This window comes from Acinetobacter sp. NCu2D-2 (assembly GCF_001647675.1).
Taxonomy (GTDB): domain Bacteria; phylum Pseudomonadota; class Gammaproteobacteria; order Pseudomonadales; family Moraxellaceae; genus Acinetobacter.
Map to the genome: position 1 here is coordinate 115,343 of NZ_CP015594.1, position 461,373 is coordinate 576,715.

General features: G+C 41.0%; 409 protein-coding genes, 19 tRNA genes, 3 rRNA genes, 3 pseudogenes and 1 riboswitch (2 of these 435 only partly in view). Of the genes and pseudogenes, 266 read left to right on the forward strand and 168 right to left on the reverse strand.

Annotated elements, in window-relative coordinates; all coding sequences use genetic code 11:
• Window positions 1–576, forward strand: partial view of a hypothetical protein gene (locus tag A3K93_RS00535; protein WP_067727954.1) — the 3' portion only. Its footprint begins 36 nt before the window's first position; only the last 576 of its 612 coding nucleotides appear in the window; its start codon lies beyond the left edge, outside the window; it ends in the stop codon at window positions 574–576.
• Between the two features lie 274 nt (window positions 577–850).
• Here A3K93_RS00535 and hisF read toward each other — a convergent pair whose 3' ends face one another.
• Window positions 851–1,609 (reverse strand): imidazole glycerol phosphate synthase subunit HisF, encoded by a 759-nt coding sequence (gene hisF / locus A3K93_RS00540; protein WP_067727956.1) that lies wholly within the window; start codon window positions 1,607–1,609, stop codon window positions 851–853.
• A gap of 113 nt (window positions 1,610–1,722) precedes the next feature.
• Between hisF and A3K93_RS00545 the strand changes: the two genes are divergently transcribed.
• From A3K93_RS00545 to A3K93_RS00555, 3 genes are read left to right on the forward strand one after another with little or no spacing between them, the layout of a single operon-like run.
• Entirely contained in the window at window positions 1,723–2,670 is a 948-nt protein-coding gene (locus A3K93_RS00545; RefSeq protein ID WP_067727957.1) for a homoserine kinase, read from the forward strand.
• Between the two features lie 34 nt (window positions 2,671–2,704).
• Complete coding sequence (locus A3K93_RS00550; protein WP_067727958.1) at window positions 2,705–3,328, forward strand: DUF1294 domain-containing protein; 624 nt, start codon at window positions 2,705–2,707, stop codon at window positions 3,326–3,328.
• 21 nt (window positions 3,329–3,349) lie between these two features.
• The gene (locus tag A3K93_RS00555; RefSeq protein WP_067727959.1) at window positions 3,350–3,748 is read left to right on the forward strand and encodes a DUF4870 family protein; all 399 of its coding nucleotides are present in this window, start codon (window positions 3,350–3,352) and stop codon (window positions 3,746–3,748) included.
• Between the two features lie 327 nt (window positions 3,749–4,075).
• Here A3K93_RS00555 and A3K93_RS00560 read toward each other — a convergent pair whose 3' ends face one another.
• Window positions 4,076–4,435, reverse strand: a complete 360-nt coding sequence (locus A3K93_RS00560) for a helix-turn-helix domain-containing protein (RefSeq protein WP_067727960.1) — start codon at window positions 4,433–4,435, stop codon at window positions 4,076–4,078.
• A gap of 98 nt (window positions 4,436–4,533) precedes the next feature.
• On the opposite strand from A3K93_RS00560, the gene A3K93_RS00565 reads away from it, so the two are divergent.
• A complete protein-coding gene (locus A3K93_RS00565; protein ID WP_067727961.1) occupies window positions 4,534–5,865 on the forward strand; it encodes an APC family permease in 1,332 nt (443 codons plus the stop codon).
• A 54-nt stretch (window positions 5,866–5,919) separates the two neighbouring features.
• On the forward strand, window positions 5,920–7,326 hold the full coding sequence (locus A3K93_RS00570) for an NAD(P)/FAD-dependent oxidoreductase (protein ID WP_404798979.1): 1,407 nt from the start codon (window positions 5,920–5,922) through the stop codon (window positions 7,324–7,326).
• A 68-nt stretch (window positions 7,327–7,394) separates the two neighbouring features.
• On the opposite strand, the gene A3K93_RS00575 is transcribed toward A3K93_RS00570, so the two are convergent.
• The 7 genes from A3K93_RS00575 to hisB all read right to left on the reverse strand — a co-directional run bounded on the left by A3K93_RS00575 (window position 7,395) and on the right by hisB (window position 13,142).
• Window positions 7,395–8,318: a DMT family transporter gene (locus A3K93_RS00575; RefSeq protein ID WP_067727962.1), complete on the reverse strand. Its 924-nt coding sequence runs from the start codon at window positions 8,316–8,318 to the stop codon at window positions 7,395–7,397.
• 80 nt (window positions 8,319–8,398) lie between these two features.
• On the reverse strand, window positions 8,399–9,121 hold the full coding sequence (hisA, locus tag A3K93_RS00580; protein WP_067727963.1) for a 1-(5-phosphoribosyl)-5-[(5-phosphoribosylamino)methylideneamino]imidazole-4-carboxamide isomerase: 723 nt from the start codon (window positions 9,119–9,121) through the stop codon (window positions 8,399–8,401).
• Between the two features lie 196 nt (window positions 9,122–9,317).
• Window positions 9,318–10,085, reverse strand: coding sequence for a hypothetical protein (locus tag A3K93_RS00585; protein WP_067727964.1), 768 nt, complete (start codon window positions 10,083–10,085; stop codon window positions 9,318–9,320).
• Between the two features lie 423 nt (window positions 10,086–10,508).
• Window positions 10,509–11,174 carry a 3'-5' exonuclease gene (locus A3K93_RS00590; RefSeq protein WP_067727965.1) on the reverse strand — a complete coding sequence of 222 codons (666 nt, stop codon included), beginning with the start codon at window positions 11,172–11,174 and terminating at the stop codon, window positions 10,509–10,511.
• Between the two features lie 100 nt (window positions 11,175–11,274).
• Window positions 11,275–11,790: a DUF805 domain-containing protein gene (locus A3K93_RS00595; protein ID WP_067727966.1), complete on the reverse strand. Its 516-nt coding sequence runs from the start codon at window positions 11,788–11,790 to the stop codon at window positions 11,275–11,277.
• Between the two features lie 141 nt (window positions 11,791–11,931).
• Window positions 11,932–12,549 carry an imidazole glycerol phosphate synthase subunit HisH gene (gene hisH / locus A3K93_RS00600; RefSeq protein ID WP_067727967.1) on the reverse strand — a complete coding sequence of 206 codons (618 nt, stop codon included), beginning with the start codon at window positions 12,547–12,549 and terminating at the stop codon, window positions 11,932–11,934.
• Complete coding sequence (gene hisB, locus A3K93_RS00605) at window positions 12,549–13,142, reverse strand: imidazoleglycerol-phosphate dehydratase HisB (protein ID WP_067727969.1); 594 nt, start codon at window positions 13,140–13,142, stop codon at window positions 12,549–12,551. Before hisB ends, hisH begins: the two co-directional genes overlap by 1 nt.
• A gap of 96 nt (window positions 13,143–13,238) precedes the next feature.
• Here hisB and A3K93_RS00610 point away from each other — a divergent pair, with 96 nt between their 5' ends.
• The 7 genes from A3K93_RS00610 to tehB all read left to right on the forward strand — a co-directional run bounded on the left by A3K93_RS00610 (window position 13,239) and on the right by tehB (window position 17,579).
• A complete protein-coding gene (locus A3K93_RS00610; protein WP_067727972.1) occupies window positions 13,239–13,616 on the forward strand; it encodes a GNAT family N-acetyltransferase in 378 nt (125 codons plus the stop codon).
• Window positions 13,617–13,808: 192 nt separating this feature from the next.
• Window positions 13,809–13,884 (forward strand) — tRNA-Phe (locus A3K93_RS00615).
• A gap of 173 nt (window positions 13,885–14,057) precedes the next feature.
• Window positions 14,058–14,133 (forward strand) — tRNA-Phe (locus A3K93_RS00620).
• 275 nt (window positions 14,134–14,408) lie between these two features.
• Window positions 14,409–14,921 carry a hypothetical protein gene (locus tag A3K93_RS00625; protein ID WP_067727978.1) on the forward strand — a complete coding sequence of 171 codons (513 nt, stop codon included), beginning with the start codon at window positions 14,409–14,411 and terminating at the stop codon, window positions 14,919–14,921.
• A 238-nt stretch (window positions 14,922–15,159) separates the two neighbouring features.
• Window positions 15,160–15,663, forward strand: coding sequence for a hypothetical protein (locus A3K93_RS00630; RefSeq protein ID WP_067727980.1), 504 nt, complete (start codon window positions 15,160–15,162; stop codon window positions 15,661–15,663).
• 173 nt (window positions 15,664–15,836) lie between these two features.
• Window positions 15,837–16,586, forward strand: coding sequence for a hypothetical protein (locus A3K93_RS00635; protein WP_067727982.1), 750 nt, complete (start codon window positions 15,837–15,839; stop codon window positions 16,584–16,586).
• A 120-nt stretch (window positions 16,587–16,706) separates the two neighbouring features.
• Window positions 16,707–17,579: an SAM-dependent methyltransferase TehB gene (tehB, locus tag A3K93_RS00640; protein WP_067731631.1), complete on the forward strand. Its 873-nt coding sequence runs from the start codon at window positions 16,707–16,709 to the stop codon at window positions 17,577–17,579.
• Window positions 17,580–17,652: 73 nt separating this feature from the next.
• On the opposite strand, the gene A3K93_RS00645 is transcribed toward tehB, so the two are convergent.
• Window positions 17,653–18,135 (reverse strand): hypothetical protein, encoded by a 483-nt coding sequence (locus A3K93_RS00645; RefSeq protein WP_067727984.1) that lies wholly within the window; start codon window positions 18,133–18,135, stop codon window positions 17,653–17,655.
• A 632-nt stretch (window positions 18,136–18,767) separates the two neighbouring features.
• Here A3K93_RS00645 and A3K93_RS00650 point away from each other — a divergent pair.
• Entirely contained in the window at window positions 18,768–19,421 is a 654-nt protein-coding gene (locus tag A3K93_RS00650; RefSeq protein WP_067727986.1) for a DUF3800 domain-containing protein, read from the forward strand.
• Between the two features lie 59 nt (window positions 19,422–19,480).
• On the opposite strand, the gene fadA is transcribed toward A3K93_RS00650, so the two are convergent.
• Both fadA and fadB read right to left on the reverse strand, forming a co-directional pair.
• Window positions 19,481–20,653, reverse strand: coding sequence for an acetyl-CoA C-acyltransferase FadA (fadA, locus tag A3K93_RS00655; protein ID WP_067727987.1), 1,173 nt, complete (start codon window positions 20,651–20,653; stop codon window positions 19,481–19,483).
• Window positions 20,654–20,665: 12 nt separating this feature from the next.
• Entirely contained in the window at window positions 20,666–22,819 is a 2,154-nt protein-coding gene (fadB, locus tag A3K93_RS00660) for a fatty acid oxidation complex subunit alpha FadB (protein ID WP_067727997.1), read from the reverse strand.
• A 521-nt stretch (window positions 22,820–23,340) separates the two neighbouring features.
• Between fadB and A3K93_RS00665 the strand changes: the two genes are divergently transcribed.
• Together A3K93_RS00665 and A3K93_RS00670 are read left to right on the forward strand one after the other, a co-directional pair.
• Window positions 23,341–24,399 carry a GGDEF domain-containing protein gene (locus tag A3K93_RS00665; protein WP_067727998.1) on the forward strand — a complete coding sequence of 353 codons (1,059 nt, stop codon included), beginning with the start codon at window positions 23,341–23,343 and terminating at the stop codon, window positions 24,397–24,399.
• A 103-nt stretch (window positions 24,400–24,502) separates the two neighbouring features.
• Window positions 24,503–24,928 carry a PH domain-containing protein gene (locus A3K93_RS00670; protein ID WP_067727999.1) on the forward strand — a complete coding sequence of 142 codons (426 nt, stop codon included), beginning with the start codon at window positions 24,503–24,505 and terminating at the stop codon, window positions 24,926–24,928.
• Window positions 24,929–24,948: 20 nt separating this feature from the next.
• Here A3K93_RS00670 and A3K93_RS00675 read toward each other — a convergent pair whose 3' ends face one another.
• Entirely contained in the window at window positions 24,949–26,001 is a 1,053-nt protein-coding gene (locus A3K93_RS00675; RefSeq protein ID WP_067728000.1) for an AAA family ATPase, read from the reverse strand.
• A gap of 227 nt (window positions 26,002–26,228) precedes the next feature.
• On the opposite strand from A3K93_RS00675, the gene uvrC reads away from it, so the two are divergent.
• The 3 genes from uvrC (at window position 26,229) to pgsA (ending at window position 29,634) form a co-directional block, all read left to right on the forward strand.
• Window positions 26,229–28,031, forward strand: a complete 1,803-nt coding sequence (uvrC, locus tag A3K93_RS00680) for an excinuclease ABC subunit UvrC (RefSeq protein ID WP_067728001.1) — start codon at window positions 26,229–26,231, stop codon at window positions 28,029–28,031.
• A gap of 113 nt (window positions 28,032–28,144) precedes the next feature.
• Window positions 28,145–28,939 carry a thioesterase family protein gene (locus A3K93_RS00685; RefSeq protein WP_067728002.1) on the forward strand — a complete coding sequence of 265 codons (795 nt, stop codon included), beginning with the start codon at window positions 28,145–28,147 and terminating at the stop codon, window positions 28,937–28,939.
• A 107-nt stretch (window positions 28,940–29,046) separates the two neighbouring features.
• Window positions 29,047–29,634 (forward strand): CDP-diacylglycerol--glycerol-3-phosphate 3-phosphatidyltransferase, encoded by a 588-nt coding sequence (gene pgsA, locus A3K93_RS00690; RefSeq protein ID WP_067728004.1) that lies wholly within the window; start codon window positions 29,047–29,049, stop codon window positions 29,632–29,634.
• Window positions 29,635–30,317: 683 nt separating this feature from the next.
• Here the strand turns inward: pgsA and A3K93_RS00695 are convergent.
• Both A3K93_RS00695 and argH read right to left on the reverse strand, forming a co-directional pair.
• Window positions 30,318–30,593, reverse strand: a complete 276-nt coding sequence (locus A3K93_RS00695; protein ID WP_067728006.1) for an oxidative damage protection protein — start codon at window positions 30,591–30,593, stop codon at window positions 30,318–30,320.
• A gap of 26 nt (window positions 30,594–30,619) precedes the next feature.
• Window positions 30,620–32,050 carry an argininosuccinate lyase gene (argH, locus tag A3K93_RS00700; RefSeq protein WP_067728008.1) on the reverse strand — a complete coding sequence of 477 codons (1,431 nt, stop codon included), beginning with the start codon at window positions 32,048–32,050 and terminating at the stop codon, window positions 30,620–30,622.
• Here argH and A3K93_RS00705 point away from each other — a divergent pair.
• The 30 genes from A3K93_RS00705 to A3K93_RS00850 all read left to right on the forward strand — a co-directional run bounded on the left by A3K93_RS00705 (window position 32,041) and on the right by A3K93_RS00850 (window position 61,033).
• The gene (locus tag A3K93_RS00705; RefSeq protein WP_067728010.1) at window positions 32,041–33,195 is read left to right on the forward strand and encodes a sensor histidine kinase; all 1,155 of its coding nucleotides are present in this window, start codon (window positions 32,041–32,043) and stop codon (window positions 33,193–33,195) included. The genes argH and A3K93_RS00705 overlap by 10 nt on opposite strands.
• A gap of 58 nt (window positions 33,196–33,253) precedes the next feature.
• Window positions 33,254–33,994, forward strand: a complete 741-nt coding sequence (locus A3K93_RS00710; protein ID WP_067728012.1) for a LytR/AlgR family response regulator transcription factor — start codon at window positions 33,254–33,256, stop codon at window positions 33,992–33,994.
• A gap of 101 nt (window positions 33,995–34,095) precedes the next feature.
• Window positions 34,096–35,016, forward strand: coding sequence for a hydroxymethylbilane synthase (gene hemC, locus A3K93_RS00715; protein WP_067728014.1), 921 nt, complete (start codon window positions 34,096–34,098; stop codon window positions 35,014–35,016).
• Between the two features lie 10 nt (window positions 35,017–35,026).
• A complete protein-coding gene (locus A3K93_RS00720; protein ID WP_067728016.1) occupies window positions 35,027–35,803 on the forward strand; it encodes a uroporphyrinogen-III synthase in 777 nt (258 codons plus the stop codon).
• On the forward strand, window positions 35,800–36,630 hold the full coding sequence (locus A3K93_RS00725; RefSeq protein ID WP_067728018.1) for a hypothetical protein: 831 nt from the start codon (window positions 35,800–35,802) through the stop codon (window positions 36,628–36,630). Before A3K93_RS00720 ends, A3K93_RS00725 begins: the two co-directional genes overlap by 4 nt.
• 1 nt (window position 36,631) lies before the next feature.
• Window positions 36,632–37,825 (forward strand): hypothetical protein, encoded by a 1,194-nt coding sequence (locus tag A3K93_RS00730; RefSeq protein WP_067728020.1) that lies wholly within the window; start codon window positions 36,632–36,634, stop codon window positions 37,823–37,825.
• 9 nt (window positions 37,826–37,834) lie between these two features.
• Window positions 37,835–38,263, forward strand: a complete 429-nt coding sequence (locus tag A3K93_RS00735; RefSeq protein WP_067728021.1) for an acyl-CoA thioesterase — start codon at window positions 37,835–37,837, stop codon at window positions 38,261–38,263.
• A gap of 141 nt (window positions 38,264–38,404) precedes the next feature.
• Complete coding sequence (locus tag A3K93_RS00740; protein ID WP_067731632.1) at window positions 38,405–38,731, forward strand: H-NS histone family protein; 327 nt, start codon at window positions 38,405–38,407, stop codon at window positions 38,729–38,731.
• Between the two features lie 183 nt (window positions 38,732–38,914).
• The gene (gspN, locus tag A3K93_RS00745; RefSeq protein WP_067728022.1) at window positions 38,915–39,658 is read left to right on the forward strand and encodes a type II secretion system protein N; all 744 of its coding nucleotides are present in this window, start codon (window positions 38,915–38,917) and stop codon (window positions 39,656–39,658) included.
• Entirely contained in the window at window positions 39,658–40,515 is an 858-nt protein-coding gene (locus tag A3K93_RS00750; RefSeq protein ID WP_067728023.1) for a type II secretion system protein N, read from the forward strand. The genes gspN and A3K93_RS00750 overlap by 1 nt, the downstream gene beginning before the upstream one ends.
• Before the next feature lie 38 nt (window positions 40,516–40,553).
• Window positions 40,554–42,788, forward strand: coding sequence for a type II secretion system secretin GspD (gene gspD, locus A3K93_RS00755; RefSeq protein WP_067728025.1), 2,235 nt, complete (start codon window positions 40,554–40,556; stop codon window positions 42,786–42,788).
• A gap of 63 nt (window positions 42,789–42,851) precedes the next feature.
• A complete protein-coding gene (locus tag A3K93_RS00760) occupies window positions 42,852–43,505 on the forward strand; it encodes an FHA domain-containing protein (RefSeq protein WP_067728027.1) in 654 nt (217 codons plus the stop codon).
• 77 nt (window positions 43,506–43,582) lie between these two features.
• Entirely contained in the window at window positions 43,583–44,251 is a 669-nt protein-coding gene (locus A3K93_RS00765; RefSeq protein WP_067728029.1) for a phosphoglycolate phosphatase, read from the forward strand.
• Between the two features lie 110 nt (window positions 44,252–44,361).
• Window positions 44,362–45,855: an anthranilate synthase component I gene (trpE, locus tag A3K93_RS00770; protein ID WP_067728031.1), complete on the forward strand. Its 1,494-nt coding sequence runs from the start codon at window positions 44,362–44,364 to the stop codon at window positions 45,853–45,855.
• 98 nt (window positions 45,856–45,953) lie between these two features.
• Window positions 45,954–46,029, forward strand: a tRNA-Thr gene (locus A3K93_RS00775).
• A 56-nt stretch (window positions 46,030–46,085) separates the two neighbouring features.
• Window positions 46,086–46,169 (forward strand) — tRNA-Tyr (locus A3K93_RS00780).
• A 38-nt stretch (window positions 46,170–46,207) separates the two neighbouring features.
• Window positions 46,208–46,283 (forward strand) — tRNA-Gly (locus tag A3K93_RS00785).
• Window positions 46,284–46,301: 18 nt separating this feature from the next.
• Window positions 46,302–46,376: transfer RNA gene (locus A3K93_RS00790), tRNA-Thr, on the forward strand.
• 150 nt (window positions 46,377–46,526) lie between these two features.
• Window positions 46,527–47,717 carry an elongation factor Tu gene (tuf, locus tag A3K93_RS00795; RefSeq protein ID WP_067728033.1) on the forward strand — a complete coding sequence of 397 codons (1,191 nt, stop codon included), beginning with the start codon at window positions 46,527–46,529 and terminating at the stop codon, window positions 47,715–47,717.
• 48 nt (window positions 47,718–47,765) lie between these two features.
• A tRNA-Trp gene (locus A3K93_RS00800) sits at window positions 47,766–47,841 on the forward strand.
• A gap of 75 nt (window positions 47,842–47,916) precedes the next feature.
• Window positions 47,917–48,357 (forward strand): preprotein translocase subunit SecE, encoded by a 441-nt coding sequence (secE, locus tag A3K93_RS00805; RefSeq protein ID WP_067728035.1) that lies wholly within the window; start codon window positions 47,917–47,919, stop codon window positions 48,355–48,357.
• Between the two features lie 7 nt (window positions 48,358–48,364).
• Window positions 48,365–48,898: a transcription termination/antitermination protein NusG gene (nusG, locus tag A3K93_RS00810; RefSeq protein WP_067728037.1), complete on the forward strand. Its 534-nt coding sequence runs from the start codon at window positions 48,365–48,367 to the stop codon at window positions 48,896–48,898.
• Window positions 48,899–49,014: 116 nt separating this feature from the next.
• On the forward strand, window positions 49,015–49,443 hold the full coding sequence (gene rplK, locus A3K93_RS00815; RefSeq protein WP_067728039.1) for a 50S ribosomal protein L11: 429 nt from the start codon (window positions 49,015–49,017) through the stop codon (window positions 49,441–49,443).
• 3 nt (window positions 49,444–49,446) lie between these two features.
• A complete protein-coding gene (gene rplA, locus A3K93_RS00820; protein WP_067728041.1) occupies window positions 49,447–50,142 on the forward strand; it encodes a 50S ribosomal protein L1 in 696 nt (231 codons plus the stop codon).
• 299 nt (window positions 50,143–50,441) lie between these two features.
• Entirely contained in the window at window positions 50,442–50,948 is a 507-nt protein-coding gene (gene rplJ / locus A3K93_RS00825) for a 50S ribosomal protein L10 (RefSeq protein ID WP_067728043.1), read from the forward strand.
• A gap of 51 nt (window positions 50,949–50,999) precedes the next feature.
• A complete protein-coding gene (gene rplL, locus A3K93_RS00830; RefSeq protein WP_004781672.1) occupies window positions 51,000–51,368 on the forward strand; it encodes a 50S ribosomal protein L7/L12 in 369 nt (122 codons plus the stop codon).
• Window positions 51,369–51,675: 307 nt separating this feature from the next.
• On the forward strand, window positions 51,676–55,764 hold the full coding sequence (gene rpoB, locus A3K93_RS00835) for a DNA-directed RNA polymerase subunit beta (protein WP_067728045.1): 4,089 nt from the start codon (window positions 51,676–51,678) through the stop codon (window positions 55,762–55,764).
• 140 nt (window positions 55,765–55,904) lie between these two features.
• The gene (gene rpoC / locus A3K93_RS00840; RefSeq protein ID WP_067728047.1) at window positions 55,905–60,104 is read left to right on the forward strand and encodes a DNA-directed RNA polymerase subunit beta'; all 4,200 of its coding nucleotides are present in this window, start codon (window positions 55,905–55,907) and stop codon (window positions 60,102–60,104) included.
• 156 nt (window positions 60,105–60,260) lie between these two features.
• The gene (locus tag A3K93_RS00845; protein WP_067728049.1) at window positions 60,261–60,470 is read left to right on the forward strand and encodes a hypothetical protein; all 210 of its coding nucleotides are present in this window, start codon (window positions 60,261–60,263) and stop codon (window positions 60,468–60,470) included.
• Window positions 60,471–60,670: 200 nt separating this feature from the next.
• Entirely contained in the window at window positions 60,671–61,033 is a 363-nt protein-coding gene (locus A3K93_RS00850; RefSeq protein ID WP_067728051.1) for a glycine zipper domain-containing protein, read from the forward strand.
• Window positions 61,034–61,095: 62 nt separating this feature from the next.
• Here A3K93_RS00850 and A3K93_RS00855 read toward each other — a convergent pair whose 3' ends face one another.
• The gene (locus tag A3K93_RS00855; protein WP_201787405.1) at window positions 61,096–61,608 is read right to left on the reverse strand and encodes a DUF4442 domain-containing protein; all 513 of its coding nucleotides are present in this window, start codon (window positions 61,606–61,608) and stop codon (window positions 61,096–61,098) included.
• Between the two features lie 116 nt (window positions 61,609–61,724).
• On the opposite strand from A3K93_RS00855, the gene A3K93_RS00860 reads away from it, so the two are divergent.
• From A3K93_RS00860 to A3K93_RS00885, 6 genes are all read left to right on the forward strand, one after another.
• Window positions 61,725–62,600 (forward strand): alpha/beta fold hydrolase, encoded by an 876-nt coding sequence (locus A3K93_RS00860; protein ID WP_067728055.1) that lies wholly within the window; start codon window positions 61,725–61,727, stop codon window positions 62,598–62,600.
• Window positions 62,601–62,707: 107 nt separating this feature from the next.
• The gene (locus tag A3K93_RS00865) at window positions 62,708–64,075 is read left to right on the forward strand and encodes a Na+/H+ antiporter family protein (RefSeq protein ID WP_067731633.1); all 1,368 of its coding nucleotides are present in this window, start codon (window positions 62,708–62,710) and stop codon (window positions 64,073–64,075) included.
• 248 nt (window positions 64,076–64,323) lie between these two features.
• Window positions 64,324–64,929: an OmpW/AlkL family protein gene (locus tag A3K93_RS00870; RefSeq protein ID WP_067728057.1), complete on the forward strand. Its 606-nt coding sequence runs from the start codon at window positions 64,324–64,326 to the stop codon at window positions 64,927–64,929.
• Between the two features lie 169 nt (window positions 64,930–65,098).
• Complete coding sequence (locus A3K93_RS00875; protein WP_067728059.1) at window positions 65,099–65,443, forward strand: lysozyme inhibitor LprI family protein; 345 nt, start codon at window positions 65,099–65,101, stop codon at window positions 65,441–65,443.
• Window positions 65,444–65,557: 114 nt separating this feature from the next.
• The gene (htpG, locus tag A3K93_RS00880) at window positions 65,558–67,477 is read left to right on the forward strand and encodes a molecular chaperone HtpG (RefSeq protein ID WP_067728061.1); all 1,920 of its coding nucleotides are present in this window, start codon (window positions 65,558–65,560) and stop codon (window positions 67,475–67,477) included.
• Window positions 67,478–67,647: 170 nt separating this feature from the next.
• A complete protein-coding gene (locus A3K93_RS00885; protein WP_067728063.1) occupies window positions 67,648–67,902 on the forward strand; it encodes a hypothetical protein in 255 nt (84 codons plus the stop codon).
• A 43-nt stretch (window positions 67,903–67,945) separates the two neighbouring features.
• Here the strand turns inward: A3K93_RS00885 and A3K93_RS00890 are convergent, their stop codons facing one another.
• From A3K93_RS00890 to A3K93_RS00905, 6 genes are all read right to left on the reverse strand, one after another.
• Entirely contained in the window at window positions 67,946–69,028 is a 1,083-nt protein-coding gene (locus A3K93_RS00890; protein WP_067731634.1) for a hypothetical protein, read from the reverse strand.
• Between the two features lie 115 nt (window positions 69,029–69,143).
• Complete coding sequence (locus A3K93_RS14595) at window positions 69,144–69,872, reverse strand: hypothetical protein (RefSeq protein WP_081408490.1); 729 nt, start codon at window positions 69,870–69,872, stop codon at window positions 69,144–69,146.
• Between the two features lie 265 nt (window positions 69,873–70,137).
• The gene (locus A3K93_RS14600; RefSeq protein ID WP_081408491.1) at window positions 70,138–70,482 is read right to left on the reverse strand and encodes a hypothetical protein; all 345 of its coding nucleotides are present in this window, start codon (window positions 70,480–70,482) and stop codon (window positions 70,138–70,140) included.
• Window positions 70,483–70,496: 14 nt separating this feature from the next.
• Window positions 70,497–70,676: a hypothetical protein gene (locus A3K93_RS00900; protein ID WP_067728065.1), complete on the reverse strand. Its 180-nt coding sequence runs from the start codon at window positions 70,674–70,676 to the stop codon at window positions 70,497–70,499.
• Between the two features lie 159 nt (window positions 70,677–70,835).
• Window positions 70,836–71,003 (reverse strand): hypothetical protein, encoded by a 168-nt coding sequence (locus A3K93_RS14935; protein ID WP_171255042.1) that lies wholly within the window; start codon window positions 71,001–71,003, stop codon window positions 70,836–70,838.
• A gap of 272 nt (window positions 71,004–71,275) precedes the next feature.
• Window positions 71,276–71,959, reverse strand: a complete 684-nt coding sequence (locus A3K93_RS00905; protein ID WP_067728067.1) for a DsbA family oxidoreductase — start codon at window positions 71,957–71,959, stop codon at window positions 71,276–71,278.
• A 345-nt stretch (window positions 71,960–72,304) separates the two neighbouring features.
• Between A3K93_RS00905 and A3K93_RS00910 the strand changes: the two genes are divergently transcribed.
• Window positions 72,305–72,697 carry a hypothetical protein gene (locus tag A3K93_RS00910; protein WP_067728069.1) on the forward strand — a complete coding sequence of 131 codons (393 nt, stop codon included), beginning with the start codon at window positions 72,305–72,307 and terminating at the stop codon, window positions 72,695–72,697.
• Between the two features lie 84 nt (window positions 72,698–72,781).
• Here the strand turns inward: A3K93_RS00910 and A3K93_RS00915 are convergent, their stop codons facing one another.
• From A3K93_RS00915 to ompR, 3 genes are all read right to left on the reverse strand, one after another.
• Entirely contained in the window at window positions 72,782–74,287 is a 1,506-nt protein-coding gene (locus A3K93_RS00915; RefSeq protein ID WP_067728071.1) for an acetyl-CoA hydrolase/transferase family protein, read from the reverse strand.
• Between the two features lie 205 nt (window positions 74,288–74,492).
• Window positions 74,493–75,953: an ATP-binding protein gene (locus A3K93_RS00920; RefSeq protein ID WP_067731635.1), complete on the reverse strand. Its 1,461-nt coding sequence runs from the start codon at window positions 75,951–75,953 to the stop codon at window positions 74,493–74,495.
• Window positions 75,954–76,195: 242 nt separating this feature from the next.
• On the reverse strand, window positions 76,196–76,960 hold the full coding sequence (ompR, locus tag A3K93_RS00925) for an osmolarity response regulator transcription factor OmpR (RefSeq protein WP_067728073.1): 765 nt from the start codon (window positions 76,958–76,960) through the stop codon (window positions 76,196–76,198).
• 336 nt (window positions 76,961–77,296) lie between these two features.
• On the opposite strand from ompR, the gene A3K93_RS00930 reads away from it, so the two are divergent.
• Window positions 77,297–79,660, forward strand: a complete 2,364-nt coding sequence (locus tag A3K93_RS00930; RefSeq protein ID WP_067728075.1) for a Tex family protein — start codon at window positions 77,297–77,299, stop codon at window positions 79,658–79,660.
• A gap of 73 nt (window positions 79,661–79,733) precedes the next feature.
• Window positions 79,734–81,702 (forward strand): annotated as a pseudogene (locus A3K93_RS00935) (DUF2075 domain-containing protein).
• Window positions 81,703–81,733: 31 nt separating this feature from the next.
• Here A3K93_RS00935 and A3K93_RS00940 read toward each other — a convergent pair.
• Window positions 81,734–83,038 (reverse strand): IS4 family transposase, encoded by a 1,305-nt coding sequence (locus A3K93_RS00940; RefSeq protein WP_067728078.1) that lies wholly within the window; start codon window positions 83,036–83,038, stop codon window positions 81,734–81,736.
• 201 nt (window positions 83,039–83,239) lie between these two features.
• On the opposite strand from A3K93_RS00940, the gene A3K93_RS00945 reads away from it, so the two are divergent.
• Entirely contained in the window at window positions 83,240–84,202 is a 963-nt protein-coding gene (locus A3K93_RS00945) for an IS30 family transposase (RefSeq protein WP_067728081.1), read from the forward strand.
• 222 nt (window positions 84,203–84,424) lie between these two features.
• A pseudogene (locus A3K93_RS00950) lies at window positions 84,425–86,610 on the forward strand (SulP family inorganic anion transporter).
• A gap of 64 nt (window positions 86,611–86,674) precedes the next feature.
• Here A3K93_RS00950 and A3K93_RS00955 read toward each other — a convergent pair.
• The 8 genes from A3K93_RS00955 to A3K93_RS00990 all read right to left on the reverse strand — a co-directional run bounded on the left by A3K93_RS00955 (window position 86,675) and on the right by A3K93_RS00990 (window position 95,258).
• Window positions 86,675–86,986 (reverse strand): hypothetical protein, encoded by a 312-nt coding sequence (locus A3K93_RS00955; RefSeq protein WP_067728083.1) that lies wholly within the window; start codon window positions 86,984–86,986, stop codon window positions 86,675–86,677.
• A gap of 61 nt (window positions 86,987–87,047) precedes the next feature.
• A complete protein-coding gene (locus tag A3K93_RS00960; RefSeq protein ID WP_067728085.1) occupies window positions 87,048–88,127 on the reverse strand; it encodes a patatin-like phospholipase family protein in 1,080 nt (359 codons plus the stop codon).
• A 121-nt stretch (window positions 88,128–88,248) separates the two neighbouring features.
• Window positions 88,249–89,334, reverse strand: coding sequence for a hypothetical protein (locus tag A3K93_RS00965; RefSeq protein WP_101494807.1), 1,086 nt, complete (start codon window positions 89,332–89,334; stop codon window positions 88,249–88,251).
• A 61-nt stretch (window positions 89,335–89,395) separates the two neighbouring features.
• Complete coding sequence (locus tag A3K93_RS00970; RefSeq protein ID WP_067728090.1) at window positions 89,396–90,871, reverse strand: hypothetical protein; 1,476 nt, start codon at window positions 90,869–90,871, stop codon at window positions 89,396–89,398.
• Between the two features lie 218 nt (window positions 90,872–91,089).
• Window positions 91,090–92,709 carry an ABC1 kinase family protein gene (locus A3K93_RS00975; RefSeq protein WP_067728092.1) on the reverse strand — a complete coding sequence of 540 codons (1,620 nt, stop codon included), beginning with the start codon at window positions 92,707–92,709 and terminating at the stop codon, window positions 91,090–91,092.
• Window positions 92,710–92,727: 18 nt separating this feature from the next.
• Window positions 92,728–93,399 (reverse strand): ubiquinone biosynthesis accessory factor UbiJ, encoded by a 672-nt coding sequence (locus A3K93_RS00980; protein ID WP_067728094.1) that lies wholly within the window; start codon window positions 93,397–93,399, stop codon window positions 92,728–92,730.
• 9 nt (window positions 93,400–93,408) lie between these two features.
• Window positions 93,409–94,353 carry a bifunctional demethylmenaquinone methyltransferase/2-methoxy-6-polyprenyl-1,4-benzoquinol methylase UbiE gene (ubiE, locus tag A3K93_RS00985; protein WP_067731636.1) on the reverse strand — a complete coding sequence of 315 codons (945 nt, stop codon included), beginning with the start codon at window positions 94,351–94,353 and terminating at the stop codon, window positions 93,409–93,411.
• Window positions 94,354–94,553: 200 nt separating this feature from the next.
• Complete coding sequence (locus A3K93_RS00990; protein ID WP_067728096.1) at window positions 94,554–95,258, reverse strand: FFLEELY motif protein; 705 nt, start codon at window positions 95,256–95,258, stop codon at window positions 94,554–94,556.
• Window positions 95,259–95,462: 204 nt separating this feature from the next.
• On the opposite strand from A3K93_RS00990, the gene pap reads away from it, so the two are divergent.
• Window positions 95,463–96,878, forward strand: coding sequence for a polyphosphate:AMP phosphotransferase (gene pap, locus A3K93_RS00995; RefSeq protein WP_067728098.1), 1,416 nt, complete (start codon window positions 95,463–95,465; stop codon window positions 96,876–96,878).
• A 26-nt stretch (window positions 96,879–96,904) separates the two neighbouring features.
• On the opposite strand, the gene A3K93_RS01000 is transcribed toward pap, so the two are convergent.
• A complete protein-coding gene (locus A3K93_RS01000; protein ID WP_067728100.1) occupies window positions 96,905–97,408 on the reverse strand; it encodes a hypothetical protein in 504 nt (167 codons plus the stop codon).
• Between the two features lie 187 nt (window positions 97,409–97,595).
• Between A3K93_RS01000 and A3K93_RS01005 the strand changes: the two genes are divergently transcribed.
• The 6 genes from A3K93_RS01005 to A3K93_RS01030 all read left to right on the forward strand — a co-directional run bounded on the left by A3K93_RS01005 (window position 97,596) and on the right by A3K93_RS01030 (window position 113,062).
• On the forward strand, window positions 97,596–101,306 hold the full coding sequence (locus A3K93_RS01005; RefSeq protein WP_067728102.1) for an exodeoxyribonuclease V subunit gamma: 3,711 nt from the start codon (window positions 97,596–97,598) through the stop codon (window positions 101,304–101,306).
• Complete coding sequence (locus A3K93_RS01010; RefSeq protein ID WP_067728104.1) at window positions 101,307–105,431, forward strand: UvrD-helicase domain-containing protein; 4,125 nt, start codon at window positions 101,307–101,309, stop codon at window positions 105,429–105,431.
• A gap of 71 nt (window positions 105,432–105,502) precedes the next feature.
• Window positions 105,503–107,269 (forward strand): exodeoxyribonuclease V subunit alpha, encoded by a 1,767-nt coding sequence (recD, locus tag A3K93_RS01015; RefSeq protein ID WP_067728106.1) that lies wholly within the window; start codon window positions 105,503–105,505, stop codon window positions 107,267–107,269.
• Window positions 107,270–108,098: 829 nt separating this feature from the next.
• Window positions 108,099–108,368: a 30S ribosomal protein S15 gene (gene rpsO / locus A3K93_RS01020; protein WP_004637724.1), complete on the forward strand. Its 270-nt coding sequence runs from the start codon at window positions 108,099–108,101 to the stop codon at window positions 108,366–108,368.
• A 252-nt stretch (window positions 108,369–108,620) separates the two neighbouring features.
• Entirely contained in the window at window positions 108,621–110,708 is a 2,088-nt protein-coding gene (gene pnp / locus A3K93_RS01025; RefSeq protein ID WP_171255077.1) for a polyribonucleotide nucleotidyltransferase, read from the forward strand.
• 281 nt (window positions 110,709–110,989) lie between these two features.
• The gene (locus A3K93_RS01030) at window positions 110,990–113,062 is read left to right on the forward strand and encodes a TonB-dependent receptor plug domain-containing protein (protein ID WP_067728110.1); all 2,073 of its coding nucleotides are present in this window, start codon (window positions 110,990–110,992) and stop codon (window positions 113,060–113,062) included.
• 59 nt (window positions 113,063–113,121) lie between these two features.
• On the opposite strand, the gene A3K93_RS01035 is transcribed toward A3K93_RS01030, so the two are convergent.
• From A3K93_RS01035 to A3K93_RS01055, 5 genes are all read right to left on the reverse strand, one after another.
• Window positions 113,122–113,385 carry a YdcH family protein gene (locus tag A3K93_RS01035; RefSeq protein ID WP_067728112.1) on the reverse strand — a complete coding sequence of 88 codons (264 nt, stop codon included), beginning with the start codon at window positions 113,383–113,385 and terminating at the stop codon, window positions 113,122–113,124.
• Between the two features lie 83 nt (window positions 113,386–113,468).
• Window positions 113,469–113,801 carry a chaperone modulator CbpM gene (locus A3K93_RS01040; protein ID WP_067728114.1) on the reverse strand — a complete coding sequence of 111 codons (333 nt, stop codon included), beginning with the start codon at window positions 113,799–113,801 and terminating at the stop codon, window positions 113,469–113,471.
• Window positions 113,802–114,306: 505 nt separating this feature from the next.
• Window positions 114,307–115,182, reverse strand: coding sequence for an Hsp33 family molecular chaperone HslO (gene hslO, locus A3K93_RS01045; protein WP_067728116.1), 876 nt, complete (start codon window positions 115,180–115,182; stop codon window positions 114,307–114,309).
• Window positions 115,183–115,232: 50 nt separating this feature from the next.
• On the reverse strand, window positions 115,233–117,062 hold the full coding sequence (locus A3K93_RS01050; RefSeq protein ID WP_067728118.1) for a cation:proton antiporter domain-containing protein: 1,830 nt from the start codon (window positions 117,060–117,062) through the stop codon (window positions 115,233–115,235).
• A 53-nt stretch (window positions 117,063–117,115) separates the two neighbouring features.
• Complete coding sequence (locus A3K93_RS01055) at window positions 117,116–119,338, reverse strand: primosomal protein N' (RefSeq protein WP_067728120.1); 2,223 nt, start codon at window positions 119,336–119,338, stop codon at window positions 117,116–117,118.
• Between the two features lie 150 nt (window positions 119,339–119,488).
• Here A3K93_RS01055 and gspF point away from each other — a divergent pair, with 150 nt between their 5' ends.
• From gspF to A3K93_RS01070, 3 genes are all read left to right on the forward strand, one after another.
• On the forward strand, window positions 119,489–120,694 hold the full coding sequence (gene gspF, locus A3K93_RS01060) for a type II secretion system inner membrane protein GspF (RefSeq protein WP_067728122.1): 1,206 nt from the start codon (window positions 119,489–119,491) through the stop codon (window positions 120,692–120,694).
• 85 nt (window positions 120,695–120,779) lie between these two features.
• The gene (gene gspG, locus A3K93_RS01065) at window positions 120,780–121,214 is read left to right on the forward strand and encodes a type II secretion system major pseudopilin GspG (RefSeq protein ID WP_067728124.1); all 435 of its coding nucleotides are present in this window, start codon (window positions 120,780–120,782) and stop codon (window positions 121,212–121,214) included.
• Window positions 121,215–121,497: 283 nt separating this feature from the next.
• Window positions 121,498–121,833: a hypothetical protein gene (locus A3K93_RS01070; RefSeq protein ID WP_067728126.1), complete on the forward strand. Its 336-nt coding sequence runs from the start codon at window positions 121,498–121,500 to the stop codon at window positions 121,831–121,833.
• Window positions 121,834–122,075: 242 nt separating this feature from the next.
• On the opposite strand, the gene lnt is transcribed toward A3K93_RS01070, so the two are convergent.
• Window positions 122,076–123,635: an apolipoprotein N-acyltransferase gene (gene lnt, locus A3K93_RS01075; RefSeq protein WP_067728128.1), complete on the reverse strand. Its 1,560-nt coding sequence runs from the start codon at window positions 123,633–123,635 to the stop codon at window positions 122,076–122,078.
• On the reverse strand, window positions 123,632–124,471 hold the full coding sequence (locus A3K93_RS01080) for an HlyC/CorC family transporter (protein WP_067728130.1): 840 nt from the start codon (window positions 124,469–124,471) through the stop codon (window positions 123,632–123,634). The genes lnt and A3K93_RS01080 overlap by 4 nt, the downstream gene beginning before the upstream one ends.
• Window positions 124,472–124,705: 234 nt before the next feature.
• On the opposite strand from A3K93_RS01080, the gene tusA reads away from it, so the two are divergent.
• Window positions 124,706–124,963, forward strand: coding sequence for a sulfurtransferase TusA (gene tusA / locus A3K93_RS01085; protein WP_067728132.1), 258 nt, complete (start codon window positions 124,706–124,708; stop codon window positions 124,961–124,963).
• A gap of 92 nt (window positions 124,964–125,055) precedes the next feature.
• Here the strand turns inward: tusA and A3K93_RS01090 are convergent, their stop codons facing one another.
• Entirely contained in the window at window positions 125,056–126,768 is a 1,713-nt protein-coding gene (locus tag A3K93_RS01090; RefSeq protein WP_067728134.1) for an electron transfer flavoprotein-ubiquinone oxidoreductase, read from the reverse strand.
• 186 nt (window positions 126,769–126,954) lie between these two features.
• Here A3K93_RS01090 and A3K93_RS01095 point away from each other — a divergent pair, with 186 nt between their 5' ends.
• From A3K93_RS01095 to A3K93_RS01115, 5 genes are all read left to right on the forward strand, one after another.
• Window positions 126,955–127,566 carry a DUF1285 domain-containing protein gene (locus tag A3K93_RS01095; protein WP_067728136.1) on the forward strand — a complete coding sequence of 204 codons (612 nt, stop codon included), beginning with the start codon at window positions 126,955–126,957 and terminating at the stop codon, window positions 127,564–127,566.
• Window positions 127,567–127,613: 47 nt separating this feature from the next.
• Window positions 127,614–128,498, forward strand: a complete 885-nt coding sequence (murI, locus tag A3K93_RS01100) for a glutamate racemase (protein ID WP_067728138.1) — start codon at window positions 127,614–127,616, stop codon at window positions 128,496–128,498.
• A 115-nt stretch (window positions 128,499–128,613) separates the two neighbouring features.
• Complete coding sequence (locus A3K93_RS01105; RefSeq protein WP_067728139.1) at window positions 128,614–129,642, forward strand: DUF4062 domain-containing protein; 1,029 nt, start codon at window positions 128,614–128,616, stop codon at window positions 129,640–129,642.
• Between the two features lie 65 nt (window positions 129,643–129,707).
• Entirely contained in the window at window positions 129,708–130,727 is a 1,020-nt protein-coding gene (hemH, locus tag A3K93_RS01110) for a ferrochelatase (protein WP_067728141.1), read from the forward strand.
• Between the two features lie 14 nt (window positions 130,728–130,741).
• The gene (locus A3K93_RS01115) at window positions 130,742–131,386 is read left to right on the forward strand and encodes an MBL fold metallo-hydrolase (RefSeq protein WP_067728143.1); all 645 of its coding nucleotides are present in this window, start codon (window positions 130,742–130,744) and stop codon (window positions 131,384–131,386) included.
• 72 nt (window positions 131,387–131,458) lie between these two features.
• Here A3K93_RS01115 and A3K93_RS01120 read toward each other — a convergent pair whose 3' ends face one another.
• Window positions 131,459–131,644, reverse strand: coding sequence for a DNA gyrase inhibitor YacG (locus A3K93_RS01120; RefSeq protein ID WP_067728144.1), 186 nt, complete (start codon window positions 131,642–131,644; stop codon window positions 131,459–131,461).
• Window positions 131,645–131,729: 85 nt separating this feature from the next.
• Between A3K93_RS01120 and A3K93_RS01125 the strand changes: the two genes are divergently transcribed.
• Window positions 131,730–132,374 carry a DUF938 domain-containing protein gene (locus tag A3K93_RS01125; RefSeq protein ID WP_171255079.1) on the forward strand — a complete coding sequence of 215 codons (645 nt, stop codon included), beginning with the start codon at window positions 131,730–131,732 and terminating at the stop codon, window positions 132,372–132,374.
• 3 nt (window positions 132,375–132,377) lie between these two features.
• Window positions 132,378–133,577 (forward strand): TIGR03862 family flavoprotein, encoded by a 1,200-nt coding sequence (locus tag A3K93_RS01130; RefSeq protein ID WP_067728148.1) that lies wholly within the window; start codon window positions 132,378–132,380, stop codon window positions 133,575–133,577.
• Between the two features lie 57 nt (window positions 133,578–133,634).
• Here the strand turns inward: A3K93_RS01130 and A3K93_RS01135 are convergent, their stop codons facing one another.
• Window positions 133,635–134,180, reverse strand: coding sequence for a hypothetical protein (locus tag A3K93_RS01135; protein ID WP_067728150.1), 546 nt, complete (start codon window positions 134,178–134,180; stop codon window positions 133,635–133,637).
• A 24-nt stretch (window positions 134,181–134,204) separates the two neighbouring features.
• Entirely contained in the window at window positions 134,205–134,981 is a 777-nt protein-coding gene (locus tag A3K93_RS01140) for a class I SAM-dependent methyltransferase (protein WP_067728152.1), read from the reverse strand.
• Window positions 134,982–135,089: 108 nt separating this feature from the next.
• On the opposite strand from A3K93_RS01140, the gene A3K93_RS01145 reads away from it, so the two are divergent.
• From A3K93_RS01145 to A3K93_RS01155, 3 genes are all read left to right on the forward strand, one after another.
• Window positions 135,090–136,361 (forward strand): hypothetical protein, encoded by a 1,272-nt coding sequence (locus A3K93_RS01145; RefSeq protein WP_067728154.1) that lies wholly within the window; start codon window positions 135,090–135,092, stop codon window positions 136,359–136,361.
• A 122-nt stretch (window positions 136,362–136,483) separates the two neighbouring features.
• Window positions 136,484–136,675 (forward strand): hypothetical protein, encoded by a 192-nt coding sequence (locus tag A3K93_RS01150; RefSeq protein WP_067728156.1) that lies wholly within the window; start codon window positions 136,484–136,486, stop codon window positions 136,673–136,675.
• Between the two features lie 98 nt (window positions 136,676–136,773).
• On the forward strand, window positions 136,774–137,727 hold the full coding sequence (locus A3K93_RS01155; protein WP_067728158.1) for a 2-hydroxyacid dehydrogenase: 954 nt from the start codon (window positions 136,774–136,776) through the stop codon (window positions 137,725–137,727).
• A gap of 58 nt (window positions 137,728–137,785) precedes the next feature.
• Here A3K93_RS01155 and A3K93_RS01160 read toward each other — a convergent pair whose 3' ends face one another.
• Both A3K93_RS01160 and A3K93_RS01165 read right to left on the reverse strand, forming a co-directional pair.
• Entirely contained in the window at window positions 137,786–138,280 is a 495-nt protein-coding gene (locus tag A3K93_RS01160; protein ID WP_067728160.1) for a hypothetical protein, read from the reverse strand.
• Window positions 138,281–138,474: 194 nt separating this feature from the next.
• A complete protein-coding gene (locus tag A3K93_RS01165; RefSeq protein WP_067728162.1) occupies window positions 138,475–138,864 on the reverse strand; it encodes a hypothetical protein in 390 nt (129 codons plus the stop codon).
• Window positions 138,865–139,062: 198 nt separating this feature from the next.
• Between A3K93_RS01165 and A3K93_RS01170 the strand changes: the two genes are divergently transcribed.
• Window positions 139,063–139,446, forward strand: a complete 384-nt coding sequence (locus A3K93_RS01170) for a hypothetical protein (protein WP_067728164.1) — start codon at window positions 139,063–139,065, stop codon at window positions 139,444–139,446.
• A gap of 78 nt (window positions 139,447–139,524) precedes the next feature.
• On the opposite strand, the gene A3K93_RS01175 is transcribed toward A3K93_RS01170, so the two are convergent.
• From A3K93_RS01175 to glyQ, 3 genes are all read right to left on the reverse strand, one after another.
• The gene (locus tag A3K93_RS01175) at window positions 139,525–139,920 is read right to left on the reverse strand and encodes a hypothetical protein (protein WP_067728166.1); all 396 of its coding nucleotides are present in this window, start codon (window positions 139,918–139,920) and stop codon (window positions 139,525–139,527) included.
• A gap of 145 nt (window positions 139,921–140,065) precedes the next feature.
• Window positions 140,066–142,135, reverse strand: a complete 2,070-nt coding sequence (glyS, locus tag A3K93_RS01180) for a glycine--tRNA ligase subunit beta (protein WP_067728168.1) — start codon at window positions 142,133–142,135, stop codon at window positions 140,066–140,068.
• The gene (glyQ, locus tag A3K93_RS01185) at window positions 142,135–143,112 is read right to left on the reverse strand and encodes a glycine--tRNA ligase subunit alpha (RefSeq protein WP_067731637.1); all 978 of its coding nucleotides are present in this window, start codon (window positions 143,110–143,112) and stop codon (window positions 142,135–142,137) included. Before glyQ ends, glyS begins: the two co-directional genes overlap by 1 nt.
• A gap of 508 nt (window positions 143,113–143,620) precedes the next feature.
• On the opposite strand from glyQ, the gene A3K93_RS01190 reads away from it, so the two are divergent.
• Complete coding sequence (locus A3K93_RS01190; RefSeq protein WP_067728170.1) at window positions 143,621–144,730, forward strand: HPP family protein; 1,110 nt, start codon at window positions 143,621–143,623, stop codon at window positions 144,728–144,730.
• 71 nt (window positions 144,731–144,801) lie between these two features.
• Here the strand turns inward: A3K93_RS01190 and A3K93_RS01195 are convergent, their stop codons facing one another.
• The 3 genes from A3K93_RS01195 to A3K93_RS01205 form a co-directional block, all read right to left on the reverse strand.
• Window positions 144,802–146,214: an SLC13 family permease gene (locus A3K93_RS01195; RefSeq protein ID WP_067728172.1), complete on the reverse strand. Its 1,413-nt coding sequence runs from the start codon at window positions 146,212–146,214 to the stop codon at window positions 144,802–144,804.
• A 77-nt stretch (window positions 146,215–146,291) separates the two neighbouring features.
• Window positions 146,292–147,077, reverse strand: coding sequence for a sulfite exporter TauE/SafE family protein (locus A3K93_RS01200; RefSeq protein ID WP_067728174.1), 786 nt, complete (start codon window positions 147,075–147,077; stop codon window positions 146,292–146,294).
• Window positions 147,078–147,237: 160 nt separating this feature from the next.
• Window positions 147,238–147,507 carry a PspC domain-containing protein gene (locus A3K93_RS01205; protein WP_067728176.1) on the reverse strand — a complete coding sequence of 90 codons (270 nt, stop codon included), beginning with the start codon at window positions 147,505–147,507 and terminating at the stop codon, window positions 147,238–147,240.
• Between the two features lie 234 nt (window positions 147,508–147,741).
• Between A3K93_RS01205 and A3K93_RS01210 the strand changes: the two genes are divergently transcribed.
• Window positions 147,742–148,395 (forward strand): hypothetical protein, encoded by a 654-nt coding sequence (locus A3K93_RS01210; RefSeq protein ID WP_067728178.1) that lies wholly within the window; start codon window positions 147,742–147,744, stop codon window positions 148,393–148,395.
• 50 nt (window positions 148,396–148,445) lie between these two features.
• On the opposite strand, the gene A3K93_RS01215 is transcribed toward A3K93_RS01210, so the two are convergent.
• The 6 genes from A3K93_RS01215 to A3K93_RS01240 all read right to left on the reverse strand — a co-directional run bounded on the left by A3K93_RS01215 (window position 148,446) and on the right by A3K93_RS01240 (window position 154,576).
• Window positions 148,446–148,521, reverse strand: a tRNA-Lys gene (locus tag A3K93_RS01215).
• A 257-nt stretch (window positions 148,522–148,778) separates the two neighbouring features.
• Window positions 148,779–148,854: transfer RNA gene (locus A3K93_RS01220), tRNA-Lys, on the reverse strand.
• 61 nt (window positions 148,855–148,915) lie between these two features.
• Window positions 148,916–148,991, reverse strand: a tRNA-Lys gene (locus A3K93_RS01225).
• 20 nt (window positions 148,992–149,011) lie between these two features.
• Window positions 149,012–149,087, reverse strand: a tRNA-Lys gene (locus A3K93_RS01230).
• A gap of 131 nt (window positions 149,088–149,218) precedes the next feature.
• Window positions 149,219–151,060 carry a long-chain-acyl-CoA synthetase gene (locus tag A3K93_RS01235; RefSeq protein ID WP_067728180.1) on the reverse strand — a complete coding sequence of 614 codons (1,842 nt, stop codon included), beginning with the start codon at window positions 151,058–151,060 and terminating at the stop codon, window positions 149,219–149,221.
• A gap of 171 nt (window positions 151,061–151,231) precedes the next feature.
• Window positions 151,232–154,576, reverse strand: coding sequence for an Rne/Rng family ribonuclease (locus tag A3K93_RS01240; protein ID WP_067728182.1), 3,345 nt, complete (start codon window positions 154,574–154,576; stop codon window positions 151,232–151,234).
• A gap of 770 nt (window positions 154,577–155,346) precedes the next feature.
• On the opposite strand from A3K93_RS01240, the gene A3K93_RS01245 reads away from it, so the two are divergent.
• The 8 genes from A3K93_RS01245 to A3K93_RS01280 all read left to right on the forward strand — a co-directional run bounded on the left by A3K93_RS01245 (window position 155,347) and on the right by A3K93_RS01280 (window position 164,926).
• Window positions 155,347–156,315, forward strand: coding sequence for an RluA family pseudouridine synthase (locus A3K93_RS01245; RefSeq protein WP_067728184.1), 969 nt, complete (start codon window positions 155,347–155,349; stop codon window positions 156,313–156,315).
• Between the two features lie 492 nt (window positions 156,316–156,807).
• Window positions 156,808–157,476 carry an HAD-IA family hydrolase gene (locus A3K93_RS01250; protein ID WP_067728186.1) on the forward strand — a complete coding sequence of 223 codons (669 nt, stop codon included), beginning with the start codon at window positions 156,808–156,810 and terminating at the stop codon, window positions 157,474–157,476.
• Window positions 157,477–157,888: 412 nt separating this feature from the next.
• Window positions 157,889–158,686 carry a 2-keto-4-pentenoate hydratase gene (locus A3K93_RS01255; RefSeq protein WP_067728188.1) on the forward strand — a complete coding sequence of 266 codons (798 nt, stop codon included), beginning with the start codon at window positions 157,889–157,891 and terminating at the stop codon, window positions 158,684–158,686.
• A gap of 36 nt (window positions 158,687–158,722) precedes the next feature.
• Complete coding sequence (locus A3K93_RS01260; protein ID WP_067728190.1) at window positions 158,723–159,619, forward strand: acetaldehyde dehydrogenase (acetylating); 897 nt, start codon at window positions 158,723–158,725, stop codon at window positions 159,617–159,619.
• 11 nt (window positions 159,620–159,630) lie between these two features.
• Window positions 159,631–160,650 (forward strand): 4-hydroxy-2-oxovalerate aldolase, encoded by a 1,020-nt coding sequence (dmpG, locus tag A3K93_RS01265; protein ID WP_067728192.1) that lies wholly within the window; start codon window positions 159,631–159,633, stop codon window positions 160,648–160,650.
• 111 nt (window positions 160,651–160,761) lie between these two features.
• Window positions 160,762–162,066, forward strand: a complete 1,305-nt coding sequence (locus A3K93_RS01270) for an IS4 family transposase (protein WP_067728195.1) — start codon at window positions 160,762–160,764, stop codon at window positions 162,064–162,066.
• Between the two features lie 467 nt (window positions 162,067–162,533).
• Window positions 162,534–163,787 (forward strand): OprD family outer membrane porin, encoded by a 1,254-nt coding sequence (locus A3K93_RS01275; RefSeq protein WP_067728197.1) that lies wholly within the window; start codon window positions 162,534–162,536, stop codon window positions 163,785–163,787.
• A gap of 278 nt (window positions 163,788–164,065) precedes the next feature.
• Window positions 164,066–164,926 carry an alpha/beta fold hydrolase gene (locus tag A3K93_RS01280; protein WP_067728199.1) on the forward strand — a complete coding sequence of 287 codons (861 nt, stop codon included), beginning with the start codon at window positions 164,066–164,068 and terminating at the stop codon, window positions 164,924–164,926.
• Between the two features lie 400 nt (window positions 164,927–165,326).
• Here the strand turns inward: A3K93_RS01280 and hcaR are convergent, their stop codons facing one another.
• On the reverse strand, window positions 165,327–166,226 hold the full coding sequence (gene hcaR, locus A3K93_RS01285; protein ID WP_067728201.1) for a DNA-binding transcriptional regulator HcaR: 900 nt from the start codon (window positions 166,224–166,226) through the stop codon (window positions 165,327–165,329).
• Window positions 166,227–166,507: 281 nt separating this feature from the next.
• Between hcaR and hcaE the strand changes: the two genes are divergently transcribed.
• The 8 genes from hcaE (at window position 166,508) to A3K93_RS01325 (ending at window position 173,924) form a co-directional block, all read left to right on the forward strand.
• The gene (gene hcaE, locus A3K93_RS01290; protein ID WP_067728203.1) at window positions 166,508–167,875 is read left to right on the forward strand and encodes a 3-phenylpropionate/cinnamic acid dioxygenase subunit alpha; all 1,368 of its coding nucleotides are present in this window, start codon (window positions 166,508–166,510) and stop codon (window positions 167,873–167,875) included.
• Window positions 167,872–168,390, forward strand: a complete 519-nt coding sequence (gene hcaF / locus A3K93_RS01295; RefSeq protein WP_067728205.1) for a 3-phenylpropionate/cinnamic acid dioxygenase subunit beta — start codon at window positions 167,872–167,874, stop codon at window positions 168,388–168,390. The genes hcaE and hcaF overlap by 4 nt, the downstream gene beginning before the upstream one ends.
• Entirely contained in the window at window positions 168,390–168,716 is a 327-nt protein-coding gene (gene hcaC / locus A3K93_RS01300) for a 3-phenylpropionate/cinnamic acid dioxygenase ferredoxin subunit (RefSeq protein WP_067728207.1), read from the forward strand. Before hcaF ends, hcaC begins: the two co-directional genes overlap by 1 nt.
• Window positions 168,717–168,718: 2 nt before the next feature.
• Window positions 168,719–169,534: a 3-phenylpropionate-dihydrodiol/cinnamic acid-dihydrodiol dehydrogenase gene (gene hcaB / locus A3K93_RS01305; protein ID WP_067728209.1), complete on the forward strand. Its 816-nt coding sequence runs from the start codon at window positions 168,719–168,721 to the stop codon at window positions 169,532–169,534.
• Between the two features lie 69 nt (window positions 169,535–169,603).
• On the forward strand, window positions 169,604–170,569 hold the full coding sequence (locus A3K93_RS01310; RefSeq protein WP_067728211.1) for a 3-carboxyethylcatechol 2,3-dioxygenase: 966 nt from the start codon (window positions 169,604–169,606) through the stop codon (window positions 170,567–170,569).
• Window positions 170,570–170,573: 4 nt separating this feature from the next.
• Window positions 170,574–171,803, forward strand: coding sequence for a 3-phenylpropionate/cinnamic acid dioxygenase ferredoxin--NAD(+) reductase subunit (gene hcaD / locus A3K93_RS01315; RefSeq protein WP_067728213.1), 1,230 nt, complete (start codon window positions 170,574–170,576; stop codon window positions 171,801–171,803).
• Between the two features lie 88 nt (window positions 171,804–171,891).
• Complete coding sequence (locus A3K93_RS01320; protein ID WP_067728214.1) at window positions 171,892–172,806, forward strand: DMT family transporter; 915 nt, start codon at window positions 171,892–171,894, stop codon at window positions 172,804–172,806.
• Between the two features lie 176 nt (window positions 172,807–172,982).
• The gene (locus A3K93_RS01325; protein WP_067728217.1) at window positions 172,983–173,924 is read left to right on the forward strand and encodes a cation diffusion facilitator family transporter; all 942 of its coding nucleotides are present in this window, start codon (window positions 172,983–172,985) and stop codon (window positions 173,922–173,924) included.
• Between the two features lie 66 nt (window positions 173,925–173,990).
• Here A3K93_RS01325 and A3K93_RS01330 read toward each other — a convergent pair whose 3' ends face one another.
• On the reverse strand, window positions 173,991–175,511 hold the full coding sequence (locus tag A3K93_RS01330; protein ID WP_067728218.1) for a catalase: 1,521 nt from the start codon (window positions 175,509–175,511) through the stop codon (window positions 173,991–173,993).
• Window positions 175,512–176,008: 497 nt separating this feature from the next.
• Between A3K93_RS01330 and A3K93_RS01335 the strand changes: the two genes are divergently transcribed.
• Complete coding sequence (locus A3K93_RS01335) at window positions 176,009–176,218, forward strand: DUF7230 family protein (RefSeq protein WP_067728220.1); 210 nt, start codon at window positions 176,009–176,011, stop codon at window positions 176,216–176,218.
• Window positions 176,219–176,286: 68 nt separating this feature from the next.
• Here the strand turns inward: A3K93_RS01335 and ptsP are convergent, their stop codons facing one another.
• The gene (ptsP, locus tag A3K93_RS01340; RefSeq protein ID WP_067728223.1) at window positions 176,287–178,584 is read right to left on the reverse strand and encodes a phosphoenolpyruvate--protein phosphotransferase; all 2,298 of its coding nucleotides are present in this window, start codon (window positions 178,582–178,584) and stop codon (window positions 176,287–176,289) included.
• An 86-nt stretch (window positions 178,585–178,670) separates the two neighbouring features.
• Window positions 178,671–179,153, reverse strand: coding sequence for an RNA pyrophosphohydrolase (locus tag A3K93_RS01345; RefSeq protein ID WP_067728225.1), 483 nt, complete (start codon window positions 179,151–179,153; stop codon window positions 178,671–178,673).
• Between the two features lie 181 nt (window positions 179,154–179,334).
• Between A3K93_RS01345 and A3K93_RS01350 the strand changes: the two genes are divergently transcribed.
• Both A3K93_RS01350 and A3K93_RS01355 read left to right on the forward strand, forming a co-directional pair.
• Window positions 179,335–179,985: an HAD family hydrolase gene (locus A3K93_RS01350; RefSeq protein ID WP_067728227.1), complete on the forward strand. Its 651-nt coding sequence runs from the start codon at window positions 179,335–179,337 to the stop codon at window positions 179,983–179,985.
• A 156-nt stretch (window positions 179,986–180,141) separates the two neighbouring features.
• Window positions 180,142–180,393, forward strand: a complete 252-nt coding sequence (locus A3K93_RS01355; RefSeq protein ID WP_005232362.1) for a DUF2789 domain-containing protein — start codon at window positions 180,142–180,144, stop codon at window positions 180,391–180,393.
• Between the two features lie 45 nt (window positions 180,394–180,438).
• Here A3K93_RS01355 and ovoA read toward each other — a convergent pair.
• The 3 genes and pseudogenes from ovoA to A3K93_RS01370 all read right to left on the reverse strand — a co-directional run bounded on the left by ovoA (window position 180,439) and on the right by A3K93_RS01370 (window position 184,116).
• Window positions 180,439–182,614: pseudogene (gene ovoA, locus A3K93_RS01360) on the reverse strand (5-histidylcysteine sulfoxide synthase).
• A gap of 154 nt (window positions 182,615–182,768) precedes the next feature.
• Window positions 182,769–183,632, reverse strand: a complete 864-nt coding sequence (locus tag A3K93_RS01365; RefSeq protein WP_067728229.1) for a LysR family transcriptional regulator — start codon at window positions 183,630–183,632, stop codon at window positions 182,769–182,771.
• Window positions 183,633–183,879: 247 nt separating this feature from the next.
• Entirely contained in the window at window positions 183,880–184,116 is a 237-nt protein-coding gene (locus A3K93_RS01370) for a DUF2061 domain-containing protein (RefSeq protein ID WP_067728231.1), read from the reverse strand.
• 265 nt (window positions 184,117–184,381) lie between these two features.
• On the opposite strand from A3K93_RS01370, the gene leuC reads away from it, so the two are divergent.
• The 4 genes from leuC (at window position 184,382) to leuB (ending at window position 188,247) form a co-directional block, all read left to right on the forward strand.
• On the forward strand, window positions 184,382–185,815 hold the full coding sequence (gene leuC / locus A3K93_RS01375; protein ID WP_067728234.1) for a 3-isopropylmalate dehydratase large subunit: 1,434 nt from the start codon (window positions 184,382–184,384) through the stop codon (window positions 185,813–185,815).
• Between the two features lie 14 nt (window positions 185,816–185,829).
• On the forward strand, window positions 185,830–186,480 hold the full coding sequence (leuD, locus tag A3K93_RS01380; protein ID WP_067728236.1) for a 3-isopropylmalate dehydratase small subunit: 651 nt from the start codon (window positions 185,830–185,832) through the stop codon (window positions 186,478–186,480).
• A gap of 84 nt (window positions 186,481–186,564) precedes the next feature.
• On the forward strand, window positions 186,565–187,128 hold the full coding sequence (locus tag A3K93_RS01385; RefSeq protein ID WP_067728238.1) for a hypothetical protein: 564 nt from the start codon (window positions 186,565–186,567) through the stop codon (window positions 187,126–187,128).
• Window positions 187,129–187,167: 39 nt separating this feature from the next.
• Window positions 187,168–188,247, forward strand: a complete 1,080-nt coding sequence (leuB, locus tag A3K93_RS01390; RefSeq protein ID WP_067728241.1) for a 3-isopropylmalate dehydrogenase — start codon at window positions 187,168–187,170, stop codon at window positions 188,245–188,247.
• A gap of 52 nt (window positions 188,248–188,299) precedes the next feature.
• Here the strand turns inward: leuB and A3K93_RS01395 are convergent, their stop codons facing one another.
• Entirely contained in the window at window positions 188,300–188,713 is a 414-nt protein-coding gene (locus A3K93_RS01395) for a hypothetical protein (RefSeq protein ID WP_067728243.1), read from the reverse strand.
• A gap of 174 nt (window positions 188,714–188,887) precedes the next feature.
• A complete protein-coding gene (infA, locus tag A3K93_RS01400) occupies window positions 188,888–189,109 on the reverse strand; it encodes a translation initiation factor IF-1 (protein WP_001284370.1) in 222 nt (73 codons plus the stop codon).
• Between the two features lie 231 nt (window positions 189,110–189,340).
• On the opposite strand from infA, the gene A3K93_RS01405 reads away from it, so the two are divergent.
• Complete coding sequence (locus A3K93_RS01405) at window positions 189,341–190,348, forward strand: AraC family transcriptional regulator (protein ID WP_067728245.1); 1,008 nt, start codon at window positions 189,341–189,343, stop codon at window positions 190,346–190,348.
• Between the two features lie 120 nt (window positions 190,349–190,468).
• Here the strand turns inward: A3K93_RS01405 and truA are convergent, their stop codons facing one another.
• The 5 genes from truA to asd all read right to left on the reverse strand — a co-directional run bounded on the left by truA (window position 190,469) and on the right by asd (window position 196,550).
• Window positions 190,469–191,266, reverse strand: coding sequence for a tRNA pseudouridine(38-40) synthase TruA (gene truA / locus A3K93_RS01410; protein WP_067728247.1), 798 nt, complete (start codon window positions 191,264–191,266; stop codon window positions 190,469–190,471).
• Between the two features lie 18 nt (window positions 191,267–191,284).
• Complete coding sequence (locus A3K93_RS01415) at window positions 191,285–192,247, reverse strand: asparaginase domain-containing protein (protein WP_067728249.1); 963 nt, start codon at window positions 192,245–192,247, stop codon at window positions 191,285–191,287.
• 45 nt (window positions 192,248–192,292) lie between these two features.
• Entirely contained in the window at window positions 192,293–193,531 is a 1,239-nt protein-coding gene (locus tag A3K93_RS01420; RefSeq protein ID WP_067728251.1) for a hypothetical protein, read from the reverse strand.
• Window positions 193,532–193,592: 61 nt separating this feature from the next.
• The gene (locus A3K93_RS01425) at window positions 193,593–195,287 is read right to left on the reverse strand and encodes a FimV/HubP-related protein (protein ID WP_067728253.1); all 1,695 of its coding nucleotides are present in this window, start codon (window positions 195,285–195,287) and stop codon (window positions 193,593–193,595) included.
• A gap of 144 nt (window positions 195,288–195,431) precedes the next feature.
• A complete protein-coding gene (gene asd, locus A3K93_RS01430) occupies window positions 195,432–196,550 on the reverse strand; it encodes an aspartate-semialdehyde dehydrogenase (protein ID WP_067728255.1) in 1,119 nt (372 codons plus the stop codon).
• A gap of 185 nt (window positions 196,551–196,735) precedes the next feature.
• On the opposite strand from asd, the gene A3K93_RS01435 reads away from it, so the two are divergent.
• On the forward strand, window positions 196,736–197,863 hold the full coding sequence (locus A3K93_RS01435) for an endonuclease/exonuclease/phosphatase family protein (RefSeq protein ID WP_067728257.1): 1,128 nt from the start codon (window positions 196,736–196,738) through the stop codon (window positions 197,861–197,863).
• Between the two features lie 306 nt (window positions 197,864–198,169).
• On the opposite strand, the gene A3K93_RS01440 is transcribed toward A3K93_RS01435, so the two are convergent.
• The gene (locus tag A3K93_RS01440; RefSeq protein WP_067728259.1) at window positions 198,170–199,105 is read right to left on the reverse strand and encodes an LpxL/LpxP family acyltransferase; all 936 of its coding nucleotides are present in this window, start codon (window positions 199,103–199,105) and stop codon (window positions 198,170–198,172) included.
• Between the two features lie 107 nt (window positions 199,106–199,212).
• Complete coding sequence (locus A3K93_RS01445; protein ID WP_067728261.1) at window positions 199,213–201,123, reverse strand: ATP-binding cassette domain-containing protein; 1,911 nt, start codon at window positions 201,121–201,123, stop codon at window positions 199,213–199,215.
• A 33-nt stretch (window positions 201,124–201,156) separates the two neighbouring features.
• Here A3K93_RS01445 and A3K93_RS01450 point away from each other — a divergent pair, with 33 nt between their 5' ends.
• From A3K93_RS01450 to A3K93_RS01495, 10 genes are all read left to right on the forward strand, one after another.
• Entirely contained in the window at window positions 201,157–201,402 is a 246-nt protein-coding gene (locus A3K93_RS01450) for a SlyX family protein (protein WP_067728263.1), read from the forward strand.
• 153 nt (window positions 201,403–201,555) lie between these two features.
• Window positions 201,556–202,560: a hypothetical protein gene (locus A3K93_RS01455; RefSeq protein WP_067728265.1), complete on the forward strand. Its 1,005-nt coding sequence runs from the start codon at window positions 201,556–201,558 to the stop codon at window positions 202,558–202,560.
• Window positions 202,561–202,579: 19 nt separating this feature from the next.
• Window positions 202,580–203,533 carry a PIN domain-containing protein gene (locus A3K93_RS01460; protein WP_067728267.1) on the forward strand — a complete coding sequence of 318 codons (954 nt, stop codon included), beginning with the start codon at window positions 202,580–202,582 and terminating at the stop codon, window positions 203,531–203,533.
• Between the two features lie 70 nt (window positions 203,534–203,603).
• On the forward strand, window positions 203,604–204,053 hold the full coding sequence (locus tag A3K93_RS01465) for an ammonium transporter (RefSeq protein ID WP_067728269.1): 450 nt from the start codon (window positions 203,604–203,606) through the stop codon (window positions 204,051–204,053).
• A gap of 30 nt (window positions 204,054–204,083) precedes the next feature.
• Window positions 204,084–206,726 (forward strand): type I DNA topoisomerase, encoded by a 2,643-nt coding sequence (topA, locus tag A3K93_RS01470; RefSeq protein WP_067728271.1) that lies wholly within the window; start codon window positions 204,084–204,086, stop codon window positions 206,724–206,726.
• A gap of 91 nt (window positions 206,727–206,817) precedes the next feature.
• Window positions 206,818–207,570, forward strand: a complete 753-nt coding sequence (locus A3K93_RS01475; protein ID WP_067728273.1) for a hypothetical protein — start codon at window positions 206,818–206,820, stop codon at window positions 207,568–207,570.
• Window positions 207,571–207,724: 154 nt separating this feature from the next.
• Window positions 207,725–209,713, forward strand: coding sequence for an ATP-dependent helicase (locus A3K93_RS01480; RefSeq protein ID WP_067728275.1), 1,989 nt, complete (start codon window positions 207,725–207,727; stop codon window positions 209,711–209,713).
• A gap of 83 nt (window positions 209,714–209,796) precedes the next feature.
• Complete coding sequence (locus tag A3K93_RS01485) at window positions 209,797–210,051, forward strand: RNA recognition motif domain-containing protein (RefSeq protein ID WP_067728277.1); 255 nt, start codon at window positions 209,797–209,799, stop codon at window positions 210,049–210,051.
• Between the two features lie 183 nt (window positions 210,052–210,234).
• Window positions 210,235–210,738, forward strand: a complete 504-nt coding sequence (locus tag A3K93_RS01490) for a DUF6586 family protein (protein ID WP_067728279.1) — start codon at window positions 210,235–210,237, stop codon at window positions 210,736–210,738.
• 120 nt (window positions 210,739–210,858) lie between these two features.
• Window positions 210,859–211,137, forward strand: coding sequence for a hypothetical protein (locus A3K93_RS01495; RefSeq protein WP_067728281.1), 279 nt, complete (start codon window positions 210,859–210,861; stop codon window positions 211,135–211,137).
• A 55-nt stretch (window positions 211,138–211,192) separates the two neighbouring features.
• Here A3K93_RS01495 and A3K93_RS01500 read toward each other — a convergent pair whose 3' ends face one another.
• The 4 genes from A3K93_RS01500 to A3K93_RS01515 all read right to left on the reverse strand — a co-directional run bounded on the left by A3K93_RS01500 (window position 211,193) and on the right by A3K93_RS01515 (window position 215,072).
• Complete coding sequence (locus tag A3K93_RS01500; RefSeq protein ID WP_067728283.1) at window positions 211,193–212,911, reverse strand: cation:proton antiporter; 1,719 nt, start codon at window positions 212,909–212,911, stop codon at window positions 211,193–211,195.
• A 138-nt stretch (window positions 212,912–213,049) separates the two neighbouring features.
• A complete protein-coding gene (rpmG, locus tag A3K93_RS01505) occupies window positions 213,050–213,205 on the reverse strand; it encodes a 50S ribosomal protein L33 (RefSeq protein ID WP_001205031.1) in 156 nt (51 codons plus the stop codon).
• A gap of 16 nt (window positions 213,206–213,221) precedes the next feature.
• Window positions 213,222–213,458 (reverse strand): 50S ribosomal protein L28, encoded by a 237-nt coding sequence (rpmB, locus tag A3K93_RS01510; protein ID WP_000048256.1) that lies wholly within the window; start codon window positions 213,456–213,458, stop codon window positions 213,222–213,224.
• A gap of 165 nt (window positions 213,459–213,623) precedes the next feature.
• The gene (locus A3K93_RS01515; RefSeq protein ID WP_067728285.1) at window positions 213,624–215,072 is read right to left on the reverse strand and encodes a coniferyl aldehyde dehydrogenase; all 1,449 of its coding nucleotides are present in this window, start codon (window positions 215,070–215,072) and stop codon (window positions 213,624–213,626) included.
• A gap of 114 nt (window positions 215,073–215,186) precedes the next feature.
• On the opposite strand from A3K93_RS01515, the gene A3K93_RS01520 reads away from it, so the two are divergent.
• From A3K93_RS01520 to A3K93_RS01540, 5 genes are all read left to right on the forward strand, one after another.
• A complete protein-coding gene (locus A3K93_RS01520) occupies window positions 215,187–215,906 on the forward strand; it encodes a TetR/AcrR family transcriptional regulator (protein ID WP_067728287.1) in 720 nt (239 codons plus the stop codon).
• 60 nt (window positions 215,907–215,966) lie between these two features.
• Window positions 215,967–216,833, forward strand: a complete 867-nt coding sequence (gene purU, locus A3K93_RS01525) for a formyltetrahydrofolate deformylase (protein WP_067728289.1) — start codon at window positions 215,967–215,969, stop codon at window positions 216,831–216,833.
• A 200-nt stretch (window positions 216,834–217,033) separates the two neighbouring features.
• On the forward strand, window positions 217,034–217,822 hold the full coding sequence (locus tag A3K93_RS01530; protein WP_067728291.1) for a TonB family protein: 789 nt from the start codon (window positions 217,034–217,036) through the stop codon (window positions 217,820–217,822).
• 29 nt (window positions 217,823–217,851) lie between these two features.
• Window positions 217,852–218,472: a MotA/TolQ/ExbB proton channel family protein gene (locus tag A3K93_RS01535; protein WP_067728292.1), complete on the forward strand. Its 621-nt coding sequence runs from the start codon at window positions 217,852–217,854 to the stop codon at window positions 218,470–218,472.
• A complete protein-coding gene (locus A3K93_RS01540) occupies window positions 218,472–218,876 on the forward strand; it encodes an ExbD/TolR family protein (RefSeq protein WP_067728294.1) in 405 nt (134 codons plus the stop codon). The genes A3K93_RS01535 and A3K93_RS01540 overlap by 1 nt, the downstream gene beginning before the upstream one ends.
• Before the next feature lie 47 nt (window positions 218,877–218,923).
• Here A3K93_RS01540 and msrA read toward each other — a convergent pair whose 3' ends face one another.
• The 6 genes from msrA to A3K93_RS01570 all read right to left on the reverse strand — a co-directional run bounded on the left by msrA (window position 218,924) and on the right by A3K93_RS01570 (window position 223,326).
• Window positions 218,924–219,442: a peptide-methionine (S)-S-oxide reductase MsrA gene (gene msrA, locus A3K93_RS01545; RefSeq protein WP_067728296.1), complete on the reverse strand. Its 519-nt coding sequence runs from the start codon at window positions 219,440–219,442 to the stop codon at window positions 218,924–218,926.
• A gap of 98 nt (window positions 219,443–219,540) precedes the next feature.
• Window positions 219,541–220,011, reverse strand: a complete 471-nt coding sequence (locus A3K93_RS01550; protein WP_067728298.1) for an META domain-containing protein — start codon at window positions 220,009–220,011, stop codon at window positions 219,541–219,543.
• A 98-nt stretch (window positions 220,012–220,109) separates the two neighbouring features.
• Window positions 220,110–221,144 carry an Lnb N-terminal periplasmic domain-containing protein gene (locus A3K93_RS01555; protein ID WP_067728300.1) on the reverse strand — a complete coding sequence of 345 codons (1,035 nt, stop codon included), beginning with the start codon at window positions 221,142–221,144 and terminating at the stop codon, window positions 220,110–220,112.
• A gap of 28 nt (window positions 221,145–221,172) precedes the next feature.
• Entirely contained in the window at window positions 221,173–221,685 is a 513-nt protein-coding gene (locus tag A3K93_RS01560; protein WP_067728302.1) for a dihydrofolate reductase, read from the reverse strand.
• Window positions 221,686–221,784: 99 nt separating this feature from the next.
• Window positions 221,785–222,627, reverse strand: coding sequence for a thymidylate synthase (thyA, locus tag A3K93_RS01565; RefSeq protein WP_067728304.1), 843 nt, complete (start codon window positions 222,625–222,627; stop codon window positions 221,785–221,787).
• A 207-nt stretch (window positions 222,628–222,834) separates the two neighbouring features.
• Window positions 222,835–223,326, reverse strand: a complete 492-nt coding sequence (locus A3K93_RS01570) for a lipocalin family protein (protein ID WP_067728306.1) — start codon at window positions 223,324–223,326, stop codon at window positions 222,835–222,837.
• A 399-nt stretch (window positions 223,327–223,725) separates the two neighbouring features.
• On the opposite strand from A3K93_RS01570, the gene A3K93_RS01575 reads away from it, so the two are divergent.
• On the forward strand, window positions 223,726–224,244 hold the full coding sequence (locus tag A3K93_RS01575; RefSeq protein WP_067728308.1) for a hypothetical protein: 519 nt from the start codon (window positions 223,726–223,728) through the stop codon (window positions 224,242–224,244).
• A 20-nt stretch (window positions 224,245–224,264) separates the two neighbouring features.
• Here the strand turns inward: A3K93_RS01575 and A3K93_RS14610 are convergent, their stop codons facing one another.
• The 3 genes from A3K93_RS14610 to lgt all read right to left on the reverse strand — a co-directional run bounded on the left by A3K93_RS14610 (window position 224,265) and on the right by lgt (window position 225,921).
• Window positions 224,265–224,630 carry a hypothetical protein gene (locus A3K93_RS14610; RefSeq protein WP_081408493.1) on the reverse strand — a complete coding sequence of 122 codons (366 nt, stop codon included), beginning with the start codon at window positions 224,628–224,630 and terminating at the stop codon, window positions 224,265–224,267.
• Window positions 224,623–225,009 carry a hypothetical protein gene (locus A3K93_RS01580; RefSeq protein WP_067731638.1) on the reverse strand — a complete coding sequence of 129 codons (387 nt, stop codon included), beginning with the start codon at window positions 225,007–225,009 and terminating at the stop codon, window positions 224,623–224,625. Before A3K93_RS01580 ends, A3K93_RS14610 begins: the two co-directional genes overlap by 8 nt.
• Window positions 225,010–225,111: 102 nt before the next feature.
• Window positions 225,112–225,921 carry a prolipoprotein diacylglyceryl transferase gene (lgt, locus tag A3K93_RS01585; protein ID WP_067728310.1) on the reverse strand — a complete coding sequence of 270 codons (810 nt, stop codon included), beginning with the start codon at window positions 225,919–225,921 and terminating at the stop codon, window positions 225,112–225,114.
• A 105-nt stretch (window positions 225,922–226,026) separates the two neighbouring features.
• Here lgt and A3K93_RS01590 point away from each other — a divergent pair, with 105 nt between their 5' ends.
• Window positions 226,027–226,809, forward strand: coding sequence for an NRDE family protein (locus A3K93_RS01590; RefSeq protein ID WP_067728313.1), 783 nt, complete (start codon window positions 226,027–226,029; stop codon window positions 226,807–226,809).
• 88 nt (window positions 226,810–226,897) lie between these two features.
• Window positions 226,898–227,779, forward strand: a complete 882-nt coding sequence (locus tag A3K93_RS01595) for a permease (protein WP_067728315.1) — start codon at window positions 226,898–226,900, stop codon at window positions 227,777–227,779.
• Window positions 227,780–227,924: 145 nt separating this feature from the next.
• Here the strand turns inward: A3K93_RS01595 and rdgB are convergent, their stop codons facing one another.
• From rdgB to A3K93_RS01630, 7 genes are all read right to left on the reverse strand, one after another.
• Window positions 227,925–228,551, reverse strand: coding sequence for an RdgB/HAM1 family non-canonical purine NTP pyrophosphatase (rdgB, locus tag A3K93_RS01600; RefSeq protein ID WP_067731639.1), 627 nt, complete (start codon window positions 228,549–228,551; stop codon window positions 227,925–227,927).
• A 105-nt stretch (window positions 228,552–228,656) separates the two neighbouring features.
• Window positions 228,657–229,247, reverse strand: a complete 591-nt coding sequence (locus A3K93_RS01605) for a tetratricopeptide repeat protein (RefSeq protein ID WP_067728317.1) — start codon at window positions 229,245–229,247, stop codon at window positions 228,657–228,659.
• On the reverse strand, window positions 229,244–229,837 hold the full coding sequence (gene metW / locus A3K93_RS01610) for a methionine biosynthesis protein MetW (protein ID WP_067728319.1): 594 nt from the start codon (window positions 229,835–229,837) through the stop codon (window positions 229,244–229,246). Before metW ends, A3K93_RS01605 begins: the two co-directional genes overlap by 4 nt.
• The gene (metX, locus tag A3K93_RS01615) at window positions 229,837–230,997 is read right to left on the reverse strand and encodes a homoserine O-succinyltransferase MetX (protein WP_067728321.1); all 1,161 of its coding nucleotides are present in this window, start codon (window positions 230,995–230,997) and stop codon (window positions 229,837–229,839) included. The genes metW and metX overlap by 1 nt, the downstream gene beginning before the upstream one ends.
• Window positions 230,998–231,109: 112 nt before the next feature.
• The gene (gene leuA / locus A3K93_RS01620) at window positions 231,110–232,807 is read right to left on the reverse strand and encodes a 2-isopropylmalate synthase (protein WP_067728323.1); all 1,698 of its coding nucleotides are present in this window, start codon (window positions 232,805–232,807) and stop codon (window positions 231,110–231,112) included.
• A gap of 430 nt (window positions 232,808–233,237) precedes the next feature.
• Window positions 233,238–233,921 (reverse strand): Fe2+-dependent dioxygenase, encoded by a 684-nt coding sequence (locus tag A3K93_RS01625; RefSeq protein ID WP_067728325.1) that lies wholly within the window; start codon window positions 233,919–233,921, stop codon window positions 233,238–233,240.
• A 121-nt stretch (window positions 233,922–234,042) separates the two neighbouring features.
• Window positions 234,043–236,391 carry a TonB-dependent receptor gene (locus tag A3K93_RS01630; RefSeq protein WP_067728327.1) on the reverse strand — a complete coding sequence of 783 codons (2,349 nt, stop codon included), beginning with the start codon at window positions 236,389–236,391 and terminating at the stop codon, window positions 234,043–234,045.
• Between the two features lie 609 nt (window positions 236,392–237,000).
• Between A3K93_RS01630 and tig the strand changes: the two genes are divergently transcribed.
• From tig to A3K93_RS01650, 4 genes are all read left to right on the forward strand, one after another.
• A complete protein-coding gene (gene tig, locus A3K93_RS01635; protein WP_067728329.1) occupies window positions 237,001–238,332 on the forward strand; it encodes a trigger factor in 1,332 nt (443 codons plus the stop codon).
• A gap of 192 nt (window positions 238,333–238,524) precedes the next feature.
• Window positions 238,525–239,130, forward strand: a complete 606-nt coding sequence (clpP, locus tag A3K93_RS01640; RefSeq protein WP_067728331.1) for an ATP-dependent Clp endopeptidase proteolytic subunit ClpP — start codon at window positions 238,525–238,527, stop codon at window positions 239,128–239,130.
• A gap of 28 nt (window positions 239,131–239,158) precedes the next feature.
• Window positions 239,159–240,469 carry an ATP-dependent protease ATP-binding subunit ClpX gene (gene clpX, locus A3K93_RS01645; protein WP_067728333.1) on the forward strand — a complete coding sequence of 437 codons (1,311 nt, stop codon included), beginning with the start codon at window positions 239,159–239,161 and terminating at the stop codon, window positions 240,467–240,469.
• A 166-nt stretch (window positions 240,470–240,635) separates the two neighbouring features.
• Window positions 240,636–241,352: a DUF2846 domain-containing protein gene (locus A3K93_RS01650; protein WP_067728335.1), complete on the forward strand. Its 717-nt coding sequence runs from the start codon at window positions 240,636–240,638 to the stop codon at window positions 241,350–241,352.
• 71 nt (window positions 241,353–241,423) lie between these two features.
• Here the strand turns inward: A3K93_RS01650 and A3K93_RS01655 are convergent, their stop codons facing one another.
• The 4 genes from A3K93_RS01655 to A3K93_RS01670 all read right to left on the reverse strand — a co-directional run bounded on the left by A3K93_RS01655 (window position 241,424) and on the right by A3K93_RS01670 (window position 248,911).
• The gene (locus A3K93_RS01655; RefSeq protein WP_067728337.1) at window positions 241,424–242,950 is read right to left on the reverse strand and encodes a fumarate hydratase; all 1,527 of its coding nucleotides are present in this window, start codon (window positions 242,948–242,950) and stop codon (window positions 241,424–241,426) included.
• Window positions 242,951–243,776: 826 nt separating this feature from the next.
• Complete coding sequence (gene pta, locus A3K93_RS01660; RefSeq protein WP_067728339.1) at window positions 243,777–245,918, reverse strand: phosphate acetyltransferase; 2,142 nt, start codon at window positions 245,916–245,918, stop codon at window positions 243,777–243,779.
• Between the two features lie 50 nt (window positions 245,919–245,968).
• Complete coding sequence (locus A3K93_RS01665; protein WP_067728341.1) at window positions 245,969–247,186, reverse strand: acetate/propionate family kinase; 1,218 nt, start codon at window positions 247,184–247,186, stop codon at window positions 245,969–245,971.
• Between the two features lie 459 nt (window positions 247,187–247,645).
• Entirely contained in the window at window positions 247,646–248,911 is a 1,266-nt protein-coding gene (locus A3K93_RS01670) for a glutamate-5-semialdehyde dehydrogenase (protein WP_067728343.1), read from the reverse strand.
• Between the two features lie 328 nt (window positions 248,912–249,239).
• On the opposite strand from A3K93_RS01670, the gene A3K93_RS01675 reads away from it, so the two are divergent.
• Complete coding sequence (locus A3K93_RS01675) at window positions 249,240–250,577, forward strand: alpha/beta fold hydrolase (RefSeq protein WP_067728345.1); 1,338 nt, start codon at window positions 249,240–249,242, stop codon at window positions 250,575–250,577.
• Window positions 250,578–250,597: 20 nt separating this feature from the next.
• On the opposite strand, the gene A3K93_RS01680 is transcribed toward A3K93_RS01675, so the two are convergent.
• Both A3K93_RS01680 and nagZ read right to left on the reverse strand, forming a co-directional pair.
• Window positions 250,598–251,452, reverse strand: coding sequence for a class I SAM-dependent methyltransferase (locus A3K93_RS01680; protein ID WP_067728347.1), 855 nt, complete (start codon window positions 251,450–251,452; stop codon window positions 250,598–250,600).
• A gap of 104 nt (window positions 251,453–251,556) precedes the next feature.
• Window positions 251,557–252,579 carry a beta-N-acetylhexosaminidase gene (gene nagZ, locus A3K93_RS01685; protein WP_067728349.1) on the reverse strand — a complete coding sequence of 341 codons (1,023 nt, stop codon included), beginning with the start codon at window positions 252,577–252,579 and terminating at the stop codon, window positions 251,557–251,559.
• 199 nt (window positions 252,580–252,778) lie between these two features.
• On the opposite strand from nagZ, the gene A3K93_RS01690 reads away from it, so the two are divergent.
• From A3K93_RS01690 to A3K93_RS01720, 7 genes are all read left to right on the forward strand, one after another.
• Window positions 252,779–254,968: a carboxy terminal-processing peptidase gene (locus A3K93_RS01690; RefSeq protein WP_067728351.1), complete on the forward strand. Its 2,190-nt coding sequence runs from the start codon at window positions 252,779–252,781 to the stop codon at window positions 254,966–254,968.
• A gap of 437 nt (window positions 254,969–255,405) precedes the next feature.
• The gene (locus A3K93_RS01695) at window positions 255,406–257,463 is read left to right on the forward strand and encodes a bifunctional diguanylate cyclase/phosphodiesterase (protein ID WP_067728354.1); all 2,058 of its coding nucleotides are present in this window, start codon (window positions 255,406–255,408) and stop codon (window positions 257,461–257,463) included.
• Window positions 257,464–257,673: 210 nt separating this feature from the next.
• A complete protein-coding gene (locus A3K93_RS01700) occupies window positions 257,674–259,266 on the forward strand; it encodes a peptide chain release factor 3 (RefSeq protein WP_067728356.1) in 1,593 nt (530 codons plus the stop codon).
• An 86-nt stretch (window positions 259,267–259,352) separates the two neighbouring features.
• Window positions 259,353–260,198, forward strand: coding sequence for a hypothetical protein (locus A3K93_RS01705; protein ID WP_067731640.1), 846 nt, complete (start codon window positions 259,353–259,355; stop codon window positions 260,196–260,198).
• Window positions 260,199–260,249: 51 nt separating this feature from the next.
• Window positions 260,250–261,197, forward strand: a complete 948-nt coding sequence (locus A3K93_RS01710) for an RsiV family protein (RefSeq protein ID WP_067728358.1) — start codon at window positions 260,250–260,252, stop codon at window positions 261,195–261,197.
• Window positions 261,197–262,027 (forward strand): TatD family hydrolase, encoded by an 831-nt coding sequence (locus A3K93_RS01715; RefSeq protein WP_067728360.1) that lies wholly within the window; start codon window positions 261,197–261,199, stop codon window positions 262,025–262,027. Before A3K93_RS01710 ends, A3K93_RS01715 begins: the two co-directional genes overlap by 1 nt.
• A gap of 118 nt (window positions 262,028–262,145) precedes the next feature.
• Window positions 262,146–262,952, forward strand: coding sequence for an enoyl-ACP reductase FabI (locus A3K93_RS01720; protein WP_067728362.1), 807 nt, complete (start codon window positions 262,146–262,148; stop codon window positions 262,950–262,952).
• 144 nt (window positions 262,953–263,096) lie between these two features.
• Here the strand turns inward: A3K93_RS01720 and secB are convergent, their stop codons facing one another.
• From secB to rsgA, 4 genes are all read right to left on the reverse strand, one after another.
• A complete protein-coding gene (secB, locus tag A3K93_RS01725) occupies window positions 263,097–263,555 on the reverse strand; it encodes a protein-export chaperone SecB (protein WP_067728364.1) in 459 nt (152 codons plus the stop codon).
• 35 nt (window positions 263,556–263,590) lie between these two features.
• Complete coding sequence (gene grxC, locus A3K93_RS01730) at window positions 263,591–263,845, reverse strand: glutaredoxin 3 (RefSeq protein WP_067728366.1); 255 nt, start codon at window positions 263,843–263,845, stop codon at window positions 263,591–263,593.
• A 20-nt stretch (window positions 263,846–263,865) separates the two neighbouring features.
• Entirely contained in the window at window positions 263,866–264,273 is a 408-nt protein-coding gene (locus A3K93_RS01735; protein ID WP_067728368.1) for a rhodanese-like domain-containing protein, read from the reverse strand.
• Window positions 264,274–264,366: 93 nt separating this feature from the next.
• Window positions 264,367–265,425, reverse strand: a complete 1,059-nt coding sequence (gene rsgA, locus A3K93_RS01740) for a ribosome small subunit-dependent GTPase A (RefSeq protein ID WP_067728370.1) — start codon at window positions 265,423–265,425, stop codon at window positions 264,367–264,369.
• 123 nt (window positions 265,426–265,548) lie between these two features.
• On the opposite strand from rsgA, the gene orn reads away from it, so the two are divergent.
• From orn to A3K93_RS01755, 3 genes are all read left to right on the forward strand, one after another.
• A complete protein-coding gene (gene orn / locus A3K93_RS01745; protein WP_067728373.1) occupies window positions 265,549–266,106 on the forward strand; it encodes an oligoribonuclease in 558 nt (185 codons plus the stop codon).
• Between the two features lie 158 nt (window positions 266,107–266,264).
• A complete protein-coding gene (locus A3K93_RS01750; RefSeq protein ID WP_067731641.1) occupies window positions 266,265–267,035 on the forward strand; it encodes a tRNA threonylcarbamoyladenosine dehydratase in 771 nt (256 codons plus the stop codon).
• Window positions 267,036–267,133: 98 nt separating this feature from the next.
• Window positions 267,134–268,957 carry a tetratricopeptide repeat protein gene (locus A3K93_RS01755; RefSeq protein WP_067728375.1) on the forward strand — a complete coding sequence of 608 codons (1,824 nt, stop codon included), beginning with the start codon at window positions 267,134–267,136 and terminating at the stop codon, window positions 268,955–268,957.
• A gap of 57 nt (window positions 268,958–269,014) precedes the next feature.
• Here A3K93_RS01755 and A3K93_RS01760 read toward each other — a convergent pair whose 3' ends face one another.
• The 7 genes from A3K93_RS01760 to A3K93_RS01790 form a co-directional block, all read right to left on the reverse strand.
• Window positions 269,015–270,430, reverse strand: a complete 1,416-nt coding sequence (locus tag A3K93_RS01760; RefSeq protein ID WP_067728376.1) for an efflux transporter outer membrane subunit — start codon at window positions 270,428–270,430, stop codon at window positions 269,015–269,017.
• A 10-nt stretch (window positions 270,431–270,440) separates the two neighbouring features.
• Window positions 270,441–272,417 (reverse strand): MacB family efflux pump subunit, encoded by a 1,977-nt coding sequence (locus A3K93_RS01765; RefSeq protein WP_067728378.1) that lies wholly within the window; start codon window positions 272,415–272,417, stop codon window positions 270,441–270,443.
• A 2-nt stretch (window positions 272,418–272,419) separates the two neighbouring features.
• Entirely contained in the window at window positions 272,420–273,748 is a 1,329-nt protein-coding gene (locus A3K93_RS01770; RefSeq protein WP_067728380.1) for a MacA family efflux pump subunit, read from the reverse strand.
• A gap of 115 nt (window positions 273,749–273,863) precedes the next feature.
• Complete coding sequence (holA, locus tag A3K93_RS01775; protein WP_067728382.1) at window positions 273,864–274,850, reverse strand: DNA polymerase III subunit delta; 987 nt, start codon at window positions 274,848–274,850, stop codon at window positions 273,864–273,866.
• A gap of 12 nt (window positions 274,851–274,862) precedes the next feature.
• Window positions 274,863–275,384, reverse strand: coding sequence for an LPS-assembly lipoprotein LptE (locus A3K93_RS01780; RefSeq protein WP_067728384.1), 522 nt, complete (start codon window positions 275,382–275,384; stop codon window positions 274,863–274,865).
• Between the two features lie 270 nt (window positions 275,385–275,654).
• Entirely contained in the window at window positions 275,655–278,276 is a 2,622-nt protein-coding gene (gene leuS, locus A3K93_RS01785) for a leucine--tRNA ligase (protein ID WP_067728386.1), read from the reverse strand.
• Between the two features lie 130 nt (window positions 278,277–278,406).
• A complete protein-coding gene (locus A3K93_RS01790; protein ID WP_442855651.1) occupies window positions 278,407–278,676 on the reverse strand; it encodes a DUF4124 domain-containing protein in 270 nt (89 codons plus the stop codon).
• A gap of 749 nt (window positions 278,677–279,425) precedes the next feature.
• Between A3K93_RS01790 and A3K93_RS01795 the strand changes: the two genes are divergently transcribed.
• From A3K93_RS01795 to der, 16 genes are all read left to right on the forward strand, one after another.
• Window positions 279,426–281,153, forward strand: coding sequence for an acetolactate synthase 3 large subunit (locus A3K93_RS01795; RefSeq protein WP_067728390.1), 1,728 nt, complete (start codon window positions 279,426–279,428; stop codon window positions 281,151–281,153).
• Window positions 281,150–281,641, forward strand: coding sequence for an acetolactate synthase small subunit (gene ilvN / locus A3K93_RS01800; RefSeq protein WP_067728392.1), 492 nt, complete (start codon window positions 281,150–281,152; stop codon window positions 281,639–281,641). The genes A3K93_RS01795 and ilvN overlap by 4 nt, the downstream gene beginning before the upstream one ends.
• Window positions 281,642–281,745: 104 nt before the next feature.
• Window positions 281,746–282,762 carry a ketol-acid reductoisomerase gene (gene ilvC / locus A3K93_RS01805; RefSeq protein WP_067728394.1) on the forward strand — a complete coding sequence of 339 codons (1,017 nt, stop codon included), beginning with the start codon at window positions 281,746–281,748 and terminating at the stop codon, window positions 282,760–282,762.
• A 247-nt stretch (window positions 282,763–283,009) separates the two neighbouring features.
• The gene (locus A3K93_RS01810; RefSeq protein WP_067728396.1) at window positions 283,010–283,606 is read left to right on the forward strand and encodes a DUF2971 domain-containing protein; all 597 of its coding nucleotides are present in this window, start codon (window positions 283,010–283,012) and stop codon (window positions 283,604–283,606) included.
• A gap of 386 nt (window positions 283,607–283,992) precedes the next feature.
• Window positions 283,993–284,775, forward strand: a complete 783-nt coding sequence (locus A3K93_RS01815) for an XAC2610-related protein (RefSeq protein ID WP_101494809.1) — start codon at window positions 283,993–283,995, stop codon at window positions 284,773–284,775.
• Window positions 284,776–284,928: 153 nt separating this feature from the next.
• Window positions 284,929–286,842, forward strand: a complete 1,914-nt coding sequence (locus A3K93_RS01820) for a sensor histidine kinase (RefSeq protein WP_157883249.1) — start codon at window positions 284,929–284,931, stop codon at window positions 286,840–286,842.
• Window positions 286,843–286,936: 94 nt separating this feature from the next.
• Complete coding sequence (gene iscX, locus A3K93_RS01825) at window positions 286,937–287,137, forward strand: Fe-S cluster assembly protein IscX (RefSeq protein WP_067728400.1); 201 nt, start codon at window positions 286,937–286,939, stop codon at window positions 287,135–287,137.
• Window positions 287,138–287,247: 110 nt separating this feature from the next.
• Window positions 287,248–287,679 (forward strand): nucleoside-diphosphate kinase, encoded by a 432-nt coding sequence (ndk, locus tag A3K93_RS01830; RefSeq protein ID WP_005182388.1) that lies wholly within the window; start codon window positions 287,248–287,250, stop codon window positions 287,677–287,679.
• Window positions 287,680–287,801: 122 nt separating this feature from the next.
• Complete coding sequence (rlmN, locus tag A3K93_RS01835) at window positions 287,802–289,025, forward strand: 23S rRNA (adenine(2503)-C(2))-methyltransferase RlmN (RefSeq protein ID WP_067728402.1); 1,224 nt, start codon at window positions 287,802–287,804, stop codon at window positions 289,023–289,025.
• A gap of 26 nt (window positions 289,026–289,051) precedes the next feature.
• Window positions 289,052–289,840 carry a type IV pilus biogenesis/stability protein PilW gene (pilW, locus tag A3K93_RS01840; protein WP_081408495.1) on the forward strand — a complete coding sequence of 263 codons (789 nt, stop codon included), beginning with the start codon at window positions 289,052–289,054 and terminating at the stop codon, window positions 289,838–289,840.
• Window positions 289,831–290,616, forward strand: coding sequence for a helix-turn-helix domain-containing protein (locus A3K93_RS01845; RefSeq protein WP_067728406.1), 786 nt, complete (start codon window positions 289,831–289,833; stop codon window positions 290,614–290,616). The genes pilW and A3K93_RS01845 overlap by 10 nt, the downstream gene beginning before the upstream one ends.
• Window positions 290,617–290,639: 23 nt before the next feature.
• Complete coding sequence (gene ispG / locus A3K93_RS01850; protein WP_067728408.1) at window positions 290,640–291,761, forward strand: flavodoxin-dependent (E)-4-hydroxy-3-methylbut-2-enyl-diphosphate synthase; 1,122 nt, start codon at window positions 290,640–290,642, stop codon at window positions 291,759–291,761.
• 3 nt (window positions 291,762–291,764) lie between these two features.
• Window positions 291,765–293,060: a histidine--tRNA ligase gene (gene hisS / locus A3K93_RS01855; protein ID WP_067728410.1), complete on the forward strand. Its 1,296-nt coding sequence runs from the start codon at window positions 291,765–291,767 to the stop codon at window positions 293,058–293,060.
• A gap of 31 nt (window positions 293,061–293,091) precedes the next feature.
• The gene (locus A3K93_RS01860; protein ID WP_067728412.1) at window positions 293,092–293,790 is read left to right on the forward strand and encodes a YfgM family protein; all 699 of its coding nucleotides are present in this window, start codon (window positions 293,092–293,094) and stop codon (window positions 293,788–293,790) included.
• Window positions 293,787–294,935 carry an outer membrane protein assembly factor BamB gene (gene bamB, locus A3K93_RS01865; protein WP_067728414.1) on the forward strand — a complete coding sequence of 383 codons (1,149 nt, stop codon included), beginning with the start codon at window positions 293,787–293,789 and terminating at the stop codon, window positions 294,933–294,935. The genes A3K93_RS01860 and bamB overlap by 4 nt, the downstream gene beginning before the upstream one ends.
• Window positions 294,936–295,104: 169 nt before the next feature.
• Complete coding sequence (gene der, locus A3K93_RS01870; protein ID WP_067728416.1) at window positions 295,105–296,517, forward strand: ribosome biogenesis GTPase Der; 1,413 nt, start codon at window positions 295,105–295,107, stop codon at window positions 296,515–296,517.
• A 47-nt stretch (window positions 296,518–296,564) separates the two neighbouring features.
• Here der and A3K93_RS01875 read toward each other — a convergent pair whose 3' ends face one another.
• Complete coding sequence (locus A3K93_RS01875) at window positions 296,565–297,131, reverse strand: hypothetical protein (protein ID WP_067728418.1); 567 nt, start codon at window positions 297,129–297,131, stop codon at window positions 296,565–296,567.
• Window positions 297,132–297,368: 237 nt separating this feature from the next.
• Here A3K93_RS01875 and A3K93_RS01880 point away from each other — a divergent pair, with 237 nt between their 5' ends.
• Window positions 297,369–298,013 (forward strand): 4'-phosphopantetheinyl transferase family protein, encoded by a 645-nt coding sequence (locus A3K93_RS01880; protein ID WP_067728420.1) that lies wholly within the window; start codon window positions 297,369–297,371, stop codon window positions 298,011–298,013.
• Window positions 298,014–298,015: 2 nt separating this feature from the next.
• Here the strand turns inward: A3K93_RS01880 and A3K93_RS01885 are convergent, their stop codons facing one another.
• Window positions 298,016–298,786: an SDR family oxidoreductase gene (locus A3K93_RS01885; protein ID WP_067728422.1), complete on the reverse strand. Its 771-nt coding sequence runs from the start codon at window positions 298,784–298,786 to the stop codon at window positions 298,016–298,018.
• Between the two features lie 115 nt (window positions 298,787–298,901).
• Here A3K93_RS01885 and mazG point away from each other — a divergent pair, with 115 nt between their 5' ends.
• The 18 genes from mazG (at window position 298,902) to A3K93_RS01975 (ending at window position 317,306) form a co-directional block, all read left to right on the forward strand.
• A complete protein-coding gene (gene mazG / locus A3K93_RS01890) occupies window positions 298,902–299,711 on the forward strand; it encodes a nucleoside triphosphate pyrophosphohydrolase (RefSeq protein WP_067728423.1) in 810 nt (269 codons plus the stop codon).
• Between the two features lie 22 nt (window positions 299,712–299,733).
• Window positions 299,734–300,084, forward strand: coding sequence for a ComEA family DNA-binding protein (locus A3K93_RS01895; protein WP_227509902.1), 351 nt, complete (start codon window positions 299,734–299,736; stop codon window positions 300,082–300,084).
• Window positions 300,085–300,219: 135 nt separating this feature from the next.
• A complete protein-coding gene (gene pcnB, locus A3K93_RS01900; RefSeq protein ID WP_067728427.1) occupies window positions 300,220–301,692 on the forward strand; it encodes a polynucleotide adenylyltransferase PcnB in 1,473 nt (490 codons plus the stop codon).
• The gene (gene folK, locus A3K93_RS01905) at window positions 301,689–302,174 is read left to right on the forward strand and encodes a 2-amino-4-hydroxy-6-hydroxymethyldihydropteridine diphosphokinase (protein ID WP_067728429.1); all 486 of its coding nucleotides are present in this window, start codon (window positions 301,689–301,691) and stop codon (window positions 302,172–302,174) included. Before pcnB ends, folK begins: the two co-directional genes overlap by 4 nt.
• Window positions 302,175–302,229: 55 nt before the next feature.
• Entirely contained in the window at window positions 302,230–303,039 is an 810-nt protein-coding gene (panB, locus tag A3K93_RS01910; RefSeq protein ID WP_067728431.1) for a 3-methyl-2-oxobutanoate hydroxymethyltransferase, read from the forward strand.
• A gap of 1 nt (window position 303,040) precedes the next feature.
• Window positions 303,041–303,886 (forward strand): pantoate--beta-alanine ligase, encoded by an 846-nt coding sequence (gene panC / locus A3K93_RS01915; protein WP_067728433.1) that lies wholly within the window; start codon window positions 303,041–303,043, stop codon window positions 303,884–303,886.
• 21 nt (window positions 303,887–303,907) lie between these two features.
• Complete coding sequence (gene rapZ, locus A3K93_RS01920; RefSeq protein WP_067728435.1) at window positions 303,908–304,759, forward strand: RNase adapter RapZ; 852 nt, start codon at window positions 303,908–303,910, stop codon at window positions 304,757–304,759.
• Window positions 304,756–305,025: an HPr family phosphocarrier protein gene (locus tag A3K93_RS01925; protein ID WP_067728437.1), complete on the forward strand. Its 270-nt coding sequence runs from the start codon at window positions 304,756–304,758 to the stop codon at window positions 305,023–305,025. The genes rapZ and A3K93_RS01925 overlap by 4 nt, the downstream gene beginning before the upstream one ends.
• Before the next feature lie 2 nt (window positions 305,026–305,027).
• A complete protein-coding gene (yjgA, locus tag A3K93_RS01930; RefSeq protein WP_067728439.1) occupies window positions 305,028–305,561 on the forward strand; it encodes a ribosome biogenesis factor YjgA in 534 nt (177 codons plus the stop codon).
• A 562-nt stretch (window positions 305,562–306,123) separates the two neighbouring features.
• Window positions 306,124–307,389: a sensor histidine kinase gene (locus tag A3K93_RS01935; RefSeq protein ID WP_067728441.1), complete on the forward strand. Its 1,266-nt coding sequence runs from the start codon at window positions 306,124–306,126 to the stop codon at window positions 307,387–307,389.
• An 83-nt stretch (window positions 307,390–307,472) separates the two neighbouring features.
• Window positions 307,473–310,226, forward strand: coding sequence for a bifunctional [glutamate--ammonia ligase]-adenylyl-L-tyrosine phosphorylase/[glutamate--ammonia-ligase] adenylyltransferase (gene glnE, locus A3K93_RS01940; protein WP_067728443.1), 2,754 nt, complete (start codon window positions 307,473–307,475; stop codon window positions 310,224–310,226).
• Between the two features lie 24 nt (window positions 310,227–310,250).
• Window positions 310,251–311,177 carry a branched-chain amino acid transaminase gene (locus A3K93_RS01945; RefSeq protein ID WP_067728445.1) on the forward strand — a complete coding sequence of 309 codons (927 nt, stop codon included), beginning with the start codon at window positions 310,251–310,253 and terminating at the stop codon, window positions 311,175–311,177.
• A gap of 120 nt (window positions 311,178–311,297) precedes the next feature.
• Window positions 311,298–312,020: a glycosyltransferase gene (locus A3K93_RS01950; protein WP_067728447.1), complete on the forward strand. Its 723-nt coding sequence runs from the start codon at window positions 311,298–311,300 to the stop codon at window positions 312,018–312,020.
• A gap of 24 nt (window positions 312,021–312,044) precedes the next feature.
• Window positions 312,045–312,788, forward strand: a complete 744-nt coding sequence (locus A3K93_RS01955; protein WP_067728449.1) for a hypothetical protein — start codon at window positions 312,045–312,047, stop codon at window positions 312,786–312,788.
• Between the two features lie 2 nt (window positions 312,789–312,790).
• Entirely contained in the window at window positions 312,791–313,597 is an 807-nt protein-coding gene (locus A3K93_RS01960) for a glycosyltransferase family 25 protein (protein ID WP_067728451.1), read from the forward strand.
• A 14-nt stretch (window positions 313,598–313,611) separates the two neighbouring features.
• Window positions 313,612–314,670: a glycosyltransferase gene (locus tag A3K93_RS01965; RefSeq protein WP_067728453.1), complete on the forward strand. Its 1,059-nt coding sequence runs from the start codon at window positions 313,612–313,614 to the stop codon at window positions 314,668–314,670.
• Between the two features lie 22 nt (window positions 314,671–314,692).
• Window positions 314,693–315,661 (forward strand): polysaccharide pyruvyl transferase family protein, encoded by a 969-nt coding sequence (locus tag A3K93_RS01970; protein ID WP_067728455.1) that lies wholly within the window; start codon window positions 314,693–314,695, stop codon window positions 315,659–315,661.
• A 109-nt stretch (window positions 315,662–315,770) separates the two neighbouring features.
• On the forward strand, window positions 315,771–317,306 hold the full coding sequence (locus A3K93_RS01975) for a phosphoethanolamine transferase (protein ID WP_157883250.1): 1,536 nt from the start codon (window positions 315,771–315,773) through the stop codon (window positions 317,304–317,306).
• 94 nt (window positions 317,307–317,400) lie between these two features.
• On the opposite strand, the gene A3K93_RS01980 is transcribed toward A3K93_RS01975, so the two are convergent.
• From A3K93_RS01980 to A3K93_RS02000, 5 genes are all read right to left on the reverse strand, one after another.
• Window positions 317,401–317,772, reverse strand: a complete 372-nt coding sequence (locus tag A3K93_RS01980; protein WP_067728459.1) for a diacylglycerol kinase — start codon at window positions 317,770–317,772, stop codon at window positions 317,401–317,403.
• A gap of 98 nt (window positions 317,773–317,870) precedes the next feature.
• Window positions 317,871–318,734, reverse strand: coding sequence for a lysophospholipid acyltransferase family protein (locus A3K93_RS01985; RefSeq protein ID WP_067728461.1), 864 nt, complete (start codon window positions 318,732–318,734; stop codon window positions 317,871–317,873).
• Window positions 318,735–318,747: 13 nt separating this feature from the next.
• Complete coding sequence (locus A3K93_RS01990; protein ID WP_067728463.1) at window positions 318,748–318,966, reverse strand: hypothetical protein; 219 nt, start codon at window positions 318,964–318,966, stop codon at window positions 318,748–318,750.
• A 115-nt stretch (window positions 318,967–319,081) separates the two neighbouring features.
• Window positions 319,082–320,866, reverse strand: a complete 1,785-nt coding sequence (gene aspS, locus A3K93_RS01995; protein WP_067728465.1) for an aspartate--tRNA ligase — start codon at window positions 320,864–320,866, stop codon at window positions 319,082–319,084.
• Window positions 320,867–321,015: 149 nt separating this feature from the next.
• Window positions 321,016–321,780 (reverse strand): DUF4184 family protein, encoded by a 765-nt coding sequence (locus A3K93_RS02000; RefSeq protein WP_067728467.1) that lies wholly within the window; start codon window positions 321,778–321,780, stop codon window positions 321,016–321,018.
• Between the two features lie 138 nt (window positions 321,781–321,918).
• On the opposite strand from A3K93_RS02000, the gene znuD reads away from it, so the two are divergent.
• Both znuD and A3K93_RS02010 read left to right on the forward strand, forming a co-directional pair.
• Window positions 321,919–323,997, forward strand: a complete 2,079-nt coding sequence (gene znuD / locus A3K93_RS02005; protein ID WP_067728469.1) for a zinc piracy TonB-dependent receptor ZnuD — start codon at window positions 321,919–321,921, stop codon at window positions 323,995–323,997.
• Between the two features lie 109 nt (window positions 323,998–324,106).
• Window positions 324,107–325,570 (forward strand): phospholipase D-like domain-containing protein, encoded by a 1,464-nt coding sequence (locus A3K93_RS02010; protein ID WP_067728471.1) that lies wholly within the window; start codon window positions 324,107–324,109, stop codon window positions 325,568–325,570.
• A gap of 82 nt (window positions 325,571–325,652) precedes the next feature.
• On the opposite strand, the gene A3K93_RS02015 is transcribed toward A3K93_RS02010, so the two are convergent.
• The gene (locus tag A3K93_RS02015) at window positions 325,653–326,105 is read right to left on the reverse strand and encodes a hypothetical protein (protein ID WP_067728473.1); all 453 of its coding nucleotides are present in this window, start codon (window positions 326,103–326,105) and stop codon (window positions 325,653–325,655) included.
• A gap of 178 nt (window positions 326,106–326,283) precedes the next feature.
• On the opposite strand from A3K93_RS02015, the gene A3K93_RS02020 reads away from it, so the two are divergent.
• A complete protein-coding gene (locus A3K93_RS02020; protein ID WP_067728475.1) occupies window positions 326,284–326,718 on the forward strand; it encodes an RcnB family protein in 435 nt (144 codons plus the stop codon).
• Window positions 326,719–326,778: 60 nt separating this feature from the next.
• Here A3K93_RS02020 and A3K93_RS02025 read toward each other — a convergent pair whose 3' ends face one another.
• Window positions 326,779–327,276 carry a phosphate-starvation-inducible protein PsiE gene (locus A3K93_RS02025; protein ID WP_067728477.1) on the reverse strand — a complete coding sequence of 166 codons (498 nt, stop codon included), beginning with the start codon at window positions 327,274–327,276 and terminating at the stop codon, window positions 326,779–326,781.
• Between the two features lie 173 nt (window positions 327,277–327,449).
• Here A3K93_RS02025 and A3K93_RS02030 point away from each other — a divergent pair, with 173 nt between their 5' ends.
• Entirely contained in the window at window positions 327,450–327,656 is a 207-nt protein-coding gene (locus tag A3K93_RS02030; protein ID WP_067728479.1) for a hypothetical protein, read from the forward strand.
• A gap of 51 nt (window positions 327,657–327,707) precedes the next feature.
• Here A3K93_RS02030 and A3K93_RS02035 read toward each other — a convergent pair whose 3' ends face one another.
• The 3 genes from A3K93_RS02035 to A3K93_RS02045 form a co-directional block, all read right to left on the reverse strand.
• Window positions 327,708–329,489 carry an acyl-CoA dehydrogenase C-terminal domain-containing protein gene (locus tag A3K93_RS02035; protein WP_067728481.1) on the reverse strand — a complete coding sequence of 594 codons (1,782 nt, stop codon included), beginning with the start codon at window positions 329,487–329,489 and terminating at the stop codon, window positions 327,708–327,710.
• A gap of 184 nt (window positions 329,490–329,673) precedes the next feature.
• On the reverse strand, window positions 329,674–331,476 hold the full coding sequence (locus A3K93_RS02040; RefSeq protein WP_067728483.1) for an acyl-CoA dehydrogenase C-terminal domain-containing protein: 1,803 nt from the start codon (window positions 331,474–331,476) through the stop codon (window positions 329,674–329,676).
• 300 nt (window positions 331,477–331,776) lie between these two features.
• A complete protein-coding gene (locus tag A3K93_RS02045; protein ID WP_067731643.1) occupies window positions 331,777–332,385 on the reverse strand; it encodes a hypothetical protein in 609 nt (202 codons plus the stop codon).
• A gap of 128 nt (window positions 332,386–332,513) precedes the next feature.
• Between A3K93_RS02045 and baeS the strand changes: the two genes are divergently transcribed.
• The 4 genes from baeS (at window position 332,514) to A3K93_RS02065 (ending at window position 336,962) form a co-directional block, all read left to right on the forward strand.
• A complete protein-coding gene (baeS, locus tag A3K93_RS02050) occupies window positions 332,514–334,166 on the forward strand; it encodes a sensor histidine kinase efflux regulator BaeS (protein ID WP_067728485.1) in 1,653 nt (550 codons plus the stop codon).
• 11 nt (window positions 334,167–334,177) lie between these two features.
• Complete coding sequence (locus A3K93_RS02055; RefSeq protein ID WP_067728488.1) at window positions 334,178–334,864, forward strand: response regulator; 687 nt, start codon at window positions 334,178–334,180, stop codon at window positions 334,862–334,864.
• Between the two features lie 84 nt (window positions 334,865–334,948).
• Complete coding sequence (locus A3K93_RS02060) at window positions 334,949–335,458, forward strand: GNAT family N-acetyltransferase (RefSeq protein ID WP_067728490.1); 510 nt, start codon at window positions 334,949–334,951, stop codon at window positions 335,456–335,458.
• Between the two features lie 151 nt (window positions 335,459–335,609).
• A complete protein-coding gene (locus A3K93_RS02065; RefSeq protein ID WP_067728492.1) occupies window positions 335,610–336,962 on the forward strand; it encodes an amino acid permease in 1,353 nt (450 codons plus the stop codon).
• A 24-nt stretch (window positions 336,963–336,986) separates the two neighbouring features.
• On the opposite strand, the gene A3K93_RS02070 is transcribed toward A3K93_RS02065, so the two are convergent.
• The 3 genes from A3K93_RS02070 to A3K93_RS02080 form a co-directional block, all read right to left on the reverse strand.
• Complete coding sequence (locus tag A3K93_RS02070) at window positions 336,987–337,376, reverse strand: MmcQ/YjbR family DNA-binding protein (RefSeq protein WP_067728494.1); 390 nt, start codon at window positions 337,374–337,376, stop codon at window positions 336,987–336,989.
• 77 nt (window positions 337,377–337,453) lie between these two features.
• Window positions 337,454–338,899, reverse strand: a complete 1,446-nt coding sequence (locus tag A3K93_RS02075) for a protein adenylyltransferase SelO (protein ID WP_067728496.1) — start codon at window positions 338,897–338,899, stop codon at window positions 337,454–337,456.
• A gap of 128 nt (window positions 338,900–339,027) precedes the next feature.
• Complete coding sequence (locus tag A3K93_RS02080) at window positions 339,028–340,188, reverse strand: acyl-CoA desaturase (protein WP_067728498.1); 1,161 nt, start codon at window positions 340,186–340,188, stop codon at window positions 339,028–339,030.
• Window positions 340,189–340,416: 228 nt separating this feature from the next.
• Between A3K93_RS02080 and A3K93_RS02085 the strand changes: the two genes are divergently transcribed.
• Window positions 340,417–340,896, forward strand: coding sequence for an META domain-containing protein (locus A3K93_RS02085; protein ID WP_067728500.1), 480 nt, complete (start codon window positions 340,417–340,419; stop codon window positions 340,894–340,896).
• A gap of 27 nt (window positions 340,897–340,923) precedes the next feature.
• Here the strand turns inward: A3K93_RS02085 and A3K93_RS02090 are convergent, their stop codons facing one another.
• The 3 genes from A3K93_RS02090 to A3K93_RS02100 all read right to left on the reverse strand — a co-directional run bounded on the left by A3K93_RS02090 (window position 340,924) and on the right by A3K93_RS02100 (window position 344,317).
• Window positions 340,924–341,637, reverse strand: a complete 714-nt coding sequence (locus tag A3K93_RS02090; protein WP_067728501.1) for a glycerophosphodiester phosphodiesterase — start codon at window positions 341,635–341,637, stop codon at window positions 340,924–340,926.
• Between the two features lie 146 nt (window positions 341,638–341,783).
• On the reverse strand, window positions 341,784–342,368 hold the full coding sequence (locus A3K93_RS02095; RefSeq protein ID WP_067728503.1) for a cob(I)yrinic acid a,c-diamide adenosyltransferase: 585 nt from the start codon (window positions 342,366–342,368) through the stop codon (window positions 341,784–341,786).
• A gap of 89 nt (window positions 342,369–342,457) precedes the next feature.
• Window positions 342,458–344,317, reverse strand: a complete 1,860-nt coding sequence (locus A3K93_RS02100; RefSeq protein ID WP_067728505.1) for a TonB-dependent receptor plug domain-containing protein — start codon at window positions 344,315–344,317, stop codon at window positions 342,458–342,460.
• Window positions 344,318–344,354: 37 nt separating this feature from the next.
• Window positions 344,355–344,560, reverse strand: a riboswitch (cobalamin riboswitch).
• 144 nt (window positions 344,561–344,704) lie between these two features.
• Here A3K93_RS02100 and A3K93_RS02105 point away from each other — a divergent pair.
• From A3K93_RS02105 to A3K93_RS02120, 4 genes are all read left to right on the forward strand, one after another.
• Window positions 344,705–345,346: a phosphoribosylanthranilate isomerase gene (locus tag A3K93_RS02105; RefSeq protein ID WP_067728507.1), complete on the forward strand. Its 642-nt coding sequence runs from the start codon at window positions 344,705–344,707 to the stop codon at window positions 345,344–345,346.
• Window positions 345,330–346,559, forward strand: a complete 1,230-nt coding sequence (gene trpB, locus A3K93_RS02110; protein ID WP_067728509.1) for a tryptophan synthase subunit beta — start codon at window positions 345,330–345,332, stop codon at window positions 346,557–346,559. The genes A3K93_RS02105 and trpB overlap by 17 nt, the downstream gene beginning before the upstream one ends.
• Window positions 346,560–347,144: 585 nt before the next feature.
• Window positions 347,145–347,657 carry a DUF1543 domain-containing protein gene (locus tag A3K93_RS02115; protein WP_067728511.1) on the forward strand — a complete coding sequence of 171 codons (513 nt, stop codon included), beginning with the start codon at window positions 347,145–347,147 and terminating at the stop codon, window positions 347,655–347,657.
• A 123-nt stretch (window positions 347,658–347,780) separates the two neighbouring features.
• Window positions 347,781–348,773: a DUF2804 domain-containing protein gene (locus tag A3K93_RS02120; RefSeq protein ID WP_067728513.1), complete on the forward strand. Its 993-nt coding sequence runs from the start codon at window positions 347,781–347,783 to the stop codon at window positions 348,771–348,773.
• A gap of 38 nt (window positions 348,774–348,811) precedes the next feature.
• Here the strand turns inward: A3K93_RS02120 and A3K93_RS02125 are convergent, their stop codons facing one another.
• Window positions 348,812–349,693, reverse strand: a complete 882-nt coding sequence (locus tag A3K93_RS02125) for a metal-dependent hydrolase (protein ID WP_067728516.1) — start codon at window positions 349,691–349,693, stop codon at window positions 348,812–348,814.
• Between the two features lie 157 nt (window positions 349,694–349,850).
• Between A3K93_RS02125 and A3K93_RS02130 the strand changes: the two genes are divergently transcribed.
• Window positions 349,851–350,882, forward strand: coding sequence for an AraC family transcriptional regulator (locus A3K93_RS02130; protein WP_067728517.1), 1,032 nt, complete (start codon window positions 349,851–349,853; stop codon window positions 350,880–350,882).
• A gap of 39 nt (window positions 350,883–350,921) precedes the next feature.
• On the opposite strand, the gene A3K93_RS02135 is transcribed toward A3K93_RS02130, so the two are convergent.
• Entirely contained in the window at window positions 350,922–352,250 is a 1,329-nt protein-coding gene (locus A3K93_RS02135; RefSeq protein WP_067728519.1) for a Na+/H+ antiporter NhaC family protein, read from the reverse strand.
• A 366-nt stretch (window positions 352,251–352,616) separates the two neighbouring features.
• On the opposite strand from A3K93_RS02135, the gene trpA reads away from it, so the two are divergent.
• The 4 genes from trpA to A3K93_RS02155 are packed head-to-tail and all read left to right on the forward strand — an operon-like array spanning window position 352,617 to window position 356,543.
• Window positions 352,617–353,420 carry a tryptophan synthase subunit alpha gene (trpA, locus tag A3K93_RS02140; RefSeq protein WP_067728521.1) on the forward strand — a complete coding sequence of 268 codons (804 nt, stop codon included), beginning with the start codon at window positions 352,617–352,619 and terminating at the stop codon, window positions 353,418–353,420.
• Window positions 353,417–354,313: an acetyl-CoA carboxylase, carboxyltransferase subunit beta gene (accD, locus tag A3K93_RS02145; RefSeq protein ID WP_067728523.1), complete on the forward strand. Its 897-nt coding sequence runs from the start codon at window positions 353,417–353,419 to the stop codon at window positions 354,311–354,313. Before trpA ends, accD begins: the two co-directional genes overlap by 4 nt.
• Window positions 354,310–355,593: a bifunctional tetrahydrofolate synthase/dihydrofolate synthase gene (gene folC, locus A3K93_RS02150; RefSeq protein ID WP_067728525.1), complete on the forward strand. Its 1,284-nt coding sequence runs from the start codon at window positions 354,310–354,312 to the stop codon at window positions 355,591–355,593. Before accD ends, folC begins: the two co-directional genes overlap by 4 nt.
• Entirely contained in the window at window positions 355,590–356,543 is a 954-nt protein-coding gene (locus A3K93_RS02155; protein ID WP_067728527.1) for an SPOR domain-containing protein, read from the forward strand. Before folC ends, A3K93_RS02155 begins: the two co-directional genes overlap by 4 nt.
• Window positions 356,544–356,968: 425 nt before the next feature.
• On the opposite strand, the gene A3K93_RS02160 is transcribed toward A3K93_RS02155, so the two are convergent.
• Entirely contained in the window at window positions 356,969–357,610 is a 642-nt protein-coding gene (locus tag A3K93_RS02160) for a peroxiredoxin (protein WP_067728529.1), read from the reverse strand.
• Between the two features lie 332 nt (window positions 357,611–357,942).
• Here A3K93_RS02160 and secA point away from each other — a divergent pair, with 332 nt between their 5' ends.
• The 10 genes from secA to A3K93_RS02210 all read left to right on the forward strand — a co-directional run bounded on the left by secA (window position 357,943) and on the right by A3K93_RS02210 (window position 364,516).
• On the forward strand, window positions 357,943–360,660 hold the full coding sequence (gene secA, locus A3K93_RS02165) for a preprotein translocase subunit SecA (protein ID WP_067728530.1): 2,718 nt from the start codon (window positions 357,943–357,945) through the stop codon (window positions 360,658–360,660).
• Window positions 360,661–360,793: 133 nt separating this feature from the next.
• Window positions 360,794–361,150: a hypothetical protein gene (locus A3K93_RS02170; protein WP_067731644.1), complete on the forward strand. Its 357-nt coding sequence runs from the start codon at window positions 360,794–360,796 to the stop codon at window positions 361,148–361,150.
• 153 nt (window positions 361,151–361,303) lie between these two features.
• Window positions 361,304–362,524, forward strand: a complete 1,221-nt coding sequence (gene argJ, locus A3K93_RS02175; RefSeq protein WP_067728532.1) for a bifunctional glutamate N-acetyltransferase/amino-acid acetyltransferase ArgJ — start codon at window positions 361,304–361,306, stop codon at window positions 362,522–362,524.
• Window positions 362,525–362,660: 136 nt separating this feature from the next.
• On the forward strand, window positions 362,661–363,728 hold the full coding sequence (nadA, locus tag A3K93_RS02180; RefSeq protein ID WP_067728534.1) for a quinolinate synthase NadA: 1,068 nt from the start codon (window positions 362,661–362,663) through the stop codon (window positions 363,726–363,728).
• Window positions 363,729–363,882: 154 nt separating this feature from the next.
• A tRNA-Pro gene (locus A3K93_RS02185) sits at window positions 363,883–363,959 on the forward strand.
• Between the two features lie 35 nt (window positions 363,960–363,994).
• A tRNA-Arg gene (locus A3K93_RS02190) sits at window positions 363,995–364,071 on the forward strand.
• A 38-nt stretch (window positions 364,072–364,109) separates the two neighbouring features.
• Window positions 364,110–364,185 (forward strand) — tRNA-His (locus A3K93_RS02195).
• 3 nt (window positions 364,186–364,188) lie between these two features.
• Window positions 364,189–364,265, forward strand: a tRNA-Pro gene (locus A3K93_RS02200).
• A gap of 79 nt (window positions 364,266–364,344) precedes the next feature.
• Window positions 364,345–364,420, forward strand: a tRNA-His gene (locus A3K93_RS02205).
• Between the two features lie 19 nt (window positions 364,421–364,439).
• Window positions 364,440–364,516: transfer RNA gene (locus A3K93_RS02210), tRNA-Pro, on the forward strand.
• Between the two features lie 76 nt (window positions 364,517–364,592).
• Here the strand turns inward: A3K93_RS02210 and A3K93_RS02215 are convergent.
• Window positions 364,593–365,561, reverse strand: coding sequence for a GGDEF domain-containing protein (locus tag A3K93_RS02215; RefSeq protein ID WP_157883251.1), 969 nt, complete (start codon window positions 365,559–365,561; stop codon window positions 364,593–364,595).
• A 920-nt stretch (window positions 365,562–366,481) separates the two neighbouring features.
• On the opposite strand from A3K93_RS02215, the gene A3K93_RS02220 reads away from it, so the two are divergent.
• From A3K93_RS02220 to hisC, 12 genes are all read left to right on the forward strand, one after another.
• Window positions 366,482–368,019 (forward strand): 16S ribosomal RNA (locus A3K93_RS02220).
• Between the two features lie 61 nt (window positions 368,020–368,080).
• Window positions 368,081–368,157 (forward strand) — tRNA-Ile (locus tag A3K93_RS02225).
• Window positions 368,158–368,200: 43 nt separating this feature from the next.
• Window positions 368,201–368,276, forward strand: a tRNA-Ala gene (locus A3K93_RS02230).
• Between the two features lie 413 nt (window positions 368,277–368,689).
• Window positions 368,690–371,583: ribosomal RNA gene (locus A3K93_RS02235) — 23S ribosomal RNA — on the forward strand.
• 231 nt (window positions 371,584–371,814) lie between these two features.
• Window positions 371,815–371,929: ribosomal RNA gene (gene rrf, locus A3K93_RS02240) — 5S ribosomal RNA — on the forward strand.
• The 16S, 23S and 5S rRNA genes sit together here with 2 tRNA genes alongside, the layout of an rRNA operon.
• A gap of 187 nt (window positions 371,930–372,116) precedes the next feature.
• Entirely contained in the window at window positions 372,117–373,568 is a 1,452-nt protein-coding gene (locus A3K93_RS02245; RefSeq protein ID WP_067728538.1) for an RNA polymerase factor sigma-54, read from the forward strand.
• Window positions 373,569–373,744: 176 nt separating this feature from the next.
• A complete protein-coding gene (gene hpf / locus A3K93_RS02250) occupies window positions 373,745–374,077 on the forward strand; it encodes a ribosome hibernation-promoting factor, HPF/YfiA family (RefSeq protein ID WP_067728540.1) in 333 nt (110 codons plus the stop codon).
• 134 nt (window positions 374,078–374,211) lie between these two features.
• Window positions 374,212–374,463 (forward strand): BolA family iron metabolism protein IbaG, encoded by a 252-nt coding sequence (gene ibaG / locus A3K93_RS02255; RefSeq protein ID WP_067728542.1) that lies wholly within the window; start codon window positions 374,212–374,214, stop codon window positions 374,461–374,463.
• A gap of 7 nt (window positions 374,464–374,470) precedes the next feature.
• The gene (murA, locus tag A3K93_RS02260) at window positions 374,471–375,727 is read left to right on the forward strand and encodes a UDP-N-acetylglucosamine 1-carboxyvinyltransferase (RefSeq protein ID WP_067728544.1); all 1,257 of its coding nucleotides are present in this window, start codon (window positions 374,471–374,473) and stop codon (window positions 375,725–375,727) included.
• The gene (hisG, locus tag A3K93_RS02265; RefSeq protein WP_067728546.1) at window positions 375,727–376,428 is read left to right on the forward strand and encodes an ATP phosphoribosyltransferase; all 702 of its coding nucleotides are present in this window, start codon (window positions 375,727–375,729) and stop codon (window positions 376,426–376,428) included. Before murA ends, hisG begins: the two co-directional genes overlap by 1 nt.
• 265 nt (window positions 376,429–376,693) lie before the next feature.
• Window positions 376,694–377,995: a histidinol dehydrogenase gene (hisD, locus tag A3K93_RS02270; RefSeq protein ID WP_067728548.1), complete on the forward strand. Its 1,302-nt coding sequence runs from the start codon at window positions 376,694–376,696 to the stop codon at window positions 377,993–377,995.
• Between the two features lie 100 nt (window positions 377,996–378,095).
• A complete protein-coding gene (gene hisC, locus A3K93_RS02275) occupies window positions 378,096–379,184 on the forward strand; it encodes a histidinol-phosphate transaminase (protein ID WP_067728550.1) in 1,089 nt (362 codons plus the stop codon).
• A 154-nt stretch (window positions 379,185–379,338) separates the two neighbouring features.
• On the opposite strand, the gene A3K93_RS02280 is transcribed toward hisC, so the two are convergent.
• On the reverse strand, window positions 379,339–380,658 hold the full coding sequence (locus A3K93_RS02280; RefSeq protein WP_067728552.1) for an anthranilate synthase component I family protein: 1,320 nt from the start codon (window positions 380,656–380,658) through the stop codon (window positions 379,339–379,341).
• 260 nt (window positions 380,659–380,918) lie between these two features.
• Between A3K93_RS02280 and filA the strand changes: the two genes are divergently transcribed.
• From filA to filF, 6 genes are all read left to right on the forward strand, one after another.
• Window positions 380,919–382,100 (forward strand): putative pilus system protein FilA, encoded by a 1,182-nt coding sequence (gene filA, locus A3K93_RS02285; RefSeq protein ID WP_067728554.1) that lies wholly within the window; start codon window positions 380,919–380,921, stop codon window positions 382,098–382,100.
• 187 nt (window positions 382,101–382,287) lie between these two features.
• The gene (filB, locus tag A3K93_RS02290; RefSeq protein ID WP_067728556.1) at window positions 382,288–383,127 is read left to right on the forward strand and encodes a putative pilus system C39 family peptidase FilB; all 840 of its coding nucleotides are present in this window, start codon (window positions 382,288–382,290) and stop codon (window positions 383,125–383,127) included.
• Between the two features lie 45 nt (window positions 383,128–383,172).
• Window positions 383,173–384,312, forward strand: a complete 1,140-nt coding sequence (filC, locus tag A3K93_RS02295; RefSeq protein ID WP_067728558.1) for a putative pilus system protein FilC — start codon at window positions 383,173–383,175, stop codon at window positions 384,310–384,312.
• Between the two features lie 12 nt (window positions 384,313–384,324).
• Entirely contained in the window at window positions 384,325–385,989 is a 1,665-nt protein-coding gene (gene filD / locus A3K93_RS02300) for a putative pilus system OmpP1/FadL family transporter FilD (RefSeq protein WP_067728560.1), read from the forward strand.
• A gap of 35 nt (window positions 385,990–386,024) precedes the next feature.
• Window positions 386,025–387,038: a putative pilus assembly protein FilE gene (gene filE / locus A3K93_RS02305; RefSeq protein ID WP_227509874.1), complete on the forward strand. Its 1,014-nt coding sequence runs from the start codon at window positions 386,025–386,027 to the stop codon at window positions 387,036–387,038.
• 24 nt (window positions 387,039–387,062) lie between these two features.
• On the forward strand, window positions 387,063–389,105 hold the full coding sequence (gene filF, locus A3K93_RS02310; protein ID WP_067728562.1) for a putative pilus system protein FilF: 2,043 nt from the start codon (window positions 387,063–387,065) through the stop codon (window positions 389,103–389,105).
• 53 nt (window positions 389,106–389,158) lie between these two features.
• Here filF and A3K93_RS02315 read toward each other — a convergent pair whose 3' ends face one another.
• Window positions 389,159–389,707 (reverse strand): NUDIX hydrolase, encoded by a 549-nt coding sequence (locus tag A3K93_RS02315; RefSeq protein WP_101494810.1) that lies wholly within the window; start codon window positions 389,705–389,707, stop codon window positions 389,159–389,161.
• A 119-nt stretch (window positions 389,708–389,826) separates the two neighbouring features.
• Between A3K93_RS02315 and A3K93_RS02320 the strand changes: the two genes are divergently transcribed.
• The 9 genes from A3K93_RS02320 to A3K93_RS02360 all read left to right on the forward strand — a co-directional run bounded on the left by A3K93_RS02320 (window position 389,827) and on the right by A3K93_RS02360 (window position 398,095).
• Window positions 389,827–390,447, forward strand: coding sequence for an NUDIX hydrolase (locus tag A3K93_RS02320; RefSeq protein ID WP_067728566.1), 621 nt, complete (start codon window positions 389,827–389,829; stop codon window positions 390,445–390,447).
• A 17-nt stretch (window positions 390,448–390,464) separates the two neighbouring features.
• Window positions 390,465–390,992, forward strand: coding sequence for a gamma carbonic anhydrase family protein (locus tag A3K93_RS02325; RefSeq protein WP_171255080.1), 528 nt, complete (start codon window positions 390,465–390,467; stop codon window positions 390,990–390,992).
• Window positions 390,993–391,111: 119 nt separating this feature from the next.
• Window positions 391,112–391,777: a tRNA (adenosine(37)-N6)-threonylcarbamoyltransferase complex dimerization subunit type 1 TsaB gene (tsaB, locus tag A3K93_RS02330; protein WP_067728570.1), complete on the forward strand. Its 666-nt coding sequence runs from the start codon at window positions 391,112–391,114 to the stop codon at window positions 391,775–391,777.
• Window positions 391,778–391,793: 16 nt separating this feature from the next.
• Entirely contained in the window at window positions 391,794–392,618 is an 825-nt protein-coding gene (locus tag A3K93_RS02335) for an undecaprenyl-diphosphate phosphatase (RefSeq protein ID WP_067728572.1), read from the forward strand.
• Window positions 392,612–393,430 carry a class I SAM-dependent methyltransferase gene (locus A3K93_RS02340; protein WP_067728574.1) on the forward strand — a complete coding sequence of 273 codons (819 nt, stop codon included), beginning with the start codon at window positions 392,612–392,614 and terminating at the stop codon, window positions 393,428–393,430. The genes A3K93_RS02335 and A3K93_RS02340 overlap by 7 nt, the downstream gene beginning before the upstream one ends.
• Before the next feature lie 124 nt (window positions 393,431–393,554).
• A complete protein-coding gene (locus A3K93_RS02345) occupies window positions 393,555–394,940 on the forward strand; it encodes a C13 family peptidase (protein WP_067728576.1) in 1,386 nt (461 codons plus the stop codon).
• A gap of 29 nt (window positions 394,941–394,969) precedes the next feature.
• Window positions 394,970–395,806, forward strand: a complete 837-nt coding sequence (gene fghA / locus A3K93_RS02350) for an S-formylglutathione hydrolase (RefSeq protein WP_067728578.1) — start codon at window positions 394,970–394,972, stop codon at window positions 395,804–395,806.
• 111 nt (window positions 395,807–395,917) lie between these two features.
• Window positions 395,918–397,030 carry a YjgN family protein gene (locus tag A3K93_RS02355; protein ID WP_067728580.1) on the forward strand — a complete coding sequence of 371 codons (1,113 nt, stop codon included), beginning with the start codon at window positions 395,918–395,920 and terminating at the stop codon, window positions 397,028–397,030.
• A 12-nt stretch (window positions 397,031–397,042) separates the two neighbouring features.
• The gene (locus tag A3K93_RS02360; RefSeq protein ID WP_067728582.1) at window positions 397,043–398,095 is read left to right on the forward strand and encodes a M48 family metallopeptidase; all 1,053 of its coding nucleotides are present in this window, start codon (window positions 397,043–397,045) and stop codon (window positions 398,093–398,095) included.
• A 13-nt stretch (window positions 398,096–398,108) separates the two neighbouring features.
• Here the strand turns inward: A3K93_RS02360 and A3K93_RS02365 are convergent, their stop codons facing one another.
• A complete protein-coding gene (locus A3K93_RS02365) occupies window positions 398,109–398,384 on the reverse strand; it encodes a DUF2218 domain-containing protein (protein ID WP_067731646.1) in 276 nt (91 codons plus the stop codon).
• Window positions 398,385–398,588: 204 nt separating this feature from the next.
• Here A3K93_RS02365 and rpe point away from each other — a divergent pair, with 204 nt between their 5' ends.
• From rpe to A3K93_RS02385, 4 genes are all read left to right on the forward strand, one after another.
• Window positions 398,589–399,275, forward strand: a complete 687-nt coding sequence (rpe, locus tag A3K93_RS02370) for a ribulose-phosphate 3-epimerase (RefSeq protein ID WP_067728584.1) — start codon at window positions 398,589–398,591, stop codon at window positions 399,273–399,275.
• Window positions 399,276–399,930: 655 nt separating this feature from the next.
• Window positions 399,931–400,248, forward strand: coding sequence for a quaternary ammonium compound efflux SMR transporter SugE (gene sugE, locus A3K93_RS02375; protein WP_067728586.1), 318 nt, complete (start codon window positions 399,931–399,933; stop codon window positions 400,246–400,248).
• 59 nt (window positions 400,249–400,307) lie between these two features.
• Window positions 400,308–400,790 (forward strand): methylated-DNA--[protein]-cysteine S-methyltransferase, encoded by a 483-nt coding sequence (locus tag A3K93_RS02380; RefSeq protein WP_067728588.1) that lies wholly within the window; start codon window positions 400,308–400,310, stop codon window positions 400,788–400,790.
• 73 nt (window positions 400,791–400,863) lie between these two features.
• The gene (locus A3K93_RS02385; protein WP_442855652.1) at window positions 400,864–401,469 is read left to right on the forward strand and encodes a nuclease-related domain-containing protein; all 606 of its coding nucleotides are present in this window, start codon (window positions 400,864–400,866) and stop codon (window positions 401,467–401,469) included.
• A gap of 28 nt (window positions 401,470–401,497) precedes the next feature.
• Here the strand turns inward: A3K93_RS02385 and A3K93_RS02390 are convergent, their stop codons facing one another.
• From A3K93_RS02390 to A3K93_RS02415, 7 genes are all read right to left on the reverse strand, one after another.
• A complete protein-coding gene (locus tag A3K93_RS02390) occupies window positions 401,498–402,433 on the reverse strand; it encodes a tRNA dihydrouridine synthase (protein WP_067728592.1) in 936 nt (311 codons plus the stop codon).
• A gap of 165 nt (window positions 402,434–402,598) precedes the next feature.
• Complete coding sequence (locus tag A3K93_RS02395) at window positions 402,599–405,334, reverse strand: hypothetical protein (RefSeq protein WP_067728594.1); 2,736 nt, start codon at window positions 405,332–405,334, stop codon at window positions 402,599–402,601.
• A 30-nt stretch (window positions 405,335–405,364) separates the two neighbouring features.
• Window positions 405,365–405,997 (reverse strand): PilW family protein, encoded by a 633-nt coding sequence (locus A3K93_RS02400; RefSeq protein WP_067728596.1) that lies wholly within the window; start codon window positions 405,995–405,997, stop codon window positions 405,365–405,367.
• A gap of 2 nt (window positions 405,998–405,999) precedes the next feature.
• Window positions 406,000–406,419 (reverse strand): PulJ/GspJ family protein, encoded by a 420-nt coding sequence (locus A3K93_RS02405; RefSeq protein ID WP_067728598.1) that lies wholly within the window; start codon window positions 406,417–406,419, stop codon window positions 406,000–406,002.
• Complete coding sequence (locus A3K93_RS14615; protein WP_236761081.1) at window positions 406,391–406,834, reverse strand: hypothetical protein; 444 nt, start codon at window positions 406,832–406,834, stop codon at window positions 406,391–406,393. The genes A3K93_RS02405 and A3K93_RS14615 overlap by 29 nt, the downstream gene beginning before the upstream one ends.
• Window positions 406,835–406,906: 72 nt before the next feature.
• Complete coding sequence (locus A3K93_RS02410; protein ID WP_067728600.1) at window positions 406,907–407,305, reverse strand: type IV pilin protein; 399 nt, start codon at window positions 407,303–407,305, stop codon at window positions 406,907–406,909.
• Between the two features lie 367 nt (window positions 407,306–407,672).
• Window positions 407,673–408,479 carry a cytochrome C assembly family protein gene (locus tag A3K93_RS02415; RefSeq protein WP_067728602.1) on the reverse strand — a complete coding sequence of 269 codons (807 nt, stop codon included), beginning with the start codon at window positions 408,477–408,479 and terminating at the stop codon, window positions 407,673–407,675.
• 138 nt (window positions 408,480–408,617) lie between these two features.
• Between A3K93_RS02415 and ffh the strand changes: the two genes are divergently transcribed.
• From ffh to A3K93_RS02430, 3 genes are all read left to right on the forward strand, one after another.
• Window positions 408,618–410,024, forward strand: coding sequence for a signal recognition particle protein (gene ffh / locus A3K93_RS02420; RefSeq protein ID WP_067728604.1), 1,407 nt, complete (start codon window positions 408,618–408,620; stop codon window positions 410,022–410,024).
• A 133-nt stretch (window positions 410,025–410,157) separates the two neighbouring features.
• Window positions 410,158–410,721 (forward strand): RBBP9/YdeN family alpha/beta hydrolase, encoded by a 564-nt coding sequence (locus tag A3K93_RS02425; RefSeq protein ID WP_067728606.1) that lies wholly within the window; start codon window positions 410,158–410,160, stop codon window positions 410,719–410,721.
• A 138-nt stretch (window positions 410,722–410,859) separates the two neighbouring features.
• A complete protein-coding gene (locus A3K93_RS02430; protein WP_067728608.1) occupies window positions 410,860–411,465 on the forward strand; it encodes an RBBP9/YdeN family alpha/beta hydrolase in 606 nt (201 codons plus the stop codon).
• Here A3K93_RS02430 and A3K93_RS02435 read toward each other — a convergent pair.
• Window positions 411,419–412,159: a type III pantothenate kinase gene (locus A3K93_RS02435; protein WP_067728609.1), complete on the reverse strand. Its 741-nt coding sequence runs from the start codon at window positions 412,157–412,159 to the stop codon at window positions 411,419–411,421. The genes A3K93_RS02430 and A3K93_RS02435 overlap by 47 nt on opposite strands.
• A 14-nt stretch (window positions 412,160–412,173) precedes the next feature.
• The gene (locus tag A3K93_RS02440; protein WP_067728610.1) at window positions 412,174–412,929 is read right to left on the reverse strand and encodes a biotin--[acetyl-CoA-carboxylase] ligase; all 756 of its coding nucleotides are present in this window, start codon (window positions 412,927–412,929) and stop codon (window positions 412,174–412,176) included.
• A 27-nt stretch (window positions 412,930–412,956) separates the two neighbouring features.
• Here A3K93_RS02440 and A3K93_RS02445 point away from each other — a divergent pair, with 27 nt between their 5' ends.
• The 7 genes from A3K93_RS02445 (at window position 412,957) to ftn (ending at window position 423,330) form a co-directional block, all read left to right on the forward strand.
• Entirely contained in the window at window positions 412,957–413,766 is an 810-nt protein-coding gene (locus A3K93_RS02445; RefSeq protein WP_067731647.1) for a sulfite exporter TauE/SafE family protein, read from the forward strand.
• Between the two features lie 217 nt (window positions 413,767–413,983).
• Complete coding sequence (locus tag A3K93_RS02450) at window positions 413,984–414,679, forward strand: GntR family transcriptional regulator (protein WP_067728612.1); 696 nt, start codon at window positions 413,984–413,986, stop codon at window positions 414,677–414,679.
• A gap of 12 nt (window positions 414,680–414,691) precedes the next feature.
• On the forward strand, window positions 414,692–418,144 hold the full coding sequence (gene smc, locus A3K93_RS02455; protein WP_067728614.1) for a chromosome segregation protein SMC: 3,453 nt from the start codon (window positions 414,692–414,694) through the stop codon (window positions 418,142–418,144).
• Between the two features lies 1 nt (window position 418,145).
• Window positions 418,146–419,132 (forward strand): cell division protein ZipA C-terminal FtsZ-binding domain-containing protein, encoded by a 987-nt coding sequence (locus tag A3K93_RS02460; protein WP_067728616.1) that lies wholly within the window; start codon window positions 418,146–418,148, stop codon window positions 419,130–419,132.
• Window positions 419,133–419,228: 96 nt separating this feature from the next.
• Window positions 419,229–421,268: an NAD-dependent DNA ligase LigA gene (gene ligA / locus A3K93_RS02465; RefSeq protein ID WP_067728618.1), complete on the forward strand. Its 2,040-nt coding sequence runs from the start codon at window positions 419,229–419,231 to the stop codon at window positions 421,266–421,268.
• A 230-nt stretch (window positions 421,269–421,498) separates the two neighbouring features.
• Window positions 421,499–422,473 (forward strand): 23S rRNA (adenine(1618)-N(6))-methyltransferase RlmF, encoded by a 975-nt coding sequence (gene rlmF / locus A3K93_RS02470; protein WP_067728620.1) that lies wholly within the window; start codon window positions 421,499–421,501, stop codon window positions 422,471–422,473.
• A 392-nt stretch (window positions 422,474–422,865) separates the two neighbouring features.
• Entirely contained in the window at window positions 422,866–423,330 is a 465-nt protein-coding gene (gene ftn / locus A3K93_RS02475) for a heteropolymeric bacterioferritin subunit Ftn (protein WP_067728622.1), read from the forward strand.
• A 126-nt stretch (window positions 423,331–423,456) separates the two neighbouring features.
• Here ftn and tnpC read toward each other — a convergent pair whose 3' ends face one another.
• From tnpC to A3K93_RS02520, 9 genes are all read right to left on the reverse strand, one after another.
• Window positions 423,457–425,040: an IS66 family transposase gene (gene tnpC, locus A3K93_RS02480; protein ID WP_067728624.1), complete on the reverse strand. Its 1,584-nt coding sequence runs from the start codon at window positions 425,038–425,040 to the stop codon at window positions 423,457–423,459.
• Window positions 425,041–425,114: 74 nt separating this feature from the next.
• Window positions 425,115–425,450 carry an IS66 family insertion sequence element accessory protein TnpB gene (gene tnpB / locus A3K93_RS02485; RefSeq protein ID WP_067728626.1) on the reverse strand — a complete coding sequence of 112 codons (336 nt, stop codon included), beginning with the start codon at window positions 425,448–425,450 and terminating at the stop codon, window positions 425,115–425,117.
• Complete coding sequence (gene tnpA, locus A3K93_RS02490) at window positions 425,447–425,830, reverse strand: IS66-like element accessory protein TnpA (RefSeq protein ID WP_005404026.1); 384 nt, start codon at window positions 425,828–425,830, stop codon at window positions 425,447–425,449. The genes tnpB and tnpA overlap by 4 nt, the downstream gene beginning before the upstream one ends.
• Before the next feature lie 45 nt (window positions 425,831–425,875).
• Window positions 425,876–426,412: a hypothetical protein gene (locus tag A3K93_RS02495; protein ID WP_157883252.1), complete on the reverse strand. Its 537-nt coding sequence runs from the start codon at window positions 426,410–426,412 to the stop codon at window positions 425,876–425,878.
• 86 nt (window positions 426,413–426,498) lie between these two features.
• Window positions 426,499–427,590, reverse strand: a complete 1,092-nt coding sequence (gene rluB / locus A3K93_RS02500; protein WP_081408499.1) for a 23S rRNA pseudouridine(2605) synthase RluB — start codon at window positions 427,588–427,590, stop codon at window positions 426,499–426,501.
• A 41-nt stretch (window positions 427,591–427,631) separates the two neighbouring features.
• The gene (gene scpB, locus A3K93_RS02505; RefSeq protein WP_067728630.1) at window positions 427,632–428,222 is read right to left on the reverse strand and encodes an SMC-Scp complex subunit ScpB; all 591 of its coding nucleotides are present in this window, start codon (window positions 428,220–428,222) and stop codon (window positions 427,632–427,634) included.
• The gene (locus tag A3K93_RS02510; protein ID WP_067728632.1) at window positions 428,219–429,010 is read right to left on the reverse strand and encodes a segregation and condensation protein A; all 792 of its coding nucleotides are present in this window, start codon (window positions 429,008–429,010) and stop codon (window positions 428,219–428,221) included. The genes scpB and A3K93_RS02510 overlap by 4 nt, the downstream gene beginning before the upstream one ends.
• Before the next feature lie 267 nt (window positions 429,011–429,277).
• Window positions 429,278–429,895, reverse strand: a complete 618-nt coding sequence (locus A3K93_RS02515; protein ID WP_067728634.1) for an L-threonylcarbamoyladenylate synthase — start codon at window positions 429,893–429,895, stop codon at window positions 429,278–429,280.
• A gap of 84 nt (window positions 429,896–429,979) precedes the next feature.
• Window positions 429,980–430,642: an elongation factor P hydroxylase gene (locus A3K93_RS02520; protein WP_067728636.1), complete on the reverse strand. Its 663-nt coding sequence runs from the start codon at window positions 430,640–430,642 to the stop codon at window positions 429,980–429,982.
• 97 nt (window positions 430,643–430,739) lie between these two features.
• Between A3K93_RS02520 and A3K93_RS02525 the strand changes: the two genes are divergently transcribed.
• The 6 genes from A3K93_RS02525 (at window position 430,740) to lysM (ending at window position 434,500) form a co-directional block, all read left to right on the forward strand.
• Window positions 430,740–431,297, forward strand: coding sequence for a YceD family protein (locus tag A3K93_RS02525; protein ID WP_067728638.1), 558 nt, complete (start codon window positions 430,740–430,742; stop codon window positions 431,295–431,297).
• Window positions 431,298–431,374: 77 nt separating this feature from the next.
• On the forward strand, window positions 431,375–431,557 hold the full coding sequence (rpmF, locus tag A3K93_RS02530; RefSeq protein WP_004279227.1) for a 50S ribosomal protein L32: 183 nt from the start codon (window positions 431,375–431,377) through the stop codon (window positions 431,555–431,557).
• A gap of 234 nt (window positions 431,558–431,791) precedes the next feature.
• On the forward strand, window positions 431,792–432,778 hold the full coding sequence (gene fabD / locus A3K93_RS02535; protein ID WP_067728640.1) for an ACP S-malonyltransferase: 987 nt from the start codon (window positions 431,792–431,794) through the stop codon (window positions 432,776–432,778).
• Window positions 432,775–433,509, forward strand: a complete 735-nt coding sequence (gene fabG, locus A3K93_RS02540; protein ID WP_067728642.1) for a 3-oxoacyl-ACP reductase FabG — start codon at window positions 432,775–432,777, stop codon at window positions 433,507–433,509. The genes fabD and fabG overlap by 4 nt, the downstream gene beginning before the upstream one ends.
• 86 nt (window positions 433,510–433,595) lie before the next feature.
• Entirely contained in the window at window positions 433,596–433,832 is a 237-nt protein-coding gene (gene acpP / locus A3K93_RS02545) for an acyl carrier protein (protein WP_064096988.1), read from the forward strand.
• Window positions 433,833–434,026: 194 nt separating this feature from the next.
• The gene (gene lysM / locus A3K93_RS02550; protein ID WP_067728644.1) at window positions 434,027–434,500 is read left to right on the forward strand and encodes a peptidoglycan-binding protein LysM; all 474 of its coding nucleotides are present in this window, start codon (window positions 434,027–434,029) and stop codon (window positions 434,498–434,500) included.
• A gap of 65 nt (window positions 434,501–434,565) precedes the next feature.
• Here lysM and A3K93_RS02555 read toward each other — a convergent pair whose 3' ends face one another.
• Entirely contained in the window at window positions 434,566–435,033 is a 468-nt protein-coding gene (locus A3K93_RS02555; protein WP_067728646.1) for an Lrp/AsnC ligand binding domain-containing protein, read from the reverse strand.
• A 140-nt stretch (window positions 435,034–435,173) separates the two neighbouring features.
• Here A3K93_RS02555 and A3K93_RS02560 point away from each other — a divergent pair, with 140 nt between their 5' ends.
• The 4 genes from A3K93_RS02560 (at window position 435,174) to A3K93_RS02575 (ending at window position 439,572) form a co-directional block, all read left to right on the forward strand.
• Window positions 435,174–436,427: a D-amino acid dehydrogenase gene (locus A3K93_RS02560; protein ID WP_067728647.1), complete on the forward strand. Its 1,254-nt coding sequence runs from the start codon at window positions 435,174–435,176 to the stop codon at window positions 436,425–436,427.
• A 45-nt stretch (window positions 436,428–436,472) separates the two neighbouring features.
• Window positions 436,473–437,585 (forward strand): alanine racemase, encoded by a 1,113-nt coding sequence (gene alr / locus A3K93_RS02565; protein ID WP_067728649.1) that lies wholly within the window; start codon window positions 436,473–436,475, stop codon window positions 437,583–437,585.
• 29 nt (window positions 437,586–437,614) lie between these two features.
• Window positions 437,615–437,977 carry a RidA family protein gene (locus A3K93_RS02570; RefSeq protein ID WP_067728651.1) on the forward strand — a complete coding sequence of 121 codons (363 nt, stop codon included), beginning with the start codon at window positions 437,615–437,617 and terminating at the stop codon, window positions 437,975–437,977.
• A 167-nt stretch (window positions 437,978–438,144) separates the two neighbouring features.
• The gene (locus A3K93_RS02575; protein ID WP_067728653.1) at window positions 438,145–439,572 is read left to right on the forward strand and encodes an amino acid permease; all 1,428 of its coding nucleotides are present in this window, start codon (window positions 438,145–438,147) and stop codon (window positions 439,570–439,572) included.
• Window positions 439,573–439,623: 51 nt separating this feature from the next.
• On the opposite strand, the gene hemJ is transcribed toward A3K93_RS02575, so the two are convergent.
• Window positions 439,624–440,076 carry a protoporphyrinogen oxidase HemJ gene (hemJ, locus tag A3K93_RS02580; protein ID WP_067728654.1) on the reverse strand — a complete coding sequence of 151 codons (453 nt, stop codon included), beginning with the start codon at window positions 440,074–440,076 and terminating at the stop codon, window positions 439,624–439,626.
• 23 nt (window positions 440,077–440,099) lie between these two features.
• Window positions 440,100–441,329: a beta-ketoacyl synthase N-terminal-like domain-containing protein gene (locus tag A3K93_RS02585; RefSeq protein ID WP_067728655.1), complete on the reverse strand. Its 1,230-nt coding sequence runs from the start codon at window positions 441,327–441,329 to the stop codon at window positions 440,100–440,102.
• A gap of 275 nt (window positions 441,330–441,604) precedes the next feature.
• Between A3K93_RS02585 and A3K93_RS02590 the strand changes: the two genes are divergently transcribed.
• The 7 genes from A3K93_RS02590 to rimI all read left to right on the forward strand — a co-directional run bounded on the left by A3K93_RS02590 (window position 441,605) and on the right by rimI (window position 449,483).
• Window positions 441,605–443,050, forward strand: coding sequence for an EcsC family protein (locus tag A3K93_RS02590; RefSeq protein WP_067728656.1), 1,446 nt, complete (start codon window positions 441,605–441,607; stop codon window positions 443,048–443,050).
• 200 nt (window positions 443,051–443,250) lie between these two features.
• Complete coding sequence (rpsL, locus tag A3K93_RS02595; protein ID WP_002050319.1) at window positions 443,251–443,625, forward strand: 30S ribosomal protein S12; 375 nt, start codon at window positions 443,251–443,253, stop codon at window positions 443,623–443,625.
• Window positions 443,626–443,806: 181 nt separating this feature from the next.
• A complete protein-coding gene (rpsG, locus tag A3K93_RS02600) occupies window positions 443,807–444,277 on the forward strand; it encodes a 30S ribosomal protein S7 (RefSeq protein ID WP_067728659.1) in 471 nt (156 codons plus the stop codon).
• Window positions 444,278–444,407: 130 nt separating this feature from the next.
• Window positions 444,408–446,543: an elongation factor G gene (gene fusA, locus A3K93_RS02605; protein WP_067728661.1), complete on the forward strand. Its 2,136-nt coding sequence runs from the start codon at window positions 444,408–444,410 to the stop codon at window positions 446,541–446,543.
• 97 nt (window positions 446,544–446,640) lie between these two features.
• Window positions 446,641–447,831 carry an elongation factor Tu gene (gene tuf / locus A3K93_RS02610; protein WP_067728033.1) on the forward strand — a complete coding sequence of 397 codons (1,191 nt, stop codon included), beginning with the start codon at window positions 446,641–446,643 and terminating at the stop codon, window positions 447,829–447,831.
• Between the two features lie 208 nt (window positions 447,832–448,039).
• A complete protein-coding gene (locus A3K93_RS02615) occupies window positions 448,040–448,921 on the forward strand; it encodes a metal-dependent hydrolase (protein ID WP_067728663.1) in 882 nt (293 codons plus the stop codon).
• A gap of 103 nt (window positions 448,922–449,024) precedes the next feature.
• Entirely contained in the window at window positions 449,025–449,483 is a 459-nt protein-coding gene (gene rimI, locus A3K93_RS02620; protein ID WP_067728665.1) for a ribosomal protein S18-alanine N-acetyltransferase, read from the forward strand.
• Between the two features lie 13 nt (window positions 449,484–449,496).
• Here rimI and A3K93_RS02625 read toward each other — a convergent pair whose 3' ends face one another.
• From A3K93_RS02625 to trxB, 3 genes are all read right to left on the reverse strand, one after another.
• Complete coding sequence (locus A3K93_RS02625) at window positions 449,497–450,312, reverse strand: arginyltransferase (protein ID WP_067728667.1); 816 nt, start codon at window positions 450,310–450,312, stop codon at window positions 449,497–449,499.
• 21 nt (window positions 450,313–450,333) lie between these two features.
• Window positions 450,334–451,065: a leucyl/phenylalanyl-tRNA--protein transferase gene (gene aat / locus A3K93_RS02630; protein WP_067728669.1), complete on the reverse strand. Its 732-nt coding sequence runs from the start codon at window positions 451,063–451,065 to the stop codon at window positions 450,334–450,336.
• A gap of 93 nt (window positions 451,066–451,158) precedes the next feature.
• Window positions 451,159–452,112 (reverse strand): thioredoxin-disulfide reductase, encoded by a 954-nt coding sequence (gene trxB / locus A3K93_RS02635; RefSeq protein ID WP_067728671.1) that lies wholly within the window; start codon window positions 452,110–452,112, stop codon window positions 451,159–451,161.
• A gap of 249 nt (window positions 452,113–452,361) precedes the next feature.
• Here trxB and A3K93_RS02640 point away from each other — a divergent pair, with 249 nt between their 5' ends.
• Window positions 452,362–455,460, forward strand: a complete 3,099-nt coding sequence (locus tag A3K93_RS02640) for a DNA translocase FtsK (RefSeq protein WP_067728674.1) — start codon at window positions 452,362–452,364, stop codon at window positions 455,458–455,460.
• Window positions 455,461–455,510: 50 nt separating this feature from the next.
• Here A3K93_RS02640 and A3K93_RS02645 read toward each other — a convergent pair whose 3' ends face one another.
• From A3K93_RS02645 to A3K93_RS02670, 6 genes are all read right to left on the reverse strand, one after another.
• The gene (locus A3K93_RS02645; RefSeq protein ID WP_067728676.1) at window positions 455,511–455,798 is read right to left on the reverse strand and encodes a PA4642 family protein; all 288 of its coding nucleotides are present in this window, start codon (window positions 455,796–455,798) and stop codon (window positions 455,511–455,513) included.
• 253 nt (window positions 455,799–456,051) lie between these two features.
• Window positions 456,052–456,324, reverse strand: a complete 273-nt coding sequence (minE, locus tag A3K93_RS02650) for a cell division topological specificity factor MinE (protein ID WP_067728678.1) — start codon at window positions 456,322–456,324, stop codon at window positions 456,052–456,054.
• 3 nt (window positions 456,325–456,327) lie between these two features.
• Complete coding sequence (gene minD / locus A3K93_RS02655) at window positions 456,328–457,140, reverse strand: septum site-determining protein MinD (RefSeq protein ID WP_067728680.1); 813 nt, start codon at window positions 457,138–457,140, stop codon at window positions 456,328–456,330.
• 66 nt (window positions 457,141–457,206) lie between these two features.
• Entirely contained in the window at window positions 457,207–457,920 is a 714-nt protein-coding gene (minC, locus tag A3K93_RS02660; protein WP_067728682.1) for a septum site-determining protein MinC, read from the reverse strand.
• 162 nt (window positions 457,921–458,082) lie between these two features.
• Window positions 458,083–459,150: a hypothetical protein gene (locus A3K93_RS02665; protein ID WP_067728684.1), complete on the reverse strand. Its 1,068-nt coding sequence runs from the start codon at window positions 459,148–459,150 to the stop codon at window positions 458,083–458,085.
• Between the two features lie 12 nt (window positions 459,151–459,162).
• Window positions 459,163–460,089 (reverse strand): acyltransferase, encoded by a 927-nt coding sequence (locus tag A3K93_RS02670; RefSeq protein ID WP_067728685.1) that lies wholly within the window; start codon window positions 460,087–460,089, stop codon window positions 459,163–459,165.
• 258 nt (window positions 460,090–460,347) lie between these two features.
• On the opposite strand from A3K93_RS02670, the gene A3K93_RS02675 reads away from it, so the two are divergent.
• Together A3K93_RS02675 and A3K93_RS02680 are read left to right on the forward strand one after the other, a co-directional pair.
• A complete protein-coding gene (locus A3K93_RS02675; RefSeq protein WP_067728687.1) occupies window positions 460,348–461,001 on the forward strand; it encodes an OmpA family protein in 654 nt (217 codons plus the stop codon).
• A gap of 141 nt (window positions 461,002–461,142) precedes the next feature.
• On the forward strand, window positions 461,143–461,373 hold the beginning of the coding sequence (locus tag A3K93_RS02680) for a UvrD-helicase domain-containing protein (protein WP_067728689.1). 1,809 nt of this gene lie beyond the right edge of the window; the window shows 231 of its 2,040 coding nt (coding positions 1–231); it begins with the start codon at window positions 461,143–461,145; its stop codon lies beyond the right edge, outside the window.

Consider the following 461,373-nt stretch of genomic DNA (forward strand, 5'->3'; position numbering starts at 1 on the left):
AATGGTTTTGAATGGGTCGCACACAAATATGTTTTGCATGGTGTGCATCGTCAGGGTAAAACACGCTTTAGCCCTGTGCCCAAAAGTATGCGTTCGCATTGGGAGCACCATCGCGAAGTTCGCAAAACCTCTTTTTTTGATCATGGTTATGTGGAGGGTTTATCCAACTGGCGAACCATGAATGAAGTGCAGTCACTTGCTGTGGTGGTCGGTGTTTTCGGTTTGGCTTTTTATCCTTTTTCAAAAGGCATGGCTTTATCAACCGTTTATAGTGCATGTAACTATTATTATATCCATCGACATGCACACTTAGAGCCTGAGTGGGCGATGAAAAAAATCCCATGGCATTATGATCATCATATGAATAGTAATCAGGATGCGAACTGGTGTGTGACCAAACCTTGGTTTGATTATGTGATGGGAACGCGTGTGATTTCTTCTCCTGAATTACAGGAAAACAATCCTTTGGGCATCGCATTACCAAAAAGAATCTCAAATTTACTGAATCAGGTTGTTAAGCGTTATCGACCAGTGAAGTGGACAGTTAAACAAGACAGGTTTTCAATAAGTTCCTAAACAATAAGCTAAATTTTTTAAAAATGTCGTCATTTGTCAATAAATTGTTCAGCTATTGTCAATCCTAGCTAACAAATATGCCCTATATTTGCTTTGTCCAAGAATCTTTAGTCAGTTCTTGGTACTGGAGTGAGAGCTTCACCTATTCTGAATACCAAGTGCTGTAGTCTTTCTTGGTTTTGATAAGGAGTCGAAAGGCTCCTTTTTTTTATGCTTAATTTTGTGCACAAAAAAAAGAGTGCCGAAGCACTCTTTCCTAAAAAATGGTCTTCAATTAAAGACGCATTTCAATCCCTTGCTCAGCAAGATATTTTTTCGCTTCGGGAATCGTATGCTGACCAAAGTGGAAAATTGACGCCGCCAATACTGCGTCTGCACCACCTTGAATAATGCCGTCCGCCAAGTGTTGTAAGTTCCCCACACCACCAGACGCAATCGTTGGAATGGTGACACGGTCGTTGATTGCACGCATTAAAGCGAGGTCATAACCTGCTTTAGTACCATCTGCATCCATCGAAGTGACAAGTAATTCACCTGCACCGAAGTCTGCCATTTTCACCGCCCATTCAATTGCATCAATGCCTGTTTCTTTACGACCGCCGTGGGTAAAGATTTCCCATTTATTCTCGCCAGTTTTTTTGGCATCAATCGCAACCACGATACACTGCGCACCGAAACGTTGAGAGGCTTCTTGTACGAATTCAGGGTTATAAATCGCAGCTGAGTTAATCGAAACTTTGTCTGCACCTGCGTTTAACAGTAGGCGAATATCTTCAACTTTACGGACACCACCACCGACTGTTAATGGTACGAAGACTGATTCAGCCATACGTTCTACAGTACGATAGGTCGTGTCGCGTCCATGATGTGTAGCGGTAATATCAAGGAAAGTAATTTCATCGGCACCTTGTTCGTTATAACGACGTGCAACCTCAACCGGGTCACCTGCATCACGAATATCAAGGAATTGAACACCCTTCACCACACGACCATTGTCAACGTCGAGGCAAGGAATAATACGTTTAGCTAGCATAAATTTTTCCAATTATTACAGCCGATTATGAAACTCACCCACGCAAGCGCTACACCTTGGCAGATGGAAACGGTATTCTAGCAAACTTATGTAAGTTTTTTCGCAGGTTTTCTATGTCGGTTTATACCACTTTGTCTTTAAAGGAAGTTCAGGATTTTGCAGCGCCGTATGGTTTAAAGGCGATTGATCTGATTCCCATTCAAGGCGGTATTCAAAATACCAACTACTTTTTAGTCTGCGAAGATGCGCAATATGTATTAACTGTATTTGAAGATATGGACGAACAAGCGGCAGGGGAACTCGTGCCTGTGCTTGAGTGTTTGGGTGCGGCTGGTGTAGCTGTACCTGTGCCGTTATCCCATTCAGGTAAAGCCATTCACAGTATTAAAAATAAACCTGCGCAAATCGCACCACGTATGATGGGAGAACATCCCATGCCATCGACCCTAGCGCAAGCTGAAGCGATTGCGGTAGCGCAAGCGAAAATGCATGTAGCATTACAGGACTTTAAACTCGAACGTAATTTCGTACGCGATCATGCCTATTGGTATGGTGTGGCACAGGCAATTAAGCCAAGCCTGAATGATGCCGATAAAGCACTGCTCAGTAAATTGCTTGGCTTATATGAAGCCATGACTGCGGTATATCCGAATCGTCCACGTGGGTTTATCCATTCTGATTTATTCCGTGACAATACCTTATTTGATGGCGATCAACTGAATGGCATTCTCGATTTTTACGAGATGAACTATGATGAATTGCTGTTTGATATTGCGATTACCTTAAATGACTTTTGTACCGAATATCCTGATGTCACTTTAAACGAGCAAAAAGCGGTGGCTTTCCTCAATGCCTATGAAACGGTACGTCCTTTAACTGCGGATGAAAAAGCGTGTTTAGAGTTGTATTTGGCCATGGCAGCAGGGCGTTTTTGGATGATGCGTTTACAAGTAGCGCAACGCAATGCTGAGTTGGGTCGTACCGGCGATGATATTTTGCAAAAAAATCCAATCGAGATGCGTAATATGTTGATTGAGCGTTTAAAATTCGTCACCGCTTAATTCAATTCATTTTAAAAATATAAGGATAGGGAACATGCGCGATCAGGGACGTTTAGTGGAATGGTTTGATGACAAAGGCTATGGCTTTATTCAACCGAATGACCCTGCCAAAGATTGCGTATTTCTACATATCAAAAGCTTTGCCAAGCCCGGCCCGCGTCCAATCGTGGGCTGTGCTTTGGACTACACCGTCATATTAGATGAACGTGGTCGCTATAGTGCACAGCAAGTGATGTACTTGAAAGCATCACAGACCAAAACTGCGCAGAAAAAGAAACCGAGCTATGCGCAGCAAAAAGCCAAGCTGCAGCCGATGCAAATTGCCTGTGTAGTGTATATTTTATTTTTAGCTGCCGTCACTTTGGGCGGTTTGTTGAGTGGAATTGTTCTGTTATTTATCAGTATTATCAATGCTATGACCTATTGGTTTTATGCGCAAGATAAAGAAGCAGCGCAGTTGGGAAATCGCCGGGTACCTGAAAATACCTTGCACCTGTTGTCTTTTTTAGGTGGATGGCCGGCAGCATGGTTGGCACAGCAAAAACTGCGACATAAAACACAAAAACAACCATTTCGTCAGATTTATTTTTGTACTATAGCTTTTCATATCATTCTAATTATATGGCTAATTTCACCTTTGAATCCTTTTACGTTCTGAGGTGAATGATAAGGAGCGTACATGAATTATTCGATTGATAAAGACTCAAATCGCACCTTAACTTTGATTCTTTATGTGTTGTATATCATTGCGATTTTTACCGGTGGCTTACTTGCGGTGATCGCTTTAATCATTAATTATGTCAAACGTAGTGATGTCAAAGGGTCTATTTTTGAAAGTCACTTTACTTGGCAAATTCGCACCTTTTGGTGGTATCTCATTTGGAACGTGATTGCCTTTATTCCTTTCATATTTTTATTCTTTACCGGTGAAAATCCCGATCTCTTTGCTGGTGTTGCTTTGGGCGCAACAGTCTTCTGCGTTGGCGTGATTTTCTTTGCATGGGTTTGGATTGTCTATCGTGCCATTCGCGGTATCATGCGTTTGAATGATAATTTACCGATGTATCAAGCGTCATAACCAACTTAGTGACAATGAAAGAGCAGCTTTAACTGCTCTTTTTTTATTTCTTTTGATTCTGACACTAAGAAGTGCACCAATATCTTGCATACACGGAACATTTGAGTACACGTTTTAATAATAGAAATAATTCTTTCATCTATAAACTTTACTTTTTTTAAAAATTAAAATTACATTTTTAATATTAATAGTTTACTTTTTTATTTTTATTAATTTACGTATTTAATATATAAAATTTACTTTTTTAATAAAATAACTTTACATTAATGTACAGTTATTTATTTAAATAATAGGAATGGAATATTAAATTTTTATGTCCGATTTTATTTAGCTATAAAAACGTCCACGACGACGGCGTAAACCTAAGATATGAATAGCGCGGACTAAAACTGCATAAGAAACTGTATAGCCAAAACGTTGTTCGAAAAGTGGAACTAAATCACTTATATTTTTAAATTTTGTATTTTTTACAAAGACTTGAAACTCATTCCAATCTTTGATGTGACTTGGTGCACCACGGTTTTTTGCCGGTTTTGGAACTAAGTCACCTGTTTCTTCTTCAAGTCGAATCCATGCATCCAAAGTTACTCTAGAGATGCCAAATTCTTTACACACTGCCACTTTGTAATCAGTCTTTTTATACATTTGAAGTGCTGCTTTTTTAGTTTCTAAACTGTACTTAGCCATTTATGACTCCAAAATTTTAATTTCACTTTTTTTTATTATATGGCATGGAGGTTGCAAAAGAACAAATAACGAAAATAAATAAATTTTAGGTGACATGCATGGGAAAAGTGCAAAGTTCGTTTAAAAAAATGTCCTTATGGCAAGTGGTCATTATTGGGGTGGCATACATGACCCCAATGGTCGTTTTTGATACATTTGGCATCGTGTCAGGTATCACAGATGGGCGAGTACCATTGGCATATTTATTGGCTTTGTTTGCCATGTTATTAACAGCATTTAGCTATGCGCGCTTTGCCCGCCAAACAGAGAGATCAGGTTCGGCCTATAGCTATACGGCGGAATCGTGTGGGACCAATGCCGGCTTCTTTGTTGGCTGGTGTGCGCTGATGGATTATATTTTATTACCTTTGGTAAATGCCTTATTGGCAGGAATCTATCTTGAAGCGATTATGCCAAGTGTGCCGTATTGGGCTTGGGTCTGTGTCTTTACTGCGCTAGTCACACTGATTAACTGTTTCCGTATTAACATTTTAGCCAATTTAAGCATTATTTTTGTGGCAGCACCGCTGCTTCTGATGTTGGTATTTATCTATCTTGTGGTGAAGGGCATTGGGTCCGAACAAGGCTATGAACATGTACTAACACTTACACCATTATTTAATGGCGATAGCAGTGTTTTACCTTTAGTCGCAGGTGCAGCCATTCTCTGTTTCTCATTCTTAGGCTTCGATGCGGTGACGACCATGTCGCATGAAACCAAAGAACCTAAGAAAAACATTCCGCGTGCCGTGTTACTGACAACTTTAACGGGCGGTGTGATTTTCTTCTCAGCATCTTGGTTTATCCAATTGTATTTCCCAAGCAATGTCCGTTTTAACAACCCTGATGAAGCGCTGCCTGAAATTGTGTTGTACGTGGGTGGGGCACTGTTCCAAGCGGTATTCTTGGTGGCGCAAATTATGAATACCTTCGCCTCAGGTTTGGCAACGCATGCCAGCGCATCACGCTTAATTCACATCATGGGTCGTGATGGTATTTTCCATAAAGGTACTTTTGGGCAAGTGCATGCCAAGCTCGGTACACCGATGTATGCCGTACTTGCGATTGGTTTAATCTCATTAATGGCAATCGTACTCGACCTTGCGACAGTGGTCAGCATGGTGAGTTTTGGTGCCTTGATTGCCTTTACTGCGGTGAATTTTTCAGTCTTTATGAAATTTTATGTGAAAGATGGTCAACGTCACGGTCTTAAAAATATCTTCTTAAATGCGGTTTTACCGTGGTTGTCTGTCTTGGTGATGATGGGACTATGGCTCAACCTTGAAAGTGTGGCACTGATCTGCGGCTGTGTTTGGTTAGCCCTTGGTGTGCTGCTGTTTACGTATAAACGTCTGCGTAAGCAAAATATCGTGATTAGTAGTGCCTATTAAAAAATTGAAATGTTAAATATGTCGAAAATGAAAGAAATGAAGCGAGTAAATCAAATGAATAAGCCAAAATTTGTTGAAGATGTTGAATTCAGAGCCAGTATCAATGCACAAAGTGGAAAAGAGTGGAATTGGCTCAATCCAAAGCATGGGCAGTTTGAACATCCTGCCAACTATTATGAAAGTTCACTTGAAATTGGCCATGAATTTCCTGCATTAAATGCCGATATCGAATGCGATGTAGCTGTGATTGGTGGTGGCTTACTCGGTGCATCAACCGCATTACATTTATCTGAGCAGGGTGTTGATACCGTCTTGGTTGAGAAAAACCGTATTGGTGGGGCAGCTTCAGGTCGTAATGGTGGACAACTTACACCAGGGCTTGCACGTTGGGAAGCGGCGGAAATGATTGAGCATTTTAGTTATGAAGATGCTAAAAAACTGTGGCACTTTACCTCAACCGAAGCCATGGCGTTAATTGATAACATTGCCGATCGTTATGATTTAGAACTACAACGTAAGCGTGGGCATATTACTGCTGCTGTGCATGAAGGGCATTTGGTGGGCTTAACCCAAGGTGCAGATGCACGTAAGTATTTAGGTGAAGATCATACCCAAATTGTCGGTGAGCATGAGCTCAAACAATATATTGCGTCTGAAAATTATTGCGGTGGTTTAATCGATTCTCTTGGTGGTCATATCCATCCATTGGCACTGAATCGTGGCTTAATCTATGGCTTTTGCCAACATGGTGGGCAAGTCTTTGAACAAACTGAAGTCACGTCGATTGAAGAACGTGAAGACGGTATTTATGTGACCACACCATCAGGTGTGATTAAAGCACGTAAAAGTGTGGTGATGGGTGTACATCATGCCTCATTTAAGTTGTTGCAAAAGAACAATCAAACTACGATTCCGTTCTATACCTATGTGTGTACCACAGCGCCATTAGAAGTGGATTTGAAAGAACTTCTACCAACAGACGCACCTGTATACGATACCCAATTCCAAATTGATTATTACCGTGGGGTATCGAAAAACCGTTTATTGTTTGGCGGTGAGGGCACAGGTTCATGTTGGAGTCCTGAGAAAACCCATCAATATTTATTGGGTCGGATCAAGCATGTGTTCCCACAACTAAAAAGTGTTGAGCTAGATTTTGTTTGGAGCGGAACTACTGATCTGACTATGAATGGAGCAGCCGACAGCCGTAAATTTGGCAATAAATTCCCGATCTACGCGGTACAAGGGTGGAGTGGACATGGCGTGGCACAAACCGTGCGGATTGGTAAAGCCATAGCGGATGATTTTTGTGGCAAAGCCGATGACTTTAATATGCTGACCAGCATTCAACATCAAAATATTTTGTTTGGTCGCGCATTGGCACCCGTCGTGATTCCGATGGCAAAAACTGCTTATGGCTTAGGTGCTTTGGTGAACCCAGGCAAGATGGTGTCGTTCTAACCTTAAAGAAGTCCCCCCTTTGTCAAAGGGGGATTTAGGGGGATTCATAGAGGTAGCGTAGAGAGATTTTATTGAGCTAACTTATCTTCAGTTTTATGTTTCAAAAACTTCGGTTTCCATTCACTTAAAATCACACCGATTACCACCATGAATCCACCAAGCAAGGCAAGCGCGGGTAAACGCTCACCCGCGAGCCGACCAAAGAGACTTGCCCAAATGGGTTCACCGGCGTAAATAATCGCAGCTTGGGATGGATCGACCATTTCCTGTGCCCAATTCATCACAAGTTGAATACATGCGCTGGCAACCCCTAAACCGACAAGAATCCTCACTAAATGGGGATGAAATTCAGGTAAATGCTGTTCACCTAAGAGCGGTGCCATCATGAAACAAAAGATTGAGGCAAAGATCAGCTGTAAAACAGTCACACGTTGCGTATTCACTTTAGGCGCAAAGTAACTAATAAAAATAATTTCCAGTGCAATGGCAACAGATCCACAAATAGTGAGTAGCTGCCCAAAATTCAGTTGGATTGCACCAAAACCATTACCTGTTAAAAAGACCAATCCCATAAAAGCACAAGCCGCGCCGATCCACGTCATTACATGCGGTGTTTTACGAAATAACAGCCACAACAAGATCGGCACGAGCGGTACATAGAGTGCGGTTAAAAAAGCCGATTCACTGCTGCTAATGGTCTGAATGCCAACAGTCTGTGTACCATAGCCTAATGCCATGACAGCACCAATGGCTGCACCTGCAAGAACTTCTTTGAAATTCATTCCTTTGAGGTGTTTGTATGAAATCAGTGTGACTGCAATAGCCGCCATCGCAAATCGTAAAGCCACAAATAAAATGGGACTACTGAAACTGAGTCCATATTTCACAATCAGAAAAGTTGTGCCCCAAATGAGGGTGATCAAAATTAAAGACAGCTGCGGTAATTTTTGCTTAAACCACGAGGGGGAGGAACTCGCTAATTGAGCAGACATGGGAGAGATGACCTAATGAAAAAAATCAAAAACAAAAAGAGGTCCGAAGACCTCTTTTATTGCAAAATCAGTGAATTAGATTAAGCGTCTAATACAGCTTGAGCTTCACGAAGGTTTAAGGTGCCTTCATAAATGGCACGGCCAGTAATCGCACCTAAAATACCTGGTTGACCTTTCAAGCCGTGAACATCATCGATATTGGTCACACCACCAGATGCAATCACAGGTAAACCTGAATAGCTTGCAAGATTCACAGTTTGTTCAATGTTTACACCTTGCATCATGCCATCACGTGCAATGTCAGTATAGACAATGCTTGATACGCCAGCATCCGCGAAACGTTTTGCAAGTTCAGTCGCTTTAACGTCAGTGACATTTGCCCAGCCATCGGTTGCGACCATGCCATTCATAGCATCAATGCCGACAATGATATGACCGGCAAATTGTTTACATGCTTCTTCAACAAACTCAGGCTCTTTAACGGCTTTTGTCCCGATAATCACATAAGACACACCTGCATCTAAGTAATGCTGAATCGTTTCAAGTGAGCGAATACCACCACCGATTTGAATTGGAAGATTCGGCTGCGCTTTAGCAATCGCTTCAACCACAGGCTTATGAATTGGCGTACCTGCGAAAGCACCATTCAGATCAACCAAATGCAAGCGACGCGCACCTTCGTTAACCCAATGCTGTGCAGTTGCCACTGGATCATCAGAAAATACAGTATCGTCTTCCATACGACCTTGTTTTAAACGGACACATTTGCCATCTTTCAGGTCAATTGCAGGGATGATCAGCATGCTTTCGCTCCTGGCCTAATCTTCGAATGAATTTTGAATGGCAGTCATCTTAACAAATAAAGCGCAATTGTCTAAATCTAAAAACTAAATCTTATATATGAAAAAAACCTGTCATTCGACAGATTGGAGTGAGTTTAGGGGCTTCACATTATTTTTATCCAGCTTGTTATTGTTCTAAGAGGTCAAAATACACGTTTTAGCCAAACTGAAGAGGAAGATTTAAATCCAATTCAATATTTTTTAGCTGTGTACCTAAATCATAAAGTCCATCATTGACACTAACGACAGTATTGCCAACGGTTGCAACGACATCACCCGCGATTGGAAGTGTGGTCAGTGTGTTGGTCACAGGCGCTAGATCATCGAGTAAAGCATCGAGCGTACCAGATACATCTTGGACAACACCGCCAACACTGCCCACAGGATCATTCAGTAAACCTGTCACTAATTCTAAAGGCTGAATACTCGCGACATAATCACCTGTTTCAGCAACGAAACCTGAGAGATTAGAACTGGTTTGTCCAACTGCGCTGATAAGATCGCCAACAACAGGAAGTGTGGTTAAGGGTGCCATGATTGGTGCGGTCAAATCGAGAGCACTGTCTAAAATATCGGAAACGCCTCCTAAGGTTTGTCCAATTAACGCAGTCGAGCCATTCAGAGCTGTATCTACACCGCCTAATAGATCACCTGCAATGAGTTGGTCTGAAATTGCATGTACGCCTTCACTGAGTCCAGAGATCAGCCCTGTACTTATATTTAACACGGTACCTACCACATCACCAATCACTGGTAAATCACTCAGAGCATCCGTCAATGGTGCGGTCAGTGCTGATACAGTTTCGACGACCTCATCAATTACAGTGATGACGGCTTTGGTGAGTAATCCTACTGCTTTAGTAATGCCTTGAAACGCCAGTGTAAAGACGCTACTAATTTTCCCACTACCCAATAATGTTGCCATGATGTGTACCCTCGCTAATATTTTGATTGACCACTCATCGGTGGAAATTTGTTGTACGTATCATGTTTTAGCAAACTTTTGAGAAATTAAAAGGACTTAAAATACACGTGTACAATAAATTGAATTTTGGATATGAAGAAATTTGAATGGAATCAGTTATCTAGAGGTGAAATTTGGTTTTGTGAAAAAATGTAATTAAAAAACAATAATTTATGATGTTTATTTTGGTGCTTTTGTTCACCTTTGGCATTTTCATTGTGCAGTTTTCACTTCAATTCATCATCAAAGGGTCAGTTTTGCTTAAAAGTCAAAAAAATTGATTTAATGTTAAACAAAATCGTCCTGTGAAATGCCATACGATAGGGCAAAATCGAATTTACATAAGTTTACAGCGGCAAAAGAGGATTCGCTCAAGTGATGTACTTAATGGCGATCTGTCCAAGAATGCAAGCGGCTGTGTAGGCGAGAATCTTGGCTATTATTTGAAAGAATACCTAAGCGCACCAATTCTTGAAAAATCACTACACAGGCATAGGCATCTGCCGCGGCATATTCAATTTGTGCCTGAGTTAAACGGGAGTTTGACCAATTGGACGTGCTGATTTTTTTTGACTTAGGAAAGTTTTGTTTAAACAGCAGTGCGATGGCATTTTTCACACCAAGCGGCGTTTTGATACCGAAACTCGAAAAGCATTTTGACAGTTCAACCACACTATTTAAAACAATGCCTTTTTTACGAAATAGATGCGCATCATTTTTCAGTCCAAACCCAATTTTAAGTTGAGCAGGATTGGCAAATATTGGTGTCAGGAAAGCCCATATTTCAGCATTCATTTGAAATAAATACGCTTTATTTTGCGTTGCTAACTGAATGAGATGAGGGCCGGTCTGGATTTCACCCTTACGAAATGTCGGCTTGGACTCAGAGTCAAAACCAAAGTATTGAGCTTGGCAAAGTTCATCCTCAATAGCTTTACACCCTGCCAAATTATGAATCACCACAATATGTTCAAAACCTAAATTTTGAAAAAGTGGATATTGAGCGATTTCTTCTTTACTGGGTAAAACTTGAGGCGTTGTTAAATCCATAAGGACAAGCTCGGAATTATTGCCAAATCAGCTTAAAGGCAGATGCTTATTTCAGCAAGCTCTCCTGATCAACAACGTATTCATTTTATGGATGAATATTTTATTCATTTTCAGCCTTATGGATGTTTGACGGTTTTAGCATAACTTGGTGATTATCATATAAGGCAACAGCAAAAACACTCAGCAGATAGATACTCAAAAGCACATAAATAAGTGCGAGGAATTTCTCCCACATTTGAACAGGTCGAGGTAGACCATAGCCATTCGCGTCTAAATCACCTTTGGTACAAGTGAGATAAAGCATAAACAGCAGATTTAAAATAGGGATGACGATCAATACACTCGACCAGCCTGAATGGTTCAGATCATGCAGACGTCGAATCGTAAAAATCACGGAGTAATACAGCAACACTAATCCATAAATCAGGACGATGGGGTAGACAAGCCAAAGCATCCATTGCTGATAATTATGGGGATGCAGAAAGGGTGAGGTAGCGATTAAGGCAAGTGCAAGTGGAATCAGCCATAGCATGAGTATCATTTGCCATGCCAGCCAGCTACAACGGCTAAAGCGTCCGTGCGGAGAACGAACGGAATGTGGATTGTTTTGAATCATTCATTATTCTTTTTATTTTGAATGGATTGATGATAGACGGTTTTGAGAGCAATCGAAATACGTTTGATCTAAAAAACTAATTCAATATTGGAGCATAAAAAAAGCCCGCATATGGCGAGCTTTTTAATTGGGAACAGGAAATTAGATTTTCCATTCCACAAAGTTTTTGAGCAGTTGTAAGCCCGCAGTGTGACTTTTCTCAGGGTGGAACTGCGTTGCAAACAAGTTTTCTTTATGAATTGCAGTGCAGAACTCTAAACCGTAGTCACAGGTTGCAGCAACGATACCTGCATCTTTTGGCTCAACATAGAAACTATGAACGAAGTAGAAACGCGCATCTTGTTCGATGTTGTTCCACATCGGGTGGCTTGGGTCAGCTTGATGAACTTGGTTCCAGCCCATGTGTGGCACTTTTAAGCCGTCTACATCAGGGAAGCGTTTAACTTCACCTTCAAAAATACCCAGTGCATCCGCACCGCCATTTTCTTCAGAGCGTTGCATAAGCGCTTGCATGCCGACACAAATCGCAAGCACAGGCTTATTAAAGACTGCATTACGTACCACGTCATCAATGCCAGCTTCCTGCATGCCTTGCATACAGTCACGCATTGCACCCACGCCCGGGAACACAATTTTATCTGCTTGCGCAATCAACTTTGGATCATTGGTCACATCGACAGTTGCACCCACATGTTCAAGTGCTTTTGCTGCTGAGTGAAGATTTCCCATGCCATAGTCAAGAAGGGCAATACGGGTCATTACAATGTTCCTTTCGTTGAAGCGACTGTGTTGGCAGCACGTGGATCAATTTCACATGCCATACGAAGCGCGCGCGCAAATGCTTTAAATACGCTTTCGATTTGGTGATGGCTATTTTTGCCTTTCAAGTTATCAATGTGAAGCGTCATCAGTGAATGGTTCACAAAGCCTTGGAAAAATTCAGAGAATAAATCCACATCAAAACGACCAATCATAGAACGAGTAAATGGAATATCCATAAACAAGCCCGGACGACCAGAAAGATCCACCACAACGCGGCTTAAAGACTCATCTAAAGGTGCATAGAAATGACCATAGCGTTTTAAGCCTTTTTTATCGCCAAGCGCTTGCGCAAATGCCTGTCCGAGTGTGATCCCGCAGTCTTCTACGGTATGATGATCGTCAATTTCCAAATCGCCATCACAATGAATATCAATATCAAACAGACCATGTCGCTTGATTTGATCAATCATATGATCTAAAAATGGAACACCAGTGTTTAAAGTGCCTTGACCAGAACCATCGAGGTTCAAACGAACTCGAATTTTGGTTTCGTTGGTATTTCTTACCACTTCACTGATACGATCTGTCATAGACACGTTCCTCAAATACGTCAAAATGATTGATGTAGAAAATATTTTCGCCGTGACGACGTCACCGCATATTAGATTGCTCAGGAGGGTTTATCAATGCCTATTACCGTACATGCCTATACTTCGCTTGAAAATGAAGAAGTACGCAGCCAGCTTGAGCGACTGTATGACACCAGTCCTGAATTTAGTGATGGGACAGATGCCATTGAACAACTAGAGCAAAACTTAGCACAGTATACCTCACTTTATACCGCTGAATTTAATACTAAAGTCATTGGTGCAATCTGGAGCAGTGGTCAGGGCGAAAGCCGCCTACTGCAAAATATTGTGGTGCATCCTGCCAATCGTGGGCGCGGGGTTGCCGACCGACTGGTAAGTGAAGTCTGCCGTATGGAAGAAGAAAAAGGGGTGAAGCATTTTGAACCGGGCTGTGGCGCAATTCACCGCTGCTTAGCGCATTTAGAAAAAATTTAAAAAATCAAAATTTTAGAGCAGCCTTTGGGCTGCTTTTTTTATTTTGGATAAGTCTAAAATTTAAAAAATGCCTTAAAACGCTAGAAAAATGAACGATTGTAATAAAATATGAGTGAAATTTATGCGGTTGAAATAAATAACACTTTTCACGCTTGACGGCACAGCAGCAAACCGCTTTAATACGCCTCATCCGGCGTGATAGCTCAGTTGGTAGAGCAACGGATTGAAAATCCGTGTGTCCCCAGTTCGACCCTGGGTCTCGCCACCATATTCAAAACTTATTTAAAGTTTCAATCCCTGATCCCATCAGGGATTTTTTTTATCTGTGCTTTTTATGTGTGGATAAAATATTTAAATACAGCTTAAAAAGTATGCAGTTAAATATTTTTTTTACAATTAGCATTGACTAATGTTCCGAGATACGGCTTAATACACGGCATCGGCGTGATAGCTCAGTTGGTAGAGCAACGGATTGAAAATCCGTGTGTCCCCAGTTCGACCCTGGGTCTCGCCACCATATTCAAAAAAACCTCAAACACTGTTTGAGGTTTTTTTTCGCCTGTCATTTTGTCATTCAGCTGAAAACAGTGGTTTTGGCTCACTATCTAGCTTTCAGACATGAGTCCATGCTTTGCTGACTTTCAGGACAATTCACATGAGTTGCCATTCATCTGAGCACGCATGAGTTATCCCATTAATCAAGGTAATCTAGTAGATAAGAATATTGGAAATTGACTGGATCATCATCAGTTACAGCATTTGGGTCATCAATAATAGGGGAAAGGCAAGCCAATGAATATCATGAAAATGTCTATATTCGGACTCATGCTCGGTGTTTACAGCATGGGAACACAAGCCGAGGACGAGCAAGCGGTCGTGACTCTGCCCACTCTGACCGTGATGGCCGAACCTGAAATGAGTAATGAAACCGGCTATGTACCTTTTGTACAGGAAGAAAAGAATCTGCGAGCTTTACAGCATCAGGTGATTCGTGGAACCCGGGATGCAGAGAATTTCATGGTCAATCCTGATGTGGTGGCAAACCTCGAGATCCAGCCCATAGATCTAGATTCACTGTCACCGGCACTACAGCAGTATGTGCTGACCATTGCCCAGGGACTGCAATCCAGTGATCCAACCCAAGGGTTATATACCATTCTGGAGAATTTTGGCATTGATCGGAGTAATAGCTTGCAGCCAGATCGCAATATGAAAATCCAGATCAATCTGGACAAGGTGAATATCGACTTGCTTGAAAATCACCTGAATTTACCGCCTGTTATGCAATTACCGAGGCAGCCCTGAAATACTGTTCAATGCTACCTATCCATCCCCGCCAGTCGGGGATTTTTTATTACTTGAATTTACGGTAAAAGGAGCATGAATTTCTAATCGCCCTCTTAAAACCAGCATCGAAAGATACGCCAGTAATCATGCTGAAATGACCGTGTATCAATACTCACAGTAATGCTGATCATATTTACACAAGTTTAAGGAACAATAAGGTCTCTCCCACTGAAATGACGATGCGGAGGTATTCCTTATGCGTCCCCTTGCCACAACTTTCCTCATGTTAATGAGCCTGTTTTCTGTACTGCATCTGGTCAATGCACATGCCGCACCAGACCCAGTTACGTTACCGACACTGACCGTGATGGCAGATCGTGAATTGCGTGAAGAAACAGAATTCATGCTGCCGCTGCAAGAACAATCCAGCCAGAAAAAGGCGTTAAAGATGCGAATGATGAAGATTGAACGTGAATTGCAGGACTACTCGGTCAATGCTGATTTTGCGGGTGATCTCGACATTCTACCCAGCACCAATCCGGCACGACTGGATAGCCTGCCACCGGGGCTGCAACAGTATGTGCAGGCGATTGCGGATGGCTTGCGCTCAGCGGATCCACGTGAAGGTGTTTATCTGATGCTGGTGCCTTTTGGCATTGACCGTAATGTAAGTAGCGTTCAGGCCGCTCGGGAACAGTTTAACCTGAATAACATCGACCGCAGTCTGGTCAATGAATGGTGTGCAGTCAATGCTTGTTAAGCCGCTACCAGCAGGCGACCCAGTCAGTTTGAAATGCAACCGTAAAAATGATGATTTAAATCATCTGGCTACTGCTTAGGGTTTTTGTATAGCAAGATTGCTTTTGGTTCAAAAAATCAGCATATTGGTTGAAAGCTAATCTAATTTAAACCCATTGCAGAGGGAATATTTGCATGCCACGTGTCTTTATTATTCTGGCTGGTGCGACCGTGGCGGTCTTTGCCTGGTTGTTCTATCAATATACGGTACAGCAACAGCATAAAGCCGAGCTGATCGAATATGAAAGCGTCCTGAATGAAAAAACGGCTGAGATTTTTGAGCAGGCGCAAGACTGGAGCATTCCAATCCAGCTAGAAATCGAAGAGGACCGTCTGGATGGCGATTATGCGGTCATGGCCGAATATGTACTTGGACAGATGCGAGACCGCGCAGAGGAACGCAACCAGTATTTACGTGATCTGAAAGCAGCGAATTGGGAGCGTTTCCTGGACATTGATCGTTTGGAAAAGGATCAGGCGCAAGGCTATAAAGAAACTGAGGCCATGCTCAAGCAGGTACATCAGATTGTGCAGAATTATGAGCAGACCATTCAGCACCGAGAAGAGACCCAGATTAAGCAGGTCAAGCAATTGGATATCAAGCAGCGTTATCGTCAGCAATTGGCCCATAACCTGAAAGCGACCCAGCAGGAAAGTGATGCTTATGCCATCTTCGAAATTGAAAAGCAGAGTCTGGCCAAGGCTGATCAGCTATTTGCCTTGCTAAAGAAGTATAAATGGGAAAAACGAAACCGCATGTTTATGTTCCATGATGAGAAAGCGGTTCAGCCCTTTATCGCGCTATATAAAGATATTGAAAACTTGAATAAACAAATGCAGCAAATTAAGACAAAAAATCAAAAAATTGTCGAAGAAGCCTTGTAACAGCAAAGTGCTATTTGTCTGTAAGCCATCTTGAGCATGGCAGCAAAAGCATAGACATGTTATAGATAAACAGAGATTTAACAGCTAAATAAAATGGCACAACAACAGGAGCAATGCTGCATGACCCAGGATCTCGTCTGCTACAAAGAAATGCCGATCTGGACACAGGAGCGTATTCCGCAGGGTTTCCAGCGTCCGCATAATACCAAGACCGGCACCTGGGCCAAGCTGACAGTGTTAAAGGGTGAGCTGACCTTTGCCTTTGTCAATGAAAATGGCGAAATTCTGTCGACACATGTATTTAGTTCTGAGCAGCAACCACCGATGATCGAGCCACAGTGCTGGCATCAGATTGTTTCCAGCAGTCCAGATGTGGAATGCCAGCTGCGATTTTACTGCAGCAAGCAGGACTACTTTGCTAAAAAATATGGCCTGACCCCAACCCATTCTGAAATGGTGATGGCAAAGCCGTATCTGACTGGCGGACGTGCGCTGGATGTGGGCTGCGGGCAGGGCCGCAATGCGCTGTATCTTAACCAGATGGGTTATGAGGTAGATGCCTGGGATGTCAATCCGAATAGTCTGGATAAACTCAAGCAGATCATTGCGGTAGAAGGCATTCAAAATATTCAGGCGGCACAGCGGGACTTGAATGCTGATCCAAGCATTTCTGGCAGCTATGACTTTATCTGCTGTACCGTGGTGATGATGTTCCTTGAAGCCCAGACCGTTCCAGCCCTGATTGCCCAGATGCAGCAGGCGACCAAGCTCAATGGCTATAACCTGATTGTCTGTGTCATGGATACCGATGATATTCCGGCTCAATCAGACTTTCCTTTTGCTTTTAAACAGGGTCAGTTAAGCGAGCTGTATCAAGGCTGGAAGTTGATCAAATACAATGAAGATGTTGGTGAATTGCATCGGGTGGATGCACAGGGGAACAGAATCAAACAGCATTTTGCTACGATGCTGGCGCAAAAAGTTTCCGCTTAATTTTTGAATATTTAAAAATATCAGCAATAAAAAAGGATGTCTTCTGACATCCTTTTTTGTTTAAAGCGTTAACTTATGCTTTTTTAAACCAAGAGAAGAAACCTTTTTTCTCAGCTTTTTCTGTTGCTTTTACAGCAGCTTCAGCAGGTGCAGCTTTTGCCGCTTCTACTTTTTCAGCAGCTTCAGTTTTTACAGCTTCTACTTTTTCAGCAGCAGCGTCTTTTACTTCAGCAGTTTGTGCTGTTGCTTCAGTTTTTACAGCCTCAACTTTAGCTTCAGCAGCTTGTTTTGCTTCAGCAGGTGCAGCTTTCACAGCTTCTACTTTTGCCATTGCTGCTTGTTTTTCAGCTTCTGCTTTAGCAGCAGTTGTTTTTGCTTCAGCTTTTACAGCTTCAACTTTTGCTTGAGCAGGTGCAGCTGCTTGTTGAGCTGTTTGAGCCGCAACAGTTTTTACTTGAGCTTTAAGGGCAGCAGCAGGAGATACGATTTCAGCAGCCATAGCAGATGCAGAAGTGGCAACGATTGCAGTTGCAAGGATAGTTTTAAGCATGTTCATTGTACGCCCTGTTGGAGAAAGGAGAATGTATCGGGCGATATGATACGCTTATGAGATTTAAGTTGATGATGAATAAGGTTTTAATGGTTGAATATTCAACTAATTTTACAAAGGGATAACATTGAGATCATGCCAAACCTATGTTTGGTGTAGGTATTCTTATATTCATTAAACAACGCTATCTTTATTTAGAACCCCTGACGTGAATTTAAATAGCAAAGTCAAAATGTCAGAAAATTAGGTAATAGCTGATTTTAATTTTATACATTGAGTTGTTCTCAGCGACAGGGGAGAGCAAAGTTTATTGTTTTAATATAATGAATTTATGCGCTGAGTTTCGTTGCTGCTTTGCTGTGGATGTATGCTATTAGATTTTTACAGCTATTATTAAAGATTACTTTTAATTCAATTTGTTGTTATTGATAGGTCATTATTTATCAAGTGTTAGCATTGTGATATTGTGTGTAAAACACACATTTGATTTGTTATTGACCTATTGTTTTTTTGACAGTATTCCTTATAATATCGATGTGCGAGTAAATCCTAGTCTAACTGCGACGCTCTTATGAGTATCGTTAGCGTCATTAATTGGCGTCAGTCCTAGGGGTCGCACTTTTTTTTGCCTTAAATTTATGAATATAAATATATATTTAGATGAAAGTGGTGATTTGGGGTGGACATTAGATAAGCCTTATAGACATGGTGGATCTAGTAAATACTTAACGATAGCGGCATTAGTTGTTCCTAGTGAACTCACTCATATTCCCAAAAGATTCATAAAAAAACTTTATAAAAGAAATAAGTGGAATCCTAAGATAGAGAAAAAATGGTCGGCAATGACTAATGAGGAACGTAAAGATTTTGCATATAGAGCAAAAAAACTTGTTTTAGATCATGCTGAGATTAGATTTATTTCGATTACTGTCAAAAAAAAGAATGTTTTACCGCATATTCGTTCTGATGCAAATAAATTATATAACTATATGATTAAAATGGCTTATTTAAATGAAATGAGTCGTGCTGAAATTGTTCATTTTATTCCAGATCCTAGATCAATAAAAGTGGAAAGTGGTAATAGCCTACATGACTATTTACAAACTGAATTGTGGTTTCAAAAACAGGTTAAAACACGGCTAATTACCAATCCGATTCCAAGTGATCAGTGTTCGAATTTACAATTTGCAGATATGTTATCGGGAATTGTTCAGGGTAACTTTGAAGATAATAGCTGTGATATTTTTAATATCATTTCTGATGTTTTTAGTTATAAAACGCTATTCTTCTGATAATTATAAAAAAGAAACCCCGCAATAAGCGGGGTTTCCTTTATCGAGGTATTTAAGAATTAAACACGTTCGATGATTGTCGCGATCCCTTGACCAAGACCGATACACATCGTTGCAAGACCGATTTGCGTATCTTGTTGCTCCATTACGTTTAGAAGCGTAGTCGTGATACGCGCACCAGAACAACCCAATGGGTGACCAAGCGCAATCGCACCACCGTTCAAGTTCACGATGTCTTGTTTTTCATAAAGACCTAAACCTTTAAGCACTGACAAGCCTTGTGCAGCAAATGCTTCGTTAAGTTCGATGGTTTGCATGTCTTCAATTTTAAGACCAGCACGTTTCAATGCTTTTTGCGTTGCAGGAACAGGACCAAAGCCCATGATCGCAGCATCACAACCTGCAACTGCCATAGAGCGAATTACAGCACGTGGCTTAAGACCAAGCGATTGCGCACGTTCAGCAGACATCAATAACATTGCAGAAGCACCATCAGACAACGCTGAAGACGTTGCAGCAGTTACAGAACCACCTTTCGGATCGAATACTGGACGTAATGCTTTGAATGCTTCAAGGTTTGCATCAGGACGAATTACTTCGTCGATGTCGCAAAGCTGTTTAAAACCGTTAGCATCATGACCTTCAATACCGATAATTTCGTTCTTGAAACGACCTTCCTGAGTTGCAGCCCAAGCACGGCGGTGAGATTCCACACCAAACGCATCCTGTTCTTCACGCGTAATGCCGTTCATACGACCCAACATTTCAGCGGTTAAGCCCATCATATTAGACGCTTTTGCATAGTGCTTAGATGCTTCTGGGTTCAGGTCGATGCCGTGCATCATGCCTACGTGACCCATATGCTCAACACCACCGATAATGAACACGTCGCCTTGACCTGTCATGATTTGTGCAGCAGCCGTGTGGATTGCTTGCATAGAAGAACCACACAGACGGTTTACCGTTTGACCTGCAACAGTCTTAGGTAAATCAGCCAATAACGCGATGTTACGACCAATGTTCATACCTTGCTCTAGGGTCTGGTTCACACAGCCCCAGATCACGTCTTCAACTTCGTTGACATCAAACTGGTTACGAGCAACAAGTGCACGTACAAGTTCAGCAGAAAGGCTGTCAGCACGTACATTGCGGAACATACCATTTTTGGTTTTACCCATTGCTGAACGTACGCCATCAACGATGACAACGTCACGTGGATTTAAAGTAGCCATTCACGTTGCTCCTTAACCGTAGAATTTTTTGTTGTTAGCAGCCATGTCACGCAACATTTGTGGCGCTTCATAAGCCTTACCTAAGTGTGCGTATTTGTCGCAAAGCGCAACGTACTCAGCTACACCTGTTTGGTCAATGTAACGGCATGGACCGCCACGGAATGGAGGGAAACCTACACCCATGATCATCGCCATATCTGCTTCAGATGGTGTCGCCACGATGTTGTCTTCTAGGCAACGAACAGTTTCGTTACAGAACGCAAGCATCATACGGTCAATGATCTCTTGAGGATCAAATTCACGTTTTTCAGATGTTGCAACAGAAGCCACAAGCTCGTACGCAGTTGGATCAACCACTTTGGCTTTCTTGCCTTTCTTGTCCAATTCGTATTTGTAGAAACCAACGTCATTCTTTTGACCAAGACGTTTGTTTTCGTACATGACTTGGATTGAACCTTTGAAGTCAGGCTTCATACGGTCAGGGAAACCTTCTGCCATCACTTCTGCACCGTGAACGCCAGTATCAATACCGACAACGTCCATCAAGTAAGCAGGGCCCATTGGCCAGCCGAATTTTTCCATTACTTTATCGATTTGCTGGAAGTCAGCACCATCTTTCAGTAATAGGTCAAATGCACCGAAGTAAGGGAACAAGACACGGTTCACAAGGAAGCCCGGGCAGTCGTTGACAACGATTGGTGTTTTACCCATTTTTTGAGCAAGCACGACAGTCGTTGCAATTGCTTCAGCAGACGTTTTCTCACCACGAATCACTTCTACCAATGGCATCATGTGAACAGGGTTAAAGAAGTGCATACCCACGAAGTTTTCAGGACGCTCTAGGTTTTCAGCCAAACGTGTGATTGAAATCGTAGATGTATTAGAAGCAATGATGGTGTTTTCACGCACTTTTGCTTCTGTTTCTTTCAGTACGATACCCTTAACTTTAGGGTTTTCAGTCACCGCTTCGATCACGATGTCCACTTCTTTAAACTCATCATAGCTTAGAGTTGGACGGATACGTGCAAGGGTTTCACCCATTTGCGCAGGCTTCATTTTCTTGCGTTCAACTTGTTTCGTCAGAAGTGTATTCGCTTCTTTCATACCTAAAGCAAGTTGTGGGTTACCAATGTCTTTCATGATAATTGGTGTGCCTTTGCTTGCCGCTTGGTAAGCAATACCACCACCCATGATCCCTGCGCCGAGAACAGCCGCTTGGTTGACAGGGTGTGCACCTTTCTCATATTTCTTCGAAGTTTTCTTCACGATTTGGTCGTTGATGAATAAACCAATCAACGCACCTGCTTGTGGAGTTACCGCAGCTTTTGCAAAGCCTTGCGCTTCAACTTTTAATGCGTCGTTACGTGGAAGGCTTGCACCTGCTTGTAAAGAATCCAGCATCAATTTTGGTGCAGGGTATTGAGCAGGGTTTGCTTTCGCAAGTACCGCACCTTTCGCTGTATTGAACGCCATCATTTGCTCAAGCATGTTGAGTTTTACAGGCTCTAATTTTTCTTGGCGTTTTGCTTTCCAGTCTAAACGACCAGAGATTGCTTGTTTCACAAGGTCAATCGCAGCATCTTGAAGTTTGTCTGCAGCAACCACCGCATCAACAGCACCGTCTTTCAGTGCAGCAGCAGGCTTTTTCGGGTTCGCCATTGCCATCCATTCAACAGCATTGTCGATACCAATCACACGGCTTAAACGAACTGTACCACCGAAGCCCGGGAAGATACCGAGTTTGATTTCAGGTAGGCCAACTGCAGCCGCTTCTGACATCACACGGTAGTCACAAACGAGGCACATTTCAAAACCGCCACCCAATGCTTGACCATTGATTGCAGCAACTTTAGGAATCTCTAAATCTTCAAATGAGTTGAAGATGTCATGAACAGGCAGTGCCCAGTCCACAATCGCTTGTTCGCCTTGTGCGAAGTTCGCGCCAAATTCGGTAATATCCGCACCTACGATAAACGTAGATTTGCCAGAGGTTACGATTAAACCTTTGATCTCAGTGTTATTTTTTACTGCTTCAATCGCAGCTTTAAAATCTTCAATCGTTGCACGGTTAAATTTGTTGACCGACTCACCTTGTAAGTCAAAGCGGAATTCTGCAATTCCGTCCGAAAGCATTTGGACGGTAATGGCATTGCCAGCGTGGATCATGCCTGATCTCCTTTATTTTGGAGGACTTCTAAGTTGATGTTGTGAAGCGTTATGCGCGATTCCTGCGCATATTTATGCTTCGCCAATCTTACGATAACTATAGCGAAAAAGAACATAACAAGTTGTATCAAGCCGTGACGCAAGGGTCATCTATTTTTGACAAGACCACGATGCCTGCTATGTCTTAAGCCGTAGCTTAGTTTTTGCGAAATGATCGAAAGATTTTGTTTCGATTCATTATTTTTGCAGAAGCATGGCGTTATATATTGGGTGTAAACATTACATTTCAAGCAGAATAGATTTTTAATGGCTGTCAAAAAAGTCAATTGAGTCTCATTTTTCAATCTTCTTTGATGCCCATGCATGCTTCTGATCAAAACAGTTTGAGCTTTTGTATAGGTTTGGTTGCTAAACAGGACACTGATCGTTTTTTGCTGTGAACAATGTTGTGCAAGTTTTAATATATTTTCTTTGCATCATTCGACGCTGGCTGTTTCAGTTCAAAACAAAAAAGTGCGCGTATGAAACCAACCGATCAAACCTTAATGCAGCAAATGCAGATTTCACTGCTCGATATTGAGCGGCGTAAGCAATTGTTGGGCTTGGATGAAACTGAGCTGCTGGCATTGTCACGTGTGCGTAGCATTGTGGAACCTGAGCTGGAACACATGATTGCGAAGTTTTATGACTTTCAGACATCGGTTCCCGAAATTAATACTTTAATTGGTGATGCAGATACTTTGGCACGGCTGAAAGTGGCGCAGCATCAATATATTCTCGATTTGTTTAGTGGTTGTTATGACAGCATTTATGTTAACACTCGGCTGAGAATTGGTGTGGTGTATAAACGTATTGGGGTAGAGCCGCAGTTTTACTTGGCGGCGATGCATCATCTCAAAACGCATTTATTCGATTTCATTAAAACCACCATTACTGAGCGACATTTATTACGTCAAACTCTAAATAGTTTAGAGAAACTGTTTATGTTTGATATGACCTTGATATTTGAGACTTATGTGTGGAGTCTCATGAATAAAGTGAACAGTTCTAAGGATAAATTACAAGAATATGCGATGGCATTAGGGGTGCATGCGCAGGAGATGGAAAAACTCTCGAGTATTGATCCGCTGACAGGTTTACTCAATGTGCGCAACTTGATGGTGATTTTAAATGAAGTGCTTTACCGTTCGCAGCAACAACGCCAGCCACTCACCGTTGTATTTATAGATATTAATGACTTTAAAAAGCTCAATGATGAGTTTGGACATTTATATGGAGATGAAGTCATTCAGGCTGTTGCACAGGCATTGAAGAAATATGCGCGTGAGGAAGATTATTGTTTCCGCTATGGTGGCGATGAATTTTTGGTGATTTTACCGAATTGTACTGAGCAAAGTGCACAGGAAAGTTTTATCCCTCGGGTCATGAGTCAAATTGAACATTTAAAAAATCCTGTCACTTTAAGTGTCGGTGTACATCAAACCGATGAAAAAACAGGATATCTGGATGGAGCACGTTTAATTGCGACCGCAGACAATAAAATGTATCAGATCAAAAAAAGCCAGAAAATAGGTCATTAAACCGCTTCAACGAAGCCGCATAAAATGAATTCCATAATATTTTTAAGGGTATCTTATACTCTTAACGCTTTCACGCTAGAATGCAATAAACGTGGAGGCATCTATGCAGCGATTTGGTTCAAAAAAAGAATGGTGGGTGGTGGCATTTGTCATTTGTTTATCGGGCTTACTGATACAACTTTTGCTGACCATGTATGCACGAGGAACCTTGCTGCACTATCCAATTCATTCGGCAGTTTATTTACTTACTATTGTTCTGATCTGGTGGCCGTTATTAAATACCACCTATCGCATTGACTCGCATCATTTGTATATTCGTAGCCTATTTTTTAATTGGAAGATTCCTTTAGAAAATATTCAATCGGTGAGCAAAACTAATTACTTTGTCACTGCGCCTGCCTTGTCCTTAGATCGGTTGAAAATAGAATATCTTGAACAGGATCAAACCCGATCTGTGATCATTTCACCGAAGAAACAGCAGATGTTCATACAGCACTTACAGCAGGCGATACCGCATTTAACCAAATAGAGCGATTGCCGCTTTAGCAACTAGGAAGGCTCGTTTATTTTCCATGTGGCATCCACATAGTCCAAATGTAGCTGCTGCTGTTCAGGATGCTGTAAAAAATAAATTGCGAGTATCGGTTCAAGTTCGGTACGGATTTTGCGAGCCAAATGGCGTGCGCCGTAACGAATGTCATGGTCTTGATAGAAATAGGCTTTGGCGCGGTCAGTTAGCTGAATCTGACGTTTTTGATGTTGTAAGCGTTGATTGAGTTTGCTCAGCTCAATGTCGACCAAACGAGGCAGCGCATCGTTTTGTACCGCTTGATAATGTAAGGTGCGATCAATGCGGTTTAAGAATTCAGGATCAAATTTACGCTGCATCACCTTAGAAATGATTTTTTCTGTAGGCATGCGTTTTAAACAGATTTGCTGCACTTTTTCAGGTAAATAATTCAATTTGTCGAGATATTGCTGAGCCGCCTGTGCACCGACATTACTGGTCATAAAGATCATGCAATTGCGAAAATCGATGGTTTTGGTCCCTGCGGTTAAGGTTAAGCGACCTGTATCCAAGACATTCATCAGTCCACGAATGACTTCATTCGAGGCTTTTTCTAACTCATCAAAGAGCATAATGCCGGGGCGGGTATGTGAGCCAGCAATCGCAGTTTCATCGAACAGGCTATGACCTTCTTTAGAACCCACATATCCAGGAGGCGCACCGGTCAGTGCGGCCGCATAATGTTCCTGTGCCAAAGTATTCATATCTATGCGGCAAAAAGCATCTGGACGCCCATAAATGGCTTCAGCAATTAAGCGTACAGTTTCGGTTTTACCTACACCGGTTGGGCCGAGCATGAGTGTCACCGACAACGGACGTTCAGGACTAGAGAAATCGGCTTTGACCACATGCAGCATTTTTTCTATTTCATTTAATGCAGCATCCTGTCCAATAATGCGTTCGCGCAACAACGCCATCACTTCACGCGGTTCAAAGTGAAAACGCGGTTGAATCATCAAACGATCACGTTCTGAAAGGGTATTATTTGATTGTATAGCGGCTTTAGGAGCGATCACGTGATTGGGCGCGGTCATGGGTCAAACCTCAGGATTGAACTAAATCAGCATAGCAAAGTTAAAACTTGAAAATTATAGCTTTTAGCAATCAAGTCATTGTTAGAAAACATCAATCAATATATGAATCATTCAATCAGATGCAGCATTGCGTAAATAGTTCAGAGGAATTTTGTGTCATTGCTTGAAAATGCCACAGAAACCATCACATTATCTGCATATCATCAGAGCAGCTGCATAGGTTTACGGTGAACGAAAACGCACGTCCGCATATTGAAAAAATCTTGGCCAATATGACCACCTTACCCGGGGTGTATCGTATGTATGGCAAGGATGGTGAACTGCTGTATGTGGGCAAAGCTAAAAATCTTAAAAACCGTGTGTCGAGCTATTTTGCCAAAACTGTAGAGCACCCGAAAACGCAGGCTTTGGTGGCACGAATCTATGATATTCAGACCTTGGTGGTACGTTCTGAAACTGAAGCGCTGTTACTTGAGCAGAACCTGATTAAGCTACATCGTCCGCCGTATAACATCATGCTGCGCGATGACAAGTCCTATGTTTATATCTTTGTCTCATCAGATAAACCTTATCCACGGATTGCTTCAGGACGTGGTAAAGGCAAGCATCAGGTGGGTAAGTTTTTTGGACCTTATCCAAGTGCTTATAACGCACGTGATACCTTGGTCGTGCTACAAAAATTATTTAATGTGCGCCAATGTGAAAACAGTTATTTTGCCCAGCGTAAACGCCCATGTTTGCAGTATCAGATTAAACGCTGTTCAGCCCCTTGTGTCGGATTAATTTCACCTGAGGATTATCAAGAAGATGTGCAAAACTCGATTCGTTTCTTACAAGGGGATACCAAAGAATTAAATCAAGAGCTGATTGCTAAAATGGAAGAAGCCGCAGAAAAACTCGAGTTCGAGAAAGCGGTGTTCTACCGCGATCGGATGGGTTTGCTGCGCGATGTGCAGGCACAACAAGCGATTTACAAAGTCAAAGGTGAAGCCGATATTCTTGCGATTGCCTATCAAGCCGGTGTGACCTGTGTGCAAATCATGCATGTACGTAACGGTAAAATGCTCGGTGGTAAGAGTTATTTTCCTGATATGCAGGGTGATGATCTTGGGCAAATGTTGCATGATTTTATTGCCAACTTTTATTTCCAAGTGGCAGATGAAATTCCCGCTGAACTGATCGTCAATGTTGAAGTGGCTGATCAAAAAGATTTACAACAGGCATTGTCACAGCATTTTGAAAAGAAAATTCAGATCAAATCCAATGTGCGTGAAACCCGTGCCGAATGGTTAGAGTTGGCACAGATGAATGTGCAGCATGGGATTAAATCCAAACTGGCAAATCACTTTGAATTGAATGAACGGTTCCATCAGCTTGAACAAGTGGTTGGACGACCAATCGATCGTATCGAATGCTTTGATATCTCTCATACCATGGGGGAAGAAACCGTGGCATCGTGTGTGGTCTTTGACAGTGGTGGTATTCGCAAGCGTGATTACCGTCAGTTTTCTATCAATGATATTACCGCAGGTGATGATTATGCCGCGATGCGTCAAGCGTTAACACGTCGCTATAAAAAAGCCATGTTGCCAGATTTACTCTTGATTGATGGGGGTAAAGGGCAACTGCATATGGCGATGGAAGTCATGCAAGAGTTAGGTCTCGAAGATGCCTTTATGGTCGGTGTTTCCAAAGGTGAAGGACGTAAGCCGGGACTTGAAACGCTGCATTTTACGGATGGCACTAAAATTCAATTACCTGAAGATCATAAAGCCTTACATTTGATTCAACAGGTGCGTGATGAAGCGCATCGCTTTGCGATTACCAAGCACCGTGCGAAGCGTGATAAGAAACGTAGTACTTCTATTTTGGAGGTCATTCCCGGATTAGGGCCGAAACGCCGTCGTGATTTATTGACGCATTTTGGTGGCATTCAAGGCGTACTGAAAGCGTCTGAACATGATTTAAAAGTCGTACCTGGCTTAGGTGATGTAATGGCACGAACCATCTATAAAGTCCTGCATGAGTAATGCTTGAAAGTAAAAACTGGCAAAAGTGCTCACTGACGCATGAGTCATTGATCATTTAAATCAGCTGATTTTTATTTGATCATAGTTGGAGTTTTGAAAAGCCAAGGATTGCTATGTCACTGATTCCGATTTACGCACAAATTGAACAGCAGGATGTTGTCGATATTCCTGAGGGATGGTCACAAGGTCGAACCATTTATGGCGGACTGGTGGCCGGTATGCTGATGCATAAAGCGGTCAGTACTATTCAGGATGACAGTAAACAGTTGCTCAGCTGTAGTGTCACCTTTGTGGGACCTGTACAACGTGCACCTGCCAAGCTGACCGCAGAGATATTACGTCAGGGTAAATCTGTCACCACGATTGAAGTACGGTTATGGCAAGATGATGCTGTACAAACTATTCTTATCGCTAGTTTTGGCACACATCGTGATTCCAGTATTGTGGTAAAGCGTGAAAAACAAGCGCCGCAGTATCCTGACCTGTCAGAACTACATTTGGTTCAGCATAATCCGTTGGCACCTGAGTGTTTTAAGCAGATGCAGATGGCATGGGCTGAAGGGCAATATCCATGTACCGTAAGTGCTGAGCCAGATTTCGGTGGCTACTTTAGATTTGCGCCTGAACTGCATGAAAACCGCGAAATGACGGTTTCTGATTTGATGGTCGCGTTTGATATGTGGCCACCTGGTGTTTTACCGATGTATCGTCAAATGGCACCAGCAAGTTCACTGACATGGCATGTCACTTATGTACATCCATTGCAAACAAATGTTCAAGATTGGCTTAAATATAAAGTATTTACAGATTATGCGGCAGAAGGGTATTCAACAGAACATGCTTATCTTTGGGATGATCAAAATCGTTTAATCGCGATAGCGCGACAAACAGTGACGGTGTTTGCCTAGTGACACTGCAAGGCAATTCGTATAAAGTGAAGCCTATTCATGATGGATCTTAGCTCACTTCAGGTGTGCATTTTCATCGTTCATGAGGGGAACAATTGGCGGTGTCTATGACTACAGGTCGTATCCTGAATATTCCTAACATCTTAACCTTAGCGCGTATCGTTTTAATTCCAGTGTTTTTATTGGTGGCTTATTTTCCGCCAGCAGTGGGAATTAATGATGCAGCACCGAATGTGACTCGCCACTTAATACTGACCGGTATTTTTGTGATTGCTGCGGTGACAGATTGGTTCGATGGTTATCTTGCACGTACACTCAATCAAACCTCAGCATTTGGGCGTTTTCTTGATCCTGTGGCTGATAAACTCATGGTTGCAGCGGCATTAATTGTTTTAGTGCAATGGCAACCGACCATTTCGATGGCATTTGCAGCGATTGTGATTATCTCACGTGAAATTACTGTATCTGCACTTCGTGAATGGATGGCAGAGTTAGGGGCACGTACCAGCGTTGCAGTATCCACTGTAGGTAAATATAAAACAGCTTTTCAGATGATCGCAATTTCAGTCTTTTTGCTGAATTGGCCGCCACTTGAAATGTTGGCCTATGCCTTGTTGTACACGGCTGTAGTATTAACTTTGTGGTCAATGATGATTTATTTAAAAGCGGCTTGGCCGTATCTGAAACAGCCTTAAGTTCGAATTCTTTAAAAAGCTCCTTTTAAAAGGGGCTTTTTTTATAGCTCAAAAAAATTAAGGCAAAAAAATACCCAGTCCTTTGGGGGAAGAACTGGGGGAAATCGGGATATTTATCGCTATTATACAAAGATGTTGCCATCTTCTTGATAGTCATTATAAGGGCATGAATTTTTTAGTCATGTGGCTTCTTGTAGACTAATGTTGTGGTTTATAACGAGCTATGTAGGGTAAATTTACATTTAATTATTTTGATACAAATTAGAAGTTTAAAATAAGAAAGGGTGATACAGGTATGAAAAGAATGCTGGTTATAAAAGATTAGGGTAATAAAAAAGGAGCCTTTACAGACTCCTTTTTGATATTTAAAACTTCTTGCTTCGCATGTCTTGATTATCTAAAACATAGCTTTAGCTCTTGCAGCGTGGCGGAGCAGTGTTTGTTCCAATACAAAGAGCCTCGAAAGAGATTCTTTCAGATTAAAGCCTACGCACACCTTTGGTGTTCGTCTTGCGTAATTATTAGAGGAGCCCATAAAAAAAGAACCTCCAAAGATAGAGATTCTTTTTAGGCTAAAGCCTACGCGCAGCATAGCTGCTTGTCTCGCAGAAAATAAGGCAGTGCTTCAAATTTCACTCGAAGCCTAGCTTCTCGTCTTGCGCAAGGGCAGAGCAGTGCTCTGCTTATCCTTGCTCAGGCTTTAGACCTTCGGCTTTTTCCAATGATTCATCATTGCTAAAGAACTTTTCGCGTTGTTCTTCAAGGAATTTTTTAGCATCAGGTTCAAACACATTTAAACGTTTTTCATTGATTAACGTTGTTTGGTGCTTTAACCATTCGCCCCAAGCTTGTTTAGACACAGTGTCAAACAATTCTTGGCCCTTTGCACCAGGGAAGGGTGCAAAGTCTAAGCCTTCCATTTCTTGTTGATACTTACGGCAAAAAACTTGTCGAGACATATCAAAACTCCAATTTGAACTGAATATTAAGCGTAAAGCTTTTCAAGACGTGCATAGGCACGTTGAATTGCTGCTTCAACTTGTGCAGGCGCAGTACCACCGATGTGGTTACGTGCATTCACTGAAGCTTCAAGTGTTAATGCTTTTTCAAATACGTCGGCTTGAATCAAGTCAGAGAACTGTTGAAGCTGTTCAAGTGTTAACTCAGACAAGTCTTTGCTTTCTTGAACACCAAGTGCCACCGCTTTACCGACAATTTCGTGTGCATCACGGAATGCTACGCCGTTTTTAACAAGATAGTCTGCAAGGTCAGTCGCAGTCGAGAAACCACGAAGCGCAGCTTCACGCATAATTTCAATGTTTGGTACAAGCGCAGGAATCATGTCTGCAAATGCCATCAATGAACCACGCACGGTATCGATTGCATCGAATAATGGTTCTTTGTCTTCTTGGTTATCTTTGTTGTAAGCCAATGGTTGACCTTTCATGAGTGTAAGTAGACTCATTAAGTCGCCATAGACACGACCAGTTTTACCACGGATTAACTCAGGTACATCTGGGTTTTTCTTTTGTGGCATGATTGAAGAACCGGTGCAGAAACGGTCTGGAATGTTCACAAATTTGAATTGTGCTGATGTCCAAAGAATCATTTCTTCTGACATACGAGACAAATGCATCATAATTAAAGATGCAGCAGCATTAAATTCAATACCGAAGTCACGGTCAGATACTGCATCGAGTGAGTTTTCAGCAACGGCTTCAAAACCTAACAGTTCAGCAGTATAGGCACGGTCGATTGGATACGTTGTACCTGCAAGTGCAGCAGAACCAAGTGGCATGCGGTTAACACGTTTACGGCAGTCAATTAAACGCTCTGAGTCACGTACCAACATTTCAAACCAAGCCATCAAATGGTGACCAAATGTCACTGGCTGTGCAGTTTGAAGGTGAGTAAAGCCCGGCATAATCGTATTGGTATTTTTTGCAGCTAAGCCCAAAATACCTTTTTGAAGTTTTTCCAATAATTTTAAGATGGCATCAATTTCATCACGTACATATAAACGGATGTCTGTTGCCACTTGGTCGTTACGGCTACGACCAGTGTGTAGTTTCTTACCTGTGATGCCAATACGTTGAGTCAAACGTGACTCAATATTCATGTGCACATCTTCTAAATCAATGCGCCATTCGAAATTGCCCGCTTCAATATCGGCTTTAATTGCGCTTAAGCCTTCGATAATGTCATCGCGTTCTTGTTCAGTGAGCACACCAACTTTTGCAAGCATGGTTGCGTGTGCAATCGAACCAGCAATATCTTGTTTATAAAAACGTTGGTCAAATTGTACAGATGCTGTAAATTCAGCAACAAAAGCATCAGTCGCTTCAGAAAAACGACCGCCCCACATACCCGATGTTTGGGCTTGTGATGGATTAGAGGAATTAGAAGATGTGGTCATGTCGGCTCAATAAGATCAAAAGCAGTAGAACGAAAAAGAGTATAGCAAATTCAGCGGCTATTGCCGAAGTCTCATCTGATCAATCTTTTACAAATCTTATGGGGCAGAAAAACTATTCATATTTCTTTAGTCAAATTGGCAATTGGCGCTACTTATTAGAACTGGTCATTGCAGGTAATATCTTGGCCATGGTGCTGAGTCTTGCTGAAGCGCAGACTTGGCAGAATCTCGATGCAACTCACCTCATTCAGTATATGCTGTATATCAATTGGGTATTGCTGTCCTTTGCCTCTTTGGTCGAAGCTTCAAATAATCTATTAAAAAAAATTAAAGTGCATTGGGCAATGTTTGCAGGATTTATACTGCTACAAAGTATCGTATTGGTGACGACGGTAAGTCTGAATGTATTGATGCATTTTGGGGTGAATTTTAATCTTCAAACATTAACCACAGAGGTGGTCTTTCACCGAGTGGGCATGCACTTAAGTTTTGGCATGTTATTGGGGACGTTTTGTTTTCGCTATTTATATCTACGTGAGCAATGGTCAAGACAACAGCTGAGTGAGTTGAATGCTCGGATTCAAGCCATGCAAGCGCGTATTCAGCCGCACTTTCTGTTTAATAGTCTAAATAGTGTGATTAGTCTGATTAGCATCGATCCGGATAAAGCTGAGCAGATGCTACTCAATTTATCGAGATTGTTTCGGGCCAGTTTTCAGGAATTAAAGCTGGTTAGCTTAAAAGAAGAGATCGAATTGTGTCAGCGTTATTTAGACATTGAACAGATGCGTTTGGGGGATCGGCTCCATGTGGAATGGAAACTTGAAAATAAAGATCAATACTCAGAAGTCAAAATCCCATTATTGACTTTACAACCTTTATTGGAAAATAGTATTTTCCATGGAGTTGAAAAAATTTTAACAAAGAGTACGATAAGCATATTGATTGAAATATTGCAAAATCAAACGAATATCATCATAACAAATCCATATACAGTGGATCATAAAACGTTTAAAAAGGGGCATGGTATTGCAGTTGAAAATGTAAAGCAGCGTTTAAAGGCTTATTATGGCCCAACGATGGTATTTCAAACATTTGCCGGCGAAGGGATGTTTACGACGGTGGTGCAATACCGATATAAATAAAAATAATTGCGAAAAGCGTAAATAAGAAGTCATGATAATGACTGGAAAAGGAGGATAAATGGACATCCTAATTTGTGATGATGAGCCTCTTGCGATTGAGCGTTTATCACGTTTAGTGACTCAGTTGGGGCATCATGTGGTTGCAACTGCGACACATGGTCAGCAAGCCATTGATCTTGCTCATCAATACGAACCCGATGTCATCTTACTCGATATTCAAATGCCAGAAATGGATGGATTGACCTGCGCGCAGCATTTACGTCAGCTTGAGCCAATGCCAGCCATTATTTTTTGTACAGCATATGATCAACATGCTTTGGATGCATTTAAGTCCAATGCTGAGGGTTATCTGTTGAAGCCCGTGATGCAACAGGAATTGCAACAGGTATTAGAGCATATTACTAAACTTACTCAAGCTCAGATGAGCCAGTTAAAACAAAAAGAAAATATGGAAGAACTTAATATCAGCCGCCATCAGATTGCGGCAAAAACTTATCGTGGGGTGGAACTCGTTCCGGTTGAAAATATTTACTATTTTTTAGCGGATCAAAAGTATGTCACCGTACGTCATAAAAATGGCAGTGTTTTAATTGATGAAACACTCAAAGATTTAGAACAAGAATTCGGTTCAAAGTTTATTCGGATTCACCGTAATGCTTTGGTGTCGGTGAGTTATCTGGATGGACTTGAAGTTGTCAGCTCGGGTCAGTATCAGGTTCGCTGCCGTGAACTTGAAGAACGCTTAGCCGTGAGTCGTCGCCATTTGCCTATCTTGCGTGAACGCATTCATAAACTTTAATTAAATAAAGCAGATGGTGTGAACTTGCATAAATTCACTTGCATTTTAAAGTGAGGTGGTTAAGTTTACACTATCGTTCTTATTTAGCTTTGTTAGAATTTATGAAGACACTGAAAATTGCGACTCGACAAAGTCCGCTGGCACTCTGGCAGGCAGAACATATCCGTGCACGTTTAGAACAATTACATGCCGATCTCAAAGTCGAGTTGGTCACCTTCGTAACGCAAGGCGATAAAATCCTCGATACACCGCTTGCCAAAATTGGCGGTAAAGGACTTTTTGTTAAAGAACTTGAAGCAGCGCTCTTAGATGGTCGCGCTGATCTTGCCGTGCATTCGATGAAAGATGTGCCGATGGCTTTGCCTGAAGGGTTAAGCCTCGCAGTGATCTGTGAACGTGAAGATCCACTTGATGCATTTGTGTCAAATACCTATGCACACTTTGATGACCTCCCTCAGGGCGCAAAAGTCGGTACATCGAGCCTACGTCGGAAAAGTCAAATTTTAAAACAGCGTCCTGACTTAGAGATTATTGATCTACGCGGTAATGTGGGAACACGTTTATCCAAATTAGACGCAGGTCAATATGATGCGATTATTTTGGCAAGTGCAGGTTTAAAACGTTTAGGATTGGCTGAACGTATTCGTCATAGCATTGCGCCTGAAGTAAGTCTGCCTGCAGTAGGTCAAGGAGCACTCGGTTTGGAGTGCCGTGCTAATGATCAGGCTGTTCTAGATCTGATTCTTCCATTACTTCACCCAGAAACAAATGCATGTGTTCGTGCAGAACGTGCCTTTAATGCTTATTTGGAAGGTGGTTGCCAAGTTCCAATTGCGGGTTATGCGACTCTACAGGATGGGAAAATTGCCATCGAAGGGCGTGTGGGAAGTGTCGATGGGACAACTTTACTGAAAGCACAACTTAAAGCAGAGATTGATGATGCTGAAGAACTCGGTGTAGCGCTTGCACAGGAATTACTTGCTCAAGGTGCAGGTGATCTTTTAAAAGCGCTTTATCAATAACAAAGCCCTTATGTTATTCATCAATACGAGACCATCAGAACGTGCTGCTTCGCTGACCCAAGCATTGCAGGCGGCACAGATTGATGTGCTTGAAGTGCCCTTGCTTGAACTGGTTAAGCAGCCATTTTCGAACGAATTGCATGGGCTGTATCAACAGATTCAAGATGCTCAAGTCATTGTTGTGGTCAGCCCAACTGCAGTAAATATTGGCATGGAATATCTCAGCCAAGCCAATCTTTCACTATCCGATTTGAAGCATATTCAGTGGATTGCCGTGGGACAAGCGACAGCAACTTGTTTGAAAAAATATGGAATCGAGAGTCATGTGCCGGAAGTGGAAACTTCCGAGGGTATGTTGAATTTACCGATTTTAACAGCATTAAATGCTGGGGCTTGCATTGCGTTTTGGCGCGGCGAGGGTGGTCGACTGTTTATGATGGATCATCTTAAGCAGCTCAATATGCGGGTTTTAAACTTGGTTTTATATCACCGCCAATGTCCTATGCAAGCAAGCACAGTGATAGATCATCATTTCGAATCTTTAAATGAGTTATCTAGCTTTAGCGTACTCATTACCAGTGAAGCAAGTTGGCTGAATTGGCTGTCAATGATGAAAAAATATCCTCAATTGATTGAAAAAGCGTATTATTTGGTTTTGGGTTCACGGCTAAGTGCGATTGTTGCAGCAGCGATGCAACCATATAAAGCTTTAGGATGGACTGAAATTCACGACTTACAGCCAGAAACTATCTTGCAGCAGTTAGCAAATGTACAAGGGATGTCATGAAAAAAATCGTATGGATCATTATTGGTATTGCATTAGTTTGGGTGGCAAAACTCAGTTTTGATGTATATGGTTTAAATCAGCAGCAAGTTGCATTAACGCAAACGTTGGCGCAAGTTCAGGCGCAGAATGATAATTTGAACGATCAAGTTGCATCACTCAAGCGTCGAGTGATGGGTGGGGAGACCCTGAATTCATCAGATGCGAATGCGTCAACATCGGGCAGAAATTTGATAGATGACGCCGCTTTGGTTCGTCAGCAATTAGATTTAATTGAGTTTGCCTTACAGCAACAACAATATGCGACTGCGATTGATAAGTTAAATCAGATGGAACGTAGCTTAGTGGATTATGAATTCTCAGCTGCGATGCGTGAAAGTTTGCAGGTAGTGATTGCCAAAGATCGGATCATGCTGAAACAGTATGCTGCAACCCAAATTGATCAAAATAATAAATTGAAAGAATTGCTCCGAAAAGTGGATCAACAGATCAGCCAAGAACTCGCCAAGCCTTATCAATCGAATACACAAGAACAAAGCTCATTTTGGAAACGCTTAATTCATATTGAGCCTGCGAATAAATCGAGCGAAGTATTGATGCAACGTGCTGTTGTATTGAAAGAAGCACAGCTACGATTGGTCATGGCGCAAAATACCTTACAACAAGGTCAGCAGATTCCATTTGCCAAAGCTGTAGATAGCGTGATTGAAGTATTAAGACCCTTACCCGATGCACAAAGCAAGCGATGGATTGAACAGCTAAACACTATTAAATCGAGCCCTGTATTGCCGTTACCTAACTTAAGTACACGCACGTTGATTGGAGGTTAGCATGAAGCAAATTCTCCTTGCTTATTTATTTGTGGGTTTGATTTCAGTTGCCTTACTCAGTTTACTCAGTTATGGCTATGGTTTTGGATATGTGTATTTATATTGGCGTGAATATCAGCTTCAAACCAATCTTTGGGTTTTGCTTGTTCTGATTTTCTTACTCAGTTTTACCATGCAGATGTTGTGGTATAGCGCAAAGCGTTATTTAAGCCGCGAACAGCGCAAAAGTGAAACTGTGATCAGCTTTAATAATTTACACCCTTATGAGCAATTGGCAGTTGTATGGCTGCTAAATGCAGCGCAAGATCAACGTGATTTTATTCAACAGTCATTTAAAGAATCGGGTTTATTAAAAGATGTGATTCATGCCCGATTAAAAGTAGGTCATCAAGATTTTAATCAAGCCTTAGATTTATTAAACAGTTCCAATCCAATGGCGTTTGAGCTAGCGGAAATACAACGTATTGAAATTTATTTAGCTCAACAAGAGGGCGAAAAAGCCTTAACGCATTTAGAATTTATAAATCAACATGAGCTTTCACCTTGGTTATATCAAGTCAAAACAGCCTATGAACAACGTGTAACCACTTTATGGGGTGTATTTGCTGAGCAATATCCATGGTTATATTTACGTTCTACCAAATATGGACATTTAGATCATCAGGTTAAAATTAATTGGCTTCAACAAATATTGATTAATTTTGATCAGGCATCTTCTGAAGACTTAGAATATTTAAAACAACGTTATTTGGATTTGGGTGATCAAGTCTTTGAACGCGATTACTCCGTTAAAATTTTATGGCTCAAATTATTATTTAGAATGCCAGAAATGAGTGTTGAGCATGAGCAATTAGCGGTACATTTATTAGAACAACAATTTAATGCTGATGTTTTTTATCTATGGTTCCAGCAACAATTATTAAAGCAAATGCCTGAATACGAAAAAGTCGAGCAGCAAATTACTAAATGGGAAAATAAATATCCTGCGCTGCCTATCTTAACTTTTGCAAAATGGCACATTTACCAAGCAACAGGGCGTATACAAGAGGCAGAGCAATTACTTGCTTTATACCCTGATGATGTACGCATGAGCTATTTAAGGGTTAAATCAGCATTGCAAGGTAATGATGCCTTAGTACAAGAGTTAAATCGTGTGTTTGAATCAAATATTAATTTTCTGAACATAAAAATATAGGAACCAGTGATGAAGGAACTATCACAATACCCCGTAGTATATGAGCAACAAGTGGCTTGGGGAGATATGGATGCTTTTGGTCATGTCAACAATGTCATGTATTACCGTTATATTGAAAGTGCACGACTAGCGTATTTGGATCATCTGAAAATTTTAGATTTGCCATTATTTACGGTAGTTTTAACCAATCAATGTCATTATTTAAAGCCTGTGGTTTATCCAGATCAATTGAGTATTGGAGTTCAAATTGAAGAACTTCGTAATAGTGCTTTTCGAATGCATTATTTACTGTTTAGTAAAATTCAAAATGAGATTGTGGCTCAGGCTGAAGCTGTATTGGTGTGTGTAGATAAAAACACCATGCAAAAAATTAAAATCCCAGATGCGATTGTTAAAACCATTAAAAATCTTGAATCATCGGTGGGGAATAATCTCTAGGAATTAAAAACTATAATATTTTTGTAATGCTTTATATTTAATATTGTTGTGACTGCTCAGTTTTTTATTGAATGTTTTATTTAATATAAATATCATGGGCAGGTTATTTATAAAACAAATAATGTTATTTTTTTGGAGAGAATTATGCCAGATATTACAAATTTATCTGTTGAAGAATTAAAGCGTCTACAAGCTGAAGCTGAAGCACTTATTGCGTCTAAAAAAGACCAAGAAATTGAAGAAGCCTATACGCAAGTATTAAGTATTGCAGAGAAAGTTGGTTTATCAATTGAACAACTTTTAGAATATGGTGCTACGAAGCGTAAAAAGAGTTCTCGTAAAGCGGTTGAACCTCGTTACCGCAGCAAAACCAATAAATCTGACACTTGGACAGGTCGTGGTAAACAACCACGCTGGTTAGTGGCAGAGCTTGAGAAAGGCGCGAAGTTAGAAGACTTTTTGATTTAATTCAAAATTTTTAATCAGCTTGACCAAGATAGGATTGTCTTGGTCTGACTTGATCAACCAAGCAATTTTGCTTGGTTTTTTTATGTTTACGAATTGGCGAAGAGTAAAAAGTATGCATAATGTCAGTGTATAACGAAAATATGATAAGCAGGGATTGATCATTGATATGTCGGTCGTGGTGGCATGAATAACAAACCTAATACTTTCAAATGGTTGATACTCGCCATAGGTGCTTTTTTTATTTTTGTCGTCTTGCAAGTTCCGGCAGCATGGTTGATTGCAAAGTTTTATAAAAATAATCAGGTGGTGCACAATGTAAATGGCAATATTTGGCAGGGAAGTGCAGATTGGAAAAAGGGTAATCTAAACGGTAGTTTAAATTGGCAGTTAAGACCTTTGGATTTCTTATTGCTGCGCACGGGTGCCAATATTGATGTGCATAGTGGAAATACCAAAATATCAGGTATCGTGAGTTATGGTTTGGGGAAAACCTTACATCTCAAAGATCTACAGGGTCAACTTGCGCCTGAAACGCTTAAAAGCATAGCCGACTGGCAGTGGCCGACCAATCCAATTCAATTTTCAAATGTCAGCTTAAAGTATAAAAAACAACAAGGCTTTAATGATGCAGTGGGTGATATGCAGTGGTCAGGTGGGGAATTGCTTTATACCTTTGCTCAGCGTCAGGAACGTATGAATGTCCCAGTCTTGGCGGCACAAATGGCAGATGAAAATGGACAGCTGTTGATTGATGTTCGTGATAATCGTGAACAAAAGATGATGAATATTAAGTTGGATGCCGATTTGATGTTGGATGTGCAACTGACTCAGCGTTTATTACTCAATGTTCCCTCTTACGAAGGTAATGCGGGCTTAGATACTTTTGTGATTAGTACTCGACAACCACTCATGGGGGCGATGAACTAATGGCATTGAATTTAGATCGCTTGAAAGAGTTTGATGTTCGCCAATTGAATCAACTTGGGCCCTTGTGTTTACTTATTCTGATTTTGTATTTGATGTGGAAGTTGGCGGCATTATTTTGGCTACTGGTTGCACCAACACAACCTATGCAAGTTGAGCGTGTTGAATTAGGTTCTAAACAAGCGCAAATTCCTAATATCAGTTCCTTTTCTTTATTCCAAGAGCAAGCAAGCCCTTCTGCGGTATCAAATCTAACCGATATGATCTTGCAAGGTGTGATGATTGCTACACCCAGTCAATATTCATCAGCCGTGATTAAATATAAAGATTCATCTGATCGCTTTAGAGTGGGTGAGGCGTTGGGAGATACGGGGTATGAGTTGGCAGAAGTTTATTGGGATCGTGTGGTGTTAAGACAACGTTCTGGCGCAACCCAAACCTTAAATTTTAAAGGTTTGGAACATGGATTGAATCAGCCTTATAGCCAGAATAACTCGAACCGATCAGCGTTCAATGCACCTGAAACGACAGAATCTTCGCCACAAGAACAAACAAATTCTCCGCAAAATGAGATCAGCCGTGCTATTCAGCAGATGAATGAAAACCGTGATCAATATATGCAGAATATGGGCGTGTCAGCCTCTTCAGAAGGTTATGAAGTCTCTGCGCGTACACCAGCTATTTTAAGAAATCGCTTAGGGCTAAGACCTGGTGACCGAATTTTATCGCTCAATGGTCGCACCATGGGCAATGGGCAATCTGAAACGCAGCTATTAGAACAAGCGCGTCGAGAAGGCCAAGTGAAATTAGAAATTAAACGTGGTGATCAAGTGATGACCATACAACAGGATTTAAAGTGATGTCTCGTCACATATAAGGTTGGGAAACACCAAAGTTTATGGCTTTATTTAATAACAATCGATCAGCTTGGGCCTTTTGTGTAGCAGCACCGCTTGTGGCGATGGTCAGTACTGCAAGCTATGCACAGACGTGGAAAATTAACCTACGTGATGCAGATCTTGCTGCTTTCATTAATGAAGTGGCAGACATTACGGGTAAAAACTTTGCGGTAGACCCGCGAGTACGTGGCAATGTGACCGTTATTTCAAATAAACCATTAAATAAAAATGAAGTTTATGACCTGTTTTTGGGGGTTTTAAATGTCAATGGTGTGGTCGCCATTCCATCGGGTAATATGGTGAAATTGGTTCCTGATAGCAATGTTAAAAGCTCAGGCATTCCATTTGATGCGAGACAGCGCGCAACGGGCGATCAAATCGTAACGCGTGTCATCTGGCTGCAAAATACCAACCCGAATGACTTGATTCCTGCACTTCGACCATTGATGCCACAGTTTGCACATTTGGCTGCAGTCCCGGGGACCAATGCGCTGATTGTGTCTGATCGCGCCAGTAATATTTACCAACTTGAAACCATCATTCGTAACCTAGATGGTACAGGTCAAAATGATATTGAAGCCGTGACATTACAGTCCAGTCAGGCGGAAGAAATTATTGGTTTGCTCGATAGTATGAGCGCAACGGGTGCTTCGAAAGATGTACGTGGTTCACGAGTTCGCCTTATTGCAGATAATCGAACCAATCGGATTTTGATTAAAGGTGATCCAGCGACGCGTAAACGCATTCGTCAGATGATCGAAACTTTAGATATTCCTGCTGCTGATCGTTTAGGCGGGCTAAAAGTATTCCGTCTTAAATATGCCAGTGCCAAAAATCTTGCTGAAATTTTACAGGGTTTGGTTTCAGGACAAGCAGTATCTACAAGTGGTACGAGCACTAACAGCACGAATAATAGCGTCAACACGTTGACCAATGTTGGTTCAAATACCAGTACGGAGAGTAATGGGATTAGCAGCGGTATTCAACTCAATACAGGGTCTAGCAATACCGAGAATACTATCAGTAGCTTTAATGCCAATGGCGTGAGTATTATTGCAGATACCGCACAAAACTCGATTGTGGTAAAAGCTGATCCGCAGCTCATGCGTGAAATTGAATCTGCAATCTCTCAACTTGATGTGCGTCGTCAGCAAGTGTTGATTGAAGCGGCGATCATTGAAATTGAAGGCAATGATAGCGACCAGTTAGGTGTGCAATGGGCACTTGGTGACATCAGCAGTGGCATTGGTCTAATTAATTTCGACAATATCGGTGCAAGCTTAAAAAGTTTAGCTTCAGGTTATGTGCTTGGCGGTGCTGCAGGTGCAGCTGCGCAGGTGGGAACTGGTGCTTCATTGGTGGTGGGTGACTATCGCGAAGGTGCGAATGGATCACGTAAGCTCTATGGTGCAATGATTCAAGCCTTGAAAGAAACGACAAAATCCAATTTATTGTCGACACCTTCTATTGTGACCATGGACAATGAAGAAGCTTATATCGTGGTCGGGGAAAATGTCCCATTTGTGACAGGCTCGCTATCCACAAGTTCGACAGGTGTTGCTAATCCGTATACCACGATTGAACGTAAAGACGTCGGTGTGACACTTAAAGTTGTGCCGCATATCGGTGAAAATGGCACGGTACGCTTAGAAGTAGAGCAAGAAGTGTCTGCAGTTGCACGTGATAAAGGGCAAGCCTCAGACTTAGTCACCAGTAAGCGTGCCATCAAAACTTCGATTCTCGCAGAGCATGGTCAAACGGTAGTACTCGGTGGGCTGATTTCAGACAACACGACCTTTGGTCGTCAAGCTATTCCGGGTCTTGGTGCCATTCCGGGTCTAGGTCGTTTATTCCGTTCTGAAGGAAAAGCCAATCAGAAACGCAATCTCTTGATCTTTATTCACCCAACGATTGTCGGAGATAAAAACGATGTGCGTCAGCTATCGCAGCAGCGCTATAGTCAGCTCTATAGCTTGCAATTGGCACTCGATAGCGATGGCAGTTTCGCGAAATTACCGGAAAATGTAGAAGATATTTATCAACAGCGTATTCCTGTGTCGAATGTGCCGCGTACATCGCCGTATCAAACAGTCCCAAGTGCACCTGCTGCAACAACCTTAGCAACGCCTGTAGCGATTGAGCCTGTAGTACAGACCTATCCAATAGAGCCAGCACAACAAGTGGAAAGAACCAAAAATACGGTGACGACCACAACACTGAAACCAAAAAACTAAGGCATTCGGCATTGATTTAAGCCATGCTATGATGATGAAAAAGATGAAAGAGTAAGAGATTTCATGACTTGGAAAATTCAGGCCATTAGTGGCGAGATTACTGGACAAGAAATTAGTATAGATCGCGATATGTTGGTGGGGCGTCATCAGGCTGCAGATATTGTTTTACAGGCTGCTGAGATTTCACGTAAACACGCTGCTTTCTTATTAAAAGATCAGGCACTTTGGGTACAAGATTTAGGTTCATCAAATGGAACATTCCTGAATGATGTGCGCCTAGAGACAGAAGCAGAAGTTAAAGAAGGTGATATTGTTCAATTCGCCAGTCTTAAGTTTAGTGTCCTTGCACCTGCTCAAGATATTCAGGTTGAGCCTGAACTCGAAGCAACTGCTGAAAAAGTGATTGAAGAAGTTGCAGAAAAAAATCCAGCACGTGAAATGAATGATCAGGGCATGCCTGAGCTGAAAGAACGTGATGCATCTGTGCAGTTAAATCGTGATGGTATGCCGACGAATGTAGGTGTACCAAAACCGGCACCAATTCCAGAAGGTGTTGATTTGAGTGCGGTTAAGCCTGAGCCGACACCAATCCCTGTTGAGCAGCCGATTTCACGCGTTGAAGAAGCTAAAGAGCAACAAAAAAATGCATCTGTGGGTTTGATCTCAATCATTGTGTTAATCATTTTCGCGATTGTTGCATGGGTATTGTTTAAATAAGCAGCCTATTGTTTACAATGAGGGCATGCTAATACGCATGCCTTTTTTATGGCTGCGAAAAAGAGAAGAGGGTTTTGATGTCTGTTGCACAACTTGATACGCGTAAAGTTATCTTATTTGACTTAGATGGCACTTTAGTAGATTCGGCATTCGACTTATATCGTTCAATGAACATGAGTCTCAATGCATTGCAGTTGCCTTTGGTGACTGAGCAGCAAGTACGTAATTGGGTGGGTAAAGGTACATCCCTGTTTTGTGAGAGTGTATTAAAACATCTCACAGGAAAAGTTGAAGCTGCACAGCATCAGCATTTATTGGCGACGTTTTTAAAAATCTACAATGCCGATCCATGTGTAGATACTCGACCATTTCATGGTGTGATTGAATTTTTACAATGGGCAAAATCAGAAAATAAGATTTTGGTCTGTGTAACCAATAAGCCTGAACAACCTGCTCGTATGATTCTAAAAACACTTGCCATGGATCATTATTTTGATGACACCATTGGGGGAGATCGTTTTACTGAGCGTAAACCAGATCCACGTCAGCTTTTACATTGTGTGGATCACTATCAGGTGACTAAAGAACAAGTGTTGATGATCGGTGATTCAGTCAATGATGTTGAAGCCGCACGACGGGCGGGTATAGATTGTATTGTGGTTAGCTATGGTTATAATCATGGTGAAAATATTGCAGATTGCCATCCACAGCAAATCGTGGATGATTTAACAGCGCTGCTGAATTAAGTTAGGGTACTTAGGGAATTAAAATGAATAGTTGTAAGGTTTTTCGATGGCGTCGCTCAGTTCAATTCAATTTACATACTGAGTAACCCTAATTTATAGAGAAAAACCGCATGACAACTCAAGCACAATTCCAAAACCTTGTAGCACAAGGCTATAACCTTATTCCTGTGTATCGCCAACGTCTAGCCGATACAGAAACCCCTTTGTCGGTCTTTGCTCGCCTGAAACAGCACAAACAAGCGTATTTGTTTGAATCGGTCGAGGGCGGTGAAAACTGGGCGCGTTATTCGATGATTGGTTTAGGCGAATCAACTGTCTTTTCCTGCAATAATGGTCAACTCACTGTACAGCACGCGGATGGTCAATTAGAAAAACAACACTGTGCTGATCCGTTTCAATATATTCGAGACTTTCAGGCACAGTTTAAAGTCCCTACACAAACTGATGTGCCTGGGCTTCCAAGCTTCACTGGCGGCTTAGTCGGCTACTTTGGTTATGATTCAGTTCGTTATATCGAGCCTAAGCTCAAGAACGTCCCTGAAGCGGATCCAGTCGGTTTACCTGATATCTGGATGATGCTGTCTAAAACAGTAATTGTGTTTGATAACTTGAAAGATACGCTGTTCTTGATTGTTCATGCTGATGCTACCGATGCAAACTCGTATGAAAAAGCACTTGAACAATTAGATGAAATTGAAAATATCTTAGCAACGCCTGTCAGTCTGAAAGCAGAAAAACATACACCACCGCATTTTGAATCTTTAACAGGGCACGATAATTTTGTGAACTCTGTTGAGAAAGTGAAAGAATATATTCGTGCAGGGGATGTGATGCAGGTTGTGCCGGGTCATCGCATGGTGTCGGATTTCGATGGTGAGCCATTACAGGTCTATCGTGCGCTACGCCATTTGAATCCATCGCCGTATTTATTCTTAGTGCAAGGGCAAACCTTAGAAAACAATACACCATTCCATATTGTTGGCTCTTCACCAGAAATTTTATCCCGTTTAGAGAATGGCGTTGCAACTGTGCGTCCACTCGCAGGCACGCGCCCACGTGGTAAAACCAAAGAAGAAGATTTGGCTTTAGAAAAAGACTTGCTCTCTGATGAAAAAGAGATTGCAGAACATTTGATGTTGATCGATTTGGGTCGAAATGATGTGGGGCGTATTTCAAAAATCGGTAAAGTGCAAGTAACTGATCAAATGGTGATCGAACGTTATTCGCATGTCATGCATATTGTGTCGAATGTGCAAGGTGAAGTACGTGATGATGTCGATGCATTGGATGTTTTTAAAGCAACTTTCCCTGCAGGTACGCTTTCGGGTGCGCCAAAAATCCGTGCCATGGAAATTATTGACGAAGTTGAGCCAGTAAAACGCGGTATTTTTGGTGGAGCTGTTGGTTATTTAGGCTGGCATGGCGAAATGGATATGTCGATTGCCATTCGAACCTGTGTTATTCGTGAAAATAAGGTCTATGTTCAGGCTGGGGCAGGGGTTGTTGCAGACTCAAATGCAGAGTCAGAATGGAATGAAACCCAAATAAAAGCTCGCGCAGTGATCAAATCGGTTGAATTATCATCAAACGGATTGATTTTGTAGGTTTTTAGCGGTTTTTTTAAAAAAAACACTTGCACGGATTCTAAGTTTTGCTAAACTGCACACCGTTCCGATACGAAACGTACGAAACACTAAGAAACGCCGGCATAGCTCAGTTGGTAGAGCAACTGACTTGTAATCAGTAGGTCCACAGTTCGAATCCGTGTGCCGGCACCATCTTAGAGAGTGGAGTAAGTCAAGTAAAGAACGACACTGATGTAAGTGTAAAAGATGGTGAGGTTCCCGAGCGGTCAAAGGGGGCGGACTGTAACTCCGCTACGAAAGTTTCGAAGGTTCGAATCCTTCCCTCACCACCAATTTTAAGACTTCAAATAGTGGATTGTACCAACATCGTGCGGGAGTAGCTCAGTTGGTAGAGCGGTAGCCTTCCAAGCTACATGTCGCGAGTTCGACCCTCGTCTCCCGCTCCATATATTGAAGCTTATTATGCTCTTATAGCTCAGTGGTAGAGCACTCCCTTGGTAAGGGAGAGGTCTCGAGTTCAAATCTCGATAAGAGCTCCAGATTACAGTTTAGCAACGTTGTTGCACAAAAGATTCCAAAAGCAGGCTATTTAGTCTGCTTTTTAAGTATTTGGTGTTTGGTTTTTTAAACGACATGTCGGAGCTGGGTTTTACTCAGGATTGTGTTCGACGTAAACGAGGAAGATGAACATGGCTAAAGCTAAGTTTGAACGTAATAAGCCACACGTTAACGTGGGCACAATTGGTCACGTCGACCATGGTAAAACAACTTTAACAGCTGCGATTGCAACTGTATGTGCAAAAACTTTTGGTGGTGAAGCGAAAGACTACGCTGCAATTGACTCTGCACCAGAAGAAAAAGCACGTGGTATTACAATTAATACTTCACACGTTGAGTATGACTCTACAATCCGTCACTATGCACACGTAGACTGCCCAGGACACGCCGATTATGTTAAAAACATGATTACTGGTGCTGCCCAAATGGACGGCGCGATCCTTGTATGTGCTGCGACTGATGGTCCAATGCCACAAACTCGTGAACACATCCTTCTTTCTCGTCAGGTAGGTGTACCTTACATCGTTGTATTCTTAAACAAATGCGACCTTGTAGACGACGAAGAACTTCTTGAATTAGTAGAAATGGAAGTTCGTGAACTTCTTTCTACTTATGACTTCCCAGGTGATGACACTCCAATCATCCGTGGTTCTGCTCTAGCAGCTCTTAACGGTGACCAAGGTCAATACGGCGAACCAGCTGTAGTAGCACTTGTTGAAGCGCTTGACTCTTACATCCCAGAACCAGAACGTGCAATCGACCAAGCATTCTTGATGCCAATCGAAGACGTATTCTCAATTTCTGGTCGTGGTACAGTTGTAACAGGTCGTGTTGAAACTGGTATCATCAAAGTTGGTGAAGAAGTTGAAATCGTTGGTATTAAAGATACAGTTAAAACAACTGTAACTGGCGTTGAAATGTTCCGTAAACTTCTTGACGAAGGTCGTGCGGGTGAGAACTGTGGTATCTTGCTTCGTGGTACTAAACGTGAAGACGTTCAACGTGGTCAAGTACTTGCTAAACCAGGTGCAATCAAACCGCATACTAAATTTGACGCAGAAGTATACGTACTTTCTAAAGAAGAAGGTGGTCGTCATACTCCATTCCTTAACGGTTACCGTCCACAGTTCTACTTCCGTACAACTGACGTAACTGGCGCTATCTCTCTTAAAGAAGGCGTTGAAATGGTTATGCCTGGTGACAACGTAGAAATGTCAGTAGAATTAATCCACCCAATCGCAATGGACCCAGGTCTACGTTTTGCGATCCGTGAAGGTGGTCGTACAGTTGGTGCTGGTGTAGTTGCTAAAGTAACTGCATAATACTAAATGTACTTTTCAGATTGGGGCTTCGGCTCCAATCTGTTTTGTAGGTCAGTAGTTCAATTGGTAGAGCGTCGGTCTCCAAAACCGAATGTTGGGGGTTCGAGTCCCTCCTGACCTGCCAAGTTTTTATAAAAGACGCTTGATGTTGGTAAAACTGGTCATATAATAAGTCGCGTAACCTACGACGAGTACAAAAATGTCGAATGATAAATCACGTGACGCAAATGGCGGCGCGGCAATTCCTCAAAGAAATAATCCTGCTGTAGATGTCAACTCTGGTTCTCCATTAGATATTGTTCTATGGGTTATCGCCTTGATTTTACTCGTTGGAGCAATGATGGTGAATCAATATTTACCAGCATACTGGGCACCAGCGAATGATATTTGGGTTCGTGTTGGGGTAATTTTGGCTTGTATCGTTGTGGCTTTAGGTTTATTATACGCCACCCATCAAGGCAAAGGCTTTGTTCGCTTACTGAAAGATTCGCGAATTGAGTTACGTCGAGTGACCTGGCCAACCAAACAAGAGACTGTGTCCACATCTTGGCAAGTTCTAGTGGTTGTAATCATCGCTGCAATTGTTTTGTGGTGTTTTGATTATATTTTAGGCTGGTTAATGAAGTTTATTATCGGGTAAGAGAGCTATGAAACGTTGGTACATTATTCATGCCTATTCAGGCTATGAAAAACAAGTGATGCGTTCGCTTAATGATCGAATCCAGCGTAGCGCTGTTGCCGATAGCTTTGGTGAAGTCCTTGTCCCTACAGAAGAAGTAGTGGAAATGAAGGATGGTAAGAAACGTAAGTCAGAGCGTAAGTTCTTCCCAGGCTATGTATTAGTCGAAATGGAAATGAACGACGAAACTTGGCACATTGTTAAAGAATGTCCAAAAGTGCTTGGCTTTATTGGTGGTACGGCTGAAAAACCTGCGCCAATTACTCAGCGTGAAGCTGATGCGATTCTTGCACGTGTACGCAACACTGGTGAAGCACCTCGTCCTAAGACAATGTTTGAACCAGGTGAAGAATTACTCGTAATTGACGGTCCATTCACCGACTTTAAAGGCGTGGTGGAAGAAGTTCTTTACGATAAGTCACGTTTAACGTTGACGATTAATGTGTTTAACCGACCAACACAAGTTGAATTGGAATTTCGCCAAGTCGAAAAATCAGTTTAATACGTATTGGTTGAATACGCCCAATTTGTACTCAAATTGGGCATTGTTGTTGTAACGGTATCGTTACTTGAATCATTGGGGAGCCTAACGGCGTTTGCACCCAGAGGTAATTTGAAATGGCTAAGAAGATTGACGGCTATATCAAGCTGCAAGTTCCAGCTGGTAAAGCGAATCCAGCGCCACCTATTGGTCCTGCATTGGGTCAACGTGGTGTTAACATCATGGCATTCTGTAAAGAATTCAATGCTGCTACACAAAAAGTTGAAGCTGGTCTTCCAATTCCTGTAGTGATTACTGTGTACAACGATAAGTCGTTCACATTCATCATGAAAACTCCACCTGCTGCTGTTCTTCTTAAGAAAGCTGCTGGTATTGCTAAGGGTTCAGCTGTACCTAACAAAACTAAAGTTGGTAAGTTGACTCGTGCTCAATTAGAAGAGATCGCGACTACTAAAGAACCAGATTTAACTGGTGCTGACTTAGACGCGCGTGTACGTACCATCGCTGGTTCTGCACGTTCTATGGGCTTGGAAGTGGAGCTTTAAGACATGGCTAAATTAACTAAACGTCAAAAAGCGATTGCTGCTGCTGTAGAAGCTCAAAAAGTTTACACTTTGGAAGAAGCTGTAGCGGTTCTTAACGGCCTTCCTGCAGTTAAATTCAAAGAATCTTTGGATATCGCTGTAAACCTAGGTGTTGACCCTCGTAAATCTGACCAAGTTGTTCGTGGCGCGACTACTCTTCCTGCAGGTACTGGTAAAACTGTACGTGTAGCTGTATTCGCTCAAGGCGCTGCTGCTGAAGCTGCGAAAGAAGCTGGTGCAGACGTTGTTGGTTTCGACGACCTTGCTGAAAGCATCCAAGGTGGTAACCTTGACTTTGACGTAGTGATTGCTGCTCCAGATGCAATGCGCGTTGTAGGTAAACTTGGTACTGTTCTTGGTCCACGTGGCTTAATGCCAAACCCTAAAGTGGGTACTGTAACTCCTGACGTAGCAACTGCAGTTAAAAATGCAAAAGCTGGTCAAGCACGTTACCGTGTAGATAAAGCAGGTATCATCCACGCTGCGATCGGTCAAGTAGGTTTCACTGCTGAAGCTGTTCGTTCAAACGTTGAAGCTCTTGTAGCTGACCTTAAGAAAGCAAAACCTGCTACTTCTAAAGGTGTTTACATTCAAAAAATCACACTAAGCTCTACTATGGGTCCTGGTTTGATCGTTGATGTAGCAAACGTTTCTAAATAAGTTTCGACTTATACAGAATTTTAAAGCCCTGAGTAAGTTTTAAAGCACTGCTTTAAAATTTACGCAAGAAACGCTCCGTCGTATTTTGCAAACTTAGGCAAACTTTGAATTGATAAATAAATATTTATCAGCGTCAAAGACCTCGGGCGAGGGGAGTTTTATGCTTCTCTCTTAATCCTCCAGCCTGAGCAGACGCGGTGGTGTGATTTGTTCCTCCTCCGCGTGTTGATTCAGTGATGAATCGACGAATTGGGAGTGCATTCAATTGAATGCATAAATCACCTTTAGGAGGTTTTACAATGGCTCTTCTTATCGAAGGCAAAAAACAGATCGTAGCTGAAGTAACTGAAGTTGCTTCTACTGCGTATGCTGCTGTTGTTGCTGACTACCAAGGTCTAACAGTTGAGCAATTAACTGCTCTACGTGTTGAAGCTCGTAAACTAGGTGTTGCTACTCGCGTTGTACGTAACACTTTGGCTAAACGTGCTCTTCAAGATACTCAATTCAATATCTTGAATGAAAGCCTTGTTGGTCCAACAATCTTAGGTTTCTCAACTTCTGAAGACGACATGGGCGCTGCAGCTCGTTTGTTCGAAGAATTTGCTAAAACTAATAAAGCATTTGAACTTAAAGCTGCTGCATTTGACGGTAAGGTTTATCAAGGTGCTGAAGTTAGCGTTATCGCGAACCTTCCAAACCAAGAAAAAGCGCTTACTATGCTTGCAAACGTTCTTCAAGCTCCTATTTCGAAATTGGGTCGCCTTATTACTGCGCTCAAAGAGAAAAACGAGTCAGAAGCTGCTTAATAAGCTCGAACCTATACACACATCATTCAATACCCATTTGGAGTTAATCTCATGGCTTTAACTAACGAAGAAATCCTAAACGCAGTTGCTGAAAAAACTGTTCTTGAACTTGTTGAACTTATTTCTGCTTTCGAAGAAAAATTCAACGTTTCTGCTGCTGCTGTAGCTGTAGCTGCTGCTCCTGGCGCTGCTGCTGCTGCTGAAGAACAATCTGAATTCAACGTTGAGTTGACTTCATTCGGCGCGAACAAAGTTGCTGTAATTAAAGCAGTTCGTGAAGCTACTGGTCTTGGCTTGAAAGAAGCTAAAGACATGGTTGAAGGCGCACCTACAGTTCTTAAAGAAGGCGTTTCTAAAGAAGAAGGCGAAGAGCTTAAGAAAAAACTTGAAGAAGCTGGTGCTACAGTTACACTTAAGTAATTTCTTAAGGGAGCCGATTTTTTTATAATCGGCTCCAAAAATTGGCTGATGGCTCTTGGGTCATCAGCCTTTTTGCGTTACAATTATCGGCTCGATTTTTGTTTGCATGAGATATTATTCATACAAATTAAAATAAAGAAAAATATCAAACGCTTACCAATATTTTTCAGTAAAAAATATTGTTAAGCGTTTTAATACCACTAAAAATTGCAGCATTTGTAAAGAGTGGTGGCCATATCCGGCCAGCGTAATTCCTTCTGAGCCCGTTCTGCAGGCGGGTTCGGTTTACACTTTCCGAGGACTCCAGATGGCATACTCATATACCGAAAAGAAACGGATCCGTAAGAATTTTGGTAAATTGCCTAGCGTTATGGATGCTCCGTACTTGCTCGCGATTCAAGTCGACTCGTACAGAACATTCTTACAAGATGGCAAATCACCAAAAAACCGCGAAGATATCGGTCTCCAAGCCGCATTTCGTTCAGTTTTTCCTATAGAAAGTTATTCTGGCAATGCTGCTTTAGAATTTGTTGAGTATAGTCTTGGTAAGCCTGAGTTTGATGTACGAGAATGTATTCTTCGTGGCTCAACTTATGCGGCGCCAATGCGTGTAAAAATTCGTTTGATCCTTAAAGATCGTGAAACGAAATCGATCAAAGACGTACGTGAACAAGAAGTCTATATGGGCGAAATGCCATTAATGACAGACAACGGTACCTTTGTTATCAATGGTACTGAGCGTGTAATTGTGTCTCAATTACACCGTTCACCAGGCGTATTCTTCGATCACGATAAAGGTAAAACTCACTCAAGTGGTAAAGTCCTTTATTCTGCACGTATTATTCCTTACCGTGGTTCATGGTTAGATTTCGAATTCGATGCAAAAGACCTTGTCTATGTACGTATTGACCGTCGTCGTAAATTATTAGCGACTGTTGTTCTTCGTGCGCTTGGTTTAAGCAACGAAAACATCTTAGACATGTTCTACGAAAAAGTACCTGTATATCTTGATATGGGTAGCTACCAAATTGACCTTGTACCAGAACGTCTGCGTGGCGAAATGGCTCAATTTGATATTGCTGACAAAGAAGGCAAAATCATTGTTGAGCAAGGTAAACGTATTAATGCGCGTCACGTACGTCAAATGGAAGCAGCAGGTCTTGAAAAACTTTCTGTTCCTGATGAGTACTTGTACGAACGTATTGTTGCTGAAAACATTTCATTAAATGACGGTGAAGTGATTGCTGCAAATACGGTATTAAGCCATGAAATCATGGTGAAAATTGCTGAAGGCGGCGTGAAGCAATTCAATATTCTATTCACTAACGACATCGATCGTGGTTCATTTGTTGCTGACACACTTCGTGCAGATACAACAACAAACCGCGAAGAAGCACTTGTAGAAATCTACAAAGTGATGCGTCCAGGTGAGCCACCAACAAAAGAAGCTGCTGAAAACTTATTCAACAACTTGTTCTTCTCTTCTGAACGTTATGACTTATCTCCAGTAGGTCGTATGAAGTTCAACCGTCGTTTGGGTCGTCCTTACGAAGTGGGTACAGATCAGAAGTCACGTGAAGTTGAAGGTATTCTTTCGAACGACGATATCATCGATGTATTAAAAACATTGGTTGAAATTCGTAACGGTAAAGGTGAAGTCGACGATATCGACCACTTGGGTAACCGTCGTGTTCGTTCTGTTGGTGAAATGACAGAAAACCAATTCCGTGTTGGTCTAGTTCGTGTAGAACGCGCTGTGAAAGAACGTCTATCTCAAGCTGAAACTGATAACTTGTCTCCGCAAGATTTAATCAATGCGAAACCAGTTGCTGCTGCAATCAAAGAATTCTTTGGTTCAAGCCAGTTGTCTCAGTTCATGGACCAAAACAACCCATTGTCTGAAATTACACACAAACGTCGTGTATCAGCGCTTGGGCCTGGTGGTTTGACACGTGAACGTGCGGGCTTCGAAGTACGTGACGTACATCAAACTCACTACGGTCGTGTTTGTCCAATTGAAACGCCTGAAGGTCCAAACATTGGTTTGATCAACTCGCTTTCTGTTTATGCGAAATGTAACAACTTCGGTTTCTTAGAAACTCCATACCGCCGCGTTGTTGATGGTCGTGTAACTGACGATGTTGAATACCTTTCTGCAATTGAAGAAGTAGGTACTGTGATTGCACAGGCCGATTCTGCAATGGACAAAGAAGGTAACTTAACAGAAGAATTTGTTTCTGTACGTCACCAAGGTGAATTCGTACGTATGCCGCCTGAAAAAGTAACGCATATGGACGTATCTGCTCAACAGGTTGTATCTGTTGCTGCATCACTTATTCCATTCCTTGAACACGATGATGCGAACCGTGCATTGATGGGTTCAAACATGCAACGTCAGGCAGTACCTACGTTGATCGCTGACAAGCCGCTTGTTGGTACAGGTATGGAAGCTAACGTAGCGCACGACTCAGGTGTATGTGTTCTTGCGAAACGTGGTGGTCGTATCGAATTTGTTGACGCTTCTCGTGTTGTTATTCGTGTGAACGAAGACGAAATGGTTGCGGGTGAAGCAGGTGTAGATATCTACAACCTGATCAAATATACACGTTCTAACCAAAACACTTGTATTAACCAAAAAGTTCTTGTGAAACTTGGTGATCAAGTGGGTCGTGGTGACGTTCTTGCTGACGGTCCCTCAACTGATGGCGGTGAGCTTGCGCTTGGTCAAAACATGCGCGTAGCGTTCATGACTTGGAACGGTTACAACTACGAAGACTCGATCTTACTTTCTGAACGCGTTCTTCAAGAAGACCGTTTAACATCAATTCACATTCAAGAATTGTCATGTGTTGCACGTGATACTAAATTGGGTGCGGAAGAAATTACTGCCGACATTCCAAACGTGGGTGAAGCAGCACTTTCTAAACTTGATGAATCAGGTATCGTTTACATCGGTGCTGAAGTTACCGCAGGTGACATCCTTGTTGGTAAGGTAACACCTAAAGGTGAAACGCAGTTGACTCCGGAAGAAAAATTGCTTCGTGCAATCTTCGGTGAAAAAGCAGCTGACGTTAAAGATTCATCTTTACGTGTATCTTCAGGCGTTAAAGGTACGGTTATCGACGTTCAAGTGTTTACACGTGATGGTCTTGAAAAAGACGAACGTGCTCAAGCAATTGAAAAAGCGCAGCTTGATGCTTACCGTAAAGACTTAAAAGAAGAATTCAAAATCTTCGAAGAAGCAGCACGTGAACGTATTGTTCGCTTGTTGAAAGGTCAGGAATCTAACGGCGGTGGTACAACTAAACGCGGTGACAAACTGACTGAAGAATTGTTATCTGGTTTAGAACTTGTTGACTTACTTGATATTCAACCAAGTGATGAAGCAATCGCTGAACGTTTAACTCAAATTCAAGTGTTCTTGAAAGAGAAGAGCCTTGAAATTGATGAGAAATTTGCAGAGAAAAAACGCAAACTTTCTACAGGCGATGAGCTTACAACTGGCGTATTGAAAGTTGTTAAAGTTTACTTGGCTGTTAAACGTCGCATCCAACCGGGTGATAAGATGGCGGGTCGTCACGGTAACAAAGGTGTTGTATCAAACATCCTACCTGTAGAAGACATGCCGCACGACGCGAACGGTGTTCCTGTAGACGTGGTACTTAACCCTCTAGGTGTACCGTCACGTATGAACGTGGGTCAGATTCTTGAAACTCACTTGGGTATGGCAGCGAAAGGTCTTGGTGACAAGATTGATCAAATGCTCAAAGAGCAACGTACCATTCTTGAGCTTCGTGAATTCTTAGACAAGATTTACAACAAAGTTGGTGGCAAACAAGAAGATCTTGATAGCTTAACTGATGATGAAATCTTGGCATTGTCTGGTAACTTGCGTAAAGGTGTTCCTTTAGCAACTCCAGTATTTGATGGTGCAGAAGAATCACAAATTAAAGAATTGTTAGAACTTGGCGGCATTTCACGTACTGGTCAAACAGTATTGTATGATGGCCGTACTGGTGAACGTTTCGACCGTCCAGTAACTGTAGGTTACATGTACATGCTGAAACTGAACCACTTGGTTGACGACAAGATGCATGCGCGTTCTACTGGTTCTTACTCTCTAGTAACGCAACAGCCGCTGGGTGGTAAAGCACAATTCGGTGGTCAGCGTTTCGGTGAGATGGAAGTCTGGGCACTGGAAGCATACGGTGCAGCATATACGCTTCAAGAAATGCTTACTGTGAAGTCGGATGACGTTGAAGGTCGTACCCGTATCTATAAGAACATTGTAGATGGTAACCATTATATGGACCCAGGTATGCCTGAATCGTTCAACGTATTGACCAAAGAGATCCGTTCTTTAGGTATCAACATTGAACTGAAAAATGGTGACTAATTAGTTCCATTTAATCTCCCTTGCGAAGCAGTGCTTCTCACCTCTTTAATAAAGAGGGGCAAGGGGGATTTCTCAGTTAAAAAACAATATTTGTGACCCAGTTGTTGAGTGAAAATCTCCACAACACACGGAGAAAAAAATTGAAAGACTTGCTCGATATCATGCGCAAAAAGACGGATTCCGACGGTCATGCTCCTGTAGAGTTTGATCGCATCCGTATTGGTCTTGCGTCACCAGAAATGATTAAGTCGTGGTCTCATGGTGAAGTTAAAAAGCCAGAAACCATTAACTACCGTACGTTCAAACCAGAACGTGACGGTTTATTCTGTGCCAAAATCTTTGGTCCAGTAAAAGATTACGAATGCTTGTGTGGTAAATACAAGCGCATGAAATACAAAGGCGTCATTTGTGAAAAATGTGGCGTTGAAGTAACAACTGCGAAAGTTCGTCGTGAGCGTATGGGTCACATCGAATTGGCTTCTCCAGTTGCACATATCTGGTTCTTGAAATCACTTCCTAGCCGTATCGGTCTTTTATTAGACATGACGCTACGTGATATCGAGCGCGTATTGTATTTCGAATCTTATGTTGTCACTGACCCAGGTATGACTCCATTTGAGAAATACCAACTTCTTAACGATGAAGAATACTTCAATGCGTTAGAAGAACACGGTGATGAATTCACTGCGAAAATGGGTGCAGAAGCGGTTCAAGACTTGCTTAAAGATATCGATCTTGAAGCTGAAATTGCGCGTCTTCGTGAAGAAATTCCAAATACAACTTCAGAAACTAAGCTTAAAAAAGCCTCTAAGCGTCTGAAATTGATGGAAGCATTCAACGATTCGAACAACAAGCCAGAATGGATGGTGATGAACGTACTTCCTGTACTTCCACCAGATCTTCGTCCGCTTGTACCACTTGAAGGTGGTCGTTTCGCGACTTCTGATTTGAACGATCTTTACCGTCGTGTGATCAACCGTAACAACCGTTTGAAACGTCTTCTTGACCTTGCTGCTCCAGACATTATCGTACGTAACGAAAAACGTATGCTTCAAGAGTCTGTAGATGCATTGCTTGATAACGGTCGTCGTGGTCGTGCAATTACAGGTTCGAACAAACGTCCTCTTAAATCTTTGGCCGATATGATCAAAGGTAAACAAGGTCGTTTCCGTCAAAACTTATTGGGTAAACGTGTTGACTACTCTGGTCGTTCGGTAATTACCGTAGGTCCTAGCCTTCGTTTACACCAATGTGGTCTTCCGAAGAAAATGGCACTTGAATTATTCAAACCATTTATCTTTGCGAAACTACAAGCATCTGGTCAAGCAACAACCATTAAAGCTGCGAAGAAAATGGTTGAGCGCGAAACTCCAGAAGTTTGGGACGTTCTAGCCTCTGTTATTCGTCAACATCCAGTGATGTTGAACCGTGCGCCAACACTTCACCGTCTAGGTCTTCAAGCATTCGAACCTATTCTGATTGAAGGTAAAGCGATCCGTCTTCACCCACTTGTATGTGCTGCGTTCAACGCTGACTTCGATGGTGACCAAATGGCGGTACACGTTCCATTAACACTTGAAGCTCAATTAGAAGCTCGTGCGTTAATGATGTCGACTAACAACATCTTGTCTCCAGCGAACGGTGAGCCAATCATCGTACCGTCTCAGGACGTTGTCTTGGGCTTGTATTACATCACTCGTGATGCAATCAATGCCAAAGGTGAAGGCATGGTGTTTGCGGATACTGACGAAGTAAACCGTGCGCTTGCAACTGGTCAGGTTGATCTACACGCTCGTGTTAAAGCACGTGTACACCAAACTGTCATTGATGAAAACGGTAACCGTGAACAACAAACTATTATTGTTGACACGACTCCGGGTCGTTGTTTGCTTTGGGAAGTTGTACCAGAAGGTATGGATTTCCAACAAATCAACGTTGAGATGACTAAAAAGAACATCTCTAAAATCATCAACTCTTGCTACCGTAAATTAGGTCTAAAAGATACTGTTATCTTCGCTGACCAATTGATGTACTTAGGTTTCCGTCAAGCGACTCGTTCAGGCGTTTCGGTTGGTATGGAAGACATGCTTATTCCACCGCAAAAACAAGCGATTATTGGTAAAGCAGAAGCTGAAGTACGTGAGATTGAACAACAGTTCGAACAAGGTTTCGTAACTGCCGGCGAACGTTATAACAAAGTGGTCGATATTTGGGCGCGTACAAACGACCAAGTAGCGAAAGCGATGATGGACAACTTGTCTTACACCACTGTGAAAAACAAACAGGGTGAAGACGAGAAACAAAAATCATTCAACTCAATCTACATGATGTCTGACTCTGGTGCCCGTGGTTCGGCAGCTCAGATTCGTCAGCTTGCAGGTATGCGTGGTTTGATGGCGAAACCAGATGGTTCGATCATTGAAACACCAATTAAAGCGAACTTCCGTGAAGGTTTGACCGTACTTCAGTACTTCATTTCAACTCACGGTGCGCGTAAAGGTTTGGCCGATACAGCACTTAAAACTGCGAACTCTGGTTACTTGACTCGTCGTCTTGTCGACGTAGCACAAGACTTAGTCATTACTGAGCCAGATTGTGGTACTTACGATGGCTTAATCATGACACCATTCATTCAAGGTGGTGATGTGATCGAGAACTTGGGTACTCGAGTATTGGGTCGTGTTCTTGCTGAAGATGTGAAAAAACCAGGTACAGAAGAAGTTATCTTGCCACGTAACACATTGATCGACGAAAAACTTGCTGTCTTCCTAGAAGACAACGGTGTCGATGAAGTGAAAGTACGTTCAGTTGTTAACTGTGCTTCTTCATTCGGTGTATGTGCGAAATGTTACGGTCGTGACCTTGCACGTGGTCACCAAGTGAACCCAGGTGAATCTGTAGGTGTAATGGCTGCTCAATCAATTGGTGAGCCAGGTACTCAGTTAACCATGCGTACGTTCCACGTTGGTGGTGCTGCGAGTCGAACTTCTGCTGCTAACAGCGTTCAAGTTCGTAACAAAGGTACAGTACGTTTCCACAATGTGAAAACAGTACAACATGCGAAAGGTCATTTAGTATCAACTTCACGTTCTGGTGAAATCGGTATTGCTGATGAAATCGGTCGTGAACGCGAACGATACAAAATCCCTTACGGTGCTTCAATCATCATCAAAGATGGTGAAACTGTTGAGGCAGGCGGTGTTGTAGCAACTTGGGATCCGCATACACATCCACTTGTTACAGAAGTTGCAGGTAAAGTACGTTTCAGCCAAATCGCTGATGGCGTAACTGTTACAACTAAAACTGATGATGCAACAGGTATGTCGACTATCGAAATCTTACCAGTGACTTCACGTCCTGCGTCAGGTAAAGATATGCGTCCTGCTGTTGTTCTTGACACAGTTGATGGCGGCGAACAGTTCTACTTCTTGCCACAAAACACAATTCTTTCTGTCCGTAATGGCGAAACAATTGGTGTCGGTGACGTAATCGGTCGTGTACCACAAGAATCTTCACGTACTCGTGATATTACCGGTGGTCTTCCACGTGTAGCTGACTTGTTCGAAGCACGTAAGCCGAAAGAACACGCGATCCTTGCAGAAGTGTCTGGTATCGTAAGCTTCGGTAAAGAGACTAAAGGTAAGAACCGTCTTGTCATCACTCCAGATGATGGTTCTGAAATTTACGAAGAGCTTATTCCGAAATGGCGTACCATTAACGTGTTCGAAGGCGAACATGTGAACCGTGGTGAAACCATTTCTGATGGTCCACAAAACCCACATGACATTTTACGTCTGAAAGGTGAAGTGGCGTTGACTAACTACATCGTGAACGAAGTTCAGGACGTTTACCGTCTACAAGGTGTAAAAATCAACGATAAACACATCGAAGTGATCGTACGTCAAATGCTTCGTAAAGTTGACATCATTGACGGTGGTGATTCTAGCTTCATCAAAGGCGAGCAAGTGGATTACATCCGCGTTGTTCAAGAGAACCAAGCATTGCTTGCTCAGAACAAGTTCCCTGCGAAGTTTGAACGTCTGTTGATGGGTATTACTAAAGCATCGCTTTCTACTGACTCGTTCATCTCTGCTGCATCGTTCCAGGAAACAACTCGTGTGTTAACTGAAGCGGCTGTAACAGGTAAAGAAGATGATTTACGCGGTCTGAAAGAAAACGTAGTTGTAGGTCGTCTGATCCCAGCGGGTACAGGTTTGGCTTACCACTTAGAGCGTCGTCGTCAAGAAGCAGAAGCTGCAGAATTTGAATTGCACAATGACTTCTCTGATGTTGACCAAGCTTTAAGTCAAGCGTTCAGCGATGAGTTTAACGGTCTGTAATTAGCCCTTAAACTAGTCTAAAAAGAGCCACCTTCGGGTGGCTTTTTTATATCTAAAATCTTTAAATTTGGTGTTTTCTCAACAGTATTTGATATAGACCTACGAAATATGCAAGTATTTGTGGTGAAAAACCTTCAACCCATTAGGAACCATAAGATGAAAATTTTGGCGATTTCAGCAGCATTACTTCTCGCACTTGGTCTAAGCGCTTGTTCTAAAGATAAAACTGAAAATACAGAGTCAACCAATGCCAGTGAACCAGAAGTAACAGTAGATCAAGAAAGTATGGATGAAGAACCACAACCCTTAGATGCAGCACCGCTTGAAACAGATGATTTTGCAGCATCAGAAACTGTGGCTCAATAAACATAAATAGATGACAGGAGGGCATGAGCTTTATGCTCTCCGCACTTATTCTCATTTCATTCTAAATAACATCTAACATCGTAGTTTTCCTTCATTTACAAAATTCGGTCGAAATCTTGCAAGAAGAAACAACTTGTCATCATTCGCTTCTTAAAATGTGTTTAACCTAAATGAAAACCAATTGGAAGGATGAATGAGTCATGAAAAAGATGATGAGTGTTATGGCAGTTGCAACATTATCAACAATGATGTTGGCAGGCTGTGAGAGCATGTCTCCAAGTCAACAACGTATTGGTGCTGCAGCGCTCGGTGGTGCTGTAGGTGGTGGTGTAGGTAATAGTGTCGGTGGTGGTGTAGGTTCGGCTGTCGGTGGTGGTGCAGGTGCTGCGGTGGGTAGTAAAGCACAAGGCGGTTCTAACCGTAATGCAACCTATAGTGGTGTCGGCGGTGCAGTGGGTTCAGCCGTAGGTAAAAGTATTTTCGGTGGTAATGCTGGTGCTGCTATTGGTGGCGCGATCGGCGGTGGTGCAGGCGCAGCTATTGAGCAAAATAATCGTCGCTAAGCGTTCTAAAAAAAGCACCTTATTTAAGGTGCTTTTTTATGTGTGTCATTCAGGGAGAATATCTAGCTACGATCTTGCTGGAATTTTTTAAAAAGTCCTGTGGCTTTGGCATGTTTACGGCGGATATAAACTGTTTTTTGCACTTCAGCAATACGGACACCAGATTCATCGACAATGTTTAAAGAATAGTTACGATAGACAGGTGCATGGTTCGCTGCAAGTTCAATAATAGTTTGGACTTCTTCCGCATCGATACGAATATCGGCATAGACCGTACCGCGTCCTGGTGCTAAAAATTGAATGCTCGCTGCACGATCCCATACGATGTACTTAGGGCCCAAATGATGCATCAGAAGCAGCATATAAAAAGGGTCGACCATCGAATACAAGCTTCCACCAAAGTGCACACCAACGACATTACGATTTTTACGCGTCAGTGGCATTTTGACTCGGATATGATAATTGGCTAAATCCATTTCATCGACTTCGATGCCAGCACCACGATAAGGAGCATAGTGATTCAGCATAAATTTCGAGATCAAAGGTAAACTCTGAATTTTACGTAATAGGCTCATACTGACATTCTTTTTTCTTGGATTGCTATGCATACTAGAATAACCCAATAAGCTTGGCATTGATAAATCATGCCGTTTTGCAAAATATAAGGTCAATAACAACAAAGGAACTCAGAATGGATACACAAACACTATGGGTAAGTACCAGTGATCAGCAACGTCTATGTGTAAAAACATTTGGTGAGCGCTCAAAGCCTGCTTTGGTATTGGTGCATGGCTATCCTGATCATCAGGAAGTGTGGGAACCTATGATTGAGCATCTTGTGCAGCATTATTTTGTTCTAACTTATGATGTACGTGGAGCAGGGGATTCTTCTATTCCAAAACGAATCCGTCACTACGCATTGCCTCGACTGAGTCAAGATTTAGCTGAAGTGACCGAACAAGTTTTGGGGGATAAAGCGTTTCACTTGGCTGCACATGATTGGGGTTCTATTCAATCGTGGGAGTCTGTGACTGAGTCTAAATTTAGAGGCCGAATTTTATCGTTTGTTACCATATCAGGGCCATGTTTAGATCATGCTGCCTTTTGGATGCGCAAACAATATAATCAAAATAAACCGAAGTTTTTTAAGCAGCTAACCAAATCTTGGTATATCGCTGTGTTCCAATTGCCTTTTTTAGCGCCAAATGTGTGGCGTTTATTTAATGCAGAGCGTTGGGCCAATATTTTAGACAAATTAGAAGGTCAATCTGATTTGCCGCTGAATCAAAATATTGCACAAGACGGACAATATGGGGTGGGGCTTTATCGAGCAAACTTTATCCCAAGGTTACTAAAACCACGTCAGCGTTATGCAGTTTGTCCAGTCCACGCGATTGTGCTGACGCAAGATAATTTTGTTAGTCCAGAATTGATTGATGAAGTACCACAATGGGCAGAACAATTCAGTCGGGTTGAAGTCGATGCGAATCATTGGGCTGTTTTAAGTCAGCCTGAACATATTGCGAATCTAGTTCATAAATTTATTCAAAAGCACAATGGCGCATAGTGCGGGTAAAGCCATTTACAAATCAAATAGCGATGCAACTGATGAGAGGAACTCCATAGAAATCAAACTCTGATAAAATGGGTTCTTTTTCAGACTCCCTTCTTCTTATGTTTGCTATTCTTGCCGCCATTGCAGTCATGTTCGGACTGTCGCTGGCTCGTGTTCCTGTGGTATTCGCATTGATTATTGGTGCAGTCGTTGGTGGTTTACTCGCTGGTTTGGGTATTCACGGTACTATCGAGGCATTTAACAGTGGTTTGGGAAATGGTGCTCAAATCGCTTTGGCTTATGGTGTACTCGGTGCCTTTGCCCTTGCATTGGCGCGCTCAGGATTACCTGATTTACTTGCGTACAAGCTCATTACCAACTTGCAAGGGACAAGTAATTTAAAAGCGCAAAACCGTGTTAAATACGTCATTTTTGCGACCATTGCCTTAGCTGCAGTATGTTCGCAGAACGTCATTCCAGTACATATCGCATTTATCCCAGTTTTGATTCCACCTTTATTAAGCGTTTTTAATCATTTGAAACTTGACCGCCGTTTGGTGGCATGTGTGCTGACATTTGGTTTGGTGGGAACTTATATGCTGGTACCTTTTGGTTTTGGTGCGATCTTCTTAAATGATATTTTGGGTCAAAATATTAATACCTTTGGTAAGCCATACGGTTTTAGTATCACCTATGACATGATTCCTAAGGCTATGGCATTACCTGTTTTTGGTATGTTTGTAGGTCTTATGGTGGCAATGTTTATTAGCTATCGTAAACCGCGTGAATATGCTGACGTTCAAGTCAATGCAGCAGCACACAGTATCTCAGGTGAAATTAAAAGCGATGCAAATGGTAAACCAGAAGTTGCGCGTTTTACGCTGATCATGGCGGCAGTTGCAGTCGTTGCAACACTCTCTGTGCAAGTGATTTCAGACTCGATGATTCTTGCTGGCTTGGTGGGTGTTGGGATTCTAAGTTTCGCTGGCATTTTCAAATGGAAAGAAGCGGATGATGTCATCATTAGCGGTATGCGGATGATGGCTTTAGTCGGTTTCATTATGATTTCAGCACAGGGCTTTGCCTCAGTGATAGAAGCGACTAATCAAGTACCAGAATTAGTAAAAGCATCCGTAGAATGGATTGGTAACAGTCAGGCTTTGGCTGCATTTTGGATGTTGTTGATTGGTCTACTAATTACTTTAGGTATTGGTTCATCTTTCTCTACTGTGCCGATCTTAGCGATTATTTATGTGCCACTTTGCTTGCAGTTTGGCTTTAGCCCAGCAGCTACCATTGCATTAATTGGTACTGCTGCGGCACTCGGTGATGCAGGTTCTCCAGCTTCTGATTCAACCTTAGGGCCGACATCAGGCTTAAATATGGATGGTCAACATGATCACATGAAAGACAGTGTGGTTCCGACTTTTATTCACTATAACATTCCATTAATGATCTTTGGTTGGATCGCAGCAATGGTACTTTAAATGTAAATTGAGTCACATTTAAAATGCTTATTGATTATTAATTCTGAGTAAAATCGTTGGAAATATAATAGTAAAAATTAATCAATTTGGTGGATTTAATAAAACCCACCAAATTGATCAAGTTAAAATAAATAAATATAAAAAATAATAACTTATAAAATAATTTAAAATAGATAAAAATAATAATATTGCATATTTTTAATACTCATGTTTATTATTAATTTATACATTCCAGAGGTTAATTAAAAATGTTAAAACAATTAGCGCTTATTAGTTTAATGGGGCTTTCAGCATCTGCAATGGCAGGGCAATGGCAAGTTAAAGTGGGGGGCTCAATTGTATCTCCAACTGGTGATTATGAGCTTGCACCTGATACAGTTGTAAAAGCAGCTGATGAATTAGCATTTACCCCTTCGGTTGAATATTTCTTTAATGACAATATTTCAGCTGAAGTGTTATTAGCAGCTCCTATTAATCATGATGTTGAAGTGAACGGTGTTGATTCAGTTCGCATTAAACATTTACCTCCAACAGTTACTGCCAAGTATCACTTTAAAAATGCATCTCGCTTTACCCCTTATATTGGTGTAGGCGGTACAGCATTTGTTGCATGGGATGAGCGTGGTAAAGCGAGTCTTGCAAACACTGATGTTAAAGTAAAAGAGGCGTATGGCTTCGCAGGTCAGTTAGGATTTAACTTCCAACCTGCTGACGCAAAAAATTGGGGTGTTTACTTTGACGCACGTTATGCACAAATTAGCCCTGAAGTAACTCTGACAGGTGACGTAAATACACAGTTTGATTTAGATATTGATCCTATGGTGTATACCATCGGTTATAGCTACAAATTCTAATAAGAGTTAAATGATATAAAAAGCCTCAGCAATGCATGAGGCTTTTTTAATTTTTTGCAAAAGAACAACGATTTATAACTTAATGCAATTGAGTCCGTGCGACGAATTATCTACATTCATAATCTAGAATTAACACGCATGTTTAAAATAATCATAAGGAAGATCAAACGTGAAATTGTGGTTTGGATGGGTATTGGTCTTCTCTGTTCTTTATATAGAACCTGTATATGCTGCAAGTTTTGATTGTGATAAACAGCAAACCTTGACTGAAAAAACGATTTGTCAGCACATTAATCTCAATGATGCCGATGTCAAAATGGCAACGACCTATAATATTTTGCGCCGTCTTGTACCGATGGGAACCCGCTCGGTAATTCAAGATGAACAAATTAAATGGTTGCAACTGCGCGATCGTTGTCGTGATTCTTTAGAATGCTTGGAACAAGTCTATAGTATGCGCTTACAAAAATTGGGTTTGCATTTGGATCGTATTTATCGAAATGGACCTTATTAAAGTTATTCAAAAAATAGACAAAAATTTAACGTTTACTATTGAAAATTAGCCATCTCACTCCATTCATATAGGCAATAGCAATAATCTGCTTCATTGCAATGAAAGGAGTGATTAATGAGCGATTTAAGCGTACAAAAACATAGTTTCCAAGCTGAGGTAGCCCAATTATTGCACCTCGTCACGCATTCTCTTTATTCAAACCCTGAAATCTTCTTGCGTGAATTGATCTCGAATGCTTCAGATGCATGTGACAAATTGCGTTTTGAAGGGATTAATCATCCTGAATATTATGAAAATGATCCAGATCTACACGTTCGTATCCGTCTAGATAAAGATAATAAAACGCTAACCATTTCTGATAACGGTATTGGTTTAAGCCAGCAAGAAGCGATTGATAACCTAGGTACGATTGCAAAATCGGGTACTAAAGATTTTATGTCTAAACTGACAGGTGATCAAAAATCTGATGCTCAATTGATTGGCCAGTTCGGTGTAGGTTTCTATTCAGGCTTTATTGTTGCAGAAAAAATTACCGTAGAATCACGTCGAGCAGGTTTAGCGGAAGATCAAGCTGTCCGTTGGGTGAGTGCAGGAACGGGTGACTTTGAAGTTGAGCAGATCAACAAAGCTAGCCGTGGTACAGATATTATTTTGCACTTACGTGAAGATGCACTTGAGTATTTAGAAAGCTATAAAGTTAAGCAAATCGTCAATAAATACTCTGATCACATTAGCTTGCCAATCGAAATGCAAAAAGAGGTTTGGCAAGAAGAGGAAGCTGCAGAAGGCGAAACGTCTAAAGGTGGTCAATTTGTTAAAACTGATGAGTGGGAAGCAATTAACTCAGCAAGTGCATTATGGACACGCAATAAGTCTGAAATCACAGATGAGCAATATACTGAGTTTTATAAAAATTTAACCCATGATTTTGCTGCACCATTGGCTTGGGCGCACAACCGAGTTGAAGGTAGCACCGAATATACACAGTTACTTTATATTCCAAGCAAAGCGCCTCACGACTTATTCACCCGTGAATCGAAAGCAGGCATCAAACTGTATGTAAAACGTGTCTTCATTATGGATGATGCGGATAATTTAATTCCAAATTATCTACGTTTCGTTCAAGGTGTCGTAGATAGTGCTGATTTACCGTTGAACGTCAGCCGTGAACTGTTACAAGAAAGTCGCGATGTTAAAACGATTCGAGAAGGGAACACTCGCCGTATTTTGACTGTACTGGATGGTTTGGCAAAATCTGAAGACGAAAAAGATCAGGAAAACTTCAAGACCTTCTACCGTGAATTTGGTGCCGTATTAAAAGAAGGTTTGGGTGAAGACTTTGGCAACCGCGAACGCATTTTAAAACTTCTACGTTATGCAAGCTCGAATAATGATGAAGTGTCTACTTCATTGGCAGACTACAAAGCGCGTATGAAAGAAGGCCAAAAAGCCATCTACTATGTGACTGCTGAAAGTTTAAATGCTGCAAAAAATTCGCCTCAGTTAGAACTGTTCAAGAAAAAAGGCATCGAAGTCTTACTCATGACAGAGCGCGTGGATGAATGGGCGATGAACTTTGTACACGAGTTTGATGGTACACCATTACAAAACGTGTCCAAGGGTGCGGTTGATTTAGGTGATCTTCAAGATGAAGAAGAGAAGAAAGCCCTTGAAGCTGCGGCTGAACAGTTTAAGCCTGTGGTTGATAAGCTCTCTGATGCGTTAAAAGACAAAACTAAACAAGTTCGTGTGACTACACGCTTGGTCGATTCACCAGCATGTTTAGTCACAGGTGAAGGTGAGCTATCACCACAACTGATTCGTATGTTGAAAGATGCGGGTCAGCCTGTACCCGATGTGAAACCGATTTTGGAAATTAATCCTGAGCATCCATTGGTGAAAAAATTGGATGGTGCAGAGCAATTCGATGATTTGGCCAATGTGATATTTGACCAAGCATTGATTGCAGAAGGTGGGTTACCTGAAGATCCTGCTGCATATATCAAACGAATCAATAGTTTGTTATTGAAATAAGACCAAAAAAAGCCCTCAAAAAATGAGGGCTTTTTATTTACTGGGAATCTAAAAATCCAAAAAAACGATTATGAGGTTAAAAAATACACGCAACTTTTAATCTGCTTAAAAAATAAAAAATAATAAATTAATCTATAATTGCGATTATAGAATTTTGGAAATCTCCCGATATGAAACGTTTATTTTGTCTTGCGACAAGCTTGGTACTTTTGAATGTAAATGCTTCAGCTAGTCATCCGAATCAGCATATTGTACGTACAGACCGCATTGCTTTTTCTCAGATGAATTCTCAGCCTCAGCAGACGAAACCTGTTGAACAGGTTAAGAGAACAGACCGTGTCGTATTAAGAAAAGTGATGCAAGACCAGCCATCTTTGCAGTCAAAGCGTATTGCACGCACAGATCGAGTGACAGTAATCAAATAATGTATTTGAATCAAAAAGCTCCAAACGTGGAGCTTTTTTATGTTTAGAAAAACGCTTCTAGACGTAAAGTTGCACCCAAATAGTGATCACGATCTTCACGTTTATCATTTAAATAATTGACATCGGTTTGAACAAAAAACCATTCTCGTAAAACAGGTTGTCGCCATGAGATATAAGGTCCCCAACGATTGAGCCGAGCTTTAGTGTCATTGATATAACCGCCCGTATATAGACCATAACTAAAGCGATGATCATGAAAAAATTGATGTTGTCGGAATGAATAATTATTCCATGTCAGGTCATCATCCTGTTGATCGGCATAAATGATGTTAAATTGGTTAGACAATAAGGGATTGTCAGGACGTGCATGTGTGAAATCTAAATTGGTTCTTAAGTAATTTTTACTTTGTAGACCATAGCGATAGATTTGCTCAGCTTGAAAAGAAAAGTCATTTTCTAATTGCCAATAACGACTCAGCTTTAAACGTGTAAAGAGATCATCACCGGAACGAAGCCCTAGATCGAGATCCGTTTCAAATGGCAGTCGTTTAGAAAACGTTGACCAACGTAAAGCAATCGAATTATTTTCCTCTTTGACTTGTTTACGATCGAGCTTCGCATTTGACTGTTGTGCTGGAAGTTCATCGCTAATCGCTACGTTATTTTCTAGTTCGTTGTCTAAACTATCATCACCGAACACTAAACTGAGTCGATTTTCTAAGGTGGGAAGTTTAATTTTACCTTTGATTCGGGGATTAAACTTAAAGTCATCATATTGATTCCATTTGGTATCTACAATGACACGTAGGCTCGCAGAGGCAGGTTGACCAGGCTCAGGTGTACCAAACCAATGATTCATTTTTTCCGCACTACGATCGGCCCAATCGCTAATTTTCTTTTGTTGAATATCAAACCAAGAGTGATCCTGTGTGACTTCAGTTGGGGGGACAATAACGGTGTCGGATTCTGCCGGTAAAATATCCGGAGCCTTATCAATCAGTCTTGGAATTTGATCGACCAAATCAGGATATACGGGGTGAATAATAGGACTATCCTCAGGTGGATAATCCAAAACTGCATCAGCATAAGTGGACTGTCCTTGTATAAGGAGTCCTAAACATGTCATTGCCAAATAATATTTATTGGTCACTGGCTGTAATACTCAGTTTATTATCAAGATTTTCCTGAGTATTTATTGAGTTTGTATGTCGAATCAAGACTTGGCTACAAAACTCTAGCAATTAATTTTTGATATAAGATTGTAAGGCTTGATACAAATCATGAGCAGAAACCGGTTTAGGCATGCTGCTGATGCGCGATTGGATGTGCTGCCAAGTCAGATGTTGATCTTTTTTCAGGATAATGCACGGATATAACAATTCCTGTGTATTCAGTTTGAGTCGATTATCACCATGGATAAGACGTAATTTATGGCGTTCTTCGAGGAGAAGTAGTGGAGTCTGAGTCGTCGCTTTAGCTTCTTCAAACAGCATATATTTGCGTGAACTAAATTGAGTCGTTGCAAGATAAGCCAAATAGGTATCAGATTGCCAAATTAAATCATTCTGTTGATAGCAATCTAAGAGATGTTCAATCGTGTCTAAGTGCTTATAGATATCCTGCCAAGCAACAGATCTAATCGAATTGATTTGCTGTTTTTGTGTGGAGACCAGTTGCTCCAAGAGCGTTTGTACCTGATCAATTGTATCCACGCCAATCAGCATTAAATAGTGCGTAAATTCTGCTTGTTCATTCAAAATTTCAGCAAGATAGATGGGCTGTGCAAGCTGATCAATATCATCTTGATAGTTTAAGAAAATTTGTAAATGTGAAGAGGTTTCAAGATTTTTAAGTTTAATCGGATAGAGGTTGAAATCAGAAGAAGAGAGCACTTCCTCTGCTAAAATTTCGATCTTAGAATCGCCGATTTTAAAATCTTTCGAAGGTCGTGGTCGTGCAACAGTCTGCACCTCTTCTACAGTTTCAATTGGATGCTCTTGATCAGAAGATAAGGAGCTAATTTCATCTTGCTCCTGAATCTCTATCTGATCATTGTTATCATGGGGGCATTAATATCTAGATCAGCATCTTCTAATGACAGTAACACTGCCGATGCATGTAGTTCACGATCAGCGGTTAGACATTGAGATAAACTTTGCTGGCGAACTAACCAGTTATAACTCTGTTCAATGTTCGTCCATTCACTGATTAAAGCGGTTTTATGGGGAGCGGGGATCAGCCAAATCTGCCAACCTTTTTTTCGTCATAGAGAAAAGCCCAGCCAGAGTCAGGATAAAGATAGAGGGCTTTTTCTAAATCCAATTCGTCCTTAAAGAAGCCACGAAAACTGAGTTGAAACTCACTTTGCCCAGCAAATTCATAAGCTGCCATTTCGGGTTGAGTACGAATTTTAAAAGCGAAATGTTGCTTCTTAAATATAGGATCATTGCACTGTTCAAAAATTTCTTGAATACGAGTTTTAGAGCGCGCGACTTCATATAGACTTTGCGTACGATGATCTAGACTTTGACCCAAATCCTGTAATTCTTTAATTAAATATGCTTTCTGTAATGCATTCATGCATTTGTAGACTCTTATAAATATTTAAGGGCTTTATCTAAGGCTTTTGCTAAAACAATATTTACTGCAAGATCAATTAACTTATATTCGGCAGAGTTGGGGTCAGGATATTGTTCAGCCATTTGAATAAGAAACTCCACTGAAATCGCCTGTGGCGCAATTTTTCCCTGAATTAATGCTTGTAGTTCATTCATTGTAGATCATGAATTCAATTGGTCATTGTGATTGATTATAGATAAAGAATTTTAAAAATGTGATTATTTTTTCTACTTTTTGAAAGAGGAAATCTCTTAAATAAAAACAAAAAAATAGGCTGATGAAAATCAGCCTATTTGGGAGAGAAAACGGAAACATTAAGCCGCTTTTTGATTCTCTTCTGCAACAGGTTCAGAAGTCGCAGTATCTACAGCTGGTACAGATGCTTTAGGTGCTGGAAAATCAGGAATATATACAATTTGCGCAGTCGCAGTCATTGAAAAAGCCATCACTGTTGCAGCCAAAGCAAATTTAATTGCGTTCATCACATTCACCTTTAAAACAATATTGTTCACTTATGAACAAAGGGGAGAACTATCTAAATAACGTGAAAATAATAGCAAATATAGATAATTAAAAAATGATCAAATCGGCAATGTATGAAAAACAATCAAAATAATAATGATTAAAAATAACAACTTAGAGCTAAAGCTCTAATTTAGCTTTGCTTTTATTATTTTAGGAATGTTCATATTTAAATATTACAGATATAAAAAATCCCCAGTAAACTGAGGATTTTTTTTTGATTAGGGAGAAATTATTTTTCTTCGATATTACAACTGTCATCAGTACATTGCTCAGCAGCTTGAGTAACAGGCTGAGATGCTTTTTCTAAGACTTGTAAGAAAACTTCTTTGGGTTGAGCACCAGCAAGCGCGATACGTTGATCAAATACAAAGAATGGTACACCAGTGACTTTGAGTTGATCGCGTGCGACTTCTTCATCGTATTTAACAAATTCAGCAAAAGCATCAGAATCGAGTAAATCATCAACTTCAACAGGATTTAAACCGATACGTGCAGCTACATCTTCAAGTGTTTCACGTTCACCAATAGCTAAACCTTGGGTCATGTAGCTAAAGAAGAGGGCTTCTTTAGCTTCGTTACCTAAGCCTTTGCTTTGTGCCAAATGAATCAAACGGTGCGCATTAAAAGTATTGCCTGAGTTTGCACCTTCCCAGTTGAATTCAATACCTTCGCTTTTTGCCATTTCAGCAATATTGCGTTGCATCTCTTCAACTTCTGCGATGCTACGACCATATTTTTGTGCAAGACGTTCAGTATTTGATACTTCTTGGCGTACAGGTGCCTCAGGGTCTAATTGATAACTGTGCCAAAAAACTTCTAATTCAACACCGGCGTCTTTTGCTGCGGCTTCTAAACGTTTTTTACCAATATAGCAAAATGGACAAACCACATCAGACCAAATATCTACGCGCATAAGTATCTCTAAACTCTTAACATTGAAACTTCAATGAGGGCAGAGAAACATAATTTAAAGCGTCATATGTTGAGAATTTTTAAATTATTTGTATCTCTTAGACTCTCTTTAATTGCAAATACATATTTTGATACATAAGTTTCTTAAATGATTTAAATAATAAAATATTTAAATACAGTTGCTTAGAATCTGAGATAAAACTCATATGTGAGTAATTTCCTATCATCAAATTATTCTGTTCTCCTGTTCAAATTTTTATCTGTATGAGTGGTTTTTTGATGGGCATTGAGCGGTGCTAAGCTGATTTTACAGTGAACTTTATCCACTTATATCAACGGGGGGTGTATGAAAATAAAGTACTTTGCGCTGGTTGCCGCATGTCTGCTATCAGCTAAAACCTTGGCTCAAGAAACTGCTATTTCGATGCATCATTTAGATGATGATAGGCTTAGTCAAATTATGGGGCAAAAGATAAATTTAGATCTCGATATACTGATACCAGATCGTTTTAAAGTTCATCGGTATTTACTACAGGAGACGATCCAATCATTAATCGAACCCAATAAAAAGCGGCCATTAAAAAATGAATTTAATCAAATTTTTAGAATAATGGAGAATGGGCAAGTGAAAATTCAAATTGATCGAGATGTGGTATCGATCAGAACCATAGAATTTAGATTGAGTTTTGATGGCTTAAATGACTTAGGTAATAACTTGGTCGATCAAATTCACTTCTAACTTTGAAATCAAATAACTTTTAAATCTATTTGAAGTACGAGTATAAAAAAACGCCCCAATTGGAGCGTTTTTTTATTGGTCTAATTAAGCAGATTTTGCTGCAAGCATATGACCTTTTTCTTCAAAGTTAGCATGCCAAGACAATGCTTCGTTTAGAAGGTGAGGGGTTTGACCGCCTTTAGCACAGGCACGATCAAAGTAGTCATTCAATGCATCTTTATACATTGGGTGTACACAGTTATCGATAATGGCACGTGCACGTTCACGTGGTGCAAGACCGCGAAGATCGGCAAGACCTTGTTCTGTTACAAGAACGTCAACATCGTGACCTGTATGGTCAACATGAGATGCCATTGGTACAACTGATGAAATGTCGCCGCCTTTCGCGATTGACTTGGTTACGAAGATCGCAATGTGCGCATTACGTGCGAAGTCACCAGAACCACCAATACCGTTCATCATTTTCGAACCACAAACGTGAGTGGAGTTCACGTTACCGTAGATATCGAATTCAAGGGCAGTGTTAATGCCGATGATGCCTAAACGACGTACAAGTTCAGGATGGTTCGAGATTTCTTGCGGACGAAGTACAAGTTTGTCTTTGTACTGGTCTAAGTTATTGAAAACTTTTTCGCCGTATTTTGCAGAAAGCGTAATTGATGAACCAGACGCGAATTTCATTTTGCCGGCATCGATCAATTCAAAAGTACAGTCTTGAAGTACTTCTGAATACATGATCAAGTCTTCAAAATTAGATTCTTTAAGACCTGTTAATACAGCGTTGGCAATTGAACCAATACCTGCTTGTAATGGACCTAAGTTCTTAGGTAAACGCTCAGCAGCCACTTCTTTCTCGAAGAATTCGATCAGGTGGTTGGCAATACCTTGAGTTTCATCATCCGGTGCAGTTACGGTTGACGGAGAATCATGATATTCATTGTTGAATACGATACCCACAATTTTCGCAGGATCGATATTGATCGCATGTGTACCGATACGCTCATCAACGTGAGTCAATGGAATTGCTTGACGTGTTGGGCGATACGTTGGAATATAAATGTCATGTAAGCCTTCAAATTCAGGGCTTAAATTCGTATTAATTTCAACAATTACTTTTTCAGCGAAAATAGCGAAGCTTGCTGAGTTACCTACAGAAGTCGTTGGTACGATACCGCCATCTTCAGTAATTGCTACAGCTTCGATAATCGCTACGTCTGGGCGTTTCAATTGTTTATTACGCATTTGTTCAACAGTTTCAGACAAATGCTGGTCAATAAACATCACTTCGCCTTTGTTGATGGCTTTACGAAGTGTGCTATCCACTTGGAAAGGAAGACGACGAGCCAATACACCCGCTTCAGTCAATTGTTTGTCTAAATCGTTACCTAAAGACGCACCCGTGATAAGTGTAATTTTTAATGGGTTTTCTTTTGCTTGTTGAACGAGAGCAAGAGGTACTGCTTTTGCTTCACCAGCACGTGTAAAACCACTCATACCTACCGTCATACCATCTTTAATGAAAGCGGCGGCATCAGCTGCACTAATTACTTTGTCATGTAGGGAGGCCAAACGAATACGATCTAACGACATTTTAACTCTCTTAAATTCCTAAATACTGATACGGATTGTACCGATCAAATAAGGCATTTTGCATAGGTGTTAGGCTAAGGTCTAATTTTTTCTCTGAATGTAGGTATAATTATTAATGATAGTTTTTAAGTGGCTGAAAACTTGATTAATTATGTAAATAGTTTAATAAAACTACAAAGTTGATCGTTTTATTTTTGAGCACTTGCTAGAAGTGCTCGGTAATACTTTGGCGGATTTTCTCTAGGGTTGTTGGTGGAGATGTCGTTTCCTCTTCAATAAGCTCAAGCGGGAGGGAGATAATTGCTTCTAAGCCTCCTTGTGGACGGTTATGGATAGAGAGGTGACCTTGATGAATGTCAACAATACGTTTCACAATGGCCAATCCTAAGCCACTTCCTTGCACTGTACGGGCAGAATCACCGCGCACGAACGGTTGCATTAAGCCCTCAATTTGATCTTCTGGAATACCCTCGCCATGATCAGCAATACTGATTTTTAACTGATCCTCAAGGACATAAGCAGAGATTTCGATAGGTTCAGCACCATAGCGTTTTGCGTTATTGATTAAATTACCAATCAGACGCTTTAGAGACATACTTCTGGCTGGAATTTTAGGGATAGCTTCAGGGCTAAAACGAATATCTAGCGGACTAAACTGTTTAACTAATTCCTTGAGTAAAACATTAACGTCAGTGTCTTGCGGTTCTTCATCCGAGCCGTCACGCATAAATGAAATAAACTGATTTAAAATGGCATCCATATCTTCAACGTCATAAATCAGTCCTTCTTTTAAGAAGTCTTCATCGGGCATCATTTCTGCACTGAGGCGAATGCGGGTCAGAGGTGTTCGTAAATCATGTGAAATCCCCGCCAACATGACACGACGTTCACGTTCAGTTTGTTCAAGCGTATAAATCATATGATTAAAGGCATGGTTCACCTGTCGAATTTCAAGCGGACCATGATTGGTATCTAAATAAGGGGCAGAGCCAGATTTACTGTAGCTGTTGGCTGCTTCCTGTAAGCGGCGCAGTGGTCGGTTGAGCTGACGAACCAAGGTTAAAATAATAATCCCTGCAATAATCGGTGTGCCGAGTAACCATGCCAAAATCAGTTCTGAGCTGTAATTGGCATAGGTCTTTAAAGGTTCACGCACCCAATGCCCATTCATTTCAGGTGTTTGAATCCAAATTTGCGGGCTAGGCTTGAATTGGAAATATACCGTTGCTTGATCAATTAACAGTTCTTTGGCGAGTTTTTCTTCAATTTGATTGGTAAAAAATTCCGCAATGACTTTTTCACGGACATTGGGATATTGTTTGGGATCCGTGACGTATTCAATACCAATACGATTTTTCAAGAACTGATCAATATCGACTTCTTGTTCATTGTGATACATGCGCAGATGTGGATTATTAATAATCTCTAGTTCTACAGCCAAGTAACGCGCATGTTGTTGAATTTCAGGTAAATACAGAGTTCGCCAAAATATCCATAAAGACATAAATAGGCTAAACACCACCACAAAGATCACAAGCACCGCAGTTCGCATCGCAGCGGAACGGGGTTTGATTTTATCTAGGAAACGTTCCGTGGGAGTACGTTTCTTTTCAGAAAAAGTGACAAAATCTGTAAATTCTTGTGGATCAATGGGGTCGAGTTTCACACCAGCTTCCTGTAGGCGCATTTAAAATAAGCAGCGTTTTTCTTCGCGGAGTCTTACTGCATGTACCTTCAATTGAAGGAGCTCGCTCTGTTACTTTTTTAAAAAAAGTAACACAAAAACTTTGCCATTCGCTGAACTCGTATAGGTTTATACGAGCCTATAAAATGTAGTCTGACTCAAACAGCAGCGAATGGCATTCAGGGACAATAAATGTGGAGTTATTGCTGCCTTAAAGGGTATTTTTATTCCGCACCATCTGGAACAAAGACATAACCTACACCCCAAACGGTTTGAATATAACGTGCACGGGCAGGGTTTTCTTCTACTAAACGACGTAAACGAGAAACCTGAACATCAATTGAACGTTCCATTGCGCCCCATTCACGACCGCGTGCCAAATTCATCAATTTATCCCGCGTTAAAGGTTCACGTGGATGTTGGACCAAGGCTTTAAGTACTGCAAATTCACCTGTGGTTAAAGTCACGACTTGACCTTCACGGGTTAAGGTACGTGTAGATAAATCTAAAGACCAAGGACCAAAGGAAACCACTTCCATTTGTTGGCTAGGTGCACCCGGAACTTCACGGACTTGACGACGCAGTACGGCACGAATACGTGCGAGTAATTCATTTGGGTTAAATGGTTTTGGCAAGTAGTCATCTGCACCTGCCTCTAAGCCCGCAATACGGTCAGAGTCACTACCACGTGCAGTCAACATAATAATCGGGGTATCAATATTCGATTGACGTAAACGACGGCAAATACTGAGACCATCTTCTACAGGGAGCATAAAATCGAGCACGATCAGAGAAAAAAGTTCCCGCTGTAAAAGTCGATCCATTTGCGTTGCATCATGTGCAGTTTTTACAACAAAGCCTTTATCTTCCAAAAAGCGTTGTAAAAGTGTACGTAGACGAACGTCGTCATCGACAACCAAGATGCGTTCGACCCGATCGGTTTCGGTATGTACTGCATCAGTTTTTTCAGCTGGTACAACTAAACTCATGAGGTGCTCCTTTATTCTTTATTGTCGTCGTATACAAACTTAAACTATGACTTGAGTATACGATTCATTTATATCGATTGACTATGCTCTAAAGCAACAAATATTGCAGTTAAAATCAAGACATAGATACCAAATATATACATGTAAGCGTGCATGGTTTGGCATTTTGTTATGCTTGAATCAGATCATCAAGCATGCCATTGGTCATGAATTTGCTACGGTAGAGATAAAAGCACTGCTAAAGTGTAGCTAAATTAATAAAAACAATTGTGGATTTTATGGACTTGGTCTTTATAATCTTGGCTTTCAGTACTTATCCTTGTGGGATCAAACACGATGACTGACTTAGTTCAGCAGTTGGCAAAAGAAATTGCCGTACGTCCAAATCAAGTTGAAGCTGCCATCAAATTGATTGATGAAGGTGCCAGTGTTCCTTTTATTGCACGTTACCGTAAAGAAGTAACGCAGGGCTTAGACGATACGCAACTTCGCCAGCTCGATACACGTTTAACGTATTTACGTGATCTGTATGAACGCCGTGAAAAAGTGATTGAATCACTGAAAGAACAAAACAAATTAACAGATGATTTGTTAGCACGCGTGAATGCAGCCGAAACTAAAAATGCATTAGAAGAAATTTACGCACCGTACCGTCCAAAACGTACCAGTAAATCATTTAAAGCACGTGAAGCGGGTTTAGGTCCAATTGCAGAGAAAATCTTTGCTGAAGCGGTTGAACCTCTAGAGGCACTTGCTGGTTTTAGTCATGAAGATTATCCAGACCAAGAGAGTCAGCTTGATGCTGTTCAGCACATCCTGATTGATGAATGGGCTCAAAATGTTGCATTAACTGCAGAACTTAAAGCAATGTTTGCTAAAACTGCTGTACTTAAAAGTTTAGTGGCAAGTGAAGAGAAAAAAGAAGTCGGTAAAAAATTCCGTGATTACTTCGATTTTTCAGAAAGCTTAAACAAAGTACCTTCACATCGTTTACTTGCGATGCTTCGTGGTCGTCAAGAAAATGTATTGGGTCTAAAAGTTGAAGGTGAAGATGATGCATCTTTGGCACGTATTGAAACTGAATACAATTTAGATCAAGCACAGCCACAAGCTCGCCAAGATTTCTTAAAGCAAACTGCGAAATTGTTCTGGCTCGGTAAAGTTCGTCCAAGCATCGAACATTCGTTATTGACTGAAAAACGCTTGGCTGCTGAATCTGAAGCAATGCAAGTCTTTGCTGAAAACTTACGTCATTTATTGCTTTCTGCACCTGCTGGTGCGCGTACGACTTTGGGTGTTGACCCTGGTATCCGTACAGGCGTGAAATTGGCTGTTGTAAATGCATCTGGTGATGTTTTAGCGCATAGCACGATTTATCCATTTGCACCGAAAGATGATAAAGCCGGTTCTTTAACTGAGCTTGCGCGTTTATGCCGTGAATTCAACGTCGATTTAATCGCGATTGGTAACGGTACCGCAAGCCGCGAAACTGAAAGCTTAGTGGCTGAAATGATGGCTGCGAATAGCGATCTTAAATTGACCCGTGTTTCTGTATCAGAAGCAGGTGCATCGGTTTATTCAGCATCGGAACTTGCATCTCAAGAATTACCTGATTTAGACGTTTCCATTCGTGGTGCAGTGTCGATTGCTCGTCGTTTACAAGACCCACTTGCTGAACTTGTGAAGATTGATCCGAAATCGATTGGTGTAGGTCAATATCAACATGATGTGAACCAAGCTGGCTTAGCGCAAACGCTTGAAGCTGTGGTTGAAGACTGTGTGAACTCAGTCGGTGTGGATGTCAACACAGCATCAGCCGCGATTTTGGGTTATATCGCGGGTTTAAACAAATCAATCGCGCAACAAATTGTTGAATTCCGTAAAGAGCATGGTCGTTTCGACAACCGTCAATCTTTGAAAAAAGTGCCACGTTTAGGCGAACGTACTTTTGAACAAGCCGCGGGCTTCTTACGTATTCAAGATGGTTCTGAACCATTGGATGCTTCTGCGGTACACCCTGAGTCATACGCGCTTGTGTCTAAGATCGTTGCAGCGAAAGCAACCACAGTCAAAGACATCATTGGCAATACCGAAATCATTCGCCAAGTGAATGCTGAAGAATTCGTTGATGATCAATTTGGTTTACCGACCATCCAAGACGTGTTAAGCGAACTTGAAAAACCGGGCCGTGACCCACGTCCTGAGTTCCGTACTGCGAAGTTCCGTGATGATATTACTGAAGTTTCACAACTCACTGAAGGTTTGACATTGGAAGGCGTGGTCACCAATGTGACGAACTTTGGCGCATTCGTGGACGTTGGTGTACATCAAGATGGTTTAGTGCATATTTCTGAACTTGCCAATAGCTTTGTCTCTGATCCACATAAAGTGGTGAAACCGGGTCAAATTGTACAAGTGCGTGTATTGAACGTTGATGTTGAGCGTAATCGTGTGAATTTGTCGATGCGTCCTGAAGGTGCTGAAGCACCGACTAAAGCGCCACGTCAACCACGCCGTGAGCAAAACAACGAGCAACGTGGTGAGCGTAAGCCACAAGGCAAACGTCCACAACATGTACGTGGTGAACGTCCGCAAGGCGAGCGCCCACAAGGCAAACAGCCACAGCAAAAACCACAAGAGCAAAAAATTGGTGGTTTAGGTGCGCTGTTATTGCAAGCCGGAATTAAAGGTTCGAAGTAATTTTTAACCATAAAAAAACCTCCCGCTTGGGAGGTTTTTTATACTGATATTTAAAATTTGACAGAATTTAAACATGTTAAGAAGTTACTATCAAAATAATATTTCTGATTTTTTAATCAGTTCAGATGATTCAATTTTAGGGTCTTTAGTAAAAAAATCACGAATTTAGCCTTGAAGATTTACAAAAAAATGCCTGGTTAGCACAAATTCATATTCTGAAAAAAAATCTATCCAATTTAGCAGCAGGCCATATTTACTTTGAATATAGTATTCCTCGTATGGGAAAGCGTGCAGATAATATTTTAATTATTCGCAATCTGATTTCTGTGATTGAATTTAAGGTTGGAGAAACTACTTACTCTGCACCTGCTAAAAATCAGGTTTTAGATTACTGTTTGGATTTACAGAATTTCCATTCTGAAAGTCATAATAAAAAAATTATACCTATTCTCGTAGCGACTGATGCAAGTGAACAAAACATAGTTTGGCAGGATATAGATAGCTTACGTGCTCCTATTTGTTGTCACAAACATAACTTAAAACAGGTAATTGAAGCCTCTCTATTGAATTATGAATCTAGTGAGAAAATTTATATTCAACAGTGGGATCAAGCTATCTATAAACCAACACCTACAATTATTGAGGCGGCAAAAGCACTTTATCAAGGACATCAAGTCGAAGAAATTTCCAGAAGTGATGCAGGGGCGATTAATTTAAAAATCACCTCTGCACGGATTGAACAGATCATTGAGGCTACAAAGCAACATCAAGAAAAAGCAATTTGTTTTTTAACAGGCGTACCCGGTGCAGGAAAGACCCTAGCTGGGTTAAATATAGCAAACCAAAGACTGAAAAAAGATGCATCGGAACATTCTGTATTCCTGTCTGGAAATGGGCCATTAGTGGATGTGTTACAAGAAGCATTAATTCGACAAACAATTGAGACTTCGAAGCATTTGGGGAAATCTAAAACTAGATCATCTGTTGAAAGAGAAGCGAAAGCATTTATTCAAAATATCCATCACTTTAGGGATGAATATTTAAAATCTCCAGAACAACCGATCGAAAAAGTAGTTGTGTTTGATGAAGCACAAAGAGCATGGCGTAAAGAACAAGTATCGAATTTTATGAAGCAGAAAAAAGGGATTCAGAACTTTGATAAATCTGAACCCCAATTTCTGATTGAAGTCATGGATCGCCATACAGATTGGTGTGTGATTATTTGTTTGATTGGTGGTGGTCAGGAGATTAATACCGGAGAAGCTGGTGTTATCGAGTGGTTAGATGCATTACAACGACATTTCCCTGAATGGCAGATTTATTATTCAGAAAAAATTTTAGACGATCATGTTTACTTACAAGATCACCTTCAAAAGCATAGTTTAGTTGAAAAAGGACATAAAGAATCAGCTTTACATTTATCGGTATCAGTTAGATCTTTCAGAAGTGAAAAAATCGCTGAACTCGTACAAGCAATTTTGGATGGTGATATATACAAAGCGCAAGGTGTCTATAGTCAAGTCGCTGCAAATTATCCAATTGTTTTAACAAGAGATTTAAAGAAAGCTAAGGCTTGGCTAAAACAACAAGCCAAAGGTACAGAGCGTTATGGCATCATTGCAAGTTCTGGTGCAAGACGTTTAAAAGCTGATGGAATTGATGTTAAAAATAAAATAACGCCATCAGATTGGTTTTTAAATCCAATAGATGATGTCCGTTCTTCCTATTATTTAGAAGATGTTGCAACAGAATTTGATGTGCAAGGGTTAGAACTCGATTATTGCTGTATTGCTTGGGATATTAACTTTTATTTTAAAGCTAATTGGTGTTATCAGGCATTTAAAGGAACAAAATGGCAAAATATTAATCATGCAGAAAAGAGAAAATACTTACTTAACACCTATCGGGTGCTCATGACACGGGCACGTCAAGGTTTGGTGATTTACCTTCCGGAGGTAGATGATAATGATTGGACTCGACCAAGTGAATTATATGATTCAACTTATCAATTTTTAAAAACATGTGGTTTTAGAGAAATTTAAAAAACCCTCCCATTTGGGTAATGCCAGTCAGTTAAGAAATTGACTGGCATTTTCTTGGATATTTTTGTGCTTTAATTTTCACTACTCGCGGACATTGCCTTTGCCTTTTTTCAGGTAATACAAATATTTTAGATTGTTCAAATAATTGTGCTAAATGTTTGGGTAGATTTCCTGCTGATTCTAAAGGTGTGTGCCTTAAGATATTGATAATACTCATAGATGCAATATGGAAACTGATCCTTAAAGGACTCACCTTTGCATGTTCAGCGATAAACCTCATCTGTCTTCTTAAGATATTATAAGCAATAAATACCCCCCACAATTCTTGATAGACCAAATCAGGTTGTTTGCTTCTTAAAATTCTTGCATCCTGTAAATCACTTTTAATTTCCCGATAACACATTTCTATTTCCCAACGCTGGATATAAAGCATTGCAAGGTCTTTGAATGGATAAACTTCAGAATCTGTTAATGATGTAATGTAACGTCTTATTTTTCCTGCATATTCAACTTCAATTAAACGTGCTTCCCAATAGTCACCCAATGACGGATTTATCTTTTTTGCTCTTGCTGAAACAGGCATTTTGATCTGAAAGTCATGGGCCGCATTATGATGAATCACTTCATAACGCAGGTTGTCCTTTGCTCGCATCAACCAATGACTCTCTTCTGCCTGAGATTGCCAACTCACTAAAAAATCAGCAGAGAAGTAAGCACGATCAAATAGGGTAATACTGCGAACTGGTGCTTTTAATTGACTGGCTAAGGTTAATTCACCTTGATCCATACTGCCAATTTGGGCATCAATCATTTCATGTGTATTGGTATTCACCAGGCAAGTCGCTCTGACTTGTGGGTAAGGGGTAGCTGCTGTTTTGCCTTTGGATGAACCAAAGTGCTTAAAGTTTTCTTCTGTATGAGGCATAGACCAAACCACACCATCTACAGCACAAACGCATAGACCGTGAAAGTTGCTATATTGTTGTTGTGAGTCTTTAAACCATGCCTGACTTAATGTCGAAAATAAAGCACTCATGGGCTCTAAGCCTAAGCGCTGTCTTGCTTGTACGGATGCACTCGGTACACAGTATTCTGCCGTACCGAAAACAAGTTGCAATTGTTGAACCACATACCAAATCGGTTGATTTCGAAATAGAGCAAGTCCGATTACCAGCCAAACAACATGTTCAGCAGGCAGTTTTCTTTTTCGAATTGATGCTTTACCTGTTTGGTTTAAGCAATCTTCAATCCAGTTTAAATCAATCAATTCACTGAATTGTGAAAGTGAAGGTAGGGTTTGTTTTAATGTTAAATCTAAATTCTGAGATAAATTCATAAAAAAAGAGCGTATTTACATACGCTCTTTTTACAGTATTTTAACTTTTTTTGCTTAACTGACTGGCATTACTCCCATTTGGGAGGTTTTTTTATAGCGCAGATTCAAATCCCAAGTGCAACACATTTGTAGTTAGTTGAAAAAGTTAGGTGTATTCATAGAATCATTAGACTTTTTCAACTCGCAATTGGAAAGCACACAATGAAGAAATACACCCAACTTTCTCAAGATGAAAGATACGAAATTTATGCTACTTTGAAAAGTAAAAGTTCAATCGCTACCCTTGCTCGGGAGTTAGGACGTTCACGATCAACCATCTACCGTGAAATAAAAAGAAATACTGGGCAACGTGGATATAGAGCTCAACAGGCAGCTAAATTTGCAAGTCAAAGACGGTACCGTCCTTCATCATCAATGACAGCATTTGCCTTCGCTTATATTGATTATTTGATTGGTTTGGACTGGTCACCAGAACAAATTTCAGGTGCTTTAACACAACGCGGTTGGCTGGATGTACCTTCACATGAGTGGATTTACCAGTACATTTATCAAGATAAATCACAAGGAGGTAAACTCCATCTACACTTAAGGCATCAGAAGAAATATCGAAAACGCGGTTACAAAAACACGGATCGTAGGGGGCAAATCATTGATAAAACAAGTATTCACTGCAGAGACCAGGTCATTGATCAACGACAACGTTTAGGAGATTTCGAAGGTGACACGGTGATTGGTAAACATCATAAAGGTGCTTTATTGACACTCGTTGATCGAAAGAGCCTGTATGTACATATTGTTCATTTAGGGCCAACGAGAGCATCCTCTCAAACGATTACTTGTGCATTAGATCGTTTACAAATGAGCCATGCTTATAGTGTGACATTTGATAATGGCAAAGAATTTTCCGAACACAAAAGAATTACTAATGCTGGGATAGAGACGTATTTTGCTGATCCTTACAAGTCTATTCAGCGAGCTAGAAATGAAAATACGAATGGTTTAATCCGTCAATATCTGCCAAAATCATCATCGTTTGATGATGTGTCAAACGAACAAATAGAGCAGATAGAATTTGCACTCAACCATCGTCCTAGAAAAACACTAGGTTGGTATACACCGAGTGAAGTTATGGCTGGTTTTTATACTGTTGCACTTGCCGTTTGAATCCGCCTAGTTAAAAGTAAAATATGAGCTTTTCGCAGCCTAGCAAAACTACAGTAAAAATTTTAAAAAGACTGTAAAAATAGTGTAAAAGTCACACAAAACAACAAGCAAAGCCCCCTTTAAACGGTTTGGATTGTCCGACAATATTTCTCGGCTGCACTACTTTTGAATAATTCAGCAGCATAAGAACAATTTTTTCTTTAATGAGACAACGGTTTAATTATGGATGTGGCTTCTCGAAAACAACGTTTTCATTTTAAGGATTTACTCTCAGGCACAGTGGTTTTTTAGTAGCGTTGCCACTGTGTTTAGGCATTGCTTTGGCTTCAGGTGCGCCAATTATTGCCGGCATTATCTCGGGTATTGTTGGTGGTATTGTCGTGGGGCTTTTGAGTGGCTCACATATTAGTGTGGCAGGCCCAGCCGCAGGTTTAACTGCGGTCATCTTGGTACAACTTGATACTCTCGGCGGCAATTATGCTGCCTTTTTATTGTGTGTGATTTTGGCAGGGTTACTGCAAATTGCTTTTGGTCTATTTCGCTTGGGCTTCTTTGCCAACTTTATTCCCAATAACGTGATTTTAGGTCTACTTGCCGCCATTGGCTTGATTTTGATTCTCGGGCAAATCCAATATTTATTTGGACTCAGCAACTTTAGTTGGCAAGGCATATTCACAGGGCAGTGGGCGCAGATTGGCTGGGATACTGGCTCAATCATTATTGGTATATTCAGTCTATTGTTTATGCTGATTTGGGATCAAACGCGTTTAAAAACGGGCTTAATTCCCTCGGCACTGATAGTTGTTGTCGCTGCGGTTGTACTCAATCTATTGCTCAGTCTATTTCAACCCAATTGGGCAGTGTCCGCACAGCATCTGATTCAACTGCCTGATATTTGGCAATCGCCCAGTGCTTTTTTTACCTTTCCTGATTGGCAGCAATTAAACAATCCATTGATCTATATGGGTGCTGTGACATTGGCTGTGGTGGCATCACTCGAAACCTTACTTAATCTTGAAGCAGCTGACAAACTTGATCCTAGCAAACGTTCTTCACCGCCGAATCGTGAACTTTGGGCACAAGGTGTGGGAAATGTGGTTTCAGGTGTGATTGGCGGTATGCCCTTGACCTCTGTGATTGTGCGTAGTTCAGTCAATGCCAGCGCAGGGGCAAAAAGTAAAAATTCAGCTATTTTTCATGGGGTACTGTTATTGCTTGCAGTGCTATTCTTTGTACCGCTGATGAATATGATTCCATTGGCAGTCTTGGCTGCCATTCTGATTTTAACGGGTTTTAAGCTCACCCATCCCAAGCTCTACGCTGAACTGTATCGTAAAGGTTGGAAACAGTTTCTACCGTTTATGGTCACCATTGTGGCAATTCTAGCGACAGATTTACTGATCGGGATTTTGATTGGTTTGGCGGTGAGCGCAGGCTTTATTTTATATGGCAATTTTAATAAGGGTCTCAAAATTTACCGTGAGCATCATTTACATGGCGTGATTACACGGTTGGAATTGCCGTCGCAAGTCAGCTTTTTAAATCGTTCAGCACTGATTTCGGCCTTAGAGCATATACATCAAGGTGAGCGTGTGGTGATTGATGCCACCCATGTCGATGATATGGATGCCGATATTTTTCAACTGATTCAAGAATATCAGCAGGAAACTGCCAAACAACGCGGCATTGATTTACAACTGATTGGTTTTAAAAACCATTATGCCGATGCCAAAGAGGCGGTGCTAGATATTGATATCAGTACGGTTGCATTACAACAACGTTTAACACCTCAGGCAGTGCTGGATGTATTAAAAGCCGGCAATGCCCGATTTGTTCAAAATGAACGTTTACAACGCGATATTTATCGTCAAATTCGAGTCACTGCAGAAGAGGGGCAGCATCCCATTGCTGCCGTACTCGGCTGTATGGATTCACGTGCACCGACCGAAATGATTTTTGATGTCGGGATTGGTGATTTATTTAGTCTACGTATTGCGGGTAACGTTGCAGGGCAAAAGGTGCTGGGTTCCTTAGAGTTTGCTTGCCAAGCCAAAGGTGCCAAAGTCATCGTGGTGCTTGGGCATACCGACTGCGGTGCGGTGACCAGTGCCTGTCAATTGCATTTGGCGGGGCAGTCGCCGCAAAGCCTTACCAGCATGCCACATATTCGTTATGTGCTCGGTCCTTTAAATGAATCGGTACATAAGGTGGCAGAAATGATGCAACCGCAGCACATGACGGCTGCATTTATTCAGCAAGTCACGCAAATGAATGTGCACAACAATATTCGTTATATTTTGCAAGAAAGTGAAGTATTACTGAACATGGTTGAGCAAGGCGAGATTTTAATTGTCGGTGCTATTTATGACGTGAAAACTGGTCAAGTGCAGTTCTTAGGTGAAAACTAAATTGCATCAAAAAGATCAGCGTGTGACGCGCTGATCTTCTTTCATATGTTGAGCCAATAGGACTTTAAAGCTGCGGCACAATCCAACCACACAGAATGAGCATAATCCCCAAATGACCGAGTTTACGCGTCACATTGACCAGTTTAGACGGTGGTTGCTCAAGCTGTTTAGCATAGTCTTCTACAGACATGCCTTTTTGTGCTTTGCTGGTATAAAGAAAAACAGCTAAGTCGATACAAATCAGAATGGTACCAATATCGGACACCAATTCCATCAGTTCAAATTCTTGGGTATAGAGCGCTAGACCAACGCTATAAATTAAATAAATCCCAAAGGCTAAACAGGCATATTGAAGTAACAGCAAAAACTTCTGCATAAATCTTAACAGCTCAAAATAAATGAAATATATGACATATAAGTCGGGGCAGCTGAGGAGATTACAAGCATTGCATCACCTCTGCAAAGTTTTGCTTTTCAACCAATTCTAAAAATTCATCACCCAAACACTGACTTTCAGCAATGCACTGCTTCCAAAGCTGAATCCGTTGTTGATCATCCAAACCTTTTAAGCTGAAGTCTTTACGGTCGGGTAAACGTCCTAAAGGTAAACTGTTTAAATAGGCTTGCGAAGGCGAGATCAGCAAAGTTCGGGCTTGGTTATTTGGATTGGCTGTACGTTTAAACAGTTTATCAAACCAACCTGGGGTAATGCTGTCGGTGAAATGTGGATACAGCACAATGCCTTTAGATTCAAAAGGTAAGTCAATATGATAGTCAATCAGACCGCCATCGCGGTAGCTGCCTTCCGGGGCATTGGGAATATCTTTAACTGCTGCCATCACCCCTGGAATGGAGGCTGAAGCCATCAGCCATGCCATGACATTTTCTTCAGTCAAGCTTTGATAATGGGTTTGAAATGCATCATCGTGAATCTTGAAGGGCGTACCAATATTGGGTTGGCTGATCACACGCTGCATAAAATGACGGCTATGTTTACGCCCCAATGCAGTGGTGCCCACAATACCTGCCAAAGCGGTCATTAGGGGCAGCGCATGGTCGCTTTGAAACAGGTTTTGCGCTTTAATTGAGAGCACAGTCAAATGATAGTCAGGATGATGAATCAGTTTGCTTTCATGTCCTTTGACTAAGTTGCTGAGCATTTGATAGCAGACCGTACTGACATCCTGCTTGGTCATTTTTTTATGAAAACTTAAGTGGGTATAGAGCTCACCCAGTAATTCAGTTCCCTGTTTGGCACCATGTGCTGCAATACTGGCAAACCGCCAACTCCCAATCGATGAACCAATTAAAGTTCGACGTTGTTGAGCTTGTGGCAGAAAGTCACCAAAAATGGCTTGATCGAGTCCTTGAATGCCGATGCCTTTGGGACCACCTGCAGCACCGGGAATAATATCGACCTGAGCGGGTTGTAAGCCGTCTTTTAAAATAAGCTCGCGTGCTAAGTGACCGGCGCGAATATTGAGTGAATTGGCTTTTCTTTTTAGGATTTGGGTCATAAGCAGGTGATTCTAAAATATGAAATCGTATCAATTGTGCTCAGGTTACCCGATTTAGTAAAAAGATAAAAATTAATCCAACAATAAATTATGCCCAAATAAGATTGGGCATAATTTTAGTTTAGAATGCTTTATATTGAATTCCAATTGATGCTAAACCATAACGCTTATCTAGACGGGATGCTGTCACACCGTTATAGAGGAAAGGAACATAACCGATCAGGTTCTTTTGAAACAATTGACCTTGTAAATAGCCTGTAATTTTAGGGGTAAAGTCGTAGCTAAACTTTGCTCCAAAAGTATGGTTGTCTTTAATAGGGGAATTACCAAAGGTGCTAATACGGTCATCAATCCCATCACGCCATAAACGTTGATATTGATAGGCAAGTTGGCTTTCGAATTGTTTATATCGCCAGTTCCACGAACCTCCAAGACTTGCATAATATGCATCGTAGTTGAGATCTTGATCGATATTGATTGGAAGTGAATTTGAAAGATTTGAAAAATCAAGCGTTTTAATAATAAGTCCATCGATGACACAACGACCCAGTATTTCACCTATTAACTGATTATTATCTTTAAGCTTAACCTTTGCATTACAGCCATTAAATTGACCAATAGCATCTAATTGTTCAACTTTGACTTTACTATAACCGACTGAACCAAAAAAATTAATCCGATTCATAAAATCGATTTTGTGGGATACGACAGCATCAAATTGAATTTGTAAATCTTCAGGATTAACCACTGTCACATTTTCAATTCTTTTTCCATTGATTAGTGTTGGCGTCGACTTTTGAATTTCATTGGCATAATTACCCCAAGCGCCGAGACGGAAGGCAATTTGGGTTTCATTCGTTTGCATGCGCTCAGGTGCAAACTGTAGTGTAAGAGATACTGTATCTAATTTATTGGTATCTATAGAATAATCGATTTCCCGATGCCAATATTGAGTGTCAATCAACCATTCTGGATTGATATGATATTGCCCAATTAAATGTACACCTAGATAATCACCCGAATCACCCTTAATGCCTTCACTTTCTCTTATATCGAAAATATCGACTGTATTATTGACCAAATCCAGACTGGCACTTAAATTCAACTTTTCTGAATGAGGAGATACCTCTAAGAATAAATCATTAGGTGCAGAATAAAGGTTAGAACTTAAGACTAAGGTACTAAAAAAAAATAAAGATTTTTTCAATTTAATTATTACCGAACTAGATATAAAAAAAGCCAGTGATATTCACTGGCTTTTGTAAATGTTATTGAATTTCAAAATAACCTGTGGCTGTTGTACCCGCAAATAGGGAAGTCGAACCGTTACTTAGAGTGAATGTACCTACGTCTAGACCTAATCCTGCAGCAACAGGGTAATTTTCAGGTCGAACATAAGCACGCGTCTGGATAGAAACAGCTTGATTACTATTTAATATATGGTTGATATAGATCTCATAAGGCTGATTAAGTACGTTTGGATAAGCATTAATAATATCAATAAAGGAAACTGTATTAGACACAGCAGGAATTGTTTTGCTTGTATCTAGTTCAAATGAGCCAGATGGGAAGCCTGCTAGCGTTGAGCGAATTTCAATTTTTGCACCTGTAGGAAGAACAAGTTGAGTAATATCGCCACCAGTAAAGGTAATATTTGCATTACTAATATAAACTTCAACAGTTTCCCAATTACCTGTAGTAAATTTAGCTTGTGTTGTAAATCCAAGAGCTACTGAATCTGTTGTAGATAATGATTTACTCAAGCCAAAACTTACGCCCGCAAGACTTTCTAAATTATTACGATTTTTAGCTAAAGTGATTGGAGCTGTAGTAGAAGAGTTTTTCAAAGCATTGATTGATTCGCCAAAGAAAGACAAAGTGTTATATAGGGCATCATTCACCTTAGGTGCTTGAATATTTTCTAATGCATCAATAATGGTTGAGTTTGTTGGATTTTCAAGTGCTGCAACTAAAGTCTCACCAGAAGTTATTGAACCCTCAGCAAGAATAGTATTTAAGCTTGTAGCAATTGTATTTACATTTGTTGCTGCAGTAGATGGTAGGCTTGCTTGAGTGAAAATATTAGTAATTGCTGTGGTATTAAAAGTTTCACCGCTAATGATTGGTGTTGTATTTGGTGCTAATGCGGCATTTCTAATTGCATTTGCAGCTGCAGTTGGACTTAGGTCTGAGTCTTGTAATTCATTTAAAATTTGTTGTACCAAGAAGATCGCAGCTGTTTGACTAGCGCTAGCTGCTGTATTAGAGCTTAATGGATCGAATGTAGTGACATCAGTATTTGCATCAAATCCTAAGAAAGTTAAGACTTTGTTGAAATCGGAATCTGATAAATTTAGATCTTCTTGAAGGGTGGTTAATGGGCTAGCAACAACTGAGGGTGATGCTTTATCAGAGTAGTTAGCAGATTTAACTTTTAACTCACCAGTGAAGATTTTACCAGTTACAGTGTCTACACCACCCGTGATTTTAATTCCTGTTTCTTGACATGCTTGGGTAGTTTGGAATGTGAATTTGCCATTTTCATCAGTCTTTAAATTTGGGTATAAATTTTGGCAAGTAACATTTGTAAATTTAACATCAGCACCAGCAAGATAAAAGTCAACTGCTGTTCCATTAATTGTTTTTGACTTAAAGCCTGACCCACCTGAAGATGAACCACCACATGCGACTAATAATGAAGTTGCTAAAGCTAAACTCGTAAGTTTGAAAATATTATTAAACATAAAATGCCCCTAAAATGAAACTGTTGTGTATTATCATCATGTACGTTTCATTTTATACCAAAAAATGAGCATAAAAATAAGTATAAAATATGTTTCATCTGTCTTTTAGATGCAACAAAGTGTAAGAATTATAACTTTAAATATATATGTCAGAAATAGTGAACCAAAATGATTCACTATAATGAGGTAAAATGAATGAATTTTACTTTAAAATGTGATTATTTCAACACTCTTAATATAGAAAGTAAACTAACGCAAATAATGAGAATCGTAGACACATACCACGGTGCAACCACAGCAATCGCCAAAAGAATCGCCATAATACTGCCGAACATCCAATTCCGTTTCTGCTGATGCTCCATTTGCAGACGCATGCTTTGCAGCTCGTTCAATTGTTTAGCATGCCACGCAGACTGGTTTTTCAAGCCATTTAAGCTATCAATCAGTAAAGTCGGTAAATCCTGCGCACCTAAAAGCAAATCAGGGATTTTTTGTCCGAGTTCTTTTAAGTTTTTCTGCGGATTCATTTGGGCTTTAATCCAATCGGTAAGGATTGGTTTTGCCAAACTCCAAATATCCAGTTCAGGATATAAGTCCGTCCCTAAACCCTCTACATGCACCAATGTTTTCAGCAACAACATGAGTTGCGGTGGAATTTCTAAATGGAAACGACGTGCAATATCCATAACCTGAATTAAGATGCCAGCAAAATCCAATTCATGCATCGGTTTCGATACCATTGGACCGACCGTGCGACGCATTTCACGTGCTAAGGCATCTTGGTCTGTTCCCGGTGGAATCCAACCCGCTTGATGCACAATCTGAATCAGCTGCATAAAGTCGCTGTTCATGACCGCAAGTAGCATACGCGCAACAGTCATTTGGTCATGCTTAGACAGTTCACCCATAATTGCGCAGTCGAGCGCAATAAAACGTGGATTGCTTGGATTAATGGTTTCGACAAAGACATTGCCGGGATGCATATCCGCATGGAAAAAATTATCGCGGAAGACTTGTGTAAAGAAGATGGTTAAACCTTTCTTTGCCAAATCCGCACGGTCCATGCCTAAACGGTCAAAAGTCTCCACATCTGAAATGGGTACACCAGTGATACGTTCAGCGACCAAGACATCTTTGCTGTCCATGTACATTTCAGGCACATACATCATGCTTGAGCCAGTGAAATTATGACGCATTAAACGGGTGTTTTCAGCTTCCAGAGTGAGATCAAGTTCATTCAGAATAATCTGACGATAGTCTTGAATAATCTCGGATAAATGTAGTGCTCGTGCTGCTTCTATACGCTTCTCAAGTGCATGACCTAACCACGCTAGAATTTCAAAGTCTTGAAGAATTTGCTCACGAATATTGGGACGAGTGACTTTAACAACGACTTCACGACCATCGTGCAGTGCTGCTGTATGCACTTGTGCAATAGATGCAGCAGCTAATGGCTGTGCATCAAAACGTGCAAAGAGCGTATTTACATCCGCCTTTAATGATTCCTGAATGCGCATTTTTGCGACATCATTATCAAAAGGTTTCACTCGGTCTTGCAGTAAGACCAATTGTTGTAAGACCTCAGGTGGAATCAAATCACGACGTGTTGAGAGTAGCTGCCCCAATTTAATTGCCAGCGGTCCCATTTCTTCTAAAGCTTCTTTCAGCTTGAGAGGATTCTTGCGCTCTTTGCTTGACCATGCAGCAGGGTGTAAGCGAATCAGAGCAAGTGCATGACGTGCCTTTTCAGGTAATTCTTCCGCAGGAAACAACGTGTCGAGTCTATAGTGCGCGGCAATGCGCCAAAGTTCGAGTAAACGTGAAACGTGCGGAATCATAGAGTGGCTTACCTAGTTTTAAATTAAGTCTTGTTGAGAGTCGATCTGTGCTTGAAGCTGACGAATTTTAGCTTCAACACGGTCTAAATTTTGGTTCAAGATACGTGTATCTTGATTTAAATCATCCATTTGCCAACGTGGGGCAAATAGACCACTGTCTTCTTTTAAGGCATCTTCAGCAAAGAATAAATGACTTTGCAGCGTTTGCTTGAGTTGTTGCGGTGCAAGTTGGATTTTGGCGATTTCATGTGCCAAGGCAGGTCCAATCCAAGGACTCAAATGCGCTGCTAAATCAGGTTCAGCTTGTTGCATGATTTTTTGGATATCTTGCAGCAGCTTATAGTCACCTTGTAGTGGAATATTTCCCACATCTTCAACAAGCAATAGCTTAATCAGCTCAACAACATTTTCCACACAAAGTGTTGCCGTTGCTTCTGAGGTAAATTCATCTTGTGCATCGAAAGGACGCTGCTCGAAGATGGATGCTGATTCGCTATGACCTGTGACGGTTGGACTTAAACGGACTTTGCCATCATCAAAAAAGACATCAACAGAGAGCTGCGGCGATGTAATCACGACGCGAAGCATTTTCCCTGCTAATGCATTAAGTTGGATGCGGGTAATTGCATCCAAGTCGATGATGTGATGAATAACGCGTTCAATTGCACCGAGTGCTAAGATTGACCACATGGCTGAACCTTAGAGTTTAAAACCACGGTGAACGGCAACAATACCACCAGTCAAGTTGTGGTAATCACAGTTTTGGAAGCCAGCATTTTCCATCATACCTTTTAAAGTACGTTGGTCTGGGTGCATACGAATCGATTCAGCCAAGTATTTATAGCTCTCTGAGTCATTGGCAATGATTTTACCCATGATTGGCAGTGCCGTGAATGAATACAAATCGTAAAGTTTTGAGAATGGCTCAAATACAGGTTTAGAGAATTCGAGTACCAATAAACGACCACCTGGCTTCAATACACGATACATCGCAGCAAGCGCAGCATCTTTATCGGTCACGTTACGCAGACCAAATGAAATCGTTAATAGATCGAAGCTATTGTCTTCAAATGGTTCTAAAGTTTCAGCATTTGCCAAAACAAAATCAACGTTGGTACAACCTGCATCGATTAATCGGTCACGACCAACATTCAACATCGATTCGTTAATGTCAGATAAAACCACATGACCTGTTGGACCCACTTCACGACTAAAAACTTTGGCAAGGTCACCTGTACCACCGGCAATATCGAGTACGCGTTGACCACGACGAACACCTGACATGTTAATCGCAAAACGTTTCCATAAACGGTGAATACCAAATGACATCAAGTCATTCATGATGTCGTATTTCGCTGCAACAGAGTGGAAGACTTCAGCCACTTTTTGCGCTTTTTCCTCACTGCTTACGGTTTGGTAGCCGAAGTGAGTCGTTGGACCGACATTACCTGTGTTTGCACCACGTGGCAGATTGTATTTTGGTACGCTGCCAGTCACTGGGGTATCTGTCAGACGTTGCTCAAGAGATTGCTGCTGACCTTGCGGTGCACCTTGTGGAAGTGGTGCTGTTAAGAATGGGCTCACTTTGTCTGTATTTTGTGCCGACTCAGTTGTAGGGGTAGGCGTTTGATTTTCATTCGACATTGGAGTCACTCCTAACATATCAATGGGTTTAATCTGAATTGTCAGCATAATGACAGATTCTTAGATCTTATTCAGCATTCATGATGCAATTGTTATCAATAATATACAGAAAATGTAGCACAGATCATTGCATCAGGCGCTGATTATTCACTTCTTTTCCAAAATAATGATGTCGGCATTTTGCATAAATCAACGAAATTTTATTGAAACGGTTTTGGATCACCTGAATGAACTTTTTCAATAATTTCGCGTTCAGTCTGAGTGAAATCACGTACAAATTTTTCCGCAGATTTTAATGGCTTCATGGCAAGGAAACCTTCTTGCATAAACTCATACATGGTGTTGAAGTTATATTTATTGGCAGTGCCTTTACACATTTTAAATGCCGTATAGACCACGAAAGAACGCATATATTTATCAAGACTTGCGCCCAATTGATCCAGTAAAGCCAGTTGGTTCAGGCGAGATTGCCCTTGATCCAATTTCAAATATGTATCACGCATCATATCATCTGTAAGTGCTTCATACGGATGGAAGTCTTGCAGCAATTGTATTGCCACTTCTTCATCGAGTTGAACCGCCAAAATGGCAAGTTCCACACCCAAAGTCCCCGTTTTAATCGCATTTTCAGGAATGAGTTTTTCTGCTTTATGTGCATATTTCATCAAGCGTGCAATTTGTTCTGCAAGCGCATCAAAATCAGGTCCGCCATAGAGACGATTAAGAAAATATTCGGACATGAGAATATTTTGCTTTTCAGCAAATTGTTTTGCGTGGGTATGTTGCATACGGGCTTTTTGCCACGCTTGAACATCTTGCAAGCGACGTAAGAGATCGGGCTGCTTGTGATAATGCAATTGATAATAACGTTCTAACAATTCATCTAAAATCGCAAGTTTGGACATGAGTCTTTCAATTCTTATCATGGATGTCTGAATATTAGAGGGTGTTGCGTCATCTCGCTATGACAAAATCAAATTCAGTTCCAATTTGACGGTCAATGTTTCGAAAAATCGACAATGCTTTCGTTGCGAATTGGTTGCAGAGACTAGAAGGCTGAGAAAAACCTTGGCTATACTGAAATGAATAACAAAGATAAAGAGTAGATCATGTCGCAGCAAAAGAATGATTTTCAGCTCATGGATGAACAACAACTTTCAGTTGAATTGATTTCCGCACAATACGAAATTAAAAACACCCGTGGACAAAATAATGCCAAAAGTCTAGTCATTCTGGTCAATGGAATTGAATTGGCAGGCAAAGGTGAAGCAGTTAAGCAGCTACGCGAATGGGTCGATCCACGTTATTTAAAAGTCAAAGCAGATCCACCGATTGTATTAGATCGTCAGCATCCATTTTGGCAGCCTTATGCACGTTTTATTCCCGCTGAAGGGCAAATACTGGTGTTATTTGGCAGTTGGTACAGTGATTTGCTTAGTACCGCTATGCATGCGTCGAACCCAATTGATGACAGTTTATATGATGAATATATCGAACGTATGCGTGCCTATGAGCAGGATTTAAAAAATAATCATGTGGATGTGATTAAAATTTGGTTTGATTTGCCGTGGAAAGCCCTGCAAAAGCGTCTTGATGAAATTGAACCGAGTGACATGCATTGGCACAAATTACATGGTTTAGATTGGCGCAGTAAAAAACAATACGAAACGATTCAACAGTTAAGACAGCGCTTTACAGATGATTGGCTCATTGTAGATGGTGAAGATGAAAATGAACGCAATCAAAAGTTTGCTCAACATATTTTAAATGCTTTAAAAGACTGCCCAAAACATAGCACGAAAGCAGTAGGACGTTGGAAGCAAGCCAAAATCCCTAAAACTTTGCTTGAGCCATCAAATGAGACGCTAGATAAGGATGAATATAAAGCACGGCTTAAAAAGCTCACGCAAAAAGTTGCACATGCTTTACGTACTGACCCGCGATGTGTCGTGATCGTATTTGAAGGCATGGATGCGGCAGGCAAGGGTGGAGCCATTAAAAGGATTGTGAAAAAACTCGATCCACGTGAATATGAAATTCACACCATTGCCGCGCCTGAACAATATGAGTTAAGACGACCGTATTTATGGCGTTTTTGGAGCAAGCTAAATACCGAAGATATCTGTATTTTTGACCGTACTTGGTATGGACGTGTATTGGTTGAACGAATTGAAGGCTTTGCCACGCCAGTTGAATGGCGACGAGCGTATGACGAGATTAATCGCTTTGAGCGAGACTTAACCGAAAATCAAACGGTGGTGATTAAGTTTTGGCTGGCAATATCGAAAGATGAACAAGAAGCACGCTTTAAAGCACGTGAAAACACAGCGCATAAACGCTTTAAAATCACAGAAGATGATTGGCGCAATCGTGAACGTTGGGATGATTATTTAAAAGCTGCTGCCGATATGTTTGAGCGAACCAATACCGAAAATGCGCCGTGGCATGTCATTGCGACTGATGATAAATATTCAGCACGTATAGCAGTTTTAGAGGCGATTTTAAAACAGCTGAAAGCGAATTAATTCGCTTTCAGCTTCCATGGAAAGATTTAAACAGTCTGAGCAACTTGTTTTTGCTGAATGCTTTTGGCTGTGCGGTAGCATTCTTCGACGTGTGCTTCAGCAACTTTTTTCATCACGAAGTAGCCAAGACCCGCTGCAATCGCTTGACCACCGAGTGGAATAAACTTGGTAACTTGTTTGGTAATGACTTTTGCAGCCACATTATTCAGTGATTTTTTCACTGCGGTACGTGCTACCACGAGACCCGAAAACTCGATCCCACGTTTACGAAGTTCATTCCAATGGACTTGTTTAGTTTTTGGATCGAATACACTGATCTGTTCAGGAGCCAGTCCAAAGCGAGCATTCACTTCAGGAATCAGTTGTGACAGAATCCCGACATCAATGACTACATCTAGAAACGGCACAGGGATGACCGCAGCCCCTGCAGAGAAATAGGCGCGCTTCTTAATCAGTTCCAGACATTCTTCACGAATACGTTCTAGATCTAGGCTAGGATCAATATGATCAGGAATTTTGTCTAATTTCATAAATATTTACCTGGAATTTTTACGCTTTATTTTCGCTATTGAGCTATTCAACCATTATTAAGCTGCTTTTTTCAAAGCATTTTTTGAGTTGAGATACCTTTTTAAGGTGGCATAGACAGAAGGGGAAGTATAGTAAATAATCTTTATTGTTTTGTTGTACCAATGCAGTTTCATTTGGGGAGAAAAGATGGCGATTCATGTTATTCAAAGTCAGCGTATTGATGTGCTTTTGGATAGCATGCTGCGTGTGGTTAACCAACAAAGTGATGATCCTTTCGCGGTATTGCAGACACGTCATTTTGTGGTGCCATCTCCTGCGATGGAAGTATGGCTGACACAAAAAATTGCAGAGAAAAAAGGCATCAGTGCTAATACCCAGTTTCACCATCGGATTCGCGCATTTCAGTGGTCATCTTATCAATGGGTACTCAATACCCAAAAAGAACTCGAACAAGTCCGTGAAGCCAATATTCCACGAATTATTATTAAATGGCGTGCATTTCAGGCGTTACGTAAAACCATTTTGCCTGATGAAAATCCATTAAAATCCGGGCATGCCTTATATTCGATTGTGCAGCGTATTTATGATAGTGCCGACCGTTTAGAAAATGGGCCTGAAAAGCAACTTAAAAAACAAAGCATGTTGTATTGGGTGTGTGAGCAGGTTTCACGTTTATTTACCCATTATATGGATTATCGTGGCTACTGTGCGCGTAACTGTCCGCCACAGCAATGCCAATGCGCCAGTAATTGGTTGGAGGCATGGGGTAAAGACATTGCTTTGGATGTCGAGCAGATGATCTATACACCCAAAGATGAAAATGGACAGGAGATTCCAGTCTCTGACTTTATTAAGCTTCAGGCACGGGAGCTAGAAACGTGGCAACGTTGGCTGTGGCAACACATTTTCCAAGATGATTACAATAAAATTTTAGAGATTGAGCAGCTCTATTGGGATCGCATTGAAAACCCTGAAACACGCGCACATGCTTTAAAGCAGTTGCCTTCGGAAGTGGTGGTGTTTACTTTGATTGAACTGCCGCCAAATCAACTGGATTTTTTGCGCCGTCTGGGTCAGCACATTGATATTTATATTTTCCACTTTAACCCATCGCAAGAATATTGGGCGGACAGTGTCGATCCTGATTGGAAAGCCCGTTACGACTTAGGTGTGCAAGAGCGCTTCATTAGAAAATATGAAAAGTCACAAGGCAAGTTGCCGACTGATGCCGAGATTCAGGCATTTTTCCAAGCCTTTCAATTGAACTTTAATGCTGAAGATCGTGAATCACGTCATCCCTTGCTGACGCGTTTTGGTAAACAGGCACGCGATCACTTTTCTTTATTGTCCAAACTCTCTTCAGGTGAAGAAGGTCTGTGGGCAGATGCTTTTGTCGATGAATATCCTGATCATCTGCTTGCAAAAATTCAGTCTGATATTTTGTATTTGGTCGAACCTGAGCAACATGCCTATCTCTTAAAACCCGATGATGATTCGGTACAAATCCATGTTTGTCATTCATCCCTAAGACAACTCGAAGTTTTACGTGAACAAATCACCCATTGGTTGGCACAAGGTACAGAAGAGCATCCGCGTTACCCGCATGATGTTTTGGTGTTAAGTCCAAATTTGAAAGACATTGAACCTGCTATTCGCAGTGTATTTGCACCGCCACCACGTGAACGTGAAACAGGGCAACATCGCTTACATAAGGATATGGTGTATTTGCCGATTCAAATTGCAGGGGTATCACGCTTAGATGTGAGCCACGCGTGGCGTGCCGTATTGGGACGAATTCAATGGGTGTGTGGGCGTTTTAGCATTGAGGATTTTGCCGACTGGCTGTATTTAAGTGCCACACAGCAGCGTTATGGACTGGACTTTGTACAGGTCGAGCGCATCGTACAGCTCTTAGCAAATGCAGGCTTCAAACGCGGTCTCGATCAGGCACATTTACAGCAAAGTCTCATTGATGATGATCAGGATTACCGTTTTAGCTTTAAATATGCTTTAGACCGTTTAGCATTGGGCGTAGCCGTTCCTTCACATCAAATGTTTGGCGAAACGCTGAGTTATGCCAAAGTACAAAGCAGTGATTTTGCTTTAATTAATACGTTGATTCAGATTTATCAGGATTTCGATGCTCGTCGGACGTGGTTCAACGCACATGAGCAGGGACAACGTACCCCTGTAAAAGTTTGGCTGGAACACCTTAATCGCGATTTAAATGAATTCCGTACTGCTGGCGTAGAATCGCTTAAAACTGTTGCGGAATTAATTGATAAGCAGCTGCGTATGCTGACCTTGGCAGATTACCATGACCAAGATGATCCCTATGCTAATCAAGAATTGGTGGCACTCAGTTTACCGTTGCCTTATATCTTGGAAGAGCTGCAAAACAGTCTTGACGCTCAATTGGATCAGGCTGAACCTACGGGGCAGATCACCTTTAGTCAAATTGGTCAGATTCGTCCGATTCCCTATAAATTGGTGGTGATGCTGAACTTGGATACCGGTAAATTCCCAAGTCGTAATCCACATGTGCCATTCGATTTAATGAGTATGCTGAAACCGCAGCTTGGGGATCGTTCTCGTCTTGATGATGATCAAGGCGCATTTCTAGATGCTTTACTCTTGGCGCAGGACAATGTCTGGCTATTCTACAATGGCTTTGATGTGGATGATGGTGAAGCACGCGATCCGTCGACCTCATTACAGGAACTGATTCAGCACATTTCTTATATTTGTGCCTCAAGCGAGCCTGATGCTGACATTGATCCGATGATAGACATTAATGGCTTGAAAGTCGCTGAACATATCCAGCAGCTTTATCACGTACATCCGATGCAACCTTTTGATCCATTAGGATTTACTGAAATTCGGACACCACGATTTCAAGATCAATGGTTTACTGTGGCACAGCAGCTCCGTACGGCTCAATCTGAACGTCAAAGCTGGATCAATATGGCCTATCAATTCGTATCTAGCGATGACAACTTATGTGTATTAAAAGCCGATGAGTGGATTCGCGATATGACGTTCCCAGCGCGCTTATTTTTAAAGAGCGTGGGTGTGTCGAGTGTACGCTATCAGGATATGCCTGCTGCACAAGAACCTTTAATCTTAAATAAATTGGAACAATATCAAGTTCGTGATTTTTTATTACAGCAAGATCAAAAGGTTGAAGCGAAGTTAATCTCGGATTTACTTCCTGTGGGTAAAACTTTGCAAGCGACTTGGATCAGCAGCCAGCAAGAACAAGAGCTGTTACATGAGCGCTTATTAAAGTTGGAAAAAAATCTAACGTCTACAACGCAAAGATCTTGGCATTATGAAACCGATTTGATTCTAAATATCACCGTGCCTGAAGACCTTCACGCAGATTATTGGCTCAGTATGCAGTCCGCTTCAGCATCGGAACGCCGCCGTGCACAGGTTTGGCTGGAATACTTATTGTGGCTGGCTTATATCAATGACGATACACGAAGCACTCAACTTGAACGCATTGTGATCTTTAGTAATAAGACTTTGAGCTATAAAGGCGTTACTTCAACACAGGCACGTCAATATTTAGCGTATTGGCTCAATGCATGGCGTTATGGTCAGCAACATCCATTGGTGTTACCTGCAGAATTACTGTTGAAAAAAGACTGGCAATGGGTCGAAAGCGAACAAGGACAGATGCAAATTGCCGAACTTGATAAACTCCTTGAGGAATGGAATAAAAGCTTTGAAAGTTCCAAGCCTTTAACAACCGATGAGTCAAATCAGCGTCATCAAGATTGGCAATTTATTTTACAGGATCAAGATGCAGATCAGGCACTTACCAAAAGTTGTGCGGAGTTTGCTTATCATCTCTATGCGCCAATTCAACAATATTTGGAATGGGTGAAATAAATGAATATGTCAGCACCCATGCAAAAACAGATTTCGACCAATCCGATTCATGACATGCACTTTAAGGGATTGCATTGGATTGAAGCATCCGCAGGAACAGGTAAAACCTATACTTTATCGAGTTTAATGGTTCGGATATTTCTTGATAAATATTATCCAAATCAGGTCATTGCAACCACCTTTACCCGTAAAGCAACTGCAGAATTGAAAAGCCGTGTGCGCTTACGTGTCGAGGAAACCTTAGCTTATATTCAAAAATATCAGTTGTTGAATTCTGTGGAAATACAGGCACAGATTGAAGCTGAGTCTGATCCTTTGTTTAAGAAGGTATTAATAGATTATGGTTCGCGCATGGACTATGCACGGCGTCGTATGCGTCTCGTCTTAAATCAGCTGGATGAGCTTTTTGTCGGAACACTGGATAGTTTTAGCCAAAAATTATTACGCGAGTTTGCCTTTGAAAGCGGCAAAATTGAACGGGCTGAACTGACTGAAGATCAGGATCTTTACCTCGAACAATTGATCCATGATGTATTACGAGAATGGATTCAGCAGCAGCCACAATTTGTGGTGAATCAGCTGTATTTACAAAATATGCTGAAACCTGCTGATCACTACATCAGCCTTGTGCGTGATGCATTAAATTTCAGTGCTGCACATTTTCAGCAGGTCAAACACGTTGATTGGGATTTAGAGCGATTCGGTCATTGTGTTGAAACGTTGATAGGCGTCAGACCTGAGCATTTAGAGGAAATTCAAACTTTCTGTCGTGAGACACCGAAATATTTCCATAAGAGCTTTTTAACCAAGCTCATTGATATTTCTGCGCAATATCAAGACTGGTGTCACCAGCTTAAAGTTCAGGGCGAGTTAAGTTTTTTTGAACCTGAATGCAGCAAGATTTTACTCAATCTGTGTTATCTCAGACGTAAAAAAACTGACTTTGAACCAACGACACAAGTCTTTAATAAAAGTTGCCCTGAAGAAGAACAGCAGCGTTTCCTTGCCAATGATCTGATTCGTGCGATTGACGCTTTATGTCTTGAAAAAGTTGAGCTTAAGTCCAAGTTTCAGCAGTTTGCTAAACACTTGGATTATCACCTGATTCGTAGTGTGCAAAATCGTTTGCCACAAACACTACAAAAACAAGGTGAAACCACATTCTCACAGCAAATTCGCACGCTTGCTGAAGCGCTGCAGGGTGAGCAAGGCCGTCGTTTTGCGCAGTTTGTACAGACCCGTTATCCCTTAATTTTGGTCGATGAATTTCAAGACACCAACCAAGATCAGGATGATCTACTCGCAAAAATTTGGCGCGATTCGGCGCGTGTGAATCTGGGTTGTATGATCATGGTCGGTGACCCCAAGCAGGCCATTTACGGCTTTCGCGGTGGGGATATGCTCACCTATAACAAAGCCCACGCGGATGTACTCTTAAAGCAGGGGACAGAATACACCCTGACGCAAAACCATCGTTCAGTAAGACCTTTGGTTGAAGTGGTGGATGCTTTATTTCAGCGTCAAATGGATTTTGGTGAAAATGTCCGTTATAGCTTGATTCAAGCAGGCAGCAGACCTCATCCAGATTTGATTGAAGGAGCAAATTCCAATCCTGCACCACTACGCTGGATCCAAGTCTCTGCGGAGGGCAATGAAATTGATCAAGTGGTTTGGAAAATTCGTGCTCTGTTAAATCAAGCACAGCAGGGGCAGCTTAAATTTCGGGATCAATCTGGTCAAATTACTTCGCTCTGTGAAGATGATATTGCGGTTTTAGGCTTTGGACATTATCCATTAGAGCAAGTGAAACAGCGCTTACAACGCATGAAAATCGCGTGTTTTAAGGAGTCGAAGCTCAGTGTCTTTGCGAGTAGTACCGCGCAGGATGTGGCGGCTGTACTCACTGCCATTATGGATCCATTTAACGAAGCTAAAGTAAAGCGTGCCTTGATTACCCGCCTATTGGGCTTTGATTTAAAAGCCTTATTGGAATTACAGCATCAAAATGAAGGTTTAAGCCGCTTTATCAGTGATTTCGACGCCATTCGTGAAATGTGGTTTGACAAAGGCTTCTTAACCGCTTGGAACTATGCACTGAATCTGTTTGGTGTATGGAGCAAAATTGTTGCAAGCCAAAGCATCGATAATGAACGTTTTGTAGTAAATCTACGTCATTTAACCGAAATTTTGAGCCATCAAAGTGAATATTATCAAGGGGCACAAAAACTCTATCATTGGTATTTACGTCAGTTACAGTCACCGTCAGGCAAAGACAGCGAAAAAGAACGTAAACTCTCGGGTGATCGTGGGGTGCAACTTTTAACGATTCATGCCTCAAAAGGGCTTGAGTTTAAAGTGGTCTTTTTGTTGGGTGCGGATGCTGCATTTGATGTCAATAAAGGTAATTTAAACTTTTCACTCAGTGATACACTGTCTGAAAGTGTGCTTGATCAGGCGCGTGTTATTGCGGTCAATCATAAAGATTTGGACGAGCAGGCTGTTCTGCAAAATGCTGAACGAAATGCTGCAGAAAATCATCGTCTTTGGTATGTGGCACTAACGCGTGCGAGTCACCGTGTTTACGCCATGCTCAATGAAAAAAACATCGATTCAACCTCAGGGCTAGCATTTTGGCGTGGGCAAGGCGGCAATGTTTTTGAGCATCCATTATCCATAATGGAAGATTTACTTGAACAAGAACCAAAAGCGATTCACCTGCAACAGACAGAGATAAGTGCAGAGCTTCAAGCATTACCTTTGCCTCATACACAATTTTATCCAAGGACGAAAACCAGTTTCACGGCATTGTCTAAACATCTTGCGCATACAAGCACACAGCAAGATGATTTAGTGGCTTTGAATGATCATCCTGATAGTGCTGCAGATGAGATTGATATCATGCCGGTGCAGGAACAAGAGATTGCAGCACCGTTAGATTGGATTAAACAGTATTTTCCAAAAGGCACTGTGGCTGGAACATTTTTGCACAGTATCTTTGAGCATTTAGATTTTCAAGATCGCGCTTACTGGAACTTGGAAATTCGACGCCGTTTTAAAAACACTGCACCACAGATTTGGTATGAACTGATCGAGAAATTTCAGCAAACCTTCGCAGTTAGGCAGGCTTATGAACACGCCTTTAAGCAGTTATACATTACGGTAACAACCAACTTGGCAACGCTGTTTAAACGCTTTGCGCTTAATACCACATTGAATAGCGAGGCTTTGATTGCCCTCATTCAAAAAGTTTTATTGAGTGTGAATTACAAATTATTGAGCGGTATTCGTCAGCATAAACATGATGAGCAATATCGGGCGGAATGGCGAAGCTTCTTTATCCAACCTGAAGCCTTTGAGCAAACGCGTTTTTTAGCATTTATACGACAGTTCGAATTTTATTTTGAAGAATTAGATGATGACAGTTTTATTCAACAGTTTGAAAAGGAACTGGAAAAAATTGCGCAAGGTTCTTCACAGCCTATAGATGTAGATCGTCTCGTACTGGATGCGGCTGACATTTTGCTTGAAGAAATGGTCGAAGATGTCATTTTAAATCTGATGCAGGATTGGATTGCTGAGATTTTGGCGACACCACTTCAGCCGAATTTTGCCTTAAAACAGTTGGTCAAAGGGAGCTATTTGTCCGAGTTTCCATTTTTCCTATCACTGCAAGATGAATCACTGCAGATCAAGCAGATTCATACATTGTTTGCTGAACACGGCATTCTGATGACCGAATTTAATGAAGCGAAATCAGCGCGGTTTCTCACAGGTTCCATTGATTTGGTTTACTTTGATGGGCAGAAATATCACATTGCCGATTATAAAAGTAACTTCTTGGGATTTGATCAGCAAGATTATAGTATCGAGCGTGTGCAAGAGAATATGACGCATTCGAGCTATTGGTTGCAGGCTGCACTTTACTTGGTGGCAATGCATCGTTACTTGAAAGCCAATATGCAGCACTATGACATCCATCAGCATCTTGGTGGGGCAAGTTATTTGTACTTACGTGGTATGAATGGGCAAGAAAATCAGGGCCATTTTTATTGGCAACCTGAGGTCAGTTTTATTGAAAAATTAGATGAAATTTTGGGCTATATGTTGCCGTATAAAACAGCATAATTGCCAATAATTAGCTTTTTAATATAGATGAAACAATAAATTATCCTGTGGATAAGTTTGAGGATAACTGTGTGGAAAATGAGCAATTTCAAGCAACTCAGCCGGGGGTAGAAATCGATCCATGGATCGAGTATCTCTGTCAGCCGCCTTTTAGTCAGGCTCGCTTTGAAATATCTGCCAAAAAATTGATGCAGCAGGTTTTAGATGCCATGCAGCAGGGAAACAGTTGTCTTCCAGCAGAGCAAAATAGTCTTTCTCTGTTGCATGATCTTGTTGGTGATGCTCAGAAAGCCCATTCACTTGCCCCCTTTATCTATGATCATGGGCAGTTGTATTTGTACCGGTATTGGGCGCTAGAGAAGTCGGTTGCAGAGCATGTTGTCCGTATTCAAGCGAATTCAATTGTACCTGTTGATTTGTCAGAACATCAGCAGCAACTCTTGAGTGATCCTTATCAGCAACAAGCCTTAAACATGGTGGTTGAACAAGGCTTGAGTATGATTACAGGCGGACCAGGGACAGGGAAGACCTTTACCTTGGCACATATTATTGCTGTATTGAATCAAGCCTTACCCAATATACGCATTGCCATGGCTGCACCGACAGGGAAGGCTGCACAGCGTATGAAAGAAGCATTGCAAAATGCATTACATAGTGAGGCATTGGCTGACTTTGACGTTCAAGCCTTGAAGCAATTACAACCTGTGACTTTGCACCGCCTATTAGGCTTAGGTAATCAGGCACAGCCTAAGTTTCATGCCAAGCAACCTTTGCCATATGATGTGATCGTGGTCGATGAAGCGTCTATGCTGGATTTACAGTTGTCGCAGATGTTATTTGCTGCCGTACCCAATCATGCACGCTTGATTTTATTGGGTGATGCCGATCAGTTGGCATCCGTCGATGTCGGTAGTGTTTTGGCGGACTTACAACAAGTGAGCGAGCTGAAAAAAAATCATGTGCATTTGATGAAAACGCGCCGTTTTGCAGATGGAGCACAAATTGGTGTGATGGCGCGATTTATTCAACAAGACGACATGGCTCAAGATGTACTAGCGCAATTTGAGCAAAATGTGGTTCAAGCAACAGAATTACAGCCAATTTCATTGCACGATATTGATGTTGACTACGCACAGTTAGAATATCTCACTGATGAAAAACTGAGTGCTTCAGTGCTTGAACAGTATTATACGAAGCTTATGTATGGCTATGCTGACTATGTTCAAGCATTAAAACAAGGGCAGGATCAGCAGAGTTTTAATGCTTATGTTGCCCATACCATTGAAATCTTTGATCAATACCGAATATTAACTGCGATTCGACATGGTGCGTTTGGTTTACACCAGTTAAATATGCAAATAGAACAGCGCTTATTAAACCAATTGGGACGTGTTAAACAAGGTGAATGGTATGAAGGTCGTCCGGTGATGATGACTTATAATGATTACCAGTTAGGCTTGTCAAATGGCGATATCGGGATCTGTTTTTTACGTGAACATGATGGGCGAAGTCAGTTTGAAGTCTATTTTTCAAGTTTGGAAAAATGGGTCTTGGCAACACGTTTGCCGAAAAACATTGAAACCGCTTTTGCACTGACGATTCATAAATCCCAAGGCTCTGAATTTGCTCATACAGCGGTCGTATTAGATCACTTGGCGAAAAATCTACTCAGTAAGGAGTTGATCTATACCGCAATTACCCGTGCGAAAAAGGTAGTCAGTTTGTTAGTGAATCGTGATGCATTTACACAGGCATTAACAATCAAAACAACGCGACACAGTGGCTTGAGTCAAAAAATAGTGGAACAGTATCGCAATTTTAATGAATATGTGAACTAGTTTTGTGTAGGCAAATGCTTACAAGGATTCGAGAAATTTGCGCATAGAGCTTTTTGTAACTTTTTGAGAAGATGGGCTACATAAAGAACCTAACAAGGAAAGTTAGGCATAATCGCATAATTATACTAATAACGTCGAAAGACAGCGAACTTACAATGACGTAAGTGAAAGAGGAAACTTACAGCCGCTAAGCCTTGTAGTTTTGGGAGAGACTACAAGGCTTTTTATTTTGTTTCGTGATTAGTGTTGTATTAATTTGCTGGAAGAATTCATGATGCTTATTTATTTAGAATTGTTTCGATGTAAGCAAAAAATGATAAGTGTAATATTGTACGAGAATTGAGTTAATTAATGTACGAAATGGCTTACATCGAGAGAGGATATAATCCTCTATGCGTACATTTCTAATCTGTCAAAATCCTTATTACAAGGACGTTAAACATTACCAACATGGAATGTGTAACTAGAAGAGAACGCGATAGGCGTCATAATAAAAATAATAAATAAGAAAAATATAATCATAAGAGAAAAAACTACAGCGCATAAAAAAGCCCGAGTCTGACTCGGGCTTTTCTTTATCTATTTTGAGCCACCGACATCAGAATGTAATCGACCTACATAAAACATGGATTGAATCCAATATTTCTGCTGCGTATCACATGGCTGAAATAACCGACCAAATGTCATTCAGCCTGTAGATGAGTTTTTGCAATTGTCATGATATTCACGTAAAATATTCGACTTGCTGTAGTGATGCACGGCAGTCAAAGTCTTGAATTCTCATTACTTTGATTTTTATCAAGATATATAAGCATCTCGGAGAAATCGAATGGCTTTAACAAACGCAGATCGCGCAGAGATCATCGCTAAATTCGCTCGCGCTGAAAACGACACTGGTTCACCAGAAGTTCAAGTAGCTCTTTTGACTGCTCAAATCAATGACTTACAAGGTCACTTCAAAGAGCACAAACACGACCACCATAGCCGTCGCGGTCTTATCCGTATGGTTAACCAACGTCGTAAGCTTCTTGACTACCTAAATGGTAAAGACCACGGTCGTTATGTTGCTTTGATCGGTGCTTTAGGTTTACGTCGTTAATTCGATTTAAACTTTTATTTTCGGGTTTATTGCATGTTTTGTGCTTTACAGCTGAAAACTAAAGTAGGTTTAGTATTTGACTAAACCAGTGGAAGGGGCGAATGTTTCGCTCCTTCTTTGTGTTTAAAAATAGTGTTTATATCTAGTGAGGTCGGCTTCTAAGCTTTGTCATTTACTTAAACGTTTAAGTTGTGAATGCCAAACCTTAGGGGTCTCCACTAGAATAAAATCGGGAAACAAAAATACATGTCTATGTTTAATATTATTCGTAAAGAATTCCAATATGGCCAACACAATGTTGTGCTAGAAACAGGTCGCGTTGCTCGTCAAGCGAATACTGTTGTGATCACAATGGGCGGCGTACAAGTACTTGTTGCTGTTGTTGCAGCACCAACTGCTAAAGCAGGTCAAGACTTCTTCCCATTGACTGTAAACTACCAAGAAAAACAATATGCAGCAGGTCGTATCCCAGGTGGTTACGGTAAACGTGAAGGCCGTGCATCTGAAGCTGAAACTTTGATTTCACGTCTGATTGACCGTCCAATTCGTCCGTTGTTCCCAGAAGGTTACTACAACGAAATCCAAGTGACAGCGACTGTGATCTCTTCTGATAAAACTATGGAAGCTGATATCGCTGCAATGCTGGGTACATCTGCTGCACTTGCAATTGCGGGTACACCATTCCGTGGTCCAATCGGTGGTGCACGTGTTGGTTTAATCAACGGTGAATACATCCTGAACCCGAACCACGAACAATTGAAAGAGTCTGATCTTGACCTTGTTGTTGCGGGTACTGAATCTGCAGTATTGATGGTTGAATCTGAAGCGAAAGAACTTTCAGAAGACCAAATGCTTGGTGCAGTATTGTTCGGTCACGACGAAATGCAAATCGCGATTCAAGCGATTAAAGAATTCGCTGAAGCGGCTGGTGCTACTCCTTCTACTTGGGAAGCTCCTGCGAAAAACGAAGAGCTTCGTGCGAAACTTAAAGAAGCATTCGAAGCGAAAATTTCTGAAGCATATACCATTGCAGTAAAACATGATCGTTATGCAGCACTTGATGCACTTCAAGAAGAAGCATTGGCTCAATTCGTTCCTGAAGGTGACGAAACTGGTCTTGCTGACGACGTAAACGAATTATTCGAAGATCTTAAATACCGTACCGTACGTGACAATATCTTGTCTGGTAAACCACGTATCGATGGTCGTGATACCAAAACTGTTCGTGCACTTGACGTACAAGTGGGCGTGTTAGATCGTGCACACGGTTCTGCATTGTTCACACGTGGTGAAACTCAAGCACTTGTAACAACAACTTTGGGTAACACACGTGACGCGCTGATGGTTGATACCTTAGCGGGTACAAAAACTGATAACTTCATGCTTCACTACAATTTCCCTGCATACTCTGTAGGTGAAACTGGTCGTGAATCTGGTCCTAAACGTCGTGAAATCGGTCACGGTCGTCTAGCGCGTCGTGGTGTTCAAGCTGTTCTTCCTGCAGCAGATCGCTTCCCGTACGTGATTCGTATCGTATCTGACATTACTGAATCTAACGGTTCATCTTCTATGGCATCTGTATGTGGTGCTTCACTATCACTGATGGATGCAGGTGTGCCAATTAAAGCACCAGTTGCGGGTATCGCGATGGGTCTTGTGAAAGAAGGCGAACGTTTCGCAGTGCTTTCTGACATCTTAGGTGACGAAGACCATCTTGGTGATATGGACTTTAAAGTAGCAGGTTCTGCAAACGGTATTACTGCGCTTCAAATGGATATCAAAATCGAAGGTATCACTGAAGAAATCATGGAAGTTGCATTGAACCAAGCATATGCAGGTCGTATGCACATCTTGAATGCAATGAACCAAGTGATTTCACGCGCTCGTCCTGAAATTTCAATGCATGCGCCTACATTCCAAGTGATCAACATCAACCCTGATAAGATCCGTGACGTGATTGGTAAAGGCGGTGCAACAATCCGTCAAATCACTGAAGAAACGAAAGCTGCGATTGATATCGAAGACAATGGTACAGTTCGCGTGTTTGGTGAAACTAAAGCGGCTGCGATGGCTGCTGTAGCGAAAATCCAAGCGCTTACTGCTGAAATCGAACCAGGTACAATCTACACTGGTAAAGTGATTCGTATCGTTGAATTCGGTGCGTTCGTAAACATCCTTCCTGGTACTGATGGTTTACTTCACATTTCTCAAATCTCTAACGAACGTATTGCCAATGTTGCAGACGTATTGAAAGAAGGTCAAGAAGTGAAAGTACAAGTTGCGGATGTTGATAACCGTGGCCGTATTAAATTGACTATGAAAGACATCGAACAAGCATAATTTGCTGGATTCGATTCTTTAAAAAAAAAGCCCGCATCATGCGGGCTTTTTTTATGGAAAATGATAAGAAAATTAGGCTTGATTTAAATGATTTACACGTTGAATAGTTTGATTTGGATGTTAGAAAATTTGTTTATACTATCCTTCTACTAGGTATCAAAACTAATTGATTTTTATTGGATTAAATTTTTTAAAATCATTTTGAAAATGGTGTTTTCCACAAACTTTCTCCATGATTGTGGTTTATGCTTACGCCAAAATACTTACTCGGATGTTGGTTCATGAAAAGTCGACTGCCAGAATTCAAATTCAACGCACTTATGCTTTCTCTATTGGCGATTTCAGCTACGGTGTCTGCAAGTGATCCTGTGACTACGGCAGCGTCTTCAAATTCAGAACCTTCTCCAACCACTGTACAGACTTTACCGACCATTACCTATGTCGCTGAAGAGGCAACTGCTAAAGACCCTGACATTAGTGCTATTCCAAAAGCAGTGATTAGCCGTGAAGAAATGGAGCAGTATGGCGATCAATCTGTGAAGGATGCATTACGCCGTGCCGCAGGCATCCAAATGGGTGGACTTGGTTCTGGCCCACGTGGTGGAAATGGCGCAATGCGATTCCGTGGTGGTGGTGCACCGGTATTTTTAATCAATGGTGAACCGGTACAAGGTGGACCGCGCGGTGGTATGTCGGTGGTGGATTCTATTACACCGGACATGATTGAACGCATTGAAATTGTGAAGCAACCGAGTGTGGCACAAGCATCAGTGGCATCTTCTGCTGTTATTAATATTATTTTAAAAGAACCTTTAGATGATACACTCATCAGCGGGACAGTGCGTGCAGGTTATGGCTTTGCCGAGTCTGCTCAAAAAGAAGAAGAACGTAAAAATCTAAGCCTACAAATGGATGGTCGTCGTGACGCATTGATCTACAGTTTATCTGTCAATCAAATGTGGAATGACAGCACCAACGTCATTAAAAGCCAAAAAAATGGTGAAGATGCAAAACAAAATAAACGTATTACCGAACGCAAATCACTGATGATTTCTCCACGTATGGAATACGAACTGGATGATCAGCAAAAGTTAATTGCTGAAGTGTTCTATCGTAACAACCAAAGCGATGGTCAAAGTGGTCGCCAAATCCAAGATGATAAAAATGACAGTATTCGTTTGAATACTCGTTATGAACGCAAAGATCAGGGCAATAGCGATAAAATTCGACTTTCAGCAGAACATCAAAATGAAACTGAAAAAACGCGCTTAGTAACAGGTACGAATATCATTGATCAAACCATCAATGAATATGGTCTGGCTTATGATGGCGTACGTAAATTTGATGATAAAAAACAGATTAAATTCGGTGTTGATTCGCGTGCCAGCGAATTAGAAAGCAATATAGAATCAACCTTAGATGAACAACGCTATGCGATGTATGTCGAGGGAAGTATGCGCGTCACTGACCGCAATACTTTGACCTTAGGTGTACGCCAAGAATGGTTAAAACGTTCGGGCTTAGTGGAATATTCAGATCAGCATTTCAGTCCTGTACTGGCACATCGTTTCGATTTTGATGAGCATTGGTCGCTACAAACTAATTTGTCTCAGGCGTTTCGTAGTCCGCGCGCAGACAGTCTGATGCCGACAATTTCTGTCTCTAATGATGAAGATGCTGGCAGTTTAAGTAATCCAGACCGTGGTGGTAATCCAAATTTAAAACCTGAAAAAATATCAGCGATTGAATCAACTCTAGGCTATAACACACCTGCGGGTGGAGTAAACCTAACTGCGTATCACCGTAAAATTGATGATTATATTGAGCGGGTTATTCGCCAAGAAGGTGACCGCTATATTGAAACACCGAGCAACCAAGACAATGCCACAACTTATGGGGTGGAACTGGCAGGGCGTTATGCGTTAAAACAAACTGAAAATGGTCATTCCTTTATGCTGAATGCACAAGTATCTACCGTGCGGGCTAAAGTTGAAGAGGCCAATGGTCAGGAACGCTTAGTCAGTGATGTTGCACCATATAGTGCAAGTGCAGGTGTGTCTTATAATTATCAACCTTGGCGTTTATCAACCAGTTTAAATGCAAACTATACACCTGCGTATAGCCGTGTATTGGATCAGGAACCCTATCGTCGCAGTAATAATCAACGCATTAATGTTGATATCAGCGCAACCAAACGTTTCGATAACGATTGGGCAGCCAGCTTCAATGCCCGTAATATTTTCAGCACAGACTATAAAACGCGCTTAACGGATTTAACCAGTGGCGAGTTACATGAGGCACGAAGCTACGAAAGTATTCCAAGCTTTATGTTGAGCTTAGAAAAAAAATTCTAAGTCTGTTATCTATAGTGAGAGCAGCATTGACTTAATTTCAACGAAAAGTGAATGCTGCTTTACTGATTTAGACTTTGCTGATGATTTCTCAAAATAGAATACAACTCATCTTTGAGTTTGAGCTTGCGCCGTTTGAGCCCTTCAATGTCGTGATTTAAGACATTGATTGGATTGAGTTCAAGCTGTGTGATTTCTTTGTCTAATTCACTATGCTCCTCGAAAAGTTTAGCAAAATGTGCATTATCTTCTCGTAAGGGCTGAATCAAATCCCGATATTCAGGGAACATATGTTTAATCTTTTTATTGCAATCTTTGGTCTTCATAAATACTGCGAATCTCAATAAAGGAAAACATGAAATAACCCTGTGACCTTAATATCAATATAAGGTCTGCCATAGGTCGTAAATTATTTTTTAAAGTTAGGGTGGCGTACTTCGCGGCGTAATTCCTGAACTTCATCAATCAAATCCAACATCATCGCAACCGCACTAAAGGACGCATCAAAATCGCGTTGTAAACGATAAGCCCGTTGTGCACGCGTGACATCTTCAACAATAAATTTGGAATACGGATCGGTAGAGCGTTCAGGCAAAATACCGTGTTCGATGAGCTGTAAGACCCATTCTGGACTTTGTCCACACGCCTGAGCAAAATGTCTTAAATCTAAAGGATGTTCATCCATAATTATGGAGGATGAAAAGCCGTGAGATCCCTGATCGGTGTACTGAATAGTGGTCATGGCAGACTCCTTTAACACATGGTTTTGCCCTATTGAGATGAGCTCATGATGCAGAACAACAAATGATGCTGTGCTGCGATTTAACTTACCCCAAGTGTCCATATATACATCGAGACGTTGCTCTATCAAAACTGACTTTCATCGCACCTAGATTCATCTTTATTTTTAATTTCTAGGACTTAAGTGAATTCTATTTCTTGTGGAAATATCAATAAGCACTTAAATGATATAAAAGTCGGCTCGGTTTAATTTGGTGAAAAAATAACCGTGCATAAAATCATTATTGTAATTTTCCCCGCGTTATAACAGTAATTATTTGTACCTTATTGTTTCAACTTATGACAAGCTAAGGGTGCTTAAATGACTTATATTTAAGTCTTTCAATTATTAGAAATTCTAGTGCTTAAAATAAAATTGCTTCAATGCAGAAAAGATGTTTAGTTAGTTTGTATTAAAATTTTGGCAATAAAAAACACTCCGAAGAGTGTTTTTAAATCATTTAAACTTAGCTTAAATGTTTACCAAACAAGCCCAAGGCTTCTTCTGCAGTGAACGTATATTTGGCATTACAGAATTGGCAGTCCATTTCGATTGGGTTTTGTACTTCGAGTGTTTCACGAACAGAATCAATACCAATTTGTTCTAATGCCACAGCGCAACGTTCTTTCGAACAAGTACAACCAAATTTTAAAGTTTCTGCTTCAGGTAAACGCACTTCTTCTTCGTTATATAAACGGTAGAGAATTTCGTTGGCATCTAATTCTGTTAATTCATCCACTTTCAAAGTTTCGGTTAACATTGTCAGACGTGGCCACAAGTCTTCATCGACACGGCGTTGTTCTTCTTCGCTATTACGTGGCAACAACTGAATCAGTAAACCACCCGCACGTTTTTCATCACTGCCTAAAACAATGCGCGTTGGAATCTGTGCAGACAAGTCATAATACTGCATTAAGCAGCCTGCAAGTGTTTCTTTATCTAAAGGCACAATGCCTTGATAGCGTTCACCAAATTCAGGTTCGATATTGATAAATAAAACAGGGCTAGTCAGTGATTTTAGCACTGTGCTGCTATCGACAGCGCTTTCAAAGCGAGGGTCTGCTTCATAGTCAGCCAAGGCACGAACTTCACCTAAGTGATTGCATTCAGCCATTGCCCATTTAAAACTACCAGACGCTTGAATTTGTAGGCTGATACGACCTTTGATTTTAAGCGTGCTGGCAAGTAAAGCGGTCGCACATAACATTTCACCCAAGATGATTTTTACTGCTGGCGCATAATCACGTTGTGCAATGATGGTTTGTAAAGTTTCTTCAAGATGTACCACTTCACCACGGACAGGGCTATCTTCAATAAAAAATCGTTGGCGTAAATCAGACATAAAATTCTCCATAACCCTGCTTTAATGGTGGCACTATTGTAAAACACAAGTTATGACAGATCATCTCTTATTACATCAAGTTCAATCCCGTTATTGTCCTGTTGTGGCTCGGTACGCTTGGCGTGAAATTGCTTCTGATCTTGAGTCAACAAATACTCAAGCTCCGAGAGTACGCCAGCTGAGGTAGGAGCAATAGCCTGTTCAGATTTAAGCAAATCAATATCGTGATCGGTAAACCTTGCCAAAGTATGTTGAAGCTCATCATTTTCAATACCTAAGCTATGCAACACATGTTGTGCCATAGACAGGGCAGATTGATAGGTTTCACGCCAAATATGTTCAATACCTAAATCTTGTAAAAGCTGTGCATGGTGACGGTCTCGTGCACGAACCCAAAGCTGCAGATCGGGATAATTCCAAGTCAGGTGTCTGACCACCAACATAGAATCTTCAATATCATCAATAGCAATGATTACTTTTTCAGTATGACTCAGATTGACCTGATGCAAGGCTTCAGGCTCGGTTGCATCTGCCTGATAAAATGGAATATTAAATTGTGCTAGGAGATGCGTGGCAGCAAGATTATTATCCATCACACTAAATGGCTGCTGCTGTTGATGCAAAATACGTCCAATGATTTGTCCAAAACGCCCAAAACCAATCAGTAATATAGGGGTTTGAACTTGAGGTGAACTGTCTGTATCAAAGGTCGCAAGCAAATGATTTTGTCGATCAAGTCGCGGTAAAATATGTCGATCGAGCAGCCAATAGAGTACAGGCGTAATCAGCATGGAGATGCTCAAAATCAGTAATAATGGCGAGATCCATGCTTTCTCAATCGAACCTTCCATCAATGCAATCATCAGCACGATAAAACTGAGTTCACCGGCTTGCGCCATACTTGCTGCAAACAAACTGCTGTTGCGCCAAGTATGTTGATAAAAGCGAGCAAGAATCATCGCGATGATGAACTTCACTGATACCAGTATAGCAACGCCAGCTGCTATAAATACAGCATCAGTGAGTAGATTATCTATGGAAATATGAAGGCCCAAAGCAATAAAACTCAGACCAATAAAAAGGCCTAAGAACGGCTGAATACTTGATTCAATCGCAGGTCGAAAGTCTGAATCTGCAAGTAAAATACCGGCAAATATCGCAGCAAGTAAATAATGAATACCGAGTAAATTCATTAAGCTATATAAGCCGAGACTGACAAAAAGTGCGACGAGAAGATGTAATTCATGGCTGCCACTTTTCGCAATCCAAATATATAAAGGCTGAAAAATATAACGATTGGCAAGAAAAAGACCGGTAAATACCATCAATATCACTGCAGAATAAGCCACACCATGTTCGGTCGATGGAATACCTGCCAATAATGGAATGACAGCAATACAAGGAATGCTCAGTAGAATTTGAATCGTGAGAACCGCATAGCTGAGCTGTCCGTGCGTGGTTGTCAGTTGATCGTGTTGTTTTAAATGTTGCAGTACCAATGCAGTTGAAGAAAAGCTTCCGGCCAAGCCAATTGCAAGGCTGGTACTGAGGACAGGGCTGATGAATAGATAACTGAGACCCGCAAAGATGGATGTGCTTACGCAGCTGAGTATTAGTGCAGTCATCCACAGGTTTTGCTTAATCTGAGTTAATCGCGTTGTACGTAACTGTAGACCTAACCAAAATAACAGCAGAAAAAGACTAATTTGCGTGAACTGAAGTTGTATGGCGTTATCAGTAAATAGATTGAGTGCACTACTGCCTGCAAATAGACCCGTCAGTATATAGCCCAAAACCGTTGGAATATTCAGCCTTTTGCATAAGGGGACGACGACCAATGCAAGCGCCAATATCAAAGTCATTTGGAGTAATACGGACATATATCTACCTGAAATCCTTCTTTTATGTTTTGTCTTTATTTAGACATGCAGTTTTAGCTTAATTCTTGAGGGTCAATATCTAAGGTCACTTTCATGCCAGATGGTTTATTACTTAATAGGTTTTGCCACCATGCTCTTAAGTAATAATGTAGACGTGCACGATCTGCGGAAAGCAAAACCATATGCGATTGGTAACGACCCGCTTTACGCTCCATAGGGGCAGGAATTGGTCCCCATATATCGAGATTCAAATCACTGTATTGACGAAGATAAGCAGCATGTTTCTGTAAGAAATCTGTATTTAAACTTTGATCCTTAGATTCACAGCGAATCAGCGCCGCATAACGATAAGGCGGCATCATGGCAATTTGTCGTTCTTGTAAGGTCTGCTTGGCAAATGCGCGATAGTTGTCCTTCACCAAGGTATTTAATAGAGCATGATCGGGACGCAAGGTTTGTAGATAGACATCGCCTTTATGTTCCCCGCGACCAGCTCGACCTGCCACTTGTACGATTAATTGTGCCGTACGCTCTGTGGCACGAAAATCCACACTAAGCAGTCCTGAGTCAATATCTAAAATAGCGACCAAGGTGACATAAGGGAAGTGATGACCTTTTGCCAGCATTTGAGTTCCAAGTAAAATTGCAGGCTCACTTTTTTGAATCTTATCGTAAATTTTTTGCCAGCTGCCGACACGACTGGTGGAGTCACGATCGACCCGAATGACGTCAAAATCAGGAAAGAGTTCATTCAGGTGCTCTTCGACCTTCCCTGTTCCCATACCAAGCGGTTTAAGTTCAGTATGCTGACAACTTGGGCATTGTTCAGGTAGTCGATGTACCGTGCCACAATGGTGACAATGCAAATGCTGGTAAGGTTGACGATGAACTGTGAAATTGGCATCACAATATGGGCATTGTGCTTGCCATCCACAACTATCACAAATGAGTACAGGCGCGTAACCACGACGATTCAGGAAGATCAATACCTGTTCTTTACGTTCCAGCCGTTTTTTCATTTCCTCAATTAAGTGCAGGCTGATGCCATGCTGCTTTTGTGCGACTTTCAAATCTAAAATGTGGATTTTCGGCATGAGTGCCGTACCAGCACGTTGGTTTAATTCTAAAACCTGCATTTTGCCATGATCGACAAGCGCATAGCTGTCGATGCTCGGTGTCGCTGAACCCAAAACCACAGGGCATTGTTGCAGATGAGCACGATACAGGGCAACGTCTCTCGCATGATAGCGAAAGCCTTCTTGTTGTTTGAAGGAAAGATCATGCTCTTCATCGAGAATGATCAAACCGAGATTCGGCATCGGCGTATAAATCGCGGAACGTGTGCCTAGTACAATGGAAGCTTTTCCTGTTTCAGCCGCTTGCCAAGCTTGTAAGCGTTTGCTGTCGTTCAGTCCTGAATGCAATAGGGCAATATTGCATTGGAAACGTGATTGGAAGCGGCTAATGGTTTGTGGGGTCAGTCCAATCTCAGGCACCAAGACCAGTACCTGTTTTCCTTGCTTAAGCACTTGCTGCATGATTTGCAGATAAACTTCAGTTTTGCCACTACCAGTCAAACCATCTAGTAAAAAAGCTTGATACTTATTTTTGTATTTTAAAACATGGTCAATCGCATGCTGTTGCTCGGGATTGGCTTTAAGTGGCATTTGTGCCATTTGCACAGGCTGCGGGCTAAAATCTTGTGGTTCAAGCACACACTCACAAATGCCTTTTTTCTCAAGTGCTTTTAATGTGGCAGTTTCAATCCCTGCCATATTCAGAATATTTTCTGCTGTCCCAACGGGATGCAGTTTTAATACTTTATAGGCTTCTTGCTGTCGTTCTGAACGGCGAACTTTAGATTCTGCATCTAAGTCCAGTAATTTCCATGTACGTGCCAAAAGGTTATAAGGCTTACCTTGACGGAGTAATGCAGGCAAAGCACTTTGTACAACTTCTCCAATAGGGAACTGGTAATACTGTGCTGACCATTTTAATAATTGTAAGACTTGTGCATCTATGATTGCACGATCATCAAGCAGTTCAGTAATCGGTTTAAGTTTAAAACGAGGGTCGACGGGCGCATCTAGAGCTAACTTTTCCATCACAATGCCAACTAAATTCTGACGACCAAAGGAAACCGCGACACGTGCGCCGACTTGTGCTTGTTCATATTGTTCTGCACTAACCAGATAATCGAAGCAATCAAAAAGATGCACGGGCACTGCAACGCGTACACGATAAAGAGCAGTGGTGTGATCGGTTGAATTTGGCATAAATTACAGTGTCTGTCCTGATGAATTGTCGTCGTGATAAAGATCGAGTTATGCTAGAGTGATTGAAACATTTATATGTCAGAATATGAATGATTTCAGTGGTCATGCGCAACAGCGTTCAGCAAAATTTTGGAAAATTAGAGCATTACAATGCCGGCATATCAGTTTACAGCGCTTGATGCGTCAGGGAAGCAGCAAAAAGGCGTTTTGGAGGGGGACTCTGCCCGTCAAATACGACAACAATTAAGGGATAAGTCACTTATCCCTGTGGCTGTTGATCCTGTAGAAAAAAAAGATCCACATGCACAGTCTCGCTGGTTCGAAAAGAGCATCACCGCTTATGACCTCGCTTTAATGACTCGTCAGCTGTCTGTACTGGTTGCAGCTGCAATTCCACTTGAAGAAGCCATTCGTGCTGTGGGGAAACAAAGCGAAAAAGTCCATGTACAAAACCTGTTGATGTCTGTGCGTTCCAAAGTGTTAGAAGGTCATTCATTAGCGAGTGCCTTGCAACAATCGGGACGTTTTCCTGATTTATATATTGCCACGATTGCCGCTGGTGAACGTTCAGGCCACCTAGATTTAATCTTGGATCAATTGGCAGATTACACTGAAAACCGCTTTGCCATGCAAAAGAAAATTCAAGGTGCAATGGTTTATCCGATCATTTTGATGCTGATGTCTTTTGCGATTGTGATGGGGCTAATGACCTATGTGGTTCCTGATATTGTCAAAACCTTTGACCAAAGCAAAGATGCCTTACCTTGGATTACTGTCACTTTAATGAAAGCCAGTGATTTTATTCGTATGGCTTGGCCATTTTTGTTGATAGGAAGCGCTGTTGGAATTTTTCTGTTGTTACGTTTCTTAAGAACTACAGCAGGGCATTATTCATTTGATCGTCTGACCTTGAAATTACCGCTGTTTGGTAAGCTCTCACGTGGCATTAATGCTGCACGTTTTGCCAGTACCTTATCAATTTTAACTCAATCAGGTGTGCCTTTGGTGGATGCTTTAAAGATTGGTGCTGCAGTAAGTAATAACTGGGTCATTCGCGATGCAGTCAATTTGGCGGCTGAAAAAGTAACAGAAGGTGGCAATCTTGCGACTCAACTTGAGCGCAGTGGTTATTTCCCGCCGATGATGGTGCAAATGATCAAGAGTGGCGAAGCCTCGGGTGAGCTTGATCGCATGTTACAGCGTTCATCTGACATGCAAGATCGTGAAGTCACTACGCTCATATCGACTTTACTCGCGCTCCTTGAACCTTTAATGCTGGTGCTGATGGCAAGTATCGTGTTAGTGATTGTGATTGCGGTCATGCTGCCAATTGTGAACATGAATAATATGATTTAAAAACGATTGCATAATGGCTTGGAAATGTCGTAAAACGTTGAGAACAACGATACTTCAAAATATAAATATGAATGAGAGATGTGCAATGCAACAAAATCGTTATAAAAGACAATCAGGGTTTACCTTAATTGAAGTGATGGTCGTGATTGTCATTTTAGGTGTTTTGGCAGCTTTAATTGTACCTAACGTCATGGGACGCGGGGAAAAAGCCAAAGTTGATACCACGGTCATTAAACTCCAAAGTATTGCGGGCTCATTGGATCAATACAAACTCGACAATGGTAAATATCCAAGCATGCAAGAAGGTGGTTTGGATGCACTGGTGAACAAGCCTGCTTCTGCAAAAAACTGGCTACCGGGTGGTTATGTCAAAGGTGGCTATCCTAAAGACAGTTGGGATAATGATCTACAATATGTCGTTCCGGGTACTGAAGGTCGTCCATTTGATTTGTATTCATTTGGCGCTGATGGTCAAGCCGGTGGTGAAGGCACAGATGCAGATATTTACTTTAAGCCTTAATTGAGAATCATTATTTTTAAAATATAATGGAATATATCAATTCACCTAAAAGGATAATTCAATCCAAGGTGAATTGATAATACATATCATTTGTAAAATATAATATAAACATTTGATAATAAATAATTTAATATAATAATCACTGTTTGATATTTATAATAAGAATTATTCCCATATTTATCTATTACAATTATCGTAAATTCTGAACAAATAAAGCCTTTTTATTTAAAATTAAATGTTCATAATATCTCGTATGGCAACTTTTAAGCCGAAGGAGAGCACTATGAAAGCACTGATTTTATCGGATGAAATTAATCAATTTCATTGGTCTATGCTGAAATCTGTTCTTTTGATGCTCAGCATTTTGCCTTTAAGTCAGGGAATCCAACATTTGTGGCAGACCACTGAAGGCAGTAGCCAAATTATGGTGGGATTTTTTGCGATAAGTCTGATGAGCAGCTTATTTGTACTTTGCTTTTATTCAGCTTTAAAGGCGACCGTACTTGAATTAAAAACAACAGAAGCAAGTTCACTAGAAGCGTATGTGGTACGTATTTACCGCTATATTCCGATGTTGTCCTTAGCCGGTATGTTGTCTTATCTGGCAACGCAATTTTAAAAGAAAGAACCGAGGTTATGACCTCGGTTTTTTGTGGTTTTATATATCAAAAGATAAAAAGCATTGTTGAGCAATAAGGGTAATGATAAATATTATTCTTACTAAAATATCTAACTTAATAAATAAAATTAATTGAATAATAATGAAAGTCTTTTCTTCTATTGGGAGCGGGTTAAGGTGAGGTGAAATAAAATAAATCCACCTCTCCCTAACCCTCTCCTTGAAGGAGAGGGAACTAAAAACTATCTTCTCGATTTAAAAGCTACATTCACTTTGCGTGGACGGAAACGCCAACCCAAAAGAAGTAAAATGCCAGAGAAAATAAGCATAGGCCAATCACTTAAACGCATATATAAAGTTTGACCTTGCATTGCAGGAAGTTCACCGCGTAATACCGTTTCTTGATCCATTGGTGCACGTTTTACGATATGACCCTGATGATCAATAAAGGCAGTGACACCGGTATTGGTGGCACGGATAAACCAACGACCATTTTCTTTAGCGCGCATTTGTACCATCTGCAAATGCTGTAAAGGTCCCGCTGTACCTGTAAACCACGCATCGTTGGACACGGTTACCAAGAAATCACTTTGGCTTGCATTACGACGCGTCAGATTTGGGTAGGCAACTTCATAGCAAATTGCAGAACCTAAGGCATGGTTCTTCACATTTAATGGTTTTTGATCACTTGCACCACGTGAAAAACCACTCATAGACGGATCATTTTGCAATGCAGGTAACACCCAGCTAAGTAAACCTGATAAAGGAATATATTCGCCAAAAGGAACTAAACGCTGTTTTTTATATAAACCAGAAGACTCATCACCACTTGCCATGATGCTGTTATAGAACATGGCTTTGCCTTCAGTCTGAGATTCGGCTTTATCCCAATAAGGAATACCCGTTACCCAAGCAGAACTTGATTTCTCAGCTTGTGTACGCATCGCAGTTAGAAAGGGTTGAATGTCAGTTTGGAACATCGGAATCGAAGATTCTGGCCAAACAATCAGATCACGTCCCCATTCAGTCTTGGTCAAATTGGCATAGATGAATAGCGTTTTCATCTGATATTCGGTTAACCATTTTAGGTCTTGCGGAATATTCCCTTGGACCAATGACACACGAAGTGGTTTCTCAGCTTTTTGCTCGACAAAGTTGAGTTGTGAAGCACCCCAAGCACCTAAGACTAAAAGTACAGAAGGCACCAGCCAGAAAACACGTTTTCTGAGAACTTCAACCAATGCACAGGCTAAGGTGACGACAACAAATGACACCCCAAATACACCGAACAAAGGCGCATAGGCATCAAGGAAACGTTCGGTAAATGCGTAACCGACAAACAGCCATGGGAATCCCGTAAATACCCAGGTTTTTGCCCATTCAAACAATACCCAAAGCGGAGCAAAGGTTAAAGGTGTTTCAGGGAAAAAGCGACGGTAGATAAACGTTTGCAGCGCAGTAAATAATCCCATGACCACAGCCATGATCAGGATCATCAGTACACTTAAAACGGCATTGGTATCGCCATAAACATGGATGGACGTGTAAAGCCAAAAAGCGCCCACAAACCAAAGCCCAATGCCATATGCCAAACCAATCGCAAAGGCTTGTTTCGCCGTGCGCTGGATTAGACTCACGTACAGCAGTGCAGGGGATAAAATTGCCAACCACCAATAGTGGTACGGTGCAAGACTTAGACTAAATACACCGCCTGCAAATAGTGAAATCAGTAAAGGATAAATTAATGCTAACTGCTTTTGCCCTTGTCCAGACATCAGCAGTTTGTCGAAGTAACTTCTCATTGACGCACAGCTCGAATGAGATGAATAGAGCGAGCATCTGCTTCAAGAATAGTAAATTGCCAGTTCTCAAGTTCAATCACTTGACCTTCTAGATCGCTCACCAAACCAATTTCCTGCATGAGTAAACCACCCATGGTTTCTACTTCATCATCAGGGAAGTCGGTGTTGAGTACATCATTGAAGTGTTCAATGGGCGTAAGAGCTTGCACGATCCAAGTATTGGCAGTTGATGCATCTTCATCAGGCACAATAAATGGCGCTTCTTCATCAACTTTGTCATGTTCATCTTCAATCTCACCGACGATTTCTTCAAGAATATCTTCAAGTGTGACTAGACCAGAGGTTGAACCATATTCATCAATCACGATTGCAATATGCGTCTGAGTATTTTTCAGCATACGCAAGACTTGATCTGAACGGGCACTTTCTGGAACAAACAGCGGCTGACGCATCAGAACACGAATATCCACTTTAGTGGTCGGTTCAGTTAAAAATGGCAAGAGGTCTTTAGCAAGTAGAATACCCACCACATTATCTGGCTGATCTGATGAAAACACAGGGAAGCGAGAATGCGCAGATTCTACTAAAACATGAAGAATATCGAGAAGCTGATCATCTTCTTGAAGGCTAATCATTGACGTGCGAGGCGTCATGACTTCACGAATTTTAGTCGCAGGAAGGTCTAACACGCCTTCTAACATTGCTACAGTATCGGGTTCTAAAAAACGACGTGAATCTTGTACTAATTTTAGCAGTTCGTCGCGGGTCTCGGGTGCAGTTCCTAGCCATTTGCGTAAACCGCGCATACCCCACGACGGGCCTGATTCCTCGTGCATGATGTTTCCTAAACACTCTTGATCGTAAAAAATATAAATTTAATCATACCGTAGAAAACACAGTTGTCTACCCATAAAGATGGCGCTTTCGATGACTTCCTGATTCAGATCATGAGAAAGCGATTGTTGGATTTTTAAACTGCATATATGACAGCTATGGTCTGATTTGTACATGATCACCAAAAAAATTGGGATATGCTAAAATAATGCCGATCTTGTTTTTTGAGTTAGGGCATGTCTGAACAACAGATTACTCCAAGCATTCAGTTAAATACTCGTGGATTACGCTGTCCCGAACCCGTCATGATGTTGCATCAAGCGATTCGTAAGTCAAAGTCAGGTGATGTGGTGGAAGTTTTTGCCACGGATAATTCGACGTCTTGGGATATTCCGAAGTTCTGTATGCATTTAGGGCATGAGCTGCTGTTGCAAGAAGAACGCCTTGATGAAAATGGCAATAAAGAATTTCACTACTTGGTGCAAAAAGGTTAATTACTTTTACTGAGATAAAAAAATCCCTGCACTTGGCAGGGATTTTTTTGCTTGATAGTCGAGTTAATTGTGCTCGACTACGTTATTAAGCATTACATGTTTGGATAGTTCGGACCACCCGCACCCTCAGGTGTTACCCAAGTGATGTTTTGTGATGGGTCTTTAATATCACAAGTCTTACAGTGTACGCAGTTTGCCGCGTTAATTTGGAAGCGTTTAGAACCGTCACTTTCTTCCATAATTTCATAAACACCAGCAGGGCAATAACGTTGAGCAGGTTCATCCCATTTTGGTAAGTTCACGTTCACTGGAATAGAAGGATCAGTCAGCTTCAAGTGAGCAGGCTGATTTTCTTCGTGTACTGTATTTGATACGAATACAGAAGATAAACGGTCAAAGGTCAGCTTGCCATCAGGTTTTGGATAGTTCGGTTTAAAGTTAGCTGAATCTACAGTTTTTAATGCGCTGAAGTCAGGCACTAAGTCATGTAAAGTAAATGGAACTTTAAATACGTTCTGGTCGATGAAGTTAAATGCACCGCCCGCGAATGTACCGAATTTATGCATCGCAGGACCGAAGTTACGTGCGTTATATAATTCTTCTTTCAACCAGCTGTTGTTAAATTTCTCAGTGTAAGCGGTCAATTCTTTCGCGAAGAAGTCTTCACCTTCAGTCACACGAGCAACGGCTAGATCACCACCTTTTTCTACGCCAGCAGCAATCGCTTCAAATACCGCTTCACCACACAGCATGCCTGATTTCATTGCAGTGTGAGAGCCTTTGATTTTTGCAAAGTTCAAGAAGCCTGCATCATCACCAATTAAAGAACCACCTGGGAAGGTGAATTTAGGTAATGAGTTAAAGCCGCCTTTCACCACAGCACGCGCACCGTAAGAAATACGTTTACCACCTTCCAAGTATTGCTTGATTAGTGGATGGGTTTTCCAGCGCTGCATTTCCATGAATGGATACATGTGTGGATTGGTGTATGAAAGGTCAACGATCATACCCAAAGTTACTTGGTTATTTTCAGCATGGTATAACCACCAACCACCTGATGAACCCGTTTCTGTTAGAGGCCAGCCCGCGCCATGCATTACAAGACCTGGTTTATGTTTTGCAGGATCGATTTCCCACAATTCTTTAATACCAATACCATAGTGCTGCGGATCTACATCTTTATCCAAGTTGAATTTTTGGATTAAACGTTTACCTAAGTGACCACGACAGCCTTCAGCAAAGAGAGTGTATTTCGCATGAAGTTCATAACCTGGGGTAAAGTTATGTGTTGGTTCGCCATCTTTACCGATGCCCATGTCACCAGTCTGGATACCTTTTACTGAACCATCTTCATGGTAAAGAATTTCTGATGCAGCAAAGCCCGGGAAGATTGATACTTCTAGTTCTTCCGCTTTTTGACCTAACCAACGCACCACATTACCAAGAGAAATCACATAGTTGCCATCGTTGTGCATGGTTTTTGGTACCATCCAATGCGGCATTTCTTGTGATTTTTCATCAGACAATAAGAAATAAGTTTTGTCTTCTGTCACTGGAACATTTAAAGGCGCGCCTTCTTCTTTCCAGTTCGGGAAAAGTTCATTGATAGCACGTGGCTCAAGAACAGCCCCAGAGAGAATATGTGCACCGACTTCGGAGCCTTTTTCTACGACACAGACGGACAAATCATTTAGGTTGTTTTCAATTGCAAGTTGACGAATTTTAATCGCTGCAGATAGACCCGCAGGGCCAGCACCTACGATGACTACGTCAAACTCCATCGATTCACGTTCGATGTGCTCCATGTCGGACTCCTCATATTACTTTTCGGTGGCAACCATAATCGGATGATTGGGTGCTGCCATGAGTATGCTTAATTCTTAGACACAATTATGCTAGTGTCTTTAATCTTGTGGGCTAGTATAGTTTTAAACCCAGTTTTAGCCAATTGGCTGAAACATATTATTTTTCCGTCATTAAGGTCTTCTACTATGGATAACGCAGTGAACAGTAAAAATCCGACGAAAAAAGTAGCTAATCGTGATGATAAAAATTTAACGGATATTGCACAATACTTAAAAGATGGACAGCAGAGTCACAAAAGGTCAATCCCACCTTTAGAGCAGTGGCATCCAAAGCATTGTGGTGCAATGGATTTGAAGGTTTTAGCGAACGGAGAATGGTGGCACGAAGGTCAATTGATTAAGCGTCAAGCCATGATTGACCTATTTTCAACAGTCCTTTGGAAAGAAGACGGTAAATTTTATCTCAAAACACCAGTTGAGCAGATCGAAATTGAAGTCGAAGATGAACCTCTACTTGTCAATCAGGTCGATCAAGTCGATATTGAGGGCAAGGCTTATATTCAACTGACCACAACAACACAAGATCTGATTATTGTCGATGCAGAACATCCTATATTTATGAAGTCATTTAAAGGTGAACTAAGACCTTATGTACATGTTCGCTTTGGCATTAATGCGTTGATTCAACGTGCTGCATTCTTACATTTGGTTGAGATGGGTGAGTTGACTGAAAATGTTGAAGGCGAGACCGTTTTAAGTCTGAAAAGTGGTGATTTAGACTTGCATTTAGGCACCTGAGGTTTAAGCTTTGCGGATACGATTTTGAATTTACTCCAAGCACAATTATGAGCGCTATTCATCCTCTCTATGAAATGATCAATCCAATGCCAAAGGCCGCTGCTGATGCGCCTATTGGTATTTTTGATTCGGGGGTAGGGGGCTTATCTGTGGCAATGGAAATTGCTCGATATTTGCCAAATGAACGCTTCATCTATTATGCAGATACTGCGCATGTGCCCTATGGACCGCGTGAAGATCAGGACATCCGACATCTGACTGCCCATGCAATTGAATGGCTCTATCGTCAGGGTTGTAAAGTGGCTGTGGTGGCGTGTAATACGGCTTCAGCATTTAGTCTGGATTATCTTCGTGAGCACTATGGAGCAGACTTTCCGATCATCGGTTTAGTACCTGCCTTAAAACCTGCTGTTTTAAATACCAAAACCAAAACAGTGGCCGTCTTGGCAACGCCTGCAACTTTCCGTGGCAAACTGATTAAAGATGTCATGGTACGCTTTGCAGAACCTGCTCAAGTCAAAGTGCTGTCGATTACTTGTCTCGACTTAGTACCATTTGTGGAAGCTGGTGAGCAGATGAGTGATGCTTGTATTTCAAAATTAACAGAAATTTTACAACCTGCTGTCGATGCGGGTGCAGATTATTTAGTGCTTGGATGTACGCATTACCCCTTCCTAAAAGCGGCAATTCAGTATATTTTTGGTCATAAGCTGACATTAATTGACTCAGGTTTGCCTGTTGCTCGACAAACTGCCCGTATTTTGATCAAAAATGAGTTATTATTTGAGCATGAGCGCAAAGAGGGTTTAAGAATCCAAATTTATGTCAGTGGGCAAAATGCGGATCAGATTCAACCTGTTTTAGCGCGAATGATTCCTGATGACTTAACCTGGTCAGTTGCGAACATTCAAAGTGACGCTGTGCTTGATTAAAAGCAGATATTTATAATTTTTTATATTTTTAATATTTATTTGGGGAAGCATCCAATGTGATGCAGCATGGCATAACCCATGCATCATATCGATGTGAAGTAAAAGAGGATAACCGATGCTCGATAAACGTTATCAAGTGTTTATATCGACTTCTGGCAATGAAATGCAGCCGGAAAGAATTATTTTGTCGCAGACGCTGGTCGGTATGGGTTTCTTCTCATGGGGCTTGGAACAACGTACACCATTAAGTACCGCATTTGCCCGTCGTCAAATTGATGACTGTGATTATGTAGTGTTGCTCTTAGGTAGCCAATATGGTGAGCAGTCGGTGTCTGGTGTCGGTTATATGCACCTCGAATATATTTATGCGGTCACCAAGCAAAAGCCAATTATTGTGTTTATGCATGATGATCCTGATTCACGTGATCCTTCTTTGCAAGATGCAACACCACAATTGCGTGATAAATTTAAAGAATTTAGACAGTTACTACAAAAAGAAGTCGATCAGGTCTTTAGCTACCGTAGTTTGCGTGATTTAGAAATGGCAGTGCGTTTGAACATGCCACAAATGCTAGAGCGTTATCCTGTTACAGGTTGGGTACGTCCGCAAAATTCGCAGTCCTTACATGATGAAATTGATCGCTTAAAAGCACGTAATGCACAGCTTGAAACTGAATTGGGAAACCGTAAGGTCGATCCATTTTTAAGTGTACCAAAAGTGTCGATGCATGAGCTATTTGCTTTTGAATATCGTATGCATGCCTATCAGGACGGTAATTTTAAAGAGCTTAAGATTCAGAAAAAACTCACTTGGGCACAGTTGCTTTCAATTTTAGGTTCGACGTTTACCAATCCTACGCCTGAAGAGTTCTTCTCGAAGCGTATGAATGAATATTTAAATGAAACAGGCTTGGAAGATGCCCGTGTTGAAATGCCACGTGCGCATGCAGTTGCCCGTTCACAAATGAATATTCGTGCCTTGCACAGTCTAAAAATTCAGATGCGTCAAAATGAGTGGATTGTGCCAAATGGTCGTGATGATCGTCAGCGTTTGTTATGGCAGATCACGCCAAAGGCAAGTAAATTACTCGACAGCAATCTGTTGGATGCAGATCGGATTCATCAATTTAAATCAGCATATTAATCCATATTACACCCTGCTTTAAAACTGCTAAAGTAGGGCAGTTGATATCACAACGGATATACTGAATGTCTTCAGCAGTTCTCCCTAAAGTTACAATTATTTTGGCAAATTTAGGTACACCAGATGAACCGAGTGTGCCTGCTGTACGCCGTTTTCTCGATCAGTTTCTATCTGATCAGCGTGTGATAGAACTGCCAAAACCACTTTGGCAAATCATTTTACGTCTGTTCGTTTTACCGTTTCGCCCAAAACGCGTTGCGCATGCCTATGCGCAGGTATGGGGGACAGACTCTCCGATGCGTGAAATCTTGTTGAAACAGGTTGAACAGGTGCAGGCGCATGTCAGCAGCCAATATCCGCATCTTGATATTGAAGTTGTACCTGCCATGACGTATGGCAATCCGAATATCGCGCAAGCCTTGGATAACATTACCGAACAACAGCAAGATCATGTGATTTTATTGCCGCTATTCCCGCAGTATTCGGCAACTTCGACTGCGCCACTCTATGATGCCGTATCCAAATGGGTGCTGAAACAACGCAATTTACCAGGGCTTTCGATCATTCGTGATTATTATCAGCATCCGCTTTATATCCAAGCATTGGCGCAAAGTGTAAAAGATTATTGGCTTGAACATGGCCAAGCTGAAAAGCTCTTGATGTCATTTCACGGTATTCCTCAGCCTTATGCAGATAAAGGTGATCCCTATGCGGATCGTTGCCGTATGACGGCACGACTAGTTGCCAAAGAACTAGGTTTACAGCCTGAACAATGGGCGATTAGTTTCCAATCACGCTTTGGTAAGCAAGAATGGGTGAAACCTTATACCGATACTCTCATTCGTGAGTGGGCGGAACAAGGGGTGAAATCAATTCAGGTAATGAGTCCTGCATTCTCTGCGGACTGTTTGGAAACGCTTGAAGAATTGGCAATTCAAAATGCTGAGACCTTTAAATCGCTGGGTGGCGAGCAATACAGTTATATTCCTGCACTGAATAACCGTGACGATCATTTGCAATTGATCAATTATCTGCTTCAAGCTAATCTTGATGCAATTTCCAAGACTTATATTCACTCTGCCTAAGGTGTTGATCATTCATGCTACAAGTCAAAATTGTTCCTGTGACTGCTTTCCAGCAAAATTGTTCCATCGTATGGGATGCCGACAGTAAAGAAGCCATTTTGATTGATGCAGGTGGTGAACCTGAAAAACTCAAAGCTGAGGTTGAAGCGCTGGGTTTAACCATCAAAGCGCTTTGGCTCACTCATGGGCATTTAGATCATGCAGGTGCAGTAGGTGCACTCAAACGTGAGTGGAATGTTCCTGTAATTGGTCCACACAAAGAAGATGCTTTTTGGCTGGATATGATTCAGGAAGTGTCAGCACGTTATGGCTTCCCAATTCCTGAAAAAGTTGAAGTGACTGAGTGGCTTGAAGGTGGTGAAGTCTTAAAGTTGGGTGATGAAGAATTTGAAGTCCGTTTTGCACCGGGTCATACACCTGGACACGTAATGTTCTATAACAAAAATTATGGACTGCTATGGACAGGCGATGTGCTATTTAAAGGCTCAATTGGTCGTACTGATTTTCCGCGTGGTAATCATCAACAATTGCTGGATTCGATTCAACGCGAATGCTTTAGCTTACCTGACGAAACCCAGTTTATTTCAGGACATGGCCCAATGAGTACGATTGGATTTGAAAAGCAGCATAATCCATTTGTGGCAGGAAAAGCCGGCTGAGTCACTGAGCTCAAAATCAAAAAGGAATCCGTCGGGATTCCTTTTTTATTGTCTCAGAAAAGTCTTGAATACTTAGAACTGATCTTCTTCGCTACCACCATCGGCTTGTGGCGCGTCTTGAGTTGGGAGTTTATATTCTTCGTTTGCCCAAGCCCCGAGGTCTATCATCTTGCAACGTTCAGAGCAAAACGGACGATAGGCATTGTCTTCCCAAGTGGTCAGATCACCACAACGTGGACAGTTTAAGGTGGTCGGCATTGACAACACTCCTACAAAAATCAAGGATTCGATTAGGCAAATACAATCGCACTTGTTAGACTTATGCGGTTTTTATTAGTTTGATCTGATTATGCCGATTCGTCAATTTCAAGCGCAGCGTATGCATGCCCCTCGTGATTTTCAAAGCATCAGTCCTGAACCAGTTTGTGTCGAAATTGGCGCGGGTAAGGGTAAACATGCCTTGTTATTTACTCAGAATCATCCAGAGCGAAAATTAATTGCGGTTGAACGTACCCGTGAAAAATTTGATGCCATGCGTAAACAGCACGGTCTTGAAGGTCAGCCAAATTTACAGACGGTGCATGCCGATGCACTGCCTTGGGTGGTACACGCTTTGTACCCTCAGCAAGTCGAACAGTTCTTTATCTTATATCCAAATCCGGAACCGCATAATCCAGCGCAGCGTTGGGCAAATATGCCATTTTTCGAGTTTCTAATTTCACGTCTTCAAACAGGCGGCACAATTACCTTAGCCAGCAATATTCACGCTTATATTGATGAAGCGGAAGAGCAAGTTAAATCTCTATGGAACTTGCCGTATGTCAAAGAAGTCATTGCACAGGATTCAGCACGTACCCATTTTGAAATTAAGTATCTGGAACGCGGTGAATTGTGTCAGCAACTCATTATTACTAAACCTGAAGGTTATAAGACACGTTTTGATGATTTTCAGCCTTTACAAGGGCAGAATGCGGTATCTGCGGAATAAGCCATGACCAAGCGTATTGCCATTGTAGGTGCAGGGCCAGCAGGTTTAATGGCCGCAGAAGTATTGAGCCAGTACGGTTATGAATTACATGTTTATGAGCAAAAGCCATCTGCGGCACGTAAATTCCTCATGGCAGGCAAAACGGGGCTGAATATTTCCCATGCCGAACCGATCGAGCAATTTATACAGCGTTATGATCAGGTCGATTGGCTTGCGCCTTGGATTAAGAAGTGGGATGCCAACTGGATTCAACAGTGGATGCAGGATCTAGGCATCGAGCCGTATATTGGTTCATCAGGTCGTGTATTTCCGACTGAGATGAAAGCAGCCCCTTTGCTGCGCGCATGGTTAAAACGTTTAGTTGAACATGGGGGTCAATTTCACTATCGCCATCAAATTACGCATTTGGCCAAGCAACAACTCACATTAAATGACCTTAAACAGGATCGTACATTTACAGAAAAATTTGATGCGATAGTCTTGGCTTGTGGTGCTGTGTCATGGTCAAGACTCGGTAGTGATGGGAAATGGCAAGCATGGCTCGATCAAAATGAAATTGAACCTTTTCAAGCCAGCAATGCAGGTGTGGAATATCCATGGTCGACCTTTATGCAGCCTGTGTTTGGGCAACCTTTAAAGCGGGTTGAAGCATGGGTGGAAGGCGCTGATAAAACCATGGGTGATATTGTGATTAGTCATTATGGTTTGGAAAGTGGTCTGATCTATAAGCAAGGTCGCGGTTTACGTGCGCAAGTCAAAGCGGGTCAACAGATGCAGTTGTATTTGGATTTATTCCCGGATCAAACGATTGAACAACTAACCAAGAAGTTACAGCCAAGTAAAAAGCAATCTTTAGCCAATATTTGGCGTAAAGCTGGACTGGATGGGGCAAAAGCTGCATTGGTACGTGAATTGGTTGCGAAGCCGATTTGGCAAAATGCTGCAGAACTGGCACAGAAGGTAAAACAGTTAAAGATTTCTCTCACCGGTTTTCGTCCAATTGAAGAAGCAATTAGCTGTGCAGGTGGAGTGAAGCAGTCTTCGCTGACAGATCAACTGCAATTGAAGTCGAATCCTCATGTGTTTATGTGTGGGGAAATGCTCGATTGGGATGCACCAACAGGCGGGTATTTGCTGACGGCATGTTTAGCAACAGGACGGGCAGCAGGTTATGGTGTACATCAGTATTTAAGTCGTACTTAAGAAAAAAGCACGTTTGAACGTGCTTTTTATATTTGGCTTTATTCTCTATGGCCTGGATTATTTGTGTTGTGTACGCCAATATTCCAACTGTTCCTGAGCCTGTAAATACTGCCCTAAGCCTTGCATCGCATGCTTGGCTTGTTGTGTTTTATTTTGTTCAGATTGTGCTTGGTTAAATAATTTTTGCTGTTGTTCCCAGTAGTGATACATCAAATCTTGAATATAGCGCCCTTGCTCAGTCTTTAAATCAAGTGCTTTTAACATTTCAAGTGCTGAATTAGTGGTGTCGAGCTGACGTTGATGAATAAAGGCTTCATCTAACTGCCCTTGGTTTTGGAGTTGCATCAGTTCATTTTCAAGCCCATCACTCATCTGTTGAAAACGATCTTCATAGTCTGTCAGTACGCCAATATCATGAGCATCATGTTCGGTAGCTTCAAATTTACGAATACCTTCCGTTTTTAATTCTTTGAGCATTTCAGCAGAAGTAGTATCTATTTCAGAGACTTTTGGCTCAGCAGGTGGTGTCTTTTGCTCACAGGCCATGAGTGCTCCAACCATCAGGACTAAGACACCGCGTTTTATTGTTTCGGCTAAATTCATAAACAGATCCAAATTTTATAAAAGTTATTTCATGTGCTTAAAGATATATAGATGTGTTCGATAGGGGAACTCAATATGATCTGTAGGCTGCTTGCCTAAATATTTAACTACAATCTGCTCAAACTGATGTTTGAGTTGTTGCTGCTGTTCCTTTGGCATCGCAGCAATAAAACTGGTCGAGAGTAAGCGTTTCGAGACGACCTGCTCGACGAGTCCTTGATGAACGAAAGGCAAGGTCGTTTCAAAGCAGAGCTCAAATAAATCTTGTTGCTCAAACACCTTTGCCCAATCACCACGATGAAAACGCGGCGTGCCATCTTCATAAGGAGTGATGACATCTGCCAAGGCTTTAACCCAATCGATAGACACATCACGCTGATTCCAAATTAGAACCAAAGCGCCGTCTTTTTTTAGAATACGATGAATCTCTTGCAGACTGTCGCGATTGGCAAACCAATGAAATGACTGCGCGCAAAATACAGCATCAATACTGTCATCTAAAAGTGGCAGCTCATCACTGCTGGCTTGTAAGGTTTGGATATCAGGATGGGCTTGTTTTAACTCTGACAGCATTTCAGCGACAGGATCAATCGCAAGAATATGTGATGACAATGCCTTTAAATAAGGCAAAAACTTACCTGTACCCGTACCTAAATCAACAAGCTGAGCATTTTGATTGAGCTGCAAGTGCGATTTTAAAATCTCATGAATTTGAGCTGGATAATGCGGTCGAACCTGCTGATATAAGGTCGCAGCTGCACTAAATCCTTGTTTTGCTGACGGATGGATAGAATGTGTCATATTTTGCGATGTTTAATCATCCTGAAAGCTATAAAATAGCACAACTAAATTAACTGCTTAACTGACGAAATTGTTGTGAAAGGGTTCGTTCACAAACACGGGTATATTATGGATAAACACATTGTTTTTGAAGATGATCACATTCGCGCGATTTTTTTACCGGGCACATCTTCAGAACTTATTTTTTCATTTGGCGATTTGATTACCCGTGCCAAAGGCTTAAATATCAATGCAGAAAAGTCGCTGCAAAAATTTGATTTTAATGTCCTTGGAATTATGCCGAAGCAGAAATCATGGTTTCCGAAACGTTCCATGTGGAACATGCTTGAAGCAGTTAAAGATCTTATTGCACCTTTTGAACAACGTATTGCGTATGGCGGTTCAATGGGGGGCTATGCAGCGATTAAATACTCAAAAGCCTTACAGGTCAGCCGTGTGGTAGCGATGGTGCCACAGTATTCGATTGACCCTGAAGATGTCACGGATCCGCGTTATAACATGTTCTATAACGATGACTGTAATGCTGAGATGCGGATTGAAACGCAGGATGTAAATATAGCCGCTGAATATATTATTGTGTATGACCCATATTATGCCGAAGATCATGCACATTATTTGAAACTACATACCGTTTTAACACAGCACCATGTGTTGAATTTACCATTCACAGGGCATGATGCGATCGCCGTATTGGCAAGTTCTGAACTGGTACATGATTTTATTCGACACGAATTCGAGGCGACCTATTTCTATCAAAAAATGCGTCGAGTGAAGAAGAACAGTAAGTTCTATTACCGAAAAGTCATTGAAAATGTCTTGCCACGCCATCGCTTGGCTTTGGCGAAAATTCTTAAAAATAATGATTTATCACTGGATTCTCAGTTTTTTGATGCCAACCAGAAACAGGCAATTTTGCGCGAGTTAATGCGTAATAAACAGGTCGATCAGCATGATTTGATTAAACTCGGCATTCAGGTCAATCTACCGCAAGAAAACCGTCAATTGCTGCTCGACAGTTACGGACATGGTTTAGTTTTTAACGTGATTAGTCAAAAGCTGGAAAGTTATGCCGATGGCGCGATTGCACTGAATCATAAATTCTTGATTCCAATTTATGCCAAAGGTAATGGATTACTCAGCATTATGCTGAATGATGAACGTTATTTGGTGGTGATGAATGATCGCCATATCATGAAATTGCTCAAAGAAAATGATGCTTTAAGTGTTGGAATGCACCCAATTCTGATGAAGCGTTACGCAGATTATTATATGTTTAGTTATAAAGAACTTAATCTCATTACCGATGAGTTTGGTGCGGCTAGCTTTGCTGAGACAAGTGACAAAAATTCGCACTTTGTGACAAGGATAGAGCATAATTAACTTAAAATTTAATTAAAAAACAATAATTTGACATATTAACTTGGCATCATAGTATGTACTCATGGGGTGTGAGAAAAATGGTCACACCATCCACTTTGTCTTTGCGATGAGGGAGTATAACGATGCAAGCAACCCAGTTGATGATGTTTGGTTTAGTTTTTGGTTTAATACCAAATTTTGCTCATGCGCATTCGATCAGTCCCACAATTATTGTTCTTAGTGCAACACTGATTTTTTTGATGTTCCTTACGGTTTATGTGGTGTATAAAATTCGACGTTCGTTAAGCAATCCAAGCGAGAAAAACACTGATTAATTTTTTACTGCGACTTTCTGTGATAAACGGTTGAAAACCCTCAGTGACTTGTTCTTAAATGACAGGATAAATTGTCGAACAAGATTGAGGGAAATGTCGTGAAAGCTGTTTATTTGGATTATGCATCTTTAGATCAAAACGATTTAGATTTTAAAGCGCTGCATGCCAGTTTCGATAATCTCAAGTTATATCCGAGCACCACTTCCCAAGAGCTGCTTTCACGTGTCCAAGATGTCGATGTCATCATCACCAATAAAGTCGTGGTCGATAGCGACACAATTCGAAGCTGCCCTCAACTGAAACTAATTTTAATCTCTGCAACAGGCACCAATAATGTCGATCTTGCTGCGTCAAAAGCAAAAGGCATTGTGGTGTGTAACTGTCAGGCTTATGGTACGGCTGCTGTAGCACAACATACTTTAATGCTGATGTTGAACTTAGCCACCTCATTTATGGCGTATCAAAAAGCGGTACAGGCAGGTGAGTGGCAAAAAGCCTCGCAATTTTGTTTACTGGATTCACCGATTGTTGAGCTGTCAGGTAAGACGCTTGGGATTATTGGTTATGGCGAACTCGGTCAGGCGGTGGCGAAACTTGCCCAAGCATTTGGCATGAAAGTCCTTGTTGGTAGCTTACCGAAGCGTCCAAGTGATGCATCGCGTATTCCATTTGCAGAATTATTACCTCAAGTAGATTTCTTGAGTTTGCATTGTCCACTCACAGAAGATACACGCCATTTGATCAGTCATGCCGAATTTAAAGCCATGAAGCCAAGTGCATTTTTGGTGAACTGTGCGCGTGGGGGAATTGTCGATGAAGCTGCACTTGCAGAGGCATTACGCGCAGGTGAAATCGCAGGTGCTGCAACGGATGTCCTCAGTGTTGAACCGCCTAAAGCAGGTAATGTCTTGTTAGATACTAGTATTCCGAACTTAATCGTTACGCCGCATAATGCATGGGGCAGTGTCGATGCGCGTCAACGCATTGTGAATCAGATGGTGGAGAATGTTGCAGCATTTAAAGCAGGGCAACCGATCCGTCAGGTGAACTGAGACTGAATTTAATCTCGATCATTTTCCAAAAAAGAAAAAAGCCCAGAAGGGCTTTTTTTTATAGGTCAGTGACCACGTAACTGGTTGCACCTGATGAGCTGTTTGATGAACTTTGAGGTGTGACGGTTTGAGTCGTATTTGACGACTGGCTTAAAGGCTGACTTTCAATTGGAACAGGACTATCCGATGCGCCTGTGATGGCTTGTTTAGTATCTTGAATCTTTTGGTTGGCTTGCTGTGTCACGCTTTGCACGCCTTGATCGACCTGTTGAATGGTATTTGAGGCAGTGGATTTGGTATTGCCCCAGACGCGATCAACGCTCGGTTTCACTTTAGCAATGCCTTTTTCTGCAAGTTCATCGACTTTTTCCACACCATTGATCACGCCTTGCTGTGCTTTATAGGCAAAGACATGTAACAGGTTAGGATTGTCACCATAAGGACGAATAGGTGCAGAAAGTCCTTTTTCATCGGTGTTTTCTGTGTTTTGTGCAAAGCTTGGGAATGCAACGAGTAATGCAGTGCTGAATAAAATGGTTTTTTTAATGCTCATGTGGCTGTACCTCAAAGGGGTGATCAGTCTTTTGTCCTTGAGTGTAGCGAGCAATGATGGAAAAACAAAGGATTTGCTGCAAGGGTTTGCGATGTTTTTAGGGTAATTTCACGCTTGTATCAATCGCGTTACGCAGACTTTTGTCATTATTAGGCAAAAGAAAGCCCTAAGTGTTGAGGCTTAGGGCGAGTTCTTTAGTCACATTGTGCAATGGCTTCTTTGGCGAAGGCATTACGTAATGCAAGGAAGTTTTTTTGAACGTCTGCATTGTGAAGGTCAAATTTTTGAGCGGTACTTGTACCATCACGTAGGAATGTCGCTGAACCTGCATCAATTAAAGTTAAGCCTTTGAATGACCATTGTTCTACGGCTTTGGCATTGTCTAAATTGCCTGTAAATTCGATGATGCATTTATCAACAAATTTAGTCAGTTTTGCTTTGTTGTTTTTGGTGTCCGGATAGACATCTAGGTTTTGAACTTCTTGTAATACACCTGTTTGAAGTTGTGGAATGGTTGGTGCAGATGTACAAGCTGTAAGTGCGATACCTGCAAGACCCGTCAATAGTAGAGTTTTAAGTTTCATACGCTTCTTTCTTGTTGAGTGTTGTTTAGTTGAGTATAGGGATTTGCTAGATAGATGGCTAGTTCTCTATTTAAACAATATTTTAGATTAAATTTATTTTTATTTGAGAAAAATTCAAATAAATAAATTCAGGTATATAGAAAATTGGTTTAAATTTGATCTATAATTTTTAACTTAATAATTATTAATAGGTTAATCATGAAAAAAATAATATCTGTAACTCTTATTTCTATCTTAGCTTTATCAGGATGTATGACAACTGGTAATCATATGTTGAAGAAGGAAACAGAGACGACTGTCCAGCAAAAAATTGTTGAGAATAAAACTACAAAATCTGAAATTAGAAAGATCTTTGGATCCCCTGATAAAACAACATTTACTGATAACGGGAAAGAAATTTGGACTTATGAATTTGTAGATGTTTCAGCTGATGCAGTTAGTTATATTCCAGTTGTTAACTGGTTTGGTAGCTCTGCTTCTGGAACAAAAAAACAGTTAGTAGTAATGTTCGATGGGGAAGTTGTTTATAAATATTCAATGTCTGAAGCTGAACATAAAGTTAAAACAGGCATTTTTGGTTAATTCTAATCGATAAAGAAAACCCGCTATTGTGCGGGTTTTTTAATATTTAATATCTAGATATAAGAGAAAAATTAGAAATTATTGAAGTCGAATTACTTTTTCAACTTTATCACTATCATCATACGTTACTTCGAATGCAGTTTTTTTACCATCAAAAGCTGCTTCAGCAGGAGTGGCAATAATTTCCCATAAACCGACTGTTGCTACATCTGCCAAACCATGGAATAGCGTACGACTTACACGGTTAGCAGTACTGTAGCCTTGGTTGAATGAGTAAACATCTATACGTTTTCCTGCTTTTATTTCGCTTGCAATTGGAGCACCTATTTCAGCAAGAACAGCACTACGAGGCATACCTGAAGCCATGACCGAAATATTCTTTTTAGGTGGTTGCTTTGCAGCCATTACAGCGGAACAACCTGTCTGAGTTAATGTGATCCCCGAAATCGCAGCAGCTAACAGAAATTTTTTCATATCCCTAATACCCTAAATGAAACAAAAATAAAAAATGAATTGTATAGTATTTGGATTGATAAAATTAAAGTAAAATTAATTATTTAGTTTTTTCTTTTTGGTAAAAAAACCCGCTCGAAAGCGGGTTTTTTATTAAGCTTAATACTTAGTGTTGTAACACTGAAATATCAGCCACTTTCGTAAACAAGTCACGAAGTTGAGCAAGCATACGTAAACGGTTTGCTTTCAGGTTGGCATCATCCGCCATCACCATCACACCGTCAAAGAATGCATCCACAGGCGCACGAAGTGCCGCAAGAGCAGACAACGCAGCAGTGTAGTCTTTGGCAGCAAATAATGGCTCAACCACAGGTGTCACTTTCGCAAGTTCAGCGAACAATGCTTTTTCAGCATCTTCAACCAAGTTTGCTTCAACCACAGCGCCTTCAGGTGCAGCTTCTTTCGCTAAGATATTCGCAACACGTTTGTTGGCAGCAGCAAGTGCAGCCGCTTCAGGTAAGTCACGGAAGTGGTTTACAGCGTTTACACGTTTGTCAAAATCAAGCGGTGATTTTGGTGACAACGCTTGAACCGCTTGAATCACGTCTACAGACACGCCTTGGTCTTCGTATTTCGCACGGTAACGACCTTCAAGGAATGCAACAGCATCATTTAAAGTCTTAGCGTGGTCTTTTAAGACATCGCCATACGCAGCTAAAGCAAGTTTGATGAGGTCTTCAATTGAAACATCGAGCTCATTTTCAGTGACAAGACGCAAAATACCAATTGCAGAACGACGTAGAGCAAACGGGTCTTTAGAACCTGTAGGTGCTTGACCAATACCGAAAATACCAGTCAATGTATCTAAACGGTCAGCCAGAGCAACAGTTGTACCTGTTTTGGTTTTTGGTAATACGTCACCAGCAAATTTAGGTAAATATTGCTCACCGAGTGCTTTAGCGACCTCGTCATTTTCGCCTTCAATGCGTGCGTAGTAAGTACCCGCGATCCCTTGAAGTTCAGGGAATTCACCCACAAGCTCAGAGGTTAAGTCGCATTTCGCAAGAAGGGCAGCTTTTTCAGCATCAGCAGGGTTTGCACCTGTGATTTTCGCAAGCTCAACAGCCAGTTTCGCAATACGTTGAGATTTGTCCCAAAGTGTACCGAGTTCTGCTTGGAACACCATGTTTGCAAGTTTAGTTTGGCGAGACGCAAGCGGTTGCTTTTGATCTTGTAAGAAGAAGAACTCAGCATCTGACAAACGTGGACGAACCACTTTTTCGTTACCTTCAATAATTTGAGTCGGATCTTTAGACTCAATATTTGAAATGGTAATGAAGTAAGGTTGAAGTTTATTGTCTGCATTTACTAAGCAGAAGTACTTTTGGTTGTCCTGCATTGTCGTAATAAGCGCTTCTTGAGGAACAGCAAGGAAGCGTTCTTCAAAGCTTGCACGAAGCGCAACAGGCCATTCAACAAGAGCAGTTACTTCGTCACGAAGATCTGCAGGCACAATCGCAATCGCATTCACTTCATCAGCCAATGCTTTCACTTGTTGGTCGATGATGGCTTGACGCTCTTCAAAAGATGCCACAACGTGAGCAGCTTTTAACTTCGCTAAGTATTCGTCAGCGTGAGTCAACGTAATCGCTTCAGGTGCATGGAAACGGTGACCAAAGGTTACGTTACCTGCTTTGTGATCTTGAATCGTTGCATCAATCACATCGTTGTCTTTTAACAACACAACCCATTTTACAGGACGTACGAATTCAGTACGGCTTGCCGCAGAACGCATACGTTTAGCAATTGGAAGATTGTCCAAAGCCGCTTGTAAAATTCGCGGTAAAAGTACGTCTAGGCTTTGACCTTTCACGTCTTTTAAGTAGCAAACTTTTTCAACTTTACCGGCTTGGAAAGTGGATACTTGATCTATAGTGATGCCTTGACCACGCATAAAGCCTTCAAGGGCACGTGTTGGTTTACCTTCAGCATCGTAAGCAGCTTGAACAGCAGGGCCGTCAAAACGTTTTTGTGTATCGGCTTGAGCACCATCGACATTGACGATTTTAAGTGCAAGACGACGTGGTGCTGCATAGGCTTCGATAGAATCGAATGCAAGACCAGCATCTTTTAAGCCTTTTACGGTTTCAGCTTGAAGCGCATCACGTAATTTTTTTAAGCTTTTTGGCGGAAGTTCTTCACAACCTAATTCGAACAATACGGTATGTTTAGACATTATTTTTTCTCCGCTTGAGCTGCTTCGGCTTCAACTTGTGCTTTGAGTTGCGCAAGTACTTCGTCACGTAAGTGTGGTTCAGCCATTGGGAAACCAAGTTCCGCACGCGCTGCCACATAGCTTTGTGCAATTGAGCGTGCCAAAGTACGTACACGTAAAATGTAACGTTGACGTTCAGTCACCGAAATGGCACCACGCGCATCAAGCAAGTTAAAGCTGTGTGATGCTTTAATCACTTGTTCATAAGCAGGAAGTGGAAGTTTTGCTTCCATTAAGCGGTTTGCTTCAGCTTCATAGAAGTCGAATAGCTCAAACATTTTTTCAACGTTGGCATATTCGAAGTTATAGGTTGATTGTTCAACTTCGTTTTGATGGAACACGTCACCGTACGTTACTGTACCGAACTGACCTTTGGTCCAAACCAAATCGTAAACTGAGTCTACACCTTGCAAGTACATTGCAAGACGTTCAAGACCATAGGTGATTTCGCCAGTCACAGGGTAGCATTCAACACCACCGACTTGTTGGAAGTAGGTGAACTGAGTCACTTCCATACCGTTGAGCCAAACTTCCCAACCAAGACCCCAAGCGCCAAGCGTTGGAGATTCCCAGTTGTCTTCTACGAAACGAATATCGTGTACAAGCGGGTCAATACCAATGGCTTTTAAAGAATCTAAATAAAGCTGTTGGATGTTGTCTGGGTTTGGCTTAAGTACCACTTGGAATTGGTAGTAGTGTTGCAAACGGTTTGGGTTTTCACCATAACGGCCATCTTTAGGACGACGTGATGGTTGCACGTAAGCTGCGTTCCAAGTTTCAGGACCAAGCGCACGAAGGAAAGTCGCAGTATGGAATGTCCCTGCGCCCATTTCCATGTCGTAAGGTTGCAAAACGACGCAGCCTTGCTCCGCCCAGTAGTTTTGTAAGGCAAGAATTAAGCCTTGGAAGGTATCAATATGCGATATGGCGCGACTCATGGTCATCCACTTAAAATTAGAGAAAAATTGTGCTCAATTATAAGGATTTTAGGGGAGAGTGGCAAAGGTTAAAACAGCAAGTTCCGCGTTTTTATATCGGATGAAACGAAGTGATGAAGCAAAATAAACTCGATGTTTTGCATTCATCTTTAGGTTCTAAAAAACCATATTTTGACTTCCCTACAGTAAACATCGAACTGTATTTGAAAAATAAATAAGAAAAGGGTGACGAGATTTTTTAATAACTCACACAGTAAGCAGTCATAAACAGGTCGATAATAATCGAGTAATGCCGAAATTCTTATTTGCCAAAATATATAGAGCTTTAATATTCGATTCTTCTTTGCTTAATTTTTTTTAGAAAATGCCGCTTTAATTGATAATGAAATGAATAACTTAGTGACGTATAAATAGAAAAATGATGATTGAAAGATGTAAAACGAATACATCTTTAAAGCGACTAGTTTTATAATGCGCAAAATCTGTAAACATTAAAATCAGGCGCGCCGTGTTCCATTCCAATCTCGACTGGCTCAATACCTTAAAACCAAATTTTAAAGTTCTTCCACTCAAAGACCGTTTACTCTGCGGTATTGGGGCACTACTGGGTCTCACGGTATCGTCATTACTGAGTTTATGGATTCTGGGTGATTTTGAAGCCTGGTATATCGCGCCGATGGGGGCCTCGTCTGTGCTGCTGTTTGCAGTGCCTGCCAGTCCTTTGGCACAGCCCTGGAATATCCTGGTAGGTAATACTATTGCGGCTGTAGTCGGTGTAACCTGCGCCTTGTTTATTGCCAGTCCAACTGAAGCTTTTAGTCTGGCGGTGGCCTTGGCCATTATCCTGATGATGACCACAGATTCCCTACATCCACCCAGTGGTGCTGTGGCCATTACCGCGGTACTCGGCGGCAATGCGGTCCATGAACTCGGCTATGCTTTCGTTTTCTATCCGGTGTTGCTGAATTCGATCTTATTGATGGTGATTGCGATCGTCTTTAACCGAATGATTGGCAAGCGTTATCCGCAGCAGGCGCAATTAAATACCCGTTCCAAAGATCCGACCCCGACCCAGAAAGTTACTATTCAGCCACAGGATATTCAGGAAGTACTGGATCAGCAAACCGAGCTGCTGGACATCAGTGAATATGACCTGCAAAAGATTATTCTAGAAGCGCAGGACCGAGCCAATGCCCGTGCGGTCAACCAGTTCACCTGTCAGGACATTATGACCAAAGATGTGGTGACCCTGCATGCCAATGATGACATTCAGCATGCACTGGATAAATTTAAAGAGATGAATCTGATGAGCCTGCCAGTGGTTAATGCGGAAGGTAAGCTGGTAGGAACGCTGGCCATGTATCAGGTGGTAGAATGGTTTAAACGTGCTGCAGATGTGCGCAGCAGCTGGGAACATCAGGTCAAACATATTATGACCCGTAAAGTGGTCACTGTGCAGCCATTGCAGCCGATTCAGGATCTGGTGCCCTATTTTGTGGAGCGTTCCTTTAACTATATTCCGGTAGTGAGCGAGCAGCGTCTGGTCGGAATTATTAGCCGCGCAGATATTATCGCTGCCCTAAATCAGGAACTGAACCATTTTAAAATGAGAGCTTAAAACTGTTTGGGATTGTCCTAAAAAAAGCACCCTCGGGTGCTTTTTTATTTGGAATCTGGATTTATCTCAACTTAGATAAAGAACCAGTAAATAAACAGCGAGACAATGAAAATACACATGATATTCAGTACAAAACCGACTTTCATCATTTCTGACTGCTGGATATGACCGGTACCAAATACAATTGCATTCGGCGGTGTTGCCACAGGCAGCATAAATGCACATGAAGCACCGATCCCGATCACAATCACCAAAATTTCTTTTGGCATTCCCATTTGGTCAGCAATCGCTGCAAATACAGGGACAAGTAAAGCAGCAGACGCTGTATTACTGGTAAATTCGGTTAAGAAAATAATAAAGGTTGCCACCACAAAGATAATCACGAGTGGAGATGCATCACCAAAGGTATTGGCAAGGGTTTGACCAAGTACCAATGAACTGCCTGAGTCTTTGAGAATGGCACTTAAGGTTAAACCACCACCAAACAGATACAGCACACCCCAATCGGTATTTTCAGCAATTTGCTTCCATGTCGCTGTCCCTAAAATTACGACCATAGCCGCGGCAAGAATCGCAATCCATGTATCGGGTTGGCTGATGCCAAAATTTTCTGTCAGTTTTTTACTGAAAATCCAAGCCAATGCCGTGCAGATAAACAAAATCATTGCAGCAATACGACCGCCTGTCCAAGGAATATCTTCAGTGACAAAATTCACTTTATGATTCAGTTTAGGACGTAAAACCAAATACAGACTAATTAACATCGCTGGCAGAATAATAAACATCATCGGTAAACCGATTTTCATCCAGTCGGCAAAGTCATAATCTAAAGCTTTGGCTGCAATGGCATTGGGGGGTGAACCGACAATCGTGCCTAAACCACCAATACTCGCTGAATAGGCAATCCCCAGCAAAATAAATACAAAGGTTTTACGTTCTTTCTCAATATCTAAATGTGAAAGTAAACCGAGAGCAAGAGGCAACATCATTGCTGCGGTTGCGGTATTGGAAATCCACATGGACAATGCTGCAGTCACGATAAAAATCGCCAATACCGACATACCTAAATGCCCACCAGATAGCGAGATAATCCACATCGCAATCTTACGGTCGAGCTTTTGAATATGCAGTGCTGTTGCAAGGGCAAAACCACCAAAGAATAAAAAGATGGTTGGGTCAGCAAAGGTGGTTAAAGCAGCTTGTGTAGTGATGGGAACCAGTTCATCACCTTTGGCCATTGGCATCGCAAGCAGTACAGCCAGTATAGGAACCAGTAGTGCAGTAATGGTGATATGTATGGCTTCAGTCAGCCATAAAATACCAATAAAACACAGCAGTGCTAAACCTTTATTGGCATTTTGGTCATAAGGCAAAATGTTATATAAGCCGAGTGAAACAAGGGCGGCAATGATAATAATTACCCATCCTTTTAATGCACCTTTGGGCATTGCATTGGTCGGGGTAGCGAGGTTTGGTTCAGTCATAGACACCTTCCTTGTCATATGATTAGGTTATATTTTAATTTATTGATATAAGTAAAAATTGTCTTTTAATCAATACATTACTTTAAAAATAATACTGGAGAATGTTGTAATAACGTAGCGCTCTGATAAAGGGTAAAGACGCCAAGCACAGCCAATAAAGCCAAAACTAAAAACTTAAAATGTTGTTGTGATAAAGACTGACGCATTCGATTTCCCAACCAAACACCAACGAGCGCAAATAGCGTGATCGCCACGAGTATAATTTTCTGATGCGATTGGATTTGAATCAGAATAGGGAAGAGCAACAGGAGTTGAATTAGTTTGCTAATAATAAAATTTAAATTGGTAATAATGACAATGTCGGTTTTATTTAGCTGACAGCTCAGTAGATACATCATTAAAAATGGTGCCATGGCATTGGTTGCCCCACCAATGATGCCTGCGAGCAATCCAAAGATAATCATGTTCCACGAGCTTGGTTTTACCTGTATAGATTTGGCTCGAAGCTGATCCATCACGTAAAAAACAATCACTAAACCGAGTAATAATTTTAAGTAGCCTTCATTGATCCATAGTAATAATTGCACGCCAAATAAACTGCCGATTAAGCTACTCAGAATGAGAGGCCAATAACGTTTGCTATAGTCCACTGTGCTCTGAATAAAACTGCGCTCAGGGTCAGCATTCAGCATCATAAGATTCAGCAGCAAGCACGGTAAGATCACCAAGGTGATTGCAAGGCTAAGTTCATATTGCGTTGAGAGTACGGCTGTACTCATCATTGGAAAGCCAAAGCCACTCAATCCATGCAAAAGTGCTGCGAAAGCACAGAGCAATAGCAAAATCCATTCAGCTTGATTCATCCTTCATCCAATGAAGTCGAAGATGCAATATACGTTATCGGGTATTTAGGTTTTTAGCAAAGTCAAATGAAGCTGAGAAATGTGAAAAATCAGGAAAAAAAAAGCTGTGACTTTAGGGGAAAAGTCACAGCGTAAACTGGAGAAAAACTACAACTCAGACTTACAGAGGGTCTTTGTTTACAGTACGCATGGGTTGGCTATAGCCTTGGGTGTTATATTCAGTATGTTCGGTAAAACGACGTTGTTTAGGCATCACTAACCAAAGGACCAAATAAACTAAAATTCCAGGAAATGCAGCGCTCATGACTGAAATCAGCACGAAAATAACGCGAAGCAAATTTGCGTTCCAACCAAAACGTTCAGCAATACCACCCATAACACCAGCAATCATATTTGAGCGGCTTGAGCGATAAAGACCAACATTGGCCATCTAAGTCTCCTTAAAAGTAGAGCGGGGAATCAACAATTGATTCATATAACTAATGATGGAGTTGTACTTTATTTTTTAAAGGTCTAAATTAAATTAAATCGTTAAGTTATGTAATAAAAGGTTAATTAAATTTCATATAAACTTTAACATCAGCTTAAAGATCTTGAATCATATAACAATTTTATTCGGTTTTAATTTGCCATAATTATTCGTACTCAATACGGTCTGAACTCGATGAATCCAAGCGTCAATAATGTATTTCAACATGCTGTGCTATTACTGGGTCTTTCTACATGTGTGGTTTTAAGTGCTTGTGGATCTGATTCTCAGCGTAGCTTGGAACATCTTTCAAAGCCTAAACTTCAATCTGAGGGGATTGCGGTATCTTCAGCGAATGAACCTAAAATAGACACTATGCCTAGTAATGAAATGAATAAGGCATCTGGGGCACAAACTGAATATAGTTCACAAGATAAATTAATTCCTGATTATGCTGTTGATTTTGTCGGGCGTTACTATACGACGCTCGATTGTAATGACGGCTATTCACCTTGTTCGAAAGGAACGGCTGAGTTTGTTTTAACTTTACTTGCTGATGGATCAGTCTATCGCTCTGTTCTGCAGCATGGCAAAGTATTTACCTTTAGAAATGATGTTCGAGATAAAGATAACTATCGCCGGGATCGTTGGGAAATTAATCCTGAACGAACAGAATTGATTATTCACCGTAAAGAAGGTGTCGATTTTTATTTTGATATTCTCGATGATGCAAATATGGTTTTTAATCTCGCTAAAACAAAAAGTGCCAATGCTGCCCGTGAAGATTTTCCATTACCGACAATTAATTATCATTTAAGAAAAGATATTGGATTGGATAAGGGAATTTAAACGGTAATTAAGGTTATTGTTATTGATCTGACATTATAAAAAAGAGGAATTGGTGGGTTGTGTGGGGTTCGAACCCACGACCAATAGATTAAGAGTCTACTGCTCTACCAACTGAGCTAACAACCCTGAGAAAATTTTAAAATAACACTTTAAAATTTTTGCAAGATAAGCGAAGCACGTAGTTTTGAATACTGGGAAATATTTGGCATCTGAAATGTTCAGAGCAAATACTTCATCAAGTAAAACAAAAGTGATACTTCATAACATCAATATAGCAAAATTTCGAGAATGGCAAATCAAAACCGTAACGGTTTGTTGTCTTGGTCGGAACATGCAGGTTTCGTTATCTTCGCAGGGTGGAAGAAAGAAGCCCTAAGAAAGAATGGTGGGTCGTCCGCGACTCGAACGCGGGACCAATAGATTAAAAGTCTACTGCTCTACCAACTGAGCTAACGACCCATTCTAGGTAATCAAAATTGACTTTTGATTGAGGTTTCAAAGGCTGAAGCTTTGAGATTGATGGTGGGTCGTCCGCGACTCGAACGCGGGACCAATAGATTAAAAGTCTACTGCTCTACCAACTGAGCTAACGACCCATCAGGGATATCAAATAAAATGGTGGGTCGTCCGCGACTCGAACGCGGGACCAATAGATTAAAAGTCTACTGCTCTACCAACTGAGCTAACGACCCATATCATTTGATGGAGCGTATTGTAGCAAGATATGACACGAGCGCAAGCAAAAAATAACAAAGTTGCCTATGTTTGATTATAAATCCAACAATTCTGATTTATACACACAAAAAATAGGCAACTTTAGCTTTTAGAAGCGATATTGGTAGTCTTGAATGTTGGCAAAAACATCTTCGCTTACATCACAGTAGGCGTCAGCACCCGGTAAAAGTACCAGTAAACGCTCATCTGTTTTGTTTGGATCAAAGGCTTGTTCTTTCAACTTGTTTTTCTGGTACTTAAATGTACCTGTGGTTTCAACCTGTTTTTGCACACGTAAGAAGACAGGAACAGCATAAGCTGGTAGGCATTGCTTAAAGCAGCTCACCATTTGCTTCAGGTCGTTATCATCAAGTTCTGTATTTGGCTTTAAGGTGATGGCAGCCATACCAGCACGACCATTAGTATTTGGAATTTCGACACCATACACCACAGCTTCTAAGATCTTCTCGTACTCAGACACCATGTTTTCGACTTCAGTGGTCGATACATTTTCACCTTTCCAGCGGAATGTATCGCCTAGGCGGTCAACAAACTGCGCATGGCGGAAACCGATATTACGAACCAAGTCACCCGTATTAAAGAAGGCATCACCTTTCTTAAATACGTCATGCATGATGACTGATTTATTCTTCTCAGGGTCGGTATAGCCATCAAATGGTGAACGGCGCGTGATTTTACCAACCAATAAACCGGTTTCACCTTTTTTCACCCGTTTACACCAGCCTTTGGCATCGCGTACAGGCTCGTTTTTGTCTTTATCAAACTCAATAATCGCGTATGGTGTTGGTGAAAAACCGACAGTGTTGTCAAAATTAAAGACGTTACTAAAGCCGACATTACCTTCGCTCGATGCATAAAGCTCAAGCACTTCTTCAATGCCAAAGCGTGCTTTGAATTTGTCCCAGATGTTTGGACGCATGCCATTACCGATCATCTTTTTCACACGATGACCTTTTTCAAGCTCGGATTCTGGTGCATCCATCAGGTAACGGCACAGTTCACCCACATATCCGATGGCAGAGGCATCAAACTTTTTCACATCTTTCCAAAATGAAGATGTTGAGAATTTACGGCGAATGGCAAGTGTACCTGCACCCGCAATCACACCACACCAGCACACCACCATTCCTGTTGCATGGTAAAGTGGCAGGGTGCAGTACATGACATCGTTTTGGTTTAAATTCAGCACATGACCATAGGTACCATAAGCCAATGTCCAACGACTATTGGTAAAGATCACGGCTTTTGGTAGGCCTGTCGTTCCCGACGTATAGATATAAAACAGCCCATCTTTACCCTGAACCGTTTGTGTGGTCGCAACATTAAATTTAGCGAATGTATCAATCACTTCAGCCAAGTTGGTAAAGCCTTGTGGTACTTGGCCTTTATTTTGCTGCGTATTTTGGTCTGCAAACCAATGCAGACGATTTGTGCTGACCTCTAAATCATGTTTAATTTCATCTACAGCATGATGGCATTCATCGCCCACAATCACCGCAATCGGCTTTACCAGGTTAATGCTATGAGTCAGTACCTTACCAACTTGTGAGGTATTGACGAGCGCCGAAGTTACCCCAATTTTTGCAAGACCAAGTACGCTGGCAACAAGTTCAGGGCGGTTTTCAATCATGACCGCAATCACATCACCTTTTTTTGCACCTAGCGATAGGTAATAGTGTGCAATTTGGTTTGCCCAAGCATTTAAATCGGAGTAGCTATAGCTTTGGTCTTCAAAACGGAGTGCAATACCTTCAGGATTACGTTGAACTGCTTTTTCAAAGGCTAGGCCTAAACCCGCGGGTGTATTTGGAGTGCGCAAATAGGCTTGCTTTAAACCCGTGAGTAAATTTGGCACTTTGCTTAAAAACGCTGGAATTTTGGCTGCGACATCAGCAATACCAATCAAATCATGTTGTGTATTTTGGCTCATGGGAATCCTATTTATATTCTCGTATCCAATATGCTCATGGTCTGTAAGATGATGGGCAATTCTCTTGTCATATTTGCATGCTAGTGCAATCGGCAAGTTTGATCAAATCTAGCAAAAAAAACCTAGTCACCGAAATGACTAGGTTTTTTTAGATTACTGCAATTGGGCGAATTAAGATTCAGTTGCAGTATTTGCTTTCTTCGGAGGACGTCCGCGTGGGCGACGAGGGCGAGCAGGGGATTTCTCTGCTTTTTCCGTTGTGCTTTCTGGCGTTTCAGTCGCTTCAACGATCTCAGGTGTTGGTTCAGGTTTTTGCTCTACCTGTTCTGCTGTTGTTTCTGCAACAGGTTCAGGTTTTGCTTCGACTGGAGCTGCTTCAACAGGTGCAACGACCTCAGGTGCTGGTTCAGTTTTAGCTGCTTCAAGCTCTGTCGTTTCAGCTTTTACTTCAGCTGGCACTTCAGGTGCTTGCTCAACTTTGGCTTGCTTAGCTTGTTCAAGTGCTTGTTCTGCAGCAAGTTTTGCTAAACGGCGACGTTCACGAGGGTCATTGGCTACGCGCTTAGTTGAGACTGGCTTAGGTGGAGTTAAATCCAACATAGGTGCTGGTTCAGCTTCAACTTTAGCAACAGTTACAGCAACGTCGCGAGTGACAGGTTTTTTCTCTTCAACCACAGTTGCTTGAGCAGCAAGTGATTCGTTGTACTCTTTAGTGAACTTGAGTAACGCACGGTTGAAAGTTGGAAGCAAACCAAATTGTTCAATCAGTACTGAACAATCTTCACCATACACATGGCGAATCAAGCTGCCAATTGTATATTGACCCAAAGTAGGTACTTGTGAAGGTGAAACTTCAGCCACTTTGGTTTTTTGTGCTTCAGCAGCACGACGTTCACGACGACGTTGACGTGGATCGTTACTTGCACGTGATTTAGCAGCTTGAGGAGCAGCTTGTTCAGCTGGCTCAGCAACTGGCGCTTCAGCTTTCGCTTCTACTACGGGTTCAGCAACTGGTGTTTCAACAATTGGGGTTGTAGCAGGTGCTTCAACAGCAGGAGCTGTACCGTTCAATGCCACGATTTCACTTTTTGCTTCATCTACATTCACAACAAGTGCTGTTGGCATTACGTCTTGACGTGGTGCATCAACTAACTCAACACGTACATGCTTTTCCTGTGCTGCAGGTGCGTGTGCAACTGCTGCTTCAGGCGCTGTATTGTTTTGTTCGTTGAGAACGCTTTGATCACGATGACGGTTTGGACGTTCAGGACGTTGTTGATTACGACGATCACGGCGTGGCATCACTTGTTGTTCATTGTTTTGAACATCATGATGTTGCGCTTGTGATTCGTTGTTATTGTGACGACGGCCATTGCGTTTGTTTTCACGTGCTTCGTGACGTTGCTCTTGACGAGAAACTTGAACAACTTCTTCATGCACTTGATGTGCAGGTTGTGCATTGACTTCAGTTTGAGCAACTTGTGGCTCGCGCTGTTCTTTATGCTTGTTGTTACGCTGTTTCTTGTTGTGGCGTTGTTTTTCATCACGTTCTACAGCAGGTTTTTCTGCATGGTCACGTTCTTTATGTACAACAGTTGACGGCGCAAGATAAGCATTGTTCGCAGTTGCTACAGGAGCAGTAACCTGAGGCTGTGCAACGGGTGCTGCAACTTGACCGAATTGACCACGGCTCACTGCACCGCCATTCACCATTTGTTCAATCGCTGCTGCTGCGCTGTTTGCAGTACGTGATTGATCAACAGTCGCTGCTTGCTTTTGTACAAACAAGTTTTCTAACCAAGCGCATGGGCTGCTTGATGCAACTGCTGCTGGAGCAGGAGCTGGTTGAGCCACTTGTTGTGGTGCTGGATTATTATGGTTATTACGGCGTTTATTGTTCTTGCCGTTGTTTTGTTGTTGCGCAGGCGCTTGAGCTGCTGCGACTTGTTGAGCATGTTGCTCTTCTTCTAAATGCCATTCAGAAGACTCATAACCCAATTCTTTTTCGCTTGAACGTGTTGCTTCTGTACGTTCATAGCTTGTTGGCGCAAAGCCTTCAGGGTTGTATGAGATTTCGTAATGAGGTGTTTCTAAATGCGGATGTGGCAATACAGTCACACGTACATTAGAAGTTTGCTCTAGGTAAACCAAGCTGTGACGTTTTTCATTCAATAAGAATGCTGCAATCTCAACAGGAACCTGAACTTGAACTTCACCATGGCGTTCGCGAAGTGCGATCTCTTCCACTTTACGCATAATTGAAAGTGATAAAGAACGTAAGTCACGTACCATACCTGTGCCATGACAACGAGGGCACACATAGCCTGTTGCTTCTTCAAGCGAAGGACGTAGACGTTGACGGCTCATTTCCATCAAACCAAAACGTGACAATTGACCGAACTGGATACGTGCGCGGTCACTTTGCGTTGCTTCACGAAGTTTAGCTTCAACCATACGTTGGTTGCGGTCTTTGGTCATATCGATGAAGTCGATCACTACCAAACCACCGATGTCACGTAAACGTAATTGACGAGCAATTTCTTCAGCAGCTTCAAGGTTGGTATTGAGCGCTGTATCTTCAACGTCTTGACCACGTGTTGATTTTGCAGAGTTGATATCGATTGAAACTAGCGCTTCAGTTTGGTCAATCACAATTGAACCACCAGAAGGAAGTTTTACTTCACGTTCATAAGCAGTTTGAATTTGACTTTCGATACCAAAGTGAGCGAATAAAGGCTCATTTAATGTATAGGTTTTAAGCTTGTCGAGCTGACGTGGCATCACAGCTTTTACGAAGTTATACGCTTCGTTATAGGCCTGCTCAGAGTCAATCAGGATTTCAGCCACATCATCACGTAGGTAGTCACGAATCGCACGTGTCACCACGCCTGCTTCTTGGTGTACCAACATTGGCGATGGACCAGAGTTTGCAGTGCTTTGGATTTGAGCCCAAAGATCCATCAAATGTTGCAAATCAAGCTGTAATTCTTCTTGAGAACGACCAATACCCGCAGTACGTACGATGACGCTCATGCCGCGAGGAATGTTTAGAGACGCCAACATTTCTTTCAATTCTTCACGAACTGAACCTGAAATTTGACGGCTGATACCGCCACCTTTCGGATTGTTTGGCATCAACACAAGGTAACGACCTGCAAGTGAGATGAATGTAGAAAGGGCAGCACCTTTATTACCACGTTCTTCTTTTTCGACTTGAACAAGAAGTTCAGTACCTTCGGTAATGAGTTCACGGATATTTGAAGTTTGGCGAGGATCTGCTTTGTAATAAGTATTGGCAATTTCGCGCATCGACAAGAAACCTTGACGACCAGCACCATATTCAACGAATACAGCTTCTAAAGATGGTTCTACGCGAGTCACGTGACCTTTATAGATATTCGATTTTTTTTGTTCACGGGTACGATTCTCTAAGTCGAAATCGTAAAGACGCTGACCAGTGACAAGTGCAACGCGAATTTCTTCAGCATGTGTTGCATTAATCAACATACGTTTCATGGGTGTAACACCTTATAGTGATACACAACAAAAAATCGCTATTCACGTAGCGAACATCATGTGATACGGATCAATGGCTCAGATCTCGAATGTTTGACATTGTGGTCTGAGTCTTTTATTACCTGCCTCTACTTTATATAGGTGGGCTTCGGTTTTTGATTCACGTATTGATGATGGCAATACGGCTTCAATCTTTAAACGATTAAAGTCACCTGAACGTTTCACTGGCGGACGAGCGGTGCATTGGATGTGTGTAACTTTCACTGTCACGTTGCTCGAAGATCATCTCCTCGTTTATCGATGGAGCGCCTTGATACGGAATTATCGTCGTATCTTTACAAACTGTGCAGATCCAATGCATCAAACGCTGTAGCCTGAATGCGTCTTCAGGGTGCGACTAATCTGATGTGTATCAGTTTACGTTTAAAAACCAACAAAGTTGGCGACATATTTTTTCAGACAAACTGATTTATGTACCTGAGGTACAATTAAACGCAACAGTTTGCTTTGTTTGCCGATATAATAAGCCCTCGGCGCGGCATAATTCTTTTGGGACCTTTACGTATTGTGTGAGTGTTTTATTGAATGATCATGTTCAGAAAAATCTGAAACGATTCAACTTTTACTCACAAACGATGGTTTCCGTGCGCTGACTATATCAAACCTTGCATCATCTGCCTATGGGCTAAGCTTATGTTTCTTGTGTAAAGCATAGCCTAAATGATCAGTTTTTAATCAAATTTAGTTAATTTTTAGGTCTCAGTAACTGTATGAATTCTACGCAACAATGGCAAAACGTCACTTGGTTTGAAGTGGATGAGCATCAAGAAGGACAGCGAATTGATAATTTCCTGTTTAGCCGTCTAAAAGGTGTGCCAAAAAGCCGTATTTACCGTTTGATCCGTGAAGGCCAAGTTCGTGTAAACAAAAAACGTATAAAAGCAGAAACAAAACTCAGTATTGGCGATCAAATTCGTGTGGCTCCTATTCGCTATGAGCAAAAAGATGAATCTGCTGCACCTGTTTCAGATAAAGTGGCTAATGGTCTCTTGGCACGTGTGGTTTATGAAGATGAAGGCTTGATGGTCGTGAATAAACCATCAGGTATTGCGGTGCATGGTGGTAGCGGTGTGGCGTATGGTCTGATCGAAGGTTTGCGTGCTGCAACAGGTAAAAAATATCTTGAGCTGATTCACCGTATTGACCGCGATACTTCAGGTCTGGTGATGATTTCGAAAAAGCGTAGTGTGCTGAAAACTTTGCAAGATATGCTACGTGAACATAAGATTCAAAAAACTTATGCTGCTGTGGTGAAAGGCAAAGTAGCACTTGATAAGCAATTGATCGATCAGCCATTACACCGCTATGAGCTTGCCAATGGTGAACGTCGTGTACGTGTTTCTAGCGAAGGTAAACCGTCTAAAACGCAGTGGAATGTACAAGAGCGTTTTATGCATGCAACGTTAGTCTATGCATCACCACTTTCAGGTCGTACGCATCAGATTCGTGTGCATGGTTTAAGTATTGGTCATCCACTGGTGGGTGATGAAAAATATGGTCATGAAACTGAATACCGTGGCCCAAAACCTCGTCGTTTGTGTTTGCATGCGATGCGTTTAGAAATTCCTGGTTATCCAACCATCGAAGCGCCGATGCCTGAAGATATGCAGAGCTTGATTGCACAGCTTCGTGCGCAAAAGGCGGATAAGGTTATTGCGCCTGTAGAAGATGATGAGTGATTTCTAACTAATTCTCTTCCTCAGTAGCATAGCTGCGAAAGTTTCTATTCTTGCATGTCGTCGTTTAAAGCAGTGCTTTAAACGCGTTCAGGAGAGGGAACGTTGCGATAGATGATCGAGTTGATTAGTCCAAGTAAGCTCATCTAATTATCGCTATTGCTATCCCGAATTTGAAAAATAATGGAAGCTCCCTCTCCTGATAGGAGATGAGTAGCACTGCTACGCAAGGGGAGAGGCAAAAGTAAAGCACAGCCGCATTTTGTAATTTTCAATTTAAATTTGATCGTGTAGGCGGTGTCTTACTTTTAACGGGTCAAAAGTAACAAAACCCCTCTGTTGATCTACAGATCAACGGCGACATCCTTGTCGCCATTGAGTAGCGAATAGCTGTTGTGATATCACAACAAAAGTTATTTTGTGATGAAACTCTCCCTCCTTTTTGAAAGGAAGGTCGAGGTGGATTAAACCGAATCAAATATTAGGAAAGCTTATATGAACTCACCTGTAAAACTGGTCATTTTCGATTGGGATGGCACTTTATTTGATTCAGTCGGGCAAATTGTAGAGAGTTTGAAATTTGCAGCACAGCAGTTTAAGCAACCATTAACAGATGAAGCTGCAAAAAGCATTATTGGTTTAGGCTTGCCCGAAGTGGCGCAGCGTTTGTTTCCGACTGTCCCTGAGTTACATGAAGACATTTTACAAGCATATTCAGAACACTATGTAGAGCACTCAACAGGTGATCGTTGGTTTGCAGGTGTGGCAGACATGCTTGCTGCGCTTTCTGAAGCTGGGGTTAAACTTGCAGTGGCTACAGGTAAAAGTCGTAAAGGTTTAGATCGTGTATTAAAGCAAACACAGAGTGAACATTTATTTGTGGCAACACGCGCTGCAAGTGAAACCAAATCTAAACCAGATCCACTGATGTTGGCTGAAATCTTAGCGCAAACTGGCGTTCAGGCATCTGAAGCGATTATGGTCGGTGATACTTCTTATGATTTGGAAATGGCACGTAATATTGAGATGCCACGTATTGGGGTGAGCTATGGGGTACATAGCGTAAACACATTAATTCAATACGAGCCGCTTGCAATCGCTTCGAATATCAGTGAATTAACGGAAGTACTTTTGGCTAAAGTTCAATGGAAACAAGCGATTTAATTGCTTATCTTGAGGGCATAAAAATCAGGCACATGGGTTATTCAACTTCAATGTGTCTGAATGCCTTAGCAAAAATACTTTAGGTCTAAGATTTTAGTCTAAGAGTCTAGTCGTATGTATTTTAATCTATTCATTTTATCTTGAAAAATTAGATAAAAAAGCCATTTTTAATTAATAAGTTATTGTTTTTAAAAGTTATCCTATAAAAATATTTATAGCTATAATATATAGCTAAAAATAAAATAACTATTGGTACAAAATCCTCAATTTTCCGATGCTTAGAGTGTTTATTTATTATGCTCGCTCAGAGATCTGCAGTCGGAATGCACTGCATGTTGGAATATCTCTTTATATTCTCAGCTAAGTCTTGGGCTTCAGCATATGTCTCTTTTTGCAGTCTAAGGAAACATTGATGTCGAATTCTGCTGTTGTTGAATCAGTTGCTCAAGCATTGCGTAGTGCTGAACTTTCTAAAAATGCAATTGCACCGATTCGCCCCGAACTTGGTGGTGAAAGTGCAGACGTTGATATCGCGTATGCGGTGCAGGAAGCCAATACTAAACGTGCCTTATCTGAAGGTCGTCGTTTAGTCGGTCGTAAAATTGGTCTGACTTCAGTTGCAGTTCAAAAGCAATTAGGTGTGGATTCTCCTGACTTCGGTATGCTGTTTGCTGACATGGCTTATGGTGATGGTGAGGCGGTTCCTGCAGGCTTACTTATTCAGCCTAAAGTAGAAGCTGAAATTGCTTTGGTGATTAAAGAAGATTTAACCAAAGAAAAACACACATATGCAGACATTATTAGCGCAACTGACTACGCGCTTCCTGCGGTAGAAATCGTAGATAGTCGTATCGAAAACTGGAAAATTTCATTGATTGATACAGTGGCAGATAACGCATCTTCTGCTGCATTCGTTCTCGGTTCTAAACCTGTCAAACTCGAAAATCTTGACCTTGTAAACTGCAAAATGACCATGACACGTGGTGAAGAAGTGGTATCACAAGGTGTAGGTAAAGCATGTCTTTCAAACCCTTTAAATGCAGCAGTTTGGCTTGCAGATGAAATGGTACGTCGCGGTCGTCCATTGCTTAAAGGTGACATCATTTTGACGGGTGCTTTAGGTCCAATGGTTGTGGCTCAACCTGGTGATGAATTCAAAGTTGAAATTGAAGGTTTTGGTTCAGTCACTGCTGCTTTTGCTGCTGAATAAATTCAGATCCTCACGCATTTTTAAGAGAAATTGTTCATGAAAAAAATTAAATGTGCATTGATCGGTCCAGGGAACATTGGTACTGATTTGCTTTATAAATTACAACGCAGTGAATGGTTAGAGCCAGTATGGATGGTGGGTATTGATCCAACGTCTGAAGGTCTTGCACGTGCTGCAAAAATGGGTTTGAAAACCACTGCTGAAGGTGTAGATGGTTTGCTTCCTCACGTGATTGAGGATGACATCAAAATTGCATTTGATGCGACTTCTGCTTACGTACACGCTGAAAACAGCCGTAAGTTGAATGAGCTTGGTGTGCTCATGATTGACTTAACACCTGCTGCAATTGGTCCATTCTGCGTACCACCAGTGAATCTTGAAGCGTTGCTTGAACAAGGTGAAGTGCCAAACGTGAACATGGTGACATGTGGCGGTCAGGCAACAATTCCAATGGTTGCAGCAATCTCTCGCGTTCAACCTGTGAACTATGGTGAAATCATTGCGACTGTATCAACAAAATCTGTAGGTCCAGGTACACGTAAAAACATTGATGAATTTACACGTACAACTGCAGGTGCAATTGAACAAGTCGGCGGCGCGAAACAAGGTAAAGCCATCATCATTATTAACCCGGCTGAGCCACCGTTAATGATGCGTGACACAGTACATTGCTTGGTTGAAGGTGAACCAGATCAAGCAGCAATCACTGAATCTGTGCATGCCATGATTAAAGAAGTTCAAAAATATGTACCAGGTTACAAACTTGTAAATGGTCCAGTATTTGATGGCAACCGCGTATCGATCTTCCTTGAAGTAGAAGGTTTAGGTGACTTCTTGCCGAAATATGCAGGTAACCTTGACATTATGACTGCTGCAGCTGCACGTACTGCAGAAATGTTCGCAGAACGCGTTTTAAATACAGCTGAAGCATAAGGAGCATCTTCATGTCTAAAATTATTATTAATGATATGACGTTACGTGATGGTATGCATCCAATGCGCCATCAAACAACACCTGAACAAATGGTTGCAATCGCAACTGCACTTGATGACGCAGGTGTGCCGTTAATCGAAGTAACACACGGTGATGGTCTTGGTGGTAACTCTGTTAACTACGGTTTTGCAGCAGCGACTGATGAAGAATACCTAAAAGCGGTTATTCCAAACCTGAAACAAGCAAAAGTGTCTGCACTTTTATTGCCTGGTATTGGTACGGTTGATCATTTGAAAATGGCACATGATGTTGGTGTTGCAACCATTCGTGTGGCAACTCACTCAACTGAAGCTGACGTTTCTGAACAACATATTACTGCTGCACGTAAACTTGGCATGGACACTGTGGGCTTCTTGATGATGGCACACATGGCTTCTCCAGAAAAACTACTTGAAGAAGCGCAAAAAATGGTGTCATACGGTGCAAACTGTGTTTATGTGACTGACTCTGCTGGTTATATGTTGCCGCAAGATGTGACTGACCGTGTTGGCATTTTACGTGCAAACCTAGGTTCAGACATCGAAATCGGTTTCCATGGTCACCATAACTTAGGTATGGGGGTGGCGAATTCTGTATCTGCAGTGCAAGCCGGTGCAACACGTGTCGATTTAGCGTCTGCGGGTCTTGGTGCAGGTGCAGGTAATACACCACTTGAATTGTTTGTCGCAGTTGCCAACCGTATGCAACTTGAAACAGGTGTTGACCTGTTTAAAGTTCAAGATGTGGCAGAAGATCTGATCATCCCAATGATGACACATCAAATCCGTGCTGACCGTGATGCAGCAACTTTAGGTTATGCAGGTGTTTACTCTTCATTCCTATTGTTTGCGAAACGCGCTGAAGCGAAATATGGTGTATCTGCACGTGAAATTCTTCTTGAACTTGGCCGCCGTGGTACAGTGGGTGGTCAGGAAGATATGATCGAAGATTTGGCATTGACCATGTCTAAAGCTAAAGAAGCAAATGCTTAATTTTATTTAAATTAAAGCGTTAAAAAGCGTCCGAAAGGGCTAATGCCAGTCAGTTAAGCAAAAAAAGTTAAAATACTGTAAAAAGAGCGTATGTAAATACGCTCTTTTTTTATGAATTTATCTCAGAATTTAGATTTAACATTAAAACAAACCCTACCTTCACTTTCACAATTCAGTGAATTGATTGATTTAAACTGGATAGAAGATTGCTTAAACCAAACAGGTAAAGCATCAATTCGAAAAAGAAAACTGCCTGCTGAACATGTTGTTTGGCTGGTAATCGGACTTGCTCTATTTCGAAATCAACCGATTTGGTATGTGGTTCAACAATTGCAACTTGTTTTCGGTACGGCAGAATACTGTGTACCGAGTGCATCCGTACAAGCAAGACAGCGCTTAGGCTTAGAGCCCATGAGTGCTTTATTTTCGACATTAAGTCAGGCATGGTTTAAAGACTCACAACAACAATATAGCAACTTTCACGGTCTATGCGTTTGTGCTGTAGATGGTGTGGTTTGGTCTATGCCTCATACAGAAGAAAACTTTAAGCACTTTGGTTCATCCAAAGGCAAAACAGCAGCTGCCCCTTACCCACAAGTCAGAGCGACTTGCCTGGTGAATACCAATACACATGAAATGATTGATGCCCAAATTGGCAGTATGGATCAAGGTGAATTAACCTTAGCCAGTCAATTAAAAGCACCAGTTCGCAGTATTACCCTATTTGATCGTGCTTACTTCTCTGCTGATTTTTTAGTGAGTTGGCAATCTCAGGCAGAAGAGAGTCATTGGTTGATGCGAGCAAAGGACAACCTGCGTTATGAAGTGATTCATCATAATGCGGCCCATGACTTTCAGATCAAAATGCCTGTTTCAGCAAGAGCAAAAAAGATAAATCCGTCATTGGGTGACTATTGGGAAGCACGTTTAATTGAAGTTGAATATGCAGGAAAAATAAGACGTTACATTACATCATTAACAGATTCTGAAGTTTATCCATTCAAAGACCTTGCAATGCTTTATATCCAGCGTTGGGAAATAGAAATGTGTTATCGGGAAATTAAAAGTGATTTACAGGATGCAAGAATTTTAAGAAGCAAACAACCTGATTTGGTCTATCAAGAATTGTGGGGGGTATTTATTGCTTATAATATCTTAAGAAGACAGATGAGGTTTATCGCTGAACATGCAAAGGTGAGTCCTTTAAGGATCAGTTTCCATATTGCATCTATGAGTATTATCAATATCTTAAGGCACACACCTTTAGAATCAGCAGGAAATCTACCCAAACATTTAGCACAATTATTTGAACAATCTAAAATATTTGTATTACCTGAAAAAAGGCAAAGGCAATGTCCGCGAGTAGTGAAAATTAAAGCACAAAAATATCCAAGAAAATGCCAGTCAATTTCTTAACTGACTGGCATTAGTCCGAAAGGGCGCTTTTTTTATATTTAATTAGCGTGTGAACCATATCTGAGCGTGCTTAAGCGCTTTATCAGTGCAAATAAATAAAGAATGTTGATATTTGCTGATATATTAAATATATTACGTAATATGTTTAATATATTAATTAATTATTCGAGTTATTTTTTGAGTAGTTTTAGTTAAACATAAAACAGATAAGTATTTTTCATTCAGCCCCAAAAATCTGTAATGAAATGCTTAAAAGTATATGAATCTAATGCGTTGCCGACATGCAAATAAAAGCTTTTAAATTTTTGTTATTGCTTAAAGTTCTAACAGTATTTAAATCGCTTTGGTCATGAGGGCAAAAATGCATAAGAAAGTCAGATTTTTTAATACTGTAGTCTGATTTTGCTTTGGTGAATTAATCCGCATGATACGACCTTAGCTTAATCTGATTATCAAGGAAGATGAACATGAGCCGTCAGAATTTATGGATAGCAATTTTAGCTGCTTCGGCAGCAACAGGAACAGCTGTAACACATGCAGACTTTGTGGATGACAGTCAGGTTCAGCTTAAATTTAAAAACTTCTATCTCGACCGTCAAATTAAAAAAACACCTGAAAATAATTGGGGTTCATGGTCTCAAGGTATTACTTTAGATGCAAAATCAGGCTACCACAATATTGGCGGTGGGGTACAAGTTGGTGCAGATCTTTTGGTTCAACACGCATTTAAATTAAAAGGTCGTGATACGAAGCCTGATTATGTTCTACCGCATGATGGTAAAAAATCTAAAGATCAATTTGGTAAAGTGGGTGCAACTTTAAAAGCAAAAGTGTCACAAACTGAACTTCGTGTTGGTGAGTTATTACCAATTTCTCCAGTACTCACTTTTGACCCAACTCGTCAGTTGGTGACAACATTTAGCGGTGCATGGTTAGAATCAAAAGACATTCAAAACACCAAATTGACATTAGCATATGTTGATAAAATCAATAATCGTTATGACAATCAGTTCCGCGATTTAACTTTGTTTACTTTAGGTCGTGAGGGTGGTCATGCAGACCAAGGTCCTGAATCTGATGGTATGTTAATTGCGGGTGTGGATTATCAGTTTACACCTGAGCTGACAGCAGGTTACTGGTTTGGCGATGTTCAAGATATCTATCAACAACATTATGTAGGTGCAGCTTACAAAACCAAATTGGGTGAAAAAGCGAAGCTAGATAGCCACTTACGCTATTTCAATACTGCTGACTCTGGTAGCAGTATGTATGGTGATATTGATAACCAAGCAATTTCTGCAAGTGCAAAAGTGAACTATGGTGCGCATACAGTAGGTCTAAACTACCAACAAATGATGGGTGATCACGGTTTCCCTACATTGGGTGGTTGGGTGCCAGGTGCTTACCTTGCAAACTGGGGGATCGCAACATTTACTCTTAAAGATGAAAAATCTGTAGGTGTTAACTATAACTACGATTTTTCTGAATTAGGTTTAAATGGTTTTAATGCGACTGCAGTTTACTTCACAGGTTGGGATGCTGAATATAACGGCAAAAAAGACCAAAAATCTGAAGAATTTAACCTGGTGTTGAACTACACCGTACCAGAAGGTCAATTTAAAGGTTTAGGTGTTCAAGCAATGTATATTGATGCGGACTTTGATTATAAGTCTGATTTGCAAGAATACCGTGTAGCAACAACATACACTTATAAGTTCTAATTTGGACTAGCAAGAAGGGCGATACAAATGTATCGCCCTTTAGTTTAAAGGTTGTACGTTTTTAAATATTAATACCTTTCTAAAATACATTTTTCATAATAAAAACAATAAATTAAATTATACATAATAAGTAGCTTACAATCGTAATTTTGTATCAGTTTTAGTCATTTGAACAGTTAATATAAGCGTGTAAATCGATCATTTTTTATTGCGTTAACTTGACGTTGAATTCTGTATATAGATGGACACGCAAGCTAAAGATTGTACGAGGAAGAATCATGAGTACTGTTCAAATCCCTGAATATAAAACAGATCCATTCTTTGGCTTAGAAGACAAATGGATTGAAACAGCAGAAGGCGAATTAACGCATTACCACGAAGTAGGTGAAGGTACACCTGTTCTATTCTTGCATGGTTCAGGTACAGGTGTATCTGCTGCTGCAAACTGGTGGTTAAACCTTCCGGCAATTGGTGAGCAAGCACGTTGTATCGCGATTGATACCATTGGTTATGGTCAAACTGTAGTTGCTCCAAATACAGCATATGGTATCCGTGCATGGGTAGATCACGCGATCCGTACATTAGATGCACTTGGTATTGAAAAAACATGGTTGGTGGGTAACTCATTAGGTGGTTGGTTAGCATTCCAACTTGCACTTGATTATCCAGAACGTGTATTGGGTATTGTGTCTATGGGTACGGGTGGTGCAAAACAAACTGCAGCACTTAAAGCGCATGCCAACCCTGTATTGACCGAAGAAGGTATTAAAAAGACACTTTCTATGTTCGTAGTGAACAAAGACCTAATCACAGATGAATTGGTAAAAGTACGTTTTGCTTCAGCTGCAAATGACTATGCTTCAAACCGTTTGATGGATGTGGTTGGCGCGCGTGACCGTGACCGTTTCGAGTTCCCACTCGATTTCGAAAAAATGAAAGACATTACAGTTCCTGTATTGTTGATTCACGGTACTCAGGACGTTGTGATCCCTGTGTCACGTACTTGGGATATTTTAAATATTGTTCCAAACGCGGATGCACACATTTTCAGCCAATGTGGTCACTGGTCTCAAGTTGAGAAATCTGATGAGTTCAACACTGTGATTAAAAACTACCTTGCTGTACATGGCGTTAAGTAATCGCCTAAACATCTAAAAGGATGACTTCGGTCATCCTTTTTTTATCTTAAGACTATTGGGTAATTTGGATAAATGAGTGTTATTCTCAATTACACATGATTAAGTATTAAACATTGATATTTAAATATTTTTTAAGTCTAAATTGCGGGATGGAATTGTCTAATTTTTATTAGACTTAAGTTGTAAACATGGCTCATTTGGTACAAAAAATAAGCAATAAAAGATACTTCAATAGCGGAAAAAATACCAAAAAAAGTATGAAAAATACCATTTCAGTATGAAATTTTACTGGTTTGTTTGTCTGAAAAATAATCAAAATAGAGGCTAAAAATAAAAAAACATGTCTGAACGATGAATGTTAGACATGTTTAGTAAGCAAATATTTTACTTAAAATTAAATTTAGTCACGGTTGATATCGAGATAGAACACACGCGTCAATAACTCTAGGAACTTCCTCACTGCAGTAGAGTTGCTTTCCTTACGATAGCTGACATACAAATCTAAGTATGGGAGCTCGATATCTAATGGGCGAATCACGGTATTATTCATGGTTAATGGCGCGATATAGCCCGGCAAGATGGTACAACCAAGACCAATACCAATCGAGTTGATGTTAAACAAGATGTTATCGGCTTTTTGTACGATATTGAATTCAATGCCATTGGCTTTAGCAAAATCTAAAATTGCATGATGCAAAGTATAAGATTGCTCTGCAGAAGGAATAATAAAATCTATTCCATTCAATGCTTTAACTGGAATTCGCTCATATTTTGCCAAAGGGTGGTCTTTAGGCAAAATGAAAATTAACGGCTCTCGAATGACGAACTGACTTTCAATTTCATCACTGTTGAAGTTATGACGAGTAAAGGTCAGATCTAGCTCACCTTTTTTTAGCAACTTCATTTGCTCAGTGTTGTTTAAGCTGAGTAGCTCAATCTTAAGCTCAGGGTTTTGAACACGTAAATTCGGAAGGACATAAGGGAAGATCTTCATCTCAGCGACAGGGACAAAGCCAATACGTAGCATTTGTTGCTTAGCTTGTGAGACCTGACGTGCCATCGCAATGGCTTTATCCGCCTGTGCAAGTGTAAGACGTGCCTGCTCAAGGAACACAGCACCTTCTTCGGTCAGTTCCACCTTACGTTTCGTGCGGTGGAGCAGCTTTACACCAACATCTTCTTCAAGATCTTTAATCTGTTGGCTAAGCGAAGGTTGCGCTGTGTACAGCTTTAATGCCGCTTTACTGAAGTTTAATTCTTCAGCAACGGTAATAAAGTAACGGAGATGTCGTAATTCCATATGACCATCCTGATGAGTAATCCAAAAAATGTATTACTATGAATTTTTCGCAGTATAGAGCATAAAATACTATGCGGTGAAGCTTATTTTGGTATTCATAAACTAAATATAAAAGTGCTTTTAAAGGGTGTTTTAATAGTAAAAATATCAACTCAAATTATTGCTTTAAGCTATTAATCAAAACAAAAAAAATATTTCCCGAAAATCGCCTTCAAATCCATCATCGTTGAAAAGTTGAGTCAATTTACTTTGTGCCAATACCGGTCACAGGAGAGCTTTTCATGAGTGGAAAAATTGATGTGCGCGAAATCGACGCTTTAGTCGATGCACAAAATGGACGTATCACGCCATCTATCTATACCGACCCTGATCTATACGAGCTTGAACTTGAACGTGTGTTCGGCCGTACTTGGTTGTTCCTTTGCCATGAGAGTCAAATCCCTAAAGCGGGTGACTTCTTCAATACCTACATGGGTGAAGATCCTATTATCGTGGCACGCCAAAAAGATGGCTCAATTAAAGCATTCTTAAACCAATGCCGTCACCGCTCTATGCGTGTGAGTTTCGCAGACTGTGGTAATACGCGTGCATTCACTTGCCCATACCACGGCTGGTCTTACGGTATTGACGGTTCTCTAAAAGATATCCCACTTGAAGAACGTGCATTCCCACACGGTGCATGTAAAGAGCAATGGGGTCTGGTAGAAGTTAACCGTGTTAAATCATATAAAGGCTTAATCTTTGGTTGCTGGGATGAAACAACACCTGACCTAGAAGATTACATGGGTGACATCGCTTGGTACCTAGACGGCGTTCTTGACCGTCGTGAAGGTGGTACTGTCATTGTTGGCGGTGTACACAAATGGGAAATCGAATGTAACTGGAAATTTGCAGCTGAACAGTTTGCATCTGACCAATACCACGCATTGTTCTCTCATGCTTCTGCAATTCAAGTACTTGGTGCAAAACCAGACGACGAATCATCTAAGAAATTAGGTGCTGCACAAACTGCTCGTCCAGTTTGGGAAACTGCGAAAGACGCGATCCAATACGGTTCACGTGGTCACGGTTCAGGCTTCTTCTTCACAGAAAAACCAGATGCAAACGTATGGGTGGATGGTGAAGTTGCGAACTACTTCCGTGAAACTTACGAAGAAGTCAAAGAACGCTTAGGTGAAACTCGTGCGCTTCGTTTAGCGGGTCACAACACCATGTTCCCAACATTGTCTTGGTTGAACGGTACAGCAACTCTTCGTGTATGGCACCCACGTGGTCCAAACAAAACTGAAGTATGGGCATTCTGTATCTGTGATGCAGACGCTCCAGAGGACGTACAAGCAGCATTTGAACGTTCTGCAACACGTGCCTTCGGTCCTGCTGGTTTCCTAGAGCAAGATGACTCTGAAAACTGGATCGAAATTCAAAAAGTTTTACGTGGTTATAAAGCACGTCAAAACCAATTGATTATGGAAATGGGTAAAGGCAACGAAAAAGTACGTGAAGATGGTATTCCGGGTATTACCAACTACATCTTCTCTGAAACTGCAGCACGCGGCATGTACCGTCGTTGGGCAGACTTGTTGATCCATGAATCATGGGAAGACGTGGAAAAAGCAGCTGACGAATATGAGAAGGAGCTTATGAAATGAGTCAGATCAGTTTAGAACTTCATCACCAAATTAGTCAGTTCCTCTATCAAGAAGCTAAGCTTCTTGATGACTGGAAATTCCGTGATTGGTTAGACACGTTAGCTGAAGACATTTCTTACACGCTACGTACAACACCAAACGCACAAACGCGTGACCGTCGCCGCTCAATTGAGCCACCAACAACTTGGGTATTTAACGATACCAAAGATTTGTTGGAACGTCGTGTTGCACGTCTGGAAACAGGTATGGCTTGGGCTGAAGAGCCTCCATCACGTACCACTCACATGGTGAGTAACGTGATTGTTGAGCCGACTGAAGTCGAAGGCGAATACGATGTGTACGTGACTTATCTTTTGTACCGTACACAAAAAGAGAAAGACGTAACGATTTACTGCGGTAAACGTCACGACAAGATTCGTAAAGTTGAAGGTGGCCTAGGCTTCCAAATCTTCAACCGTAAAATCACTTTAGACCAAGTGACTTATAACTCCCACAACTTGAGTGTGTTCTTCTAATGAATAAGATTTTTGTTTGCCAAGTTGACGAACTAGATGAAGGCGAAGCGCTAAAAGTAGATTGCGGCGTAAATGGTATTGAAGCTTTAGCAGTATTCAATAACAACGGCGAATTCTTCGCGATGAATGATCGTTGTTCACATGGTAATGCGTCTATGTCGGAAGGTTACCTGGAAGACGACGGTACTGTGGAATGCCCACTGCATTCAGCACGTTTCTGTTTGAAAACTGGTCAAGCACTTTGCTTACCGGCGACTGATCCTATCCAAACTTTCCCAGTGATTGTTGAAGATGGTCAGTTATTTGTAGAAATGGCAGGAGAGTAATCATGGGTTGGCTACAAGGCGAAGTTGCACTTATCACTGGTGGTGGTTCAGGCCTCGGCTGGGCATTGGTTGAGCGTTTCCTTGAGGAGGGTGCACAAGTTGCCGTTCTTCAGCGTTCACAATCGAAAGTTGATGCATTGAAAGCACATTTTGGTGACCGCGTGCTTGCGATCGCAGGTGATGTGGCCAACTATGAAGATAACGTGCGTGCAGTGGAAGCCACTGTCGAGCGTTACGGTAAACTCGATTGTTTCGTGGGTAATGCAGGTATCTGGGATCATTATGCAGATATCGTCAATACTTCAGGCGAACAACTGGAAAAAGCCTTTGATGAAATCATGGGTATTAATACCAAATCACTCATCTTAGGTGCCAAAGCTGCACTAGATGCATTGATAGCTTCTGAAGGTTCTATCATATTTACTTTGTCTAATTCGGCACTGTACTCCGCAGGCGGAGGCCCTGTATACACTGCATCTAAGCATGCCGGTGTGGGTATTATGAAAGAATTGGCCTATGAGCTTGCGCCTAAAGTACGAGTGAATGCTGTTGCGCCATCAGGTATGAATGTCAATATCAAAGGAGCTGCATCTTTAGGTCAGGAAAATCTTGGTCTACTTGATGCACGTGACCCTGAGAAAATTGCCCGTGGCATGCCACTGAACTTCTTACCTGAGCCTGAAGATATGACAGGTTCATATGTTCTCTTGGCATCACGTCAAAATAACCGTCCATTGACCGGTGTTCTGATCAACGCAGAATGTGGTCTGGGTATTCGTGGTTTACGTCAACCACGTGCCGGTTTCTTTGACGAATAAAATCTTGTCTACATAAATGGACTTACTCGGCAGCCAAATTTTGGCTGCCTTCCTATTCAGGAGTATCTCATGGCCGTTAAACTGATTTGTGCTTCACACAGTCCTTTAATGGAATTTGCTGCACCGCAAGATCAAGCGCAAGAGCAAAAAGTACGTCAAGCGTTTGAGCAATTGGCTGCTGAAGTCAAAGCTTATGATCCAACCTTAATCATCACTTTTGGTCCTGACCATTTTAATGGTTTCTTCTATGACCTCATGCCTAGTTTCTGTGTCGGTATTCGTGCCACTGCAGCCGGCGATTGGGATTATGGTAAGGACAATGCGCGTATTGATGTCCCTGAAGAAAAAGCTTTAGGACTTGTGCGACGTGTATTGGATGAAGGTGTGGATGTTGCTTATTCATATCGTATGCAAGCAGACCATGGGGTGACTCAACCTTTACATTTCTTATGTAGTGGTCAACTTGATCGTTATCCAACGATTCCAATTTTCATTAACGGCGCCGCAGCACCAATGCCAACCACTAAGCGTACCATTGCCTTAGGTCGTGCAGTAGGGCAGTTCATCAAGTCATTAAACCTTGAAAATGAACGTGTGCTTGTTTTAGGTACAGGTGGTCTTTCACATGATCCACCGACACCACAAATGGGTTCTGTACCACCTGAAGTGGAAGAGTTCCTGATTGCAGGTCGTAACCCAACACCTGAAGCACGTAACGCGCGTCAGTCAAAAATCATTGCTGTGGGTCAAAAACTCGCTGCGGGTGATACTTCTGTCGCTGTGCCTTTGAATCCTGAGTGGGACATTGCGTTGCTTGAGAAATTCAAGCAAGCCGATTTTGCTGCCATGGAAGCCATGACTGAAGCTGAAATTCGTGTTGAGGGTGGTCGTGGTGGGCAAGAAGTCCGTTCTTGGATGGCCGCATTTGCAGCATTAAATGAAGTGGGTGAGTACGAAATGACGACTCACTGCTATGAAGATATTAGCGAGTGGATTGCGGGCTTCGGCATCGTATCTGCGGAATTAAAAGGTTAAAGACATGAGCAACATCGAAACTATCGTGATTGTAGGTGCTGGTCAAGCAGGCGCGAGCGCAATCTTAGAACTTCGTGGCAACAAGTATGAAGGTAAAATTATCCTGATTGGGGATGAACAACACTTACCTTATGAACGTCCACCTTTGTCTAAAGATGTGATTTTAAAACCTGAGGAAACCAAAATCGAAATTTTGTCAGAAGAAAAACTGGCAGAACTCGGTGTCGAAACGATTCGTGGTAACGGTGTTGAGAAAATCAACGCAGAAGCACATAGCGTTGAACTGCAAAATGGTGATGTGGTGGCTTATGATAAGTTGCTACTTGCTACAGGTGGTGCAGCACGTCGTCTACCAAACTTTGATGCACTCGGTAAACACGTTTATACACTGCGTAATCTTGAAGACTCACAAGCTTTAGTTCCAGTATTGCAACCGGGTCGCCGTATTATCTTGATCGGTGGTGGTGTGATTGGTCTTGAGCTTGCATCAAGTGCACGTTACAAAGAATGTGAAGTGACTGTCATTGAAATGGGTCCAATGGTGATGGGTCGTTCATCACCACGCATTTTGAGTGAATTCTTATTGGCTCAGCAAAAACAAGCTGGTGTGGATGTTCGTCTTTCAACTGCGATTGCAGATTGTAAATTGGATGGCGAAGAAGTCGTTGTCACTTTAGAAGATGGTGAAGAACTTCGTGCGGATGCGGTTGTTTACGGTATTGGTATCGTGCCAAATGCTCAGCTTGCCATTGATGCGGGTTTGGATGTTGAGTTTGCGATTAAAGTGAATGAAAACTGTCAAACCTCAAATCCTGATATCTATGCCGCAGGTGACGTAGCAACGCAACTTCGTGCTTGTGGCAATCATCGCCGTGTCGAAACTTGGGAAAATGCTAACCTTCAAGCAGGCATCTTTGCACGTCATGTGATGGGTGTTGAGCATCCGACACCAAATCCAGCATGGTTCTGGACAGACCAACTCAATATCAACTATCAATTTGTGGGTGATATGGCTGCAAGCGAATGGATTGCACGTGGTGAAATCAAACCTGAGTTGGGTGCTGAATCTTCATTTGTACTCTTCGGTGTGACTGATGGTGTGATTGTCGGTGGTATTACCGTGAATGCAGCCAAAGAAATGCGTCATTTGAAAAAATTGATCAGCAAAAACGCGGCATTTGAAGCAGAAAAATATTTAGATTTGAGTCAAGATCTACGTAAGCTGGTGAAGTAATCATCGTTTACAAATGAGCAGACCTCGGGCAACCTAGGTCTGCTTTTTATGTGCCTATAAAAAGTATTGAGTTAATTTTGAGCAGCCTATGAATACACACACATCTCCCATCATCGTTACGGCAAGTATTTATGCTTTATTGGTCTTAATCTGGGCCGCAACGCCTTTAGCGATTGTATGGAGTGTGGCAGAGATACAACCCATGTGGGTGCTGATCATTCGCTATTTTGGGGCTTCACTTTTGGCCTTGGCGATTCTAGGCATCATGCGTAATCCGTTGCCTTTTGATCGAACCTCAATGATGAGCTATGTCGCAGGCAGTCTCAACCTGATCGGGGCACAGTTGTTTATCTACTTGGCAGCGAATTATTTAACTTCAGGTTTAATGGCACTGATTTTTGGTTTTTCACCTTTAATTGCGGGCTTAATCGGTCATGTGATTTTAAAAACTCATAAGCTGATTTGGTTGCAATGGCTCGGGATGGCTGTGGCTGTCGGTGGTTTAAGTTTTGTCTTCGCTGAATCTGCGGACAGCAAGGTCAATCCATGGGGGATTGTGCTGATGTTAATTAGTATGGTGTCGTATATCAGTTCGATCTTTTGGGTGAAACAAATCAATGCACCACTCAAACCGATGTCACAAGCGACAGGTTCTTTGATTGTTTCATCACTCAGTTCATTCCTGATAATTCCATTTATTTGGCAGTCCTTTCCGACACAGTTGCCGAGCGCACAAGCCTTATTTGGTTTTGGCTTTACCATGATTTTGTCTTCTATCGTGGCAATGCTGTGTTACTTCTGGCTAATTCGTCGCTTGGCGGCATCTACCGTATCGTTAAGTAATGTGATGACCCCGATTATTGCCTTGATACTGGGCGCGACTTTAAATCATGAAGTAATTAGTAGTCACGCCTTCGCTGGCATTGCTGTCGTCATGCTGGGTATCGTGATGTACTTCTGGAAAGAATGGAAAGAGCAGTATTTTTCCAAATTAAAATCATAAGCATCAAGAGCCTCAAGGCTCTTTTTTTCTTTTTAAACGAAATAAAGCAATGTTGCTTTCCTGAACATTTAGCGTAAAGAACAACAATTTGTAAAACAAATCTAAATTCTAAAGTTTTAAGATGTTGATACATAAGATCAATCCATTTGATCATTTTATTTTAGGACAGTTTTAGCATGTCTGATGCACATTCCAATAAGATCGTGGTCTATGCAGCGCTATTTGGGAACTTGGCCATTGCCTTGGTGAAGTTTGTAGCGGCATATATCACCAACAGTTCTGCAATGCTGAGTGAAGCGATTCACTCGGTGGTTGATACCCTGAACGAAATATTGCTGTTGTACGGGATGAAGAAATCCCAACAGCCTGCAGATACCACACATCCCTTTGGTTATGGACGTGAACTGTATTTTTGGGCATTTATTGTGGCACTGATGGTATTTGCATTGGGTGCGATTGTGTCCATTTATCAAGGGGTTCAACATATTCTTCAGCCCGAAAAAATGCAAAATCCCATGATTAACTATCTAGTTTTAGGTTTTGCCATTATCTGTGAAGGCATTTCATGGTTTGTCGCATTAAAAACTTTCCGTCGTCTAAAAGGGAACTTGGGTTATTTTGAAGCCTTCCGTCGCAGTAAAGACCCAACCACCTTTACCGTGTTATTTGAAGATACGGCAGCACTAATTGGTTTGTTTATTGCTTTCATTGGGATTTTCTTGGCACATCAACTCAACATGCCTGAGCTTGATGGTGTAGCATCTATTCTCATTGGTGTGATCTTGGCGGTTTCTGCATTTTTATTGGCACGGGAAACAAAAGGTTTATTGCTTGGGGAAACTGCAGATCCCAAACTTCGGGAAAATGTGTTGCACATTGCAGGACATGATTCAGCGGTATTAAATGCCAATGGGGTTTTGACCGAACAGATTGGTGCACATCAGGTGATCGCATCGCTCAGTTTAGAGTTTAAAGACAACCTGACTTCTGATGAGATTGAAGCATGCGTTAACCGCATTGAAGCTGAAATTAGAAAAATGCATCCTGAAATTGTGGCCTTGTTTGTGAAGCCACAAACTAAAGCGGTATGGATTGAACGTACGCAGGGGCGTGTCTAAGTCTAATTTAAGTCTTAAAAAAACCACCTATAAGGTGGTTTTTTTATTTTGCTCAAGTCTAATGATTTAGAGCAGACCAGGATTGCCGCGAGCAGGATCAGTCGCACGTGCGGCTTGCGCATCAGCAACGGTCATACCGAGTGCTTTAGCTACACCTTCACCATACGCAGGGTCACACATATGGCAGTTGCGGATATGACGATACTTAATAAAGTCGAGTGCATCACCCATAGCTGCCGCAGTATTGTTGAACAACGCTTGCTTTTGCTCATCATTCATCAGATTGAATAATGCACGTGGCTGGCTGAAGTAGTCATTATCATCTTCACGATAATCCCAAAGATCAGCAGCACCTGAAATTTTCAGTGGTGGCTCTTTGTATTGCGGTTGCTCTTGCCACTGACTAAAGCTGTTCGGTTCATAGTGAGGAAGTGCACCATAGTTACCATCTGTGCGACCTTGACCATCACGACGATTTGAGTGCACTGGGCAACGAGGCGCATTGACTGGAATTTGATAATGATTCACGCCCACACGATAACGCGCAGCATCAGCATAGTTGAACAAACGTGCTTGAAGCATACGGTCAGGCGAGAAGCTAATACCTGGAACCAGGTTGCTTGGTGCAAATGCGGCTTGTTCAACGTCTTGGAAATAGTTTTCTGGGTTACGATTCAGCTCAAATTCACCCACTTCAATCAATGGATAATCGCCTTTCGGCCAAACTTTGGTAAGGTCGAATGGGTGATATGGGACTTTTTCTGCATCCAACTCAGGCATGATTTGTACGTACATTTTCCATTTCGGGAAATCTCCACGTTCGATTGCATCAAACAAGTCTGTTTGTGAACTTTCACGATCTTTCGCAATCAGTGCTTCAGCTTCAGCATCGGTCAGGTTTTTAATGCCTTGCTGAGTACGCATATGGAATTTCACCCAGAAACGCTCGTTATTGGCATTAATAAAACTAAAGGTATGGCTACCAAAACCATGCATATGACGATAGCCATCTGGAATACCGCGATCCGACATCACAATGGTGACTTGATGCAGTGCTTCAGGTAACAGTGTCCAGAAATCCCAGTTATTGGTTGCACTACGTTTATTGGTTTTTGGATCACGTTTTACCGCTTTGTTTAAGTCCGGGAACTTACGTGCATCACGTAGGAAGAATACAGGGGTGTTATTACCGACTAAGTCCCAGTTACCTTCTTCGGTATAGAATTTCATGGCGAAACCACGAATATCACGCTCAGCATCGGCTGCACCACGTTCACCAGCGACTGTTGAGAAGCGCACGAAAATATCAGTTTTTTTACCCACTTCAGAGAATACTTTTGCGCGGGTATATTGAGTAATATCATTGGTTACCGTAAAAGTCCCAAATGCGCCTGAACCTTTGGCGTGCATACGACGCTCAGGAATCACTTCGCGAACAAAGTTCCCCAGTTTCTCATTCAGCCAAAGATCTTGTGCAAGTAAAGGACCACGAGGACCTGCGGTCATACTATTTTGATTATCGACAACGGGTGCACCAGCATCAGTCGTTAAGTGCGTCATAGGACATTTTTTAGCGTCATCGCTCATGGCGAGTCTCCATTTTTATAATGTTTTATATAAGTCGAAAAAGTACATTAAAGATTTAGCATGCAAATTTGTTTTCGACTTTAAACATTGTGTAAATCAGTGTAAGCCAGACCTGCGAAATATCTATATTTCATCCGATTGGCTTGTTGGACTTATGTAATCTTGTAGAAAATATTCAAAATTAAATGAACCGTATTTAAATTTCTTCAAGACCTTGTTCTATTAAAGCTTTTTATAAAAATATGACAATGACAATTTGTTTAAATGCCTATGGGATTATTTGTTCGTGTTTATCGGAAAATAATATGGACAGCAAGAAGCATTGAAGTAATTAAAAATTATTAATAATCATGTAATTGTTGTGAGATTAAATTTTCGATTTTGATGCTGATATTGATGTTTTAAAAATGCTTGAATATTGTACAAAATGGCGTATGATCAGCGTCCCTAAATAGGGATTCATCACAACAGGTCTTGTTTGTAATAGGTGAAATTAAATGGCAGAAAAACAATTGAAATTAAAACGAGTCGAACATAACTTCGTGGCAAAACATATGTATGAAGTGAATCAAAGCCAAGTCTTTATAGACCGTAAAAAGGCATTGAAACGTGGTTATAGTAAACATAAACAAGGGCGATATTCTCATGAAGATCGCCCTTTTTTAATATCAGAACTTAGCTGTTTACCCAACATTAAAGCTGCTTGATGTAATTGACTTTAAACTTGAAAATTTTTCTATACAATCTCTTTTTTATATCTATCGAAACCGTCCTTTTAAGCACCGACAATTCGAGTTGAAGACTTCACCATATCGCCCAAACCGTGTGTTCTAAAGTAGTGTTCCATACAACTTTTCACAATCAGCGGGTTATCGAATTGAAGCACATGATCCAAGAGTTCTTTCGCATCATCCATAGGTACATGACAAATGGCTTTACGCACACGCAGAATATTACTTGAACTCATCGACAGCGTATTAAAGCCCATTGCCATCAGTAAAATCGCGGAAAGTGGATCTCCAGCCATCTCACCACAAATGCTGACCGGTTTTTCATTGCGATGACAGTCTTGAACAAGACGTGACAACGCTCTGAGGACTGCAGGGTGCAAGTGCGAGTACACGCTAGCAACACGTGGATTATTACGGTCAACGGCCAGTAAATATTGAGTTAAATCATTAGAGCCAACAGAGAAGAAATCAACAAATTCTGAAAATTCATCAATTTGATATAGCACGCTTGGCACTTCAACCATAATGCCGATTTTTGGTTTGGTAATTTTGACCTGTTCTTCTTCCTGAACAGCAGCCCAGTCACGCTCAAGCAGGTATAACGCTTCTTCAATTTCACTGACACTGGTGACCATAGGCAGCAAAATATGCAAATTATTCAGCCCAATACTGGCTTTAAGCATGGCACGAATTTGTGAGGAAAAAATCTCAGGATGATCGAGGGTAAAGCGAATACCACGCCAGCCCAGTGCTGAGTTTTCTTCTTCAATCGAAAAGTAAGGTAGGTCTTTGTCCGCGCCAATATCAAGGGTACGCATGACCACCGGTTTATTAGCAAAGTGGCTGAGCTGCTGACGGTAAATAGAGCGTTGTTCTTCTTCGCCGGGGAAACGATCGCGCAGCATAAAGGGAATTTCTGAACGATACAGCCCCACACCTTTGGCACCACGTTGCACACCACGAACAACGTCAATCATCAAACCTGTATTCACAAATAAACGTACTGCAACACCATCAGGCGTAATGGCATCTTTGGTTTCGTACTGACGCAAGTCTTTTGCGATTTGTTCTTCTTCTTTTTGAATCTCTTTGTAGCGGGTACGCAGGCGTCGTGGTGGATTAATAAAAATACGACCTTGGTGAGCATCGACAATCATCTCGACATCATCAAGCGTGTTAATTGGCAGTTCAGTCACCCCAACAACGGTTGGAATACCGAGCGCACGTGCCACAATCACCATATGTGAGTTCATTGCCCCTTCAGAGGTGACAATGGCTGCGATTTTATCGACAGGGAGTTCAACCAATGCAGCGGTTGAGATTTCTTCACCAATTAAGATACTTTCATCGGTAAGTTCACGGTGACTGGCATCTTCAACCTGTAAGCGCGCAAGAATTCGGCGTCCTAAATCTTTTAAATCCGCAACACGTTCACGCAGATATTCATCTTCCATTTGCGCGAATTGTGCTACGTGATTATCAATGACAATACGAACAGCACCTTGTGCCCAATTGCCTTCACGAATTAATTCTTTAATTTCCGCAGGCAAGGCATTTTCATCGAGCATACGTAGGAATACGCTAAACAATGCACGTTCTTCTGCCATTAAAGCATCTTGCATCTTGTCATCAAGATGTTGGATTTCTTCACGTACAGAGGCGAGGGCAGTATCTAATAATTCGAGTTCTTCACTGATGTCATCCGCTTCACGATCAGGAACTGCCGCTAAATCCGCAGGTGGATAGAGAATTACGGCACGTCCTAGCGCAATACCGCCCGAGCCCGAAATCCCTTGGAAGGTTTTATAGGCAGGTAAGTTACTTGGTTTACGAAAGACGTCGATATTGCCGACAGCATGCGCATGAGCAATCACACCTGAAAGCTGCGCACATAGAGTCACCAAGAAAGATTCAGCAGCTTCGCTGAAATCTTGTGATTCCTTGTTTTGAACAACGAGTACGCCCATCACCTTACGGCGGTACATCACTGGTACACCAAGGAAAGAGTTATAAATTTCCTCGCCTGTTTCGGGTAAATACAGGAAACGTTCGTGTTTCGGGGCATTGTCGAGGTTGACGATTTCCTCACGTTGACCGACTAAGCCAACAAGACCCTCGCCAAGCTGTAAAGATACATGCCCAACTGACTCAGGATTTAAACCTTTAGATGCCATGAGCAGATAACGATGATTGCGCTCATCTAAAAGATAAATCGAGCAGACATCGACATGCATGGCATCGGCCACATGATTGACCATAATATCGAGCGATTCATGCAAACTGGTCGATGCATTGATCTCTTGGACAATGCGTCTTAAGGTATCCAGTTGCATATTCGACATCAGGGCCACTCCATGTGTTGAGTTTTAATCTTCAGTTTATTTATAACAATAGCCGACTAAAAAATCTGCATATTTATACGATTTTTTTAGCTTTTTTCCTTTGGTAATTGCTGACAAAGTTCAACCATGGCCTTGCGGTAAACATCGCGTTTAAAATTCACCACTTGGCCTAATGGATACCAGTAACTGACCCACTGCCATTGATCAAATTCAGGTGGGTCAGATAAATTCAATTGAATATTCTGAGCCGAACCTGTCAGCTTGAGTAAAAACCACTTTTGCTTTTGACCGATACATACCGGATCTGAATCCGTACGAATGTATCGATGTGGCAAACGATAGCGCAACCACCCTTTGGTCTGCGCGATAATTTGGACATGTTCAGGCAGTAAGCCAACTTCTTCTCTTAGCTCACGAAAGAGTGCCTGCTCAGGAGTTTCACCATATTGGATCCCCCCTTGTGGAAACTGCCATGCATTGTGACCAATGCGTTTTGCCCATAAAACCTGTCCAGCATCGTTTGCCAAAATGATCCCGACGTTCGGTCGGAAACCTTCAGAGTCGATCATTTGGCACCTAAAAATTGTTTAATTTATGCCTTTGCTCACGGGGATTTTTATTTCTATATCCAACACGAAAAAAGCAAAGTTTAAAAATGTTAAAATTGCTATGATCTTAACGAATTTCTATCGACTAGCGGAGATAGATTTACAATTTTTTTCTTAAATTTCAGTTTTTACGAGTATTTTCATGAAATTGGCACTGTTTGACCTTGATCACACCTTATTAAATACAGATTCGGACCATTCGTGGGGTGAGTTTCTGGTCAACGAGGGTTTGGTCGACCCCATTCATCATCGTGCCATGAACGATAAATTTTATGAGGATTATAAAAAAGGACAGCTTGACCCGATTGCTTATAACGAATTTGTATTTGAATTTTTAACTCAGCATGACAATGACTATTTAACTGCCTTACATCAGCGTTTTATGGAAAAAGTGATTCGCCCACAAATGCGTCCTGAAGGTTTTAAAGCGATTCAACGTCATAAAGATGAAGGTCATGAACTGGTGGGGATTACTGCAACATCGGACTTTATTACTGCACCGATTTTCCGTGAATTTGGAATTACTGAAATTATTGCCACCAATGCAGAAGTGGTCGCAGGGAAATATACGGGTAAAGTGATCAATGTCCCATGTTACCAACAAGGCAAACTGACACGTTTGGAACAATGGCTCGCTGGTCGTGATGTGACAGAGTCGTGGGCTTATTCAGATTCAATCAATGATCGTTTCTTACTTGAATATGCTGATCATGCGATTGCAGTGAACCCAGATGACCGTTTAGCGGCTTTAGCTACCGAACAAGGCTGGCAAATTCAAGACTGGTCGATTTAAGCAGTTCGTTCGATTTAATCAGGCACAACTTCGGTTGTGCTTTTTTATAAGCAGAAGAGGGTACTTTTTGACATGCCCGTTGCTGAATAAACATGCTATGCTTAGAACAAATAAAGCAAGTCGACAATAACGATAGCAAGCGCTGAGGTAATGAAAATGACCCAAGTTAGACCGCGTATGACTCATTTATTTGCACAGTTAGGTCTGGATTCAAGTGCAGAAGGGATTGCCCAATTTATTCATGAGCATCAATTACCCAAAGATGTGAACCTGATGGAGGCGCCGTACTGGTCAGATGCGCAGCGCCAGTTCTTGGCTGAAAAAATTGCTTCAGATGGAGAATGGGCCATTGTGGTGGATCAGCTCAATGAATCTCTGCATGAGGATGCCACTAGCGGAATTGAGTAGTGAACAAAAAGCCAATCAACTGATTGGCTTTTTTCATTTGGGGCATTACTGTATCCGTTTCCATAAAGTTACTTGGGACAGGGTATGTTGATATTTACGCGCTGTTTCCCGGATCACAAAAGGCATATCCACAGGTTCGTCCAGCATTTCAAAATGTGGGCTGAGTAAAGCTTTGATGCCCTCTAAGGTACTCAGGTTTTCTCCCGCCTGCTTAAATCCACCTATCCATTCTGAGCGTTGTGTATGTTCTTCAAGCCAAGTATAAGGCGAGGTCAACATCAAGATCCCCCCAATTTTAAGACGCTGATGAATCTGTGTTAAAAAGTCACGTGGATGGTGGAGCCGATCAATCAGATTGGCAGCCAAAATAAAATCATAATCGGTGAAAATTGCTTTTAAATTGCATGCGTCCGCTTGAGCAAATTCAACTTTATATGCAACATCCTCAAGACCGACGGCTTTTAATGAACAGGACTTATAGTCAACCAATTCACCTTCAGTCGGTATGGTATAGCGTAAAGTTTTAGCTTGCGCTAGTTCTACACCATGTTGAATAAAGCGGGCTGAAAAGTCTAAACATGTGACATGTTTAAAGTCGCGAGCCAATTCAAAACTCGCCCGTCCTGTAGCACAGCCTAAATCTAAGGCTTTTTGACAAGTGTTCAGCTGGTAATACGGTCGTGCAATATCGACCAAGGTCTTGGCAAAATTGGCCACTCCAAAATATTCTGGGCCATATTGAAATTCTAAATATTGAGAAACCAAAGTGTCCGTTTCATAGTGGGATTGAAACTGAGTCAAGGCTTGTTCAGATTGAACATAGCGAAAACCTGCATGCTGGAAAAAATGTCGTCTAAAGGCATAACGAGAACTCGACAATGCTTCATTACCGGCAGAAATCCATGAACCACCTTTAATCAAATTGTGTTTGCCGTCAAAGGTAGGCGTACTAAAATCATCATAAATAGGATGAACTTGAAATCCTTCAAATGGATAAATTGGGGTTTCAGTCCATTGCCATACATTGCCTTGAACATCGTAAAAATTACCGTGTTGAAAATGATGAACAGGACAACTATTCGTTTGCATATTTCAACGCAATATTCGCATTTTTATCATTATGCGCATCACTTAAGCCACTGAGGTCATAGAGTCGATACCATTCGTCTTCAGTGGGTAAGCGAATGGACACTCCCATTTGTTCAGATTTCCACTGACAAAAGGCTTTTGCTTCGTGATAATTGACTTCAACCGGCCAATCCCAAGGCATAGGAATGCGTTCAAGCATGGTACGGAGTTGCCATTGATGATCTTGCCAATGCCAAAAAGTTGGATGTTCCGCTTCAGCGAAATTTCGCCAAGCCCATCCTTCTTCTGACCAATAATGCTCAGTGTGATAACCCTTATTTTCCACAAAACCGAGAAACTCTTGGTTGGAGACTAAATATTGCGATGCCTGAAATACGTCGATATCGGCTTGATGTTCGCCGTATTCATTGTCCCAGCCATAAAAAGCATCATCAAATTTTTTATTGAAATGAACTTGTCCCGCAGGTACAGGAATAAGCCTGTTATCTGGTGCTATGCCAGTTAGGACATGGGCACGCCACAGAGGATGGTTATGGACATATTCTAGTTTGTGCTGACGAATAAGCACGGAGGATGTTTCTAGATGGATTCGCTCATGTTCAATACCCATAATAATTGACCACCACGGATTTTCCCAATTGAGCGGGAGTTCCAATGGAGCATGATCAATGATTTGGAGAACCTGATCGCGAACCTGCTGTCTATATTTGCGAACGGCGGACACACTTGGCCAATCATAATGTTGCTCATTGAGATCATCCCAACTCATTTCATCTACACCAACGGCAAACATATTTTCAAAAATCGGGTTAATTCGTTCTCTGATTAATTTGGCGAGCAGTAATTTATTAATAAAAAAAGTGGCGGTATGGCCAAAATAGAAAATGAGAGGATGCCGAAGTGCAATAGGTTTTACAAAATAGGCATTGTCGTTTTTGAGACATTCAAATAAGCAGGTATAGGTATCAAAGGTATTAATGAAGTATTCGCGTAGAACTCTTCGTGCAGTCGTTGTATCGGGAAAATTTAAAGACGGTGTATCTAACAGATATAAAGCAGGACGCTCTAAATGAGGTGATTGGAAGGTATCGTTATTATTGATTTTGGTACAAGGGTTTGAGTCTAAACTCATTTGGAAAACTCCCTAATAATTTATAAAGCTTCCGATCATTTTTATAATGGAATGCTTCTAAATTAATTCAAAGGGAACAGCGGTTCTAAGTGAGTTAAGTAACAAAATGCAGTGAATTGAAATATTCACTGCATGATTGTAAAGTGATTTTTATTTAAATAGAAGTCATCAATTCAACCAAAGCCTGCGCTGCTTTGGATTGAGTGCGTCCAGGATGCCAAACCATACCCAGTTGACGATTCATTTCCAAATTAATATCCAACTGTTTTAAATCATGATTGACTAATGTTTTAGGAAGAACTGACCAACCTAAACCGATGGAAACCAACATACGGATGGATTCAAGTGGATTATTACTCATGGTTACTTTTGGTTTTACACCTTGTTTCTCGAACTCAGCCAAAGTGATTTGTGTGGTATAGGTTTGAGAAGAGGGGAGTAAGCTTGCGTATTCAAGCAAATCTTCCAACTTCAAATTTTTGCGCTGAGCCAAGGGATGAAATGGGGCTGCCACAAAGACCAATGGATCATTCCAGATGGTGACGTAATTCAGGCGTTCGTCCCCAACAGGTGGCAGGGTTAAGAATGCCAATTCCAAATCACCAGCAATGACTTGCTCATGCGCTTGCTCTGAGTCAACAAAATGAACATCAAGGGTGACATTTGGATAGTCTTGTACATAAGTCGCCAAATGTGTGGGTAAATGATGTAACCCAATATGATGGCTGGTGCCGACTTTGAGTTGACCTTGTACCTGTCCCTGTTCATGACTCAACGTATGATGAATATCACCGAGTTCATTCAGCCAATTCTTCACTTTAGGCAGCAGCGAATGTGCTGCATGGGTTGCTTGTACACCACGCCCAGCAGATTCAAATAATTTCACACCAAAGTATTCTTCTAAACTATGAATACGTTTAGTTACTGCTGGTTGGGTAATAAAAAGTTGATCTGCTGCCAAAGAAATCGAACCCGTTTCCATGACTTTCACAAAGGCTTCAAAGGCTGCCAGATTCATCTTAATCACCTATAACGAATTTTTATGTATGTTGGTATTGTTGGTGTAAATAAAGAATAAATCAAAGGGAAAGTTGTATTTTTTGAATGTAATTTAAACTTTTAGTTATTAATGATGGATTTTTAAGAAGTTTCCCTACATAAAGTTTGTGACTGAAGGTTTTATGATGACTTATGTATTGAAGTAAATAAAAAAGACCACAGAGGAAGAATGTGGTCTTTATTTTAAAATGATGAGTCGTTTCAGACTATATTGAAACTTCTTGTTCAATCGCCTGCGGTTTTTGTTCCCATGCTTTCTCATGGAAGAAGAAAGCCACCGCTTGAACAGTAGGTTCCAACAAACTTAAAGCAATAGCCATTGTTAAACTGCCTGTCACAAAGTAGCCGACCAACATCGCAACTGTAATATGCATGATGTAATAGCTTAATGTTTTCTTAAACATACGCTGATTGTTTACAACGAATTTTTGAACTTGTGCCATGTTGATCTTCCTCTAAAATCGATGTGATCTTGTTTAATGAGCTAATAATAATCATTCTTATTTAATCTGTAAAAACGTATATTTTGAATAAAATGATCGGGAAAATAGATGAATTAATCAGCAATTAAGGACTATAAAAGCAATGCTTAAAAGTAATTCCAAAAAGTTTATAAACTAATAAAAATGATAAATTAGATTTATGTGAACCTGTGGCTATAATCAAAGTTAATGAAAGAATTTACCCAGTCCAGTGGAGTACATCGACATGGCAGGCGAAACCCAAATACCAAAAACATTGTATGACAAATTATGGGACGACCATCTAGTAAAACAACGAGATGATGGCTCATCACTACTTTATATTGACCGTCATTTATTGCATGAAGTGACTTCACCGCAAGCCTTCGAAGGCTTGCAATTAGCAGGTCGTCAACCTTGGCGTTTAAGCGCGAACGTGGCAACGCCTGACCATAACGTACCGACGTCTACGAAAGAGCGTTCAGAGGGTATTGCGGGTATTGAAGATGATACGTCTCGTATCCAAGTTCAAACCTTAGATGACAACTGTAAGACATTTAATGTGGCACAGTTTGATATCAATGATATTCGTCAAGGGATTGCACACGTCGTAGGACCTGAACAAGGTTTGACTTTACCCGGTATGACAGTTGTATGTGGCGACTCACATACTGCGACACATGGTGCGTTTGGTTGTTTGGCACATGGTATTGGGACATCGGAAGTTGAACATGTATTGGCAACCCAATGCTTAGTTCAAAAGAAAATGAAAAACATGTTGGTACGCGTTGACGGTAAATTGGGTCAAGGTGTAACACCAAAAGATGTGGTTTTAGCCATTATTGGTAAAATTGGTACTGCAGGTGGTACGGGTCACGCGATTGAGTTCGGTGGTCAAGTGTTCCGTGACATGTCGATTGAAGGTCGTATGACCGTATGTAACATGGCCATCGAAGGTGGTGCGCGTGTGGGTATGGTTGCTGTCGATGAGAAAACCATTGAATATGTAAAAAACCGTCCATATGCACCAAAAGGCGCAGACTGGGACAAAGCTGTTGAGTATTGGAATACTTTGCATTCTGATGAAGGTGCACATTTCGATACAGTGGTTGTCCTTCAAGGCGAAGAGATTGAGCCACAAGTGTCTTGGGGAACTTCTCCTGAGATGGTGATTCCAGTGTCTCAAGCAGTTCCAACGTTAGAGCAAGCCAAAGATGACGTACAGCGCAATGACTGGACACGTGCATATCAATATATGGGCTTAAATGCGGGTCAGGCATTGTCTGATATTAAATTAGATCGTGTATTTATTGGTTCTTGTACCAACTCTCGTATTGAAGATATCCGTGCGGCAGCTGAAGTGGCTAAAGGTAAAAAAGTCGCAAGTACGATCAAACAAGCGATGGTGGTTCCTGGTTCTGGCTTAGTTAAGGCTCAAGCTGAAGCAGAAGGCTTAGATAAGATATTAATCGAAGCTGGTTTTGAATGGCGTGAGCCAGGTTGTTCAATGTGTTTGGCGATGAACGCTGACAAATTGCAGCCAGGTGAGCATTGTGCATCGACTTCAAACCGTAACTTCGAAGGTCGTCAAGGTAATGGCGGTCGTACACATTTGGTGAGCCCAGCAATGGCAGCAGCAGCGGCAATTGCAGGTCACTTTGTTGACGTACGTTCGTTCTAAGAGGAGCAAAGAGCATGAAAAAATATACCGTTGAACAAGGTATCGTTGCACCTTTAGACCGTGCCAATGTCGATACAGATTTGATTATTCCAAAGCAGTTCTTGAAATCAATTAAACGTACTGGTTTTGGTGCGAATCTTTTTGATGAACTCCGTTATTTGGATGAAGGCTATTTGGGTCAAGACAACTCAAAACGTCCATTAAACCCAGATTTCGAATTGAATAAACCGCGTTATCAAGGTGCTTCAATTTTGATTTCACGTGCCAACTTTGGTTGTGGATCAAGCCGTGAGCATGCACCGTGGGCATTGGAAGAATACGGTTTCCGTACTGTCATCGCACCAAGCTACGCGGACATTTTCTTTAACAACAGCTTTAAAAACGGCATGTTGCCAGTGATCTTGTCTGAAGAGATTGTTGATCAGTTATTTAAAGAATGTGCTGCACAAGAAGGTTATCAATTAACCATTGATCTTGAAGCGCAAGAAGTACGTACACCATCAGGTGAAGCATTCAAGTTTGAAGTCGATCCATTCCGTAAACATTGTTTACTCAATGGTTTGGATGATATTGGTTTAACTTTACAAGCTGCGGATGATATTCGTGCTTATGAAGAGAAAACTAAAGCTGCACGACCTTGGGTGTTTGCTGAAATTCGTGCGTAATTCTAATCATTTAGTCATAGCTTGTCGGTTTAACCCTTGATAAGATCGAGTTCAGGACATCTTAACTTGGGTTAAACAATCAACATGGCGAAATATTGGAAACCGTTGTTTGCTTTAAGTGGTGTATCGATGTTAATGACAGCTTGTCAGAGTATCGATACGCTGCAGCTCAAAAAAATCAAAGAGACCAAGGAAACACAGTCAAATGCTTTGATTTATTGTGCAGGAACACAAGATTGTGAATTTGAGCGACTCGATCAGACCATCATTATTGATGCAAAATCGGGACATTTGAACAAAGAGGCAATGAAGCAAAACCTTGTTCGTTTAAATGGACAAAAACTCAGCCAGCCGAATCCGATTTATCTTTCGATTCCATCGGGGCAGCATGAACTTGTGGTTCGCTTCTATCCAATCAGTAAAGATAAAGCAGAAGTTTTACATGTATTTCACAACTTTCATGCAAAGCGAAAATACACATTAAAGATGTATCGTGAGCGTAGTACGAAAGTTGACAGTTTATTAAATGCTTCTGTACCTGATCCATTGTGTGTGGATTTGATGCGGGAGAGCAAAACAATTCGCCGTTTCTGCAAACCTTACAATGTTCAAACGGGCATTGCAGAATTTGTAGAAAGAAAAATTTAATCCTGTTGGTAAGAACCAACGTTATAAATGGAACATCTCATGTCTAAACAAATTTTGATTTTAGCCGGTGACGGTATTGGTCCTGAAATTGTCAAAGCGGCTGAACACGTATTAAGCGTGGTAAATGATAAATTCAAACTAGATTTAACATGGGAACATGGTTTATTGGGTGGTGCTGCGATTGATGCACACGGTGCACCTTATCCAGACGTTACTTCTGCTCAAGCGCAAAAAGCAGATGCGATTTTATTAGGTGCTGTCGGTGGTCCAAAATGGGATACGATTGAGCGTTCAATCCGTCCAGAGCGTGGTTTATTAAAACTTCGTAGCGAACTAAACCTTTTCGCTAACTTGCGCCCAGCGATTCTTTATCCGCAATTGGCAGATGCGTCTAGCTTAAAACCTGAAATCGTTTCTGGTTTGGATATTTTGATTGTTCGTGAACTTACAGGTGGTATTTACTTCGGTCAACCACGTGGTATCCGTGAACTTGAAAATGGTGAAAAGCAAGGTTACAACACTGACGTTTATGCTGAATCTGAAATCAAACGTATTGCTAAAGTTGCCTTTGAAATGGCAAAACTTCGTGGCGGTAAAGTATGTTCAGTGGATAAAGCCAACGTACTTGAAGTGACAGAACTTTGGAAACAAACTGTGAATGCATTGAAAGAAGAGCAATATCCAGACATTAACTTGTCGCATATGTATGTAGATAATGCTGCAATGCAATTGGTTCGTGCACCGAAACAATTTGATGTGATTGTAACAGGTAACTTGTTTGGCGATATCTTGTCTGACGAAGCAGCGATGTTAACCGGTTCAATTGGTATGTTGCCATCTGCATCTTTAGATGAAAATGGTAAAGGTATGTATGAGCCATGTCATGGTTCTGCACCAGACATCGCAGGTCAAAACATTGCCAACCCACTTGCAACGATCCTTTCTGTTGCAATGATGCTTCGTTACACATTCCGTCAAGAAGCAGCTGCAAAAGCCATTGAAGATGCAGTAGGTCGTGTTTTAGATCAAGGTTTACGTACAGCAGATATCATGTCTGAAGGTATGACGAAAGTAGGTACGGTTGAAATGGGTCAAGCAGTTGTTGCTGCTTTAGACTAATCAATACCTTACAAGCCTATAAAAAACGCAGCATTGGCTGCGTTTTTTTATGTCAGCAGGTTCTACCTGTATAACTGACAGATTGAGCAATATTGTCCTTAAGCGGGAAGACAATCTGACAGGACAAAGAGGTGTCATAACCGTCAGCACGACTATTTGCGATAGGAATAGGCACAGTGCCTGTACCTCCTGCACTAGATTGAGGAACTGACATCGGAATAAATAATTTACGTTCTATGTGATAGCTTAATGCAGACGGACTAAGCTCTGGTGGCTGACTTTGCTCATAACCCATTTTGCTTAAATCGAGATGGTTATAAATATACTCACTTGACTGACCCACAAATGAGTTGAGATATAGCTCACGGTCATGAGAGTTCATACTCGGCGTAGATGTACATCCAGCAATCATACTGAAAGCTAACAGTATGACCGAATGATTGAGGGGAGAAGACAACCGAAACATAATGACTCCAGCATTTGCTTAAAGTACATTTTGAGTTTAATGATAAATAGGTCTTATTATTGTTGTAATTCGATAATTGGTGAATACATTAGTAAAAGTAGAATTAAACGGATATATAAAAAATTAGACAATAAAAAAGCCACTCAAAAGTGGCTTTCATGCTTGCGCTAAAACTTAGCGTGCACGGTAAGTGATACGACCCTTAGTCAAATCGTAAGGTGTCATTTCTACTTTTACACTGTCGCCAGTCAAAATACGAATATAGTGTTTACGCATTTTACCAGAGATATGAGCAATCACTTCATGACCGTTTTCTAAACGTACACGGAACATAGTATTAGGAAGCGTCTCGGTGACAACGCCTTCGAACTCGATGAGTTCCTCTTTATTGGCCATAGCCTACCTGAATGAATAAATTGGAAAGGCGCAAATTATAGTCAATTTTTTTGCTAAATACAAGGTGAAACGGGTGTGAGACTGATCATCTGTCAGTAAAATAAGCGAAGTATCAGTACAAATATTTTAACTAAAAAGTTATCTTCTTTTGTTGTCAGTTTGGTCAATCGCAGTTAATCTAAAATCAATCTTTTTGGGTATAAATGAAGCACATACAAGGAAGGTTTTTGAGTGAGTCAGCTAACGGATGCATCGGTTGTATTACGTTTAGGCTACCAAGCGATTCGTCGTGCGGGATTGCCTACGGAAGAACTACTAACTAAAGCAGGAGTCGCTTTAAACCAAGTGGAGGCGAATGATCGCACACCACTGAGTGCGCAGTATGCCTTTTGGGTGGCTGCCGAAGAAGTCAGTCGTGATCCCGATATTGGGTTACATTTAGGTGAGCATCTACCTCTGTATCGTGGGCAGGTGATTGAACACCTGTTTATATCAAGTGAAAATTTTGGTGAGGGGTTGAAGCGTGCTTTGGCCTACCAACGTCTGATCAGTGATGCATTTCATGCCAAATTGGTGGTAGAAGATGATCGTTGCTATTTGACCAATGGTGAACAGCCTTATGCGGAAAATTTAGTCAATCGACATTTTACCGAATGCGCGATGTCGGGTGTCCTACGCTTCTTTAAGTTTATTACTGAAGGGCGTTTTGCACCGATTTACATCGACTTTAACTTTTCTAAAGGCGCAACGGATGATGAATACTTCCGTGTTTTTGAATGTCCTGTGAGTCTTGGGCAAAAAGAAACCCGTTTGTATTTTGATCCAAGTATTCTAGATTTCCCGTTATGGCAAGCTGAACCTGAGTTATTACAGTTACATGAGCAACTGGCAATTGAAAAATTGCAAGAGTTGGCACGTTATGACTTGGTCGGTGAAGTACGTCGTGCAATAGGTTCGACATTGGAAAGTGGTGAAACGACTTTAGAAACAGTGGCGGCACAGCTTAATATTACGCCCCGTCGTTTGAGAACGCAGCTTTCTGAGGCGAACACGAGCTTCCAGCAAATCTTGTCGGACTATCGTTGTCGTTTAGCGAAACGTTTATTGGCGGGAACCAATGAAAGTGTAGAGCGGATTGTTTATCTGACAGGCTTCTCTGAGCCAAGCACGTTCTATCGTGCGTTTAAACGCTGGACCAATGAAACACCAGTGGAATATCGCAAGCGTAAGCAGCGTTAGAATCCCCCAAAAAAATCCCCCCTTTTTTCAAAGGTGGATTTTTTATATTCTTCCTTTTTAAGAAGAATTTTCCCCTCCTTTTAGGAGGGGTTATTAGGGGAGGTGAATATTCTAAAAATACTATTCAGGCATATTAAGCCAATGTGGGCCTAAAGGTACTTCAGGAAGATTAAATTCTTCTGGATAATCTGCATGGATAAAATAGAGGCCATCAGGTGGAGCAGTGATACCAGCAGCTTTGCGGTCTTCGGCAGCAAAGATTTCATCAATATGGTCAATGCTATACATACCTTGCCCAACTTCTAATAAGCACCCCATGATATTACGCACCATATGATGTAAGAAGCCATCTGCTTGAATATCAAGAACTAAATAGGGTCCATGTGGAATTAAACGACAGTGTCTGACATGACGAACTGGTTGATTAGACTGACAAGACGCTGCACGGAAACTTTCAAAGTTGTGAGTACCTTCAAATTTCTTCGCTGCTTCGATCATGTCTGCAACGTTTAATTCATAATAGGCATGGGTGACTTGTTTATGCAGTAATGCAGGGCGTACAGGATTGTTATACACCACATAACGGTAGCGACGAGCTTTGGCTTTAAAACGCGCGTGAAACTGCTCGTCCATCTCTTGAATCCATTGGATGGAAATATCTTTTGGGAGTTGACTGTTACAGCCACGCAACCAACCGTGTTTAGAACGAATAGCATTGGTATCAAAATGCGCAACCATATTTGTGGCATGAACCCCGGCATCTGTGCGACCAGCACCGTGTAGGATAATCGGTTCATTTGCGACTGTTGAAAGTACTTTCTCAATGGTTTCTTGTACACTCGCAACGCCGGGTTGTTGAGTTTGCCAACCTCGATAGTTCATCCCACAAAACTCAATCCCAATTGCAAAACGTTGCATATTTACCTCAAAAGTTCTTTATTCGTACCAATGCGCATGCCATTGGTCTACGCGGTCATATTGTAAATACATTTTTAAGGCTTTTGCATAAAGATCGGCATGCCCATAGCTGTCATTGAGTAAAACTTTACTGTCTTTAACCCAATCGGCGATGGCATAACGTTGATCTGTACCACCGAATGGCACTTGAGTAGTCAGTATAGTTGCACAACCTTGGTCATAGAGTTGATCAATAAGCTGAATGAGAGGTTGATTGACTGCCAAGTTACCTGTGCCAAACCCTTGTAAGATTAAAAAATGCGGGGGATGATTCAGTACGTTTTGTAAATTTTGTACTTGTTGTTCAAGTTCAATCGGTTGCATCATACAACTCATACAATTAAATGTATCTGCTTGTTTAATATGTGCTGCAGTCACTGTTAGTGGATGACGAATAGGGAGAGAGACATCGGAGTCTAGGCCATGGAAAGCATGAAGTTCGGTGGTATGTTGCTTGAGTGCAGATCGTGCATGAAATAAATGCTGATTAAAAGCCAGATAAACACCAGGCGATGTTTTGAGTACAGACTGTAAGGCAAACTGCAGATTATTATTCGCATCACTAAATTCACGTAGTGCATCGCCCGTGACATTTAATAGAGGGTATTGGCTCCCTGTTAAAATAACGGTGGCTTGATTTGCTAAAAAATGACTAAGCACTGCACTGGCATAGCTTAGCGTATCGGTGCCATGAATAATGACAAAGTATTGATATTTCTGAGCAATTAGACTCTGAATAAATCGGATGAGTTCCAGCCAGTCTATTGCTGTACAGGCACTGCTATCTTTAATCGTTGGCGCTTTAAAACAGGTAACATCAACATCATGAGAACAATAACGCTCTAGCTGTGGAATAAATAATTCCGCAGACATCGGGCTCAGTGGATTACCCACACAACCAAATGTTCCACCCATATAAATTAATGCGATTGTTTCTTTCATAAAAAAGCAGCCTGTAATGACTGCTTTAGTTTAAAACGAAAAACTTTAAGAAGCGATTTGATTTAAGAGTTCGCTGACTTGCTGTTTTTGTTCTGCTGAATATTGGCTTTCTTTCTCTGCTAATAATTCACGCGCTGCATCATAGGCACCCAGTTTAATATATTGTTCAGCAAGAACGATATTTAAACTGATTTCATCATTATCGATGAGCTCAGGGAATGATTGCACCAAAGGATCGTTTTGGTCTGCTTTTGATACAGGTGTTTCAGGTACTGCAACTTGAATACCTGTGCTTGGTGTTTCCTGTTTTGGTTCTAAAGAATCAAGTTTGAAATCTAGCGTGGAAGGTTCAGCGGTTGGCGCTGGTGTATCAAGATTTTCTGTATTTAAGTCAAGCGTAATCGGTTCAACTTTTTCTTCAACAGCAGGAACACTATCTAAAGAGAAAGAAAAGTCTAAAGGCTGAATTTCCTCTTGCGCTGGCGCTACAGGTTCAGCTGGTTTGATATCGTCTAATTTAAACTCAAGCGTAGGGGCAGCAGGCGCTTCTTCGATTTTAGGTGATGGATCTAAATCAAAAGATAAGTCAGCAACAGGTGCAGCTTCTTGAGTTGCAGTTTCTTCTTTTACAGGTTCTACCTTAGTATCGAGTTGAGTAAATGACGAGTCGAAATTAAACTCAAGGGGTTTGATATCGTTTTGGGTCGGTTTGGCTTCAAATACAGATTTAGTTGATGGTTTAATTTCATCTTGAAGTGCATCGAAAGCTTTATCGTCAACAAGTGTTTGTGTAGTTGGTACGGTGTCAATAGATTTACCAAAATCCATTGTTTCATTACTCGTTTTATTCGCTTCTTCATACTCAATGCGTTTTGCTTCTGCTTTAGCTAGAACTTCGCTTAAACCCAATACTCGGATATGGTTAATCAGCTGCGTAATGGCAAAATCATCTTTTTGTTTGGTATGAATATCAAGAAGTAATAAATATAGGTCATGCTGCGAGTTATCACGGTTTAAGGCTTGGTTAATCTGAGCCTCAGCAGCAAAGAAATTATCTTCTTTAATCAGCGTTTCGATTTTTTGGCGTAACTCTGGCGCTAATGGGGTCGCCGTTTTGGGAACAGAGACAGGTTCTTCAACAACGTTGGTTCGCGAAGGTGTTTTTGTGGTTTTGCCTGTATTTGCTGTTCTTTTTGGCTTTGCTGAAGCTTGACTGTCTTGTCGTTTTTTTAATACCAATAAAACGACAATTAAAAGCACCAGTGGAATTAAATACATCAGCATGGTTATACCCCTTGAGGACAACACTGTTCATTGTGCGTCCCAATAAATCATTATGTGAATCTTATTGAATTGGCTTTTTATCCGCCTGTTGGGCTTTTAACTGTTGTTCCAGTCGAGCTAAACGTGCGTTGAGTAATTGAATTCTATGATCCTTTTGATTAAGTGCCAATTCAGATTCAGTTACGTTTCTCTGTAATTTAACGGTTTTTTCACGAGCTGTCATAATTTTTAATGACAACTTATTCTTAGATTGATCTTGTAATGTGTTGTGATTTGCAGAAAGTGTTTTGGAATGCGATTGGTTCTCTGCAACCAAACTCATTTCAGCCTGATTTAGCCGATATTTGGTTTTTGTAGGCGTCGTTGCTTTTTGTGTTTTTAGCTCAGATGGGGTGATTTTCTGTGCTTTGTTATTGGTGGTGCTCGCAGTTAAATTCAACGATGCGCCTTTACGCAAACGGTTTGCATCTCCACCAATAAAGGCATGTTCATTATTTTTTTTGATACTTTGCATAACTTCATTCACAGATTTTTTTTCTGCTTGTGCTACGCGTTCAGCAATTTTCCATAAAGACTCATTGGACTGTACAACATAGTTTGCAGAAGCAGTCGATGCCTGAACTGGACTATGTTCTATCTTTTGAATTGGAGAAGGCTGAATTGTTTTTTGTTGTGTCAGTTGAGCCTGCTGTTCTTTGTATTTTCGCACCAATGGATCAAGAGATTCTGTTTGCGGTGCAAAATTATGTACTGGAGATGCAGGTACAGTAGCTTGGCTTGGAATTGGCGTTGGTTTTTCTATTGCTTGAACTGACTCAATAGCAGGTTCTTTAACGTCAGCTATTTTTGTAGTTTGAGGTTTTTCTGTTTGAGTCGTTATTTTTTCAACAGAAGGCGTAGGCGGAGTAGCTGTATGCTGTTTATCCTGCATTTTCACAGGTGGAACAGAATTTGTAATTTGTTTTTCAATATCTGCTTTAATTTTGGCTTCGGTTTGTGTTGGTATTTTTTCAACGGGTGTAGGTACTACAGTCGGCACAGGTTTTGAGACAGTTGTAGCTACAATCGGTTGTGGCCTAGGTACTGTGACTGCTTTCGGCGTACTTTGAGTTGGCGACGGTGTAGTCGCAGTTTGAGTTGCCGTAGGGATTGCAGTACTGATTGCAGGCGTCACTTGCTTTGGAATTGAGCTTGCAGAAAGCATAGGTGGTGCAATTTTTTTGACCGCTAATGGCTTTTCAAGCGCAACAACAGGTTTTGGCGCAGAATATTGTGTGCTGACAGGTAAATTTAGCCCGATATCTTTTTCGCTCACCACTACAATTGGCTTTAATGGACGCTCGTTTTGGCTGGCTGTTAGCTGAGTCGTTTCTTTCTTCGCCTGTAAAGGTTTACGGATGTGTTGCAGGTGTGCTGCATTCCCTTCTTTAATTTTAATAATAATATTGAGTTCACGATCGGTCATCGGGCGAGATGAGGTAATCGTAATCACGCCTGTACCATTACCATTACGGCGGGTATAGAAGTTTAAATGTCCGGGCGGTTGATGCATTGCGCCAATCGATGCCAAATCATCTGGGGAAGCGAGACTGACTTCAACCGGAATCTGACTATTCGATTGTCTGAAATTAATTTCTGCATAGAGTAACTCACCTGGTGCAGATTGAATCTGAACAGGATCAACATTGATCGCAAAACTCGTCTGTGTAGCAATAGTGGCTAAAATGGCAATCTTTAATTTGTTATATGCAGTCATCTTAATTTTTGAGCTCAGTCACGGTCGCAAAGCGAAAATTGTAGATTATCGAGAAGTCTATGTTTTGTAAAATATTTGATTGATCTTGGCATAAAAAAGCCGATCAATAAAGATCGGCTTTTTGAAAAGTCTTACGCTGTCGACTTAAGCATTTTTATAATCAATTAAAATGCGAAGCATACGACGTAAAGGCTCAGCAGCACCCCAAAGCAATTGGTCACCCACAGTGAAAGCGCCAAGGTATTCTTTACCCATATTGAGTTTACGTAGACGACCGACTGGCACAGATAGCGTACCTGTTACAGCAACAGGAGTTAAGTCAGTCATAGATGCTTCACGGGTATTTGGTACCACTTTAGACCAGTCATTGGCACTTGCAATGATATCTTCAATTTCGTTCAGTGGAACGTCTTTACGAAGTTTCAATGTAATTGCTTGTGAGTGGCAACGCATTGCGCCGATACGAACACAGTGACCATCAATTGGTACGATTTGCTGGTTACCTAGGATCTTGTTGGTTTCAACTTGACCTTTCCATTCTTCTTTCGACTGACCGCTTTCAAGCTGTTTGTCGATATATGGAATGAGAGAACCTGCTAAAGGTACACCAAAGTTTGCAGATGGGAAGCCTTCACCACGTTGCAACTGTGCAATTTTAGAATCGATATCTAAAATTGGAGAACGCGGATCATCAAGTAGATCTTTAGTATTGTTATATAAATAGCCCATGCCTGTAATCAATTCACGCATGTTTTGCGCGCCAGCACCAGAAGCTGCTTGATATGTCATGGAGGTTGCCCATTCCACCAAATTGTTTTGGAATAGACCACCAAGACCCATCAACATCAGTGAAACAGTACAGTTACCGCCAACAAATGTTTTTGTGCCTTTCACGAGACCGTCTTTGATCACGTTCATGTTGACTGGATCAAGCACGATGATGGCTTCATCATCCATACGCAGGGTAGATGCTGCATCAATCCAGTAGCCATCCCAGCCTTCAGCTTTGAGTTTTGGGAACACTTCGGTCGTGTAGTCGCCACCTTGGCAGGTAATAATGACATCCATTTGCTTCAGACTATTAATGTCTGTTGCATCCATAAGTGCTGGGGCGGTCTTGCCGCCAAATGCTGGTGCTTCACCACCAGCATTACTGGTAGAGAAGTAGAATGGCTCAAAATGAGCGAAATCATTCTCTTCAACCATACGTTGCATAAGGACGGAACCAACCATCCCGCGCCAACCGACCAGACCTACTTTCATGTCATTTTGCCTCGGTGCGTTAAAATAAAAAAGGGTATTCGAGTGTATCAAAAGGTGTGCTAACTGCAAGCGCTACACAACCAAAACACGATTAATATTGTGCAATATATCTTGTTTATGTTACATGGAAAATTGATATTAATTTATGAATTAGACAAAAAATTAGAATATAACAGCGAGGTTTTATGATTTGGATTGAGATTATTGCATGCTTTGTCATTTGGCTCAGTTTTTGGTCATTGATCCCGCGAGATGAGTGGTGGTTCCGTGGAGCGGACTTTCCACGACTACAAATTTTAGCTTTAGGCTTTATTTCTTTAGCGTTTTTAATGTTCTGGAATGAGCCTTGGACAGTCGCTCGACAAACCATTTTCGTACTTTTAATTGCGGCTTTGGCTTATCAATTGAAAATGGTTTTACCTTATACCTTTATTTGGAAAAAACAGGTCAAAAAAGTCCGTGATGACGAATTAGATCCAAGTAAACAAATATCTCTCATTGTCTCGAATGTGCTGACGCCAAATCAAAAGTATCATTTATTGATTGAACAAATCGAGAAGTATCAACCTGATTTGGTTTTAACTTTAGAAACTGACCAAACCTGGCAAAACGAACTTTCAGTGATTGAAAAGGATTATCCATATCGCGTGCCTGTCCCATTGGATAATCTTTATGGTATGCATCTCTACAGTAAACTTGAGCTTAAAGACATCGAAGTTAAGTTTATTTTGAGTGATGAAATTCCATCAATTCATACCACTGTAATTTTGCCATGTGGTCAACCTGTGCAGCTTTATTGCTTACATCCAAAGCCACCAAGTCCAACCGAAGCCAAAGACTCAACCTTGCGTGATGCAGAATTATTAATTGTTGGTGATCAAATTAAAGATCTTGATGAAAGCTGTATCGTGATGGGGGACTTAAATGATGTGGCATGGTCGCGGACCACACGTTTATTTCAACGCATTAGTGGCTTATTAGATCCGCGTGTCGGACGCCATTATGTTAATACCTTCCATGCCGATTATCCGTTGTTACGTTGGTCACTTGACCATGTGTTCCATAGTACTGACTTTGCCTTGGTAAAAATGGAACGACTGCCGCACGTCGGTTCTGATCATTTCCCAGTTTATGTGGTATTGCAAACTGGACGTAAGTTTGAACAAGTTCAGCAAGAGTTAGAACAAACCGATGCGGATGAAGAAGAAGCACAACAAGCTATTCAGGAAGGTATTGAAAAAGCTGAAAAAGAAGAGAAACAAGTAACCGATGAAATCGCGCAAGATTATAAGGATGGAACGAAATCAGTGTAGATTCATGAGAAAAGTGTACGAAATAGCTTACATTGCTTTCGTCCAATAGCGGATAGTCAGCACAAAGTAAAGCCCGTATTCTAGACTCATCAGCACAGGGAGTCGCGAAAGGATATTCGCATAAGGAAGACGAAGCTGAAGTGAAACATCATGGAGATGATGCTGACAGGGAAAGCAAATAAGTAAAGAATAAGTTTGAAAGCACAAACCTCATTAGCCCGAGTTTTACAGGATGTAGAACTCGGGTTAAATTATTTAAGGGTGTTATTTTTTAAGACCCAGTCTTATACCCATTATGCAAATCAATTAATAAATTTTTTCAAAACCTTCAGGCCGTGTTTTAAAGCGGCGGTGGAACCACATATATTGGGTTGGAGCGATACGTAACTGACGTTCAATAATCAGATTCACACGTGTTGCATCATCAAGTTCATCATCACTTGGTAAATTCTCGACAGGTGGTTCAATCAGTACATGATACTTTGGATCAGCAATATCACCATGACGATAAAAATACAAAGGAATGGCTGCTGCTTTGGTCATTTTGAGTAAACGTCGATGAGCCGTTACTGTTGCAGCAGGCACACCAAAGAATGGCGCCATTACCCCTTGTTTAAGCCCAAAATCCTGATCGGGACTGTACCAAATCGGGTGACCGTCTTTTAATTTTCGAACCAAACCACGCATGTCATCATGATCAATTTGATTAGCATAAATGGTGGCGCGGCAACGATAAATCAACATATCGAGTAATGGGTTGTTTTGGGGGCGATACACCACATCTGGCTCGAAATATTGTGCACACAAATATCCACCTGCATCGAGCAAAGTCGAATGAGTACCGAGTAAAAGCATACCTTTACCTTCGGCTTGTGCTTGATGGATATATTCTAATCCTTCAATGCTGACACGACCTTTAAACCATTTTGGGCTATACCATGCATTGAGTGTCTCAAATACACCAATCATTTGATCGACAAAGACTTGACGCGCATTGGCTTCAACTTCAGCCGGTGACCATTCAGGAAAGCACACTTCAAGATTACGAAGTGTTGTTTCACGGCGTGATTTCAGCGCTTTAAAACAGATATTGCCTAAAGCCTGTCCTAAGCGATATTGCAGTGCCCAAGGTAAAATTGCCAAAATCATCAGACATACAATTCCAATCCAAATGCCCCAATATTGCGGAAGCAAGAAAGACCATTGGAATTCACCGGGTTTATATTCGGGCTGATGACTCATAAGCTGTATGTGTAATAGTTGAATTTTTGCAGTTTAGCAGAGAAGATTTTGAAATAAAAAAGCATCTGTATAAATACAGATGCTTAGCAGGTCTAAATTGAGAAAACTTAACCTTTAGACAGGTTTTCTAATTCTTCCCAACGTTCTAGTTTTTCGAACAATAGTTCGTCAATTTCACCAAGACGTTCTGACAATTGCATCGCTTTGTCTGAATCAGTCACAAACAATGAACCATCTGCGAGTAAAGCATTAATATCCGCTTGTTCTTTTTCAAGTGCTTCCATTTCTGCCGGTAATTGCTCAAGGGCACGTTGGTCTTTGTAGCTTAATTTGACCTTTTTCGCTGCGGGTGCAGCAGTTGCTGCTGCGGCCTCTGCTTTAGCTTGTGCTTTTTTTACCGCTGCTTTTTGATCGACCACTTTGTCATCAGGACGCTGTTGTAGATAATCTTGATAGCCACCGATATATTCATTGATATTGCCTTTACCATCAAAGACCCAAGTCGATGTCACGACATTGTCCATGAAGGCACGGTCATGTGAGATCAGTAGCAAAGTGCCTTTATAAGCGCTGAGCATTTCTTCAAGTAGTTCAAGCGTCACCATATCCAAGTCATTGGTTGGTTCGTCCATCACGATGAGGTTTGATGGTTTAAGCAAAAGTTTCGCAAGCAAAATACGGTTACGTTCACCACCAGACAATGCTTTTACAGGGGTGCGGGCACGTTCAGGGCTAAACAAGAAGTCTTGTAAATAACTGTAGATGTGACGACGACTTCCATTAATATCGACGTGGTCAGAACCTTCAGCCACGTTGTCTTTGACTGATTTTTCTAAATCGAGCACATTACGCAATTGGTCAAAATAAGCGACTTCAAGCTGCGTACCGGTTTTCACTGTACCTGTATGTTCTTGCTGACCCAAAATCGCTTTAATCAGCGTGGTTTTACCGACACCGTTATCGCCGACTAAACCAATACGGTCACCACGAAGTACAAGTGCTGAGAAGTCTTTAATAATTGGTGCATTGTCACCAAATTGAACGCCCAAATTCTCAATTTCAAAAACGACTTTCCCTGAACGCTGCGCGTCTTGGGTAGCCATACTGACTTTACCTTGTTGTGAGCGACGTGCTTTAGATTCTTCACGTAGTGCTTTTAAAGCACGTACACGACCTTCGTTACGGGTACGACGCGCCTTAATACCTTGGCGAATCCAGACTTCTTCTTCAGCTAAGCGTTTGTCAAACAGCGCATTTTGCTTTTCTTCCGCTTCCATTTGCTGTGCTTTGAGTTCTAAGTAACGTGAATAGTTCCCTTCATAGCTGCGCAAAATACCTCGATCAAGCTCAACAATACGTGTCGCAATGCTGTCCACAAATGAACGGTCATGGGAAATGAATAGTAATGTCAGATTGTTTTGATCTAGAAGGAATTTCTCTAACCATTCAATGCTTTCAACGTCCAAATGGTTTGTTGGTTCATCAAGTAACAGCACATCAGGTTGCATGAGTAGAGCACGTGCTAAAAGTACACGACGCTTACGACCACCAGATAGATCAGCCAAATCAGCTTCAGGGTCTAAACCCATTTTTCCTAAAATTGAATTGACGCGAGTTTCAAGTGACCAACCATCAAGTTGATCCATTTGATGTTGCAGGTTACCCATACGTTCACAGGCTTCCATATCGCCTAGCACACAGGCATCACTTGCTGCATGATAGTCACGTAGGACTTGTGCAGCTTCACCGACACCATCTGCTACAATATCAGCAACCTTACCGGAGTCCATCGGCACGTCTTGGGCAAGCATGGAAATGGTAATGCCATTTTGCAGCGAAACTTCGCCATTATCGGGTAGCAAACTTCCGTCAATCAGTTTAAGTAAGGTAGACTTACCTTCACCATTACGGCCGATCAAACACACTCGTTCGCCACGTTCTAAACTGAAATTTGCGCCGTCGAGCAGGGCAGGTCCACCAAACGCAAGTTGGACATCCCTAAGGGTAATATAGGCCATAATGTTTCCTGAAATCCCAAATGAGGACTTTAAATGACTAAACAACAAAATTTAAATGATCAGGCGTCATTTTCCGCACCCATTGAAGATTTGCAAGTAAGAATTGCATTTTTAGATGATTTAGTTGATCAACTGAATGATCAAGTGACCAAGCAAAACTTGGAAATCGCTGATTTGCAAAAACAAATGAAGCTTTTGTATCAACGTATCGAATCTGCCGATTTATCCGAAGGTATTGCGGCTTTTGATCCAATGACCAATCGTCCACCACATTATTGATGCTTTCTTTAACTGTGGCTTTATAGTTTGATTTTAGATCATTGAAAGGCTGAATATTTCATAGACAAATCAAACGAATTGCGTCATAAAGTGATTAAGTTATATCTCAACACTTCATTCTGTTTTACTGCGTGGGTTTCTTAAAATAATCTTATGAGCCAAAAAGCTGTTCTGCTTGATCTTGAAAATAATCTGCCTACGATTCAATTGCTTCGTGAAATTATTGAACATTATTCAGTACTCTACCTGTTTAATTGTTCAGGGAAATTTGAATTTTCTTTAGAAGATATGACTGAATTTTCTTCATGGGTAGCAAGTGGGCAAGTGGTATTTTTAGCGACACCCACGGCTCCGCATAAAGAATTTGAATATGCGATTTTGGTGGGGCAACTGCTTGCTTTACTCGAGCAACCTGCGCATATCGAACTCATTTCTGCTATGGACAGTAGTGTCACTTTGGCAAAAATGTTTGAAGCTTCAAATATCAGTTGTCATTTGATTCAAGTACAAGCTGAATCAGCCTCTACAGCGCGTCCACAGGCTAAATTCAATTTACCAAGTATTGAAACCATTAAAGCCAAACCAAAATTGATGTTGGTTAAAAAATATTGCGATGCTGTGGTGAAAATGACGGGCAAACCGACAACTTTAGACGGTTTAAAGAACTCGCTTGCCAATACTTTGCAGCTAGAAGATAAGCAAGTACAGCATTTGGTTGGCTTGCTCATGAACTTGAAACTGATAAAAAATCAGGATGGACAGATTCATTTTAGGAAAAAAGTGCTTAAGCAGTGGGCTGAATTACAGTTAGATGCAGCACAAGAGGCAGCTTCGATTTCAGCATTGCTTGAGCAGGTGATGGCAGAACTGCAACCACAGGTTGAGTCTGAACAAGAATCGCAACAGGGAATGAATGCGGTTCATCAGGATTTATTTAAAAACTTTGGAAAAATTGATCCTGTGCAGTTAGAAGTTGCGCGCAAATTACGTGAACTTCGAGATGACAAACCTAAAGATATCTATGAATTACGTGATCTATTAGAACAGTTATTTCCACAGTCCGATGTGCGTCTGTTGTTAAAGGAATTAATTGAAAAAGGCTATATCTATTGGAACGGTCATGAAGTGTTATATAGTCATGAGATGTATCTGAATTAAAATAATTTTATGAGGGCCTATGAAGAAAATATTGCTATTAGATATAGAGAACCTGCCTAAAACTGAAACTGAACTTTTAAAATATTGCTCACAATATAATTATATATATTTGGTTTATGCAAAAACTCCTTCTGGTTTTAGTTTGGATGGAGTGGTAAAACTAGCACCATTTATTTCATCTGGAAAATTAAAAGTTTTAAAGATGCCGAAAGTGGGTAAAGATGCAGCTGATTTCGGTCTGACATTTATCGCTGGGCAGCTCTCAACGCAATTTAAATCTAGTGATGTTGTCTTTGAAGTTATGTCGAATGATCATTCGATGGAATATGTCGTAGATCTTTTAAAAATAGCTAAATTTCAAGCAAATTTGATTTCAAATAAACCTTTAGTTACACCACAAATAGTAAAAGAAATTAAGTCAGAAATAAATGTTGACTCTCTAATCTATCAATATTGTGAATATTTAATTAAACAAGGTTCAAGACCATCAAAATTAGATAGTTTAATTAATTCACTTAAGGCAATACTTAAGGTTGAAGAGGATGTAGCAAGAGTATTAGTAGAATTATTGAAAAAAAATAAAATTATTAAGTTTGAAAATAATAAACCTAATTATCAAGATACTGTTTTGCAAAGTTATCTGAAACAAAAGAATATTACGGCTGAAACGGCTGAAACGGCTGAAACGGCTGAAACGGCTGAAACGGCTGAAACGGCTGAAACGGCTGAAACGGCTGAAAATATAGGATATAAATTAGATCAGAAACTTTCAAATATACGCTTACGGCTGATGCCTTTTTTAAATGTAATTCCTGAAAAAAGACCAAAATATTTAGCGAGTTTTGAAGTGCTATTGGAAAAATGTGTTCCTAAAGAACAGGTTTCTGAAACTTTAGAGTTATTAATTAAGTCTTGCTTAATTAGTGTGCATAAAAGAGAAATTACTTATAGTCCACAGCTTTTTGGAAACTAATTTCTTTAACGGTGCTTGCCTTTTATATTGTGCTTATGCAACTCTAATAATAGGACATAAAGGTTGAACTATGGAAAACACTGGAATTTGGGTTGCGGTTGTCATCATTGTTTTTGTGATGGGTTCGATTTTGGGTCTGCGCGTCAGTCCAAGAGAAAAGGCCATTGGCATCATGCGTGATCGTGCGCGTAAATTGGGATTGCATCCCCGTTTGGTCGTTGCACCTGACTGGACCAAAATTCCAATGGCGACAGAAAATCGTGCCAGTATGGTGGCGTATTATAGCGTATTGCTTCCTGAAGCGCGTTTGCCTCTTATGCGTGCACGTGTAGTCGACCAAAAGTTACAACTTGTACACGGCGATGACAAATTTAAAGATTTTCCCATTGCATTAAAGGGTATATATGCTATTGATATGCAGGCGAACTGCGTGGGAATGTTTTGGGATGAAGAAGCCGATTTAAAAGCCACCCAGTTAGACGATATCAAAGCATTATTACATTCTTTGGCTGAACTTTAATTTAGAGATAAACAGGATTAACAGTTAATTATGGCGAACGCTCCTCGATCCACATCCAAAAGTAGCACAGCAAAATCTTCTGAAGCTGGGAGCAAGCGTGCCTTAGTGATTGTGGAGTCGCCTGCAAAAGCGAAAACAATCAACAAATATTTAGGTTCGAACTACATTGTGAAATCATCTGTGGGTCACGTACGTGACTTACCTACAGGTGGTGGTGCAAAAACTGCTGAGAAAAAACCAGCAACACGTACCAAGCTGACGCCAGAACAAAAAGCGGAAAAATCACAACAAGCGCTGATTAACCGTATGGGTGTCGATCCTGAGCACGATTGGAAAGCCAAATACGAAGTTCTTCCTGGTAAAGAAAATGTCGTCGCCGAACTGAAAAAATTGGCATCGCAAGTCGATGAAGTCTACCTCGCAACGGATATGGACCGTGAAGGGGAAGCCATCGCTTGGCATTTAAAAGAAGTGATCGGCGGTGATGATTCACGTTATCAACGTGTGGTATTTAACGAGATTACCAAAAATGCCATTCAGGAAGCCTTTAAACAGCCGTCACGCCTAGATATCGATAAAGTCAATGCACAGCAAGCACGTCGCTTCTTAGACCGTGTGGTGGGCTTTATGATCTCGCCATTACTGTGGGAAAAAATTGCCCGTGGTTTATCGGCAGGTCGTGTACAGTCGGTTGCGGTTAAACTTGTGGTGGAACGTGAACGCGAAATCCGTAAGTTTATCCCTGAAGAATATTGGCAAGTCTTTGCAAATACTAAATCGAAGAAAGATGACATCCGTCTAGAAGCTGTGAAGCAAAATGGTAAAACCTTAAAACTTCACAACAAAGCGGAAACCGATGCGCTTCTAAATCTGATCAAAGATGCTGAATATAAAGTATCAAGTCGTGAAGATAAACCGACTAAGGTCAATCCAAGCGCACCGTATATCACATCGACCCTTCAACAAGCAGCTAGTACTCGTCTCGGTTTTTCTGTGAAGAAAACCATGATGCTCGCGCAGCGTTTGTATGAAGCTGGTTTTATTACCTATATGCGTACCGACTCGACCTTCTTAAGTGATGATGCCGTCAATATGGTGCGTGGTCATATTGAAACAGAATATGGCAATAAATACTTACCTGCTAAGCCAAACCGATATGGTAATAAGGCAGGTGCACAAGAAGCCCATGAAGCGATTCGTCCATCCAATGTAGCTTTAAAAGGTGATAGCCTTGTCGGTGTGGAACGTGATGCACAGCGCTTGTATGACCTCATTTGGCGTCAGTTTGTAGCCTGTCAGATGACACCAGCCGAATACTTGTCTTCAACTATTTTGGTTGATGCCAACGGCGTAGAACTGAAAGCCAAAGGTCGTACACTGGTATTTGACGGCTTTACCAAAGTTCGTGGTCAAAACAAATCCGATGATGATGTGTTATTGCCTGCAGTCAAAGTGGGTGAAGTACTGAAACTTGAGAAACTTGATCCTTCTCAACACTTCACCAAACCACCTGCACGCTTTACTGAAGCATCACTCGTTAAAGAACTCGAGAAAAAAGGCATTGGTCGTCCATCCACCTATGCGGCAATTATTTCCACCATTCAAGACCGTGGTTATGTGAAGCTCGACAACCGTCGTCTCTTTGCCGAGAAGATGGGTGAAATCGTCACAGATCGTCTCGATGAAAACTTTAATAACCTGATGAACTATGCGTTTACCGCAGATTTAGAAGGTCAGCTCGATAAAGTAGCCGATGGCGAACGTAATTGGAAAGAGCTTTTAAACAGTTTCTATGGCGATTTCAAACAACGTCTAACCAAAGCACAAGGTGAAGACGGCATGCGTCGTAATCAGCCAGTTGAAGTCGATGCGGTGCATTGTAAAGAGTGTGACCGTCCAATGCAGATTCGTACCGGTACCACGGGCGTATTCTTGGGCTGTTCAGGCTATAACTTACCGCCAAAAGAACGTTGTAAAGGCACATTTAACCTTACACCTGTAGAGTCTTTGGCTGCGCTGTCAGATGATGATGCGGCTGAAACTGCAGACCTGATGTCGAAAAAACGTTGTCCAATTTGTGAAACTGCAATGGATAGCTATGTGATTGATGGTGGTCGGAAACTACATGTCTGCGGCAATAACCCAGACTGTAACGGTTATGAGCTCGAAGAAGGTGAGTTCAAAATCAAAGGTTACGATGGTCCAACCATTCCATGCGACAAGTGTGATGGCGAAATGCAGTTGAAGACCGGTCGTTTTGGTCCTTACTTTGCCTGCAACAGCTGTGACAATACCCGTAAAGTATTGAAAAATGGTCAGCCTGCACCGCCGCGTGTAGATCCAATCAAAATGGAACACTTGCGTTCAACCAAACACGATGACTTCTTTGTTCTTCGTGATGGTGCAGCAGGTTTGTTCTTGGCAGCAAGTAAGTTCCCGAAAGTGCGTGAAACCCGTGCACCGAAAGTGGCAGAGCTGCGTACTGTGGCCGACCAGCTTGATCCAAAATATCAATTTATTTTGCAAGCCCCAGATGTTGACCCAGAAGGGAATCCGACATTGGTGAAATTTAGCCGTAAAAACCAAGCGCAATATATCGGCTCGGAAACACCTGAAGGCAAACAAACCAAATGGTCTATGGTCTTTAATGATGGTAAATGGGTTGAAGCCTAAAGCATATTAAATAAAAAATGCTGACTTCGGTCGGCATTTTTTATGCATAATTATGAATAATTTAAAGAATTAAAATAAGGCTAGAACTTTTATGTGGAAGAAAATCAGGATATTGATTTTATTATCCATTTTATTCATTGTGGCTATAAATGCCTATCGCGATCAAAACCAAGATTGGTCAAAACCTATTTTTGTACTTCTGCATCCCATTAATGCTGATGGTTCATCAGCCACGCAGCAATATATTCAGCAGCTCAATACGCAAGACCTCGATGGAGTACAGCAGTACTTAACTGAGCAAGCGAGCCAATATACGAATCAACCGATCAAATTTTATTTTCAGCTGGGTCGTGAGTTAAAACAATTACCACCGAAAGTCCCTGAAAATGGATCAGTGCTAGATGCAATGCTGTGGAGTTTAAAATTTCGTTATTATGCATGGCAACAAAAGCAAAGTAGTGACCCAAGCGCAAGCGTAACGCTGTATTTAAATTATTATGATCCTGCACAAATCAGTGTTTTAAAGCATTCAACTGCGTTAGAGAAAGGACGAATTGGCTCAGTGAATTTATTCGCGTCTAAGAAGAATGCTGAACGAAATAAAGTGGTTTTAGTCCATGAATTGCTGCATGCCTTTGGTGCAACAGATAAATATGATTTAGCTACCGGACAACCAATTTACCCGATTGGTTATGCTTATCCCCAACAGCAGCCTTTGTTTCCACAGGCAAAAGCAGAGTTGATGGGTGGTGTGATTCCTGTATCCAAATCCAAAAGTAAAATGCCAGAATCGATTAATGAAACGCTGATTAGTCATCTGACAGCGAAAGAAATAGGTTGGTAATCCGAAATTGTGGATAACTCAAATATTATCCACATATTGATGAAAAGATATGCACAAGCTCTTTGTTGCATAAAATATAACAGGGATTATTTCTCAGTCTGACTTCGAGCAGTGATCTGTTAAACTAAGCATCTCCCCAGCACGATGATCGAATATGAGTTTAGCCAACCTGATTGATGAATTAAACCCTCAACAAAAAACTGCTGCAACGACTGATGCAAAGCACAGTTTGGTCTTGGCGGGGGCAGGCTGTGGCAAAACCAAAACGATTGTGGCACGTGCAGCCTATTTGATTGAACAAGGCGTACCTGCCAATCAAATCCAGATTTTAACTTTTACTCGCCGCGCAGCGAGTGAAATTGTCGCGCGTGTAGAGTTGGCACTTGGGGATCAAGCCAAAGGTTTACGTGCATCTACTTTTCATACCTTTTGTATGTATTTGCTGCGCCGTATTCCCAAAGCCTTTGGTTTAGAGCAGTTCTCGATTATTGATCGTGATGATCAACTGATGATGTTCCGCCTGATTCGCGGCAAAGATGATAAGAAAAATCCCAATGGTTTACCAAAGCCGCAAGAGTTGTGTGATTTATATTCCTTTGCACGCAATACTCGTCAAAAACTCAGTATCGCGCTAGAAAAACAAATGCCTGAGCATTTGGCGTATATCAACGTGATTGGCGAGATCATGAAAGAATACGAAACACGAAAACGTGCGCGTAGTTTCTTAGATTACGATGATATTTTGGCGATTGTTGCGGCTGCACTCGCTGAGTCTGATGGTTTGGTTGATTATGTCGCTTCAATTTGTCGTCATATGCTCGTTGATGAAATGCAGGATACCAACCCTCTGCAATGGGCATTACTCGAACCCTTAAAAGACAAAATCAATTTGTTCTGTGTGGGGGATGATGCGCAGTCGATTTACGGTTTCCGTGGTGCTGATTTTGAGAATATTCATCATTTTAAAGAACGTGTACCTGATGCCGAAATTTTTAAACTTGAGAAAAATTACCGTTCTACTCAAGAGATTCTAGATTTATCCAATTGGTTACTGGATCAATCCGAAATTAAATATGACAAACGCTTAGATGCTCATCGAGGGGAAGGCATTAAACCGAAAATGCATATTTTTCCAAACGAGTTTGATGAAGCTAAATGGATCGCCATAGATATCAAAGAGCGTCACTATATTGAGGGTAGTAAGTGGTCAGACCATATGGTATTGGTGCGTTCGAGTTTTGCAGCACGTCATATTGAAGCAGCGTGTATTGCCGCGAATGTGCCTTACCGCTTTATTGGTGGTATGAAATTGCTCGAAACCGCGCATGTGAAGGACTTAATGAGTCTCTTACGTGTGATTGCCAATCCACTTGATGATATTGCGTGGATGCGTTTTCTGACGCTGTGGAATGGGGTGGGTGATGTTGGTGCGAGTAAACTTGCACAGCAACTGTTGCTTGAGCCGAATATGGATAGCATTGCCACCAAGCTTGAACAATTTGGCAAGATTCCTTTAGACACAATTCTCATCATGAAGCAGATGGATGTACTGCGTTCAGAAGTGCATGCTTGCGTAAGTTTGGCGATTCAAGCGATTGAAAATCAACTCGCTGAAAACTATAAAAAAGATTGGAGCCGTCGTCAAAGCGATTTTGAACTCGTTAAACAGTTATCATCAAAACATGGTCAACTGAGTGAGTTTTTGGAAGCTTATGTGCTCGACCCTGTGTCGATTTCAGAAATTGAACGTCAATCTGATACTGATGTTGTGACTCTTATTACTATTCACTCCGCCAAAGGGACAGAACAAAAAGTCTGTTATGTGGTCAATGTCACACCGGGGCAATATCCACATGCGCGAGCACAGGGTGATTTTGATGAAGTTGAGGAAGAACGTCGTGTGCTCTACGTGGCATTAACCCGTGCACAAAATGAATTGATTCTGACTAAACAAAATTTAAATCATTGGGCACGTGAAACGGTGGATGAAAAGGGACGCAAAGTCGAAAGTTATTTTATGAATGATTTAACCCGAAATTTATGCACCATGGAAACTCACTATAAAACCCGTCAGCAAACGGTAAAAAGTGCGTTGATTGAACGAAAATCGATTAATTTAGATTTTGGTATTGATCTCGATTAAACTAGTTCATAATCGTTTTATGCAAAAAGTAGAGTAGGCGCGTGCTTTTTGAATTATTTTGCCTATCTTCTTAAGGTTATCCGATGAAAATTTTAGTTCGTAACTTAGAACGTACTGTGACTGAAGCTGAATTGCTTGAATTGTTTAAAGCTTATGGCACCGTAGACACATGTACATTGGTACTTGATGCTGAAACAGGCAAGTCTAAAGGCTTTGCCTTTGTAGAAATGCCGAATGGTCGTGAAGCGGTAAAAGCCATCAAAGGTCTTAATACACTTCGTTTGCACGGTCATGGAATTCGTGTCAAACAAGCTGAAGAAAAGCCTGAAGCGAAATAATCAAAGGAGCGTAAAGCTCCTTTTTTTATCACTCGAAAAGTTACGATTTCAATTGTGAAAAATAGGGGATTAAGAAGAGAATCCGTATAAATTCCAAAATAGATGTTTCATTTTGATTGTAAAAAAACTGTCCAAGATTTAAGTTATAAACGCCAAAATTTGTTTTAACCCTAGGATATATCCATGAGTCGTGTTGCTCGCTATCATGCGGACCGTACCAATCAAAAACTCTACTTTGCCCGTCTTTCCTGCCAACAAGCTGAACAAGTGGATCACGTACAGCAAGCGCAAGCCCATCGTGAAGCGGCTGTATTTCATTTGCATGGTGCGGTGTTGGCATTCTTACAAGAATTGGTTCGTTACTATCGCTTGAATGATTTGAGTCCAACGCTGAAGTCTATTGAAGAACATATGGCTGCCAAAGGTCAGGTATCCCCTGAAGTTGTGGTGATGCAACAGTTGTCTAAAGATGGTTTTATTGCTGAATTAAAACGTGCATATCGTCTTTGTCAGTACACGCCTGAACCAAGCGTGCCAGAACCTGAAGATGAAACCTCATCGAATCTGATTATTAAAGTGACTCAAACAACGCAAGCATGGTTGCCTGATACTGCGATACTACGTGAATGGCATCGTGAGTTAACTCAGCTTATTGATGGTTTTCGTAATGAAATGGTTGAGTTTTAAGAGACGATTGTTCGCTTAAAATAGACCTATCTTGAAATTGAATCATTGAGCCCCATATTAAATCATCTAAACGTTTAAAAATGCACTTGTCTATATGACCATGTTGAACATGGAGGATCTATGTCTATTGAACAATTGAAAGAATTATTTGGTAATCAAGACGCGATTTTAGAACTTGTTCAACTTGAAAATGGTGAATTGGCTTTACGTAATGCAGGCTCTGAAACTCAGCCGCTTTTAACCATTCAATTTAATGATGAAGTGAAGAAACTATTGGGTGATCAAGTGCCAGTTATTGCTCAACATATGATTCAAGCTGCATTATTTGGTTTGCTGGAAAAAGAAGTTAATGAAATGCAGGCAGAAATCGTGGATCAAAAACCAAAATTTTATAGCTAACAGATATCAATAAAAAAAGCGCACTTTAAAGTGCGCTTTTTTTATGGGTGATGATTTAGTGTGAAGGGCTATGCTCATGCGCAATGTGGATCTGATGCAAAATATGTTCGCTCATATTTTTTGCCATTTCCTCTTTTGCATAATAAACCTGACCAACATTGTCACGACGAATGACCTCAGCTTCTTCCTTGCTTTCAGCACATAGCAAGACCTGAATTTTAGGATTTAAAGTTTTTGCGATATCCACGATTTTATGAATGTCGATAATGTCCATCGGGGAGATCACGAGCAGGCGTGCATGCTGAATATGTGCTTGAATTAAAACGCTAGGTTCAGTGGCTGCACCTGAAACGGCAGCAATACCTTTAGCACGTAAATTTTCTACAATCTCACGATTTTCTTCTGCAATCACGACTTTAATGTTTTGATCCATTAAAGAGCGAGTCACACGACGACCGACCTCACCATGACCAATCATCACCACCTGATCGCGCAGGTAGTCCTGTGAGACCTCATCTGGAAGCATCGCCAAGGGGTCACCACTACGTTCAAGTAAACGTGCCAATGACGAGCGCTCACGAATCCATGTTTGAACTGGTTCAATTGCAGAGAAAATAAATGAGTTCAAAGTAATTGAAATGAGTGCACCTGCCAAAATTAGGTTTTGGCCTTCAAGCGACAGTAAGTTCAGTGACACACCAAGCGCTGCCAAAATAAATGAGAATTCACCAATTTGTGCAAGCGATGCCCCAACTGTAAGAGCAGTATTGATTGGATAACGGAAGAATAAAACCAATGCCATGGCCGCAATGGTCTTACCAATCATAATGATGCCAACAACAGAGAGTACATGTAGGGGTTGTTCAATCAAAATTCTTGGGTCGAATAACATCCCGACTGAAACGAAGAATAAAATTGAAAAAATTTCACGCAAAGGTAAAGTTTCTTCTTCAGCACGATGGCTAAAGTCAGATTCTTTAACCACCATCCCCGCGAAGAATGCACCGAGTGCCATTGAAACACCAAAGACTTTGTATGCACCGAAGGCAATCGAAATTGCTGCTGCCACCACTGTTAAGGTAAAGAGTTCACGAGAACCTAAGCGGGCAACAAACTGCATGATCATTGGCACTAAACGTTTACCAATAATCAGCATGAAAGCAATAAAGCCGGCTACTTTGAGCAAGGTAATGCCTAAGGTGATCCAGACATTCTGATCGCTACTACTACCTTGCAGTGCCTGACCACCGAGCAATACTGCGGTTGCAGGTAGCAATACCAATGCCAGAACCATGACCAGATCTTCAACCAGCAGCCAGCCAACGGCGATTTTACCGTTAATGGACTCGAGTAGACCACGATCGCCAAGGGCTTTCAGGAGTACAACGGTACTGGCACACGATAGACTCAGACCAAAGACCAGGGCAGTACCAAAACTCCAGCCCCAGAGCATAGAGACACCAACACCGAGCAAGGTTGCTACTGCAATTTGCAGAATCGCACCAGGCAGGGCAATACGCCTTACCTGCATCAGGTCATTGAGGGAAAAGTGCATCCCGACACCAAACATCAGGAACATGACGCCGAGTTCAGCCAACTGATTGGCAAGATTAATTTCACCGACAATACCCGGTGTGTTCGGGCTAATGATAATGCCCGCAATTAAATATCCGATAAGAGGGGGGAGTCGTAAGCGTGCTGCTATATAGCCAAACACAAGTGCAAGACCAAAACCTACCGCTAGTAATATGATGAGATCTACGTCATGTGGCACTCAACACTCCTTTTTTGTCTTGCATGAGAGGGAAATAAGCACAAAAAGTGCCAAAACAGTTTGAAATTTTAGCAATTTGCATAAAAAAAATGCAAAAAAAAACGACCTGTGAGGGTCGCTTTTTTCAAAAAACTAAAATTATTTAATTTTAGCTTCTTTGAAGATTACATGTTGACGGATTTTTGGATCAAATTTTTTGATTTCCATTTTTTCCGGCATAGTACGTTTGTTCTTAGTAGTGGTATAGAAATAACCTGTACCAGCTGAAGAAACTAAGCGAATCTTATCACGCATTGTCCTGACTCCTTACTTAGATCTTTTGACCTTGAGCACGAAGGTCAGCAACAACCTTTTCGATACCCAATTTGTCGATAATACGCATACCTTTAGTAGTTAGACGAAGACGTACGAAACGTTTTTCGCTTTCTAACCAGAAACGGTGGTGGTGCAGGTTCGGCTCGAACCGGCGCTTAGTTTTGTTGTTGGCGTGTGAGACGTTGTTACCAACGACTGGACGCTTGCCGGTAACTTGGCAAACCTTAGACATGGTGTAACTCCATTGATTCAGCCAACAGCAAATCTGTATGGCCAGTCAAAAATAAACGGATTGAATTCATTCAAGGGGCGTTTTATACCAAAAATGCGCTTAAAAGACAAGCGATTTCAGCTAAAACGAAACATGAGCTAGTTTGATAGCTCATGCCTTGATCAGTTAACGAAGAAGAGTCTTCGAAATCAGTTTATGAATCGGCTTATTAAACGGCGGGAGAATGTATTTTAAGCTATACAGCTTAGGATTGGACATTACAGACCGTTCATGCGACAAACTGAAGAAGCCTTCAGGTCCATGATACTTGCCCATACCAGAGGCACCAATGCCTCCAAATGGCAGGTCATCTTGTGCAACATGGGTCAGAACAGTATTTTGCCCGAAGTGCCCTGAATGTGTTCGCTGTGCGACATAATCGGCACGCGCTTGATCAAAGTCGAAATAGTATAATGCAAGAGGACGCGGACGGCTATTAATAAACTCGATTACATCGTCAATTTGATCATATTCCATGATTGGAAGCAGTGGACCAAAGATTTCATTCTGCATAATTTGCATATCTGGCGTGACATTGGTCAGAATGGTCGGTGCAATTTTGCGTAAGTCAGCAGCATTTTCATTACGCGGATTAATTTCAATAATATTTGCCCCATTGTTACGAGCATCTTCTAAATAGCCTTGCAGACGGTTGTACTGTTTATCATTAATAATCGAGGTGTAATCCTGATTATGCGTGATATCTGGGTACATGGTTTCAACAAAGTGTTTAAAGTGCTCAATAAATTCAGCTGTTTTACCACGCGGTAAGAACATATAGTCGGGCGCAACACAGGTTTGGCCTGCATTCCACAGTTTACCTACTGCAATACGTTCTGCGACATCTTTCAAATCGATTGATGGATGAACCAGCACAGGGGACTTACCACCAAGTTCTAAAATGACAGGCACTAAGTTTTCAGCTGCAGCAGCCATTACCGTTTTTCCGACAGATGTCGAACCTGTGAAAATCATTTTATCGAAAGGTAATCGGCAGAATGCATCAGAAATTGCACCACCACCATTGACCACCGCTACCAATTCTTTTGGGAAAGCTTCAGCAAGTGCTTTTTCAAGGACATTACCAAACGCTGCAGATGCACTCGAAATTTTGATCATGGCATGGTTACCTGCAGCCAAGGCACAAATTAAAGGCCCAACTGAAAGTAATAAAGGATAATTCCACGGTGCCATAATGCCGATCACACCTAAAGGTTGATATTGCACCCAGGCTTTTGCAGGTTGGTGAATAATTCCGATATGACGCTTTGACGGTTTCATCCAATTGGTCAAATTTTTACTATAATATTTAATTTGTTCAAGACAGGTGAGTAGTTCACCGATCTTCGTTTCACCAATGGAACGATTACCGTAATCTTGATTAATTGCATCAGCAAATTGATCTTGATACTTAACTAAGATACGCTTGAGACGTGCTAAACGATCGATACGTTCCTTTGCAGTCGGTAGTGGATAGCGCGAATAAGCGTGTTTTTGTTGTGTCAGTATGTCGTTTAAATGCTGACGATCAAAAAGATGGGGTGTCATTGAGCTTGTTTTTGTGTGACTGTTCATGCCGCACTACCATATTGAAAAATCGATTAATTATTTTTTAGAGTAAATACTCTAAATAGTCAAGTTACTTTATGTGTTAGCCTACTAATGCATTTGCTGAATGGTTATTTTAGGATGTCCCATACCAAAACGTTAAAAACCAAAGAACGTATATTGCAGTTGAGTTTGCAGTTGTTTAACGAGCGTGGCGAACGTTCCGTGACCACCAATCATATTGCTGCTGAATTGGGAATGAGTCCTGGCAACTTGTATTACCATTTCCGTAATAAAAACGAGATCATTAAAGAATTAATGGAGCAATACCAAAAGCAAACTTTGGAAATGCTCGCATTACCGGATGATCGTCAACTTGATGCCAATGACAAAATTCACTACTTCCAAGTGTTAAGTAGTCAGTTGTGGGCATATCGTTTTTTACATCGTGATGTCTATCACTTGGTAGAAAACAATGAAGATTTCCGTCGTTTGTATCCGCGCTTTGCGGGTGAAGTGATGCAGCAGGGGCAGAAAATTTATAAAGCCTTTGTAAATGCAGGCTTAATGGAAATGACTGATTCTGAAATTGAAGCACTGATCATTAACTTATGGATTGTGCTGACCAACTGGACCAACTTCCTGTATATGTCGGGCCATATTACCGATTCGAATACCTTGGAAGAAAAATGGGTTTGGCAAGCGCTACGTCAGATGGTGTTCTTGGAAGGTGCGTACTTACGTGGTGAGAGTCGTCAAACCTATGAAAGCTTACTCAATAGCATGGGTGGCTCAGAATTGTTTGCAAGTCTTTCATCGATTAAGAATACGGATGCTGAATCAGCTATTCAGAATCTGTAAGAAACGCGCTAGAATGCTCGGCTTATTTTTTAATTTAACTGATTAGTGACTTTAACCACCATGAATATGACGACTGCCAATACCGCACGTTTATTGATTACTTGTGAAGACAAGCCAGGCATCGTACAGGCTGTGTCTAGCTTCTTATATCATCAAGGCGCAAACATTACTGCACTTGATCAATATGCGACGGAAGCACAAGGCGGGCGTTATTTCATGCGCGTTGAGTTTGAACTCGACAACTTACAAAGCCGTAAAGAAAGTTTAATTCAAACTTTTGCTGTAAATGTTGCAGAACGCTATGAAATGCAATGGCGTTTAGCACTCGTCAGTGATGTGAAGAAAGTCGGGATTTTGGTGTCTAAAGTTGACCATGCCTTACTTGAACTGCTTTGGCGTCATGCGCGTGGCGGTTTGCCATGTGAAATTACCAAAGTGGTTTCAAACCATGAAACACTACGTGAATCGGTTGAAAACTTCGGTATTCCATTTGAAGTTGTGCCAGTAAACAAAGAAAACAAACGCGAAGCTTATGCAAAAATTGATGAGTTGATGCAAGGCAATGACTTGTTGATTTTAGCGCGTTATATGCAAATTCTTGATGAAGAGTTTGTACAAAAATGGGAAATGAAAGTGATCAATATTCACCATTCATTCCTCCCTGCTTTTGTGGGCGCAAACCCTTATAAACAAGCACATGAGAAAGGCGTGAAGTTGATTGGTGCTACAGCGCACTACGTAACAGCAGATCTTGACCAAGGTCCAATCATTGAGCAAGACGTAGAGCGTGTAAACCATGACTTTACTGTTGAGCAATTACGTGAATTGGGTCAGGACGTAGAGCGTAATGTCTTGGCACGCGCAGTAAAATGGCATCTGGAAGATCGTATTATTGTCGATGGCAATAAAACTGTTGTTTTCCAATAAAACAATGAAACATCAAAAAGGCATACTTTAAGTATGCCTTTTTTGTATCTGCGTCAAAAAAATACTGGAAAGATGACATTAGTAGTTGCAAATGAAAACACTTCTCATTTATTATTGGCGTACTTTAATTGTGCTAACCGATGCGCTTAATTGATCTTTTCTAAAATAGATTAGATTGATCCATCGAGGTAATAGATTTAATGAGTCAAATTGCTGCGCCCCAAATGCCTACACCGCCGAATCAGATGAAGAAAAAAGCAATCTCTATCGTAGCGGCTGTTTTAATCGGGCATGTGGGTGTGATCTGGGGTGTTAGCCAGATGAAAGCCCCTGAACTGGCTCCTATTGATAAGAAGCCCTTAAAAGTGCGCTTTGTAAAATTGCAAGAATCTCCACGTCCATTACCGCCTAAGCCGAAAGCAGAACCAAAAAAAGAGCCGCCAAAGCCTAAAGAAGTTAAGATTGTAGAAAAACCTGTACCAGCACCACCAAAAAAAGTTGAAAAAGTTCAACAAGTGCAAAAGCAAACTGCACCAAAAACAGTGACAGCACCACCGATAGAAGCAAAACCGACACCAGCACCTGTTGTGCCTACGGTAGTCACTGAAACAAAAGTAAAACCTGCGCCAGCACCTGTTACGCCACCAGCACCTGTTACGCCACCAGCACCGGCTACGCCGCCTGCACCTCCAGCGCCACCTGCACCGAAGAATGTTTCTCTCGGGGGCGGGGTAAGTTGGTTGCGTGCGCCAAAAGTGTCAATGTCTCCAGGTGAACTTCGCTCGAGTTGTTCAATGGTGGTGGATATTACTGCGAATGAGCAAGGTAAAGTAACGACTGCTACAGCACGAAATTCATCATGTAGCCCTGCAGTGAACCGTAAAGTGGAATCTGCAGTGCGACGTGCACAACTCACCAAATATGTTGAAAATGGTGTGGCATACCCAATACGTGGTGTGGAACAACCATTCGATTTTCAAGTGAAATAAATTACGGCTAACCCATTAGGAGTTCGAGTATGAACTTTTCAGTTTATTGGCAACATGCAGATGCAGTGAGTAAAACACTGTATTTCGTATTATTGGCAATGTCGATTGCAACGTGGACCATTGTGGTTTTACGTTTGCTTGGTACACGTCAATTAAAACAAATTGCGTATGCTCAATTATCTGAAGCATTAGATAAGCTGAAAGCTAAATTTGCTCCATTAGCATTTGAACAACGTAAGGCAGTGGCTGAACAAGCGCTTTTACGTCAAATTGCTGTTGAAAAAGCCAATGCTGAAAAAGGTATTGCAGTGCTCGGTACATTGGCTTCAATTGCACCATTCGTTGGTTTGTTCGGTACAGTATGGGGTATTTTCCACGCCCTAGTTGCTGTCGGTCGTAGCGGTCAAGCAGGCCTTGCTCAAGTGGCGACACCTGTAGGTGAAGCATTGATTATGACTGGTCTTGGTTTGGCTGTGGCTATTCCAGCAGTATTGGCATACAACATCTGCGTACGTGCAAACCGTACACTGAGCAATGAATTACAAGATCATGCGCATAGCTTATTGATCGATACCATGTTGCAACAGGAATCAGCACAAAAAGCTGAAGCGAAAGTTGCGCAAAGCAGTTTAGTTGGAGGTCAAGCTTAATGGCTTTTCAATTGGGTGAAGACAACGATACAGGCATGAATGAGATGAATCTCATTCCCTTGATCGACATTATGTTGGTATTGATGATCATCTTCTTGGTGACAGCAACCGTTGCTAACCCATCAATTCCATTAACCTTGCCGCAAACAGATGCTAAAGTGATCGACTTGCCACCTGAAAATGTCACCATCAGCATTAATGCGCAAGGTGATGTTGCTTGGAATGGTAATGTTGTATCACTTGATGAGTTAGAAAGTCGCTTTAATACTGCAGGGCAGGCACAGCGTCAACCGACCATCGTGCTCAAAGCAGATAAAGAATCACGTTATGATGTGGTTGCTCAAGTGATGTCACGTGCGAGTGGAGCCGGACTCAGTGATATTGCATTCGCAACAGATCATTAAATATAAAACAAAAAAAGCGACCATTTCAGTCGCTTTTTTTATATCAATTACTTCAGTAATTCGACAAACTTACTGCGCAATTTATTCAGTTTTGGTGGAATGGCAAAATTGCAATAGCCTTGGTTTGGGTTACGTGCAAAGAAATTTTGATGATATTCCTCAGCAGGGTAGAAGGTCGGTGCTGGACTCAATTCAGTTACGACTTGTATGCCCTCTGCTTGAAGTGTATTAATCATCTCTTGTGCCTGATCACGTTGTTCATCACTCAAATAGAAAATCACAGAACGATACTGTGTACCGACATCATTGCCTTGACGATTGAGTGTGGTTGGATCATGTGTGGCAAAAAAGACATCTAAAATCTGTTTGAAGCTAATTTGGCTGTCATCAAAGTCGATTAAAATAACTTCTGCATGGTTGGTATCGCCGCGACAAATATCATCATAGCTTGGGTTTGTTGTGTGACCACCTGCATAGCCACTGACGACTTTTTCAATCCCTTGAACTTGTAAAAAAACAGCTTCCGTACACCAAAAGCAGCCACCACCTAACAGTGCTTGTTGCATGCCTCTATCCTTAATGTAATTCAATGAACTTAAGCTCGATTGTATACTGAAAATCTTGGAAGTAAAAAAGCCTGACGAATCAGGCTTTTATTTTTGCATTAGCGAGGTTGTACAGCACTGGTAAATTGCAAGACAGGATTACCGTTTCGATCGAATAATTTCAGGGTCTTATTAAAGACTTGGTAATGGGTCACTTTTGCTAAAGCATCTTGGAACTTTTGTTCCACACCACTGGTGTTGTTTAAGCATGCCATACGTGTGGTGGCTAACTGGCTTAAGCTCAATGTATCACGTCCAGCCGTATAACTACCCATTAAGCGGTTACAGCCATCTGAGCCGCTAAGGCGCTGTGTCGTGCCGTCAAATTGTAAACTTGGAATATTTCGAACTGATGGATCGCTTTTAATTTCAAACATGCCAATATGTGTAGCAATCCAAGTGCCATGTTGAAGTTGTAATAGATTTGCGGCTTCAATTGTTTGAGATGGGCCTTCAACAGGCGTACTTTGACAAGCGGTCAGAATCAGACTGCTTCCTAAAAGGCTGGTGGCTATGAGTTTTTTTAGCATCGTAAAGGCTTTTATTGTCAGGAAACATTTGATTATATAAACAAATTTAATTTCGCTCGGCTAGTTAAATTTACAAAATTAGAATGAATTTATTGATCTTAAGGCTTTAGATTTTTTCGCATCAATTCCGAATATTGTTGACTACTTATATTGCTGCCAAAAGGGACTTTAGGGTTTACATGGGCTTTTTGATACCACGTTGCAATATCCCATTCGTGGTGAATAGCATGTAAGTCATAGAGATAATTAGGCAAGTAACCTGAAACAATCAGTCGATAATCGGTTGGAATTGGTTTATTCGAAACAGCCTGAACCATATCAAAGACCAATGTGGTGCAGTTGCTGGTCAATGTGTTATACCATTTAGGTTCAGCACGTAAATCATCAGCTTTTTTCAAATAGGCATTAAACAAGGCCTTGGCTTCGTTTTTTTGCATATTAACCGGGAAGAAATAAACCTGTTCACCACGAATATTACTTCGGGTATAGACAATATCCTTTTCATCAGACGCGATTAGACTTAATTCAAACTTTCTAAAAAAACCACCAATCGCAGAGAAATCTTCATCTTTTTCTTTACGAATTTCGATGGAGAAGGTTAGGGGTTTTTGATCAGCAAAATCAAAGCTAATGAGGGTATGTGCAATTTTAGGTCCCATCCAATAGGAGGTAATCACATTGACGCCTGTGATTTGATTCAGGTCAAACTGACGTGTTTCCCAACGTTCAGTATAACTGCCATCATGATGCCAATCGAAATTACGGACATTGTGTAAGGTAACCAGATCGCCTTGCTGTTCATAATGCAGCATTTCAGCAACTTCAGCATTCCACACCCGATCTTGACGCGCTTCTATATTAAAGTACCAAACTAAGCTTAAAGCAAAAATGAGAATGTAGATGAGAATATCTAAAGGGCGTGAAATTAGATGACGACTAAAATAAATACCCAGTACAACACAGCTCAGTGCAATCCAAAGTACGATTAAAACGCTACTGAACAGCAGACCTAAAGGTTGCTGAATCCAAATGGCAAGACTCAGCCAAAGACTAGAGCCAATCACAAACACAACAAATACTGCATGAAATAGCCGAGTGAGCCAAAGGACTACAGTATTTGTGGGTGTTTGCATAATCAGGACTTTATTAAAAATTTATGCTTTATTTTCTGTAGGTTGCGAACTCAAAAGCAATGCCTGTTTTGTCGTCAATATGTGACTCGGATGCGATCTTTTTAAACTCAGTTGGTATAGCTGGATAATGTGCATCACCTTGAACATCGAGTTCAACATGGGTCAATTCTAGACGATCTGCAATGTTAATCGTTTGTTTAAAGATTTCACCGCCACCGATAATAAAGACTGTGTCAGGTTTTTCAGATGCTTTTACATCAGAGACTGCTTGTGACAACGCATCTTCAATGCTGTAGGCCACTTTAGCACCTTCAAAAGACCAGTTTTGATCGCGCGTGATAATCCAATTCACACGTTTTGGCAGGGTGCGCCCCATTGACTCTAGGGTCTTACGCCCCATGACCACCACGCCACCTTGGGTAATTTCCTTAAAATGTTTGAGGTCGGCTGAAATATGCCAAGGCAAGTCATTTCCTTTACCGATGCAGTGTTGCTGATCCATTGCGACGACGTGTACGACTTCTAAACCTTGAAATGCCATGCAGAAATTATCCAAATAAGAAAACAGAAATTTTGTCTATTAAAATGCAAAATCCCCCTTTAAGAAAGGGGGATTGATGCGATCTGGAAAATATTTAAATTAAACAGCAACAGGTGCTTTAATTGCAGGATGAGATTCATAGCCTACAATTTCAATATCTTCAAATTTGAAATCAAATAAATCTTTAATTTCAGGATTGAGTTTGAGCTGACATAACCCTAGAGGTTCACGAGTTAATTGCAATTGTGCTTGTTCAAAGTGGTTGGCATAAAGATGTGTATCACCGCCGGTCCAAACGAAATCGCCAACGTCTAAGTCACACACTTGTGCAATCATATGTGTGAGTAACGCATAGCTCGCAATGTTAAATGGCACGCCTAAAAAAACATCCGCACTACGTTGATACAACTGACAAGACAATTTGCCATTATGCACAAAGAATTGGAATAGGGTATGACACGGCGGTAAAGCAACTTTGCCCGCTTCATTTGGGTTCCAACCAGATACGATCAAACGACGTGAATTTGGATTGGTTTTAATCTCATTGATGAGCCATTTGATTTGGTCAAAACCGTCTTGGTTATAGCTGCCATCTTCATTTTTTGTCGCGCCAAAATTACGCCATTGATGACCGTAAACTGGACCTAGCTCGCCTTCAGGGCGACCAAAACGCGCAGTCTGTTCTGCTGTTGACCACTCATCCCAAATGCTGACTTTATTGTCTTTTAAATACTGAACGTTGGTATCGCCTTTGAGGAACCAAAGAAGTTCAATCACAATGGAACGGAAATGAACTTTTTTGGTCGTAAGTAAAGGGAAACCTTTTGAAAGATCAAAACGCATTTGATGACCGAATACTGAACGTGTCCCAGTACCTGTACGGTCGCCTTTATCACCACCGTTGTCGAGGATATGTTGTAAAAGGTCAAGATATTGGCGCATAAGTCTCTCTTAAAATATTGTTTAAATGACCTTGGCATGCACATGAAACGTCATTTTCATGTTGAATTGCATCAGAGGTTACATTGAATAAATGGCATCATAACATTTTTTTTAAAGATTGCTGATAGACCGTTCACGACAAAAATAAGCCGAAACATAGGCATAAAAAAGCACCCGATTTCGAGTGCTTTTTTAGAAAATAATCACTTATGCTGTTTTATGACCCGTATGCACGGTGTGAATTAAATCTGATAAATCATAACCAATTGATTTTGCATAAGCCAAATATTCAGCTTTGGTTCTTTCATCTAAACTTGGTGAGCGATGTAATAACCACAAATATTTTTTATTGGGTTCACCCACTAACGCAGTTTGATAGTTTTCATCAAGTTTTAGTACCCAATAATCCCCTTTAGTAAATGGGATCCAACGGAAACCTTCAGGCAAGAAACTAACTTCAAGTTTTGCATTTTCTGCATCGACAATTGTCGCTTCACCAATGGATTCATCAAGTTGTTTTTTCTCATCCAAGCAGCGGTTTTGTACACGGACTTTACCATCTTCATTTAAACTGTATACGGCAGAAATGTCGGTGCTGTCTTCTGGTTGATGTTTCATAGGTAAACGAGCAATTTCGTACCATGTTCCTAAATATTGATCTAATTTAAAATTTGAAACGGTCATTAAGTCTTGACTCATTGTGTACTCCGTTTTTCTAGTCAATTAAAAATTTCACAATGAGTCTAAACAAGATCAATAACTTAAAGTGCTGTAGTCCTGTAGTGAAATGTTGCATCTGTATTTGTTCATCGTAGGAATTGTTTAAAGATGAAGAAGATATGAACGGGATTTAAATTTACGTGAAAAAGAACGTAATTTGATCAATAAATGCACTTCTTTTTACTTAAAGAAACATGTTTTGTAACTGAGTTATTTTATTTAATTAATTATTAATCAAAGTCTTATATTTTAGGGTTTACATGATGGTTAAATTTTTTTACATTTTGAGGGTGAATATTAACATTGATCAGGCTAGTATGATCAGCCTGTTAACGAGATATAGGCCGCAATATGCAGGCGAGGAGCGATTGGTAAAGAATGGTTTATGATAATCCAGCGAACTTGAGTGCTGTACATGCTCCAGTCCAAGCAAATGTCATAATACGTTCCCAATCGGAGCAACGACCTAAAAAAGCAGTACGTAAAGAAACAGCGAAGCCAACGCATACAAGTTTTGGTGCAGCCAATGGTCAGCGTATTGATATTGCGAAATTTACCAGCTTCCTACAAGGCATTACACGTAGTACCAGTACACAGAAATGTGCCAAAAGTATTCGTGTAGGTTTGCAATCTGCAGGTGCAAAAATTGTTAACCATCCAGTAGCTGCAGCAGACTGGGGCAATACTTTGCAGCAGATTGGTTATAAGAAAATTAACCTGTCTTTTGATCGTCCTAAGAAAGGCGATATCTATATCATTAACCGTACCAATCAACATGTTTACGGTCATATTGCGGCATATTCGGGTTCAGCTTGGGTTTCTGACTTTAAGCAAAATGGTTACGCGGTATATCGCGATCCAAATGTGAAGTATGAATATTATCGTTTAGATCACTAAGTCTAAAGCGAGCAGCAGAGTTACAACCGTTTAGCTCTGTTGCTGTAAATTGAACATAAAAATAAGCCAATTCCCATAAATCCCACACCTTGAACCATCAATGCCCAAGCCTTGTCGGTCATGCTCGTTTGTATCGAGTAATACATCACAATAATTAGTGCTAAGACAGGTACATAACGAATATAGCTTATGCCTGTAACCTTGGTATATCGTAGGCTGAATCCATAGCTGAGATGTAAAGTAATTCCAAGCGCCACACAAATGCCCACATAAATTGCGTCAAGTTTGATGATGTTTGAGCACAATACAATCAAGACGCAGGTACACATAATGAACATCAGTTTGATTTGACGTGCACAGCGTTCGGAATACCAAAAATTAAGCATTAGGATGAGTTTTATCGTTTTTATTAAGCAAAGATAAGGGTGAAAACAGGCAAATAGATAGAACCATAAAACCAATGCCTTGAGCACCAGGAATCAGAATTTCGCCGTTTTGCATATTCATAAAAATCAGTGCCAGCAAGAGTGCAATTGGAATCCAAGTCAGTAAACGATACAGCAGCCCCGCAGGATTTTGACTAGCAAAGTGAATTTTGCAATAACGACAGATCAAGAAAATAATCCCTGTCCCCACGAACATTAAAATTGCATCAAGCTTTAACGGCTGCATCCAATATAAAGCTGCTGTTCCTGCGGCAGCGAGTACAAGCAGAATTAATTTTTTGACGATTGAAATCTGTGGGTTAAACCAAAACTCAAGCATAGATTGATCGATAACAATAGGACTGAAAGGCACTTTAGCATATTTTAAAGTGAAAAAAAGCGGGGCTTTTGACCCCGCAATCATGCTAAAAATGCTGAAAACTTAATGATTTTTGAGTGGACCCCAATCATAAATTTTCTTTTGGTAGGCATACCACATCATCCATAAACCAACCAAAATCATCGGTAGGCTCAGGAATTGACCTTTACTCATCCACGCAACGAATAATTGTCCGTTGTCTGGCTCACGGAAGAACTCAACGACGAAACGTGCTAAGCCATAACCAATGAGGAAGAGTGCTGAAACAGCCATACGCGGACGCGGTTTTGAACTGAACCACCAAAGGATGATAAATAAAATTAAGCCTTCACACAGTGCTTGATAAAGCTGTGACGGATGTCGTACTAACTGTAATGGATCACTTGGGAAGATCATACCTAAGGCAAAGTTCGGGTCCGTAACTTGGCGGCCGTAGAGCTCCCCGCCAATAAAGTTACCAATACGACCGAACATTAAACCTGTTGGTACACAAGGTGCAATAAAATCTAAGGTTTGGAACCATGTCATTTTGTACTTCTTGCACCAGAACAGCATCGCAGCCATAACGCCCAAGAAGCCGCCGTGGAAACTCATACCGCCAGTCCAAATTTGGAATAGCCAAAGCGGATCAGCAAGGAATTGTGAGAAACCATAGAATAAGACGTATCCTAAGCGACCACCTAAAATTACCCCTAAAGCACCATAGAAGATTAAGTCTGACACCATGTCAGGTGTCCAACCACGTTCTTTCGAGCGATAAGTTGCTAAGCCCCAAGCGAATAAAAATGCCAGTAAATACATCAGTCCATACCAATGAACTTGTAAAGGGCCAATTGCAACTGCAACAGGGTCAATATTTGGATAGGTGAGCATTCATGTACCTTGTCATTCTGTTTTGTACAGATTTTAGCTGAAACATCATAAAAATGTTGTACATTCAATGTGTAAAGATCAAAACCTGATAAATGAGCAGATTCTATGTGTATTGTTGCGCTGGCTTGGAACGTCTTGGATCAGAAGCCACTTTGTCTGATTTCAAATCGTGATGAGTTTTATCATCGACCAACAGAAGCTTTAGCTTCGTGGCCAAATAGTCCAATTATTGCAGGGCAGGATCTACAATCGGGTGGGACATGGATGGGTGTGACCGCACAGGGACGCTGGGCAGTGTTAACGAACTTTCGTGATGGACGTGATCAAAATAATTACCCTACGTCACGTGGGCATATTATTCAGGCATTTCTTGAATCAGATTTAACGCCAATTCGCTTTGCTCAAGCATTGGAACAACGGCAATGCGATTATGCAGGTTTTAATTTATTTATCGGAGATCGCACTCAAGCAGTCTATATGAGTAATCGTGGAGAAGCTCCACAAGTATTGCCTAATGGGGTATATGTGGTTTCGAATGGATTGCTGAATGAACCTTGGGAAAAGACCAAACATTTGCGTAAACGCTTTACTCAAGAATTCTTACCGATGTTGCAGCAGCCACAAATTCCAGCGGATGATTTGAATCGGGCAGCATGGGATATATTAGAAGATGAACGGAAAATCGTGCCTGATTTACTCCCTTCAACTGGAATTTCGCTTGAAATGGAAGAATTACTATCCTCAACCTTTATACAAAGCTCTGTGTACGGTACACGCTGTTCAAATTTTTTAACCATGACTCATGATCAGTGGCAATGGTTGGAAAAATCCCAACAAGGTGAGACAGCCGGTCAGATCATTCAAAAAGTCATTGCCTTGCACTCTTAAATATAGCTAAAACACTGAAGCGGAATAAATCTTTGTAAGCGCCTTGGATATGTTAGGATTTTAGTCATCCTGTCTATATCCTTTTATTATGGCACTGCTTGTTCCGCTCATTTCATTTCTGATTGGTTATTGGGGCGTGCATTATCTGAAAAGGATTCGTCCTGTTCTTGCTGCACTCTTGGCAAGGTTACTTATCCCTTTAATCATCATCTACAACATGGTGTTTTATAAGGAAGGCAGTCTTTGGCTTGTCGGCTTCAGTCTCAGTTGTTCAATTATTTTATTTAGCCTGTTTTATCTGTGGCAAAAAGATAAGTTACGTGCACTGTGTTTTAGCTATTTGAATGGCGTTTGGCTAGGGCTGCCATTTGCTTTGGCTGTATTTGGTCCAAATGCCATGCCGACCATTATTGCGCTATATATCGGTGGGTCATTGTTTGGCAATGTTAGTGCTGTTATGGCGGTAAGCACAGAGCGGCAGAGTACGTCATTCATTGTTAAAAATGTTTTAAGATCACCGCCCGTAATAGCATTAAGCATTGCGGCTGTATTGTCCTTTTGGGATTTAAGCACTTATGAATTTCATCCATGGATTCAAACGGCATACGGTTTAAATAAGTTTCTTGTGACTTTTGCCGGCATGTGTATTTTAGGGATGTGGCTCAGTAAAGTGAAAATAGGGCTAAATGATCTAAAACGGAGTATGGGTTTAATTGCAGGACGTTTTGTTTTGTCGCTGAGCTTCGCAGCTGTTGCCTATTTTTGTCTGCCGATTCCGCATCAAACATTGGTGTATGCGGTGATGATGATGTACTTCCTATTACCGCCAGCTGCCAACATTGTGGCACTTGAAACTTATTACCAAGGGACAGGTGTGTCGGCAAAATATATTGCTTCAGGTACGATTGCGAGTGCAATTTTGATTGGGGTGTATGGGTTGATTGTGCATGCCTTGATTCCTGCACTATAAAGTTCCCCTTTGCTAAAGGGGGATTTAGGGGGATTGATAGAGGTCAATTAGAAAAATCCCTCCCAACCTCCCTTTATTAAAGGGAGGAGCTTTTTAGCTCAATCCTTATTCTTCTCCTGACAGGAGAGGGAATGAATAAAGCTTCTTACTTCTCCAAACACGCTTTAAACAGCTTCATTGCTTGTCCACGATGGCTGATTTTATTTTTTTCTTCTTTGGTCATTTCTGCACTCGAGATTCCAAGTTCAGGTAGCCAGAACAGTGGATCATAACCAAAGCCATTTTCACCACGCGCTTGTTCTAAAACTTCGCCTTTCCAAATGCCTTGGAAAATTTGCGGTAAAGGGTCATCAGCATGTTGTACTAAGGCAAGCACACAAACGAACATGCCTTCAATCGCTGCGCCATCTTTACGGAATGGTTGAAGCTCTGCTAACAATTTTTCATTGTTTGCAGCATCGTTACCATGCTCACCTGCATAACGTGCAGAGTAAATGCCAGGTGCACCGCCAAGTACAGGAACATAGATGCCTGAGTCATCGGCAATAGCAGGTTTCCCTGAAATACGTGATGCGTGACGGGCTTTAATGATGGCATTTTCAACAAAACTTAAACCATCTTCGATTGCATCTTCAATATTGAGTTTACCTTGTGCGATAACTTCGACAGGTAGGTTTAATTCTGCAAAAAGTTTTTCAAATTCTGCAATTTTACCTTTGTTATTGCTGGCAAGGACAAGTGTGCCTTGAGATAACCAATCTGTAGAAGCCATATTTTTACTCTTCATATCCGTTTTCAATGTCACTAGTTTAACAATGCTGATGAGTTTAAAGGCAATAAAAAAGCACCTTCTAGGTGCTTTTTTATGATTAGAACCTTAAAGTCCTTGAATCCATTTATCTGCACGATCACGGGCTTGACGGATTTGCTCTTGGGTCAAGTTCGCTGCAAGCGCCGTTTTCTTACCTTCAGACAGAGAAATTACTTTGTTATCAAGCATGCCATCACGGGTAGACAACTCATACCATTGATAAGCCCCGACATAGTTTTTCTTTTTCTCTTCCATCATCGCAAGATTAAAGCTCGCACGGTTATCGCCATGACTGGCTGCTTTTTCGAAATAACTACGTGCAAGTGCTTCGTCTTTTTTAGTGCCAATACCATCAGCAAGCATACGGCCAACATTTAGCTGAGCAACACTTAGACCTTGATCGGCTGCTGCTTTGTACCAAGCAAATGCCTGACGTTCATCTTTTTGAATGTCTTTACCAAACTGATACTTAGTAGCAAGATAGAACTGTGCACCTGCTTGACCTGCTTTTGCAGCTTTAATCAACTGGTTAATATCCATCACAGAATATTGAGCAGCTTGGCTGGCAACAGAAGGTGTTGGAGTAACATAGTCTGCATGGCTTTGTACACTGAACAGTCCAGCAAATAGCGTCGTTGTTAGTAGTAATTTTCTCATAGCGCGCTCACTCGATAAATCGCGACTTCACCGAATAAATTAGGAAGATGCTTACTCAGTAAACTATCTTGCTGATCCCCATTTACTGCAAGTCGGTCAATAATTCTAATGTTGTTTTCAGCACAAAGTGCTTCAAAATCACGGAATGTACAGAGGTGGATATTCGGTGTGTTATACCACATATACGGCAAGGCTTCCGAAACAGGCATTCTTCCTTTCAGTGCCAAGAAAGAACGGGTCTTCCAATGAGCAAAGTTCGGGAAGGTAATAATCGCCTGTTTACCGACACGCACCATATCACGCAATAATACGTCAGGTGCATCTACTGCTTGCAAAGCTTGTGCCATGACCACGTTGTCAAAAGACTGATCGGCAAAGCGGCTTAAACCTAAATTTAAGTCTTGTTGAATAATATTTAACCCACGACTGACCGCAATTGCAATCTTTTCCTGATCAATTTCCAATCCGTAGGCACGAATATCATGTTTTTTGCTCATTTGTGCGAGCAGTTCACCATCGCCACAACCCAAATCAAGCACACTTGAGCCTGGTTTGATCCATTTTTCCGCGAGCTGTTGATCAATACGCATTAGATTGCCTCCTTCGGTGTTGCTTTCAGGTGATTTTCACCACCAAGGAATGCACGTAAAGATTTTACATACAGTGGAATAGGGAATAAGAACGAGTCATGACCTTGTTCAGCGTCAATATCCACATAGCTGACTGGCTTATGGTTGGTAATTAAGGCATCCACCAATTCTTGTGAACGAGAAGGTGAAAAGCGCCAGTCGGTGGTGAATGATACGACCAAGAATTTACATTTGGTATTGGCCATTGCTTTCACCAGTGACTGTTCATATTCACGTGATGGATCGAAGTAATCGAGTGCCTTGGTCATAATCAAATAAGTATTGGCATCAAAGTTACGGCTGAACTGTTCACCTTGATAACGCAAATAACTTTCAACTTGGAATTCAACATCGAAACCATACATAAACTTGCCAGACTTTAAATCACGGCCAAATTTTTGTTTCATGGCTTCTTCAGATAAATAAGTGATATGGCCGACCATACGTGCCAAAATCAAACCACGTTTTGGATAGCTGTCATGTTCCAAGTAACGGCCATTGTGGAAGTCTGGATCAGATAAAATCGACTGACGTGCCACTTCGTTAAAGGCAATATTTTGTGCAGACAATTTTGGCGTACTTGCGATAATCACACACTTGCGTAAACGATCAGGATAATCCACAGACCATTGCAATGCCTGCATACCACCGAGTGAACCACCCACCACAGCATCCCATACATCAATGCCTAAACGGTCAGACAATAAGGCTTGTGTTTTAACCCAGTCACGAACTGTCACTAATGGAAAGTCGGGACCATAAGGGCGATTGTCATTTTCAGGATTTGGTGATGTCGGACCAGTCGAGCCGCTACAGCCACCAATATTATTTAAAGATACTACAAAGAATTTAGAAGTATCGATAGCCTTGCCGGGACCAATACATGAGTCCCACCAACCTGGTTTCTTATCATCTTCATGATGATAGCCGGCTGCATGGTGATGACCTGAAAGGGCATGACAAATCAGAATTGCATTGGACTTATCGGCATTTAATTCGCCGTAAGTTTCAACCATAATTTCATAACGCGGGAGAATGCGTCCACATTCAAGCTCTAACGGCTCTTCGAATGAAAACTTTTGTGGGGTAACTAAGCCCACCGAATCAGCTGGAAAAGACACGGGAGTAATTCGCCTTAAATCTTTAGTATGAATAAATAAAAGGATACCACTAGCGGGTATCCTTCTAAAGTCATTTTAATGCTATGAATTATTGCTAATTCTAATAGTGTGTTTACACCGCAGCAGCAATCACTTGATCAGTGCTTAACACGCCTTGATCAATTAAGCGGTTGGTTGAGGCAATAATCGCTTCAATAGATGCAGTCACGATGTTGTCGTGAACACCTGCACCAAAGGCCGCTTTACCTGTACCTTTCACTTGAAGTTCAACCAATGCTAATGCTTTGGCATGTGCACCTGAGCTGATGCTGCGTTCTTCATAGTTCAATACATCAATTGGCAATTGAAGCGCATTCAAGATTGCTGAAATTGGACCATTACCTTCACCACGAACGTGCTGAGTCTGACCATTGACTTCAATATCAAGCTCAATCACTTGTTTGCCATTTTCATCATGCAAACGGTAGTTCTTCGCTGCGTAATGTGCAGTTTTTGCTTCTACATATGTTTGTTTGAACAATGACCAGATCGCTTGTGCTGAAATCTCAGTACCGTCTTCATCAGTTTTTTGCTGTACGATTTGTGAGAATTCAATTTGTAAACGACGTGGCAATACGACGTTGTAATTTGATTCTAACAAGTAGGCAATACCACCTTTACCAGACTGTGAGTTAACACGAATCACAGCGTCGTAGTCGCGACCCAAGTCTTTTGGATCGATTGGTAAATACGGCATATCCCAAATTTCTTCGTTCTTTTGGAACTCAAAACCTTTTTTGATCGCGTCTTGGTGTGAACCTGAGAATGCAGTAAATACTAAATCACCTGCATACGGATGACGTGGATGAACAGGCAAGCCTGTGCATTCTTCAATCGTTGCAATGATTTCGTTAATGTTTGAGAAATCTAATTCAGGTGCAACACCTTGAGTGTACATGTTCAACGCAATTGCAGCGACGTCGACGTTACCAGTACGTTCACCGTTACCAAACACACAACCTTCGACACGGTCAGCACCCGCCATGATTGCCAATTCAGATGCGGCAATACCACAGCCACGGTCGTTATGACAGTGAACTGAAATAATCACACCATCACGACGTGCAAGGTTACGGTGCATCCATTCGACTTGGTCGGCATACACGTTTGGAGATGATACTTCCACAGTTGCAGGCAAGTTTAAGATCACTTTATTGCTTGGTGATGCTTCCCAAATTTCAGTCACAGCATCACAAACATCTTTCGCGACTTCTAATTCAGTTGCAGTGAAGCACTCAGGAGAATACTGGAACACAAATTCAGTTTCAGGTTGCTTCGCAGCATATTCTTTGACTTTTTGCGCAGCATTAATCGCAAGTTGTTTTGCACCTTCCACATCCACATTCAAGACTTTTTGACGGAATGTCGGAGAATTTGAGTTATAGATATGCACGATGGCACGTTTAGCACCTTGAAGTGATTCAAAAGTACGTTGGATCAAATGATCACGTGCTTGAACCAATACTTCAATATAAACGTCATCAGGAATATGACCTTCTTCAATCAATTTACGCGTGAAGTCAAAGTCAATTTGTGATGCTGATGGGAAACCGATTTCAATATGTTTGAAACCAATTTTCACCAACATTTGGAACATTTTAAATTTTTGCTCAATGTTCATTGGCTCAAAGATCGCTTGGTTGCCGTCACGTAGGTCGGTACTCATCCAGATCGGCGCTTTATTAATTTCATTGTTCGGCCATTGACGGTCTGGTAAGTCCACACGTTGATACATGCGACGGTATTTTTTACTTGGATCAGCCAACATCATGAGAGAGCTCCTTGTATAACCTGAGTGACCGTACTCTTGTATGAAGCGGTAAGCAGGCTACAAATAGATTTTGTCTATATAATCTTTCTGTTCAAGTATCTTAAATAAGAAAATTAAAAATCATCTTTGATATTGATGACTTAAATTAACCAAACTTATTTTACCTTGAACTTATAACTTAAAGTTTAGTCCACTTGAGCTGAAAAGTTTTTGCTTTTTTTATGGATTTTAGTCGTATGTCAAAAAAGCTTTTCTGATAATGTGCTTATTCTGAGAATTTTTTTCATAATTCGTGTTTATGTACTTTTCAATTTTCTTAAATAAGAAATTTTTCGCAATTTTTATCATGATTATAAGGTCAAAGCGAAACATTTATATGTATTGAAGCGTTGGAGAGATTCATGTGAGTTCAATCCAACGCGATATTGATTTATATTTCAGCCCATTTTCGCATGAGGTTGTGGTACAGATTGGTGAGTTTAATTACTTCATCATGTTCATCACCCAATTGCATGCGTAAATTTTGAATGGTTTGATCTAGGTTGAATAACATATGACGTTCTGCATCATCACGGATCATACTTTGTACCCAAAAGAAGGAAGCAGTGCGGCAACCTCGAGTGACAGGTGTTACTTCATGCAAACTTGTAGACGGATACAAAATCATATCGCCTGCAGGAAGTTTTACTTCATGGTAGCCATAGGTATCTTCTACGACCAGTTCACCGCCTTCATATTCTTCAGGCTCACTTAAAAAAACGGTGCAAGATAAATCTGTTCTTAGACGTTCATTGGTGCCACGAATTCGTCGAATTGAGTTATCGACATGAAAACCAAAGGCTTCGTTATTTTCATAACGATTAAACAGCGGCGGAATAATATCCAGCGGAATCGCAGCCGACAAAAACAGCGGATGTTGACCAAGCGACTCTAAAATAATCGTACTTAAATGATGAGTAAGGGGATGATCCTCAGGCAACTGTTGATTTTGTTTAACAGTTGCAGAAAGTGTTCCTGCAGTGACTTTGCCATTGACCCATTCGACTTTATCCATTTCCTGACGGAAATACTGAACTTGTTCTTTGCTTAACACATTTGGAATATGGTGAATCACAGCATGACCTTCTTGGTATTGTTAAGGGTTCTTACGATCTAGCATATATAAAAATAGCCTCTGAGCAGAGGCTATTTTAATTTAAAACCCATAATTAAAATATGGGATTTTAAGCTTTAACTTAGTATTTAAAGTTTAAAGATAACACTGCACTACGACCTTCTGCTTCTGTTGCATAGTGAGAAGAGTAGGCTTTTGTAAAGTAACGTGTGTCAGTTAGGTTGTTAACATTTAATTGTAAATCTACATTTTTGTTAACGTTATAACGTGCCATTGCATCGTAGCGCACATAACCTGGAACGAACTTAGTATTGGCCGCATTACCATAAACTTTGTCCATGGCAATAGCACCAGCACCCAATGTTAAAGCAGGAGTTACATCATAGGTTGTCCAAAGCGTTGCAGAGTTTTTAGCAACATTTTGTACTTGATTACCATTGTTAGGGCTTGGTTCATAAGTCTTAGGTGTTGTACTTGGTTTTACTTCAGTAAAACCACCATCAACTAATTCGCTGTCTAGATAAGTATAGCCTGCTGAAACAGCCCATTTATCAGTAATTTGCCCGTTAATACCAAATTCAAAGCCATCTACACGAGTTTCACCAATGTTACGAGTTGTTCCATCATCTGCTGTTGCACGTGTATTTGTTTTTTCAGTACGGAAAATAGCTGCAGTGAGATTCAATTTATCATTTAAGATATCCCATTTCGTACCGAGTTCCATGGTACGGACTTCTTCTGGTTTTAAATTTTGAATAGCAGCGGTAATACCTTCAGAACCATCACCACCATCTACACCAACTGGATTCGATGAAGTTGCATAACTCGCGTAGATAGAGCCATTTTCAACAGGTTTATAAGTAATACCTGCTTGATAGTTGATAAAGTCTTTATCATTCTTGATAGATACTTTGTCGCCTGCAACAGCAGTAATGGTGGTGTTGTTTTCACCAGTTACTGCATTGTTACGTGCACCGTAAGTCATAGTTTGTTCGGTAGAGTAATCGTCCCAACGAAGACCTAAATCCAGAATCCATTGAGGGGTTAATTTAATACTGTCAAGAAGATAGATAGAAGTGTTTTTTGTTTCAATATTATATTGATCTGCACCATCAGTACTTAAAGATCCTTTCCAAGGTCCACGGTTAGGATTTTGGACGGATGTACACCAACCTGATTGGATTGCTGCATCAGAACATGATTGGTTAGCACTACCAGTCGCGTTTTTACCATCAATAATATATTGCGTACGATCGGTATCTTGTTTAGAAAACTCAGCGCCCAAGTTAAAGCTATGTTCTAGTGCTCCAGTATTTAGTTTACCAGTCAATGCTAATTGATCTGTAAATGAATCAGTATTAGCTACACGAGAGTTTGCTCGAGCAAAGACATTACCCGTCAATTCACCAGTCGTTTTATTATAGAAGTTACCTTTAGAGTCATCTGGGTTAGTCCAAAGGAAATCATTCTTAGAATTACTATAAACAGCAGTATTACTGATCGTTAAGTTATCAGTTAAGTCGTGCTCTAACTTAAGAGTACCAATTTGATTTTCCTGTTTTTGGAAATCACGATCTTTCCAGCCATAGTAAATGCCTTGTTTAACATCAATCGGTTTACCATTACCGTTTAAATGTGTGAAATCTTTGGCAGGGTCGGCATTGGCACTAAAAGGATTATTGTAAGGCACACCTGAATCTGGCGTATCATCAGATTTTAAGAAGTAATAACCTAAAGTTGCACGCGTTGGGGTGTCTAAGCCAAATGTAATACTCGGTGCAATACCGACACGTTTATATTCAGCACCATCATCTTGACCAGCTTTGTTATTTTGATGCCCCATCACTGCAACACGAGCTGCAATACCATTACCAAAATCTTTATTGGCATCTAAGGTAATACGTGCGTAATCGTCAGTCCCTTGCGCAACAGAACCTTCTAAAGCATCACCCGCTTTGGCTACTTTAGAAATCATGTTGATACTACCGCCTGTAGTACCAGCACCGCCCATTGCAGATGCCGAACCTTTGGTCACTTCAACTTGTTCAACCGCAAACATTTCACGGTTTTGTGAAGTCGCACTACGTACGCCGTCGACATACATAGAGCTTTCAGAGTTATAACCACGAATAAATGGGCGGTCACCATTTGGGTTACCGCCTTCACCTGCACCTAAAGTAATACCAGGCACATTACGTAGAGCATCAGATAAAGTCGTAACTTGAGTATCTTCAATAATCTGTTTAGAAATCACCGAAACTGATTTTGGTGTATCAAGTAAAGGTGCGACAAATTTTTTATTTGCAGATTCATCTACTTTTAAGCTTTGCTGTTTTTCTGCTGCAACAGTTTGTTGGATAGTTTCAAGTTTAATGACTTGATCATCTGCCAAAGCATTACCCGCAACAATTGAAAGGGAAGAGGCAATAGCAGATGAAACGATTTTTTTACGCGTTTTAATGAAGGCCATGACAAACCTAAAATGAGGGTTAAAAAATAGTATGAGAATAATAATGATTCTTATTTATAAATGTTGCTTATATTGATTGGTTTTATAGATTTTATTTTTTTGTATAAAAGCTAAATTAGATTGCAATAGGAGTAGTTTTTTACTAGGTCTATGTTTTTAATAAAAATCTAATTTTCACTCAAAAAATTAAAACATCATCGAGAAAATTAATCTTGAGATAACTTTGAAGAAAATATGAAAATTCCATATAAAAAGTGCAAAGGGGATCAGACTCATTATTCGGATGTTTCAAAGCTCAATATGTATGCAGCTCAAAGATTCGAGAGGCTTCATGTTCTAAAAATATTCTATATAGATGAAATGAAATTCGAAAAATACAGGTGAGTTTGTGAGATAGACCTAAACAATAGAATAAGTGAAAAGTGTGAAAACGCTTCAATATCCTCCATCTTAATAAGAAATACGAAAAACTAAGATCAATTTGGCGAATTATCGAAGAAAACATCGATAAAAAAGCCAAGTCGCGTGTATTTTTTGTATATCATGAAATGTTGTCATATAATGTGGCACTTTAAAAATTGCAATTACTATTTCTATATCGAGGAAGCCATGCAAGTAACTTCTGAAGCGGTTTCGGGCGTTGCCCGTCGTTTAAATGTATCTGTACCGACGAGCCGTATTAACGAGCAGTTCGAAGCTCGCTTAAAGCGTACTGCTAAAACTGTGAAGATCAACGGCTTCCGTCCAGGTAAAGTGCCTGTAAACGTTGTACGTCGTGAATATGGCGCAGGTATCTATCAAGAAGTTGTGAACGACATCATTCGTGACACAGTTTTCGAAGCAATCCAACAAGAAAAAATCAATGCTGTTGGTATGCCAAACATCGAAAAAACTGAAATGAAAGAAGATGCTTTAGTTTATGAAGCAACTGTTGAAGTTTATCCAGAAGTTGAAGCTAAATTCGAAGGCTTAGAGGTTGAACGTAAAGCAACTGAAGTAAGTGACAAAGACGTTGAGAAGATGATTGAAAATCTTCAAAAACAACGCGCTTCTTGGGCTGAAACTAAAGGCATGGCTAAAAAAGACATGCAAGTAACTTTCGATTTCGAAGGTACTGTTGATGGCGAAAAATTTGAAGGCGGCGCTGCGCAAGACTTTAAACTTGTTTTAGGTTCTGGTCGTATGATCCCTGGCTTCGAAGATGGCATCATCGGTATGAAGAAAGGCGAAGAGAAAGTTATCGATGTAACTTTCCCAGAAGACTACCAAGCTGAAAACTTAGCTGGTAAAGCTGCTCAATTCAAAATCAACGTTAAACTTGTTGAAAAACAAAAACTTCCAGAAGTTGATGCTGAATTCTTAAAAATCTTCGGTGTAACTGAAGAAGAAGGCGTTGAAAAACTTAAAGCTGACGTTCGTAAAAACATGGAACGTGAAGTGAAAAACGGTCTTCGTAACCAAGTAAAAGGCGCAACTTTTGATGCGCTTGTAGCTGCAAACGAAGTTGAAATTCCTGAAGCAATGCTTGCTCAAGAAATCGACCGTCAACGTCAACAAATGATCCAACAATTCACTCAACAGTTTGGTGCTCAAGGTGCGAAAGCATTTGATTCAAGCATGCTTCCTGATGAATTGTTCAAAGAACAAGCTAAAAAATCAGTTAAACTTGGCGTATTGGTAAGCAGCATTCTTGCTAAAGCGAAAATCGAAGTTGACGCTGCACGTGTAGATGCGTACATCGAAGACATGGCTTCTTCTTACGAAGATCCTAAAGAAGTGATTGAATTCTTCAACAACGACAAGCAACAACGTTCACAAATTGAAGCAGTTGTTCTTGAAGACCAAGTTGTAGATTATATCTTAGCTGCTGCTAAAGTATCTGAGAAAAAAGTAAGCTACGAAGACTTATTGAAAGAGCAACAAGCTCGTCAACAAGGCTAAGCTTCGCTGGTCATAAAAAAGGCGCTCTAAGCGCCTTTTTTTTCTCCATAAGGTTTTAATCCATTGCAGATTTTCACAAATCTTATGCAAAAAAAAGCATGGAAACGCGAGCGAATATTTTGCAATTTAAGCAATTATCCCTCATATTGTGATTATGGGTTAAGTCACAAAAATTTAGGAATAAATAAACGTATGTATGTTCCAACGATTGAAAACGCTTTAGTTCCAATGGTGGTAGAACAGTCATCTCGTGGTGAGCGTTCTTTTGATATTTATTCACGTCTTTTACGTGAGCGGGTGATTTTTTTAACAGGTGAAGTTGAAGATAACATGGCGAACTTAATTGTTGCGCAAATGTTATTCCTTGAAGCTGAAAATCCAGATAAAGACATTCATTTATACATTAACTCACCAGGCGGTTCGGTGACTGCAGGTATGGCGATTTACGATACCATGCAATTCATTAAACCAGATGTTGTGACTTACTGTATGGGTCAAGCGGCATCAATGGGTGCTTTTCTTTTGAATGCCGGTGCTAAAGGTAAGCGTTACTGCTTGGAAAATGCCCGTGTCATGATTCACCAACCGCTGGGTGGTTTTAAAGGTCAGGCATCTGATATTGAAATTCATGCACGTGAAATTCTGTTTATTAAAGAGCGTTTAAATCGCTTAATGGCAGAACACAGTGGTCAGGAATATGAAAAAGTAGCACGTGATACAGATCGTGATAACTTCATGACTGCGCAACAAGCGAAAGAATACGGTCTCGTGGACGAAGTTTTATCTAAACGTCCATAAGTTTTAAGATTGAGATATTGGAGTGACTATGTCCGAACATACTCAAGGACAAAAGCATTGTTCATTCTGTGGCAAAACACAGTCTGAAGTTGGCAAACTCATTGCAGGCGAAGACGCTTATATTTGTAATGAATGTGTCGACGTATGCTTAGATTTGGTTCAAACCAGTCAGCAAGTTGAAACCAATGACTGGGCGAACCGTCCTTTGCCGAAACCGCATGAAATCCGTGCGGCCTTGGATCAATATGTGATTGGTCAGGATGTCGCTAAAAAGACATTATCTGTTGCGGTATATAACCATTACAAACGCTTAAAAGTGCAAAATAATGGCAAGAAAGCAGCGGATGGTGTAGAGATTTCAAAAAGTAATATCATGCTGGTTGGACCTACGGGTTCAGGTAAGACATTACTTGCGCAAACACTTGCTCGTCTGCTTGATGTGCCATTTGCGATGGCAGATGCAACCACATTAACTGAAGCAGGTTATGTCGGTGAAGACGTTGAAAACATTGTACAAAAGCTACTTCAAAAAGCCGACTACGATGTAGAAAAAGCGCAAAAGGGTATTATCTATATCGATGAGATCGACAAGATTACCCGTAAGTCTGAAAACCCTTCAATTACACGTGATGTGTCAGGTGAAGGCGTTCAGCAAGCATTATTGAAAATGATCGAAGGTACGGTTGCTTCAATTCCGCCACAAGGTGGTCGTAAGCATCCGCAGCAAGAATTCATTCAGATTGACACTTCGAACATCCTGTTCATTTGTGGTGGTGCGTTCTCAGGTCTAGAGAAAATAGTACAACAACGTCAGGAAAAAGGTGGCATTGGCTTTACTGCAGAAGTGCGTAAAAAAGATGAAACCAAAAAGCTGTCTGACTTGTTCCGTCAAGTGGAAGCAACTGACCTGGTAAAATTTGGTTTAATTCCAGAATTTATTGGTCGTTTGCCAGTGATCGCAACTTTGGATGAACTGGATGAAGAAGCATTGATGCAAATTCTGACAGAGCCAAAAAATGCCTTAACGCGTCAATATCAACATTTGTTCGATATGGAAAATGTTGACCTTGTGTTTGAAGATTCTGCATTGCGCGCTGTGGCGAAAAAAGCCCTTGAACGTAATACAGGTGCGCGTGGTCTACGTTCAATCCTTGAGAACTCATTGCTTGAAACCATGTATGACTTACCAAGTCGTTCAGACGTTGGTACAGTTGTAGTGAATGAAGCAGTGATTAATGGTGAAGCTGCGCCTGAGTTCTTGCCTGAACGTCAGGAAAAGGTTGAAACAGAGTCTGCTGCAAAAGTTGATCTAAAGGTGGTGAATAGCAAATCTGCATAATCGCTATTCATCTGAAACGTGCGGAAATGAAATGTTTTCGCACGTTTTTTTATTCCAAAAATAAAGGGGTGATGGTAATCTCATCACTTGGGCGTGGATGCCAAAACACAAATATAAATTCGTAAAACATGTACATACAAGAATAAAGACGCAGTGAGGGAAAGACATGCGTGTAATCGCGATGGTCATCATCAGCAGTTTAGCTTTGATGGGGTGTCATGGTAAGAAAGCCGTGGTCGAACAGCCTGCATTAGCCAGTACTTTAAAAAATATCGATTTAACCAAGAAACCAGGTTTTGCCGAGCAGCATCGTTTAGGCATGTTTACTATTGGAAGTTGGGTTAATCAAAAGCAAGGTCAACATTTCCAAGTGGTTAAGCCACAGCATGATCAAGCTGCAATTGTGTACTTATATCGACCTGATTCAAAATGGAACCGTCAGGAAATCGTGGCTGCGAGTCTGTTTATCAATCAGGAACGTATTCCAAGTCTTTTAAATAATCATCATTATTGGCTGGAAATTCCTGCGGGTACTTATCGCTTAAGTACCAGCCGACCGCTGGGTGCACTGCATTTTCAGAAACCTAAATATGTTGATTTCACTGTGCAAGCAGGTGAGTCATATTTTATTAAATATGATGAAGAAAATATTGGTACTCGCTATACCCCAACGGGTCCACTGATTTTAGTACCTAAAAGTGTAGCGATGACGGAAATAGCATTTACAGAACAGAAGTCGGACAGCTTCAATTTTGTCGCTGAAGATCAGCATACCGGCAAGGTTCGTAAAAAAGCGCAAAAACTCAAAGAGCCTGATTATGATCCGAAACAAGATGTGCAATTAACCACACCATTTAAATTGTGGAACCCAATGACGTGGTAATTGCTCAAATACATGACATAAAAAAGCACCCCAAAGGGTGCTTTTTAAATTCTGTATAGAAGTGTGCAATCTTATTTTGCAGCAGCGTCAACTACAGGAATTTTACCAATTTTTGCTTGCCAGATTTTTGGTGCAGTTGCGTGTACAGAAGTACCATTTACGTCAACAGCCACAGATACAGGCATGTCTTTCACAACAAATTTGTAGATCGCTTCCATACCAAGGTCAGCAAATGCAACGACTTCAGCTTCACGAATCGCTTTAGACACTAAGTATGCAGCGCCACCTACAGCCATTAAGTAGGTTGCTTTATTGTCTTTAATTGCTTCAACGGCAGCAGGACCACGGTCTGCTTTACCGATCATGCCGTAAAGACCAGTTGCTTCTAAGACTTGGCGAGTGAATTTATCCATACGTGTTGCAGTTGTTGGACCTGCAGGACCAACCACTTCGTCACCCACTGGATCAACAGGGCCAACGTAGTAAATGAACTTACCTTTAAGGTCGACAGGAAGTTCTTCACCACGATTTAACATGTCCACCATGCGTTTGTGCGCAGCGTCACGACCTGTATAAATCGTACCGTTAAGAAGTAATGTGTCACCTGGTTTCCAAGAGTTCATTTCTTCTTGCGTGATGTTGTCTAAGTCAACACGTTTAGAAGAAGATGAATCCCAAGTTACTTCAGGATAGTCTTCAAGTTTAGGCGCCATAATATTGGCAACACCTGAACCATCAAGCGTGAAGTGTGCGTGACGAGTTGCCGCACAGTTTGGAATCATACCCACTGGTTTGCCTGCAGCGTGACATGGGTAATCTTTGATTTTGATGTCTAGAACAGTCGTTAAACCACCAAGACCTTGTGCACCAATACCGAGCGCGTTTACTTTCTCGAAGATTTCGATACGAAGTTCTTCAAGTTTAGACTGTGGACCACGACGAAGAAGTTCGTCCATATCCAATTCTTCCATCAATGCTTCTTTTGCAAGCATCATAGCTTTTTCAGCAGTACCACCGATCCCGATCCCGAGCATACCTGGTGGACACCAACCTGCACCCATGGTTGGAACAGTTTTCAGTACCCAATCCACAATTGAGTCAGATGGGTTCAACATTGCCAATTTAGATTTATTTTCTGAACCGCCACCCTTCGCAGCAACCGTGATATCGACTTTGTTACCAGGAACAAGTTTGTGATAGATCACAGCAGGGGTGTTGTCTTTAGTGTTCTTACGACCGAAAGCAGGGTCAGCAAGTACAGATGCACGTAGGATGTTCGAGTTTTCTAAGTAACCTTGGCGTACACCTTCGTTAATCGCATCGTCTAAGCTCATCGTTAAATCAAATTTAACGTCCATGCCCACTTCAACGAATACGTTTACGATACCGGTATCTTGGCAGATTGGACGATGGCCTTCTGCACACATACGAGAGTTAATTAAGATTTGTGCGATCGCATCTTTTGCAGCTTTGTTTTCTTCACGGTCATACGCACGGCTCATCGCTTGGATGAAGTCTTGTGGATGGTAGTAAGAAATGAACTGAAGCGCATCTTTAACCGATGTGATCAAGTCATCTTGCTTGATAATAGTTGTCATACAAAAATCTCTTGAGCGGGCTGATAGCTAGCGGGCTAAATTATAAGATAAAAACAGAAAGTTGTGGGCGTTTATACAGCGTTTTGGGTCTAAAGTTTAATAGCCCATCTATGTGTCATATTTATGTTAAAAACTGTCATATATGACAAGAAAAGCGTCATATACGCTGTCATATTTCATATATTACAGGTTTATTTTTTATCTAAATATTTATTAAGTTATTGAAAATTATATTTATATTAAATATTACAATGAATTTTATATTGTCATATAACTGTCATAAAACTTTCGCATAATGCACTCATCGAAACTTGAGTATGTTTTTATGATTACAGTCGTTGCATCAGTTATTGGTTTTTCTATGTTTATCGCAGCTACTTGGTTCTACGGTCAACAAGAAGATCAAGCCTAACGCTTTATCTTCTTTTTTTATGCCTATCTAAATTTCTTCTTCCATAATAATTACATTTTCCCCATACAATAAAATATCTTCTGCCTTGATCCCAAGCATCCCAGATTTATACTTTTAATAATCCTATTCAAAAAAGGATGTGTCTCATGCGTCCATACTATTTTTTGATGATTATGACTTTAAGTATATTCTCATACGCTTCTGCTGCTTCGTCTATTCCATCCTATCCTGAACAACCCTGTGATCAAAAAAGTTGCCAAGACCAACAAGAGCAGTCCTTAGACTCTAAGGAAGTCGCTCCTATTCCGATTCATCCCTGTGTTCCGTTAGAGAGCTGTTTTCCTCCCTAATCAAAAAATTCACGATAAAATAAAAAACCATCTGTAAGAGATGGTTTTTTGATTTGAGACGATTTTAATTTGAACTTTGTTGTTCTGCCTGAATCGCGGTTAATGCAATAGTAAAGACAATATCATCGACCAACGCACCGCGTGACAGGTCATTTACCGGTTTATTTAAACCTTGCAACATTGGACCCACACTCACTACATTGGCTGCACGTTGTACCGCTTTGTAAGTGGTATTACCTGTGTTCAAATCAGGGAAAATAAACACATTGGCACGACCTGCAACATCTGAATCAGGGGCTTTTTGACGACCTACACTTTCAACCGATGCCGCATCGTATTGCAGTGGGCCATCAATCAGTAAATCAGGACGACGTTCTTGAGCAATACGGGTCGCTTCGGCAACTTTCTCAACATCTGCGCCTGTACCTGATGTTCCAGTTGAATAAGAAATCATAGCAATACGAGGATCGATGCCAAAGGCTTTAGCAGAGTCGGCAGATTGAATCGCAATTTCAGCCAATTGCGCTGCATCAGGGTCAGGGTTAATCGCACAGTCACCGTAGACATAGACTTCATCTGGCAACAGCATAAAGAACACTGAAGACACCAATGAGTAATCAGGTGCGGTTTTAATCAGCTGGAAAGCAGGGCGTACCGTATTGGCTGTGGTGTGAACTGCTCCAGATACCAAGCCATCGACTTGATCTAACGCCAACATCATCGTACCAAGCACTACCGTATCCTGAAGTTGCTCTTTGGCTTGAAGTTCGTTGAGTTTACCTTTGCGCAGTTCAACCATCGGACTGACATATTGTTCACGAATGGAATCAGGATCAATAATTTCTAAATCTGTCGGTAACTCAATTCCACGTGCTTTTGCCACTTCATGCACTGCTTCAGGTTTTGCCAATAAAACACACTGTGCAATACCACGTGACTGACAAATGGCAGCAGCTTGAACGGTACGGGGTTCATCACCTTCAGGCAGCACAATACGTTTTTTTGCGGCAATGGATTTTTGTACCAGTTCATGACGGAAGGCTGATGGGGATAAGCGTGTCTGATAAGAGCCATTTAACACTTGGGTCAACCATTCGGGATTAATATGGCTAGATACAAAGCGTGTTACCTGTTCTGCACGTTCAATATCATCGACTGGAATTTCATTGCTTAAATTGGCAAGCTTTTGTGCAGTTTCAAAGGTACTTAATGATGTATGTAAAATTGGTAAGCCTTGTTTAATCGCTGCCTGACAGAAATCTAATACCAAGTGACTCGGTTGATGGTATTCAGTTAATACTAAACCTGCCAACGGAATGCCATTGCTACTTGCAAGGCTACTTGCCAGTAAGACATCAATACGGTCAGATGCGCTGATGATCAGTTCACCCGCAATAAACTTATGCAGTTCTTGTTCGATATTGGCTGAAATCAAGCTACTGTGTTGTACACGGCGCTGTTTCGCTTCACCTTCATTAATCCATTCAGCTGCAATGTGCGCAGCTAAATCGGTCATGCGTGGCACGCTGAGGGTTTTACTGAATGGAACTAAGCCAATAATCGGTAGCTGTGCTGAACCAATATGTGCATGAGTCTTTTGAATCTCTGCGACAAAGGCACTTGTTTCCTCAGTTAAACTTAAATTCGGATCAAGTGTGACCGGAATTTGAGCGGATTCCTCAGGTAGACCTTTGGTGCGCATAAACAACACACCTGACAAACGAATTGATGAAGCACCACCAAAATTACGGATTTGGTTTTCAACTTTATCCGCTGTATAGACAGGATTGTGGATATCAGCATTACTGACCAAAATCACTTTTGCATCTAAGGCTTGAGCAAGTGCTGTATTTAAATCATCAACAAAATTATCGCGTGCGTTTGGCACTAAACCTTCAACAATAATCAAATCATGTTGTTTGGCAATTTCACGATGTAAGCGCACAGCATCTTCAAGCAACTCATCTTGTTCATCATGGCTCAGTTGTTGCAAAACTTTTGTATAGGAAATTGGCTCAACGGTTTGGCTTTTTGACACGTGCTGATAGAGTACCGTCGTACGGTCTGTTACATCAGTAGTTTCTTGTGAAAAGGCTTTTAAAAAGCCAGCTTTAACGCCCTGACATTCGAGTGCGTAAATTAAACCTAAACATGCAGACGTTAAACCTACGCCTTCCCCAGTTGGAACCAATAAAATCGTTTTCATCGCGTCAATTTCACAATCATAAAAATAATGGACAACAAGATCAGGCCTGCTTAAGCAAGCGCTGTTTCCAATTCAGACTTTTTTGTTAGAGCTTGCTCCATCTCAGCGACAACATGCTGAGTTTCTTTGGCAATGCGACCTTCTTCATCAGTCGGTACCACCCAAATTTGAGGACCTGTACCTGCATCGATACGACCTTCAGTACCGCGCTTTAACTGATTATTGATGTTTTGATCTAGGTTAAAGCCAAAGTGTGGTAGGTAAGCTAAAGTTTTTTCACGAATATACGCTGAATTTTCCCCAATACCACCTGTGAAGAACAAACCATCTAATTGAGGTAGGCCACAGCTGAGCGCTGCTAAAGATTTTGCTAAACGATAGCAAAACACTTCAATAGCAAGCGTAGCATCTTCATTGCCTTGTTCAGATGCTTCAATCAAGGTACGCATATCATTAGATAAATCAGACAAGCCGAGTAAACCGGATTGGCTATTGAGCATTTTGTCAATTTTATAGATATCCCAGCCTAAATTAGCAGCTAAGAAACTATGAATACTTGGGTCAACATCACCACTACGCGTACCCATCACCAAGCCCTCTAGTGGTGTGAGTCCCATCGAAGTATCTACACTTTGACCATTCCAAACGGCACAAGTTGAGCTACCATTACCCAAATGCGCCACTAACCAGCCACCTTTTTTGAAGCTACCCGCCAGCTCAGAACCACGCTCTGAAACATAGGCATGGCTCGTACCGTGGAAGCCGTAACGGCGCACATTGTGCTCAGTGTATAAAAACTTTGGCACTGCATAGCGATAGGCATGTGCAGGCATAGTTTGATGGAATGCAGTATCAAATACGGCAACTTGAGGTAAGTCTGGGAAAAGACGTTGAGTGGCTTCAATCCCAATTAAGTGTGCAGGGTTATGTAACGGTGCAAGTGGCGTTGCTTCACGAATTTTTTCAATGATTTCAGCATCAATCAGTTCTGCTTTGGTTAAACTACCGCCATGTACAACACGGTGACCAATCGCATCGGGCTTGTAGTTGGCAAGACGTTCCAAGCCTACTTCTAGAGCCTTTTTATGATCAGCAAATGGAATATGAATATCGACAGGTTCGTTACCAACAGTGACCCCTTTGATACGGGCGTTTTCTGTGCCTAAGTTTTCAGCTAAACCATGAATACGAAAATCTTGCTCTTCAAGTAAAAGTGCAAACTTGATTGAAGAAGAACCACAATTGATAACTAATACTGATTTAGACACGATTTTTTACCCAATTTCTAATTAAAATTCTCATCCATCTTATTGATCTGCTTGTTTGCGATGGCAATGCAATTAAGACCAGTGCTGCAGTTGTAACATGGGCTTTTTTTTGCTCATAGATAGACTTTAGGTGATTAGACTTAAGGACTATCGACCCGAGTACTCATAATATCTAGAATTTATGAGTTAATCGTTTTCATTTATTAAAAAAATAATACCGAGTGTCACACTGCATTTTTACAGTTATAGCAGAGATAAAATCTTTTTTGATGAATAAATAAACAATGTTTTTATTTTAAGCAATTTAAATTTTAAATCCGAGCACAGCCAACAAAATGCTACAGATCTCTAAATCAAAAATGAACCATGGGGTTCATTTCTAGCAAATTAGATTTTATTTTTACATTATACGTAAATAAGCCCTGCGAACAGGGCTTATAAAAAACAAATGATTGAGTATTACTGGCGAATTTGACCATCACCAAAGACAACCCATTTTTGAGAAGTCAGACCTTCTAAGCCGACAGGGCCACGTGCATGGATTTTATCGGTTGAGATTCCGATTTCTGCACCTAAGCCATATTCAAAACCATCGGCAAAACGCGTTGATGCATTCACCATCACAGAGCTTGAATCGACGCCTGCCAAGAACTCGCGCGCAATGCTGTAGTTTTCAGTAATAATTGAATCGGTATGATGTGAGCCATATTTATTAATATGTTCAATCGCTTCTTCAACACCAGAAACCACTTTTACTGCCAAAATTGGACCAAGGTATTCTTCGTACCAATCTTCTTCAGAAGCCGAAACTACACTGTTACCTAAAATAGCGCGCACTTGAGGGCAGCCACGTAATTCAACTTGCTTTTCTTTATAGAGTTCAGCAACAAGAGGAAGGAACTCGCTAGCGACTTTTTCATCAACCAATAAGGTTTCCATGGCATTACATACGCCATAACGATGCGTTTTTGCATTTAAGGCAATTGGCAATGCTTTTTGTAAGTCCGCTTGTGCTTCTACAAAGACATGACAATTACCATCCAAATGCTTAATCACAGGTACACGCGCATCATTGGTAATGCGTTCAATCAAACCTTTACCGCCACGAGGCACAATCACATCGACATATTCAGGCATCGTGATAAGTTGACCGACAGCAGCGCGGTCTGCCGTTTGAACCACTTGCACAGCAGCTTCTGGTAAACCTGATACCTTAAGTGCATGTTGAATGGCAGTGGCAATCGCTTTGTTAGATTCAAGTGCTTCAGAACCACCACGCAGGATAATGGCATTTCCTGATTTAAGCGCAAGAGATGCCGCTTCTAAAGTTACATTTGGGCGTGATTCGTAAATCATACCGACCACGCCTAAAGGTACACGCATCTTACCAAGCTGGATACCTGTCGGGCGATACGCCATATCAGTGATTTCACCAATCGGATCTTTTAAGCTGATGACATCTTTTAAGCCATCCAGCATGCCTTTAAAACGTGCGGGGGTAAGTTCTAAGCGATCAAGCAGGGCACTATCCAAATTGTTTTGATGTGCTTTATTCATATCAATTTGGTTGGCAGCTAAAATTTCAGCTTGGCTATTTTCTAAAGCTGTATAAATAGCTGACAATGCATTGTTTTTAGTTTGGGTAGACGCGCGAGCCAATACACGAGATGCTTGACGTGCTTGTTGTCCTACCGTTTGCATATATTGTTCAATAGACTCTTGCATAGCGGTTTGATCACTTAGAAATTTCCTCTTGATATTAACAGTCTACGCCAACACAATGAACCCCAAAGACTAAAAATGATCCATATTCCTACATGGCAAAAAAACATTTTGAAATTGTTTTCTACTTAAAAGCAGATAAGTGGTTGTTGAATCAGTTGCTTGTTAAATGTCCCTCTGTATAGAATGAAACAAGCGACAATGATGTCACATATGAATAACGAATAATGAGCAGGAAACATTGACTTGGGTGGCTGATAAAAACTAAGTCATGAAGCTCTCAAAAACATTCCTTGCATAATAAAAACAAGTAAGGATGGAGGAAAGGAATATGAATTCCATTATCCAAATGGACTACCACACGCTCGACCAACAAGACCACCACAGTTTTTTTGATCTATACGATAGAAATAGCTTTAAACAACCTGTTCGGACAACATGGATCGAGGGTTGGAAAATTGAGTATATGGCGATCGCACGTCCAGATACACTACACATGCGTCCGATGGTGATCATTGGTGGGGCATTCCAAAACTTTAACTCTTATAAGTACTGCGTTGAACAATTGTTTGATGCAGGTCCTATCATTCTGATTGATATGCCGTCTATGGGGGCCAATCAACAAATCAAGAATGCAGAAACAGGGGTTTCAGCAGGTTCTTTAGAACTTGAAGATATTGCATCGATGCTAGGAAAATGGCTGGAAATGATGCAATTGCCGAAGGTTTCTGTGTTGGGGATGTCCTTAGGTTCGGTAGTGGCATCTTGCCTTGCCGATGAGCGTCCTGAATTGGTAGACCGTTTGATTTTAATGGGTGTGATGCAAAAGACCCGTAAAAGTTGGCGGATGCTATTAGAAGAATCTATTGCGCTGATGCGGGAAGGGCGTATGGATGAATTTGGCCAAGCCGTGATTTTATATTTGGTCAATCATGCACGCTTGAAAGATACTCGTATGTCACCGACTGCGAAACGTTTGTTCTTTAAGCAAATGGCTGAGTTTTCAACGGTTGAACAAGACCGTTATGAGGTGAATTGTACACGTCTATTACGCTTGACCAATGTTCCTATTCCGAAGTGTAAGGTACTCGTGGCATGTGGTCAGTATGACAGTTTTACTTTGCCGCATGAAAATGCAAATTTCGCGTTGCAATGCCCAGACATGCAGTATGTACAAATTGCCAATGCGGATCATGTCCCTCAGTTGCAACGCCGTAAAGAAACGATGCATTTATTTGCGACTTTCTTACGTGATGAACCTGTCGATCAATTAGAGGGCATTATTCCATTTACTCGTGAGCAAATGCAGCAGATTGAACGTCGTGGTGAAGAGCGAATTCCAGTTCAAGATCCAGAGCGTTTCTTATCACATCGTCATTCTGATCTTATCTTGCCATCGACCATTGTGGATATTAACTTCTTTGGTGTATTGCTTGAGATGAATGCGGGTGATGCAGAACGTGCTGCCGAATATCCACGGGATATGGCATTGCATCTAGAAGATGAGCAGGGTGAATTTAAGATTGAATGTTTGATCTTTGAACATAATCATCATCAGGTGCGTGCTTTGTTTAAACATGGCAGCTTTGAAATTGCGGAGCGATTAGGTCGCTTTGTCGAACTACAAAAAGCTTTATTGAATGCGGGTCAACTTGTTGAAGCTATTTAATTGGATTCAAAAAAACAGCGTCAAGAGACGCTGTTTTTTTTCGCGGCATGAATCATCCAAACTAAATCACCGAGGTGCTCCTCCGTTTTTGAGTAAGGTTGCTCAGAAAAATAAAGTTTGGGTTGCTTAACCTCTACAATTTGAAAACCTGTATTTTGAAAAAAGTCTTTCAATTCTTGAGGGGATTGGAAGTGAAAAGTAAACGCACTTCGTGACATAAATTTTAGTAATTTACTACAGGTCCAGATAAAGTTTGCCAAACGATTTTTGACAGGCTCAGGATAGATATCGCTTAAGTAATGTAATTCACTAAATTGACTGCCGTATTGATTAATCCCTTTCAGTAAAGTTTCAAGCATCGCTAAATTAAAGTAGTTAATGAGACCTTCACTAATAATCACTAAAGGCTTAGACGGGTCGAACACTGCAAAGACTTGAGCCAATTCCTCACTAAAAATATCTCCTGTTAGCACTTCAGGGGAGGATTCATCAATCATTTTTAAGGCATGTGTTTTGGTCTTTGCCATATCGGGCAGGTCGAGTTCTCGATAATTAATCTCAGGATATTTCTGGCGGAAATTCCAACTCCGAGGAGACAAACCACAAGCAATTTCGAGCACCTGTAAATCAGGGTGAGTTTCAATTAATTCACTTAAATGTTCATCAATCATTTGATGACGTTGTTTTAATGTGGTGCGCATGCTGCCACCGACATTTTTTTCTGCCCAAGACTCAAGAGGATGAACGAGTTTGGCAAGAAATTTACCTTTGGATGTGGCAAATACAGGATGGGAAATCCCCATTTTGTACCAGATATAACCGGTATAGTGAGCGGTAAATGAGATATGTCGATGCTGTGAAAGTTGTTGTGTCATGTCATCCTGACCTTATTGTTGTTTTCTTCATAGTACAAAAGATATCTTAATAAAAAAGGAACACCTTGTCGTGTTCCTTTTTTAAATTCAGATAAACAAATGATTTAATTCAATTCATTTCGAAATGCCAAAATCTTATCGCGGATACTTTGCCACTCAACACCTAAATTTAAGTCAGCGGTAATGGTTAATTCAGGGATTTGACCGCGCATACGTTCTAGACGTTCTTGATTCGGTAGAGGAAGATCTTGAATACCTGTTAATGCTACACATTGTGCAGCACGGTCATTGCAAACTAAGCCCATATCACATCCAGCTTTAAGCGCAGCCTGAATACGTGCATCAGCACCACCTGCAACACATGCCGCTTGCATGCTGAGATCATCAGAAAACAGTACGCCGTCAAAACCAAGTTCTTTGCGTAAAATGTCCTGAATCCAAAATTTAGAGAAGCCCGCAGGGTTTGGATCGACTTGATCATAGATCACGTGTGCAGGCATCAGTGCATCAAGTTGACTTTGCAACTGAATAAAGGTCTGCATGTCTTTTTGACGAATTTCGTCTAGACTGCGTGAATCTACCGCTGCGGCAACATGAGAATCAGCTTTGACTGAACCATGACCTGGGAAATGTTTGCCTGTAGATGCCATACCTGCACGTTTCATGCCTTTTAAAAAGGCACTGGCTAATAGAATAATATCCTGAATATTGGTGGCAAAACTTCGGTCACCGATCACATCGCTAATATCATTTAAATCCAGTACAGGCGCGAAACTAAAGTCAATACCGACAGCTAAGACTTCGCTTGCCATTAACCAACCACATTTTTCAGCTAAATCTAAAGCTCGGGCTTGATCTTGTTGGTAGAGCTCACCAAAACGCCCCATCGCTGGCAGCAAGGTAAAGCCTTGTTTCAGGCGTTGGACACGCCCACCTTCTTGGTCAACTGCAATTAAAATGTCAGGACGAATCTGACGCATATGGTTGGTCAGTGCGCGTACTTGAGCAGGCGACTCGATATTGCGACCAAATAAAATCACGCCACCGACTTGCGGAGCCGCTAATAGTTCAATATCTTCTTGTGTAAGTGTTGTGCCTGCGATGTCGAGCATCAATGCGCCAATCATATGCGGAGTCCGTCTTAGAATTTTCGGGAAAAACAATACCTGAATTTTGCAATGATTTGCTACACTTTGGTAGCACAGAATATGATAAAACTACACGATATAAACATATTAAGTTGTTTAAGATATTGAATCTCTTAAATTCTGATCGAAAAACGACACAGTTAAATTGGTTAAAAGACCAAGGAAGTACGAATTATTTATGAAACTTCAAACATTAGCTTGTGCAGTTGCGATTGCCACAGGCGGCTTATTTTTCACCCACGTAGTTAATGATGCAATCGCAGCAGACAAAGCTGCAGTGGTGAATACTGCGATTCAGCCATCTCAAGAACAAGCATTGGTTTCGCGTCAATTAGCAACTCTTGTCGATCGTCAGCATTATTTAAATCAACGTCTTGATGCTGCAACCTCACAACGTATTTTCGATTTTTATATTGATAGTTTAGACCCTGAACATACTTTATTCCTTGCACCTGAGCTTGAAGATTATAAAAAACGTTTCGGGAGTAACTTCGGTACAAACTTGAAGTCGGGCAACTTGTCTGGTCCATTCGAGATCCATGCACAATATCGTGAGCGTTTAAAGCAGTTCTACAGTTATATGCTTGAAGAGCTGAAAAAGCCGCAGAATTTACATCAGGCAAATGTCTATATCGATACTGATCGTGAAAAAGCGCCGTTTTTCAAAAATGCAGCGGAACAGCGCGAGCATTGGAACAAGATGCTGGTTTCACAGCTGATTAACTTGACTATCAGCAAAGAAGAAGAGAAAGCCAAGCAAAAAGCACTTAAAGACAATCCAGAATTGGCCAATGGTCAAGACTTGGCAGGTCCAGAAGATCTAACGCCTGAGCAAACTTTGACGAAGCGTTATACACGTCAATTAGAACGTTTAAACCGTTTAAAGAGTGATGATGTCCTCGATAAAACCTTAAACGCGATGATGCTCACTTACGATCCACATAGTAACTATTTCCCACCTGTGGATGCGATGGAGCTGAATCGTCAAACGACCTTGCAATTAGAAGGCATTGGGGTGTCGATTCGTCCTGAACGTGGCAACGAAGATTACACCAAGATTGAAACCATTGTCGAAGGTGGACCTGCAAGTAAAACAGGTCAAGTCAAATCAGGTGATCGCATCATTGGTGTCGCGCAAGATGGCGAAAAAATGGTGGATGTGATTGGCTGGCCAAGTAATGAAATCGTCGGTTTGATTCGTGGTAAACGCGGTACAAAAGTGACGATTCGATTGCTCGGAGCTGGTGCCTCTTTAGGACAAGCACGTAATGTCACCATTACCCGTGATGTGATTCAAGAAGAAGATGCCGGTGTACGCAGCCGTACTGTTGATATCGAACGTGATGGTAAAACATATAAATATGGTGTGATTGAAATCCCATCATTCTATTTAAATTATCGCGCGCGCCGTGCAGGTACAGATTATCGCTCGGTGTCTGAAGATACCAATAAGGCACTGAAATCTTTATCGGCACAAAATGTTGCCGGGATTATTGTCGATTTACGTAATAATCCAGGTGGTTCACTTGAAGAAGTTGCTCGTATGCTAGGTCAAGTGATTAAGTCAGGTCCTGTGGTACAGATTCGTGATGGCAATGGTAATGTCAGCGTCTTTGAAGATGATGACGGTGGTGCGCAAACTTACGATGGCCCATTGGCAGTGATGATTAACTTGGCTTCTGCATCAGCAAGTGAAATTTATTCTGCTGCGATTCAGGATTATGAACGAGGTATCGTGATTGGGAGTACAACGACGGGTAAAGGGACGGCACAGGTTCAACTTGATTCCTTAGCTTATGGTCAGGCAACACTGACTCAGCGTAAGTTCTATCGTGTGACCGGTGGTAGTACCCAGAACAAAGGCGTGATTCCAGACATTAAGCTAGTCGACATTTACAATGACGAGTTTGGTGAACGTAAAGCAAAGAATGCGTTGAAGTGGGATACCATTCCAACTGCGCCATTCAAACGTGAAGGTGAGGTGCAAAAATATGTGCCTGATCTCATCAAGTCATCGACGACACGTGTGAGTCTTGATCCTCAATTTAAATATTTAGAATCACGTACTTCATTGATGAAAAAAGCGGAAGATAAAAAGCGTGCGGTCTTGGATTTAACTCAGCGTAAAGCTGAATTATTGGAGATTGAACGTAAAACACTTGAAGCTGAAAACTTACGCCGAGCAGCAACAGGTTTAAAACCTTATGCGAATTGGGAAAGTTATCAGGCGGCTATGGATGCATTGATTGAATCTCGAGCGAAAATGAAAGCAAAAGATCGCCCAGCGTTGCCTGAAGATGAAGCCTTTGTTAAAGAGGCAGCAAATGTGCTTTTAGATTATTCAATTCTGAAAACTAACTCAAAATAATCATAGAATTAATTTGAATGATTCAAAAATCAGTCTGTTTATACAGGCTGATTTTTTTTATTTGTTTTATAACCGTAAATAAAAGTTTAATTGCATCTGTTTAAAGTGTTAGCTGTGTTATGTAAGCCTTGAAAGCTGTGATGTATATCTAATTATTGGGCAGATTTGACAAGTATTAAGATTTGCTAAAATTGAAAAGAATCATAATATATAAGTCATATTTTTATTATTTGTGCGCTGTGTTCTTGAAGAGAACTTAATCTATTCATTATCGGTAAAACTTGATTAAAAAGTTATCTGCTTTTTTGCAGATAAGATCTAAGAAAAAGGTAAGGGTGATGTAGAAGATTATGATCTTGACAGTATTTTAAAACAGTATTGTCCCAAAGCAGCTGGGTCTTTTTTATCGTATAAAAAGGCCTCTACGGAACATATTTATGATTCATATCCATTATGATTTCAGTCTAGTTATAGGTTCAATCGTTGTTGCTTTAGTGACCTGCTTTTTTGCAGTTTCTATTGAACAAATGTTGTTCCGAGGCAACCGACCGAAGTATGAAAAACTCATCTTGGTTGCAAGCGGCATCATTCTAGGCTTGTCTATTTGGTGTATGCACTTTGTAGGGATGACTGCCAGTCATATTCCTACAGAATATCATTTTGACGTTGGTCTTACCTTTACTTCCTATATCATTGCTTTTATTGCATCTACATTTGCTGTTTGGCTTACCACACGACCAACACTGCCATTTGCTCGACTTGTACTCGGTGCTGTACTGATGGGACTTGGAATCTCAGGTATGCACTATACGGGCATGATGGGGATGGTCTTAAAGTCACATTCGGTAAGCTATGACCCAGTGATGACCATTTGTTCGGTATTAATCGCAATTAGTGGAGCTGGTTTAACGTTTTGGATGTCCTTTAAAAATAGGAACATCACGCGCCACAATTTCTGGATTAAAGCGGCAATTGCCTTAATGCTCACCATGACCATTGCGGGTATGCATTATACCGGTATGGCAGGCATGACCTTCCACGCGGTCGATGAAAGCCAAATGGCCCATGGCAATATTTCAAATGATTTATTGTTTGCCATTATTTTCGTAAGTTGTTTGATTCTCGTGGCTGCATTTAGTGTTGCTGTGCTTGAACAACGTCTTGAACATCGTAATCGTCAATTGTCTAAAGCCAATAAAGAACTGGCAAACTTAGCGGTACAAGATAACTTAACCAAATTGCCAAATCGCATGTTCCTCACGGAATATGCACATTTCTTATTTGCTGATCATCGTTATAATCAAGACAAAATTGCATTCTTATATATTGATTTAGACCGCTTTAAAGCAGTCAATGACGTCTTTGGTCACCATGTGGGTGATCAACTTTTAATTCAACTGGCAAACCGTATTCATGGTTTACTCGATGACTATTCAAAACTGCTTCGTATTGGTGGTGATGAATTTTTAATGGTCTTAGAAAAAGCCACTGTTGAAAAGGCATCCGATATTGCTGAACATATTTTAGATTTGATTCAAGACAGCTTTCTTATTGCAGGCAAAGCCATCAATATTTCAGGAAGTATTGGGATTGCGATGTATCCTGAACATGGTAACAATGTTCAAGACTTGATGATCAATGCAGATGCTGCAATGCTGACCTCGAAACACCAAGGTCGAAATACCTACTCGGTCTTTAATTTCACTGAGGATCAGCATGAGTCTAAGAGCCAGACCAAACTGATTAATGATCTTTATAAAGCGGTCGAAGAGCAGCAATTTGTACTCTATTATCAACCTAAATTTACTACATCAGATCGACAAATTTGTGGGGTTGAAGCGCTGATTCGTTGGCGTCATCCTGTGATGGGCTTACTTGCGCCGAATATGTTTATTCGAGGTGCAGAGAAAACAGGCCTGATAATTCAGATGGGGTATTGGGCACTTGAACAAGCGTGCAAACAAATTCAAATTTGGGAACGTGAAGGCGATGGTCCATTCCCAATTGCTGTGAATTTATCTGCAGTCCAATTTGAACATAAACATCTGTTTAAAATTTTAGAAGACTTATTTGATAAATATAAAATTCATCCACATCACTTGATGATTGAGATTACTGAATCAACGGCTATGCATCACATTGAATCGAGTGTACGTAACTTAGAACGCTTACGTGATATGGGGATTCAGCTTGCGATTGATGATTTTGGTACGGGGCATTCAAGTTTCCTTTATTTGAAAAATCTCCCTGTTGATGAACTCAAAATTGATAAAGAGTTTATTGAAGATCTAACTTCTGGCTCGAAAGAAGAAATGATTCTGGAAAGTATTATTCACTTGGCAATCAATTTAGGCCTTAAAGTGACAGCAGAAGGCGTTGAAACCCAGTTACAGGCAGATATTTTGACACGACTAGGTTGTCAGCAATTACAAGGTTATTTATTGGGGCGTCCAATGGATATTGAGCAACTTGAATCGCAAATTTTTGTCTCTTAAGTAGCAAAAGCTCGATCAAAAAGCACAGTTTATACTGTGCTTTTTTATTCTAAATTCATGAGTAATTCAGTCATACAGATGCAGCTTAAAAGGCATTCTTGCTGAATGATCTATACATAAACGGTACCAGATTTCTGCTACAATATCGCCAATTTTTCATATTGATCAATTTGATCTTTTGCGCTGTGGTATCTGCAGTAGGTATTTTCCATGAGTTTTAAACAAGAGTTAGCGGCGCAGGTCGCTCAGCGACGCACATTCGCGATTATTTCCCACCCCGATGCGGGTAAAACGACCATGACAGAGAAATTGCTGTTATGGGGTCAAGCTATTCAGGTTGCGGGTATGGTAAAAAGCCGTAAATCTGATCGTGCTGCGACATCGGACTGGATGGAAATGGAAAAAGAACGTGGGATTTCGATTACCACGTCTGTGATGCAGTTCCCGTTCAAAGACAAGATGATCAACTTACTCGATACCCCGGGGCATGAAGACTTCTCTGAAGATACTTATCGTACTTTGACTGCGGTTGACTCAGCACTTATGGTGATTGATGGTGCAAAAGGTGTCGAAGAACGTACCATTAAATTGATGGAAGTGTGTCGTATGCGCGATACACCCATCATTTCTTTCGTCAACAAAATGGACCGTGAAATCCGTGAGCCTTTAGAGCTTTTGGATGAAATTGAAAACGTTTTAAAAATTAAATGTGTTCCTATTACATGGCCGCTCGGTACAGGTCGTGACTTTGCGGGTGTATATAACTTACTCGAAGAAAAATTCTACGTCTATAAAGCAGGTTTTGGTTCAGTCATCACTGATATTGAAGTACGTGATGGTTATGACCATGCAGACCTTCGTGAAAAGGTAGGTGATTTGGCTTGGGCTGCCTTTGAAGAATCTCTTGAATTGGTACAAATGGCAAATGAGCCATTAGATCCTGCTGAATTCCTTGCGGGTCGTCAAACACCAGTGCTGTTTGGTACGGCTTTGGGTAACTTTGGTGTCGATCATGTTCTAGATGCATTTAGCCAATATGCACCTGCACCTAAAGCACATCCGACACATGACCGTAAGGTTGAATCGACAGAAGAAGGCTTTACTGGCTTCGTATTTAAAATTCAAGCCAATATGGATCCGAAACACCGTGACCGTATTGCGTTCATGCGAATCTGTTCAGGTAAGTACGAAAAAGGTTTGAAAATGAAACATGTACGTCTAGGTAAAGACGTGCGTATTTCAGATGCTTTGACTTTCTTGGCAGGTGACCGTCAACACCTTGAAGAAGCATGGCCAGGTGACATTATCGGTTTGCATAACCACGGTACGATTCAAATTGGTGATACGTTTACTTCAGGTGAAGATCTCCACTTCACGGGTATTCCACACTTTGCGCCAGAAATGTTCCGCCGTGTGCGTCTGAAAGATCCACTAAAATCTAAACAGTTGCAAAAAGGTCTGAAAGAACTTTCAGAAGAAGGAGCAACTCAGGTATTCATGCCACAACACAATAATGATTTGATTGTGGGTGCTGTTGGTGTGCTTCAGTTTGAAGTCGTTGCGTACCGTTTGAAAGAAGAATACAAAGTTGACTGTGTGTACGAGCCAGTGAACATCAATACCGTACGTTGGGTGTCATGTGATGACGAGAAGAAATTCAATGAATTTAAGAAAAAAGCGCATGATCAGTTGTCTGTCGATGGTGGTGGTCATTTGACTTATCTTGCACCAAGCCGTGTCAATTTACAGCTTATGCAAGAACGTTACCCTGATATTGTATTCCGTAATACACGTGAACATTAATTCTTGAGTTTTCAATCAAACAGCTTCTTCGGAAGCTGTTTTGTTTTATGCTACATTCAGATTGGATTTTAAAAGTAACGGCTATCATGAAAAAATATTATAGGGATATTTGGGTTTATTCAGTTTTAAGTCTTAGCCTAGGACTTATTGCCTGTGATTCGAACAAAAATGATGTGAAAGATCAGCCACAACCTCAACAAAAACAAGAAACGCCAAAAATCGCTGAAGCTGAAAAAGCCGATGTCTTACCGTATTTAAATATTCAAGAGCAGCCTGCAAAAATAGCTTTACCATTTTGCGAACGTAAAAATTGTATTGATGTCGATATTCAAACATTAGCTACAGTTGACCCATGGATCAATCAGTGGATTGCCAAGCATCAGTCGAAAGTGATTCAAGATCAGATTGATATGAAGCAAGATTTAACCCTGCAACAAGCAGTAAATGCCTATGTAAAAAAGTCTGATCAATGGCAAGAACAATTATTGAAGTTAAATAAAGCCTATCAACTTGAACTGTATACCCGCATTCCGTATCAACGAAATGACTATGTATTGATGCAAATTGGGATCAACTCAGATCAAGAAGGGGTCAAAGTCAAAGACCGCTATTATTTCTTTGTATCAGATCGCCGTCAGCAAAAAACGTTAAGCTTGCTGGATGTGATTCAACCGAAACAGCAGAGCAAAATGGATGAGATAGTGCAGCAAGCTTATCAAAAGTGGTTGAAGGATAGTGATGCTGCAGTGAGCTTAAAAGCACCAAAGAAAATCCATTGGGGACAAGCAGATTGGTTTTTTGATCAGCAAGGGATTGGTGTGCATTATCATGGCGATAAGATCGTTGCAAATGCCAAACAATTGGATATTTTCTTAAGTAAAGAACAAACACAACAGGTGTTGAAAGCTGAAATTTATCAGCATATGTTTTAAGTCTTGAGACACAAATGATTTTGTCAGACATGACAACAAGAAGGTTAATGAATGCAACATTATAAAAAACTATTTGGTTTATCCGTATTGGCATCAGCTTTAATGCTGAGTGCTTGCCAGCCGAAAAAAACTGAACCCGAGCAATCAGCTGCATCTGAAGTACAAGCAGAAGTCGAACAGTTGAAACTGACTGGTAATAATCAAAAGTTAAAATTGGTTTTAACCGATTGTGATGGGAAAAATTGTCCAGAGATTAATATTGAGCGTTTAAACAGTAATCAAGCGTTTATTGATCAATTCATAGATGAAAAGATTGTCTTGATTATGCAGACCATTTTATCTCCTGATGCGCTTGCGCAAGTTCAAGTGGAGAAAAAGTCTGATCAGGAAGCGAGTAGCGCTTCTGAGGCAACTCTTGCTGCCGTAGAAACACCAAAACAAAAATTAGAACAACAAGTTCAGCCCTATATCGAAAGTTTACTGAAATTAGATCAGGAGCTTAAACAACTCAGTGCCAATCATAGTATTAGTGTGATGATTAGCCCAAAAATCCTAAATGCAGATCAACCGCTGGCAACCGTTGTTATGAATAGTAGTCAGTATTTGGGTGGGGCACATGGCTCTTCAGCACAAAGCTATTACAATTTTGATTTAGAAACTAAAAAACTGGTTCAGTTGGATGATATTTTGGCTGCAAAACAGAAAGCTAATTTACAAGCCAAAGCGTATGAAGCATTTAAAAATTGGGTCATTGACTCAAAGCTTGCAACGGATGTAGCTGAATATGAACAAGCATGGAAATTCAGCCTAACGGATAATTTTTATCTTTCCAAACAAGGTTTAGTCTTACAATATGCTGAATATGAAATTGGTCCTTATGTTGTAGGCTTACCACGTTTGGTGATTCCTTATGATCAGCTTCAAGGAATATTAAAACCGCAATATTTGCCACAAGAAGCTCAAGCTGCATCTGAAACCAAGCCAGCATCTACAAAATAATGTCGATCAAACTGTTTGATACTCATACTCATTTTGATGTTCCCGATTTTGATCACGATCGGGAACAACTCGCATTTGCTGCCAAGCAAGTTGGCGTGGAGGCTTTGGTACTGATTGGTTTTCTAGAGAGCCGCTTTAAAGATTTGCTCAAGACACATGAATTTTTAAATCAGTTGAATGAGGCGCCACGAAGTTTTTTAGCTCCAGGCTTGCATCCATTTTATATTGAGCAACATCAAACCTCACATTTGGATACGTTGGAAACATTTCTACAAAGTTATCCTTGTATTGCCATTGGTGAAATCGGTTTAGACACCTTTTTAAAGCAGCATAAACAACCTGAATTATTACAAAAACAAAAAGACTTCTTTGCGGCTCAAATAGAGATGGCAAAGCAATTTGATAAACCCATTTTGCTGCATATTCGTAAGTCGCATGCCGATGTACTGAAAATGCTCAAAGCACATAAATTTGAAAATGGCGGTATCGCACATGCATTTGGTGGAGGTGTAGAAGAAGCCAAAGCCTTTATTAAACTGGGTTTTAAAATTGGGATTACAGGTCAAATCACCAATCCGAATGCGCGGAAGCTTCATCAAGTGGTGGAAGCGGTCGGCGCTGAACATTTGGTGATTGAGACTGATTGTCCAGATATGACACCACTTTGTTGTCAATCATCAACAGAACATCGGACGCGTAATACGCCTGTGAATTTGCCCTATGTTTTAGATGCATTAGCAGTGCAATTAAAGTGTGATAGAGCACTTCTAGCCGAGCGGCTATGGACAAATACATTGGATGCTCTAAGGCTGCAAGAATTCAGACGCTAACTGGTGTTCTACTATGTGCGTGTCCATTCATCAAGCCCGAAAAAAAGATGCATTATGCAATTTCTAAAATGCGCTAGACTTGGCATCATGCACATATACTATTTTAAGTGAGATTCACATGGCACAAGGACTTTTGGCGGGTAAGCGCTTTTTAATCGCGGGTATTGCAAGTAAATTGTCGATTGCTTTCGGTATTGCTCAAGCTTTACATCGTGAAGGTGCAGAACTGGCTTTTACTTATCCAAATGAGAAACTAAAAAAACGTGTTGATGATTTTGCAGCACAATTTGGTTCTGAACTCGTGTTTCCATGTGACGTTGCTGTTGATGCAGAAATTGAACAAGCCTTTACTGAACTAGCTCAGCATTGGGATGGTTTGGATGGTGTTGTGCATTCAATTGGTTTTGCACCTGCACATACCCTAGATGGTGATTTCACCGCTGTGACTGATCGTGAAGGTTTTAAAATTGCCCATGACATCAGTGCTTATAGTTTTATTGCAATGGCACGTGCGGCAAAACCATTATTGGCGGTACGCCAAGGCTGTTTACTGACGTTGACTTATCAAGGTTCAGAACGTGTTATGCCGAACTACAACGTGATGGGTTTGGCTAAAGCATCATTGGAAGCGGGTGTCCGTTACTTAGCATCGAGTTTGGGTGCTGAAGGTATTCGCGTAAATGCAATCTCAGCGGGTCCAATTCGCACGTTGGCGGCATCAGGTATTAAATCATTCCGTAAAATGCTCGACCTTAATGAAAAAGTTGCACCACTTAAACGTAATGTAACGATTGAAGATGTGGGTAATGCAGCATTATTCCTATGCTCACCTTGGGCAAATGGCATTACAGGTGAAATTCTATATGTTGATGCCGGTTATAACACTGTCGGCATGAGCGCTGAATTGATGTTGGATGCTGAGTAAGAAAAAAGCTCCCTCCTTTGGTAAAGGAGGGCTGGGGAGGATTAGTTTAAATCCCTCCTAACCTCCCTTTCACAAAGGGAGGAACTTATGGCATATAAAAAAAGACCGCAATAGCGGTCTTTTTTTATAAGAACATCAAAGCGATTAAGCTTGACCTTCCGCTGCAGCCGCTTGTGCACGTTGCATGTTTGCTTCAAATTCAGCATCAAAGTTGATTGGAGTAAGAAGCAATTGTGGGAAGCTACCTTTAGTGACCATGTCATTCACCGCTTCACGAAGGAATGGGAACAAAATGTTCGGGCAGTATGCACCAAGGATGTAAGGAAGACGTTCTTCTTCAACGCCATCAATCAGGAAGATACCTGCTTGAGTCACGTCTACGATAAACGCTGTATCACCTTCATTGCTCGCTTGAACAACAACTTTTAAAGCCACTTCAAAATGAGAATCATCAATTTTTTCTGCAGAAGAAGAAAGGTTGATGTTTAACTCAGGTTGCCATTGCTTAGTAAAAACTTGCGCCCCAGGTACTTCAAACGAAATATCTTTAGTATAAATACGCTCTAATGCCAATTGTGGCTGAGCTTGTTGTTCTTCACTCATTCTTTATTCCTTAATATGAGGTGATCAATAAAAAATTATGCCAACAATTGGTCAAGTTTGCCTTCACGCTCTAAAGCATAAAGTTGGTCAAAACCACCAATAAATTGATCATTAATAAAAATTTGTGGCACTGTACGATGATTTGTACGTTGCATTAAATCTAAACGAACTTGTGGGTCTTCGTTCGATAGGTTTACTTCTGTATAAGCCACACCTTTACGCTCGAGGAGCTGTTTTGCACGGATGCAGTAAGGGCATACAGTTGTTGAGTAAATCTTCACTTCAGCCATGTTCAATCTCCAGTCGCTGATTATTTGCTTTTTACCAAAGGTAAACCTTGAGCCTTCCAGTTACTGATCCCACCATCAAGGCGGTATGCATCGGCATGACCAACTTGTTGTAATGCAGAACCTGCAACTTGACCAAGATTGCAAATGAACACCAATGGGCGGTCAGATGCTTTAAGTTCGTCGACATGCTTAGCAATTTGGCTATATGGAATGTTACGGCTACCGCTTACATGACCTTCGCGGAAATCTTTCGCATCACGAAGGTCAATCAACATCGCATTTTTAGCTTTCACTAAAATACCCAGTGATTGCGGAGAAATTTTACGACCGTTACGTTGACCTTCGATTAAGAAGAATAAAACCACGAGTACCGCAAGTGCGCCAAACAAGAAGGGATGATTCCCCATAAACTCGAACCAACGTTCCACAATTCACCTAATTACAATTTTAAAATTTCCAAGAGTATAGCTCATAAATATGGTGATCAAAATCACTGCTTCAAGGGCTAGGGTTTAAGAAAATTAAATTTTTTGCTGTGCTTCAGTAATTTCATCAATTAAACGTAAATAACTGTCCAAACGACGCTGTAAAATTTCACCATTTTGTGCAGCTAAACGTAGTGCACATTGTTTTTCATGTTTATGTGTACAGTTACGGAATTGGCAGTGTCCCAAAAGATTTTCAATTTCAGGGAAACCAGTTTGTACTTTATCTAAGGTTAAATGCCATAAACCAAATTCACGAATTCCGGGTGAGTCAATCAGCGCTGCATCTTCACCAAAGCCAATTAATCGAGTAGATGTCGTGGTGTGCTGACCCAGTGCAGAGTTTTCAGAAATTACATTGGTTTTCTGAGCTGCATTTGGAACAATCGCATTAATCAAGGTGCTTTTACCTACACCAGATTGACCAACGAAGGCTACGGTTTCATGTTCTAAGCGTTCTGACAAAGCACTTAAATCACCATTGGATTGAGTTTGAATCACTTCGTAGCCCAAATCACGATATTCTTGTAATAAATCAAGAATTGGATCATTTTCTTTGAGTAAGTCAGATTTATTGAGCACTAATAAAGCAGGGATATCGGCATCTGCACATGCCACCAAATAACGGTCAATGAGACCAGGCGCAGGTTCAGGTAAGGGTGCAAATACAATCACAATTAAAGAGACATTAGCTGCCACAGGTTTGACTTTATGATAGCGGTCAGGACGTGTCAGTAAGGATTTACGTGGATGAATGGCGGTAATAATACCAAGTCCAGTATTTGGATCGGCTTGCCATTTCACACGGTCACCTGTGACCAAAAGATCTAAATTGGTCCGGGTATGACAGCGCCAAACACTGCCAAGTTCAATCGGTTTCCAAAAAGGCTCAGGTTCACCTTCAGTCACAACAGGTTTTTCAGGATGAATTTCTGGCGTGGAAAGCGTTTGCACTTCAAGCTGACGACCATAATGTTGAACGACCAAACCTTCTAAATCTTGCGAGGTGTCGATCACTTCTTGACGTGTTTTTTGCTGTTTCTGAATACGACGTTGTTGTTGTTCAGTTAAACGACGTTTACGTATTAAAGCCATTCAAATCCTAAAAAACCATGGGAGCTAGATGGCAAAAATAGCATGAAGCAGGGGGGAATTACAGCATCACATCAATTAATTTGCTACTATAAATGTTTTACAGCCTAATAAGATTGCACATTTATGAGCAGCACACCTGATACCCGCCTAATTTGGATTGACCTTGAAATGACAGGTCTAGATACAGATAACGACCAAATTATTGAAGTTGCAACGATTGTGACGGACGATAACTTGAATATTCTGGCGGAAGGTCCTGTGCTTGCAGTTCATCAATCTGATCGCGTACTTAATGCGATGGACGAATGGAATACGCGTCAACATGGTCAGTCGGGTCTGATTGAACGTGTTCGTCGTAGTAAATTGACTGCGCGTGATGCAGAACTACAAACACTTGAATTTTTGAAGAAATGGGTTAATCCAAAAGCATCACCGATGTGTGGTAACTCGATTTGCCAAGACCGTCGTTTCTTGCACCGTTTAATGCCTGAAATGGAACAATTCTTCCATTACCGTAACTTGGATGTGTCATCGATTAAAGAACTTGCGAAACGCTGGCGTCCAGAAATCATGAGCGGTTTAAAGAAAAATGCATCACACTTAGCGATGGATGATATCCGTGATTCGATTGCTGAATTGAAATATTACCGTGAATATTTCTTTATTATGAATCAGGACTAAGTTCTGAATTTTAAAAGAGAGGCTTAACGCCTCTTTTTTATTGTGTGGAACTTTTAAATGCCCATTTTCAAACCGTTATTTTAGATCTGCTTTTAGCAAGGCAAAAACCGCATGAGTTTGTTAAAATAGCGCCTTGTTTAATGATACCTACACTTGTTATGACCGAACTTCTTCAAGATGATGAATATGACCGCCGTTTTGCTGGTGTTGCCAAAATTTATGGTGAAGACAGTTTTAGTCATTATGAAAAAAGCCATGTCATGGTCATCGGTATTGGCGGTGTAGGGTCATGGGCGGTTGAAGCACTGGCACGTACCGGTGTTGGTGAGCTGACTATGGTGGATATGGATGTCGTTGCGGCATCGAATATCAATCGTCAATTACCCGCAATGTCTACGACTTTAGGACATGAAAAAATTGAAGTTATGGCAGAGCGATGCCGTGCCATCAATCCACGTATTAAAATTAATTTGATTGATGACTATCTGACACCTGAAAATGTTAAAGAGGTATTGGCGGGCAATCCTGATATTATTTTAGATTGCATTGATGATGTAAAAGCCAAATTTGCGTTGATGTTACATTGCCGGTTTAACAAGATCCCATTGATTGTGTCTGGTGGTGCTGGCGGTAAGTTAGATCCATTAAAAATCCGAGTTGCAGATTTATCAAGAACTGAACAAGACCCTATGCTTGCTAAATTGCGTGCACAGCTGCGTAGTAAAGGTATTTGCAAAAAGCCAAAAGAGAAATTTGGGATTACATGTGTATATTCAATTGATAATCCGTTCTCGAGTGCAGATGTATGCCCAAGTGCAGGATTGCGTTGTGGCGGCTATGGGTCGGCCGTGGTAGTGACCTCAAGTTTTGCGATGGTTGCCGTTTCAGAAGTGTTAAAGAAACTCGATGCCAAACGGGCCAAAGTCTAACTTACAAAATTAAAAGCACATTCTATGTGCTTTTTTTTATCGACAGTTTAAAATGAAAATTAATATTCATATAACAAAAACAAGGTTTTGGAGCAGCTATGTGGTTTTTATTGGTGCTAATTTTGGGGATAGCAGCCTTGGCCATTTGGATGTGGAAGCGTCCAGATCCTGTGCAACGAGATCAAGCCAAAGCGGTTCAACATGATTTATGGATTGAGCAAATAGATGCGCAGTACAAGCATGCTTTACGTTTGATTAATGATCCTGCACAGCCCAATTTCTCCCGTGCATTTGAAATATTGGAGCAGCTTGCTCAGCAACATGATCTTCCTCAAGCCTATACTCAAATGGGATTAATGCATCTTAAAGGTCAGGGACGTGAAGTCAGTGTTGAAAGTGCCATTGGGCTACTCGACAAAGCTTTTCGTTTAGGCGGAGAGGATGCTGCATTTCACCTTGGGAAAATTTATGAATCTGAGCAATATCAGCACCACAACATTGAAAAAGCCTTATATTGGTATCGACATGCCGTCGCTCGTGGCAATGTTGAGGCACAGCTCAAAATTACCGAACTGACCCCTAATGATGATAAAAATGTAGCTCTACAAAAGTTTGAATTATTAAAAAAGAATGCAGAGCAGGGGCATGCCAACTCACAGTTTCAATTGGCACAGCATTATCTTCATCATGGGCAGCAACAAGACATCAGTCTTGGCATGCACTATTTATTTTCTGCTGCTAAACAGGATGTCTTGGCAGCGAATCAACAAATTGCAGACTACTATGCAAATGGCTATTTACTCCCGCAAGATCCGACTCAGGCCTTACAGCTTATTAAGCGCAGTGTGAATTTAGGTGGTCAGCAAGGTTTGTATCAGTATTACCAAGGGGTACTGCTCGGTTGGATTGATGCAGATCAACGTCAACGGGTTTTTCAGCATTTATTGCAACAGTCACAAGAACATAAGGATCTACACGCCAAGACTTTGTTGGGCACGGCTTATTTTTATGGTTGGTATGTATCGCACAATGAAACTATGGCCTATCGTTATTGGACAGAAGCTGCGAAAGCAGATCATCCTCCAGCGATCGTGATTTTAGCGGCATTACATTATGAACAATATCTTGTGACAGATGCACAAGAACAAGCCTTTACACTCTATAACCAAGCACTTGAATTAGACTCAACTAATTTTCAAGCCCAAATCGGTTTGGCACTCTGTTATTTAAACGCAGTGGGTACAGCACAAGATTCAGCACGCGCTACACAAATGATTCAAACTGCTGTGGAAGCCCATTGGGGCTTTGACGCACGTTCAGAAGCGGATTTAATTTATGCAGTGGGGCGTTTCTATGGTCAAATCGATTATCCACTGCCGAATCGTGATAAAGCGATTCATTATCTGAATCAGGCAGTTTCAAAAGGTTCAGCGGATGCAGCGTGGTATTTATATCAGGCCTTCTCAGGGATTTATCCTGTGTTTGTGAGTGATGTAGATCAAGCCAATCGATATTTGCATCAGGCAGCCAAACTAGGCCATGCAGAAGCACAGGCGACACTAGGGCAAAAGTACTTATTTGCACAAAATATTGAGCAAGATTCGATTTTAGGTCTTCAATATTTACAGCAAAGTGCGGTACAGCAAAATCCGATGGCATTAAATGCCTTAGGACAGGCGTATGAGCAAGGTACAGGTGTTGAGACTGACTTAAACCAAGCAGTTGCTTATTACAAACGAGCAGCAAACTTTGCAAATGCGGATGCTTATGCTCACTTGGGGCGTTTGTATACCAAAGGTATTGGTGTAGAACGAGACATTACCATAGCACGTGACTGGCTTGAAAAAGGTAGTTTATTGGGCAATGAAACCGCTCAGCAGCTATTGCAGAGTATTCATGATTATCTTGAAATTAATGAATAGATAGACATAAAAAACCGAGGCATTGACCTCGGTTTTTTATTTTAGAAATAGGATTGATTAAGACAGTGTTTGAATTGGACTTCCACCTAACGCTTGCATCAGTGTTACGTAAGCGTTGTATTGGCTTTGTTTGGTCTGAATTAAACTCAAACGTGCGTTACGTAGCGTTTCCTGAGCATCAAGCAAGTTCTTTAATGCGATTGCACCGTTGCGATAGCGAACTTCTGTTAAGCGCGCAGTCTTTTCGGCAAGTTCGACATTACGTTGCTGTAGTTGCACCTGTTTATTAATTTCATTACGACTTGAAAGTGCATTTTCAACATCGGCAAAGGCTTCATACATGGTTTGACGATATTGCAGAATCGATTTCTCGTACTCAAGTTCATTGACCTTGAGATCACGTTTCATATCGTTCCATTGTAAAAATGGCAGTGTTAAGCCAGCACCTAAAGTTGCTACAGGGTTTTTAAGTGCACTCGATAACGATGTACTACTTCCTACACCTGTCGCTAAATTCCCAGTTAAACTAATTGAAGGGTAGTAGCTGGCTTTATTGGCATCTTTATTGGCAAGGGCTTTACGTAAGCGCAGTTCTGCTGCATTTAAATCAGGACGACGTGAAAGCAGACTTGCAGGTAATCCGGCATCAATGCTTGGTAACGCAATATTCGGCAAACGTTTTGGTTCTTGCAAGCTTAACTGTTGTACAGGCATGTTTAGTAGCACAGCAAGTGCAGTACGTGTTTCCACGCGTTGCTGATCAATCTGACTTAAAGTAGATTTTTGCGTTTGAATGGCTTGTTCAGCTTGGGTTAAATCCAAGCCTGAAACTGCACCTGCACGGTATTGTACCCGAACCAAATCATAAGTCTTTTGAGCGGTTGCTAAGTTTTGCTGCACCACGCCATAGCGTTCATTGAGATAGCCAAGCTGCCAATATAACTGTGCAGTCGTACCAATGAGGCTTTGTGCAGTGGCTTGTAGATCTTGCTCGGTTGCTAAAGCTTCCCAACGAGCAGCTTCTGTTTGGTTGGCTAACTTGCCAAATAGATCAAGCTCGTAACTTAAACCCGGGTAATTTAAGCTAATGCGTGAGGAACTATCACCACCATCCAGATCGACTTGGTAGTTAGTTGAAATACCTGCATTGCCGATACGGATACCTTGTTGGCTTTGAGTTTGTTTGGCCTGAATACGTGCTTGCTGTAAGTTAATCCCTGCAACTGCAAGATTGGTATTACGTGACAATACATCTTCAACCAATGCATTCAGTTGTGGATCTTTAAATAAGGTCCACCATTGGTCATTCATCACATTTTGACGAATCTGCTGACTCAAGACCTGACTATTTTGATAGTTACTCGGAATGTTTACCGTAGGTTGTTCATACGGGCTTTTAACCACCGCAGCACAGCCCACTAATGAACTTCCTAGAACGAGAGCACTGGCAAGTTTGGTTAAATTTATAGACATGATCATTTCCTTATTCGCGTGACAGTGCATCGACTGGATTAAGACGAGCGGCATTACGTGCAGGAATAAATCCGAACACAATCCCGATTAAACTTGAGCAAACAAACGCAGCAATAATAGAAGTCGTTGAATATGCCATTTGGAAACTATCACCAGCAAATTTACTGATCAGTTCACCAATACCAAGAGACAGAAGCACACCTAAAATACCACCCAAAATACAGACTAGAACTGCTTCAATCAGGAATTGCTGCAAGATGTCACTTTGTCGTGCACCGACCGCCATACGAACCCCAATTTCTTGAGTCCGTTCTGTTACTGAGACCAGCATAATATTCATGACACCAATACCACCGACAACCAATGAAATCACAGCAATTGCTGAAATCAATAAGGTCATAGTTTTTGTGGTTTGCTGAATGGTTTCACGAATACTGTCCGCATTTTGTGTAAAGACATCCTGTGCACCATGACGTTGAATCAAAAGATTCAAAATAGCATTTTCAGCAGCTGTACTTGGATATTCATCTTTAATACGCACAATAATATTTCGAACATTAGATTGCCCTAACATACGACTCATCACAGTCGAATACGGTAAGTAGACATTGAGACTGTCTGAGCTGCCCATCATGCCGGCTTGTGCATCCACCACACCAATAATACGGCTTGGTACACTGCCCAATAAGATCACTTGACCAACAGGGCTTGAACCATCTGGAAAGAAAGTTTTTTGGGTATTACTGTCGATCACCACATCTTGGGCTTGTTGGGTGACGCTATGTTTATCAAAAGCTTGACCCGCATTAAAGTTTAAACCTTTGACATAGAAGTAATCGGCACTGACACCGTTGACGGTTGCCGAGGCTTCGATTTCTTTAAAACGTGCAGTTACACTGGAGTTGACCGTTGGACTGACCCCATCAACATAGGGCTGTTCAGCTAAGGCATCTGCATCGGCAGGAATCAGAGTTTTGGCTTGCGCAGATTTAGAATTATCCCCGAAACCACGACCTTGAGAGACAGTAATGGTATTGGTGCCGAGGCTACTGATATTTTCCAAAATTTGCTTCTGAGAGCCATTCCCCAAAGCGACCACCGAAACCACTGACGCGATCCCGATAATAATCCCAAGCATGGTCAGGAATGTCCGCATACGGTGTGCATTCATGGCAAGGAGTGCCATACGGAAAGCTTCACCTAAACGGTCAATTGAAGCGCGCCAAACCGGAATCTTTTTCTGTGGGGCAGGGACGAGTTCCTGTTTTTCAAAACCATCATCAATGATCGGTACATTCGGTTGATCGGAAATAATATTCCCGTCAGAAATCTCGATGATACGTGTAGCATTCTTCGCCACGTTCATATCATGGGTCACCAAAATGATGGTATGACCTTTGGCATTGAGTTCACGCAAAATGCGCATCACTTCAATACCACTGTTCTTATCGAGTGCACCTGTTGGCTCATCGGCAAGAATTACATCACCACCATTCATCAGCGCACGCGCAATTGAGACACGTTGCTGTTGACCACCGGATAACTGACTCGGACGGTTTTCAGTTTTACCTTCCAAGCCTAAATTTGTCAGGAGTTCAGTCGAGCGTTTTTGACGTTCAGTGGCATCTGCACCGGCATAAATCGCAGGCACTTCGACGTTGCCTGCAGCAGTCAAATCACCGAGTAGATGATAACGCTGGAAGATAAAGCCGAAATATTCACGCCGTAATTTTGCTAATTCGTCAGGTTCGAGCTTTCGGGTTTCACGCCCCTTAACTTTATAGCTACCTTTGGTGGGTTGATCGAGACAACCCAAGATATTCATCAGGGTTGATTTACCCGAACCTGACTGACCGACAATCGCGACCAATTCACCCGAGTAAATTTCAAGATTAATCCCTTTTAAAATCTGAATCGTACTTTCACCCGCAGGGAACTCACGAATCAGATCTTTGACCTCGAGTAGAGGCTGTTGTTGTTGAGTCATGATTACATTCTCATTGGGCCAGCACCACGCGCACCACCGCTACGTTTTGCAGAATCATTTGCACTGTCTGCACCATCAGCAATCACAACTTGATCACCTTTTTTCAAGCCTTTAATGACTTGAGCAGTCACACGGTTGTTTAAGCCAATCAGTACAGGCGTTGGTTTTGCTGTGCCATCTGCTTGCAATACGCGCACCATGGCACGAGTCGCTTTACCTTGTTCGATAAGTGCTTGTTCAGCAGGAGTCAGTTCTAAACGTTGAGGGCGATTTGCATCTTTCGCTTTTGCTTGTTCAGGTGCAGCATTGGTTGAACCTTCACCACGTTTACGTTGTGGGCGGTTAGATGTTTCAACCGCTGAAGCAGGGATCGTCAGAACATTACGTGCTTCATCCAAAATGATATAAACCTGTGCAGTCATATCAATACGGAGTTTGCCGTCGTCATTTGGCACATCAAATAGCGCGTTGTAATACACCGCAGAACTGGTTGATGAGCTTGAAGTATTGTTGGTTTCAGAGTTAATAGACTTCGGTGCAGGTTCAACTTGACGCAATTTTGCGTAAATTTTCTTTTCGCTATTGCCTAAAGTGGTGAAGTAAACCGATTGACCTTCTTGAACCTTCATGACGTCTGCTTCAGAAATTTCAGCCTTGATGGTCATGTTGTCGAGTTGTGCCATTTTGACAATCGTTGGTGCACTTTGGTTGGCGTTTACGGTTTGACCTTCTTCAGTTACGATCGCCACAATTGTACCGTCCATTGGTGCAACAATTTGTGTATAACCTAAGTCTTCTTTTGCAGTCGCTAAGGTTAAACGTGATTGTTCAATTTGAGCGTTAATTGCAGTGATGTCAGCTTGAGCGGTTTTATAACTTGCTAGTGCAGACTCTAATTCAGCACGTGAAGTTGCATCTTGCGCGTACATGGCTTGTTGACGTTTATATTCTGCTTCAATTTTTGCTAAATTGGCTTGTTTTACAGCAAGTTGTGCTTGTTGGTTTTTGATACTTGCTTCAGCAGTTTTTAGTTCATTTTCTTGACGTACCGAGTCAATACGTGCAATCAGCTGACCTTTTTTAACTTGGTCACCAAGCTCCACATACATTTCTTTAACCTGACCAGACACCTGCGCACCGACGCTGACCATTTTGGTTGCTTCTAGTACCCCTGTAGCGAGTACCGAGTTTTCGATATCGCCAGTGGTAACTTCAGCCGTAATATACTGAGGTTTTTGTTCTTTCGGTTTAAGGAAATACCACGCAGTGGCAGCAACAGCAATTGCGATAACAACTGCTATAATCAGTTTCATCGGTTTTATTTTTGGCATGATCGGCAAATTTCGGTTTGAGAATTGCCTTGATTATAAAAGCGAAATGAGGATAAAACGTGAATTTTTTTAACTAATAAGAATGATTATTATTTTATATAACGCTCATTTTCAATTAATGAAACAAGGTTTTACCGCACATACTAGCAATAGCTTGCTGAACCAGTTGCTCAGGATTTTCATCTCCCAAACCTTTGATGGATGCATCAATACGTAGTAATAGTGCAGGCCAAGTGAGGAATGTCTGTGGACTCAAGCGACGTAACGCTTGTTGATATTGCCCAATTTTGGTCTTCCAAATTCCGATTTGTAATGCGTTTTGAGGTTGTTCAAAGAGTTGCATCAGTAGGCGCATCTCTTTACTAATACTCCACAAAATTAAACTTAATGCTTCACCCGAGGCGATCAAATACTGAAAAATTTTAATCGACTGCGCCAGATTGCCATTCAATAGTGCATCGTTTAGATCATAAGTACTGTAACGGGATTGATCTTGCAGGCAGGCATATAAATGCTCAATTTCAATTACATCGACTTCAGCAAACGTATCTGCAACACGCATTAAACTATTTTTTGCAGCCAACAGGTTGTGTTCATGATGTTGCTCAAGCCATGTCCAAGCATCATTGGCAAGCTGAATGCCGAGCTTATCCGCTTCAACCGCCAAGATTTGCTGACGATCTCGTGGATAATTAGCGGTCAGTGCAACGTTGACACCATTGGCATCAATCGTCTGAAAGAAACTGGTTTTTAAACTACTGCTGTCTTGTTTTGGCATGATGACCAATAACAAGTTTTGCTCATTATGTTGTAAAAAACTTTTTAACAGCTTTAAGCCCGCAGCATCAGGTTTGATATTGCCGTGGACTTCAACTGCGAGTTGGGTCGAAAACAGCGATAAGCTATTTAACGCGTTAAAAACTGTTTTCCAATCACTCGCAGAGCTAATGTCATAACGCTGACGTTCGATCTCTTGCTTTTGCCAGCTCGCACGAAAAGCATCAATCAGGTTTTGCTCAAGTAAAGGTTCTTGACCATGTAAAACCCATGCTCCGCGAGCATCGTCCACACGTTTCAGGGCTTGTAGATAGTCAAGTTTCATAAATGTACAGTCTTATTGAGCAGAAGTATTTTTAACTAGTGGTAAACGGTTCGAAGACAGTTGACGTGCAATTTGCTGTGCAATGTCATCAATTAAGACTTCGTTTAAATATTTTTGTTCTTGGTCATCGGTATTCACGGTTTCAATATCATATTGATAAGTACGTGTTGCCAATAAAGTACGCGGCTCTGTAATCGGATTGCCTTGTGCATCTTCAATACGGAAAGTCACGTTTAGACGCAGTAAAGTTTCTACCAATTTACCGTTGAGTTCTAAGCGGCGAGGGGTGTAGTCCAAAATACGAAGTGTATAGGCATCCGGTTGGCTACTCAGTTGTACACCTGCAGCACCTAAATAGACAGCGAGCTTTTCTTGTAAAGCTTCTGTATTGGCAGGCATCACCAAATTAATTTTTTGATAAGCAATTGGCATCACACTCGGATTCATACCTTTTAAATGGAAGCCACAGCCGACTAAACCTGCACCTAGACCACAAGTTAAAACAATTGCTGCTAAACGGTTGCCTAAACGCATGTTTATCCTCTTTTCCCAATGGGAATGATTAAAATTCTATAGGGATTGTAAAGTCAAAGCCCGTTGGCTGGCAACGGGCTTTGTTTGGGAATTGTGAAATCCTTTCCCTCATCCTAACCTTCTCCCTGAGCAATATATGGCGCAAGAGAAGGAATTTCCCTCTCCTTCTAGGAGAGGGTTAGGGAGAGGTGGTTTTAATCCCTCCAAACCTCCCTTTAATAAAGGGAGGCTTTTTCCCCCTCTTTTTAAAAGAGGGGTTAGGGGAGATTATTAAACTACTAAATTCACTAACTTATTCGGCACCACAATTTCTTTCTTAGTTGGACCAGTCAAGAATTGTTGCACTTCAGGCAATGCTTTTGCTTGAGCTAAGATGTCATCTTTCGATGCATCGACAGATACTTCAAGTTTGCCACGAAGTTTACCATTGACCTGAACCACGATGGTTTGGGTATTACGTGTTAACGCTGATTCATCAACCGCAGGGAATTGAGCTGATGTTAACTCGATCCCGAACTGCGCCAATAAAGTTTGGCTTAAGTGTGGTGCAAATGGCGCAAGTAAAGTTAAAAGCGTAGTGATCGATTCACGAGCCACAGCAACATCATTGTTATCTTTCGCTTCAAACTTGTTGTTTGCGTTAAGAAGTTCCATCAATGCTGCAATGGCAGTGTTAAATGCATGACGACGTTCGATGTCATCACCCACTTTTTGAATGGTTTCGTGTGTTTTACGACGTAAGTCTTGTGCAGCTGTTGAAAGTTTAGCTTTATCAAACTCAGTCGCAGCATTGCCTTTTTCAAGGAAGCTAGTTGTCAAACGCCATACACGTTTTAAGAAGCGGTTTGCACCTTCAACACCAGCATCAGACCATTCTAAAGATTGATCAGGTGGCGCAGCAAACATCATGAACACACGTGCAGTATCTGCGCCGTATTGGTCAATAATCGCTTGTGGGTCGATACCGTTGTTTTTCGATTTCGACATTTTCTCTTGACCGCCAACAATGACTTCTTGACCATCACCTTTGTATTTGGCAGAGATGATACGGCCTTTTTCATCGCGTTCAAGTTCGATGTCGGCAGGGTTAAACCAAGTTTTCTTACCTGACTCTGCTTCACGATAGTAAGTATCTGCAAGCACCATACCTTGAGTTAAAAGGTTAGTGAATGGTTCGTTGCCTTGTACCACACCTTCATCACGCATCAATTTATGGAAGAAACGTGCATAGAGCAAATGTAGAATCGCGTGTTCAACACCACCGATGTACTGGTTCACAGGCAACCAAGTTTGACCCGCTTCAGGTTTTACCATACCGCCAGTAAAGTCTGGAGATGCATAACGTGCATAGTACCAAGATGATTCTACGAATGTATCCAATGTATCGGTTTCACGACGCGCGTCGCCACCACAGCATGGACATTTGGTTTCATAGAATTCAGGCATTTTGTTCAGTGGGTTACCTGAACCATCTGGCACAACGTCGGTTGGAAGTACCACTGGAAGTTGATCTTCAGGCACTGGCACTTGACCACAAGTGTTACAGTTGATCATTGGAATTGGACAACCCCAATAACGCTGACGAGAAACACCCCAGTCACGTAGACGGAATTGAACTTTTACATTGGCAAGACCTTGTGGCTCAAGTTTTGCCAAGAATGCATCAAATGCACCTTGGAAGTCTAAACCGTCAAATTCACCTGAATTGACCAATTTACCTTCTTTAGAGCCATACCATTCTTGCCACTCTGTCGCAGAGAAGTCGCTATCGTCTGCGCCTTTGGCATCAATCACTTGTTTGATGGTCAAGCCGTATTTATTCGCAAATTCAAAGTCACGTTCATCGTGTGATGGAACTGCCATCACCGCACCTGAACCATAAGACATCAACACGTAGTTTGCGATCCAAACAGGAACTTCTTCACCAGTCACAGGGTGTTTTACAGAAAGACCTGTTGCCATGCCTTTTTTCTCGGCAGTCGCAAGATCAGCTTCTGCCACTGAACCCATACGACATTCTTCGATGAATGCTTGAAGTTCAGGATTGTTTTCAACTGCTTTTAGCGCCATTGGATGTTCTGCTGCAACCGCAACATACGTCACACCCATCAGCGTGTCAGCACGTGTGGTAAATACAGTTAAACCATCTGCATACACTTCAGGATTTGCTGAAGGGAAGGTAATTTCCATACCTTGTGAGCGACCAATCCAGTTGCGCTGCATGGTAAGAACTTGTTGTGGCCAACCATCTTTTAAAGTTTCTAAATCATCTAGTAATTCTTGCGCATAGTCGGTAATGCGGAAGTAGTACATTGGAATATCACGTTTTTCAACCAATGCACCTGAACGCCAGCCGCGACCATTTTCAACTTGTTCATTTGCTAGAACAGTTTGGTCGACAGGATCCCAGTTTACAGTTGAAAGTTTACGGTAGATCAGACCTTTTTTATAAAGTTGAACAAATAACCATTGTTCCCAGCGGTAGTATTCTGGTGTGCAAGTCGCAAATTCACGATCCCAGTCCACAGACAGACCTAATTTTTTAAGCTGATTACGCATGTAATCAATGTTTTCAAAGGTCCATTTTGCTGGCGCAACCTGGTGTGCAATCGCAGCGTTTTCAGCAGGTAAACCGAAAGCATCCCAACCCATCGGTTGAAGGACAGTTTCACCTTTTAAACGGTGGAAACGGCTGATCACATCACCAATCGTATAGTTACGCACATGACCCATATGCAGTTTGCCACTTGGGTAAGGGAACATCGAGAGGATATAACGACGTGGACCTTCTACAGTGTCGGCAACTTTAAAGGCTTTCTGCGATTCCCAGTCCTGTTGGACTTGAGGCTCAATCGCACTGGCTTGGTATTCTGAGTCAATGTGAGTAGTCATATACGTAATACAAGAGAACGGTTAAAAAAAATATAGGGCACAGCATAGCGCAAAACACACCTAAAAGTGAATTTTGCCGCTATGTTTTCTTCGAATTGAATGCGGGATTTAGTGACCCATGACAATCAATTTATTTGTTATCCGTACTTGCGGGTGCTTGAGGGATGTTAATAGGTTGAGCCTCACTTGGTGCTTTAGTTGGTGCTTCTGCAGTGTTGCTTGTATTGGATTGAGTTTCATTTGATGCAGATGTGCTTGACGTTGTTGGAGCAGAATTATGCCAACCGTATGTTTCTACTTTAGATTTCTTTTTAGCGGATGCTGGAGGGGGAGTCTTCGAATAATGCGTTACACCTTTTGCATCAACCCATTTGTAATATTCTGCTGCATTCGTTTGCATACCTATCAAGCCAAAACTAAGTACAAAACTCAGGCAGGTTAAATTTCGGGTAAAGGTTGTCATGAGATTCAATCCTTATTTTTAATTAACAATTGAAGTTTTTTCATAGTGTAAGAGAGTATGGCAGCAAGCCACAGATTATTTATCTGATTTTTTGTTGCTTTAAGCGGATATTGGATGAGTGGGTAGCGGCGAAAGCGTAAAAGCGAAATATAAAAATGTAGCTTAGATAAAAGAAGGTCAATTAATTTATAAAAAATCATTCATTTTTTTTATATAAAACATTTTAAAAATTTATAAAAAATAAATCCTAAGTATATGAAATATATTTATATATTGATTTTTATGGGCGGTTAAAAGCAAATTTAATTTCATTAATTGCATGTAAATGAAGCAAATTTAAGATTGAAGGCATGAAAACGGTTGTTTTTTAAACTTGACAATAATGCCCGAACACACAAGAATGCTGCATTAGTTTTATATGCCTTATCTCGATCACCCTTCGAATAAGTGACATTTCATGCAATGGGCGATTTTTCTAGCCGAAAAATTGAACAAAGCTACCAAAATATGTTTATCCCAACATGTTTTAGATCTCGTATTGCTCGAACAGCAGAGAGGTCAGATTTTTATTCCTATTGCTTTGAAAACTATGAAATTTATGTGCTATAACAGTGCATACAGTTATTACATGAAACACTGCAAATGCCTCCCATTTGTGCAGTGTAATAAAATTAGGGTGAATCACGTTGGAACTTCTATCTGGTGGTGAAATGCTCGTTCGCGCATTGGCGGACGAAGGCGTTGAACATGTTTTTGGATATCCAGGCGGCGCAGTTCTTCATATTTATGATGCGCTTTTTCAACAAGAAAAAATCAATCATTACCTTGTACGTCATGAACAAGCAGCTGGCCATATGGCGGATGCGTACTCACGCGTAACAGGTAAAACTGGTGTTGTCCTTGTAACATCAGGTCCAGGTGCGACAAATACCGTTACTCCAATTGCAACAGCATATATGGATTCAATTCCAATGGTTGTTCTGTCAGGTCAGGTTGCTAGCCACCTTATTGGTGAAGATGCATTCCAAGAAACTGACATGGTGGGTATTTCTCGTCCAATCGTTAAACACAGTTTCCAAGTTCGTCACGCAAGTGAAATTCCGTCGATCATCAAAAAAGCATTCTATATTGCATCAAGTGGTCGTCCGGGTCCTGTTGTAGTTGATATTCCAAAAGACGCAACCAACCCTGCAGAGAAATTTGCTTACGAATACCCTGAAAAAGTGAAGATGCGTTCGTATCAACCACCGCACCGTGGTCACTCAGGTCAAATCCGTAAAGCGATTGATGAATTGATTCATGCAAAACGCCCTGTTATTTATTCAGGTGGTGGCGTGGTACAAGGCAATGCTTCAGCACAATTGACTGAACTTGCACACTTACTTGGCTACCCTGTAACAAATACATTGATGGGCTTAGGCGCATTCCCTGGCGATGATCCGCAGTTCATCGGTATGCTCGGTATGCACGGGACTTACGAAGCGAACATGACCATGCACAATGCAGATGTAATTCTGTGTGTAGGTGCACGTTTTGATGACCGCGTAACCAATAACCCTGCGAAATTCTGCCCGAATGCAAAAGTGATTCATATTGATATCGACCCAGCGACGATTTCAAAAACCATCATGGCGCATATTCCAATCGTAGGTGCAGTTGAACCTGTACTGAACGAAATGTTGAGCCAATTGAAACAAATGAATGTTTCAAAACCAAACCCAGAAGATATTGCGGCTTGGTGGTCTCAAATTAATGAATGGCGTAAAGTTCATGGCGGTCGTTATGAGCCTGCAACTGATGGCGGTATGAAGCCACAACAAGTAGTTGAAGCTCTAGACAAAGTCACCAATGGCGAAGCGATCATTACTTCTGACGTAGGTCAGCATCAAATGTTCGGTGCGATGTATTACAAATACAAACGTCCTCGTCAATGGATCAATTCAGGTGGTCTAGGAACGATGGGTGTAGGCTTGCCGTATGCAATGGCTGCAAAACTCGCATTCCCAGATCAACAAGTGGTATGTATCACGGGTGAAGCATCTATTCAGATGTGTATCCAAGAGCTTTCGACTTGTAAGCAATACGGCTTGAACGTAAAAATCTTGTGCTTGAACAACCGTGCATTGGGTATGGTTAAACAATGGCAAGACATGAACTACGAAGGTCGTCATTCTAGCTCTTATGTAGAATCACTTCCTGACTTTGCAAAATTGATGGAAGCTTACGGTCACGTAGGTATTCAAATTGACCATGCCGATGAGCTTGAATCTAAGCTTCAAGAGGCAATGGCAATTAATGATAAGTGCGTATTTATTAATGTCATGGTTGACCGTACTGAACACGTTTATCCGATGTTGGTTGCTGGTCAGTCAATGCAAGATATGTGGTTAGCAAAAGGGGAGCGCACAGCATGAGACATATCATCTCAGTTCTCATTGAAAACGAATCTGGTGCGCTTTCACGTTTAGTGGGCTTGTTTTCTCAACGTGGTTATAACATTGAGACACTTAACGTTGCTCCTACGGAAGACCCAACACTTTCACGTTTGACATTAACAACCTATGGCGATGATCACAAGATCGAGCAAATCACCAAGCAACTCAACAAATTGGTTGAAGTTGTTAAAGTGGTTGATCTGTCTGAAGGTGCGCACATTGAACGTGAGTTAATGCTGATTAAAGTGAAAGCTTTAGGTTCAGCTCGTACCGAAATTAAAAATACCGCAGATATTTTCCGTGGTCAGATCGTCGACGTAACGCCAACGACTTATACCATTCAAATTGCGGGTACAACTGAAAAGATTGATGGTTTTATTGATGCTTTGGCAGAGAACACCATTTTAGAAGTTGTACGTTCAGGGGTTTCAGGCATCGCTCGTGGCGAAAAAGTTCTGACAATCTAATTTAAAGAATTTCCTCATCCTAATAAGAAGAGGGTATCAAGCAATGTATTTAACGGGGCATTGCTTGATTAAACGAATAAACATGCATTTAAGCGGAGACAGCAATGCAAATTTTTTACGATAAAGACACTGACTTATCTATCATCCAATCTAAGAAAGTAGCGATCATTGGTTACGGTTCTCAAGGTCACGCTCACGCGCTTAACCTTAAAGATTCTGGCGTTGACGTAACTGTAGGTCTACGTGCTGGTTCTACTTCTTGGAAAAAAGCTGAAAATGCTGGTCTAAAAGTGTCTGAAGTACCTGCTGCTGTAGCTCAAGCTGACCTTGTAATGATCTTGACCCCAGATGAGTTCCAAGCTCAACTTTACCGCGATGTAATCGAACCAAACATCAAAGAAGGTGCAACTTTAGCATTTGCTCACGGTTTCTCAATTCTTTACAACCAAGTTGTTCCACGTAAAGACCTTGACGTAATCATGGTTGCTCCAAAAGCACCTGGTCACACTGTACGTTCTGAATACCAACGTGGTTCAGGTGTTCCTGATCTTATCGCTGTTCACCAAGATGCTTCTGGTAACGCTCGTAACGTAGCACTTTCTTACGCTTCAGGTGTAGGTGGTGGCCGTACTGGTATTATCGAAACTTCATTCCGTGAAGAAACTGAAACTGACTTATTCGGTGAGCAAGCAGTTCTTTGTGGTGGTGCTGTTGAATTGGTTAAAATGGGCTTCGAAACTCTTGTTGAAGCTGGTTATGCTCCAGAAATGGCGTACTTCGAATGTCTACACGAACTTAAATTAATCGTTGACTTAATGTTCGAAGGCGGTATCGCGGACATGAACTACTCAGTATCTAACAATGCTGAATACGGCGAGTACGTAACTGGCGTTGAAGTTATCAACGAACAGTCTCGTGAAGCGATGCGTAATGCGCTTAAACGTATTCAATCTGGTGAATACGCGAAGATGTTCATTCAAGAAGGTGCGTTGAACTACCCATCTATGACTGCTCGTCGTCGTCAAAACGCTGCTCACGGTATCGAAGTTACTGGTGCTAAATTGCGTGCGATGATGCCTTGGATTCAAGCAAACAAAATCGTAGACAAAGAAAAGAACTAAGTTCTAATTTCTGAGTCAAAAGGCCCTTGTTTTATAACAGGGGCTTTTTTTGTCTTGTAAAAATGACCGATATCATTAGTTAAAATTGCGTGACTTAAAGCAAGGCAAAGCAGTGCTTTCCCTTACTTTTCGTACCTTAGATTCAAGCAAACAAAATCGTTGATAAAGAGAAAAAGTAATTCTCTAGTTGTTTGATTTTTATGCTATAAAAAACCTGCTAAAGCGGGGTTTTTTATGGATAAGAATAATGATTTTATATAAATACTTGAGTTTTGATATTGGTTTAAAGGTTATAAAAAGTAATACGATTGGTTTTAGTCAGGTAAGGAATTTTAATGATCCATTTGAAAGTACAGCTTTTGGTTTTAAAGAAAACGTTCTTTCAATTTTTGATCAGGTAGCAAGTTTCAGAAATCATTTCTCTAATAATTATGCAGTATTAAGTTTGACAGAATGTCATTTGAATCCGCTGATGTGGGCACACTATGCACAATCTCATACAGGGCTTGTCATTGCTATAAATGTAGATAAGGCAAAATTAAATGACAATAATTTCATTATTAGTGCGAAAAATGGAAAAATTCATTATCAGTCCAATTTGGAACTACTTGATTATGATAACGAGACAATGTCAGAAAAGTTATATCAGATAGGTAATGATCAATACTATTCACTTGATGGTTGTGGGGCAGATATATTAAGAAAGGCTTTTTTAATGAAGCAGAAAAGTTGGGAATATGAAAAAGAAGTAAGAATAGTGAAAAATATTAAAGCATCAAAACTTTATTTTGATCCTAAGCAAGAATACGATAATAGAAAAAGTTTTAACTCGGAAGAAAGTTGATCTTGTATACAGCTAAACTCTTCATATCCTTTATTTTTATATCACTTACCAGAAGGTTCTATTCAAACTGTTTTTATTGGAGATAGAGCGATTAGGAATACTCAAAAGCAAGACTACTTAAATAATTTGAGCAAAAGAGATAAATCCGATTTCATACCCGAACGAAGATATGAAGATTTAATTTCTTTATGTAAAGATAAGGGAATTAAAATAAGGCAAGTGAGAGTCAATTACGAGAGATGGGATTTGGAAGATACTTTTCATATCTGAGATATTAGAGCTTAATTGGGAATATTGTTATTTATAACTAAGCTAAATTAATGGATAAGAATACACTATGTTAAAATCCCGCCTTATTTTTCATCTCCCTAAAAATGAGGCATAGCGTGAAAGCTCATGTTTTATTGGGCGCACTTGCGTTCACAATTCCTGTCGTATCTATTGCTCAAACCACAACACCAAACGAAACCTTACAGCCCCTAAAAAACGTCAAAGTGTCTATGCAGCGTATGCTGAAAAGTAACGATGGTCGTTACTTTTTAGATTTGTATGCAGGTATTCCAATGCCGCATGCACACTTAACCGATACGCAAACCAAGAAAAAAATCGACTTTAAAGGCATGCAAAAAGGACAACAATTAACGCTACGTTCTTATGCAGTTAATGACAAAGGTGTGGCAAGCAGCGACTATGCTTTAGATGGTCGTTTAAATATTATCAGCAGCCAATTTGATGCCCAATTCAGCGGTCAAAGTGGCAAGCAAAACATCCAGTTTGGTCCCGCATTTAAAGCTGTCGATAAGCCAGCATTGCAGTTTAATTTTTTTGGTAATAAAAATCTAAAACGCGTGGATGTGATTAATAAAGCCAATGGCAAAGTGATGCAAACACTTACAGGCTTTACTGCATTTCCAAATACCATTGGTTATTTAGACATTAACTTCGATGGCTATTACGATGTTGTGCTGTCAAATTTAGATGGTTATAAAGTTGAAGACAAACGCTTTATTTACTGGGTTTACAATCCAAAAACACGTCAATTCCAGCGCTCACCACAAATGGAAAAAATCATAGGTTTTCCAAAGCTAGATGCACAGAAAAAACAAATTCATTATGGTGAGAAAGTCGTCTATCAAGTGAAAGATGGACTACTTAATTTAGTTCGTTAAATGAACGATAAAAAAGCACTTACAAGGACGTAAGTTGCTCTAGAATAAATCGAAACAGGACTGAAAGATCATAGTCATTTTAACGACGTGCTAAAAGTCGGATAAAGTTAAAAACATCATGGAAAGATCAATAACAATGGGATATCAGTTTGGGTGAATAAGCAAATTGGAGCAATTCAGAGCATTGTACAGTGCATAGTCGCGACCCTATTGATTGTATTTGTGCTGCTGCAACCTGTCTTTGCTCAAAATCCTGCAAGCAATTGTGCAGCGCAAATTCAACAGATTTCTACGGCAAAAGATTCGAGAAATATTCCCAATGATCAGCCAAATAAAAACTTAGATTGGCAAAAAATTGATTATTTACCTGACTATTGGAATCAACGCTGGCCTGATTATGTCGGCACAGCATGGTACAAAATTGAATTTAATTATCGGTGTTCTCCTCCACAAGAGCCGCTTGTACTGGTCATTTCTAACATCACGATGGCGGGTGAGGTTTTTATCAATGATGATATGTTGTGGAAAGATCAGTCTTTAATCGAGCCATTATCAAGAAGCTGGAATGCACCGCGCCAATGGTCGCTCCCGCAATCGAGTTTAAAACAAGGTCAAAATATTGTTTGGGTGAAAGTCGTTGGGGTCGCCATACAGCCGTCGGGTCTGGGTGAGGTAAAAATTGCATCACAGCACATTGCTCAACCCATTTATGAACAATATAAATTTGAACTGAATACCCTGCATATTTTTAGTTTTTTATTTTCAGTCATCTTGGGTTTCATTGGGCTGATCATTTGGTTATTTCACCGAAAAGATCGTTCATTTGCATGGTATGCGATTAATTCATTTTTATGGGCGATGTACTTGGTACATGTGCTGATCCGTGAGCCGATTTTCGCTTTAAGTACTTTTGAATACCATAAAATTAATAACATACTGTTTGGCTTTTATGCATTGGCATCAGTGATGTATGGCTTTAGCTTTGCAAACCTCAGATTTAAAAAAATTGAATGGTTTTTATGGACTGCCGTTGCTATTTCGACACTTTTGATTTTATGTCTACCTGAAGCGCAGGCGCTGCAATTTATTCCTTTAAGTTTTGCTTTTTGGGTCTTGGTCTTTTTACTGAATGGTTGTTTGTATCCTATTGTGGCGTATAAATCTAAACGTAAAGATACTTACTTTTTGGCGGCATTGGGATTGGTCTTTGTGCCGATCGCTATTCATGACGCGATGTATATGTTAAGTCTTGAGGGTGGTGTGGCGTGGTCAGCCTATGCACAACCAGTGGTGGCGATTGCATTTGCCATGATTTTAGCACTGCGTTTTTCTAATAATATGAAGCAAATTGAGCGTTTTAATGACACGCTGACTACAACGATTGAACAAGTCAAAACCGATTTAAGTGAGTCACTAAATAAATCACATCAATTAGAACTACAAAATACAAAACTACAGGAACGTATGAATATTTCGCATGATTTACATGATGGTTTAGGCAGTTCTTTAATGCGCTCGATGGCAATTGTGCAACAAAGTTCTAAAGATTTATCTAATCCGCAATTTTTATCCATGCTTAAAGTATTGCGTGATGATTTACGTCAAATTATCGATCAAGGTTCAAGTTTAGGCGCAAAAATTCCAGATACGCCGCAGCAATGGATCGCACCGATGCGGCATCGCTTTAATTCTTTGTTTGACGAATTAGATGTACGTGCAACATGGCAGATTGCAGCTGAATGGTACGTGCCAATCAGTTCTATTGAATGCCTGACGTTGCAACGGATTATCGAAGAAGCACTGACTAATGTAATTAAACATAGCGGGGCAGACCAGATTCAAATTGAACTGATGACTAAAACTGATTATCTAAAGCTTAACATTGAGGATAATGGCAAGGGCTTTGATATTGATGCTGTTCAACAAGCCAATATGAGTGTGGGGATGAAAAGTTTGAATGAACGTGCCGCAAGAATTGGTGCGGAATTTAACATGAGCTCATCTGCACATGGCACATGTTTAGAGATTATTAAGTATTATCAATGTGATGTTCTTTCCTCAGTTTGAACGTGAAAAATGAGCAGAAATGGTGTGAAAGACTCGCAGATTTTCTCAGATTTGCTAAAGTACAACATCAAAGCAAATAGCCTTAGGAATAAACATGGGTTTACGTTGGACAGACACACTCGATATTGCCATTGAACTCTATGAAGCGCATCCAGATGTCGATCCGCAATGGATTCGTTTTACTGACTTACATGCATGGGTATGTGCTTTAGCTGACTTTGAAGATGACCCAGCCAAGTCGACTGAAGGACTTCTAGAAGCAATTCAAATGGCTTGGATTGACGAAGCTCGCTAAGCAGTCATCTTAAAAAAGCACTTTTTTACAGATGAAAAGCAGAAAAATGCGCATTATCTCGGTATAATGCGCCAAATTTTCATGTCACCAATTGACTTAAGGAGCCTATCATGGCTATCGAACGTACTTTATCTATCGTAAAACCAGACGCAGTTGCTAAAAACGTAATCGGCGAAATCTTCGCTCGTTTCGAAAAAGCTGGTCTTAAAATCGTTGCAACTAAAATGAAACACTTGACTCAAGCTGAAGCTGAAGGCTTCTACGCTGAGCACAAAGAACGTGGTTTCTTTGCTGACCTAGTTGCATTCATGACTTCTGGTCCAGTTGTTGTTTCAGTTCTTGAAGGCGAAAACGCAGTTCTTGCTCACCGTGAAATCCTTGGCGCAACTAACCCTAAAGAAGCTGCTCCTGGTACTATCCGTGCAGACTTCGCTGTAAGCATCGACGAAAACGCTGCTCACGGTTCTGACTCTGTAGCATCTGCTGATCGTGAAGTTAACTACTTCTTCGCTCAAACTGAGATTGCTCCACGTACTCGTTAATTCGAAGTATTCAAACCAGATAAGTGTTATTATACTTATCTGGTTTTTTTATTCCCTGAATAATCCTTTGCTCACATATTGAGCATCTCCTTTTATCTTTAGACATGGTTTAGGTAATACACATGAGTACTGAAGTCGTCGCTACCTCAGCAATTTCTGCTGATCAGCAACAATCTCCATCCGCTCCAGCGCAGGAAAAAGTGAACTTACTTGGCATGTCACGTCCAGAAATGGAAAAATTCTTCGAAGATTTAGGTGAGAAGAAGTTCCGTGCAGGGCAGGTGATGAAATGGATTCACCAATTCTTCGTGACTGATTTTGCTGAAATGACCAATATTTCAGGCAAACTACGTGAGAAATTGGAAAAGATTTGTGAAATTAAAGCGCCGGAAGTGGTGCATAAAAACTATTCTAAAGACGGGACCCGTAAATGGGTGTTCCGTGTCGGTGATGGCGCAGGTTCATTGGTTGAAACTGTACTGATTCCAGCAGAAGATAAAACAGGCGCACGTAAGACCTTGTGTATTTCTTCACAAGTGGGCTGTGCACTCGATTGTTCATTCTGTTCAACAGGTAAACAAGGCTTCCAACGTGATTTGTCTCAAGCTGAAATTATTGGTCAGCTATGGATGGCAAACTATTCGTATATGGAAGATGTGCCTGTTGCAGAGCGCGAGCGTTCAGTCACAAACGTGGTGATGATGGGGATGGGTGAACCTCTCTTGAACTACTCGGCTGTATTGAATTCAATGCGCATTATGCTCGATGACTTTGCATACGGTATGTCAAAACGCCGTGTGACCTTGTCGACATCAGGTGTGGTGCCGAAAATCGATCAATTGGCACAAGACATTGATGTTGCCCTTGCGATTTCATTGCACGCGCCAAACGATGAGCTTCGTAACGAGCTTGTACCCATCAATAAAAAATATCCGCTTGAACAACTCATTGCAGCATGTCAGCGTTATATTGCCAAAGATGGTAATGAAAGTTCACGTAAACACGTGACTATTGAATATGTCATGCTTGATGGTGTGAATGACAAACCTGAGCATGCACAGCAAATGATTCGTTTGTTAAAAGACTTGCCAAGCAAGATCAATTTAATTCCATTTAATCCATTCCCACATGCGCCATATGGTCGCTCAAGCCGAAATCGTATTATTTCGTTCCAAAAAACTTTGTCTGATGCTGGTTTTGTGTGTACGATTCGTCAGACACGTGGTGATGATATTGATGCCGCATGTGGACAATTAGTCGGACAGGTTGCTGACCGTACGCGTCGTGCGGAGCAATGGAAAAAGAAAATTGCGCAGTCCAATGAGATTATGCGCTCACAAGGATAATAAGAGGTCTCAAATTGACAAAACTGATGTCTAAGCTTGCTTTGATTTCAACACTTTGTGTATCGGTGGCTTTGGTGGCATGTCAAACTCAGGATATTGCAAAAAAAGATCCTGAAAAAGCCATTAAAGTCCGCACACAGATGGCCGTGGAATTTATTAAAAGTGGTGACCTCGATTCAGCTAAACGCGTTTTAGATGAAGCTTTGTCAATTCGATCTCGTGATTCTCAAGCCAACATGATGATGGGTGTACTGCTTCAACAAGAAGGCAGTGCTTTGAATCTGCAAAAAGCAGATGCCTATTTCAAACGTGCAATTTCAAGTGATTCAAAAAATGCCCAAGCGCGAAATAACTATGGAACCTACTTATTCCAAGTTGGGCGCTATAAAGAAGCGGCTGAACAGTTTGAAATTGCAGGAACAACATTGGGTTATGAGCAACGTGGACGTGCTTTAGAAAATTTGGGGCAGAGTTACCTCAAAATGAATGATGTGGTAAATGCTGAAAAATCGTTCAAACAAGCCCTACAAGCCAATCGCGATTCTTATGTTTCAATGTTAGAGTTGGCAGAGATTTCTTATCTGAAACAAGATTTCCAGACTGCATCACGTATGTATCAAGATTTTGTACGTGGTGTGGGACAAAATAACCAGAATGCACGAGCGCTCTGGATCGGCATACGTACTGCGCGTGCCGAGGGTGATCAAATGGGCATGCAAGTGTTGGTCAATCAATTACGCGCATTGTTCCCTGAAAGCCCAGAATACCAACGTTATTTGCAATTACAGTACAGTACTGAGGCCGTATGGAAGTAAATCCTAATTCACAATCGAATAATTCGAGCGTAGCTCCAAACGCGTTAGGAAATGTTCAGCGTCCTGGTGAGTACTTGCGTCAAATTCGCGTTAATCAAAAACGTGAATTGGTGGATGTCGCAAACGAACTCAATATCCCTGTAAAAACCCTGACTGCGCTTGAGCAAGATGATTATAAAGCTTTACCTGAAGCGACCTTTATTAAGGGTTATTATCGTACCTATGCTAAATTTTTAAATGTGGATGCATCAAACCTGATTCAGCGTTTTGATGAAATCTATGCCAATGACACGGGTCTTTTACCGAATCATGCATTGAATAATTCCCCAATTAAAATCATGGGTAAATTGCCAGGTTCGAACCGTGACCGTAACCGCAAATGGTTAAAACGTGGTTTGATTTCATTGGCTGTGATTGTGGTTCTCGCTGCTTTAGTGGCGATGGCACAAAACTGGTCGAGCAGCAGTGTAGATGATGCGGAAGCAGAAGCTGAGACATCGAATGTTGAAGTCATCAGCATGGATGAAAGTGCTGCGGTGTCAGGTGATCAGTTGAAACTTGAGTTTAACCGTCCAACTTCAATTCACATTGTAGATTCAACGGGTAAAGTTTTAGCGACAGGTCGTCAAGCAAATACCTTAAATTTAAATGGCGAAACACCATTTCAAATTCGCTTAGATGATGCTACTGCCGTATCACTGAGTTTAAATAACGAAAGTATTTCATTGTCACCATATACTGTGAACGGAAAAGCAGAATTCCGTTTATCACGTTAATGGAACGAGAGTAGAGCGAAACAATGTTCGTAAATCCTATTCAGCGTCGTCCAACACGTAAAATCCGTGTCGGTTCAGTCTATGTCGGTGGTGATGCTCCTATCAGCATCCAAAGTATGACCAATACTGAAACCTGTGACGTTGCTGCAACTGTTGCCCAAATTCAACGTTGTGTGGATGCGGGTGCAGATATTATGCGTGTGTCGGTGCCAAGTATGGAAGCCGCTGCTGCATTTGGTGAAATTCGTAAACAAGTGCAAGTGCCACTGGTTGCCGACATCCATTTTGATTATAAAATTGCATTGGCAGTTGCGGATTTAGGCGCAGATTGCTTGCGTATTAACCCAGGTAATATTGGCTCTGAAGCTAAAATCCGTGAAGTGGTTGCTGCAGCACGCCATAACGATATTTCAATGCGTATTGGTGTGAATGCTGGTTCTTTAGAGAAAGACATTCAAAAGAAATATGGCGAGCCAACAGGTGAAGCATTGCTTGAGTCCGCGATGCGCCATATTGATATTTTAGACCGTCTCGATTTCCACGAATTTAAAGTATCAGTGAAAGCATCCAATGTATTCCTGACTATGGATGCGTATCGACTGCTGTCTAAACAAATTGATAACCCACTGCACTTAGGTGTAACTGAAGCCGGAATTTACCGCACAGGTTCTGTGAAATCTGCGATCGCACTCGGTGGTCTGCTGATGGAAGGTATCGGCGATACGATGCGTATTTCGCTAGCAGCAGAGCCTGAAGAAGAAGTGAAAATTGGTTTTGATATCTTAAAATCACTTGGTCTTCGTTCGAACGGGATTAACTTCATTGCTTGCCCAAGCTGTTCACGTCAAGAATTTAACGTAATTAAAGTGATGCAAACTTTGGAAGAGCGCTTGGAAGATATTCGTACACCAATGGATGTTTCTGTCATTGGTTGTAAAGTGAATGGTCCGGGTGAAGCCAAAGAAGCAGATATTGGTGTGGTGGGTGCAAGTCCACGTTCATTGGTGTACCGTAATGGTGAAAAGAGCCATTTAATCGATACTAATCAATTGGTTGACGAAATTGAAGCAATGGTTCGTCAACGTGTTGCAGACCTAGATGAAGCGAAGTCTAAAGAGATTATTCGTACAAGTTTTTCTGAGTAGATCATGAGTTCAATTGTAGCAATTAAAGGTTTTAATGACATTCTCCCTACGCAAACTCCAGCGTGGCGACGTCTAGAGCAACACTTATCGGGTTTGATGGATGCATATGGCTACCAACAAATCCGTTTGCCAATGGTTGAACAAACGAACCTGTTCAAACGTTCTATTGGCGATGCAACCGATATCGTTGAAAAAGAAATGTACACCTTCTTAGACAAAGGTAATCCACCTGAGTCTTTGACTTTACGTCCTGAAGGGACTGCTGGTTGTGTACGTGCCATGCTTGAGCATAACTTGCTTCGTGGTGCGACACCTCGTGTGTGGTATATCGGTCCAATGTTCCGTTATGAAAAACCACAAAAAGGTCGTTACCGTCAGTTCCACCAATTTGGTGTGGAAACTTTTGGTGTAGCAACACCCGATCAAGATGCTGAACTTATTTTGATGACTGCACGTCTTTGGAAACGTATGGGCGTTGCTGATAAAGTTCAACTTGAATTGAACACTTTAGGTGAATCAGAAGAGCGTGCGAATTATCGCGCGGCATTGGTTGAGTTTTTACAAGCGCATAAAGCTGAGTTGGACGAAGACTCTCAACGTCGTTTGACCACCAATCCGCTTCGTATTCTTGACTCTAAAGATGCTAAAACACAAAGTATTTTGGAAAATGCGCCAAAACTTCATGACTTTATGGGTGAAGAAACCTTGGCTCACTTCCAACAATTACAACAGTATTTGACTGATGCAGGCGTGAGCTTTGTCATTAATCAAAAATTGGTACGTGGTCTTGATTATTACAATAAAACTGTATTTGAATGGACAACAACGCATTTAGGCTCACAAGGTACAGTATGTGCTGGTGGTCGTTATGACGGTCTTGTTGGTCAGCTCAAAGGTAAACCTGATCAATCTGTACCTGCGGTTGGTTTTGCGATGGGTATTGAACGTTTATTGCTTCTACTTGAACAAGTTGAAGACAATACACCCGTACGTGATTGTGAAGTGTTCTTGGTGTCAGAACCGGCTTCTCAAGGTAAAGCCTTAGTGATTGCAGAACAAATTCGTGACCAACTTGAAGCAGCAGGCAGTTCAATTCGTTTGAAAGTCGGCTCACAAGGTTCGATGAAATCGCAAATGAAAAAAGCAGACCAAGCAGGTGCACTGTTTGCAGCCATTTTAGGTGAGCGTGAACTTGAAGCGAACGCATTTACTGTCAAAGAGCTTGCAACAGCGGAGCAGTCAAATGTACCGTTTGCTGAATTCGTTGCATTCTTTAATACTAAAATTTCTTCAAAATAATCCATATAACATTTAGGAAAGGGACAATCACATGAGCGCAGTCGGTGGTGATGAACAACTTGAAAATTTAAAATCCTTTACGAAGAAGTATGGTTCTTCCATGATTACCGGGATTTTAATTGCGCTGATTGCCTTTTTCGGATGGGAATATTGGCAGAAGAAAAACTTAGCGGCTTCGCAAATGCAAACCGCTAAGGTTCAGCAGCTCATGGATGATGCCAATACAAACCCTGGTGACGCATACGGCAAATTAATCGAAACTGCTGACAAGATTTACAAAGAAGCGCCTGATTCGGCACAAGCCATTCAGACGCAGCTTGTTATGGCAAAACTAGCCTACGATAAGCAAGATTATGCAGCGGCTGAAAAAGCGTTGAAAAAAGTTGAAAATTCAAAAGTTGATGATGCTGGCTTAGTTCATGTGGTAAAACTACGTTTGGCTTATTCACAACTTGCGCAAAAGAAATATGATGCTGCACTCAAAACCTTGGATGCAGTGACTGATCCAGCATTTAAAGCAACAGCTGATGAAGCACGTGGTGATATCTATGTTGCCAAAAATGAGACTGAAAATGCAAAAAAAGCCTATCAAAGTGCATGGGATGCTTTGATCGAGCGTAAAGAAGAACGTCAAATTTTACAAATTAAACTCGAAAGTGTTGGCGTTTTAGTAGAAGATCCTGAAATTGAACGCCCAATTATAGATACAGCAGTGGAAGCAACTGAATGAATAGAAAATACAAAATCACATGTGCATTGACAGTTTTAACGCTTGCTATGGCAGGTTGTGCAGGTAAAACATCGAAAGTGCCTGAAGTAAAGCCTAATCCGCTTCCAAAACTGGTACAAGCATCATCGTTGGTTCCTGTATTTTCAACCAGTGTTGCAGCAACAGATGCGGCAGATCCATTACGTTTACGTTTAGATGTGGACAATGGTGTTGTCTTTGCGGTCAATCCGAATGGTGAAGTGACTGCATTTAATGGCAAACAAAAACTTTGGCAGTCTAAAGTGAGCAAAGCAGGTTTGAGCGCTGGTGTTGAAGCAGGCGAAGGTATTTTGGTTGTAGGGAATCAAAAAGGCCAACTCTTTGCACTGGATCAAGCTACAGGTCAACAATTGTGGACTGCACAATTAACAGGTGCATTACTTGCGCCATCTTCTATTCAGTCAGGTCGTGTGATTACCGTGAGTAATGATGGTACGGTCTATGCGCATGAAGTAGCGACTGGTAAGCAAGCTTGGACTTATAATTTACCTAATGTACAATTCAGCCTCCGTGGCATGGCAGCACCTGTTGTACTTGATCCACGTAATGTGTTGATTGCATCATCAAATGCTTATATCTATGTGCTGGATGCTTTAAGTGGTACGCCTAAGCTACAGCGCCGTGTGGCAATTTCTGATGGTCGTTCTGATATCCAAAAATTGATTGATATCGACGGCGATCCAGTTGTTGCAGGCCAGTTTGTCGTAACGACAAGCTATCAAGGTCAAGTAACAGTACTTGATTTGGCTTCACAACAAGTGATTTGGAGTGAGGATGCCAGCAGTACTCAGCGTCCTGAAGTGGCAGGTAATGGCGTGTTTGTTGCACAAAATGATGGCAAGCTTGCAGCATTTGAGATTACGACAGGTCAACCGCTTTGGGTAAATGACCAATTGTTAAATCGTCAATTGAGTAATCCTGTCATGCTAGCAGGGCAGTTGGTTGTGGGCGATTTAGATGGTGTTTTACACTTGATTGATCCAGCAACAGGTAACATTATTGGCCGCTCAAAAACCTCAGGTGAGGTGCGTACGCTACGTGTGATTGACAATCAATTGTATGTATCTACACGTAAGGGTGCATTAAGCATTTGGCAGAGTCGTTAATTTTTACTCGCCTTATGTTAAACTAGCGGTAACCGTATATTTTTATGCTCGGGGTGATTGAATAATCAATACCCCGTGTTTTTATTTTAGAACATCTGTTCTCTACTTCTTCCCATGCTTTCTGATGTTCAGGCCATTTGATTTGGCCGATATAGAAAAAGGTTAATCTATGAAACCCGTAATTGCGCTCATTGGTCGTCCGAACGTCGGAAAATCAACGTTATTCAACCAGATAACCAAGAGCCGTGATGCCCTCGTTGCTGACTTTGCCGGTCTTACTCGTGACCGTAAATATGGTGATGCGACGTATCAAAACAAATCATTCATCGTTGTAGATACTGGCGGTATTGGCGAAACTGAAGGTGGTATCGATAACTACATGGCAGAGCAGTCTAAAACTGCAATCCATGAAGCCGATATGATTATCTTCGTGGTCGATGCGCGCGCAGGGCTATTAGCGTCTGATGAACAAATTGCACGTGACTTACGTACGCTTGGCAAAAAAGTATTCCTTGTAGCCAACAAAGTCGATGGCGTACATGCTGAAGCAGCCTTGGTTGAGTTTTATAAACTCGGTATGGGCGAACCAATGCAAGTGGCGGCAAGCCATGGTCGTGGTGTTCAGCAAATGCTGGAAGAGGTGCTTGAAGATGTTCCTGAAGATGAAAATCCAGAAGAACATGATAAAGACACTGGCTTACGTTTAGCGATTATTGGTCGTCCAAACGTGGGTAAATCGACACTCGTGAATCGCTTGTTAGGTGAAGAACGTGTTGTTGCATTTGACCAGCCGGGTACAACGCGTGACTCAGTTTATATTCCATTTGAACGCGATGGCCGTAAATACACCTTAATTGATACTGCGGGTGTTCGTCGTAAAGGTAAAGTGGATGAAATGATTGAGAAATTCTCAATTGTGAAAACTTTACAAGCGATGAAAGATGCCAATGTGGTTGTGGTGGTGGTTGACGCGCGTGAAGGGATTGTAGAGCAAGACTTACACTTAATCGGCTATGCGCTTGAAGCGGGCCGTGCGATGGTGATTGCGATCAATAAATGGGACAACATGTCTGAATATGATCGTAAGCAATGTAAGTTAGACGTAGAACGCCGTTTTGACTTCATTCCTTGGGCAAAAATTCACTTAATTTCTGCACTGCATGGTACAGGTGTAGGTGATCTTTATCCTTCTATTCACCGTGCATATGAATCTTCACGTTTGAAAGTATCACCTGCAAAAATCACTCAGATTCTGAATGATGCGACTGATGCCCATCATCCACCGAAAGTTCAAGGTCGTGCAATCAAAATGCGTTATGCGCATATTGGTGGTCAAAACCCACCGACGATTGTTATTCATGGTAACAAAGTGGATAAGACACCTGCGGATTACCGTCGTTATTTAGAAAACGTCTTCCGTCGTGTGTATAAACTTGAAGGTACGCCAGTCAAAATCGAGTTTAAAACGTCTGAAAACCCATTTGAAGGACGTAAGTCACAAGTGGATGAGCGTGCAGCTGCGCGTAAACGTCGCTACGTTCAGAAATTTAAGAAAGCTGAGAAGAAATTTAAACGCGGTTAATTCGTGTTTGAAAATAAAAAGCCTGCAATTGCAGGCTTTTTTATATTTTAAAAGCTACATTTTTTCGCTTTTTGATAAATACGAATATTTTCCAAATTGGCTAAAGCAACATCGACAACTTCATCAGAAGGGGCATTGCTTTGTGTGTTGTTGCCTGTGAAAGCTCCGGTAATTTTACTTAAACGTGCAGCCGAATCAGACTGACCTGCAAATGCAGAAAGTGCACCGTTTGCAAGACCTGCAAATTTAGCAATTTTATTATTAGATTGAGCTGCTGCTTGTTCTTGTGCAGCTTGAGCTGCGGCAAGCGTACGTTCAAAGCTTTTAGCTTCAACTGCAAGATCGGTACAGTCTAAAGTTTTTAAATAGCTGGTTGAATACACGCTATTGTTTTGTTGAGATGCTGTATTGTAATTAGAAGCATAAGCTGCATCGGCACGTGCAATCGCTGCATTGGCTTGAGCACGACTACGCTCGATATTCGCTTCGGCTTGATCCATCACTCGGCCATTGGCTGCACCTAAGACAGACGTGGCAGCTTCCAGCCAGTTTCCTGCAGAAACAGATAAAGATACCCCAGCAAGCAATGTGCTAAGTAAAAGTTGTTTGTACATTGAAAGACCCTCTTAAACAAAGTTTATCGTAGTAATAAAAATCATGATTTAAAATTTTTGGAATTGTATTTTAATTTCATTTACTTGGGTTGAAATCCAACTTTAGTTTTAATTTTAAATCTCATTAATTTTTTAAATCATAATTTAAATTTTAATATTTTTATAGAGAGAAAACCGCTGTAATTCTTCTGAATCGAGTATGCTTGATTCTATGTTATTTTATGTAATGTTCAGCACGTGACGAAACATATACAGGTTCAACTTCATTCAATTGCAAAAATAGTAACTCTGGATCATTCATTGAGTCGGGTGGATTATCTACAAGCCCAAAAACAGGCAATTTATGTGTTTAGAGATCACCTAATCGGGCAATTTTTTGAAATTGATGTAAATGACCAAATCAAAAAGACAGAACATGGAAAACCTTATTTGTCGGATTATCCAAACTATGCTTTCAACCACACGCATAGTCGAAATTACTATGCCATTGCCATGAGTCAGGATATCCAAGATATTGGTGTTGATATAGAAGAAATGTCACGTCGGGTACGTTTTGATGCGCTGGCTCAACACGCGTTTCATTCAGATGAGATTCAGCAATGGCATGATTTAGATCAAGACCCTGAATATTGGTTTAAAGTCTGGACGACAAAAGAAGCAGTATTGAAAGCATCAGGTTTAGGGATACGACTTAATTTAAATGAACTCAATACGTGTATTCATCCTGAATATGATGGTGGAATCTGTGAACATGAACGTATTGGGGTTTTTGCATTTCAGAATTATAAAATTTCCGATTGTATGCTGACTGTGGCATGGCGGACTGAGCACTCTTGCAAGGGCTTTGCCTTGCCACAGATTCAAATTCATTCCGAGCTTTAACGTTATTTCTTTGCGATGAATAAATTACTCGCGCGATTCATCCACTGCGGACTCAGTCGTGACAGGTGGAATAAAAACTGGCTTTTTAGACCGACAGGGCGATGGGTCGGTGTCCATGCGCGAGCTTTACATTCAGCAAGTTTTAAAATATCCGCTGCGACATCTTCTGCACTCAGATTCACCCCCATTTTTTTGATACTGGCTGCATCCATATCTTTAACCATTGCGGTTTGAACGAATAATGGCATTACATCGAGAACTCGAATGCCGTATTTTTGCCATTCAATATCTAAGCCTTCAGTTAAACCACGTACTGCAAATTTGCTAGCTGAATAACTGGCTAAATCTGCTTGGCCATAAATTGCTGAGGCAGAGGATAAGTTAATGACACGGGCAAATGCGGCATTTTTTAAGTAAGGCAATGCAGCATGACAACCATTCATCACGCCTTTAATATTCACATCTACCGTACGATGGTGATCTGCAATATCACTCTGTTCAAAAGCACCTGAATATAAAATCCCCGCATTATTGACCAAAATGTTGACTTCACCTGCCCATTGTTCAAAGTCTTGTAGGGCGGTTTGCCAAGAGGCATAGTCAGCGACATTGAGATAACCTGCTTTGGCGCGAATACCTAAAGTTGCAGCAACGGTTTCTGCTTGGGCAAGATTGACATCATAAATCCCGACTTTATAGCCTTTTTGATAGAATCGTTTTGCGACCGCTGCACCAATTCCTTGTGCGGCACCACTAATGAAGATGCTATACATTGTGTTGAACTTCCTGTTGTTTATTTGATCAGAATAGCAAAGATTAGATTGAATGCAATGTACGCTTCAGTAAGAAAATTAACTTGTTGGCTGTACCCATTTTAGAGATTGAATTATGCAAAACCTACTTAATGTCATGCGTGAATTAAGAGAAAAATGTCCTTGGGATCAAAAACAAACTCCAGAATCTCTAACACGTTATGCCATTGAGGAGGCTTATGAAGTTGAAGCTGCAGTACGTACGGGCAATGTACAAGAAATTCGTGATGAGCTCGGTGACTTGCTATTACAAGTGGTGTTTCAATCGCAAATGTACAGCGAGCAGGGAGCTTTTGATTTTCACGATGTGGTGCAGGCGATTACGGAGAAATTAATCCGACGCCATCCGCATGTATTTAAAGCTGAAGAATTTTCGGCATTAAGTTCTGAAGATGTTGCAGCCTTATGGCAGCAGATCAAACAACAAGAAAAACAAGGTCTGCCACGTAGTCGCTTAGATGAAATTAAACATGGACCTGCATTGAATCAGGCAGATCAAATCCAAAAGAATGTCGCCAAAATTGGTTTTGATTTTCCTGATGTTGCGGGTGCATATGGCAAATTAGAAGAAGAGCTCGCTGAACTACAAGAGGCGATTGCGGGACAAAATTCCGATGAAATTGAGGAAGAATTTGGTGATTGTTTATTTTCACTGGTCAATGTAGGACGTAAACTAGGATTATCCAGTGAACAAGCGCTTCTAGGTACCATTCATAAATTTAGAACGCGTTTTGCTTTAATGGAACATGATGCAGCAGCACAACAATTAAATATAGAAAACTTGTCATTGGCTGAGCTTGATCAGCTTTGGAAACAAGCAAAATTAAAATTAAAACAAAGAGCAGTTCATGAACAAACCAATCCAACTGAGCTTAGGGAAGACTAAGCTTGGCTATTTAATCCTCCTGATGTTGAGCATGATCTTTAGCTTAAGTCATGCCACAACACCTGATTATGCGACATGGAAGTCGCAGCAACAGCAGCACGATCAACGCTACAAGGCTGAGCAAACCACAACTGCGAATCATTATTTGTCCAAACCTCAATTGAGTACATTGGATTCAGCAAACAAAATTAGTTTGAATCGGGCAACGCTTGAGCAATTGCAACAGCTGAGTGGAATTGGACTGAAAAAAGCTGAGGCGATTGTGCAATATCGTGAGAAAAATGGACCTTTCAAAAGAATTGAGGACTTGCAGCTAATTAAAGGAATTGGTCCTGCAATCTTTAATAAGAATAAGGCCAGATTGACCTTATAAATGCACAAAATTGCGCATGAAAATTACTCAAACTTCACCATGTGACCGTGATAATCAAATTGCCCTTTAGCCGTGTAAGCGATATGATTAGCGTCATCTTAGAATTTTACGTTCAGACGTAGGAGACAGCGTCTTTTGCAAACTTTGCGCGCGTCAAAATGTGGTTTATCAACCGCTCAATTACCTTCTTATATTATCGATGTAATTGATGCCTTAACCAAGGCAGGCTATGAAGCTTATATCGTTGGTGGTGGTGTCCGAGATCTTATGTTGGGTTTAAACCCAAAAGATTTTGATGCTGTGACCAATGCAACTCCTGCTCAAGTCAAAGAGGTTTTCGGTCGACGCTGTCGTATTATCGGACGACGCTTTGAGTTGGCACATGTCTACTCAGGTCGTGAGCTGGTTGAAGTTGCAACGTTCCGTGCACCGCCCAAGAAAGCGGTCACCTCTGCACACGGTATGATTCTGCGTGATAATAATTGGGGTAATATCGAGCAAGATTTTGCACGTCGTGATTTCTCAATCAATGCCATGTATTACCAACCGCGTAAAGGCATCGTTTTAGACTTCTGTAATGCAATTGATGATATTCATAACAAAAAACTGCGTTTACTCGGTGATCCAGCGCTTCGTTTTGAAGAAGATCCTGTACGTATGCTGCGTACATTGCGTTTCGCAGCAAAATTAGGGTTCGAGATTGACCAATCTATTTTGGATATCTTCACCCCTGAAATGACCAAATTATTACGTGACGTCTCTCCGCATCGTTTATATGACGAATCACAAAAACTCTTCACCATGGGGCATCTCAATCGTGTCATGCCAATGTTGATTGAGTTTGGTATTTGGCAGCAATTATTTGCTGACATTAGCCCAGAAATAACGCCATTTATTCAACTGGCCGCAAAAAATACCGATCAACGTATTTCGATTGGCAAAACAATTAACCCAGCATTTTTTTATGCAGTGCTGTTATGGAAACCGTTCCAAAACCGCTGTGAATATTATTTAAATAAAGGTGTGGTGGCTGCTGAAGCACGCGCACAAGCTGGTTTAGATGTGCTTAAACGTCAAGCCACTCGAACCATTATTCCACGCTTTGCAGAAACCTTTATTCGTGAAGTTTGGGAAATGCAAGTGCGTTTGCTTAATCCAAAACCTCAGCAAATTGAAGCTTTATCGGGTCATGCACGATTCCGTGCTGGCTTTGATTTCTTGTTGCTACGCGAAAAATCAGGTGATGAAAGCACACAAGGCATGGGTGCTTGGTGGGATGCTTATCAACAAATGACAGGCGATGAAAAAGAACGTGCGATTAGTCAATATAATCGTCAACGTGCTAAGAGCCGTCGTAAAGCTTCTCAAGAAGAACATCTTGAGCAAAAACTTACTGAGCATGATGTTGCTGAGATTGAGCCTTTAGTGAATGAAGCTGAAGGTAGAAAACGCCGTCCACGTAAGGAAAAACCAGCACGTGATCGTGATCATCATGACGCACGTGCATTACCAACAGATTTAAGTATTGTGACTGCGGATCACCCGATTTTAAAACGTAAGCGCGTGAAACGAGATTTGAGTACTGTAATTTTTGGGCCGACACAATGACAGTGACCTATATTGGTCTAGGTAGTAATCTGGGCGACTCTCGTCAAATCCTTGCGGAAGCGGTAACAAAACTGGCTAGCTTAGGTCAGGTGCAGGCATCGAAACTTTATCAAAGTCCACCAATGGGACCGCAGGATCAGCCACATTATTTTAATGCTGTGGCTCGTTTAGAAACAGACCTTCAACCGCTGGATCTGTTAGATCGATTACAGGCATTTGAACAAGAAGCGGGTCGTGTGCGCTTACGCCATTGGGGTGAACGTACCTTGGATTTAGATTTATTGATCTATGGTAATGAAAAAATTATAAATGACCGTTTAACTGTGCCTCATGTCGGGGTGCTTGAACGCGATTTTGTGTTACTGCCATTGCTGGACTTAGATGCAAATATCATCATCCATGGGCAGACTGTAAAAGACCTAGAGATCGTAAAACAATCGACTTTAACCGTCATCGATAACACTAATTGGGCAAATATTTAAGCATTTTAAATTATTGGTATGTTCGTCAGAACTTCAATAATAGAGGAACATCTATATGATCAGTCTCAATGATTTAAGACGATTTAAAGCCGAAGGACGCAAATTTTCTTGTCTGACTTGCTATGACGCAAGCATGGCAAAAGCTTTTGAAGTCGCTGGGATTGATAGCATTTTAATTGGCGATTCATTGGGTATGACCATTCAAGGTCATGACTCAACCTTGCCTGTGACTGTAGAAGATATGGTGTATCACACCGCTGCAGTACGCCGTGCCAATCAACATGCATTTATCATGACTGACCTGCCGTTTATGAGCTATGCGACCTTGAACGATGCACTGCAAAGTTCAAAGAAAGTCATGCAAGCTGGCGCACAAATGGTAAAAATTGAAGGTGGTGCATGGCTGGCTGAAACTGTTGAAGTGCTGAACCGAAATGGTATTCCTGTCTGTGTACATTTAGGTTTAACACCGCAATCTGTTCATGTCTTTGGTGGCTACAAATTGCAAGCGCGTAGTCGAGAAGCAGCTGATCAGTTGATTGCAGATTGTCAGGCTGTGGTTGCAGCAGGGGCAGCTGTCTTGCTGCTTGAATGCGTACCCGCTCAATTGGGTCAAGAAATTGCGGCTTTATTCCCGCATACGCCAGTGATTGGCATTGGGGCAGGGGCTGAAACAGACGGTCAGGTGCTTGTTGTACAAGATATGCTAGGTTTGAATTTCGGTCATACTGCAAAATTTGTACGTAACTTTATGGTCGAGCAATCAGGGGCGACAGCAATTGTAGATGCGATTAAAGCATATCATGCTGCTGTATTAGATCAGTCTTTCCCAGCGCCTGAACATACATTCCAAGTCGAGTTGTAACATGAAAACAGAAACAACCATCCAAGGATTAACTGCTTCTCTTAATCCAGCACGCTCAGCACGTAAAATTATTGGATTCGTGCCGACCATGGGGAATTTACATCAAGGGCATTTGAACCTTGTACGTGAAGCGAAAAAGCTTTGTGATGTGGTGGTGGTGAGTATCTTCGTTAACCCAATTCAGTTTGGTCCAAATGAAGACTTTGATAGTTATCCACGTACGTTGGAGCAAGATCAGCAATTATTGGCTGATGTTGGTTGTGATATTGTTTTTGCACCAACAGTGGAACAAATGTATGGCAATAAACCACGTTTGACCAATATCAGTGTTTCAGAAATCACCAATGACCTTTGCGGTTTACAACGTCCAGGTCATTTTGATGGCGTGGCGGTGGTTGTCACCAAGTTATTCAATATTGTTCAGCCAAACTATGCTTTCTTTGGTCAAAAAGACTATCAGCAATTGGCTGTGATTCGTCAATTTGTAAAAGATTTAAACATTCCATTGGAAGTGATTGGTGTGCCAATTGCACGTGCTGAAGATGGTTTAGCACTCAGCTCGCGTAATGGTTATTTGAGTCCTGAACATCGTCAAGTTGCTCCGACCATTTATCAAAGCTTGAAGGCTGCTGAACAACAGCTGCAAAGTGGTGTGGACTTAGATACCGTGCTGGCAAATATTCGCAACACATTGACAGAGGTTGGTTTTGTCATTGACTATGTGGAAGCGCGTACGCCAGAATTACAAAAGATTCATACATTTAATCAAGATCTTGTGTTATTTATAGCAGCGAAAATTGGTCAAACTCGTTTGATTGATAATCTGTTGGTTAAATACACGGTTTAAACTAAATCGTAGGTAGCACACATGAAGCGCATTTTAATTGTTACAGGACAATCTGGTTCAGGAAAGTCCTCTGCTTTACAAGTGCTTGAAGACTTGGGCTATTATTGTATTGATAATTTGCCTTTGGCGTTGCTACCTGAGATTGTTGCGAAGTTAGATATCGAAAATAACTTGGAAATGTTGGCATTGGGGGTGGATGTACGAAGCACCCGAGCCGACTTACAAGATTTTGAACATGTCTATGAGCAACTGCAAAAACATGGTGCTGTCGATATTATTTTCCTGACCACGCAAGATCAGGAGTTGATTCGCCGTTTTGGTGCATCACGTCGACCGCATCCATTAGCCAGTCGTTTCAAAAGTTTGACGGAATGTATTCAGGAAGAAAAAGTCCTGCTGATTCCGATTCAATTTCGTGCGACAGTGCATATTGATACCACGGATAAGAGTGTGCATGATCTCAAGCACACTTTATTGCACCGATTGGGTCAGACCGATAATCTGATTTTAATCTTGCAGTCCTTCGGCTATAAGCATGGTATACCACTCGATGCAGATTATGTTTTTGATGTTCGGCATTTGCCAAATCCGCATTGGAACTTAGAATTGCGTGAGTTATCAGGTCTAGATCAACCTGTGCAAGAGTTCTTGCAAAATAGTGATCAAGTGAATGAAATGTTCAATGACATTCATGCTTTTTTAGAGAAGTGGTTACCTGCATTTTCAGAAGGACATCGTCACTATATGACGGTTTCAATCGGGTGTACGGGTGGTCAACATCGTTCCGTTTATATTGTAGATAGACTAAAAAAAGCGCTTGAGGCAAAATGGTCTATCCAAGTCCTACATAGAGAAATGAAGCACTGGTCATGATTGATACGACTGTTGACGTAATTAACAAGCTGGGTTTACATGCACGTGCATCGGGTAAACTCATTGAGGTCACCACCAAATTTCGTTCAACCATCCAAATTGGGAAGGCGGATAAGCTTGTCGACGCAAAAAATATCATGTCTTTGCTAATGCTCGGTGCAGGAAAGGGAACAACATTACGCTTAGTGATTGAAGGGGCAGACGAGGAAAAGGCCTTGTCTGAGGTTCAAGCACTATTCGCAGCAAAATTTTATGAGGCAGATTAATCGTGGCACGTCGACCGAGCAGTTTAACTGAAGAAGATTTCGAATCTTTAGAGGGACGCGCAAGTAAAACCGAACAAAAGAAAGCAGTCCAACGTATGGCAGCTTTAGGCGCGCAGCTTGCTGAGCTAAGCGTTAAACAAATTAAGAGTTTGCCTGTTGAAGAGCGCTTAATTGAAGCACTTCTTGATGTCAAAGAAATTACCGCACATGAAGCGCGCCGTCGTCAATTTTCACGTATCGGGAAATTACTCCGTAATGAAAATGAGACTGTCATTCTGTCTTATTTAACACCGAAACAAGGTTTGAAAAAGACAGCGCAGTTGCAGCGCTGGGTGGATCGTATTATCAAAGATGGCGACCCTGCGATTAATGATTTTACTAAAACTTATAATGCGACAGAGCGTCATACTTTACGTCAGCATTATTTGCGTGTGCACCGTGATTTAAAGAATCAAGCACCCGAAAATGAAGTGAATGCATCGAAGTTAAAACTCTTTAACTATGTACAGCAAGTGGCTTTAATTTCAGATAATTAATGTGAAAAAAAAGAGTGATGAGAGTCACTCTTTTTTTATGGATAAGATTTTTAAAAATATTCGTAACGGAATCTTGCTGAATGTCATTTTTTGCCATATCTGTATGAAAGAAACTGTTTTCTATGTGAATGTATATAAACGATTGGAAAATTAAGAATTAATAGAATATACACATGAAGTAGGATCAATAATGATAAATTTTTCGACGAATAGCATTGGGATACACGAAGATGAGAGAAGTTTAATAAGAAGATGATCTTCCTTTTGATTGAAATATTTTTTTATCAAATGGTCGAATAAAAAATAATGAAAAAACAACAAAATAATTGCACTTTAAATCAACAAAAAGATATTAAATTGTTACAATGATTGCGAATAATTATGCTGTACTTGTGGCGGTTTTTTAACCGGCTCAATTGAATTATACTGTCAAAATAAAGGATTATTTTATTTTGTCATCGCATTGAATTGGTAGTTTTGGTCGTTGAGCAAATATTTTTTGTTTGTTATTGATTGTAATTGTTTTGTTTAAGCTGTTAACAATAATTAAAGTGAGGCAAACATGAAGCTAGAGCTGCTCGAATTAGGGCAAGAGACAGAACAACTGAGTTTATGTCGTATCTCACTCATTCTGGGGGTATATTCCTCAAATAATCTTGTTGACACTTTTTGTCGTATTGTCCGTAAATTATTAAGGACTCAATGTAGTATCCTCGGCTTTTATAAAGAGCCCTATCTTTGGCACAGTTCGCCCGCTGGCTTTCATGCATTACAGACACCTGCAAATTTAGGTGTTTGGACCTATTTACAGCATTTTGATTATATTGATCAGCGTCATCCTGAATATGCGGGTCTTTCAGCCTATGTAAAATCACAGGGGGTTGAGCATGAGCGTTTGGTGGCATTTAATTTAAAAGTCAGTGATAGCCATACAGTAGGGCAAGTCATTTTCTTTGATGACCAGACTTCAGCCTTTGAAGAAGAAGATCTGGTTCTTGTAAAAGAGTTTACAGATGGGCTGGTACGTCTTATTCGCTTACATGAAGATTACAATGAGCTAAAAGAACTCTATGAACAACAATGTGCACTGAACTTTAGTAAGACTAAATTTTTCCAAATCATAGCGCATGACTTGCGTGCGCCTTTTCATGGATTATTGGGTTTTTCTGAAGTGTTGGCACAAGAGCGCGATACTTTGGATGAAACCAGTATCCAAAATATTGCAGATTATCTCTATGACAATGCCCAAGCAACCTATAACTTACTGGAAAGTCTATTAACATGGGCAATGGCAGAAGGTGGACGATTTATTTATCATCCAATCAACTTTGAACTGAGTCAAAGTAGCAAGATTGTCTGTGATGTACTCAAAAGCTTAGCGGTGAAAAAGCAGGTTGAACTGATTGATAATGTACCTGCAGGACTAAAAGTGCATGCAGATATTAATATGATTACGTCTGTGATCCAAAACTTGGTATCCAATGCACTCAAATTCACGCCAGTAAATCAACAGTGTAAAGTCACCATTTCAGCCAAGCTGGAAGATGATGCGGTAGTGGTGAGTGTGCAGGATATGGGTATTGGCATGACCCAAGAGCAAATCGACAAGCTCTTTGTGCCTAATTTAGTGGTGAGCGTGAGAGGAACTGCACAGGAAAAAGGTGCAGGCTTAGGTCTAGTCTTATGTAAACGCTTTGTTGATCTGAACCACGGTCGAATCCATGTAGAGTCTAAAGAAGGTTGTGGCTCAACTTTCCATGTCTATCTGCCAAAAGTGACCCATGAGCATCAAGCACTCACGGTTGAAAAGCATCATGCTGAAAATTAACACAGAATAATTTGATTTAAAGCATTCACAGCCTTGGCCTTCACCTGATATAACTAATAAAACATTTCAGATGAAGGGTCGGTATGGACGCGGTGCAATTGCAAAAAACACTGAGAGCAAGTCAATATGCAGAACAAGTGTTATTGAATCATCAAAGTGTATTAGAACAAGATTATGCAATTGACCAGTTTCAAATAGGACTCAGTGCTGAAGATATTCAGCGTTTTATTCAAGCCACGACTGAACATATCCAAGACGAAACTCAATGGATGAGCGCAATGCGCATCCTGCGTGCACGTCTCATGTTCCGCTGGATTTGGCAAGATGCCAATCAACTCACCGATGTCATTACCCTGACACAAGAACTCTCTGATTTTGCAGATGCTTGTATTTGTGCAGCCAAGCAATTTGCCCGAGGTCCTTTAGTGGCGAAATATGGTGAGCCTATTGGTTATAACGGCAAAGTTCAAGAATTGATCGTGATTGCGATGGGTAAATTGGGCGCGCAAGAGCTAAATTTATCGAGTGATATTGACCTTATCTTTGCTTTTGATGAACAGGGCGAAACAGAAGGTGGACGTAAATGTATTGATGTGCAGCAGTTCTGCATTCTGTGGGGTCAAAAACTGATTTATCTGCTCGATCATATCACTGCAGATGGCTTTATTTTCCGCGTTGATATGCGCTTACGTCCCTGGGGAGATGGTTCACCACTTGCGATTAGTCATGTGGCGCTGGAAAAATATTTGAGTCAGCATGGGCGTGAATGGGAGCGTTATGCATGGATCAAAGCACGTATTGTTGATCCGACACCTGAAGGCTTAGCCTTGTTAGAAATGACTCGACCGTTCGTGTTCCGTAAATACGTCGACTACAGCGCCTTTGAAGCCATGCGTGAAATGAAAGCCATGATCGAGCGGGAAGTGCAACGCCGTCATTTGGTCGATGATATTAAGCTGGGTTCAGGGGGGATTCGTGAAGTTGAATTTATTGTTCAGGTTTTTCAACTGATCTACGGTGGCTCGAAACTAGAATTACAAGACCGTAAATGTTTGGTGAGCTTACATCATCTCGAAGCAGTGGAACTGCTTGATGCTCAAGGCGTGATTGATCTTGAAGATGCTTATCTTTTCTTACGCCGTGTCGAACATGCGGTACAAGCCTTAAATGATCAACAAACGCAGTCTTTGCCGACTGAACCTGAATTACAGCAGCGCATTGTCGATACACTTGGTTTTGCCAATTGGGATGACTTTATGCAAACGCTGAATGATAAGCGCAGTAAAGTCACCTATCAGTTTGAACATCTGATTCAGGAAAATGGTCCATCGACATTGGTGGAAAGTTTTTCAAATTTGGAAAAGAAACTGAATGAAGTCCTAGATGACGATGCGCGTAATCTGGTCTATGAGTTTTGGCATAGTCATGCCCTGAAAAAATTACCGGCCAAAGCAGTTGAACGACTAAAAACCTTTTGGCCACATTTGGTTGAAGCGGTACTTGATTCTACAAATCCACAGGTGGCTTTAGTGCGTTTGATGCCGCTGATTGAATCGGTGATGCGTCGTACAGTGTATTTGGTCATGCTGATTGAGAGTAAAGGGGCATTACAACGCTTGGTTAAAATGGCCAGTGTAAGTCCATGGATATGCGAGGAACTGATTCAGTATCCAGTTTTACTCGATGAATTTTTATCGATGGACTTTGAGCTGCCAAAACGTAAGGATTTAGAAGATTCTCTTCGTCAGCAGCTATTACGAATTGAGATTGATCAAGTCGAAGATCAAATGCGCGTTTTACGCTTGTTTAAAAAGTCAAATGTGCTGACTGTTGCAGCGAGTGATGTACTTGCAGAAAGTCCTTTGATGAAAGTTTCAGATGCCTTAACCGATATTGCAGAAGTATCAGTCAATGCAACTTTGCATTTGGCCTACCAGATTGTTGCGAAAAAACATGGTTTCCCAATTGATGCTGAAGGGCAACGTTGCTCAATCGACCATACCGCTTTTGTTGTAATTGGCTATGGCAAGGTGGGCGGAATTGAGCTGGGCTATGGTTCTGATCTTGATTTGGTCTTTATTCATTATATGGATGAACAGGCAGATACCGATGGTTTAAAACCAATTAGCGGTTTTGAATTTGCGATGCGCGTGGCGCAAAAATTTATGTCACTCATGACCACACAAACGCTCGATGGGCGTGTCTATGAAGTTGACACACGTCTACGTCCATCAGGTGAAGCGGGACTCTTGGTGACAAGCTTAAAAGCCTTTGAACAATATCAGTTGAAGAGCGCATGGCTTTGGGAACATCAAGCGCTGGTTCGTGCACGTCCTATTGCGGGTGAACAGAATTTACGGGAAAAATTCGAAGTCTTGCGCTGCAATATTTTGACCCAAAAACGTGACGAGTGTTATGTGCGAACTGAAGTACTAAAAATGCGTCAAAAAATGAAAGATCACCTTGGTTCATCACTCGAGCAGAAAAAAGATGGAATTTTTCATTTAAAACAAGACGCAGGTGGTATCGTTGATATCGAATTTATGGCACAGTATGCAGTATTAGCTTGGAGTGGGACGAATAAAGATCTCGCCCATTTCTCCGACAATGTAAGAATTCTTGAGGATGCCGCAAAATCAGGTTGCTTACCCAGCGACGATGCGACTGATCTGATTCAAGCTTATCTCCGTGAACGTGCCGAGAGCCACCGCTTAGCCCTTGCAAATCAATCCATGCAAGTGTCTGCAAGCGACTGGAACGATACCCGAATGACCGTTTGCAAGTTATGGCAAAGACTAATTGATCCAAGTGCAGTATTTGTACTGGATAGTGAATAATTGTGAAAAATTGGAGTTTGTGGCATGAATTTGGCTGATCGTGATGGTTTCATTTGGCAAGATGGACAACTAGTTGACTGGCGTGAGGCGAAAACTCACGTGTTAACACATACTTTGCACTACAGTATGGGTGTGTTTGAAGGTGTCCGTGCTTATGAAACTCCGAATGGAACGGCTATTTTCCGTCTAAAAGAACACACTAAACGTTTGTTAAACTCTGCAAAAATTTATCAAATGAATGTACCGTTTGATCATGCAGCACTTGAACAAGCGCAAATTGATGTGGTTCGTGAGAATAAACTAGCGTCTTGCTATTTACGTCCAATTATCTTTATCGGTTCTGAAAAATTAGGTATTGCTGCAACTGACAATACAATTCATGCAGTGGTTGCTGCATGGAGCTGGGGTGCTTACCTTGGTGATGAAGCAATGGCGAAGGGTATTCGTGTTAAAACTTCATCATTTACGCACCATCATCCAAACGTAACCATGTGCAAAGCAAAAGCGTCAGGTAATTACACATTGTCTATTCTTGCACACCAAGAAGTAGCGCACGCAGGTTATGACGAAGCAATGTTGCTTGATCCACAAGGCTATGTATGCCAAGGTTCTGGTGAAAACGTATTCTTAGTACGTGATGGCGTAATTCATACCCCTGATATCGCGGGTGGTGCATTAGACGGTATTACACGTCAAACGATTATTACTATTGCTAAAGACCTTGGTTTTGAAGTGGTTGAACGCCGTATTACACGTGATGAATTCTATATTGCTGATGAAGCATTCTTCACGGGTACTGCTGCTGAAGTGACGCCAATTCGCGAATATGACGATCGTCAAATTGGTGAAGGCAAACGTGGTCCGATTACTGAGCAAATCCAAACTGCATTCTTCAATGCTGTTCAAGGTAAAGATCCTAAATATGCTCACTGGTTAACTTACGTTAAGTAAGACCAGAGTCATTGAAAAAACCTCTCATCTGAGAGGTTTTTTTATAGGGGAATGCATCATTTTCTCGCATTTTTGTGTCATCATATTCATATATAAGGCAGCTGTAGGTAAGCATACGCAATGAGTAACATTGTTCTATGTATGAAATGGGGAACTAAATATGGTTCCGAGTATGTCAATCGTTTATACAATATGGTGAAACGACACACTACAGTTGACTTTAAAATGGTGTGTTTGACAGATCGTACCGAAGGGATTAATCCTGAAGTGCAATGTTTTCCAATCCCACCATTAGCTTTACCTGAAGGTGCACCCGAACGTGGTTGGAACAAACTCTCGACGTTTGAACCAGACTTGTATGGTTTAAAGGGTAACGCATTATTTTTGGATTTAGATGTTGTTATTGTAGATAACATCGACGAGTTCTTTACATATCCAGGTGATTTCCTCATTATTCATGATTGGAAACGTCCTTGGCGTATTACAGGTAATAGTTCGGTTTATCGTTTTAAACTTGGTGCTTTCCCGGGGCTATTGCCATACTTCCGTGAACATTTTGACGAAATTCGTAATAAATTCCGTAATGAGCAGGCTTATTTATCTTGGTATGTGGACAAAGAAGGTAAACAAACCTATTGGCCTGATAGCTGGTGCAAAAGTTATAAATATCACTGCCTACAAAAAATTCCAATGGCATTATTTAAGCCCCCTGTAAAACCTGAGGGTGCAAAAATTATTATTTTCCACGGTGAAATTAATCCACCTGATGCGATCAACGGTGGTGGAGGTAAATGGTACCGTTACGTACTGCCTTCGAAATGGATTAAAGACGCTTGGCAATAATATTTTAAAAGATGGTTGCTTAACATGCCAGTTAGAAAAAAAAGTAAGTTTGAACAGTGGTTTTCATTCAGCCGACATCAACGTCGCTTTGGAGCTGATAAAGTTTATGCTCAGCTTGCGAGTGTAGATATCGAAAAACTGAAATCCGACATTATTGCCGGTGATCAAATCCAATATACGCATGGTTCAGCGAAAGATCTGAATGAGCATATTGAGCAACTTAAACATGAGTTTGTTGGTCAGCCTGCATTGAGCCACTATCATGCGAGTCTGATTGTACTGATTCGACGTGAAGTTGATGTTGAAGAAAACTTTGAAAAATTTAAAGCCCTATGGATGAGTGAACGTGATTTTTTACTCAGCACTTTAAATATTCGTTGGTTAATTTCTGCATGTGATACGTTTTTAGATTTACATGATGATGTAACGCTTAAAGCTACATTGATGAATGCTGTTGTGCTGATTAATACGTTGAAACTACAAGAAACTGAACGTTATTTGTGTGACCAAACTACAGTAATGTGTGAAGAAAAGCGCGATCGGTTACCACAAGAACGCGTAACATTATTTGATGGAACGTCAGCATTCGTTGTTGGTACAGACGATACATTGCGAAATATGCGTTGGCGTTTAGATCAAATTTGCAAAATACATCCACTTGGAATGATTGTTTTAGAAATATTCGATCGATTACAGCAAGAACAGAACAATACAGTTTATTTAAGATTTAAGAAACAACATACGCGTGAAAAAACACGTTGGTGGTAAAGATGGAATTATTAATTATTAATTTACCTAAATCTAAGGAACGACGTGTCTTTCAAGAACAACAATTTTTAAAAGTTGGGATTCAACCTACTTTTTTACAAGCTGTGTCGATAGATCAGATTTCAGAAGAGCAATTTAATGCGGAAGCTTTCGGATGGCAGCGACCGTTAAAAAAAGTAGAGTTAGCTTGCTTTCTAAGTCATAAAAAAGCATGGCAACAGGTTGTAGATCGTAATCAACCTATGCTTATTTTAGAAGATGATGCTGTCGTGGTAAGTGATATTGTGCAACTTCTAGAAGATATACAATCTCAAACCTTAAATTTATGTCCTGATCTAATTAATCTCGAAGTTAGAAGTCGTAAAAAAATCGTAAGTAAAAAGCCAGCTTGTCATTTAAATAGTTCAGGGTACAAATTATTAGACTTGTTCCAAGAGAGAACAGGAACAGGGGGCTATATATTGTTCCCAACTGGTGCGCAAAAACTTTTGGAAAAAGCGGCTCATTCTGCAGCTGCTACAGCAGATGCTTTTATTTTCAGTACCTATAATTTAAATGCTTATCAGGTTGAACCAGCAGCATTGATACAAGAAGATCAAATGATTGCGTATGGCTTATCAGATACTGAAAACTTTGAATCAACGATTGGTCGCTCTGAAAATTTCAAGCCTACTTATAAGTCTGTATATGAAAAGAAAATGTTTAGGAAGCGCCGTGTTATGGGGCAATTGCAAATGGCGTGTCGTTATTTACAAGTACTATTTAAGGCAGAAAAGCGTTTTATATTTTTAGATAAAAGCCGATTTTAATAAGGTCCAACTTAATGAAAAAAAAGGTCGTATTAGCGATTTTTACTTTACAGGGTAATGGGGCAGAACGTTTTGCATTAACTCTAGCAAAAGGGATTAATGATGCAGGTCATGAAGCTCATATCGTTTATTTTAAAAATATAATTGACTTGCCAATACCTGAGGGTGTGCGAACTCACTTTTTTAATTATCAAAAGTTTCGTGCTATTCCAAAATTTATGCGTCCGGGCCTTGCCGCTAAAGCATTTGACAGTTTTGTCCGCAAGCACATTGGTGAGCCTGATTTAGTCTTATCCAATCTTTTTCCAGTAGATTTTATTTTAAGTCGCAGTAGCTTACCCAATGTGCATATGGTCATTCATAATACGACGAGTCAGGAATATGCCGGTCGTTTAGATGCCAAAATGCTGGAACAATTAAAAAAGGTTTATCTATCCAAACTGTGTGTTGCGGTGAGTCAAGGCGTGGAGCAGGATTTTCGTGAGATTTTTGGTGAAAACAGCCGTATTACGACGATTTATAATCCAATTGATATCGCAGCAGTTCAAGCGGCAGCAGCAGAATTTCAGCCGGATTTACCTGCACGTTATTTAGTGAATGTTGGCAAGTTTAAACAGCAAAAACGCCACGATATTTTGATTCGTGCCTATGCCAAAGCACACATCGATCTACCTTTAGTCTTGGTGGGTACAGGTGAGTTGATGGCTGAAAATGAGAAACTTGCTCAAGACCTAGGGGTCGCAGATCAAGTGCATTTTCTCGGCTTTCAAAAAAATCCATATCCTTATATTCAAGCCGCGACGGCGATGGTGGTGTCTTCTGATTTTGAGGGCTTTAGTATTGCGATTTTGGAAGCCTTGGCGTTGGGTACACCAGTCATCAGCACGGACTGTCCTTCTGGGCCACGGGAAGTTCTGCCTGAAAATTGTCTAGTACCCGTGCAAGATGTCGATGCATTAGCAGCCAAGTTACGTGCTGTCGCACAAGGCGATGTTGAAGTGCAAAGCCATTTAGATGCACTGTTTTTAATTGAAACAGCAGTTACACACTATTTAAGTCTACAAGAAATTTAATTTTACCCAACGGCATGACGCTATGATTACAGTTTACGATACAGCATGTGGTTCTCTAAATATGGGGGATGAAATCATCATGGATGCAGTGATGATGCATTTGGAATCTCTATTTAGTCATGAGCAATTCTGTCGTTACCCAACACATTATGCATTGGCAGCCAAAACCTTAAAAAAAGCATGGCAAAACCCATTGGCCTTTGTTGGGGGAACCAATTTACTGCGTAATTATTGGCGTTTTCGTGCCCGTAAAAACCAATGGTCGATTGGCTTTTTTGATGGCTTTAAGATGCAACCTGCCATTTTAATGGGGGCTGGTTGGAATAGCTATGCAGAAAAACCTGAATGGAAAGCGAAAGTTTTTTATAACAATGCGCTGTCTAAACAGTATCTACATTCTGTACGTGATCAGTACACCTTAGAGAAACTAAAAGCGTGTGGTATTGAAAATGTGATCAATACGGGCTGTCCAACCTTGTGGCAGCTAACCCCTGAACATCTCAAGCAGATCCCAAGTCAAAAAGCGCAGTCAGTGGTCTTTACTTTAACAGACTATAGCCGTGATATTGAGGCCGATGTACAGTTGATTCAGTGTCTCAAAGAGCACTATTTAAGCTTATACTTTTGGGCACAAGGCTCGGAAGATAATCAATATTTCGATCAACTTGCAGAGCAGCATCCTGAACTGTTCAATGGCATTGTGCGTATAGCAACGAATTTAAATGCCTATAATACGTTATTAAAAGATCATGAGATTGATTTTATCGGTACACGCCTACATGCTGGGATTCGCGCTCTACAATTAAAGAAACGCGTGATTATTATTGGTATTGATAATCGTGCTATAGAAATGCATAGAGATTTTAATCTGCCAGTTGTAGAACGCCATGATCTAACCTTATTGAAACAACGGATTAATATGCAATGGCAGCCCGAGATTCATTTGCCGTTTGATGCGATCGCGCATTGGAAAAGTCAATTTGTAAATTGATGCTATTGGTATATTTTCATTCGAAGTTTTTATAATGCTATATTTCATCATTTTTAGTTTAATTTTATCGTTAAGCTTTTTATTTAAATTTAAAAATAATAGATATAGAGTGAACAATGTTGTCGTTGTTTCCTCTATGTTGTGCTCACTCTTTTTTATTTATAAACCTTTAGCCTTGTTTTTGTTGAACATTGCTTTATGTTTTATTGTGCTTGAAACTTTTGTAGTCTTAAAATACAAGGATTTTAATGAGGGTATTTTGGAGTCAATCTTAAATACCAACAAAAATGAATTGATCGAGGTGTTGAGTAAAAATTTAATCCTCATTCTTCCTGCATTCCTTGTCATTTTACTTGTTAATTTTTATATTTCTTCTCAAATACAAACCAATCTTAAACTTGGCTTGCTACTGTTGACGCCTTTTTTTATTACTGTAGTTGCATCACAACTACGTCTGATGCGTGTAGATAGAAAGTTAAAGAAATATGCAACAAATAGTAGTGCTTTTAATGTACTAAATTCTCTAGATAAGTTAGATAAGAATGTCATCTCTAGCATTAGAACGAAGTATCCGATACTTTTTGGGAATTTGTTTTATTTGGTCAATTATCGTGGTGGTGACGAGGTGAGTTTCGATGCAGATCGCGATTTACTTGATTGTTTGAAAGATGAAAAAACGGTAAAGGCTAAAAACATTATTTTGGTGATTGGGGAGTCTGCAATTCCTGATCGGTTTAGTCTTTATGGTTATACTGGATTTTTAACCACACCAAAACTGAGTCAATGGAAAAATCCTATTGTTTTAGAGGGTGTACATTCATTGTCAAATATGACAAGAACGGCATTACCTTTTTTAATTTCTTATCCTCAGGTTAATGATTTTTCAAAAGCATATACCTGTAAAAATATTTTTGACATCGCAAAAGCGAAATCCGTAAATACGGTGTGGATAGGAAATCAGGCCATTGATAGCCTATTTACATCAAGTTATGGCCCTATTGCGAAGTGTGCAAATCTAGTCCTCTCACGAGACTATACATCAGAAGGCATACCATTTAATCCTAAAGATGACTTTGACTTATTAGCCTCTATTGAAGCCGAGTTTGAGAAAAGTGCGAAACAATCCAATTTAAATAACTTATTTGTTATTCATACTGTTGGTAGTCATGCACCTTACTCAATTCGAGTTGATAAAGAAGATCGCGCTGCCTTAAAAGGCGCTGATGACTACGATTTATCAATTCACCATACCGATCGGTTTTTAGATCAAGTGAAAGGCTTGGCGGATGATACATTAGAAGACTATATTTTTATTTACACCTCAGATCATGGTGAAGTGGTGGAAGATGAAGGAGGTGGCTTAGAGCATGGTTTAACTTTCGGTGGCTATCAACAATACAAAGTGCCATTTATTATTCTAAACAAGAGTGATTTTGTTTTAGATACAGAAAAATATAGAAAGTCGAATGGTCTTTATGCTAATGATATTTGTTCATTCTTGATTGCTGAATGTTTGGGATATCACGTGGATGAGGAATTCCTTGCGAGATATACTGCAGTAGATCAAATTCTGCACTCTGATTATAGGGTTTATTGGTATAAAGATGTACCTCAGCCGCTGAAACAACATAAGATTGTAGCGTAGATTAAAGTTAGTTTACAAAATAAAATGCCAGTCAAAAAGATTGGCATTTTTTATACTAGAGTATTGATTAATTTTAAATAATCCAATTTAAAAATCACAAAAGTATGATCATCCATGTAGAAAATATCATTGTTAATGCAACAAACTGAGCGGCACTCCCCATGTCCTTTGCATTTTTTGACAACTCATGCTTTTCTAGTGAAATACGATCTACTACGGCTTCAATTGCAGAATTAAAAAGTTCGACAATGATGGCAAATAAGCATACTGCAACCATTAATGCTCTTTCAGCCGATGATACATTTAAAGTAAAGCTCATAGGTATAAGAATTATATTAAGTAGTACAATTTGTCGAAATGCAGCTTCATTTAAATATGCAGCTTTAAAGCCACTTAATGAATACAGTGTTGCATTAATAATCCTTTTTAAACCAGTTTTACCTTTAAAAGATGAATAATTGCTCATAGTAAATTTATAAAATCTCGATGCGTTATATCAAATAACTAGGTATATATATTAATTATACTGTGTTTTGATTAGTTTTTATACGATTCATATAAAATTTAATTATAAATTTTTTGAGCGCTTTCTATTTTCCTAAACCGTTTATATCCCCACAAGTACTGTTCTGGAGCGACATTAATCATGCGCTCCATTTCTTTATTCAGGGTATCAACAGACAGCTGTATATCCTTAGATAAAATATCTTTAGAAAGCTCAGTTACAGTAATATCATAACCTGATAAATCTTTACGTCTTAAGCAACTTAGACCAATCACTGAACACTGTGTTTTTGCAGCAAGTTTAGACAAAAGCGTAGAAGATAAAGCATTTTGGTTATAGAAAGGGGAGTAAATCCCACCACTTTCCTTGGGCACATGATCAGGCAAAATGGCTGAAAACCCACCTTGTTTTAAATGCTTAAATAGTGCTCTTACGCCAGTATCATCCGTTGGTACTAAAGTGGCATTAAGTCGTTGACGAGCTTCCAGCATAAACCGATTTAAATCTTCGTTTTTGCTGGGTTTATACATAATCACAGGTGAAGTATGTTGATTCACCCACACATTAAGGAGTTCCCATGTACCAAAATGTGGCACCACAGCTAGGCAACCATTTGGGTTTTCTAGGGCCTTAAAGAAAATCTCTTGTCCATGAATTTCTTTAATTAAACTCAAGGCGTAATCTGAACTCGATCCCCAAATTTTTACCGATTCTGCATAGGTCATGCACTGGCTTTTTAAGCTGGCTTTAACCAAAGCATCGCGTTCTTGCTCGCTTAATAAGGGATAAGCCGATTTAAGATTAATCTCAGTCACACGACGTGCAGAAGAATTGGTCATATATAAAATAGACCCTGCAGTTTTGGCTAAGTTTTGAATAAAACCAAGTGGCAATCGAGCAAAATTTTTGAGGAAAGAATACATAGAAATAACGGTATTAATCCTTTTCAGGATTGCCCTTTAGAACCATATAGATTAAAGCCACAAAGATGACAAAAGCACCAATAATACTGCTTAAACAGAAGTATAAAATACGTTCATTGGTATCGAGTTGGAATAGGTTATTGGCAAGGATATAACGCATAAACATCCATTGCACCACAGAGAATACAATTAACATGATGCCACGGTTACGAACAGCAGGACGCATCGCCATTGCCAAATCACCTAAAAGTAGAAACTGAAGCTATTATGCCACTGTCGTGCAGGCTTCTCAATGCAATAAAAAAGCCCTGCTAGAACAGGGCTTTTTTATTCAAATCATCAAGAAATTATTCTTGAGATTCAGCTTTTGGTTTTTCACGTAAGCGAATACCCAAATCACGCAGTTGAGTTGATTCAACTGGTGCAGGTGCTTGAGTCAATGGACATTCAGCAGTTTTGGTTTTCGGGAATGCAATCACGTCACGGATTGAAGATGCACCAGTCATCAACATGACTAGACGGTCAAGGCCGAATGCCAAACCACCGTGAGGAGGCGCACCGAATTTCAACGCGTTAAGTAAGAAGCTGAATTTCTCTTCTGCTTCTTCTTCAGAAATACCAAGCGCTTCGAAGATCGCTTTTTGCATTTCTAGGTTATAAATACGAAGTGAACCACCACCGATTTCAGTACCGTTCAATACCATATCGTAAGCAACAGACAATGCCGCACCTGGATTGTTCTTCACTTCTTCAACGCTTGATTTAGGAAGCGTGAATGGGTGGTGAACAGATGTCCATTTACCATCGTCAGTTTCTTCAAACATTGGGAAGTCAACAACCCAAAGTGGTGCCCACTCGCAAGTTGCAAGTTTCATGTCATGACCGACTTTGATACGTAAAGCACCCATCGCATCGTTTACGATTTTCGCTTTATCTGCACCGAAGAAGACGATATCGCCATTTTCAGCGCCAACACGTTTCAATAGATCAAGCACGATTGGCTCGATGAATTTAACGATAGGAGATTGAAGACCTTCAATACCTTTTTCAAGTTCGTTGACTTTGATGTAAGCCAAGCCTTTCGCACCGTAGATACCCACGAATTTAGTGTATTCGTCGATTTGGCTACGTGGAAGCGCGCCAGCACCTGGTACGCGAAGCGCAACGATACGGCCTTTAGGATCTTTTGCAGGACCTGCGAATACTTTGAACTCAACGTCTTGCATCATGTCTGCAACGTCAACGAGTTTCAAAGGAATACGTAAGTCAGGTTTGTCAGATGCATAGTCACGCATTGCATCTGCATAAGTCATACGCGGGAACTTGTCGAATTGAACGTTTAGAAGTTCTTTGAACATCTTAACAGTTAAACGTTCCATCAAATCCATAATGTCATCGTCACTCATGAACGATGTTTCAACGTCGATTTGGGTGAATTCAGGCTGACGGTCAGCACGTAAGTCTTCATCACGGAAACATTTAGCAATTTGGTAGTAACGATCAATACCACCCACCATCAACAACTGTTTAAATAGCTGTGGAGATTGTGGAAGCGCATAGAAGCTACCGTTAGAAACACGGCTTGGCACTAAATAGTCACGTGCACCTTCAGGAGTCGCACGCGTTAAAATTGGTGTTTCAACGTCTAAGAAACCATTTTCTTCGAAGTAGTTACGAATCAAGTTAGTCAATTTAGAACGGAAACGAAGACGATCTAACATTTCTGGACGACGGATATCCAAGAAACGATATTTCAAACGTACTTCTTCAGAAATATTTGTATTGTCGTCATTCAATGGGAATGGCGGAGTTTCTGAACCAGCAAGCACTTCGATTTCTTTACCAAGAACTTCGATTTGACCGCTAGTCATATTCGCGTTTTCAGTACCTGCGTAACGACGACGTACACGGCCTGTAATTTTTAATACGAATTCTGAACGTGCTTTGTCCGCAGTTGCGAATGCTTCAGGAGTATCTGGGTCAATAACCACTTGAACAAGACCATCACGGTCACGCATGTCAAGGAAGATAACACCACCGTGGTCACGGCGACGGTGAACCCAACCGCATAATGTTACGGTTTGGTCAATTTGAGCTTCGGTTAAAGAACCGCAGTAATGAGTTCGCATCATAGCGTTAGAAATCCAACTATATGGGTTAAGGTCAGCGAATACGTAAACAGCGTACCGCTTTTAGTAAAGGTAGGATTATGCCTCTTTGGGCATTCAGTCACAAGAACTTGAACAAAAAACTCAACATTTTGGTCTGTTTGTTAGGAGATTTACCCTAAACGGTGGTTCCGATCCAAGAATAAAAATAGTAAGCATCCCAAGCTAAATACAATCAATGCCGTTTGACTAAATTCATTAATCATACGCCCAGTAAAATAATAAAGATCAGAACGAATCAGATCAGAAGATAAATGCCGAAGATAATCGAGTACAGCGCACAAACCAGCAACAAATGGCACGATAACCAGTCCTCGGCGGAAATATCGAATAGAGCGGCTGACTTGTAAATGTTGCTGAAATTTACGGTAGTAACTTAGACAAGACCATGCAATTAAGGGTAAAACCAGTGCAGAACTGCCAAGTTGCAGTAGACGATGCATTGGATAATGCTGCCCAAAGAGTTGAACTGTACTTGCTAAAAACTCTCGAAAGGCAAAGGTTCGAAAATCGGCATGGGTTAATCCATCCCAAATCAAATGTGTTGCGATACCAATTATCAAGGAAATAATGAGCAAAACAATAAATTTGATAGCGGATTTCCATGTATTCAATATAACTGGATCTTGTATGCCTATGCAACGATATACCACAGGGCGATATAACCCATACCACAGCAGGCTAAACCCCAGACCGAGCCATAAAGTAATACCAAAAATACTGCTCCAAAGATGAGTCAGATTAGATTGTTCTTGAGTAAATAATCGATAAAGGTCGGGTGCCATACTGCCAATGACTAAGCCCGCAATTGGGAGTCGATAGCCAGTAAGATAAGAGATAGGATGGGCAATCACCGCATGTGACACAGTAAAAGGCATGATGCTCGATCATTAAACAATAGTTGGATGAGCTGTAATTGTAAGACATTTATCTAATGGGCTTTGCTTTTTATTGCAAAAATATTGAAATGTTATATTATAACATTATTCGATTTTTGATTATTCTGAGCTTGGGTCATGGCGTTTCATAAGAACTTAATTACACTCTCTATTTTTGCGATGGTTACACCAACGGTATTTGCACAACAAGATCAACAGCAACCACCTGTACAAACGCTTGAAACTATTCATGTTCAAGCCCATCCATTGGTACAAACTGCAGCAGATTTTGCAGTAGCAGATCATGTCATTGATCAAAAAGCCTTAGCAGAGCGAGCAACGACCATTGGTGATGCTTTAGCAGGTGAGTTGGGGGTATATTCAAATCAATATGGTTCGGGCTCGAGCCGCCCGGTAATTCGTGGTCAAGATGGGCCTCGTGTCAAAGTACTACAACATGCCTCTGAAACAGCTGACGTATCAAGTTTATCGCCAGACCATGCTGTAACTGTCGATCCGATCTTGGCGAAACAAGTCGAAGTGATTCGTGGTCCATCGACTTTACTTTATGCTGCTGGAACTGTCGGTGGTTTAGTGAATGTTACCGATCAAAAAATTCCAACCCAAATGCCTGAAAATGACTTAGATGGCACAGTCGGTGTGCGCTATAACTCAGGCAGTGATGAGAAACTAGCAAGCGCAGGTGTAACAGCAGGGATCGGTGAAAACTTTGCACTACGTGTTGAAGGGACAAAGCGTAAAGCAAATGACTATATCGCACATCAAGGTTATTTCACTGAACACGAACATCACCATGAAGGTGAAGAACCTGAACTGCATCGCGAAAAAGCACGTCGTGTCGACAATACTTTTGCTGAAGGTGAAACGATCAATATTGGTGGTTCATGGATTCATGATCGTGGTTTTGTTGGTGTTTCTTATAGCAATCGCCAAGATCAATATGGTTTGCCAGGACATAGTCACGAATATGAAAGCTGTGCCGTCAATGGTAATGCTTTAATTGGCTGTGGGGAAGATCAGGATGAAGAAGGACATCATCATGGCGGACCTTGGGTTGATCTAAAGTCAGAACGTTATGCTCTACGTACTGAATTAGCAGAACCTTTTGCAGGTTTTCAAAAATTACGTGCCCATGCCAGTTATACCGACTATAAGCACAATGAAATTGAAGAAAATGAAGTCCTGACCACTTTTAAAAGCCAAGGTTATGATGCACGCCTTGAGCTAGTACATAATCCGATTGCTGATTGGGAAGGGGTGTTTGGTACACAATATAATCGCCAAAAATTGAATATTTCAGGTGAAGAATCGTTAATGGCGCCCAATACTACTGAGAAATGGAGTGTATTTGGTTTAGAACATAAACAGTTTGCTGATGTACATGTTGAGCTTGGTGCGCGTATTGATCAGCAAAAAATTGACATTGATTCAGCACAAAAAGATTTTAGCGATACTGCATTTTCAGGTTCAGCAGCCGCAAATTGGGCGTTTGCACCCAATTATAAATTATCCTTAGTAGGCTCACATCAACAACGTCTACCACAGGCGCAAGAGCTTTATGCCAATGGTAAACACTTTGCGACCAATACATTTGAACGCGGCAATCCAAATTTGGATGTAGAGAAATCCAACAATCTTGAGCTTGGTCTACATTATGAAGGGGATCAGTTGGATTACCACGTACATGTTTATCACAACTGGTATGACAACTATATTTATGCGGCGACTACTGCGCGTGAAGATAATTTCCGTCTTGTTGATTACACCCAAGATAAAGCCAAATTCTACGGTGCAGAAGCTCAAGTAGGCTATGCCATCAATGACACTTATAAAGTCAGTGTGTTTGGGGATTATGTACGCGGTAAAATTGACAGTGATAATGCACCAAGAGTACCTGCTGGACGTTTAGGAACGAAAGTTGAATCTGATTTTGCAGATGGTTGGAGTGGTATGGCGGAGTATTACCATGTATTTAACCAAGACAAAATTGCGGATTATGAAACTGTAACGCAAGGCTATAATATGGTGAATGTCGGACTCAGTTATGCCAATACCTTTGCAGATAAAAATGCCTATCGTGTGTATTTAAAAGCGAATAATCTGCTGGATGACCAAGTGTATTCACACACATCGTTCTTATCGAATATTCCACAGGTAGGTCGTAATTTTACTGTAGGTTTAGAATATAACTTCTAAGTGTTAACTTAAGTTCAGTACTGGATGGATCTAGGTCTGAACACAGAAATGCGCTTGATAAATCTCAAGATAAAACCTAGTCTGAGCATATTGGATTAGGTTTTTTCTTATGCGTATTTTTCAACGGGTTCATCAAAAATTAAATTGGTCAAAACGCAAATATGTCGGTTTGATTCTTGGCATGTTGGCAATCGGGTATATTTCATCTGCGCTCTATCATGTTTATAAGCCGCTGCCAGCGGGTCTAAATTTTAAAGGCGCATTGCGTCATGCAGAAGTGGAATTCTTGGCTGATCAAACTTATGTAGACGGCTCAGAACAAAAACAACAGCATGTGATCTTCAAAAATATCTTAAAGCTGATTGATGAAGCGAATAGTTTGATTGTGATTGATATGTTCTTATTTAATAAGGAAATTGGTCAATCACAACAGCAACATGAGAAATTAACGCAACAATTAACTGATGCACTCATCAGCAAACGACTGGTTGCACCTCAAGTCGAAATTAAAGTCATTACAGACCCAATCAACTCAGTTTATGGCGGAATTGCACCTGAACATTATCGTCAATTACGCCAAAATGGCATTGATGTGATTGAAACCAATTTAGAGCCTCTACGCGCATCAAATCCAGTATGGTCTGGGATGTGGTATTTGTGCTGCCAAGGTGTAGAGAATAATGCGGAAAGTGGTTGGTTACCAAATCCAGTGGGAGAGGGAAAAGTCACCTTACGAAGTTATCTGCATTTAATTAATTTTAAAGCCAATCATCGTAAAACAGTTGTGGTCGATACCAATGAAGGCTGGAAGGCTTTAGTGACATCAATGAATCCACATGATGGAAGTTCGCGTCACTCTAATGTCGCATTGGTGGTCAAAGGTAATACCGCAATTGATGTACTCAAAACCGAACAAGCCGTTGCAACTTTATCTAAAGGTGAAATTCCCGGAATTATTATTGGCGAATATCAAGCGGCTAAAACTGAACCTCAGGTTCAGCTACTGACGGAAAACGCCATTTACGATGCCGTATTAAATACTATCAAAAGCAGCCAAAAAGCAGGTATTGAAATTGATTTGGCGATGTTCTATTTGTCAGAACGTAAGATTATCGAAGAACTAATTGCGGCACATCAACGTGGTGTCAAAGTCCGTGTTTTACTTGATCCCAATAAAGATGCATTTGGTCGAACTAAAAATGGCATTCCTAACCGTCCAGTGGCAGCAGAATTGCATCAGGTAGGTGTGGATGTACGTTGGTGTAATACTCAAGGTGAACAATGCCATAGCAAAATGCTGATTAAACGTGACCTGTACAATACGGAAATGATTTTAGGTTCAGCAAATTTTACCGCGCGGAATTTAAAAAATTATAATTTGGAAACAGATTTACGTGTCATTGGTGGGCGTGATGCGCAAGTCTTTAAAGATGCAAATCAGTATTTTAATGCAGCATGGTCTAACCTGAATGGCAAAAAAATGAGTGTGGACTATGCTCAATATGCTGATGAATCTACCATGAAATATTGGTCGTATCGCTTCTTAGAATGGAGTGGAATGGCGACGTTTTAAATTAATTTTGAATCTCCCTATATCCCTCTTTAATAAAGAGGGATTTTCCTCCCTTTATTAAAGGGAGGTTAGGAGGGATTAATTAAGCCTGTGGATTTGGCGGAATAATTTTATCCAAATCTTTATCTGAGATTTGATCAAGTTCAGAAATATCAGTTTTAATTTTCCATTGGGTTTCGTCATCGACTGGGTTTGGTAAGCGTGCTTCAAGCCAGTCACAAACGATGTCAGGTGGAAAATCAGCATGGTTACATTGAATCACCCATGACAAGAAATCTTTAGCTACGCCATTCATATAGGGAGGTGGTGAAACAGGTAAGAATTGAGTCGGTAGGCGCTCATTTTTAGAAATATAGTTCAGCACATGACCGAGTTCTTGTATGGTTTGCCATGCAAGTGGATGATCTACATCAATTTGGAACTTAAACCACCACGCATGTTTGCCATCTGAACCATAGGAATCAATCAGGTTTTTTTGAATACTGGGAACTTTACAAAAAAATTCATATAAACGATCAAAACTTAAATCTGACACGAACAATGATCCAATGAATGAAAAATCGGATTTTAGCATAAAGCGATCGGACAATTTTTCTTAGTCTTTGTAATAAGCAATGTTTCAGATTACAAAAAATTGCAGCAGTATGGTTTTTATCCATATTTTCTACCGATATCTTGTTTAAGATAAGCATATAGGCTGAAAGGTGATTGAGATGAAAAGACAACATGTTGGGGTCATTTTGGGTGCAATGCTGATGGCAATCTCTGTGGCAAGTTTTGCAGCCAATCAGGGCACGATTGTCAATAATCCGAATGCCTATCGCTATCAGGTGCTGACCGATAAAAATGCATCACTTTATCCTCCACGCCCACAGCGACCTATACCGCCACATCATAAATATCCACCTGTATTGCCAAGTCATCCACCAATTCAAAATGGTGTGAATATTCAGTACCGTGCACCGACGACTATCTATCAAAACTCAAATAGTTATACCTGGGTGAGTGGCGATCCAAATGTGGCACGACTTGAAAGCTCGAATTATGTCTTGATTACAGACTGGAAGAGCCTCGGTTTACCTGCGCCGCCAACGGGAACCTATTGGATATTAGAAAATGGACGTTATGTCCTTGTGCCGAATGACTAATCAAATGCTTACTCGACACCAAAAAAATGCCTCTAAAAAGAGGCATTTTTGTTATTAAGATTATGCAAGTTCATCATCTTCAGGGCGTGGTGTTTTGCCTGGTGGTAGCGGTTGATCGGCTTCTTTCGCACGGATCACTGAAGGGAAGGTCCAAGATGCATAGCGGACAACTAAAATAGCAAAGGCAAGAATCAGAATAGACCCTGTAATCATCATCTGTTCAAGGCTAGGTTTATGTGTATGTTGAATATCAGAAATTAAGAGGCGTGTTAGCGCGGTTATCGCAATATAAATTAAGAAACGTACTGGCATATGATTGGTTTTAAAATAAATGCCCACCATCGCACCTAGTTCTAAATAAATGAAAAGTAGAAGAATATCATCAATCGTTGCAAACTTTTTAATGGTCAATATTTCAATCACGGTATGACCCGCAGACCAAATCACCATGCAGCCAATAATAAACAGTGCAATATAGTGAAAGCTTTCTACAGCAATGTTGCCAAAGCGATCGAGTAGGCTCTCGACCTTATGGATTTTATGATCTCGTTTTGACATTTATTCCCCCCCTAGTAAATCATTTTTATGTGATTTATATAACAGAAAAAACGGGGTTTGTGTCTAATGCAAAGCAACTAAAAAAATTCGTACTAAATATTGAAAAATTTGTACTTTTTTCATGCTAAGTTGCTATATTGTATAAGTTAGACATAAATAAAAGGGAGAACAAAATGTTAGATAAAATTCAAACAAAAATTAGCCAACTTCAAGCAGGCAAGAAATTGATTCTCGGTGCCGGTATTAAATCTGATGACATGATCAAAGTGGTGGAACTTTGTGAATCCTTGCAATCAGAAGGCGAGATTAAGATTGTGAATAAACATTTAAATCCAAAAATTGATAATCAGCCAGACACCATTTTGATTGAAAAAGTTTAATTTTATCTATAAAAAAACGCCTGCAATTGCAGGCGTTTTTTATGTCTGAGCTTATGCTTGATTTGTGAAGTAGTCTTCAGAGAAGCTTGCAATCACTTCGCAGCCAGATTGAACTTTTGCAATACGTACATTTAGTTCAGGTAAGATGCGTTGAACATAGTAACGTGCTAGAGAAAGTTTGTTTTGGTAGAAATCACCATCTTTATCTTTAGCAGCATTGGCGATACGTGCAAACATATACGCGAAGCTCAATAAGCCAACAGCATGTAAGTAGTCAACAGCAGCTGAATTTGGGAATTCTGCATTTTCGGCAGCAGCTTCTAGAACAAACTTGGTTACGAGTTCAATTTCAGAAGCAGCATCAAGTGTCGCGTCTTTAATGAAGTTGAGTTCAGCATCTAGGTCATTGGCGAAATCACGAATTTCTTGGATGTATTCAGCAATAAATTCACCATCGCACTTAATAGTTTTACGACCAATTAAGTCTTGAGACTGAACACCGTTGGTACCTTCATAAATTTGCGAGATACGTAGGTCACGAATACATTGTTCCATGCCCCATTCGCGGATATAACCGTGACCACCGAAGACCATTTGTGCATCAAGCGTTGCTTGGAATGCAGTATCCGTTAAATATGCTTTAGCGATTGGTGTAAGTAGGGCAACGCGATTGTTGGCTTTTTTCACCGCTTCTGCATCGGTAGAGAACTTAGTAATATCGAGCTGTTGACCAACATATACAGCGAAAGCACGAGATGCTTCGTTATTGGCACGCGCATTCAACAACATACGACGTACATCTCCATGCACTAAGATGCTGTCTGCTGGTTTGTTTGGTGACTGAATACCTGATGCACTACGACCTTGTAGACGATCAGTCGCATATTGCGCAGCATTTTGATACGCAAATTCAGAAGCGCCTAAACCTTGGATCCCCATAGATAAACGTTCATAGTTCATCATTACGAACATTGCTGCAAGACCTTCATTTTCTTTACCAACAAGGTAACCTTTCGCGCCGTCGAAGTTCATCACACATGTTGCAGAGGCTTTAATCCCCATTTTGTGTTCGATTGAACCAGGACCTACAGGGTTACGCTCGCCCAGAGAGCCATCTTCATTGACTAAGAATTTAGGCACGATAAAGAGTGAAATACCGCGTGAACCCGCAGGCGCATCTGGGGTTTTCGCAAGTACAAGGTGAATGATGTTTTCAGCTAGGTCGTGGTCACCACCTGTAATAAAGATTTTAGTACCTGTAATGTTATATGTACCATCTTCATTACGTTCAGCTTTAGTTTTGATAATACCTAAGTCTGTACCTGCATGTGGCTCCGTTAAGCACATGGTACCTGACCATTCACCTGAGTAAATTTTAGGTAAATACGTTTCTTTTTGCGCTTGTGATGCATAGCTATTTAAGGCCATGCCTGCACCTACAGAAAGCAGTGGATAAAGCATGAAAGATGGGTTGGTTGCGAACAGCATTTCATCAGCAAGAACAGTCAGCATTTTCGGCATGCCTTGACCGCCCCATTCTTCGTCTGCGCCTAAACCAATCCAGCCACCTTCAGCATATTGTTTAAATGCTTCTTTAAAACCAGCAGGAGTAGTGACATTGCCATTATTATAAGTCGCGCCTTCTTCATCGCCTGTGCGGTTTAAAGGAAGAGTGACGTTTTGCGCAAATTTAGCCATTTCTTCAAGAATAGCTTCGGCAGTCGCAGCATCAAGATGTGCTAAATTCTCGTTATCTTGCCAAAACTTTTCTGCATGAAAAACATCATTCAGAATGAACTTCATATCGGCAAGCGGCGCGTTATAAATTGGCATAATTTTCACCCGTTTATTGTTTGAGTAAGTTAAATTCGTTTTCGGTTTTAGTCAGTCTAATGCATTAAAAATCTTATTGTTAGACGACTAAAGGTTAATTCTGTAACTCTTTTTTATAAAGAAAAAGGACTGCCTACCCTGTGACCGTCCTTTTCCTTTTACCACAATTTAAGTTGAACTCAACTTAGAATGCGAAGTGTTCTGCATCAAGTGCCATTAATGGTTCTAAACCACCAGCGATCACGTCAACGTGTGAGCGAACACGTGGCAAGATTTTCTTGAAGTAGAAGCGAGCAGTGGTCACTTTTGCATTGTAGAAGTCAACGTCAGTTGTACCTGCTGCAAGTTGTTCTTGTGCCACAAGTGCCATACGTGCCCATAGGTAAGCTAAAGTCACGTAACCAGAGAAGTAGAGGTAATCGACTGCAGCCGCACCCACTTCTTCAGGGTTTTGCATTGCACGCATACCAATTTGCATGGTCAAGTCGCCCCATTCTTTGTTCAATGCAGCAAGTGGTGCAGTGAACTCTTGAAGTGCAGCGTTGTCTTTGTTGGCTTCAACAAATTTATGAATAATCTTAGTGAAGTCTTTCAACATTGCACCTTGAGTACCCAACACTTTACGACCTAATAAGTCGAGCGCTTGAATTTCAGTCGTACCTTCGTACAAGCACGCAATACGTGTATCACGTACGATTTGCTCCATACCGTGCTCAGAAATAAAGCCGTGACCACCGAATACTTGAACACCGTGTTTCGCAGCTTCAGAACCTGTTTCAGTTAAGAATGCTTTAGCGATTGGGGTAAGAAGTGACAAGATGTTGTCAGCAAATTTACGATCTGCTTCTTCAGTTGCATGTTCAACCACGTCAGCATATTGAGCCAATAGATAAACAAGTGCACGACCACCTTCTGCATATGCTTTTTGAGTTAAAAGCATGTTACGTACAGCAGGGTGAACAATAATTGGATCTGCTTCTTTTTCTGGTGCTTTAGGGCCAGAAAGTGAACGCATTGCTAGACGATCTTTTGCATAGGTTAATGCACCTTGGAAAGATGCTTCAGATGCAGCAAGACCTTGTACCGCTGTACCAATACGTGCAGTGTTCATGAACGTGAACATGCAGTTTAGACCACGGTTTTCAGGGCCAATTAAGTAACCTTTTGCGTTATCAAAGTTGATCACACAAGTTGCGTTACCGTGGATCCCCATTTTGTGTTCGATTGAACCACAACGTACGCCATTACGTTCACCGATTGAACCGTCAGCATTTAAGTTAAACTTTGGTACGATGAATAACGAGATACCTTTCGTACCTTTTGGTGCGCCAGGTAGACGAGCAAGTACGATATGGATGATGTTTTCAGCCATGTCGTGTTCACCAGCAGAAATAAAGATTTTCTCGCCAGAGATTGCATAGCTACCGTCTGCTTGTGGTTCAGCTTTAGTACGGATAATCCCGAGGTCAGAACCTGCGTGAGATTCGGTTAAACACATGGTACCTGTCCAGACACCTGAAACCAGGTTAGGAAGGTAAGTGTCTTTTTGTTCTTGTGAACCGTGGTGTTCTAAAGTACGTACAGCACCGTGAGAAAGACCAGGATACATACCCCAAGCCCAGTTCGCAGTACCGACCATTTCAGAAATCGTAATACCTAGAGAGTTAGGTAGACCTTGACCGCCGTATTGCTCTTCAGCAGATAAAGATGGGAAGCCTAGTTCGATATATTTTTGATACGCTTCTTTAAAGCCAGTAGGTGTAGTGACAACACCGTCGTTCCAAGTACAACCTTCACGGTCGCCGACTTGGTTAAGAGGAGATAATTCATTTTCACAGAAGTCAGCTGCAGCTTCTAGGTACTGATCAACCAACTCACGGCTTACGTTACCTTGGAATGCAGGAAGTTTTGCATAGTGATCTTCAGCATTTAAAAGTTCATGCAGAACAAATTGCATATCACGTAAAGGCGCTTTGTATTGTGGCATAGCTGTTTCCTCAATACTGGTCTAACCAGCGTTATAATCCTAAATAAACAATAAAACGCGTCTTCATTGACACGTATTGGAATGAGTCTAATCGTGCAACATCTTCCCTGAAGGCACAAGCGTTTCAGGATAAATTCTTGGTGACTGTAAAGTCAAAGATTCTGCCCTTGAAAACGCTAAATTGCTTGAGTGTAAACACTTTTCTTGAGCAATACATGATACGAATGGTCAAAAGATGAAATTTTACTTACAACAAAAAAGGCACTCAATCTGAGTGCCTTTTTTTAATGAGGAGATGAATTATTTGCTTGCGTTATTTAACTTCGCTGGGCGTTCAGGTTGGAAATGAACCTGACATTGACCATTGATCGCTTGTTCGCCTACTTTAATTTGGACTTTTGCACCATCTTTCTTGCCTTGGCAAGCGTCTAACCATGCTTGTTGTTGTGCCTGACGTTCAGCGCGGCGTTGTTCCAATTGCTTTTTGAACTCTGCTTTTTGAGCATCTGTCAAATCTTCACCACGTTTTACACGGTGTTCGCCGCGCATCGGTTTATTTTGTGCTTTAAAGGCTTTTAAATCTTTAGCATCAGGTTTGAAGTGAATCGCACAGGTACCAGCCAGTGTTTTATCACCAGATTTAATCGTAATCGCGGAGCCAACTGCTTTATTTTCACAAGCAGTTTTCATTTGCTTGAATAATTCAGCACGCTGTTCGCGAGCCGCTTCAAACTGTTGGCGCTGTTCAGGTGTTAAATGTTTTTTAGCATGATGTTTATGTTTGCCATGATGTTTCATCATTGGAGATTGATCAGTGGAGCTGACATTACTGGTAGACTGACACGCAGTTAATGCACCCATAGATAAAACACTTGCGCTTACTAAAGCGATTTTTGTCATAGCTTTCATCATGTTATTACCTTGATAACCTAATTTATGTTTTAAAGAATAGACAATAAACATGTAGAAACAATGAAGAGTTTTTTGGTGCAGTGTTCGCTACAATAGCAATATAGAAGAAAAATTGAGATTTTGATTTGAATATTCGCCGCATTCCAATTGCATTACGACTTTTTCTGACCGTGTTGTTTACCACTTTGGTAATTACGACAGTGAGTCTAGGTGTTTTGCATTTGAATATGCAAAGAAACTTTACCAAATATGTTTCTGATGTCGAGATGCAGAAACTCGACCATGTGATTGAAAATTTGGCCGAAGTTTATGCTGTCTATCAGGACTGGGGAAATGCAATTCAAGCGCAAAGTTTGCAGATTGAAGGGCAGGCTGCACCTGATGATTTTGACCGTTTATCACGTTGGTGGTTACGTCGTCAGTATGATATTGCCTTACAGCAGCGTTATTTCCAAGAACATACTGTGGCAAATGTCGCACCTGCACTGGTTGATTCTGATCCTGAGAAACGTCAGGTCAATGAAGCAGAGTTACGTTTACTTGCACAGAACTTGCCTTCCCAATTTCAGCCATTTGAGGGCTTAAAGTTTCCACTGAGTTCAAATCAAAGTTTGATTCGTACAGATCGTAATAAAGATAAACAGCAAACAGTGGAAAACACTGGTAAGAAACAGTTTATTCAAATGCCTGACCGTTTAGGTTTAAGTGCGCGATTATCTTTATATGATGCGAAACGCCGTTTTGTGGTTGGTGAAGCAACTGAAGAGCAAATCTCATATCGTCCAATTATGGTCGAAGGTAAGATTGTCGGTTATTTGGGATTAAAACCAGTTTTAGATCAGGATGATGCACTGAGTATTAATTTCTTTAGTAATCAGAAACGTTATTTGTTCTTGGTCTACGGACTTAGTTTCTTAGCGAGTTTGATTGCAGCCTTATTACTTGCGACATATTTCAAAAAACCGATTCAGCGTTTACTTCGTGGAACACAGGAATTAACCAAAGGAAATTATCAACATCAGGTTAAAGTAAACCGTAATGATGAGTTGGGTGATTTATCGAAAGAAGTGAATGCTTTGGCAACTATTTTGGATCAGCATGAAACTTCACGCCGTCAATGGGTTGCGGATACCTCACATGAGTTAAAGACACCTTTAGCTGTGTTGCAGGCACAAATTGAAGCGATGCAAGATGGTATTCGTAAACCTACACCAGAACACTTTGCATCTATGCTGGGGCAAGTGACGAGTTTGAAAAAGTTAACCCAAGACTTGGCAGCATTGGCACAAGCAGATGCACAGCAATTGCAGATTTATAAATCCGATGTAAACCCTTGGGACGTCGTGCAAAATGAGTTACTCAACTTCCAACCTAAGTTTGATCAAGCAGACTTAACGGTGATTGCGGAAGGTGAAGGTACCATGCTTCATCTAGATTTAGATCGCTTTAAACAAATTGTGGCGAACTTACTCAGTAACAGTATTCGCTATACTGAAGCAGGCGGTAAAGTACACGTTCATACAGAACAAAATGATCGCGAATGGTCGTTATATGTCGATGACAGTCCGTTTGGTCTGACGGATGAACAGTTAGAACGTATTGGTGAGCGATTCTACCGTGTGGATGATTCGCGAACACGTGCCACAGGCGGTACAGGACTCGGTTTGGCATTATCGTGTAAAATTGCCCAAGCATTGGGTGGACAACTTACATTTGCACATTCACCATTGGGTGGTTTACGCTGCAAATTGACCTTTCCTAAACAAATGAAAGCATAAGGAAAATATTCATGAAACACATCATGCTGGTTGAAGATGAAGTTGAACTTGCACAGCTGGTGCGAGACTATTTAGAAGCTGCTGGTTTTGAAGTCAGTATGTTTCATGATGGTCAGGAAGCCTATAACAGCTTTACTCAACGTAAGCCAAGTCTAATGATTTTGGACTTAATGGTGCCACGTATGGATGGTTTGACCATTTGCCGTAAAGTACGTGAACAGTCAGACTTGCCGATTATTATGGTGACTGCACGTACTGAAGAAATTGACCGTGTGTTGGGCTTAAACATGGGCGCAGATGATTATGTTTGTAAGCCATTTAGTCCAAAAGAACTTGTTGCGCGTGTGCAAGCGGTGTTACGCCGTTTAGATCGTAAGGCTGAGCCTGAAAATAACGATTTATTCCGTATGGATAAATCTCAGCAACGTATTTGGTACCAACAAAAAGCCTTGAACTTAACCCCAACAGAATTCCGTTTATTAGAATTATTCTTGGAACATGTCGGTCAAGTCTATTCACGTGCGCAATTGCTTGATCATATTAACCCTGACAGCTTTGACGTTGCTGACCGTGTGATTGACAGCCATATTAAAAACTTACGCCGTAAGATTTCAGATGCCGCTGAAACAGGCAACCGTCATGAATGGATTCAAGCGGTGTATGGCGTGGGTTACCGTTTTGAATATCCTGAAGACTAAGGGTTATAGTAGTCAAATCGCAAAAGCGAATGGCAGCAGCTGTTCGCTTTTTTTATGTAAAAACAAAAATAACAGGATGAAATGATGCAGATTCAAATCCGAGCTGAACAAGTAACAGACATCGAACCGATTACTGACTTAACCCAAGCCGCATTTGCTGATGTGGAATACTCTAGCCATACCGAGCATCTGATTGTTAATGCACTTCGAGTACGAGAAAAATTAACGCTGTCTTTAGTCGCTGTGATCGATGATCAGCTTGTAGGGCATGTGGCAATTTCACCGGTACGATTGTCATCAGGTAACGCAGGTTGGTATGGTTTAGGCCCTATTTCAGTTCAGCCTGAATTACAAGGTAAGGGTATTGGTCGTGCATTAATGCATGAAGTCCTGCAACAACTCAAAGCCTTAGGTGCAGCAGGCTGTGTCTTGTTAGGGGATCCGAATTATTACCAAAAATTTGGTTTTAAGGCCTATGCGCAACTAAGTTTAGCCGATGTACCGCCTGAATATTTCCAAGCAATCATTTTTACCGGAACTGTGCCTCAGGCCGAAGTGTTTTATGATGAAGCTTTCTATGTGGAAGCCGAATAAAAAATATTATTTTTAAGTTTATATTCATGAATACTTTATGAGTAAATTGAGATGCTCTAAGACTTGTATTGCTGTAGATCTGATCAAGTAGATTCGCTGAAAATATAAGAAAGCATTACAATTCAGTTTTTCTTCAAGATGAGAGACAGGTTTGCAGAGCTCCACGCCACAGCTTCAGCGCCGTTTAAAGAATCGCCATATCCAACTTATCGCCATGGGCGGTGCCATTGGTACAGGTTTATTTTTAGGTTCAGCCCATATTATTCAATCCGCAGGCCCATCCATTATTTTGGGTTATTTGATAGGTGGTCTAATTGCATTTTTAATTATGCGCCAATTGGGCGAAATGATTGTGCATGAACCCGTGACAGGTTCATTTAGTTATTTTGCATTTCAATATTGGGGTAAGTTTCCAGGCTTTTTAACAGGTTGGAACTATTGGGTGCTATATATTTTAGTGGCCATGACGGAGCTGACCGCCATTGGTAAATATATTAACTATTGGTGGCCGCATATTCCAACATGGGTTTCTGTACTCGTCTTCTTTATTGCGGTGACGCTCGCCAACCTTGCCAATGTCAAAATGTATGCCGAGTCTGAATTTTGGCTGTCGCTGATTAAAGTCCTTGCTATTGTGGCAATGATTATTTTTGGGGTGTATTTGCTGATGACGGCAGATGCATCATCTACAGCCTCAATCTCAAACTTGTGGGCACATGGTGGCTTTTTCCCCAATGGCTTTGATGGGCTGTTTTATATGCTAGCCTTTATGATGTTTGCCTTTGGTGGCATTGAGCTGATTAGTATGGCAGCTGCAGAAACGGAAAATCCCGATCAAAATATTCCACGTGCCGTCAATCAAACCGTGACACGGGTGTTCTTGTTTTATATCTGCTCACTCGCGGTGTTATTGTCGCTTGTGCCATGGAATCAGTTGAACGTTGGTGATTTAGAGCATAGTCCCTTTGTGATGATTTTTAGCCAAATGGGCATTGAGTGGGCAGCACATTTACTGAATTTCATTATTCTGACAGCCTCGCTTTCTGTATGTAATAGCGGCATGTATGCCAATAGTCGTATGCTTGTAGGACTAGCTGAACAGGGCAATGCGCCGAAATTATTTACACGAGTTAATCAACAAGGTGTGCCTGTTGCTGCGGTATTATTCTCGGCTTTACTGATTTTTGGCTGTGTCATCTTAAATTATTTAGTGCCTGAAAAAGCCTTAAGTTATTTGATTTATATTGTGGTGGCAGCAGCAGTATTGAACTGGATGATGATTAGTTTAATTCATCTTAAGTTTAGACAGGCGATGAAACAACAGGGGATTCAAACCAAGTTTCCTGCAATCTTTGCGCCGTTGACCAATTACCTTGTTTTAGCCTTTATGTTGATGATTTTATATATCATGTGGACACAAGGTTTTATGTTGTCGGTGTTGATGTTACCGGTTTGGATAGCATTGTTGTTTATAGTATTTAAGCTGCTGAAAAAACGAGCTTAATCGTTTAATTTCCTAAAAATATAATTACTCTTTTGTATTTGAGGATTGTGCAGTTTTTAAGAGTGCAATCCTCATCCGTTCTACTTTCTTTAACTTCGCTACTACCAACTCATAAGAATTCAATACCAAATCTTCAACCAAAGATTCCTCCATCTCATCATCTGCATAAACAGAAATCCAATGCTGTTTATTCATATGCCAACCTGCACGAATATAGGGATAAATATCCCGTAGCATAGCGCCATGATCAGGTTCAACTTTGAGGTTAATCGCAGCTTTTCCCTGTAAATGAAAGGACAGCATAAAGACTTTGTCCATGACTTTAAATACATCACAACCCTCACCAAAGGGCTGAGTCACTGTGACTTCAGGCAGTTTTAACGCAGTCGATGTAGCAATCTGATGTAAAGTCATAAATGATGGGAAAACTCAAAAGAAAACTGTGGATAATGCTTAAATTATCCACAGTTTTGGTATGACTTGTGAATAAATTAAGATGAACAGCTCACCATCACTTCAGGTACATCACTTGGCAGTGGTGCTAAATCTTCTGCACGCTCTAGCTCAGGCTGTTTGGTAAATGGCTGGCTGAGTAAGTTAAATAGGCGTTCAACTTCAGAAAAATCATCCCGTTCAGCGAGTTCAATCGCACGCTGCGCCATATGATTACGCAAAATATACTGTGGATTGGCTTTTTGCATTTCAGCATCGAGTTCATCTGTATCTTGAAACTCACGAATACTTTTGTACTGACTTAAGAAACTTTCAAAGGCACGGCGGTCTAAGCAGTCGTCTTTAATCGCTTCATAGTCTTTGTTTTGCAGTCGAATAAAACTTTGCGTGTAATCCAGTTGCTCAGATTGCAAAATACGTAAGAAGGCCATCGCACAATCAAAACTGTTTTTATGGAAATTGGGTAAGCTCATTTTTTTATTTAAGCCGAGTTTGTAATGCTCTAAGAATGTGGGCTCATAGTGCTCTAAACAAGCCGCTAAATCTTGCTTCCATTGCTCTTTATCATAATTGACAGGGCAGAGTGAAATAAGATTATTCAGCCAAGTCCATAAATTCCAATGTCCAATACTTGGTTGATTTTGATAGGTATAACGCCCTTGATGGTCGGAATGGTTATTGATCCAATTTGGACGGAAACGTTCCATAAAACCATACGGACCAAAGTCCAACGTTGAACCGGTAATATTCAGGTTGTCAGTGTTCATTACCCCATGGGCGAAACCCACCAATTGCCATTTAGCAATCATCACGGCAGTACGCTGAATGACTTTCGTTGCAAAGCTTAAAATCGGTTGTTCTGTATCTAAGCATTCAGGGTAATGCCATTCAATACATTTTTGCGTGAACTCAGGCAATAGATCAGGTTGGAATTGATTGATCCATTCAAAATGCCCTAAACGAATATGACAGTCTGAAGTCCGTAGCATCATCGCACCCGGCTCTAAAGTTTCACGCTGTACGCCTTGCGTTGATGAGGTAAAGCCAACTGAGTTACTCGATGCAACACCTAAGGCATTTAAGGCATGACCTGCTAAATATTCACGAATAGTCGAACGCAGTACCGCACGACCATCGCCCATACGCGAATAACGGGTTTTGCCTGCACCTTTTAAATGTAAATCAACAGTGTTGTTATTTTTATCTAAGATCTGAGCAATCAGTAAACCACGACCATCACCGAGTTGACCTGCCCATTGACCGAATTGATGTCCTGCATAGACCATCGCCAAAGGTTCAAATTCAGCAAAGGTTTTTTGCCCACTACAAATCTCTACCCATGTAGCTTTGTCTTCATCTGACCAATTGAGTGTGTCGGCAAGGGTAGTATTAAAGTGACCTGCCTTTGCACCGATGAGTGGCTTCGGCTGTTGATGATCATATAAACGGGGCGGGAGGGTGTTATAGCGAGAATTAAAAAGCATAGCGGTTCAATATCATTTGACTCATTTCACTATAGCAAATTTCATGTGCTAAAAGTGTTGAAGATCGTTTTAATAAGGACAACAAAAAAGCCCCGAAATCGGAGCCTTTTATCGAGCAGAACAGCAGGTTAAGCTGTAGTTTTCTTTAAGTTACGCATTAAAGTATTTAATGTTTCACGATGGTGTGACAACCGGTTTTCAACGGCTTGGAATTCAGCTTTGAGCTTGTCATCCATTTGGTGGAACTTCTCAGCCACTGCCGCTTTTTTCACTTGAATTTCTTGCTCTTTCAGTTTTGCCCAATCATTTAAGGTTTGGGTAAAGGCTTCATATTCTTGTGCAATTTTGGTTTTGGCTTGTGCGATATCAGCATTTACATCTAAACCATAGACCGCTAAATCTTGCTGTGCATATTTAAATTTCATCGCAAGTTCTGCTTTTTTGATATTAAAGCTTGGAATTCGGCGTAAGTTTTTCGCTAAACCGAGTTTAGAACAGGTCCAAATGAGCCATTTTGTTGGATCGTATTGCCACCATTTCACACCATTGCGGTAATCGTATTGGAAAATGTGGTGGTAGTTGTGATAACCCTCACCCCAAGTGGCAATGGCTAACCAAAAGTTGTCACGTGCAGTGTTTTCGTCAGTATAAGGACGAGAACCCCACATATGGCATAGTGAGTTAATAAAGAATGTAACGTGATGGCTTAAAATCAGACGAACCAAACCACCGAGTAATAATACGCCCCATACATCACCCACAGCCCAACCAATAGGAAGTAAGATGGCTGCATGTACCGCAACAACTAAGGGAACATAGTATTTGTGTTGGAACATCACCACAGGATCTTTGAGTAAGTCCGGTGCATTTTTATAATTAGGTTCTGCTGCTGGATAGTCACGAAGCATCCAGCCTAAGTGTGCATACCAAAAGCCATTATTAATTGAATATGGATCTTTTTCGACATCATCGACATGGCGGTGATGAGTACGGTGACCTGAACCCCAATACAAAATACTGTTTTGTACAGCAAAGGTGCCCATAATCATCAGGATAATTTTTAACGGTAGCGTTGCTTCATAAGCACGATGTGCCCAAAGGCGGTGATAGCCTGCTGTAATACCTAAGCTACTGACGCCTAGTAAAACAAACATACTGATCCAAGCGGCAAGACTAAAATCGTGGTTGTACGCGTAAAGAGGAATCGCAATGACAGCAACAATCGGTAAAAACACCAAAGCAAACACCGCGACCCAGTTAATTGGGGCTTGAGGTAAGGGAGCATTCATCTCCAACAGCACTCCTAGAACCTGGGTAGGTCAGATCGATCAAAAATCAGAATCCACTAAAGAATATAGGGGATATGTTTAAGCATATTAGCACGCACGAAATAGTCACACTAGCATTATTGCACAACTGTATTGTACTTATGAGTAACAGAATAATTAAAAGCAAATGTGCTAATTTTTTAAGTATCAGCATACTTAAAACATGAGTACTTCAATAGGAGTTGGAATATGTTGAAATCTATAATAATTCCGAAAATCTTAATAACCGCATCCTATTTATTTGCACTTGTACTCGTCGGTTGTCAAAGTTCAACATCTCAAAAAACAACGATAAACAGCAAAGAACGTCCTTTACATGTGACTCGAAGTCCTGATGGGCTACAGAATATTCGCTGGAAAATTTTGGAAATTGATGGTCAAAAGGCTAAATTTTTTCAACAAGATCCTTATCTAGAATTGAATGCTAATTTAAAACGTGTCAATGGACATACAGGATGTAATCCAATCTTCGGTAAGTACCAGCTCAATACACACACTGGCATAATTGACATTGATGTTAAAGCGGGTCATCAAAGTTGTGATCAGGCATTGGCTCAAGAGGCATCTTTAATGAATGCATTGAATGAAGTTAAGCGATACAAGATAGTAGGTAATCGTCTACAGATTATGAATACCACAGGTCAAATTGTATTGGTCATGCAGAAATAAACTTAATAAACTGCTTATTTTCTAAATTTAAAGATGTTCGAGCATACGTTTTGGAAAGTCAGTAATTAAACCCTGCACCCCTAAATCACGCAGTTCTTTGGCACGCTCGATTTCATTGACTGTCCACACACTAATGTCGAGTTTTGCATCTTGGGTGGCTTGAATCAGTTCACGGTTGGCAAGTTCATTCATCCAACCAATTTGACAGCAACCAAGATCGAGTGCTTGTTCAATCGCTTGATGTTGTATATCGGTTTCAATCAACAAGCCGCGTTTAAAATTGGATTGACGCTGTTGCAAGGCCTGATGAATTTTAAGGTCAAAACTGGTAATGACGGCGGTATGTTCAAAGCCTTTGAGTTGCTGCTCAATGGCAAGGGTAATTTTTTCAGCTTCAGCTTGGCTTTGCACTGCTTTGACTTCGACTTCAATATGATCAAAGTTATGAATCACATTGAGGGTTTGATTCAGCAGTGGCGTCGGTTCAACTTGATTCCAACTTGACCATGTGACTGCGTGGTTGTAGTGAGAAAGTTCCGTTTGGCTACATTCATATAAGGCTTTTTGCTGACCTGCGGTACGTACAAAATTATCATCATGCATAATAATTAAAGCGTCGTCTTTCAGTTGACGCACGTCAAATTCCACTGCACGGATGCCAAGGTTTTGAATATATTGAAAACCACCGAGGGTGTTTTCAGGTGCTTCGCCACGCGCACCACGATGTCCGATGATGCGCATTATACGATCACCTGAGCTAGATAAGATGAGGACATATTAAGAAGAAAATATGACAGGAGAGTGACGGCTATTCTGCGCCTGAAACATGCTGTTGCAAATACCGTTGACGCAGAATTTTCCGTGAAATTTATCGCATTTTAGTGGAATTATTGATCAATGGTCTCATTGATATTTTTTTGCCAAAGGACTTCTGAACCACCTTCGCTTCGTTGTAAGGTACGTGATGCGACAAATAGCCAATCTGATAATCGGTTTAAGAGTTGCATTGAAGTCGCTTGAATGTTTTGATCACGGGCATGGACTGACATCACGCTACGTTCAGCACGGCGACAAATGGCACGCGCTTGATGGGCAAAGCTACACACCAATGTACCGGCAGGTAAAATAAAGTCTTTCAGCATCGGTAAATCTTCGTTCATTCGGTCAATGTCATTTTCTAAAAAATCAATCGACACAGGTTGAACTAAGTTAAAGCCCGGAATACACACTTCACCGCCTAAGTCGAATAACCAATGTTGAATCAGGCTCAGTGATTTATCCCATTGTGCTTTATCTTCGATTGTACTTAACGCAATTTGTGAACGTAATACACCAATCGTGGCATTGAGTTCATCCACATCACCTAAGGCATTGATACGTAGATCATCTTTAGGTACACGAGAACCATCACCAAGACCTGTGGTGCCTGAATCGCCTGTACGGGTATAAATTTTACTTAAACGGTGACCCATGTGAGTTCCTTAAACTTCTAAATACTGAATATAAAAAGCATCATGCCATAGTGCTGGCAGGATGCTCAAAACTATTTACCAGACTTTATTTAGTATTTGAACGTTACGCCTGCTGACGCTAAACGACCACCGTTGATGTAATAACTACCGCTGCCATAAGCTGTACGATATTTGCTATCACCCACATTTTGAATATTGACAAATAACTTCATAACATCATTAGCGTTGTAATAACCATGCATATCGATATTGAAATGACCTGGAATACGGACATTATCGTATGCACTGTTATCAGAAGATGAGTTGGCAGTTAGTGTAGTAGAAAGGCCAAAAGTTGGCTCCTGCCAACCTGCTGTAAATGCAACTTTTTGACGAGGACGACGGCTTAAATCTTCATTTGTGGAATCATCTTTGGCACGAACATAATTATAGCTTGTGCTCAGGTACAGATGGTCACCTGTCCATTTCAGATAAGCTTCAGCACCTTTTATTGTGGTTTTATCAATATTGAGATTTTGATAAACAGCATCATATCCGTCACATAATGAGATACATTCGGAGTCTATTAGGTTTTTGACTTTAGTTTTATATGTCGAAACACCTGTACTAACGCCGTAATTAAGTTGTTGATCTAAACCAATTTCATAAGAAATACTTTTTTCTGGATCTAAATTAGGATTACCACCATACGCATAAAGTTCATTTAGATTTGGTGCTCTAAAAGCACTGCCAATATTAGTGTAAACACTTGTTAGTGGTGAAATTTGATAACGAATACCAGCTTGGGCTACGGTATTAGTTCCATATTTATCATTATCTTCTAGACGTAAGCCGAGTTGGGTATGAATCCCATCCGTATTGTATTGATGTTGAATATAATAGCCTTTGGAATCAACACTTGAATTAATTTTAGTCCCATAAGAGAGGGCATCTGCTTCTATCTTTTGATAGGTCGTTCCCAAAGCGATATTTTGTTCAGATGTAAACTGCCATATTGCATATATGTCAGCTTCTTGTGTTTTGCTGAGCACATAGTCATATTGACCTAGATAATTGCTTTGGTTCTGCAGTAGATCATCTTTAAACTGAGACAATCTTGCATTTAATTCAATTGAAGGCTGGATTTGAACACTACCTTTCAGATTGATAATTTCATTTTTAAAATCCTGATCGGTCAAAGCGCCAGAATTGTTGTATTGGCTGTTACCTTTGTTTTGGCTGTAGTCCAAAGATAGACCATAAGTATCTTTATCTACACCAATTTTGGCACTATAGCCTTTTTGTTCGAAAGCCGCTTTAGGATTGTTTTGACTTTCTTTAACTGCTGTTCCATCCGTTTCTAAGCGTTGACCACGGATTTGAGCATAAAGTCCATCTTTTGCCAGATCTACACCGATTAAAGATTTATAGGTTTTATTTTCACCGATTTCGCCTGTCACAAATGCACTGGTTTTTTCAGGTGTTTTGGAAATAAGCTGTACTACACCACCAATTGCATCTGTTCCATAAAGCACAGATGCGGGACCTTTAAGAATTTCAATTTGCTTGATATCGGTTGTGTCAAGGAAAGGAATACTTGCTGCACCTGTAGTTGAAGTATTTAAGCGGACACCATCACGTAAAACTAACGCTTGAGTCGAGTTTGTTCCACGAAGAAAAATTGAAGATTGCTGACCCAAATCACCTAGTTGGACAATATTTGCTGAAGCTTCTGATTTTAAAAGCTCAGGAAATGAGGCAATAGGTGATTGTTCAATAATATTGGGCTCAATGATCGAAATGCGTGCGGGAACATCCTGAATGTTTTGTTCAGAACGTGTGGCGGTCACCACAATGGTCTCTAAAGATGTTTTCGCAGTCGTTACTGTTTCCGCAAAAACAGATGAACTAGAACCCAACGCAAGTGCGATTGCACCGACCAAAGCAGTCGGCTGAAATTGAATAGACATGATGTGCTCCATACATTCACTTCCCCGTGAATGACTGAGTGAGAGAACACAACAAGCAGGTATCCGGACTTAAATGTGCACATGCTCATATGCTGAATATCCACCTTCCCATAGCCGAGCTACAGTGGTGTAAACCATTTGGTTTATAAAGATAAACGTTTCATTTTACCGTTGCGGGGGCAGTGTTGGATTCGCACCAACTTCCCTAAAGCCAAAGCTTAAACTTGTTGCAAAGTGTGGCAAGTATAAAGAGCGCATAGCATTTAAACAATCAAGATGCAGAAATATGCGCCTGAACTTTACGCAAGCTGAAAAAATTGCTTTACAATGACTCGCCTTATTTCATAGATCGGCTATGAAGTTGGCAGAGGGTAGAGTCAAAAAAATATGCGTACGCGTGCCAAAATTTGTGGAATCACTCGACTGCAAGACGTCAAAGCAGTGGTCGATGCCGGGGCAGATGCCATCGGTTTTGTGTTTTATCCACCAAGTCCAAGAGCGGTCAGCGCTGAACAAGCAGCCGAATTGATTCAAGCGATTCCACCTTATGTGCAAACGGTGGGACTCTTTGTGAATCAAACACTTGAACAGATTCAAGCCATCATCAACATCGCAAACATCGACATTTTGCAGTTTCATGGCGATGAATCGGCTGAGACTTGCCAAGCCATTGCAGCGCATGTCGGTCGCCGTTGGTACAAAGCCATTCAGGTTAAACCTGACTTAGATGTCGTGGCTGAAATTGCAAAATATCAGGCAGCAGGGGCGAGTGCGGTACTGTTAGATGCATGGCATCCTGAGCTCAAAGGTGGCACGGGACACAGTTTTGACTGGACAACTTTTCCAAAATTAAATCTTCCCTTGATCTTGGCAGGGGGCTTAAACCCTGACAATATCGAGCAGGCAATTCTTACCACACAGGCTTATGCTGTGGATGTAAGTGGCGGTGTCGAGTCCGCTAAAGGTATTAAAGACCAACAACTCATCGAACGCTTTATGCAAGGAGTCCTACGTGGATCAGCAAAATAATGTGATTGACTATACCCAATTCCCTGACGAAAAAGGGCATTTCGGTATCCATGGCGGACGTTTTGTGTCAGAAACTCTGATGGCAGCTCTAGAAGACCTAGAAAAGCTATATTTCCGTATGAAAAATGACGAACAGTTTTTGGCAGAATTCGACCGTGACCTCGCTTTTTATGTAGGTCGTCCTAGTCCGCTTTATCATGCTGAACGATGGTCGAAGGAGTTGGGTGGTGCGCAAATTTACTTAAAACGTGAAGACTTAAACCATACTGGCTCCCATAAAGTAAACAATACGATTGGTCAGGCATTGCTTGCAAAGCTGTCAGGTAAAAAACGTATTATTGCAGAAACAGGCGCAGGTCAGCATGGTGTCGCAACCGCAACGATTGCAGCACGTTTAGGTCTTGAGTGCGTGGTGTTTATGGGTGCTGAGGACGTAAAACGTCAAGCCATGAACGTCTATCGTATGCGTTTGCTTGGCGCAACCGTTGTGCCTGTAGAAAGTGGCTCTAAAACCTTAAAAGATGCCATGAACGAAGCGATGCGTGACTGGGTCACTAACGTTGATTCAACCTACTATGTGATTGGTACTGTGGCAGGTCCACATCCATACCCACAATTGGTTCGTGATTTCCAATCGATTATTGGTCGTGAAGCACGTCGTCAAATTCAAGAACAAGCAGGTCGCCTACCTGATGCATTGGTGGCATGTGTCGGTGGTGGTTCAAATGCGATGGGCTTGTTCTATCCATTCTTGAACGATCAAGATGTGAAAATGTATGGTGTCGAAGCAGCAGGCTATGGTATCGAAACAGGCAAACACTCTGCACCGCTGAATGCTGGTCATGTTGGTGTCCTACACGGTAACCGTACTTATTTGATGTCAGATGAACAAGGTCAGATTATTGAAACCCATTCAATTTCTGCAGGTCTAGACTATCCGGGTGTCGGTCCTGAGCATAGTTTCTTAAAAGATATGGATCGTGTGAAATACGTACCGATCAATGACCAAGAAGCGCTTCAAGGTTTCCGTGATTTAACCAAAATTGAAGGGATTATTCCTGCGCTTGAAAGTTCACATGCCATGGCATACGTGACTAAACTTGCACCAACCATGGATAAAGACCAAATTATCATTGCAACCGTTTCAGGTCGTGGTGATAAAGATTTAATGACCGTTGCCCGTATTGATGGCGTGGAAATGGTGGAGATGTAAAAAAATCTCCCTAACCCTCTTTAAGAAAGAGGGGATAGCCCTCCTTTGGTAAAGGAGGGTTGGGAGGATTTAAAAATCGCATTCAAGCAATTGGATGCGATTTTTTATGTGGTGAAAAAAATAAAAAGTTCCCCGAAATTTGAGTTGTGAATCGGCGACATGGATGTCGCATGTGTTTCTGTGATACAGGGAAGTATCATTAGAAATACAAAATGGTTTTCTTACGAAGCTACGCTTTTCATTTCGCAGAAAAAAAGTAAGGCAGTTTGGATTGTGAATCTATTTCAGATTCAGGTTTGAAAATCTATTTCATGGACCTAGATTTACGTTACTTTGGATAAGCCCAAAGTAACCAAAGGCTTTCTGTTGAGCAGATATTACATCCCTATAATACTGCTCAACGGCGACATCCATGTCGCCAACGCGTATCAAAGAATGGTGATTTATATTTAAAAATAGATTTGCTCGAATTTTTAATAACCTATAAAAAATAACAACAGCGGCTATTCATCATTTTCAATAGTGGTACAGCTAGCCTTATCGTATCATAAAAAACCTCTCGCCAGCCGCCAAAGGAATCTCAACATGCCTAGTTTATTTATCGTCATGCTTGGTGGTCGCCATCAGCGTGCCAATACCGAAGTCCATGATGTGGTGCTTACTGTCGGAGAGTCTTTAGAAGAGACCTATCCGCAGCTTAAAACCGCATGGTTTGGTGAGCAAAAAGGCTTGCATATTGATGCATGGGCACAAATTAATGGTGTTGAGTTTGAAGCTAAAAAATACCAACTGCAATTTACTGATGCTGCACCGAATCAAGCTGATGAAAAACTTTGGCTGATTAATTTAGGTGGTTACGATGCCCGTGAGTTTGGTGAGTTACATCGCTATGTTTTGGTGGTGGCACAAAACCATATGGTGGCAAAACAACGTGGTAAGGTTTACTTTGCATCACATTGGCAAAAACAGCATACGGATCGCGTGCTAGATGTTGATGACTGTATTGCCATTGATCATGTGCATGGTCGTTATGTGCAATTAGTCGAGGGCAAGTTTAGTGGCAACTGTTGGGAAAATTGCTACATCACGATTGGTTAAATGCTGCTGTGATGAAAAAATTATACAGCTTAAGATATCCATCTGAAAAGTTGAGCTTTGATCAATTTCTTATGCATAATAAAGCTCAATTAAAAAATGAATGACCTACATGAGATGTCATCAATGGATCTGATTCAACCAAATGGTCAACCACGCTATGGGCGTTTTCAAGAAGTTCCCAAAACGATTGATTATGAACGCTATCAATATAAAACACCGTATGGAAAGATATTAAAAGGCTGGCGTAAGCAATTAAAATACAAAAAGTTTAAGTTTTTTAGCATTCAGCATGAGCACTACACCATTGGTCTAGCCATCGCTGATATTACATGGGCAGGGCATGGATTTTTCTATATTTATAATCATTTGACTTCAGAAGTGGTGGATTGGAACGCGATTAATATTTTATCGCGGCATACTCATCTTGATGAACAGCCCTTGTTTAATCAAAGTTATTTTCATCATTCACCCTTTAGGCTCGATATTCAGCATGCCAATGGCGTGAGATATATCACTGTAACAAAACACGGCGATTTAAAATTAAGTGCACGTATTTTCTGTGCCGGTACAGATCCCTTGAGTATGTGTAGCCCCACAGGTATTAATGGCTGGACCTATACGCAAAAACTCACAACTTTAGGATGCGAAGGCTATTTCATCAATAAACAAGGTCAAACCGTACAATTTGATGATCGAACTTTTGTGTCTTTAGATGATACCTGTGGCTTTTTACGCCCTGAAACAGCATGGTTTTGGCTGTCTTGTAATTTTTGGGATGCTCAGGAAAATCGTGTCGGAATTAACTTAGCATCCGGTGTGAATGAAAGTTTTGGTAATGAAAATTGTCTCTGGATTAATGGAACACTTTATCCATTGGCAGATGTTCTTTTTGAGCAAGTTTCTGAAACTGAATGGAAGATCCACTCCCTAGATGGAAAATTAAAACTCAGTCTGACGACAGGTTGGCGCCGTTTTGAAAATCTCAATTTACGTTTGGTAGGAAGTCAATTCAGTCAATGGCAAGCCAAAATTAGTGGCACCATTCAGCAAGATGATCAAGAAGTTGTCTTGAATAATGAGTATGGGCTACTAGAGCAGCATTATGCCAAGTGGTAATAAAAAAGCCTTCAAATGATGAAGGCTTTTTTATTTGATTAATTATCTTGTGCCGCTTGCCAAAAGGCTTCGCCAGCTAGAATCGGATCACCTGTTTCTTCTAAGGTTTTTACCCATACATCGTATTGTGCAATAACGGGATGCTGACTAGGATGAAAATCCTTTTTAAACCAATCGCGATATTGCTTACTCATTCGAGTTAAAGTGCCGTTTTTCCCAAAGAACCAAGGTAAACCTTTGATATTCATTTTTAAGCGTTGCATCGGAGTAAAGCCATCATATTTCAACATGACATTGGCACGATACATGGTGAAGCCAAACATCAGCACAGTGGTGGTTAATAATGTGCTCTTACGTAACCATTCGGGTGTGTGTGCGACATCTTTCATGACATCAAATGCAACATCACGATGTTCCATTTCTTCAATGGCATGCCATGCAAAAAGCGCCCTTACATATGGATGACCTTCTTTTAAGGTTGATTTTTGTCCATAAAAGGTTTCTGCCATCAGCGCAGTCAAATGTTCGGCTGCAGCAGTCATAGCAATATTGTATTGCGGTGAGCGTTTTTCGAGTTCAAATTTAAAAATTTTGTTTAATCGTTGGATAAATTGATCCACCGGCATACCTTGTTTGCGCATGACTTGATTCATTTTGTCATGTGCAATGCCGTGCTGTGCTTCTTGGCGAATAAAATCCGCGACACGTTTTTGTAGGTCTGGATCGGTAATTTGATCGCGGAACAGACGGACACTTTGAATAAAATAACGTTCGCCATCGGGGAAGGTGAGGCTTAGTGCGTCAAACATACGAGTAATAAACGGATCGCTACCAAACCAATAGCGAGGGATTTCATCCAGTTTAAAATCAAGATTGGTGCGAACCACCGGCATAACGGATGTTTTTAATGGTACATTCATTTTGATTATTCTGCTCGATTCGATAGTTCATAGTATGGCGTAGGCACCACTAATTGTTTTGACAGTTGTGGACATTTTTTATACATTTTATGCCAAATGAAAATAAAGCATGTCAGTTTTCAGTGACACTATTGCACGGCTCGAAAGGACATCGTGAATGCAAGAGATTAAAATATCCAATGGCTATGTGCAGTTATGGGCAAGCTATCTGCGCAGTCAACAGATTGAGCCAATCGAGGCTGAATTTTTACAGCACTTACGCCCTCAGCTCATTCATTTGATAGATCAGCCATTCGATACCCAAGTACCATTGGAGCTGCTGAATCAGATTGTGCAGGACACACAGGATTATCTAAAAAGCCCACAATTGATTTTTGATATGGTGCAGGTGATTCGTCCTGAGCATTTTGGGCTATTGGGTTATATGGCCTCCAAAAGCAGCAACTTGTCAGAAATCATTGATTATATTATGCGCTTTCAGCGTTTGGTAATTGATGGTAGTGAATTTGTGCCGCTGCAACTGCGTCAATCAGAACAGGGGATTGAGCTGTATTGGGCGTATTTGGACGATAAATACAATGTACTCAATGAGCTGACCATGGCAGCAATGTTACAACTCGCACGCAGTATTTTACTTGAACAGCAACTTCAACTAAAAACCGTTTATTTTGCCCATGCGCCATCGGTTGCCCCCCAACATTTTTATAAGTTCTTTGCCACCGAAGTGTTATTTTCACAACCTTATTATGGCTTTAGTCTTGATTTAACAGGTTTATATTTACAATCGGAACAGGCTGATCCGATATTATTAAAATTATTGCTGCAGCAAGCTGAACAAGCGATTGCAGTTAAACCAATGCTTGATGATATAGTTTTTCAAGCGCGTAATTTGATAGCTGAACATTTACGTACGACACAGCGCGCTATTAAAATCGAACAGCTTGCACAGCAACTACATATGTCTATTCGGACGCTGCAGCGCAATTTAGAACAAGAAGACACATCATTTAAGAAACTGTTAGAACAAGAGCGTATCAAGCGCTGCGAACAGTTATTGGAACAAAATTATAGTTTTGTAGAGATTGCTGAACTGTTGGATTATTCAGATCAATCTGCTTTGGCACGTGCTTATAAGGCGGCAACAGGTATGACGCTTCTAGCCAGAAAGAAACAAATGAAACAGCCATAAAAAAGCGACCGACTGGCCGCTTAAATACTTAAAAAATTATTAGATTTTGACTTTGGGAAAGCGAAAAGCAATCGCAAGTACAGCAAATATCGCCAAAATCCAACAGTAATACACACCACCAATCAATTCGACAGGGGAAAGTTTAACAATAGAACAAGCCAACAATAACTGCGCACCATAGGGAATTAAGCCTTGTACTACACAAGAGAAAATATCCATCAAGGCTGCAGAGCGTTTAGGATCAACGTCGTACTCTTTTGCAACTTCTCGTGCCATATCACCCGATAAGATAATTGCAACGGTGTTGTTGGCAACAAATAAATTCGAGAAGATAACGAGGAAGCTAATACCAATTTCACCCGCACGTTGACGTCCTACTTTTAATAAACGCGTGATGGCATAAATTTTTTCAATTAACCAGCGCAAACCACCTTCACGTTGCATGATGGCTGATAATCCACCCAAGAACATAGACAGTAATGCAACTTCAAACATACCGACAAAGCCATCATAAATGGCATTATTCAATTTAAGCAGATCAAAGTCAGGTGTTGCCATTAAACCAAAGATACCCGATAACACAATTCCAAGGGTTAAAATGGCTAATACATGCAGACGGCTAAAAGCGAGAACAAAAACGGCGATATAAGGTAGAACCAAGAGCCAATTAAAATCCTTATATTCAACGGCGTTCGATTCACTGCTGCTGAGCATATAGAGAGCTAAGGTGATAATGGATGCGGGAACGGCAATCCAAACATTGACTTTAAATTTGTCACGCAGCTCAACTTTTTGACTGGTCGTTGCCGCAATCGTGGTGTCAGAAATCATGGAAAGATTATCACCAAACATCGCACCACCGACCACAGCACCAATAGCAATGACCACACTGAGATCGGTCACTTGTGCAAAACCAAAGGCAATTGGTGCACATGCGGCAATTGTTCCCATCGAAGTTCCCATTGCAGTCGCAATAAATGCAGAAATGACGAACAACATAGGAAGGACAAATTGAGGCGGTATGAACGACAATCCCATTTGTACAGTGGCATCGACACTACCGATAGTTGAGCTGACACTGGCAAATGCACCGGCAAGCATGAACACCATGAACATTAGAATTAAATTCGGATGCCTCGCACCTTTAAGAAATTCTTCAATACCTTGGTTGAGTTTCCCGCGATACACTAATGCAGCCAAGATAATCGCAGGCAATGCGGCAACAGGGGCTTTGACTTGATAGAACGCCATTTCTGTGCCGATCAAGGTGTGATAAATCCCGCTACCTAAAAAAATGGTTAAAAAAACAATGAGGGGCAGCAGTGCAATTGCTCGCGCATGCACCGTACCTTCAGATTCTGTCTGCATAGGAGATAAAAAAATAGGAGAATAGGTGTAGTATAAAACAGGTTTTGCTATTTCTAAAAAATATTATCTAAACAAGCTAAGACTTCTATTTTTAACATTTTTTTAACGATAAAAATAAGTTTTTCTAAATATTCACTATTTTAGTAATTCCTGAAAATAGGCATCTTTGATCATTGAGAAAAAAATCAAAATATTCGTAAATACTGTTTTTCGGGTTGTTCTGAAATCTACACGCAAAGCAGCAAATGTATTTGTGCTGTTTTGCGCACTGTTCAATGGACAAAAAATAGCGTTACAATGCGGAGTCTTGTAATTTTACATAGTCAATGCCTCAAGTTTGAAACACGTTAAGGAAAGCTCAACCCTATGTCACGTTTAGCCACTCGATTTGAACAACTTAAATCTCAACAGCGTAAAGCTTTAGTTTCTTATGTAATGGCTGGCGATCCTCATCCGGAAGTTACTGTGCCATTGCTTCATCAAATGGTGGATGCAGGTGTCGACGTAATTGAATTAGGTCTTCCTTTTTCAGACCCAATGGCAGATGGTCCAGTCATCGCATTGGCTGCTGAGCGTGCCCTTGCAGGTGGAACCAATACCCTTGATGCCCTAAATATGGTGAAAGAATTTCGTTTAAAAGATAGCGAAACACCTGTGGTACTCATGGGATATTTAAATCCTGTTGAAGTGATTGGCTATGAAAAATTTGTGGCGTATGCCAATGAATGTGGTGTTGATGGTGTACTTCTTGTGGATTTACCACCTGAAGAAGCAGATGATTTTAAAACTGTATTGCAAAAATACGATATGGATCAAATCTTCTTGCTTGCACCAACCTCAACAGATGCACGTATTCAACATGTAGTTAAACAAGCCAGCGGCTTTATTTACTATGTATCGTTGAAAGGTGTCACAGGTGCAGCGACTTTAGACGTGTCTGAAGCGGCTGCCCGCATTGAAAAGATTAAAGCTGTGACCAATGTTCCTGTGGGCGTAGGTTTTGGTATTAGCGATGCTGCATCTGCGAAAGCGATGGGTGTTGCTGCCGATGCCGTAATTGTAGGGAGTGCATTTGTGAAACAATTTGCCTCACTTGCACCAGAGCAAGCTGTTGTTGAAACAGTGAATAAAGTCAAGGAGCTTCGAGCAGCGCTCGATGAGTTAGTATGAGTCAACCAGTGAAATCAGGCAAAATTCTGAGCCCATCGACCCCGTGGACTGAACGTCATGTTCCGGGTATTCACATGCCAGATGAGCAAACTACACTTAAAGCAACATTTACTGAACCGACCATTGAGTGTCCAGAATGTCATGCTTTGGTGACACGTACTGCGATGTCATTTAACGCCTATGTCTGTCCGCAATGCGACGAACATTTGCGTATGAAAGCCCGTGATCGTTTGAACTGGTTCTTTGACCAAGTTCAAACTGAAATGGGTCAAGAATTTACTGCGAAAGATCCACTTAAGTTTGTCGATAGCAAAGCGTATCCTGACCGTATGGCGGAAGCGCAAAAGAAAACTGGTGAGACTGAAGCATTAGTGGTCATGCAAGGGTTGCTGAAAGGCGTACCCATGATCGCAACAGCCTTTGAATTTGATTTCATGGGCGGTTCAATGGGTACGGTTGTGGGTGACCGTTTTGTTCAAGCAGCAGAGCGTGCAATTGAACTACAACAGCCATTGATCTGTTTTGCTGCATCTGGTGGTGCGCGTATGCAAGAAGGCATGTTGTCTTTAATGCAAATGGCACGTACTTCAGCAGCGATTCAGCGTCTTAAAGAAGCGGGCTTACCGTATGTTGTGGTGCTTACACATCCAGTTTATGGTGGTGTGACCGCATCTTTAGCTATGCTGGGTGATGTACATTTGGCTGAGCCTAAAGCGATGATCGGCTTTGCAGGTAAGCGTGTAATTGAACAAACTGTGCGCGAAAAATTGGATGAACCATTCCAACGTGCTGAATATTTGCTTGATCATGGTGTGATCGATCAAATCGTTCATCGTCACGCATTACGTGATACAGTTTACCGTATTGTCGCGAAATTGATGAATTTGCCTTGAATACAGCACCATTAGCAACAGATTCACTTGATACATGGCTCGACTATTGGAGCCATGTTCACGTTACAGGAATTGATTTAGGTCTCGAGCGAGTTATTCCCGTTGCGGAACAGCTCGGTGTGACGTCGCCAGCAGCAAAAGTGTTGACGGTGGCTGGGACCAATGGTAAGGGTTCAACCACAACAACTTTGGCATCAATTTTAAATGCACAAGGTTATAAAGTTGGACTCTATCAATCTCCGCATGTTTATCGTTTTAATGAACGTGTCAAATTACGTGGTATCAAAGTTGAAGATCAGTTGCTGATTGATGCTTTTGTTAAAGTTGATCAAGCACGTCGCGCTTGTGATCTGACTTTATCGTTCTTTGAAGCAACCACACTTGCGGCATTTGTGATTTTTAAAGATCAAGAATGCGATGTGTGGGTGCTTGAAGTGGGTTTAGGCGGTCGACTGGATGTAGTCAATGTTGTTAATCCAAATGTAGCGGTGATTACCAATATTGGTCTTGATCATACTGAATGGTTAGGCGATACCATTGAGAAAATTGCTTTTGAAAAAGCAGGAATCATGCGTCCAAATATTCCAGTAGTGTTTGGTGGGAAACAACAGATTCCCCAAGCGATTTTAAACAAAGCTGCAGATTGCCAAGCAACTCTTTATGCACTCGATCGTGATTATTTTTATACGCTCAATGAAGATGGTCAGTCTTGGTCATTTGCCTCTGCAGGAACAACTTTAAATTTACCAACAGGTAGTTTGGCGGTTGATAATATTTCAACTGCAGTTGCTGCGATTTTGCTCAGTGATTTACACGTTACACAAGAGGCAATCGCGCAAGGTATTCATAATGCGAAATTACCTGGACGATTCGAAATACGTCAAATCAAAGATAAGACCGTTATTTTTGATGCAGGGCACAATCCGCATGGCGTCGAATTTTTGCTAAAACAATTGCGTAATTTTCTAAATTACAATAAACAATATACTCAAGTATCGTGTGTGTTCTCGATGTTGGGTGATAAAGATATCCAATCTGTGGTTGGTTTGTTAAAAGCGCATATTCAAAAATGGAATATTGCAGCATTAACAGTACCACGCGCAGCAGAATTATCGGTTTTGAGTAGTGCTTTGACTGGTCAAAATGTTGAAATCTTTGATAACGTAAAATTAGCTTTTCAATCAGCGCTCGATGATACAAATAAAAATCAGCTGATCTTGGTATGTGGTTCATTTCATACTTTGGAAGCGGTATGGGAGTATTTGCAAGAATGTCAATGAATAACAAGCAACGCTGGATGGGCGGCGTTGTTTTACTCGGTGGTGGTATTTTATTGGCCGCTTTACTGTTAAAAGGTAAAGATGAAATCGACATTCAACACCAGAATACTTTAGATGAGTCTGCACAAGTGGAAGGTGCTGAAAAAAATACGCCTAAAAATACCTTAACACTCGATGTTGAAACCGAAAAACGTTTGCTTGAACAACAGCGTCGTGACCGTGAAAAATCAGTGGCAGAGCAAGAAGCACGTGCCGCTGAATTTTTAGCGATGCAGCAACAAGCGGAAGCAGATGCAGCACGTAAAGCGGCGGAAGAATATGCCGCACTTAACGCGCATCGTATGGGACAGCAAAGTTCTGACAATATTCCACCTGAGTTAGTTGAAGACGAAAAAGCGAAACAGAAGCGTATGGCTGAAGATAAAGCCAATGCTGAAAAGAAGCTAACGCAGCAAAAAGCTGAACAAGAAAAACAACATGCTTCTAGTGATGCTGCAAAGAAAGAGGCTGAGCGTAAAGCTGCTGAGAAGAAAAAAGCAGAAGAAAAGCTAAAAGCTGAAGAAGCGCGTAAGGCTTCTGCGAAAAAAGAAGCTGAACATAAAGCGGCTGAAAAGAAAAAGGCTGAGGAAAAACACAAAGCTGAAGAAGCAAAGAAAAAAGCTGAAGCTGAAAAAGCACGTAAATTGCTTGAAGGCGACCACGATAAACAGTGGATGGTGCAAGTGGCATTGGCAGCAAATGCCGCGAATGCAGATGCAATTGCAGCGAAACTTCGTGCGAAAGGCTATAAAGTAACTAAGAGCCCAACGTCTAAAGGGATTCGTATTATGGTCGGCCCTGCGAAAGACCGTGAAGCTGCGGATGCAACGCGTAAAAAGATTGCATCGGATAGTAGCTTAAATATGAAATCCGCTTGGGTGAACGAGTGGGTTCCATTAGATAAGCGTTAATACTTAAAGCATTAAAAAAGCCCATCACATGATGGGCTTTTTTAATTCATCGAAACTCAGGCTCGTAAAATGAGTTTGGATTCTTATTTTGCTCTGCATGTTTTATGAAGTGCTGCGGCTAACTTTTGAATCATTAAAACAAGGATTTCAATTTTGTTGCTCGAAGCATAGCTTCTCGTGTTGCGCAAGGGTAAAGTGTAACTTTCCTTATCTTTACAGCCTCAGCATAGCTGAGGCTCTTGCGCTCGGGTTAAACATCGTTTCATATTGAGAACTACGCGCTTCGTTTGTCTTGCGCCAAATTAAGGCAGCTCTTTTAATTTTTCCACTCGAAGCATAGCTTCTCATCTTTTGCTCGGGCGAAGCAGTATTGCATTTTAAGGACTACGCACTTCGCTTGTCTTGCGAAAAACTAAAGCAGCGCTTTAGTTTTTCTCGGGCTGTGGCGTGAGGCGAAGATAAGGGGTCACTGCCTTATAACCTTTCGGGAAGCGTTGTTTGATTTCTTCCTCATCCTTAAGTGAAGGTACGATTACCACGTCATCGCCATGTTGCCAGTTGGCAGGGGTTGCCACTTTGTGGTTGTCTGTGAGTTGGAGTGAATCCACAACACGTAAGATTTCATGGAAGTTACGACCTGTGGATGCTGGATACGTAATAATCAAACGTACTTTTTTATTTGGATCGATAATCACCAATGAACGCACAGTTAAGGTTTCACTCGCATTTGGATGAATAAAGTCATATAGCGTCGATACCTTACGATCCTGATCAGCAATGATTGGAAAGTTAACTGTGGTCTCTTGTGTTTCGTTAATATCTTTAATCCAGCCATGATGAGATTCAACATCATCAACCGAAAGCGCAATCGCTTTTACACCGCGTTTTTCAAATTCATCTTTCAGCTTTGCTGTAAATCCGAGTTCAGTCGTGCAGACAGGTGTGTAATCTGCAGGATGTGAAAATAAAATTCCCCAACTATCGCCTAAGAACTCATAAAAATTAATCAAGCCTTGGCTAGATTGCTGTTCGAAATTTGGTGCTGTGTCGCCTAAACGTAAACTCATGTTGTTGCCTCAATTTTTGTGTGTATTGTTTTGGATGAATCTAATATGAGGGAATTTTTTTATTATGAAAAATAGTGTTTTTAGCTTTTTATATGAAATAAATAGATAAGTGAAATATCCATTTATCTAGAAAATAATAATTCAGTCACGTGAATCACTATGTTGCTTAGGTAAAATTTGCTACATTACTTTGCCTTAGTCTCAGGGTTAGAACTGGGGATGGGATTTTTTCAGAGCTTTATTTGCTAAAACCCTTGTAGTTCAAATTTCTAACACCATAATAACGTCTAAGAACATATTTATTTGATAAGCAAGATTTAGAGAGTCTATTCATGTTGGCAAGTCTGATCGGAGGAATCTTCGGTACCAAAAATGAGCGCGAACTCAAACGCATGCGTAAAATCGTTGATAAGATTAATGCGCTCGAGCCGACGATATCAGTCCTTAGCGATGCAGACCTATCTGCAAAAACTGAAGAATTCAAACAACGATATAATAAAGGCGAAAGCTTAGATAAATTATTACCAGAAGCTTTTGCGGTCTGCCGTGAAGCAGCAAAACGTGTCATGGGTATGCGTCACTACGACGTACAGTTGATTGGTGGTATTACCTTACATGAAGGTAAAATTGCTGAAATGCGTACGGGTGAAGGTAAAACCCTGATGGGTACCTTGGCATGTTATCTTAATGCCATTAGTGGCCTTGGCGTACATGTGATTACCGTGAACGATTATTTGGCACAACGTGATGCTGAATTAAACCGTCCATTGTTTGAATTCTTAGGTCTTAGCATTGGTGTGATTTACTCAATGCAAGATCCTACCGAAAAATCACAAGCGTACCGTGCTGACATTACTTACGGTACCAATAACGAATTCGGTTTCGATTACTTACGTGACAACATGGTGTTCTCTCTTGCCGAGAAGAAACAACGTGGTTTGGTCTATGCGATTATCGATGAGGTCGATTCGATCCTGATTGATGAAGCACGTACACCATTGATTATTTCTGGTCAAAGTGAAGATTCATCTCAGCTTTATGCTGCAATCAATACTATTCCACCAAAACTTCATGCGCAAAAAGAAGAGAAAGTGGCGGATGGTGGTCATTTCTGGATTGATGAAAAACAACGTTCTGTTGAAATTACCGAAGTTGGTTTTGAGTTTGTTGAAAATGAACTGATTGCCATGGGCTTGCTTGCTGAAGGTGAGAGCCTTTATTCAGCATCGAACCTAAACCTTGTACATCATGTGACTGCTGCCATTCGTGCACATTACCTGTATCAACGTAACGTACATTACATCATCCATGAAGGTGAAGTGATCATCGTCGATGAAAATACAGGCCGTACGATGCCGGGTCGTCGTTGGTCAGAAGGTTTGCATCAGGCTGTTGAAGCAAAAGAAGGTTTGGAAATCCAACCTGAGAACCAAACGCTTGCAACTACAACTTTCCAGAACTATTTCCGCTTATACAAAAAGCTTTCAGGTATGACAGGTACTGCTGATACTGAAGCTGCGGAAATGAAAGAAATTTATGGATTAGATGTCGTTCTGATTCCAACCCATCGTCCGATGATCCGTAATGACCAAAATGATTTAATTTACTTAAACCGTGAAGGTAAATACAACGCGATTATTCAAGAAATCTTACGTGTACACGAAGCAGGTGTTGCACCGATTCTGATTGGTACAGCAACGATTGATGCCTCAGAAATTCTATCTGAAAAACTCAAAGCTGCTGGCATTCAGCACGAAGTATTGAATGCGAAACAACACGAACGCGAAGCTGATATTATTGCGCAAGCGGGTGCACCGCGCGCAGTGACTATTGCCACTAACATGGCGGGTCGTGGTACAGATATTCTGTTGGGTGGTAACTGGAAAGCATTGCTTGCCAAAATTGAAAATCCAACGCCTGAAGATGAAGCTCGTCTAAAAGCAGAATGGGAAGCCAATCATGATGCAGTACTTGCATCAGGTGGTTTGCATATTATTGGTTCAGAGCGTCACGAATCTCGCCGTATTGATAACCAGCTCCGTGGTCGTGCAGGTCGTCAAGGTGACCCGGGTGTGTCGCGCTTCTACTTATCACTTGAAGATGACTTGATGCGTATCTTCGCAGGTGATCGTATTGTATCGATGATGCGTGCGATGGGTCTGAAAGAAGATGAAGCGATTGAACACAAAATGGTGTCACGCTCAATCGAAAATGCGCAGCGTAAAGTTGAAGCACGTAACTTCGATATTCGTAAGAACTTGTTGAAATACGATGACGTAAATAACGAACAACGTAAAATTATTTACTCTCAACGTGATGAAATTTTAGCGGAAAGCACACTTCAAGATTATATTGAAGAAATGCACCGTGAAGTGATGCAAGGCTTAATCGCAACCTACATCCCACCAGAGTCAATCCATGATCAATGGGATATTGAAGGTTTAGAGCATGCATTGCGTGAAGATTTAAACTTCGATGTTCCGGTGGCACAGTGGTTAGAGCAAGACCGTCGCTTAGATGAGGAAGCTTTAATTCGCCGCATTACGGATGAAGTGATCGAGCGTTATCGCTCACGTCGTGAACAAATGGGGCCTGAATCGGCTGCGAGCCTTGAGCGTCACTTTATGTTGAACTCACTCGATCGCCATTGGAAAGAACATTTGGGTGCAATGGATTACTTACGTCAAGGGATTCACTTGCGTGGCTATGCACAGAAAAACCCAGAGCAGGAATACAAAAAAGAAGCATTTAACTTATTTGTAAACATGCTGGCTGTGATTAAGTCTGATGTGGTGATGGATTTGGCACGTATTCATATTCCAACCCCTGAAGAACTTGCTGAAATGGAAGCGCAGCAACAAGCTCAGGCAGAAGCAATGCGTCTACAGCTTTCTCATCAAGAGTTTGATAATTTACTTGATGAAGAAAATGGCGAAGCGCAGCAACAAGCCGCAGCTCAAGAACCGCAGTTTGAACCGCCTGCAAGTCGTAATGCGCCTTGCCCATGTGGTTCAGGATTAAAATACAAACAATGTCACGGTAAAATTTAAGTGATATTTAAAACAGAGTCTTCGGACTCTGTTTTTTTATGTGTCTAAAATGCCGAATTTAGCATTACTATTTGCAGTGAAAAGTTTAAAATGGTATTTAATTGCAATAGATTACCGAGAAGCGGAATACATAATGAAAAAAGTATTAAAACCATTGATGATTGCTGCATTAGCAATTCCAAGTTTGGCATTTGCCAATGAGTCAAATACAACCACTGTTGAAAAAGTGAAACAAGCGATCGGTCCAACGACTGCACCTGTAGTAGTGGATGCGAATGGTCAAGTGACTGTACAAAGTCCACGTACCGGCATTAAGTACACGTTTGCTAATCCAAACCGTCCGATTGTTTTACAAACTGCTGCGATTGCTCCAGCGAATGCTGCAAATGCAGATCGTATTGTGGCATCAAATCCAGCACTTTCTACAGCAAGTCAGCAACAAGCGAAAAAAGCTCTCTTAGATCAAGCAACACAATTGGCGAAAAACTAATTGAGAGCTTGATACAAAAACCAGTCTTGATGACTGGTTTTTTATTGTAAAAAATAAAAGTAAATGGTTGTAGAAAAGGGGCTTTTGCTCGATTTTTTAATCAAGATCAACTAAGCTGTATTTTTCTGTAACTTCAATATTGGACATTTAAAAATGGCAGTTGGTGACGTATCTATGCCACAGATGCATGTGGTGAAAGGGGTTAAAATTGGTTCGGCTGAAGCGTACGTACGTTATCAGAACCGACGTGACCTAGTGATATTTGAACTGGCTGAAGGCTCCAATGTTGCAGGTGTATTCACACAAAATGCATTTTGTGCTGCACCTGTTCATGTGTCTAAAGCACATTTAAAAGTAGGCAATCCACGTTACTTGGTGATTAATACCGGTAATGCAAATGCTGGTACAGGTCCAACAGGCATGGCAAATGCAGAAGCGACTTGTGCAAAACTGGCTGAACTGGCAGGTGTGAAAGCGGAAGAAATTTTACCATTCTCTACCGGTGTGATCGGTGAACAGTTACCGATGGATCGTTTGTTACAAGGTTTAAAACCTGCTCTAGATACCTTGCGTGATGATGCTTGGGTGGATGCGGCAACTGGTATTATGACCACTGATACCACACCAAAAGGCGCGTCTGAACAATTTGAGTTGGATGGCGTTACCTATACTATGACAGGTATCTCTAAAGGTGCTGGCATGATTCGTCCAAATATGGCGACTATGTTGAGTTATGTGGCAACTGATGCGCCGATTAGTCGTGACTTGGTGCAAAAACTTTTAAGTGAAACGGTGAATGTTTCATTTAACCGCATCACCATTGACGGTGATACGTCAACCAATGACTCATGTATTTTTATGGCTACAGGTCAAGCTGGTGGCACAGAAATTACATCAACTGAAGATCCACGTTATGAAGTAGTGCTTGATGTTCTCACACGTACCATGAAGCGTTTAGCGCAGTTGATTGTACGTGATGGTGAAGGGGCAACGAAGTTCATTACGGTGGCAGTTGAAGGTGGTGCCAATACCCAAGAATGTTGTGATGTTGCGTACAGCATTGCGCACTCTCCATTAGTGAAAACAGCAATTTTTGCCTCTGATCCAAACTGGGGTCGTATTTTGGCAGCGATTGGTTATGCAGGTGTACCAAACTTAGACGTTGCAAAAATTCAGGTTTGGTTAGATGATGTACAAATCTGTAAAGATGGCGGTGCAGCAGCAGACTATACGGAAGAAGCTGGTGCGCGCGTAATGGCGCAAGCTGAAATGACGATTCGCGTCGATCTAGGTCGTGGTGAGGCAAAAGATACGGTATATACCTGTGATTTGTCTTATGACTATGTGAAGATCAACGCAGATTATCGCTCATAATCAAAACTGTCTAAAAAGCCTCCGTTGTGAGGCTTTTTTTATCACTTATATTTTTGAATGATTGGTCAAAATTGATCAATGTGTAGGGTAGACGCTTAATTCTGAAGCGTATAGGGAAGAAAGAGTAGAATTTGTTATGAATGATACGACCACGTTAATCGCCAATGAAGCAAAGTCAATTGTGCAGGCGCATTTGGATCGGTTAGGCACACCCAAAGAACATCAAATGACAGAGCAAATGAAACAGGAAAAGTTTGCTCAGATCAAAGCTGAACTTGAAAACCGTGATGCGGTTTTAGTGGCGCATTACTATTGTGATCCAGAAGTTCAAGAGCTTGCAGAGTTAACAGGTGGCTGTGTTTCTGACTCATTGGAAATGGCGCGATTTGGACGTGACCATCCTGCATCAACGCTTGTGGTCGCAGGGGTGAAATTTATGGGTGAAACATCCAAGGTTTTATCTCCCAATAAAACGGTACTCATGCCGACATTGGAAGCGACGTGTTCATTAGATTTGGGTTGTCCTGTAGATGAATTTACCAAGTTCTGCGATGCACATCCTGATCATACTGTCGTGGTCTATGCCAATACCTCTGCTGCGGTAAAAGCACGTGCAGATTGGGTGGTAACATCGAGCTGTGCTGTTGAAATTGTTGAGCATTTAGATAGCTTGGGTGAAAAAATTATTTGGGCACCTGATCAGCATTTAGGTCGCTATATTCAAAATAAAACGGGTGCTGACATGTTGCTTTGGGATGGCGCATGCATTGTGCATGAAGAATTCCGCGCACGTGGCATTGATAAGATGAAAGCGATGTATCCAAATGCTGCGATCTTAGTGCATCCTGAATCGCCAATGTCTGTGGTTGAAATTGCGGATGCAGTTGGTAGTACGTCGCAATTAATCAAAGCCGCACAGACCTTGCCACACCAAGAGTTGATTGTGGCAACCGACCGTGGCATTTTCTATAAGATGCAGCAAGCTGTTCCAAACAAAACATTAATTGAAGCACCGACCGCAGGCGAGGGTGCAACATGCCGTTCATGTGCGCATTGCCCTTGGATGGCGATGAATGAACTGGATGGGATTCTTCATGTATTGCAACATGGAGATCAGGAAATTTTTGTTGATCCTGCCTTAGCTGAGCGTGCCAAACTTCCTTTAGACCGTATGCTGGACTTCAGTGCTCAATTAAAACGTTAATTTTTGTATAAAAAATGCCTGAAACGCCTGATTAATATACACTTGATAGGCTTTTTAGGTTTTTTTTAAATATAGGTGTTGACGTCTAGGGGCGTCACGCCTAGAATGCACACCGTACCGAACGAACAGTTTGATACGAAAAGCTGAGATGAATCGGAGCATAGCACAGCCTGGTAGTGCACCTGGTTTGGGACCAGGGGGTCGTAGGTTCGAATCCTACTGCTCCGACCAATTCTTCAAGGCGAGTGGTGAATTTCATCAGTTAAGCGCTTGTAGCTCAGTTGGATAGAGCATCCGCCTTCTAAGCGGATGGTCACAGGTTCGAATCCTGTCAGGCGCGCCATTTGGTCGCTTGATGTTATAGAATCTAGCTTTACAGTGGTGGATGTAGCTCAGTTGGTAGAGCCCCGGATTGTGATTCCGGTTGTCGTGGGTTCGAATCCCATCATTCACCCCAATTCGGAGCATAGCACAGCCTGGTAGTGCACCTGGTTTGGGACCAGGGGGTCGTAGGTTCGAATCCTACTGCTCCGACCATTTATCTTAAATGGCCAAATAAAAGATACCGCGTTAGCGGTTTTTTTATGTCTTGAAGTTAAAGCGAAATCACTTGATGGTGGATGTAGCTCAGTTGGTAGAGCCCCGGATTGTGATTCCGGTTGTCGTGGGTTCGAATCCCATCATTCACCCCAACTTCTTATAAGTTGTATACGGAGCATAGCACAGCCTGGTAGTGCACCTGGTTTGGGACCAGGGGGTCGTAGGTTCGAATCCTACTGCTCCGACCATTTATTTCAAATGGTCAAAATTAAAAAGATACCGCGCAAGCGGTTTTTTTATGCCTGAAATTTGTATTTTATAAAATTATTTAGGGTCTAAAAATAAATGATCTTCAAAATATTGAGGATTGAAAATCGCCCATTTACGATCCGATTTTTTAGCTAAGTACATTGCTTCATCGGCTTGATGTAGAAGTTGTTCTAGATTTTTAGCGTCATAAGCGTAGCTTGCACCCACACTGAAACTAAACGGGATATATTGATCATTAAATATTAAAGACTCATAACTGCTGTGAATCAATTTTTCACAGATCTGCTCAAGTTCAGCTTTGCTTTCTACACGATTTAAAACCACTGCAAATTCATCGCCGCCCAAACGGGCTACAAATGCATTTTCGGGTAAATTATTTTTTAAGCGTTTTGCAGTTTCGATCAGTACAGCATCGCCTGCCTGATGGCCATAAATATCATTAATTGCCTTGAATTTATTGTTATCGATATAGAGCAAAACTAAGTATTGGTTTAACTGTTGTTTAAGTTGCTTGTTAATATATTCCTGAAAATAGTGCCGGTTGGGAATACGGGTCAGCGTGTCATGGTAGGCTTGATGGTGGAGCAGGTAATTTTGCTCGTTTAAATTTTGATTAATACTTTCAAATTTTTCGATAAGCGCATTAAAAGCCAAAGAGAAAATTTGTAATTCTTTTAACTGGCTCAGTGGTGTTTTTTTCCATTGATTGGACTGTTTGGTCGAACGCATGTTTTCCAAAATTGGACTAAGCTGCGACTTAAGATATTTTCCTTTCGCACGTGAATAAACATATAGAAAAACAATGCTACAACTTAAGCCAAGAAGAAATGCATAAGCAATGAATCGATAGTAGTTTAAATAATTGAAAGAGCGTGGATAAACTTCAATCCAAATATCTTCATTAAAGTGAGAGACGTTTATATAGATGGGAGTGCTAAACGAAATTTTATTAATAATGGTCTCGAGGGGCGTGATGGTGCGATAGGTTGAATGGCTAATCTGTGTATTTAAATCATGATCCAAAAAATTAGCCTGAAGAATAAAATTCTCATCAATTAAGTTTTCAATCTTGGAAGATAATTCAATCAGCGTGTTTTTAGGCGGGGTTGTAACGATGTTAGTATTATTTGAATGAATTAATTGGTACTGAATATGATCTTCCGTTATATGTTTGAGTACGACAAAAGAAGAACCTAAAAAACATAAGCTGCAAATAAAGAAAATAAAAAAAGCGACTTTGAATTGAGTGGACTTTAAAAAAGAGATTAAGGAAATTGAAGTATGGTTTTTTTTCATAAATTTCGTCCTGACTCAACCAAGACCCATGGATCGTTTATTTTTTTAATTGAAATTTGAGTTTTCTCAAACGTATAAAGTTTTTATGTATTTAATCAATATATAAATAAATGAAAAGTAAGCACGTAAAATTTTGTATACATGGATTCTTGAGGTCTAATTTCTAGATTATTTAAGGAAAATATAATGTTTAGTTTAATTAATATTCAAAAAACATTAAAAATTGCTAAATTTGTAGAATAAATAAACAGACGATAAATTTTGTTGGAAATAGGGGTTGTGTTAGGTGTGAAATACTGTAGAATGCACATCCATCGGCGGTGATGAAGATTAAAACTTCTGATAAAACAGTAACTTAGCATAAAGTGGTTAAGTTGGGTTTTAGAAAGAAAGTTTAAAAATAGTTTTCATTACCAGTTGACTTTCTGAAAAGAAAGCGTAATATAGCCGACCTAGCTTGCTGGTGACGAACCAACAAGAAGATCATTAAGAGATTATGAAGAACAACTTGTGTGGATTTTTACTGGTTGATTGATCGAAATTATTTTCATTGATTGATGGTAGAAATTACTCGAAGTTTATTTGAGAAATATTTGTCAGAAAATTGATGAGCCAAGATTGGCACCCTTTAAGGTGCTACTGATTTTAAACTGAAGAGTTTGATCATGGCTCAGATTGAACGCTGGCGGCAGGCTTAACACATGCAAGTCGAGCGGGGATAGGTAGCTTGCTACTGATTCCTAGCGGCGGACGGGTGAGTAATACTTAGGAATCTGCCTATTAGTGGGGGACAACAGTTGGAAACGGCTGCTAATACCGCATACGCCCTACGGGGGAAAGCAGGGGATCTTCGGACCTTGCGCTAATAGATGAGCCTAAGTCGGATTAGCTAGTTGGTGGGGTAAAGGCCTACCAAGGCGACGATCTGTAGCGGGTCTGAGAGGATGATCCGCCACACTGGGACTGAGACACGGCCCAGACTCCTACGGGAGGCAGCAGTGGGGAATATTGGACAATGGGGGGAACCCTGATCCAGCCATGCCGCGTGTGTGAAGAAGGCCTTTTGGTTGTAAAGCACTTTAAGCGAGGAGGAGGCTCCTGTAGATAATACCTGCAGAGAGTGGACGTTACTCGCAGAATAAGCACCGGCTAACTCTGTGCCAGCAGCCGCGGTAATACAGAGGGTGCAAGCGTTAATCGGATTTACTGGGCGTAAAGCGCGCGTAGGTGGCCAATTAAGTCAAATGTGAAATCCCCGAGCTTAACTTGGGAATTGCATTCGATACTGGTTGGCTAGAGTATGGGAGAGGATGGTAGAATTCCAGGTGTAGCGGTGAAATGCGTAGAGATCTGGAGGAATACCGATGGCGAAGGCAGCCATCTGGCCTAATACTGACACTGAGGTGCGAAAGCATGGGGAGCAAACAGGATTAGATACCCTGGTAGTCCATGCCGTAAACGATGTCTACTAGCCGTTGGGGCCTTTGAGGCTTTAGTGGCGCAGCTAACGCGATAAGTAGACCGCCTGGGGAGTACGGTCGCAAGACTAAAACTCAAATGAATTGACGGGGGCCCGCACAAGCGGTGGAGCATGTGGTTTAATTCGATGCAACGCGAAGAACCTTACCTGGTCTTGACATAGTAAGAACTTTCCAGAGATGGATTGGTGCCTTCGGGAGCTTACATACAGGTGCTGCATGGCTGTCGTCAGCTCGTGTCGTGAGATGTTGGGTTAAGTCCCGCAACGAGCGCAACCCTTTTCCTTATTTGCCAGCACTTCGGGTGGGAACTTTAAGGATACTGCCAGTGACAAACTGGAGGAAGGCGGGGACGACGTCAAGTCATCATGGCCCTTACGACCAGGGCTACACACGTGCTACAATGGTCGGTACAAAGGGTTGCTACCTAGCGATAGGATGCTAATCTCAAAAAGCCGATCGTAGTCCGGATTGGAGTCTGCAACTCGACTCCATGAAGTCGGAATCGCTAGTAATCGCGGATCAGAATGCCGCGGTGAATACGTTCCCGGGCCTTGTACACACCGCCCGTCACACCATGGGAGTTTGTTGCACCAGAAGTAGGTAGTCTAACCTTAGGGAGGACGCTTACCACGGTGTGGCCGATGACTGGGGTGAAGTCGTAACAAGGTAGCCGTAGGGGAACCTGCGGCTGGATCACCTCCTTAACGAAAGATTGACGATTGGTAAGAATCCACAACAAGTTGTTCTTCATGACGATGTATCTGAGGGTCTGTAGCTCAGTTGGTTAGAGCACACGCTTGATAAGCGTGGGGTCACAAGTTCAAGTCTTGTCAGACCCACCATCTGCAATAGACAGTAATCAGTACATTGACTTATTGATAAGCTGGGGACTTAGCTTAGTTGGTAGAGCGCCTGCTTTGCACGCAGGAGGTCAGGAGTTCGACTCTCCTAGTCTCCACCATACATTTCTACGAAATGTATAAAGAACGAAGCTAAAATAAACAATCAAACGGTTGTTAGCCTAGTCCTTAAGCGATCAAGTGATTAGATCCTAGAGATTAACAAGTAGAAGCGTTATGATACGCACCACTTGATAATCTCTGTGATTTATCACAGTAATGCAATCTGACGAAGATGCATTAAATCATTAACAGAATATATTTGAGTTGAAATAATTTGTTCATACTCGTTAAGACTTAAACAAGCAATTGTTTAAAGATTAATGAGTACTAGCGATTAAACTGAATCAAGCGTTTTGGTATGTGAAATTTGATTGAAGCTGTACAGTGTTTAAGTACACAAACAACGAACTGTGAGTCTTAGGACTTGTTGGTTGATCTACTTGTAGGATCGATCGACTGTTTGGGGTTGTATAGTCAAGTAATTAAGTGCATGTGGTGGATGCCTTGGCAGTCAGAGGCGATGAAAGACGTAATAGCCTGCGATAAGCTCCGGGGAGGCGGCAAATATCCTGTGATCCGGAGATTTCTGAATGGGGAAACCCACTTACCATAAGGTAGGTATCATTAACTGAATACATAGGTTAATGAGGCAAACGAGGGGAAGTGAAACATCTCAGTACCCTTAGGAAAAGAAATCAATTGAGATTCCCTCAGTAGCGGCGAGCGAACGGGGATCAGCCCATTAAGTCATATAAGCTTTAGTGGAACGCTCTGGGAAGTGCGACCATAGATGGTGATAGTCCTGTACACGAAAGGGCTTATATGATGATGTCGAGTAGGGCGAGGCACGTGAAACCTTGTCTGAATATAGGGGGACCATCCTCTAAGGCTAAATACTCCTGACTGACCGATAGTGAACCAGTACCGTGAGGGAAAGGCGAAAAGAACCCCTGTGAGGGGAGTGAAATAGATCCTGAAACCGCATGCATACAAGCAGTGGGAGCATCTTCGTGATGTGACTGCGTACCTTTTGTATAATGGGTCAGCGACTTACATTCAGTAGCGAGGTTAACCGTATAGGGGAGCCGTAGGGAAACCGAGTCTTAATAGGGCGTTTAGTTGCTGGGTGTAGACCCGAAACCGGGTGATCTATCCATGAGCAGGTTGAAGGTTGGGTAACACTAACTGGAGGACCGAACCCACTGTCGTTGAAAAGCCAGGGGATGACTTGTGGATAGGGGTGAAAGGCTAATCAAACTCGGTGATAGCTGGTTCTCCCCGAAAGCTATTTAGGTAGCGCCTCGGACGAATACCATTGGGGGTAGAGCACTGTTTCGGCTAGGGGGTCATCCCGACTTACCAAACCGATGCAAACTCCGAATACCAATGAGTACTATCCGGGAGACAGACTGCGGGTGCTAACGTCCGTAGTCAAGAGGAAAACAATCCAGACCGCCAGCTAAGGCCCCTAAATTATAGTTAAGTGGGAAACGATGTGGGAAGGCATAGACAGCTAGGAGGTTGGCTTAGAAGCAGCCACCCTTTAAAGAAAGCGTAATAGCTCACTAGTCGAGTCGGCCTGCGCGGAAGATGTAACGGGGCTAAAACTATATGCCGAAGCTGCGGATTTGCAATTTATTGCAAGTGGTAGGGGAGCGTTCTGTAAGCCGATGAAGGTGGATTGAGAAGTCTGCTGGAGGTATCAGAAGTGCGAATGCTGACGTGAGTAACGATAAAACGGGTGAAAAACCCGTTCGCTGAAAGACCAAGGGTTCCAGTCCAACGTTAATCGGGGCTGGGTGAGTCGACCCCTAAGGCGAGGCCGAGAGGCGTAGTCGATGGGAAATTGGTTAATATTCCAATACTTCTGTTTAATGCGATGAGAGGACGGAGAAGGTTAAGTCAGCCTGGCGTTGGTTGTCCAGGTGGAAGACAGTAGGCATGCATCTTAGGCAAATCCGGGGTGCTCTATGCTGAGAGTTGATAGCAAGCTGTACTTGTACAGCGAAGTGGCTGATACCATACTTCCAGGAAAAGTCTCTAAGCTTCAGTTAAACAGGAATCGTACCCGAAACCGACACAGGTGGTCAGGTCGAGTAGACCAAAGCGCTTGAGAGAACTCTGCTGAAGGAACTAGGCAAAATGGTACCGTAACTTCGGGAGAAGGTACGCTGCTTTTGGTGATGGAACTTGCTTCCTGAGCTGAGAGCAGCCACAGAAACCAGGCCCCTGCAACTGTTTATTAAAAACATAGCACTCTGCAAACACGAAAGTGGACGTATAGGGTGTGATGCCTGCCCGGTGCTGGAAGGTTAATTGATGTGGTTAGCGCAAGCGAAGCTATTGATCGAAGCCCCAGTAAACGGCGGCCGTAACTATAACGGTCCTAAGGTAGCGAAATTCCTTGTCGGGTAAGTTCCGACCTGCACGAATGGCATAATGATGGGGGCGCTGTCTCCAGCAGAGGCTCAGTGAAATCGAAATCGCCGTGAAGATGCGGTGTACCCGCGGCTAGACGGAAAGACCCCGTGAACCTTTACTGCAGCTTGACATTGAACTTTGATCTTACTTGTGTAGGATAGGTGGGAGGCTTTGAAGTCGTGACGCTAGTTGCGATGGAGCCAATCTTGAAATACCACCCTGGTAATATTGAGGTTCTAACTCTGTCCCGTAATCCGGGACGAGGACCATGTCTGGTGGGTAGTTTGACTGGGGCGGTCTCCTCCTAAAGAGTAACGGAGGAGTACGAAGGTGCGCTCAGCGTGGTCGGAAATCACGCGTAGAGTATAAAGGCAAAAGCGCGCTTAACTGCGAGACCCACAAGTCGAGCAGGTACGAAAGTAGGTCTTAGTGATCCGGTGGTTCTGTATGGAAGGGCCATCGCTCAACGGATAAAAGGTACTCTGGGGATAACAGGCTGATACCGCCCAAGAGTTCATATCGACGGCGGTGTTTGGCACCTCGATGTCGGCTCATCTCATCCTGGGGCTGAAGCAGGTCCCAAGGGTATGGCTGTTCGCCATTTAAAGAGGTACGCGAGCTGGGTTTAGAACGTCGTGAGACAGTTCGGTCCCTATCTACCGTGGGCGTTGGAAATTTGAGAGGATCTGCTCCTAGTACGAGAGGACCAGAGTGGACGAACCTCTGGTGTACCGGTTGTGACGCCAGTCGCATCGCCGGGTAGCTATGTTCGGAAGGGATAACCGCTGAAAGCATCTAAGCGGGAAGCCTACCTCAAGATAAGATTTCCCCGAGACTTTATGTCTCCTAAAGAGCCGTTGAAGACTACGACGTTGATAGGTTGGATGTGGAAGTGCGGTGACGTATGAAGCTGACCAATACTAATTGCTCGTGAGGCTTGACTATACAACACCCAAACAGTTGGTGTTGTTGATCAAATCATCATCACAATAACTTGATTTAGTTAACGCTAAAGATGAACGAAGAATAAGCAAACGCGAAAGCGTTTGCCTGAGTGCAAGGCATAAAGCTACGCTTTATGTTACACTCACAACTCAAGTATCCCTGTTAATGAATTCTATTTGACGAAAGCTAGGCATCTAAATAAGACCTAAGTGAGTAAGCATAAACAGTTGTGCTGGCGACAATAGCAAGAGTGAACCACCTGATCCCTTCCCGAACTCAGAAGTGAAACCTCTTAGCGCTGATGGTAGTGTGGCATTTGCCATGTGAGAGTAAGTCATCGCCAGCTCATTATTCCAAAATCCCCCCTAGCTCAATAGCAGGGGGGATTTTTTATGGCTAAAATTTAATACAGAACCATCTAGCCTAAAAAATAACACCCACATTTGTATGTTTTTTAATAAATCTGTGCTATAAAAAATTAAAACGGCATAAAAATTGCTTTAAAAGCGCGATTCAAATTTTGAGGGTGAAGAATGAAGTTATCAGTGGGCTTAAAAGTTGCGAACTCGCTGTCATTGACTCCACAATTGCAGCAAGCGATTCGCTTATTGCAGCTATCAAGTTTGGAGTTAGAGCAAGAGATTCAGGCCCAACTTGATAGTAATCCCTTATTGGAAAAGGTTGAGGAGCAAAGTACGTCAGATGATGTTTCTATTGCAGAAATTGAACATGATAATAAAGATCTGACAACTGAACTTAATGCTGATCATCTACCTGATGATTTGCCTGTTGATACAGACTGGGATGATGTTTACACACATCAACCGACAAGTTTAGGTGCTGCGGAATATGAAGAGCGCGAAGATAACCGTCAAGTCCACGAAAGTTTGCAGCAACATCTCATTGAACAAGTTAACTTACTCAACTTTTCTAAAATAGAAAAATTAATTGCACATTGCATCATCGATTCATTGGATGAAAAGGGTTTCTTAGAAGTTGATATCGAGGATATTACATCTTCTGTACAGAAACTTTTAGCATCAATGGAATACGAAGAAGAAGTTGAGCATGATGAAGTGCTTGTGGTGCTCAAACATATTCAGCGCTTAGAACCAATTGGTGTTGGCTCCCGCAACTTAGCTGAATGTTTGTTGGTTCAATTGGCGAGTCTGCCAGAATCTACACCATGTCGTAATGATGCCATTAAACTAATGCAGCATTACGAATTATTAATTACCAATGAATTACCGAAATTGATTAAACAAACGGGATTGAATCAAGAGCAGCTTCGCTGTGCCGTTGACCTACTCAAAACTTTAAAGCCGCATCCAGGTTTGGAATTTGAAAATCGCGAATCTGATTATCAAATTCCTGATGTGGTTGTTGTGAAAAAGAACGAAGGTTGGCAAGTATCTTTAAATCCAGATGTCATGCCAAAACTTCGCGTTAATTCTTTTTATGCCAATATGATTAAACGTGCTGATCAAAGTGATGATAATCAGTATCTTAGGAATCATATGTTAGAAGCTAAAAACTTTATAAAAAGCATTGATGAGCGTCATAAAACCTTATTAAAGGTCTCAACATGCATCGTTGAGCATCAAAAAATGTTCTTAGAATTAGGTGCAGAGGGAATGAAGCCACTTGTACTTCGGGATATTGCGGAAGAAGTGGAATTGCATGAATCAACTGTTTCACGTGTGACGACGAACAAATATATGCTGACACCACGTGGTTTGTTTGAATTGAAATATTTCTTTTCAAGTCATGTGGGAACGACTTCAGGCGGTGAGGCATCTTCTACTGCAATTCGCGCTAAGATTAAAAAATTAATTTCTGAAGAAAATGTCCGTAAACCATTGTCTGATAATGCAATTGCGGTTTTATTGAAAGAAGATGGAATTGATGTGGCGCGTCGTACTGTCGCAAAATATCGTGAATCGTTACATATTCCTTCGTCTTCTGAACGAAAAGTCTTGATCTAAATTTTAAAATCTGACTATTCTAAGAGTTCATCATGACAATATGATGAACTTTTTTTCTTTGAGGATCGGTACAAATGATTTAATTTAATCTCTATGTCTTTTGCATAAAATATGATTATAGTTAGATCATTTTGACTGTGACTCCTCCACTGTTAACAAAGGTGAGGGATAAAATTATGCAATTAACAATTCGTGGACATCATTTATCGATAACACCAGCAATTGAAAATAATATTAAAGAAAAATTTTCACATATGATTAAACACCTTGATCAGGTGAATAGTATGCAAGTGAAACTTTCAAAAGATCATCAAATTGATAAACGGTCTAAGCGAGGGAGTGGTAATCATATTGCTGAAGCGATTATTCGATTGCCTGGGATTGAGTTTTTTGCCCATGCTAATGCTGACGATATGTATACTTCGATTAAAATTTTGACAGAAAAATTAAGAAAACAGCTTGATCGATATCGAAAAATGCAATTGAACTATCAAGAATTAGCCATCTAAACTTAAAACACAAAAAAGAGGTTTTCAAAAAGCCTCTTTTTTTACATATATAATGTATGTGGTTAATGAATTATTTTTATCATTTATAGTAAAATGCTTGGTTTTACACCCGTAGTCCTATAAGAGGTCTTGTGATGAATAGTGAGCAGCTCGCTGAAATTTTAAAAGCCGCTTTTCCTGAAGCTGATATAGCTGTCAGTGGTCAGGGCGGAAAATTCGATCTGCGCATTGTGGATGAACAATTTGAAGGTAAGCGACCAGTTGCACGTCAACAAGCTGTTTATGCTCCTCTCAATTCCTTTATCGCAAGCGGTGAAGTTCACGCAGTTACAATTCGAGCAATGACCAAAGAAGAATGGCGCAAAGCAAGCTTATTCGGAGCTTAATAGTTTAATGGATAAATTTTTAATTCAGGGCGGCAATAAGCTCGAAGGTGAAGTACGCATTTCAGGTGCGAAAAACGCTGCACTGCCACTTCTCGCTGCAATGATTCTTGCAGATACTCCTATTACATTAACCAACGTCCCAAATCTTAAGGATGTGAATACACTAGTCAAGTTGATCGCTGGTCTAGGGATTACCATGACTTATGAGGGCGATAAGGTTGTTGCAGATACATCAACACTTACCAATCAATTTGCCCCGTATGAATTAGTGAAAACGATGCGTGCGTCAATTTTGGTTTTAGGTCCATTATTGGCACGTTATGGTAGTGCTCAAGTATCACTACCTGGTGGCTGTGCAATTGGTTCACGCCCTGTCGATCAACATTTAAAAGCGCTTGAAGCATTGGGTGCAGAGATTGTGGTTGAAGCAGGTTATGTCCATGCCAAAGTTGATGGTCGATTAAAGGGTGGTGAAGTAGTCTTTGATATGGTGACTGTTGGCGGTACAGAAAATATTCTGATGGCTGCTGTACTTGCAGATGGTGTAACTACCATTCGCAACGCTGCACGTGAACCTGAAATTACCGATCTTGCGCAAATGCTCATTAAAATGGGTGCAAAAATCGAAGGTTTAGATACAGATACACTTATTGTCACAGGTGTTGAAAGTTTGCATGGTTGTGAGTATGCAGTTGTTGCTGACCGTATTGAAACTGGTTCATATTTAGCTGCTGCTGCGATCACGGGCGGTAAAATCAAAGCCACAAATACTGATCCGGCATTAATGGAAGCTGTCCTTGAAAAATTCGAGGAAATGGGTGCAGAAGTGACCCGTGGTGATGACTGGATTGAGCTTGATATGATGGGTAAACGTCCGAAAGCAGTTAGCTTCCGTACTTTGCCACACCCAGAATTTCCAACAGATATGCAGGCGCAGTTAATGGCAGTCAATGCGATTGGCCGTGGTTTTGCAACCATTTCAGAAACGATTTTTGAAAACCGTTTCATGCATGTACCTGAATTAGCACGTATGGGCGCTAATATTCAGGTTGAAGGTAATGATGCTGTTGTGACAGGGGTAGAAAAACTTTCTGCTGCACCTGTGATGGCAACAGACTTACGTGCTTCTTTCTCTCTTGTTTTAGCTGCACTTGCAGCAGAAGGGGAAACCGTGATTGATCGTATCTACCACATCGACCGCGGTTATGAAGATGTAGAAGCGAAATTACAAGGTTTAGGCGCCCAAATTAAGCGAGTAAGTTAATGAGCGATATGAGAAACGATGATCCAAACTTTGACGTAATGGGCAATTTTGATCATGGTTTAACTTTAGCACTCAGCAAAGGTCGTATCTTAAAAGAAACTTTACCTTTGCTTGAGACTGCAGGCATTAATTTGCTGGAAGATCCTGATAAATCACGTAAATTAATTTTCCCGACAACGCATAAACATGTACGTATTTTGATTTTACGTGCCTCTGATGTACCGACTTATGTTGAAAATGGTGCAGCAGATTTGGGTGTTGCGGGTAAAGATGTCTTGATGGAACATGGCGCGCAAAATGTCTATGAACCACTTGATTTAAAAATTGCGAATTGCAAATTGATGACTGCGGGTAAAGTCGGCATGGAACGTCCGAAAGGTCGTTTGAAAATTGCCACTAAATATGTCAATTTGACTCGTCAATACTATGCAAGCCTTGGCGAGCAAGTGGATGTGATCAAGCTTTACGGTTCGATGGAACTTGCGCCATTGGTTGGTTTGGGTGATTACATTGTCGATGTTGTGGATACCGGTAATACACTTCGTGCTAATGGTCTTGAGCCACTCGAAGAAATTTGCAAAGTATCTTCACGTTTGATTGTAAATAAAGCCAGCTTTAAACGTAAGCAAACTTTATTAAACCCGATTTTAGCTCAGCTTGAACGTGCGGTTGAAGCACGTGAGCAAGCGAAAAAAGCTTAAATTTGTATTTAAATAAAATACCGCCTTAGGGCGGTTTTTTATTGCTTTATTTTTAATAGCTATGAATAAAACAAAATTATGAGCTATATAAAAATATGGTAATGATCAAAATTAGAAATAGATGGAAAACTTAGAATCACTTTAGTAATTTTTTATCATCGGATTTATCGAAGCCCAATTTCAGTAAAACTCATGTAAATGATAGAGAACAGTTGACCACAAAGCGGTGGAAAACAGGTAAACTAAACTTTTCCATATCAACCTTGTGGGTAAATTGATGCGACGTTTATCGACTCAAGATCAAAACTTTAAACAAGTATTTGCAGACTTGTTAGCGTTTGAGACAGTGAGTGATCCTGAACTTTTAAAAACCGTAGACCAAATCATTGCCGACGTTCGTCAGCATGGTGATGCTCATGTTCTTAAATTAACTCAGCAGTTCGATCGACATCCAGCGCATCAATTTTCAGAGCTCGAACTGACCCAAGAACAATTGAAAGCTGCCTTTGAAGGTTTAACTGTTGAAGTACGTGATGCTTTAGAAATGGCAGCTGAACGTGTCCGTGAGTTCCACCAAGCACAAAAGCAAGACGGTTGGACTTATGTTGACGCTTTAGGCAATACCTTAGGTCAAAAAGTCACTCCGCTTGATCGCGTCGGTATTTATGTACCGGGCGGCTTGGCATCGTATCCATCTTCAGTATTAATGAATGCAGTTCCTGCACATGTGGCGGGTGTCGCTGAAATTATTATGGTGGTGCCTGCGCCAAATGGTGAACTGAATCCATTGGTATTGGCAGCAGCCTACTTAGCTGGCGTGCATCGCGTATTTACCATTGGTGGTGCGCAAGCGGTTGCAGCACTGGCTTATGGTACAGAAACCATTCCTCGTGTGGATAAAATCACGGGTCCAGGTAACCGCTTCGTTGCTGCGGCAAAACGTGCGGTCTTCGGTCAAGTTGGTATTGACATGATTGCAGGTCCTTCTGAAATTTTAGTGTATGCGGAAGGTGAAAATAATGCTGAATGGTTGGCAATGGATTTATTGTCACAAGCTGAGCATGACACTGTGGCACAAGCCGTATTCATTACGCCAGATGAAGCATTATTAAATGCAGTGGGCGAATGGATTGAAAGGCATTTAGACGCATTACCAAAAGCGGATATTGCACGAACTTCAATTGAGAACCGTGGTGCATTGGTTTTAGTCAAAGACCGTGCTGAAGGTGCAGAACTGATTAACCAAGTTGCGCCTGAACATTTAATGCTTTGCTTAGACGAAGCTGAAGAAATGTCGAATGATATTCGTCATGCAGGTGCGATTTTCATGGGACGATACACTCCTGAAGCGATTGGTGATTACTGTGCAGGGCCAAACCACGTATTACCAACTTCGGGTACAGCACGTTTCTCATCACCGCTCGGTGTATATGATTTCCAAAAACGTTCAAGCTTGATTATGTGCTCTGAACAGGGCGTGAAATCATTGGCGAAAACTGCAGATGTATTGGCGCAAGAAGAAAATCTTGATGCACATGCACGTTCTGCGCGTTATCGTTATCAATAAATTAAAAAGATAAAACCTCTCCCTAACCCTCACTTGCGCTTCATTTTAAAGCAGTGCTTTAAAACTTGCTCAGGAGAGGGGAACCACGAGATTTAAAAATATGAATATCACTGCAGAACAAATGCGTTTTTGGAGTCCAGAGGTACGTGAGTTAGAGCCGTATGTCCCTGGTGAACAACCTAAAATCCAAAACCTTTTAAAACTCAATACCAATGAGAACCCGTATCCACCATCACCAAAAGTGGTTGATGCGGTAAAAAATGTCTTAGCGAATGGTGCAGACGCTTTACGTTTGTATCCAGACCCAGATGCATCTGAACTTAAACAAGCCATTGCGAAACAGCAACATGTGTCTGTCGATCAAGTATTTGTCGGTAATGGCTCGGATGAAGTTTTAGCACATATTTTTAAAGCTTTCTTTGTTCAAGAATTGCCACTGCTTTATCCTGATATTACTTATAGTTTCTATCCGGTATACAGCCAGTTCTTTGGTGTAAAAACTAAAGTATTGCCACTCAATGACAACTTTGAAATTGTCGTTGCAGACTATAAACAGCCAAATGGTGGGATTATTATTACCAATCCAAATGCGCCGACCAGTATTGCACTTGGTTTATCTGCAATTGAAGAAGTGCTACAAGCCAATCCAGATTCGGTTGTGGTGATTGACGAAGCCTACGTGGACTTTGGTGCAGAATCTGCAGTGGCGTTGGTAGAAAAATATGACAATTTGGTAGTATGTCAAACCACTTCTAAGTCACGTTCATTGGCAGGTTTGCGTGTTGGCTTTGCCATTGCACAACCACACTTAATTGCTGCACTTGAAGCGGTAAAAAATAGCTTTAACTCCTATCCAATGGATCGTTTTGCTATTGCAGCAGCCGTAGCTTCATTTGAAGATCAAGCGTATTTTGAAGCACAAAATGCCAAAGTGATTGCCAGTCGTGAAAAATTGATCGGACAACTGGCTGAACTTGGCTTTAAGGTATTACCATCGAAAGCCAACTTTATATTTGCATCATTACCAAGTAAAGATGCAGGTGAGTTGGCTGCTCAATTACGTGAACGTGGCATCATTGTGCGTTATTTCAATAAGCCGCGTATTAATCAGTATCTTCGTATTACCATCGGTACAGATGAGCAAAATCAGCGTTTGGTGGATACGCTGAAAAAAGAGATTTTGGTTTAATAACCCTAAACTCTGATCTTTTTGGTATGAGCAAGCTCGAATCCACCCCTTGCGGAGCAGTGCTCCTCATCCCTTGGAAAAGGAGAGAACTCCTCCCTTTGAAAAAGTGAGGTTGGGAGGGATTCAAAAAAAGCGACTCAATTGAGTCGCTTTTTTATTCAGGTGTATACCACGTGTTGAGTAAATTCAGCATCGCTTCGACTTTATCAAAGCATTCCTGATATTCAGCGTCACAGTCTGAGGCAATGGTAATACCACCACCTGCCCAAAGTGATACGTCATCTTGGTATTTTTGAATGCTACGAATTAGAATATTCCAAGCGCCTGTGCCATCCGCATTGAAATAACCCATTGAACCACAATAAGCACCACGCGGTGCGCCCTCAAGTTCCTTAATAATTTGCATGGCACGAATTTTTGGAGCACCGGTAATAGAACCACCAGGTAGTGCAGACATCAGTACATCAAAAGGATTGATCTCTGCTTTTAAAGTTGCTTCAACTTCACTGACCATATGATGCACTTGGTTAAAACTTTCAATATTAAACAGTTTTGGCGTTTTAACTGTTCCTATTTCTGCATACACACTTAAATCGTTGCGGAGCAAATCCACGATCATGACATTTTCAGCCATATCTTTTTCAGAGTTTTTTAAGGCGTGTTTGGATTGTTCATCACGTAGTGGATCGCTATAGCGCGGCATAGTGCCTTTAATCGGCTTAGTGATAATTTTTCGATTCGGTAAAAAGTCGATAAAAAGCTCAGGTGAACAACTGAGTAGCTCAAAGTCAGCAATTCTTAAATAACCTGCATAAGGTGCATTGGTAAGTTGCCAAAATTGTGCTGCAGTCGTGAGTAAACTGCCTGTAGCCTTAGCTTTAAATTCTTGAGTCAGATTAATTTGATAACAATCGCCTGCAACAATGTAGTCTTGTACTTTTTGAAAAGCCGCAGAATATTGAGCTTTATTCCAACGCGCAGTACAGGGTGTATCCAGTTTAAAATCTTCGGTTATTGTTGCGCTATTGATTAAATCATTAATGGTATCAAAGATCATTTCTGCATTCGGATGTGAACTTTCAAAAATCCAGACATCATGTTCAAAGCGTAAAAAACTTAAAAACTCACCTAGAAAGAATGCAGGCTGAGGGTGTAATTCTGCATCGATATTTTGATTGGCTGCATAGTCATACCCAACAAAACCGACATATTTACACAGCGAATTTTTTGATTGGTTATGGTTAAAATTTATATTCAATGAATCATTTGAAGGATTGTAAGAATTGAAAACAGTTTCATGATAATTATGAACATGATGGTTTTGAATCAGTTGATAGCGTATGGCATTAAAGGCGATAAAAGGTTGATTATTATTTTCCAAATAAACGACATGATGCAGTGATTTTAGTGCATTTAACATGTGTGCAGGAGAAGGACTTTGCTGTAGATGGCGACTAAAAATAGGGATGCTCATTCGCGTAACAATAGAAAAAGTACAGAGGTTATTTTAGCTTAAATATAGAGAAAAATAAGAATTTATTCATCAATACCGTTTGTCGGTAAGCATAAAATTACGACCAACAGCAGTTGATCAAAAATTGACATGCATATAAGTTAAGTGGGCGAGCAAATCACTCAAGGAAATGGATGTTTGCATTGTCTTTAAAACAAAAAATACAGCGCAAACAAAGAGTGATTCACAACCAGAAAAATAATACTCTTGGGAGAGTACACATGAAAAAATTCACTAAATTGGCTTTAGCTGCTTCTGTTGCAATGAGCGCAAACGCAATGGCAATGCAAGCAATGGACGATTCTGCACTTAGCTCTACTACGGGTCAAGACGGTCTTACAATTGGGATTGGCATTTCGAAAATTGCTATTGAGAAATTATACATTCACGATACTACTGGTTTGGCAGCAGATGCTAGCATTAAATCTACTGGTCTAGTAATGGATGGTGCTGACCCTGAATACACAAGTGGTACTCTAGCAACAAAACAAATCGCTGGTGGTCCTGATATTCGGGATCTTACACAGACTATAGCTGGAAATGCTGGTAGTCGCGTTAATGTAAATATTAACACGCAAACAGCTACTTACGATAATACACTTAAAGATGTTAATTTGGGTGGTAATGATGAGGCAGCGGCAATTGTAATTTATGGTAATGGTATTGATGGTGATATAAATGAAAATCACGGTATTGTGATAGGTGCAAACTATAATGACAATGGTCAATATCTATTAGCTTCTCGTAATCTTGCGGACTTAACTATTGATTCTGATGGTGGTGATGGAAATCCATTTATTAACATTGGCGCAAAAGTATCAGGATTGGATATTAATATTGGTAAAATTGGGGTTGCTGCTTCAGGTAAGCAGAATGAAGGTGCAAATGTAGGCACAATTCGTCGTGGACACACAGGTGAGATTAATGCAATTTTAAGTGGCTTGTCGATTAAAACAGGTCAAATGGAAGCAAATATTCAATTAGGTGCTGCGCCACAAGGTGCGATGATAAGATTAAATTCCACAATGAAAGGTGGTTTAGAGATTTTGAATCTTGGTATTTTGGATAACTCTACTGCAATGGGTGATGCTGACGCTAGTAGTGCAGCTAATCGTGCAGCTGGTGAGATCTTTATCGATAGTATTAAACTTACAGATGCATCAAGTTCAGATCTAGTTTTAAATCAGCAAATTAGTGTTTTTGGTGATGACGGGACCTCAAAAGGACATGTTCGTATTTTAAGTACTAGTGGTGCGCACGATACGTATATTAAAGGTATTCATTTAGGTAGTAAAACAGCAGCATCTATTGGTGATGTTGAAATACAAGGTATGCAAACATATTACAGCCCAAGCTTAGGTGTTTATCACCCAGGTGCTGTGATTACAATTTCTGGTCACTAAGCATACTTTGTAAAAAAAAGCGCGTTTCGACGCGCTTTTTTAATATACGCTCTATTCATCTAATAATTTTAAAAAACACTATTTTTTTTGTATAAAAAGAAGTATCTTCATGTAACACGGATGTAGAGCATAGACTCTAGAATAATAACGAAAAGACGCCAAGCGTCAGACATGAAAAGTAAAAATTATGTTAGAGATTGCACTCGGCTCGGCATTGATCTACTACGCTGCCAAAGAAGCCTTTGATATTAAGCCTCAGCCTGCTGAAGCAGTGCGTTATACCGAGACTTTAGATTCTCGTCAGGATTCCTTTGTGCGTATGCACCGCGAGTCGGTCAATATTACCCCAGCATTGCATGATCAATTTCGTGGCATTGTCCGCCAAGCCTATGACTATAGCTGTGGTTCTGCAGCACTCACGACCTTACTTAACGGTTACGTCAACATGGACGTTCAATTGACCGAAGAGAATGTCATGAACGGTCTATTGAAATTTGGTGAAACCGAAAAAATTGTACAGCGCCGTAGTTTCTCATTGCTTGATATGAAACGTTTTGTCGCAGCACTGGGTATTGAAAGTGGTGGATATAAAGGCGAATTTAGTGACTTAGTCTCACAAGGGCAACCTGCGATTATACCGATCAGTTATGCAGGCTTTAAACACTTTGTGGTGTATAAAGGCTATAAAGATGGTCGCGTCTATGTTGCCGACCCAGCACTTGGAAATATCAGTTTCGATGAAGTGCGTTTCAAAGAAATTTGGGAAAATAACACATTATTTTTATTAAACGTTGCCCCACAGCAGCGTAAGAATTTATTGGCACTCAGTGAGCGTGATATGCGCCATGTCGATGATGCAACAGTCAATCGTTATGCCTTTGTCGATCTACAATATCCACAAGCCTATATGGAAAAAATTGCAGACAAAGCATCGACCATTCGTATGGATAAAAATACCAATAAAGATTCAGAAAATTATGGTCAATATGGTTACAACTTTTTACGCCTTTATTATAAGAGTAAATAAGTACTTAAAAGTTTAAAGAAAAATTAAAAATTAATGGGACGAAATATGAAAATTCATTGGATGAACAAAACTTTACTGGCAGTAAGCGTGCAGCTTGTGATGGGTGTGGCTTATGCTCAGGAGCCTGGTCTAGGGGACTATGAAGCTGTTGAAGAAGTTACACAAGAGGCTGAAGAATCTGCTGATGTGGGCTTAGGTGAATATGACGCCGTAGAAGACACTCAGGCTGCTGCACCTGTAGAATCGCCAGCACAATCTGCATCTGCTGCATTACAACAACAAGAAGGCGACTCGACTAAAGAAACCAACCTTGAAGAAGTGTTTACATCCAATGAACGTCAATATTCATTGATTAAAAAAGGTGAGTTTTCATCGTATTACGACATTGACTATACCTATTATCGTGATACACAACTTGATATGGAGATGCAACAAGGTTCGCTGTATCAACTCCGAGTTCAAGAGAATGCCAACCATACGGTCACTAATACTTTTACCGTGCAATATGGTCTAAAGGATAACTTAACCCTAACCGCATCACTTCCATTGGTGGCAAAGTCAGATCTACTTAAAGATGCGACTGCGGCTGGCTTAGGTGATATTAGCTTAGGCGCGCGCTGGGAACCGTTTCCATTAAAAGCAGGGCGTTTACCCCTAATTCTGTTTGGAAATCTCTCGACCAAAACAGGTGATAGTCCTTACGAAATTAATTCAGCAAAAGACTTGTCAACAGGTAAGGGTTATTACTCAGTTGGTGTAGGTGCAAGTACCCGTAAATATATCGACCCTGTTGTACTGTTTGCTTCTTTGTCAGCAAATTATGGTCTTCCTGTCAGTGGTTTAAACCAAATACGTGGTCCACGTATTATAGAGGAATTTGATCCAGGGATCAGTGGTGGCTTCTCATTCGGTTTTGCGTATTCGTTTAACTACGATGTTTCAATGACTATGTCGTATCAGCAAAGCTTTAATACCGGTGCTGAATTTAAATATCACACGGGTGAAAGCTATTCATCGGCAGATCAGACCAGCTCAACTTTTGCGATTGCACTTGGGGTTCGTGTCTCACCAGAAACCATTGTCAACGGTACGCTTGGTATTGGCTTAACTGAAGATGCACCAGACGTTTCACTGGGGCTGTCATTCCCGCTTGATATTTTAGGCTTTGGTAAAAAACTTCGCTAAGAGGGCAGTCGTATGAAAAGAATTCGACTTAGCCCATTAGTCGCGGCAATTGCTTTAACGGGCTTTTCAGGTGCTGCATTTGCACAATTAGGGACCAACCTTTCTGTGGATTTAAGGTCATTGTCCTTGGGAAATGCTGTGACAGCAGATCCGCCAGGAGTGAATGCAGTTCACTTTAACCCTGCAGGTCTAACCAAAATTCAAGGTTTACAAACCGAGCAGCAATTTATTATTGCTGACTTTAATATTGAACGAGAGTTTTCAGTCCCTGCAGGCTATAACGTTTTTGGTTATTCAGATGATCCTTTAGTTTGTAATGATGGTCCTGAAGTTGCATCGGACTTGTGTACAGATTTTAAAGGCCCGATACGCGGTGATGTTGAATACGTCAGCTTATATGTCCCTGTACTGAAAAAAATTGTTGATCTTGGTGAAGGGTTGCCAATGGCAGCACCGACTATGGGTATTGCCTATAATCCACCGGGTTCAAAAGCGACTTTTGCAACAGCAGTATATGCGCCGCTAGTTGCAGGATTTGGTGCTGAAGATGGTAATCCTGCCAACTATATGGGGCAGCAAGTTGCCCTTGAACGTATAACCTATTTATCACCAAGTGTTGGCTATCAAGTCAGTGATACGTTGTCTATTGGTGGTGGTATTGGGATGTCCTATCAAGCCATTGCGATGAAAACGGATTTACGTTTTCCGAATGAGCTGATTGGTATGTTACGTATGATTGATGAAGTCGTATGTACGCCGTTTAAAGACAATTCAGACATCATTACTGATATTCTGTTGCTTGGGATGTGTAATGCCCAAGAAGGCATGAACCCATTTGGTAAATTTGGACAGATGCAACTGGCTTTAGAGCAGTCTCTCAGTCCGAGTTATAACCTTGGCGTGCTGTGGGAGCCGACAGAAGATTTTAGCTTTGGTTTGGTCTACCAAAGTGCAGCAAAAATGCGCTTAAAAGGTAAATATCATATTGATAATGCCAGAGCGCCACAGGAATTGATCAATGGCTTAATGTCATCACCAACAGGTCAGATTCTTGCTGCAATTTTAGGTTTCCCAAACTATGTACCTTCGAGTGAGTCAGGTTTGGTGTCGATGGACTTTAAATATCCTGCGCATTTCCAAGCGGGGGTAAGTTATAAAGTCATGCCTGATTTGAAAGTCAACTTTGATGTCGGCTGGACGGATTATAAGCAGTGGGATAAATTCAGATTTGAGTTTGATCGTCAAATTTCAGCACTCAAAATTGCAAAATTACTCTCTGAACATGTCAGTGATACATCTTTAGCATTACCACTTGGTTTCCAATCTTCTTGGAACTTTGGGGTGGGTGTTGAGTATTCAGCGACAGACCGGTTAAAGCTGCGTGCAGGTTATGAACCACGTGGTAGTTCAATCCCTGATGGTAAGCGTAATACCATGGTGCCGATTAATAATGCACAGCTTTTTGGTTTAGGCGTGGGTTATCAATTTGATGCAGATACCGAGCTTGATTTGTCGATTGGTTTCTTACGCAGTAAAGATAGTATTCCTGCCAATACCAGTAGCTTGGCTAACCAAACTGGCGTGAATAACTTATTACTTAACCCTTATGCTGGTTTAAACATTAAAACCGATACAAAAGTAACAATTTTAGGTCTGAATTATAGAACACGATGGTAGGTCATTCTGGAATGCTTAAACTAGGGTTAAAAACCATGTTGTCAGTTGCAATGTTGCAGGTGACAACAACGTATGCTGATGGATTTCATACGATCATCGGTCCAGATGGCCGCCCGATGGTGGTTCAGCTGAAAGAAAAAAAAGCAAAACCTAAAACGGTTACGGCTGAAGTTAAAGCACAGTCTGAAACAAAAAAAGAGGTTCAGCTTAATACTGAACAAAAACAATCGGTTCAAGTCGTACAGCCAAAGACTCCAGAACCAAGGTCTCCACAAAAAACAGCGCAAGTATCAAAATTAGAAAATATTTCGTCTACGCCTAAGCCGCAGCTACAAACACCAGTAAAAAATGGGTTTGAGCAACTTGATGGTGAAGATTATGTCAGTAGTGAATTTCTTGAAGATAAAGAATTTAATTTAGAGGGACGTAAGCGTTTCTATACCATGCCTGAGGGCGTGATGGATAGTAAAGGTGGAAGTGTTCGATTACAGACCATCGAGCGTGAAAAAGGGGTAAGCCAAACCGTCTTAAACCGATTGTTTGGAGCCAAATCTCAAGAAGACACAGGGCCGATTGTATTAGCATCTAGCTATTATCGTGTATCACAAGAAGATGCGATTCAAGGTCTAGGTCAAAGTTGTTTTAAAGATAAAAAACTAAAAAAAGCCAAAGCCCTAATCCAGAATAAAGATGTTAATTTATGGCCTCGTGCACCAATCAAAGATGAGTTTGACTATGAGGTAGTTAAGATCGATTCGGTATTTAAAAATATCCGCATTCAATCTTACGCATCGAAAGAAAAAGACCCAACATTTTATTGGCCATTTGTAGTTTTCTTAGATGAAAATGCATGTGTATTAGAAGGCGCAGGTGGATATAAGAATCAACAATCGGAAGCTAATCTGATTGAATTTAAAAATATTGAGGGTGTGATTCAGGTACCGAAGAACAGTCATTATATTTTAATGACACCTCTGGCATCGGCAATTGATGTTGACCAATATGGACTGAGCAATCAGGGTCAAATCAAATTGAGTGTCATTCGTTAGGGATAATTTAAGAGACATCATAATATGAACAATAAAAAGTTATTTATAGCTTCAACTTTAACCGCGATGCTATTTGCCCTAAACGGATGTGGGGGTGAAAGTGCCAATGTATTGCCAGAAAAAAATGACAGTAGCACGGAGAGTGGTTCTTGTACTGCAGGTGCAACAGGTTGTATCGAATTTGCGCTGGATTATCCGATTGATGGACTCAATTTTTATTGTGGCACAGACACAGAAAATGATTATATTACCGTATTTGATTTAAATAATGGTTATGCCAAAGGTGCATGTAAAGCAGGCGAAAATATTACCTTTTACTTAAACGGTGCAGAAAAGCATAAAATTGAGTTAGGTCGTTTTTCTTTAGACAAAATCGGCAATGTTTCAACAGAATCTCAAGTACCACGTTTAAGTATTATGGATATCGCTGAAGGTATTCGCTCAACAGGAAGCAATTCAGCAGTGACTATCTCTACACAAGAGATTGCAATTCGTTTAATTCAAATTATTCAAACTATTGGTCTAAATGTTAATCCGCCACAATCTAGTCCGTCTTTAAATTCTGCGACAGATCTACAACCGATTGTGATTAATGATTCAGTACGTACCAATTTAGATAAAATTTTAAAGAATATTAGTGTTGATCAGTTTAAAAATACAACGGACAGTGAGTTTCAAACTTTATTGGCTGAATGGATTGATATATCCCAAGTTGAGCGCGATGATGCAATTAAAGTATTGGATAAACTTTCTATTATTACTAATGCAGCAGTTTACCAACCCGAATTTTCATTGTTTTCAACAAGTGACTTATTAAATAGTTATTTGAGTGGTTCAGAAGGTTTTGTAGGGTGTGAAATTGGTAAAGAATGTAAATCTTCAAATACCAATGTAGAGCATGTGTTCGGACATTTTATGTTGATGACAGATCGTCAGGGACGCACCTTTGGTAGTGGTTTACAGTGGAGAGGAACACCTCAAAATAGCTCAGATCCGACAAAAGGCTTTGAAACGCTGGGTGGTTTAAATGCTCAGCTGATTCGTCAAGTTGCACCGATTCAGATGACTGCACCTGCACAAAAAACATGGATTAGCCCATCCACAAAAAGCATTCCTGCAACACCTGGTTTTATTTTTAAAACTGATGAAACTGAACAGCAAACATTGACCATTAATCAAGGTCGTTTATATAACGATTATATGATTGCAGGAACTGAACGTTTCTATAAGTTACTGACCAATAAAAAATCCGATTACACGCTAACAGATACTGAGAAAAAAGAACTTGGCTTATGGAAACAAAGTAAAACACAAGTTCAAGGTGGAACATCACAACTGATGGATACCTTTGCGGGGAGCTTGGATCTCTATAAAATTTTCCCAATCAGCTATTTGGATAGCCGCATTTTTAAATCGCAAGAGACGGTTAAAACTGGGGAAAATTATCTATTCCCACTTTATGGACAGCTTGATTTTACCTTTACAGATAGTCAAGTACTTGCTGAAAGTATTCCGGTTGTGATTGATGAAAATGGAGATATTCGCACCAACTATAAGCCTGCATCTGCAGCATCAGAGTGTGATGTAGATTTTAATCCTGAAACCTTAGTTTCGACTTATGGCAGTCAAACAGTCGAACAGTTCCCAATAGGTACAGTATCACGTGCATTTGTCGGTGGCTCAACCCCGCAAACTACAGATAACTCGATCTCATTACGTATGATTTTAGGGAACAAAAAATTTGGTAATTTGGATGGTGCACTTATTGGTATGAATACGACCATTCAGGCATCTACTTCAACGACAGATGCTATTGTGGTCGGTGGTGCATTGCTCAAGTTAGATACTTTACTGAGAGCTGCCGCTAATTCAACGCCAAGTTCTGATGCTGTACCACTTATTGATTCAGCAGGAAAAACAGTACGTTGGGCAAATAGTTTTGCCAGCTTTAACAAGGTATATAGTACTCAAAAACCTGATGATACGAATGCAAAAGACATTGCGAAACGTGCGGGTGGGGAAGTGAAATTCAAATTAGCTTCTTGCTATCGCATTAAGCAAAAGTAAATACGAAATAAAAAAAGCCCATATTGAAATGGGCTTTTTTTATTGGGGTTTAATTAACCCGTATGATCTAAACGCGACCCCAATGTTTCTAAGTGCATTGGGAATTGATTCTTTTTTCGGTCTTCAAAGTAATGTCTGAGGGTGCGTTCAACACTTGGAAACGCAAGTTCAGACCAAGGGATATCCGCTTCATCAAAGAGGCGGCTTTCAATGGTTTCTTCACCTGCTCCAAATTTACCTTCAACCAAATCGGCTTTAAACAGTACGTAAATTTGACCTATGCGTGGAATATTGTACATGCAATACAGTTGCTCAATTTCGACTTCGGCTTCAGCTTCTTCACGTGTTTCACGTGCAGCGCCTTGCTCCATCGTTTCAAACAATTCCATATAACCAGCAGGTAAAGTCCACAGACCATAACGAGGTTCAATGGCACGTCTGCACAGTAACACTTTGTTTTCCCAAAGCACTAAAGCACCGCAAATGACTTTTGGATTGATATAATGAATATAACCACAACTTTCGCACACACGACGAATTTTCTGATCTCCCAAAGGGATTTTCTCTGTTGTTTTATGTCCGCATGCTACACAAAAGTTCATATTCATCATCAATGATAAAAAGTAGAGTCAGGATAACTGAAAAAACACAATTTGGCATCATTTCTATCCGTCAGAATAAAAAATCAGCTATGATAAAAGACAAATATTGAGGGAAAAATATGTCTGTAGAAGAAAGTGATTTAACTTTAAAGTTGCAACAACGCTTACGCTTTTCTAGACGCACTCAACCTGCGCAGGCGGCGGTATTGATTGCGATTACAGACGAAAAAAATCCTAAAGTGTTACTGACCCGCCGTTCGGCATATTTAAATAATCACGCCGGCGAAGTGTCATTTCCAGGGGGTAAACGTGACCCTGAAGATACCAGTAATATTGTTGTGGCATTAAGAGAAGCCTTTGAAGAAACGGCTCTGAATCCTTTTGATGTCAATTTGATTGGCGATCTGCCGATGCAAAAAGCACGTAATGGCATGTTGGTGAAGCCTGTCGTTGGTCTCATTCCGCCGCAAGTTGAATTGATTCCTCAGCCATCGGAAATTGATCGCATTTTCTTTGCTTCATTACGACAGTTAATTGACACTAAACCAACGCCTTATGAAGTGCGTTTTGCACGACAGTCTTTATATTTCCCAAGTCTACGCGTAGAAAATGAAGTGGTTTGGGGCCTAACGGCAAGGATGTTGATTTCATTATTTAAATATGGACTGGATTATCAAAAAGAATGGCCATTTTTATTGAATTCACCCGCATTTAGACCGACACGATTATTTAAAAAATAAAAGGATTTATGGCTATGTTGTACAGCTATCAGGGTAAACAACCACAAGCAATGATTTCACCATGGGATGGATGGGTAGCACCAACAGCAACAGTAATCGGTCAAGTGGAACTCGGGCAAAAGGTAAGTATTTGGTTTGGTGCAGTTGTCCGTGGGGATAACAGTAAAATTAAAATTGGTCATTTTAGTAATGTGCAGGAAAACGCCGTTTTACATACCGATGCTGGGATTGAACTCACAGTTGGTGATTATGTGACAATTGGTCATCAGGCCATGTTGCATGGATGTACGATTGGCGATAATAGTTTGATCGGTATTCAGGCCGTTATTCTGAATCATGCTGTTATTGGTAAAAACTGCATCATAGGTGCCAATGCCTTAATTCCTGAAGGTAAAGTGATTCCTGATAATTCAGTTGTGATGGGATCACCTGGGAAAGTGGTTAAGACCTTAGATGAAGAAACCATACAAAAATTAAAATTAAGTGCACTGCATTATGCGAATCATTTCCAAAATTTTACCGATTTACAGCCAATAGAATTATAAAAAATTGATGTGCTCGATTATTTGAATATGGTTTTGTATCTGTTTCGGGAAAATCTCGCCTAGATTTCAGGAGTGGAGTATCATAAGCATCGTTTTTATACTTTGAATTAAGGTTGTGCATGAAAGTGCTGGCATTGGAAACTGCCAATGAGCAGTGTTCCGTCTCTGTGATCGATGACACTCAAGAATTGTTCTTTCAATTAGATACGCGAGCGAAGGCACAGACGCAAACCATTCTCCCGATGATTGAACAAGGCTTGCAACAATTAAAGATTGCGCCAAGTGATTTTAATGCGATTGCATTTAGCCGTGGACCCGGTTCATTTAGTGGCGTGCGTATTAATGCCGCAGTGACGCAAGCATTGGCTTGGGCGAATGATTTACCTGTGATTCCAGTTTCAACATTACAAGCTTTAGCGCAAGCCGCTTATCGTATGCATGGCTTGACTGAGGTCACTGCTGTTCTTGATGCTCGTATGAACGAAGTATATATCGCAAGTTTCCAATTGGATGCTCAAGGTATCATGCAAGCAGTAGATGACGAGCAGCTATTAAGTTATGAAGCAGCAGTTAAAGTGATTCGTTTTACTGTGATTGGTTCAGGTGCAGATTTAGTTCAATCGGAAGCAAGTGAATATAAAGCGGTTACTGCAAATGCGCAGGATATTGCAACGATTGCTCGCATTGCAGCGCAAAATGAAAATTGGGTCAGTGCAGAACAGGCACTTCCCGTTTATCTACGTGATAACGCGTGGAAAAAAATACCAGATCAAGGCAAAGCATAATTAACTAGGATAACGCATGGATCTTTTACTGCTCCTTAAAGCAGCTATCATGGGTATTGTTGAGGGTATTACTGAGTTTTTACCTATTTCCAGTACAGGTCATTTGATCTTGGCTTCAGAGCTGATGAATTTCTGGACCAAAGAAAAAAGTGATGTATTTGTGATTGCCATTCAAATGGGCGCAATTGCAGCAGTCATTTACGAATACTGGGCACGTCTTTGGGGAGCAGCAACAGGGATTATTAGTGGTGAGCCACAAGGACGTCGATTAGGACTAGGTTTGATCTTGGCATCGATTCCTATTGTGCTGGTGGGCTTAACATTTGGTCAAACGGTTAAAGATTTACTCTTTAACAATATTGCGATTGCGATTGGTTTGATCATTGGTGGTTTGATCATTATGTGGATTGAAAAAAATCCACCGAAAGTCCGTGCGCAAGAGGTTGAAGATTTAAGTATTAAAGATGCGATTTGGATTGGTTTGATTCAAGTATTGTCTTTAATTCCGGGAACTTCACGCTCAGGTGCAACTATCATTGGCGCAATGTTCTTAGGCGTTTCTCGTAAAGCAGCCACTGAGTTCTCCTTCTTTTTAGGGATTCCTGTGATTATTGGTGCAGGTTTGCTTGATGTTTACCAAAGTTTTGATGTGTTTGATAGCACTCAGGATTGGTGGGTATTGGCAGTCGGTATTCTTGTATCTTTTATCTCCGCTTTAGTTTTAATTCGTGTTTTAGTGGCTTATGTAGCTAAACGCGATTTTATGGTTTTTGCTTGGTATCGTATTGTTTCAGGCGTATTGATTTTATTGTTTGCATTTACAGGTTGGAAGTTATGGTAAGCGATATTCGCTTATACACAGAATCTGAACACCTTGAACAAGCACAGCAATTCCAAGCTGTGCTTTTTTCTCGTGGTGTACACGTAGAGCTTTCGACTGTAGAAAAGTTGAACGCACGTTTTTTCCGTTTAAATCCAGACTTGGCACTTTGTTGTGATGCTGATGGTTTATGGCTATGTGCCAATGGCATGAAGATGCAACCGGACTGGAAAGCAGAAGTTGGGCGTTTAAAACGGGCATCATTAAAATCAGAAATGATTGCACGTGCATGTAATTTAGGTGAAAAGCCAAGTCTGATTGATGCGACAGCTGGGCTTGGTCATGACAGTTTGTTAATGGCGCATCTTGGTGCACACGTGACATTGGTCGAACGTCATCCTATTTTATTTACTTTACTTGAAGATAGTCATCGACGAGCGCAAAGTGATGCATTCCTAGCCAATGTGGTGGCGCGCATCCAACTGGTATTTTCAGATTCAGCGGACTATCTGATTCAGCAAGCTGAACAAAACCATGTCGTGGATGTGGTCTATCTTGATCCCATGTTCCCGCAGCGTGATCAAAACCAACAAGCGGTGAAGAAGCAGGCTCAGGTGAAAAAACAAATGCAGCTGTTGCATATGTTATTACCTGAAGATGGTGAAATGGATTTGGGGGATAATTTACTTGAGCTTGCACAAAAAATTGGCAAGCGTGTGGTGGTTAAACGCCCTCGATTAGCTGTTTTTTTAGCGGATAAACAGCCAAATCACCAATGGCAAGGGGATGCTTGTCGCTTTGATGCGTATTTTCAGCATGATCTTGTAGCTTAATATGATAATTGCTTCAAAAGTAATCAAGGATTTGTTATATAGTACAAAATAACATTGATTAATCCTTTATCAGGCATAAACTTATTGAGCGAATTAGCGAGCCACCTCACCTCCACGAAATCCTATGATCGACTTTAAACCTTCCATTAATTTTTGGCATGACTTTAAGAGCAATCAAACTGCCGGAATATGGTTGTTTTTGGGTTCTCGACGATCACTACAATTGGTTCGTCCCTCCATTATGCAATTGGTCTTTTGGGGGATTTTGGGTGGTTGTGCGAACAGTTTATTTAGCTGGCTCAGTTCAGGACGTATGGGAGATTTTAACTCCCAAGGTCTGATCAGTTATGCTTTATGGCCCTTTATTGCATTGATTGTTGGGATTTTTCTTTCTCAGCGGATCAATAATCCACGTCTGATGCTGGTTCCAGCATTACTTTGGCTGGTTCTCGATACCCACATCATGCTCTTTCAATGTTTGATCCAATATTTGGGTGACATTGATTATTTGCCTTTTGTGCTTTATGACTATATTCCACGTTTATTTGTCGCACTGTTTGTGTGGCAGAGTTTGGCTGTAGTTTGGGTGTTTTCACGCGAATTAAAATGGCCGTGGTGGGAACGTGCGTTGATTATGATTGCCACGCTCTTTACATTAGTCGTGTGGCAAATTTCTGTGAAAGACCAACCGATTTGGAAAGTCGAACAACAAGCACCAAGTTTTGCTGAAGATGCATTTTATGCACAGCCTAATTTACTCAATAAGGCCTTAAATGATATTGAATTTGGTGAATTTGCACAGTCACATTGGTATTTTATGGGTGTAGCAGGTGCGAGTTATCAAGATGTCTTCCAATATGAAATTTCGCGGATTAAAGAACAGTTCGACACACGTTTTGGCACCTATGGTCGTTCAATTGCTTTAATTAATCATCCTGCGACACGTTTGGAAAATCCTATCGCGAGCCGAACCAGTATTGAACTGGCTTTACGCCGTATTGGACAGCAAATGAACCGTGAAGGGGATGTATTATTTTTATATATGACCTCGCATGGTTTACCCAATACCTTTGAAATTGAAAATGCACCTTTGGATTTGGCACAAATCGATCCAAAATGGCTCAGACAGACCTTGGATGCCTCAGGTATTCGTTGGCGTGTGATTGTGATTGGTTCGTGTTATTCAGGCAGTTTTGTTCCTGCCTTACAAGATGATAATACCTTAATTATTACGGCATCAGCGGCTGATCGACAGTCCTTTGGCTGTTCAAATGAAGCAGATTATACTTATTTTGGTCGTGCTTTCTTTGATGAAGCGATGCGGGAACAAAATACAATTAAAGCTGCATTTGACCAAGCGAAGTCAACAGTTGCGAAATGGGAATCAAACCAAGGTTTTGAACCGTCAGAACCACAATGGTCGATTGGTAAAAATATGGAATTAATGTTGCCGCAACTGGAGCAACGTTTATTTCCACCGCTAACGACAGAGACAAAAGTAGCGCAATAATTAAGAGTTTAATTGAAGGGTATATGACGATGGAATTGGTACAAAATAATAAGAGCTTTGAAGGCGAACAACGTATATATCGCTTTGATTCTAAAGTGCTTAAGACACCGACTAAATTTGGTATTTTTTTACCCTCACAAGCCTTAAATGGTCAAAGCTGTCCTGCTTTATTTTATCTTGCAGGGCTGACCTGTACTGAAGAAACATTTGCGATTAAAGCGCATGCACAGCGTCTTGCTGCCCAGCTTGGAATCATCCTTATTACGCCTGATACTTCACCACGCGGTGACGGTGTCGCAGAAGGGGGCCATTGGGATATTGGACAAGGTGCAGGTTTTTACATCAATGCAACCCAACAGCCGTGGGCAGAACATTTCCAAATGGAAAGTTTTATTGTGGATGAGTTGTATGCTGTCGTAACGCAAGAATTTCCAATTCAGGCAGATAAAATCGGGATCTTTGGACACTCTATGGGTGGACATGGTGCATTAACGCTCGCACTGAAATACCCTCAAAAATTTAAATCTGTATCTGCTTTTGCGCCGATTTGTGCGCCAAGTCAGTGTCCATGGGGTGAGAAAGCATTTTCAAACTATTTAGGTGAAGATAAAAGCACATGGCTACAACACGATGCGACGGCATTGGTACAAGCCAAAGGTGCTGTATTTAGCGATATTTTAATTGATCAAGGCGCTGCCGATCAGTTTTATAGTCAGTTGAACCCTGCATTATTCAAACAAGCCTGCGATGCAGCTGGGCAAAAACTTACGCTGCGTGAACATCAAGGTTATGACCATGGCTATTACTTTATTCAAAGTTTTATAGATGATCATCTACAGTTCCATGCGGTGCATTTACAACCTTAATCTGCAGTTCATCATATTTTAAATGAAAGATGCAGTATCTTGCTTGTGAAAGATACTGCATTGTTTTATTTTGAAATTTCATCTTATTCAATAATAAAAATTAGGCAATACATGCAAAATATTGAAGACCTGAGTTCATCTCATTCCATTGATCATCCTGTCTTTCCACCACCTTTGCCAGAGACGAGTCACCCCGTACGTTTAGGACGTATACAGAAATTCTCATTTCATGGGAATGGCTTAGAGTATTTTGGCATTTGGATTGTCAATCTGTTACTGATGATTGTCACTTTAGGTCTTTATTCACCGTGGGCTAAAGTTCGTCGTCTACGTTATTTTTATAGTAATACTGCACTTATTCAACGCCGTTTCGACTTTACCGGGGTGCCGACCAAAATTTTAAAAGGGCGTTTGATCGCGCTAGGTATTTATCTCGCTATCTCAATTTTATCTAAGCAGTCATGGGAATGGATGTTAGCGGGTGCGCTTGTCATTTGGTTGGCTGTTCCTTGGTTGGTCAGAGCGACCTTACGTTTTAATGCGCGTAATAGTAAATTTAGTAATGCGCGTTTTTTCTTTGATGGAACACATAAAGCGGCCTATGGCATTTTCTTTATGTCTATCTTCTTAATGATTATTACGCTTGGTTTGGCTTTCCCGATTGTGTTGTGGATGTATAAAAAATATACCTTTAATAATCTGCAACTGGGTCAACTTAAATTTAACTTTAAGGCAACATGGCTGAACTTCGTTGTAGCGATGTATATCCCGATTATCGTCTATATCGGTATTTTAGTCTTAGGTCTGACCATGGGGCGTTTGCCGAGTTTAGATTTAATCAGAACATCCCCTGAGATTTTAATGAGATTTGCAGGGCTAATGATGTTCTTCTATGTAGCTGCCTTGTTTGTGATTTGGCCGTGGATACAGGCGCGATTATTTATAAGTACATGGAATAACATGGTCCTTAGTCGGAGTAAATTCCAAACCAGTTGTAATTCTGCGGTTTTTGTTTGGATTATGGTGACCAATTGGCTGCTTAAAATTGTAAGCTTTGGCTTATTGACACCATGGGCAGCAGTACGTATTTATCGTTATAAAGTTGAATCACTCAGTCTTTGTTTAGTGAATGATCCAGATTTAATGCTGAATCAAATGCAGGAAGATCCGAGTGCGATTGCTGAAGAGCTCAGTGATATTTTTGATTTTGATATTTCACTTTAAGGGCCATGCAATATGTCTACACAACAGGTCAATGTCATTTTTTATGATGGAATTGTATCTAAGCCGCGCCATGCGATATTGATGCCACATGATTCAGAACAAGTTCAAATCAAATATGATGATTCAGGACAGCAGCAGGTGCGATTCTATCCGTATAAGGCGATGACATTGATCGGGGCATTGGGGCAGGTTCAGCCAGTCGTTGAACTGATTGATGATGCACGCATCGAATTTCAGACAGCTGTACCTGAGTGGTTTAATGTGGAACATGCAAATAAGCAGCATGCCATTTGGAAGCTCGAACGTTCACCTAAAATGATTCTCGTGAGCTTGGTTTTTGTTGTGTTTTTTGTATGGGGCTTAGTTCAGTGGGGTATTCCTACAGCCTCCCATCATATAGCGCATCACTTACCTGAACAGACCATGGTAAAAATTGGCAATCAAGCTGAAGATTATTTGATGGAATTTACACAGCCAAGCAAAATTGATGCAGCACGACAGGCAAAATTGATTGCTGGATATCAAGCCATGTTTAAGGGTCAGAAAACGGCGAAAGTGATTTTCCGTCAAGGTGGTCGCCAAATTGGTGCGAATGCACTTGCGATTCCCAATAACACGATTGTGGTTACGGATGAATTGGTTCAATTGGTTCATGATGATCGTGAATTGCTAGGCGTACTCGCGCATGAACAAGGCCATTTACATGAACGTCATAGCCTTGAACAAGCGATCAGCGGATTAGGAATCAGCACACTGATTATTATGATCACAGGTGATGCCAGTGATTTATTGACTAGTGTCCCAGTGTCTTTAGTTGGATTAAATTATTCGAGAAAATTTGAACTTGAAGCAGATCAATATGCATTAAAGGCCATGCATCAACAGCATATTCCTGTGCATTATTTTGCAGATTTCTTGGCGCGTTTAGAGCAAAGTCAGCAGGGTGATTCGAAGGAAGATAAAGAATCAGACATTTCAAAAAATCTAGATTTTCTCAGTACACATCCAGCGACAGAACAGCGCATACAAGCAGTAAAAGCATTTGAAGCGAAGTATTCAAACTAAAAGTGTGGAGCATTCATTGCCATTGAGCAGTGAGTGTTTGATGGCTCATTCGTTCTAAATGATCAATTACTACTTTCTGTAGCTGAATTATATTGACATCGGGTTGGAGTATTTTAATTTCGACCTGTAAATGTTCATCAAGCGGTGTCAGCCGAACTAAGGCTGTTGGCATTTGAATCTCATGATAAAGATCGGTTTTTTGGACAGGAAACTTATGTTCCCAATGTTTGACCAGCCTTTTTGTCATACGCTCAGCTTGAAACGTCGGAATTAACGCAGTGCTCATCATAATGAAAGCCTTTGAAATAATCATAATGAAAGCCTTTGAAATAATATTGATATTTTAAAAACACTCTCAAATGTTCGACCAGTTGAGTCTGTTTAATTCCTGTTATATGAATGTCAACTTAAGCAAGCGTTTCGTGTTGCTCGCCTGAAAAGGGTGGGATTTGCTATAATGCGTCAATCCTCCCTTATTTAGCCAGGTTCTTTCATGTCCAAGCCATTTTTAATTGCGCCTTCAATTTTATCTGCTGATTTTGCTCGTCTTGGTGAAGATGTAGAAAAAGTATTAGAAGCAGGTGCTGATGTTGTGCATTTTGATGTGATGGATAATCACTATGTACCTAATTTAACTTTTGGTGCAGGTGTATGTAAGGCATTAAAAAAATACGGTATCAAAGCACCGATTGATGTACATCTGATGGTTAAACCAGTTGACCGTATGATTGGTGATTTCCTTGAAGCTGGCGCAGATATTATTACTTTCCATCCTGAAGCGTCTGATCATATTGATCGTTCTTTACAGTTAATTAAATCTGGTGGTGCGCAGGCAGGTTTGGTCTTTAACCCAGCAACACCCCTACATTATTTAGATTATGTGTTAGATAAAGTAGACCAAGTATTGCTTATGAGTGTAAACCCAGGATTTGGCGGTCAAAAATTCATTCCAATGACTTTAGAGAAACTTCGTGAAGCTCGTAAAATTATTGATGCTTCAGGTCGTGACATTCGTTTAGAAGTGGATGGTGGGGTAGGTCCTGCAAATATTCGTGAAATTGCTGAAGCAGGTGCGGACATGTTTGTATCTGGTTCTGCGATTTTTGGTAAGCCAGATTATAAAGCTGTGATTGACGAAATGCGTTCTGAACTTGCCAAAGTTGGGCAAGTGACACTTTAATCGTAAAAATGTTTTATTCACGATGGATTGTGGATAACTTTATGGATAAGTGTATGGATATCTATGTGGGTAACCATATGGATATCTTGTTTAAAATGTAATCAATTGTGAGCACTTTGATTAACGCTTAGACAAATAATGTATAAAAAGAATCCCAATTGGGTTCTTTTTATCGTTTAAAAGCCTTGTGTTTGTTGATTATTTATCAAGCGATGTTGAATCTATGTGCTATATAAAAAATGAGCATTAAGTCTTGAAGTTGTGTTTCATTGTGTAAAATCTCCAATACGCTTTGAATTTATAGGATGTGTATATCTTAATAATCCTAAGGGGATAACTTTTACCAAAATCACTTTATTAGAATATATGAGCCACACAGATATGGGATTTATCTGGTAGATAAGAAACAATTAAGCACTCAAATTGAATGTTAGATGTACATTAGACCAACGAGCTGTATATGACATTCATCTTTTGGTAATGCATTGTTAAGTTGCATCACAAAACATCATCTTTTGTAAGAAGTGCGCCAAATTAACGCTTAATTTTGTACAATACGCTGACAAAATTGGAGGAACGACCTCCCTTGGTGCATCAATGCGCTTAAGGAAAAAATTCAGGACGGCCTGATTCTGAGACATTAAGGAGAAGGCATATGGCCTGGATCACATTAATTCTTGCAGGTGTTTTTGAAATTGTATGGGCATATTCTATGAAAATGTCCGAGGGATTTTCAAAAATCACCCCTTCCATGATTACTATTGTTTTTATGATTTTAAGTTTTGGTTTACTTGCGTACGCCATGCGCAGTTTGCCACTTGGGACGGCTTATACCATTTGGACGGGTATTGGTGCGGTCGGTTCATTTTTAGTGGGAATATTTGTACTTGGTGAGCCAGCCACTGCCATGCGTATGCTTGCAGCCGTACTAATTATTTCAGGTCTAGTGTTGATGAAACTTTCATCGTCATAAATAAATGCCATATATATCGTATGTTATTTTAAGAACTAGGATATATTTTTGGATGCTGCATGACTTTAGACTATATAACGATCGATTCACCTGTGGGTCAGCTTCAACTCGTTGCTGATCAACAGGCACTCATTGCAGTATTATGGGAGTGTGAAAAATTAAACCGTGTACGATTAGGTCAACTTGCTGAAAATAAAAATAATATTATTCTTCAAAATACAGCATTACAGCTACAAGAATATTTTAACGGTCAGCGTCAAATATTCGATATCCCACTAAAATTTATGGGAACTCCGTTTCAAAAACTTGTTTGGACAGCGTTATTGGATATCCCTTATGGTGAAACAAGAACTTATAAAGATATCGCGATTAAAATTGGAAATATAAATGCGGTTCGAGCTGTAGGTGCAGCCAATGGACGTAATCCGATTTCCATCATTGCACCATGTCATCGCGTGATTGGTCAAAATGGAAAGCTTGTCGGTTTTGCAGGTGGTCTAAGTAATAAAGAAATACTATTAAAAATTGAACAAAATCATTAAGATCATTCTTTATTTATAAAATTAAAATAATATGCAAAATATATTTGAACCTTTATTTTCCCTTTGTGGATGGATGATTTTCATTGCAGTTTTATTGGGGATATTTAAAGCTTTTCTTCCCACAATCAAAGGTAAACTTGGGGAGTTAGCTGTCCATGCACACGTGAAACTCTATCTTAAAGATCCGCACTATATTTTATTAAATGACCTCACATTGCCAGATGCTCAAGGCACAACCACGCAAATTGACCATATCTTATTAAGTCCATACGGTATTTTTGTGATTGAAACGAAGAATTATAAAGGTTGGATTTTTGGTGGTGAACGTCAAAAAATGTGGACACAAAAAATTTATAAGCAAAGTTATAAGTTTCAGAATCCCATCCATCAAAACTATAGACATATAAAAGTTTTAGAGTCAGTTCTAAGTGATATTGTAAACCCTGAATTCATGCATTCGGTGGTTGTTTTTATGCCTGAGGCAGAATTTAAAACAAACATGCCGTCTAATGTTTTTAGAGGAGCTTCTTGGACTGATTACGTCAAAGGTTTTAAAGATATTGTCATTTCTGATACAAAACTAAAGCGAATTCAAATCCGACTACAAAAAGAAATTTTAGAAAAATCATGGAAAACTAACCGTGATCATGTCGCACAGTTGAGAGAAAGATATAAATAAAAAGCCTCTTAGGAAGAGGCTTTGATATTTAGTGTTTTGAAGATTGAAGTTTTTCAATAATCTCATCTAATGGTTTTACGCGTTTGACTTCATCCCAGAGCATTTTGGCTTCTGGGTAATGTTTAGACATCATGCCTAACCATTGTTTATAACGCCCAACCATATTCATTTCTTTTTTATACGAACCATTTAAGAAACGAATTTGCAGACCGAGTAAATCATTCCAAGTCAGTAAAGCTTGGTCGGTATTCGCGCGAATACATTGCGTGATATCTGGTGTAGTCACTGCACCACGCCCGATCATGAGATCTTGGCAGCCCGATTCAATTTGGCATTGTTTTGCATCAGCATTATTCCAAATTTCACCATTGGCAATTACGTTGATTTTTAATGTTTCACGAATCGGGGCAAGTTGATCCCAAAATGCAGGGGGAGTGTAGCCATCTGCTTTGGTACGTGCATGAACAGTGACCCATGCAGCACCTGCATCTTCAATGGCATGCGCATTTTCCATCATGAAGTCACGATCCATATAGCCTAGACGCATTTTTGCCGAGACAGGAATGTGACTTGGAACAGCATCACGCACGGCTTTAATTAACTGGTAAACCACTTCAGGTTCATCTAATAAAACCGAACCACCGCGATGTCGATTGACAGTTTTGGCAGGACAACCAAAATTCATATCAATTGTAGGTGCACCCATTTCAGCTACTTTTACCGCATTGGCAGCAAGCATGTCAGGATTGTTACCTAAAAACTGCACATGCACAGGCGTTCCTGATGCAGTTTTTCCATCGTTTAACAGTTCAGGACAATAACTATGATAGACATGGTCGGGCAGGATTGAATCGGTGACACGGATAAACTCAGTCACACACCAGTCAAAGCTTCCAACAGACGTAAGTACATCACGCATAATGGGATCGGTTAAGCCTTCCATCGGTGCAAGAACAAGTTTCAAAGGGTCAGACCTGTAAAGAGAAAAACAGGGTTATACGATTTTTTGCACAGAATGTCTAGGGTGTTGGATCAACTACGAAATTTTTTAGAATACTGAATTGTGAGCATAAGCCATAAAAAAGCCCAAAACGAATTTGGGCTTTTTACTAAAGAACTCTAAATGGGATTATTTATAGCGTGCCCATTTCGAGGTGGTTGATTCGATTTTAATACCTGTATCGGTCGTAGTAGTAGTTTCTTCTCTGATACTAGTGTGATTAGATTTAGGAATTGTATAAGTAAAACCAGTGCCAAATGTATTGGTTTCTCTATCATACCCCTGGCTACTCATATTGCCGACTAAACCACCTTTGGTGATACAACCTGCATCAATATTATGTGATTTCATTTTGTTACGAGCAAGAGTATCGCCATAAACTAAAGTACATGTGCCAATATCAATATAATCATTAGACATAAGTGCTACATATCCTAAATCAAGTTTTGGTACTGACTTAGAAATATTGTTATTGTCGGCTATATTTACATTTAATTTTTTACCTGTATTTGGTTCACGATCCATACTATAAGAAAACTCTGATTCATTTTTGCAAAGGTTTGTTGGTATTAAATAAACATTTGAAATAGTTTCAGGATTTGTATTAGGCCATGAGGTAGAGAAATCTTGTGTTCCATCAGCTGTTTTTAAAGGTCTATTACAAATCATGTCTGCATGTTCTTTTTCACGCAATATATTATATGGTGAATAGATACGAGGTGAAGTTGCTGATGCTGAAATACGTCCTTCTGCTAGAATTGTATTTGTAAAAGCTGATTTAGAGTTCCCGCCTGCAAGCGCTCCTGTAATGGTCACTGTTCCATCAAAATACAAAATTCCAGGAGCAAAAGCTGCATTATCTAAGGAGGATGCACCACTAGAAGATCTTAAATAGTAGTTGCCATCATAATGATAATCTTCAGTAAAACCCGTACTTGATCTTGTGATATCTAAACGAGGTAAATAGCCTACTATATCGCTATTACATTTGTTACCATTAATCTGTGCACATATAGCCCCACTTCTATTTAATGTAATAATCTCCCACCAAGGTTTAACTCGATCTATTCCATAGTCTGCTAGATAGAATGGATTGCCATTATTCTCTTGGACAGGAGAGAAGGTTCCATTTTTAATAACTTGTTGTTCGTAAGCACCTGTCGTTGAGTTTTTACCGTATATGTAAATATCACCAGTTGCTTTATTTTTTAAGTGGTTTAAATATACCCGAGTAAATCCACCTATACTTCTTTGAAATATATAGTTCGCATCCAACTTATATTGTTTAACATCAACAAGCGTTCCAAAGTTCATTAATTCATTGATTGCATTATAGAGATCTGTTGAATTAATAGGTGGGTTTGGGTCAATAACAGTATGTGTTTTGAGATAACTTGTAATTTCAGCAGATGAAACCTTAGTTTTTAAACCGCTTATTCTTTTGTTATTATTAATGAGAGTTGTGTTAATATTTCCTGTGTAAACTGCGCTTCCATTAACTTTTGCATATGGAGCAATGTCAATATCTCCATTAACGTATATACTTCCATTAACTTCACTATAGATAGACGAATCAAAAGCTTTACCTTTATATTTTTGTAGACCATATGCATAAACAGAACCCATAACATAAGTATAATTACTCATAGTGATATATTGTTTAGCACTTATATAATTGCTTAAATTAGTATTTATATCGGCTATTTGAAGATCTATATAACTTTCTGTTTCGATATTTCCGAGAACTTTACTTCGGAGCTGTGTACTTCTGCCGACTTTTACATAATTTAATGCATGAATATTTCCTTGAACCGTATTATTACCATCAAATCCTAACGCATTACCGACTTCTACCCACCCTCGAGCAATGATATTACCTTTAACAGTATTTCCTCCTCCTAATCCTGTACCTATTTGAACATTACGCGCATTAATATTATTTGCTGAAGAACTCAGGATTAAAATAACATCATTATTAGAATTAATATTTGCAGAAGTTTGACTTTGGTATAATTTTACTTGACCTACAGCATCAATATTTTGTGCTGAAGAGCTAGTTGCAATATAGACTTTTCCTAAGGTTTTTATATTTTGTGCATGGACATGAGTTTGAAGTGTTACATCTCCTTCAGCACTGATATTGCCAAATTGAGCAGGTTTAGTAATTACACCCTCATGAATATTAACCGAACCTTTGGCATTCAAATGGACATTACGAAATTTTTCACATTCGGAAGCTACACAGTCGATGTCAATATTCCCTTTTGCATTAATTATTAGTTCTGAAATATTTTCAAGCTTAAAATCTGCTAATATATCTACTTTCCCATCCACATTAAGAATTACTTTTGAATTGGGTTCTTCAGCTTTAATTGTGTTTCCACTAAAGTGAACATCACCACCTAAGCTTGCTTCGATTGCTTTGTCCACGACAGTAACAATACCATCCACCACAATAATTTCGTATGTAACAGTAATTGTAGTAGCTGCTTGAGCACTACTACTATTGGCTGCAATGTCTGCTATAACAGTACAAGGACTGCCTGGAGCATTACACCCAATGATGTTAGTCACAATGGCATTTACTTTATGATTATCTGAATACTTTAAATTAATATTTTGACCAGTTAATTGTTTAATATTATTAAAGTTTTGTGAGCCTTTCTCTATAAGATATTCCCTAAAAGCACTCACACCCGCCCAACCTAGAATTTGTGCATTGGTTTGTGCATGGGCTGCAGTTGCAGCTTCTTTTTTAGTTATTAAAGCTCGTGCAACAGAAGCCGTAATTAACATGACTGTGATTCCAATGAGCAATACCAATAGAATCGTTGCTATACCTTGTTGTTTTTTTAATGTGTGCATTGCTCATCCTCACATTTAGGTTAATTGGGGTTAAATATTATTTAAGCAAATTAAAGATTGAATTTGCTTTTGGGTAATATGTTGACCTTGCGCTGTAACAGTCACAAACTTAGTACCAGAAGGGTTTGCATTACTAATGCCATAAGGGGTACATTTTTTCGGGCTAGGTAAGCTTTGCACACTAAAGCTAAAAATTGGTGGTGTCGTTGCACTGATCTCCTTATTTTTAATTGTGATCAGTGGGCTTTTTATTGTATTAGAATTAGTCCATGCAATACTGTTTAAAGCGGTAGACGCTTCACAGTTTGTAGTATTTTCGAGTAAAAACAATTTATATTCTTTATTGACTATATCGTTTTCAGAAGTCAATGCTTGGCATTTAATAATGGTCGGTGTAGCCAGGTCGGGTGTAAAACGTAAATATAAAGTATTGTTACTCATTAAGATATCTGCCGCATTGCCTGAACCGTAACCAGCATTTTGAATTACTTTTTGTAAAACAAGCATGCCAAGTTGTACTTGAGTATCATATTCTGCATCCATAGATGATTCTAAACTGACTTTGGAAATCTGTTTAAAAGTCATAAGCATCATGATCATGCAGAGCATGGCAACGACTAAGCCTACGAGAAGTTCTAGTATACTAAAACCATTCTTTTTCATGCTTATCTCCCTACCACAAAACAAGACTCATGCAATGACGTTCCTGCTGCGCAAGCTTGCGCTATGCTTAGTGAAACATGACTTGCAGCAAGCACCGGCCATTCTGATTTTTGAGTGGTCGATACTGTAATTTCTGCTATAGAGCAGCTGATATAGAAGGTTTTACCAGCCACAGTAAAGTTATCTGTAGAAACTCGAGCACACATGCCTGAGGTATCAGTTTTGTCTTGTGCCTGTTGTAGTCTTTTTTGCATTTCATTAATTAAGATAAACCCCACATTCATTTCTTTTTGGGTCGTTAACATACTTTTAATCGCGACACTACTACCTAAAACAATAATGGCAAAAAGTACCAAGGCGATTAATGATTCCATTAAGGTGAAACCACGTTGATTAGCGAATGATGATAGTGGCTGTTTCATTATTCTTTCTCACGGTCAACGTTGGAGTAGCTGTTGCAGAACAGGAGGAACTAGGTGTAAGCACACCAATATAATTAAAATCCAAACAATTAAAATAAGTGATCCCTTGTGTAACGCTAATATTTGAAAGGCTTATGCTGTAAATAGCATCACTCGGCTCACTTGTGGGGCATGAACCGTAAATAACTTTAATCGCTGTTTTAGGGGCGGGTGGAGTAGAGGGAGTGGATGTTTGCCATGGATAGAGACATATGGAAGCGGCGGTTTCATTCAATGTAGTATTATGCTTATTCCTAAGAGCAATTGCTTTGGCTTGAGAAATAGCACTTTGAATACTGGATGTCGCATAATTGACTTGGCTTTGATCAATCCAAGCACTTGTTAGAGAGCTTCCCATAAACAAAATAATGGTCATCACAGTAATCGTAATCATTAGTTCGATAAGCGTAAAACCATTTTGGGGAGGGGGGGGGTGAACTTATTCATCTTAGTTGTCCCATTTAGTAATACATCCAGTTGCGTCTTTATCTCCATTACTTTCTAGTTTTAGTGTACAGCCACTGACTTTTTTATCCGTTTTACCTGTTGCCTTTAATGTGTATGACGTACCATCTGAGGAATAAGTATATTCAAAGTCAGCTTTTTCGGGTTCTGAACTTGGCTTCCATGTACTGAATATTGTTGTAGGATCAGTTGGATAACTTAATGTTCTTTGATACATATTTTCAACAGAGAGGGATAGCGCAATTAAATCAGATTGTGCTTCCTTAATTTTGGCGCGCGTGACATAGTTTTGATAACTAGGTAATGCAATTGCGGCGAGAATAGCAATAATTGCTATTACAATCATTAGCTCAATTAAAGTAAATCCATTTATTTTTTTCATGTGCGATTCCCTCCAAATTCAAACTACTATTAATAGTGATGATTAATAGCAAATTAAACTAGTTAGTTAAGTTCAACAATCTATATATGATGAAGTGTAATTTTTTAGTGATAAAAGGCTTTGTTGCATAAATATGTAAGCATCTGATTTAAATAAATTTAATTTTGGATTAAAAAATAATCAAAACTTTTAAAATCATATAGTTATGAAATCTTTGTGCAACAAAGCCGTGATAAAATGTAAATTAGAGCACAATATTTAAAAAAAAATTAAATATTTTAATTGTCATAAATTTGATCGATTTGGATTTTGTTGCAATAAAAAAATATTTGAAGAATTGTTTTGATAATTCATCTATTTTTTTAAACTATTTAAACAGAATCATTTCTAGTACAAATTTGGAACCAATAAAACCAAGTGCCAACAGGCCAAAACCGATTAAGGTAAAACGTACCGCTTTCTGTCCACGCCACCCAAATTTCCAGTGACCTATGAGCAGCGCGCCATACACCAACCAGGAAATAATACTAAACGCTGTTTTATGCGCCAGATGCTGACCAAAGAAATCATCAATGGTAAAGAAGCCGAAGCCGAGTGCGATGGTGAGCAAGACGAAACCGGTCACCAGCATATCGAATAGCAGGGATTCCATATCTTGATAAGAAGGAAGGAGATTTACCCATAGGCGTTTCTGCTTCTTTTTTAGTTCACGGTCCTGAAAACGCAAAATCACCGCCTGAATGGTCGCCATTAGCAATACCGCATAAGCCGAAAGTGATAGAATGATATGAATATCCAGACCTAAGGAGTTCTGGACAATAATTTTGGCTTGCGGGGTAAAGGCAAAACCGAGAATCAGGCCCGTTGCGGCAACCGGAATACCAATCAGGTTTAAGGGCAGGATGGGGCGGTAGGTACTATAGGCGAGGCTAAGCAGTAACATCAACCCTGAAGTAAAAGAAACCAGCACAAAGACATCGTAATTCATACCCATTGGGGTATGCATATCGCCATAAACCACCAAAGCATGCAGCGCTAAACCCAGTAAAGCAGTGATGCTGACAAACCATTGGTTAGGAACACGTTTAGACATTAAATGCAGGAACAAATACCAAAAAGATGTGATATATGCGATTAAAGCTAAAACGGTATAAACCAAAGGGAGGCTGATCATGTCTAACCTTTTTGCGGATGATGAATATTCATTTATATAAATTCGATGCGAACTACAGTATCCTATAGCATTCTATGCATAAATTTTCTATTTTAAGAAACAATTTTTTGCTCATGGCTATTTTAAGCGGATTTTGCAATGTTTGATACCTTAACAGAACGACTCACGCAGAGTTTAAGAAATGTTACTGGCTCAGGGCAGCTAACCGAAGACAATATTAAAGATACGTTACGTGAAGTGCGTATGGCGCTTCTTGAAGCCGATGTTGCTTTACCTGTAACTCGTGAATTCATCGCGAAAGTTAAGGAAGAGGCATTGGGTCAGGAAGTGATGAAACAGTTATCACCTGGCCAGGCGTTCGTCAAAATCGTTCATGACGAATTGACTAAAATGATGGGTGAGGCGAATGAAAGCCTTGACCTTGCTGCTAAACCACCTGTTGTCGTGCTTCTTGCAGGTCTACAAGGTGCGGGTAAAACAACAACTGCAGCAAAACTTGCACGATTCTTACAAGAACGTCAAAAGAAAAAAGTCGCAATGGTGTCTGCCGATGTTTATCGTCCAGCAGCGATCAAACAGCTTCAAACCGTTGCGGGTGAAGTTGGCGCGATCTTCTTTGAATCAAGTGCTGATGAAAAACCTATTACCATTGCCAATCGTGCGATTGAACAAGCAAAAATTCAGTTTGCTGATGTCTTGATTGTCGATACTGCAGGTCGTTTGCATGTCGATGATGACATGATGGACGAAATTAAAGAGCTTCATGCTGCAATTAATCCAACTGAAACTTTGTTCGTGGTCGATGCCATGACAGGTCAGGATGCGGCAAATACAGCAAAAGCTTTTAATGATGCATTACCTTTAACGGGTGTAATTTTAACGAAAACTGATGGTGACGCGCGCGGTGGTGCTGCACTTTCTGTTCGTGCAATTACTGGCAAGCCAATTAAATTCTTGGGTATGGGTGAAAAACTCGATGCCTTAGAGCCATTCCATCCTGAACGTATCGCACAGCGTATCTTGGGTATGGGTGACGTACTTTCTTTAGTCGAAGAAGTTGAACGCAAAATCGACAAAGAAAAAGCCGAAAAAATGGCGAAAAAACTGCAAAAAGGCGGTAGCTTCAACTTTGAAGATATGCTGATGCAGTTTGAACAAATGAACAAAATGGGCGGCATGATGGGCTTCTTAGATAAGTTGCCTGGTATGAGTAATGCAGGCCTTCAGGATGCAATTGCACAAGCAAATCCTGAAAAACAAGTGAAAAAAATGGAAGCGATTATTCAATCGATGACCATTAAAGAACGTCGTAATCCTGACCTCATGAACCCTAGCCGTAAAAAGCGTATTGCTGCGGGCTGTGGTATGGAAGTTTCTGAAGTTAACAAGCTGATTAAACAACATGCTCAAATGGCAAAAATGATGAAAAAATTTGCGAATCCATCAGGTATGGCAAAAATGATGAAATCATTGAGCGGTTTACAAAAACAGTTCGGTGGCGGCGGTGGCATGGGACCATTGTTCGGTGGTAATGACAAAAAATAAGTCAGTCCCATTCCTAAAAAGAGCGCGATAAGCGCTCTTTTTTATTTGAAGGTTATAAAAGTCCTACATATTAGGATTTCAGCATCGCGTAGCATGAGGGCGTTAATTAAAAAAATAAGGGAGATGATAAAAGATGGCACAGGTCTATGTGGTACATGGTTATACAGCAAGCCCAGAAGAAAATTGGTTCCCGTGGATTGCAGATAAAGCAAAAGCAGAAAATGTCAGTTTAAAAGTATTGAGATTGGATCCTTCTGAAACGCCACAGTTAAATACATGGATAGAGCAAATGGAGGCTCAAATTGATGAGATAGATGCTGACTCGATTTTTATTGCCCATAGTTTGGGCTGTATCGCGACATTACATTTTCTAAGTCAACATTTAAAACAACAAAAGATACAACAATTGGTTTTGGTTGCTGGTTTTAATGGACGCTTAGGGCGATTGGAACAGGTGAATCCATTTATTGATGCTGCACGCGTAGATTTTGGTTTATTGACTGATCAGATCGCAGATCGTGTTGTGATGTATTCTAAAGGTGATGACCGTGTTGCACCACATTTTAGCTTAGCACAAGCGAAAACGTTGAAAGCTCGTGTCGTTCAGTCAGAACATCAAGGACACTTTATTGATTCTCAGGGTTGTACTGAATTACCTGAATTGTGGGACATTATTCAAGATCATTTAAAACATTAACTTCACTGTTTACATCCATAAATCATAGTTGCTGTATACAATGATCAGTATATGAATCGCTTGTATACAGCCTCAAAATTGGATACATATACACTTAGCGAAGAATAAATTCTCCACATTAGAAAAAAGCTGAATCACATGACAACAATAAGCAAAAAAATCTATATCGTGCATGATTATCGCGCTAATTCAAACGACCATTGGTACCCTTGGCTGAGCCGTGAAATCAAGTCATTAGGACATCAGGCAAAGCGTATTATGCTTGCGAATCCAGTCCAGCCGAATTTGCAAGAGTGGCGAGAGAATCTCGCTTTGCAGATTCCGAAGCTAGATGAACATACCATCCTGATTGGACATGGGCTAAGTGTCTTAAGTCTCTTGGATTATCTGCAAGATCAATATTTTAAAACCAGTCAAAGTATTCAAAGTCTGATTATGGTGGCAGGATTTGATCAACCTGTTGTGGCTTGGTCTGAGCTGAATCAGGCTATACGTCAAATAAAATTAAACTATACCCAACTGCAATATGCTGCAGAACGTTACGTGATGTTTATGTCTAATAACGATCCCTATATTCCTGCACCGCATAGCCTGCGTTTAGCACATGCTTTGAACGCAGCGATTATTGAACAAAAAGCAGCGGGGCATTTTGTTAAAGAAACAGGGTTCCTTCAATTTCCTGAATTACTTGATGCAGTTAAGCATTGCTTAAAGAATGAGAAGCAAAGTGCTGTAAGCCTTTGAGTAGTAGATCCGACTCAATAATTGGGTGATACGCAGTGAGATGTTGTGCAAAGAGTGCTGCATCTCCACCTGTCATGACCAAAGTTGATGGGAAATGTTCCAAAACCTTTTCAATGGTGCTGACCAAGCCCAATAAAATGCCGTGATGCACTGCATCGAGAGTATTACGCCCCGGTGTTAAGGCCTCAAAGGCTGCATCCGGAATTTTAATCCCTTTGGTATTTTGAATGAGAGAGTCACGTTGTAAGTAAAGATTAGGCAGAATGTAGCCGCCTAAATGTTTTTGACCCTGTACCAAGTCAATGGTCAATGCTGTTCCACAGCTAATCACACAATAATTGGCTTTCGGGTCTTGTGCTACTGCAAGGACTTGAAGCCAGCGATCAATCCCGAGTTGACTGGGTTCATCATAACCACAGCCTAAACCCGCATATTCAGCTTCTACTTTGGCAATAATAATAGGCACATTAAGACGTTTCAGGATTTTTAAAATACGGTCATTACTTTTTTTATCTTGAACCGAGGAAATTCCAATGTTTTGAATCGAAAGACGTTTGAAATGCTGTACTAGACCTAAGAGTAAATCGGCAGGGGATTGTAAATGAAGCTCGGCACCATGTTCGAGTGTATGTTCATCTTCCGTGATCCAATATTTAAGGCGTGTATTTCCAATATCTAACCATAAACTTTTCATTCTAAATGCCTATTTTATTGATCTTGTTTCAAACGTAGTTGGCCTTGATAAAAACACTCAATCCCCGAGTTGGTCTGTAATTGCACTGCACCATCGGATTGAATGCCGATGAAAGTCCCTGAATGTGCTCCATACTGATCTGTGAAACTTACATCTTGATTGAGAAAGGCAGCATGATGATTAAAACGCGCCGCCAAATTACAACTGTTATAGCTGAACCATTGTCCTGCTTGCTGAATCGCTAAATACAATTCGCTAACCAATTGAATACGCGAAATTGAATGCAATCCAAGCTCTTCAAGTGACGTCACTTGCTGATCAAGCTGATGTGCTTGCATAGATTGCAGGTTAATCCCGACACCGATGATTGCCTGTTTAGCGTTTAAGGGTTCAACCAGAATGCCGCCCCATTTTCCACGTGTACTGTATAGATCATTTGGCCATTTCACTTGAACATCTAAAGATTGCAGACTTGGAATCTGTAAAATATTTAAAGCAATTTCAAGTGCAAGACGGCCATCGATTGCTATATCAGTGTTCACTAATGTGCTTAAATAGATGTTGCCTTGAGGTGAAACCCATTGTCGCTGACGTTGTCCTCGCCCTTGAGTTTGAACCTGACTACTCACCAGAATCTGCTGTATACCTTTTTGTGCGATTTCACGAACATCATCGTTGGTTGATCCTGTCGTCGGTTTGAGCAATAACACTTCTGGAAGCTGACCTGCAGCACTAAGCAATTGCTGTAATTCGCGAGTTTCTACATCCATTTGAAATTAAACGTGGTAAATGTCGTTATGGAGTTAATCATATATTTATTGATTGGTGCAATTGCTGGATTTACTGCAGGGCTATTTGGTGTTGGCGGTGGACTGATTATTGTACCGATTCTTTATATCGTATTTACCCACATGGATTATGACGCGAATGTCATTATGCATATGGCCGTAGGTACATCGCTTGCCACGATCATTGTGACCTCGATCAGTTCTGTTATGGCGCATCATAAAAAAGGTGCGGTGCTTTGGTCTGTATTTAAGAATTTAGCACCCGGGTTAGTAGTTGGTTCATTCTTAGGTGCGGGGATTGCTGATTATTTATCGGGGTATGGTTTGCAGCTTCTCATTGGTTTCTTTGCTGTTTGGGTGGCTTCAAAAATGTTCTTGGGGGCAAATACCAAAATCGATCCGAATAAACATTTACCATCTGCGTCAGTTCAATTAGCAGCGGGCGGGGGCATTGGTATTGCATCTGCGATCTTTGGAATTGGTGGTGGTAGTTTAACAGTGCCATTTTTAAATAAATGCGGTGTCGTGATGCAGAAGTCTGTAGCAACGTCGGCAGCATGTGGATTACCTATAGCAGTTGCAGGTGCACTTGGATTTATGTGGTTTGGTCAGCAGTCTGAGATCAGTGTGCCAAATACCATTGGCTACGTGCATATATACGCATTTATTGGGATTAGCTTGATGAGTTTCTTTACTGCGAAACTCGGTGCAAAGGTTGCGCACCTATTGTCACCTGTGATGCTCAAGAAATGTTTTGCAACGCTGCTGAGCGTGGTTGGTATTTATTTTATTTACCAAGGCATATCTGCCATTCTTTAAAATAACAATGTTATATCAGAGCATCCAAGAGGGTGCTTTTTTTATGAATTTAGTTTGATGACGTTAATTTTTCACTCACGTTTCAGATCCTAAGTTGGCTGTAAAGACAAAAGATTGTTAGACAATGTCAAAGTAATGCTTTAAAAAATAAGTTAAATAGAACATAAAGCATCCTTTTAGGCTGCATATGCGTCAATAAAAATAAGATAGGCATACTATGCAAGAAGTAGAAACGCAAAGTTTATCTGAGCAAATTGCCAAGCATATCGGTGAGCAAATTATACGTGGCGAATTAGTTGAAGGTGAACGAATACAGGAGTTGAGAATTGCATCTGAACTTGATGTCAGTCGTGGCTCTGTGCGCGAAGCATTATTACTCCTTGAACGTACTCAACTTATTGAGATATTCCCGCGACGGGGTGCGATTGTGTCAGAAATGTCGGCCTTACAGGTGCGGGCGCTTTTTGATATGAGTTGTCTGCTGCTTGGACAAATTGTATTTCGTATGTCAGAAACATGGCGACCACATGAAGCTGAACGGGTGCAGCTTTTATTAGAACAATTAGCGACAGAAACTCGTCAGGGAAATACTGAAAAATTTTATGATTTAATCTTTCAGGGCTTGGCTGAACAGCATGAGATGGTGGCTAATCCTTATTTGATGCGCTACTACAATGAAATCTTACCTTCGTTACGTCGCAGCTATTTTTTAACCTTAAATATTTCTAAACGTGAGCTGCAGGAATCATTTGAATTATTTAAAGCAGTAACTGATGCAGTTTTAGCCAGAAAATCACATCAAGCCACTTTATTTATGGAAGATTTTTGTCGACACTTACGTAACCTTGTGTTGGAATCGCTAACACGGATGAAACAAATTGAACTGGCGTGGGCAAGACGTTCACGACGATAAAATCAGGACATTATGCGTTTAAGCAGCTTAAAACTTTCAGGCTTTAAATCTTTTGCCGATAGCACGACTTTACATTTCAAAGATAATCGAACGGCGGTTGTAGGGCCAAATGGCTGTGGTAAGTCCAATGTGATTGATGCCATCCGCTGGGTAATGGGTGAATCGAATGCACGCCAACTCCGTGGCGGCAGCATGCAGGATGTCATTTTTACCGGAACTGCAAAACGAAAGCCAGTTGGGCTTGCCAGCGTTGAACTGCGTTTTGAAAATACCTATGGCAAGTTGGGCGGTGCCTATAATGCTTATACAGAACTTGCTGTACGACGTCAGGTCAATCGTGATGGTAAGTCTGAATACTTTTTAAATGGCACCAAATGTCGTCGTCGTGATATTACCGATATCTTTTTAGGGACCGGTCTTGGTCCGCGGTCCTATGCCATTATTGAACAAGGCATGATTAACCGTTTGGTCGATGCGAAACCCGAAGAAATGCGGGTGTATATTGAAGAAGCGGCAGGCGTATCACGCTATCAAGCACGCCGTCGTGAAACGATGCAGCATCTAGATCATACGACACAGAATTTATCTCGTCTTGAAGATATTGCGACAGAATTAAAATCTCAGCTTAAGACGTTGAAACGCCAAGCTGAATCTGCGATTCAATATAAAGAGCTCGAAGCCGAGATTCGTACTGTGAAGATTGAAACGTTATCGTTCCAATGTGAGCAGAGTCAGCGCCTGCAGGAAGAATATAATGTTCAACTTGGTATTTTAGGTGAAACTTTCAAATTGGTTCGCTCAGAACTCACTACGCTTGAACATGATTTATCCAATACCAGTGAGCTATTCCAACGCTTGATTCAACAATCTTCACCTTTACAGAATGAATCACAGCAGGCTGAAAAAAAACTAGCCGAGTTGGAAATGACCTTGAAGCAAAAACAGGTCTTATTGGAACAAAACTCAACCAACTTAGTGCAGTTAGAACAGCAAAAAGCACAAGCCAAAGAGCGTTTGCAGCTGATAGAACTACAGCTTGAAACGTTGCAAGAGCAGTTGGAAGAACAGAATATTCAACTCAAGCAGCATGAAGGACAAAGTGTAGATCAGCAGCAGGCTTTGCAGGATTTAAAAGCGCAACATACTCAAGTATCCGCACAGTTTGCTCAAATCAAAACGCAAGTCGAGCAACAGCAGCAACGTCAGCTGCAAATGACCGCGCAAAGCGAGCAACTTGCAAAAAATATTTTACGTTTTGAGCAGCAGAAGCAAGTGCTGGAGCAACAGGTTCAGCAGATTCAAAGTCAAGCCCAACTTGATGAGATTGAGCAGGTACAGGATGACAAGAATAATACTGAACAAAGCTTAAAACAGCTACTTGAACAATATGAAAGTTTAACTCGTCAATTTAAGCAGTTAAATGCACAGCAGGCTGAAGATCAGCAGCAAGTGATGCAACTTAAATCTGAAATTCAGGTGTTGGTCGCAGAGCGTAAAAACTTAACTCAGTTAATTGCAAAAAATCATTCGCTTGACCAAGCCAATGCGGTGCAATTGATGCATGTACTTAAGCTCAAAGACCAAGCAAAACCGCATGCAGCACTGATTGAGAAGTTTTTGGCAAAATGGCTTTCTGCCCAAGTTCTGTCGAATGATGAAACTTTTAGCGCAGCACAAGCACGTCAGTTAAAACAGGTCGATAGTATTCAATCTATATCATTGAATGGTTTACTACGACTTTCGGACTGGATTGAAGCACCGCAATATTCCCTTTGGCAAAATGTTGTCATTGTAGAGACATTAAACAATGCGCTTGAATTGCAGGATGAGCTTACTTCAGGTCAAAGTATTCTTAGTTTAGATGGGTATCACGTTGGTCAGGACTGGGTCATCGGATTAGATTACGATGAAAGTAGTCAAGCTGCCCAAGGTGCTTTAAGTCATCGTATTCGTTTAGATGAAATTGAACAGCAACTTGACCTCTTAGAGACTCAGCTTAAAGGATTAGAGCAACAGGCACAGCAAAACAGTCATGCTGCAAAAGATATGCAGACTAAAGTGCAACATCTTGAGCAGCAGCAAAAAACATTGCAGCAGCAGCTACAACAGTTTGATCTACAGATTGCGAAAGCACAAAGTGCAGCCGAAGCATTTTCTGTACAAAAGCAACAGCTCCAAAATCAATTGCAGCAATTAGATGAGCAGCTCGAAGAAGATGCTATGCAGAAAGATGATCTGGAAATCGATCTGCATGCATTGAATATAAAATTAGAACAAGCATTACCGACATATAAGACGCTTCAATTCCAATTAGAAGAATTGAGTCTTCAGCTTGAAGATGCGCAACAGCTTAATCAGCGTTCACAACAGGATGCTGAAGTGCTACGTCGTCAATCTGTTCAAAGTCAGCAGCAAGTCGAGTTACTTGAGAAAGATCGTATTTTCCTCAAAGAACAACAACAACAAATTCAAGCGCAGATTGAACAGGCGAAAAAATTTATTGATCCTGTACAACTTGAGTTACCTGAGCTGCAATCGCAATACGAACAGCAAGCAGAAGTCACTGCCAAATTGCAGAAGACGTGGTCTGCTTGGCAAGTCGAACTTAATGAAGTTCAAGCGAAACAAAAGTTACTGACTGAAAAACGTCATAGCTTCCAGCAGCAAGATGAAAAACTACGTGCCGATTTAGAATCCAAGCGCTTGGCATGGCAAGCGGCACAATCAGATTTGCAACATTATTCAGAACAGCTTAAAGCGATGAATAGTGAAGTGATTACTGGTCTAAATATCGATCTAAAATCTCATCAAGCCAAACTCGAAAAAGCTCAGGCACAGTTTGATAAGCTTGGAGCGGTGAATCTTGCAGCATCTGAAGAATACGAAGAAGTTTCGAAACGCTATAATGAACTCAGTCATCAGATGCAAGACTTGGAAAATACAGTTGAACAGCTACAAGCTGCAATGAAAAGTATTGATCAAGAAACACGTAAATTGTTTATGACCACGTTTGATCAGGTCAATGCTGAGTTGAAAAACTTGTTCCCGAAAGTCTTTAATGGTGGTGAAGCAAGTTTAAGTCTTGAAGATGGGTGGCAATCGGGTGTAAAACTGATGGCACGTCCACCAGGTAAACGTAATAGCTCATTGGCGCTGCTTTCAGGTGGTGAAAAAGCATTAACCGCATTGGCATTGGTCTTTGCAATCTTTAGACTAAATCCTGCGCCGTTTTGCGTGCTCGATGAAGTCGATGCACCATTAGATGATGCAAACGTTGGACGTTTCTGTAATTTAGTGAAAGAGCTGTCTGAGCAAGTACAGTTTATTTATATTACCCATAATAAATTGGCAATGATGATGGCAACGGATCTTTTAGGGGTAACTATGCCTGAAGCAGGTACTTCAAAATTAGTGTCGGTGAATGTGGAACAAGCACAAGAATATGGTTTAGCTGCGGAGGCATAAAATGGAAATCACAACAATTATTGGCATTGTTATCGCTGTCGTGATTATGCTTTTGGGCATAAAAATGATTATAAAAAAACCGAATGATGAGCCATCTTTGGATGCTGAATTACACATCGATCCAGACAGCCAAATGCCGGTGATCCCGCGTCATGTACGTGGACAATTGGTGAAAGAAGATGCTGTACGTGTTGAGCCGACATTGGCTGAAAACACAGATTCACCCTCTGATCAAAAAGAACCAACATTCATCCAATTAACTCCTGATGCGGTGAAGAAAACTGAACAGCAATCAGAAGCTGCTCCTGTAAAAGAACCCGTTGAAGAAGTGGTTGCTGAAAAAGCGCCAGTATCTGACGAAAAGGTAGTTGAAGCAGTTAATGCAGCAGATGTAAAAGAAGAAACTGTAGAACCAAGCAAAGAAGCAGAGCAGCCCAAAGCGGATTTCAGCTTAAATACCCATATTGAAAAAGCTGAAATTTCTGAATTTGATGAAGAAAGCAGCATTTTGGAAGCACATCTGTATGAACAAAAAATTGTGGATGAGGAAAGTGCGCTAGCCAATGCTGAAACGGTGATTTCACTGCATATTTACCCGCAAGGTCGTGTGCTTTCTGGTGAAAAAACTTTAAAAGTATTGCTTAAATACGGTCTGCGTTATGGTGAGTTGGCATGTTTCCACCGCTATAGTGAAGATGGTAGCAAATTACTCTTCTCAGTATTGCAAGTGACTGATACTGGTATGGAAGGCTTTGACCTTGAGACACTTTCTACAGAGGAAGTAAAAGGTTTAGCATTCTTCTTGGCATTGCCACATACAGACGTGCAAAATGCATTTGACACGATGGACAGTATTTCACGTCTTATCGCGCGTGAGGTTGATGGTGTTGTGTATGACCAAAATCATCAAGAATTTACCCCACAATTACGTGAATTCTGGCGCCATCAAGCCATTGATTACCGCGCTGGACAAGCAATTGAAGTCTAAACTTTCAGGATTGAAACTCGAAAGCGTGATTTCTATAATAGCCAAAAGCTGAATATTTTATAGGGCGGAATTTCCGCCCTTTTTTATGGTGAAACTATGACCCAAGACGCCACTGTCATTGCGCAAATGCGCCAATTGATTCAACTCATTGCCAAGCATAACCATGCCTATTATGTGATGGATCAACCCAGTATTGAAGACAGTGAATATGATCAGCTGTTTCATCAACTCAAAGCACTTGAACAACAATATCCTGAACTTACACAAGCAGATACCCCAACCAACAAAGTCGGTGGTAAGCCGCTGTCTAAATTTGAAAGTGTGACCCATGTTGTCCCAATGCTGTCACTCGGCAATGTCTTTAATCAAGAGGACTTGTTTGCCTTTGCCAAACGGATTGAAGAACGTCTACCGAATCAAAAGATTGAATATGATGTTGAACTTAAATTTGATGGTCTTGCGATTTCACTCTGGTATGAGCATGGCGTATTGGTACGTGGCGTGACCCGTGGTGATGGCGAAACCGGTGAAGATATTACCCAAAATGTTAAAACCATTCGTAACTTGCCTAAGGTACTGTCTACCACTCAAAGTGTAGTGCCTGAGCTCTTAGAAGTCCGTGGCGAAGTTTTAATGCCAAAAGCCGGCTTTGAAAAGCTGAATGCGGAAAATGAAGCCAAAGGTGAAAAAACTTTTGCCAATCCGCGTAATGCTGCAGCAGGAAGCCTTCGTCAGCTTGATCCGAATATTGCAGCATCTCGTCCTTTAGCTTTTTATGCCTATGGCATTGCACAGTGCCAGCCGCATCATGGGCAAAGCACCATGTCTGCGAGCTTAGAATGGCTGACTCAATTTGGTTTTGCGGTCGGTGAGCGTCATTTTGTCTGCGATAGCATTCAAGATGTTCAAAATGCCTATGAACAAATGATTTTAGATCGTCCATCATTATCGGTTGAAATTGATGGAATGGTCATCAAAGTTAATGATCTGAAACAGCAACAAACATTAGGCTTTTTAAGCCGTGAACCACGTTGGGCAACCGCTTATAAATTCCCTGCAGTAGCAGCACTCACCACCGTAGAAAATATTGATTGGCAAGTAGGGCGTACCGGTACTATTACCCCTGTAGCACGACTCAATCCTGTATCTGTAGGTGGTGTAACAGTATCGAATGTAACCTTACATAATATTGGTGAAATTCACCGTTTGGATGTACGTGTTGGTGATACGGTCAGCGTGTATCGCAGCGGCGATGTGATTCCAAAAGTGGAAAAAGTATGGCCTGAATTCCGTCCTGTCGATGCTGTAGAAGTGCAATTGCCTGCATGTTGTCCAGTCTGTGATTCTCCAATTGTGATGCCTGAAGGTGAAGCATTGGCACGTTGTTCGGGCGGTTTATATTGTGCAGCACAGCGTATTGAGGCGATTCGTCACTTTGTATCACGTAAAGCCATGGATATTGAGGGTTTAGGCGATCGTTGGGCCGAATCTTTATTACATCTCAACTTGCTTAATGATGTGGCGGACATTTATCACTTGCATGAGCATCGTGAAAAATTACTGACTATTGAAAAAATGGGTGAAAAATCGGTTCAAAACCTGATTGATTCGATTGAAAACAGCAAAAAAACCACGTTGGCTGCGTTTATTTATGCACTTGGGATTCGTGGTGTGGGTGAAACTACTGCGCGCATGCTCGCCAATACCTTCCAAACCTTAGAGGCTTTACGCCAAGCAGATTTAGAAGCTTTAAAGAAAACCCCTGATGTCGGTGATATTACCGCAGAATGGATTTTGGATTTCTTCCAAGCACCGCATAATTTACAAGTTTTGGATCGCTTACTTGCCGCCGGCATTCATTGGGATGCCCCAATTGCACCCACCCGTCAGCCATTGAATGGTGAAAGTTGGGTGGTGACAGGCACGCTGTCATCGATGGGGCGTGATGAAGCGACTCAATTGTTACAAGGCTTAGGTGCGCGAGTCAGCGGTAGCGTATCAAGTAAGACCAAATGTGTGGTTGCTGGTGAAAAAGCGGGTTCTAAACTCGATAAAGCTGAAAAATTAGGCATTCCGGTGCTGAATGAAGAACAGTTTATTGCTCTAATGAAAGAGCATGGGCAAATTCAAGACTGACCTTTTTCAGCGATTAGCTCATTCAAAAAACATCGAGGATGATAAATCTCTCGGTGTTTTTTTATGGAGATTTTAAAATAATAAGCGCAGCTCAGTGTGATAGGGAATAGGCAAATATATGCTTAGACTCGTCATGGTGAACTAAATTCACGTACAATATCGGCTCATTTGCAGGTATATATCCTGCCTTATCAGATGATTCTGTTCTCCCGTTGATGATTGGCATACCCATGGCGCAAGCAAAGAAATCTTTCCCACAACAAAAATCGCAATTACATGCACGAAATTTGCATCGTAGTCGTTACGATTTTCCGCAATTAATGAAAAGTTGTCCGGAACTTACACCTTTTGTTCGCCCCAATCCATATGGTGATCTTTCTATCGACTTTTCTGATCCAAATGCAGTAAAAATGCTGAATAAAGCCTTGCTCAAGCATTTTTATGACATTCACTATTGGGATATTCCGCAAGATTATCTTTGCCCACCGATTCCGGGACGTGCCGACTATATTCACTATTTGGCGGATTTATTGAGTGAAATGAATCACGGACAGATTCCGATAGGACGTGCAGTTCAGGTGTTAGATATTGGCGTCGGTGCAAACTGTATTTATCCGATCATTGGACATCGTAGTTATGGTTGGAAGTTTATCGGCTCTGATATTCATGCTGCATCCGTCAAAAGTGCGCAATTTATTGTGGAAGCCAATCCGAATCTTAAAAAGGGCATTCAGATTCGCTTGCAGAAAACCCCGAGCAATATTTTCAAAGGGGTAATAAAGCCGACAGATTGTTTTGATTTAACCCTCTGTAATCCGCCATTTCATGCTTCGCAAGATGAAGCCCATGCCACAGCCACACAAAAATTAAAAAAGTTGGGTAAACACGTTGATCAGAAGAAAGTAGTCCTCAACTTTGGTGGGCAAAAGAACGAATTATGGTGTGATGGTGGCGAAGTACACTTCGTGTGTCAAATGGCACAAGAAAGCACTCAATTTGCAGAACAATGTCTTTGGTTTAGTACTTTGGTGTCGAAGAAAACCACATTGCCAATACTGTTAAAGACCTTAGGTCAGTGCGGTGCAGTGGATATAAAAACCATTAAAATGACGCAAGGGCAAAAAGAAAGCCGTTTTGTCGCTTGGACATTTTTAAATTCTGAGCAACAGCAAGTATGGAAAAATACACGTTGGACTTCGGTTTAATTGGATCTACTAAAGAAATTGTATTTAGGTACACAAGCAGGATTAGGCATGTTGAGCTAAATGCACACGCTTGGTTTTGCCGAACGATTCGCTCTATGCTGTATTTAGTACTTTTAAAATAATTCAAATCAAGCTGAAAAGAATCGACTATTATTATTTTGAATCTTGTTACAAAAAATAATAGTTGATAAAAGCACTTTTATTCTTGGTATTGAGTCGGGCTCAGATATTTAAGATGTTCTTTTATATATGTTAATTGGGATTTTAATGAGTGTAAATGAAAGTACTTCTCATTTTAATTTTATAAAAATCATACATTTACAAATATTTTACTTTGCAAATTGATTTTCTTTTCTCCATAATATCGAGATATAGCAAAGGGAGCGATTCAAATGCGCGGTAATCCAGAAGTCGTGGCTTATTTAAATATGTTGATTGGTGGCGAATTGGCTGCACGTGATCAATATTTGATTCACTCTCGTATGTATGAAGATTGGGGTCTGACCAAAATCTTTGAGCGCATTGACCATGAGATGCAAGAAGAAGCTCAGCATGCAGACGATATTATTCGTCGTGTTTTGTTCCTCGAAGGCACACCAAATATGCAGCGTGATGACATCGAAGTGGGTAAAGATGTTGTAAGCTGCTTAAAAGCTGATTTAAAGCTTGAATATGACGTTCGCGAAAAACTTGCTAAAGGTGTGAAGCTTTGTGAAGAGTACGGTGATTATGTGACGCGTGATATGCTGCGTCAGCAAATGGCAGATACTGAAGAAGATCATACCTATTGGTTGGAAAAACAATTACGTTTAATTGAGTTGATTGGTTTACAGAATTATATTCAATCGCAAATGTAAGCGATGAAATAAAAAATCCCGCTAAATCAGCGGGATTTTTTTATGGCTTTCGCTTGAGCAGAATCGGGTGAGAAAGTAAATTGGTTTGATATTGAGTAAGCGTCCGCTGAACCCCATGCCTATTTTTTAATTTGAGTTGGATTTCCAGCGATGTGGCAGTAATTCTTCTATTTGGGTCGCTTTATGCGTCGGCAGCCTTTTCAGCACATCACTGAGATAGGCATACGGATCCAACCCATTCAGCTTTGCTGACTGGATTAAAGTCATGATATTTGCCGCTCGCTGTCCACTGCGCAGCGAACCTGCAAACAACCAGTTCTTACGGCCCAATGCCCAGGGACGCATTGAGTTCTCTGCCCAGTTATTGTCAATGGGTAGATTGCCATCATCCAGATAGCGGCTTAAGGCTGGCCAACGTTTTAGGCTGTAATTGATCGCCCGGGCGGTTGGAGAACTCGATGGCACCGTCAGCTGATGTTGGTTGAGCCATTCATATAGTTGTTGCATGACCGGTTGACTATGCTGTTGTCGGTATTCGCAGCGGGCTTCCGCTGTACCATCCGTCTTTTTTCTTAATTCTGCTTCTATCGCATATAATTTCTGAATCAGCACTAATGCCTGTTCAGCGACCTGACTTTTCTTGGTCACATGTAGTTCATGGAATTTACGACGTGCATGTGCCATGCAGCCCACCTCAATGACCTGACCTGATCTAAAGCGTGCTTTATAACCACTGTAATCATCACAGACCAAATGACCCTGCCAGCCTTTCAGGAAGTCTTCAGCATGCTGGCCAGAACGGCTATCTTGAAAGTCATAGATCACTGCCTGAACTGGATTGTACTGTGTGCTGGCATAGGCCCAGACATAACCTTTTTTGGGCTTTTTCTCATTTTCACCCATCTGCATGACCGTCACCGGTGTTTCATCTGCATGGATCACCTGCTGTTGCAGTACCACCTGTTTTAAGGCATTGGCCAGAGGTTCCAGTTCCACCCCACAGCGGCCAATCCAGTCAGATAACGTTGATCTAGACAGATCAACACCTGCGCGTAGAAAGATTTGACGTTGACGGTACAAAGGCAAATGATCGGCATACTTTGACACCAGCACATGGCTAAGCAATTCAGGTGAAGCAATGCCTTTATCAATCACATAGGCGGGCATCGCTTGCTGAGTCAGGGTGTCACACTGATCACAGACCCATTTGCCACGCACATGCTGTTCCTTATAGAACTGTGCCGGTCTGAAATGCAGTTTTTCACTGACATCTTCGCCGATACGACGTAACTGGCAGCCACAACTGCATTGGGTTGATGCAGGTTCATGCTCAATACGGATGGTGTGTAGATGATCCGGCAGCAGTCGACGTTTAGGTTTGTTGACTGTGGCTTTGTGTGTCGCTGCATCGGTTTTATCTGCATTTAATCGTTCTAATTCCTGATCAACGGCTGCGATATCTTCTTCGACCGCTTCGTCCCATAGATGGATTTGTTTTGCTGTGAGATGTTCGTTTTTACTGCTGAATTTATGCTTTTTAAACAGCGCCAGTTCATGCTCGTATTTTTGAGTGAGAACAGAGAGGTGTTGAACTTTGGCATCCAATTCTTGATTTGATTGCGCCAGAGACTGATGCTGCAGAGCCAACTGTCTGGTGAATTCCAGTAGTTGTTCATGGGTCAGTTGGCTTAAGTCAGGCAGCGTATTCATGACCGCAGTATGCCTGAGGTCATGACGCAGAGGAAATAGAACGTTTGGAGGATGGCAGAATAGCCGAGCTTGGTTTAGAGCATCGTGACCACCTGCTGTCGTCCAATGCGCTGCCAAGGTAAACCCTGGATCAGTGCCTGTAACTGTTCCGGACTGATCGCCATGCTTTCACCCTGGTGAACCTGCGCCCAGTGGAATTTTCCCTGTTCCAGCCGCCTGGCACACAGCCAGATGCCCAGTCCATCATGTACCAGCACTTTCATGCGATGGCCACGTTTATTACAGAACAGGTAAGCACAATGCGGTTTAATGTAGCCAAAGGCTCTCACCACCTGAGCCATGACAGTATCCATCCCTGCTCGCATATCCAGAGGTTGGGTAGAAAGCCAGATTTCATCAATGCGGATCATGTTGCAAGTGCCTTGAGTAATTCTGCTAAAGCAGATATTTCTGATACTTGCCATTTCAAGCCAATTTCTACTTTTGAGTGGGGTAAAGTAATTTGAACCGTTAACATGTCAGTAGGAGTAGGATCTAATGGTGCAGAGCAAGATAAGGCAATAAATGCAGGTTTATTCGGTAGTGGTGAGCGATCATTCCCTGGCTTACCATCAATTAAGCGAATCCATTTGGATACAAGATTTGTATTCAATCCATGTTGCAAAGCGACCGAAGCAATTGAAACGTCCGGTGCTTTACAAGCCTGAACGATCTGCTGTTTAAATTCAGCACTGTATGTTCTTCGTTTTTTCGCAAGAGATGCGATGGATGTCTGGTGATTTGTAGTCATAAATTTTAGTCCCCACTTGTTTTTAAGTGGGGACTAAATTAAGGCTTATAGGATGAATTCATAAGGTGTGTTCAGCGGACGCTTACGATATTGAGCCAATTGCTTAAGAATAGACTGTTGACTCAGAGGATCAAATGAAATCAATTTCAGATCATATTCAGTGTCTTGAGTTTTAAAACGAAGTAATACTGTTTGTGTTTGATCTTGCGGCGGGATTTCAATCACTTTAATCTGCTGAATCTCTTGGCATCGCACAACTGTTTTATAACAATAACCTAAAATCATCCATGCAATATCTTCATCAGAAATACAGAGTACACGTTTAGATTCAAAGATACGCATACATAAAATCCAACAGCTCATGAGGACAACGAGACTTGTTATCAATGGATCAAGATAATAGAAAGTATTGGTGAGAAAATCCTGAAAAAACTGTAGCTCTGAAAAAGGAAATGCATTACGGCTTGGATCTTGTCTTTGCCAAATAGAGTAGTGAAATAGAAAAAATAGACACACACTATATGCCATGAAAAAGAATGGATAAGGTTGATTAATGGCTTGTGTATAGTAGTGCTTTGTCATCTTGATCATCGTTTTTATTATTAAAATGGAGGCCAAAAAAGAGCCACCGAAGTGACTCTATTTTCATCTTTCTTTATTAAAGGTAATTAGAATTTTTTAAAGCCTTTGTTTACGCCATATGGACGACGTGGTGCATTTTCATCACGTTCTTCACGGCGACCAAAACCTTGTTCAGGACGAGCACCGCCACGGTTGAACTGAGGTGCTTGGGTATTATCACGACGACCAAATTGAGAACCTGATTGGTTGTCACGACGTGCGAAGTGTGTACCATTTTGGTTTTCAGGACGATCACGGCGCTCACGACCAAAACCTGCAGGTTGGTCATCGCTGTCACGGCGTTGTTGACGTAAGAAACCGCCACGACGTGCTGCCATCGGTTTGTCTTGCATACGTTCTGTACGACGTTTTGCCATACCGTATAGACCTGTACCTTGACGTGGTTTTAACTCAACTGCTTTCGCTAGGTTATCGATGTCTTGTTTATCAAGCTCAATCCAGCGACCTGTACGAAGTTCACGTGGCAAAATGACTGTGCCATAACGTGTACGTAATAAGCGGCTTACTTTAAGACCTTGTGATTCGAAGATACGACGTACTTCACGGTTACGACCTTCTTTCACTACAACTTGGTACCAACGGTTAATACCATCACCACCGAGTTCAGAGAATGATTCAAATTTTGCTGGACCATCATCAAGCACAACACCATTCAACATATTGTTTTTAAGTTGTGGTGTCACTTCACCCATAACACGAACAGCGTATTCACGTTCAATTTCGTTTGATGGATGCATCAGGCGGTTTGCAAGCTCACCATCATTTGTGAAAAGTAGTAAACCAGTTGAGTTAATATCTAGACGACCGACCATTACCCAACGGTCACCTTGAATTGCAGGCAATTGATCAAACACAGTTGGACGGTTTTCTGGGTCACTACGTGAACAGATTTCACCTTCTGGTTTGTAATAGATAATCACACGACGACGAATTTCGTCTTCGATTTGGAACGCCACTTTACGACCATCGATGCGAAGCTCATCACCTGGTTCGATACGTTCACCCACTTGGGCAACTTGCCCATTTACGCTCACACGTCCTGCGGCAATGACTTCTTCCATATAACGGCGAGAACCCAAACCAACGCGTGCAAGCACCTTTTGCAACTTTTCACTCATGACAGCATAACCTTAGAAATAATTATCAACAGTTCACCTATTTATGACGTCAAAGCATTTGCTTCGAGTGCCATAAAAGCTTCCTTGGCATTCTGCAGGGGAGGCAATTGGCTCAAACTATTCAAACCAAATGCGTTTAAAAACTGTGGCGTTGTCACTAACAACGCAGGTCTTCCTGGGAGTTCACGAAAACCAGATTCTTTAATCCAGTTGGAGTCAAACAATGTACGCAAAATTTGACTATTATTCGTAACACCCCGAATTTGTTCAATATCTGCTCGAGTGACAGGTTGGTGATAGGCAATCACGGCAAGCGTTTCAAGCAATGATGGCGATAAACGTGTCGGACGTTCGGGCCATGTCTGTGCAATTATATTACGATACTTTGCACGTACTTGAAAACGAAAACCTTGAGCAGTTTCAACCAGTTCAATAGAGCGACCATGCATTAACATAGAGAGTTGTTGCAAATACTGTTTTAACTCAGTTTTGCTAAAACGATCCTGAAATGCTTCTTTTAAGCGTGCAACAGAAACAGGAGAATCACTGGCGAAAATAATCGCCTCAATTTGCATGAGTATCTCATGTAAATCTTCTGCTGAGCTTTGTAGTTCAGTAGATTCATTGTTCATGACTGTGCTCCTTGAATTGCGAGCGGTGCATCAATACCAGAAGAAATAATCTGAATTTTCTGCTGACGGGTCAGTTCCAAGACAGCCATAAACGTCACCACAATCCCCATACGACCTTGTTGGGGGCTAAGTAGCTCATGAAATCCGAGAACTTGACCTGATTCAATTCGACTTTCGATATAAAAAATACGTTCTTCCAGTAAAACAGGCTCTTGCAGAATTTGGTGTGTGACAGGCTCTGGGCGATTAAATATGCACAGCATCGCATCACGAAGAAGATCTGCGGTATAGCGTTCTTCAGATTGAGGGAGTGCACCTAAGCTGACATTGGTATCAAATGTGTCACGCTCTAAAATAGGCATTTGCCCGAGACCTTCAGCCGCCTGTTTAATCCGTAAATAATTTTCTAAACGTTCAATGAGTTCTTGTTTCGGATCTTCTTCAAATTTTGCAGTTTTAGGTTTAGGTAAAAGTAAACGCGACTTTAAATCTGCGAGTAAAGCTGCCATCACCATATAATCGGCAGTCAATTCAATATTGAGTGATTTCATTGCATCCATATAGGAGAGATATTGCGATGCAATAGGGGCGATGTCGACTTGAAGCAAGTCAAAACCATTTTTTTGAATCAGGTAAATGAGAAAGTCGAGTGGACCTTCGAAATGCTCTAATAAGATTTCAAACGCAGCCGGCGGGATGTATAAATCCTCGGGAATGGTCTCTTGCCATTCATCTAAAACACGAATGTGCGGTGTTTCTTCCATAGGGTTATGGATGATTTGATTCATTGCAGTTATAAGCCACGCGAATTTTCAAAGGCATGAAAGGTATTGTCCCCGATCTCACATCGAAGGAAACAGCACTTTAGTAATGTTGCTAAGTGTAAAGGAAAAAAAGCTTTAAATAAATTAATTCGGCATCGAATTATGTAAAAACCTGAACTTTTATAGGGTTTTTAATAGCATAAGTAGAATGATTGGCGTGGAAATCAATTGGAATAACTAAAATCAGGCATGGCATATAAGTCTGATCAACTATATTGAAATTTTAGGAGCTTATTCAAAAGCACTGACATCTCCAATACCACGACGAATCACTTCAGGATGATCACCCGATAAATCAACAATAGATGTAGTGTTTAAAGTGCCTAAACCACTGTCGATGAAAACATCAATACGCTTGCCGAGCTGCATCTCAATATCATAGGGGTCATCAAGCGGATCACTATGGTCTGGCAAAATTAAGGTCGAGGTTAACAGCGGTTCACCTAACTCTTCAAGCAGCATTCGACAAACCGGATTGGTCGGAATACGTAAACCAATAGTTTTTTTCTTGGGATGCATTAAGCGTTTAGGCACTTCACTCGTAGCCGGCAAAATAAACGTGGTAATCGCAGGCGTATTATTTTTTAGGAGTCGATACATCGCATTGTCGACTTTGGCATAGGTCGCAAGGTCGGATAGATCACAACATAAAATCGCATATTGATGCTTAGGACCGAGTCCACGAATCTGTGCAATCCGTTCCATTGCAGATTTATTCCCAATCTGACAGCCAATGGCATAGGCAGCATCAGTTGGATAAACCACCACATCACCCGCACGAATTCGCTCAACCGCCTGTGTAATTAAACGAGGTTGAGGATTATCGGGATGTATACGTAAATGCAGCATTGAACTTACTCCAACGAGAACCTAGCACTATTATGCGAGTGTAAAAAATGTAAATACAATGCTAAACAGGTAGATTTGTGTAAATTAATCAAGCATTTCACGCTTGAATTCATCGGCTTTTAAAGCTTTACCATCTCGCGTATGAGCACAAATATGTTCAATAAACAGTTTGGCATCACGAGGCAGTTTTGCTTCACCGCTAAAGTAACGTTGCACTTGTGCATAGACATTATCTTTAAAGCTTGAGCCGTCACCACCGTCACCGGTAAGGTTATCGAGTGAGACACGGAACTTACGACCAAAGGCTTTAGAGAACATCCATTCAATCGCCTGCGGTTTTACTTCGACTTGTTCGAATAATGCTTGTTGCTCTTTGGTGCGACCATCGGGCGCATACCAATAACCAAGATCCGGGAGTAGACGACGTTTGTCTCCGGCAATGGTCCAATGACTGATTTCATGCAATGCACTATTAAAGAAACCGTGCGCAAATTGTATCCGCGCAGGGACATCATCTGTCGCGGGGAAATATTCAGGTTCAAAATCACCACGGACTAATGTGACATTTAAGTGGGAAAACCACTGATTAAAGTGTAAGATGAGCCAATCGACCTGTTCAGGTTCTGTCGATAAATTCGCCCATTGCAAGCGTTGCACTTGTGGTTGCGAACTGTCAGAATCGGAGGTTGAAATTGTGCTAACGAGTGATGAAACATTCACTTCTGTTTGCGGCTGCAACAGATGCATGACTGAAATTACCCAATTGGTCTGTCTAAATAAGTACAAAATTGTATCTTAATCTTTGACAGAGTTCTGATGAATTTGTAGAATTGCCGCCTTAATTATGTCAGCAAATACCTTTCCGGCACAGATTGAGCCGTTTAAATGGGCTGAACAGGGCTTTGTATGGTCAGGAACACTGCCATTATCTCGCTTTGTTCGTATTGCTCGTGAAGCTGTTGGATCAATTGATGATCAATTGATTAACGTAGACTGTAAGCTATCAATGGATGCCTATCATCGCATTGTATGGCTAGATGGTCATGTTGAAACAAAAGTTCCAATGGAATGTCAACGTTGTTTGGGTTCTGTTGAAATCGAACTTGTTTCCGATTTTCATCTAGCTCTTGTGGATGATGAGTCACTGATAGAGCGCTTGGATGAGGATGCTGATTTCATCGTTCTAGGTGAAAGTGAAGCAACGACGAAGGGTTCATATGATGCACCTGCCACCGCTGATTTACTCGCACTCATAGAAGATGAATTGTTATTGTTGTTGCCGTTGTCTCCTAAACATGACGTTTGTGAGCATAAGCATCAGCCTGCCGTTGAAGAGATTGTCGAAGAAAAACGGGAAAACCCGTTTGGTGTTTTGGCATCTTTAAAGGGTAAACTTAACTAATTTTTGTGTTATACTCATAGGTATAAGACAATCGAATTTGTTCTGATCCATTTTTTCGATATTTGTAAGGAGCCATCATGGCCGTTCAGCAAAACCGTAAAAGTCGCTCTCGCCGTGACATGCGCCGTTCACATGACGCTTTAACTGAGAATGCATTAACTGTAGACCAAGCTACTGGTGAAACTCATCGTCGTCACCACGTATCTAAAGATGGTATCTACCGTGGTCGTCAATTATTCGCTAAAGCATCTGCTGAATAATTGATGATGTATTAAGCGTCAAGCTTAGTAGAAAAAATGGGAGCGTTAAGCTCCCTTTTTTTGTTTGCATTTTTTGTACGTTATTTTGCGAACCATCGGATTTTGTTGTATTTGGCAATTACAGCACCCAAAATTACATGCTAAATTGCGCTCCACAATGAATTAGGTGGTATTTGCTGTTAACTTTTACCAATGCGGTAAACCTTAACACCTCTTGATTGAAAGGATTTTATTATGTCTGCTAAACAACTCGAACAAGCAGCACAAGCAACCAAAACAGCGTTTGTGTTCCCGGGTCAGGGTTCGCAAAAAGTCGGAATGCTTGCTGAACTTGCTGAAGAATTTACTGCTGTGCGTGAGACATTTGCAGAAGCCTCTGAAGCAGTTGGTTTTGATCTTTGGCAGATTGCACAAAGTGGTGAAGGTTTGGATCAAACTGAATTCACTCAGCCTGTACTTTTAACTGCTTCTATCGCGTTATGGCGTGTGTGGTTAGAGTTGGGTGGTGTTGCACCGAAATATCTCGCAGGTCATTCATTGGGTGAATATAGTGCCCTTGTAGCAGCAGGGAGTTTAAGCCTTGGCGACGCGGTTAAACTTGTGAATTTACGTGGTAAATTGATGCAAACGGCTGTACCTCAAGGTGTGGGTGCAATGGCGGCAATCTTAGGCTTAGATGATGCGAAAGTTGTTGAACTGTGTGCGCAAGCTACAGAAGCGGGTGAAGGCTCAGTTGAAGCTGCGAACTACAATGCCAAAGGTCAGGTAGTTGTTGCCGGCAATAAAGACCGTGTTGATGCAGTCATGGCACTTGCCAAAGAAAATGGTGGTAAGGCGATTGCATTGCCAGTGTCTGTACCATCGCATTGTTCATTGATGAAACCTGCGGCAGAACAGTTTGCAGATGCTTTGGCACAAACTGCCATTGAGATGCCACATGTCCCTGTTATACAAAATGTAGCAGCAAAAGCAGCAGAGAATGTAGATGCGCTTCGTGATGCATTAACTGCGCAATTGTATGAGTCAGTACAATGGACCAAGACCTTGCAATTCCTTCAAGATGAAGGCGTTGAATATATTGTGGAATGTGGTCCGGGTAATGTATTGGCAAACATGGCAAAACGCTTACCAAATATTGAAAAAGCGCTTCCACTTGATACCAAATCACGCTTGGAAGATGCACTAAACACCGTATTGGTGGCAGAAGGGAAAATTGCATGACTCAGGAACGTAAAGTTGCCTTGGTAACAGGTGCGAGCCGTGGTATTGGTGCCGCGATTGCAGCTCAACTCATTCAAGATGGTTATTTTGTTGTAGGTACGGCAACATCAGAAGCAGGTGTTGAAAAATTGTCAGCACAGTTTGCGGAAAATGGTGCGGGTAAAGTACTCGATGTCCGTGATGGTGCGGCGATTGATGCTTTAGTGACTGATATTGAGCAAAATTATGGTCCTGTTCTTGCATTGGTCAATAATGCCGGCATTACCAAAGATAATTTGCTACTTCGTATGTCTGAAGATGACTGGGATGATATTCTGAACATTCATTTAAAAGCCGTATACCGTTTGTCTAAGCGTGTATTGAAGGGCATGACCAAGGCACGTTTTGGTCGTATTATTAACATCAGTTCTGTGGTGGCACACTTTGCCAACCCAGGACAGGCAAATTACTCTGCGGCGAAAGCAGGTATTGAAGCCTTTGGTCGTAGCCTAGCGAAAGAAATGGGCAGCCGCCAAATTACAGTCAATGCTGTTGCACCAGGCTTTATCGCAACAGAGATGACTGAACAGTTAAGCGAAGAAATTCGCAAAAAAATGAGTGATCAAGTGGCATTGAACCGATTAGGTGATCCGCAAGATATCGCAAATGCCGTAAGTTTCTTGGCTTCAGATAAAGCAAGTTACATTACTGGTACTGTAATTCATGTAAATGGTGGTTTATACATGAGCTAAGGGGCTTAAGTATAAACTTTCCAAAATATTTAGATTCAATTAAACTAACGGCATTAAAAACGCCACAAGCAATGAGGAGAATTCCTGTGAGCGATATCGAACAACGTGTTAAACAAGCGGTTGCAGAACAACTTGGTATCAAAATCGAAGAAATCAAAAACGAAGCATCTTTCATGGATGACTTAGGTGCTGACTCTTTAGACCTAGTTGAGCTTGTTATGTCTTTCGAAAACGACTTCGACATCACAATTCCAGATGAAGATTCTAACGAAATCACAACTGTTCAATCAGCTATCGACTATGTAACTAAAAAACTTGGTTAATCGCTGATTTTCAGCTTTGCTGAACAATGAGACCACCGCAAGGTGGTTTTTTTGTGCCTAATATTTCATTCTGGAAACAACGAATGATTTACATACCTTAACCGTTTCATCACCAATGACCAACTTAAGCTTGGGTTTATTTGGTTATAAAAATAAGACTAATTTTTAATCACATAAATATAATGGAGTCACACATGGGTCTTTTTGATTTTGTTAAAGGTATTGGTAAAAAAAATACAGCACCAGCAGAGCCACAAGCTGCACCAGCAACGCCTGCTGAACCATCTGCACAAGAAGTTGCCAATAAACTATTGGGGCATATAAAGAGTTTAGGTTTACCTGTTTCGGGTTTATCAGTGAGTTATAACGGAACAACTGACTTAGCAACCGTCAAAGGGCAAGTTCAAAGCCAAGCTGATCGTGAAAAAATCATTTTAGCCGTCGGTAATATTGATCATGTTGCTCAGGTCGATGACCAATTGACTGTGGCAACACCAGAGCCAGAAAGTAAATTCTATACCGTTAAATCAGGCGATACCTTGTCGAAAATCTCAAAAGAATTTTATGGTGACGCCAATCAATACAACAAAATTTTTGAAGCTAATCGTCCGCTATTAAAAAATGCTGATGATATTTTCCCAGGTCAGGTACTTCGTATTCCTGCTTAATTAAATAAACGAACGGTTCACAGCAAAGCCCCATGATGGGGTTTTGTTGTTTTTTGAACTGTCAGTTATATATCCACATTCAAATATAAGCTTTCTTTGACTTCTTCCATGACAACATAACTATGTGAGGATGCTGAAGATGGCAGTTTCTTGAGTAAATCACCAAGTAATTTTCGATAAGCACTCATTTCCTTTAAGCGTGCTTTGACTAAATAATCAAAATCGCCAGAAATAAGATGGCACTCCAGCACTTCAGGAATCTCAATTAAGTCGCGTGCAACCTGTTCAAACACATCCCCAGATTTTGCAGACAGTTTGATTTCCAAAAAGACTAAGAGTGAGCGCTCCACTTTTTCAGGATTAAGCCGCGCGTAATAGCCCATGATTACACCTTCACGTTCAAGGCGTTTAACCCGTTCTGAACATGGAGTCGTCGATAGATTTACGCGCGATGCCAATTCACTAATCGCAATACGACCATCCCGTTGCAGGATGTCTAAAATCAGGCGGTCAATTCGATCTAATTTTCGCATAAAGTTTTCACTGTTTTTTGAAAATATAACTGAAGAAAACAGCGAAAACACGCTAATTACGGTATTAAAACAGTGAAAACGACTATCAAAGCAAAAATATACTAGTGAAATAAACTAGAAATAGAATAGAGGGTAGGCATATGCGTGTCATCGTATTAGGAAGTGGTGTGATTGGTGTGGCAAGTGCATATTATCTTGCACAGCAAGGCGCAAATGTCACTGTGCTTGACCGTCAGTCGGGTCCAGCCGAAGAAACCAGCTTTGGTAATGCTGGTCAAATCTCTCCAGGTTATTCGACACCTTGGGCGGCGCCCGGTATTCCATTTAAAGCTGTAAAATGGATGTTTCAGCATCATGCACCTTTAGCAATCAATATGGATGGTAGCTTGTGGCAATTGCGCTGGATGGCACAGATGTTGAAGAACTGTAATGCCGATCTCTATGCAATTAATAAAGAACGTATGGTACGTGTCGCTGAATATAGTCGTGATTGCTTACGTGAACTACGCCGAGACATTGGTATTTCATACGAAAACCGTTCAAAAGGGACCTTACAAATATTTCGTAAAGACACTCAGCTTGAAGCTGTGCATCGTGATATTGAGGTATTAAAAGAGTCTGGTGTGGACTTTGAACTATTAGATCGAGATGGTTTGGCTAAAGTTGAACCTGCACTTGCAGAAGTAAAAGACAAACTCGTTGGTGGATTGCATTTACCGAATGATGAAACGGGTGACTGTTATATTTTCACCAATGCACTGGCTGATTATGCCAAAGGCATTGGGGTTGATTTTCAATTTAATCAAAATGTGGAAAAACTCATTGTTGAAGGGGATCAAATTAAAGGCGTGTTGGTCAATGGGAAAGTCATGACCGCAGATAAATACGTGCTTGCCTTTGGGAGTTATTCACGTGATTTCTTAAAACCTCTCGATCTCGATTTACCTGTTTATCCTGTGAAAGGGTATTCGTTGACCATTCCTATTGTAGATCCTTCCCATGCGCCGCAATCTACCGTTCTCGATGAAACTTACAAAATTGCATTAACACGTTTTGATCAGCGTATTCGTGTGGGTGGGATGGCTGAATTAACTGGCTTTAATCTCGGTTTAAATGAAGACCGCCGTGCAACATTAGAAATGGTCACGCGCGAGTTATTCCCAGGCGGTGATGTGGCACAAGCAAGTTTTTGGACTGGACTGCGTCCTATGACACCAGACAGTACTCCGATCATTGGCGAAACGCGCTTTAAAAATCTTTTCCTGAATACAGGACACGGAACATTAGGATGGACCATGGCATGTGGTTCAGGAAAGCTAATTAGTGATTTGGTATTAGAGCGTACACCTGAAATCAGCACCGAAGGCTTATCCTTCGCTCGATATGCACATTGATTTAAATCAATCTTTTTAAATCATTTTGGTTCAAGGAGAAGAATCATGCCACGTCCAATATGTGCAGTCATTCATCGGTCAGCTTTAGCGCATAATTTGAAGGTTGCACGTGCGGCAATGCCTGATAGTCAGGTTTATGCGATTGTGAAAGCAGACGCCTATGGTCATGGCATTGAACGTGTTTACCCAGCCTTTGCAGCAGCAGATGGCTTTGGTTTTTTGGATTTAGCTGAAGGTATACGTTTACGTGCTTTAGGTTGTACCAAGCCCTTACTTTTACTTGAAGGTATCTTTGCACTAGAAGATTTATTTATGTGTGCGAAATATCGATTGGCATTTACGGTGCATAGCCAACATCAAATTGAATGGTTAAAAACCTTTTTAAAGATTCAACCTGAGGCACGATTTGACGTATTTATTAAAATCAATACGGGCATGAATCGATTGGGTTTTACACCCGAAGATTATCAGCAAGCCTTTACACAGCTAAATCAATTCCGAAACGTTCAATCTATTACCCAGATGACACACTTTTCAGATGCGGATGGTCAGCGCTTAGGGCAAGAAGGCGTGTTGCATCAGTATCAGGTATTTCGGCAAGCTACCTCATCCATTCAAGCACCTGTCAGTTTAAGTAATAGTGCTGCCATCTTAAGACATGCAGGGCGAGTCCACTCCGATATTGTACGTAGTGGCATCATGCTTTATGGCAGCTCACCAAGCTTTCCATATCAAACTATTCAGGATTTCAACTTAAAGCCCGCGATGACATTGCGTAGTGAAGTTATTGCGATCCAGCAGATTCAGGCGGGACAAAGTGTGGGTTATGGCTCAACTTTTATCGCGAAAGAGTCCATGCGAATAGGTGTTGTGGCATGTGGCTACGCCGATGGCTATCAGCGCATCACGCAAACAGGCACGCCCGTACTGGTTGATTCACAACGAGCGCAAACGATTGGTCGGGTCAGCATGGATATGTTGGTCGTCGATTTGACACATTTACCTCAAGCGAAAATTGGTAGTGAAGTCACGTTGTGGGGGATGTCCTCGCAAGGTGTTGTGCTGTCCATCGATGAGGTAGCGCAAGGGTCAGGCACATTGGGCTATGAGCTGATGTGTGGTGTGACCGCCCGCGTTCCATTCGAAATTGAAAATTAAATAGATAACAAACTAAAAGAGGGATAAACATGACACAGTCTCAGAATATTCAAAGACTCAATACCAATGAAGTGATGAGTGGAGCTATCATTCATCAAGGTGTGGTCTATTTGTCTGGTCAGGTTCCAGCGCGGACCGATCTTGATATCAAAGGACAAATCCAAGAGGTACTGAATAAAATTGATGAGCTTTTAGCCTTGGCAAATACCAATAAAAGTCGAATTTTATCTGCACAACTTTTTATTAAAAATCTCGCTGACTTTCAAACGGTGAATCAAATTTGGATGGAGTGGTTAAAGGATTGTGCAACACCTGCACGTGCAACAATTCAAGCAGATTTGGTTAATCCGGAATGGTTAATTGAAATTGCAGTGATTGCAGCTCAAGCTTAAATTTTCGTTTATCTGAAAGTTCTCCCAACACAACAATGAATCAACATTAAGCCCAGCAGAAATCGCTAACAATAATAGTGAATGAAGCACATGCATGACGCGGTATTTCAGGATGAAATTTCAAACTGTATCAGCATGGGTTTAGCAGATGTTGAAAGGATGTAAACATGAATACGAATCACGGTTCAGAAGACGCACAATCGTCGCCACATGAGCTTCAACGTAAGCTTTCAAATCGACATCTACAATTGATCGCAATTGGTGGTGCTATTGGCACAGGGCTGTTTATGGGATCGGGTAAAACTATTTCCTTAGCAGGTCCGTCCATTCTATTTATTTATATGATTATTGGAGCAATGTTCTTCTTCCTAATGCGCGCATTGGGTGAGGTGTTGCTTTCTAATCTTCAATATAAATCTTTTATTGATATGGCACATGATTTGATCGGACCTGGTGCTGGTTACTATATTGGCTGGTCCTATTGGTTAGGCTGGGTCTTGGTCGGTATTGCAGATTTGGCCGCCATTATTAATTACTTGGGTTTTTGGCTGCCGGAGGGTGTGATGTTTACGCCGATGGGGCAAGCACTGATTAGTGCGGGCTGTGTGCTGTTAGTCTTGGCAATTAATTTGGTCACGGTGAAGCTTTTTGGTGAGATTGAATTTTGGTTCGCTTTAATCAAGATTTTAGCCATTATTGGTTTGATTCTAATTGGTGGCTATATGGTGTTTACCCACTTCCAAGCGCCTACAGGCTCCGTGGCAAGTTTTAGTCATGTCTGGTCTAATGGAGGAATGTTCCCGAAAGGTACAACAGGCTTCTTGGCAGGTTTCCAAATTGCAATGTTTGCTTTTGTCGGTGTTGAGCTATTAGGAACAATGGCAGCAGAAACCAAAGATCCTGAAAAGAATCTGCCTAAAGCGGTGAATGCGATTCCAACCCGTATTATTCTGTTTTATGTTCTTTCGCTGTTTATCATTATGTCGGTAACGCCATGGAATCAAATTCCAGCCGATCAAAGTCCTTTTGTGAGTTTATTCGTGCATGCCGGGATTGGTGGCGCGGCAGTGATTATGAATTTGGTGGTGTTGTCATCAGTGATGTCTTCGATGAATAGTGGGGTATTCTCGACCAGTCGTATGCTGTTTGGTTTGGCGCGTGATGGGCAAGCTCCACAAGCATTGGCAGAACTGTCAAAACGTGCAGTTCCTGCAAAAGGTCTATTTTTCTCATGTGCCTTTATTATGATTGGTGCAGCATTTCAGTATTTTGTACCGAATACCATTGAAGCCTTTACCTTAGCAAGCTCGCTTTGTGTAATTCTCTTTATCACCATTTGGGGCATTATCATGGTGTGCTACATTCGCTATCTCAAGTTACAGCCACAAAAACATCAGGCATCAACTTTTAAAATGCCAGGCGGTGTATGGATGTCCTATATTGTGCTTGTATTCTTACTCTTCGCTTTGGTAATTTTGAGTCTTGAGCCAGATACTTTGAAAGCCTTAATGATTAGTCCAATATGGTTGGTCATACTGGCAGTGACCTATCGTGTGCTTTACAAACCGCGGATGCGAAAACGATTACCTAAATAAAAACCATAAAAAAATCCCCGAATTGATCGGGGATTTTTATTTTGCTGAGTGTTAGAAGGTCGGTTTAACCACCACTAAAATAACCACAGCAAATAAAATTAAGGTTGGCATCTCATTAAAATAACGCCAAAACTTATGGGACTTGTAATGTGCATTTTCCATGAGCTTTTTACGGAAATAGCCACACACCAAATGATAAATGACCAATAAACCGACTAAACCAACTTTGAGATAAAACCACACCGCTTCATGATAATGTCGCGTTGCATCACCCCAGTCGACCAAGAAGTGTGCGGTGATCAGTGTTGCCACCATCGCCGGCCACATAATGCCACGATAAAGTTTACGCTCCATAATTTGGAAGCGTTCGTGACTCACTTGGTCTTCACTCATGGCGTGATAGACATATAGCCGTGGCAGATAGAACAACGCAGCGAACCAACAGACTACAGCAATAATATGTAATGCTTTTACCCAAAGGAAAGCATCAGAAGGAGCATCCATGAAGTCACCCTAAAATGGGCGGCTTAGCCTTCCCATTTTTTAAAGATGAGACATGCATTTACGCCGCCAAAACCGAAACTGTTACTCATTACAGTATTCAATTTTGCATCACGTTTTTCAAGCACGATATCAAATGGTTTTGCGCCTTCATCAAGTTCAGTGACGTTGATGTTCGGTGCGATAAAGTCATTTTGCATCATCAGTACAGAATAAATCGCTTCTTGAACACCTGCTGCACCTAAGCTATGACCAGTCATAGATTTAGTTGAGCTTAATGCAGGTACTAGACCTTCACCGAATGCACGTTCCATGGCTTTAAGTTCAGTCACGTCACCCGCAGGAGTAGAAGTACCATGCGTATTGACGTAGTCGATTGACTCTACACCATGTTGTTTTGCCTCATCTAATGCCATCAAGATACAACGTGTTGCACCTTCACCCGATGGCGCAACCATGTCAGCACCATCAGAGTTCGCTGCATAAGCAACCACTTCAGCTAAAATGTTTGCACCACGTGCTTGTGCATGCTCAAGTGATTCAAGTACGACAAAACCACCACCGCCAGCAATCACAAAACCATCGCGGTCTGCAGAATATGGGCGAGATGCTGTTTCAGGCGTGTCATTGTATTTAGAGCTTAATGCACCCATGGCATCAAACAGTAAACTTTGTGACCAGTGATCTTCCTCACCACCACCGGCAAGCATTAAATCTTGTTTACCCAATTGAATCAGGTTGTATGCATAACCAATAGCATCAGCAGAAGTTGCACATGCGCTGGTAATTGAGTGTGCAACACCTTGAAGTTTTAATGCCACACCCACATTTGCTGTAATGGTATTTGACATATTACGTGGCACGTAGAATGGACCGATCTTACGTGCGCCTTTTTCTTCGAGGAGCTTAGCAACTTCTGCAACAGATGCAGTAGAGTTACCGCCTGAACCACCCGCGATACCATAACGTGGATTACCACCAAGTTGTTCAGGTGTTAGACCTGCGTGTTCGACTGCAGCCATAGCCGCATTGTACGCATACATCGCACACACGCCCATAAAGCGTTTTGCACGGCGGTCGATGTTGTCAAAATCTTGAACTGCAGCAGCGCTGACATGACTTTTGAAATTTAATTCTTGATAGACAGGATTTAAACGTGTGCCTGAAATCCCGTTTTGTAAAGAATGGGTCACATCTTCTAATGTATTACCAATACATGAGTTGATACCCATGCCAGTGATGACAACACGTTTCATCTACAGATCCTTATAGTTTATCTCTGTGGTCAGGGGAGATATTTATTGTCAAAAGGACAAATAAATATGTGGCTGACGCTCGTTTTACGATGACGAACATCATAACAGAAAGATTTTTCAAATCTTATGGCAAATGTTATGCCGAGTGAGTCCGAATGTCTGTTAATGCTTCTTGTACTCAGGCTTTACTAAATGAAACACAATAATATTGAGTTAAATGCTGACTACACCTAGTATTTATACGAATTACAAGTAAGAACATACCGAGGTAATGAATGGCAAATACCAATAATAAACAAGCAAATGGTTTTCTTTCGAGTGCCTTTGGAGTGGCGAAAAAGTTCAGTGGAACTGGATTGGAGCTTGCAAATCACGTCGCGCCTGACTCAGTGGCGAAAGTCACACAGGCATTTAATATTAATGATGCGCTAGAAGGTGCAGCCAAACAAAAGAGTCCATTTGAAGCCAAAAAATACAATGATCCACAGCAAATGTTAAAAGAGCATTTGCCAAGTGTGTCAAGGCAGTTATTGGGTCGCCATTACAATAAACTAAATAATGTTGCGCATTTCGTTTCACCACAGCTGAGTGATAAGGTCACGGACTACTTCTTTGAACATCTAAATGATTTTACCAATCAGATGAGTTCAGTCGATGCGATTTTAGATGAAGCAGGGGTGCGTGATTTAGAGGAATTAACGCAAGATGTAGATCGTTCTAAACGTATTGCTCAGGCCTTGAGTGAGCAAAATAAATGGATTGCCACGATTCAAGGTGCAATTACCAGTGTGACAGGTATTGTCGGTACAGCGGTTGATATTCCTGCTTCTTTGGTTTTGGCATTGCGTACCATTTATCAAGTAGGGCGTTCATATGGTTTTGATTTAAGCAAAACAGAAGATCAGGAAATCATCCAATATATTTTTAAGCAAATTGACTTGAGTTTAATTGCTGAAAAACAAGCGGTGCTTTTGGGCATTAAAGCTTTGGGCAGTACTTTAAAAACCCATGATCTGACTCAACTGCAAAATATGCTCGGTTCAAGTAATGATACTGAGAGTATCAAGAACTTTATTTCGTCTTTAAATCTTCAAGAAAAATGGCAATGGCTTAACCAAGTACCAAAACTGTCTTTACTCGATCAGCTGAGTAAGCTTGCTCCGATTGCCAGTGCAGGGGTGGGCGTGGTGTACAGTCGCCGTTTTGTTGAAGAAGTGAATACCAAGGCACAAGAGGTATTCTCTCATGCACGTCAGTACTTTATTCAGCATCGTGACAGTTCGTTATCCACGCTTGCTGCCTATGAAAAATCGGTAGAGCAGCTTTTACAGGCAACCCCTAAACTTCTAGATAGTCTTAAATCTGAGCAGCAAGAATTAAGTGAGCCAATTCTAGATCAAGACATTGAAATCAAAGGCAATGAAACGATTAGCCAAGTGAAATTGGTTAAAAAGACTGATAGCAAGGAACGTGAACAAACTGAGTCTAAAGAAGAAAAAGTAGGCGAGGGTTTGGATGCCTTAGTTGAAAAGCATGTTGAGCCAGTTGCGGAAAAACAAGTACAACAGCCAGCATTGTCGAGTGAGCCTGATGAGCTTCAAGCTGAAGAGGATTTAGTGGAAGATGAGCTAGATACTGAACACGTTTCAGATTCATCTATACAGGCCCAAGAGACTGATTCTGCTAAACCCAAAAAAGCAAAAGCATCAGACACAAAATAAATCTGAGAAGATGTTACAAAAGATAAGTCAAAAAACACCTCATCGCCGTATGGGGTGTTTTTAATCAAGCACTTAATCGCGCTAGTAAAACACAGATACTCGGCGTGATTATGTTGACCAATTTTGCATCTTGACATACAATTGCATGCCCTCAAAAAGTAGTATTTTTTTGGGCTTTTTATTAACGGGAGAATTGCCACATGGCAACAACAAATCAGTTGATCCGTAAGGGTCGTACGACTTTAGTTGAAAAATCTAAAGTTCCTGCGTTGAAGGCTTGTCCACAACGTCGTGGTGTTTGTACACGTGTTTACACAACTACACCTAAAAAACCTAACTCAGCAATGCGTAAAGTTTGCCGTGTTCGCTTAACTTCTGGTTTTGAAGTATCAAGCTACATCGGTGGTGAAGGCCATAACCTACAAGAGCACAGTGTTGTTCTTATCCGTGGTGGTCGTGTTAAAGATTTACCAGGTGTACGTTACCATACCGTTCGTGGTTCTTTAGACTGTGCTGGTGTTAAAGATCGTAACCAGTCTCGTTCTAAATACGGTACTAAACGTCCTAAGAAATAATTGATCTTTCGAGATTAATTTCTTAGTTCGTAGAACTGCAATCCTTTATCGTCTCGCTTGTCTGATTTCTGCATTTATTTTGTGAAATTCAAGCGACGTGTAGTAAGGCCAGCGAATGTACATGACACTTTGTACTCATGCTGGATAAACCTGAAGTGTCATATTTATAGGTAGTTTTAAAATGCCAAGACGTCGCGTAGTCGCTGCTCGTGAAATCCTTCCGGATCCTAAGTTCAGCAGCCAAACAATCGCTAAATTCATGAACCACGTAATGCAAGATGGTAAAAAATCTATTGCTGAAAGTATCGTTTACGGTGCTTTGGACCGCGTTCAAGAAAAATCTAAAGTAGACCCAGTTGAATTTTTTGAGGCTACTCTTGAAAAAGTTCGTCCAATGGTCGAAGTAAAGGCACGCCGTGTTGGTGGTGCTACATACCAGGTACCTATGGAAGTACGCCCATCCCGTCGTACTGCCCTAGCTATGCGTTGGTTAGTAGATGCTGCTGCTAAGCGTTCTGAAAAAACTATGGCTTTACGTCTTGCTGGCGAGTTGCTTGATGCAGCTGAAGGTAAAGGCGCAGCGGTTAAAAAACGTGAAGATGTGCACCGTATGGCTGAAGCCAACAAAGCCTTCTCTCACTACCGTTTCTAAGCACATAAAACAGGCCCTTATCAGGACGGTGATGATATGGGTTTCATCCAATCGTCATCAAAACGCTTTAAGTTGCTAGCAACTTAAAGCGTCCTGTTTTAAACAACAAAATTTAGGAATGCTAGAAATCATGGCACGTCAAACCCCAATTTCTCGTTACCGTAACATCGGTATTTCCGCGCACATCGATGCTGGTAAAACAACGACTTCTGAACGTATTTTGTTCTACACAGGTGAGAGCCATAAACTAGGTGAAACTCACGAAGGTTCAGCAACAACTGACTGGATGGAACAAGAGCAAGAACGTGGTATTACCATTACTTCAGCAGCAGTAACATGCTTCTGGAAAGGTATGGCTAACCAGTTCGACCAACACCGTATTAACGTTATTGACACCCCGGGACACGTTGACTTCACGATCGAAGTTGAGCGTTCTATGCGTGTTCTTGACGGTGCATGTATGGTTTACTGTGCTGTAGGTGGTGTACAACCTCAGTCTGAAACTGTATGGCGTCAAGCAAACAAATATAAAGTGCCTCGTATTGCGTTCGTAAACAAAATGGACCGTACTGGCGCGAACTTCTTCCGTGCTGTGGAACAAGTAAAAACACGTCTTGGTGGTAACCCTGTGCCAATCGTGATTCCAGTTGGCGCTGAAGAAAACTTCCAAGGTGTTGTTGACCTAATCGAAATGAAATCGATTATCTGGGACGAAGCGTCTCAAGGTATGAAGTTCGAATATGGTGAAATCCCTGCTGACTTAGTTGAGCTAGCTAACGAATGGCGTACTAACATGGTTGAAGCTGCTGCGGAAGCATCAGAAGAACTCATGGACAAGTACCTTGAAGAAGGCGAGTTGACTAAAGAAGAAATCGTTTCTGGTCTGCGTGCACGTACATTGTTGAATGAAATTCAACCAATGCTTTGTGGTTCAGCGTTCAAAAACAAAGGTGTTCAACGTATGTTGGATGCTGTTATTGAGTTCTTGCCAGCGCCAACTGACGTTGAAGCAATTAAAGGTATCTTAGACGACAAAGACGAAACTGAAGGTTCTCGTGAAGCGTCTGACGATGCTCCGTTCTCTGCGCTTGCGTTCAAAATCATGAACGACAAATTCGTAGGTAACTTGACATTCGTACGTGTTTACTCTGGTGTTCTTAAAGCGGGTAGCCCGTGTTATAACCCAGTAAAAATGAAACGTGAACGTGTTGGCCGTATCGTACAGATGCACGCAAATGACCGTCATGACATCGAAGAAATTCGTGCAGGTGACATCGCAGCGTGTGTAGGTCTTAAAGATACGACAACTGGTGATACGCTTTGTGATGAAAACAACATCATTACACTTGAGCGTATGGAATTCCCAGAGCCAGTAATTGCACTTGCAGTTGAACCTAAAACTAAAGCTGACCAAGAAAAAATGTCAGTTGCTTTAGGTCGTTTGGCGAAAGAAGATCCATCGTTCCGTGTACGTACTGACGAAGAATCTGGTCAAACAATTATTGCTGGTATGGGTGAGCTTCACCTTGACATCATCGTTGACCGTATGAAGCGTGAGTTCAACGTTGAAGCGAACATTGGTAAACCAATGGTTGCTTACCGCGAAACGATCAAGAAATCTGTTGAGCAAGAAGGTAAATTCGTTCGTCAAACTGGTGGTAAAGGTAAATTCGGTCACGTATACGTACGTTTAGAGCCGCTTGACCCTGAAACTGGTAAAGACTACGAGTTCGCTGAAGAAGTTGTTGGTGGTGTAGTACCTAAAGAATTCTTTGGTGCTGTAGACAAAGGTATCCAAGAACGTATGAAGAATGGTGTCCTTGCTGGTTATCCAGTAGTTGGCATCAAAGCGACATTGTTCGACGGTTCTTACCATGATGTCGACTCTGACGAATTATCGTTCAAAATGGCAGGTTCTTATGCCTTCCGTGATGGTTTCATGAAAGCAGATCCTATCTTGCTTGAGCCTATCATGAAAGTTGAAGTAGAAACTCCAGAAGACTACATGGGCGATATCATGGGTGACTTAAACCGTCGTCGTGGTCTTGTTCAAGGTATGGACGATTTACCTGGCGGTACTAAAGCGATTCGTGCAGAAGTTCCACTTTCTGAGATGTTTGGTTACGCAACTCATATGCGTTCTATGTCTCAAGGTCGTGCGACATATTCTATGGAATTCGCTAAATATGCTGAAACTCCACGTAACGTGGCTGAAGGCATTATCGCTAAATTCCAATCTGGCGGTAAAAAAGGTGACGACGAGTAATCTTTCGATTACTATAAGCCCCAAACTAATTCATAGTTAAAAACCAAAATCGCTTGTAGGGCTCACCCCCTACAGGCAGTTTAAAAAGGAAGATCTCATGGCTAAGGCTAAGTTCGAACGTAATAAGCCACACGTTAACGTGGGCACAATTGGTCACGTCGACCATGGTAAAACAACTTTAACAGCTGCGATTGCAACTGTATGTGCAAAAACTTTTGGTGGTGAAGCGAAAGACTACGCTGCAATTGACTCTGCACCAGAAGAAAAAGCACGTGGTATTACAATTAATACTTCACACGTTGAGTATGATTCTACAATCCGTCACTACGCACACGTAGACTGCCCAGGACACGCCGATTATGTTAAAAACATGATTACTGGTGCTGCCCAAATGGACGGCGCGATCCTTGTATGTGCTGCGACTGATGGTCCAATGCCACAAACTCGTGAACACATCCTTCTTTCTCGTCAGGTAGGTGTACCTTACATCGTTGTATTCTTAAACAAATGCGACCTTGTAGACGACGAAGAACTTCTTGAATTAGTAGAAATGGAAGTTCGTGAACTTCTTTCTACTTATGACTTCCCAGGTGATGACACTCCAATCATCCGTGGTTCTGCTCTTGCAGCACTTAACGGTGACCAAGGTCAATACGGCGAACCAGCTGTAGTAGCACTTGTTGAAGCGCTTGACTCTTACATCCCAGAACCAGAACGTGCTATCGACCAAGCATTCTTGATGCCAATCGAAGACGTATTCTCAATTTCTGGTCGTGGTACAGTTGTAACAGGCCGTGTTGAAACTGGTATCATCAAAGTTGGTGAAGAAGTTGAAATCGTTGGTATTAAAGATACAGTTAAAACAACTGTAACTGGCGTTGAAATGTTCCGTAAACTTCTTGATGAAGGTCGTGCGGGTGAGAACTGTGGTATCTTGCTTCGTGGTACTAAACGTGAAGACGTACAACGTGGTCAAGTACTTGCTAAACCAGGTGCAATCAAACCGCATACTAAATTCGACGCAGAAGTATACGTACTTTCTAAAGAAGAAGGTGGTCGTCATACTCCATTCCTTAACGGTTACCGTCCACAGTTCTACTTCCGTACAACTGACGTAACTGGCGCTATCTCTCTTAAAGAAGGCGTTGAAATGGTTATGCCTGGTGACAACGTAGAAATGTCAGTAGAATTAATCCACCCAATCGCAATGGACCCAGGTCTACGTTTTGCGATCCGTGAAGGTGGTCGTACAGTTGGTGCTGGTGTAGTTGCTAAAGTAACTGCATAATCATCTGATTGTGTGAAAAAAGCGTCCCTTTGGGGCGCTTTTTTTATTTTTAAGAAAAATAATTGTCCGACAAAATTATAAAAAGCTGTCCTTAACTGATATTTCACTGACCCTAACTGCGATTAAGCAAAAATGTGAACTGCGTAATATAAAGACAAGAATATAAAGACTAACTTCGAGTCTGGATGGACTTAAAAGGAGTGATCGCATGAATGCTAAAGTAAATATTACCAACCGTGCTGGTGCGAGTTTCCCAGTTCGTCGTATGAATTTTGATTTTGACAGTGTGCCTGAATATTGGATGGATGGTTCAGCAGGCTTAACTCATTTTATGACTGCACTCTCTGCATTATTTCCAGCAGGTGAAAAGTTCTTCATCGATTCTGTTCGTGCTGTACGTAAACATCCAGCAATTGCTGAGAATGAAGCATTGCAAAAGGAAATTTCTGCATTTATTGGTCAAGAAGCCATGCATACCCAAGAACATGTGGGCTTTAACGCATCTGCACAGAAATTCGGACATGATGTGGATACCTTAGATCGTTATACCGATAATGTCATTCAAACCACGCGTAAATTCATGGCGAAAATTGCCAAGCCTGTTGGAATTACCCAAGAAATGGTGGATTTAACAGCAACCACAGCGCTTGAACATTTTACCGCAACAATCGCATCTCAACTTTTAACCAATGAACATATTCAAGCATTGATGAAAGATGAAACCATGAAAAATATGTGGATGTGGCATGCAATTGAAGAGAATGAGCATAAAGCGGTTGCCTATGATGTGTTTGAAGGTGTATTTGGCAAAGGTTTTAAAGCCTATGCTTTACGTACATCATCATTAGTGATTGCGATGGCAACCTTATTTATTGTACAAAGCTATTTCCTTGCACGTTTATTGAAACAAGATGATCAATTAAATCTTGAGTCGCTGAAATCTATTTATACTTATGCGTATAGTCCCTCAAAAGGTGTGATTACAGGTATGGGTAAAGAAATGCTGATGTATTTTAAACCTGGTTTCCATCCAAATGATCTAGATACACATAGTTTGCTCGAGACGTGGAAAGCTAAATTAGGTTTATAAAAAACCAAATAGAAAAGAGCGATCTGATCGCTCTTTTTTTTGCTCGATTTTTCTAACAAACTTTCTATAATGCCTGAGTTAATTTTATATAAGATGAACGAAGATGATTCGTTTAATGCAGAACAGTGATGTGGCTCAAGTTGCCCACATTGAAAAATTGGTTCAAAGTCATCCATGGACTTTAAAACAGTTTGAAGAAGCGGTCACTAGCTATCAAAGTACTGTGATCGAACGAAACGGAAACGTTGTAGGTTTTTGTATTCTACAACCTGTTTTAGATGAAGCAAATTTGCTACTCATGGCAATTGATCCATCTCAGCAGGGGCATGGTTTAGGTTTTGAATTATTAGAAGCCTCGATTAACCTTTTAAAAAATAATCCTGTGCAAATTTTCTTAGAAGTGCGTGAATCTAACATACCTGCAATTAAACTTTATGAAAAAGCTGATTTTCATCAAATTGATTTGCGCAAAAATTATTATCCAAATCCTGATGGTTCAAAAGAACATGCCATCATCATGGTGAAAGCATGTACGGATGATTTCGCAAGTTTATTTAAATAAAGTGAAAACGACCTTATTTGATAATTGGATTGGTCCAATTGGTCGGTAGGGTCGTCATCAGTGAATCCCCTAGATGTTGAATTTCCTCAGGGTTTAAAGTGTGATTCAAACGACGCCAATGTCCATCCACCAGCAGTTCAAGCGGTAAGTACTGAGATTTATAATTCATCTTTTTAGAATGGGGAACCCAGTAACCTAGATAAATGTAGTCTAAGCCAATTTTTTTAATATGTTCAATTTGTTTTAGAACTGCAAATACGCCTAATGAACGACGGTCAAAATCAGGGTCGAAGAAGGTGTATACCGCAGAAATCCCGTCATCGAGTAAGTCACAGGTTGACACAGCTAATAACTGATTGTCTTTCCATAATTCTAAGAAAAAGCTATCGGCACAGCTTTGTAGCAAGAATTTCTCAAATTGATCGCGACTCGGTGGGTACATATCGCCATCGGCATGACGTTCATTAATATAGCGTTCGTAAAGTAAATAATGCGTGTCATTCGCTTGAGCGGGATTGGTAATTTTTATTTCTAGATCTTGATTGCGTTTCCAAGCTTTTTTTTGTGAGCTATTCATTTGAAAATCAGCAACAGGGACGCGCGAAGACAAACATTGACGGCAAAGATGACATTCTGGGCGATAAATAAAATCGCCACTACGACGAAATCCTGTACGTGATAATTCAGAAAGGGTAACGACATTAATCCGATGCGTCGGGTCGAGGAAAACCATACGCGCAGACTTGTTTGGCAGGTAACTACAGTCGTGGGGCGGCGTAATATAATACTGTAAATCGTTAAGTAGGGACTTTGGGTGATAAGAGTTCATAACAAGTTCCCTCTATTATTTTCATTCACGTAATCCTGAGATTAACGCTATTGTTTTACTTGAAAATACACGTTCTTGGTAACTTTGCCAATTGATAGACGGTTGTTTTATCACATCTTGTAACGAATTAAGGTAGTCTTGGCGAGAAAGTGTACAAGCGCCTAAGCTGAGTAAATGGTCATTGACCAATTGACAATCAATCCAAGGCAACAGATTTTCGCGCCCAATCAACATCAAGGTATAAAAAGCCATTTTAGATACATCGATTTGAGTGCTAAACATGGATTCACCAAAACAGCCTTTGCCAATGGTGACACCATATAGTCCACCTACAACTTGGTCTTGATCCCATACTTCAACACTATAAGCATAACCGGCTTTAAAGAGTTGAATATAGCCTTCAATAATATCCTCTGTAATCCATGTCTCGTTGGCATAACTACGGGGTAGTGAACAAGAGCGAATAACGGTTTCGAAAGCGTGATTTACCGTGATTTTGAGATCACGTTTTTTCATATTACGTAGTAAGGACTTACTTGGGTGATATTCATGTGGGTGAATAATGCAGCGAGGTTCAGGAGACCACCAACAAATCGGATCACCTTCTGAAAACCATGGGAATAATCCATGGCTATAGGCTTCATAAAGTGTAGAAGGGGAGAGGTCTGCACCAATACAAATTAAGCCTTCACCCTCAGGGTCTGATTCAATCGGATTCGGAAAGATAAATTGTGATGGTGGAAGTAATCGCATAGCCGCAATGTATTTTCTAAGAAAGTTATTATCATAACAAAACTTAGAAATAAAAAAGCCGCTCAAATTGAGCGGCTTTTTAGACCTAAGGTTTTACTCACCTAGCGCATCTAAATATTTCTCTGCATCAAGCGCAGCCATACAGCCTGAACCTGCTGATGTAATTGCTTGACGGTAAATACTATCTGCAATATCACCCGCGGCAAATACGCCAGGAACTGAAGTCGCAGTAGCATTACCCGCTGTACCGCTTTGTACTTGGATATAACCATCACGTAACTGCAATTGACCTTCAAACATCGCACTGTTTGGCTTATGACCAATCGCAACGAACATACCTGTTACTTCAATATCTTGAGTTGAGTCATCTTGTGTTGATTTTAAACGTACTGAAGTAACACCTGTATTGTCGCCAAGGACTTCTTCAACTTGGTGATTCCAAATAATACTGATTTTACCTTCTTTCTCTTTAGCAAAAAGCTGATCTTGAAGAATCTTCTCAGAACGTAAAGAATCACGGCGGTGAACAAGTGTCACGTGTGAAGCGATGTTTGACAAATAAAGCGCTTCTTCAACAGCTGTGTTACCACCACCAACAACCATGACTTTTTGGTTTTTATAGAAGAAACCATCACATGTTGCGCATGCGCTAACGCCTTGACCCATAAATGCAGCTTCAGATTCAAGACCAAGGTACTGAGCATTTGCACCTGTACATACAATCAATGCATCACAGGTAAACTCTTCCATATCGCCCTTAAGTACAAATGGACGAACGCTTAAATCAACTTCATTAATATGATCGTAAATAATTTCTGTACCAAAACGTTCAGCATGTGCTTGCATACGTTCCATGAGGGCAGGGCCAGTTAGACCTTCAGGGTCACCAGGCCAGTTATCGACTTCAGTTGTTGTTGTCAGCTGACCACCCAATTGAAGACCTGCAATCAAAGTCGGTTTTAAATTGGCACGTGCAGCATAGACAGCAGCACTGTAGCCTGCAGGGCCAGAACCTAAAATAATCAATCGTGAGTGACGAGCGCTCATCGGTCGCATCCTTTTGTAATTAGAAATTTATTGAATTATACGTGAAACTGTATAACAGTTGTGTGAGATTAAAGTCGATATTATTGATCATACAAATCGTTTTAAGCTATATAGAATAAGCGTGCATCCCGCGTACATAATAGTGCATCTTTTTTTTGGGAACACGTGCATAATATACACTTTATTGCGACGCGTTTTTGCAGCATAAAACAAAAGAACATTCATGAAGAATTGGTTACAGGACAGTATATGACAACGGTGTCGAGTGCTTATGCACAGCGCTTAGTAATGACATTATTTTTAGTCTCATTTGGGATTTATCTGTTTCTCGCGACAGTCACGTATACGCCCTTTGATCCGGGTTGGATGCATATCTCAAGTGATACACAAACCGTGTCAAATGCCAGTGGTGTTGTTGGCGCTTGGTTAGCCGATTTACTGTTTGGATTTTTAGGTTGGGCAAGTTTACTTTTGCCTATTTACCTATTTGTTGAAGCAGTCCAAGTCTGGTGGCCACGAAGCTTCCTGAATCGACCATTTCGTTACGCTGCCCAATTCTTCTTATTATTGACGACATCAGCATTGCTTTATCTGTTCTGGCAAGTTCCCGCAGATACCTTAGATAATTCTTCAGGCGGTATCATCGGTTTTGAACTAGGACAAAGTTTAGAATCTCTGATCACGATTTATGGTGCTGTTATATTCTTAGTTGCACTTTGGGTCATGCTGTTTACTTTAGCATTCGGTGTGAAATGGAATAAAACATGGAGCAGCCTAAAGGCGATGCCTGCTTATCTGCAAGATTTGTTCTATCGCAATGTTCCTGAGGGTACAGCTGATTTTGATCGTACTGCCGCGCCTGCAAAAAAAGAGCCTTTAATTCCAGTTAAAAAAGGCATTGCGACAGTTGCGACTGCAGATGAACATGTTCCTGTAGAAGTTGATCCATCTGTGCGTGATTATATTGCGGAACGTTTATTTGATGACATTGCTGACAAAGAAGCACATGCGCAGCGTGATGATGTCGATGAAGAATACGCGCAGCATGAAGCAGAAATAGAAGAAGTCATTGCCAAAGCCCATGCGGTTATTGAAAAGCCTGATCGCGTTGTGGCAACAGGGGAAGTATGGCGTGCGCTTAATTCAGATGAAGATGTGCGCCATGAAAAAGATATCGATGCATTGCTCGCTGCAGCTGAAGAAGAAAACTTAGCATCTGCACAGCCGATGCCTGTAGCTCCTCAAAGTGTTGAACCACAAATTGTACCGATCAGCAGTGCTAAAAAGTCTGCTGTAGATTGGGATGATGATGAAATCTTCGATGAGCTATTAGCAGCTGTACCTCAAGGCAAAACGGCAACAGATGTGCATATCCCATTTAATCATGCATCATCGTCTGATCATTCACTGCATATTGTTGAAGATGTTGCACCGACTGTTGCAGCAAGCAGTGTTGTAATTGCTGCCTCCTCAGCAACGTCTAGCTTAAATGCCGCAGTGCCAGCTTCTACAGCAGCTCAAGTCAGTGCATTTGATGATCTTGATGATTTGTTGGTAGATGACTTGGAAGCAGAGACTCAACCCGTACAACCTGCAAAAGCATCTAGCTTTGCGCAATCGTCTGCATTCGTACAAGCGCCTATTCAACATCAGGTAATGGACACTCAAGCACTCACTGAAACTAAGCCGCAAGTGAGTACAGATGCAATCAAAGCTGCGCTTTCTAAAGAAGAGTTTATTGAAGCATGGCAAGAAACTGCAGGTGCTCCTCAGGATGAAGAAGAATTTGATTTTGATGCACCATTAACAGATTCAATGGGACGTCCGTTGTCACGTGCAATGCAAGTGGCAGAACGTCGTAAAGATTTACCGCCATTACCAGGATTAGACTTACTTGATAAAGTCGATCCAAACAAAAAAGTGAATTTCACTGAAGAGCAGCTTTCACGTTTATCTGAGTTGCTTGAAATCAAGTTACAAGAATTTAATGTGAAAGCAAAAGTGGTGGAAGCACAACCTGGTCCTGTGGTTACACGTTTTGAATTGGATTTAGCACCGGGTGTTAAAGCATCTAAAGTCACCAATATCTCTCGAGATTTGGCACGTTCAATGTCGATGGCTTCTGTTCGTGTGGTCGAAGTGATTCCGGGTAAACCCTATATTGGTATTGAAGTACCAAACAGCACTCGTGAAATGGTTCGATTGATCGAATTGTTGACCATTCCTGCATTTACCGATCCAAACGGCATTTTGTCGATGGCGATGGGTAAAGATATTTCAGGTAATCCAATTATTGCTGATTTGGGTAAAGCGCCGCATATGTTGGTGGCGGGTACTACGGGTTCGGGTAAATCAGTTGCAGTGAACTCGATGATTCTATCGATGTTATTGAAATATACGCCTGATCAACTACGTTTGATTTTGATTGACCCTAAACAGCTTGAACTTGCGAACTATAACGATATTCCACACTTGCTTACACCTGTTGTGACTGACATGAAAGATGCCGTCAGTGCTTTGAACTGGTGTGTGAATGAAATGGAACGCCGTTATAAGCTCATGTCGTTCTTAAAAATTCGTAAACTCAGTGACTATAACCGTAAGGTGGAAGAAGCACTGGCCAATGGTGAAGATTTATTTGACCCAACTTGGAAGGCGAGTGAGTCTGTTGCAGGCGAACGTGCTCCGCGCTTAACCACGTTGCCATCAATTGTGATTGTTGCCGACGAATTTGCTGACATGATCATGCAAGTCGGTAAAAAAGCTGAAGAGATGATTACCCGTTTGGCACAAAAATCACGTGCAGCAGGTATACATCTATTGCTCGCTACTCAGCGTCCATCGGTGGATGTCATCACTGGTTTGATTAAAGCCAATATTCCAACACGTGTCGCACTGCGTGTGAACTCAAAAATTGACTCGCGTACGATTTTGGATGCGGGTGGTGCAGAGGACTTACTCGGTCATGGTGATATGTTGTTCCTTGGTCCAGGTAAAATTGAACCTGAACGTGTCCATGGTGCATTTATCGCCGATGATGAAGTGAACCGTGTATGTGACGCTTGGCGTGAGCGTGGTTCACCAAATTATGTCGATGAAATCTTAACGCCGTTTGATGAAGAGCCTGCAAGTCGTGGTTTTGAAGATGGTGATGGTGGGTCAGATCGTGATGCACTTTACGATCAATGCGTGGCATTTGTATTAGAGACACGTAAAGCATCAACATCGTCGTTACAGCGCAAGTTCAGTTTAGGTTATAACCGTGCTGCACGTATTATTGATCAAATGGAAGAAAATGGGATTGTTAGTGCAATGGGCGCCAATGGTAAACGTGAAATTCTGATCTAAAATTAAGTCATAAAAAAGCCTGCAATTGCAGGCTTTTTTATTTGAAAGACTTATGCAAATTTCGCTAAGACTTCTAAGAATTCAGCACTGTGACGTGGATAAGTTGCGATCACATCATGAATACGTTGACCTTCAGGATTGGTAGCATTGAGATCACGACCATCAGCAACAAATTTTGTTAATAAGCGTTCGTAGTCGAAAGGACGCATATGTTTATACGCATGGTACAACACGTAATAGTCTGCATTCACACCTTCAGGAGGAAGCTGAGTAAGGTAGGCAAATACGCGCTCATCCGACCATTCTTCGTTAAACGTTGCTGGTTGAGACAATGCCATCGCAATCTCCTTGATATAATTTTAGATATGAAAAAAGGCAAAATATGAATTCGCAAGTGACAAAGTATTTTAATGATCTCTGTCTAATAAGAAACTAAGCTTCTAATCTTATGGGGAGATACAAAGTCATCCTTTGTTTATCCAGTCCAATCGAAGCATAGCTTCTCGTCTTGCGACCAGTCGAAGCAGTGCTTCGCTGATCTAGTCTCATATTTTGCCTTGATTCAAGATTCTTGACTAATCAAAAATCAAATTATCGTTCTTCAGGTAAATTGATATTCATTTCAAGCATTTCGATGTTTGCTTCAGAGCGAACTTGCATTTGAATATGCTGTTCATCTACACCGCGAACATAACGATTGACCACTTGCATGATTTCTTTTTTCATCTGATCAATTTTTTCTTGGCTTAGACGACGACCTAAACCTTGTTCAGAGGCAACGATGACTTTTAAACGATCCTTTGCAGTTTGTGCGCTAGAGGGTTTGTCTTCGTTACTGAAAAGTTTACTCCAGAATCCAGCCATAACTTACGCTCCAAATAGTCGTGCTAACCAACCCTTAGGTTTTACGTCTAAATGACGGTAAGGGCGTTCTTCACCTAGGAAACGAGCAACTAAGTCATCATATGCTTGACCTGCAGCTGACTCTGTAAAGTTGATTACAGGTTTACCTTCGTTTGATGCTTGTAATACACTTGGACATTCAGGAATGACGCCTAATGTCGGTACACGTAAAATATCTTTAGAGATGTCATCAACTGTGAGCATTTCTTGTTTATCAGCACGTTCAGGGTTGAAACGTGTAATACAAAGATGCTTACGGATACGACCTTCGCCTTGTTCTACTTTCTTGGTCTTGCTATCAAGCATACCAATGATACGGTCAGAGTCACGTACAGATGAAATTTCTGGGTTGGTCACAATGATGGCTTCATCAGCGTGATACATTGCCATGATTGCACCGCGTTCAATACCCGCAGGTGAGTCACATACGATGTAATCAAACTCTTGTGAAAGTTCATCCATCACACGTGCAACGCCTTCATCAGTTAAGGCATCTTTATCACGTGTTTGTGATGCAGGTAAAATATAAAGATTTTCAATATCTTTGTCGCGAATTAACGCTTGTTGTAAACGTGCTTCGTTATTTAGAACATTGACAAAGTCGTAGACGACACGACGTTCACAGCCCATGATCAAATCGAGGTTACGTAAACCTACGTCAAAATCAATAACAACAGTTTTGTGGCCACGTAGGGCTAAACCTGTTGCAAAAGATGCGCTTGTCGTAGTTTTACCTACGCCACCTTTGCCTGATGTTACGACAACAATTTTCGCCACCGAATCCACTCCTGTTATGGTTCAAATTCCCTGATTTAAATAGGGCTTTTGGTGTTTATTTATACATTAAAATTGCAGAGCTTCAAAGACAAGCTCTTGCTGATCATTCAAATAAATATGAACGGGTTTCTTTAAAACATCTTGAGGGATGTCATCGGCTACACAATAGGTGCCTGCAATGGAAACCAGTTCAGCTTCTAGGGCATGGCAGAAAATACGTGCTGCCGTATTGCCACCTGCGCCTGCAATCACACGACCGCGTGCACTGCCATAAATATGAATATTGCCTGATGCAATCACTTCAGAGCCGCTGTTAATGCCTGCGCTAATGATGATGTCACCATTATTTTGTACGATACATTGGCCTGTACGCAGGATTTCGTCGTGATAAGAGGTGATATGTGCAATCACAGGTGCCACAGGAGTAGCTGTAGCTACTTCAGCCTTAGCTTCTACCTTATGTTCAATCACTTGTTCTTTGGTGGCTTTAATTTCTTGCAACTGACGATCAGGTGGTAGCACTGGGAACTGAATCGCACGTGCTTGATCGCCGAGTAAGCCTTCAGTCACGGCCATAGGTTGGACATCAAGACTAATCAATAGCTGAATCAGTGCAATCAATTCTTGTTCAACGCTACTCTCGATGACCACCAAAGTGCCAGGTGGAAAGGCTGTAGAAAGTTTTGGTGCAAGCTGTTGGCGGATAACATCATGATCATTTGTATCGAGGCTAATGCGTATTGCATTGACCATTCTGCCTTTAATCCGTATGTCAGCCATAATTCTTCCTTAGTACTTCTGACTTAATCTGATTGTGTGTCGAAGTAATGTTGTAAATAGTGCAAATCCTAGAGCAAATTGGATTAATTCTCTAGCGATCAGCGTCATTTTTTTATGCGAATAGCCACTTAAAAGATGATTAATAAGCCCACCATAAATTCTTCAATCTTTTATGTCCTGATTTTTCTCATGTTCTTCTAAAAACTGTTGCCACTGTTTCACTTTCACTTGTTTTCGAATGGCTTCAATTGTTTCAAAAACCGCCGATTCCACTAATGTATCAATCTTCGGATTATTCTCAATTTTTATTTGACTGATTTTATCTGAAATGAGATTAAACGTGGCATTGTCTTCGGCATATTGCCCATGAGTAAAGGGATCAATTAAGCCTTGGGTAATATTTTCACCTAAACGTTGCCCGATACTTTGTATCTGCTGTTCAATCCGGCCACCCACAATCGGGATTAAACGCAAAAGCTGGGTGAGTTCGGGCGTATCTTCGATGGCTTGATTAACTACTTGTCCTACATTTTTTGCAATCATAAAACGCTGTGCTTGAAGCTCTTTGCCTAAAGATTCTTGCAAGATATCAGCCAATGCTACAGCAAAGAGTTGACGATGATGCTCGACCAAATCCTGAATCAGTTGCTTGTGCGTAGTACTGGTCGAGAGTTCACGTTTCACGCCATCTAAAACCGTGAGCACAATACGACTGGTCAGCTCTTCCATCACCAAGTTGTAATAGAACTCCGCACGGCGATACCAACGTTTTGGGATCACCTGATAACCATGGGTCTGTAAATTGTAGCCAATGGCCACGGCACGAAGTAAACGTAAGAAACGTAGCTGAGGCAGAATCGACAGAACTTCATACCAATGCACAAAAGGGAAGAACCACCAACGTTGGTGCTGTTTCATGCCAATGGCAATCAACCAGCGAATGCCAAGCTCGGTAATAAGAAAAGTTGTAAACCAACCTTCTGTACGGATAACCCAAGGTCGTAATTCAGTCTTATAGAATTCTAAAATTTCAGGTAATCGGATAAATTCAAATAACCAGTGTCCAAAATCACTCAGTAAAATGGCATTCGCACTTAAACAGATGAGATTGATAATAATCAATACCATCATAAAAATGTCATAGACTAAGGCAATTTTCCAACCCCAAGAGCCTTTCTCGAAAAACTTTGAGGTGGTTGCGCTGCTTTTGGACTCTGTCGAATTAATCATAAAATGAACACACTATTGAGCTTTTTGTTGCAGGTCGTGTTTCATTTGCTCAATCAGTTGATCTTTTTCAGTCCAAAGATCATCGACCCATTGTTGGAATTTGGCACGGAAATCAGGATCATCCTCATAGTTGCCGCCTAAAACCCAAGATGGAATCTCGATCTTTCTTAAATTAACTGAAATACGGGGTACTTCACCGAGCCAAAATTCACCATAACCTGGTACTCCATCAGGATACACAATGGTCATGTCGACAAGTGCATCAATTTTGTCACCCAAAATATTTAATGCTAATGCAAGTCCACCTGCTTTAGGTTTGAGTAAGTGCTTATAGGGTGATTTTTGTTGCTCATGTTTTTCAGCGGTAAAACGTGTACCTTCTAAATAATTTAACAAGGTAAAGGGTTGGCTGATCAGCTGTTCACACGATTTGCGTGCTTCTTCCATATCACGATCTTTCAAAGCAGGATTTTTGGCAATCTGCTCTTTGGTGTGACGTTTCATCATCGGGAAGCCTAAAATTTTAAATGCTTGTCCGACGAATGGAATAAAGATCAGTTCCCACTTGGTAAAGAAGCGTGTCAGTGGCATACGCGTCAAGCCAAAGTACTGATTGACTGTGGTATCCACCCAACTTTGATGGTTACAGGTCATGAGATAACGACCTTGCATATTCAAGTCGAGCTTGTCATCAATTTGGATATCCCATTGGGTATTTTTCAATACGTTATCGATTAGCCAATTATTAACGCTTAACCAACTATTGGTAATTTTAATGTTGGTTTCATCAACTTTTGGTGACTTTTTAAAAAGTTTGGTCAGGCCGAGTGCTAGGACAGGTGGACCATGAAAAAAAGTACTTCCTGTGATCACAGATGTTACTGTTAAGCCACGTGTAATTTTTTTTAAGGCAGGTTGTTTTTTACGATCAGATGACATAATGAAAACTGTCCTAACAGTGAAATCGAATATATTTTGTTATAGGTTTATCAATATAGTAGCAGTTTTTCAATGTTTAAAGCTGTGTTTTTAAACTATGAAGAAATTGTGATGAACTTAACGGTTTTAGTTACACATAAACATTACAAAATATTACTAAAAGATTTATTATTAACAAATCATATATGGTTATTGCTTGAAATCTTAAGCATTATTCGTCAATGACAGACAACAAACACAAGTAGAAGGAGGCATGCAATGCGTGCACTAATCATTTCAGCGGTAGCGGCAGGGGCGGTAGCACTGACTGGTTGTCAATCAACTGGTAACAATATCGGTGGCATCGAATACGATAAAGCAGCTTTGGGTACTTTAATTGGTGCTGCAGCTGGTTATGGCGTTTCTAAAGGTAATGCTAACACTAGCCGTCAAAACAACCGTGCAGCAGCTATTGGTGCAGTTCTTGGTGGCGCTGCGGGCGTATACCTTGACAACAAAGAGAAAAAATTACGTCAAGCAACTGCTGGTACTGGTGTAGACGTTAACCGTAATCCAGATGGTTCGATCAACCTTGTAATGCCAGGTGCAATTACATTTGATACTAACCAATCAAATATCAAACCAAACTTCTATGCAACTTTAAACAAAGTTGCTCAAGTGTTAACTGAAGATAGCCAAAGCGGTATCTTGGTAACTGGTTACACAGACAGCACTGGTAACGATTCAATCAACTTACCATTGTCTCAAGCACGTGCTCAATCAGTAGCAAACTACCTTGCTGGTCAAGGTGTTGCACGTACACGTATCAATGCACAAGGTCTTGGTTCAGCTAACCCAATCGCAGACAACTCAACTGCTGCTGGTAAAGAACAAAACCGTCGTGTAGAAATCGCGGTATATGCAGTTCAATAATATTTTGAATTGAATATCTAAAAAAACCACCTTCGGGTGGTTTTTTTATGGGTGAAATTTGACGTGTCAAATCGAATTTTAGATTAGGCAATGGCTGCAGAGATGACTATAATCGGAGCCGAATCTAGAAGAGGAAGCACTATGTCACTCGCGAGTCAGTTAAACGACAAGCAACTTGAAGCCATGAAATACACTCAAGGACCCTTGTTAGTACTTGCTGGGGCGGGTTCAGGTAAGACTTCAGTTATTACTCGAAAGATTGCGTATTTGGTGAAGCATTGTGGTATTCCGGCACATCGTATTACTGCAATGACCTTTACCAATAAAGCGGCACGTGAAATGAAAGAGCGTGTCAGCAAATTATTGACGCGT

Coding starts and splice junctions, on each gene's coding strand:
- hisF (WP_067727956.1), bottom strand. CDS start 1,609: ATGCTAGCTAAACGTATTATTCCTTGCCTCGACGTTGACAATGGTCGT.
- A3K93_RS00545 (WP_067727957.1), top strand. CDS start 1,723: ATGTCGGTTTATACCACTTTGTCTTTAAAGGAAGTTCAGGATTTTGCA.
- A3K93_RS00550 (WP_067727958.1), top strand. CDS start 2,705: ATGCGCGATCAGGGACGTTTAGTGGAATGGTTTGATGACAAAGGCTAT.
- A3K93_RS00555 (WP_067727959.1), top strand. CDS start 3,350: ATGAATTATTCGATTGATAAAGACTCAAATCGCACCTTAACTTTGATT.
- A3K93_RS00560 (WP_067727960.1), bottom strand. CDS start 4,435: ATGGCTAAGTACAGTTTAGAAACTAAAAAAGCAGCACTTCAAATGTAT.
- A3K93_RS00565 (WP_067727961.1), top strand. CDS start 4,534: ATGGGAAAAGTGCAAAGTTCGTTTAAAAAAATGTCCTTATGGCAAGTG.
- A3K93_RS00570 (WP_404798979.1), top strand. CDS start 5,920: ATGAATAAGCCAAAATTTGTTGAAGATGTTGAATTCAGAGCCAGTATC.
- A3K93_RS00575 (WP_067727962.1), bottom strand. CDS start 8,318: ATGTCTGCTCAATTAGCGAGTTCCTCCCCCTCGTGGTTTAAGCAAAAA.
- hisA (WP_067727963.1), bottom strand. CDS start 9,121: ATGCTGATCATCCCTGCAATTGACCTGAAAGATGGCAAATGTGTCCGT.
- A3K93_RS00585 (WP_067727964.1), bottom strand. CDS start 10,085: ATGGCAACATTATTGGGTAGTGGGAAAATTAGTAGCGTCTTTACACTG.
- A3K93_RS00590 (WP_067727965.1), bottom strand. CDS start 11,174: ATGGATTTAACAACGCCTCAAGTTTTACCCAGTAAAGAAGAAATCGCT.
- A3K93_RS00595 (WP_067727966.1), bottom strand. CDS start 11,790: ATGATTCAAAACAATCCACATTCCGTTCGTTCTCCGCACGGACGCTTT.
- hisH (WP_067727967.1), bottom strand. CDS start 12,549: ATGACCCGTATTGCCCTTCTTGACTATGGCATGGGAAATCTTCACTCA.
- hisB (WP_067727969.1), bottom strand. CDS start 13,142: ATGACAGATCGTATCAGTGAAGTGGTAAGAAATACCAACGAAACCAAA.
- A3K93_RS00610 (WP_067727972.1), top strand. CDS start 13,239: ATGCCTATTACCGTACATGCCTATACTTCGCTTGAAAATGAAGAAGTA.
- A3K93_RS00625 (WP_067727978.1), top strand. CDS start 14,409: ATGAATATCATGAAAATGTCTATATTCGGACTCATGCTCGGTGTTTAC.
- A3K93_RS00630 (WP_067727980.1), top strand. CDS start 15,160: ATGCGTCCCCTTGCCACAACTTTCCTCATGTTAATGAGCCTGTTTTCT.
- A3K93_RS00635 (WP_067727982.1), top strand. CDS start 15,837: ATGCCACGTGTCTTTATTATTCTGGCTGGTGCGACCGTGGCGGTCTTT.
- tehB (WP_067731631.1), top strand. CDS start 16,707: ATGACCCAGGATCTCGTCTGCTACAAAGAAATGCCGATCTGGACACAG.
- A3K93_RS00645 (WP_067727984.1), bottom strand. CDS start 18,135: ATGAACATGCTTAAAACTATCCTTGCAACTGCAATCGTTGCCACTTCT.
- A3K93_RS00650 (WP_067727986.1), top strand. CDS start 18,768: ATGAATATAAATATATATTTAGATGAAAGTGGTGATTTGGGGTGGACA.
- fadA (WP_067727987.1), bottom strand. CDS start 20,653: ATGGCTACTTTAAATCCACGTGACGTTGTCATCGTTGATGGCGTACGT.
- fadB (WP_067727997.1), bottom strand. CDS start 22,819: ATGATCCACGCTGGCAATGCCATTACCGTCCAAATGCTTTCGGACGGA.
- A3K93_RS00665 (WP_067727998.1), top strand. CDS start 23,341: ATGAAACCAACCGATCAAACCTTAATGCAGCAAATGCAGATTTCACTG.
- A3K93_RS00670 (WP_067727999.1), top strand. CDS start 24,503: ATGCAGCGATTTGGTTCAAAAAAAGAATGGTGGGTGGTGGCATTTGTC.
- A3K93_RS00675 (WP_067728000.1), bottom strand. CDS start 26,001: ATGACCGCGCCCAATCACGTGATCGCTCCTAAAGCCGCTATACAATCA.
- A3K93_RS00685 (WP_067728002.1), top strand. CDS start 28,145: ATGTCACTGATTCCGATTTACGCACAAATTGAACAGCAGGATGTTGTC.
- pgsA (WP_067728004.1), top strand. CDS start 29,047: ATGACTACAGGTCGTATCCTGAATATTCCTAACATCTTAACCTTAGCG.
- A3K93_RS00695 (WP_067728006.1), bottom strand. CDS start 30,593: ATGTCTCGACAAGTTTTTTGCCGTAAGTATCAACAAGAAATGGAAGGC.
- A3K93_RS00705 (WP_067728010.1), top strand. CDS start 32,041: ATGTGGTCATGTCGGCTCAATAAGATCAAAAGCAGTAGAACGAAAAAG.
- argH (WP_067728008.1), bottom strand. CDS start 32,050: ATGACCACATCTTCTAATTCCTCTAATCCATCACAAGCCCAAACATCG.
- A3K93_RS00710 (WP_067728012.1), top strand. CDS start 33,254: ATGGACATCCTAATTTGTGATGATGAGCCTCTTGCGATTGAGCGTTTA.
- hemC (WP_067728014.1), top strand. CDS start 34,096: ATGAAGACACTGAAAATTGCGACTCGACAAAGTCCGCTGGCACTCTGG.
- A3K93_RS00720 (WP_067728016.1), top strand. CDS start 35,027: ATGTTATTCATCAATACGAGACCATCAGAACGTGCTGCTTCGCTGACC.
- A3K93_RS00725 (WP_067728018.1), top strand. CDS start 35,800: ATGAAAAAAATCGTATGGATCATTATTGGTATTGCATTAGTTTGGGTG.
- A3K93_RS00730 (WP_067728020.1), top strand. CDS start 36,632: ATGAAGCAAATTCTCCTTGCTTATTTATTTGTGGGTTTGATTTCAGTT.
- A3K93_RS00735 (WP_067728021.1), top strand. CDS start 37,835: ATGAAGGAACTATCACAATACCCCGTAGTATATGAGCAACAAGTGGCT.
- gspN (WP_067728022.1), top strand. CDS start 38,915: ATGAATAACAAACCTAATACTTTCAAATGGTTGATACTCGCCATAGGT.
- A3K93_RS00750 (WP_067728023.1), top strand. CDS start 39,658: ATGGCATTGAATTTAGATCGCTTGAAAGAGTTTGATGTTCGCCAATTG.
- gspD (WP_067728025.1), top strand. CDS start 40,554: ATGGCTTTATTTAATAACAATCGATCAGCTTGGGCCTTTTGTGTAGCA.
- A3K93_RS00760 (WP_067728027.1), top strand. CDS start 42,852: ATGACTTGGAAAATTCAGGCCATTAGTGGCGAGATTACTGGACAAGAA.
- A3K93_RS00765 (WP_067728029.1), top strand. CDS start 43,583: ATGTCTGTTGCACAACTTGATACGCGTAAAGTTATCTTATTTGACTTA.
- trpE (WP_067728031.1), top strand. CDS start 44,362: ATGACAACTCAAGCACAATTCCAAAACCTTGTAGCACAAGGCTATAAC.
- tuf (WP_067728033.1), top strand. CDS start 46,527: ATGGCTAAAGCTAAGTTTGAACGTAATAAGCCACACGTTAACGTGGGC.
- secE (WP_067728035.1), top strand. CDS start 47,917: ATGTCGAATGATAAATCACGTGACGCAAATGGCGGCGCGGCAATTCCT.
- nusG (WP_067728037.1), top strand. CDS start 48,365: ATGAAACGTTGGTACATTATTCATGCCTATTCAGGCTATGAAAAACAA.
- rplK (WP_067728039.1), top strand. CDS start 49,015: ATGGCTAAGAAGATTGACGGCTATATCAAGCTGCAAGTTCCAGCTGGT.
- rplA (WP_067728041.1), top strand. CDS start 49,447: ATGGCTAAATTAACTAAACGTCAAAAAGCGATTGCTGCTGCTGTAGAA.
- rplJ (WP_067728043.1), top strand. CDS start 50,442: ATGGCTCTTCTTATCGAAGGCAAAAAACAGATCGTAGCTGAAGTAACT.
- rplL (WP_004781672.1), top strand. CDS start 51,000: ATGGCTTTAACTAACGAAGAAATCCTAAACGCAGTTGCTGAAAAAACT.
- rpoB (WP_067728045.1), top strand. CDS start 51,676: ATGGCATACTCATATACCGAAAAGAAACGGATCCGTAAGAATTTTGGT.
- A3K93_RS00845 (WP_067728049.1), top strand. CDS start 60,261: ATGAAAATTTTGGCGATTTCAGCAGCATTACTTCTCGCACTTGGTCTA.
- A3K93_RS00850 (WP_067728051.1), top strand. CDS start 60,671: ATGAAAAAGATGATGAGTGTTATGGCAGTTGCAACATTATCAACAATG.
- A3K93_RS00855 (WP_201787405.1), bottom strand. CDS start 61,608: ATGAGCCTATTACGTAAAATTCAGAGTTTACCTTTGATCTCGAAATTT.
- A3K93_RS00860 (WP_067728055.1), top strand. CDS start 61,725: ATGGATACACAAACACTATGGGTAAGTACCAGTGATCAGCAACGTCTA.
- A3K93_RS00865 (WP_067731633.1), top strand. CDS start 62,708: ATGTTTGCTATTCTTGCCGCCATTGCAGTCATGTTCGGACTGTCGCTG.
- A3K93_RS00870 (WP_067728057.1), top strand. CDS start 64,324: ATGTTAAAACAATTAGCGCTTATTAGTTTAATGGGGCTTTCAGCATCT.
- htpG (WP_067728061.1), top strand. CDS start 65,558: ATGAGCGATTTAAGCGTACAAAAACATAGTTTCCAAGCTGAGGTAGCC.
- A3K93_RS00885 (WP_067728063.1), top strand. CDS start 67,648: ATGAAACGTTTATTTTGTCTTGCGACAAGCTTGGTACTTTTGAATGTA.
- A3K93_RS00890 (WP_067731634.1), bottom strand. CDS start 69,028: ATGACATGTTTAGGACTCCTTATACAAGGACAGTCCACTTATGCTGAT.
- A3K93_RS14600 (WP_081408491.1), bottom strand. CDS start 70,482: ATGAATGCATTACAGAAAGCATATTTAATTAAAGAATTACAGGATTTG.
- A3K93_RS00900 (WP_067728065.1), bottom strand. CDS start 70,676: ATGAATGAACTACAAGCATTAATTCAGGGAAAAATTGCGCCACAGGCG.
- A3K93_RS14935 (WP_171255042.1), bottom strand. CDS start 71,003: ATGAACGCAATTAAATTTGCTTTGGCTGCAACAGTGATGGCTTTTTCA.
- A3K93_RS00905 (WP_067728067.1), bottom strand. CDS start 71,959: ATGCGCGTAGATATTTGGTCTGATGTGGTTTGTCCATTTTGCTATATT.
- A3K93_RS00910 (WP_067728069.1), top strand. CDS start 72,305: ATGAAAATAAAGTACTTTGCGCTGGTTGCCGCATGTCTGCTATCAGCT.
- A3K93_RS00915 (WP_067728071.1), bottom strand. CDS start 74,287: ATGTCGTTAGATCGTATTCGTTTGGCCTCCCTACATGACAAAGTAATT.
- ompR (WP_067728073.1), bottom strand. CDS start 76,960: ATGAGTTTAGTTGTACCAGCTGAAAAAACTGATGCAGTACATACCGAA.
- A3K93_RS00930 (WP_067728075.1), top strand. CDS start 77,297: ATGACTGACTTAGTTCAGCAGTTGGCAAAAGAAATTGCCGTACGTCCA.
- A3K93_RS00940 (WP_067728078.1), bottom strand. CDS start 83,038: ATGAATTTATCTCAGAATTTAGATTTAACATTAAAACAAACCCTACCT.
- A3K93_RS00945 (WP_067728081.1), top strand. CDS start 83,240: ATGAAGAAATACACCCAACTTTCTCAAGATGAAAGATACGAAATTTAT.
- A3K93_RS00955 (WP_067728083.1), bottom strand. CDS start 86,986: ATGCAGAAGTTTTTGCTGTTACTTCAATATGCCTGTTTAGCCTTTGGG.
- A3K93_RS00960 (WP_067728085.1), bottom strand. CDS start 88,127: ATGACCCAAATCCTAAAAAGAAAAGCCAATTCACTCAATATTCGCGCC.
- A3K93_RS00970 (WP_067728090.1), bottom strand. CDS start 90,871: ATGTTTAATAATATTTTCAAACTTACGAGTTTAGCTTTAGCAACTTCA.
- A3K93_RS00975 (WP_067728092.1), bottom strand. CDS start 92,709: ATGATTCCGCACGTTTCACGTTTACTCGAACTTTGGCGCATTGCCGCG.
- A3K93_RS00980 (WP_067728094.1), bottom strand. CDS start 93,399: ATGTGGTCAATCTTAGCACTCGGTGCAATTGAACGCGTTATTCATCAC.
- ubiE (WP_067731636.1), bottom strand. CDS start 94,353: ATGTCGAATGAAAATCAAACGCCTACCCCTACAACTGAGTCGGCACAA.
- A3K93_RS00990 (WP_067728096.1), bottom strand. CDS start 95,258: ATGTCCAAACTTGCGATTTTAGATGAATTGTTAGAACGTTATTATCAA.
- pap (WP_067728098.1), top strand. CDS start 95,463: ATGTCGCAGCAAAAGAATGATTTTCAGCTCATGGATGAACAACAACTT.
- A3K93_RS01000 (WP_067728100.1), bottom strand. CDS start 97,408: ATGAAATTAGACAAAATTCCTGATCATATTGATCCTAGCCTAGATCTA.
- A3K93_RS01005 (WP_067728102.1), top strand. CDS start 97,596: ATGGCGATTCATGTTATTCAAAGTCAGCGTATTGATGTGCTTTTGGAT.
- A3K93_RS01010 (WP_067728104.1), top strand. CDS start 101,307: ATGAATATGTCAGCACCCATGCAAAAACAGATTTCGACCAATCCGATT.
- rpsO (WP_004637724.1), top strand. CDS start 108,099: ATGGCTTTAACAAACGCAGATCGCGCAGAGATCATCGCTAAATTCGCT.
- pnp (WP_171255077.1), top strand. CDS start 108,621: ATGTTTAATATTATTCGTAAAGAATTCCAATATGGCCAACACAATGTT.
- A3K93_RS01030 (WP_067728110.1), top strand. CDS start 110,990: ATGAAAAGTCGACTGCCAGAATTCAAATTCAACGCACTTATGCTTTCT.
- A3K93_RS01035 (WP_067728112.1), bottom strand. CDS start 113,385: ATGAAGACCAAAGATTGCAATAAAAAGATTAAACATATGTTCCCTGAA.
- A3K93_RS01040 (WP_067728114.1), bottom strand. CDS start 113,801: ATGACCACTATTCAGTACACCGATCAGGGATCTCACGGCTTTTCATCC.
- hslO (WP_067728116.1), bottom strand. CDS start 115,182: ATGTCTGATTTACGCCAACGATTTTTTATTGAAGATAGCCCTGTCCGT.
- A3K93_RS01050 (WP_067728118.1), bottom strand. CDS start 117,062: ATGTCCGTATTACTCCAAATGACTTTGATATTGGCGCTTGCATTGGTC.
- A3K93_RS01055 (WP_067728120.1), bottom strand. CDS start 119,338: ATGCCAAATTCAACCGATCACACCACTGCTCTTTATCGTGTACGCGTT.
- gspF (WP_067728122.1), top strand. CDS start 119,489: ATGCCGGCATATCAGTTTACAGCGCTTGATGCGTCAGGGAAGCAGCAA.
- gspG (WP_067728124.1), top strand. CDS start 120,780: ATGCAACAAAATCGTTATAAAAGACAATCAGGGTTTACCTTAATTGAA.
- A3K93_RS01070 (WP_067728126.1), top strand. CDS start 121,498: ATGAAAGCACTGATTTTATCGGATGAAATTAATCAATTTCATTGGTCT.
- lnt (WP_067728128.1), bottom strand. CDS start 123,635: ATGAGAAGTTACTTCGACAAACTGCTGATGTCTGGACAAGGGCAAAAG.
- A3K93_RS01080 (WP_067728130.1), bottom strand. CDS start 124,471: ATGCACGAGGAATCAGGCCCGTCGTGGGGTATGCGCGGTTTACGCAAA.
- tusA (WP_067728132.1), top strand. CDS start 124,706: ATGTCTGAACAACAGATTACTCCAAGCATTCAGTTAAATACTCGTGGA.
- A3K93_RS01090 (WP_067728134.1), bottom strand. CDS start 126,768: ATGGAGCACATCGAACGTGAATCGATGGAGTTTGACGTAGTCATCGTA.
- A3K93_RS01095 (WP_067728136.1), top strand. CDS start 126,955: ATGGATAACGCAGTGAACAGTAAAAATCCGACGAAAAAAGTAGCTAAT.
- murI (WP_067728138.1), top strand. CDS start 127,614: ATGAGCGCTATTCATCCTCTCTATGAAATGATCAATCCAATGCCAAAG.
- A3K93_RS01105 (WP_067728139.1), top strand. CDS start 128,614: ATGCTCGATAAACGTTATCAAGTGTTTATATCGACTTCTGGCAATGAA.
- hemH (WP_067728141.1), top strand. CDS start 129,708: ATGTCTTCAGCAGTTCTCCCTAAAGTTACAATTATTTTGGCAAATTTA.
- A3K93_RS01115 (WP_067728143.1), top strand. CDS start 130,742: ATGCTACAAGTCAAAATTGTTCCTGTGACTGCTTTCCAGCAAAATTGT.
- A3K93_RS01120 (WP_067728144.1), bottom strand. CDS start 131,644: ATGCCGACCACCTTAAACTGTCCACGTTGTGGTGATCTGACCACTTGG.
- A3K93_RS01130 (WP_067728148.1), top strand. CDS start 132,378: ATGACCAAGCGTATTGCCATTGTAGGTGCAGGGCCAGCAGGTTTAATG.
- A3K93_RS01135 (WP_067728150.1), bottom strand. CDS start 134,180: ATGAATTTAGCCGAAACAATAAAACGCGGTGTCTTAGTCCTGATGGTT.
- A3K93_RS01140 (WP_067728152.1), bottom strand. CDS start 134,981: ATGACACATTCTATCCATCCGTCAGCAAAACAAGGATTTAGTGCAGCT.
- A3K93_RS01145 (WP_067728154.1), top strand. CDS start 135,090: ATGGATAAACACATTGTTTTTGAAGATGATCACATTCGCGCGATTTTT.
- A3K93_RS01150 (WP_067728156.1), top strand. CDS start 136,484: ATGCAAGCAACCCAGTTGATGATGTTTGGTTTAGTTTTTGGTTTAATA.
- A3K93_RS01160 (WP_067728160.1), bottom strand. CDS start 138,280: ATGAGCATTAAAAAAACCATTTTATTCAGCACTGCATTACTCGTTGCA.
- A3K93_RS01165 (WP_067728162.1), bottom strand. CDS start 138,864: ATGAAACTTAAAACTCTACTATTGACGGGTCTTGCAGGTATCGCACTT.
- A3K93_RS01170 (WP_067728164.1), top strand. CDS start 139,063: ATGAAAAAAATAATATCTGTAACTCTTATTTCTATCTTAGCTTTATCA.
- A3K93_RS01175 (WP_067728166.1), bottom strand. CDS start 139,920: ATGAAAAAATTTCTGTTAGCTGCTGCGATTTCGGGGATCACATTAACT.
- glyS (WP_067728168.1), bottom strand. CDS start 142,135: ATGTCTAAACATACCGTATTGTTCGAATTAGGTTGTGAAGAACTTCCG.
- glyQ (WP_067731637.1), bottom strand. CDS start 143,112: ATGAGTCGCGCCATATCGCATATTGATACCTTCCAAGGCTTAATTCTT.
- A3K93_RS01195 (WP_067728172.1), bottom strand. CDS start 146,214: ATGACTGAACCAAACCTCGCTACCCCGACCAATGCAATGCCCAAAGGT.
- A3K93_RS01200 (WP_067728174.1), bottom strand. CDS start 147,077: ATGAATCAAGCTGAATGGATTTTGCTATTGCTCTGTGCTTTCGCAGCA.
- A3K93_RS01205 (WP_067728176.1), bottom strand. CDS start 147,507: ATGGCCAATGTTGGTCTTTATCGCTCAAGCCGCTCAAATATGATTGCT.
- A3K93_RS01210 (WP_067728178.1), top strand. CDS start 147,742: ATGAATCCAAGCGTCAATAATGTATTTCAACATGCTGTGCTATTACTG.
- A3K93_RS01235 (WP_067728180.1), bottom strand. CDS start 151,060: ATGAGCCAAAATACACAACATGATTTGATTGGTATTGCTGATGTCGCA.
- A3K93_RS01240 (WP_067728182.1), bottom strand. CDS start 154,576: ATGAAACGTATGTTGATTAATGCAACACATGCTGAAGAAATTCGCGTT.
- A3K93_RS01245 (WP_067728184.1), top strand. CDS start 155,347: ATGAATTCTACGCAACAATGGCAAAACGTCACTTGGTTTGAAGTGGAT.
- A3K93_RS01250 (WP_067728186.1), top strand. CDS start 156,808: ATGAACTCACCTGTAAAACTGGTCATTTTCGATTGGGATGGCACTTTA.
- A3K93_RS01255 (WP_067728188.1), top strand. CDS start 157,889: ATGTCGAATTCTGCTGTTGTTGAATCAGTTGCTCAAGCATTGCGTAGT.
- A3K93_RS01260 (WP_067728190.1), top strand. CDS start 158,723: ATGAAAAAAATTAAATGTGCATTGATCGGTCCAGGGAACATTGGTACT.
- dmpG (WP_067728192.1), top strand. CDS start 159,631: ATGTCTAAAATTATTATTAATGATATGACGTTACGTGATGGTATGCAT.
- A3K93_RS01270 (WP_067728195.1), top strand. CDS start 160,762: ATGAATTTATCTCAGAATTTAGATTTAACATTAAAACAAACCCTACCT.
- A3K93_RS01275 (WP_067728197.1), top strand. CDS start 162,534: ATGAGCCGTCAGAATTTATGGATAGCAATTTTAGCTGCTTCGGCAGCA.
- A3K93_RS01280 (WP_067728199.1), top strand. CDS start 164,066: ATGAGTACTGTTCAAATCCCTGAATATAAAACAGATCCATTCTTTGGC.
- hcaR (WP_067728201.1), bottom strand. CDS start 166,226: ATGGAATTACGACATCTCCGTTACTTTATTACCGTTGCTGAAGAATTA.
- hcaE (WP_067728203.1), top strand. CDS start 166,508: ATGAGTGGAAAAATTGATGTGCGCGAAATCGACGCTTTAGTCGATGCA.
- hcaF (WP_067728205.1), top strand. CDS start 167,872: ATGAGTCAGATCAGTTTAGAACTTCATCACCAAATTAGTCAGTTCCTC.
- hcaC (WP_067728207.1), top strand. CDS start 168,390: ATGAATAAGATTTTTGTTTGCCAAGTTGACGAACTAGATGAAGGCGAA.
- hcaB (WP_067728209.1), top strand. CDS start 168,719: ATGGGTTGGCTACAAGGCGAAGTTGCACTTATCACTGGTGGTGGTTCA.
- A3K93_RS01310 (WP_067728211.1), top strand. CDS start 169,604: ATGGCCGTTAAACTGATTTGTGCTTCACACAGTCCTTTAATGGAATTT.
- hcaD (WP_067728213.1), top strand. CDS start 170,574: ATGAGCAACATCGAAACTATCGTGATTGTAGGTGCTGGTCAAGCAGGC.
- A3K93_RS01320 (WP_067728214.1), top strand. CDS start 171,892: ATGAATACACACACATCTCCCATCATCGTTACGGCAAGTATTTATGCT.
- A3K93_RS01325 (WP_067728217.1), top strand. CDS start 172,983: ATGTCTGATGCACATTCCAATAAGATCGTGGTCTATGCAGCGCTATTT.
- A3K93_RS01330 (WP_067728218.1), bottom strand. CDS start 175,511: ATGAGCGATGACGCTAAAAAATGTCCTATGACGCACTTAACGACTGAT.
- A3K93_RS01335 (WP_067728220.1), top strand. CDS start 176,009: ATGGCAGAAAAACAATTGAAATTAAAACGAGTCGAACATAACTTCGTG.
- ptsP (WP_067728223.1), bottom strand. CDS start 178,584: ATGTCGAATATGCAACTGGATACCTTAAGACGCATTGTCCAAGAGATC.
- A3K93_RS01345 (WP_067728225.1), bottom strand. CDS start 179,153: ATGATCGACTCTGAAGGTTTCCGACCGAACGTCGGGATCATTTTGGCA.
- A3K93_RS01350 (WP_067728227.1), top strand. CDS start 179,335: ATGAAATTGGCACTGTTTGACCTTGATCACACCTTATTAAATACAGAT.
- A3K93_RS01355 (WP_005232362.1), top strand. CDS start 180,142: ATGACCCAAGTTAGACCGCGTATGACTCATTTATTTGCACAGTTAGGT.
- A3K93_RS01365 (WP_067728229.1), bottom strand. CDS start 183,632: ATGAATCTGGCAGCCTTTGAAGCCTTTGTGAAAGTCATGGAAACGGGT.
- A3K93_RS01370 (WP_067728231.1), bottom strand. CDS start 184,116: ATGGCACAAGTTCAAAAATTCGTTGTAAACAATCAGCGTATGTTTAAG.
- leuC (WP_067728234.1), top strand. CDS start 184,382: ATGGCAGGCGAAACCCAAATACCAAAAACATTGTATGACAAATTATGG.
- leuD (WP_067728236.1), top strand. CDS start 185,830: ATGAAAAAATATACCGTTGAACAAGGTATCGTTGCACCTTTAGACCGT.
- A3K93_RS01385 (WP_067728238.1), top strand. CDS start 186,565: ATGGCGAAATATTGGAAACCGTTGTTTGCTTTAAGTGGTGTATCGATG.
- leuB (WP_067728241.1), top strand. CDS start 187,168: ATGTCTAAACAAATTTTGATTTTAGCCGGTGACGGTATTGGTCCTGAA.
- A3K93_RS01395 (WP_067728243.1), bottom strand. CDS start 188,713: ATGTTTCGGTTGTCTTCTCCCCTCAATCATTCGGTCATACTGTTAGCT.
- infA (WP_001284370.1), bottom strand. CDS start 189,109: ATGGCCAATAAAGAGGAACTCATCGAGTTCGAAGGCGTTGTCACCGAG.
- truA (WP_067728247.1), bottom strand. CDS start 191,266: ATGCAACGTTTTGCAATTGGGATTGAGTTTTGTGGGATGAACTATCGA.
- A3K93_RS01415 (WP_067728249.1), bottom strand. CDS start 192,247: ATGAAAGAAACAATCGCATTAATTTATATGGGTGGAACATTTGGTTGT.
- A3K93_RS01420 (WP_067728251.1), bottom strand. CDS start 193,531: ATGCTGATGTATTTAATTCCACTGGTGCTTTTAATTGTCGTTTTATTG.
- A3K93_RS01425 (WP_067728253.1), bottom strand. CDS start 195,287: ATGACTGCATATAACAAATTAAAGATTGCCATTTTAGCCACTATTGCT.
- asd (WP_067728255.1), bottom strand. CDS start 196,550: ATGAAAGTAGGTCTGGTCGGTTGGCGCGGGATGGTTGGTTCCGTCCTT.
- A3K93_RS01435 (WP_067728257.1), top strand. CDS start 196,736: ATGATTTGGATTGAGATTATTGCATGCTTTGTCATTTGGCTCAGTTTT.
- A3K93_RS01440 (WP_067728259.1), bottom strand. CDS start 199,105: ATGAGTCATCAGCCCGAATATAAACCCGGTGAATTCCAATGGTCTTTC.
- A3K93_RS01445 (WP_067728261.1), bottom strand. CDS start 201,123: ATGGCCTATATTACCCTTAGGGATGTCCAACTTGCGTTTGGTGGACCT.
- A3K93_RS01450 (WP_067728263.1), top strand. CDS start 201,157: ATGACTAAACAACAAAATTTAAATGATCAGGCGTCATTTTCCGCACCC.
- A3K93_RS01455 (WP_067728265.1), top strand. CDS start 201,556: ATGAGCCAAAAAGCTGTTCTGCTTGATCTTGAAAATAATCTGCCTACG.
- A3K93_RS01460 (WP_067728267.1), top strand. CDS start 202,580: ATGAAGAAAATATTGCTATTAGATATAGAGAACCTGCCTAAAACTGAA.
- A3K93_RS01465 (WP_067728269.1), top strand. CDS start 203,604: ATGGAAAACACTGGAATTTGGGTTGCGGTTGTCATCATTGTTTTTGTG.
- topA (WP_067728271.1), top strand. CDS start 204,084: ATGGCGAACGCTCCTCGATCCACATCCAAAAGTAGCACAGCAAAATCT.
- A3K93_RS01475 (WP_067728273.1), top strand. CDS start 206,818: ATGTGGAAGAAAATCAGGATATTGATTTTATTATCCATTTTATTCATT.
- A3K93_RS01480 (WP_067728275.1), top strand. CDS start 207,725: ATGAGTTTAGCCAACCTGATTGATGAATTAAACCCTCAACAAAAAACT.
- A3K93_RS01485 (WP_067728277.1), top strand. CDS start 209,797: ATGAAAATTTTAGTTCGTAACTTAGAACGTACTGTGACTGAAGCTGAA.
- A3K93_RS01490 (WP_067728279.1), top strand. CDS start 210,235: ATGAGTCGTGTTGCTCGCTATCATGCGGACCGTACCAATCAAAAACTC.
- A3K93_RS01495 (WP_067728281.1), top strand. CDS start 210,859: ATGTCTATTGAACAATTGAAAGAATTATTTGGTAATCAAGACGCGATT.
- rpmG (WP_001205031.1), bottom strand. CDS start 213,205: ATGCGTGATAAGATTCGCTTAGTTTCTTCAGCTGGTACAGGTTATTTC.
- rpmB (WP_000048256.1), bottom strand. CDS start 213,458: ATGTCTAAGGTTTGCCAAGTTACCGGCAAGCGTCCAGTCGTTGGTAAC.
- A3K93_RS01515 (WP_067728285.1), bottom strand. CDS start 215,072: ATGAACAGTCACACAAAAACAAGCTCAATGACACCCCATCTTTTTGAT.
- A3K93_RS01520 (WP_067728287.1), top strand. CDS start 215,187: ATGTCCCATACCAAAACGTTAAAAACCAAAGAACGTATATTGCAGTTG.
- purU (WP_067728289.1), top strand. CDS start 215,967: ATGAATATGACGACTGCCAATACCGCACGTTTATTGATTACTTGTGAA.
- A3K93_RS01530 (WP_067728291.1), top strand. CDS start 217,034: ATGAGTCAAATTGCTGCGCCCCAAATGCCTACACCGCCGAATCAGATG.
- A3K93_RS01535 (WP_067728292.1), top strand. CDS start 217,852: ATGAACTTTTCAGTTTATTGGCAACATGCAGATGCAGTGAGTAAAACA.
- A3K93_RS01540 (WP_067728294.1), top strand. CDS start 218,472: ATGGCTTTTCAATTGGGTGAAGACAACGATACAGGCATGAATGAGATG.
- msrA (WP_067728296.1), bottom strand. CDS start 219,442: ATGCAACAAGCACTGTTAGGTGGTGGCTGCTTTTGGTGTACGGAAGCT.
- A3K93_RS01550 (WP_067728298.1), bottom strand. CDS start 220,011: ATGCTAAAAAAACTCATAGCCACCAGCCTTTTAGGAAGCAGTCTGATT.
- A3K93_RS01555 (WP_067728300.1), bottom strand. CDS start 221,144: ATGCAAACACCCACAAATACTGTAGTCCTTTGGCTCACTCGGCTATTT.
- A3K93_RS01560 (WP_067728302.1), bottom strand. CDS start 221,685: ATGGCATTTCAAGGTTTAGAAGTCGTACACGTCGTCGCAATGGATCAG.
- thyA (WP_067728304.1), bottom strand. CDS start 222,627: ATGCGCCAATATCTTGACCTTTTACAACATATCCTCGACAACGGTGGT.
- A3K93_RS01570 (WP_067728306.1), bottom strand. CDS start 223,326: ATGAGTCAAGACTTAATGACCGTTTCAAATTTTAAATTAGATCAATAT.
- A3K93_RS01575 (WP_067728308.1), top strand. CDS start 223,726: ATGGTTTATGATAATCCAGCGAACTTGAGTGCTGTACATGCTCCAGTC.
- A3K93_RS14610 (WP_081408493.1), bottom strand. CDS start 224,630: ATGCTTAATTTTTGGTATTCCGAACGCTGTGCACGTCAAATCAAACTG.
- A3K93_RS01580 (WP_067731638.1), bottom strand. CDS start 225,009: ATGCTTGAGTTTTGGTTTAACCCACAGATTTCAATCGTCAAAAAATTA.
- lgt (WP_067728310.1), bottom strand. CDS start 225,921: ATGCTCACCTATCCAAATATTGACCCTGTTGCAGTTGCAATTGGCCCT.
- A3K93_RS01590 (WP_067728313.1), top strand. CDS start 226,027: ATGTGTATTGTTGCGCTGGCTTGGAACGTCTTGGATCAGAAGCCACTT.
- A3K93_RS01595 (WP_067728315.1), top strand. CDS start 226,898: ATGGCACTGCTTGTTCCGCTCATTTCATTTCTGATTGGTTATTGGGGC.
- rdgB (WP_067731639.1), bottom strand. CDS start 228,551: ATGGCTTCTACAGATTGGTTATCTCAAGGCACACTTGTCCTTGCCAGC.
- A3K93_RS01605 (WP_067728317.1), bottom strand. CDS start 229,247: ATGAGAAAATTACTACTAACAACGACGCTATTTGCTGGACTGTTCAGT.
- metW (WP_067728319.1), bottom strand. CDS start 229,837: ATGCGTATTGATCAACAGCTCGCGGAAAAATGGATCAAACCAGGCTCA.
- leuA (WP_067728323.1), bottom strand. CDS start 232,807: ATGATGTTGGCTGATCCAAGTAAAAAATACCGTCGCATGTATCAACGT.
- A3K93_RS01630 (WP_067728327.1), bottom strand. CDS start 236,391: ATGGCCTTCATTAAAACGCGTAAAAAAATCGTTTCATCTGCTATTGCC.
- tig (WP_067728329.1), top strand. CDS start 237,001: ATGCAAGTAACTTCTGAAGCGGTTTCGGGCGTTGCCCGTCGTTTAAAT.
- clpP (WP_067728331.1), top strand. CDS start 238,525: ATGTATGTTCCAACGATTGAAAACGCTTTAGTTCCAATGGTGGTAGAA.
- clpX (WP_067728333.1), top strand. CDS start 239,159: ATGTCCGAACATACTCAAGGACAAAAGCATTGTTCATTCTGTGGCAAA.
- A3K93_RS01650 (WP_067728335.1), top strand. CDS start 240,636: ATGCGTGTAATCGCGATGGTCATCATCAGCAGTTTAGCTTTGATGGGG.
- A3K93_RS01655 (WP_067728337.1), bottom strand. CDS start 242,950: ATGACAACTATTATCAAGCAAGATGACTTGATCACATCGGTTAAAGAT.
- pta (WP_067728339.1), bottom strand. CDS start 245,918: ATGAAAACGATTTTATTGGTTCCAACTGGGGAAGGCGTAGGTTTAACG.
- A3K93_RS01670 (WP_067728343.1), bottom strand. CDS start 248,911: ATGCAAGAGTCTATTGAACAATATATGCAAACGGTAGGACAACAAGCA.
- A3K93_RS01675 (WP_067728345.1), top strand. CDS start 249,240: ATGAATTCCATTATCCAAATGGACTACCACACGCTCGACCAACAAGAC.
- A3K93_RS01680 (WP_067728347.1), bottom strand. CDS start 251,452: ATGACACAACAACTTTCACAGCATCGACATATCTCATTTACCGCTCAC.
- nagZ (WP_067728349.1), bottom strand. CDS start 252,579: ATGATTGGCGCATTGATGCTCGACATCGCAGGCACAACACTTACACAA.
- A3K93_RS01690 (WP_067728351.1), top strand. CDS start 252,779: ATGAAACTTCAAACATTAGCTTGTGCAGTTGCGATTGCCACAGGCGGC.
- A3K93_RS01695 (WP_067728354.1), top strand. CDS start 255,406: ATGATTCATATCCATTATGATTTCAGTCTAGTTATAGGTTCAATCGTT.
- A3K93_RS01700 (WP_067728356.1), top strand. CDS start 257,674: ATGAGTTTTAAACAAGAGTTAGCGGCGCAGGTCGCTCAGCGACGCACA.
- A3K93_RS01705 (WP_067731640.1), top strand. CDS start 259,353: ATGAAAAAATATTATAGGGATATTTGGGTTTATTCAGTTTTAAGTCTT.
- A3K93_RS01710 (WP_067728358.1), top strand. CDS start 260,250: ATGCAACATTATAAAAAACTATTTGGTTTATCCGTATTGGCATCAGCT.
- A3K93_RS01715 (WP_067728360.1), top strand. CDS start 261,197: ATGTCGATCAAACTGTTTGATACTCATACTCATTTTGATGTTCCCGAT.
- A3K93_RS01720 (WP_067728362.1), top strand. CDS start 262,146: ATGGCACAAGGACTTTTGGCGGGTAAGCGCTTTTTAATCGCGGGTATT.
- secB (WP_067728364.1), bottom strand. CDS start 263,555: ATGAGTGAAGAACAACAAGCTCAGCCACAATTGGCATTAGAGCGTATT.
- grxC (WP_067728366.1), bottom strand. CDS start 263,845: ATGGCTGAAGTGAAGATTTACTCAACAACTGTATGCCCTTACTGCATC.
- rsgA (WP_067728370.1), bottom strand. CDS start 265,425: ATGGCTTTAATACGTAAACGTCGTTTAACTGAACAACAACAACGTCGT.
- orn (WP_067728373.1), top strand. CDS start 265,549: ATGAGCAGCACACCTGATACCCGCCTAATTTGGATTGACCTTGAAATG.
- A3K93_RS01750 (WP_067731641.1), top strand. CDS start 266,265: ATGACCGAACTTCTTCAAGATGATGAATATGACCGCCGTTTTGCTGGT.
- A3K93_RS01755 (WP_067728375.1), top strand. CDS start 267,134: ATGTGGTTTTTATTGGTGCTAATTTTGGGGATAGCAGCCTTGGCCATT.
- A3K93_RS01760 (WP_067728376.1), bottom strand. CDS start 270,430: ATGTCTATAAATTTAACCAAACTTGCCAGTGCTCTCGTTCTAGGAAGT.
- A3K93_RS01765 (WP_067728378.1), bottom strand. CDS start 272,417: ATGACTCAACAACAACAGCCTCTACTCGAGGTCAAAGATCTGATTCGT.
- A3K93_RS01770 (WP_067728380.1), bottom strand. CDS start 273,748: ATGCCAAAAATAAAACCGATGAAACTGATTATAGCAGTTGTTATCGCA.
- holA (WP_067728382.1), bottom strand. CDS start 274,850: ATGAAACTTGACTATCTACAAGCCCTGAAACGTGTGGACGATGCTCGC.
- A3K93_RS01780 (WP_067728384.1), bottom strand. CDS start 275,384: ATGCGTTTAGGCAACCGTTTAGCAGCAATTGTTTTAACTTGTGGTCTA.
- leuS (WP_067728386.1), bottom strand. CDS start 278,276: ATGACTACTCACATTGACTCAGAATACCAAGCCAGTGCGATTGAGCCT.
- A3K93_RS01790 (WP_442855651.1), bottom strand. CDS start 278,676: ATGCAAACGAATGCAGCAGAATATTACAAATGGGTTGATGCAAAAGGT.
- ilvN (WP_067728392.1), top strand. CDS start 281,150: ATGAGACATATCATCTCAGTTCTCATTGAAAACGAATCTGGTGCGCTT.
- ilvC (WP_067728394.1), top strand. CDS start 281,746: ATGCAAATTTTTTACGATAAAGACACTGACTTATCTATCATCCAATCT.
- A3K93_RS01810 (WP_067728396.1), top strand. CDS start 283,010: ATGATTTTATATAAATACTTGAGTTTTGATATTGGTTTAAAGGTTATA.
- iscX (WP_067728400.1), top strand. CDS start 286,937: ATGGGTTTACGTTGGACAGACACACTCGATATTGCCATTGAACTCTAT.
- ndk (WP_005182388.1), top strand. CDS start 287,248: ATGGCTATCGAACGTACTTTATCTATCGTAAAACCAGACGCAGTTGCT.
- rlmN (WP_067728402.1), top strand. CDS start 287,802: ATGAGTACTGAAGTCGTCGCTACCTCAGCAATTTCTGCTGATCAGCAA.
- pilW (WP_081408495.1), top strand. CDS start 289,052: ATGTCTAAGCTTGCTTTGATTTCAACACTTTGTGTATCGGTGGCTTTG.
- A3K93_RS01845 (WP_067728406.1), top strand. CDS start 289,831: ATGGAAGTAAATCCTAATTCACAATCGAATAATTCGAGCGTAGCTCCA.
- ispG (WP_067728408.1), top strand. CDS start 290,640: ATGTTCGTAAATCCTATTCAGCGTCGTCCAACACGTAAAATCCGTGTC.
- hisS (WP_067728410.1), top strand. CDS start 291,765: ATGAGTTCAATTGTAGCAATTAAAGGTTTTAATGACATTCTCCCTACG.
- A3K93_RS01860 (WP_067728412.1), top strand. CDS start 293,092: ATGAGCGCAGTCGGTGGTGATGAACAACTTGAAAATTTAAAATCCTTT.
- bamB (WP_067728414.1), top strand. CDS start 293,787: ATGAATAGAAAATACAAAATCACATGTGCATTGACAGTTTTAACGCTT.
- der (WP_067728416.1), top strand. CDS start 295,105: ATGAAACCCGTAATTGCGCTCATTGGTCGTCCGAACGTCGGAAAATCA.
- A3K93_RS01875 (WP_067728418.1), bottom strand. CDS start 297,131: ATGTACAAACAACTTTTACTTAGCACATTGCTTGCTGGGGTATCTTTA.
- A3K93_RS01885 (WP_067728422.1), bottom strand. CDS start 298,786: ATGTATAGCATCTTCATTAGTGGTGCCGCACAAGGAATTGGTGCAGCG.
- mazG (WP_067728423.1), top strand. CDS start 298,902: ATGCAAAACCTACTTAATGTCATGCGTGAATTAAGAGAAAAATGTCCT.
- A3K93_RS01895 (WP_227509902.1), top strand. CDS start 299,734: ATGTTGAGCATGATCTTTAGCTTAAGTCATGCCACAACACCTGATTAT.
- folK (WP_067728429.1), top strand. CDS start 301,689: ATGACAGTGACCTATATTGGTCTAGGTAGTAATCTGGGCGACTCTCGT.
- panB (WP_067728431.1), top strand. CDS start 302,230: ATGATCAGTCTCAATGATTTAAGACGATTTAAAGCCGAAGGACGCAAA.
- panC (WP_067728433.1), top strand. CDS start 303,041: ATGAAAACAGAAACAACCATCCAAGGATTAACTGCTTCTCTTAATCCA.
- rapZ (WP_067728435.1), top strand. CDS start 303,908: ATGAAGCGCATTTTAATTGTTACAGGACAATCTGGTTCAGGAAAGTCC.
- A3K93_RS01925 (WP_067728437.1), top strand. CDS start 304,756: ATGATTGATACGACTGTTGACGTAATTAACAAGCTGGGTTTACATGCA.
- A3K93_RS01935 (WP_067728441.1), top strand. CDS start 306,124: ATGAAGCTAGAGCTGCTCGAATTAGGGCAAGAGACAGAACAACTGAGT.
- glnE (WP_067728443.1), top strand. CDS start 307,473: ATGGACGCGGTGCAATTGCAAAAAACACTGAGAGCAAGTCAATATGCA.
- A3K93_RS01945 (WP_067728445.1), top strand. CDS start 310,251: ATGAATTTGGCTGATCGTGATGGTTTCATTTGGCAAGATGGACAACTA.
- A3K93_RS01950 (WP_067728447.1), top strand. CDS start 311,298: ATGAGTAACATTGTTCTATGTATGAAATGGGGAACTAAATATGGTTCC.
- A3K93_RS01955 (WP_067728449.1), top strand. CDS start 312,045: ATGCCAGTTAGAAAAAAAAGTAAGTTTGAACAGTGGTTTTCATTCAGC.
- A3K93_RS01960 (WP_067728451.1), top strand. CDS start 312,791: ATGGAATTATTAATTATTAATTTACCTAAATCTAAGGAACGACGTGTC.
- A3K93_RS01965 (WP_067728453.1), top strand. CDS start 313,612: ATGAAAAAAAAGGTCGTATTAGCGATTTTTACTTTACAGGGTAATGGG.
- A3K93_RS01970 (WP_067728455.1), top strand. CDS start 314,693: ATGATTACAGTTTACGATACAGCATGTGGTTCTCTAAATATGGGGGAT.
- A3K93_RS01980 (WP_067728459.1), bottom strand. CDS start 317,772: ATGAGCAATTATTCATCTTTTAAAGGTAAAACTGGTTTAAAAAGGATT.
- A3K93_RS01985 (WP_067728461.1), bottom strand. CDS start 318,734: ATGTATTCTTTCCTCAAAAATTTTGCTCGATTGCCACTTGGTTTTATT.
- A3K93_RS01990 (WP_067728463.1), bottom strand. CDS start 318,966: ATGGCGATGCGTCCTGCTGTTCGTAACCGTGGCATCATGTTAATTGTA.
- aspS (WP_067728465.1), bottom strand. CDS start 320,866: ATGATGCGAACTCATTACTGCGGTTCTTTAACCGAAGCTCAAATTGAC.
- A3K93_RS02000 (WP_067728467.1), bottom strand. CDS start 321,780: ATGCCTTTTACTGTGTCACATGCGGTGATTGCCCATCCTATCTCTTAT.
- znuD (WP_067728469.1), top strand. CDS start 321,919: ATGGCGTTTCATAAGAACTTAATTACACTCTCTATTTTTGCGATGGTT.
- A3K93_RS02010 (WP_067728471.1), top strand. CDS start 324,107: ATGCGTATTTTTCAACGGGTTCATCAAAAATTAAATTGGTCAAAACGC.
- A3K93_RS02020 (WP_067728475.1), top strand. CDS start 326,284: ATGAAAAGACAACATGTTGGGGTCATTTTGGGTGCAATGCTGATGGCA.
- A3K93_RS02025 (WP_067728477.1), bottom strand. CDS start 327,276: ATGTCAAAACGAGATCATAAAATCCATAAGGTCGAGAGCCTACTCGAT.
- A3K93_RS02030 (WP_067728479.1), top strand. CDS start 327,450: ATGTTAGATAAAATTCAAACAAAAATTAGCCAACTTCAAGCAGGCAAG.
- A3K93_RS02035 (WP_067728481.1), bottom strand. CDS start 329,489: ATGCCAATTTATAACGCGCCGCTTGCCGATATGAAGTTCATTCTGAAT.
- A3K93_RS02040 (WP_067728483.1), bottom strand. CDS start 331,476: ATGCCACAATACAAAGCGCCTTTACGTGATATGCAATTTGTTCTGCAT.
- A3K93_RS02045 (WP_067731643.1), bottom strand. CDS start 332,385: ATGAAAGCTATGACAAAAATCGCTTTAGTAAGCGCAAGTGTTTTATCT.
- A3K93_RS02055 (WP_067728488.1), top strand. CDS start 334,178: ATGAAACACATCATGCTGGTTGAAGATGAAGTTGAACTTGCACAGCTG.
- A3K93_RS02060 (WP_067728490.1), top strand. CDS start 334,949: ATGCAGATTCAAATCCGAGCTGAACAAGTAACAGACATCGAACCGATT.
- A3K93_RS02070 (WP_067728494.1), bottom strand. CDS start 337,376: ATGACTTTACATCAGATTGCTACATCGACTGCGTTAAAACTGCCTGAA.
- A3K93_RS02075 (WP_067728496.1), bottom strand. CDS start 338,899: ATGCTTTTTAATTCTCGCTATAACACCCTCCCGCCCCGTTTATATGAT.
- A3K93_RS02080 (WP_067728498.1), bottom strand. CDS start 340,188: ATGAATGCTCCCTTACCTCAAGCCCCAATTAACTGGGTCGCGGTGTTT.
- A3K93_RS02085 (WP_067728500.1), top strand. CDS start 340,417: ATGTTGAAATCTATAATAATTCCGAAAATCTTAATAACCGCATCCTAT.
- A3K93_RS02090 (WP_067728501.1), bottom strand. CDS start 341,637: ATGCGCATCATCGGACATCGTGGTGCGCGTGGCGAAGCACCTGAAAAC.
- A3K93_RS02095 (WP_067728503.1), bottom strand. CDS start 342,368: ATGGGTCACCGTTTAAGTAAAATTTATACCCGTACAGGCGATTCAGGC.
- A3K93_RS02100 (WP_067728505.1), bottom strand. CDS start 344,317: ATGTCTATTCAATTTCAGCCGACTGCTTTGGTCGGTGCAATCGCACTT.
- A3K93_RS02105 (WP_067728507.1), top strand. CDS start 344,705: ATGCGTACGCGTGCCAAAATTTGTGGAATCACTCGACTGCAAGACGTC.
- A3K93_RS02115 (WP_067728511.1), top strand. CDS start 347,145: ATGCCTAGTTTATTTATCGTCATGCTTGGTGGTCGCCATCAGCGTGCC.
- A3K93_RS02120 (WP_067728513.1), top strand. CDS start 347,781: ATGGATCTGATTCAACCAAATGGTCAACCACGCTATGGGCGTTTTCAA.
- A3K93_RS02125 (WP_067728516.1), bottom strand. CDS start 349,693: ATGAATGTACCATTAAAAACATCCGTTATGCCGGTGGTTCGCACCAAT.
- A3K93_RS02130 (WP_067728517.1), top strand. CDS start 349,851: ATGCAAGAGATTAAAATATCCAATGGCTATGTGCAGTTATGGGCAAGC.
- A3K93_RS02135 (WP_067728519.1), bottom strand. CDS start 352,250: ATGCAGACAGAATCTGAAGGTACGGTGCATGCGCGAGCAATTGCACTG.
- trpA (WP_067728521.1), top strand. CDS start 352,617: ATGTCACGTTTAGCCACTCGATTTGAACAACTTAAATCTCAACAGCGT.
- accD (WP_067728523.1), top strand. CDS start 353,417: ATGAGTCAACCAGTGAAATCAGGCAAAATTCTGAGCCCATCGACCCCG.
- A3K93_RS02155 (WP_067728527.1), top strand. CDS start 355,590: ATGAATAACAAGCAACGCTGGATGGGCGGCGTTGTTTTACTCGGTGGT.
- A3K93_RS02160 (WP_067728529.1), bottom strand. CDS start 357,610: ATGAGTTTACGTTTAGGCGACACAGCACCAAATTTCGAACAGCAATCT.
- secA (WP_067728530.1), top strand. CDS start 357,943: ATGTTGGCAAGTCTGATCGGAGGAATCTTCGGTACCAAAAATGAGCGC.
- A3K93_RS02170 (WP_067731644.1), top strand. CDS start 360,794: ATGAAAAAAGTATTAAAACCATTGATGATTGCTGCATTAGCAATTCCA.
- argJ (WP_067728532.1), top strand. CDS start 361,304: ATGGCAGTTGGTGACGTATCTATGCCACAGATGCATGTGGTGAAAGGG.
- nadA (WP_067728534.1), top strand. CDS start 362,661: ATGAATGATACGACCACGTTAATCGCCAATGAAGCAAAGTCAATTGTG.
- A3K93_RS02245 (WP_067728538.1), top strand. CDS start 372,117: ATGAAGTTATCAGTGGGCTTAAAAGTTGCGAACTCGCTGTCATTGACT.
- hpf (WP_067728540.1), top strand. CDS start 373,745: ATGCAATTAACAATTCGTGGACATCATTTATCGATAACACCAGCAATT.
- ibaG (WP_067728542.1), top strand. CDS start 374,212: ATGAATAGTGAGCAGCTCGCTGAAATTTTAAAAGCCGCTTTTCCTGAA.
- murA (WP_067728544.1), top strand. CDS start 374,471: ATGGATAAATTTTTAATTCAGGGCGGCAATAAGCTCGAAGGTGAAGTA.
- hisG (WP_067728546.1), top strand. CDS start 375,727: ATGAGCGATATGAGAAACGATGATCCAAACTTTGACGTAATGGGCAAT.
- hisC (WP_067728550.1), top strand. CDS start 378,096: ATGAATATCACTGCAGAACAAATGCGTTTTTGGAGTCCAGAGGTACGT.
- A3K93_RS02280 (WP_067728552.1), bottom strand. CDS start 380,658: ATGAGCATCCCTATTTTTAGTCGCCATCTACAGCAAAGTCCTTCTCCT.
- filA (WP_067728554.1), top strand. CDS start 380,919: ATGAAAAAATTCACTAAATTGGCTTTAGCTGCTTCTGTTGCAATGAGC.
- filB (WP_067728556.1), top strand. CDS start 382,288: ATGTTAGAGATTGCACTCGGCTCGGCATTGATCTACTACGCTGCCAAA.
- filC (WP_067728558.1), top strand. CDS start 383,173: ATGAAAATTCATTGGATGAACAAAACTTTACTGGCAGTAAGCGTGCAG.
- filD (WP_067728560.1), top strand. CDS start 384,325: ATGAAAAGAATTCGACTTAGCCCATTAGTCGCGGCAATTGCTTTAACG.
- filE (WP_227509874.1), top strand. CDS start 386,025: ATGTTGTCAGTTGCAATGTTGCAGGTGACAACAACGTATGCTGATGGA.
- filF (WP_067728562.1), top strand. CDS start 387,063: ATGAACAATAAAAAGTTATTTATAGCTTCAACTTTAACCGCGATGCTA.
- A3K93_RS02315 (WP_101494810.1), bottom strand. CDS start 389,707: ATGAACTTTTGTGTAGCATGCGGACATAAAACAACAGAGAAAATCCCT.
- A3K93_RS02320 (WP_067728566.1), top strand. CDS start 389,827: ATGTCTGTAGAAGAAAGTGATTTAACTTTAAAGTTGCAACAACGCTTA.
- tsaB (WP_067728570.1), top strand. CDS start 391,112: ATGAAAGTGCTGGCATTGGAAACTGCCAATGAGCAGTGTTCCGTCTCT.
- A3K93_RS02335 (WP_067728572.1), top strand. CDS start 391,794: ATGGATCTTTTACTGCTCCTTAAAGCAGCTATCATGGGTATTGTTGAG.
- A3K93_RS02340 (WP_067728574.1), top strand. CDS start 392,612: ATGGTAAGCGATATTCGCTTATACACAGAATCTGAACACCTTGAACAA.
- A3K93_RS02345 (WP_067728576.1), top strand. CDS start 393,555: ATGATCGACTTTAAACCTTCCATTAATTTTTGGCATGACTTTAAGAGC.
- fghA (WP_067728578.1), top strand. CDS start 394,970: ATGGAATTGGTACAAAATAATAAGAGCTTTGAAGGCGAACAACGTATA.
- A3K93_RS02355 (WP_067728580.1), top strand. CDS start 395,918: ATGCAAAATATTGAAGACCTGAGTTCATCTCATTCCATTGATCATCCT.
- A3K93_RS02360 (WP_067728582.1), top strand. CDS start 397,043: ATGTCTACACAACAGGTCAATGTCATTTTTTATGATGGAATTGTATCT.
- A3K93_RS02365 (WP_067731646.1), bottom strand. CDS start 398,384: ATGATGAGCACTGCGTTAATTCCGACGTTTCAAGCTGAGCGTATGACA.
- rpe (WP_067728584.1), top strand. CDS start 398,589: ATGTCCAAGCCATTTTTAATTGCGCCTTCAATTTTATCTGCTGATTTT.
- sugE (WP_067728586.1), top strand. CDS start 399,931: ATGGCCTGGATCACATTAATTCTTGCAGGTGTTTTTGAAATTGTATGG.
- A3K93_RS02380 (WP_067728588.1), top strand. CDS start 400,308: ATGACTTTAGACTATATAACGATCGATTCACCTGTGGGTCAGCTTCAA.
- A3K93_RS02385 (WP_442855652.1), top strand. CDS start 400,864: ATGATTTTCATTGCAGTTTTATTGGGGATATTTAAAGCTTTTCTTCCC.
- A3K93_RS02395 (WP_067728594.1), bottom strand. CDS start 405,334: ATGCACACATTAAAAAAACAACAAGGTATAGCAACGATTCTATTGGTA.
- A3K93_RS02400 (WP_067728596.1), bottom strand. CDS start 405,997: ATGAAAAAGAATGGTTTTAGTATACTAGAACTTCTCGTAGGCTTAGTC.
- A3K93_RS02405 (WP_067728598.1), bottom strand. CDS start 406,419: ATGAAACAGCCACTATCATCATTCGCTAATCAACGTGGTTTCACCTTA.
- A3K93_RS14615 (WP_236761081.1), bottom strand. CDS start 406,834: ATGACCATTATTTTGTTTATGGGAAGCTCTCTAACAAGTGCTTGGATT.
- A3K93_RS02410 (WP_067728600.1), bottom strand. CDS start 407,305: ATGAAAAAAATAAATGGATTTACTTTAATTGAGCTAATGATTGTAATA.
- A3K93_RS02415 (WP_067728602.1), bottom strand. CDS start 408,479: ATGATCAGCCTCCCTTTGGTTTATACCGTTTTAGCTTTAATCGCATAT.
- ffh (WP_067728604.1), top strand. CDS start 408,618: ATGTTTGATACCTTAACAGAACGACTCACGCAGAGTTTAAGAAATGTT.
- A3K93_RS02425 (WP_067728606.1), top strand. CDS start 410,158: ATGGCACAGGTCTATGTGGTACATGGTTATACAGCAAGCCCAGAAGAA.
- A3K93_RS02430 (WP_067728608.1), top strand. CDS start 410,860: ATGACAACAATAAGCAAAAAAATCTATATCGTGCATGATTATCGCGCT.
- A3K93_RS02435 (WP_067728609.1), bottom strand. CDS start 412,159: ATGAAAAGTTTATGGTTAGATATTGGAAATACACGCCTTAAATATTGG.
- A3K93_RS02440 (WP_067728610.1), bottom strand. CDS start 412,929: ATGGATGTAGAAACTCGCGAATTACAGCAATTGCTTAGTGCTGCAGGT.
- A3K93_RS02445 (WP_067731647.1), top strand. CDS start 412,957: ATGGAGTTAATCATATATTTATTGATTGGTGCAATTGCTGGATTTACT.
- A3K93_RS02450 (WP_067728612.1), top strand. CDS start 413,984: ATGCAAGAAGTAGAAACGCAAAGTTTATCTGAGCAAATTGCCAAGCAT.
- smc (WP_067728614.1), top strand. CDS start 414,692: ATGCGTTTAAGCAGCTTAAAACTTTCAGGCTTTAAATCTTTTGCCGAT.
- A3K93_RS02460 (WP_067728616.1), top strand. CDS start 418,146: ATGGAAATCACAACAATTATTGGCATTGTTATCGCTGTCGTGATTATG.
- ligA (WP_067728618.1), top strand. CDS start 419,229: ATGACCCAAGACGCCACTGTCATTGCGCAAATGCGCCAATTGATTCAA.
- rlmF (WP_067728620.1), top strand. CDS start 421,499: ATGGCGCAAGCAAAGAAATCTTTCCCACAACAAAAATCGCAATTACAT.
- ftn (WP_067728622.1), top strand. CDS start 422,866: ATGCGCGGTAATCCAGAAGTCGTGGCTTATTTAAATATGTTGATTGGT.
- tnpC (WP_067728624.1), bottom strand. CDS start 425,040: ATGAATACGCTGCCTGACTTAAGCCAACTGACCCATGAACAACTACTG.
- tnpB (WP_067728626.1), bottom strand. CDS start 425,450: ATGATCCGCATTGATGAAATCTGGCTTTCTACCCAACCTCTGGATATG.
- tnpA (WP_005404026.1), bottom strand. CDS start 425,830: ATGACTACAAATCACCAGACATCCATCGCATCTCTTGCGAAAAAACGA.
- A3K93_RS02495 (WP_157883252.1), bottom strand. CDS start 426,412: ATGACAAAGCACTACTATACACAAGCCATTAATCAACCTTATCCATTC.
- rluB (WP_081408499.1), bottom strand. CDS start 427,590: ATGAGTGAAAAGTTGCAAAAGGTGCTTGCACGCGTTGGTTTGGGTTCT.
- scpB (WP_067728630.1), bottom strand. CDS start 428,222: ATGAACAATGAATCTACTGAACTACAAAGCTCAGCAGAAGATTTACAT.
- A3K93_RS02510 (WP_067728632.1), bottom strand. CDS start 429,010: ATGAATCAAATCATCCATAACCCTATGGAAGAAACACCGCACATTCGT.
- A3K93_RS02515 (WP_067728634.1), bottom strand. CDS start 429,895: ATGCTGCATTTACGTATACATCCCGATAATCCTCAACCTCGTTTAATT.
- A3K93_RS02520 (WP_067728636.1), bottom strand. CDS start 430,642: ATGCATCTGTTGCAGCCGCAAACAGAAGTGAATGTTTCATCACTCGTT.
- A3K93_RS02525 (WP_067728638.1), top strand. CDS start 430,740: ATGTCAGCAAATACCTTTCCGGCACAGATTGAGCCGTTTAAATGGGCT.
- rpmF (WP_004279227.1), top strand. CDS start 431,375: ATGGCCGTTCAGCAAAACCGTAAAAGTCGCTCTCGCCGTGACATGCGC.
- fabD (WP_067728640.1), top strand. CDS start 431,792: ATGTCTGCTAAACAACTCGAACAAGCAGCACAAGCAACCAAAACAGCG.
- fabG (WP_067728642.1), top strand. CDS start 432,775: ATGACTCAGGAACGTAAAGTTGCCTTGGTAACAGGTGCGAGCCGTGGT.
- lysM (WP_067728644.1), top strand. CDS start 434,027: ATGGGTCTTTTTGATTTTGTTAAAGGTATTGGTAAAAAAAATACAGCA.
- A3K93_RS02555 (WP_067728646.1), bottom strand. CDS start 435,033: ATGCGAAAATTAGATCGAATTGACCGCCTGATTTTAGACATCCTGCAA.
- A3K93_RS02560 (WP_067728647.1), top strand. CDS start 435,174: ATGCGTGTCATCGTATTAGGAAGTGGTGTGATTGGTGTGGCAAGTGCA.
- alr (WP_067728649.1), top strand. CDS start 436,473: ATGCCACGTCCAATATGTGCAGTCATTCATCGGTCAGCTTTAGCGCAT.
- A3K93_RS02570 (WP_067728651.1), top strand. CDS start 437,615: ATGACACAGTCTCAGAATATTCAAAGACTCAATACCAATGAAGTGATG.
- A3K93_RS02575 (WP_067728653.1), top strand. CDS start 438,145: ATGAATACGAATCACGGTTCAGAAGACGCACAATCGTCGCCACATGAG.
- hemJ (WP_067728654.1), bottom strand. CDS start 440,076: ATGGATGCTCCTTCTGATGCTTTCCTTTGGGTAAAAGCATTACATATT.
- A3K93_RS02585 (WP_067728655.1), bottom strand. CDS start 441,329: ATGAAACGTGTTGTCATCACTGGCATGGGTATCAACTCATGTATTGGT.
- A3K93_RS02590 (WP_067728656.1), top strand. CDS start 441,605: ATGGCAAATACCAATAATAAACAAGCAAATGGTTTTCTTTCGAGTGCC.
- rpsL (WP_002050319.1), top strand. CDS start 443,251: ATGGCAACAACAAATCAGTTGATCCGTAAGGGTCGTACGACTTTAGTT.
- rpsG (WP_067728659.1), top strand. CDS start 443,807: ATGCCAAGACGTCGCGTAGTCGCTGCTCGTGAAATCCTTCCGGATCCT.
- fusA (WP_067728661.1), top strand. CDS start 444,408: ATGGCACGTCAAACCCCAATTTCTCGTTACCGTAACATCGGTATTTCC.
- tuf (WP_067728033.1), top strand. CDS start 446,641: ATGGCTAAGGCTAAGTTCGAACGTAATAAGCCACACGTTAACGTGGGC.
- A3K93_RS02615 (WP_067728663.1), top strand. CDS start 448,040: ATGAATGCTAAAGTAAATATTACCAACCGTGCTGGTGCGAGTTTCCCA.
- rimI (WP_067728665.1), top strand. CDS start 449,025: ATGATTCGTTTAATGCAGAACAGTGATGTGGCTCAAGTTGCCCACATT.
- A3K93_RS02625 (WP_067728667.1), bottom strand. CDS start 450,312: ATGAACTCTTATCACCCAAAGTCCCTACTTAACGATTTACAGTATTAT.
- aat (WP_067728669.1), bottom strand. CDS start 451,065: ATGCGATTACTTCCACCATCACAATTTATCTTTCCGAATCCGATTGAA.
- trxB (WP_067728671.1), bottom strand. CDS start 452,112: ATGAGCGCTCGTCACTCACGATTGATTATTTTAGGTTCTGGCCCTGCA.
- A3K93_RS02640 (WP_067728674.1), top strand. CDS start 452,362: ATGACAACGGTGTCGAGTGCTTATGCACAGCGCTTAGTAATGACATTA.
- A3K93_RS02645 (WP_067728676.1), bottom strand. CDS start 455,798: ATGGCATTGTCTCAACCAGCAACGTTTAACGAAGAATGGTCGGATGAG.
- minE (WP_067728678.1), bottom strand. CDS start 456,324: ATGGCTGGATTCTGGAGTAAACTTTTCAGTAACGAAGACAAACCCTCT.
- minC (WP_067728682.1), bottom strand. CDS start 457,920: ATGGCTGACATACGGATTAAAGGCAGAATGGTCAATGCAATACGCATT.
- A3K93_RS02665 (WP_067728684.1), bottom strand. CDS start 459,150: ATGATTAATTCGACAGAGTCCAAAAGCAGCGCAACCACCTCAAAGTTT.
- A3K93_RS02670 (WP_067728685.1), bottom strand. CDS start 460,089: ATGTCATCTGATCGTAAAAAACAACCTGCCTTAAAAAAAATTACACGT.
- A3K93_RS02675 (WP_067728687.1), top strand. CDS start 460,348: ATGCGTGCACTAATCATTTCAGCGGTAGCGGCAGGGGCGGTAGCACTG.